At 53.9% G+C, this 452,624-nt stretch carries 437 protein-coding genes, 3 tRNA genes, 1 rRNA gene, 2 pseudogenes and 1 riboswitch (2 of these 444 running past the window's edge); of the genes and pseudogenes, 221 read left to right on the top strand and 222 right to left on the bottom strand.

The window, feature by feature from the left end; translation table 11 throughout:
- Both dnaG and TGAM_RS08965 read left to right on the top strand, forming a co-directional pair.
- Positions 1 to 456, top strand: the end of a protein-coding gene (gene dnaG, locus TGAM_RS08970; protein ID WP_015859387.1) for a DNA primase DnaG. It extends 897 nt beyond the left edge of the window; only the last 456 of its 1,353 coding nucleotides appear in the window; its start codon lies beyond the left edge, outside the window; it ends in the stop codon at positions 454 to 456.
- A gap of 59 nt (positions 457 to 515) precedes the next feature.
- Entirely contained in the window at positions 516 to 2,231 is a 1,716-nt protein-coding gene (locus tag TGAM_RS08965) for a glutamate--tRNA ligase (protein ID WP_015859386.1), read from the top strand.
- On the opposite strand, the pseudogene TGAM_RS11175 reads toward TGAM_RS08965, so the two are convergent.
- The 3 genes and pseudogenes from TGAM_RS11175 to TGAM_RS08950 form a co-directional block, all read right to left on the bottom strand.
- Positions 2,232 to 3,487, bottom strand: a pseudogene (locus TGAM_RS11175) (sodium-dependent transporter). It abuts the gene before it with no gap.
- Positions 3,488 to 3,679: 192 nt separating this feature from the next.
- On the bottom strand, positions 3,680 to 6,160 hold the full coding sequence (malP, locus tag TGAM_RS08955) for a maltodextrin phosphorylase (RefSeq protein WP_015859383.1): 2,481 nt from the start codon (positions 6,158 to 6,160) through the stop codon (positions 3,680 to 3,682).
- 100 nt (positions 6,161 to 6,260) lie between these two features.
- Positions 6,261 to 8,138: a phosphoenolpyruvate carboxykinase (GTP) gene (locus TGAM_RS08950; protein WP_015859382.1), complete on the bottom strand. Its 1,878-nt coding sequence runs from the start codon at positions 8,136 to 8,138 to the stop codon at positions 6,261 to 6,263.
- A 165-nt stretch (positions 8,139 to 8,303) separates the two neighbouring features.
- On the opposite strand from TGAM_RS08950, the gene TGAM_RS08945 reads away from it, so the two are divergent.
- Positions 8,304 to 9,011, top strand: coding sequence for a phosphohexomutase domain-containing protein (locus TGAM_RS08945; RefSeq protein ID WP_015859381.1), 708 nt, complete (start codon positions 8,304 to 8,306; stop codon positions 9,009 to 9,011).
- A gap of 67 nt (positions 9,012 to 9,078) precedes the next feature.
- Complete coding sequence (gene tmk, locus TGAM_RS08940) at positions 9,079 to 9,705, top strand: dTMP kinase (RefSeq protein ID WP_015859380.1); 627 nt, start codon at positions 9,079 to 9,081, stop codon at positions 9,703 to 9,705.
- Positions 9,706 to 10,181: 476 nt separating this feature from the next.
- Here tmk and TGAM_RS08935 read toward each other — a convergent pair.
- Positions 10,182 to 10,269: transfer RNA gene (locus tag TGAM_RS08935), tRNA-Leu, on the bottom strand.
- 38 nt (positions 10,270 to 10,307) lie between these two features.
- Positions 10,308 to 10,961 (bottom strand): hypothetical protein, encoded by a 654-nt coding sequence (locus TGAM_RS08930; protein WP_048811313.1) that lies wholly within the window; start codon positions 10,959 to 10,961, stop codon positions 10,308 to 10,310.
- 91 nt (positions 10,962 to 11,052) lie between these two features.
- On the opposite strand from TGAM_RS08930, the gene engB reads away from it, so the two are divergent.
- Complete coding sequence (engB, locus tag TGAM_RS08925; RefSeq protein ID WP_015859378.1) at positions 11,053 to 11,601, top strand: GTP-binding protein EngB; 549 nt, start codon at positions 11,053 to 11,055, stop codon at positions 11,599 to 11,601.
- Here engB and TGAM_RS08920 read toward each other — a convergent pair.
- Positions 11,596 to 12,057 carry an Lrp/AsnC family transcriptional regulator gene (locus tag TGAM_RS08920; RefSeq protein WP_015859377.1) on the bottom strand — a complete coding sequence of 154 codons (462 nt, stop codon included), beginning with the start codon at positions 12,055 to 12,057 and terminating at the stop codon, positions 11,596 to 11,598. The two genes, engB and TGAM_RS08920, sit on opposite strands and share 6 nt — an antisense overlap.
- Before the next feature lie 127 nt (positions 12,058 to 12,184).
- Between TGAM_RS08920 and TGAM_RS08915 the strand changes: the two genes are divergently transcribed.
- The 3 genes from TGAM_RS08915 to TGAM_RS08905 are packed head-to-tail and all read left to right on the top strand — an operon-like array spanning position 12,185 to position 14,538.
- Positions 12,185 to 13,273: a Clp1/GlmU family protein gene (locus TGAM_RS08915; protein WP_015859376.1), complete on the top strand. Its 1,089-nt coding sequence runs from the start codon at positions 12,185 to 12,187 to the stop codon at positions 13,271 to 13,273.
- Positions 13,274 to 13,317: 44 nt separating this feature from the next.
- Positions 13,318 to 14,148, top strand: a complete 831-nt coding sequence (locus tag TGAM_RS08910; protein WP_015859375.1) for a geranylgeranylglycerol-phosphate geranylgeranyltransferase — start codon at positions 13,318 to 13,320, stop codon at positions 14,146 to 14,148.
- A 9-nt stretch (positions 14,149 to 14,157) separates the two neighbouring features.
- Positions 14,158 to 14,538 (top strand): hypothetical protein, encoded by a 381-nt coding sequence (locus TGAM_RS08905; protein ID WP_015859374.1) that lies wholly within the window; start codon positions 14,158 to 14,160, stop codon positions 14,536 to 14,538.
- Positions 14,539 to 14,572: 34 nt separating this feature from the next.
- On the opposite strand, the gene TGAM_RS08900 is transcribed toward TGAM_RS08905, so the two are convergent.
- The 8 genes from TGAM_RS08900 to TGAM_RS08865 all read right to left on the bottom strand — a co-directional run bounded on the left by TGAM_RS08900 (position 14,573) and on the right by TGAM_RS08865 (position 22,469).
- Positions 14,573 to 15,379, bottom strand: coding sequence for an OB-fold nucleic acid binding domain-containing protein (locus TGAM_RS08900; protein WP_015859373.1), 807 nt, complete (start codon positions 15,377 to 15,379; stop codon positions 14,573 to 14,575).
- Positions 15,376 to 15,753, bottom strand: coding sequence for a Replication factor A complex, RPA14 subunit (locus TGAM_RS08895; RefSeq protein ID WP_015859372.1), 378 nt, complete (start codon positions 15,751 to 15,753; stop codon positions 15,376 to 15,378). The genes TGAM_RS08900 and TGAM_RS08895 overlap by 4 nt, the downstream gene beginning before the upstream one ends.
- A gap of 5 nt (positions 15,754 to 15,758) precedes the next feature.
- A complete protein-coding gene (locus TGAM_RS08890) occupies positions 15,759 to 16,838 on the bottom strand; it encodes an OB-fold nucleic acid binding domain-containing protein (protein ID WP_048811312.1) in 1,080 nt (359 codons plus the stop codon).
- 115 nt (positions 16,839 to 16,953) lie between these two features.
- Entirely contained in the window at positions 16,954 to 17,541 is a 588-nt protein-coding gene (gene scpB, locus TGAM_RS08885) for an SMC-Scp complex subunit ScpB (protein ID WP_015859370.1), read from the bottom strand.
- A 49-nt stretch (positions 17,542 to 17,590) separates the two neighbouring features.
- On the bottom strand, positions 17,591 to 18,760 hold the full coding sequence (locus tag TGAM_RS08880; RefSeq protein ID WP_238516206.1) for a CGP-CTERM sorting domain-containing protein: 1,170 nt from the start codon (positions 18,758 to 18,760) through the stop codon (positions 17,591 to 17,593).
- A gap of 52 nt (positions 18,761 to 18,812) precedes the next feature.
- Complete coding sequence (locus TGAM_RS08875) at positions 18,813 to 20,252, bottom strand: CGP-CTERM sorting domain-containing protein (RefSeq protein ID WP_015859368.1); 1,440 nt, start codon at positions 20,250 to 20,252, stop codon at positions 18,813 to 18,815.
- A 110-nt stretch (positions 20,253 to 20,362) separates the two neighbouring features.
- Positions 20,363 to 21,643: a dicarboxylate/amino acid:cation symporter gene (locus TGAM_RS08870; protein WP_015859367.1), complete on the bottom strand. Its 1,281-nt coding sequence runs from the start codon at positions 21,641 to 21,643 to the stop codon at positions 20,363 to 20,365.
- 112 nt (positions 21,644 to 21,755) lie between these two features.
- A complete protein-coding gene (locus tag TGAM_RS08865) occupies positions 21,756 to 22,469 on the bottom strand; it encodes a biotin--[acetyl-CoA-carboxylase] ligase (RefSeq protein WP_015859366.1) in 714 nt (237 codons plus the stop codon).
- 94 nt (positions 22,470 to 22,563) lie between these two features.
- On the opposite strand from TGAM_RS08865, the gene fba reads away from it, so the two are divergent.
- The 4 genes from fba (at position 22,564) to rbcL (ending at position 29,111) form a co-directional block, all read left to right on the top strand.
- Entirely contained in the window at positions 22,564 to 23,409 is an 846-nt protein-coding gene (fba, locus tag TGAM_RS08860) for a class I fructose-bisphosphate aldolase (RefSeq protein WP_015859365.1), read from the top strand.
- A gap of 86 nt (positions 23,410 to 23,495) precedes the next feature.
- Positions 23,496 to 25,283, top strand: a complete 1,788-nt coding sequence (locus TGAM_RS08855) for a pyruvate/oxaloacetate carboxyltransferase (RefSeq protein ID WP_015859364.1) — start codon at positions 23,496 to 23,498, stop codon at positions 25,281 to 25,283.
- Positions 25,284 to 25,330: 47 nt separating this feature from the next.
- Positions 25,331 to 27,652: an alpha-amylase family glycosyl hydrolase gene (locus tag TGAM_RS08850; protein ID WP_238516205.1), complete on the top strand. Its 2,322-nt coding sequence runs from the start codon at positions 25,331 to 25,333 to the stop codon at positions 27,650 to 27,652.
- Positions 27,653 to 27,776: 124 nt separating this feature from the next.
- Entirely contained in the window at positions 27,777 to 29,111 is a 1,335-nt protein-coding gene (rbcL, locus tag TGAM_RS08845) for a type III ribulose-bisphosphate carboxylase (protein ID WP_048811311.1), read from the top strand.
- A 46-nt stretch (positions 29,112 to 29,157) separates the two neighbouring features.
- On the opposite strand, the gene TGAM_RS08840 is transcribed toward rbcL, so the two are convergent.
- Entirely contained in the window at positions 29,158 to 30,246 is a 1,089-nt protein-coding gene (locus tag TGAM_RS08840; protein ID WP_015859361.1) for a VIT1/CCC1 transporter family protein, read from the bottom strand.
- A gap of 113 nt (positions 30,247 to 30,359) precedes the next feature.
- On the opposite strand from TGAM_RS08840, the gene TGAM_RS11295 reads away from it, so the two are divergent.
- The 5 genes from TGAM_RS11295 (at position 30,360) to TGAM_RS08820 (ending at position 61,242) form a co-directional block, all read left to right on the top strand.
- Positions 30,360 to 30,530, top strand: a complete 171-nt coding sequence (locus TGAM_RS11295) for a hypothetical protein (protein WP_169302018.1) — start codon at positions 30,360 to 30,362, stop codon at positions 30,528 to 30,530.
- Positions 30,527 to 43,999 carry a CARDB domain-containing protein gene (locus tag TGAM_RS08835; RefSeq protein WP_094745790.1) on the top strand — a complete coding sequence of 4,491 codons (13,473 nt, stop codon included), beginning with the start codon at positions 30,527 to 30,529 and terminating at the stop codon, positions 43,997 to 43,999. Before TGAM_RS11295 ends, TGAM_RS08835 begins: the two co-directional genes overlap by 4 nt.
- Positions 44,000 to 44,050: 51 nt before the next feature.
- Positions 44,051 to 46,342: a tetratricopeptide repeat protein gene (locus TGAM_RS08830; RefSeq protein WP_238516204.1), complete on the top strand. Its 2,292-nt coding sequence runs from the start codon at positions 44,051 to 44,053 to the stop codon at positions 46,340 to 46,342.
- Positions 46,343 to 46,621: 279 nt separating this feature from the next.
- Positions 46,622 to 60,439, top strand: a complete 13,818-nt coding sequence (locus TGAM_RS08825) for a right-handed parallel beta-helix repeat-containing protein (protein WP_148206300.1) — start codon at positions 46,622 to 46,624, stop codon at positions 60,437 to 60,439.
- Positions 60,436 to 61,242 (top strand): CGP-CTERM sorting domain-containing protein, encoded by an 807-nt coding sequence (locus tag TGAM_RS08820; RefSeq protein WP_015859357.1) that lies wholly within the window; start codon positions 60,436 to 60,438, stop codon positions 61,240 to 61,242. The genes TGAM_RS08825 and TGAM_RS08820 overlap by 4 nt, the downstream gene beginning before the upstream one ends.
- An 8-nt stretch (positions 61,243 to 61,250) precedes the next feature.
- Here the strand turns inward: TGAM_RS08820 and TGAM_RS08815 are convergent, their stop codons facing one another.
- The gene (locus TGAM_RS08815) at positions 61,251 to 62,780 is read right to left on the bottom strand and encodes a dihydropteroate synthase-like protein (protein ID WP_015859356.1); all 1,530 of its coding nucleotides are present in this window, start codon (positions 62,778 to 62,780) and stop codon (positions 61,251 to 61,253) included.
- 171 nt (positions 62,781 to 62,951) lie between these two features.
- Between TGAM_RS08815 and TGAM_RS08810 the strand changes: the two genes are divergently transcribed.
- Genes TGAM_RS08810 through TGAM_RS08790 form a run of 5 tightly spaced genes read left to right on the top strand, consistent with a single transcriptional unit; the run spans position 62,952 to position 70,687 of the window.
- Positions 62,952 to 64,628, top strand: a complete 1,677-nt coding sequence (locus tag TGAM_RS08810) for an ATP-binding protein (protein ID WP_048811310.1) — start codon at positions 62,952 to 62,954, stop codon at positions 64,626 to 64,628.
- Positions 64,629 to 64,637: 9 nt separating this feature from the next.
- Positions 64,638 to 66,026, top strand: coding sequence for a metallophosphoesterase family protein (locus TGAM_RS08805; protein ID WP_015859354.1), 1,389 nt, complete (start codon positions 64,638 to 64,640; stop codon positions 66,024 to 66,026).
- Entirely contained in the window at positions 66,023 to 68,680 is a 2,658-nt protein-coding gene (gene rad50 / locus TGAM_RS08800) for a DNA double-strand break repair ATPase Rad50 (RefSeq protein WP_015859353.1), read from the top strand. The genes TGAM_RS08805 and rad50 overlap by 4 nt, the downstream gene beginning before the upstream one ends.
- Entirely contained in the window at positions 68,667 to 69,905 is a 1,239-nt protein-coding gene (locus TGAM_RS08795; protein WP_015859352.1) for a DNA double-strand break repair nuclease NurA, read from the top strand. The genes rad50 and TGAM_RS08795 overlap by 14 nt, the downstream gene beginning before the upstream one ends.
- A 5-nt stretch (positions 69,906 to 69,910) precedes the next feature.
- Positions 69,911 to 70,687, top strand: a complete 777-nt coding sequence (locus TGAM_RS08790) for a DUF72 domain-containing protein (RefSeq protein WP_015859351.1) — start codon at positions 69,911 to 69,913, stop codon at positions 70,685 to 70,687.
- Between the two features lie 15 nt (positions 70,688 to 70,702).
- On the opposite strand, the gene TGAM_RS08785 is transcribed toward TGAM_RS08790, so the two are convergent.
- Together TGAM_RS08785 and TGAM_RS08780 are read right to left on the bottom strand one after the other, a co-directional pair.
- Entirely contained in the window at positions 70,703 to 70,894 is a 192-nt protein-coding gene (locus TGAM_RS08785) for a 50S ribosomal protein L37e (protein ID WP_015859350.1), read from the bottom strand.
- A gap of 25 nt (positions 70,895 to 70,919) precedes the next feature.
- Positions 70,920 to 71,150 carry an LSm family protein gene (locus TGAM_RS08780; protein ID WP_014122271.1) on the bottom strand — a complete coding sequence of 77 codons (231 nt, stop codon included), beginning with the start codon at positions 71,148 to 71,150 and terminating at the stop codon, positions 70,920 to 70,922.
- A gap of 150 nt (positions 71,151 to 71,300) precedes the next feature.
- Between TGAM_RS08780 and glyS the strand changes: the two genes are divergently transcribed.
- Positions 71,301 to 73,013, top strand: coding sequence for a glycine--tRNA ligase (gene glyS, locus TGAM_RS08775; protein ID WP_015859349.1), 1,713 nt, complete (start codon positions 71,301 to 71,303; stop codon positions 73,011 to 73,013).
- A gap of 14 nt (positions 73,014 to 73,027) precedes the next feature.
- On the opposite strand, the gene TGAM_RS08770 is transcribed toward glyS, so the two are convergent.
- A complete protein-coding gene (locus TGAM_RS08770) occupies positions 73,028 to 73,732 on the bottom strand; it encodes an RAD55 family ATPase (RefSeq protein WP_048811309.1) in 705 nt (234 codons plus the stop codon).
- A gap of 170 nt (positions 73,733 to 73,902) precedes the next feature.
- Here TGAM_RS08770 and TGAM_RS08765 point away from each other — a divergent pair, with 170 nt between their 5' ends.
- Complete coding sequence (locus tag TGAM_RS08765) at positions 73,903 to 74,430, top strand: CBS domain-containing protein (RefSeq protein WP_015859347.1); 528 nt, start codon at positions 73,903 to 73,905, stop codon at positions 74,428 to 74,430.
- Entirely contained in the window at positions 74,388 to 75,722 is a 1,335-nt protein-coding gene (locus TGAM_RS08760) for a cation:proton antiporter (RefSeq protein WP_015859346.1), read from the top strand. The genes TGAM_RS08765 and TGAM_RS08760 overlap by 43 nt, the downstream gene beginning before the upstream one ends.
- Positions 75,723 to 75,724: 2 nt before the next feature.
- Here TGAM_RS08760 and TGAM_RS11290 read toward each other — a convergent pair whose 3' ends face one another.
- The 8 genes from TGAM_RS11290 to TGAM_RS08725 all read right to left on the bottom strand — a co-directional run bounded on the left by TGAM_RS11290 (position 75,725) and on the right by TGAM_RS08725 (position 82,874).
- Positions 75,725 to 75,901, bottom strand: a complete 177-nt coding sequence (locus tag TGAM_RS11290) for a hypothetical protein (RefSeq protein ID WP_015859345.1) — start codon at positions 75,899 to 75,901, stop codon at positions 75,725 to 75,727.
- A gap of 33 nt (positions 75,902 to 75,934) precedes the next feature.
- A complete protein-coding gene (locus TGAM_RS08755; RefSeq protein ID WP_015859344.1) occupies positions 75,935 to 77,827 on the bottom strand; it encodes an aldehyde ferredoxin oxidoreductase family protein in 1,893 nt (630 codons plus the stop codon).
- Positions 77,828 to 78,040: 213 nt separating this feature from the next.
- Positions 78,041 to 78,802, bottom strand: coding sequence for a molybdopterin-binding protein (locus TGAM_RS08750; RefSeq protein WP_015859343.1), 762 nt, complete (start codon positions 78,800 to 78,802; stop codon positions 78,041 to 78,043).
- Positions 78,803 to 78,978: 176 nt separating this feature from the next.
- Complete coding sequence (locus TGAM_RS08745) at positions 78,979 to 79,725, bottom strand: hypothetical protein (RefSeq protein WP_148206299.1); 747 nt, start codon at positions 79,723 to 79,725, stop codon at positions 78,979 to 78,981.
- 43 nt (positions 79,726 to 79,768) lie between these two features.
- Positions 79,769 to 80,554, bottom strand: a complete 786-nt coding sequence (locus TGAM_RS08740) for an isopentenyl phosphate kinase (RefSeq protein ID WP_015859341.1) — start codon at positions 80,552 to 80,554, stop codon at positions 79,769 to 79,771.
- Positions 80,551 to 81,555, bottom strand: coding sequence for a mevalonate kinase (locus TGAM_RS08735; RefSeq protein WP_015859340.1), 1,005 nt, complete (start codon positions 81,553 to 81,555; stop codon positions 80,551 to 80,553). The genes TGAM_RS08740 and TGAM_RS08735 overlap by 4 nt, the downstream gene beginning before the upstream one ends.
- A 37-nt stretch (positions 81,556 to 81,592) precedes the next feature.
- On the bottom strand, positions 81,593 to 81,967 hold the full coding sequence (gene mntA / locus TGAM_RS08730) for a type VII toxin-antitoxin system MntA family adenylyltransferase antitoxin (RefSeq protein WP_015859339.1): 375 nt from the start codon (positions 81,965 to 81,967) through the stop codon (positions 81,593 to 81,595).
- A 31-nt stretch (positions 81,968 to 81,998) separates the two neighbouring features.
- Positions 81,999 to 82,874, bottom strand: a complete 876-nt coding sequence (locus tag TGAM_RS08725; RefSeq protein WP_015859338.1) for an MEMO1 family protein — start codon at positions 82,872 to 82,874, stop codon at positions 81,999 to 82,001.
- A gap of 255 nt (positions 82,875 to 83,129) precedes the next feature.
- Here TGAM_RS08725 and udp point away from each other — a divergent pair, with 255 nt between their 5' ends.
- The 7 genes from udp (at position 83,130) to TGAM_RS08690 (ending at position 92,041) form a co-directional block, all read left to right on the top strand.
- Entirely contained in the window at positions 83,130 to 83,963 is an 834-nt protein-coding gene (udp, locus tag TGAM_RS08720; protein ID WP_048811307.1) for a uridine phosphorylase, read from the top strand.
- Between the two features lies 1 nt (position 83,964).
- On the top strand, positions 83,965 to 85,140 hold the full coding sequence (locus TGAM_RS08715) for a hypothetical protein (RefSeq protein ID WP_015859336.1): 1,176 nt from the start codon (positions 83,965 to 83,967) through the stop codon (positions 85,138 to 85,140).
- Between the two features lie 116 nt (positions 85,141 to 85,256).
- Entirely contained in the window at positions 85,257 to 86,015 is a 759-nt protein-coding gene (locus TGAM_RS08710; protein ID WP_015859335.1) for a hypothetical protein, read from the top strand.
- A gap of 65 nt (positions 86,016 to 86,080) precedes the next feature.
- Positions 86,081 to 88,597, top strand: coding sequence for a CDC48 family AAA ATPase (locus TGAM_RS08705; protein WP_015859334.1), 2,517 nt, complete (start codon positions 86,081 to 86,083; stop codon positions 88,595 to 88,597).
- 106 nt (positions 88,598 to 88,703) lie between these two features.
- Positions 88,704 to 89,288 (top strand): archaeal proteasome endopeptidase complex subunit beta, encoded by a 585-nt coding sequence (gene psmB / locus TGAM_RS08700; RefSeq protein WP_048811442.1) that lies wholly within the window; start codon positions 88,704 to 88,706, stop codon positions 89,286 to 89,288.
- Positions 89,289 to 89,298: 10 nt separating this feature from the next.
- Positions 89,299 to 91,245: a beta-CASP ribonuclease aCPSF1 gene (locus tag TGAM_RS08695; protein WP_048811306.1), complete on the top strand. Its 1,947-nt coding sequence runs from the start codon at positions 89,299 to 89,301 to the stop codon at positions 91,243 to 91,245.
- Between the two features lie 10 nt (positions 91,246 to 91,255).
- A complete protein-coding gene (locus tag TGAM_RS08690) occupies positions 91,256 to 92,041 on the top strand; it encodes a hypothetical protein (RefSeq protein WP_048811305.1) in 786 nt (261 codons plus the stop codon).
- Here the strand turns inward: TGAM_RS08690 and TGAM_RS08685 are convergent.
- The 4 genes from TGAM_RS08685 to TGAM_RS08670 form a co-directional block, all read right to left on the bottom strand.
- A complete protein-coding gene (locus tag TGAM_RS08685) occupies positions 92,025 to 93,704 on the bottom strand; it encodes an ATP-dependent DNA ligase (RefSeq protein WP_015859330.1) in 1,680 nt (559 codons plus the stop codon). The genes TGAM_RS08690 and TGAM_RS08685 overlap by 17 nt on opposite strands.
- A 48-nt stretch (positions 93,705 to 93,752) precedes the next feature.
- The gene (locus tag TGAM_RS08680) at positions 93,753 to 93,977 is read right to left on the bottom strand and encodes a hypothetical protein (protein WP_015859329.1); all 225 of its coding nucleotides are present in this window, start codon (positions 93,975 to 93,977) and stop codon (positions 93,753 to 93,755) included.
- Complete coding sequence (locus TGAM_RS08675) at positions 93,974 to 94,888, bottom strand: pantoate kinase (protein WP_015859328.1); 915 nt, start codon at positions 94,886 to 94,888, stop codon at positions 93,974 to 93,976. Before TGAM_RS08675 ends, TGAM_RS08680 begins: the two co-directional genes overlap by 4 nt.
- A gap of 63 nt (positions 94,889 to 94,951) precedes the next feature.
- Positions 94,952 to 96,559, bottom strand: coding sequence for a Na+/H+ antiporter NhaC family protein (locus TGAM_RS08670; RefSeq protein WP_015859327.1), 1,608 nt, complete (start codon positions 96,557 to 96,559; stop codon positions 94,952 to 94,954).
- Between the two features lie 174 nt (positions 96,560 to 96,733).
- On the opposite strand from TGAM_RS08670, the gene TGAM_RS08665 reads away from it, so the two are divergent.
- Positions 96,734 to 97,159, top strand: a complete 426-nt coding sequence (locus TGAM_RS08665) for an amino acid permease (RefSeq protein ID WP_148206376.1) — start codon at positions 96,734 to 96,736, stop codon at positions 97,157 to 97,159.
- On the opposite strand, the gene rqcH is transcribed toward TGAM_RS08665, so the two are convergent.
- Both rqcH and TGAM_RS08655 read right to left on the bottom strand, forming a co-directional pair.
- Positions 97,160 to 99,112, bottom strand: a complete 1,953-nt coding sequence (rqcH, locus tag TGAM_RS08660; protein ID WP_015859325.1) for a ribosome rescue protein RqcH — start codon at positions 99,110 to 99,112, stop codon at positions 97,160 to 97,162.
- Between the two features lie 39 nt (positions 99,113 to 99,151).
- Positions 99,152 to 99,412, bottom strand: coding sequence for a hypothetical protein (locus tag TGAM_RS08655; protein ID WP_015859324.1), 261 nt, complete (start codon positions 99,410 to 99,412; stop codon positions 99,152 to 99,154).
- A gap of 127 nt (positions 99,413 to 99,539) precedes the next feature.
- Here TGAM_RS08655 and TGAM_RS08650 point away from each other — a divergent pair, with 127 nt between their 5' ends.
- Both TGAM_RS08650 and TGAM_RS08645 read left to right on the top strand, forming a co-directional pair.
- Positions 99,540 to 101,591, top strand: a complete 2,052-nt coding sequence (locus TGAM_RS08650) for a 1,4-alpha-glucan branching protein (protein ID WP_015859323.1) — start codon at positions 99,540 to 99,542, stop codon at positions 101,589 to 101,591.
- Positions 101,592 to 101,654: 63 nt separating this feature from the next.
- Positions 101,655 to 101,972 (top strand): P-II family nitrogen regulator, encoded by a 318-nt coding sequence (locus tag TGAM_RS08645; protein ID WP_015859322.1) that lies wholly within the window; start codon positions 101,655 to 101,657, stop codon positions 101,970 to 101,972.
- Positions 101,973 to 101,977: 5 nt separating this feature from the next.
- Here the strand turns inward: TGAM_RS08645 and TGAM_RS08640 are convergent, their stop codons facing one another.
- Complete coding sequence (locus TGAM_RS08640; protein ID WP_015859321.1) at positions 101,978 to 102,706, bottom strand: hypothetical protein; 729 nt, start codon at positions 102,704 to 102,706, stop codon at positions 101,978 to 101,980.
- 164 nt (positions 102,707 to 102,870) lie between these two features.
- Positions 102,871 to 104,454, bottom strand: a complete 1,584-nt coding sequence (locus tag TGAM_RS08635; RefSeq protein ID WP_015859319.1) for a sodium-dependent transporter — start codon at positions 104,452 to 104,454, stop codon at positions 102,871 to 102,873.
- A 271-nt stretch (positions 104,455 to 104,725) separates the two neighbouring features.
- Between TGAM_RS08635 and TGAM_RS08630 the strand changes: the two genes are divergently transcribed.
- Positions 104,726 to 105,838 carry a thiamine ABC transporter substrate-binding protein gene (locus TGAM_RS08630; protein WP_094745789.1) on the top strand — a complete coding sequence of 371 codons (1,113 nt, stop codon included), beginning with the start codon at positions 104,726 to 104,728 and terminating at the stop codon, positions 105,836 to 105,838.
- On the opposite strand, the gene TGAM_RS08625 is transcribed toward TGAM_RS08630, so the two are convergent.
- From TGAM_RS08625 to TGAM_RS08615, 3 genes are read right to left on the bottom strand one after another with little or no spacing between them, the layout of a single operon-like run.
- On the bottom strand, positions 105,822 to 106,826 hold the full coding sequence (locus TGAM_RS08625; RefSeq protein WP_048811304.1) for an ABC transporter ATP-binding protein: 1,005 nt from the start codon (positions 106,824 to 106,826) through the stop codon (positions 105,822 to 105,824). The genes TGAM_RS08630 and TGAM_RS08625 overlap by 17 nt on opposite strands.
- A complete protein-coding gene (locus tag TGAM_RS08620; RefSeq protein ID WP_015859316.1) occupies positions 106,820 to 108,439 on the bottom strand; it encodes an ABC transporter permease in 1,620 nt (539 codons plus the stop codon). The genes TGAM_RS08625 and TGAM_RS08620 overlap by 7 nt, the downstream gene beginning before the upstream one ends.
- A 3-nt stretch (positions 108,440 to 108,442) precedes the next feature.
- Positions 108,443 to 109,123 carry an HAD family hydrolase gene (locus TGAM_RS08615; RefSeq protein ID WP_048811303.1) on the bottom strand — a complete coding sequence of 227 codons (681 nt, stop codon included), beginning with the start codon at positions 109,121 to 109,123 and terminating at the stop codon, positions 108,443 to 108,445.
- Between the two features lie 114 nt (positions 109,124 to 109,237).
- Between TGAM_RS08615 and TGAM_RS08610 the strand changes: the two genes are divergently transcribed.
- The 5 genes from TGAM_RS08610 to TGAM_RS08590 all read left to right on the top strand — a co-directional run bounded on the left by TGAM_RS08610 (position 109,238) and on the right by TGAM_RS08590 (position 115,847).
- Positions 109,238 to 110,533, top strand: coding sequence for a phospholipase C (locus TGAM_RS08610; protein ID WP_048811302.1), 1,296 nt, complete (start codon positions 109,238 to 109,240; stop codon positions 110,531 to 110,533).
- Between the two features lie 83 nt (positions 110,534 to 110,616).
- Complete coding sequence (gcvPA, locus tag TGAM_RS08605) at positions 110,617 to 111,963, top strand: aminomethyl-transferring glycine dehydrogenase subunit GcvPA (RefSeq protein WP_015859313.1); 1,347 nt, start codon at positions 110,617 to 110,619, stop codon at positions 111,961 to 111,963.
- Positions 111,964 to 113,472 (top strand): aminomethyl-transferring glycine dehydrogenase subunit GcvPB, encoded by a 1,509-nt coding sequence (gene gcvPB / locus TGAM_RS08600; protein WP_015859312.1) that lies wholly within the window; start codon positions 111,964 to 111,966, stop codon positions 113,470 to 113,472. It abuts the gene before it with no gap.
- 258 nt (positions 113,473 to 113,730) lie between these two features.
- A complete protein-coding gene (locus tag TGAM_RS08595) occupies positions 113,731 to 114,621 on the top strand; it encodes an ABC transporter ATP-binding protein (RefSeq protein WP_048811301.1) in 891 nt (296 codons plus the stop codon).
- Positions 114,618 to 115,847 carry an ABC transporter permease gene (locus tag TGAM_RS08590; RefSeq protein WP_015859310.1) on the top strand — a complete coding sequence of 410 codons (1,230 nt, stop codon included), beginning with the start codon at positions 114,618 to 114,620 and terminating at the stop codon, positions 115,845 to 115,847. The genes TGAM_RS08595 and TGAM_RS08590 overlap by 4 nt, the downstream gene beginning before the upstream one ends.
- 7 nt (positions 115,848 to 115,854) lie before the next feature.
- Here the strand turns inward: TGAM_RS08590 and TGAM_RS08585 are convergent, their stop codons facing one another.
- From TGAM_RS08585 to TGAM_RS08575, 3 genes are read right to left on the bottom strand one after another with little or no spacing between them, the layout of a single operon-like run.
- Positions 115,855 to 116,721 carry an alpha/beta hydrolase gene (locus tag TGAM_RS08585; RefSeq protein WP_015859309.1) on the bottom strand — a complete coding sequence of 289 codons (867 nt, stop codon included), beginning with the start codon at positions 116,719 to 116,721 and terminating at the stop codon, positions 115,855 to 115,857.
- Between the two features lie 2 nt (positions 116,722 to 116,723).
- Positions 116,724 to 118,064, bottom strand: coding sequence for an MFS transporter (locus TGAM_RS08580; RefSeq protein WP_015859308.1), 1,341 nt, complete (start codon positions 118,062 to 118,064; stop codon positions 116,724 to 116,726).
- 12 nt (positions 118,065 to 118,076) lie between these two features.
- On the bottom strand, positions 118,077 to 119,438 hold the full coding sequence (locus TGAM_RS08575; RefSeq protein ID WP_015859307.1) for an SLC45 family MFS transporter: 1,362 nt from the start codon (positions 119,436 to 119,438) through the stop codon (positions 118,077 to 118,079).
- A 157-nt stretch (positions 119,439 to 119,595) separates the two neighbouring features.
- Between TGAM_RS08575 and TGAM_RS08570 the strand changes: the two genes are divergently transcribed.
- The 4 genes from TGAM_RS08570 (at position 119,596) to TGAM_RS11280 (ending at position 121,584) form a co-directional block, all read left to right on the top strand.
- Positions 119,596 to 120,282, top strand: coding sequence for a glycerophosphodiester phosphodiesterase family protein (locus tag TGAM_RS08570; protein WP_238516203.1), 687 nt, complete (start codon positions 119,596 to 119,598; stop codon positions 120,280 to 120,282).
- Positions 120,266 to 121,012 carry a glycerophosphodiester phosphodiesterase family protein gene (locus TGAM_RS08565; protein ID WP_015859305.1) on the top strand — a complete coding sequence of 249 codons (747 nt, stop codon included), beginning with the start codon at positions 120,266 to 120,268 and terminating at the stop codon, positions 121,010 to 121,012. The genes TGAM_RS08570 and TGAM_RS08565 overlap by 17 nt, the downstream gene beginning before the upstream one ends.
- An 82-nt stretch (positions 121,013 to 121,094) precedes the next feature.
- Complete coding sequence (locus TGAM_RS11285; protein ID WP_015859304.1) at positions 121,095 to 121,244, top strand: hypothetical protein; 150 nt, start codon at positions 121,095 to 121,097, stop codon at positions 121,242 to 121,244.
- Between the two features lie 190 nt (positions 121,245 to 121,434).
- Positions 121,435 to 121,584, top strand: a complete 150-nt coding sequence (locus TGAM_RS11280; protein WP_015859303.1) for a hypothetical protein — start codon at positions 121,435 to 121,437, stop codon at positions 121,582 to 121,584.
- A gap of 53 nt (positions 121,585 to 121,637) precedes the next feature.
- Here TGAM_RS11280 and TGAM_RS08560 read toward each other — a convergent pair whose 3' ends face one another.
- From TGAM_RS08560 to TGAM_RS08540, 5 genes are all read right to left on the bottom strand, one after another.
- Positions 121,638 to 121,883, bottom strand: coding sequence for a hypothetical protein (locus TGAM_RS08560; protein WP_015859302.1), 246 nt, complete (start codon positions 121,881 to 121,883; stop codon positions 121,638 to 121,640).
- A gap of 158 nt (positions 121,884 to 122,041) precedes the next feature.
- Positions 122,042 to 124,432 carry a CDC48 family AAA ATPase gene (locus TGAM_RS08555; protein ID WP_015859301.1) on the bottom strand — a complete coding sequence of 797 codons (2,391 nt, stop codon included), beginning with the start codon at positions 124,430 to 124,432 and terminating at the stop codon, positions 122,042 to 122,044.
- 124 nt (positions 124,433 to 124,556) lie between these two features.
- Positions 124,557 to 125,042: an Hsp20/alpha crystallin family protein gene (locus TGAM_RS08550; protein WP_015859300.1), complete on the bottom strand. Its 486-nt coding sequence runs from the start codon at positions 125,040 to 125,042 to the stop codon at positions 124,557 to 124,559.
- A gap of 382 nt (positions 125,043 to 125,424) precedes the next feature.
- Entirely contained in the window at positions 125,425 to 126,282 is an 858-nt protein-coding gene (locus TGAM_RS08545; protein ID WP_015859299.1) for an MBL fold metallo-hydrolase, read from the bottom strand.
- A gap of 30 nt (positions 126,283 to 126,312) precedes the next feature.
- Positions 126,313 to 126,600: a hypothetical protein gene (locus TGAM_RS08540; RefSeq protein WP_015859298.1), complete on the bottom strand. Its 288-nt coding sequence runs from the start codon at positions 126,598 to 126,600 to the stop codon at positions 126,313 to 126,315.
- Positions 126,601 to 126,824: 224 nt separating this feature from the next.
- Between TGAM_RS08540 and TGAM_RS08535 the strand changes: the two genes are divergently transcribed.
- The 8 genes from TGAM_RS08535 (at position 126,825) to trmBL2 (ending at position 135,375) form a co-directional block, all read left to right on the top strand.
- Positions 126,825 to 128,513, top strand: coding sequence for an acyl-CoA mutase large subunit family protein (locus TGAM_RS08535; RefSeq protein WP_015859297.1), 1,689 nt, complete (start codon positions 126,825 to 126,827; stop codon positions 128,511 to 128,513).
- Between the two features lie 113 nt (positions 128,514 to 128,626).
- Complete coding sequence (locus TGAM_RS08530) at positions 128,627 to 128,782, top strand: 50S ribosomal protein L39e (RefSeq protein ID WP_010477181.1); 156 nt, start codon at positions 128,627 to 128,629, stop codon at positions 128,780 to 128,782.
- A 10-nt stretch (positions 128,783 to 128,792) separates the two neighbouring features.
- Positions 128,793 to 129,065 (top strand): 50S ribosomal protein L31e, encoded by a 273-nt coding sequence (locus tag TGAM_RS08525; protein WP_015859296.1) that lies wholly within the window; start codon positions 128,793 to 128,795, stop codon positions 129,063 to 129,065.
- A gap of 27 nt (positions 129,066 to 129,092) precedes the next feature.
- Complete coding sequence (locus tag TGAM_RS08520) at positions 129,093 to 129,779, top strand: translation initiation factor IF-6 (RefSeq protein ID WP_015859295.1); 687 nt, start codon at positions 129,093 to 129,095, stop codon at positions 129,777 to 129,779.
- 45 nt (positions 129,780 to 129,824) lie between these two features.
- Positions 129,825 to 130,058: a 50S ribosomal protein L18Ae gene (rpl18a, locus tag TGAM_RS08515; protein WP_015859294.1), complete on the top strand. Its 234-nt coding sequence runs from the start codon at positions 129,825 to 129,827 to the stop codon at positions 130,056 to 130,058.
- Between the two features lie 60 nt (positions 130,059 to 130,118).
- Positions 130,119 to 130,625 (top strand): SWIM zinc finger family protein, encoded by a 507-nt coding sequence (locus TGAM_RS08510; protein ID WP_048811300.1) that lies wholly within the window; start codon positions 130,119 to 130,121, stop codon positions 130,623 to 130,625.
- A 4-nt stretch (positions 130,626 to 130,629) separates the two neighbouring features.
- Positions 130,630 to 134,310, top strand: coding sequence for a reverse gyrase (rgy, locus tag TGAM_RS08505; protein WP_015859292.1), 3,681 nt, complete (start codon positions 130,630 to 130,632; stop codon positions 134,308 to 134,310).
- Positions 134,311 to 134,580: 270 nt separating this feature from the next.
- A complete protein-coding gene (gene trmBL2 / locus TGAM_RS08500) occupies positions 134,581 to 135,375 on the top strand; it encodes an HTH-type transcriptional regulator TrmBL2 (RefSeq protein WP_015859291.1) in 795 nt (264 codons plus the stop codon).
- Between the two features lie 66 nt (positions 135,376 to 135,441).
- Here trmBL2 and TGAM_RS08495 read toward each other — a convergent pair whose 3' ends face one another.
- The 3 genes from TGAM_RS08495 to TGAM_RS08485 are packed head-to-tail and all read right to left on the bottom strand — an operon-like array spanning position 135,442 to position 136,709.
- The gene (locus TGAM_RS08495) at positions 135,442 to 135,654 is read right to left on the bottom strand and encodes a helix-turn-helix domain-containing protein (RefSeq protein ID WP_015859290.1); all 213 of its coding nucleotides are present in this window, start codon (positions 135,652 to 135,654) and stop codon (positions 135,442 to 135,444) included.
- On the bottom strand, positions 135,651 to 135,974 hold the full coding sequence (locus tag TGAM_RS08490; protein WP_015859289.1) for an Sjogren's syndrome/scleroderma autoantigen 1 family protein: 324 nt from the start codon (positions 135,972 to 135,974) through the stop codon (positions 135,651 to 135,653). The genes TGAM_RS08495 and TGAM_RS08490 overlap by 4 nt, the downstream gene beginning before the upstream one ends.
- 3 nt (positions 135,975 to 135,977) lie before the next feature.
- Positions 135,978 to 136,709 (bottom strand): arginase family protein, encoded by a 732-nt coding sequence (locus TGAM_RS08485; RefSeq protein WP_015859288.1) that lies wholly within the window; start codon positions 136,707 to 136,709, stop codon positions 135,978 to 135,980.
- A 77-nt stretch (positions 136,710 to 136,786) separates the two neighbouring features.
- Positions 136,787 to 136,862: riboswitch (Fluoride riboswitch) on the top strand.
- A 23-nt stretch (positions 136,863 to 136,885) separates the two neighbouring features.
- Here TGAM_RS08485 and TGAM_RS08480 point away from each other — a divergent pair.
- The 6 genes from TGAM_RS08480 to coaBC all read left to right on the top strand — a co-directional run bounded on the left by TGAM_RS08480 (position 136,886) and on the right by coaBC (position 141,720).
- Entirely contained in the window at positions 136,886 to 137,752 is an 867-nt protein-coding gene (locus TGAM_RS08480; RefSeq protein WP_015859287.1) for a prenyltransferase/squalene oxidase repeat-containing protein, read from the top strand.
- Between the two features lie 298 nt (positions 137,753 to 138,050).
- Positions 138,051 to 138,422: a fluoride efflux transporter CrcB gene (gene crcB, locus TGAM_RS08475; protein ID WP_015859286.1), complete on the top strand. Its 372-nt coding sequence runs from the start codon at positions 138,051 to 138,053 to the stop codon at positions 138,420 to 138,422.
- Between the two features lie 4 nt (positions 138,423 to 138,426).
- Positions 138,427 to 138,810: a DUF190 domain-containing protein gene (locus tag TGAM_RS08470; protein ID WP_015859285.1), complete on the top strand. Its 384-nt coding sequence runs from the start codon at positions 138,427 to 138,429 to the stop codon at positions 138,808 to 138,810.
- 280 nt (positions 138,811 to 139,090) lie between these two features.
- The gene (locus TGAM_RS08465; RefSeq protein ID WP_015859284.1) at positions 139,091 to 139,579 is read left to right on the top strand and encodes a hypothetical protein; all 489 of its coding nucleotides are present in this window, start codon (positions 139,091 to 139,093) and stop codon (positions 139,577 to 139,579) included.
- A 129-nt stretch (positions 139,580 to 139,708) separates the two neighbouring features.
- Positions 139,709 to 140,467 carry a DUF835 domain-containing protein gene (locus TGAM_RS08460; protein ID WP_148206298.1) on the top strand — a complete coding sequence of 253 codons (759 nt, stop codon included), beginning with the start codon at positions 139,709 to 139,711 and terminating at the stop codon, positions 140,465 to 140,467.
- 47 nt (positions 140,468 to 140,514) lie between these two features.
- Positions 140,515 to 141,720 carry a bifunctional phosphopantothenoylcysteine decarboxylase/phosphopantothenate--cysteine ligase CoaBC gene (gene coaBC, locus TGAM_RS08455; RefSeq protein WP_015859282.1) on the top strand — a complete coding sequence of 402 codons (1,206 nt, stop codon included), beginning with the start codon at positions 140,515 to 140,517 and terminating at the stop codon, positions 141,718 to 141,720.
- Positions 141,721 to 141,723: 3 nt separating this feature from the next.
- On the opposite strand, the gene TGAM_RS08450 is transcribed toward coaBC, so the two are convergent.
- Positions 141,724 to 142,551: a translation initiation factor eIF-2B alpha/beta/delta subunit family protein gene (locus TGAM_RS08450; protein WP_015859281.1), complete on the bottom strand. Its 828-nt coding sequence runs from the start codon at positions 142,549 to 142,551 to the stop codon at positions 141,724 to 141,726.
- 115 nt (positions 142,552 to 142,666) lie between these two features.
- Here TGAM_RS08450 and TGAM_RS08445 point away from each other — a divergent pair, with 115 nt between their 5' ends.
- A complete protein-coding gene (locus TGAM_RS08445; protein WP_015859280.1) occupies positions 142,667 to 143,674 on the top strand; it encodes a phosphorylating glyceraldehyde-3-phosphate dehydrogenase in 1,008 nt (335 codons plus the stop codon).
- Here the strand turns inward: TGAM_RS08445 and TGAM_RS08440 are convergent, their stop codons facing one another.
- Complete coding sequence (locus TGAM_RS08440) at positions 143,675 to 143,956, bottom strand: DUF167 domain-containing protein (protein ID WP_048811299.1); 282 nt, start codon at positions 143,954 to 143,956, stop codon at positions 143,675 to 143,677.
- 57 nt (positions 143,957 to 144,013) lie between these two features.
- Between TGAM_RS08440 and trmY the strand changes: the two genes are divergently transcribed.
- Positions 144,014 to 144,622, top strand: coding sequence for a tRNA (pseudouridine(54)-N(1))-methyltransferase TrmY (gene trmY / locus TGAM_RS08435; RefSeq protein ID WP_015859278.1), 609 nt, complete (start codon positions 144,014 to 144,016; stop codon positions 144,620 to 144,622).
- Here trmY and TGAM_RS08430 read toward each other — a convergent pair.
- Positions 144,619 to 145,110 carry a DUF402 domain-containing protein gene (locus TGAM_RS08430; RefSeq protein WP_015859277.1) on the bottom strand — a complete coding sequence of 164 codons (492 nt, stop codon included), beginning with the start codon at positions 145,108 to 145,110 and terminating at the stop codon, positions 144,619 to 144,621. The genes trmY and TGAM_RS08430 overlap by 4 nt on opposite strands.
- Positions 145,111 to 145,167: 57 nt before the next feature.
- On the opposite strand from TGAM_RS08430, the gene TGAM_RS08425 reads away from it, so the two are divergent.
- The 3 genes from TGAM_RS08425 (at position 145,168) to pyrG (ending at position 149,660) form a co-directional block, all read left to right on the top strand.
- Positions 145,168 to 145,719, top strand: coding sequence for a YbhB/YbcL family Raf kinase inhibitor-like protein (locus TGAM_RS08425; RefSeq protein WP_015859276.1), 552 nt, complete (start codon positions 145,168 to 145,170; stop codon positions 145,717 to 145,719).
- Between the two features lie 61 nt (positions 145,720 to 145,780).
- Positions 145,781 to 147,985, top strand: coding sequence for a metallophosphoesterase (locus tag TGAM_RS08420; RefSeq protein WP_015859275.1), 2,205 nt, complete (start codon positions 145,781 to 145,783; stop codon positions 147,983 to 147,985).
- 73 nt (positions 147,986 to 148,058) lie between these two features.
- Positions 148,059 to 149,660, top strand: coding sequence for a glutamine hydrolyzing CTP synthase (pyrG, locus tag TGAM_RS08415; RefSeq protein WP_015859274.1), 1,602 nt, complete (start codon positions 148,059 to 148,061; stop codon positions 149,658 to 149,660).
- A 24-nt stretch (positions 149,661 to 149,684) separates the two neighbouring features.
- On the opposite strand, the gene TGAM_RS08410 is transcribed toward pyrG, so the two are convergent.
- Positions 149,685 to 150,764, bottom strand: coding sequence for a glycosyltransferase (locus tag TGAM_RS08410; protein ID WP_048811298.1), 1,080 nt, complete (start codon positions 150,762 to 150,764; stop codon positions 149,685 to 149,687).
- Positions 150,765 to 150,836: 72 nt separating this feature from the next.
- Between TGAM_RS08410 and TGAM_RS08405 the strand changes: the two genes are divergently transcribed.
- Together TGAM_RS08405 and truA are read left to right on the top strand one after the other, a co-directional pair.
- Positions 150,837 to 150,914 (top strand) — tRNA-Pro (locus TGAM_RS08405).
- A gap of 16 nt (positions 150,915 to 150,930) precedes the next feature.
- Positions 150,931 to 151,734: a tRNA pseudouridine(38-40) synthase TruA gene (gene truA, locus TGAM_RS08400; protein WP_015859272.1), complete on the top strand. Its 804-nt coding sequence runs from the start codon at positions 150,931 to 150,933 to the stop codon at positions 151,732 to 151,734.
- On the opposite strand, the gene TGAM_RS08395 is transcribed toward truA, so the two are convergent.
- Positions 151,681 to 153,069 (bottom strand): DEAD/DEAH box helicase, encoded by a 1,389-nt coding sequence (locus TGAM_RS08395; RefSeq protein WP_015859271.1) that lies wholly within the window; start codon positions 153,067 to 153,069, stop codon positions 151,681 to 151,683. The two genes, truA and TGAM_RS08395, sit on opposite strands and share 54 nt — an antisense overlap.
- Positions 153,070 to 153,142: 73 nt before the next feature.
- Here TGAM_RS08395 and TGAM_RS08390 point away from each other — a divergent pair, with 73 nt between their 5' ends.
- A complete protein-coding gene (locus TGAM_RS08390; protein WP_015859270.1) occupies positions 153,143 to 154,408 on the top strand; it encodes a UbiD family decarboxylase in 1,266 nt (421 codons plus the stop codon).
- Here the strand turns inward: TGAM_RS08390 and TGAM_RS08385 are convergent.
- The 8 genes from TGAM_RS08385 to sppA all read right to left on the bottom strand — a co-directional run bounded on the left by TGAM_RS08385 (position 154,405) and on the right by sppA (position 161,200).
- Entirely contained in the window at positions 154,405 to 155,331 is a 927-nt protein-coding gene (locus tag TGAM_RS08385; RefSeq protein ID WP_015859269.1) for an ABC transporter ATP-binding protein, read from the bottom strand. The two genes, TGAM_RS08390 and TGAM_RS08385, sit on opposite strands and share 4 nt — an antisense overlap.
- Before the next feature lie 5 nt (positions 155,332 to 155,336).
- Positions 155,337 to 156,488: an ABC transporter permease subunit gene (locus TGAM_RS08380; RefSeq protein WP_238516202.1), complete on the bottom strand. Its 1,152-nt coding sequence runs from the start codon at positions 156,486 to 156,488 to the stop codon at positions 155,337 to 155,339.
- A gap of 63 nt (positions 156,489 to 156,551) precedes the next feature.
- Positions 156,552 to 156,794: a hypothetical protein gene (locus tag TGAM_RS08375; RefSeq protein ID WP_015859267.1), complete on the bottom strand. Its 243-nt coding sequence runs from the start codon at positions 156,792 to 156,794 to the stop codon at positions 156,552 to 156,554.
- 44 nt (positions 156,795 to 156,838) lie between these two features.
- Complete coding sequence (locus TGAM_RS08370; protein WP_015859266.1) at positions 156,839 to 157,630, bottom strand: N-glycosylase/DNA lyase; 792 nt, start codon at positions 157,628 to 157,630, stop codon at positions 156,839 to 156,841.
- On the bottom strand, positions 157,627 to 158,595 hold the full coding sequence (locus tag TGAM_RS08365) for a beta-ribofuranosylaminobenzene 5'-phosphate synthase family protein (RefSeq protein ID WP_015859265.1): 969 nt from the start codon (positions 158,593 to 158,595) through the stop codon (positions 157,627 to 157,629). The genes TGAM_RS08370 and TGAM_RS08365 overlap by 4 nt, the downstream gene beginning before the upstream one ends.
- 140 nt (positions 158,596 to 158,735) lie before the next feature.
- The gene (locus TGAM_RS08360; RefSeq protein ID WP_015859264.1) at positions 158,736 to 159,737 is read right to left on the bottom strand and encodes an AI-2E family transporter; all 1,002 of its coding nucleotides are present in this window, start codon (positions 159,735 to 159,737) and stop codon (positions 158,736 to 158,738) included.
- The gene (locus TGAM_RS08355; protein WP_015859263.1) at positions 159,727 to 160,206 is read right to left on the bottom strand and encodes a PH1570 family protein; all 480 of its coding nucleotides are present in this window, start codon (positions 160,204 to 160,206) and stop codon (positions 159,727 to 159,729) included. The genes TGAM_RS08360 and TGAM_RS08355 overlap by 11 nt, the downstream gene beginning before the upstream one ends.
- 4 nt (positions 160,207 to 160,210) lie before the next feature.
- Positions 160,211 to 161,200: a signal peptide peptidase SppA gene (sppA, locus tag TGAM_RS08350; protein WP_015859262.1), complete on the bottom strand. Its 990-nt coding sequence runs from the start codon at positions 161,198 to 161,200 to the stop codon at positions 160,211 to 160,213.
- A 96-nt stretch (positions 161,201 to 161,296) separates the two neighbouring features.
- Between sppA and TGAM_RS08345 the strand changes: the two genes are divergently transcribed.
- From TGAM_RS08345 to TGAM_RS08325, 5 genes are all read left to right on the top strand, one after another.
- Positions 161,297 to 161,758, top strand: coding sequence for a hypothetical protein (locus tag TGAM_RS08345; RefSeq protein WP_048811296.1), 462 nt, complete (start codon positions 161,297 to 161,299; stop codon positions 161,756 to 161,758).
- Between the two features lie 105 nt (positions 161,759 to 161,863).
- Complete coding sequence (locus tag TGAM_RS08340) at positions 161,864 to 162,118, top strand: PQ-loop domain-containing transporter (protein ID WP_048811295.1); 255 nt, start codon at positions 161,864 to 161,866, stop codon at positions 162,116 to 162,118.
- Positions 162,119 to 162,176: 58 nt separating this feature from the next.
- The gene (locus tag TGAM_RS08335; RefSeq protein WP_015859259.1) at positions 162,177 to 162,824 is read left to right on the top strand and encodes a phosphoribosyltransferase; all 648 of its coding nucleotides are present in this window, start codon (positions 162,177 to 162,179) and stop codon (positions 162,822 to 162,824) included.
- A gap of 12 nt (positions 162,825 to 162,836) precedes the next feature.
- The gene (locus TGAM_RS08330) at positions 162,837 to 163,124 is read left to right on the top strand and encodes a hypothetical protein (protein ID WP_015859258.1); all 288 of its coding nucleotides are present in this window, start codon (positions 162,837 to 162,839) and stop codon (positions 163,122 to 163,124) included.
- A 56-nt stretch (positions 163,125 to 163,180) separates the two neighbouring features.
- Positions 163,181 to 164,164, top strand: coding sequence for a metal ABC transporter solute-binding protein, Zn/Mn family (locus TGAM_RS08325; protein WP_015859257.1), 984 nt, complete (start codon positions 163,181 to 163,183; stop codon positions 164,162 to 164,164).
- Position 164,165: 1 nt separating this feature from the next.
- Here the strand turns inward: TGAM_RS08325 and TGAM_RS08320 are convergent, their stop codons facing one another.
- The 4 genes from TGAM_RS08320 to TGAM_RS08305 are packed head-to-tail and all read right to left on the bottom strand — an operon-like array spanning position 164,166 to position 168,964.
- Positions 164,166 to 165,053: an ABC transporter permease gene (locus tag TGAM_RS08320; protein WP_015859256.1), complete on the bottom strand. Its 888-nt coding sequence runs from the start codon at positions 165,051 to 165,053 to the stop codon at positions 164,166 to 164,168.
- The gene (locus TGAM_RS08315; RefSeq protein WP_048811294.1) at positions 165,053 to 166,114 is read right to left on the bottom strand and encodes an ABC transporter permease; all 1,062 of its coding nucleotides are present in this window, start codon (positions 166,112 to 166,114) and stop codon (positions 165,053 to 165,055) included. Before TGAM_RS08315 ends, TGAM_RS08320 begins: the two co-directional genes overlap by 1 nt.
- Positions 166,083 to 167,633: an ABC transporter ATP-binding protein gene (locus TGAM_RS08310; protein ID WP_048811293.1), complete on the bottom strand. Its 1,551-nt coding sequence runs from the start codon at positions 167,631 to 167,633 to the stop codon at positions 166,083 to 166,085. Before TGAM_RS08310 ends, TGAM_RS08315 begins: the two co-directional genes overlap by 32 nt.
- A gap of 38 nt (positions 167,634 to 167,671) precedes the next feature.
- The gene (locus TGAM_RS08305; RefSeq protein WP_015859253.1) at positions 167,672 to 168,964 is read right to left on the bottom strand and encodes a BMP family lipoprotein; all 1,293 of its coding nucleotides are present in this window, start codon (positions 168,962 to 168,964) and stop codon (positions 167,672 to 167,674) included.
- Between the two features lie 166 nt (positions 168,965 to 169,130).
- On the opposite strand from TGAM_RS08305, the gene TGAM_RS08300 reads away from it, so the two are divergent.
- Entirely contained in the window at positions 169,131 to 169,589 is a 459-nt protein-coding gene (locus TGAM_RS08300) for a hypothetical protein (RefSeq protein ID WP_015859252.1), read from the top strand.
- A 94-nt stretch (positions 169,590 to 169,683) separates the two neighbouring features.
- Entirely contained in the window at positions 169,684 to 170,670 is a 987-nt protein-coding gene (gene ftsY, locus TGAM_RS08295) for a signal recognition particle-docking protein FtsY (RefSeq protein WP_015859251.1), read from the top strand.
- Positions 170,671 to 170,672: 2 nt separating this feature from the next.
- On the opposite strand, the gene TGAM_RS08290 is transcribed toward ftsY, so the two are convergent.
- Positions 170,673 to 171,479, bottom strand: a complete 807-nt coding sequence (locus TGAM_RS08290; RefSeq protein ID WP_048811292.1) for a sugar phosphate isomerase/epimerase family protein — start codon at positions 171,477 to 171,479, stop codon at positions 170,673 to 170,675.
- Between the two features lie 95 nt (positions 171,480 to 171,574).
- Here TGAM_RS08290 and TGAM_RS08285 point away from each other — a divergent pair, with 95 nt between their 5' ends.
- The gene (locus tag TGAM_RS08285) at positions 171,575 to 172,216 is read left to right on the top strand and encodes a CGP-CTERM sorting domain-containing protein (RefSeq protein WP_048811291.1); all 642 of its coding nucleotides are present in this window, start codon (positions 171,575 to 171,577) and stop codon (positions 172,214 to 172,216) included.
- 62 nt (positions 172,217 to 172,278) lie between these two features.
- Positions 172,279 to 172,920, top strand: a complete 642-nt coding sequence (locus tag TGAM_RS08280; protein ID WP_015859248.1) for an alanyl-tRNA editing protein — start codon at positions 172,279 to 172,281, stop codon at positions 172,918 to 172,920.
- Between the two features lie 11 nt (positions 172,921 to 172,931).
- Here the strand turns inward: TGAM_RS08280 and TGAM_RS08275 are convergent, their stop codons facing one another.
- On the bottom strand, positions 172,932 to 173,309 hold the full coding sequence (locus TGAM_RS08275; protein WP_015859247.1) for a 30S ribosomal protein S6e: 378 nt from the start codon (positions 173,307 to 173,309) through the stop codon (positions 172,932 to 172,934).
- Positions 173,310 to 173,462: 153 nt separating this feature from the next.
- Here TGAM_RS08275 and TGAM_RS08270 point away from each other — a divergent pair, with 153 nt between their 5' ends.
- A complete protein-coding gene (locus TGAM_RS08270; RefSeq protein ID WP_015859246.1) occupies positions 173,463 to 174,431 on the top strand; it encodes a ribose 1,5-bisphosphate isomerase in 969 nt (322 codons plus the stop codon).
- An 8-nt stretch (positions 174,432 to 174,439) separates the two neighbouring features.
- Here TGAM_RS08270 and xerA read toward each other — a convergent pair whose 3' ends face one another.
- Positions 174,440 to 175,291 (bottom strand): site-specific tyrosine recombinase/integron integrase, encoded by an 852-nt coding sequence (gene xerA, locus TGAM_RS08265; RefSeq protein WP_015859245.1) that lies wholly within the window; start codon positions 175,289 to 175,291, stop codon positions 174,440 to 174,442.
- A gap of 8 nt (positions 175,292 to 175,299) precedes the next feature.
- Positions 175,300 to 176,166 carry a toprim domain-containing protein gene (locus tag TGAM_RS08260; protein WP_015859244.1) on the bottom strand — a complete coding sequence of 289 codons (867 nt, stop codon included), beginning with the start codon at positions 176,164 to 176,166 and terminating at the stop codon, positions 175,300 to 175,302.
- An 89-nt stretch (positions 176,167 to 176,255) separates the two neighbouring features.
- On the opposite strand from TGAM_RS08260, the gene TGAM_RS08255 reads away from it, so the two are divergent.
- Positions 176,256 to 176,333 (top strand) — tRNA-Arg (locus tag TGAM_RS08255).
- A gap of 378 nt (positions 176,334 to 176,711) precedes the next feature.
- Here TGAM_RS08255 and TGAM_RS08250 read toward each other — a convergent pair.
- From TGAM_RS08250 to TGAM_RS08230, 5 genes are all read right to left on the bottom strand, one after another.
- A complete protein-coding gene (locus TGAM_RS08250) occupies positions 176,712 to 178,367 on the bottom strand; it encodes a UvrD-helicase domain-containing protein (RefSeq protein WP_015859243.1) in 1,656 nt (551 codons plus the stop codon).
- Positions 178,364 to 180,373 carry a hypothetical protein gene (locus TGAM_RS08245; protein ID WP_015859242.1) on the bottom strand — a complete coding sequence of 670 codons (2,010 nt, stop codon included), beginning with the start codon at positions 180,371 to 180,373 and terminating at the stop codon, positions 178,364 to 178,366. Before TGAM_RS08245 ends, TGAM_RS08250 begins: the two co-directional genes overlap by 4 nt.
- Entirely contained in the window at positions 180,370 to 180,828 is a 459-nt protein-coding gene (locus TGAM_RS08240; RefSeq protein ID WP_015859241.1) for a hypothetical protein, read from the bottom strand. The genes TGAM_RS08245 and TGAM_RS08240 overlap by 4 nt, the downstream gene beginning before the upstream one ends.
- 261 nt (positions 180,829 to 181,089) lie before the next feature.
- A complete protein-coding gene (locus tag TGAM_RS08235; RefSeq protein ID WP_015859240.1) occupies positions 181,090 to 183,738 on the bottom strand; it encodes an ATP-binding protein in 2,649 nt (882 codons plus the stop codon).
- Positions 183,739 to 183,855: 117 nt separating this feature from the next.
- Positions 183,856 to 184,944 (bottom strand): AAA family ATPase, encoded by a 1,089-nt coding sequence (locus TGAM_RS08230; RefSeq protein WP_015859239.1) that lies wholly within the window; start codon positions 184,942 to 184,944, stop codon positions 183,856 to 183,858.
- Between the two features lie 156 nt (positions 184,945 to 185,100).
- On the opposite strand from TGAM_RS08230, the gene TGAM_RS08225 reads away from it, so the two are divergent.
- On the top strand, positions 185,101 to 185,829 hold the full coding sequence (locus TGAM_RS08225) for a hypothetical protein (protein WP_238516201.1): 729 nt from the start codon (positions 185,101 to 185,103) through the stop codon (positions 185,827 to 185,829).
- Positions 185,830 to 185,833: 4 nt separating this feature from the next.
- Here the strand turns inward: TGAM_RS08225 and TGAM_RS08220 are convergent, their stop codons facing one another.
- From TGAM_RS08220 to TGAM_RS08125, 21 genes are all read right to left on the bottom strand, one after another.
- Positions 185,834 to 188,596 carry a DUF1156 domain-containing protein gene (locus tag TGAM_RS08220; RefSeq protein WP_015859237.1) on the bottom strand — a complete coding sequence of 921 codons (2,763 nt, stop codon included), beginning with the start codon at positions 188,594 to 188,596 and terminating at the stop codon, positions 185,834 to 185,836.
- 12 nt (positions 188,597 to 188,608) lie between these two features.
- Entirely contained in the window at positions 188,609 to 191,902 is a 3,294-nt protein-coding gene (locus TGAM_RS08215; RefSeq protein WP_048811290.1) for a helicase-related protein, read from the bottom strand.
- Positions 191,903 to 192,003: 101 nt separating this feature from the next.
- The gene (locus tag TGAM_RS08210; RefSeq protein WP_015859235.1) at positions 192,004 to 192,291 is read right to left on the bottom strand and encodes a hypothetical protein; all 288 of its coding nucleotides are present in this window, start codon (positions 192,289 to 192,291) and stop codon (positions 192,004 to 192,006) included.
- Positions 192,281 to 192,958, bottom strand: coding sequence for a recombinase family protein (locus tag TGAM_RS08205; protein ID WP_169302030.1), 678 nt, complete (start codon positions 192,956 to 192,958; stop codon positions 192,281 to 192,283). The genes TGAM_RS08210 and TGAM_RS08205 overlap by 11 nt, the downstream gene beginning before the upstream one ends.
- A 204-nt stretch (positions 192,959 to 193,162) precedes the next feature.
- Positions 193,163 to 194,110 carry an ATPase gene (locus TGAM_RS08200; protein ID WP_015859233.1) on the bottom strand — a complete coding sequence of 316 codons (948 nt, stop codon included), beginning with the start codon at positions 194,108 to 194,110 and terminating at the stop codon, positions 193,163 to 193,165.
- The gene (locus tag TGAM_RS08195; protein WP_015859232.1) at positions 194,107 to 195,099 is read right to left on the bottom strand and encodes an AAA family ATPase; all 993 of its coding nucleotides are present in this window, start codon (positions 195,097 to 195,099) and stop codon (positions 194,107 to 194,109) included. Before TGAM_RS08195 ends, TGAM_RS08200 begins: the two co-directional genes overlap by 4 nt.
- An 81-nt stretch (positions 195,100 to 195,180) precedes the next feature.
- Entirely contained in the window at positions 195,181 to 195,426 is a 246-nt protein-coding gene (locus tag TGAM_RS08190) for a hypothetical protein (RefSeq protein WP_015859231.1), read from the bottom strand.
- Positions 195,427 to 195,556: 130 nt separating this feature from the next.
- On the bottom strand, positions 195,557 to 195,715 hold the full coding sequence (locus tag TGAM_RS11275; protein WP_167893369.1) for a hypothetical protein: 159 nt from the start codon (positions 195,713 to 195,715) through the stop codon (positions 195,557 to 195,559).
- A 95-nt stretch (positions 195,716 to 195,810) separates the two neighbouring features.
- A complete protein-coding gene (locus TGAM_RS08185; protein WP_148206297.1) occupies positions 195,811 to 196,458 on the bottom strand; it encodes an integrase in 648 nt (215 codons plus the stop codon).
- 269 nt (positions 196,459 to 196,727) lie between these two features.
- Positions 196,728 to 197,504, bottom strand: coding sequence for a pyrroline-5-carboxylate reductase (gene proC, locus TGAM_RS08180; RefSeq protein WP_015859229.1), 777 nt, complete (start codon positions 197,502 to 197,504; stop codon positions 196,728 to 196,730).
- Positions 197,501 to 198,226, bottom strand: a complete 726-nt coding sequence (locus TGAM_RS08175) for an HAD family hydrolase (protein WP_015859228.1) — start codon at positions 198,224 to 198,226, stop codon at positions 197,501 to 197,503. The genes proC and TGAM_RS08175 overlap by 4 nt, the downstream gene beginning before the upstream one ends.
- Positions 198,210 to 199,232: a histidinol-phosphate transaminase gene (gene hisC / locus TGAM_RS08170; RefSeq protein ID WP_015859227.1), complete on the bottom strand. Its 1,023-nt coding sequence runs from the start codon at positions 199,230 to 199,232 to the stop codon at positions 198,210 to 198,212. Before hisC ends, TGAM_RS08175 begins: the two co-directional genes overlap by 17 nt.
- Positions 199,229 to 199,858, bottom strand: coding sequence for a bifunctional phosphoribosyl-AMP cyclohydrolase/phosphoribosyl-ATP diphosphatase HisIE (gene hisIE, locus TGAM_RS08165; RefSeq protein ID WP_015859226.1), 630 nt, complete (start codon positions 199,856 to 199,858; stop codon positions 199,229 to 199,231). Before hisIE ends, hisC begins: the two co-directional genes overlap by 4 nt.
- 9 nt (positions 199,859 to 199,867) lie before the next feature.
- The gene (hisF, locus tag TGAM_RS08160; RefSeq protein ID WP_015859225.1) at positions 199,868 to 200,626 is read right to left on the bottom strand and encodes an imidazole glycerol phosphate synthase subunit HisF; all 759 of its coding nucleotides are present in this window, start codon (positions 200,624 to 200,626) and stop codon (positions 199,868 to 199,870) included.
- Positions 200,626 to 201,306, bottom strand: a complete 681-nt coding sequence (gene hisA / locus TGAM_RS08155; RefSeq protein WP_015859224.1) for a 1-(5-phosphoribosyl)-5-((5-phosphoribosylamino)methylideneamino)imidazole-4-carboxamide isomerase — start codon at positions 201,304 to 201,306, stop codon at positions 200,626 to 200,628. The genes hisF and hisA overlap by 1 nt, the downstream gene beginning before the upstream one ends.
- A 1-nt stretch (position 201,307) precedes the next feature.
- Positions 201,308 to 201,901, bottom strand: a complete 594-nt coding sequence (hisH, locus tag TGAM_RS08150; protein ID WP_015859223.1) for an imidazole glycerol phosphate synthase subunit HisH — start codon at positions 201,899 to 201,901, stop codon at positions 201,308 to 201,310.
- The gene (hisB, locus tag TGAM_RS08145) at positions 201,898 to 202,434 is read right to left on the bottom strand and encodes an imidazoleglycerol-phosphate dehydratase HisB (protein WP_015859222.1); all 537 of its coding nucleotides are present in this window, start codon (positions 202,432 to 202,434) and stop codon (positions 201,898 to 201,900) included. The genes hisH and hisB overlap by 4 nt, the downstream gene beginning before the upstream one ends.
- Positions 202,431 to 203,558, bottom strand: a complete 1,128-nt coding sequence (hisD, locus tag TGAM_RS08140; RefSeq protein WP_015859221.1) for a histidinol dehydrogenase — start codon at positions 203,556 to 203,558, stop codon at positions 202,431 to 202,433. The genes hisB and hisD overlap by 4 nt, the downstream gene beginning before the upstream one ends.
- Positions 203,548 to 204,165 (bottom strand): ATP phosphoribosyltransferase, encoded by a 618-nt coding sequence (gene hisG, locus TGAM_RS08135; RefSeq protein WP_015859220.1) that lies wholly within the window; start codon positions 204,163 to 204,165, stop codon positions 203,548 to 203,550. The genes hisD and hisG overlap by 11 nt, the downstream gene beginning before the upstream one ends.
- The gene (locus tag TGAM_RS08130; protein WP_048811287.1) at positions 204,162 to 205,043 is read right to left on the bottom strand and encodes an ATP phosphoribosyltransferase regulatory subunit; all 882 of its coding nucleotides are present in this window, start codon (positions 205,041 to 205,043) and stop codon (positions 204,162 to 204,164) included. Before TGAM_RS08130 ends, hisG begins: the two co-directional genes overlap by 4 nt.
- Positions 205,044 to 205,285: 242 nt before the next feature.
- The gene (locus TGAM_RS08125; RefSeq protein ID WP_015859218.1) at positions 205,286 to 205,957 is read right to left on the bottom strand and encodes a carbon-nitrogen hydrolase family protein; all 672 of its coding nucleotides are present in this window, start codon (positions 205,955 to 205,957) and stop codon (positions 205,286 to 205,288) included.
- A gap of 74 nt (positions 205,958 to 206,031) precedes the next feature.
- On the opposite strand from TGAM_RS08125, the gene TGAM_RS08120 reads away from it, so the two are divergent.
- Positions 206,032 to 207,231: an MFS transporter gene (locus tag TGAM_RS08120; protein WP_015859217.1), complete on the top strand. Its 1,200-nt coding sequence runs from the start codon at positions 206,032 to 206,034 to the stop codon at positions 207,229 to 207,231.
- Positions 207,232 to 207,350: 119 nt separating this feature from the next.
- On the opposite strand, the gene TGAM_RS08115 is transcribed toward TGAM_RS08120, so the two are convergent.
- Complete coding sequence (locus TGAM_RS08115) at positions 207,351 to 207,887, bottom strand: PmbA/TldA family metallopeptidase (protein WP_015859216.1); 537 nt, start codon at positions 207,885 to 207,887, stop codon at positions 207,351 to 207,353.
- A gap of 76 nt (positions 207,888 to 207,963) precedes the next feature.
- Between TGAM_RS08115 and TGAM_RS08110 the strand changes: the two genes are divergently transcribed.
- The 17 genes from TGAM_RS08110 (at position 207,964) to TGAM_RS08030 (ending at position 222,189) form a co-directional block, all read left to right on the top strand.
- Positions 207,964 to 208,908 carry a hypothetical protein gene (locus TGAM_RS08110; RefSeq protein ID WP_048811285.1) on the top strand — a complete coding sequence of 315 codons (945 nt, stop codon included), beginning with the start codon at positions 207,964 to 207,966 and terminating at the stop codon, positions 208,906 to 208,908.
- A 159-nt stretch (positions 208,909 to 209,067) separates the two neighbouring features.
- Positions 209,068 to 209,358, top strand: a complete 291-nt coding sequence (locus TGAM_RS08105) for a hypothetical protein (RefSeq protein WP_015859214.1) — start codon at positions 209,068 to 209,070, stop codon at positions 209,356 to 209,358.
- Positions 209,351 to 210,010, top strand: a complete 660-nt coding sequence (locus TGAM_RS08100; RefSeq protein ID WP_015859213.1) for a thiamine pyrophosphate-dependent enzyme — start codon at positions 209,351 to 209,353, stop codon at positions 210,008 to 210,010. Before TGAM_RS08105 ends, TGAM_RS08100 begins: the two co-directional genes overlap by 8 nt.
- On the top strand, positions 210,007 to 210,924 hold the full coding sequence (locus tag TGAM_RS08095) for a transketolase family protein (protein WP_015859212.1): 918 nt from the start codon (positions 210,007 to 210,009) through the stop codon (positions 210,922 to 210,924). The genes TGAM_RS08100 and TGAM_RS08095 overlap by 4 nt, the downstream gene beginning before the upstream one ends.
- Positions 210,925 to 211,713, top strand: coding sequence for a 3-deoxy-7-phosphoheptulonate synthase (aroF, locus tag TGAM_RS08090; RefSeq protein ID WP_015859211.1), 789 nt, complete (start codon positions 210,925 to 210,927; stop codon positions 211,711 to 211,713). It abuts the gene before it with no gap.
- The gene (gene aroB / locus TGAM_RS08085; RefSeq protein WP_048811284.1) at positions 211,701 to 212,684 is read left to right on the top strand and encodes a 3-dehydroquinate synthase; all 984 of its coding nucleotides are present in this window, start codon (positions 211,701 to 211,703) and stop codon (positions 212,682 to 212,684) included. The genes aroF and aroB overlap by 13 nt, the downstream gene beginning before the upstream one ends.
- Positions 212,681 to 213,322, top strand: a complete 642-nt coding sequence (locus tag TGAM_RS08080; protein ID WP_015859209.1) for a 3-dehydroquinate dehydratase — start codon at positions 212,681 to 212,683, stop codon at positions 213,320 to 213,322. The genes aroB and TGAM_RS08080 overlap by 4 nt, the downstream gene beginning before the upstream one ends.
- Positions 213,312 to 214,130 (top strand): shikimate dehydrogenase, encoded by an 819-nt coding sequence (locus TGAM_RS08075; protein ID WP_015859208.1) that lies wholly within the window; start codon positions 213,312 to 213,314, stop codon positions 214,128 to 214,130. Before TGAM_RS08080 ends, TGAM_RS08075 begins: the two co-directional genes overlap by 11 nt.
- On the top strand, positions 214,105 to 214,926 hold the full coding sequence (locus TGAM_RS08070) for a shikimate kinase (protein ID WP_015859207.1): 822 nt from the start codon (positions 214,105 to 214,107) through the stop codon (positions 214,924 to 214,926). The genes TGAM_RS08075 and TGAM_RS08070 overlap by 26 nt, the downstream gene beginning before the upstream one ends.
- A 4-nt stretch (positions 214,927 to 214,930) precedes the next feature.
- Positions 214,931 to 216,127 (top strand): 3-phosphoshikimate 1-carboxyvinyltransferase, encoded by a 1,197-nt coding sequence (gene aroA, locus TGAM_RS08065; protein WP_015859206.1) that lies wholly within the window; start codon positions 214,931 to 214,933, stop codon positions 216,125 to 216,127.
- Positions 216,124 to 217,194 carry a chorismate synthase gene (gene aroC, locus TGAM_RS08060; protein ID WP_015859205.1) on the top strand — a complete coding sequence of 357 codons (1,071 nt, stop codon included), beginning with the start codon at positions 216,124 to 216,126 and terminating at the stop codon, positions 217,192 to 217,194. Before aroA ends, aroC begins: the two co-directional genes overlap by 4 nt.
- Positions 217,195 to 217,256: 62 nt before the next feature.
- On the top strand, positions 217,257 to 217,511 hold the full coding sequence (locus tag TGAM_RS08055; RefSeq protein WP_238516200.1) for a chorismate mutase: 255 nt from the start codon (positions 217,257 to 217,259) through the stop codon (positions 217,509 to 217,511).
- Positions 217,495 to 218,583: a pyridoxal phosphate-dependent aminotransferase gene (locus tag TGAM_RS08050; protein ID WP_048811283.1), complete on the top strand. Its 1,089-nt coding sequence runs from the start codon at positions 217,495 to 217,497 to the stop codon at positions 218,581 to 218,583. The genes TGAM_RS08055 and TGAM_RS08050 overlap by 17 nt, the downstream gene beginning before the upstream one ends.
- Positions 218,514 to 219,278, top strand: coding sequence for a prephenate dehydrogenase/arogenate dehydrogenase family protein (locus tag TGAM_RS08045; RefSeq protein ID WP_048811282.1), 765 nt, complete (start codon positions 218,514 to 218,516; stop codon positions 219,276 to 219,278). The genes TGAM_RS08050 and TGAM_RS08045 overlap by 70 nt, the downstream gene beginning before the upstream one ends.
- A gap of 103 nt (positions 219,279 to 219,381) precedes the next feature.
- On the top strand, positions 219,382 to 219,921 hold the full coding sequence (locus TGAM_RS08040) for a GNAT family N-acetyltransferase (RefSeq protein ID WP_015859201.1): 540 nt from the start codon (positions 219,382 to 219,384) through the stop codon (positions 219,919 to 219,921).
- Positions 219,914 to 221,077 (top strand): gluzincin family metallopeptidase, encoded by a 1,164-nt coding sequence (locus TGAM_RS08035; protein WP_015859200.1) that lies wholly within the window; start codon positions 219,914 to 219,916, stop codon positions 221,075 to 221,077. Before TGAM_RS08040 ends, TGAM_RS08035 begins: the two co-directional genes overlap by 8 nt.
- A gap of 137 nt (positions 221,078 to 221,214) precedes the next feature.
- On the top strand, positions 221,215 to 222,189 hold the full coding sequence (locus TGAM_RS08030; protein ID WP_015859199.1) for a hypothetical protein: 975 nt from the start codon (positions 221,215 to 221,217) through the stop codon (positions 222,187 to 222,189).
- A gap of 71 nt (positions 222,190 to 222,260) precedes the next feature.
- On the opposite strand, the gene TGAM_RS08025 is transcribed toward TGAM_RS08030, so the two are convergent.
- Genes TGAM_RS08025 through TGAM_RS08015 form a run of 3 tightly spaced genes read right to left on the bottom strand, consistent with a single transcriptional unit; the run spans position 222,261 to position 223,400 of the window.
- Positions 222,261 to 222,458 (bottom strand): hypothetical protein, encoded by a 198-nt coding sequence (locus TGAM_RS08025; protein ID WP_015859198.1) that lies wholly within the window; start codon positions 222,456 to 222,458, stop codon positions 222,261 to 222,263.
- On the bottom strand, positions 222,455 to 222,952 hold the full coding sequence (locus tag TGAM_RS08020; protein ID WP_048811281.1) for a hypothetical protein: 498 nt from the start codon (positions 222,950 to 222,952) through the stop codon (positions 222,455 to 222,457). Before TGAM_RS08020 ends, TGAM_RS08025 begins: the two co-directional genes overlap by 4 nt.
- Before the next feature lies 1 nt (position 222,953).
- Positions 222,954 to 223,400, bottom strand: a complete 447-nt coding sequence (locus tag TGAM_RS08015) for a helix-turn-helix domain-containing protein (protein WP_015859196.1) — start codon at positions 223,398 to 223,400, stop codon at positions 222,954 to 222,956.
- A 95-nt stretch (positions 223,401 to 223,495) separates the two neighbouring features.
- Here TGAM_RS08015 and TGAM_RS08010 point away from each other — a divergent pair, with 95 nt between their 5' ends.
- Positions 223,496 to 224,659: an MFS transporter gene (locus TGAM_RS08010; RefSeq protein WP_015859195.1), complete on the top strand. Its 1,164-nt coding sequence runs from the start codon at positions 223,496 to 223,498 to the stop codon at positions 224,657 to 224,659.
- Here TGAM_RS08010 and TGAM_RS08005 read toward each other — a convergent pair.
- Positions 224,634 to 225,158, bottom strand: coding sequence for a hypothetical protein (locus TGAM_RS08005; protein ID WP_015859194.1), 525 nt, complete (start codon positions 225,156 to 225,158; stop codon positions 224,634 to 224,636). The two genes, TGAM_RS08010 and TGAM_RS08005, sit on opposite strands and share 26 nt — an antisense overlap.
- A gap of 41 nt (positions 225,159 to 225,199) precedes the next feature.
- Between TGAM_RS08005 and TGAM_RS08000 the strand changes: the two genes are divergently transcribed.
- From TGAM_RS08000 to TGAM_RS07980, 5 genes are all read left to right on the top strand, one after another.
- Positions 225,200 to 226,153: a hypothetical protein gene (locus TGAM_RS08000; RefSeq protein WP_015859193.1), complete on the top strand. Its 954-nt coding sequence runs from the start codon at positions 225,200 to 225,202 to the stop codon at positions 226,151 to 226,153.
- A 33-nt stretch (positions 226,154 to 226,186) separates the two neighbouring features.
- Entirely contained in the window at positions 226,187 to 227,002 is an 816-nt protein-coding gene (locus TGAM_RS07995; protein ID WP_015859192.1) for a GNAT family N-acetyltransferase, read from the top strand.
- 4 nt (positions 227,003 to 227,006) lie between these two features.
- Positions 227,007 to 228,044, top strand: coding sequence for a GNAT family N-acetyltransferase (locus tag TGAM_RS11375; protein WP_015859191.1), 1,038 nt, complete (start codon positions 227,007 to 227,009; stop codon positions 228,042 to 228,044).
- 59 nt (positions 228,045 to 228,103) lie between these two features.
- Entirely contained in the window at positions 228,104 to 229,159 is a 1,056-nt protein-coding gene (locus TGAM_RS07985; protein WP_048811278.1) for a M20/M25/M40 family metallo-hydrolase, read from the top strand.
- A gap of 110 nt (positions 229,160 to 229,269) precedes the next feature.
- The gene (locus TGAM_RS07980) at positions 229,270 to 229,827 is read left to right on the top strand and encodes a DUF234 domain-containing protein (RefSeq protein ID WP_015859189.1); all 558 of its coding nucleotides are present in this window, start codon (positions 229,270 to 229,272) and stop codon (positions 229,825 to 229,827) included.
- Between the two features lie 17 nt (positions 229,828 to 229,844).
- On the opposite strand, the gene TGAM_RS07975 is transcribed toward TGAM_RS07980, so the two are convergent.
- The gene (locus TGAM_RS07975; RefSeq protein WP_015859188.1) at positions 229,845 to 231,197 is read right to left on the bottom strand and encodes an ATP-binding protein; all 1,353 of its coding nucleotides are present in this window, start codon (positions 231,195 to 231,197) and stop codon (positions 229,845 to 229,847) included.
- Between the two features lie 249 nt (positions 231,198 to 231,446).
- Entirely contained in the window at positions 231,447 to 234,227 is a 2,781-nt protein-coding gene (locus TGAM_RS07970; RefSeq protein ID WP_015859187.1) for a DEAD/DEAH box helicase, read from the bottom strand.
- 84 nt (positions 234,228 to 234,311) lie between these two features.
- Here TGAM_RS07970 and TGAM_RS07965 point away from each other — a divergent pair, with 84 nt between their 5' ends.
- On the top strand, positions 234,312 to 235,805 hold the full coding sequence (locus TGAM_RS07965) for an MFS transporter (RefSeq protein ID WP_015859186.1): 1,494 nt from the start codon (positions 234,312 to 234,314) through the stop codon (positions 235,803 to 235,805).
- A gap of 23 nt (positions 235,806 to 235,828) precedes the next feature.
- Here TGAM_RS07965 and TGAM_RS07960 read toward each other — a convergent pair whose 3' ends face one another.
- Complete coding sequence (locus TGAM_RS07960) at positions 235,829 to 236,965, bottom strand: iron-containing alcohol dehydrogenase (protein WP_015859185.1); 1,137 nt, start codon at positions 236,963 to 236,965, stop codon at positions 235,829 to 235,831.
- Between the two features lie 140 nt (positions 236,966 to 237,105).
- Between TGAM_RS07960 and TGAM_RS07955 the strand changes: the two genes are divergently transcribed.
- Positions 237,106 to 237,756, top strand: a complete 651-nt coding sequence (locus TGAM_RS07955; RefSeq protein WP_015859184.1) for an MBL fold metallo-hydrolase — start codon at positions 237,106 to 237,108, stop codon at positions 237,754 to 237,756.
- Here TGAM_RS07955 and TGAM_RS07950 read toward each other — a convergent pair.
- The 4 genes from TGAM_RS07950 to TGAM_RS07935 form a co-directional block, all read right to left on the bottom strand.
- Positions 237,753 to 239,021: an MFS transporter gene (locus TGAM_RS07950; RefSeq protein WP_015859183.1), complete on the bottom strand. Its 1,269-nt coding sequence runs from the start codon at positions 239,019 to 239,021 to the stop codon at positions 237,753 to 237,755. The two genes, TGAM_RS07955 and TGAM_RS07950, sit on opposite strands and share 4 nt — an antisense overlap.
- A 78-nt stretch (positions 239,022 to 239,099) precedes the next feature.
- Complete coding sequence (locus TGAM_RS07945) at positions 239,100 to 240,002, bottom strand: glycoside hydrolase family 130 protein (RefSeq protein WP_015859182.1); 903 nt, start codon at positions 240,000 to 240,002, stop codon at positions 239,100 to 239,102.
- Positions 239,989 to 241,851 carry an MGH1-like glycoside hydrolase domain-containing protein gene (locus TGAM_RS07940; protein ID WP_015859181.1) on the bottom strand — a complete coding sequence of 621 codons (1,863 nt, stop codon included), beginning with the start codon at positions 241,849 to 241,851 and terminating at the stop codon, positions 239,989 to 239,991. Before TGAM_RS07940 ends, TGAM_RS07945 begins: the two co-directional genes overlap by 14 nt.
- Before the next feature lie 3 nt (positions 241,852 to 241,854).
- Positions 241,855 to 243,333, bottom strand: coding sequence for an L-fucose/L-arabinose isomerase family protein (locus TGAM_RS07935; protein ID WP_015859180.1), 1,479 nt, complete (start codon positions 243,331 to 243,333; stop codon positions 241,855 to 241,857).
- A gap of 88 nt (positions 243,334 to 243,421) precedes the next feature.
- Here TGAM_RS07935 and TGAM_RS07930 point away from each other — a divergent pair, with 88 nt between their 5' ends.
- Positions 243,422 to 244,372: a carbohydrate kinase family protein gene (locus tag TGAM_RS07930; protein ID WP_048811277.1), complete on the top strand. Its 951-nt coding sequence runs from the start codon at positions 243,422 to 243,424 to the stop codon at positions 244,370 to 244,372.
- Here TGAM_RS07930 and TGAM_RS07925 read toward each other — a convergent pair.
- A complete protein-coding gene (locus tag TGAM_RS07925; RefSeq protein ID WP_048811276.1) occupies positions 244,351 to 245,493 on the bottom strand; it encodes a glycosyltransferase in 1,143 nt (380 codons plus the stop codon). The two genes, TGAM_RS07930 and TGAM_RS07925, sit on opposite strands and share 22 nt — an antisense overlap.
- Before the next feature lie 93 nt (positions 245,494 to 245,586).
- Here TGAM_RS07925 and TGAM_RS07920 point away from each other — a divergent pair, with 93 nt between their 5' ends.
- The 8 genes from TGAM_RS07920 (at position 245,587) to TGAM_RS07885 (ending at position 254,257) form a co-directional block, all read left to right on the top strand.
- Positions 245,587 to 246,594: a Gfo/Idh/MocA family protein gene (locus tag TGAM_RS07920; protein WP_015859177.1), complete on the top strand. Its 1,008-nt coding sequence runs from the start codon at positions 245,587 to 245,589 to the stop codon at positions 246,592 to 246,594.
- On the top strand, positions 246,591 to 247,604 hold the full coding sequence (locus tag TGAM_RS07915; protein ID WP_015859176.1) for a Gfo/Idh/MocA family protein: 1,014 nt from the start codon (positions 246,591 to 246,593) through the stop codon (positions 247,602 to 247,604). The genes TGAM_RS07920 and TGAM_RS07915 overlap by 4 nt, the downstream gene beginning before the upstream one ends.
- Before the next feature lie 164 nt (positions 247,605 to 247,768).
- Positions 247,769 to 249,055, top strand: coding sequence for an ABC transporter substrate-binding protein (locus TGAM_RS07910; RefSeq protein WP_015859175.1), 1,287 nt, complete (start codon positions 247,769 to 247,771; stop codon positions 249,053 to 249,055).
- Positions 249,056 to 249,068: 13 nt separating this feature from the next.
- Positions 249,069 to 249,920 carry a carbohydrate ABC transporter permease gene (locus TGAM_RS07905; RefSeq protein WP_015859174.1) on the top strand — a complete coding sequence of 284 codons (852 nt, stop codon included), beginning with the start codon at positions 249,069 to 249,071 and terminating at the stop codon, positions 249,918 to 249,920.
- Positions 249,917 to 250,750 carry a carbohydrate ABC transporter permease gene (locus TGAM_RS07900; protein WP_015859173.1) on the top strand — a complete coding sequence of 278 codons (834 nt, stop codon included), beginning with the start codon at positions 249,917 to 249,919 and terminating at the stop codon, positions 250,748 to 250,750. The genes TGAM_RS07905 and TGAM_RS07900 overlap by 4 nt, the downstream gene beginning before the upstream one ends.
- A 9-nt stretch (positions 250,751 to 250,759) precedes the next feature.
- Positions 250,760 to 251,863 carry an ABC transporter ATP-binding protein gene (locus TGAM_RS07895; protein WP_015859172.1) on the top strand — a complete coding sequence of 368 codons (1,104 nt, stop codon included), beginning with the start codon at positions 250,760 to 250,762 and terminating at the stop codon, positions 251,861 to 251,863.
- A 9-nt stretch (positions 251,864 to 251,872) separates the two neighbouring features.
- Complete coding sequence (locus TGAM_RS07890) at positions 251,873 to 252,889, top strand: TrmB family transcriptional regulator (protein ID WP_015859171.1); 1,017 nt, start codon at positions 251,873 to 251,875, stop codon at positions 252,887 to 252,889.
- 21 nt (positions 252,890 to 252,910) lie between these two features.
- The gene (locus tag TGAM_RS07885; protein WP_015859170.1) at positions 252,911 to 254,257 is read left to right on the top strand and encodes a glycerate kinase type-2 family protein; all 1,347 of its coding nucleotides are present in this window, start codon (positions 252,911 to 252,913) and stop codon (positions 254,255 to 254,257) included.
- A 119-nt stretch (positions 254,258 to 254,376) separates the two neighbouring features.
- Here TGAM_RS07885 and mtnA read toward each other — a convergent pair whose 3' ends face one another.
- Entirely contained in the window at positions 254,377 to 255,450 is a 1,074-nt protein-coding gene (gene mtnA / locus TGAM_RS07880; protein WP_015859169.1) for an S-methyl-5-thioribose-1-phosphate isomerase, read from the bottom strand.
- Between the two features lie 56 nt (positions 255,451 to 255,506).
- Here mtnA and TGAM_RS07875 point away from each other — a divergent pair, with 56 nt between their 5' ends.
- On the top strand, positions 255,507 to 256,037 hold the full coding sequence (locus tag TGAM_RS07875) for an NTPase (protein ID WP_015859168.1): 531 nt from the start codon (positions 255,507 to 255,509) through the stop codon (positions 256,035 to 256,037).
- On the opposite strand, the gene TGAM_RS07870 is transcribed toward TGAM_RS07875, so the two are convergent.
- The 3 genes from TGAM_RS07870 to albA all read right to left on the bottom strand — a co-directional run bounded on the left by TGAM_RS07870 (position 256,034) and on the right by albA (position 257,674).
- The gene (locus TGAM_RS07870; RefSeq protein ID WP_015859167.1) at positions 256,034 to 256,564 is read right to left on the bottom strand and encodes a CBS domain-containing protein; all 531 of its coding nucleotides are present in this window, start codon (positions 256,562 to 256,564) and stop codon (positions 256,034 to 256,036) included. The genes TGAM_RS07875 and TGAM_RS07870 overlap by 4 nt on opposite strands.
- A 36-nt stretch (positions 256,565 to 256,600) precedes the next feature.
- The gene (locus tag TGAM_RS07865) at positions 256,601 to 257,293 is read right to left on the bottom strand and encodes an ArsR/SmtB family transcription factor (protein ID WP_048811275.1); all 693 of its coding nucleotides are present in this window, start codon (positions 257,291 to 257,293) and stop codon (positions 256,601 to 256,603) included.
- Between the two features lie 105 nt (positions 257,294 to 257,398).
- A complete protein-coding gene (gene albA, locus TGAM_RS07860; RefSeq protein WP_010477671.1) occupies positions 257,399 to 257,674 on the bottom strand; it encodes a DNA-binding protein Alba in 276 nt (91 codons plus the stop codon).
- 194 nt (positions 257,675 to 257,868) lie between these two features.
- Here albA and purB point away from each other — a divergent pair, with 194 nt between their 5' ends.
- Positions 257,869 to 259,224 carry an adenylosuccinate lyase gene (purB, locus tag TGAM_RS07855; RefSeq protein WP_015859164.1) on the top strand — a complete coding sequence of 452 codons (1,356 nt, stop codon included), beginning with the start codon at positions 257,869 to 257,871 and terminating at the stop codon, positions 259,222 to 259,224.
- Positions 259,225 to 260,732: 1,508 nt separating this feature from the next.
- The gene (gene pyk, locus TGAM_RS07850; RefSeq protein ID WP_015859163.1) at positions 260,733 to 262,157 is read left to right on the top strand and encodes a pyruvate kinase; all 1,425 of its coding nucleotides are present in this window, start codon (positions 260,733 to 260,735) and stop codon (positions 262,155 to 262,157) included.
- Positions 262,158 to 262,252: 95 nt separating this feature from the next.
- On the opposite strand, the gene cysS is transcribed toward pyk, so the two are convergent.
- Positions 262,253 to 263,683 carry a cysteine--tRNA ligase gene (cysS, locus tag TGAM_RS07845; protein ID WP_015859162.1) on the bottom strand — a complete coding sequence of 477 codons (1,431 nt, stop codon included), beginning with the start codon at positions 263,681 to 263,683 and terminating at the stop codon, positions 262,253 to 262,255.
- A 110-nt stretch (positions 263,684 to 263,793) separates the two neighbouring features.
- Between cysS and TGAM_RS07840 the strand changes: the two genes are divergently transcribed.
- The 3 genes from TGAM_RS07840 to mrtA all read left to right on the top strand — a co-directional run bounded on the left by TGAM_RS07840 (position 263,794) and on the right by mrtA (position 266,342).
- Positions 263,794 to 264,732 carry an FKBP-type peptidyl-prolyl cis-trans isomerase gene (locus TGAM_RS07840; RefSeq protein WP_015859161.1) on the top strand — a complete coding sequence of 313 codons (939 nt, stop codon included), beginning with the start codon at positions 263,794 to 263,796 and terminating at the stop codon, positions 264,730 to 264,732.
- 80 nt (positions 264,733 to 264,812) lie between these two features.
- Positions 264,813 to 265,724: a hypothetical protein gene (locus tag TGAM_RS07835; RefSeq protein WP_048811274.1), complete on the top strand. Its 912-nt coding sequence runs from the start codon at positions 264,813 to 264,815 to the stop codon at positions 265,722 to 265,724.
- Positions 265,725 to 265,727: 3 nt separating this feature from the next.
- The gene (mrtA, locus tag TGAM_RS07830; protein ID WP_048811273.1) at positions 265,728 to 266,342 is read left to right on the top strand and encodes a CPBP family archaeomyxosortase MrtA; all 615 of its coding nucleotides are present in this window, start codon (positions 265,728 to 265,730) and stop codon (positions 266,340 to 266,342) included.
- 21 nt (positions 266,343 to 266,363) lie between these two features.
- On the opposite strand, the gene TGAM_RS07825 is transcribed toward mrtA, so the two are convergent.
- The 13 genes from TGAM_RS07825 to TGAM_RS07765 form a co-directional block, all read right to left on the bottom strand.
- Positions 266,364 to 267,638 carry a RuvB-like domain-containing protein gene (locus tag TGAM_RS07825; protein WP_394295133.1) on the bottom strand — a complete coding sequence of 425 codons (1,275 nt, stop codon included), beginning with the start codon at positions 267,636 to 267,638 and terminating at the stop codon, positions 266,364 to 266,366.
- 212 nt (positions 267,639 to 267,850) lie between these two features.
- Positions 267,851 to 268,510 (bottom strand): protein-L-isoaspartate(D-aspartate) O-methyltransferase, encoded by a 660-nt coding sequence (locus TGAM_RS07820; RefSeq protein WP_048811272.1) that lies wholly within the window; start codon positions 268,508 to 268,510, stop codon positions 267,851 to 267,853.
- A 44-nt stretch (positions 268,511 to 268,554) separates the two neighbouring features.
- Complete coding sequence (gene flaJ, locus TGAM_RS07815) at positions 268,555 to 270,285, bottom strand: archaellar assembly protein FlaJ (protein ID WP_015859156.1); 1,731 nt, start codon at positions 270,283 to 270,285, stop codon at positions 268,555 to 268,557.
- A 10-nt stretch (positions 270,286 to 270,295) separates the two neighbouring features.
- A complete protein-coding gene (locus TGAM_RS07810; RefSeq protein ID WP_015859155.1) occupies positions 270,296 to 271,933 on the bottom strand; it encodes a type II/IV secretion system ATPase subunit in 1,638 nt (545 codons plus the stop codon).
- A 1-nt stretch (position 271,934) separates the two neighbouring features.
- Positions 271,935 to 272,633: an ATPase domain-containing protein gene (locus TGAM_RS07805; protein WP_015859154.1), complete on the bottom strand. Its 699-nt coding sequence runs from the start codon at positions 272,631 to 272,633 to the stop codon at positions 271,935 to 271,937.
- Positions 272,634 to 272,670: 37 nt separating this feature from the next.
- Positions 272,671 to 273,147 (bottom strand): flagellar protein G, encoded by a 477-nt coding sequence (locus TGAM_RS07800; protein ID WP_015859153.1) that lies wholly within the window; start codon positions 273,145 to 273,147, stop codon positions 272,671 to 272,673.
- Positions 273,147 to 273,674: a hypothetical protein gene (locus TGAM_RS07795; protein ID WP_015859152.1), complete on the bottom strand. Its 528-nt coding sequence runs from the start codon at positions 273,672 to 273,674 to the stop codon at positions 273,147 to 273,149. Before TGAM_RS07795 ends, TGAM_RS07800 begins: the two co-directional genes overlap by 1 nt.
- 29 nt (positions 273,675 to 273,703) lie before the next feature.
- A complete protein-coding gene (locus TGAM_RS07790; RefSeq protein ID WP_015859151.1) occupies positions 273,704 to 275,059 on the bottom strand; it encodes a FlaD/FlaE family flagellar protein in 1,356 nt (451 codons plus the stop codon).
- A gap of 4 nt (positions 275,060 to 275,063) precedes the next feature.
- Positions 275,064 to 275,543 carry a flagella accessory protein C gene (locus TGAM_RS07785; protein WP_015859150.1) on the bottom strand — a complete coding sequence of 160 codons (480 nt, stop codon included), beginning with the start codon at positions 275,541 to 275,543 and terminating at the stop codon, positions 275,064 to 275,066.
- Between the two features lie 15 nt (positions 275,544 to 275,558).
- Complete coding sequence (locus TGAM_RS07780; RefSeq protein WP_015859149.1) at positions 275,559 to 276,209, bottom strand: flagellin; 651 nt, start codon at positions 276,207 to 276,209, stop codon at positions 275,559 to 275,561.
- A 10-nt stretch (positions 276,210 to 276,219) separates the two neighbouring features.
- Positions 276,220 to 276,876 (bottom strand): flagellin, encoded by a 657-nt coding sequence (locus TGAM_RS07775; protein WP_015859148.1) that lies wholly within the window; start codon positions 276,874 to 276,876, stop codon positions 276,220 to 276,222.
- Positions 276,877 to 276,934: 58 nt separating this feature from the next.
- Positions 276,935 to 277,594, bottom strand: coding sequence for a flagellin (locus tag TGAM_RS07770; RefSeq protein WP_015859147.1), 660 nt, complete (start codon positions 277,592 to 277,594; stop codon positions 276,935 to 276,937).
- Positions 277,595 to 277,609: 15 nt separating this feature from the next.
- Positions 277,610 to 278,275: a flagellin gene (locus tag TGAM_RS07765; RefSeq protein ID WP_015859146.1), complete on the bottom strand. Its 666-nt coding sequence runs from the start codon at positions 278,273 to 278,275 to the stop codon at positions 277,610 to 277,612.
- 339 nt (positions 278,276 to 278,614) lie between these two features.
- Here TGAM_RS07765 and TGAM_RS07760 point away from each other — a divergent pair, with 339 nt between their 5' ends.
- From TGAM_RS07760 to TGAM_RS07725, 8 genes are all read left to right on the top strand, one after another.
- Entirely contained in the window at positions 278,615 to 278,950 is a 336-nt protein-coding gene (locus tag TGAM_RS07760; RefSeq protein ID WP_015859145.1) for a helix-turn-helix domain-containing protein, read from the top strand.
- A 10-nt stretch (positions 278,951 to 278,960) separates the two neighbouring features.
- The gene (locus TGAM_RS07755; RefSeq protein ID WP_048811271.1) at positions 278,961 to 279,935 is read left to right on the top strand and encodes a class I SAM-dependent methyltransferase; all 975 of its coding nucleotides are present in this window, start codon (positions 278,961 to 278,963) and stop codon (positions 279,933 to 279,935) included.
- Positions 279,936 to 280,082: 147 nt separating this feature from the next.
- Positions 280,083 to 280,451: a response regulator gene (locus TGAM_RS07750; protein WP_015859143.1), complete on the top strand. Its 369-nt coding sequence runs from the start codon at positions 280,083 to 280,085 to the stop codon at positions 280,449 to 280,451.
- Positions 280,452 to 280,533: 82 nt separating this feature from the next.
- Positions 280,534 to 282,765, top strand: coding sequence for an ATP-binding protein (locus TGAM_RS07745; protein ID WP_015859142.1), 2,232 nt, complete (start codon positions 280,534 to 280,536; stop codon positions 282,763 to 282,765).
- The gene (locus TGAM_RS07740) at positions 282,752 to 283,357 is read left to right on the top strand and encodes a chemotaxis protein CheC (RefSeq protein ID WP_015859141.1); all 606 of its coding nucleotides are present in this window, start codon (positions 282,752 to 282,754) and stop codon (positions 283,355 to 283,357) included. The genes TGAM_RS07745 and TGAM_RS07740 overlap by 14 nt, the downstream gene beginning before the upstream one ends.
- Complete coding sequence (locus tag TGAM_RS07735) at positions 283,347 to 284,210, top strand: hypothetical protein (RefSeq protein ID WP_015859140.1); 864 nt, start codon at positions 283,347 to 283,349, stop codon at positions 284,208 to 284,210. Before TGAM_RS07740 ends, TGAM_RS07735 begins: the two co-directional genes overlap by 11 nt.
- Positions 284,207 to 285,502 carry an outer membrane protein assembly factor BamB family protein gene (locus TGAM_RS07730; RefSeq protein ID WP_015859139.1) on the top strand — a complete coding sequence of 432 codons (1,296 nt, stop codon included), beginning with the start codon at positions 284,207 to 284,209 and terminating at the stop codon, positions 285,500 to 285,502. The genes TGAM_RS07735 and TGAM_RS07730 overlap by 4 nt, the downstream gene beginning before the upstream one ends.
- Positions 285,480 to 286,244, top strand: coding sequence for a sister chromatid cohesion protein PDS5 (locus TGAM_RS07725; protein ID WP_015859138.1), 765 nt, complete (start codon positions 285,480 to 285,482; stop codon positions 286,242 to 286,244). Before TGAM_RS07730 ends, TGAM_RS07725 begins: the two co-directional genes overlap by 23 nt.
- Here the strand turns inward: TGAM_RS07725 and TGAM_RS07720 are convergent.
- On the bottom strand, positions 286,241 to 286,603 hold the full coding sequence (locus TGAM_RS07720; RefSeq protein WP_048811270.1) for a ribonuclease P protein component 4: 363 nt from the start codon (positions 286,601 to 286,603) through the stop codon (positions 286,241 to 286,243). The two genes, TGAM_RS07725 and TGAM_RS07720, sit on opposite strands and share 4 nt — an antisense overlap.
- Before the next feature lie 5 nt (positions 286,604 to 286,608).
- Complete coding sequence (locus TGAM_RS07715) at positions 286,609 to 288,135, bottom strand: hypothetical protein (RefSeq protein WP_015859136.1); 1,527 nt, start codon at positions 288,133 to 288,135, stop codon at positions 286,609 to 286,611.
- An 83-nt stretch (positions 288,136 to 288,218) separates the two neighbouring features.
- On the opposite strand from TGAM_RS07715, the gene rrf reads away from it, so the two are divergent.
- Both rrf and TGAM_RS07705 read left to right on the top strand, forming a co-directional pair.
- A 5S ribosomal RNA gene (gene rrf / locus TGAM_RS07710) occupies positions 288,219 to 288,340 on the top strand.
- 110 nt (positions 288,341 to 288,450) lie between these two features.
- Positions 288,451 to 289,458, top strand: a complete 1,008-nt coding sequence (locus TGAM_RS07705; RefSeq protein ID WP_048811269.1) for a GumC domain-containing protein — start codon at positions 288,451 to 288,453, stop codon at positions 289,456 to 289,458.
- Here the strand turns inward: TGAM_RS07705 and TGAM_RS07700 are convergent.
- Positions 289,453 to 290,019 (bottom strand): cyclase family protein, encoded by a 567-nt coding sequence (locus TGAM_RS07700; RefSeq protein ID WP_015859134.1) that lies wholly within the window; start codon positions 290,017 to 290,019, stop codon positions 289,453 to 289,455. The two genes, TGAM_RS07705 and TGAM_RS07700, sit on opposite strands and share 6 nt — an antisense overlap.
- 53 nt (positions 290,020 to 290,072) lie before the next feature.
- Here TGAM_RS07700 and TGAM_RS07695 point away from each other — a divergent pair, with 53 nt between their 5' ends.
- Positions 290,073 to 291,338, top strand: coding sequence for an adenosylhomocysteinase (locus TGAM_RS07695; RefSeq protein WP_015859133.1), 1,266 nt, complete (start codon positions 290,073 to 290,075; stop codon positions 291,336 to 291,338).
- On the opposite strand, the gene TGAM_RS07690 is transcribed toward TGAM_RS07695, so the two are convergent.
- From TGAM_RS07690 to TGAM_RS07670, 5 genes are read right to left on the bottom strand one after another with little or no spacing between them, the layout of a single operon-like run.
- Complete coding sequence (locus TGAM_RS07690; RefSeq protein ID WP_015859132.1) at positions 291,289 to 292,200, bottom strand: hypothetical protein; 912 nt, start codon at positions 292,198 to 292,200, stop codon at positions 291,289 to 291,291. The two genes, TGAM_RS07695 and TGAM_RS07690, sit on opposite strands and share 50 nt — an antisense overlap.
- Entirely contained in the window at positions 292,181 to 293,428 is a 1,248-nt protein-coding gene (locus tag TGAM_RS07685) for a DUF58 domain-containing protein (RefSeq protein ID WP_015859131.1), read from the bottom strand. The genes TGAM_RS07690 and TGAM_RS07685 overlap by 20 nt, the downstream gene beginning before the upstream one ends.
- Positions 293,425 to 294,237, bottom strand: a complete 813-nt coding sequence (locus TGAM_RS07680) for a hypothetical protein (protein ID WP_015859130.1) — start codon at positions 294,235 to 294,237, stop codon at positions 293,425 to 293,427. The genes TGAM_RS07685 and TGAM_RS07680 overlap by 4 nt, the downstream gene beginning before the upstream one ends.
- Positions 294,224 to 296,152 carry a hypothetical protein gene (locus TGAM_RS07675; RefSeq protein ID WP_015859129.1) on the bottom strand — a complete coding sequence of 643 codons (1,929 nt, stop codon included), beginning with the start codon at positions 296,150 to 296,152 and terminating at the stop codon, positions 294,224 to 294,226. The genes TGAM_RS07680 and TGAM_RS07675 overlap by 14 nt, the downstream gene beginning before the upstream one ends.
- Positions 296,142 to 297,098 (bottom strand): AAA family ATPase, encoded by a 957-nt coding sequence (locus tag TGAM_RS07670; RefSeq protein WP_015859128.1) that lies wholly within the window; start codon positions 297,096 to 297,098, stop codon positions 296,142 to 296,144. The genes TGAM_RS07675 and TGAM_RS07670 overlap by 11 nt, the downstream gene beginning before the upstream one ends.
- A 140-nt stretch (positions 297,099 to 297,238) precedes the next feature.
- Between TGAM_RS07670 and tsaA the strand changes: the two genes are divergently transcribed.
- The 9 genes from tsaA to TGAM_RS07625 all read left to right on the top strand — a co-directional run bounded on the left by tsaA (position 297,239) and on the right by TGAM_RS07625 (position 304,042).
- Positions 297,239 to 297,886 (top strand): tRNA (N6-threonylcarbamoyladenosine(37)-N6)-methyltransferase TrmO, encoded by a 648-nt coding sequence (gene tsaA / locus TGAM_RS07665; protein WP_048811268.1) that lies wholly within the window; start codon positions 297,239 to 297,241, stop codon positions 297,884 to 297,886.
- Positions 297,883 to 298,566 (top strand): HAD family hydrolase, encoded by a 684-nt coding sequence (locus TGAM_RS07660; RefSeq protein WP_015859126.1) that lies wholly within the window; start codon positions 297,883 to 297,885, stop codon positions 298,564 to 298,566. Before tsaA ends, TGAM_RS07660 begins: the two co-directional genes overlap by 4 nt.
- Positions 298,567 to 298,579: 13 nt before the next feature.
- Positions 298,580 to 298,837: a hypothetical protein gene (locus TGAM_RS07655; RefSeq protein WP_015859125.1), complete on the top strand. Its 258-nt coding sequence runs from the start codon at positions 298,580 to 298,582 to the stop codon at positions 298,835 to 298,837.
- A gap of 104 nt (positions 298,838 to 298,941) precedes the next feature.
- Complete coding sequence (gene metG, locus TGAM_RS07650) at positions 298,942 to 301,161, top strand: methionine--tRNA ligase (RefSeq protein ID WP_015859124.1); 2,220 nt, start codon at positions 298,942 to 298,944, stop codon at positions 301,159 to 301,161.
- 47 nt (positions 301,162 to 301,208) lie between these two features.
- A complete protein-coding gene (locus tag TGAM_RS07645; RefSeq protein WP_015859123.1) occupies positions 301,209 to 301,433 on the top strand; it encodes a hypothetical protein in 225 nt (74 codons plus the stop codon).
- 121 nt (positions 301,434 to 301,554) lie between these two features.
- Positions 301,555 to 302,259: a hypothetical protein gene (locus TGAM_RS07640; protein WP_015859122.1), complete on the top strand. Its 705-nt coding sequence runs from the start codon at positions 301,555 to 301,557 to the stop codon at positions 302,257 to 302,259.
- A gap of 53 nt (positions 302,260 to 302,312) precedes the next feature.
- Positions 302,313 to 302,912 (top strand): helix-turn-helix domain-containing protein, encoded by a 600-nt coding sequence (locus tag TGAM_RS07635; RefSeq protein ID WP_048811266.1) that lies wholly within the window; start codon positions 302,313 to 302,315, stop codon positions 302,910 to 302,912.
- Positions 302,899 to 303,747: a hypothetical protein gene (locus tag TGAM_RS07630; protein ID WP_148206293.1), complete on the top strand. Its 849-nt coding sequence runs from the start codon at positions 302,899 to 302,901 to the stop codon at positions 303,745 to 303,747. The genes TGAM_RS07635 and TGAM_RS07630 overlap by 14 nt, the downstream gene beginning before the upstream one ends.
- 37 nt (positions 303,748 to 303,784) lie before the next feature.
- A complete protein-coding gene (locus TGAM_RS07625) occupies positions 303,785 to 304,042 on the top strand; it encodes a hypothetical protein (RefSeq protein WP_048811265.1) in 258 nt (85 codons plus the stop codon).
- Positions 304,043 to 304,090: 48 nt separating this feature from the next.
- On the opposite strand, the gene TGAM_RS07620 is transcribed toward TGAM_RS07625, so the two are convergent.
- The 6 genes from TGAM_RS07620 to TGAM_RS07595 all read right to left on the bottom strand — a co-directional run bounded on the left by TGAM_RS07620 (position 304,091) and on the right by TGAM_RS07595 (position 310,496).
- Positions 304,091 to 305,347 carry an RtcB family protein gene (locus tag TGAM_RS07620; RefSeq protein ID WP_449449425.1) on the bottom strand — a complete coding sequence of 419 codons (1,257 nt, stop codon included), beginning with the start codon at positions 305,345 to 305,347 and terminating at the stop codon, positions 304,091 to 304,093.
- Positions 305,348 to 305,720: 373 nt separating this feature from the next.
- Positions 305,721 to 308,297 carry a PEGA domain-containing protein gene (locus TGAM_RS10980; RefSeq protein ID WP_052291833.1) on the bottom strand — a complete coding sequence of 859 codons (2,577 nt, stop codon included), beginning with the start codon at positions 308,295 to 308,297 and terminating at the stop codon, positions 305,721 to 305,723.
- A gap of 159 nt (positions 308,298 to 308,456) precedes the next feature.
- The gene (locus tag TGAM_RS07610; RefSeq protein ID WP_015859116.1) at positions 308,457 to 308,912 is read right to left on the bottom strand and encodes a methyltransferase RsmF C-terminal domain-like protein; all 456 of its coding nucleotides are present in this window, start codon (positions 308,910 to 308,912) and stop codon (positions 308,457 to 308,459) included.
- Complete coding sequence (locus tag TGAM_RS07605; protein ID WP_015859115.1) at positions 308,905 to 309,843, bottom strand: tRNA (cytosine(49)-C(5))-methyltransferase; 939 nt, start codon at positions 309,841 to 309,843, stop codon at positions 308,905 to 308,907. Before TGAM_RS07605 ends, TGAM_RS07610 begins: the two co-directional genes overlap by 8 nt.
- 9 nt (positions 309,844 to 309,852) lie before the next feature.
- A complete protein-coding gene (locus TGAM_RS07600) occupies positions 309,853 to 310,281 on the bottom strand; it encodes an archease (RefSeq protein ID WP_015859114.1) in 429 nt (142 codons plus the stop codon).
- Positions 310,278 to 310,496 (bottom strand): hypothetical protein, encoded by a 219-nt coding sequence (locus TGAM_RS07595; RefSeq protein WP_148206292.1) that lies wholly within the window; start codon positions 310,494 to 310,496, stop codon positions 310,278 to 310,280. The genes TGAM_RS07600 and TGAM_RS07595 overlap by 4 nt, the downstream gene beginning before the upstream one ends.
- Positions 310,497 to 310,645: 149 nt before the next feature.
- Between TGAM_RS07595 and panB the strand changes: the two genes are divergently transcribed.
- From panB to TGAM_RS07550, 9 genes are all read left to right on the top strand, one after another.
- Entirely contained in the window at positions 310,646 to 311,500 is an 855-nt protein-coding gene (gene panB, locus TGAM_RS07590; protein ID WP_015859113.1) for a 3-methyl-2-oxobutanoate hydroxymethyltransferase, read from the top strand.
- Complete coding sequence (locus tag TGAM_RS07585) at positions 311,501 to 312,169, top strand: glycosyltransferase family 2 protein (protein WP_015859112.1); 669 nt, start codon at positions 311,501 to 311,503, stop codon at positions 312,167 to 312,169.
- 161 nt (positions 312,170 to 312,330) lie between these two features.
- A complete protein-coding gene (locus tag TGAM_RS07580; RefSeq protein WP_015859111.1) occupies positions 312,331 to 312,966 on the top strand; it encodes a ribosomal biogenesis protein in 636 nt (211 codons plus the stop codon).
- A complete protein-coding gene (pcc1, locus tag TGAM_RS07575) occupies positions 312,915 to 313,187 on the top strand; it encodes a KEOPS complex subunit Pcc1 (RefSeq protein WP_015859110.1) in 273 nt (90 codons plus the stop codon). The genes TGAM_RS07580 and pcc1 overlap by 52 nt, the downstream gene beginning before the upstream one ends.
- A gap of 142 nt (positions 313,188 to 313,329) precedes the next feature.
- Positions 313,330 to 313,728 carry a hypothetical protein gene (locus TGAM_RS07570; protein ID WP_148206291.1) on the top strand — a complete coding sequence of 133 codons (399 nt, stop codon included), beginning with the start codon at positions 313,330 to 313,332 and terminating at the stop codon, positions 313,726 to 313,728.
- A 96-nt stretch (positions 313,729 to 313,824) separates the two neighbouring features.
- Complete coding sequence (locus TGAM_RS07565; protein ID WP_015859108.1) at positions 313,825 to 314,178, top strand: prefoldin subunit beta; 354 nt, start codon at positions 313,825 to 313,827, stop codon at positions 314,176 to 314,178.
- Between the two features lie 26 nt (positions 314,179 to 314,204).
- Positions 314,205 to 314,525, top strand: a complete 321-nt coding sequence (locus TGAM_RS07560; RefSeq protein ID WP_048811263.1) for a DUF3194 domain-containing protein — start codon at positions 314,205 to 314,207, stop codon at positions 314,523 to 314,525.
- Entirely contained in the window at positions 314,503 to 315,486 is a 984-nt protein-coding gene (locus TGAM_RS07555) for a DHH family phosphoesterase (RefSeq protein WP_015859106.1), read from the top strand. Before TGAM_RS07560 ends, TGAM_RS07555 begins: the two co-directional genes overlap by 23 nt.
- Positions 315,487 to 315,491: 5 nt before the next feature.
- The gene (locus TGAM_RS07550; protein ID WP_015859105.1) at positions 315,492 to 315,818 is read left to right on the top strand and encodes a Trm112 family protein; all 327 of its coding nucleotides are present in this window, start codon (positions 315,492 to 315,494) and stop codon (positions 315,816 to 315,818) included.
- A 3-nt stretch (positions 315,819 to 315,821) separates the two neighbouring features.
- On the opposite strand, the gene TGAM_RS07545 is transcribed toward TGAM_RS07550, so the two are convergent.
- Positions 315,822 to 316,424, bottom strand: coding sequence for a hypothetical protein (locus TGAM_RS07545; RefSeq protein ID WP_015859104.1), 603 nt, complete (start codon positions 316,422 to 316,424; stop codon positions 315,822 to 315,824).
- Between the two features lie 152 nt (positions 316,425 to 316,576).
- Between TGAM_RS07545 and TGAM_RS07540 the strand changes: the two genes are divergently transcribed.
- Complete coding sequence (locus TGAM_RS07540; protein WP_015859103.1) at positions 316,577 to 316,861, top strand: 50S ribosomal protein L44e; 285 nt, start codon at positions 316,577 to 316,579, stop codon at positions 316,859 to 316,861.
- A 2-nt stretch (positions 316,862 to 316,863) separates the two neighbouring features.
- Positions 316,864 to 317,061 (top strand): 30S ribosomal protein S27e, encoded by a 198-nt coding sequence (locus tag TGAM_RS07535; protein ID WP_015859102.1) that lies wholly within the window; start codon positions 316,864 to 316,866, stop codon positions 317,059 to 317,061.
- 44 nt (positions 317,062 to 317,105) lie between these two features.
- On the opposite strand, the gene TGAM_RS07530 is transcribed toward TGAM_RS07535, so the two are convergent.
- The 9 genes from TGAM_RS07530 to TGAM_RS07490 form a co-directional block, all read right to left on the bottom strand.
- Complete coding sequence (locus TGAM_RS07530; protein WP_015859101.1) at positions 317,106 to 317,810, bottom strand: ABC transporter permease; 705 nt, start codon at positions 317,808 to 317,810, stop codon at positions 317,106 to 317,108.
- Positions 317,807 to 318,751 carry an ABC transporter ATP-binding protein gene (locus TGAM_RS07525; RefSeq protein WP_015859100.1) on the bottom strand — a complete coding sequence of 315 codons (945 nt, stop codon included), beginning with the start codon at positions 318,749 to 318,751 and terminating at the stop codon, positions 317,807 to 317,809. The genes TGAM_RS07530 and TGAM_RS07525 overlap by 4 nt, the downstream gene beginning before the upstream one ends.
- Complete coding sequence (locus tag TGAM_RS07520) at positions 318,748 to 320,043, bottom strand: WD40 repeat domain-containing protein (RefSeq protein WP_015859099.1); 1,296 nt, start codon at positions 320,041 to 320,043, stop codon at positions 318,748 to 318,750. Before TGAM_RS07520 ends, TGAM_RS07525 begins: the two co-directional genes overlap by 4 nt.
- Positions 320,044 to 320,339: 296 nt before the next feature.
- Positions 320,340 to 321,434 (bottom strand): DUF835 domain-containing protein, encoded by a 1,095-nt coding sequence (locus TGAM_RS07515; RefSeq protein ID WP_015859098.1) that lies wholly within the window; start codon positions 321,432 to 321,434, stop codon positions 320,340 to 320,342.
- 55 nt (positions 321,435 to 321,489) lie between these two features.
- Positions 321,490 to 322,083 (bottom strand): adenine nucleotide alpha hydrolase family protein, encoded by a 594-nt coding sequence (locus TGAM_RS07510; RefSeq protein ID WP_015859097.1) that lies wholly within the window; start codon positions 322,081 to 322,083, stop codon positions 321,490 to 321,492.
- A 36-nt stretch (positions 322,084 to 322,119) separates the two neighbouring features.
- Positions 322,120 to 322,671: a DUF998 domain-containing protein gene (locus TGAM_RS07505; RefSeq protein ID WP_048811262.1), complete on the bottom strand. Its 552-nt coding sequence runs from the start codon at positions 322,669 to 322,671 to the stop codon at positions 322,120 to 322,122.
- Positions 322,668 to 322,886, bottom strand: coding sequence for a hypothetical protein (locus TGAM_RS07500; protein ID WP_169302029.1), 219 nt, complete (start codon positions 322,884 to 322,886; stop codon positions 322,668 to 322,670). The genes TGAM_RS07505 and TGAM_RS07500 overlap by 4 nt, the downstream gene beginning before the upstream one ends.
- Complete coding sequence (gene thiI, locus TGAM_RS07495) at positions 322,880 to 324,022, bottom strand: tRNA uracil 4-sulfurtransferase ThiI (RefSeq protein WP_015859094.1); 1,143 nt, start codon at positions 324,020 to 324,022, stop codon at positions 322,880 to 322,882. Before thiI ends, TGAM_RS07500 begins: the two co-directional genes overlap by 7 nt.
- A 4-nt stretch (positions 324,023 to 324,026) precedes the next feature.
- Positions 324,027 to 324,347: a hypothetical protein gene (locus tag TGAM_RS07490; protein WP_048811260.1), complete on the bottom strand. Its 321-nt coding sequence runs from the start codon at positions 324,345 to 324,347 to the stop codon at positions 324,027 to 324,029.
- Between the two features lie 92 nt (positions 324,348 to 324,439).
- On the opposite strand from TGAM_RS07490, the gene TGAM_RS07485 reads away from it, so the two are divergent.
- Positions 324,440 to 325,153, top strand: coding sequence for a maleate cis-trans isomerase family protein (locus TGAM_RS07485; protein ID WP_015859092.1), 714 nt, complete (start codon positions 324,440 to 324,442; stop codon positions 325,151 to 325,153).
- A 230-nt stretch (positions 325,154 to 325,383) separates the two neighbouring features.
- On the opposite strand, the gene TGAM_RS07480 is transcribed toward TGAM_RS07485, so the two are convergent.
- The 13 genes from TGAM_RS07480 to TGAM_RS07420 all read right to left on the bottom strand — a co-directional run bounded on the left by TGAM_RS07480 (position 325,384) and on the right by TGAM_RS07420 (position 339,774).
- The gene (locus TGAM_RS07480; RefSeq protein ID WP_015859091.1) at positions 325,384 to 326,382 is read right to left on the bottom strand and encodes a hypothetical protein; all 999 of its coding nucleotides are present in this window, start codon (positions 326,380 to 326,382) and stop codon (positions 325,384 to 325,386) included.
- A 33-nt stretch (positions 326,383 to 326,415) separates the two neighbouring features.
- Entirely contained in the window at positions 326,416 to 327,387 is a 972-nt protein-coding gene (locus tag TGAM_RS07475) for a hypothetical protein (protein WP_015859090.1), read from the bottom strand.
- A 70-nt stretch (positions 327,388 to 327,457) separates the two neighbouring features.
- On the bottom strand, positions 327,458 to 328,357 hold the full coding sequence (locus tag TGAM_RS07470; RefSeq protein ID WP_015859089.1) for a hypothetical protein: 900 nt from the start codon (positions 328,355 to 328,357) through the stop codon (positions 327,458 to 327,460).
- Between the two features lie 105 nt (positions 328,358 to 328,462).
- Positions 328,463 to 329,386 (bottom strand): hypothetical protein, encoded by a 924-nt coding sequence (locus TGAM_RS07465; RefSeq protein ID WP_148206289.1) that lies wholly within the window; start codon positions 329,384 to 329,386, stop codon positions 328,463 to 328,465.
- A gap of 93 nt (positions 329,387 to 329,479) precedes the next feature.
- Positions 329,480 to 330,376, bottom strand: coding sequence for a hypothetical protein (locus tag TGAM_RS11370; protein ID WP_052291832.1), 897 nt, complete (start codon positions 330,374 to 330,376; stop codon positions 329,480 to 329,482).
- 50 nt (positions 330,377 to 330,426) lie between these two features.
- Positions 330,427 to 331,275: a hypothetical protein gene (locus tag TGAM_RS07455; RefSeq protein ID WP_048811433.1), complete on the bottom strand. Its 849-nt coding sequence runs from the start codon at positions 331,273 to 331,275 to the stop codon at positions 330,427 to 330,429.
- 69 nt (positions 331,276 to 331,344) lie between these two features.
- A complete protein-coding gene (locus TGAM_RS07450) occupies positions 331,345 to 332,328 on the bottom strand; it encodes a hypothetical protein (protein ID WP_015859085.1) in 984 nt (327 codons plus the stop codon).
- Positions 332,329 to 332,335: 7 nt separating this feature from the next.
- Positions 332,336 to 333,292, bottom strand: a complete 957-nt coding sequence (locus TGAM_RS07445; protein ID WP_048811259.1) for a hypothetical protein — start codon at positions 333,290 to 333,292, stop codon at positions 332,336 to 332,338.
- A gap of 10 nt (positions 333,293 to 333,302) precedes the next feature.
- Positions 333,303 to 334,316 carry a hypothetical protein gene (locus TGAM_RS07440; RefSeq protein ID WP_052291831.1) on the bottom strand — a complete coding sequence of 338 codons (1,014 nt, stop codon included), beginning with the start codon at positions 334,314 to 334,316 and terminating at the stop codon, positions 333,303 to 333,305.
- A gap of 13 nt (positions 334,317 to 334,329) precedes the next feature.
- Positions 334,330 to 335,313, bottom strand: a complete 984-nt coding sequence (locus TGAM_RS07435) for a hypothetical protein (RefSeq protein WP_015859082.1) — start codon at positions 335,311 to 335,313, stop codon at positions 334,330 to 334,332.
- 32 nt (positions 335,314 to 335,345) lie between these two features.
- Positions 335,346 to 336,341, bottom strand: a complete 996-nt coding sequence (locus TGAM_RS07430; RefSeq protein WP_052291830.1) for a hypothetical protein — start codon at positions 336,339 to 336,341, stop codon at positions 335,346 to 335,348.
- Positions 336,342 to 336,346: 5 nt separating this feature from the next.
- Positions 336,347 to 337,255 carry a hypothetical protein gene (locus TGAM_RS11170; protein ID WP_048811258.1) on the bottom strand — a complete coding sequence of 303 codons (909 nt, stop codon included), beginning with the start codon at positions 337,253 to 337,255 and terminating at the stop codon, positions 336,347 to 336,349.
- On the bottom strand, positions 337,252 to 339,774 hold the full coding sequence (locus tag TGAM_RS07420) for a hypothetical protein (RefSeq protein ID WP_015859079.1): 2,523 nt from the start codon (positions 339,772 to 339,774) through the stop codon (positions 337,252 to 337,254). Before TGAM_RS07420 ends, TGAM_RS11170 begins: the two co-directional genes overlap by 4 nt.
- Before the next feature lie 209 nt (positions 339,775 to 339,983).
- Here TGAM_RS07420 and pfkC point away from each other — a divergent pair, with 209 nt between their 5' ends.
- From pfkC to TGAM_RS07405, 3 genes are all read left to right on the top strand, one after another.
- The gene (gene pfkC / locus TGAM_RS07415) at positions 339,984 to 341,366 is read left to right on the top strand and encodes an ADP-specific phosphofructokinase (protein ID WP_015859078.1); all 1,383 of its coding nucleotides are present in this window, start codon (positions 339,984 to 339,986) and stop codon (positions 341,364 to 341,366) included.
- Positions 341,366 to 341,848 (top strand): DUF4143 domain-containing protein, encoded by a 483-nt coding sequence (locus tag TGAM_RS07410; RefSeq protein ID WP_015859077.1) that lies wholly within the window; start codon positions 341,366 to 341,368, stop codon positions 341,846 to 341,848. Before pfkC ends, TGAM_RS07410 begins: the two co-directional genes overlap by 1 nt.
- A 197-nt stretch (positions 341,849 to 342,045) precedes the next feature.
- Positions 342,046 to 343,221 (top strand): hypothetical protein, encoded by a 1,176-nt coding sequence (locus TGAM_RS07405; protein ID WP_048811257.1) that lies wholly within the window; start codon positions 342,046 to 342,048, stop codon positions 343,219 to 343,221.
- A gap of 56 nt (positions 343,222 to 343,277) precedes the next feature.
- Here TGAM_RS07405 and TGAM_RS07400 read toward each other — a convergent pair whose 3' ends face one another.
- Both TGAM_RS07400 and TGAM_RS07395 read right to left on the bottom strand, forming a co-directional pair.
- Positions 343,278 to 344,300, bottom strand: a complete 1,023-nt coding sequence (locus TGAM_RS07400; RefSeq protein ID WP_015859075.1) for a DUF3226 domain-containing protein — start codon at positions 344,298 to 344,300, stop codon at positions 343,278 to 343,280.
- Entirely contained in the window at positions 344,301 to 344,819 is a 519-nt protein-coding gene (locus TGAM_RS07395) for a DUF2391 family protein (protein WP_238516271.1), read from the bottom strand.
- A gap of 87 nt (positions 344,820 to 344,906) precedes the next feature.
- Between TGAM_RS07395 and TGAM_RS07390 the strand changes: the two genes are divergently transcribed.
- Positions 344,907 to 347,132, top strand: coding sequence for a DHH family phosphoesterase (locus TGAM_RS07390; RefSeq protein WP_048811255.1), 2,226 nt, complete (start codon positions 344,907 to 344,909; stop codon positions 347,130 to 347,132).
- Between the two features lie 16 nt (positions 347,133 to 347,148).
- Here TGAM_RS07390 and TGAM_RS07385 read toward each other — a convergent pair whose 3' ends face one another.
- On the bottom strand, positions 347,149 to 348,189 hold the full coding sequence (locus TGAM_RS07385) for a hypothetical protein (RefSeq protein WP_148206288.1): 1,041 nt from the start codon (positions 348,187 to 348,189) through the stop codon (positions 347,149 to 347,151).
- 74 nt (positions 348,190 to 348,263) lie between these two features.
- Positions 348,264 to 348,722, bottom strand: coding sequence for a hypothetical protein (locus TGAM_RS07380; RefSeq protein ID WP_148206287.1), 459 nt, complete (start codon positions 348,720 to 348,722; stop codon positions 348,264 to 348,266).
- Between the two features lie 134 nt (positions 348,723 to 348,856).
- Here TGAM_RS07380 and TGAM_RS07375 point away from each other — a divergent pair, with 134 nt between their 5' ends.
- Positions 348,857 to 349,111: a hypothetical protein gene (locus tag TGAM_RS07375; protein WP_048811427.1), complete on the top strand. Its 255-nt coding sequence runs from the start codon at positions 348,857 to 348,859 to the stop codon at positions 349,109 to 349,111.
- A gap of 46 nt (positions 349,112 to 349,157) precedes the next feature.
- Positions 349,158 to 349,859, top strand: a complete 702-nt coding sequence (locus TGAM_RS07370) for an HAD family hydrolase (protein WP_015859069.1) — start codon at positions 349,158 to 349,160, stop codon at positions 349,857 to 349,859.
- A 16-nt stretch (positions 349,860 to 349,875) separates the two neighbouring features.
- Here TGAM_RS07370 and TGAM_RS07365 read toward each other — a convergent pair whose 3' ends face one another.
- Positions 349,876 to 352,203: a DNA polymerase gene (locus TGAM_RS07365; RefSeq protein ID WP_015859068.1), complete on the bottom strand. Its 2,328-nt coding sequence runs from the start codon at positions 352,201 to 352,203 to the stop codon at positions 349,876 to 349,878.
- Between the two features lie 82 nt (positions 352,204 to 352,285).
- On the opposite strand from TGAM_RS07365, the gene TGAM_RS07360 reads away from it, so the two are divergent.
- The 4 genes from TGAM_RS07360 to TGAM_RS07345 all read left to right on the top strand — a co-directional run bounded on the left by TGAM_RS07360 (position 352,286) and on the right by TGAM_RS07345 (position 356,975).
- Positions 352,286 to 353,641: an RsmB/NOP family class I SAM-dependent RNA methyltransferase gene (locus TGAM_RS07360; RefSeq protein WP_015859067.1), complete on the top strand. Its 1,356-nt coding sequence runs from the start codon at positions 352,286 to 352,288 to the stop codon at positions 353,639 to 353,641.
- A gap of 178 nt (positions 353,642 to 353,819) precedes the next feature.
- Positions 353,820 to 354,305, top strand: coding sequence for a hypothetical protein (locus TGAM_RS07355; RefSeq protein ID WP_015859066.1), 486 nt, complete (start codon positions 353,820 to 353,822; stop codon positions 354,303 to 354,305).
- Positions 354,262 to 356,283: a hypothetical protein gene (locus tag TGAM_RS07350; RefSeq protein ID WP_148206286.1), complete on the top strand. Its 2,022-nt coding sequence runs from the start codon at positions 354,262 to 354,264 to the stop codon at positions 356,281 to 356,283. Before TGAM_RS07355 ends, TGAM_RS07350 begins: the two co-directional genes overlap by 44 nt.
- Positions 356,284 to 356,285: 2 nt before the next feature.
- On the top strand, positions 356,286 to 356,975 hold the full coding sequence (locus TGAM_RS07345) for an ABC transporter ATP-binding protein (RefSeq protein WP_015859064.1): 690 nt from the start codon (positions 356,286 to 356,288) through the stop codon (positions 356,973 to 356,975).
- 11 nt (positions 356,976 to 356,986) lie between these two features.
- On the opposite strand, the gene TGAM_RS07340 is transcribed toward TGAM_RS07345, so the two are convergent.
- Complete coding sequence (locus TGAM_RS07340; RefSeq protein WP_015859063.1) at positions 356,987 to 357,604, bottom strand: TIGR00296 family protein; 618 nt, start codon at positions 357,602 to 357,604, stop codon at positions 356,987 to 356,989.
- 96 nt (positions 357,605 to 357,700) lie between these two features.
- On the opposite strand from TGAM_RS07340, the gene TGAM_RS07335 reads away from it, so the two are divergent.
- Genes TGAM_RS07335 through TGAM_RS07320 form a run of 4 tightly spaced genes read left to right on the top strand, consistent with a single transcriptional unit; the run spans position 357,701 to position 361,044 of the window.
- Entirely contained in the window at positions 357,701 to 358,003 is a 303-nt protein-coding gene (locus tag TGAM_RS07335; RefSeq protein ID WP_048811426.1) for an MTH1187 family thiamine-binding protein, read from the top strand.
- A 2-nt stretch (positions 358,004 to 358,005) separates the two neighbouring features.
- Positions 358,006 to 359,169, top strand: a complete 1,164-nt coding sequence (locus TGAM_RS07330; RefSeq protein WP_015859061.1) for a DUF373 family protein — start codon at positions 358,006 to 358,008, stop codon at positions 359,167 to 359,169.
- Complete coding sequence (locus TGAM_RS07325) at positions 359,117 to 360,163, top strand: coiled-coil domain-containing protein (protein ID WP_238516198.1); 1,047 nt, start codon at positions 359,117 to 359,119, stop codon at positions 360,161 to 360,163. The genes TGAM_RS07330 and TGAM_RS07325 overlap by 53 nt, the downstream gene beginning before the upstream one ends.
- Before the next feature lie 35 nt (positions 360,164 to 360,198).
- Positions 360,199 to 361,044, top strand: a complete 846-nt coding sequence (locus TGAM_RS07320; RefSeq protein WP_015859059.1) for a deoxyribonuclease IV — start codon at positions 360,199 to 360,201, stop codon at positions 361,042 to 361,044.
- Here TGAM_RS07320 and TGAM_RS07315 read toward each other — a convergent pair.
- Positions 361,041 to 362,084 carry a DmpA family aminopeptidase gene (locus TGAM_RS07315; protein WP_015859058.1) on the bottom strand — a complete coding sequence of 348 codons (1,044 nt, stop codon included), beginning with the start codon at positions 362,082 to 362,084 and terminating at the stop codon, positions 361,041 to 361,043. The two genes, TGAM_RS07320 and TGAM_RS07315, sit on opposite strands and share 4 nt — an antisense overlap.
- A gap of 189 nt (positions 362,085 to 362,273) precedes the next feature.
- Between TGAM_RS07315 and TGAM_RS07310 the strand changes: the two genes are divergently transcribed.
- The 3 genes from TGAM_RS07310 to TGAM_RS07300 all read left to right on the top strand — a co-directional run bounded on the left by TGAM_RS07310 (position 362,274) and on the right by TGAM_RS07300 (position 364,844).
- Positions 362,274 to 362,573: a PadR family transcriptional regulator gene (locus tag TGAM_RS07310; protein WP_015859057.1), complete on the top strand. Its 300-nt coding sequence runs from the start codon at positions 362,274 to 362,276 to the stop codon at positions 362,571 to 362,573.
- Position 362,574: 1 nt separating this feature from the next.
- A complete protein-coding gene (locus tag TGAM_RS07305; RefSeq protein ID WP_048811252.1) occupies positions 362,575 to 363,771 on the top strand; it encodes an MFS transporter in 1,197 nt (398 codons plus the stop codon).
- 86 nt (positions 363,772 to 363,857) lie between these two features.
- Complete coding sequence (locus TGAM_RS07300) at positions 363,858 to 364,844, top strand: asparaginase (RefSeq protein WP_015859055.1); 987 nt, start codon at positions 363,858 to 363,860, stop codon at positions 364,842 to 364,844.
- Here TGAM_RS07300 and TGAM_RS07295 read toward each other — a convergent pair.
- Entirely contained in the window at positions 364,828 to 365,040 is a 213-nt protein-coding gene (locus TGAM_RS07295; RefSeq protein ID WP_048811251.1) for a hypothetical protein, read from the bottom strand. The two genes, TGAM_RS07300 and TGAM_RS07295, sit on opposite strands and share 17 nt — an antisense overlap.
- Before the next feature lie 119 nt (positions 365,041 to 365,159).
- Here TGAM_RS07295 and TGAM_RS07290 point away from each other — a divergent pair, with 119 nt between their 5' ends.
- On the top strand, positions 365,160 to 365,675 hold the full coding sequence (locus tag TGAM_RS07290; protein WP_015859053.1) for a MogA/MoaB family molybdenum cofactor biosynthesis protein: 516 nt from the start codon (positions 365,160 to 365,162) through the stop codon (positions 365,673 to 365,675).
- A gap of 4 nt (positions 365,676 to 365,679) precedes the next feature.
- Positions 365,680 to 366,870, top strand: coding sequence for a molybdopterin molybdotransferase MoeA (locus TGAM_RS07285; RefSeq protein ID WP_015859052.1), 1,191 nt, complete (start codon positions 365,680 to 365,682; stop codon positions 366,868 to 366,870).
- Position 366,871: 1 nt separating this feature from the next.
- Here TGAM_RS07285 and TGAM_RS07280 read toward each other — a convergent pair whose 3' ends face one another.
- From TGAM_RS07280 to wtpA, 4 genes are all read right to left on the bottom strand, one after another.
- Positions 366,872 to 367,090 carry a hypothetical protein gene (locus TGAM_RS07280; RefSeq protein WP_048811250.1) on the bottom strand — a complete coding sequence of 73 codons (219 nt, stop codon included), beginning with the start codon at positions 367,088 to 367,090 and terminating at the stop codon, positions 366,872 to 366,874.
- A gap of 107 nt (positions 367,091 to 367,197) precedes the next feature.
- The gene (gene wtpC / locus TGAM_RS07275) at positions 367,198 to 368,232 is read right to left on the bottom strand and encodes a tungstate ABC transporter ATP-binding protein WtpC (RefSeq protein WP_015859050.1); all 1,035 of its coding nucleotides are present in this window, start codon (positions 368,230 to 368,232) and stop codon (positions 367,198 to 367,200) included.
- Positions 368,219 to 368,971: a tungstate ABC transporter permease WtpB gene (gene wtpB / locus TGAM_RS07270; protein WP_015859049.1), complete on the bottom strand. Its 753-nt coding sequence runs from the start codon at positions 368,969 to 368,971 to the stop codon at positions 368,219 to 368,221. Before wtpB ends, wtpC begins: the two co-directional genes overlap by 14 nt.
- A gap of 37 nt (positions 368,972 to 369,008) precedes the next feature.
- Positions 369,009 to 370,010, bottom strand: a complete 1,002-nt coding sequence (gene wtpA, locus TGAM_RS07265) for a tungstate ABC transporter substrate-binding protein WtpA (protein WP_394295132.1) — start codon at positions 370,008 to 370,010, stop codon at positions 369,009 to 369,011.
- Between the two features lie 492 nt (positions 370,011 to 370,502).
- Here wtpA and TGAM_RS07260 point away from each other — a divergent pair, with 492 nt between their 5' ends.
- Positions 370,503 to 371,870, top strand: a complete 1,368-nt coding sequence (locus TGAM_RS07260; protein ID WP_015859047.1) for an ATP-binding protein — start codon at positions 370,503 to 370,505, stop codon at positions 371,868 to 371,870.
- On the opposite strand, the gene TGAM_RS07255 is transcribed toward TGAM_RS07260, so the two are convergent.
- Together TGAM_RS07255 and TGAM_RS07250 are read right to left on the bottom strand one after the other, a co-directional pair.
- Complete coding sequence (locus tag TGAM_RS07255; RefSeq protein ID WP_015859046.1) at positions 371,828 to 372,451, bottom strand: HD domain-containing protein; 624 nt, start codon at positions 372,449 to 372,451, stop codon at positions 371,828 to 371,830. The two genes, TGAM_RS07260 and TGAM_RS07255, sit on opposite strands and share 43 nt — an antisense overlap.
- Positions 372,452 to 372,453: 2 nt before the next feature.
- Entirely contained in the window at positions 372,454 to 372,768 is a 315-nt protein-coding gene (locus TGAM_RS07250) for a hypothetical protein (protein ID WP_048811249.1), read from the bottom strand.
- Positions 372,769 to 372,843: 75 nt separating this feature from the next.
- On the opposite strand from TGAM_RS07250, the gene TGAM_RS07245 reads away from it, so the two are divergent.
- Positions 372,844 to 373,410 carry an Era-like GTP-binding protein gene (locus tag TGAM_RS07245; RefSeq protein ID WP_015859044.1) on the top strand — a complete coding sequence of 189 codons (567 nt, stop codon included), beginning with the start codon at positions 372,844 to 372,846 and terminating at the stop codon, positions 373,408 to 373,410.
- Here the strand turns inward: TGAM_RS07245 and TGAM_RS07240 are convergent.
- Genes TGAM_RS07240 through eif1A form a run of 9 tightly spaced genes read right to left on the bottom strand, consistent with a single transcriptional unit; the run spans position 373,407 to position 381,389 of the window.
- Positions 373,407 to 374,207 (bottom strand): GTP cyclohydrolase IV, encoded by an 801-nt coding sequence (locus TGAM_RS07240; RefSeq protein WP_015859043.1) that lies wholly within the window; start codon positions 374,205 to 374,207, stop codon positions 373,407 to 373,409. The two genes, TGAM_RS07245 and TGAM_RS07240, sit on opposite strands and share 4 nt — an antisense overlap.
- 44 nt (positions 374,208 to 374,251) lie before the next feature.
- Entirely contained in the window at positions 374,252 to 375,022 is a 771-nt protein-coding gene (locus tag TGAM_RS07235) for a DUF4129 domain-containing protein (protein WP_148206285.1), read from the bottom strand.
- Complete coding sequence (locus tag TGAM_RS07230) at positions 374,998 to 375,423, bottom strand: DUF1699 family protein (protein ID WP_015859041.1); 426 nt, start codon at positions 375,421 to 375,423, stop codon at positions 374,998 to 375,000. The genes TGAM_RS07235 and TGAM_RS07230 overlap by 25 nt, the downstream gene beginning before the upstream one ends.
- 4 nt (positions 375,424 to 375,427) lie before the next feature.
- Entirely contained in the window at positions 375,428 to 376,681 is a 1,254-nt protein-coding gene (locus tag TGAM_RS07225; RefSeq protein ID WP_015859040.1) for a DUF530 family protein, read from the bottom strand.
- Positions 376,678 to 377,838 (bottom strand): DNA topoisomerase IV subunit A, encoded by a 1,161-nt coding sequence (locus TGAM_RS07220; protein ID WP_015859039.1) that lies wholly within the window; start codon positions 377,836 to 377,838, stop codon positions 376,678 to 376,680. The genes TGAM_RS07225 and TGAM_RS07220 overlap by 4 nt, the downstream gene beginning before the upstream one ends.
- Positions 377,831 to 379,516: a DNA topoisomerase VI subunit B gene (gene top6B / locus TGAM_RS07215; protein WP_015859038.1), complete on the bottom strand. Its 1,686-nt coding sequence runs from the start codon at positions 379,514 to 379,516 to the stop codon at positions 377,831 to 377,833. Before top6B ends, TGAM_RS07220 begins: the two co-directional genes overlap by 8 nt.
- Positions 379,517 to 379,518: 2 nt before the next feature.
- Entirely contained in the window at positions 379,519 to 380,223 is a 705-nt protein-coding gene (locus TGAM_RS07210; RefSeq protein ID WP_015859037.1) for a KH domain-containing protein, read from the bottom strand.
- 4 nt (positions 380,224 to 380,227) lie between these two features.
- Positions 380,228 to 381,004 carry a serine protein kinase RIO gene (locus tag TGAM_RS07205; protein ID WP_015859036.1) on the bottom strand — a complete coding sequence of 259 codons (777 nt, stop codon included), beginning with the start codon at positions 381,002 to 381,004 and terminating at the stop codon, positions 380,228 to 380,230.
- Between the two features lie 16 nt (positions 381,005 to 381,020).
- Entirely contained in the window at positions 381,021 to 381,389 is a 369-nt protein-coding gene (gene eif1A, locus TGAM_RS07200; RefSeq protein WP_048811248.1) for a translation initiation factor eIF-1A, read from the bottom strand.
- A gap of 148 nt (positions 381,390 to 381,537) precedes the next feature.
- Here eif1A and TGAM_RS07195 point away from each other — a divergent pair, with 148 nt between their 5' ends.
- The 10 genes from TGAM_RS07195 (at position 381,538) to TGAM_RS07150 (ending at position 390,972) form a co-directional block, all read left to right on the top strand.
- Entirely contained in the window at positions 381,538 to 382,203 is a 666-nt protein-coding gene (locus tag TGAM_RS07195; protein WP_048811247.1) for an HAD family hydrolase, read from the top strand.
- Between the two features lies 1 nt (position 382,204).
- Positions 382,205 to 383,278 carry a saccharopine dehydrogenase family protein gene (locus TGAM_RS07190; RefSeq protein WP_015859033.1) on the top strand — a complete coding sequence of 358 codons (1,074 nt, stop codon included), beginning with the start codon at positions 382,205 to 382,207 and terminating at the stop codon, positions 383,276 to 383,278.
- The gene (locus tag TGAM_RS07185) at positions 383,256 to 383,918 is read left to right on the top strand and encodes a 16S rRNA methyltransferase (RefSeq protein ID WP_048811246.1); all 663 of its coding nucleotides are present in this window, start codon (positions 383,256 to 383,258) and stop codon (positions 383,916 to 383,918) included. Before TGAM_RS07190 ends, TGAM_RS07185 begins: the two co-directional genes overlap by 23 nt.
- A 57-nt stretch (positions 383,919 to 383,975) precedes the next feature.
- Positions 383,976 to 385,139 (top strand): tetratricopeptide repeat protein, encoded by a 1,164-nt coding sequence (locus TGAM_RS07180; RefSeq protein ID WP_148206371.1) that lies wholly within the window; start codon positions 383,976 to 383,978, stop codon positions 385,137 to 385,139.
- On the top strand, positions 385,093 to 386,193 hold the full coding sequence (locus TGAM_RS07175) for a tetratricopeptide repeat protein (RefSeq protein ID WP_238516197.1): 1,101 nt from the start codon (positions 385,093 to 385,095) through the stop codon (positions 386,191 to 386,193). The genes TGAM_RS07180 and TGAM_RS07175 overlap by 47 nt, the downstream gene beginning before the upstream one ends.
- Positions 386,153 to 386,878: a tRNA-binding protein gene (locus TGAM_RS07170; protein WP_048811245.1), complete on the top strand. Its 726-nt coding sequence runs from the start codon at positions 386,153 to 386,155 to the stop codon at positions 386,876 to 386,878. Before TGAM_RS07175 ends, TGAM_RS07170 begins: the two co-directional genes overlap by 41 nt.
- A 158-nt stretch (positions 386,879 to 387,036) precedes the next feature.
- Positions 387,037 to 387,906 carry a DMT family transporter gene (locus TGAM_RS07165; protein WP_015859028.1) on the top strand — a complete coding sequence of 290 codons (870 nt, stop codon included), beginning with the start codon at positions 387,037 to 387,039 and terminating at the stop codon, positions 387,904 to 387,906.
- 54 nt (positions 387,907 to 387,960) lie between these two features.
- Positions 387,961 to 388,881, top strand: coding sequence for an isoaspartyl peptidase/L-asparaginase family protein (locus TGAM_RS07160; RefSeq protein ID WP_015859027.1), 921 nt, complete (start codon positions 387,961 to 387,963; stop codon positions 388,879 to 388,881).
- A gap of 8 nt (positions 388,882 to 388,889) precedes the next feature.
- Positions 388,890 to 390,050: an MFS transporter gene (locus TGAM_RS07155; RefSeq protein WP_048811424.1), complete on the top strand. Its 1,161-nt coding sequence runs from the start codon at positions 388,890 to 388,892 to the stop codon at positions 390,048 to 390,050.
- On the top strand, positions 390,040 to 390,972 hold the full coding sequence (locus TGAM_RS07150) for a radical SAM protein (protein ID WP_015859025.1): 933 nt from the start codon (positions 390,040 to 390,042) through the stop codon (positions 390,970 to 390,972). Before TGAM_RS07155 ends, TGAM_RS07150 begins: the two co-directional genes overlap by 11 nt.
- Here the strand turns inward: TGAM_RS07150 and TGAM_RS07145 are convergent.
- The 9 genes from TGAM_RS07145 to TGAM_RS07105 all read right to left on the bottom strand — a co-directional run bounded on the left by TGAM_RS07145 (position 390,944) and on the right by TGAM_RS07105 (position 398,088).
- Complete coding sequence (locus TGAM_RS07145) at positions 390,944 to 391,441, bottom strand: hypothetical protein (protein ID WP_015859024.1); 498 nt, start codon at positions 391,439 to 391,441, stop codon at positions 390,944 to 390,946. The genes TGAM_RS07150 and TGAM_RS07145 overlap by 29 nt on opposite strands.
- The gene (locus tag TGAM_RS07140; RefSeq protein ID WP_015859023.1) at positions 391,431 to 392,363 is read right to left on the bottom strand and encodes a serine/threonine-protein kinase RIO2; all 933 of its coding nucleotides are present in this window, start codon (positions 392,361 to 392,363) and stop codon (positions 391,431 to 391,433) included. Before TGAM_RS07140 ends, TGAM_RS07145 begins: the two co-directional genes overlap by 11 nt.
- 79 nt (positions 392,364 to 392,442) lie before the next feature.
- On the bottom strand, positions 392,443 to 392,733 hold the full coding sequence (locus TGAM_RS07135; protein WP_048811244.1) for a hypothetical protein: 291 nt from the start codon (positions 392,731 to 392,733) through the stop codon (positions 392,443 to 392,445).
- Between the two features lie 319 nt (positions 392,734 to 393,052).
- On the bottom strand, positions 393,053 to 394,246 hold the full coding sequence (locus TGAM_RS07130) for a proteasome-activating nucleotidase (protein WP_015859021.1): 1,194 nt from the start codon (positions 394,244 to 394,246) through the stop codon (positions 393,053 to 393,055).
- A gap of 71 nt (positions 394,247 to 394,317) precedes the next feature.
- Positions 394,318 to 395,058: a CRISPR-associated endoribonuclease Cas6 gene (cas6, locus tag TGAM_RS07125; protein ID WP_015859020.1), complete on the bottom strand. Its 741-nt coding sequence runs from the start codon at positions 395,056 to 395,058 to the stop codon at positions 394,318 to 394,320.
- Between the two features lie 132 nt (positions 395,059 to 395,190).
- Positions 395,191 to 395,865: a uracil phosphoribosyltransferase gene (gene upp, locus TGAM_RS07120; protein WP_015859019.1), complete on the bottom strand. Its 675-nt coding sequence runs from the start codon at positions 395,863 to 395,865 to the stop codon at positions 395,191 to 395,193.
- 9 nt (positions 395,866 to 395,874) lie between these two features.
- A complete protein-coding gene (locus TGAM_RS07115; protein WP_015859018.1) occupies positions 395,875 to 396,498 on the bottom strand; it encodes a rhomboid family intramembrane serine protease in 624 nt (207 codons plus the stop codon).
- The gene (locus tag TGAM_RS07110) at positions 396,488 to 397,273 is read right to left on the bottom strand and encodes a bifunctional fructose-bisphosphatase/inositol-phosphate phosphatase (protein ID WP_015859017.1); all 786 of its coding nucleotides are present in this window, start codon (positions 397,271 to 397,273) and stop codon (positions 396,488 to 396,490) included. The genes TGAM_RS07115 and TGAM_RS07110 overlap by 11 nt, the downstream gene beginning before the upstream one ends.
- Entirely contained in the window at positions 397,270 to 398,088 is an 819-nt protein-coding gene (locus TGAM_RS07105) for a DUF63 family protein (protein ID WP_015859016.1), read from the bottom strand. The genes TGAM_RS07110 and TGAM_RS07105 overlap by 4 nt, the downstream gene beginning before the upstream one ends.
- Positions 398,089 to 398,248: 160 nt before the next feature.
- Between TGAM_RS07105 and TGAM_RS07100 the strand changes: the two genes are divergently transcribed.
- From TGAM_RS07100 to TGAM_RS07070, 7 genes are all read left to right on the top strand, one after another.
- On the top strand, positions 398,249 to 399,280 hold the full coding sequence (locus TGAM_RS07100; protein WP_193777126.1) for an NAD(P)-dependent glycerol-1-phosphate dehydrogenase: 1,032 nt from the start codon (positions 398,249 to 398,251) through the stop codon (positions 399,278 to 399,280).
- Positions 399,281 to 399,314: 34 nt separating this feature from the next.
- Complete coding sequence (locus TGAM_RS07095; protein ID WP_015859014.1) at positions 399,315 to 399,743, top strand: UPF0179 family protein; 429 nt, start codon at positions 399,315 to 399,317, stop codon at positions 399,741 to 399,743.
- A 36-nt stretch (positions 399,744 to 399,779) separates the two neighbouring features.
- Entirely contained in the window at positions 399,780 to 399,962 is a 183-nt protein-coding gene (locus TGAM_RS07090) for a hypothetical protein (protein WP_048811242.1), read from the top strand.
- Positions 399,952 to 400,215, top strand: coding sequence for a type II toxin-antitoxin system RelE family toxin (locus tag TGAM_RS07085; protein WP_015859012.1), 264 nt, complete (start codon positions 399,952 to 399,954; stop codon positions 400,213 to 400,215). The genes TGAM_RS07090 and TGAM_RS07085 overlap by 11 nt, the downstream gene beginning before the upstream one ends.
- Before the next feature lie 10 nt (positions 400,216 to 400,225).
- The gene (locus TGAM_RS07080) at positions 400,226 to 401,305 is read left to right on the top strand and encodes an HD domain-containing protein (RefSeq protein ID WP_015859011.1); all 1,080 of its coding nucleotides are present in this window, start codon (positions 400,226 to 400,228) and stop codon (positions 401,303 to 401,305) included.
- A 93-nt stretch (positions 401,306 to 401,398) separates the two neighbouring features.
- Positions 401,399 to 403,597 carry an elongation factor EF-2 gene (locus tag TGAM_RS07075; RefSeq protein ID WP_014121932.1) on the top strand — a complete coding sequence of 733 codons (2,199 nt, stop codon included), beginning with the start codon at positions 401,399 to 401,401 and terminating at the stop codon, positions 403,595 to 403,597.
- 100 nt (positions 403,598 to 403,697) lie between these two features.
- Positions 403,698 to 404,627 carry an NOL1/NOP2/sun family putative RNA methylase gene (locus TGAM_RS07070; protein WP_015859010.1) on the top strand — a complete coding sequence of 310 codons (930 nt, stop codon included), beginning with the start codon at positions 403,698 to 403,700 and terminating at the stop codon, positions 404,625 to 404,627.
- Here the strand turns inward: TGAM_RS07070 and TGAM_RS07065 are convergent.
- The gene (locus TGAM_RS07065; RefSeq protein WP_015859009.1) at positions 404,614 to 405,609 is read right to left on the bottom strand and encodes a hypothetical protein; all 996 of its coding nucleotides are present in this window, start codon (positions 405,607 to 405,609) and stop codon (positions 404,614 to 404,616) included. The genes TGAM_RS07070 and TGAM_RS07065 overlap by 14 nt on opposite strands.
- A complete protein-coding gene (locus TGAM_RS07060) occupies positions 405,609 to 406,181 on the bottom strand; it encodes a metallophosphoesterase (protein WP_048811241.1) in 573 nt (190 codons plus the stop codon). Before TGAM_RS07060 ends, TGAM_RS07065 begins: the two co-directional genes overlap by 1 nt.
- A gap of 148 nt (positions 406,182 to 406,329) precedes the next feature.
- Between TGAM_RS07060 and TGAM_RS07055 the strand changes: the two genes are divergently transcribed.
- The 3 genes from TGAM_RS07055 to TGAM_RS07045 all read left to right on the top strand — a co-directional run bounded on the left by TGAM_RS07055 (position 406,330) and on the right by TGAM_RS07045 (position 408,554).
- A complete protein-coding gene (locus TGAM_RS07055; protein WP_015859007.1) occupies positions 406,330 to 406,593 on the top strand; it encodes a 50S ribosomal protein L35ae in 264 nt (87 codons plus the stop codon).
- Between the two features lie 32 nt (positions 406,594 to 406,625).
- Positions 406,626 to 407,762 carry a tRNA (guanine(10)-N(2))-dimethyltransferase gene (locus TGAM_RS07050; RefSeq protein WP_015859006.1) on the top strand — a complete coding sequence of 379 codons (1,137 nt, stop codon included), beginning with the start codon at positions 406,626 to 406,628 and terminating at the stop codon, positions 407,760 to 407,762.
- Between the two features lie 150 nt (positions 407,763 to 407,912).
- Positions 407,913 to 408,554 carry a hypothetical protein gene (locus TGAM_RS07045; RefSeq protein ID WP_148206284.1) on the top strand — a complete coding sequence of 214 codons (642 nt, stop codon included), beginning with the start codon at positions 407,913 to 407,915 and terminating at the stop codon, positions 408,552 to 408,554.
- Between the two features lie 45 nt (positions 408,555 to 408,599).
- Here the strand turns inward: TGAM_RS07045 and TGAM_RS07040 are convergent, their stop codons facing one another.
- The 6 genes from TGAM_RS07040 to TGAM_RS07015 all read right to left on the bottom strand — a co-directional run bounded on the left by TGAM_RS07040 (position 408,600) and on the right by TGAM_RS07015 (position 413,363).
- A complete protein-coding gene (locus TGAM_RS07040) occupies positions 408,600 to 410,912 on the bottom strand; it encodes a glucodextranase DOMON-like domain-containing protein (RefSeq protein WP_048811240.1) in 2,313 nt (770 codons plus the stop codon).
- Positions 410,913 to 411,067: 155 nt separating this feature from the next.
- Complete coding sequence (locus TGAM_RS07035; RefSeq protein ID WP_015859003.1) at positions 411,068 to 411,469, bottom strand: hypothetical protein; 402 nt, start codon at positions 411,467 to 411,469, stop codon at positions 411,068 to 411,070.
- Positions 411,470 to 411,669: 200 nt separating this feature from the next.
- Complete coding sequence (gene surE / locus TGAM_RS07030) at positions 411,670 to 412,470, bottom strand: 5'/3'-nucleotidase SurE (RefSeq protein WP_015859002.1); 801 nt, start codon at positions 412,468 to 412,470, stop codon at positions 411,670 to 411,672.
- Positions 412,471 to 412,472: 2 nt separating this feature from the next.
- On the bottom strand, positions 412,473 to 412,931 hold the full coding sequence (locus tag TGAM_RS07025) for a type II toxin-antitoxin system VapC family toxin (protein WP_238516196.1): 459 nt from the start codon (positions 412,929 to 412,931) through the stop codon (positions 412,473 to 412,475).
- Positions 412,915 to 413,103 (bottom strand): hypothetical protein, encoded by a 189-nt coding sequence (locus TGAM_RS07020; protein WP_148206283.1) that lies wholly within the window; start codon positions 413,101 to 413,103, stop codon positions 412,915 to 412,917. The genes TGAM_RS07025 and TGAM_RS07020 overlap by 17 nt, the downstream gene beginning before the upstream one ends.
- A 50-nt stretch (positions 413,104 to 413,153) precedes the next feature.
- Positions 413,154 to 413,363 (bottom strand): division/cell wall cluster transcriptional repressor MraZ, encoded by a 210-nt coding sequence (locus TGAM_RS07015; protein WP_015858999.1) that lies wholly within the window; start codon positions 413,361 to 413,363, stop codon positions 413,154 to 413,156.
- A gap of 378 nt (positions 413,364 to 413,741) precedes the next feature.
- Here TGAM_RS07015 and TGAM_RS07010 point away from each other — a divergent pair, with 378 nt between their 5' ends.
- From TGAM_RS07010 to TGAM_RS06960, 11 genes are all read left to right on the top strand, one after another.
- Positions 413,742 to 415,016: an AAA family ATPase gene (locus TGAM_RS07010; protein ID WP_015858998.1), complete on the top strand. Its 1,275-nt coding sequence runs from the start codon at positions 413,742 to 413,744 to the stop codon at positions 415,014 to 415,016.
- 33 nt (positions 415,017 to 415,049) lie between these two features.
- Complete coding sequence (locus tag TGAM_RS07005; RefSeq protein WP_015858997.1) at positions 415,050 to 416,024, top strand: archaeosine biosynthesis radical SAM protein RaSEA; 975 nt, start codon at positions 415,050 to 415,052, stop codon at positions 416,022 to 416,024.
- A gap of 144 nt (positions 416,025 to 416,168) precedes the next feature.
- Positions 416,169 to 416,438, top strand: a complete 270-nt coding sequence (locus TGAM_RS07000) for a 2-oxoglutarate ferredoxin oxidoreductase subunit delta (protein ID WP_048811238.1) — start codon at positions 416,169 to 416,171, stop codon at positions 416,436 to 416,438.
- Between the two features lie 2 nt (positions 416,439 to 416,440).
- The gene (locus tag TGAM_RS06995; protein ID WP_015858995.1) at positions 416,441 to 417,631 is read left to right on the top strand and encodes a 2-oxoacid:acceptor oxidoreductase subunit alpha; all 1,191 of its coding nucleotides are present in this window, start codon (positions 416,441 to 416,443) and stop codon (positions 417,629 to 417,631) included.
- Positions 417,631 to 418,482, top strand: a complete 852-nt coding sequence (locus tag TGAM_RS06990) for a 2-oxoacid:ferredoxin oxidoreductase subunit beta (RefSeq protein ID WP_015858994.1) — start codon at positions 417,631 to 417,633, stop codon at positions 418,480 to 418,482. Before TGAM_RS06995 ends, TGAM_RS06990 begins: the two co-directional genes overlap by 1 nt.
- 3 nt (positions 418,483 to 418,485) lie before the next feature.
- Positions 418,486 to 418,998, top strand: a complete 513-nt coding sequence (locus TGAM_RS06985) for a 2-oxoacid:ferredoxin oxidoreductase subunit gamma (RefSeq protein ID WP_015858993.1) — start codon at positions 418,486 to 418,488, stop codon at positions 418,996 to 418,998.
- Complete coding sequence (locus tag TGAM_RS06980) at positions 418,995 to 419,339, top strand: DUF4258 domain-containing protein (protein ID WP_048811237.1); 345 nt, start codon at positions 418,995 to 418,997, stop codon at positions 419,337 to 419,339. Before TGAM_RS06985 ends, TGAM_RS06980 begins: the two co-directional genes overlap by 4 nt.
- Positions 419,311 to 419,517, top strand: a complete 207-nt coding sequence (locus tag TGAM_RS06975; protein WP_048811236.1) for a DUF2283 domain-containing protein — start codon at positions 419,311 to 419,313, stop codon at positions 419,515 to 419,517. Before TGAM_RS06980 ends, TGAM_RS06975 begins: the two co-directional genes overlap by 29 nt.
- Positions 419,514 to 420,662: a 2-oxoacid:acceptor oxidoreductase subunit alpha gene (locus TGAM_RS06970; protein WP_015858991.1), complete on the top strand. Its 1,149-nt coding sequence runs from the start codon at positions 419,514 to 419,516 to the stop codon at positions 420,660 to 420,662. The genes TGAM_RS06975 and TGAM_RS06970 overlap by 4 nt, the downstream gene beginning before the upstream one ends.
- Entirely contained in the window at positions 420,662 to 421,507 is an 846-nt protein-coding gene (locus TGAM_RS06965) for a 2-oxoacid:ferredoxin oxidoreductase subunit beta (protein ID WP_015858990.1), read from the top strand. The genes TGAM_RS06970 and TGAM_RS06965 overlap by 1 nt, the downstream gene beginning before the upstream one ends.
- Positions 421,504 to 422,055 carry a 2-oxoacid:ferredoxin oxidoreductase subunit gamma gene (locus TGAM_RS06960; protein WP_015858989.1) on the top strand — a complete coding sequence of 184 codons (552 nt, stop codon included), beginning with the start codon at positions 421,504 to 421,506 and terminating at the stop codon, positions 422,053 to 422,055. Before TGAM_RS06965 ends, TGAM_RS06960 begins: the two co-directional genes overlap by 4 nt.
- Here TGAM_RS06960 and TGAM_RS06955 read toward each other — a convergent pair.
- Positions 422,045 to 422,335 (bottom strand): prefoldin subunit, encoded by a 291-nt coding sequence (locus TGAM_RS06955; RefSeq protein ID WP_148206282.1) that lies wholly within the window; start codon positions 422,333 to 422,335, stop codon positions 422,045 to 422,047. The two genes, TGAM_RS06960 and TGAM_RS06955, sit on opposite strands and share 11 nt — an antisense overlap.
- Before the next feature lie 38 nt (positions 422,336 to 422,373).
- Positions 422,374 to 422,835: a prefoldin subunit alpha gene (gene pfdA, locus TGAM_RS06950; RefSeq protein WP_015858987.1), complete on the bottom strand. Its 462-nt coding sequence runs from the start codon at positions 422,833 to 422,835 to the stop codon at positions 422,374 to 422,376.
- Positions 422,836 to 422,909: 74 nt separating this feature from the next.
- Between pfdA and TGAM_RS06945 the strand changes: the two genes are divergently transcribed.
- The 4 genes from TGAM_RS06945 to TGAM_RS06930 all read left to right on the top strand — a co-directional run bounded on the left by TGAM_RS06945 (position 422,910) and on the right by TGAM_RS06930 (position 426,124).
- The gene (locus TGAM_RS06945) at positions 422,910 to 423,371 is read left to right on the top strand and encodes a DUF192 domain-containing protein (protein ID WP_015858986.1); all 462 of its coding nucleotides are present in this window, start codon (positions 422,910 to 422,912) and stop codon (positions 423,369 to 423,371) included.
- A gap of 73 nt (positions 423,372 to 423,444) precedes the next feature.
- Positions 423,445 to 424,473 carry a hypothetical protein gene (locus tag TGAM_RS06940; protein WP_015858985.1) on the top strand — a complete coding sequence of 343 codons (1,029 nt, stop codon included), beginning with the start codon at positions 423,445 to 423,447 and terminating at the stop codon, positions 424,471 to 424,473.
- An 11-nt stretch (positions 424,474 to 424,484) separates the two neighbouring features.
- A complete protein-coding gene (locus TGAM_RS06935; protein ID WP_015858984.1) occupies positions 424,485 to 425,531 on the top strand; it encodes an ABC transporter permease in 1,047 nt (348 codons plus the stop codon).
- On the top strand, positions 425,516 to 426,124 hold the full coding sequence (locus tag TGAM_RS06930) for an ABC transporter ATP-binding protein (RefSeq protein ID WP_015858983.1): 609 nt from the start codon (positions 425,516 to 425,518) through the stop codon (positions 426,122 to 426,124). Before TGAM_RS06935 ends, TGAM_RS06930 begins: the two co-directional genes overlap by 16 nt.
- On the opposite strand, the gene TGAM_RS06925 is transcribed toward TGAM_RS06930, so the two are convergent.
- The 8 genes from TGAM_RS06925 to TGAM_RS06890 form a co-directional block, all read right to left on the bottom strand.
- Complete coding sequence (locus tag TGAM_RS06925) at positions 426,121 to 426,468, bottom strand: 6-pyruvoyl trahydropterin synthase family protein (RefSeq protein ID WP_015858982.1); 348 nt, start codon at positions 426,466 to 426,468, stop codon at positions 426,121 to 426,123. The two genes, TGAM_RS06930 and TGAM_RS06925, sit on opposite strands and share 4 nt — an antisense overlap.
- Before the next feature lie 5 nt (positions 426,469 to 426,473).
- Positions 426,474 to 427,490 carry a M42 family metallopeptidase gene (locus TGAM_RS06920; RefSeq protein ID WP_015858981.1) on the bottom strand — a complete coding sequence of 339 codons (1,017 nt, stop codon included), beginning with the start codon at positions 427,488 to 427,490 and terminating at the stop codon, positions 426,474 to 426,476.
- A 51-nt stretch (positions 427,491 to 427,541) separates the two neighbouring features.
- Positions 427,542 to 428,993 carry a hypothetical protein gene (locus tag TGAM_RS06915; RefSeq protein WP_238516195.1) on the bottom strand — a complete coding sequence of 484 codons (1,452 nt, stop codon included), beginning with the start codon at positions 428,991 to 428,993 and terminating at the stop codon, positions 427,542 to 427,544.
- 34 nt (positions 428,994 to 429,027) lie between these two features.
- On the bottom strand, positions 429,028 to 431,721 hold the full coding sequence (locus TGAM_RS06910) for a calcium-binding protein (RefSeq protein ID WP_148206281.1): 2,694 nt from the start codon (positions 431,719 to 431,721) through the stop codon (positions 429,028 to 429,030).
- On the bottom strand, positions 431,718 to 432,329 hold the full coding sequence (locus TGAM_RS06905; RefSeq protein WP_048811234.1) for a hypothetical protein: 612 nt from the start codon (positions 432,327 to 432,329) through the stop codon (positions 431,718 to 431,720). The genes TGAM_RS06910 and TGAM_RS06905 overlap by 4 nt, the downstream gene beginning before the upstream one ends.
- The gene (locus TGAM_RS06900) at positions 432,326 to 432,781 is read right to left on the bottom strand and encodes a hypothetical protein (protein WP_148206369.1); all 456 of its coding nucleotides are present in this window, start codon (positions 432,779 to 432,781) and stop codon (positions 432,326 to 432,328) included. The genes TGAM_RS06905 and TGAM_RS06900 overlap by 4 nt, the downstream gene beginning before the upstream one ends.
- Positions 432,782 to 432,821: 40 nt before the next feature.
- Complete coding sequence (locus tag TGAM_RS06895; protein WP_015858977.1) at positions 432,822 to 435,281, bottom strand: hypothetical protein; 2,460 nt, start codon at positions 435,279 to 435,281, stop codon at positions 432,822 to 432,824.
- A 174-nt stretch (positions 435,282 to 435,455) separates the two neighbouring features.
- A complete protein-coding gene (locus TGAM_RS06890; protein ID WP_015858976.1) occupies positions 435,456 to 436,343 on the bottom strand; it encodes an AEC family transporter in 888 nt (295 codons plus the stop codon).
- A 127-nt stretch (positions 436,344 to 436,470) separates the two neighbouring features.
- Between TGAM_RS06890 and TGAM_RS06885 the strand changes: the two genes are divergently transcribed.
- From TGAM_RS06885 to TGAM_RS06870, 4 genes are all read left to right on the top strand, one after another.
- Positions 436,471 to 436,881: an ArsR/SmtB family transcription factor gene (locus tag TGAM_RS06885; protein WP_015858975.1), complete on the top strand. Its 411-nt coding sequence runs from the start codon at positions 436,471 to 436,473 to the stop codon at positions 436,879 to 436,881.
- Positions 436,878 to 438,161: a hypothetical protein gene (locus TGAM_RS06880; protein WP_015858974.1), complete on the top strand. Its 1,284-nt coding sequence runs from the start codon at positions 436,878 to 436,880 to the stop codon at positions 438,159 to 438,161. The genes TGAM_RS06885 and TGAM_RS06880 overlap by 4 nt, the downstream gene beginning before the upstream one ends.
- Positions 438,162 to 438,165: 4 nt before the next feature.
- Positions 438,166 to 438,822 (top strand): DUF4097 family beta strand repeat-containing protein, encoded by a 657-nt coding sequence (locus TGAM_RS06875; protein WP_015858973.1) that lies wholly within the window; start codon positions 438,166 to 438,168, stop codon positions 438,820 to 438,822.
- A gap of 62 nt (positions 438,823 to 438,884) precedes the next feature.
- Positions 438,885 to 440,138 (top strand): MFS transporter, encoded by a 1,254-nt coding sequence (locus TGAM_RS06870; RefSeq protein WP_015858972.1) that lies wholly within the window; start codon positions 438,885 to 438,887, stop codon positions 440,136 to 440,138.
- Between the two features lie 10 nt (positions 440,139 to 440,148).
- Here TGAM_RS06870 and TGAM_RS06865 read toward each other — a convergent pair whose 3' ends face one another.
- On the bottom strand, positions 440,149 to 440,664 hold the full coding sequence (locus tag TGAM_RS06865) for a cob(I)yrinic acid a,c-diamide adenosyltransferase (protein WP_015858971.1): 516 nt from the start codon (positions 440,662 to 440,664) through the stop codon (positions 440,149 to 440,151).
- Positions 440,665 to 440,792: 128 nt separating this feature from the next.
- Between TGAM_RS06865 and TGAM_RS06860 the strand changes: the two genes are divergently transcribed.
- Together TGAM_RS06860 and TGAM_RS06855 are read left to right on the top strand one after the other, a co-directional pair.
- A complete protein-coding gene (locus tag TGAM_RS06860) occupies positions 440,793 to 441,473 on the top strand; it encodes an aspartate/glutamate racemase family protein (RefSeq protein ID WP_015858970.1) in 681 nt (226 codons plus the stop codon).
- 39 nt (positions 441,474 to 441,512) lie between these two features.
- The gene (locus TGAM_RS06855) at positions 441,513 to 441,806 is read left to right on the top strand and encodes a MazG nucleotide pyrophosphohydrolase domain-containing protein (protein WP_015858969.1); all 294 of its coding nucleotides are present in this window, start codon (positions 441,513 to 441,515) and stop codon (positions 441,804 to 441,806) included.
- Between the two features lie 3 nt (positions 441,807 to 441,809).
- Here the strand turns inward: TGAM_RS06855 and TGAM_RS06850 are convergent, their stop codons facing one another.
- Positions 441,810 to 442,079 carry a type II toxin-antitoxin system RelE family toxin gene (locus TGAM_RS06850; protein ID WP_015858968.1) on the bottom strand — a complete coding sequence of 90 codons (270 nt, stop codon included), beginning with the start codon at positions 442,077 to 442,079 and terminating at the stop codon, positions 441,810 to 441,812.
- Between the two features lie 6 nt (positions 442,080 to 442,085).
- The gene (locus TGAM_RS11270) at positions 442,086 to 442,238 is read right to left on the bottom strand and encodes a hypothetical protein (protein WP_169302027.1); all 153 of its coding nucleotides are present in this window, start codon (positions 442,236 to 442,238) and stop codon (positions 442,086 to 442,088) included.
- Positions 442,239 to 442,358: 120 nt separating this feature from the next.
- Between TGAM_RS11270 and TGAM_RS06845 the strand changes: the two genes are divergently transcribed.
- From TGAM_RS06845 to TGAM_RS06835, 3 genes and pseudogenes are all read left to right on the top strand, one after another.
- Positions 442,359 to 443,777 (top strand): TldD/PmbA family protein, encoded by a 1,419-nt coding sequence (locus tag TGAM_RS06845; RefSeq protein ID WP_015858966.1) that lies wholly within the window; start codon positions 442,359 to 442,361, stop codon positions 443,775 to 443,777.
- Between the two features lie 10 nt (positions 443,778 to 443,787).
- On the top strand, positions 443,788 to 445,110 hold the full coding sequence (locus tag TGAM_RS06840; protein WP_015858965.1) for a TldD/PmbA family protein: 1,323 nt from the start codon (positions 443,788 to 443,790) through the stop codon (positions 445,108 to 445,110).
- A gap of 109 nt (positions 445,111 to 445,219) precedes the next feature.
- Positions 445,220 to 446,631 (top strand): annotated as a pseudogene (locus TGAM_RS06835) (ATP-binding protein).
- Between the two features lie 14 nt (positions 446,632 to 446,645).
- Here the strand turns inward: TGAM_RS06835 and TGAM_RS06830 are convergent.
- Genes TGAM_RS06830 through TGAM_RS06815 form a run of 4 tightly spaced genes read right to left on the bottom strand, consistent with a single transcriptional unit; the run spans position 446,646 to position 449,025 of the window.
- Positions 446,646 to 447,107, bottom strand: coding sequence for a COG2426 family protein (locus tag TGAM_RS06830; protein ID WP_015858963.1), 462 nt, complete (start codon positions 447,105 to 447,107; stop codon positions 446,646 to 446,648).
- Positions 447,104 to 447,721, bottom strand: coding sequence for a phosphatase PAP2 family protein (locus TGAM_RS06825; protein ID WP_015858962.1), 618 nt, complete (start codon positions 447,719 to 447,721; stop codon positions 447,104 to 447,106). Before TGAM_RS06825 ends, TGAM_RS06830 begins: the two co-directional genes overlap by 4 nt.
- Positions 447,722 to 447,758: 37 nt before the next feature.
- Positions 447,759 to 448,340 carry an ASCH domain-containing protein gene (locus tag TGAM_RS06820; protein ID WP_048811233.1) on the bottom strand — a complete coding sequence of 194 codons (582 nt, stop codon included), beginning with the start codon at positions 448,338 to 448,340 and terminating at the stop codon, positions 447,759 to 447,761.
- Positions 448,297 to 449,025, bottom strand: a complete 729-nt coding sequence (locus tag TGAM_RS06815; protein WP_015858960.1) for a TIGR02253 family HAD-type hydrolase — start codon at positions 449,023 to 449,025, stop codon at positions 448,297 to 448,299. The genes TGAM_RS06820 and TGAM_RS06815 overlap by 44 nt, the downstream gene beginning before the upstream one ends.
- A 96-nt stretch (positions 449,026 to 449,121) precedes the next feature.
- On the opposite strand from TGAM_RS06815, the gene TGAM_RS06810 reads away from it, so the two are divergent.
- The 4 genes from TGAM_RS06810 to TGAM_RS06795 are packed head-to-tail and all read left to right on the top strand — an operon-like array spanning position 449,122 to position 452,231.
- Complete coding sequence (locus TGAM_RS06810; protein WP_015858959.1) at positions 449,122 to 449,409, top strand: DUF357 domain-containing protein; 288 nt, start codon at positions 449,122 to 449,124, stop codon at positions 449,407 to 449,409.
- Between the two features lie 9 nt (positions 449,410 to 449,418).
- Positions 449,419 to 449,805, top strand: coding sequence for a DUF555 domain-containing protein (locus TGAM_RS06805; protein WP_015858958.1), 387 nt, complete (start codon positions 449,419 to 449,421; stop codon positions 449,803 to 449,805).
- 38 nt (positions 449,806 to 449,843) lie between these two features.
- Positions 449,844 to 451,373, top strand: a complete 1,530-nt coding sequence (locus tag TGAM_RS06800; RefSeq protein ID WP_238516194.1) for an amylopullulanase — start codon at positions 449,844 to 449,846, stop codon at positions 451,371 to 451,373.
- 24 nt (positions 451,374 to 451,397) lie between these two features.
- Positions 451,398 to 452,231 (top strand): MBL fold metallo-hydrolase, encoded by an 834-nt coding sequence (locus tag TGAM_RS06795; RefSeq protein WP_015858956.1) that lies wholly within the window; start codon positions 451,398 to 451,400, stop codon positions 452,229 to 452,231.
- Here the strand turns inward: TGAM_RS06795 and TGAM_RS06790 are convergent.
- Positions 452,218 to 452,624: the 3' portion of a cysteate racemase gene (locus TGAM_RS06790; protein WP_015858955.1), read on the bottom strand. Its footprint extends 298 nt past the window's final position; only the last 407 of its 705 coding nucleotides appear in the window; the start codon falls outside the window, past its right edge; its stop codon occupies positions 452,218 to 452,220. The two genes, TGAM_RS06795 and TGAM_RS06790, sit on opposite strands and share 14 nt — an antisense overlap.

Here is a 452,624-nt window from a genome sequence, read left to right as displayed (position 1 = left end):
ACGGAGATGTTCCACAAGGGCAAGAACTTCTACGAGATTCTCAAAGAAAAAGAAAGAACTGCGCCCTCCAAGGAGGTCAAGCCCGCTCCAAAGCACGAGCCAAAGCCCCAGCCCGTGGAGCAGAAGCCGAGGGAAGAGAAAATAATCCGGCCCATCCAGCAGGCAAAGAGCCCGGAGATAGAAAAGTTCGAGAAGTTCATAGAGCGCGTTAAGAAGGAGCAGACGGCCATACTCCTTGACGAGAACATGAACGTCATCGCCGAGATTCCTGTTAGGGATCTGCTCACGACGATCTCTACCAGGGATAACATTTACGCCATAGTCTTCAACGGGATAATCACTCAGAGGCTCATAGACATAGTCAGCGAGAACAACGTCCGCTACCTCGTCGGGGCGAGGAAGGCCAACGTCGTCAGAAGGCCGGTGAACCTCAAGATACTGACCTTTGCCGAGTGATCCTTTCCTTAACTTTAACCTTTATAACCTCCCCGCCTCTTCTTTTTCCGGTGATGTGAATGGTAGAGCGGCTGATCTGGAAGTACGCGCTCATCAACGCCTACACCCACAAGGGTAAGGCAAACCCAAAGGCGGTCATAGGTAAGGTTCTCGGCGAGAACCCGGAGCTGAGGCCGAGGGCAAAGGAGATAATCCCGCTCGTGAACGAGATAGTTGAGAAGGTAAACGCCCTCTCCCTTGAGGAGCAGGAGGCGAAGCTGAGGGAGATTTACCCCGAATTCTTTGAGGAGAAGAAGGCCAAGAAGGAAGAGAAGAAGGGCCTTCCCCCGCTTCCCAGGGCGGAGAAGGGAAAGGTCGTCACCCGCTTTGCCCCTAACCCCGACGGTGCCTTCCACCTTGGAAACGCGAGGGCCGCTATTCTGAGCCACGAGTACGCGAGGATGTACGACGGCAAGTTCATACTCCGCTTTGACGACACCGACCCCAAGGTAAAACGGCCGGAGCCGATTTTCTACGAGTGGATTAAGGAGGACCTTGAGTGGCTCGGCTTCAAGATTGACGAGATACACATAGCGAGCGACAGGCTTGAGATATACTACGACTACGCTGAAAAGTTGATAAAGATGGGCAAGGCCTACGTCTGTACCTGCCCGCCTGAGAAGTTCCGCGAGTTAAGGGACAAGGGAATAGCCTGCCCGCACAGGGACGAGCCGGTTGAGGTTCAGCTCGAACGCTGGAGGAAGATGCTGAACGGAGAGTACAAGGAGGGTGAAGCTGTCGTCAGAATAAAGACCGACCTAAAACACCCCAATCCCGCTGTCAGGGACTGGCCCGCTCTGAGAATCATAGACAACCCCAACCACCCGAGGACTGGCAACAAGTACCGCGTCTGGCCCCTCTACAACTTCGCATCTGCCATAGACGACCACGAGCTCGGCGTCACTCACATCTTCCGCGGACAGGAGCACGCCGAGAACGAGACGAGGCAGAGGTACGTTTATGAGTATCTCGGCTGGGAGTACCCGGTTACGGTTCATCACGGCAGGCTGAGCATCGAGGGGGTTATCCTAAGCAAGTCCAAGACGAGGAAGGGAATAGAGGAGGGCAAGTACCTCGGCTGGGACGACCCGAGGCTCGGAACGATTAGGGCCCTGAGGAGGCGTGGAATAAGGCCCGAGGCGATAAGGGAGCTAATCATCGAGGTCGGTCTGAAGAGAAGTGACACCACAGTTAGCTGGGACAACCTCGCTGCCATAAACAGACGCATAATAGAGCCGATAGCGAACCGCTACTTCTTCGTCGCTGACCCGGTTCCGATGTACATAGAGGGGGCCAAGGAGTTCGTTGCCGAGATTCCGCTCCATCCAGACCATCCGGAGAGGGGCGTTAGGAGGCTCAAGTTCGTCCCAGGAAAGCCTGTCTACGTCTCCAGGGACGACATGGAGCTCTTCAAGCCGGGGAACTTCGTCCGCCTGAAGGACCTCTTCAACGTCGAAATCCTTGAGGTGGGCGAGGACGGTATTAAGGCGAGGTTCCACAGTGTTGACTACGAAACTGCCAAGAAAAACAGGTGGAGGATGGTTCACTGGGTCACTGAGGGCAAGCCCTGCGAGGTCTGGGTTCCGGAGGGGGACGAGCTAATCATCAGAAAGGGGCTCCTTGAAAGCGATGCCGACGTTAAGGTTGATGACATCGTCCAGTTCGAGCGCTTCGGCTTCGTGAGAATAGATGAGGTAAAAGATGGAAAGGTCCGGGCGATCTTTGCCCACAAGTGATCACTCCGGTCCCTGCGGGACTATCTTTTCTCCCATTATTCCGAGCAGACCGATGAACAGTGCGAGCACTACTGACGCATAGTAAATGCCACCGAGCTTTATGTCGTGGTGCACCTGCGCTATGAACCCCGCAATGAAGAGTGTCACGGATACCACGAGAACGGCTAGGTCAATTGCGCCGGGTTTTTCCTTGCCGATCACTATCGGATACGCTTCGAAGATAGACGTGAGCAGGAGGGACGTTGTAACGGCCTTGAGGAACATATCGGCAATGTTGGGCGGGGAGTCGAGGATTCCCAGGACAGTAACTATGCCCATGAAGTAGAGTGCCGCCTTTGACCTGCCGAACTTCATAAGCGATTCCGTTATCTGCACCCCGATCTCGGCCGCGGGTAGGAGGCTGGTTAGTCCGGCCATGAATATGGTCAGGCCCAGAAAAGCAAGCAACATCGGGTGGTTTGAGAGTATTTCGGGCAGGTCCCCCATAAGGGTTATTGCCTGCTCTTCTCCCCCGTTGGCGTAGATAAGGAACTCCTCAGGCCTGTACGGTGTAACCCCGTAGATAACGGCAAGGGTTGAGAGGAGGCCTATTATGAACTGGATGAAGACACCGGTTCCAATAATGAGCTTGGGGTTGAAGCGCTCATTGATGAAACTACCGAGCATTAGATAGAATCCAAAACCCAAGCCGACGCCGTAAAGGGCGCGCTCAGCGGCCGCACGAAGCATCTCAAGGGAGATCGGTTTTCTGGCAGTGAGCATGTTCTTGGCTATGCTCAGAAACATTGCGTTCTCGGGAACCTGGGTTTGAGGAGAAGTACCAGAATGGGAACGAGGATCACGAGGATAAAAGCTCCTATGGCCATTATTGTGAATGTCTTCTCCTTGGCGCGGGTTATGACGACCAAGGTCAAAGCGATCATTATGAGTTTTGCAATGAGCCTACCGACGGCTCCAGTTCCCAAGACCGGCGAGAGGAGCACGAGACCCGTGTTAGCGGTGTAGTAGGAGAGAAACATCACACCGACCGCGAAAATCGCCAGTATCATCCCCGGTTTTCTCGAAACTTTAGTGTACAGTTCCGTGAAATAGTAGCCAGATCTCATGACCTTCTCCGCCTCGAGGATTGCCAGATAAGTCAGTATGGCCAAGAACACCGCGTGGAGTGCCAGTCCCGTGATGCCATATTTCAGCCACATCTGTGGGAACAGTCCTATCGTCCCTATTCCAGTCGCGAAACCTGCTACCAGCACCATCAGGTACAGGGTCCACTTTTTAATTTGATCCATCAGGACACCCCCTGGAAATTTCTCAAACTTATGGGTCATCTGAACTTAAAATCCTTGCCTTTCCTATCGCATAAATTGAACAGCACAATGAAACAGTTTGTAACAAAGCAATGCCCACAAAGCGGATAAAAAGGTAAAATAGTAACCCAGGTGACTTCCTCAATCAAGGCCTCTCCACTTCACGAGGCCAAGCAGGAACCTGTGGGGCAACTTCTCGTGGTGGGGGTGCACGCGGATGGCGTAGTGCCAGCAGGGATCCCCGAGGTGCCTCAGGGCACTTCCCTCGTAGGTGTAGACCCACTCATCACCCTCTCTCGTTGGATGCCTCAGCTCAACGATGTGGGGCTTTTCGATCTCATAACCCCTAGCCCTGACTCCATAGTAGAGCTCGACCTTCACATCCTCGGGGGAGAGGCCGTCGAGGTAAACCCTGACCCTCAAGTTGTCCCCCTCCACACTTGCGTCCCTTATTTCAACGTTGTCCCATGCCTTCATCACTCGTTCCTTCCACGCGGCTATTTCTCTGGCGCCTCTGTAGTTGTCCCTTGTGAGCCATATGTAGTTGCTCATGGCCTTGGAGTAAAAGCGGTCCATGTACTCCTTCACCATCCTGTGGGTGCTGAAGCGGGGGGCTATGCTCTTTATGCTCTCCTTCATCATGTAGATCCACCTGGAACGGTTGGAGTAGTAGGTTGGTATTACCTCATCCTCAAGGATGCGGTAGAGGCTTTCGGCGTCCTTTGGGTCGTCTTCCTCGGTTTCTGGCTCAGTGCTTTCCTCACCGATGACCCAGCCGTTCTTTCCGTTGTAGCCTTCAACCCACCAGCCGTCGTAGATGCTCAGGTTCAGAACACCGTTAAGACCGGCCTTCATTCCGCTCGTTCCGCTGGCTTCTAGGGGCCTGCGCGGGTTGTTAAGCCAGACGTCAACGCCGGCGACCATGAGCCTCGCGCTACCCATGTCGTAGTTCTCAATAATGAAGATCTTCCCCCGAAATTCTGGCATTTTACTGACCTCGTAAACCCTCCGGAGAAAGGCCTTACCGCCCTCATCCATTGGGTGGGCCTTTCCGCCGAAGACTATGTAGACCGGCCTCTCCGGATCGTTGAGTATGCGCTTCAGCCTCTCAAGATCACTGAGTATCAGGGTGGCGCGTTTATAAGTGGCGAAGCGCCTCGCGAAACCTATTATCAGGGCGTTCTCGTCCATAGCCGGTATTGGGTCATCTATGCCGAGCCGCTGGTTCCTTTCGATCGCTTTTCTCCTGAGTAGCTCGATGAACTGCCTCTTGGCCTCAAGGTGGGCTTCCCAGAGCTCTTCATCTGGTATTCTTTCAACCGCGTACCATATTCCCTCAATGTTCGTGTGTTCGCGCCAGACCTTGCCGATGTAGCGGTCAAAGAGCTTCCTCATCTCGTTATGTACCCATGTCATGGTGTGAACTCCGTTGGTTATGCCCTCGATCGGTATCTCGTTGAGCGGAACCCCCGGCCAGAGCCCCTGCCACATCCTCTTGCTGACCTCCGCATGCAGCTTGCTGACGCCGTTCACGTAGCTCGACGTTCTTATTGCGAGGAGGGTCATGTTGAGATGATCCCCTTCTCTACCGAGTTCGAGGAGTTCTTCTCTACCTTCAAGGAACCTGGCGAGCCGTTTTCGGACCTCTTCAATCGGGAATTTGTCGTGGCCTGCAGGGACGGGCGTGTGGGTTGTGAAGACCGTCGTCCCCCTGACGACGCTCAGCGCCTCGGTGAAGGTGAGGCCCTCATCCATAAGCCATGCAATCCTCTGGAGGTTCGCGAAGGCAGGATGTCCCTCGTTGAGGTGGACGACACCAGGCTCTATTCCCAATGCTCTCAGGAGCCTCATCCCGCCGATGCCGAGGAGTATCTCCTGCTTTATCCTCTTGTCCATCTCGGCGTTGTAGAGATAATCGCATATCGTCCTGTCGTCCGGGCTGTTCTCGGGAACGTCCGTGTCGAGGAGGTAAATCTTCACCCTGCCGACCCGAACCTCAAAGGCCCTTGCGTAAACTGTTCTATCTTCTAAGGGGACCTCTATGAGGAGCCTTTCGCCGTTCCTGTCAAGGACTGGCTTGATCGGCATCTCCTCCGGCCTGTACTCCGGAAAGACTTCGATCTGGTTGCCGTTCTCGTCTATCTCCTGCCTAAAGTAGCCGTGCTTGTAGAGAAGGCCTACGGCTATGAAGGGCAACCCAAGGTCGCTGGCCGTTTTTACGTGGTCTCCAGCTAAGATTCCGAGGCCGCCGGAATAGATCGGAAGGCTCTTGCTTATGCCGTACTCCATACAGAGGTAGACGATCGGCTTGTCCCACTTGGGGTAGTTCGTCGAGAACCAAGTCGAGCTGGGGTTCATGTAGGCCTGAAACTGATCAATAACGAGCTCGTAGAGGTTCATGAAGTCATCATCCTTCACGAGCTCCCTGAATCGCTCTTCTGGAGTGTCAAAAAGCAGTTTAACAGGGTTCTTATAACTCCGCCAGTGCTCCGGGTCTATGTACTCCCAGAGCTTGGTGGCCCTTCTGTTCCAGCTCCACCAGTAGTTATAGGCAAGATCGACGAGTTCTCCGAGCGGGTATGGGAGTTTTTCCCTTATTGCATCCTCAACGCTATAGGTCATGGCAACCACCGTGTATCATCCTTAGTGATACTAAGCTGTCCCGACCTTTAAAACCCTGCCGCTCGGCAGATGACGAAAATAAATTAGGAGAAAAGAGAACTCAGTCGCTTTCAAATGCGAACGGGCTGATGTAGTCCCCGTACTTCTCTCTGGCCTCGAGGAGCCTCCTGCGCTCTTCCTCAAGAACCTGGAAGAGCTCCTCTGGAACTTCCTTCACTTTCTCGCGGTAGATTTTCTCTATGCGCTCAATCTTCGCGAGGAGTTCTGGAACCCTTATCGTGAACTGCTTCTCGTAGTCTTCTCTGCTGTACTCCTTGTTGAGAACCTCCTTGAAGAGCCTTGCCAAATCCTCGTACTTCGGAATGTAGCCTATCGGCGTCTCGATGGCATCGACGTCGCCGTGAACGCGAAGCTCCATCCACTTGAGCCATACCGCTTTATCGAGCTTGTGGTTGAGCCACTTGCCGTTCTCGTCGCGGAGGAAGTAGTTGACGGCGAATATCTTCGGCGTTTTCCTCAGCTTCTCGCCGAACCTCAGGTAGTTCTCGATGTACTCACCGAGCGGGACGCTCATAAAGTCGAGTATGGCCATCGGGTTGAAGGCCCTAACGCCTTCCTTTCCGAGGGTCGCCGCCGTCGTCTCGCTCTCAAGCGAGGCGCCCATCGTTATAACACCGTGCTTCCAGTCAAAGGCTTCCCTCACCGGGGGCCAGGTGTCCTTATCCCTGCCACCGAAAATCATTCCGCCGACTTCCACACCGCACGGGTTCTCGAGGGCTTCCAAATCCACGTTCGGGAAGTGCTCAAGCGAAACCGTGAAGCGCGCGTTCTTGTGACTCGGCGGTATCTCGTTTCCTTCTTTGTCCTTCTTCCCGCGCCACCACTTTCCGCTGTGGTTTTCTCCTTCGTCAGGAATCTCGATGCCCATCTCGTTCCAGTAGGGCTTTCCGTCCTTGACGAGGACGTTGGAGAAGATTATCTCGACCGGAGAGTGGAGGACCTTCCAGATTATCGGGTCGTCCTCTGGATTAACGCCCTGGATTATGCCAAAAACACCTTTCTCGACGTTGGCACCACGCGCTACGCCGTTGACCGGAAGGATAAACGTGAGGTCGTCTCCGACTATGTTCTCCCAGGGAATCATGGCGGTGGAAGTTTTTCCGCACATGCTTGGATATGCACCTGTGAAGTAGGTCTTCCTGCCGTTCGGACCGTTGACCCTCATCAGGAACATGTGCTCGCTGAGCCAGCCCTCTTTAACTGCCTTCTGGATGGTGAGCCTGAAGGCGAGCTTCTTCAGGCCGATGGTGTTGCCACCGTACTGGGTGTTGACGGAGTAAACGGTGTCGTCCACAAGGTCGATGTAAATCCTCCTCTTGTCGAGGTTCTTGCTGGTCTTTCTCTCGTCGAGCTCTCCGGCGCTGTGGACGAAGCGGAAGAACTTCGCGTTCCTTCCGAGGCGTTTGAACTCCTCGTAGCCCTTTCTGTAGAGTATGAACTCGGAATGGGCTACGTAGGCCGAGTCGGTGAGCTGGACGGCTGGAATCGTGAATATCGAGTTCTTCGGCCCGAGAACGAAGAAGCAGATGAACAGCTCCTTGCCCTTCATGACACCCTTCATGAGCTCCTTAATCTCCTTCAGCCCCTCGTCGCGGTCCTTGGTGTTGAGGAAGGGAATCTCCTTTCCGCCGGGGACGAGGAGCTTGGTGTTGGCCTTGTCCCTCGCCTGGTCGTAGTAGTTGTCGTAGTGGACGGTGTGGTTTGGCGTTTCGAGCATCTTCTCCTCGCCGTAGTAGAGGGCCTTCCAGCGGACGTACTGCTCGTCCTCTTCGCTGTCGGTGCAGACGAAAACCTTGCCCGGCTCGAGCCACTCAATCCACTCCGCCAAAAAAGCGTGAAGCTCGGGGTTGTCGATTGCCTTAACCTTCTCAAACTGCTCCTCTGGAAGGAGTTCCCTAAGCTTTTCAAGGGCGTCCATTTTTGTCGCCTCCTTCACCCACTTGACCAGTGTATTAAAATAGTTTGCCGGCGAGGTTAAGTACTCCGAAGAATATTTAAGGACATCAACCAACAGGTTTTACTGTATTGGCCTGGGAAAACCTTGAAAAGCTGTAACACTCACAGTGATACAGGAGGTGGTGTCATGGAGCTTTATTATTCCGAAAAGTTCAATCCAGAGGAGCTGGCTCTTCTAGGGAGGGCCATCGGAACCGTCGCCCACGGGACGACGATAGTGGGGAGAGATGGGAGAGCGCTCTCGAGGTACGGCAAGAGGGCGATGGTGGTTGGCATAGTCAGTACAGGATCGACTATAATGGACGTTCGCCTCATTCCCTTAATAGCGCTCAAGGACTTCGCCCACAAGAAGGGTCTTCCACTGGCCTATGTGTACTACTACGGAGGGGTACGCGTTGAAGTAAGCGGTCTTGACGTCGATGAGATAAAGACCATCCTTGACAGCAGGAGCTTTATTGAGGCCCATCCAAGCGACATCGGGGCGACCGTTTACTATCCCAACGCCCTCGACGACTTTATGAACGATCTGCTCAAGAAGTACAGGTTTAAGATGGAGAAGAGGGTTCTCGTGGACGCCATGAACACACCGGCGGTTCTCTTCTTCCCGAGACTCTCGGAGGCCCTTGGAATGGAGGTTGACATAATAAACGACATGATGACCAGCTACCTGCCTCCAAAACCTAAGGAGGTGTTCCTCCACAAGCTCAGGAAAGAGAACTATGACCTCGGCCTGAGGTTCCGGCCGGATGGTGTAGTTGAGGTGCACGCTAACGGTGAAGAGCTCGAGTTCGGTAGCATGTGGACCCTCCTCGAGCACCTGAAGAAGAACCTTTGAGTTTTTCCTTCATGACAACCATTAAAAACCACACCCCCCACTTACTTCCGTTCTGGAGGTGAAAGCAGTGGGTATATTCGTGGTCATTGAGGGCATCGATGGCGCCGGTAAGTCAACGCAGGCAAAGCTGCTAGCAAAGTGGTTTGAAAAAAAAGGATACGAAGTGATCCTCACCAAAGAGCCTACTGACACAGCCTTTGGTAAGCTGATAAGGAAGCTCGTTCTCACAGGGGGGCGGGAGGGTATAATCGACGGGGCTAGAATAAGCCACGAGGCTGAGGCCCTGCTCTTTGCAGCCGATAGGGCTGAACATGTTCACAAACTGATAAAGCCAGCCTTGGAATCGGGAAAGGTTGTCATCTCGGACAGGTACTTCTACTCATCCCTCGCATACCAGTGGGCTAGGGGGCTCGACCTCCAGTGGCTCATAGATCTGAACAGGTTCGCTGTCAGACCTGATCTCGTGGTTCTGCTAGACCTCCCGGTCAAGGAGAGCATGAGGAGAATAAACGGGAGGAGTATCAAAACAGAGTTTGACAAAATCGTCGAGCTTCAGAAGAGGGTCAGGGAGAACTACCTCAAGCTGGCCGAGATGTTTCCCGAGATAAGGATAGTGAACGCTCAAAACAGCATAGAGGATATCCATCGGGACATAGTGGGTCTCGTCGAGCAGGAAATCCTCTCGGGGATTTAGCCTCTACTCTTTCAAACAAATTTTGGTTTTGTCATGGTGAGCCGCGAAGCTTTAGAAAACTTTCACAAGAGGCGTGGCTCCCCGCTAAAATGCTCTCCCAGGGGCCTTTACCCAAAAACCTGCCTTTCCACATCAATATTGGCGCCCGGCTCTTTCTTGAGTGGATCACTCGCAGGCAAGCTTTTGGGAAAAGTTTGGTCAGAAGTTCGTGATTTCTCTTTTGGGCTCCTTTGTAATAGGATTTCAAAATCAAGCCCGCTATTGAAAGTTTGAATTCACCAAGTTAAGGCTTTTTATGCGCGGGTTCTACCTGAACCGCGCCCCACCAGAGCGCAAAAAAGCTTGAACCCAAGCTAAAAGGTGCTTTTAAATGAATTCGTTCAGTCAAAGGAGCAATTTGGGGGAAATCCACTCAAAAACTACTCTTCAAAAAGGAATCACGAACTTTGATGAAACTTTTGCTTGGCAAAAGTTTCTGGTGCGGGGGCGGGGATTTGAACCCCGGAACCCCTGCGGGACGGGACCCTAAATCCCGCGCCTTTGACCAGGCTCGGCAACCCCCGCCCGAGAGAGGTTCCCCGACCGCTTAAAAAATCTTTCGATCAGAGGAGCCCGGTCTTTTTGAGACCCCTAGCGTTTAGTTCCTCGTCTATGACTCCCCTCACGGTGTTTTCAAGGATCTCCCCCACGAGCTTCTCAAGTAGGTCTTTCATTTGATCTATGTCGTGTCTCAGTCCTTCGAGGAGCTTTATGTACTCCCTCGCCATCTCCAGCTGGCCTTCCTGCCTTATCAGCTGCTCCTTGAGGTGTTCGAAGTCCTCCTTCATGACCTCGCAGCGTCTTATCTCCCTCTGTGCCTCGTCGAGCTGTCTTCTCAACTGGGCGTTCTCCTCTTTGAGGCTCTTGAGAAGAGCTTCCTTCTCCCTGAGCTGACTCATAACTTCCTCGTATTCGCTCTGGAGCTGGTAAAGGCGTTCTATTTCCCTCAGGGGAGGGACTTTCCCGTCGCCGAGAACGATAACGTCTGGCCCAACGTTTACAATGTCAGTCGGCTCTATCCTCACCTTCGTCTCGTTCGTGAACACACCCTGCCCCTTTCCGAGGTTTTCAACGATTTTCATCTTGAGAATGAAGTAGAACTTTGTTCCCTCAACTTCCACGTTTATGTCGGTCACGTAGCCGAGTATCCGTCCGGTGGTAAGTGAAACAACGAACTTGTTTATCAGCTGATTGGCCCGGTCGCCGGAGGGTACCATCATCACCACCGCTTGAATTGGGCTCTAAAGATACTTAACTTTTCCGCAAGGTTTTATTACCCCGGGAACGAGGCCTCGGAGGGGAAGCGAGATGATAATCTTTGTCGGGAGGTCAAACGTTGGTAAAAGTACCCTCATATTCAGGCTCACCGGGAAGAAAGTGAAGAGGGGAAAGAGGCCCGGTGTAACGAGAAAGCCAGTTGAGGTCGTGTGGCGCAACAGGAGGGTCATTGATATGCCCGGTTTCGGTTTTATGAGCGGCCTCCCGCGGCAGGTTCAGGAGAGGATTAAGGACGAGATAGTTCACTTTATAGAGGACAACGCCGATAAAATTGATCTCGCCGTTCTCGTCGTCGATGGTAAGGCCGCACCGGAGATAATAGAACGGTGGGAGAAGAGGGGGGAGATACCTGTAGACGTTGAGTTCTTCCAGTTCCTTCGGGAGCTTGAGATACCGACCATCGTCGCGGTCAACAAGATTGACCGGGTGAAGAACGTCCAGCGGGTAATCCACTACCTGGCTCAGAAGTTTGGCGTTCCCCTCGATGAGGTGCCCGAGACGTTCGTCCCGATCTCGGCCAAGTTCGGAAAGAACATTGAGGAGTTAAAGAGACTCATAGAAAAGAAATTGAGGTCATAGAACTTCGAGAACGACGTGGGTTATCGTCTCCTTTACTCCATCGAGCGACGCTATTTCCTCCAGTACCTCGTCCAGTTTGCTCTTGTCCGCCTCTATTATGAGGTCTATGTCGCCGGTGACGCGATAGATCCTCTTTATCTTGAGCTTCCTCACGTTCTCGTATACCTGTCTCCTCTTGGTTGGCTCTATCCTCACGAATATGAAAACATCGCCCTTCTTCTCCCCGAGGAGCTCAAGGGCCTTCTCCGTGAGGTCTATGAACCCCCTGCCCGTCCTTATGTACCCGAGCTCCTTGAGGACCTTGAGGTGGTTGCTGAGGGCCTGCCTTGTGATGCCGAGTTCTTTCGCCAGTTCGTCCTGCGTTTTCTCGACTGTGTGAACTTCTAGGGGCCTGCCCTCCTCGTAGAGTTTCTTGAGAAGCTTCAGTTGCCTGCTCGTTAGGGAATTCCTTTCCATCTTTCCACCTCCGCCCCGTGAAACTTGACTCAATTAGTGATTTTGGTTTTATTTTGTCAAGCCTAACATTAATTTAAGGGGCAGAGACTTTTATAAGGCTTTCCCACAACTCCAGCGGGGGAAGAGTATGGAAGGTGTGGGCTCAAACAAGGCTATCTACACCACCGACGTGCCAGAAGACAGGGTTGAGCTCGTGGAGATGATAGCTAGCCTTGAAAAGCCCGTTGTCATGTTCATCGGTGACGTGGACAGTGGTAAAACGACTTCCCTAACCTTCGTCGCCAATGAACTCGTGAACCTCGGCTATCGGGTTGGCATAGTCGACAGCGATCTGGGCCAGAAGGGAATACTCCCCCCCGCCACCGTGAGTCTCGGTATAGCGGAGGAGAACTTTCCCAGCCTCTCCGAGATCGAGCCCTATCTGCACTACTTCATAGGAATAACCACGCCCTCCCAGTACATAGGGGAAACGGTCGTTGGTGTGAAGAGGCTCGTCGATGTTGCGAGATCTCTTGCGGACGTGGTTCTCATAGACACAACCGGCTTCGTAACCGGGCCGGGTTTTGAGCTCAAGAGACTCAAGATCGAGGCTGTTCGGCCGGATCTGGCCGTTTTTATCGAATCCACTGGAGAGAGGGAGCGGGCCATTGAAGAGCTCATCGAGGTTTCTTCATCGCTGACCGAGACCGTTCTCCTGAGGAGGAGCGACAAGGTGAAGTCCCACTCTCAGGAGGAGAGACGTGCCATAAGAGAAGCCAAGTGGAGAGCTTATTTCTCCAGCTCATCACCTGTTATTGTGGATCTCTCAACTCTTCGCGTTTCCGGGACCTCAATGTTCTCAGGAAGGCCCCTAACAGGAGAGGAGAAAGAACTCTTCGAGAGGCTCCACGACTGGGTAGTTTTGGCCGGCTGGAAGGGAAAGGAAAGCTACACAGTCGTTAAGGCGGACTCCGGAAGGAGGCCGTACAACAGGTCCGTCATCAAGGCGATTGACTTTGAAACGCTGAGCAACCTGCTGATCGGATTCATTGACGAGCTCGGTTTCTGCCTCGGGCTGGGCATCCTCAAGTGGCCCCGCCTCAGCGAGGGCCTACTCGAAGTTCTCACACCCCTCAGTGAGGATGAACTCTCTCGGGCCGTCGAGGTTCGTTTCGGCCGGATACGGGTCACAGAGTCTGGAGAGGAGCTCGCACTTCTCAGGCGTGAGGAACTTTAGTAAACCTTTTTAAGTCCCCTAAGTAGGTTTGTTAGGTGCGTCTAATGGAGCTGAGGGCCTTCGTGGAAATAACCAGACCCCACAACTGTGCTTTGGCTGGGTTAGTTGGTGTTCTGGGCTCGATGGTAGCGCTCGGCTCCGTCCCGGAGGGGAAAATTCTCATTCTCGTGTTTCTTGTAGTTTCCCTTGGCTGTGCCGGTGGAAACACCATAAACGATTACTTCGACTACGAGATCGACAGGATAAACCGCCCTGAGAGACCGCTCCCCCGGGGTGCTATGGACAGGAGAACGGCCCTCTGGTACTCACTCTTTCTCTTTGCCGTTGGGCTTGCCTTGGCGCTGCTGATTTCTCTCAAGGCCTTCGCCTTTGCGCTCCTCGCGTACATCACAATGTTCCTCTACGCCTGGAAGCTCAAGCCCCTTCCCTTCATAGGAAACATAGCCGTCGCCGCTTTGACCGGGGTGACTCCCCTCTACGGTGCAATCGCCGTTGGGAAGATTGGCCTTGCCGGAACGCTGGCAGTGTGTGCCTTTCTCGTTAACGTTGCAAGGGAGATAGTCAAGGACATAGAGGACGTTGAGGGCGACCTCAAAAAGGGAGCTAAAACGTTGCCCATAATCCTCGGCCGCAGGAAAGCCGCTTACGTGGCGGCGTTTTTCGGAGTCGCGACGGTGATAGCTTCTTTCCTCCCGGTCAAGGCCGGTGTCGGTGTTGGCTACTATGCGATGGTTCCCGTCGATCTGATAATCCTCTACGCCGTTTACCTGATCCTCAGAAATCAGGATGAGAAGACCGCCCACAGGTCACAGCTACTGCTCAAGGCGAGCATTTTCCTTGCGGTTTTCGCATTCCTGATAGCCGCTTTGATGTGAGGTGATATTATGGAGTTTAAGGACGAGATAATTAGAAAGCTTGATGAAGACGGCCTCTGGACGGTCGTCACCTTTAAAACGCCCTATGGGCCCGGAGAGACCATGAAAAAGCTGGCCGAAGTCATCAGGAGCGCCGGATGGAAGATAACCTTCAAGGCAAACTGGTGGACAGCGGACATACCCTACGGACTAGTCAGAATAGATGCGGTCAAGGAAGGGAGGGAGAAGATAATCCTCGGCAAGTGGGTTCTTGGAAAGGAGTGCAAGCTCATAAAGATCGAGAACATGGGGCTTGAGAAGGGCAGAGACGAGTTCTTCCGGATGGTGAACAGCATAACCTCAACGCTGATTCACGATCCCGTCATAAGGACGATGCGCGAGCAGTATTGATCAAGAAAGGAAAAAAGCCAAGATTCGGCCGGGGTCAGAGGGGTTCGTAGTAGCCGGTCTCCGGCTCGTATATTTCCCCTTCCGCAAGGAGCCTGGTTATTGCCTCCTCGACCGTTTCCTCCTCGAACTCCTTGGAGAGCTTCTTCACTATGAACTTGTGTGAGAGGGGCTTTCCTTTCTCCCTGAGGAGCTTCATAACGGCCTCTTTGGCCTTTTCAAGCTCGGGATTCTCTGCAGGTTTCTCCTCTTCCTCGACTTCCTCAAAGAGTTCCTCCTCGAGCTCCATGCTCCTCTGTTCGAGCATGAGCGTGTACAGCTCGTCGATCGTCATGAGGAGGTCCTCGCTTACCCCCTTGTTCTTTGCTATGACCTTGGCCTTGGCCGTTATGCCGTAGCGGTCGTAGATGTCGAAGGCTATCCGGGCTTTGCGAACGTGCTCCGCTTTCTCCTTGAGGGTCTCGAAGCGGTGGAGCACCATCATGTTCGGGTGCACCTTGGCGACGCCTTCGACGAGTATCTGCTTGTCGTCGCGCCACTCAGCAACTTTCCCGATGACCTGAACGAGATCGCCCTTCTTGACGAGCTTTACAAAGCGAGTGTTGTCCCTGAAGGCGAGAACCCATATCGTTCCAGTCCCGTCGTCGATCTGGAACTTGCCATAGGTTTCGTCGTCGCTCAGGAAGGGCTCCCTCACGACGGTGGCGACCACCTTGACGCGGTAGACCTTTCTGGCGTCCTTGGTGATGAGGTAGTTGGGCTCGAGGTCACCGTCGCTCTTGACGTAGTAGCCTTCGATGACGTCCTTGAGGTAGACCCTGCTCGCGGGAAGTCTCTTCTTCATTCCTCCTCACCCCCGAAGAAGCTGGCCATCTCCTCTATCCTGGGGAGGTACTTCCTCTCAAGCTCCCTTATCTCTTCGAGTGCCTCGAGATCGACGCCTGTGAAGTCCTGAATTACCTCACCGTAGATGTGGACGCTCTCGTCCCTGATTACCCTGCCTATGACCCTGACGAGCTGGCCGTTCTCCGGCAGGACGTTGTCCTCGCTTTCGATGAGTATGACGCCCGTTCCGTCGTCGAGCCAGAAGGTGTAGTCCATCCTGTCCACCTTGAAGGCCTTTCCGATGAGCGAGACTCTCGTATCGTCCTCGCGTATCTCGGCTATCTTCCTCTCAACGGCGGGTTTCCTCCTCCTGAAACGGGTTTCGGCTTCCATCTACCTCACCTCTCGCTACCTTCGAGCATTTTGAGGGCCTCCCTCAGCTGGGCCCGCTCCATCGCTATCTCGCGCTTGAAGTCGAGATCGTCCCACGTGAATGCCTTGAGCATCAGTCCGAAGAACTTGTCGTCGATGACGTTGCCCCTCACCACTATCTCCCTTCCGAGTATTGTGTAGAACTTCTCCTCCGCCAGCTTCCTTGCGGCTTCCTTTGGTGTAGCCCCCGCCTCAATGAGCTCCTTCTGCATCTCCTCTATTACCTCTGGATCCTCCCCGAGGAGGTCAGCGGCCTCGTCGCCGAAGAGCGTTATCCTGATGTAGCCACTACCGTCGTCAAGTCCGAAGTCAAGAACGGTCATCTTTACGGGCTCGACTTCTCCATGTTCTATGCACGTCCATGAATCGGTTGCCGGGTCGTAGTCGACCTTCCTCCGGCACTGCGGGCAGGCGTTGTAAACAGTTACCCGGTAGACCCTCGCGATCGTTCCCCTGAGTTCAACGAACCGCTCCCCTCCTTCGAGCTCGGCTATTTTAACGCGTCTGTAGTTGTAGCTTCTGACTTCTTCCAGAGGAGGTATCTCCTCAACCCTTGGATCGTCGCTCGGGTTGATTATGACCCTGCTCCTGAAGTTCACGTGGAGCTCTATACCGTTTCTGCCCTCCCTGACGCTCGGATTTATGACCTTAACGACGTCCCCGACGTTGATCTCGTTGTAGTACTTTCCTACCTGGGAGTCCCACAGAACGAGCCTCGCCTTGCCGGTGGCGTCGTAGATTATCAGGTTGGCAACGACTCCCCTGCTCCCATCCCTTTTAGTATACTCCCTGGGGGGATACTTTCTCAGAACCCTGCCAACTATGTTAACGCCGCTCATCCCGGGAACGAGGTCGGCTATGTGAAGGGCCTCCTCCTCGCCCTCAAGGTTTATGCCGAGCTCCTCCGCGAGGAGCAGTGCAGCGGCATGTTCTCCAATGCCTTCGCGCTTCATTATCTCCTTTATCCTGAGGTTTATCTCCCTCTCGCTCATTCCGGTTCTGGACCGGATGAGCTCAAGGATTGCCTCCTTTGTGAGCACCGCCATAGAACTCACCTAAATGGTAATTAATTGGTTGGGTATTTAAACCTTTCTCTGAGGGTTCCCCGGGTGTAGAGAAGAGCTTTCCTGCCTTCTAAAGGAGAAAGAGATACTGAGAGGCTCAGGAATTCGGAACCTCGGTTTCTTCGTTTTCTTTCTTGCCACCCTCAAGCTTCTCAATGATGTCGGTGTACTCGGCGTGGATGACCTTCTTAAAGGCCTCCTTTATCACGTTTGGATCGTTCTCGGGAAAGCCGTAGAGTTCGGCGAACTTCTGGGTCGTTCCGAGGATTTTAGTCCTCTCGTAGGGCTCGGCGTAGATGAGGCCCATCTCTATCAGCTTCTTTATGTGCTCGTAGGCCTGACTTCCGCGGAGCTTGACTATCTTACTCTGCTCTATCGGCTGGAGGTAAGCTATGAGCGCGAGTGTCTTCAGCTCGCCCGTCCTCAGATCGGGCCTCGGCATAAGGTGGATTACCCGCTGGCTGTACTCCTGCTTGACCTGCATCACGAACTTGTCGCCGAGAACTCTTACAACCTCTATGGCGCTCTTTCTCTCGGCGTACTCGGCTGCTATGAGTTCGATGAGCTTTTCGAGGTAGTCGAGGGATTTTATTCCCAAGGCTTTGGAGAGCTCCTTCAGGCTTAAGGGCCTCCCAGAAACGAAGAGGGCGGCCTCGACGAGGGCCTTGTCTTCGAGCAGTCCCATGATTTTCACCCTGAAAGAATAGGGGAGGGAATAAATAAAGTTTGCTGGCTCAGTGTTTCCTCAGGAGGAGGGGGAAAAGGGCGAAGAGAACTATTGATGCGGGGCCGCACTGGTGTGAATCATCGGCAACCTTCGCCGTCATTGTAGTTGAACTCGTGCTCGTTTCGGATGGAGTTGAACTGAGGGATACGTCCTCAACCCTGAAGGTAACGGGTAGGGATCCCATTTTGAAGTCGAGGTACAGCTTCTTCGCCTCCCCGAGGGCGGCTTTCCTGTCCTTCCCGACCCCGCTGATAGTGAGCCGGGTTGTGCTGTATTTGGTTGGATCAAACCTCAGGACGTAGGGTCCGTAGAGGTGGAGGATCTTCCTGACGAAGTTCTTGATGCCTTCTCCGGTCTGAAGGGTATAGTAAGAAACCTCAATGTTAATCTTCCTGGAGGAGAGGGTTCCTTTGACTTCGGTGTACAGTTTTTGTGGGACGTTGGCGAGGATGATCTTATCCTTGCCCAAGGCTGTGGCGTTATCAACGATCTCCTCCGCACTCTGGTTATGATACTCGATTACCGTAATGTTGAATGCCTCCTTGAGCCTTTCAATGAGCGGTTTTGGAGTTCCAGTGCCCGGTTTAGGTTCCCCCATGAAGTCCTGAGAATTCATCTCCTGGTAAACCCTGGCTGAAACGACGAGAAGCGAATTCACCGGCGGGTCAAGATAAACATCAACCGGCCAGCCGAGCTTACCAGATGCTACCTCCTTGAGCCGCGCCGTGACCTCTGGAGGAACCCTGAAATCAACCCTCCAGCAGTTGGGGCACATTTTTGGTTCAAGTCTGTAATCGGAAACGTTAACGCTTCTCCCCACAACGACGCCGTTGAACTCGATGCGAAGCCTTCCAAAGCTTTCGGCGATCCTTTTGATGCCCTCCACCTCTTCCGGGGTCACGTTCTCTGCCTTTATTCTGATGAGGTAGCCTTCCCCTGTCTCTTCTAGTTCAACCCGGAAATCGGAAATCTCCGTCAGGTTGATGCGCTCCCTCAACAGAGAGACGGCCTCTCTGAGGACCTTAATGTCCACGGGCTTTTCAGGTTTTATTGCTAAGCTGGCTTTTCCCGAAGAGTTGACCGCGGTTACGGGGCTTAGAAGGAAAAGACCCGTCAGCAGAACCGCCACTATAAGGGTAACGGTTCTCAACGTACTTCCCTCCGTGATGTATTCCAAACTTCAATTGGTTGTGGACTTTAAAAATTTGTTGAAAAAAGAAGGGATTGGGTCAGTTCCTCCTTCTCCTGAAAAGGAGGGGAACAACTGCTAAAACCGCTATCGCGCCCGGTCCGCAGAGCTTCCAGCCTCCGCTTGATTTGCCGGGCTGGAACTTTATGTCAACTCCGCTGAATTCCTCCAGGAGGTGCTGCACGTCCTCGTCGGAGGCACCGTAATAGATGTAGGTGTTCGCCTTCAGCAGAAGTCTGTTTCCTTCGAGCTTGACATCCAGTTTGAAGATGTTTCCGTGTACCTCCTTGGTTGTTGAGTTCGGGTACGAGACGAACTTCCATCCGTCGGGGAGCTTAACCTCCGCGTAGAAAGAGTAGTTGAACTCGGCGTTTGAGCGCAGGTAGACCCTGCTCACGAGTCCCATCGTGGGGTCAAGGTGGAGAACGTAGGTGCCGTTCTCGAACTTGGTGTAGTTGTTGAGGATGAACCTCGCCTCAACGAGGAGCGGTCCGGTTGTGTTCACGTTCTTTACGTTTACCCCGGCCCCCAGAACGTCGGCGCCCATCTGTTTGAACATCTGAACGTAGTTCTTCAGCAGGGCCTGTTCAAAGTTCCTGACCCCATACTGGAGGATCTGGATTTTCTGGGCCAGAACCGCGTTCCTCGGCTCAACGTACTCGTCCTTCATCGTCAGTATAGCGGTGCCGTTCTTGAGGACTTCAATGGTGACGTTCTCCTTGAGAACGCTCTTTGGGTACTCCTCCTGACCTTTGTATGGTGTCTGATAGGTTATGGAAAAGCCCTTGTAGTCGCCGAAGAGCCACTGGTAGCCCTCAGCTTTGAGGTAAGGCTCGACGTCTATCACAGACTCAACGATAACTCTGTTGTCCTTTATCCTGGGTGTGACCTCGAAGGAACTCTGATTGTAAGTCCTCCTGTACCCCAGGGGGTATGAGAGAAGGGTTGCGTTCGGCGGCAGTTCGATAACGAACTTGTTGTGAAGTACCACCCTGTAGGGGTAGCTTACGTCGGGAGATGCGATGTGGGAGTAGCCCCTCGTCGGGTCAATCAGAACCTCCCAGAAGTTACCGTGGGAGTAGTACTTTGCCACACCCTCGGCCTTCGCCCTGAATATCACGGTTATGTTGTTGCCCTCCCCAATGCCCTTGACCTCTATGGTCTGGTTCTCGGTTCTCAGGCCGGACTGGCTCAGACCCTGAATGTAGCTCTGAAGCATCTGTTCGGCGTAGAGTTTTGTAGCGTTCTCAACGCTTCCATTGGTTTGGTTGAGGAGCTTTTCTATGAGCTCGTGTATCTTGTCCTCTGGCCCTTTCCAGACCGTGATGAGCGTTATGTTGGCGTCACCGTTCTTGTCAAGCTGCACATAGAAAGTGTAATCCTGAACGAATGCGGTTTCATCAGTGCCCCCCGCCGAAACCCCCGCGAGAGGAACGAGGAGTATCCCAATCAAAAGAACTCCAAGCAGTCGTCTGTCCATTTCACTACCTCCTTGAGTGGGTCTTTAGGACCTCTAACTACCGTTCAGATGGGGGTATTTAACTTTATCCAAAGAAGAGATTAAGACAAAAGAGAAGAGATTGAGAAGAGCTACCACTTGCTCCCGTCGAGCTCTCCCTCGGTCTTGGCAACTATGGTAGTCCCCGCGAGGTCTCCAGTAACGTTGACCATCGTCCTGCCCATATCGAGTATCGCGTCAATGCCGAGAATCATCGCATAGGCTAGGGCAACCGGACTTCCCGCGGTGAGGTCGAGGCCAACGCTCTGAAGAACCATCGCGAGCATTATCGCGCCCGCCCCTGGAACTCCTGCCGTTCCTATCGAAGCCAGCACGGCGGTGAGGACGACTATCAACTGCTGGCTCAGCGTGAGCGGGTGACCGATGGCGTTGGCAACGAAGAGCACGGTTACGCCCTGGTAGAGGGCAGTTCCGTCCATGTTTATCGTCGCCCCGAGGGGTAGGGTGAAGGAGTAAATTCCCCTGTCAACTCCCATCTCCTCGTCTGCTACGCGCATGGTCACTGGCAGGGTTCCGCTCGAGCTCCTCGTGACGAAAGCGGTAAGCATGGCGTCCTTCGCCTTCTTGATGAACATAATTGGGTCAATTCCGAAGACCTTGAGCAGGATGAAGTATGTTATGACAATCTGCAGGGAGAGACCGAGGTAAACCGCGAATACGACCTTTGCAAGAGGGCCGACGACCTTCAACCCTTCCTTGGCCATGACGTAGGCTATCAGCGCGAAGACACCTATCGGCGCGTACTGCATGACACCGCCGACGATTAGGTACATCGCCTCGGCCAGGCCGTCGAAGACCCTCAGCAGGGTTTCCGCCGACTTTCTAACGCGCTCCCCCTGCCTGTTCATGAGGTAGGTTATCGCTATTCCAAGGACTATGGCGAAGAATATCGTTTGGAGGACCGCACCGTTTGAGAGGGAGGCGAACGGGTTCGTCGGCACTATGTTGAGGAGCGTCTGGACGAGGGAGGGGCTTTTAGCTTCAATCGCCTTGCCCGTTCCCGAGCCGAGGTGGACGTTTGCTCCGACGTTGAAGAGCCTTCCAACTATGAGGCCGAAGAGCACCGCCATAGCGGAGGTAGCGAGGTAATATACGATTATCTTAAGGCCAACGCGACCGAGGCGGGCTGGACTTATGCTCGCCGCACCAACGACAAGCGATGCGAGTATAATCGGCATCACGAGCATCTTCAGCAGTCTGACGAACAGGTCGCCGAATGGCTTGATGTACGTTGCTACAAAGCTCGTCCAGCCGAAGTGGCCCGCTATCAGTCCGAAGACCGCACCCAAAATCAAGCCGTAGAGTATCTTCCAGAGCACCGGATAGTCGAGGTACTTCCTCAGTAGCCCCACCTTTTCACCTCCGACTAAAAATTAATGCCAAACACGACAACTAAACCAAGAACACCTGAAAAATAGGACCTTATTTAACTTTTCTATAAAATTTTCGTCAGAAAGACGAAAACTAACTGAAGCGCAGGGACACGTCACCGTAGAGAACCCTAACCGTATTCTCTTCACCCTTGAGGATTAGGGCTCCCGAGTTGTCTATGTCCACCGCGATACCCTCGGCGATGATTTCTCCGTCTTCGATTATCCTGACCCTCTTTCCCAGTACTGCACTGCTGCCCTTCACGGCTTTCAGTATCTCCCCGTGCCTCCCGTTTCTGAACAGCCCATACCAGCGGGAGAGGTTCCGCAGCACTCTGTTCAGCACTTCTTCCAGATCGATCGCCCTTCCCAGGACTTCCTTCATCGAAACCGCGCTCTCCCTCAGTTCATCGGGGATCTCGTTGTTGACGTTCAACCCTATTCCGAGCAGGGCAAAATGGTTGAGCCTGCACTCGCTAAGGATACCTGCTATCTTCTTTCCATCAACGAGAACGTCGTTTGGCCACTTTAACTCCCCTCTGATCCCGTACTCGTGGAGGGTGTCGAGAACCGCCAGGGCTCCAACGAAGACCAGTTTTGTAACGTGCTCCGGACCCGATTTTGGCTTTAGGATGACCGTCATCCAGAGACCTCCCTCAGGGGAGGCCCATCTCCTTCCCTTCCTCCCACGTCCGGCCGTCTGTCTCTTCGCTACCACCACAGTCCCTTCGGGGGCCGTTGGGGCTATCCTCCTGGCGTACTCATTGGTCGAGTCGACTTCATCGAGCGTTATGATGTTCCACTCCATTTCTCATCCCTCCCCTCTTTCTCAACCCTATTTTATACAGTTTCCGGGGAAAACCTTAAATTCTTCTTCAAATATATCACTCACGGTGATGCAAATGGACGCGTACCAGAACGTGGGCATAAAGAGGAGGATGAAGCGCTTTTTCAGGAGGGACGGGAGGGCGTTGATCTTCGCGATGGATCACGGCTTCGAGCACGGGCCTACCGACTTCGAGCCCGTCTGGGAGCACGTTAACCCGAGGGCCATCATTAGAAAGGTCGTCCGTGCAGGGATAGACGGCGTGATGATGCTCCCCGGAATCGCGAGGATTGCAGGCGATGAGGTGAAACCAAACGTCGGCCTCATGATAAAGCTGACCAGCAAGACAAACCTCCGTCCGAAGGAAGACCAGCTTCTCCAGAGCCAGCTGGGCTACGTTGAAGACGCCATAAAGCTCGGGGCCGATGCGATAGCGGCGACCGTCTACTGGGGTTCGCCTCAGGAAGATGTAATGATGCGCCAGTTCGCGGAGATAGCGAGCTACGCCCACGACCTCGGCTTCCCGGTTGTGCAGTTCGCCTATCCGCGCGGACCGTACATAAACGAGAAGTACGGCAAGAAAGAGGACTACCGCGTCGTCATGTACGGGGCGAGAGCTGCGGCAGAGAGTGGCGCGGACATGATAAAGACCTACTGGACTGGCTCAAGGGAGACCTTCGCAAAGGTCGTTGAGGCTGCTGCAGGAGTTCCCGTCCTACTGAGTGGTGGAGCGAAGACCGAGAATCCAGTTGACTTCCTGAAGGTTGTGTGGGAAGTCATAGAGGCCGGCGGCTCTGGAGCGGTCGTCGGGAGGAACATCTTCCAGCGTGAGAACCCGGAGCCCTTCATAAAGGCCCTTCTTCGCGTTGTCCACAGGAACGAGGACCCGGAGGAGGCAGCTAAGGCAGAGGGCCTGCTCTGATTTCGACAGCTGTCTAACTCCTTTTCTTTTGCCGTCGTAAGGCTTTTAAAGGCTCCGCTTCTGTGGGCATTAAAAGGGTGAAGAAAATGGCAAAGGTTGACATAATTGACACAACCTTTAGGGACGCTCACCAGTCACTCATAGCAACCAGACTAACGACTGATGACATGCTAAAGATAGCGGAAACGATGGACAGAATCGGCTTCTACTCGATGGAGGTCTGGGGAGGGGCGACCTTCGACGTCTGCATACGCTACCTTAAGGAAGACCCCTGGGAGAGGCTTCGCCTCCTCAGGGAGCACATAAGGAAGACGAAGCTCCAGATGTTGCTGAGGGGCCAGAACGTGGTCGGCTATAAGCACTATCCCGACGATGTTGTAGAGAAGTTCGTCGAGCTGGCCCACAAGAACGGAATAGACATATTCAGGATTTTCGACGCCCTCAACGACGTCCGCAACATGGAGGTCGCGATAAGGAAGGCCAAGGAAGTCGGAGCTGAAGTACAGGGGGCGATAGCATACACAACCGGCAAAGTCTTCACGCTGGAGTACTACATGAAGAAGGTCGAGGAGCTCCTAAAGCTTGACGTCGACGTCATAACGATTAAGGACATGGCCGGCCTGCTTACCCCCTGGAAGATCTACGAGCTGGTCAGCGAGATAAAGGAAACCTACGGCATCCCCGTTAACGTCCACACCCACTCGACGACCGGAATGGCGGTGGCCGTCTATCTGAAGGGTGTTGAGGCGGGTGCCGATTACATAGACACTGCGATAAGCCCGCTCGCCTTCGGAACGGCCCAGCCTGGAATCCAGACGATATGGCACGCCCTTCCCGAAGCGGTCGGGAGCCACCTCGACAGGGAGCTGATCCACAGGGTCTCCCGCTACCTGAAGAAACTGCTCGAGGAGAAGTACTGGGGACTGCTCCACAAGGAAACGCTCATTGTGAACCCCTACGTCCTCAAGTACCAGGTTCCCGGCGGGATGTTCTCTAACCTCATCGCCCAGCTCAAGGAGATGAACGCCCTCGACAGACTCGATGAGGTCCTCGAGGAGATTCCCCGCGTTAGAGAAGACCTCGGCTGGCCCCCGCTCGTGACGCCGACGAGCCAGATAGTTGGAACTCAGGCGGTTCTCAACGTTCTCTTCGGGCGGTACAAGCAGATAACGCAACAGGTTAAAGACTACATCAGGGGCCTCTACGGAAGGCCTCCAGCGGAGATAAACCCCGAGCTCAAAAGGCTCGTCCTCGGCGACGAGGAGCCGATAAAGGAGAGGCCGGGGAGCCTGCTCAAGCCCCAGCTTGAGGAGTGCAGGAGAAAGCTCGAGGAGCTCGGCTACCTCCACAAGGAGGAGGACGTTCTAACCTACTGCCTCTTCCCGGAGGTTGCCCTCGAGTTCTTCAGGGCGAGGGCTGAGGGGAGGGTGAAGGTCGAGCTTCCAAAGACGGCATCAAAGGTCAAGGTTTACGTCAACGGCGTCGAGTTCGAGGTCGGAATTGAGGGTGTTGATTTGAGCGCTCTCAAGTACCTGTCGAGGGTCCAGGGAATTACCCCCGCTCAGACTGGTTCCCCTGAGCCTGTGCAGGTTTCGGCTCCTGCTCCAGCTCCTGTGTCAGTTCCTGCTCCTGCCTCTACTCCAGCTCCTGCGAGTGCTTCGCCCAACACCGTTACCGCCCCAATGCCGGGTAAGATTCTTAGAGTCCTCGTGAAGGAGGGGCAGGAGGTTAAGGCTGGTCAGGGTTTGCTTGTGCTTGAGGCTATGAAGATGGAGAACGAAATTCCCGCTCCGAAAGACGGTGTTGTGAAGAAAATCTACGTGAAGGAAGGCGACGCCGTAAACACCGGCGACCCACTGATCGAGCTCGGGTGAGCAAAACTCTAATATACCCTTTCCTTTATTCACTCTTGGTGATACATGTGGGTAAGAATGTTGTCCTCGCACTCATCTTTCTCCTGATAGGGGGAGTTTTCGCGGCTGGATGCCTCGGCGGCGGTTCAAATGGGGCTTCAACGACGTCCGGCTTTTCCCAAACTACATCGAGTACAACGACCACAGTGTCCTCCTGCTCTACCTCAACGACTTATTCCACAACCACTTCCACGATATCCACGACGACTCAAACGAGCCAAACAACCACCTCACCTACAGCAACCCCTTCACCGGGGCCCGGCTACAAGGTGATTTACCTTACGACGTCCTCCGGTTCCTGTCCGTCCGGAAAGATTCCGGTGGAGTTTGTTTACAACCCCGGAAACAAGACCGTGAAGCGCGTAAGCCTCAGGGGAACGTTCAACGACTGGAGCCAGTGGCTTATGCACAAAAAGCCCGATGGAAGATGGGTTCTCAGGATATGCCTCGCCCCCGGAACCTATGAGTACAAGTTCTACGTCGATGGCCACTGGATAAAGGATATGTCCAAGGCAGATCCAACGGCAGATAAATACGTCGATGACGGTTATGGCGGGAAGAACGCCGTTAAAATAGTGGGAGGGGCCTCCTCCCTCGTGATTGAGCATGATCCCCTTGATCCGGCCTACCTTTCCATAGCGGACACCAGGACGGTGGTGCGCTTCGAGGTCAATCCGGGACTGGTTGATTCGGCGGTTCTTGTTACCACGATCGGGAACTTCACGATGGAGAAGCAGGTCTGGTGGGATTCCGGTGAAGTGTGGCGTGCCGAGCTCCCTGTGGGGTCTTTTGACTACCACTTTGTCCTCAACGTAAACGGTACAGAGTTCATAGTTTTCAACAGCTCAGAGAGCCCCGAGCTCCATTTCGACGGCGTTAACCGGTTCCCCCAGATCGAGTGGGTCAGCAGTGCAATTGGTTACCAGATCTTCCCTGACAGGTTCTTCAATGGAAACCACAGCAACGATGCACTTGCCCTCGATCACGACGAGCTGGTCTATAATGAGCTGACGAACGAGAAGCCGATCCTCTCAAACTGGAGCGATCCAATAACACCGCTCCACTGCTGCCACCAGTACTTTGGGGGGGACATAGCGGGCATAACTGAGAAACTCGACTACCTCAGCTCCCTCGGCGTCAGGCTCATCTACCTGAACCCAATCTTCCTTTCGGGCAGCGTTCACGGATACGACACGTACGACTACTACCGCGTTGATCCGAAGTTCGGAACCGAGACGGAGCTCAAGCTTTTCCTCAGCGAGGCTCACAAGAGGGGAATAAAGGTGATCTTTGACTTCGTCCCCGATCACAGTGGAATCGGGGCCGACCAGTTCCTTGACGTGTGGAAGAACGGAAGGGAAAGCCAGTACTGGAACTGGTACTTCATAAAGCGGTGGCCATTTAAGCTCGGCGATGGGAGCGCCTATGAGGGCTGGTGGGGCCTGGGGAGCCTTCCAAAGCTCAACACGACGAACCCGGAGGTAAGGGAGTACCTCATAGGTTCCGCGCTGAAGTGGCTCGACTTTGGCTTCGACGGGATAAGGGTTGATACCCCTGCGGACCTCGTGAACGCTGACGAGTTCTTCCGTGAGTTCAGGGAGAGGGTCAAGGAGAAACATCCCAACGCCTACCTCGTCGGTGAGATCTGGACGCTTTCACCGGAGTGGGTCAAAGGAGACAAGTTCGACTCCCTCATGAACTACGCCCTCGGAAGGGACATCCTCCTGCCCTACGCCCGGGGAACCCTAAGTGGAAAAACCGCCCTCAACCTTCTCGGAAAGTACTACGCCTCCTACGGTGAGAACGTCGTTGCTATGGGCTTCAACCTCGTCGATTCCCACGATACCTCGAGAGTCCTCACGGACCTCGGCGGCGGTAAACTGGGGGATAAGCCGAAACCAGAGGCAGTTAAGCGGCTCAAGCTCCTGTCGGCGCTCCTCTATACTCTGCCCGGCATGCCCGTTACATTCCAGGGTGACGAGTGCGGCTTCCTCGGGGACAAGAACCACTACGACGAGCAGCGCTATCCGCTCCAGTGGAGTGAGTGTAATGTAAGCCTCGTTGAGCACTACCGGAGCCTTGGAAAGCTGAGGGAGAGCATCCCCGCGCTGAGCAGTAGCAAGATCAGCTTTTATATGGCGAAAGATGGTGTAATCGCCTTTTTCCGCGGGCACAGAAACGAGATCCTCGTAGTTGCTAACAACAGGGATTCACCTACTTCCATCCCCCTTCCCTCTGGAACGTGGAAGGAGGCATGGCCCGGAAACGGGAGTTATCAGAACAGCCTTGAGGTTCCGCCCGTGAGCCTGATCGTTCTCCGGCGTGGCTGATCCTTTTTCTTTTCTCTGCCCATATCTGGGGCGAAAGTTTAATAAGCCCCTCTTTCCAAGTTTTTTGCCCCCTGCCAGAAGGCTTAATAGCCGGAGGGGAGAAAATCCGTTGAGGTGGTTGAGAATGGTTGAGAAGTTCGACAAGATATACGACTACTACGTGGACAAGGACTACGAGCCAAACAAGAAGAGGGACATCATAGCGGTTTTCCGCGTTACCCCCGCCGAGGGCTACACCATCGAGCAGGCCGCCGGTGCCGTCGCCGCTGAGAGCTCGACCGGAACGTGGACAACCCTTTACCCCTGGTACGAGCAGGAGCGCTGGGCCGACCTTTCCGCTAAGGCCTACGACTTCATAGACATGGGAGACGGGAGCTGGATTGTCAAGATTGCCTATCCGTTCCACGCCTTCGAGGAGTGGAACTTGCCCGGCCTTCTCGCGAGCATAGCCGGGAACGTCTTCGGAATGAAGCGCGTTAAGGGCCTCCGCCTCGAGGACCTCTACTTCCCCGAGATAGTCCTCAGGAACTTCAGCGGGCCCGCCTTCGGTATCGAGGGCGTCAGAAAGATGCTCGAAATCTATGACAGACCGCTCTACGGCGTCGTCCCTAAGCCAAAGGTAGGCTACTCACCGGAGGAGTTTGAGAAGCTCGCCTACGAGCTCCTCTCCAACGGTGCAGACTACATAAAGGACGACGAGAACCTCACGAGCCCCTGGTACAACCGCTTCGATGAGAGAGCAGAGATAGTAACGAGGGTTATTGACAAAGTCGAGAACGAGACCGGCGAGAAGAAGACATGGTTCGCCAACATCACCGCCGACATCCGCGAGATGGAGAGAAGGCTTGAGGTCCTGGCAGACCTTGGGCTCAAGCACGCGATGGTTGACGTCGTTATAACCGGCTGGGGAGCGCTTGAGTACATCCGCGATTTGGCGGCCGACTACGGATTGGCCATTCACGGCCACAGGGCGATGCACGCGGCCTTCACGAGGAACAAGTACCACGGCATCTCGATGTTCGTCTTGGCCAAGCTCTACAGGATTATAGGAATTGACCAGCTCCACGTCGGAACCGCCGGCGCTGGAAAGCTCGAGGGCGGTAAGTGGGACGTCATCCAGAACGCGAGGATTCTCAGGGAGGAAACCTATAAGCCGGACGAGAACGACGTCTTCCACCTTGAGCAGAAGTTCTACGGCATGAAAGCAGCCTTCCCGACCAGCTCAGGTGGCCTTCACCCGGGCAACATCGAGCCCGTCATAGAGGCCCTCGGAAAGGACATCGTTTTACAGCTCGGCGGCGGAACCCTCGGCCACCCGGACGGGCCTGGGGCTGGAGCGAGGGCAGTGAGGCAGGCGATTGACGCGATAATGCAGGGAATCCCGCTCGACGAGTACGCAAAAACACACAAGGAGCTCGCCAGGGCTCTGGAGAAGTGGGGCCACGTTACCCCGGTCTGATCTTTTTGTCTTTTCCTTACTTCTCTGAACCTCAAAAAAGATGGGATCAAAGGGTCGAAACGTGGAACAGGTTCTCCATGAGCCTTCCAAAGAGGTAGCTCAGGAAGGCCGCTCCCAATCCAGTTGAGACCATCTCCGCTATTTTTGTCTTCAGTGAGATGCCCGAGAGGAGAGCTATGAGGGTTGCAACCACCGCCAGCGCGGCCCCAGCGAGCCCTATTGAGATTGGAAGGGCAACGAGGGAAGAAGGTGCTATGAAGTAAGGCAACACGGGAAAGAGGACGCCTAACAGGTAGGCCACTCCCGTGTAGACGGCAGACCGAACCTCGTTTTCTCCTCCGCTCTCTCCAACGAGCAGCTTCATGATTGCGTCGTGGTTGGAGGAGAGCCTCTCTGCAACTTCCCTCGCGACCTCCTCGGGTATTCCAACTTCGGTTAACTTTTCGAAGAGCTCATCCCTCGCCCGCTCCGGGGACACTTTGAAGAGAACCTCCATTCTCCGCCTCACACTCTCGTTTACCTGCCTCTGGGATCTTACCGAAATGAAGGCCCCTATCGCCATTGAGAGGGCCCCCGCAACTCCGACTATGAGGCCGCTTATCCCGACCACCCTCGGTGAATTCACGTAGACTGCTGAAAGCCCGGTAACCGCCCCGAGGAGCTCAACCAGACCGTCGTTCATTCCAAGTACTAGATCCCTGACGTTTTCTGCATGGAACCGCCTTTTGGTTTCGGCAAAGAAGTGCTCGTGCTCTAGCTCGTCGAGGATAACTCTGGACAGCTTGATCCTCTCTTCCTCGCTTAAATCGAAGCTTGTGAGAAAGCGGTAGTACTTTTCTATTGCCGAGTTCTCTCCCATTTCGAGTAGAGATGCCACCGCTCCTGGGCCGAGCAGCTTTCTGAGCAGTCTGACCGATGCGATTCGGAGGTGTCCCACCCTAACCCTGGGAATTTCTGCGTTTCTTCTCTTCAAAAAATCGTGCCAGAACTTGGCGTGCTTTGCCTCTATGTTCGAAAGCCTGAGGAACTCGTTCCTCAACCTCTCGTCCTTCTCACTCTTCGCGAGGCTTGAGTAGAGAACCGAGTCCTGATACTCATCGGCGTAAAACTTCCTCGCGAGCTCGATCTCCTCCATTCTCTCACCCCTACGATCTTGTTTCAGACCTAGAAAAACGTTCCGGGTTTGATGAATTTCTTCAAACCCACATCATATGTAGTTTGAAACCGTAGTCTCTCCGGTGGGTTAAGATGGTTGGTGTATCCTCCCCACCCATGGAACGAATCGATCTTGAGTTGGTGAACTTCATAGCTCGGAAAACTGGGCTGGATCGAAAAACTATCGTGAGTGTGCTTGAGGCTGAGGAAGACTTCCTAACACTTCAAATAACTAGGAAACTCGTAGAAGGTGGTGAGAGATGAAGGTAATTCCCCTTGTAATCCTGTTGATTCTTTTGGGCTCAATGATACCACCTAATGCGATATCCTTTGTGCCTGCATTCTCATCTGGCAAGCCGCCGGATCTGGAGGTTCACGAGGCGGGATATCGCGTTGGGAACGAGGGTGTCGAAGTTTTCTCAACCGTGAGAAACAGGGGAGGAAGTGCTGATTCATTCAACGTGACCTTCAACTTCGTTCCTCCTGTAACGCCTCCAGTGCCACGCAGAATAAGCTTTGTCTGGGAAAATACGAGCGAGCTCATTGCGAATTCTGCCAAAGTCACCTCGGGAGCCTACGTCAGAGGTGGGAGCGTCGTCCTGAATGCTGATGACGGCTATCTCATCTACGAACTGCCCTTCGAGCTGAACTTCTTTGGAATCCCCGTCAGGAACATCTCCGTGAGCACCAACGGCTACGTGGAGTTGATGGTGGAGTATGAGGATACCCTCTCGGCGGGGGACTACGGGGTGTGGGACCTTCTCTCGGAGGAGCGGAGAGACTTCATAGCGGCCCTCGATGATGACCTCGAAACTGAGGACGGCTATCTCCTCGTGGCCGAGCTTGAGGACGGCGTTCTCCTGGAATGGTTCGGGGCAACCTACGAAGACTACGACTCAGGGAACTATCCCGTGAACTTTCAGCTGCTCATATTCTCCAACGGAACGATCGTCTGGAGCTACCGTCTGCTGAGGGCATCATACCTCTCGGGGAAGGCGGGCTACTTCTCAAGGGTCGCCCTTGAGTCCACCGAGGTATCGCCCATGGAGGGGAGGAGCTACATCGTGAACGTTCCCTCCGTCACACCCAGTTCGCTCAAGGTCCAGGTTTCCGGCCTGGAAGGTGGCGGAAGCCTCAACCTCTCGGTTGAGTCGCCCATTTCCGAGGGCTACGTGAGAATAACGGCCGATAGGGAAGAGCTCCTCGGGGACGAAGATTACTCCGACAACTTCGCCGAGCTGTGGTTCTGGCCGGGGGACTACTGGATAGAAGACGCGAGCGTGAGTAACATCACCCCCGGTGAGGTGGTCGAGATCAACTTTACGGTGAAGACGAGCTCCAAGCACCCGGAAAATGTCGAGGTCAGGCTTCTGAAGAACGGCAAAGTTGAGGAGGCCAGGCTTCTGAGCGGCTTCTCCAACGGAACCCTTGACGGAAAGCTGTTCTGGCTCGCCCAAGGCGGGAACTACACCCTAACACTGGAGATAATGGCCATGGGAGATACAAACGGGAGCAACAACGCCCTCCTCCTCGGCGAGTACTCCTTCCCGCTGCCCAACTTCAGGATAGCCAACTACTCGGTGGAGATACCCAACTGTCTGGGGGCGTCGGCAGATATAGCAGTCAATGTCACCAACGACGGGGGGCTCAACTGGAGCGGCGTTGATGTGAGGGCCCTGATACTCTACGACGACAACCGCTCCTCTTCATCCTGGGCAGGCATACCCTTCCTTCCGGCAGGAGAAAGCTTCGAAGTTCACTTAAGCCCGGGCGTGCTGGCTGGAAACGTTACGGGCGTCCTGATAGAGGTTGATCCCTACGACACGGTGGAGGAGTCCAACGAAGGGGACAACTCGGTTGAGGTTCCCTACACGCTAGCAGTGAAACTCCCGGACTTCACGGTTGAGAGGATAGACGTCCCCGGAAACGTAAGTTCGGGCAACCGCTACTACGTGAACGCTAGCCTGAGGAACCTGGGCGGCTGCTACGCTGGAAGCGTCAGGGTCAACCTCTACGAGGACGGGAGCTACGAAAGCTCAGCTTACGTCGAGATCAACGGAACCGCGAGGGTAAGCCTAAGGTGGTGGCCGTCGAGGGTCGGGTGGGTAAACCTCACCGTGAGGGTTGACCCCTACGACAGCGTGGATGAGCGGAGGGAGGACAACAACGAGCTCACGGAGCGGGTTTTCGTAAACGGCCCCGACGTGACGATAAAGAGCGTAAAGCTCGTGGACTTCGACGGCATCGCCGGCAGTCCTGCAACGTTCAACGTAACAATCAAGAACCTCGGGGAAGGTTTCACCAGCGGCTTCTACGTTGCCCTATACGGAGGCATAGGGACTGAAACCATCTACGTACCGGGCGGGCTTTCGGCTGGAGAGGAGAGGAACGTAACAATAACCACCTACGCCAACGGCGGCAACGTCACGCTGAGGTTCGTGGCGGATGCCTACAACTGGATAGTGGAGAGCAACGAGTCCAACAACGAGTTCCTTTATGCTTTGAGCGTTCCGAGGCCGAACTTCCTCGTGGAGTCCATAACAATGCCCGAAAACACCGTTGGCTACGTCCCCGTTAATGTAACAATCCGGAACGCTGGAAGCCCGTACAACGGCACGACCTTCCCGCTCAGGATCAAGCTGAGTCTCGGCGGTAATTCGGAGTACTGGTACGTTTACGACTTCCTCGATAGAAACGGGACGAAAACTTTGAGCGGAAGGATAACGCTCCAGGCCCCGGGCGATGTCGCCAACGCCACGATTTTTGCCAAGGTAAACGAAACATCGAAGTCCGACAACTGGCTGGCGGTAAACGTCACCACCGGCTATCCAGACCTGGTTCTTGGTATTCAGGCCCCGGAGCTTTCGGCCGGGGAATACAAAGCCGTCACCTACACTGTGAGGAACGTCGGGAACGTGACCCTCATGGCGGATCACATGACCCTTGAATACGGCATCAAACACGAGAATGGGGAGAACGTTACCGGATGGCGCTGGCTCTGGAACATTGTTCTGGAACCCAACTCTACGCTGGAGGTTCCCCTCTACTTCACCTTTAACGGCGGAAGGAACGTCCTCTTCGGAACGATAGACGAGGGCGATAGGTGGAGGGAGCAAGACGAGGGCAACAACAACGCCAGCCTTGTCCTGGACCTCGGCAAACCGGACTTCGCAATAGCCAACTATTCGATTCCTGGGGAGGTGCTCAACGGCACCGCCTACCTCTACCGCTCCTACGGGATAAAGGTGAACGTTACCAACCTTGGGGAAGATTTCAGAGGCTCCCTGTGGATCCAGCTCCTCGCCGATGGGAGGAGTGCTTACTCAGTCTGGGTGAGCAAGCTTAGAAGCGGCGAAGGCAGGGAGGTCACGCTCTACTATCGGCCGGAGCCCGGGAAGCACAACCTCACCATAGCCTTGGACTTGAGGAACGACTGGATCGAGGCCAGGGAGGACAACAACAACGTCAGCCTGAGCACCGACCGGTTCGGGATTCCCGAGTTAGTCCCAGTTGGAATAACCTGGGAGCCCTACAACTTCACGTCGGGGGAAAGGGTAACCTTTTCGGCGTTCATCAAAAACCTCGGCCATTCCTTTGAAAAGTCCTTTGCCGTGAGGATAGAGCTGTGGAACGGGAGCGAGATGCTGAGCTCCGGCTGGGCCTACTCACCATCCGGCTACGCCATGGGGAGCAACGAGACCAAGGAGTTCAGGTGGACGTGGTACAATGCAAAGCCCGGAAACCTGACTGTCAAGGTGGTGGCGGACTACTACGACGCCATTGAAGAGCAAAACGAGAGCAACAACAACTTCACCGCGGAGATAGGCTCCGTTGGAACGCCAGACTTCGAGCTAAGCAATCTGAGCGTCGGCGAGCTGGCCTACGGAAAGGCCGTTGATATAAACGTCACCCTTAGGAACCTTGGAGAGGCCATATACAGGCCCTTCTCGGTTCTCTTCAACATCAGCGGGGAGCTGCATTACGTCATGGTCTACGGAATGGCCGCTAACGAAACGCGCACGGTAACTTACCGCTGGTACGTGAACCAGGTTGGAGACGTTAAGGTATCGGTTAAAGCCGACCCCAGCGATCTCATCGTCGAGGCTGACGAGACCAACAACTGGGTCTCCGGGAGCTATTTCATAGAGATCCCTGAGCTGTGGATAGAATCATACTCATGGGTCAAAGATGATCTCGCGAGGGGCTACGTGACATTCCGCGTGAACGTCACCAACTCCGGCGGAAGCACTTACAGAGGATTCTACCTCGCGATGTACATCGACGGGACGAGGAAGGTGCGGAAGTGGGTTCCATCTCTGCTCTCCGGTGAGACCAGAGAAGAGGCTCTGAGCTGGAGGGTCGATGCCGGAGGGAGGCACGAGGTTCTGCTGGTCGTTGACGACGGGAACCTGATACCAGAGACCAGCGAGGACAACAACGCCGCAAGCACGAACGTAACGGTGGAGCTTCCGGACATTGAGGTGGAGAACGTCTCCGTCCCGGAGATGCACGCCAACGCGGTATTTACGGTGAACGTGACGCTGAGGAACTCCGGGACAGAAGACATCGAGAGACCCTTCCTCGTGGCGGTCTTCCAGGACGAGAGGTATCTCGGGGGAACGTTCGTCAGCTCGCTTCCGGCCGGGAACTCATCAACGGTGGGCATCGCCATCAGACCCTACCCCGGGGACTCCCTTCTTAGGGTCGTCGCGGACCATTACGGTTCAATCGTGGAGACCAACGAGACCAACAACGAGTTCTCGAAGGGCATCCATGTAAAGGCTCCCGACATCAAGGTCGTCTCCCTCCTCCCAAGGGTGCCTGAGTACTCCGGAGAGGAGGTCAACGCAACGGTAATCATCAGGAACGTCGGTGACTACGGAACCGGGACGTTCTACGTTGCCCTCCGCCACGATGGGAAAACGCTGGGCGGGGGATATGTAAGGAACCTCCTGCCGGGGGAGGAGAGAAACGTCAGCATAACCTGGAAGGCGGACGCCGGCAACTACAACCTCACAGCCATCGCTGATCCTTATGGGGCTATCCGCGAGTGGGACGAGGACAACAACGCGTTGATGGTGGAGGTCAGCGTCCCAGCTCCTGATCTGAGAGTCGTTGGACTGGAGCACTCGGACGTTATCGCGGGTGAGTACATGGACTTCACGGTGGTCATCGAGAACGCTGGTGAAAGGACATTGTTGCCGTTCTATGTAGGGATATACGCCAACTCCACCCTCGTGGCCGTCAGGAGGATCCACGGCCTCTCCCCGGGCAGAAACCTTACCCTGAACTTCGAGAACGCCTGGAAGGCCCGCTACGGCCAGTATGTACTCCGCGCGGTCGTCGATCCTTACGATGAAGTTTCCGAGGTGGCGGAGAACAACAACGAGGTTGAAGTCCCAGTGTTCATAACGGACGAGAGGGCCCCGGTGCTAAGGCTTGCCTACCCAGGAAACAGGAGCTTCACAAACGAGCCCCTTGTCGGGGCGTTGCTGAGCGACGAAGGCTCCGGGATGGACTACTCCAGAACCGAGATGAAGCTTTACCTCAACGGAGCTCAGGTGGAGGGCTCCCCCGCCGTTTCATGGGGGTGGCTGGTGTTCCAGAACTCCACGCCTCTTGAGGACGGCAACTACACGGTTCTGATCAGGGCGGTGGACAGGGCAGGGAACTCCAAGGAGTACCGGTGGTGGTTCGTCCTCGACAGAAAGGCCCCGGAGATAGCTACCAACGTCCTCAACGGAACCCTGTACAACGGCAGTTTCATGCCGGAGATAAACGTGACGGATTCGAACCTGAAGGAGTACCAGGTAACGATCAACGGCAGGGACTACCGCGGAGAGATCATAAGAACCGACGGGAGCTACCTCCTTGAGGTGGTTGCCCTCGACAGGGCTGGAAACGAGGCCAGGTACTCGGCGTGGTTCAGAGTGAACGGGATTCCCCGCCCGCCCTCCGGCCTCGTCGTCAACGTCAGTGACAACTACGTCACCCTGAGCTGGCTCCAGAGTGGGGACTCGGACATAGCTGGCTACTACGTTTACAGGGACGGCGTGAGGCTCAACGACGAGCCGATTGAGGTGACGACTTTCAGGGATATCTTCACGGGCAGTCTGAACTACAGCGTCACGGCGGTTGATTACATGGGGTTCGAGAGCGAGCCCGCGTTCATCTTCCCTGCAAGGCTCATGATAACCGCCGGAAAGGTCTACGTGGGCTATCCTATGAGGGTTTACGTCGATGTGGAGAACCTCGATGGCTATGCAAACGGAAGCCTAAGCCTCCAGCTCGTTGATGTTTTCGGAAACGTCATTGAGCGGCTAGAGAAGGGAGTGGAGCTCCCAGAGGGAAGTATCAGGGAGAGCTTCGACGTAACGGTGCCTTCTGGTCTCGGATCCCTGAAGGCCGTGCTCACCGTGGGAGACTCCTCGACCCAGGCCCTCCTCCCGGTTGAATCTGTTGAGGTGGAACCCCCGGAGATAACCGTTGGAAAGCTTCAGACGGGCCTCCCGGGTCTGGTGGAAGTCAGGATAAAGAACTACGGCGATGCAGAGCTGGACACGTCCAAGGCCGTCCTCAGGCTGGGAAACGTCAGCGGTGAACCCCTTGAACCCCTGCCGGTGATAGGGCCGGGAGAGGAAGCGGTCATTCCCTACCGGCTCGTGCCCCGGGAAAGAGGGACTTACGAACTGATGTTCAGTCTTGGATCCCTCGTGAGCACCAGAGAGGTTGAGGTGAGGGACCCGGTGGCAAGTCCTGTCATGGTGCTCACCGAGAACTTCGTCCGGGGCGGAGAGGGCAGGATTCATGTGACTTTCAGGAACACGGGCTCCGCACCGCTCAGGGTTACCGGCGTTGAAGTTCTTGGCATGCGGAGAGACCTCAGCGTTTTCCTCCCACCGAACCTCTCGGTAGTGACTTCCTTTAACTATGTAGTTCCTGCCAACGTCTCGGAGATAACCCTGAATGCTACGGTCTTTACGGACGTTGGGACTTTTAAGAGGAGTGTAACGGCCGGAACTGAGAAACCGCCCTACAACGCCAACGTCACCGTGCGGCCGGCCTTTGAGGTGGATGACACCGTGCTGATAGAGGGCTTCGCCTACAACGAGAGCGGTCTTCTGGCCAACGTCCCTGTCAAGGTAGGCATTGTCAGGGGAGACTTCGTGAGGGAGTACCTGGTTATCACCGACGGGAGCGGTCACTTCAGGATGAGCTTCACCCCCTTCAGAAACGAGGCCGGCCACTTCGTGGTGAGTGCCACCCACCCGAGTGTTCTCGTGCCGGAGAGGGACGCCGAGTTTGACATCGTCGGGCTCACGCTCAACCCGGACGTTTACCAGCTCATCGTTACGAAGGAGTTCAGCGGGGAGATAGAGGTTGAGCTCACAAACCACTGGAAGGCCTCGAACGTCACCGTTGAGGTTTCCGCACCTTCCGCCTACAACGTCTCAGTACCGGAGAGGATAGAGCTCAAAGAGGGCATCAACCGGATAAAAATAGGACTGTCGAGCGAGAACGCCGTTAACAGGAGCATAGTGATAACCTTCAGGACGACCCAGCTCGGGATGGAGGTCGAGAAGAACCTGACCATCGAGGTAAGTGTCCTCCCGCCGGCCCCGAGGATAGAGGTCGAACCGCGCTCCCTTCAAGTTGGAGTCCTTACCAACGAAACCAAAGGGGTAACGCTGAATATCAAGAACGCGGGCTTTGAGACTCTGAGGAACGTCAGCGTGAACTCACCCATCGAGTGGGTCAGGGTGGTTTCGAACTTCACGGAGCTGAAAGCCGGGAAAGAGGCTTCGATCGGGCTCTACATAGCCCCGCCCGATAACGCGACCGGAACGTTCGAGGGCAGGCTGAGGATAAGCTCCGCCAACTACCCGGACGTTTACATTCCGATAAGGGTAACCGTCACACCGAACGCAACCGGCTTGGTAAGGATAACAGTGATGGATCCCAACGCAACGAGGCTGGAGGGGGCGGAGGTTACCCTCTACAACGAGTACGCCCACTTCGAAGGAACCACCGATGAAAACGGCACCGTGGTCTTCGGCGGCGTTCCAATGGGGGACTACACCCTCATAGTAGGAGAGAAGAGCCACTACACATCAACAAAGAGGATTACCGTGGAGCCGGGCGTGGAGAAGAACGTAACAGTTGTTCTGATGCCCTCCATCCTCGAAATCAAGTGGGAGGTCGTACCCGTAACGATACAGGACGTCTACGTCATAAAGCACGAGATAGGTTACACCACCTACGTCCCGGCTCCGGAGATAAAGACCTACGGAGGTGATTTGGAGGTCTACGTGGACTACAAAAAGCTTGCGGAGCTGGGTGTCCTCGAGTTCAGGGGACAGCTGATAGTAAGGAACACCCACCGCTACGTCTCGGTCTTCAACGTGACATTCAACAGCGGAGGGAGCCACTATATCGATGTCGAGTTTCTGGTCAACAGGATAGACGAGTTGAAGCCAGGGGAGAGCGTCGTGGTGCCCTACGTGGTGAGGGTCTACTACCAGCGCTCTCCCCCAATTAACCCGTGCCTCCACGAGACGAAGGTCTTCACTCTCAGGGCGGGCGTTGTGTGCGTTGAGGAGGCAGGGAAGATAACACTGAGAGCTGAAAAGGTTCACAAGATAATAGTCAAACCGACGTGCGACGGCTGCTGGAAGTCCCTCCTTAACATTGGGGCACACGTCGTCTTTGACACGCTGATTGATAAGATGGGGGACGTCTTCAAGAACAACGAGATTATGAAGGAGTCCGGGGAGAAGATAGTCCAGAACCTCCAGGAGCTTTACGATGCCTACTACGAAATGAGCATGAACCCAACCGACGAGACCAGGAAGAACTTCGCAAAGAAATATCAGGAGGTCAGGGCCAACTTCCTCAAGATACTGAAGAGCGCCTCCGTGAAGTATGGGGAGAAGTACTTAGAGGATTACCTCTCCGCTAAGGGGATCAACTTTGAGCTGATAACCGATGAAAACGGAACTGTCGTCGGCTTCATTTTACCTCCTATGGATGGCTACATGTACCCCAGCGTTATGAGCGTTGTTCGGGTGGAGAACGGCAACGTCCAAGTGGACTGGGGAAAGGCAAAGGATCTAGTGGATAAGCTGAGTGGTGGAGTAATCTCGGAGCTTGAGGAGGCCGCCAAGAACTTGCCGGCGGTCAAGGTCCTGGATCTTATAATTAAGCTTGTCGACGACTACACACCAAAGATAGCCGAAGCTGGCATGAACTGTGCTATCTGCCTCTGGGGCAACAACTGTACTCCACCCAACCTCGGCGATCCCAAGCCCATCCAGCTCATAAGGAGTGGCTACCTACTCGGAAGCGGATACGGCGACGGTTTGGCCGGTGGAGGAGGAGGTGGTGCCGGAGGAGAGACGAGCGTTGGCAGGTTCACCTGCGAGGGGCTTCCCACGATAAAGAAATCTGGCAGCTCAGGGAGTTCAAGCACCCGGGCAAAGGCCTGTCCCTCATGCTTTGGGCTCTCCAGCCTGCCTGGGGAGAGGAAGGTCTGCGTAAACGTCCCGCTCAGGGACACTCCACAGCTCCCGGCCCAGGAGGGCGGAGAGACACCCACGAACAAGCTCCACATGTGCGTTGACCTTGTGATAACCGTCGAACAGAGGCTGGCCTTTGAGAGGCAGGCCTTCAGGGCCTCGCTGAAGTTCACGAATACAAACTCCAACTACAGCCTTAAGGACGTGAACGTAAGCGTGGTGTTCTTCGACGAAAACGCCAAGGAAGTGACAGACAGGTTCTTCCTTAGGCTCGACGAGTCTGAGGGCATAGTCAACGGCGACCTACCTCCCAGAGAGGCGGCGAGGTTCAGATGGCTCATAATCCCCAAGGTTGGTGCTGCAGAGAAGTTCAGGACAAGGTACTACGTCATAGCGAACGTTACTGGAAAGGTCGGTAACACCACCCTCGTCTTCGAAACCTGGCCCGCGGTGATAGAGGTCGAACCGGTGCCCCAGCTTGAGCTCGACTACGTAATCCCGAGGAAGGTCTACGGTGACGATCCGTATACTCCTGAAGTTGAGCCGCCGGTACCTTTTGTCTTCGGCGTGAGGGTGAGGAACGTTGGCTACGGCGAGGCGAGGAACCTTAGAATAGCCTCTGCCCAGCCCAGGATAGAGCGTTCCAACTACCCAGGCGTCTACATAGACTTCAGGATCATCGGAACGCTCCTGGATGGAAGGAAAGTCCCGAACAGCCTGAACATAAACTTCGGAAACATTGGGCCGGGGGAGAGCTCAACCGCCGCGTGGATAATGACCGCTGAAGTCACCGGAGACTTTGTATACTACAACGCCACCTTCAAACACAGTGACGAGCTCGGTGGCGAGGAGACATCCCTGATAAGGGCCGTCAGAACACACTTCCTCCTCAGAACCTTCAACGATACAGCAAACGACGACGGCATGCTAGACTTCCTGGTCGACGACGATGGAGATGGGATTCCCGAACTGATAATAGACTCGGATGGGGGCGATTACACCGTTTTGGTTCTGAACTTTACCGAGGAGTATGGAACTGGCTTTAGGAAGATAGTGCCCTCGGTCAGGAGCCCTGACTGGGTGTACTTGGCAGTCCCCGTTTGGGGCTACACAATGGCGAGGCGGAGCGACGGAGAGGAGCCAATAACCCAATGGATCGAGAATGGCACCCTCCACATCCTCGACCTCGGAACCCCGGAGTTCTACATCCTTAAGGCAAACCGCCCGCCGGTTCCAGTGGTGAAGGTCATAGGGGAGCCCATCGTTAACAGCACTGTACTGCTGGACGGATCTCTAAGCTACGACCCTGACGGCAGGATCGTGAGGTACGCCTGGATAATCGGAAACGAGAGCTTTGAGGGGCCGGCTGTGAACTACACCTTCACCGAACCCGGGAACCACACAGTTGTCCTGACGGTCTGGGATGACGAGAACGAGAGTGCCTCTGTAAGGGAGGTCGTTTACGTCTACACATCGGCAATGTTCAAGGTTACGGGTGAGATCTCCCCAGAGTGGGGCGTCGTTCCCTTCACCCTGAGCCTGACGGTCAACGTTACCAACACGGGGGACTTGGCCGGAGTTTACAACGCCACCCTAAGGCTTGACGACGAGCCCATTGCTTGGAGAACCGTCGAAGTTGGGCCCGGAGAAACGGCAAACGTAACCTTCAGGGTCGAGATAACAGAGGCGGGAAAGCACACGCTGAGCGTGGATGGTGAAACCTGGACAGTCACCGCCTACAGAAACGTCAGCAGGGAGGAGTTAGAGGCCTTCACATATTCCCGGGACTTCGGCGACGGCTACACTCGCTGGGAAGAGTTCAGGCAGGACTTTGTCGACTGGGCAACGGGTGTTTTGGCCAACGTCTCCCTCCCGGAAACCGGGCTTGAAGTGGTACTTAACGAGAGCGTCTCGGAGTGGACCCTCATTAACTACACCGAGAGCCTCACAACCGAAAGGGGCTGGATAAACGCCACCTACGAGAGAAATGCCACCATCGTCGGCATAACGGGCTTCAACTACACAACGGTGAGAATAACCCAGAGGGTTACTCTCTTCGCGAACACGAGCAAGAAAGCTGACACTACTCCGCCCGAGATCAGCGTCTCGCCGGCCAGCGGTGTTTATGAGGAGATTCCAGTCCTCAACGTCACGGTAATAGATGAGAGCAACGTAACCGTCTGGGTTGAGGTGGAAGGCGCGAGGGAGAACATGACGCTGGTGGAAAAATCCGGCAACCTCTCCCTCTGGAGCGGGAGGCCGTCTCTCAGCGTGGGCAACAACACCGTGGTGGTTGTAGCCGAAGACGTCTTTGGAAACTGCGCCAATGAGACGCTGTGGCTCTATCTGAACCCGCGCGCGCCACTCATAACCATCGAGAGTCCTGCTGAGAAGATATACAACTCAAGAACCATCTGGTTCAACTACACCGTGCTGGACGACGATCTGCTCGGTGTCAAGGCGTACCTCGACGGGAGGCTGATCTCCACGGAGCCCGTCGCGGGCCTAAACCTGTCGCTGGACTATGGAGGCCATAACTTCACGGTGGTTGCCTGGGACGTTAGCAACAACGTCAGTGAAACCGTAACCTTCCGGGTGAACGAACCACCGACGGTGAACTTCACCTGGGATGCCGAGCATCTGACGGTGGCGTTCTCAGCTCTCGCCGACGACCCGGACGGGATAGCGGGCTACCTCTGGAACTTTGGGGACGGCTCCACGAGCGACGAGACCAACCCGACCCACGTCTACGCCGCGGGCGGTGTTTACACTGTCACGCTTACGGTCTGGGACGCCTACAACCTCAGTGCCACAGCCTCAAAGACCATTGAGGTCTTTGCCCTCGTGAACGAGAGCAGGGAGGAGAGTTACACCTTCACCAAGGACTTCGGCTTTTACAACACGATCTCGTGGGAACCGTTCAAGGGGGAGTTTGAGGCATGGAAGGAGGAAGTCCTCCGTAGCATAAACGTCCTTGTGGATGAATTTGAGGAAGTGTGGGAAATTGAAACCGGGAACTGGAGCATCGTGAGCAGAGCTGAGAGCCTCGTTCCCGGCTCAGGCTACGGCTGGATAAACGCCACTTACCTTAGAGTGGTCAGGGTGAGAGGCATCATCGACCACAACGAGACCCTGCTGAGGATAACCCAGAGCGTTGCCCTCTTTGCGAACGCGAGCAACCTGAGGGACACCGAGCCACCCAGCCTGAAAATCCTCTATCCCGAGAACAAAACCTACGATCACAACGTTACCGAGATACGCGTTGAGGCGAGTGACTCGAGCGGGGTGCAGGTCGTTTTCGCTGAGGTGGACGGCAGGTGTGTTTCACTCCATCAGGCTGATGGGATCTGGAGGGCCGCTGTGAACCTTGGAGACGGGCACCACAGGATTGTTGTGACTGCTGTGGACATATGGGATAACACGAGGAGCAAAGTCGTTGAGTTCACGGTGAACACGAGCGTTGAGGTCATATACATCAACGGGACGGAAGTCATTAGAGTGCCTGGAGAAATCAAGAGCAGGGTCAAGTTCAAAGGTGACGCCTTGAGGGTAATCCTCGGGCTCAACGGAACAAGGACGTACTTCCACTTCCCACCAGGCGGGAGAGTGGTCATAGACGAGTGTCTTAAGGAAACTCCCTGGCTTGTGATCAGTAACGGCATGAAAATGGTGGGTATTTCTATAAAGGAAGGAGAGCGTAGAGAAGGGGCCTTCAAGCATAGAACGAAGACCATACGGGCTGAAGTAACCGGTGAAGGGTACGCCGTGCTCTTGATGCCCTTGGAGGGGATGAGAGTAGTGAGTGTTACCCTTGAAAAGGATGGGATAACCTACAAGCTAAGTGAAGGCATGGGCAGTGTAGGATACTACGGAGCGCTTGGAGAGTACGTTTACGTCCTCATTCACGGTGCTTCCACAGTCCATATACAGCTTGAAAGCCCGGCGCGGAGATTTGATCCTTACTGGGCGTGGTTCCTACTCGGCATGAAGTGGGAGAAGAGATACCTGGAGCTCAAAGACACTTTCGAGGCAATTGAACCCAGAGCGGAAGAGGAGAAGATCTTGGAGAAGGCTTTGGCTCTCCACAGAAAAGCAGAAGAGTACTACCTCTTCGGGAAGATGTACTGCCTGCACGACCCAATGAGGTATGCAATCTACATGAGAAGGGCTTACTTCCTGGAAAAGAGGGCCTTGAAGCTGCTGATGAGAGCTCTATAAGTCTCGGAAGTGATTTATACCCCCTTCTCCTATTTTGTTTGGGGGATCGTGGTGGAGCCAATCTCCCTGCTTAAAGTTCTCTCCAGCGAGACAAACCTCCAGATACTGTCCCTGCTCAGGTCGGGCTCTTTTCACCCGAGGGAGCTCGCAAGACTCCTTCATAGGAGCGAGAGCGACGTTTCTAGGAGGCTTAAGAAGCTCGAAAAGCTCGGCCTCGTTGAAGGGAGATGGGTTCGGCTGGGCGATAGAAACGTGAGGGTGTACTCCCTCAAAGTGGATGAAGTGAAGATAGACTTCCTCCCCGAAAAGGTGCAGGTTGATATCGGGGAGAAGGAGGACTATACAGTCCCCATAACCGCGGGAGAGGTTCCAGAAGTTAAGTTCTTCGTTGGAAGGGGTGAGGAGATAGAGATCCTCAGGAGCTCGAAGGGAAAGCTGGTTGTTGTGTATGGGATAGCAGGAATAGGAAAGACCAGCCTGCTGGCGAAGGCCTTTCCTGAGGCGTTCTGGTACACCTTAGACGGGTCGGAGAGCATGGAATACCTCGCGTGGCAGCTGGGGCTTTACCTCAACTCCCTCGGGTACACGGCACTTCTCGAATACCTCCGAAGTGGCGGAAAGGGAGAGAGGGAAATCTTCGAGCTTATCTTGGACGGGTTGGAGGAAACAGAAAGCGTCGTCATAATAGACGACCTCCACAAGTGCCAAGACGATGCCGTGAAGAGGCTTCTGACGTACCTTGCAGGGAAGCTTAGGAACGGCACCGTGGCCGTTGCATCGAGGATCAAACCGATGCTGGGCATAGAAGGTGTGGTCTACATAAACCTCGGCGGTCTGAAGCCCAGGGAAGCGTACGAACTAGCCAAGAACGTCCGGGGCGAGGTCTCGGTCGAGGAGTTCGCGAGGATATACAGGATAACCCGGGGCCACCCACTGGCCATCATACTCCTCCTTGAGAGCCCCGAACTGAGCGAGGAGGTAGTTAGGGAGAACTTCTTCGAGTTCCTGTTCATGGAGATATACCAGTCCCTCAGCGCGGACGAAAGGCGAATGCTGTCGATTCTCAGCCTGTTTGAGGGGCCGCTTGAATACGATGCCATAAAGACCCTTTACGGCAAAAAGAACGCTTTCCCCGTTCTCCATTCCCTCCTCAGGAAGGGTCTGGTGGAGAGGAGGGGAAGAAACTACTTCGTCCACGATATGCTGAGGGGCTTTTTAAAGGAGGCCGAATCGGTGAACTCCAAGGAATATTACCTGACCTATGCAGACTACCTCCTCGAAAAAAATAACCCGCACGACTTCCTTAAGGCCTTCGAGTACACACTCAAAGCCGGTGCCTATTACAAAATCAAAGACCTAGTGCTGTTGAGGCTGAAGAAGTTCAAGCACGTGGTAGGGGACTTCCCAAAAACGTACCGGAGGATACTCATTCAAGTAAGCGACAACCCCTATGCCAAGGCCGAGCTGGGAATAATATACTTCACCACAGGCTTTTTCCAGAAGGCTCGGGATATTTTAATGGAGGTCGAGTACGAGGTCGAGGGTATATTTAGGGCGGAGGTCGTGGGCATCCTCGCCGACGTACTGATCTCGATGGAGGAATTTGAAAAAGCCGAAGAGTATCTTGAAAAGCTGCAGAGGCTCGCGGAAGAACTGGACGATCCGGACGTTTGGCTGTGGTACTACATGGAGAAAACAAAGTACGAGTACTACCAGGAACGGCCCGAAAAGGCCCTGGAGAGCGCGTTTAAGGAGCTTGAGATCTCACGGAGGCAAGCCAATCTGCCTGAGAATGAGGCGCTCGTGCTTCTCCACATAGGTGATATATACCTCGAAATGGAGATGCCCGAAAAAGCTGTGAGGTACTACAAGGAAAGTCTCGAGGTATCAAGGGTCTATGGGATGCTCTCCCTCGAACACCTAGCCTATATGGAGTTATCAAAGTGCCACTATATACTCGGGAACTATGAGAAGGCCATTTCCTACGGCACTAGGGCAGTAGAGTACTTCACGAGGATCAGAAACTACAGAAGGACTGTGGATACCCTAGCCTACCGTTGCGTCTCGTGGATAGCTCTGGACGATGCTGAAAGAGCAGAAAAAGACGCGAGGGAAATGATAAAGATAGCTCACGGTACAGGATATCCTCTAGGGTGGGCTGGCTACATCTTCCTCGGCACGTCTAAAATACTCAGGGGCCAAGATGGCAGCGAATACCTCAAGAAAGGTAGAGAACACCTTAAAGAATACCCCTGGCTCTACGATGCTGTTATGGAGGAACTTGGAAAGGTCTTCGACACGTCGCTCCTCGAAGAAACCACTACAGCACCGCAAGCCAATTAAATCTCTCAACAACTTAGCTAGGCGGTCTAAAAGCCGCCGATTTTCAATGAAACATAATCGGGACCAAAAATACACGTTATTGCCCAATTTTGGGGAAGAAACGCCTATTGTAGCTTTTCCAACATTTCGGTATTGAACCAAAAAATTATTATACCTTGAAGGACTAACCTTGAACACGAACGTAAGGGGAGCCCGGACTGTGGGCTCTAATAACGTGCGGTTCTAATAACCCTCCCGTGTCTGTGCAGCCCGGCTCTTCTTGCGTTGGAGGTGATCCACGTGAAAGTGAAAAAGAGCGCGCTCTTTTTGTTCTACCTCTTAATCAGCTCCTACCTAAACGTGGGTTTCGTTGGATTCCTCCATCCCGTTCAGGCTCAAAGTCCCGTTTTCCAGGACGACTTCAACGACAACAGCCTTGACACCAGCAAATGGACAGAGGACGTCGTGGGGAGCGGGAACAGCTACACGGAGGCAAATGGTGAAGCGCAGTTTATCACTCACGGAGGAAGAACTGGAAATTATGGTACAGAACATGCATTTCTCCGAAGCTCGGTGATTTCAATAGAAAACTGGAGCTACGTGGTGTTTTCAGGAAAGTGGAAGTTCACCGACCCTGGGACGGCGGAGATGTGGTTTAGGATCTACGACGCAGACTCAGGCAAATACCTTGGCGTGCGCTACGTGAGCTGGACCACTGAAATAGCCTACGACAGGGTTGAAGGAACCATAAGTGAGAGCAGGTCAGCACCCCAAACTTACGTACCCTTCAGAATCGTCCTCTACAAGGATCACTTTGAGTACTGGGAGAACGGGAACCTTGTAAAGACCATAGAAACAATCACGATGGAAAGCACTACCAATTTCCAACTCGTGATAGGCGGCTGGGACGACACCCCCACTGATTCACACATGTACTTCGATAACATAGTCGTCGAATACGAGGAGGCGGCTCCGCCGGAAGAAAGTCTCAAGGTAACGATTCTCTCCCCGGAGGAGAGGACATACAACACCGCAACGATAGACCTGAACGTCACCGCCAACAAGCCGGTTGACGAGTGGCGCTACTCCCTCAACGGCGGGAAGAACGTCACGTTCGAGCCGAACACCACGATAACCGCTCAGAACGGGGAGAACCTCCTCGTGGTGTACGCCCTCGCCGGCGACGAGACAGGGGTGGCTCAGGTGAACTTCTACGTGAATGCGAGCGGGGAAGACGAGACGCCGCCGGGGACCGTTAGAAACCTGGCCCACGAAGTTGGGGCGGACTACATCCACTGGACTTGGGACAACCCGGAGGATGAGGACTTTGAAACGGCGCTGGTGTACATTGACGGAAAGTTCGAAGGGGAGACTGACGAGGGCGAGTGGTGGCTCGACGAGCTTTTGCCCGGCGAAACGCACACGATTGGAATCCTCACGAGGGACTACTCGGGAAACGTCAACACCACTTGGGTGAACGACACCGCAACGACGCTTACTCCAGCTGAAACGGTTTATGTAAACGAGAGCGGCTGGTGGTACGAGGGCGGGAGCCTCAACCCCAGCGAGACGCCGCTTCAGGACGGAATAAAGAACGCGATCGAAGGTGGAACGGTCGTAGTCCTTGCTGGAACCTATCCGGAGAGTGTGGAGATAGGTAAATTCCTCACCGTGGAAACGAGCGAGAGCGCCCGCATCACCGGCGACGGCTCCGAGTTGGATACCGGAAGAAAGCCCGTCTTCTACGTGAGCTCTAATAACGTCGTGCTGAGGGGATTCGTCATACCCTCGTCAGTCTCGAACATCGGGGTCTGGGTGGACGGCGTTGAGAACTGTACGATTGAGGACAACACGATTACGATAACCGAGACCGGAGAGAGTGAGCGCTACGGAATTTATCTCAGCTATGGGGGAGGCAACATCATCAGGGACAACGACGTGAGCGTTTCAGGCTTTCAGGGTGTTGGAATTTACGTCTACGAGGAAGAGGGGGAAGCCAGCGACGTCCACGACAACACAGTCACGGTTAGAGGCGACAGCGCCGACGGAATAGAGGTCTTCTACACCTCGACGTGGGTTTATGATAACACAATCTCGATAAGCGGTGTGGGTGAGAACGCCGGTTATGCCCTCTACCTGTACCTCGCGGGGGATTCGTTTATAGACAACAACGAACTGACGACTAATCTCTCCGAGACGAACGCCTGGGCAATAATCGTCATCGCAGAGTTCTACGGCTCGCTGAGCGGGAATACGATAAACGGGATTCCAACGGAGGTAACCTGTCCCGGAAACTGTCTCGTGAGGGGAGTTCCCCCGGAGAACCGGCCGGCACCGCCGGAGGGCTACGGCGACGTTGGGGAATACATTGAGATAGACGTGGACAGCTGGCTCCATCTGGGCCTCTATTACGACGATTCTGCCCTTGAGGGCCTTAATGAGAACAGCCTCCAGATATGGCACTTCACCGAGGGCTGGACGCTCGATGGGACGAGCGGGCACCATCTGGACACGAACAAGAACCTCGTCGAGGCCAACCTGACGGGATTGGGCATCTTCGCACCGCTTGCCCAGGAGGAGAACGACATCACCCCACCTGTCCTCACCTTCGTTGAGCCGACGCCAAAGGATGGCTCCCTGATCGGCGACTCAAGCGTGGTGATAAACGTCACCTCGAACGAGAACCTCACAATGGCGACCCTTGAGTTCGACGGGGCAAATCATACCATGCTCGGCTCGGGAAAGGAGTGGCACTACACGATGAGCGTTGCTGATGGAACCCATACCTTCAGGGTTTACGGCCAGGACTTGGCCGGTAACAACGGGACGAGCGAGGAGAGGGAATTTGAAGTTGACACGAAGGCCCCGGAGTATTCAAACGTCGGCCAGGATGCGGAAGGTATCCCGCCGGGCGGGGAAGTTCACGTCCACGCCTTCTGGAGCGACCCCCACCTCAGGGGGGCGGTTCTTTATACAAACATAACCGGCTCATGGGAGGTCTTTGATGAAGTGGTCTTTGAAGGAACGGAAGGCTGGAGCAACTTCTCAATAAGCATGGATGAGCCGGACCTTTACTGCTGGAAGATAACTGGATACGATGCCCTGGATCACGAGAGCACCACTCCGGTTCACTGTTTCGTGGTTTACTCCCCACCTGAAATAGTCTCGTACTCACCGGAGAGCCCCGTTGAGAGCTACGTCGGCGATACCGTCGAGTTCTCGGTAACCGTCGACCAAACCGTAAACGTTACCTGGTACCTCGACGGGAGCATCGTGAAGACGGAGGAGAACGTTGAGACATCCACCTACACGAACTCCGATGTGGGGGAGGGGGAGCACAGCGTCAGGGCCGTCGTCGAGAACTCCAACGGCTCGGCGAGCCACTTCTGGGCGTGGTACGTCTATCCCAAGCCGGGCCTCACCGTGAGCTTCGTGGAACCAACTCCAGAGAACGGGGCGATGCTCAACGTGAGGAGAGTCATCATAAACGTCAGTTCCTCGCTCGACCTCGACAACGCCACCCTCGAGTGGAACGGCGCCAACGAGAGCATGAGCGGTTCCGGGAGGAGCTGGTGGGCGGTAAAGGAAAACCTCGCGGACGGAACATATGCCTTCCGCGTTTACGGCTCGGCCGAAGGGATAACCAACCACACGGAAGAGAGAACGGTGGAAATAGACGCGACGGCCCCCAGATTTCTGGAGTACGGTCAGGCTGAGGACGAGGTGATGGCTGGTGATAAAGCCAAGGTCTTTGCGAAGTGGACCGATGCCCACCTTGAGGGGGCAGTTCTGGTTACGAACGCAACCCTCGTTGATGGGACCTTCGTATGGAGCGAGGTGCCGCTCCAAATCGCCAACGGCTGGAGCAACGGGACGATAAGTACCGAGGAAAACTTTGCCGGAAAGGTCTTCTGCTGGTACATCAAAGCCAACGACACCTTCGGGAACGGGAACGAAACGCCGAAGCTCTGCTTCCGCGTTGAGGAAGGGCTGAGGATAGTCTCGTTTTCGCCCGAGAGCAACGACATCACGGTCTGGGACAATGAGAGTGTGAGCTTTTCAATTGAATTAAACAAAGCCGCCAATGTGACTTGGTTCGTCAACAACACCGAGGTTCTGGCGGAAGAAGGGACGTACTCTGAGTACCACAACGATACCCTAATCCCCGGAGTGTGGAACGTAACCGTAGTGGCCCGTAGAGATGGAAGGGAAGTAAGTCACTCATGGAAGCTCACGGTTAAAACGGACACAACACCACCGGTTCTTACGTTCCTTCCACCAACCCCCGAAAACGGAAGCCTCGTCGGAGATTCTCTGGTTGTCTTTAACCTGACATCAAGTGAGGAGCTAAGCCAGGCTACCCTTTACTTTGACGAAACCGCTTACCCCATGGAAGGCTCTGGAAGGGAATGGTGGGTTAGCCTAAACGCCGGCGATGGGAATCACGAGTTCCATGCCACTGGGAAGGACATGCACGGCAATGAGGGTGCAACCGGGGTAGTTGTATTTGAAATTGACACCACGGCACCGAGGTATGTCTCCTACGGTCAGGAAAGTGAATCTGTCCTCCAGGGGGAGGATGTAACCGTATATGCCCTGTGGAACGAAGCGCATCCCTCCATCGCAAAACTAAAGACGAACGCCACCGAGAGTGGAGAATGGACAACGGTTGTAACTTCAGAGTATTCGAGCTGGACGAACTTCACGATCTCGACGGAAGGACTATCCGGAGGAACGTACTGCTGGATAATCGAGGCCGAGGATACACTCGGGCATGTAAACTCCACGCCATTAGAATGTTTCAGAGTTATCGAGCCACTAAAGATCGTTTCTTCATCACCTGAAGGAGAGGAGGTTGAAGTTTTTCAAAACGAAACGGTGACGTTCTCCATAGCGCTCAACCAGGTGGCAAACGTTACATGGGCAGTTAACGGGACGGTAGTTCTGGAGGAAGAAGGGAACGGCTCGACTTACACCAACTCTACTCTAATTCCAGGCCTCTGGAACGTCAGCGTGAGGGCCGAAAACGAGAACGGCGTTGCGAGACGCTGGTGGCTGATGAGGGTTGTGAAACGCGAAAGTCCACTCAAAATAGTCGTTCTCGCGCCGGAGAACGGATCGAGGATAAAGGGAAGCTGGGTAACGGTCGAGGCGGAGGCGAGCAGGGAACTCTTGCTGGCGGTTCTTGAACTCGATGGTGTCAACCACACGATGCTTGGTTCTGGAAGGAGCTGGAACCTGAACGTCTCCCTAACGGATGGACATCACGTCCTCAGGATCTACGGCATGGACGCGGCAGGAACTAGAGCAAAAAGCGGGGAGCTGACCTTTGAATCGGATGGGAATCCTCCAGAGATAACGGTAAACTGCCCGGATACGGTGGATGAGGGGGACTTGGTGACGGTGGAGGTAAGCATACACGATATCCACCCCGCGAGCTACGAAATCTACAGGGACAGCGTCCTTCAGGAGGAAGGCATTTACTCCAGCAACACCACGTTGCGCGTGGTCTTCCAGGCACATGAGCCGGGGATGGTGGAGTACAAGGTGTGGGCCAACGATACATTCGGATGGGAAAGCGAGAGGACGGTGCAGATACGGGTGAGGGATACGACGCCCCCGAGGCTTATTCTCCTACCGCCCACACCGGAAAACGGTTCAATCTTGAACAAAAACAGCGTCAAGTTCAGACTGCTCTCGAATGAAAACCTCTCACGGGCGGTATTGAACTTTAATGGGGCCGTGTATGTGATGATGGGCTCCGGGAGGAACTGGAGCATCTCCCTAACCATCGAAGACGGACACTACGAGTTTTATGTTGGGGCTTGGGACACCGCAGGTAACTTCAACGAAACGGAGCACAGAACTTTTACAGTGGATACAACACCTCCGGAACTTTGGTTTATTCAACCGACACCGGAAAACGACTCCCTTCTTGGAGCCTCTCAACTCACCTTTAACATCGTCGCCGGTGAGCGCCTCAGCTCGGCACTACTCGAACTCGACGGGGTTAACCATACAATGGAAGGGGACGAAGAAGACTGGAACATAACCATCCCCATCCCAGATGGCAGGCACGTCTTTAGGGTGTACGGGATTGATTTGGGTGGGAACATTGGCTCTACAGAAACGAGAGTTGTAGAGACGGACACAGCCCCCCCGGTGGTTCATGACAAGCTCGTCAACCTGACCCTTGAATGGGAGAGGGATGGGATATACTCAACTCATGCAGAGAGAGGACTTAAAGCGGGCCTGCTCATCAATGTCACAGAGCCCCATCCCGGTCACTATGACGTCTACTTCAACCCGGACGCGAACGACCCCAACCACGGGTGGGTAGAACTCTACTCCGGGAATTACACCAGTGGAGTTCCATTTTTTGTGCGGTTCAACACGAGCGAACCGGCATACGTGATGTACTACATCGAGGTATACGATGCCCTTGGTCATGGAACATATGGAAAGTACTTCTTCCTGCGCGTTAGGGACACAGTTCCCCCTGCAAAGATAGAAGTTCTCGCCGTTACGACGTTTGCTGGCGGTGCGGAAGTTGGGTGGATAAACCCAAGTGATGAAGACTTCAACCACACCGAGCTGTGGATAAATGAGACACTGGTCGGGAACTTCACGGGAGAACCGGGCTTATGGGACGGGACAACGCTCACACTCACTCCGGGAGAGACCTACAACATCTCCGTCGTTCCAGTTGATAGGTACGGAAACCGGGGCGAGGCCACGTGGAAGAGCGTGACGATACCGTATCCGAGCCTGAACGCCGGTTACGCTCTCCTGACTCCATCCGATGGGGCAGAGCTCCCTCCAGAAACGGAGGAGATAACGGTAAGGATAGAGTCATCGGATAGTTTCGCATCATGCACCCTATCATGGGACGGTCATTACTACAGGCTTCGGGTCAAGACCGCTTGGATAAGCTACATCGACGATAAGGGACACCTTCACACGAAACGCATCTACTACTGCGAGAAAACCTTCTCAGGACATCTGAACGGGGAGCACAGTTTCTATGCGGTCGTCTATGATGGCTATGGACACTTCAGGTCACTACCCACGAGGCATATAACCGTTAAGTGGCCCTGCTTCAAGGACTGCACCCTTGAGATAACCTCGCCGAGGGGCAACGTGATGAACCTGCTCGTCCCCATCAACTTCACGATGGACACCAACGCCCCGCCAACCAACTACACGTTCACCATAGAGAACATCGAGCACACGGAGCCCTTTACGCCGAACGTGAGCTACTCTTGGGTGGACGACCACCTCAGCCTGAACGGAAGCTTTCTGCTGGACTTGAGTCCCTTTATGAAGGAACTCAAGGAAGAAGGGGCTCGCGGGGAGCTTTTGAGTCTGGTTATCACCGCTATGGACTCTTGCGGGAGAGAACTTAGGGCAGAGACGGAGTTCTCCGTATGCTCTGGCAACGAGAGGCCAGAGCTTGCCGTGAAGATTGTCGATGAGGCAAGACCCGGCGAAGAGGTTATCCTCCACGCGGAGGTCAAAGACAAGAATGGAAACCTGCAGGGAATCTACGTCTCAATCAACGGCGGTGAATACATGGATTACAGCGAGGACATGGACATATCGCCGTATCTCCAGCCGTACGCGAACAACGTGGTAAGGGTGAAGGCCGTTGACACCTGCGGGGCCGCGACCGTTGAGGCCTTTAAAGTGAGAATCTCCGGCCCGCCGGTTCAGGGCGACTGGCTGGTGAACAACACCCAGCTCTGCTCTGGAAAATCGTACACCGTCAACGGGAGCATCTTGATAACCAGCAGGGGTTCCCTTGAGCTTAGGAACTGCCAGATCAGCGTCCTCGGCGATGGTGTGCAAGTGAACGGAACGCTGAAGGTTCTCCAGAACTCGGTTATCCGGGGTACTTCCCTAAACCTCTCAGGCGAAAACGGGAATATGGATGTGTCAGATTCAAGGCTAAGCGGCTTTGAAGGAGGAACTTTTACAGGCAACGCTGAGTTCATCAGCTCAACCTTGGATGGGGAGTTCAACTTCAGTCTCTCGAACGTCACCGTGAGGAACAGTGATGTAAACGGCGGAATTACCGTGAGCGGAAGCTTGAACGTTGAGAACAGCATCTTCCACAGGGGGATGGGGCTCACGTACCTCAGGCCCGTGTGGAACTCCCCCGGCTCGCTGCGGATAGTCAACAGCACCTTCAGGAACAACGAGTTCGGAATAAAGTTTCTCGGGGTCGCCTCTGACTGGCACTGGACGATGGAGAACCTCTTAATCGAGAACAACCGGGAATGCGGACTCTGCCTTGAGGCTCCCCGCTATGGATACGCCACCGAGGAACTGAAGAACGTGACCCTGAGGAACAACGGGAAAGGTGTCTGTGCGAAGAACGTTCGCCTGAGCTTCAGGGATTCGCTTATAGAATCCAACGGGGAGAGGAACTTCGAGCTCGACCTGAGCAACAACTGGATTTACCTCTACGATACCAACGTCACCGGCAGCGAGTACGCGTTCCACGCCCAGAACGTTGGCGGGATAGAGCTTCACGACGTTAACCTCACCGGCGACGTCTCGCCGTACCCTGGGTATCTGATGGTCTACGTCAGCGGGGGAAAGGTGAGCACCTTAGAGAGCGGAAAGGCAGGCCGCCTCTATGCCCATGTGAACGGCAAGCTAAGGCTGAGGAGCTACACGGTTGAGGGGGGCAAGATCGAAGTCAAGCCGGAAGGAACCCTCCGCGTGGAAGATGTTGACGGAATACCAGCGACGGACGACCTGGACAAGGACGCGAGCGTCCTCAGGAACATAATCATTGAAGGTTTGAGTAGCAACATCGGCCAGTCCCACATCGTAATCCTGAACTCAAGGCTCGAAGGCTCGACCTTTGGAACCCTCTCGACCGATGCCCTGATCACAGGCTGCCGCATAGACGGTGGGAGTGTCTCCTTCAGCACCTGGATGTTCTGGAGCCATGAGAACACTGAGGTCAGGGAAACTGCCGTGGGTGAAAACGCCGAGTGGTTCTACTCCATGAGCAAACCCGCTGATAACTGGATGTACACGACAGAAACCACGGGCATGAGCACCGGAAGCGCTCCGTTCTCCGCGGATATGTATCATTCCAGCTTTACCAGCGGGACCGAGGTAGGGGAGTTCACGGACCTCTACCTGAAGAAGGTCGTGAACTTTGAAAAACTGCCAGTCCAGGCGTGGCTAAACTACTACGCGATAAGCGGCGTTGAGATATATGTGAACGGAAAGAAGGTCGTTGATGAGCTGAACCACGAGGCACAACTTTCATTCGTCTACGGCTGGGGCGGGGGCAGAATAAGCGCCACTCCACTGATAGACTTCGTCGACCTCGCGGGCTACCTGAGAAGCGGGGAGAACGTCATAGCCGTCCACGTGAGAAGCCCGAACCGCTACCCCTACCTTCAGCTCGGTGCCTTCGAGGCGACCCTCTACACGGTAAGCGGGGTTGCTGGCCTGAGGGACAGCGTCGTAAACGCGCCCGTTTACGGCAGCGCGGCGAGGCTCATCATAGCAAACGACGAGATATACAGCAACGTGACCTCTTCATTTTACTCAAGGATACGGATAAGTAACTCCAGAATCCGTGGGAGCGTCAAGGTCAGCGGACGCATGGAGATAGAGAAGAGCGAGATAACAGGGGACGGAACCGGCTACGGGGTCTGGTCGGAGAATCCCTTCGATGTCATCATTAACGAGAGCACGATGGGCGGCTTCGATTATGGGATTCATCTCCATCCAATGGGCTCCAGTGGGAGTGTTAAGGTGATCTCCAGCAAGATAACAGAAAACGAGGTGGGGCTGTGGACATATAGGGCAGCTGTTGACGTGAGGGGCAGCTATGTTATGCACAACACCAAGGGTATGGAGCTTCTAAGCGTTAACGGGACAATCTACAACGACCTGTTCTTCGACAACGACGTTGGAATAGACATCTGGGTATCTGAAGGCACGAGTACTCTCATAGACCACAACACTATAACGGGAGGAAACGTGGGGATTTCAATACCCCAAGGAAGCGGCGGAGTCGTGAGCTTGACAAACAGCCTCGTCCAGAACAACGACCTCGGGATTTTTATGGCCGGAAACGCGGTTCTCACGCTGGAGAACAACTCGCTGGTGAATAGAAAGGGAATCCATCTGACTACAGGCGCTAGTGCTATCAACAACACCGACTGGGGAGGCCACGAGCCGCGGCTCGTTGAAAACTTCACGGGCGGGACGATGTACACCGCGAGCGGCGAAGTGGAGACGAACTACGACATCCTCGACGAGAGGGGAGCAGTTTCGCTTGGAAGCACGGTCAGCACGGGTCCCGGCTGGGGCTCCAGCCTTCTCGGCGTCTCGCTGGACGTGTACCCGATGAGCAATGGCGACGTCAAAGGCGTTATAAGCCTCGCCGGAGGGGCAAGCTCGCGGAGTCCCATCGTTGCCGTGAACTACACCCTCATCTACAACGGAATGGAGGAGCTTCTCAACGAGAGCTCTCTAAATTCCACGGAGTACTATGGCTACATAACGCTCGACACCGTCGGAAAGAACCTCACTGGGACGGGCTATCTGAAGTTCACCGCCAAAAACGCCGAGGGGACGAGCATCAGCGCCATCAGGAAGGTGTACTTCAGAAACGTGGACATAAAGATAGTGTCCTACTCAATCAGTCACCCAACGGCCGTTTACGTTTATAGGAGAGATCCAGATGTCTTTGGAACTGCCATTCCATACGACGAGCGCTTCGCGAACGTGAGCGTTCTCCTAAAGAACATCGGGGAACTTACAGGCGTCGCGAAGATCGAGCTCGTTCTGCCCGAGTACATCGAGAGGCATACCGGAAAGGTGAGCCTCCTCGTCGCGGTTCCGGGGAACATGGAAGGCTACTTCAACGCCCTCATCCCCATAACGGACTTCGATCCGATAACCCTGAGATGGGACCCTCTCCCCGATGAACTTCCGAGCGACGGAAAGATTCCGATCAAAATACGGCTCTATGACCTCGATGGGGTTCTAAGGGACGAGAGGAACGCCACGATAGAGTTCGACCTCGGGCCCGTCTTCAAGATAAACGGGTACGACGCCTACCCGTACACGAGGCAGTGGTGCCAGATAAGCGGGGAGTGCAGCGTCAAGAACTACGGCCTGAACAGCTACACCTACGACGGCGACGGCGATGGAAACCTCGAAGCGGCTGAGAGCCACCACTTCGACCTCATAATCGAGAACATCGGCGACAGGGAGGTCTACCTGAAGTCGCTCAGCGTGAGGGACTACATCCCGGAGCGCGACCCCAACCTACACAACAAGCTCCTCAAGAGGAACTCCGTCACGCTCCTCGGCGGAAGCGATGAAACCTTCATGGCCGACGTCTGGGCGAAGAACCTGACGAGGCTTGTCAAGCCCGGCCAGGTCAGGTACGTTTACGGGGCATGGATGCCCTGGTGGCTGGACGCTCCCCCCACGTACATCCCACCCGTGAACTTTTCGGGCGAGTACATGAGCACGGCCAACGTGCTGTACTACGAGACCATCAACGGACAGCCCCTGCCCGGCTACTACGTGACGATACCGATAAACTACATGAAGACACCAGTGAAGGCCCTCGACAAGAGCTTCGTGCCATTCACCGAGTACGTCGGTCCCGTTCAGGTTGATGTCATCGGCGTGAACGGGGACAAGACCTATCTAAAGCTCAAGAACACAAACGATAACATCTACTACAGCTACTACGCCGAGGGCGACTACGATATGGAGCCGGAGGGCTACGTCTGGTACCACGTCATCCCGCCGGGTTTTGAGTTCAGGGCCATAGCGGACCACAGCAAGGAACCCGGAACGGTCATACCCCACTACCGCGTTACCGTTGGTGTCGAGTACTCGCTCCTCTTCAATGAGATAGACCTGATAGCGATAGGCGTAGAAGGGGCGCTTGGCGTGTACGACATTGACGTTCCGGTAAGGACCATAGTGGCGGCTATGGCCAAGAGCATGCTTAAGATAACCAACATCGTCGAGAACATAGACTTCCCCGATGAGGACAAGAACTTCACGTGGATGGCTCAGAACTCTCCCGAAACCAACGCCCTAATCGAGGCCGACGACGCGACCTACGCGGCGGTGATAAACCTCGACACGATGGCGAGACTTGAGCAGAACTACGGCATGGACAGGGACTTCTACGAGGACGTCGCCAATTTCGATAGCCTCTCCCTGCCGGAGGAAATCGAGGTCGTGAAGAAGTACGGGACGGCGATAATAGGCGACGAGGATCTCCAGATGCTGCTCCTTGAAACTGTGCTTGAGATAGTGGACAACGACATCCTGAACGAGATATACAAGGAAGCCCAGGACGCCGCCAACCCGCCATCGCCGGAGGAAGAGATGGCCGAGGAGTTCAGCGAGGCCTCAAAGAAGGCCGCCAAGGAGATAGCGCAGGAGTTGATAGTCAAAGAGCTCAAAAAGAAGAAGTCCTTCCAGTCCCTCTCACCGAAGGAGCAGAAAAAGGCCCTGAAGGACGCAAAGGGCACGATAGCAGCGGCGGTGGACACTTTCATCACGTTGGGGGAGTGGGCCTTCTACAACATCTACGCAACCCTGACCCAGCCAACTCCAATGAGCATACAGGTGCTCGACCCGCCGGCGAACTACACGGTCGAGGCCCAAAAGTTTGACACCGCAATACTCCTCGGCGGCGAAGGGGGAAGCCTCGACGGCTGGGGCAACGTGAGCCTCACCTTCGGTGAGCCGGACGTTTACAGGGCGGAATACATTGTTCCAACGCCCCTTATGAGGGTTGGACCGCTCTTCAACGGAACCCTCGAAGGCATGAGCGTTGAGATAACAGGAACTCGGAAGGGAGCGATGCTCGGCGAGCTCAGGATGGAGCTGAGACCCGACCCCCGGAATGCATCCATGGTCTTCGCGATCTTCAGGAACGAAGCCTTCGCCAGGGCTTTCGTGAGCCCGTACCTCACCAAGGTTGATTCTCTCGACGTGGAAATTAAAGACAACACAATAATCCTGAGTGCTAAGGGAGAGCTCGTCGCCCTGCCGGAGGATGAGGGGATACACATCACAATGAACGCTGGAAAACTCTTCACCAACGCGACCATCGAGAGGATGGGCACTTACAGGGGCTCGGTTGAGTTAAGGTCGGCCTTTGGGATAGACCCATCCAAAGTGGAAACCACCGTTGGAGGGAGCGTCAAGATTCTCGAGGGCAATGAAGACGGAAGCGTCTTGATAGCCGTTCCCAAGAATGGAACCCTGGAACCGCCGGAGGTAACCATCACACCCGAGAAGCTCTACACCGGTGGGGAGGTCACTATCAAGACGTCAAAGCCATGCTCTCTGAGCTGGAAGCTCGGAAACCTCGCCGGAAGCGGAGATTTCGTACCGACCAGGGGTCTGAAGGCGGGGAACTACACCCTCACCGTGACCTGCCTCTACGGGAACTTGACGGAGAAGAAGAACTACACTGTGGAACTGGTGGAGAAGCCCATCACGGAGAAGGAAGCTGACGGGGACATTGTATCCGCCGAGCCCGGTAAATGGGTGCGGGTCTCGACGAGGACAGATCTCTACAGGATATACTTCCTTCCAAAGGTGAAGGTGAACGGCATGGTGGCGGTTTACCAGAGGCCTGGAGACGTGGAGGCGCCGGAGGGCTACGATTACGTTACCTACTCCATCTTCAACGTCACCCATCCGGAGAACTTGAGCATAGCCAACGCAACGCTCCGCTTCAGGGTCTCAAAGGAATGGCTCAGGGCGAGCAACGTCAGCAAGGACTCCCTGCTCCTGCTCCACCTCGAGAACGGCTGGGTCGAGTACGGGCCTGTGTTCGAGTACGAAGACCTCGAATACGTTTACTACCGCGTCAACGTGCCTTCGCTTTCCCTCTTCGCCGTTGCGAGCAAAGTGAAGGTTGAAACGCACGAGGAACACGAGACCCCAACGGAAACACCGACCCACACCGAAAGTCCAGCCGAGACAACCTCAACACCGGTACAGTCATCACAGGAAGGAGGAAACACCGCCTGCTACATCCTCGCGGCGCTTGCGATCCTGGTGCTGATTGGGGTTTACGTATACAGGAGGCGGTGAAAGTGAGAAAAGGTTCGTTTTTGCTCCTTTTCCTGTTTCTTTCAGGCCTTCTGGCCTTTTCGGGGCTTACGGCTGGAAACCCCTCTGAAAAGGTAGTCTTCCACGATGACTTCAGTTCGGGAAGCATAGGGGGAAAATGGACCCTCGATATCGCGGGAAGCGGTAACAGGTTCAGCGAGGAGGACGGCGCGGCGGTTTTCGAGACCTACGGCCTCAGGCTTAAGGACTATCACAAGGAGCACGCCTTCCTCAGAAGCAAGGTGATAACGATCGAGAACTGGGACTCCATAACGTTCTCCGGGGTGTGGAAGTTCACGGACCCAGGAACGGCCGAGATGTGGTTCCGGGTCTATGACCTTGACTCCGGAAAGTACCTGGGGATGCGCTACATAAGCTGGCCCTCGGACAAGATAGCCTACGATTTACCCGACGGAGCACTCAGCGAAGCTCGAAAAATCCCGAAGGAGTACAAATCCTTCAAAATCGTCCTATACAAAGACCACGTGGAGTTCTGGGAATCGGGGGGGCTGATCAAAAATGCTTCAACAAAGGAGTTTGGAGACGCCACCCATTTCCAGCTCCTTATAGGCGGCTGGGACGACAGTCCATTGAAGTCCCACATGTATTTCGATGAGGTTAGGGTCTCCTACGAGTTCACCCCTACGGAAACCAGAACCCAATCTCAAATCGAAACTTCGAGTCCAGAGAAAACATCGTCCACTGCCAGCACCGGCTCAGGAAAAACCTGTGGGCCCGGCTTAATGGCCATCCTAGTAATTCTCGCCGCAATTAGAAGACGCTAATTCCCTTTTCAATCTTTTATGTAAAAATCCGGGAAGAGCTCCATTTCTTGAACGTAGCTCCTTCTCAGCTTCAGCGCTGTTTTAGCCCTCTCCAGCTCCCTGCCGAGGTAGAAGGCGTGCCTTGGGCTTATCTCAAAGCGCTCGAGGATCGTGTCTATTATCGCGTTTGGTTCGTCGCCGACTATCGTGAGAACGGCCTCGATTCCCCTGTGGGCGTTGACCCAGATTTTGCCTCCCTCAACCCAGACCCGGAAGTAGAGGGGTTCGAGCTCGATAGGCTTTTCTTTGGCTTTGATTATTTCTTCCGCCGGTTCAAACCGCCACTCAGCGGCCCTCTTCTCCTTTAAGAGAAGTAGGTCGAAGCCCAGATCCTTTGGCATCTCGAAGAGGTTCATGTCGATTGCCCTCCTCAGCTCCCTTACCGAACCTCTCGCCTTCGCGCTCGTCTCGGTCGTGAGGAGGAGGTTTATTGAAAGCTCCTTCGCGATTCCAGCAAGGAGGGCGTTCATTCCGACGCTGTCCGCGTCGTAGAGCTCGACCACGTTGCCGACTCCAGCCAAGAGAACGTCGTCCGGATTCCTCTCGCGGTAGAGCTGGAAGGCAGTTATGGAACGCGCTAAGTGGGGGACGTGCTCGAGGATTAAGTCCGGGATTAGGTTTTTGTAACCCAAATCGAGGGCCTTCCCCTTAAGGTTTTCAAGGAACTCGACCCTCTCGAAAGGCCTGACCGGGAAGAAACCCTTCTTCTGGTTTGTAGGGATTAGAACGACTGGCTTTGCAGTGACGAGCCCCTCAAGGTTGCTCTCGTCAACGCTCAGGAATAAATCCGCATAATCAAGGGCCCTCTCTATCTCGGCGGTGTTAAGGGAATCAAAGCTCATCGGGACATTAAAACCGCCTTCCCTAAGTCTCTCGCGGATTTCCGGGATGAGTTCGATGAACTCGAGGTTTGTCTCGCCCGCCACCATCCCGATGTCAACGATGTCGGCCCCCTCGCGGAGGTAGTAAAGGGCCTTCTCAACGACCCCATCGACGCCGAGTTTTGGGGCATCGACAACCTCTCCCAAAATCCTCGCCGGAAAGTCCCTCCCAACCGGGAGATTGCTGATGAGGAGGTTTCCGGGCCGTTTGAGGGCTCTTTCGATGTAGCGCCTGTCCCTCGCCTTGTTCCTGATGTCCTTAACTTTCCTCAACCCATCGAGGGAAAACAGCTCGTCCGCCGGTTTCTCCTTGCTCAGCTTGAAGCCCTCGCGCAAGGCCCTCAAAACGACGGGCAGATCCATCGCGTTCTTCGGCCCTTTAAAGGCTGGAATTCCAATTTCGTCCTCGATGGGCTGGGCTGAACCCCTGACGAGGCCGGGGATGAGGATTAGATCGTAGTTCCCGCTCCTCACGCCGGCCTTTTTCAGATAGTGGGTTATCATCTCCGGGGTAAGGAATGCCGCGACGCTCACCGGGGTTACAAATACGTCGCAGCCTTTCCCGTACTTCCTCACGAGGGGTTCGGCGAGTTTACCGGTGACGAGGAGGATTCTCATGGTTGAACCTTCGGGGTTGAGCTTAAAAGCCCTCGGCCGGTAGGTGGCTCATCACCACTCAGCCGGGAGTAGTTCGTCATCGGGCGTGGGGTTTTAGTGGCTCCCATAAAAACCCTTTCGGGCATCCGAAAGGTTTTTGTCCTCACGGGAAAATCAACTCAAGGTGGTAATATGGAGGGGCCCGACGCTTCGGTTGGAATCGTGTTCGGTGAATCGAGCACCGACCACTTCACGTTCATAGTCAACCCTAGGAACGAGCTCCCGCGCTTCGGCGAGTTCCTTGTCGTTAAAAACCGGGAGGGAGACGAGGTTTTAGCCCTGCTCAAATCCATAAGAAACCTCAACTGGCTTATGGAAGCTGGAAGGGGAAGCTACGACTACGTTGAAAAGACAGTCAACGTTTTCTCGCGCGGAATTCTCGACAAGAGCGAGGAGATATTGGCTACGGCCAAGGTTCTCGGCGTTCTCAGAACTAGGGACGGCGAGTTTCTGCCAAAGCCCGCCCCGAACCGCGTCCCTATAAAGCCAGGCGAGAAGGTTTACCTCGCGAGGGACGAGGACCTGGAGAGAATATTCGCAAACGGCCACCTCAGGGTTGGAAAGCTCATCGCGAGGGGCAACATAGAGGTTCGCCTCGACGCCAACAGGCTCGTTTCGAGGCACTTCGCGGTTTTGGCCGTTACCGGAGCGGGCAAGTCAAACACGATAGCCGTTCTCACCAAGGAGCTCGTTGACAACGTTAACGCCACCGTCGTAATCCTCGACCCTCACGGCGAGTACCAGAGGTTGAGCTGGCCAGGGGCAAAGGTCAACCCGATAAAGGCCACTATAGACCCCGGGAGAATAAGGCTGAGCGAGCTGGCAACGCTCCTCGGCATAGCCGAAAACGCGAGCCTCCAGAGGCGCTTCCTCGGGCTCGTTTACCGAACAGTCAAGGAGGAGATGAGACGGGACGGAAAGGTCGTCGGCGGTCTGCCCTTCCTCGAAGCGATGGAGGACAAGATAGAGGAGTGGATTAGGGTTTACGAGAACTCGGAGAGCAAGGAGGACAGGGTCATCCACTACTACAACGAGAAGGGCATAGAGATGCCGAGGAAGATTCAACAGAGGGATTTGGAGGCCCTGATAAGGCTGAAGGACTACATAGGCGAGCTGAAAGCTAATTTCGGCGAGTTCATAAGCCCGGTAGATGTGCTCGGCGAGATAAGGCCCGGCATGGTGAACGTCATAGACCTCAGCGGGATGGAAGAGGAGCAGATGATAACGCTCGCGAGCTTCGTCCTGAGGGGAATCCTCAAGAACCGCATTGAGTACCTCAAGGCCGTCAGAACCAACGACAGGCTCACCGCGAGGGAGATACTCGAAGCCTACCCCGCAATAAGGAAGCCAATCCTCGTCATAGTTGAAGAAGCCCACATATTCGCGCCGAGGGGCGAGAAGAACCCCGCAACCCTGTGGCTCGGCAAGATAGCCCGAGAGGGGAGAAAGTTCGGCGTGGGCCTTGGAATAGTGTCCCAGAGGCCGAAGAAGCTCGACGACGACATACTCAGCCAGACCAACACAAAGATAATCCTCAAGCTGGTTGAGCCCAACGACCAGCGCTACGTCCAGCAGGCGAGCGAGCAGATAAGCGAGGACCTGCTGAGCGATATAGCCTCGCTGGGCGTCGGCGAGGCGGTGATAGTGGGCTACGCAATCACGATTCCGGCGATGGTGAAGGTTTATAACTTCGAGAAGGACTTCAACGGCCACTATGGAGGAAGGGACATAGACATCGTCGAGGAGTGGCTCGAGGGGAAGGAGGAAGAGGTGAGCGAGGAGGAGGCGATAGCTTCCCTCCCCCTGTGAGGTGTTAAGATGAGGTTCGCGCACATAGCCGATGCCCATCTCGGCCGGGAGCAGTTCAACCAGCCCTTCCGCTACGAGGACTACGTTAAAGCGTTTCGTGAGGCCGTCGAGAAGGCCGTTAAGGCCAGGGTGGACTTCATACTCATCGCCGGAGACCTCTTCCACGTGAGCAGGCCGTCGCCTAAGGCCCTGCGCGATGCGGTCGAGATACTCGAAATCCCGAGGAGAAAGGAAATCCCTGTCTTCGCCATCGAGGGCAACCACGACAAGACGATTAGAGAGGCTTCCGTCTTCGACCTGCTCGAACACCTCGGCCTAATCAGGACCCTCGGCCTCAGAAGAGAGGAAAAGCGGGACGAGTTCCTGCGGAGCAAAAAGATTGCCGACCGCTACCTCGTCTGGGCAGAGGTCGGAGACCTCAAAATCTACGGCTTAAGACATCACACGCGCTGGCAGCTCATAAGGGGTAACACCAACGTCCTGAAGGCCCTCTTCAAGAGGGGAGACATCCTGATGCTCCACCAGGCGGTTGACTACCTCGCTAAGGACACACCGTATCAGGACGCCTTCGACCTCAAGCTCAGCGAACTCCCTGATAACTTCTCCTACTACGCCCTCGGACACATACACGTGAGAAAGCTGGCCGAGCCCGAGCAGACGGGTCTAAAGGGCCCGATAGCATATCCTGGCTCCACCGAGAGAACCGACGTGAGGGAGGCGAGCCACGTAGTAGTTTACGGCGAGAGGGACAGAAAGCCGAAGCTCCGCGAGAACCCCCAGCCTAAGGGCTTCTACATCGTTGAGGACTTCCGGCCGGAGTTCGTCGAGGTCGAGACGAGGCCCTTCTACCGCGTTACGGTTTCGGGAAACTCCAAGGCCGAGCTCAGGAGGAAGGTGGAGGAGGTAGCGGGTCTGATTCCAAAAGATGCGGTGGCAATCATCTACCTTGAGGGAACGGTGAAAGGTGGCGTTAGTTTAGCTGAGTTCAACGACCTGCTGAAGGGCTCTGGCATAGCCTACTACGCCTTCAGGAGCAGGGTCACGGGCGAGGCGATAATCTCTAAGGAGCGCGTGGGCGAGGAGATACTGACCGAGTGGGAGAGGGAGCTCTTCCTCCACCTGCGGAGTGAACCAAAGGAGTTCCCGCTCGACGAGTTCATGGACTGGCTCCTTGAGAAGTACCGCCTCGGCGTTCCGGAAGGGATGAGTGCAAGGGCCCGCAAACCAGTGGAAGAGCCGAAGAAACCAGAAAATGCCGAAGAGAAACGGCCGAAAGGGGAAAAGCGCGTGAAAGCAACTCCAAAGAAGGAGAAAATAGAGAAGCCCAAAACCGAGAAGAAAACGAGACCGGCAAAGCCGTCGAGCCTCGATGCGTGGCTCAGGGGTGGCAGGCAATGAGGGTCAGGAAAATCGAGATTCGGAACTTCAGGGCCCACAGGAAAAGCATTGTTGAGTTCAGCGACGGCATAAACCTGATAATCGGCCAGAATGGAGCCGGGAAGAGCTCAATCCTTGAGGCCATCTTTGCCTCGCTTTACCTCGGACACCCGAGCTTCCCGAAGGGCTATCTGAAGGCCAACGCCCGCGTCGGAACCGGGGAGCTTTCCCTGGGCCTGGAGTTCGAGCACAACGGCAAAACCTACCGCATAACCCGGACGACGAAGAAGAGCGAGCTCCTCGAGAACGGAAAACTTATTGCGGAGAAGAGCTCCGAGGTAGCGCGCTGGGTCGAGAGGAACGTTTACCCCCTGCAGGTCTATACGAACGCCCTCTACATCCGACAGGGCGAGATTGAGGGCATAATCACCAACCGCGAGGTCATGGAAAAGGTTCTGCGCAAGGTTCTCGGCATAGAGGACTACGAGAACGCCGAGAGGAACTCGGCAGAGGTAATCCGCGAGCTGAAGAGGAGAAGGGAGAACCTGAAGAAGCTCATCGAGAGGAAAGCTGAAGTCGAAGACAGGCTGAGCGAGGCAGGGAAGAGGTTTGCCGAGACGCTGAGGAGGATTAGTGAGCTGAGGAAGAGGGAAAGGGAGCTTTCGGCCGAGGTGGAGAAGCTTTCCAAGCTCTATCAAGAGATGAAGGAAAGAAAGGAGCTGATAGCCGGCCTCGAGAAGAGAATAGCTCTCCTCGAAAAATCGCTGGCGAGCGAGGAGGAACTTTTGAAGGAGAGGGAGAAGAGGATAGAGGAGCTGAAGCTCGAGCTGGAGGAGCTGGAGGAGAAGAGGGCGAGGCTTGAGGAGTTAAAACCTCTCGCCGAGGAGTACATTGAGCTGGGCAAGCTTTTGAAGCTGAAGGACGAGCTCTCGAATGTTGAGGTTGGGCTTTCATCGCTAAGGGAAAAGCTCCGCTCCCTCGAGAGAGAAATGGAGAAGCGAGAGGAGCTGGAAAGGAAACTTGGGGAGCTGAAGAAGAAAGAGGTAGAGACGAGGAGGGAATACGAGAGGCTCAAGGAGAGGCACAAGCTCTACCAGCGCGCCCTGTCAATCCTCGGCGAGGCCGAGAAGCACAGGAAGGAGCTTGAGAGGGCCGGCTACACCGTCGAGAAGCTTGAAAAGGAACTCAAAGAAATCGAGAAAGCCAAGGAGGAGCTTGAAAGGCTCCGCGAGGAGATTTCAAAGGTCAGGGAGAGAATAGCCTCGCTGAGGGGCAAAAGGGCCGAGCTTGAGGCGAACATGGAGAGACTGGAAGGGGCCAAAATCTGTCCCCTCTGCAGAAGACCCATAGACGAGCACGAGGAAGGCGAAATCCTGGCCGAGTACAGGGCCGAGATTTCGAGGATTGAGAGTGAAGTTAAAACCTTCGGGGAGAAGCTTGAGGAGCTGAGGAAGCGCGAGGTCGAGCTAAGGAAGCTCCTCGCGAGGGAGCCGAAGCTGATTCGCCTCAAGAAGACGGCCGATTTGCTCAGAGAGGCGGAGGAGAAGCTTGAGGAGCTCGGCGTTGAGGAGCTTGAGAGGGACGCGAAGCTCTTCGAGGAAACGAAGGAGAAGCTCATCGGCCTCAAGAAGGAAATCAGAAACGTTAAGGAGAGGCTTGAGGAGCTTGAGGGCCTTGAGAAGGAAAAGAGGGCTGTAGAGAAGGAACTCCACACCCTTGAGGAGAGAAAGGCCGACATTCTAAAGAGGCTCTCCGAGAGGGGATTCAGCTCCTTTGATGAGGTCGAGGAGAGGATTGGGGAGCTTGAGAAGCCCTACCGCGAGTTCCTCTCGCTGAAGGACATTCCGAGGAGGATTGAGGCCCTCGAGAAGAAGCTCGACATCGAGCAGAGGAAGGCCGATGAGTCAAGGGCGAACATAGCGCGCTTAAAGGCCGAGCTCGAAAAGGCGAGAAAAGAGCTGGAAGAAGCCAGGAAGGAATTCTCGGAGGAGGACTTTGAGAGGGCCGAGAGGGAATACCTTGAGAAGTCGAGAGCCCTTGAGAGGGCGAGGGCCGAGCTTGAGGGAGCGGAGAGCCTGAGGGACGAGATAGCCCGCTTAATAGACGAGCTGAAGGCGAACCTCGGGGAGATTGAGAAGGCCGAGAGGGAGCTCGAGCTCATCGAGAAGGCGCTGGCAGACCTGACGGCCTTCAGGGAAAAGATAGCCCGGCTGAAGGCGGAGGAAGAGCTTAGAGGGCTTGAAGAGGTGCAGAAGCTGGCTGGGGAGCTGTTCTCGGAGATGACCGAGGGCAAGTATCAGGGGATAAGGCTGAGGCGCGAGAAGCGCTATGGGAAAGAGCGGATTGAGCTTAAAGTCCTCTACGCGGGCAACGAAGTTGGAATAGACTTCCTCAGCGGTGGGGAGAGGATAGCGCTCGGTCTGGCCTTCCGCCTTGCCCTCTCGCTCTACAAGGTGGGCAACCTTGAGCTCCTCATACTGGACGAGCCAACGCCCTTCCTCGACGAGGAGAGGAGGAAGAAGCTCGTGGAGATTATATCGAGCCAGCTGAGAAAAATACCTCAGGTAATCATCGTCTCGCACGACGAAGAACTGAAGGACGCGGCCGATTACGTGATAAGGGTTACCAACGCCGGTGAAGCGAGGGTGGAGGTGGAGAGCCTTGGAGCGTATTGACGACAGGCACCTCGAGGAAATCAGGCACTTCCTCAGGGAGAGCAGGAAGGAGCTCGGAAAGCTCGTCCCCCTCGTGAGGAAGCACTACCGCTGGGAAGACCTTCCAGAGCCGAAGAAGACGAGGGTTTACGCCGTTGACGGGAGCAGGATGGCCAGAAGGCTCAGCGGGGCGATAATCTACGCCGTCTCCGCATCAGCGGTCGGCGACGACCTCTACTACTGGAACGACATCGGGGCGCTCTTCCCCTACAGCAACGCCGATGATAGAATAAGGGTTCATATGGACACACTGGAGAAAAGAATGGGCGCTCTCGTCGGGGAAATGTCAGACCTCGTGCTCATGGACGGCACGATAAGCGGGGCCCTCATAAGACCGCCGAGCTACGCCAACTCAACTACGAACCAGCTCTACGAAAGGCACGGGAGGACGCTTTTGGAGGCCTCGATGGACTTCCTTGATGCCCTCAATCTCAAGTGGAAGGAGTGGAAGCGGGAGCTCAAAAAGGGCGTCATCTCGGGTCCATCTCTACTCGCGCGCGGGAGGGAAGGGAAGTCAATCTTCAAAATACTGGAGGAGAAGGGCTCACGGAGCATTCGCGGGAAAATCTGGTGGGTTGTAGATGCCGAAAACCTGATAGTCCTCTTCGAGTACCTCGAGTACCTCCACGCCCTCGACAGGCTTTTGGAAAACGAGATAGCCTCGATAGCGAAGACCTTCTACCGCTCGGACGTCATAGGGACGGTAGCCGAGAGGGAGAAGCTGAAGAGGGTTCCGATAATGGTGGACACACCGGTCGTGGCCTCGCTGACCGATAAGAGCGGTTACCTGCGCTTCTCGTCGAAGGTCGGCAAGAAGGAGGCCCTCGCCGGGCTAATCCTCGACCTCATGGAGCACGGCTTTTTCGAGAACCTTCGCGAGATTCTCGTCCTCGACGGAAGGAAGATAGAGGGCGCGAGGATACGGCCGGCCTACGTCCGGTTTGCCGATGGAGGACTCATATACCTTCTCGAGGTTCCGGAGAAGCAGGACTTCGAGGATACCCTCGCGAAAATCCTCTCGGTGGCCGAAGATGAGTACGTGATTCCGCTCGAGTACGCGCACCACTCGGTCGTAATCAAGAAGAGGGAGTTCGACGCGTACGTCGACGCAATCCTGAGCGCGATAGTCGGGGAGGATGAGGCTTACCTGAACTTCCTGCGCTACGGAAGGGAACCGCTGGAGTGATGGAGATGATTAAGGTCGGAACCTGTGGCTTCTGCGAGGGAAGGTCGAAATATTTCCGGGACTTCGATGCCGTTGAGGTTCAGCAGACCTTTTACCGAATCCTCCAGGAGAAAACCCTTGAGCGCTGGAGGAAGGAAGCTCCTGAGGGCTTCATCTTCGCGATGAAGGCCTTTCAGGGCGTAACGCACCCGCCGAACAGCCCAACGTGGCGGAGGAGCAACGTTAGGCCGAGCAAAAACGTCGGCCTTTTGAGGCCAAACAGCGACGTCCTTCACTTCTGGCGCCTGACGCTGAAGGAGGCTGAACTTCTCGGCGCGCGCTTCATTCTCATTCAGTTGCCGAAGAGCTTCAAGGAGAACGAGGAGAGCTTCGCCAACGCGGAAAGATTCTTCGAGATGATTGACAGGGGAAACTTCGAGATAGCCGTTGAGCTGAGGGGCTGGAGCGAGAAGGGCGTTAAGCGCTTCGTTAGAGCCTTCGACGTCATAGACGTGACCGACCCGCTCGTGAGGATTCCGCTCCACAGGGGCGAGACGAACTATTACAGGCTTCACGGGCGCTACGAGAACGGGAGGATAATTTACCGGCACTCCTACAGCGATGAGGAACTGCAGAAAATCAGGGAGCGCGTCCTCGGCTGGAACAGAAATGAGAGCTTCGTCTTCTTCAACAACACCGACATGTGCAGGGACGCGAAGAGGTTCAAGGAAATCCTGTTAGAGCTCAGGCACGGGTCCAGCTCATCACCGTCAGCCGGGGAGACCAGCGCTCATCATCGCTAGAAAAGAAAAGAGGGTTCAGTAGGAGAGGTTCCTCTTCTTCTTCCACTTGTGGCTCCAGCTGTACTTCCTCATTCTCCTGCTCCTGCCAAAGCCACAGGCGGCGCAGTAGCCCTTCTTGACGTTAAAGGCCCTCCTACCACAGCGCCTGCACCTTATGTGAGTTGGAGTCCTGTTGCGCTTGCCCTTCGGCGCGGTTCCGGCTCCCATGATCTCACCCCGCTAAGGTTTGTGCTCACTCGATATCAACCGGGGAGATCGCGAGAACGTTGTCTCCCCTCACGACGATTTTACCGTAGCTCTTAACGACCTCGCCGTCCTGGATGTAGTCGGCTCCGGCGAGGACGACGTTCAGGTGGATGTCGTAACCGATGAGCTTGCCCCTAAACTCGCCACCCCTCTTGAGGAGCACGAGGACGTCCTTGTCGAGGGACCTGTGAATAACATCGAGTGGTCTTTCCGCCATTTTCACGCACCTCCAAACAATCAAAGCTCATAGCCTAAACGACGGAAACGGTTTATAACTCTTTCCGTTTTTGGACTTTGTCAGAATTCCAAAGGGAGCCCCAAAACCTTTTTATGAAATTCGTCCGCTCAACTTTCAGGTGGTGAGCCCATGGGAGAGAAGCCCGACAAGTACGAGATTCTTCAGGATTTGATGAGGAGACGAGGCTTCGCGTGGGGTAGCTTTGAAATCTACGGCGGTTCACGCGGATTCTACGACTACGGTCCGCTCGGCGCGACTATAAAGAGGAAGATAGAGCAGAAGATCAGGGAGGCCTTTCAGAGGGAGGGCTTCTTCGAGCTCGAAACGCCCGACATAACGCCCGAGAAGGTCTTCATCGCGAGCGGACACGTTGAGAAGTTCGTTGACCCTCTCGTCGAGTGCAGGAAGTGCGGCGCAAGGTTTAGGGCCGACCACATCATTGAGGAAGCCCTCGGGATGGACGTTGAAGGTTTATCCGCCGAAGAACTCACGAAGCTCATCCGCGAGCACGACATTCGCTGTCCCGAGTGCGGCGGCGAGCTGAGCGACGTGTGGTACTTCAACCTCATGTTCGAGACGAAAATCGGCCCCTACGGCGACCAGAAGGGCTACCTGAGGCCCGAGACGGCCCAGGGCATCTTCGTGAACTTCAAACGCTTAAACGCTTTCGCGAGGAACAAGCTCCCCTTTGGCGTATTCCAGATAGGCAAAGCCTATCGCAACGAGATTTCGCCGAGGCAGGGTATGTTAAGGCTCAGGGAGTTCACGCAGGCGGAGGCGGAGATATTCTTCAACCCCAGCGAGACAGAGCACCCGCACTTCGACGAGGTCAAGAATGAAAAGCTCAGGCTCTACCCGATAGAGCACCAGCTCAAGAACCTCGGCGAGATCGAGCTCACAGCCGAGGAGGCGGTAAAGAAGGGCTACATTATGAACACCTTCTTCGCCTACTACATGGTCATGGTGAAGCGCGTCCTCCTCGACATCGGCATCCCGGAGGACAAGATACGCTTCCGCCAGCAGCTCCCCGAGGAGCGCGCCCACTACTCCCGCGACACCTGGGACGCGGAAGTCCACAGCGAGCGCTTCGGCTGGGTCGAGTGCGTTGGAATAGCGAACAGGGGAGACTATGACCTGAGCAGGCACATGCGCGAGAGCGGGGCCGACCTTACGGTGCTAATCCACTACGACGAGCCGAAGATAGTCAAGAGGCTGGAGGTCAGCCTGAACCTCAAGCGCGTCGGCCCGAAGCTTAGGAAAGACGCCAAGAGGATAAACGAGCTGATAAAAAGCTGGAACGAGGAGAAGAAGCGTGAGCTGGTCGAAATCCTTGGGAAAGAGGGCAAAATCACGATAGAGGGCTACGAGCTTGAGAAGGACGACTTCATAATAAGGGAAGTCGAGGAGAAGATTACCGGCGAGAAGATAGTACCCCACGTCCTTGAGCCGAGTTTCGGCATAGACAGGCCCTTCTACCTGCTCCTTGAGAACAGCCTCGTCATCGAGGAGGACAGGACTTACCTCAAGCTCAAGAAGGACATGGCGCCGATTGAGGTTGCCGTTTTGCCCCTCGTCGCCAAGGAGCCTCTCAAGAGCATCGCCTACGAAATCTTTAGAAAGCTCCAGAAGGCGGGTTTCATAGTCGTCTACGACGAGAAAGATACAATCGGAAGGCGTTACCTCCGCTACGACGAGATTGGAACGCCCTACTGCGTGACGATAGACAACCAGACGCCCGAGGATAGCACGGTGACGATCCGCGACCGCGACACGAGGGAGCAGGTAAGGGTGAGCATCGAGGAGCTACCTTCAAAGCTCAGGGAGCTGATCTTCGGGGAGTAGCCCCTTTTCTCCCTTTAAATAAACACTGTCTCCTCGGGGAATACCTGTATCCCCTGGTTCGTTATCTTGTATGGCCTCATAACCTCGTCGAAGGCTGAACCCCTGAACTTGGTTATCTGAATTGCCCTAACGATCTTATCCCCTGACTCGACTCTGAGGAGCCTGATCACGCCGCTGACAAGGTACTTCTCCACGTCGCTTTTTTCAACTTCTGCAGTCATCAACACCGTGACGTTGTACCTCCTGAGAGTCTTCAGGAAGGCGAGAAATATCTTTCTGTACTCGAGTTCATTCGGCACGGTGAGCTTGACCATCGTTATCGGATCGATGACCACCCTTTGATAGTCCCTCTTCCTGAGCTCCGCGCTCAGGGAGTTGAGCAGTCTCTCAAAGCTCTCGCCGAATTCGATGTCAGGGCTTTCGGAGAATACGACGCTTCTCTCAGGGTTCACAGGGGTCGCGTCCACGATCTTGAAGTTCCCGCTCCCAACGTTGAAGCCGAGTCTCGCCATGTCCTCCTTTAGCTGATCCGCAGGCTCTTCCAGAGTCACGTAGAGGGCGTTTTCGCCCCTATCGACGCCCGCCATAGCGAAGTGTGTTGCCAGGATGGTCTTTCCAGCCCCTGGAGGCCCTTCGACGAGATATGCTCTTCCCGCTATCAGGCCTCCCCCGAGCATCTCGTCAAGGCCTGCTATCCCAGTGGATACCCTCTTCACCATAGGGATCACCGTTTGGAATACTTCATTGCCTGATGGACTAAAAGGTTATAAAAAATTAGTGGCCCCTAGCACGGAAAGGTCATTTATATGCTCCTAAACGTTCATTGTGGACTTTAAATGACCAGAAAATCTTAAAGGAAGGTCTTCAAACATGAAAACCGGTGGTGACTGTGTATGACATTGAAAGGGCCCTTCAGAGTTTCCATTCCATGAAGCTGGACGACATTATGCCCCCGATAGCCTCGATGCCAGTCGTCACGGTCGATACTTCCGTTCTCACTGTACTAAAAATCCTAAGGACAAGGCACCACGTGTGGGTCGTTGAGGACAGGGAGAGCATGAGGCTCAAGGGCGTCATCAGGTACCTGGACGTCATAGACATACTCCTTCCCCCCGAGGCCTACAAGTTCAAGCTCGGGATGACCAGCAGGAGTCTGAGGTCAATACTGGGAGGGGCTGAGAAAGCCATCGACGTTGCCGAGAGGGACGTTCTCACGATCGAGAGGGACTCGACGGTTCTCGACGCCCTTCTCAAGATGAGGCGGTACAGGGCTCAGGTGCTCGCGGTCGTTGATGGCGATCGCCTGGTCGGAGAGGTCAGCCTTCGCCTCCTTATCAACGAGTTCCTTAGACTGCTGAGGGTGGGGGATGTGAAATGGACGCGACATGGCTCCTCTTCACAATCGGAATCTCCCTGATCCTGGCAAAAATAGGCGACAGCATAATCGAGAGGTTTGAACTGCCCGGTGTCCTCGGGGAGCTCCTCATGGGAATGCTCCTCGGGAACCTCGTTTACTTTGGAATCGTGGCGCCGCAATACCTTCCCATCGTCTCCGACCAAGGCTTTGAAACAACCGCCGCGGAGATCTCGGATTTTCTGGCGAAGCTCGGTATAATATTCCTCCTCTTTCTGGGCGCCCTCGATACTGACGTTGAGCAGCTGAAAAAAACCGGCCTGACGGCTACCGTTTCAACTGTGTTGGGCGTTTTCGTCCCACTGGTAATAGGCTGGTACGCCCTCATGGCCATGGGCTACCCGAGCAGGGAGGCCTTCGCCGGCGGTGTCCTGCTGACGGCTACAAGCATAGGGCTGACGGTAAGGGTCATGATGGATCTCGGCGTTCTGAGGAGTGAGGTTGGTGCGGCATCGCTGAGCGCGAGCGTCATGGACGACTTCCTCGGCATAGCGCTGGTCATCTTCGCGGTTGGAAGCGGCAGTTTGCTCGACCTGAGCGTCAAGATAGTGGCGTTCTTCATAATAACCGGCGTCCTTGGCTGGTACGTCATTGACCACTACGTCCGCTTCGCCGAGCGGCTCCACGTGGAGAAGGGCATCCTCGGGATGGCGGTTGGCATGATGTTCCTCTTCGCGGCACTGGCTGAAGGCTGGTTTGCGGCGGCCATCGAGGGTGCCTTCATGATGGGCCTGATCCTGTCCAAGCTTCCAGAGGGCAAAAGGATAATGGAGGACGTCAGGGCCATAGGATACGGCCTCCTCGTGCCTTTCTTCTTCGTGCATACCGGGGCGATGCTCGACCTCAGGGTCTTCGAGAACTGGAACGCGATTACGCTCGCAGCGGTGCTCTCAACGGTGGCGATAATCGGAAAAGTTGTGGGCAGGGGCTTTGGAGCGTGGATAACCGCGTGGGGACGCGGCAGGGACTTCCTGTTTACGAGGGATAACTTCTGGATGTCCCTCCAGATGGGAATAGGCTCGATACCTAGGACGGAGGTTGCCCTCGTCGATCTGATGGTTGCGATACAGGGTGGGGCTATCCCTCAGAAGGACGCGCCGGAGTTCATAGCAGCAACGCTGATATTCATAACGGTCTCGGTGCTGATAACGCCGCCACTCCTCAAGTGGGCCTTCAGGAGGGACATCGAGAGCGCAATCATCCAGAAGGTCGAGGAGAGGAAGAGCAGGATCTCGGAAAGGAAGAGAAAGGTCGCTCAGAAGAAGCAGGAGTCAGAACCGAAGAGTGGGGCGTGATTTTATTCCTTTTTCTGCTTTTCCGCACCCCACAGGGGCTCCCAGTCGTCGCAGACGAAGTTCATGTGGACGGTCTTCATGTGCTTCCTGCACATCCCGTAGGTCAGGAAGTAGGAGTCAATCGGCCCGAACCAGCGACAGTTCTTGCAGGCTTTTAGGTTCTCGTCCATTTTGCTCACCAGGGAGAATAAGAAGGGAGGGATAAAAAACCTTCAGATTCCAGCTCCAATGTCGTCCGCGATGTCCGGCAGGTCGAGGGCCATGAGCTTGGCCTTGGTCGGGATTCCGTCCCTGCTCCATCCGCGAGCCTGATAGTACTCGTCGAGCATCCTGTCGAGCTCCCACGGCGGGACGTGGAGGCCCTTGCTCGGCCCCTCGGGAATCGGCTCCCACATAATCCTGTAAGGTAGGGTGTCATCCTTCCTGCTGAAGCCCTCGCGGACGTTGAATGCCCTTGCGATGTTCATTATCCTCTCGCCGATGACCATCAGCTCGGCCTCGCCGATGTTCATGCCTGTGACAGCCTCGACGAGCTCTGGGAAGCCTTCAAGGAAGTACATGTGCCTTGAGAACTTGCACGTTCCCGTTGCATCGTAGATTGCCATGAGGTTCTCGTGGAAGGCAATCTCGAATCCCTTGTTCTCGCCCTTGGTCCTGTCAACGCCCTCGAACTTCCACCACTTGCCAACGAGCTCGGTTCCGTAGGCACCGCTCGTGAGGTGGTCGGCACCGCGGACGCTGACCGCGAAGGCGAGCGCCATTCCCTTGATTCCCCTGACGTCGTACGCTGGGGGCTCCATGCCCTTGACGTGCACGGCGAACTTCTCGCTTCCCCTGCCTAGGCGCTCACTTGCCCTCTTGACACCGTCGGCCAAGAGCTTTCCGAGGTTGCCCTCGCGGTAGGCCATCTTCTTGAGCGCTTCCACAGCGGCCTCGCCGTTTCCGAAGGTCAGCTCAAGGCCGTCCGCTTCCTCCTTGGTGAGAATGCCCCTCTCATAGGCCTCCATGGCCCAGGCGATGGTGACGCCAGCTGAAATCGTGTCGAGACCAAGTTCATCAGCGAGGTAGTTGAGATATGCGACTGTCTCGAAGTCGTCTATCTCAAGGACTCCACCGAAGGAGTAGAGGGTCTCGTACTCTGGACCATCTACCATGAAGGTGCCCCACTTCTCGCTCTCGACCTTGACGTACTGGCTGCACGGCTTGTTACAGAGCGGGCACGGCCTCCTTCCGACGCGGTACTTGGGAGCCCAGTAGTAGGGGTCTATTCCGATGTGCTCCCTGCCCTCCTCCTTGGCCTTCTCATAGGCCTTCTTGAAGAAGCCCATCTGCCAGTTCCTGGTCGGGAAGGTTCCCCTCTCCCTGTTCATCCAGTCGAGGAACTCACCGCTTCCGTACTCCATGTCCGCTTTAGTTGCCGGGTGGTCCTTGAAGACGAGCGCCCACTTCTTGATGAGCTCGCGGAGCTTCTCCGGATTGGCGATCGGTACCTTCTTGGTTCCCTTGACGAGGATTCCCTTGAGCTTCTTGCTTCCGAGGACTGCACCGGGGCCACCGCGAGCGGCCTGCCTCTCGTCGGTGTCTATGATTGAGATGAGGCTGAGGTTCTCTCCAGCGGGGCCAATGAAAGCGGTGGCGAAGCCCGGATACTCCTCCTTAGCCTTCTTCCTTGCCTCGCCGGTTGTGAGTCCCCAGTACTCCTTGGCCGGAACAAGCTTGACGTTGTCATCCTCGATTACGAGAAGTACGGGTTCCTCGCTCTTGCCCTCGATGATGAGGACGTCGTAGCCGGCCTTCTTAAGCTCCTCACCCATCTTCGCTCCTGCCATCGCTCTGCCGTAACCGCCGGTAAGCGGGCTCTTGAAGTTGAACGCGGTCTTTGAGCCGGTTCCGATGCCAGTTGCAACGAAGAGACCTGGCGTTATTATCATCTTGTTCTCCGGTCCGAGGGGGTCTACCTTTGCGGGAACCTCGTCGTAGAGAAGTCTCGTTCCAAACCCAACGCCGCCGAGGTACTTCCTCGGGAATTCCTCCGGGAGGGGCTCGACCTTTATCTCCCCGGTCGAAAGGTTAACACGCAGAATCTTTCCCCAGTAACCATTCATGGTGGATCACCAACGATCAGTAGTGAACTGTTTCTAATAAACCTTTTGGGTTCACAAACAGCTTTAATTTTCTCAAAACCCTAAAACACTCCCGTTTAACGAAAAAGGGCAAAGAAGCTTCCAGCTTTTGAAATCAGAGGAGGAGAACCTTCAGATTTCACGAGAATGACGAAAAATTTTTGCAGAAAAAGGCTGAAAACTTTGAACTTCCTCTCAGAGCTTCCACCGCTGAAGGGAGATGCCCCTCTCCCTGAGGAACCCCACGACCTTCTCGGCCTCCACTTCAGACTCCGCGAAGACGATGATTCCTATGTACCTGCCAAAGCCCTTCGGGGAGGAGTGGATCTTCACGTTGAACCTCTCCAGGGCTTCCCTGAGTATCGGTGCCAGCTTGCTCTCGTCGGTTATCTCCGCCAGAAACTTGAGCTGGACGAACTTTTTCTCCCCCAGCCTCGGCAGAACCTCCTTTTCGAGCATCGCCTTCATCTCCCTGGGCATTCCAGGGAGGACAAAGATCTTGGTTTTCCCATGTTCGATGTAGGCTCCCGGGGCCGCGCCCTCGCTGTTCTCAAGCGGTTCGGCCCCCTCGGGCAGGTATGCCATCTTTCTCCTAGCATCGTTCAGCTCCGGATCGTCTATCAGGCCCTTCTCGTAGAGCCTGTGATAGAACTCTCGTATTCTCTCCAGGCATTCCTCGCAGGGGACGAGCTTCTTTCCAAGAGCCTCAGCCACAGCCAGCATGGTGACGTCATCGTGAGTCGGCCCCAGACCGCCGGAAATCACAAGAACCTCGGGTTTTCTTTCCAGGATCTCCAGAACGGCCGCTTTTATATCTCCCACGTCGTCGCCAACGGTGGTTATCCTTCTCACCCAGTAGCCGCGCTCGGTCAGCTTTTTGGCTATGAAGGCGGAGTTGCTGTCAACGGTGTTCCCGGTGAGGAGTTCATCTCCAACGGTGAGAATCTCAGCGAACATGGACATCACCCAATCACACTCTCAAAACCGTTTCCCTGATCACTTAACTTAACCTTTCCGGATCTTCCCCCTTATGCAGTGCTCGATGTGCTCAACCTCCCTGATGACCGTGAGCTCCTCTTTATCAAAATCAAAAGCCTTCATTAAAACCATCGGGAAAGAGAAGACGAAAAAAGTTAAGAGGTTTCGGGTGGGCAGACGGTGACGTTCACTTTTTTCACGACCAGCCAGCCCTTTGGTTCATCAATCCAGTTACCTGGGTAGTGGGCGTTCACGGCCGATCTGAGGAATTCTAGCATTTTAGATGCTTTAATTGTGAGGTTAAACCTCGACCTGAAACCCGGGAGTATGGGGAATCCTTTGCCAAAGTCAACTGAGAGGGGGAGCACAAGATCCCGGTAGTCCCCTTTACCCGTACTGTGGAAGTAAATTACATCGAGGGTGATGTTGTTGCAGGTTCCGTAGTAGGTTACCAGTTTAAGTTCGATTTTTCCGGACTGAACCGTTGACGGAAAATCGATGGGAACTACAAAGACTCTCAATTTAGCCTGAGCGCTCCCGTTGGAAACCAAGACCTGGAACGGGTGGTAAATAATCGTGAGATTCCTCGGGCTTTCACCGTTCAATGCCACGGACAGGTTTTCGGCATCACCCAGCACAAGCCACGAATCATTGTCCTCCACCCAGCCGGGATAAACCAGAATAACCGCGTCCCTTCCGCCGGCGAGAGTTCTAACTATGCTTCCGCCTTGAAGCTCCCATTTAACAATAACGGTGTTGTCCTTAGACTGAACGCTTAGGTTCAGGTTATCAGGGGATGCGTCGAAAGCACTCAGGTAGCCACCGGAAGATGCCTTCTGAAGCCCCCAGAAAGCGAGGATAAAGAGCACCATAAAGGCTAAAGTCTTACGCAACATGGTCATCAAAGTTATCAACGTCAAGAAAAATAAAAGGATTTCGTCCCAGCTAATGTACAATCCTCGTCCCAAATCCGTCTCCCCGTATCGCCCCCTCCAGCCTTCCCGGTATTTTTCCGTTCACGAACCAGACCTCGGAAAAGCGGGCGATCTTCTTTGCCTCCCTGAGCTTGTTGCAGATCCCGCCGGTGACGTCCTTCGCCGAGCAATCCAGTCTTTCCAGGAGTGAGTCAATCTCATCCACGCTGATGTTCTGCAAGAGCCGTCCCTCCCCCGGTTTCCCATCGTAGATCCCGTCGACGTCCATGAGGAAAATAACCTTCTTCGGATTGAGCATCTTGGCGAGGTAAGTTATTATCTGGTCGCCCGAGAGGATGTCTATGCCCTTCGCCAGGTCGACCGAGACATCGCCGAATAAAACCGGAACGAACCTCAGCTTGAGGAGCTTCTTTATGACCTCCACGTCACCGTAGGCGACCTCCCCGTTCTCGGTTATGAAGACGGAAGATGTGGCTACCGGGAAAGCTGGAATGCCAACCTCCAGAAAATGATCGAGGAAGTTGTTGTTGGCCCTGAGCATTGCCTGGTGGGTTCTCGTGAATCCTATCATCCTCTCCCTCGCTACATCGAAGTCCTCCGGAAGGCCCTCGCGGATCCCGTATTTCTTGGCGTAGTGATGGCCGAAGCTCCCGCCGCCGTGAACTATCAAAAATCTCTCCGCCGGGTAGAACCTCCCGATTTCCTCTGCGAGCCCTCTCACGGTTTCGTGGTCGAAGTTCTCCGGCTCGCCATCCTTGTCGCTGAAGACGCTACCCCCGATCTTGACTATTATCACGGAATCACCTCCTCTATTCTGAGGCCCTCTTTGCTTATCTCGGTTATCATCGGCGTTCCGCCGGCTATCGTTATGGCCGTTGCCACTTCGCTCTGCTTCTCAGGCGCGAGAGCGTACATACAGCCACCTCCCCCGGCCCCGGTTATCTTGGCTCCAAGAGCCCCCGCGGTTCTGGCTGCATAAACCAGCTCGCTGAGCTTCTTGGTGGAAACGCCGAGGGCATCGAGGAGACCGTGATTAATGTTCATCAGCTTTCCAAGCCTCTCGAAGCGAATCTTCTCCTCAAGGTCGGATAGTAAGATCTCCTTCGCTTTCTCCACCACTTTACCCATCGAGAGGAGTATCGGCTCTATTATCTCGGGCATCTCCTCCCTCGTTCTCCTCACCATTGCGACGAGCTCCTTCGTTGAACCGCTTGAGCCCGTGTAACCCACAACGATTGGAAGCTCCATGAAGGGTAGAGGCTCGAACTTGCCCTTCTCGTAGTGGATGAAGCCACCTATGGCTGAGACCGTCGGGTCGATACCGCTCGATGCCCCTTGAACGAGGAGTTCAACCCTGTGGCCGAGTTTCCCGATTTCCTCGTTGGTCAGCTCGAGGCCGAGGAGCCTTGAAACCGCGCCGATTGTGGCGACGGCTACGGCTGCCGATGAACCGAGACCCGCCCCGACGGGAATCTGGGACGTTATCGAGACTGTAATTCCTCTTCCGTTCTTGTCGGCCTCCTCCCTCACGAGCTCTATCGCCTGGCGGACGTAGCTGAGGACCTCCGCGGCCTTTCCGTAGTCGCTCTCGAAGTAAATCTCGTCCTCAGAGAACGAAACGGTCAAACCAGGGACGCGTATGTCCTTGGCCTCTATCTTTATTGCACCCCTCTCGTTGAACTCGGCCCACACATAGGTTCTCAGGTTTATCGCGGCCGCTATCGCTGGTTTTCCATAGACAACGCTGTGCTCGCCGAAGAGGATAATTTTAGCCGGAGCAGATGCCAGAACCCTCATTTTTGACCCTCCAGAAGTTTCTCTATCATCTCAACCCTCATTCTATCGCCTCCAAGCCGAGGTAGTCATAGTAGTAGCGCTTGAAGTCCTCCCACTCCTTTAGCGTCTCGTAGGCGAGGTCGTAGAGGAACGTCTCGTCCCTGCAGAAGAGAACCTTTCCCCTGAGGCACTCCTTTCTGAGATAAATCGGGAGAAGCTGGAAAATCTGGACGTCGTATTCCTCCGGAAGAACTCCAAGAACGCGCATCCTGAACTCAAAGGCCTCCCTGGGAGTGCCCTCGTAGTAGACGCACAAATCGACGTCGCTGTCCTTTCTCGCCTCGCCCCTCGCGCGGGAGCCGAAGAGGATGATAAACTTCACCCGGTCGCCGCCAAGCTGGAGGATTTTTCTCACGGCATCGTCGATGTTCATGGTAGAAAATAGGTGGGAAACTATTAAAACTTCACCTCCTCATCACGATGCTCGCGTAGCCAACAACAGCCTCGGTGCTCCTGCTGATCTCGTAGCTCGTCGTGTAGTGCAAAAGCTCAGCCTCAACAGCTCCAGCGAGGCGCGAATAGACTATCGCCGTTCCAACAGCCCCCGGTCCGCACATCGTGTGCCTCATCTCGCGGAGCTCCCTGAAAAGGCCGTCAACGTCGAAGTCGAGGATTCTCCTGATGAGCCTGAAGTCCCACTCCTTTATCCTGTGCGGAAGCTCGTCGGCCCTCGCCCTGAAGGGTACGTAGCCGTAGGCCGGGCCGTAGTGCATGAAGTCCGTGCTCGCTATGACCACGACGTCCCTGCCCAACTTTTCGCTCGCCTCAAATATCGCCTTTCCAAGGGCCCTCGAAACGTCCTCGTCCTGGATTCCGAGGGTTATCGGGACGATTTTGACCTCCTTTCCAGCAAGCTCGGTGAGGTACTGGATAAAGGGCACCTGAACTTCTATCGAGTGCTCGTACTTGTGTGCTAATTCGTCCAAATCCGCTATCCCGGAGAGCTTTGCTATCTCCTTTGCCATTTCGGCGTCAACCTCTATACTCCCGAGCGGGGTGAGCCACTCACCCTCAGGATAGACCGCTATCGGCGAGCCGAGGCCTGTATGATTCGGCCCGAGGATTACGAAGGTTTCCGGCAGGCCGTCCTCGAAGATGGCCTTGTAAGTTCTCGATGCTGTATAGCCCGAGAAGATGTAACCCGCGTGGGGTGCCACTCCGGCGGTTATCCTTCTCTCGCTTCCCTCCTCGCCGAGGTCGCTGAAGAACTTCTCGAGCATCAGGATGAGCTCATCATCGGCGGGATAGAAGCTCCCCGCGACTGCCGGGTACCTAATCATCGCCACCACCTCCAGAGTTAGTTAGCGCGAGAGTTTAAATACCTTGGGTTAATTTAAGGTTCGATCCCATCAATAGTGGCGCGGCGAGCTTGCTTTTCAGCCTGACCCATAATTAGCTTCCACGACACTGGGGGAGCTACTGTGAATGTTGGCCCACCGGGGTTTTCCGCAGAGGGAAGAGCGCGGCATGGCATCACCTTTTTAGGGGATGGCGAGAAATAAATGACACAGACACAGCTTAAAAAGGTGGTTGCTATGGGTGAGAAGTTCATTTCAGCTGAGAGGCCTCAAACCGAGGAGGGCTACCAGTACCACATAGCCTGCAAGCCAGGTGATGTGGCGCGCTACGTTCTCCTGCCAGGCGACCCGGAGAGAGTGCCAAAGATAAGCTCCCTATGGGACGAAGCTAAGGAGATAGCCTTCCACCGCGAGTACAGAACGCACACCGGCAAATACAAGGGCGTCCCAATAAGCGTCACCTCGACGGGAATAGGAGGGCCTTCAACCGCTATCGCCGTCGAGGAGCTCGCGGCGATAGGCGCTGACACGTTCATAAGGGTCGGCTCGACAGGTGCAATCCAGCCGGGGATGGAGATAGGCGACCTGATTATAGCCAAGGCCGCCGTGAGGCTTGAAGGAACCTCAAAGCAGTACGTCCGCGTCGAGTATCCGGCCGTTGCTGACCTTGAGGTCACGCTCGCGCTGATTGAAGCGGCCGAAACCCTCGGCGTTAGGTATCACATTGGCATCACTGCCTCGACGGACAGCTTCTACCTCGGTCAGGGCAGGCCGGGTCTGAACGGCTACTTCCCAAGCTTCGCGAGGAACATCCTCGACGACCTCAGGCAGGCGAGGGTCACGAACTTCGAGATGGAAGCGGCTACGCTGTTCACGCTTGCCAACATCTACGGGCTTAGGGCAGGTTGCGTCTGCGCCGTCTTCGCGAACCGCGTTACGAACGAGTTCGGCAAAGCCGGGGAGAAGGAAGCCGCGATGGTCGCGAGCGAGGCGGTGAAGATACTCGCCGAATGGGACGAGGAGAAGGAAAAAGCCGGAAAGAAGGTGTGGTTCCCGGGGCTGAGGGGTTGAGATGGATGAGAAGTTAATCGACGTTAGAACCCTCCTCTCCGAGGGGAAGCTGGAAACTGCGCTGCTCATCGCGGAGAGCATTGAGGAGCCTTACTGGAGGGACTACGCCCTCAGATGGGTCGCGGAGGCCTACGCCCCTAAGAGCCCCGAAAGGGCCATTCAGATCGCGGAGACGATCTCGACCGAATCCCTGAGGGACGATACTCTCTCGGACCTCTCGTACATTTTTTCCAGGGAGGGGAAGTTCAAACTGGCCATAGACGTTGCCAGAAGGATAAAGGGGGAATTCGCCCGAAAAAAGGCCCTCCAAAGTGTTTCCACTATCTTGGCCAAGGCAATAGTTGAAAGGGGGACGGAGATAAGCCTGAGCGAGCTCGGCCTTGACGAGAGTGACGTCGAGGTCTTAAAGCCCCTTCCCGGGGGAATAAGCCTCAAGGACGGCAAGCTGATGCCCGGTGGGGAGATACTCAGGATGAAAGGGGAGTTCAGGAACGAGGTGGTCCCCCTCAACGAGTCCCCGAGAAGTCCTCCGGAAAGGCCGGACTTCGGATTTGGAGGGAGGGAGAGCCACTATTTGCTGGGCTACTTACGGCTGATCGAGGAGATGGCCAATGTTGATGAGCTTGAGTACTGGGCTGAACTCTTTGGAGAACCGATGGGGGATGAACTCCTCGAGGCTGCTGGGCTAATTTACCTTCGGGCGGGGATTCTAGGGAAAGCCCTTGAGCTTGTCAAAAAAGCCGGGAGAACTGAAGATCTTGCTTATCTGCTCGCTATCGAGGCGATTGAGAGGGGAGAGCCTGACAAACTTGCTTTTCTCTCTCCAAAGATAGGAGACCCCTTGAGGAGGTTGCTCGTCCTGCGGGAGGTTGCGGTGAGGGGACTGCTCGACAGAAATCTTGCGGAGACAGTCCTGCTACCGGAGAGCGATTACCTCCTTGCCCGCCTCCTCAAGTTCCTCGCCTTTGAGATGCTGGGGGAGGCAAAGAAGAAAAACGATCCGGAACTTTTGGGTAAGTCCCGCAGGGTATTTGAGATGGGTGTAAAAATCCAGAGGGAATTCGAGGAGAGGCTTTTCTACCAGTCTTCATCCTCCTCCCAGTCCTCGTCCTCCCACTCTTCTTCCCAGTCCTCTTCCTCGAAGTCGTCCTCCTCCCAGAGCTCCTCCTCGAGATAATCCTCATCGTCTTCGACTTTAACCTTCTTTTTGGGTGGGGACATGGAACCTACCTCACACATATTTGGGGGTGAAAGATTTAAGACTTTTCCCCGACATCCTGGCAGGGGTTAGGGATGAGGGTTGCGGTCATCACGGAGAACGCGAGGGCCTATTACCTGATCGTGAAGACCCTCAAGGCCTACGGGATAGGGTTCTACAGCCTCAGGCCAGGTGAGAAGATCCCCTTCGACGTTGAGGTCGTCCTCGTTGATGAGGCCAGCTGGGAGAAGGTGAATTTTCCTTCCAAAATCCTCGTGAAGGACGGGGGTTTTGTAGACGAGCTCCTTGCGTTTCTTGAGGGCAGGGAAAAGTTCAGGAGGATTTTCATCGCCATAGACCCAGGGGAGAGGCCCGGTGTCAGCGTCGTGGCCGACAACCGGGTTCTTGAAGTTCACAGGATGAGAAACCCGAGGGATGTTTCCATAGTTCTTGAGCTCCTCGAAAAGTACCCTGGGGCGAGAATAAAGATAGGTCACGGTGCTAGGAGGCAGAGAACGCTCACCCTTAAGGCTCTCGGCCAGGCCCTCGGCTACGACTACCGCGTTATACTCGTGAACGAGGCGAGAACTACACCAAGGGTCGGGAACACCGAGGCCCCCGGAGTTCAGGACATAGTTGCCTCGATAAACATCGGCCTCAGGGAGGGGAGAGAGACCACCATTGGCGAGCTGCTTGAGGTCAGGGAGCCAACAAAGCGCGAGATAGAGGACATCAAAAGGAGGAGCAGGGAGCTGAGCGGCAACATAACCATATCCACGAGGCTCGCGAGGGAAGTGGCCCTCGGAAACATGACGCTCGAAGAGGCTATAGAGCGGCAGAGGCGGAAAAAGTAGCGGAGGAGTTTTATACCCTTGCGTCGTAGGATCATCGTCGTGAAAAAGCATTGGAGGTGCGAGCTGTGATCTTTGGGAGAGGCGAGGAGAACGTGGAGGAAATAAAGCTCAGGGTTGCAGAGGCCCTGAAGGTGGACGTTGGCAGGGGGATAGTGAGGTTCGACAAGCAGTACCAGCGGAAGCTCGGCGTATCCACCGGGGACATAGTCGAGCTCATAGGTTCGCGCTCAACCGCCGCGATAGTGGCTAACGCTCACCCGGACGACAGGGGCCTCGACATCATTAGGATGGACGGCTACATCAGAAAGAACGCGGGGGTTAGCATAGGCGACTACGTGACGGTCAGGAAGGCCCAGGTTCAGGAGGCGAAGAAAGTTGTCCTGGCCCCGGCCCAGAAGGGGGTCATACTTCAGATACCTGGGGACATAGTCAAGCAGAACCTACTTGGGAGGCCCGTTGTGAAGGGGGACATAATAGTCGCGAGCAGCAGGGGTGAGACCGGGTATTATGGGAGTCCCCTCGATGATCTCATCAGGGGCCTCTTTGAGGCCATGCCAATTGGCTTTGGCGAGCTGAAGTTCGTGGTCGTGAACACAGTCCCCAAGGGTATTGTCCAGATAACCTATAACACCGAGGTTGAGGTTCTCCCACAGGCGGTCGAGGTACGTGAGGAGAGCATTCCGGAGGTCACATACGAGGACATCGGTGGCCTGAGCGATGCTATTCAGAAGATCCGCGAGATGGTTGAGCTCCCTCTCAAGCATCCGGAGCTGTTTGAAAGGCTGGGAATAGAACCGCCTAAGGGAGTTCTCCTCTACGGTCCGCCGGGAACGGGTAAGACACTCCTCGCGAAGGCCGTCGCCAACGAAGCCAACGCCCACTTCATAGCCATCAACGGGCCGGAGATAATGAGCAAGTTCTACGGCGAGAGCGAGGAGAGGCTCAGGGAGATCTTCAAGGAAGCCGAGGAAAACGCACCGAGCATCATCTTCATCGACGAGATAGACGCGATAGCTCCGAAGAGGGAGGAAGTTGTCGGTGAGGTCGAGAAGAGGGTTGTTTCACAGCTCCTGACGCTGATGGATGGTCTGAAGGGCAGGGGCAAGGTCATAGTCATTGCCGCAACCAACAGGCCCGACGCCATTGACCCCGCGCTGAGAAGGCCGGGAAGGTTTGACAGGGAGATTGAGGTTGGCGTTCCGGACAAGCAGGGCAGGAAGGAGATACTCCAGATACACACCAGGGGAATGCCCCTTGAGCCGTCCTTTGACAAGGAGGAAGTCTTGACGGTGCTTGACAGGCTGGCCGGGAGGACGGATAAATTCGCCGAGGAAGTTGCGGGGATAAGGCCCCTCATTGAGGCCGCCCAGAGCGAGGAGGAAATCAAGGGGATCTTGAAGAAAAACGGTGAGCTGTACTCCGAAGTGAAGGCAAAGCTGATTGACAGGATGCTCGACAGGATAGCGGACAGGACGCACGGCTTCGTTGGAGCGGACCTCGCAGCGCTCGCAAGAGAGGCCGCTATGGTCGTTCTCAGGAGGCTCATTCAGGAGGGCAAGGTGAGTCCGGAGCAGGAGCGCATTCCGCCAGAGGTTCTTCAGGAGCTCAGGGTCAGGGAGGAGGACTTCTATGAGGCCCTCAAGATGGTCGAGCCGTCAGCCCTTAGGGAAGTCTTGATAGAGGTTCCGAACGTCCGCTGGGACGACATAGGAGGCCTTGAAGACGTGAAGCAGGAACTCAGGGAGGCGGTAGAATGGCCGCTTAAATATCCCAAGGCCTTTGAGAGGCTCGGCATAACACCGCCGAAGGGAATACTCCTCTACGGTCCGCCCGGAACGGGTAAGACTCTCCTCGCCAAGGCTGTGGCAAACGAGAGCGAGGCAAACTTCATAGCCATCAGGGGGCCAGAAGTTCTCAGCAAGTGGGTCGGCGAGACTGAGAAAAGGATAAGGGAGATATTCAGGAAGGCTCGCCAGGCCGCTCCGACGGTTGTCTTCATAGACGAGATCGATGCGATAGCACCTGCCAGAGGAAGCTACGAGGGAGGAAGACACCTTGATACCCTTATCAACCAGCTCCTCACTGAGATGGATGGTATTCAGGAGAACAGCGGTGTCGTTGTCATTGGAGCTACTAACAGACCTGATATTATTGATCCAGCACTGTTGAGGCCTGGGCGCTTTGACAGGCTGATACTCGTTCCAGCGCCGGACGAGAAGGCCAGGCTGGAGATATTCAAGGTGCACACGAGGAGAGTTCCCCTTGCTGAGGACGTGGATCTTGCGGAGCTGGCAAAGAAGACGGAAGGCTACTCCGGGGCGGACATCGAGGCCCTCGTCAGGGAGGCGGCGTTGATAGCCCTCAGGAGGGCCGTTTCAAGGCTTCCAAGGGAGATCGTGGAAAAGCAGGGGGAGGAGTTCCTTGAGAGCCTGAAGGTCTCGAGGAGGGACTTTGAGATGGCCCTCCGGAAGGTCAAGCCCAGCATAACCCCCTACATGATCGACTACTACAAGAACTTCGAGGAGAGCCGGAAGAGAAGGGGCGGCAAGGAGGCCAGGGGGGTCGATTACTACACCTTCTGAGCCTTTCGAAATCTTTAAATACCCCTTTTTCAAACCGGGGTTTGAGGTTTTTCTGTTCTACACAGACCATACAGGGGTGTTACTGTTGAACGGGAGTCCGAGTGCAATGAAGGGCACCACGACCGTTGGCGTGGTGTGTAGGGACGGCGTCGTGCTCGCAGCGGACAGAAGGGCAACGCTGGGCAACATGGTGACGTCAAAGGAGGTAACAAAGGTTTTCCAGATAGACGATCATCTCGCCATAGCCGGTGCCGGTCTCGTTGGCGACATACTCAGTCTCGTCAGACTTCTCAGGGCGGAGGCCAAGCTCTACAGGGCAAAGGTCGGCAGGGAGATGTCAGTTAAAGCTCTGGCAACACTTGTTTCGAACGTTCTGCACGGGAGCAGACACCTCCCCTACTTCGCCTGGTTCTTGATCGGGGGGTACGATGTGAAGCCAAGGCTTTACTCGATAGACGCCGCGGGAGGCGTTACCGAGGAGCGCTTCATCGCGGCCGGTTCTGGTATGGAGTTCGCCCTCGCCCTTCTTGAGGAAAACTTCTCCGATGGGATGGGCCTTGATGAGGGCATTGATCTGGCCGTTAGAGCCGTTAAGGCCGCCATAAGAAGGGATGTTTACACCGGCGAGGGAGTTACGGTCGTCGCGATCACAAAGGAGGGCTACCGTGAGCTTGAACCGGTTCTGAAGTGAGGTGATGGGCTTGATCAGGAGAGAAACTTTCGTCGAGGACATACTCAAGGACATAAGGGCTGTCATCAACCAGATGGTTCCAAAAGAGGCGAAGGTGACCGAGGTTGAGTTCGAGGGGCCTGAGCTGGTCATCTACGTCAAGAACCCCGAGGCAATAATGCGCGACGGCGACCTGATAAGGAACCTTGCCAAAGTGCTCAAGAAGAGGATAAGCGTCCGCCCGGATCCGGACATCCTGATACCTCCCGAGAAGGCTGAGGAGATGATAAAGCAGATCGTCCCGCCAGAGGCGGAGATAACCAACATAAGCTTCGACCCCTCCGTTGGTGAGGTCATTATAGAGGCCAGAAAACCCGGCCTCGTGATAGGTAAGAACGGCGAAACGCTCCGCCTCATCACCCAGAAGGTTCACTGGGCACCGAAGGCGATAAGAACCCCTCCGATACAGAGTCAGACGATCTACTCGATCAGACAGATCCTCCAGACGGAGAGCAAGGACAGGAGGAAGTTCCTGAGGCAGGTCGGCAGGAACATCTACCGCAAACCCGAGTACAAGAGTAGGTGGATAAGGATTACCGGCCTTGGGGGCTTCCGCGAGGTCGGCAGGAGCGCGCTCCTTGTCCAGACGGATGAGAGCTACGTTCTGGTGGACTTTGGTGTGAACATAGCCGCGATGAGGGATCCTCTCAAAGCGTTTCCGCACTTCGACGCCCCTGAGTTCCGTTACGTTCTCGATGAGGGCCTTCTGGACGCGATAATCATAACCCACGCCCACCTCGACCACAGCGGAATGCTTCCCTACCTCTTCCGCTACAAGCTCTTTGACGGGCCGATTTACACCACCCCCCCGACGAGGGATCTGATGACCCTCCTCCAGCAGGACTTCATCGAGATCCAGCACATGAACGGAATGGAGCCCCTCTACCGGCCGAGGGACATAAAGGAGGTCATAAAGCACACCATAACCCTCGACTACGGCGAGGTCAGGGACATAGCCCCCGACATAAGGCTCACCCTTCACAACGCCGGTCATATCCTCGGCTCGGCCATAGTCCACCTCCACATCGGCAACGGACTGCACAACATAGCCATAACCGGTGACTTCAAGTTCATCCCAACGAGGCTCCTTGAGCCCGCCGTCAGCAGGTTCCCGCGAGTTGAGACCCTCGTTATGGAGTCCACCTACGGTGGAAGCAACGACTACCAGATGCCCCGCGATGAGGCCGAGAAGAGGCTCATAGAGGTCATCCACCACACGATAAAGCGCGGAGGAAAGGTTCTAATCCCCGCGATGGCCGTCGGCAGGGCCCAGGAGATAATGATGGTCCTCGAGGAGTACGCGCGCGTCGGCGGCATAGACGTTCCGATTTACCTCGACGGAATGATCTGGGAGGCAACGGCGATTCACACGGCTTATCCAGAGTACCTCAGCAGAAGGCTGAGGGAGCAGATCTTCCACGAGGGCTACAACCCGTTCCTCAACCCAATATTCAAGAGCGTCGCCAACTCGCGCGAGAGGCAGGACATTATAGACTCTGGAGAGCCGGCGATAATCATAGCCACATCGGGCATGCTCGTCGGCGGTCCGAGCGTGGAGTACTTCAAGCAGCTCGCCCCCGATCCGAAGAACAGCATAATCTTCGTCAGCTACCAGGCCGAGGGGACGCTCGGAAGGCAGGTGCAGAGGGGCCTACGCGAGATACCGCTCGTCGGGGAGGATGGCAGGACGGAAGTGGTTCAGGTCAACATGGAGGTGCACACGATAGACGGCTTCTCAGGCCACGCAGACAGAAGGGAACTCATAAGCTACGTCGCCCGGTTAAGGCCGAGGCCGGAACGCGTCATAACAGTTCACGGCGAGCCCCACAAGTGCCTCGACCTCGCATCCAGTCTGCACAAGAAGTTCAACCTCTCGACAAGGGCCCCCAACAACCTCGACGCCATAAGGTTGAAGTGAGGTGGAAACCATGCTCTCACTCCTTCTCCTTTTGGGTTACGTGCTTCTAGTTGTGGTTCTCGGCTCGATAATGCTAATCAGGGGCTTATCCTGGTTTGAAAGGCTCGACCGCGTCCTGCCGATGGTCAGCGAAAGGCGCTGCTTTGCCTACGGCTTTGTCGCCGTTGTGGTTGCTGTGATTGTTGAACTAAGTGGCTTTTTCCTGCTCAAGGAGGCCATCGCCAGCGGTACGATGCATTCCTCCTTACTCCTCGCCTCCATTGTCGTGCTCCTAATAGGGTTTGCTGAGGAAGGGGCCAAGCTCATCCCCTTCGTCGTTGAAAAAGGGGATACACTCACCAGATGGCGCTTCGCAGTTAGAGGGGCCTTCTACTTCGGCATCATCGAGGCGGTGCTCTATGCCTTTAACCTCCTGATGATGGGCAACCTGATTGCGGCCCTGTTGAGGTTCCTGGTGATCATGGTCCACGTTGTGCTCACGGCCATTGCCCTGGAATCTGCCATCGTAAACGGAAGCCTTAGGGGTGGCTACGTCAAGGCCTCCCTCCTGCACGCTATCTACGACGCCCCGGTGATCTTTGCCTTCCTTGGGGCGGGGGATGCCCTGATACTCATTGTCCCCCTGGCTATGGCTGGCTTCGCCCTGCTCTTCAGCAGCCTCAACCGCGTCTTTGAAGTCGCATACGTCCTTGGCAAAAGGAAAATCGAGGAAAGAAGGAAAGCGGGATTGGAGGAGGAAAATCCAGAAGTCCCCTCAATCGCTCCTGAGCAGGGGGACTTTACCTTTTCGCCTTGAACCTCTCCTGGAGCTCGTAGAGCTGGGCGACTCTCTCTATCGTGTCCGCCTCCTCCGGACTTTTATCTTCCCTCAACGCCACGTAGCGCGGGAACCTTAACGCGAAACCGCTCTTATACTTCGGACTCTTCTGTATCTCCTGGTAGGTAACCTCTATGACCACCTTTGGCTCAATCTCGACGAACTTGCCCTCCTCGCGGATGATGAGGGGCTTGAGCATCTTGGTGAACTCTACCAGATCCTCGTCGGTGAAACCGCTCCCGACCTTCCCAACCGGGACGAACTCACCGCTCTCCGGGTCGTACGCACCGACGAGGAAGGAACCGAGCAGGTGTGCGCGCCTTCCCTCGCCCCACTCGGCGCCGATGATGACCAAATCGAGGTTCTCCATCGTGGGCTTGATCTTGAGCCATTTCTTTCCGCGATTTCCGGGCTCGTAGATCGCGTCAAGCCTCTTTGCCATGAGCCCCTCGTGGCCAAGCTCCAGGGCCCTCTTGTAGAACTCCTCGGCTTCGTCGACCTTCTTCGTAACGAGCTGTTCGGCGAGCTTTATCTTATCGCTCTCCTCGACGCTCTCCTCGAGCCTCTTCCGCCTCTCGGTGAACTTCGTGTCGATGAGACTTTCGCCGTTGACGTAGAGAATATCAAAGAGGTTGAGCTCGAGCGGGATCTTCTCAATCATCTCCTCGATGTTGTACTTCCTCCTGAACCTCCTCAGGACGTACTGGAAGGGTCTCGGACGACCGTTCTCGCCAACGGCAACCAGCTCACCCTCTACTATGACCTTAGAAGGCTTCAGCGAGGCCTTTACCGCCTCGACTATCTCTGGAATCGAGCGGGTGACGTTCTCAAGCCTCCTCGAGTAGATTATCACCTTATCCCCGTCGCGGTGGACCTGAACCCTCGCTCCGTCGTACTTTATCTCGAAGGCGGCTTCACCGCCCATCTCAATGAGTGCGTCCTTAACGCTCGCGGCGTTTTGTGCCAACATGGGCCTTATCGGCTTCCCGATCTGTATGCTCACCTTCGAGAGCCCCTCGTTCCCTTCAAGCTTCGCTATCTTCGCCACGTAGCCGAAGTCGCTCGTTAGCATATAAGCTCTCTCAACAAGCTCAACCTTTACCTTAAAGGCCTCGGCTATGGCATCGCGCAGGATTCCCTCGGCAACCCCGGTCCTCATAGTTCCGAGGACTGTCCTCGCTATGTACTTTCCCTCCTCAGGCCCGGCGTCCATGAAGAGATTGGCCAGATATTTCATCTTCCTGTCCTGGCTCCCCTCTCCGCTCGCCTCGGCAACCTTAACGAAGGTGTTGTAGACGCGCTTTATCGTGAGGGGCTGGCTGAAGAAGCTCTTCTGCCTTCTCTTCTTGAGGGCTAAAGCCACGCTCTCGCCCAAGTCGCCGGTATCTTTAATCGAGTTCTCGATTTCCTTCTCGGGGACACCCGTTGCCATCGAAACGGCCTTTATCAGGAGTTTTTCTCCGACGCCGAGCTCGCGCTCGTCCCAGTCTGGGAAGACCTTGCCGAGAATCAGGTAGGGCACTATCTCGAGCAAATCGTCGGGCGTTTTCTTGAGGAAGTCCGCCACAAACTTCGTCTTGAGCGTTTTGAGCGTGGTCTTCTCAAGCCTCCTGTAAAGTTCGGCTAACTCGGAGTACCTCATGTCACCCACTCTCACCACCGACTGAAATACGGTGAAGGGGATAAAAACTCAGCGCTTCCCCGGAAGGAACCTCATTGCCTCAAAAATCGCAGTGAGCGTGAAGCCAATTGCGAAGGCCAAGATGGGGTTCAGCTTGCCGTAAAAGAGCAACCACACCGCGAATCCTCCGGCGGTGCCGGACAGTACAACGCCGAGTTTGTGCTCCCTTTTCATGTTGGCGTACGTGGCCGCGATGATTAAGACGACCGCGATCAGGAACAGCGTTGTGTTCATCGGTATCCCTCCCCAAACCATCTTCCGACCTTTGGCTTCCCCTCGTGGATCTCCGCCACGTCGTAGGGTACATTGAGGTCGGCAAGGAGGGCTTTCGCACTTTCTAGTTCCTTCTCCCGGACGAGCGCGAAGAGGCCCTTCCCGAGCATTATCATCGAGCTCGGGCTCTTAAGAACCCTGTCGAGTTCCCCCGCCAGTTCAAGGAGCTCACCTGTGAGCAGGCCAGTTCTCTCGGCGAAAGCTCTGGCGAGGGCCATTAGCCTTTCTGGAGTTGGATCCTTCAGGAGTTTCTCCAAAGATTTCCTCCCCTCGACTTCTATGACCTTCACAACCTCGCCGTCGAGTATCTCCTTCGTCGAGAGCCTTCCGAGGGGAACGACCAGAACCTTGTAGTCCTCGAAGAAGAGGTTGTCAACGACTCCACACCCTGGCCCGCCGGCTTTGACTCTAACCTCCATTCCCCCGGCGAGCTGGGCTACAACGTCCCCGAGACCGCCTTTGTTCACGACTTCCGCCTCGTGGGCAATTTGGGCCGCTTTGAGCCACGTCCCTCCGAAGGCGTAGCTCAGTGCCAAAGCCGTGCCGAGAGCGCCCCCCGCGCTGTTACCGAAGCCGTAGCCGCTCGGGAAGTCAAAGTACTGCCAGATTTCAACCTCGCCCATGAAATCCTTTGGAACGATCTTCTCGGCGACGGAATAACTTATGACGGCCTCTTCCCTCTTCACGGGCTCCCCGTTGAAGGCCACATGGATGTGCCTTTCCAGCGTGCCTGTTTCTATGCTGGCGAAGACGTTCGTTCCCTTGTCTAGGTTTATTCCCGCCCCGAGTGAGCCGGCTTTGAGCGGATCATCGTGAAAGACCGGGACAAAGAAGGCAGTTATGTGCGCTGGAACGAAAGCTCTGACGAGCATTGCATCACCTCCAGAAGGAGTTGAGCGGAGCTTTTAAAAGGGTTTAGAGGGAAAAAGAGAAAATCATTCCTCGACCACGTACACCGGCACCTTGCCGTGTGGTATGCCGTACTTCTTGCCGTACCACTCGCTCAGGAGGTACCAGGCGCCGATGAGCAGCAGAACTCCAAGCGGAAGGAGAACCATCCAGCTCTTGACTCCAATGCCAAAGAGGACGTAGAGGATTAAGCCGACGCTTGATGCCGTTACCGCGTAGGGTATCTGAGTCGTAACGTGGTCTATGTGGTCGGAACCGCTGAACATAGAGCTCATAATCGTTGTATCGCTTATTGGGGAGCAGTGGTCGCCGAAGATGCCGCCCGCGAAGACTGCACCGATGCTAGCGAAGACCTCCGGGCCAACGCTACCCGTAACCCCGTAGGCTAGCGGAATCGCTATCGGGAGCATTATGCTGAACGTTCCCCAGCTGGTTCCCGTTGTGAACGAGATGAACATTGAGATGAGGAAGACTATCAACGGAACCCACGCCCCGGTTATGCCCGCGTCCTTTGCAATGCTGACGACGTAGGAGGACGTTCCAACTGCCTCGGTCGCGTTTTTCAGGCTCCATGCGAGCAGGAGTATGGTGTTGGCTATGACCATCTGCTTCATGCCGCGGACGATCGCATCTTCCGCTTCCTCAATGGTCATCTGCTTTGTTGCGAGGACGAGGGTGAAGGCAACGATGACCATCGCAAAACTGCCCCAGAGCAGTGCGAGTGCGGAGTCGGAGTTTCCGAGGACGTTCATAAGACCCCCTTCGGCGTAGGCTTTGCCACCACCTCCGGTGTACCACATGCCGTAGAGGGTTACGAATATCAGCGTCAGTATCGGCCAGACGAAGAGGTGTACACTTCCACCTTCCTTTGGCATCCCGAGGTCAACCTCTGTGGTCATCAACGGCTTCGCACCGTCGCGGAGGACCTTTCCAGTCGTCCTTGCGCGGTACTCGGCGTGGAGCATCGCACCATAGTGCCTGTGGGTGTAGGCCACGATGAACACGAGGATTATGGCGAGTATTGAGTAGAACCTGAAAGGAACACTGTGCATCCATGCTCCATAGGCACCTCCAACCGAGGTTAAGTCAACGTTGAGTTCGTTAAAGGACTTCCCTATGAGGCCGACTTCGTAGCCGATCCACGTTGAGACCACCGCAAGTCCTGCAACCGGCGCTGCAGTCGAGTCGTCTATGTAAGCCAGCATCTCCCTCGAAACGCGCGTCCTGTCCGTTATTGGCCTCATTGTGTTTCCCACTATTATCGTGTTAGCGTAGTCATCGAAAAATATGAGAACCCCAAGCAACCAGCCCATTAACGAGGCTCCCCTGCTCGAGCGAACCCTCCCAGCTAAAGCCCTCCCAATGGCCAGGGCACCCCCGGATTTATAGACGAGTCCAACTCCCGCACCGATCAGAAAGTCAAAGAGCAGGATTTTGGCGTTCCAGTCGTCGGTTGCACTGGCCACGATCCAGTCCAGGGTCTGGGTTGTTCCGGTTATCGGATTCCACCCGGATAACATCCACCCCCCTACCCATACTCCTGCGAACAGGGCCAGCACGACCCTTTTTGTCCATATGGCCAGTATGATGGCCACAAGCGGTGGGAGCAGTGACAGCACGCCAAATTCAGGCATTTAACTCACCTCCAGTTGGTTCGTGATCCCAAGGATTTCGAGTAGGTATATAAGCCTTTTGTAAATTTCTTCGACAAATTGGCGAATCTCAGAAAATTCTTCGAAAAGTTCGCCGGCTGGACACGCGGGCAAATTTTAAAAGTGCATCATTATGTATTATTTCAGGTGGTAGAAATGCGCATAGTGGGGTTTGCAGGGGCACTGATAGTGATCTTCGCCCTCTTCATGCCCTGGTTCCATAGCACTATGCTGGGATACGAATCCGTGTCCTTCTACAAGATGGCGGAAAGCACCTATTCAAACCTCGATGAATTCCTGAAGACATTTCAGTACCTGGCGGAGCACGATGAGTCTGGAAAAACGACCAGTTTTCTCGGGATGTACTTCCTCGGCGTGCTCTTCATAACCCTCGGGGCACTCATCGGCCTGACGGGGGGCAGAGGAGGCCACATCCTCGGCCTTATAGGAATGGCCCTCTTCACCGCTGCCTGGTACATGGTGTTCAGGGATCACCTCTTTGATATCACGGACACGGGCTACTATCTCTCCTGGGTCGGCTTCCTGATTGGGGCCATCGGTGGGGGTGGAGGAAAGAAATAATCACCCTACCACCTCCACTATTTCTCCCCCTCCCGGCGGAAGAATCGCATTCAAATCCTCCTCGCGAACCTTGTAGCCCCACTTTTCGAGGATTCCGCGTATCTTCTTGACGAGCTCGCCCTTCTTGAGCCTGCCGGGTCTTATGACAATGTACTTGCTCGTGTGGGCCTTAATCGCGTCAACGGGCGCGCAGACGACGTAGTCTTCTCCCTCGTAGTTTATAACTCCCACCGCCAGCTTGAGCGGAAGTCCTCTCAACCAGTTCCTCTTTCCGTAGACCATGAAGGCACCTTTGCCGAGGTACTCACCGCTGGGAGCTTGCTTAGTCACCTGATTTGGATACGCCCAGTAGGCGTCCGCTCCATACAGCCCCTGACTCCAGGCGCGGCTCATCGAGACCGCGAACTGGCAGGCCTCGAATATCGTCTTCTCTCCAGCCTTCTGCCCGTCCTTGATGACGACGTGCGGAGCACCGTAAACGTCGGCGTGGCAGTAGAGGTCGTTGTCGCTCATGTGCTTTTTGATGAGCGTCTCGTTCGTGCTCGCGTCCTTTCCCGCCAAAACCAGAAAGCCCTCGCTCGAAATGAACCAGCGGAACTTCTCGAACCACTTCTTCTTTCTCCTCTCTATGCGCTTCACGTTCAGTTCCTTCTTCATCTCCTCCTCGATGAGCTTCTCGACCTCGTCGAGCTTCCTCCTCGTGTCCTCGTAGGCCTTCAGGGCACCCTCGTACTTGTGCCTGAACTTCTTGGCCTTCTCGTAGTAGAGCTCGGCGTTCTCACCTATGCTTTTGTTGAGGTAGAGCTTGACCTTCCTCCCCTCGAGCTCAATAGTTACGGTCTTCTCCTTCGGGTCGATGGCCTTCACCATGAGCGCAACTTTGTTGCCCTCTTTTTTACCCGCCTCTATTCTCCTTTTGAACTCCTCCCAGCCGAGCTTTTCCGTTGCCTTCCTGAACTCGTCCAAAAGCCGTTCAACCATCGCGTAGTTCGCGTAGATTAAATCCCCTATCTCCTGGTTCTCGTTCATTGCCTTCTCGAAGCCCTTCAGCATCTCCTCCTGCTTCCTAAGCGTCGCCAGCAGTTGCTTCTTTTTGCTTTCGAGCTTTCTCGTTTTTTCGATTTTGGCCTTCTCGATTGTGAGCTTTCCAAAGTACTCATCCAGGGCCTCGCTGAACGTTTTAAAATAGCGCTTCTCAAGGCCCTCGTAGATTTTCAGCTCTATCGGAACGACGTCGTGCATGTTTCCGTCCTTGTAGACGATGTTCGGCCTCGGCTCGTCGTTGAAGGTTCCCATCATCGCCTCGTAGACCTTCCTCAAATCCTCGTCGCTCAGCTCCCTCACGGGGGTGGTTTTCTCGAAGCCCGCCCTTATGGAGATTTCCTCGGCGTACATCCCGCCCATGTTGAGCTTCCTCGCCAGGGCGCGCACGAGCTCAAGGTTTTCATCCTCCCTCATCAGCTCAAGAAAGCGCTCGAAGCTGACCTCAAGCGGGTTTTCCCTCGCTGGCGGGAACTTGTACTCTGCCTTGGGCTTTATCGCCCTGTCCTTGTACTCCTCGTAACGGAGAGCGGCCACAATCCTGTTCTCGGAATCAACGAGGACGATGTTGCCCCTCCTGAAGAGCTCGCCAATGAGCGTGTAGTCGCCGACACGAATCTTGACAATCCTGTCGAACTGGTGCTGTTCTATCGCGTCTATAAAGCCCCCGCTCAGGTGCTTTCTCAGGAGCATCGTGAAGCTCGAAGGCTGTTTCGGCGCCTCCTTGACGTAGCTCGTGAGGTGGAACCTCTTTCCCGCCTGGAGGATTAAATCGGCCCTTCCCTCTTTCGTGCGGAGTTTAATCCTTATCTCGTCGCCGTCATGGTAAACCTTGTCAACGCGAGAGCCAACGAGCCATTGTAGCTCTCTCACGACGTAGCGTATGTCAACCGAGCTCATTTCTTCCTTCATTCTCTCACCCGAAAAGAGTAGAGGGATTAAGTTAAAAGGTTAAAGCCTAAGCGCGAGCAGAACTATCGTTCCCGCGATTGCAAAAGCTGCCCTAATCGCGTCGCTCCTCTCCCCTTCAAAGGCCTCGTTCAAAAGTCCGAAGGAAAGGCCAACGATTCCGATGTCGTAGATCAAGTAGGCGAGCTTCATGAGGTCTCTGATGGGCATTGAGAGAACTGAGATTATCGCTCCAAGAAGAACCACCGCTAGGGCCCCCGCAATGAAGCCGCCCTCTGTGCCCGTAAGCTCATCAAGTCTCATAGCACCACCGACTTTCCTTGGGATCGGAGGATAAAACGTTTTCCGTGCACATTACTGGTCACGATGACAGGTCTGTTCCGGATAAGGTTAAATACTCTCCGCTCGATAACACTCCCGGTGATACTAAATGAAAGGCTACTTCACGTTCGTCCTCCACACTCATATTCCCTACGTCAGAAAGCACGGCAAGTGGCCCTTCGGAGAGGAGTGGCTCTATGAGGCGATGAGCGAGAGCTACCTACCCCTGCTCATGGAGTTCGAGCGTTTAAGGGACTCTGGCGTTCGCTTCCAGCTCGTCGTGAACATAACGCCCGTCCTGATGGAACAGCTGGTCGACGACTACGTCAAGGCCGAGTTCGAGAAGTACCTCTTGAGGAAAATCGAAAGAACAAGGGAGGATCTCGAATCTGGCAAATACCCCGAGAAACCTGTTAGGGAAGTCCTCCGCCACTTCGAGCGTGTTTACTCCTACTGGAAGGCCATAAACGGAGACATAATAGGCAAATTCCGGGAACTTCAGGGTGAGGGCTACCTTGAAATAATAACCTCCCCCGCGACACACGCCTACCTCCCCCTCCTCTGGAGGGAAGAATCAATACGCTCCCAGATAGCCAACGGGATAGCGACCTACGAGAAGCACTTCGGAAGGAGACCGCAGGGTATGTGGGTTTCCGAGTGCGCCTACCGGCCGAGTGGCGAGTGGAAGCTTCCCGGCGGAAGAACTGTCAAGAGGAAGGGGATAGAGAAGTTCCTCGAGGAGTTTGGAATCGAGTACTTCTTCGTCGAGAGCAACCTCATTGATAACGGACCGGTCAGCGACTCCTACGGCGCTCCGGTTCCTACCGGTTCACTCGCAACGCTCCGACCCTACTGGGTCAAGGGGTCAAACGTTGTGGTCTTCGCGAGGAACCGCGAGACGGGCCATCAGGTCTGGAGCGCCCACTACGGCTACCCCGGCGACTTCTGGTACAGAGAGTTCCACAGGAAGGCCCCGAAGAGCGGTAACCAGTACTGGCGTATAACTGGCAAGGACGTTGATTTGGGCGAGAAGGACTTCTACGACCCCGAGAAGGCCCTTGAACGGGTTGAAGAGCACGCGAGGCACTTCGTTTCCCTCGTCGAGGGCCTGCTCTCGAGGTTCGAGGAGGAAACGGGCGAGAAAGGAATAATCGTCTCTCCATACGACACCGAGCTCTTCGGCCACTGGTGGTACGAGGGAGTTAAGTGGCTTGGCAGGGTTCTTGAGCTTTTAGCCGAGCGCGGAATCAAGACGACAACACTTTCGGCCTTCCTCTTGAACTACTCAGGGGAGAGGCTTGAGGTTGAACTGCCCGAAGGCTCGTGGGGCGCCAACGCGGACCACTCGACCTGGTGGAACGAGCAAACCGAATGGACGTGGGAAGAGATATACCGCGCCGAGGACAGGATGGTCGCGCTGGCGAGCCGCTTTTACGGGAAAGATAATCTCGGCGACAGGGCGATAGAACAGCTCGCGAGAGAACTCTTAATCCTCGAGGCGAGCGACTGGCAGTTCCTCATAACAACTGGCCAGGCAAAGGCCTACGCGGAGAGGCGCGTTTTGCTCCACAGCAGGGACTTCCACAGGCTTGCAAACGAGGTAGTCAGGTATTTCAGGACCGGGGAGATGGACGTTTCACTCCTCGAGGGGCTCGAGGAGCGCGACAACCCCTTCAGGCCAGTTATAGCTTCCTATTACGTCGGCGAAAATCCGCCCGAGCTTGAGGAGTTCGTCGAACCGCCCGAGGTCCCGCCCGAAGAAAGGGATAGAACGGAGGAAGTGAGAGGAACGTTCGTTGAGGCGGAGGCCGAGCTCGAGGAGAGCGTTTTCGAGGGTTCCGATGGGAGGTTCTACGCGAGTTCACTCGCCTTCGTAAAGAGGAGGAAGCCGAAGGTTCCCCTCGCGAAGAGAGTTGACACGAGGCTCGCCAAGAGGGTCGAGAGGATTGGAAAGCCCGAGAAGCCGAAGGCCGAGAAGAAACGCGCAAAAGTAAAGAACCTCATTGACATCAAGGGCATCGGCCCTAAAACCCTCGCGAAGCTGAACAAGGCGGGGATAAAAACGCCTGAGGACTTGCTTAACGCTGACCTTAAAGAGCTCGCGAGAAAAACCCGGATTTCGATAAAGAGGCTGAGAAAGTTTTTGGCCCAGATTTCCTGAGCTTTCATTTTTGTTTTCGAAAGCCTTTTTTGAAGTTCTGAGAACTATTATCTGTGGTCGTCCATGAAGAAGGTTGAGGCCATTATCAGGGGAAACGATTTTGAGCGCGTAAAGAACGCCCTCAAGGGGATTGGCATCGTGCCCTTGACGGCGTATCCTGTTCAAGGGAGGGGTGTTCAGGGAGGTGTACCGCCCTACGACCTCCTACCAAAGATGAAGATTGAGCTCGTCGTCAAGGACGAGGACCTTGAGAAGGTTATCAACACGATCGTTATGACCGCAAGGAGCGGAACCCCCGGCGACGGAAAGATATTCATCATCCCCGTCGAAGAGGCCATAAGAATAAGAACGGGAGAAAAGGGGAACGAGGCTCTTTACTGACTTCATCAGAGGAACGCGTGGCGGTGTTTGTAGAGCATGTAGCTTGCATAGCCGAGGAGTACTAGGCTCGCAAGTCCCAGCAGGCCTATTGCAACAACTATTAGCTGGGCCACCATAATGCTCCTGCCGAGGGCTTCGGCTATTTTTTGAACCTCTCCCTGATGGGTTAGGGCATAGACCATGTACCTGACTGAAAACGCACCCATGACCATTGGTATCGGGATAACGGCAAAGGCGAGCATTAGTCCAAGGCTTCCTCTCTTCCTCAGGCTCAGGATCGCGAGAAGCGTTGGGATTACGAGGATTAACGCCGTTATGGCGTACATCGGACCAAAGATTCCGGATATGATGTAGAAAGGAATCATTCCGAAGAGAAAAGCCCGGTAGGCTTTTTGTAGCTCTTTAACCTTTCCCGAGAAATCATAGGGTGCGGCTTTGGAATATCGGTTGAGCTGGGAGACCATGTTCATGTACTCCTTGACGCCGATTTTTTCAATGGTTTTGTCGCTTGTGCTGTTCTTCAATTTCGTTGCCCTTTTAAGGAAAAAGTTTGCCAGCTCCTCGTTATCGTAGGCAATATTTTCCGCGACCTCCATGAAGTTTCTCTTGGCTTCATCGAGAAGCACGAGTGCTTTCCTTTTGTCTTTGTCCTTCAGAACGTTGAGGCGATCGATGCGGGCTTTGATTTCATCGATAACGCTGGCTACTTCCTTTAGCACTTTTTCACTTTTCATTTAAAATGCACCTCCAACAAATATGTAAAAGAAAAGGGCTTTAAGAAGCCTTTGCTTGCTTCTCGGCCTGAAGGAGCTTGGTAATGCTCCAGTACATCATGGCAAATATTGAACCCCATGCAAGTACAAGGAAAGCAAGGGCACCCGCGTCCATTTTTATCACCTCAGACCTTTATGATGACCTCGTTCTTTTCGAGCTCCTCGCCGTACTTCTTCTTGATGGCCAGGTATGCCTCGATGGCACCGATTATGAGGATTATGAAGATCACTATCCTGGCTCTGGTAATGAGACTGATGATCTCAGGCGTGTAGTCGTACTTGAGTACTTCTGTGACATAGTACTTTGAGACGCTGAATGCCCCATTCTTCCAGTAGTCGTAGGTGTTGCCGCCGAGGAGTATTATCATGAAGAGCGGCGCTATGTAGGTGATGATCGGCTTGAACCACTCTGGTACTTTAATGTACGCACCCTTGTGGAGCTCCTCCCAGAAGTTGTCAGGCTTGAAGAGCCAGACTGCCACTATGACGTCGAAGAGACCGAGCAGGACGAGGAAGTAGCTGCCGACCCACATGTCGAGCTCACTCAGGTAGGCGAGGGTGCTGTCGAGGGCAACCGGGAGTCCGAGGATGAACAGGAATATCCAGACCACCCATGTGCCTATCTTCCTTTCGATGTGTATGTCCTCTTCGAGCATTGCCACAAGGTAGTTGTACGTTGCTATTGCCGAGGTGAATCCAGCGAACCAGAGGAGCAGGAACCACATTGCACCGAATATCTGTCCAGCAGGCATGTTGGCGAAGACGTTAGGCAGCGCCATGTACGCCAATCCAACGCCACCCTTGATGGCCTGCTCCGGTCCGAGGTAGGCGAAGGCTATTGGGATGGCGAGGGAGCCACCGAGTACTACTTCAGCGAACTCGTTGAGCGAGACCGTGGCAAGACCGCTCAGGGCAACGTCGTCCTCGGGTCCGAGGTAGCTTGCGTAGTTGTGGATGATACCCATACCGAGCGATAGTGTGAAGAATATCTGTCCCGCTGCTGCCAGGCTTATCTTGAAGAAGTGCTTGCTCAGTGTCTGGAAGTCCGGCTTCCAGATGTACTCCAGACCCTTTATTGAGCTCCACTCCGGCTTGACTGGTGAACCAAGGGTCAGGGCCCTGATAACGAGGAGTATGGCGAACACGTACAGGAGGGGCATCATGACCTTGACCCATCTCTCGATACCCTTGCTGACACCCTGACCGACGGCTATGCCGAGCAGGACCATCGTGAGACCCCAGAAGAATATCACCGCCTTGGTGTTGGCCACGTAGTCAAGGAAGAACTGGACGGTGTCCTTGCCGAAGTACGCTCCCGTGAGGCTGTAGTAGGTGTAGGCCGCTGACCATCCGATAACCTGGTAGTAGTACGAGCTCAGTAGCGATGCGACCGAGAAGGCCAGCATTCCACCGATGATACCAAAGATAAGCGCGGTCTTGGGCTTGACGCTCTCCCTGGCCATGAGGTAAAACATTGGGCCGATAGTACCGTGACCATACTTGCCACCGTAGCGACCGGTGGTCCACTCAATCCACATCACTGGAATACCAAGGAAGAACAGTGCTATGAAGTACGGTATCATGAAGGCCCCGCCACCGTTGCTGGCGAGCTGGTACGGGAACCTCCAGAAGTTACCTAAGCCTATTGCGTTTCCCGCCATGGCCAAAATCAAACCGAGCTTTGTTGCCCATTGATCCCTCTGCTCCATTCAATCACCCCCTTTATTGGGTGTCCGGGTAAATAATAAATCAACCCGGGACAAGATGGGACATTGATTTCCTATGACGAACTGCTTTAAAATAGTTTCGGCATCTCACCACAAATTCCGTTTAAATTATGCCGTTTTGTTACTATTCCGAAACATCTTCAAAAACGTACTCCGGTTAAAAACCAGTGGGGGCACTTTCGACCAGCAAAACTTTTTAACCGTTTGCTAAATCGGTTATTGAAAACAAAAACCGCGTTTTAGGGTGGTGAATATGAGAAGCAAGACGCTTGCCGCAATAATCCTCGTGGCCCTGCTCGTTGTGGGCCTTGGGTGCATAGGTTCAAGGAACGAAGAAAAATCTGGGGGGACTCAATCTTCATCTGTGTCCACCACGACCAAAAAACCGGAGACCCTGACGGTTTACGCCTACGACAGCTTTCAGAGCGTTGCCAAGGTGACGATACCCAAATTCGAGAAGGAGTATAACGTCAAGGTGAAGCTCATAACCCTGGGCGATGCCGGAAAAGTGCTCAACAGGCTGATCCTCGAGAAGGACCACCCGCGGGCGGACGTGGTCATAGGGATAGACAACAGCCTCGCGGCAAAGGCCATAGAGGCTGGAGTCCTTGAGGTCTACAAGCCAAAGAACATAGACCTCGTTCCCGAGGATCTCGTTAAGGGCCTCGATCCAACCTACCACCTCATTCCCTACGACTACGGGCCGATAGCAATAGTCTACAAGAAGGATAAGGTTAAGAACCCGCCAAAGACCTTCGAGGATCTCCTCAAGCCGGAGTGGAAAAAGAGCCTCATAGTGGAAGACCCGAGGACCAGCTCAACGGGCATGTCATTCCTCCTCTGGACGATAGGGGCCTACGGCGACCCCGGCTGGCTCTACTACTGGGAGAAGCTCAAGCCCCAGATCTACCAGATAACCGAGGGCTGGGACGCCGGCTGGGAGATGTGGGACAAGGGGGAAGCCCCGCTCTTCGTGAGCTATGCCACCGATCCCGCCTACAGCGCTTACTACAACAACGGCACAGAACCGGACATAGGTGTCATACTCCTCAACGGAACGGCCTACGTTCAGATCGAGGGTGTTGGGATAGTCAAGGGGACCAAGCACAGGGAGCTGGCCGAGAAGTTCATCGAGTTCATGCTTACCAACAAGTTCCAGAACGAGATACCCCTCCACAACTGGATGTTCCCGGCCAGCAAAAACGCCACCCTGCCTGATGTGTTCAAGTACGCCGTAAAGCCGGAGAAGATAATCAACCCAGACCCGGAGGAGATAAAGGCCAACCACAACCGCTGGGTCAGGGAGTGGGTCGAACTCATGATCGAGGGCAAGTCCCCAGAGGAGATCATTAAGGAGAGAGGATAGCGTAGTCCTTTATCCTCACTCCCACTTTTTTTGGAACGTTTCGCGGGTCGAATGGAAGCTCATTGATGAACCTCTCCGCGGTTATCCTTTTTCCCGCGACGCTGAGGAACAGCCTCATCCTCCCGGGGAGGAGCTCGTAGTCGATCACCTCGGCGGTCTTTCCTTCCTCCACGATAACGCTCTCCGGCCGGAAGAAGACCTTGACCTTTCCCTCTCGTCCTGTTTCAAAGCACAGCCCGCCGAGGCACGCACGTCCGCCCTCGGCTTCCAGCTCGAGGAGGTTTCCAATGCCGAGGAACGTCGCGACGAACTCGTCCTTTGGGTGATAGTAGAGCTCCAGTGGCTCACCAACCTGTATTATCCTCCCGTTTTTCATCACAGCTATCCTGTCGCTTATCGCCATCGCCTCCTCCTGGTCGTGCGTGACGTAGATCGTCGTTATGCCGAGCTCGCGCTGGATCCTCTTAATGACCCCCCTGAGCCTTTCCCTTATTTTGGCGTCGAGGTTGCTAAGGGGTTCGTCTAAGAGGAGCAGTCTGGGCTTTATAACGAGCGCCCTTGCGAGGGCGACGCGCTGCTGCTGACCGCCGCTGAGCTGCTCGGGATAGCGCTTCTCGAAGCCCTCCAGACCAACGAGGGAGAGAACCTCCTTTACCTCCCTCCGAACCTCCTCCTCTGGAACCTTCCTCATTCTCAGGCCGAAGGCCACATTGTCGAACACCGTCATGTGCGGAAATAGGGCGTAGTCCTGGAAGACTATTCCGATGTTCCTCTCGTAGGGGGGCCTGTCGGTTACGTCTTCATCGCCAAAGTAAACCCTCCCATCGGCCTTTTCAAAGCCCGCTATGATCCTCAGCGTGGTCGTTTTTCCGCAGCCGCTCGGACCCAGGAGCGTGAAGAACTCGCCGTCCTTTACCTCGAGTTCGGGGATTGTGAGCTCAAAGCCTTCCCTCGATAGCCTTACATCCCTTAGAAGAAGCCTCACCATACCTCCTCACCCGTCCTCTCTATCAGGAGAAAGCCTACCAAGCTGACGATCATAAGGATGACGGCCATTGCCGAGGCCGAGCCGAACTGTCGTGAACCGAGGTAGCGGTAGATGGCTATGGTTATCGTGGTGTACTCCGGCTGGTAGATCATGTACGTTGCGCCGAGCTCGGCTATGCTCATCGCGAAGGAAAAGACTGCCCCGACCAAGACCCCGCCGAAGGCCAGCGGTAGCTCAACCTTCAGGAACGCCTTGAAGTCCGTCGCTCCGAGGCTCATCGCGGCCTCGCGGAGGCTGCTCTTCACCTTTCTGAGTGACGAGGAAACTGCCCTCAGGGCGAAGGGGTAGGCTATCACAGTATGGGCCGCGACGATGAGGTACGGACTTCCGAGGAGAAGGAGGGGTGGCCTGTGAAAGGCCTTGATGTATCCGAGGCCTATTACTATCGCCGACGAACCCAGGGGCAGGGTCGCCAGAACGTCCACGAGCGTCTTCCCCGGTAGATCCCATCTGAGGGCGGAGTATGCTATTGCGAGCGCTATGAGCGTCGCCAGCAGAACCGTCGCAAATCCAAAGGCGAAGGTCCACGCTATCGCGTGCAGGCTGTCCGAACCGAATATCGGGTTGTAAGAGCTGTCAAAAAGCCTGCGGTAGAACTCCAGGGTGAACTTTCCCTTCCACGTGATTGAATCGTAGACGACCGCGAGGAGGGGGGAGAGGATGAAAACGAAGACAATAGCTGAGTAGATGGTTATCCCGAGGCCTTTGAGGCTCAGCATATCCTTGAGTTTCAGCCTCCTCGGCTCGCGGAGGATCCTCTGCTCCTCGGCCTTGGAATACCTGTCGAGGCTCTTGAGGTAGAGGTACATGAACGTGAAGCTGAGTGTCATCTGGATGACGGCGAGTGCCGCTCCGGTTCTGAAGTCGAGGAGGGTCATTATGGACGTGAATATCGCCACCTCTATCGTGCTGTACCTGTAACCGCCGAGGATGAGGGGGATCGAGAAGCTCAGGAAGGAGAATATGAAGGTTAGCAGGGACGACGCGAGAATTGCCGGATAAAGCATCGGTAGCGTGACCTTTCGAAAGAGGGTGAATCCCCTAGCGCCGAGGCTCATCGCGGCCTCTTCGTAGTGGGGGTTTATCCTCTCCCACAGAGACGACACCATTCTGACCACGACGGGGAAGTTGTAGAAGGCGTGGGCCAGGAGAATGGCCTTCCACGAGTAGAGTATCCCCAGGTTGCGGCCCAGAATGGACGTGAAGAAGCCCTCTCTGCCGAAGAGGAGTATAAATCCGAGAGCGACCATTATGCTTGGCATCACGAAGGGCACGGTCAGAATGGCCTTCAGGGTCCTCTTACCCGGGAAATCGTACTTGGCGAAGAGGTACGCCCCGGGAAGGCCTATCGCGAGGGTCAGGAGCGTCGAGCCAACCGCCTGAAGGATCGTAAAGGCTATGACGTGGCGGTAGTAGGGGTTGGAGAGAACGGAGGATATGGCCGAAACCGAGAGGCCGTCCTCCAGAATCAGCGTCACGGGGTAGTAGAAGAAAACCACCAGAAATGCCAGTGCCGGAAGGAACACCACCAGCCAGAAGCGCCTGGAGAGCATTCCTTATCCGACCCCCCTCTCCCCTTTCACCCTCTTGATAACGTCGAAGATGCTCCACAGGTCCCTTATGACGTGGAGATGCGGTATTAACGCAAGCTTCTCGCGGTTCTTCTCAACGAAGCGAGCGGTGAAGGGAAAGTAGTACCACACGAACTCCGTGTTCTCGTCGCCCCTGCCGATGAAGCGCCAGGGCTTGTCGTCCACCCAGATGAAAGTCTCGTTCCCGTACTTCTCGCGGACGAGCTGAAAGGCCTCGTCGAGCGTCATCTCCCGACCAAAAACGATGACGTCGTCGAAGAGATCGTAGAGGCCGGCCATCTTCAGCCGTTTGACCTTCATGCCGTCTATGAAATCCTCTGCAGAGAACGAGATGACAGTGTGTCCCTCTTCCCTAAGTCGCTTTAAGAGCTCGGGGGCGTCGTCTATCGGCTTGCTCAGCTTCGCCCTTTCAATGAACCACGTCTCGAAGAACTTCGTTCTCAGGAAGAAAGGTGGCCTGTGGGTCTTTTTGTGGCCCCCAAAGCTCGGCCTCTCGAACTGGAGTTCGATTTTGGTCAGTAACTTTGCCCACAGTCCCTTCCCCGGGAGCCAGCGGTAGCGCCTCTCAAGAGCTCTTTTGAAGGCCTCCTCTATGCAGGAGTAGCTGTCGATAAGCGTTCCGTCGAAATCGAAGGCTATTATCATGCCCATCCCCCAACCAAAAGGCCGTTACCATGGACTTCTAAAAGCTTTTGCCATGCGGAAGATTTATTAACCTTCGTGGGATATGCCAGCTGCCTCATTTCCGGAGGTGATAAAATGAAGGAGTTAAAAGTTGCTTTACTTATCCTGGTTGTTTTAGGTGGAATTGGGATCGTTTCGGCGTGGCCGACCGACGGACCGACCCTCGACAACCCCATGAACGTCCACCAGAAGCTGACCTACAAGGCCATACAGGCGGTCTACAAGGACAATCCCGCCCTCGGTTCAATTCTCATGCGGTACAAAGATCAGCTCCTCTACGGGGCCTACGACGAGGACTGGCGCGGCGGTAGCATAGAGTTCAACGGGAAGACCTACACGCTCCAGAGCCAGTACCACTTCCTTGACCCGATGGATCACGCCGAGCTTCTTACAGTCAATCTCTTTGGCGATGCGGACACATCGGCCGCCGACATGGCCCAGAGGCTCTACGAGCAGGCGGTTCAGCTCTGGAAGGAGGGCAAAAGGGAGGAGGCCATGCTATACCTCGGCAGGACGGTTCACATCCTCGAGGACATGAGCATGCTCGTTGCCCACACGACCCCCCACATGTTCGAAGACCTTGAGCAGTTCAAGTACATAGAGAACGCCCACGACTTCGTCGAGAACGAGGTTTCCCCCGCCGTTGCCGACGACATACTCAACGACCGCGTCCCCCTCGACCTCACGCCGATAAAGTGGTGGCAGATCCCTCAGGAGAAGGGGAGGTTCATCATAGGGAAGGACATCTACGTTGCCGACAACGAGAACGGCCACATGAGTCTCGCCAACGGCGTCGCCTGGGCCTACGCCGACCTCATTGCCCACAACTCCTGGCGTTACATGCTCTACTCGACCGGCAAGGACATCAACCTCTGGAGCGAGCGCGGCCACCTCGGAAGCTACTTCTGGACGAAGGAGCTCAAGAAGGGCGACTGGAGCGTCCTCAAGCTTGAGTTCAAGGGAGCCAGCTCGATAACCATCGTCTTCAAGGACATAGACATGCAGAACGCCTACTTCAAGACCCTCGGCTACGTTGAGGTCTACGACAAAAACTGGAACCTCATCGCCCGCTACGCCCAGGACCCGAACCCGCTCAAAGACACCAGAGTCACCGTTCCGGGCGACACGGTTTACATCTACACCCACGTTGACAGGGACGCATGGCTCGACGATGACGTCGATGGATGGGCGATAAGGAACATCGAGCTCCACGCCAACTTCGACGTGAACGCTCCGAGCGGCTTCAAGACCCTCGACGGCAGGGAGTACAGCCTCGTCCAATGGGCCGTCTACGAGACCATGCAGTACGACATAAGGGCCGTCGCCGGGCTTATGGAAAAGTTCTTTGAGGACGTCGGCGTTACCGGCTGATCCCTTCTCTTTTTTGAGCACAAGGCATATAATCATGTACCTCCTATTTTAAACGACCGTCTTAACCTTTCGAGGTGATTGCCATGGGAAAGCACTACCTTCCCAACCTCGCCCATCGCGAGGAGATGCTGAGGGAAATCGGCTTTGCCTCAATCGACGAGCTCTTCTCGGACGTTCCCGAGGGGATGCTAAAGGAGTTCAACCTCCCCGGAGGTAAGAGCGAGTATGAGGTTTTCATTGAGCTCAACGAGACTCTATCCAAGAACAAAACGGCTCTTGAGATGCCGAGCTTCCTCGGTGCTGGAACCTATTTCCACTACATCCCGGCCCACGTCAAGTACCTCATCGAGAGGAGCGAGTTTTTGACCGCATATACCCCCTATCAGCCCGAGATAAGCCAGGGAATGCTTCAGGCTTTGTTTGAGTATCAAAGCATGATGGCCGAGCTCTACGGTTTGCCCGTTGTCAACTCCTCGATGTACGACTGGGGAACTTCCATAGCCGAGGCCGCTCTGATGACGGTCAGGCTCCACAGGGGAAAGAGAAAGCGCTTCGTGATTCCAAAGGCTATAAGTCCAGAAAAGAAAGCCGTCATCGAGACCTACACTCGCGGGGCGAACCTTGAGATAGTCGAGGTTCCCTGGGACGAGAGCGGTAGGCTCGACATTGAGAAGCTCAAGGAGGCCGTTGAGGATTCCGCTGGAGTTTACGTCGAGATGGCCAACTTCTTCGGCCTCGTTGAGGAGAACGTGAGGGAGATAGGCGAAATTGCACACGAAGCCGGTGCCTACTTCGTCGTTGGGGCCGATCCGACGATGCTCGGGATCTTTGAAGCGCCAGGCGAGCTTGGCGCCGACATAGCGGTCGGAGAGGCTTCATACCTCGGCAACCCAATGAACTTCGGCGGGCCGAGGGCAGGAGTTTTCGCGGTCAGGAACGACAAGAAGCTCATCCGCCAGATGCCGGGCAGGATAATCGGAATGACGAGAGATGCTGAAGGAAAGAGGGCATTCGTCATGACGCTCCAGACGAGGGAACAGCACATAAGGCGCGCCAAAGCTACATCAAACATCTGCTCCAACGAAGCACTCGTTGCCGTTGCCTCAGCGATACATCTCGCGACTCTCGGGCCGAAGGGCTTGAGGGAGCTCGGCGAGGTCATCCTCAAGAACACCGCCTACCTGAAGAAGAGGTTGAGCGAGGTTGCCGAGATTCCCTTCGAGGGCCTCTACTTCAAGGACGTTCCTGTGAAGTTCAAAAGGCCCTACGGCGAGATACACGAGGCGCTCCTTGCAAAGGGAATACATGGCGGCTACTACATCGGAAAGCACTTCCCCGAGCTTGGTGAGACGGCCCTCTTCGCGGCAACTGAAACGACGAGGAAGGAATGGGTCCATGCCCTCATAGAGGCCCTCAAGGAGGTGGCCTGAATGTTCCGCCAGGCTAAGTGGGACGAACCGCTTATCTTCGAGCTCTCCCGCGAGGGGAGGGTTGGCTATACCTTGCCAAAGCCGATTGAGGATTTGGAGGTCGAAATCCCAGAAAAGATTAGGAGGAAGAGCAAGCTCGATCTTCCCGAGCTGAGCGAGCCTGAAATAGTCAAGCACTACACAAGGCTGAGCGAGATGAACTACGGCGTAGATTCCGGCATCTATCCCCTCGGCTCGTGCACCATGAAGTACAACCCCAAGATAAACGAGGAGATGGCCGCTCATCCGGGCGTGGCTTACATCCATCCGTACCAGGACGAGAGAACCGTTCAAGGCGCGTTAAAGATAATGTGGGAGCTTGAGCAGTGGCTCAAGGAGATAACAGGCATGGACCGCTTCACGCTCCAGCCAGCTGCCGGGGCGAACGGTGAATTCACCGGCGTTTCCATAATCCGGACATATCACATCGACAACGGCGAGCCGCAGAGGGACGAGATGCTCGTGCCGGATTCCGCTCACGGAACGAACCCTGCCAGTGCCGCTATGGCCGGCTTCAAGGTCATCGAGATTCCCTCCAACGAGAACGGGACCGTTGATCTGGAGGCCCTTGAGAACGCGGTCGGTGAGAGGACGGCTGGCTTAATGCTCACCAACCCCAACACCCTCGGCATCTTTGAGGACGAGATCCTCGAGATAGCGAAGATAGTCCACAAAGCTGGAGGACTTCTCTACTACGACGGGGCGAACCTCAACGCCGTCCTCGGGAAGGTCAGGCCGGGAGATATGGGCTTCGACATAGTTCACCTCAACCTGCACAAGACCTTCTCGACACCGCACGGTGGAGGCGGACCGGGAAGCGGGCCCGTTGGAGTAAAGGATTTCCTCAAGGACTACCTGCCGGTTCCGCTGGTGGGCTACGATGAGGAGAACGACCGCTACTACCTCGACTACAACGTGCCAAAGAGCATCGGGAAGGTGAAGGAACTCTACGGCAACTTCGCGGTAATGGTTAGGGCCCTGGTTTACCTCAAGGTCATGGGCAGGGATGGCCTTAAGAACGCGAGCGAGATAGCTGTTCTCAACGCCAACTACCTGACGAGGAAACTGCTCGGAACGAGGGGATACGAGTTGCCAGGTAAAAAGCTTAGGAAGCACGAGACGGTCTTTTCAGCGGAACCGATGAAGAAGGAAACTGGCGTTACCGCGATGGACGTGGCGAAGAGGCTCCTCGACTTCGGAATGCACGCGCCGACGGTTTACTTCCCACTGATTGTTCACGAGGCCCTGATGATTGAGCCGACGGAAACGGTTAGCAAAGAGGAGCTCGACGCTTACGTCGAGGCACTGAAGAGGATAAGCGATGAAGCCTACACCAACCCCGAGGTCGTCAAGAGCGCACCGCACAACACAGCAGTTAGGCGCGTTGATGACGTTATGGCGGTCAAGAAGCCTGTGATTAGCTGGCGTATGTACCTCGAGCTGAAGGAAAAGGGAGAGATTAACTACTGACCCTCCCTTCCTTTTTGATGGGGTCGGCCAGTGCCAGTCTCTTCATCCGGTAGCGATCCGACCGGTAAACGCTCGTCATTCCCCAACCTTTTCCTCACGTTCCCTTTTTAAGGACTTGGTGTTAATTCTTCCGGCCGATGACGAGCGTTAGCCACGCTGAACGGTGAGGAAAAGAGGGTTAGCCGAGGCTATTCTGAACTCCAGAGTTTCTGGCCCCTTTATATTTCCCTATGCCGTTTCTATTTGTAGGGGGTGCCCATGAAGGCCATCAAAATCCGGGGATTGAAGAAAAGCTATGGCAATTTTCTCGCGCTGAAGGGGGTGAATCTTGAAGTTGAGGAAGGGGAAATACTCGCGCTCCTCGGGCCGAACGGTGCCGGAAAAACAACTCTCATTAGGATTCTTGCGGAGGGTCTTGGCTATGACTCCGGTGAAGTCAGGATCTTCGGTGAGCCTCTCTCGAAGAGAACAGCCCGTTTTATTGGCTACGTGCCTCAGGAAAGCATAGCCTACGATTTCCTCACGGTCGAAGAGAACCTGGGCTTTTACGCTGACCTCTACGATGCTCCGAGCGAGAGGGTGGGAGAACTCATCGAGAGGTTTTCCCTTCCTCCAAAGAAAAAGGCCAAAGAGCTGAGTGGTGGCTTTAAGAGGCGCCTCAACCTCGCGATAGCCCTTCTCTACGAGCCCGAGATACTGATCCTCGATGAGCCCTCAGTCGGATTGGATGTGTCCTCGAGGAGGGAGTTGTGGAACATTATACTGGAACTCCGGGAAGAGGGAAAGACCGTTTTACTCGCCACCCACTACATGGAGGAGGCGGAAGCCCTCGCCGACAGGGTGGCCATAATGAACGAGGGGAGGATCATAGCCGTTGGAACGCCCGAGGAGCTGAAGTCCCTCGCTGGGGAGGAGAGCGTCATTCACGTGGAGGGCGTTCTGAAAGGGATCGGGCTTCTGAGGAAGGAATTTCATCGGGTGGTTGAGCGTGAAAACGCTCTCAGAGTATCGGTGAAAAACGCCAAAACTGCCCTTCCCAAGATCGTTGAACTTCTCGTTGGGGCTGGAAGCGAGATAAGGGCGATACGGGTTGAAGAACCAACTCTGGAAGATGTTTTCCTGAAACTCACCGGGAGGGGTCTGGGATGAAGGTGAGGGCCGTTAAGGGGATAGTCCTGAAGGATCTTCGGGAGATAAGGCGGGAGAAGATGGCGTTGTTTTGGATCTTCGTCTTTCCGCTCATGTGGATAACCCTGCTCGGGGGCATATGGGGTGGCCATAACCCTCCGGTAAAGATCGACCTCGGAGTGGTATACTACAACGAGAGCTCGCCATTTACTGCTAAAGACGTCGTGGGCATAATGGAGAACGTTACCATCGACGGCGTTCACGTTTTCAGGATACGGGAGTATTCGGACGAGGAAAGCGCGCTGAAGGCTTTAAAACAGAGAAGGATCGATGCCCTCCTCGTGTTCCCCGAGGGTTTTGGGAAGAACCTTTCAAGCGGCTTTCCTGCGAAGATCCATGCATATTTTGAGGGAAGTGATCCGCAGAACTACCAGATAGTGAGTGGAACCGTGAAGGGCTTTTTCTCGGAGTTTGAGCGGCGGGTTGCCGAGAAGAGGCTTAACATTACCCTAACCTACATGGAGGAGTACGTTCCCGAGAGTGCACTCGGGAACTTCACGCTGGATGACATTAAGAAGTACCTCCTTGGTCTCACGAATCCGCTGGACATCGAGGAGAGGGGAGTTTCAGGGGAGTCCCCATCTCCGATTCAGTTCTACGTTACGAGCTTCATAGGCATACAGTTCCTCTTTGCAACGATGATGATGGTTGGTTCCGGAACCTTGGAGGAGATTGAACATGGAACACTGAGGAGAATCGCCGCATCCCCTGCAACGGCGTGGGACTTTCTGGTAGGGAAGATCCTCTCGACGTTCATCGTTATAATGATCAGCATACTGATCGGGATAGCCTACTCGAAGCTTATCTTCAGTGAGACGGTCTTTCCAGGGTTCCTCGGCTGGGTTCTGATATTCCTCGCGGCGGTCTTTTCTATGGGCCTCGGGCTGGCGATAGCAATGGCCACGAGGAGCATAAAGGCAACGAACGCGGTTATCAACCTGATCTCCATGCCCCTCCTCTTCCTTGCTGGGGTAGTCATTCCCGATAGCATACTCCCGAACTGGGCAAGACCGATAGCGAACTACTTCCCCCTCGGGAGGGCCCTGAAGGATCTCCGCCTGCTGGAGCTTTACCACAGGCCCGCTGGCGAAATCCTGCCCGATGTTGCTTGGCTCTCGGCCGGTGCCTTTGGAGCGCTATTAATCGCGGTAATCCTCTACAACCGGGCAATAAAAAGAATGGAGTAAGAAGAGCTTACTTCAACCACTTTTCGAGGAACTCTCTGACCTTTTCTTTCCACTCCTCCGGGTGGAGCTTCAAAGTTCTAACGTGCGGCGCATCGGTAATCCAGAGCTCGACGTTCGGGTTTATTTGCTTGTTTCTCTCGTAGAACTCCCTCACCTCATTTGGCTTGACGAGGGGATCCTTTTCTCCGGCTATCAGCAGGAGGGGTTTTCTAACTTTATCAGCGTACTCCAGCATGTTGAGCTCCTTTGCACCGCTGAAGAGCTTTGTGAAGGGTTTGACGAAGATGTAGAGCCACTCCGGAAGGTTCGCGAAGTACTTCAGGCCCCTCGCCCCCGTCTTGTCGAGATAAATCGGCGGTGAGTCGGCAACGCCACAGGTTACCCTCTCGTCCTCGGCCAGGGCCATTATCGTGACCACCGCACCCATCGAGAACCCGACGAGTCCTATTTTTCCCGCCTTCTCCGGGTGGTTCTTCTTCAGCCAGTCCACCGCCGAGAGAATGTCGATCAGCTCTTTTTCTCCGACCGTCGTGTACTTCCCATCGCTCCTTCCGTGGGCGCGGAAGTCAAAGACGAGGACGCTGTAGCCCTCCTTGAGCAGGAATTCAATGGTCTGCTTCATGTAAACTTCGTCCCACCGGCTCCTCGTGTAGCCGTGAAGGGGAATAACAGTTCCCTCTCCGTTGGGAATCCACCAGCCGCTCAGCTTGAGTCCGTCCCTGGTTTCTATTGTTATCTCCTCGTAGTCGTAGCCGAGATCCTTTGGCGTCCAGTCGCCGACGAAGCGCGGGGGCTTGACCATCTTGTAACCAACGAAGGCAACGAACCCGAGGAAGAGAAGGAGGATAAAGATCAAAACGATTGGCCACACCATACTCATACCTCCAGTTCAATCTCCAACCCATCACTTTCCGGCTCGGCCTTTGGGGTCTCGTCGAGGTTCTTCATGAACCATATCATGGGCATTGCCAGGAGCACAAGTACCGCTCCGATGGGGAAGAGGACCCTGTAGTTTTCCCCGGCGAGATCAACGATGGCACCGCCGATTATACCCGCCAGCAGCACCGGCAGGGAGCGGGTTGCCTCAAAGAAGCCGTAGTAGCGGCCGGTGAAAGCTTCCCTCTCGAACTTTGTGAGCAGATCTCCTACCACCGGATAGGAAGCGGCCATGAGTATTCCCCACCCGACCCCCGCTATTCCGAGGGCCACTGTTATCTCGGTCTTGGTGTGGATGAACCATCCCCAGATCTGCGGAATGGCAAATATAACGCCGCCGAGGATTATACTTAAACGTCTTCCGAGCTTGTCGTAGATTATGCCGCCTGGAAGGGCTCCTACGAGAACCGTGACGTTGAACAGGGCCATGAGTAACAGGCCGAGCGAGGTAACTGCCTTTACGTTTTCCTCACTGGCAGAGCCGTAGAGTATGTACGCAAGGATGCCGTATAGGAATATCCCTATGAACTCGAAGCTCATCCACCAGAGGGTCTGGGCGGTGTAGAACTTCAGAAAGTCCCTGTTCTCGACGATGCTTATGAGGTACTCCCCGAGAGTCTCGTTTTCCTCGATCTCCGGTGCTTCTGGCTCGCGGACGATGAAGTACACGAAGAGGGCCGCCCCGATGAGGAACACCGCCGTGATTATGAAGGGTATCTTGAGGTACGGAGTTTGGATGAGGGCCTTTATCCCCTCTTTCTCTCCGGTCATGGAGACGGCCTTTGCGACGAGGTAGCCTGCCAGACCGAAGAAGAAGAGGTTGCCCGCCCACTCGAAGAAGGTGATGACACCACTTGCTTTCCCCCTCTGACCGCTCTCCACTGTGTCGGGCATTAGTGCCCTGTACTGTGCCGTGTAGAGGTGCATTGAGAGGTAGAAGAACGCCAGCGAGAGAGCAAAGCCCGCCAGGGGAACACCGAGGGCGTACGAGGTGTATATCATCAGTGCCGCCACGCCCGCGAGGATACCCCCGATCATTATGAAGGGTCTTCTCCTGCCGTACTTGGAGCGGAGGGTATCGCTGTAATACCCCAAAACCACAGGGACAAAGAGTCCTATCAGGCCCTCAAGGGCCAGGATTGTACCCTTAACTAGGGCCGATTGGGTGTAGCTTGAAAGAAGAGGGAATGACAGCCCCTTGTTCATGGCCCATCCAACGCTCCTGCTGAACCCAAGCAGCGCGAGACCGAGCACAATACCCCAGTTGAAACGCCTTTCCATCTCCCTCACCTCTCAATCCATATCGGGTATGTAATCATACGTGTCCCCGGTGCTTTTAACAACATCTCCCCTCCTAACGAACTGCACCGTTATCAGGGCTAAGACAAAGAACACCATTGCGAAGGGAAGTAGTGTTTTGTAGCCTATGACGTCAAGGAACGCTCCCGCGAGGGGTGGTGCGAGGAGGTTTGCCGCCTGGCTGAAGAAGTAGTAGAGGCCGGTGTAGCCACCAAGCTTTTCCTCCGTCGTCATGTCCACGACCATTGGCAGGGAGTTCACGTTGATCATCGCCCACCCGATTCCACCCAGGAAGAACAGCCCCATGAAGGTCATTATTACTGAATCCGAGAGGCTTGGGCTTGATGGTTTTGAGGTTTCCCCGATGAAGAATGCCCCGAGCATTATCACTATGACCAGGAGAAGGCCCAGTGTTATCGTCTTCTTCCTGCCTAGCCTTGCACCAATGAAGCCGGCAGGGATTGCGAAGAGCATGAAGCTCAGGCTGAAGACACCGAGCATAAAGGCCCCTGTGCTCTCGATCTTCCTCGTGAGCTCGGTTTCCGGCGCGCCAACTGGGATCCCGTAGAGGTGGTACTTGACGTAGCTCGTGAAGAACGTCTCGAGGGAGTTGAAGGCAACGAACCAGAAGAATATCGCGAGCAGGATCGCGAGCAGGCTCTTTTCGTGGCTTGCAAAAACGTCCTTGAGGTTCTCCTTGAGCTCACCGAAGCTCTTGTGGGAAGTCTCGGAAAGGAGCTTCCTCAGGCTTATGCCCTCCCCCGGAACCCTGTACTCCTCTGGCTCGGGCACGAAGAGGACAACCAAAAGGTTCGCCAGAAGCATTATCGCCGCTCCGAAGTAGAAGGGGTAGGCGTAGTTCATCTCGTAGAGGACCTTCCCGCCGAAGTACGCGAGCAGGGCTCCAAGACCGCCCATGAAGTTGATTATCCCGTTGGCCTGGCTCCTCTTTTCGCTTGGTGTTATATCCGGCATGAAGGCTATGACCGGGGAGCGGAAGAGGGCCATGAAGAAGTTCATGAGGATTATTGTGCCCATGAAGAGGGCTAAATTGCCGTGCTCCCTGGCTATGGGGATGAGAGCGAACATGAGAGCCGCAGAGGGGGCACCGAGGAGTATGTAGGGCTTTCTCCTCCCGAGCTTTGTTCGCGTCATGTCACTGAGCGCGCCCAAAAACGGGAGCAACAGGACGGCGAAGAGGTTGTCTATCGTCATTATGAAGCCCGTCACCGTTCTGTTCATTCTGAACGTGTCCTGGAGGAATATCGGTATGTACGCGTTGTAAAGCGCCCATATTATGCTTATACCAAAGAAACCGAAGCCGAGCAGGAATATGCGGGAATATTTGAACTCCACAGTTCCATCCCCCCGAAGATTTTAGAGAGCAATAACGGGAAAAATTGTCTGGAAGAACTTTTAAGAATTGTGAGCGCATGTTTGAACGGTTGGACGTATGACACAAGGGGACATTGGAGATATTTTCATATTGGGTCACAGGGGAACAAAAGGGCCGTTGGAAAACACTATTCCAGCATTTCGAAGGGCCCTTAACCACTGTCATGGTATAGAGTTCGACGTGAGGATAACGATGGATGGCAAACTCGTTCCCCTTCACGAGGGAGTTTTCACGGTTGACGGTCGGCAGTATCGTGTGGAGCTTCTGACCTACGGGGAGCTCGTGAAGCTTCATCCCCTTGGAAAGCTGATCCCAACTCTGGACCGGGTCTTGAAACTCCGCCCGGGCGTCGTTAACGCCGACCTGAAGGACATAAATGCGCTTGAGCCCCTTCTCAGTTCCCTGGAACGGCGGAAGATTCTCGGTAGAACCGTCATCTCAACTGACGTCCCCGATTGGATAAACATGGTCAAGAAGGAGTGTCCGGACTGCAAAGTCGGTCTCTCAGTGACGAGTGCCAGAAACCTCTTCCAGAGCCTTGGGTTTGAGAGTTACTCCATTCACGTCCCCCTCGACCTGATCGGATACATAGGGTTCCGCGGCTTTTTGACGCTTCTCACCCTGTACCGCAGGAAAAAGAAGAAGGTATGGCTCTGGAACTACAGGATGAACGAGCTCTCACTTGTGCCAAAATTCATGCTTTTGGTGGATGCGGTAATTTCCGACGACCCCGCGAGGCTGAAAAAGTTTATAGCCCCCAGACGCACCGAAGTTGAGGCGACGCTCTATGTGGGAGAGGGATAGGATCATAGTCCTTGGCCACAGGGGTTGTATGGGAAAGTTCCCCGAGAACAGTCTGCTCGCCTTCAGGAAGGCTATCGAGGCGGGGGCGGACGGAGTTGAGCTTGACGTCTGGCTAACTAAGGATGGGAACGCTATTGTGATGCACGACGAGACAATAGACAGGACGAGCAACATGAGCGGAAAGCAAAAGGAAATGACCCTTGAGGAGCTTAAGAAGGCCGACATAGGTGGAGGAGAGAAGATCCCAACTCTTGAAGAGGTCTTTGAGGTTCTCCCTGAGGACGCACTCGTCAACGTGGAGCTCAAGGACAGGGACGCGGTTGAGAGGGTCGCCGAGATAGTGAAGGTCAACAACCCCCAGCGCATTATGATTTCATCCTTTGACGTTGAAGCCCTCAGAGAATACCGCAGGTTCGATGATGAGACAACGATGGGACTCTTGATTGACAGAGAGGATGTAGTTCCCCTAATCCCCCGTCTCAAGGAAGAGCTAAACCTCTGGTCGATCAACGTCCCGATGGAGGCCATTCCTGTGCTGGGCTTTGAAAAAACCCTCCATGCACTTCGATGGGCTCGCTCCCTCGGCCTAAGGGTGGTTCTTTGGACAGAGAACGAAGAACTCTTTTACTCTCAGGATAACCTCGCCAGACTCAGGGGCCTCTTCGAGGTGGTTATAACCAACGACGTGGAGAGAATGCTCTCCTATCTCTCTCGGCTCGGCCTTCGATGATTTCGTTTTTTGACGAAATGTCTAAAATCTGGTGCGTTAAACTTATAAAGTTTGAACAATTGACAAACAGCTCGGTGGGAGAATGAAGTGGGCCGTGACTCTCTACGGGGGAAGATCCCACAGAGAAAGGATAACATTTGAGGCTGAAAACGCCGATCTCGCCCGCAGGATCGCGGTAAAGGAGCTTAAAGCTAAAAACGCCAGGGTTTTTGAACTAGAAAGGCTCGATTGAATTAGTTCTGCGTCCCTTTCTTATTCCTTCTCCTTTCCCCTCTCGTTCGCTGAACATCCTCGGCTATGGGGTCTTTTCAGTTCATTAATGTTCTCCGAATTCTGTTCGTTGGTGTTCAATGATGTTCAGCAAAGCTTTTAAATTGAACTCCAGTGCTTTTCACGCCGAGTGATACAGAGGGGGTGATGGCATGCTTGCGAGAATACTCTACTATCGGGAGAAAGAGATGCCTTGGGAGATCGTTATCCCCGCGAACGATATCAAAAAGGCCGAGAGGATAGCGAGGGAGAAGATGAGTGAGTTCAACGCTATAGCATACGAGGTCGAGCTCATAGCATGACGCTCCTCCCCTCCTCCCCTTTGCCATTTCTCACCGGGCAAAAAGTTAAAGAATCAGCTCTCGCCCTCGATCTCTATGACCTTGACGTAGATCGGGAGCTCCGAGAGTTCTGAAAACGTTCTCTCAGCGGCCCTTCTTGAGCGGGCGAGCATTACAAAGGCTATATCTCCTTTGTAGCGGGCTTCAGTGAAGCTTATTATATCACCCCTCGCTATTCCGTAACCGATTGTCCTCCTGACCTGATCCTCATATTTTCCCACCAGCTTTTCGGGTATGCTGAGCAGGACTCCGTAGATCATCCCATCACCTCCAAACCGATAGCCTACCGATAGCCTTAGGAAAATTTAAAAATGTGAAGGTGTCACGCGGTCAGCCGCCCGCCCCGCGCGAACGTTCGTTCGCTGGGTCTCGTGGTCATCCACGAGACTGCGTGAGCTTACGCTCACTGGTCGCGCGTTTACCCGCGCGACTGCTTGAACTGCTCCTGTATCTTCCTGTAGTACTCCATCGTCTCCTTGCTCACCGACGGCCCAATCTTCTTCAGTGCCTCCTCGAAGTCCCTCATGGTGACCTTGACCTTCCTCCTGATTTCGTCGGCCTTCATTCCGGGCCTGATGATGCCCTCCTGGAGCGCCCTCCTCATGGCGAGCATCGCGGCCTCTCTCACCACTGCCTCAATGTCGGCACCTGTGTAGCCCTCGGTTCTCTTGGCGAGCTCCTCGAGGTTGACATCCTCCGCCAGCGGAACCTTCCTGGTGTGCACCTTGAATATCTCCAGCCTGGCCTTCTCATCCGGCGCTGGAACGAGTATCAGCCTGTCAAACCTTCCTGGCCTGAGCAAAGCCGGGTCGAGTATGTCCGGCCTGTTGGTGGCTCCAATGACGACGACACCGCTGTTCTCCTGAATACCATCCATCTCAGTCAGGAGCTGGTTGATGAGCCTGTCGGTTACGCGGTTGACGTCGGTGCCCCTGCGCGGTGCGATGGCGTCAATCTCGTCTATGAATATCACCGTCGGAGCGGCCTGACGAGCCTTCCTGAATATCTCCCTGATGTTCTTCTCGCTCTCGCCGACCCACTTGCTGAGCACCTCTGGACCCTTGATGGCGATGAAGTTGGCCTCACTCTCGTTCGCTACGGCCTTGGCGAGGAGAGTCTTACCAGTTCCCGGTGGACCGTAGAGCAGGATTCCCTTCGGCGGGGTGATTCCGAGTCCCATGAATGCTTCTGGATACTTGAGCGGCCACTCTACAGCTTCCCTGAGCTCCTGTTTCACGTCCTCAAGGCCTCCGATGTCGTCCCAGCGGACGTTCGGCACCTCGAGGAGGACCTCCCTGAGCGCTGACGGCTCGACCATCTTGAGCGCCTCGTAGAAGTCTTTCCTGGTGACCTTGAGCTCTTCGAGGACTTCTCTGGGTATGTGCTCGGCCTCGAAGTCAATCTTGCCCTCCTTGATGAGCCTCCTTAGAGCGGCCATCGCCGCCTCTCTTGCGAGCGCTGCGAGGTCCGCTCCAACGAAGCCGTGAGTGACCTCGGCCAGCTCCTCCAGCAGGGCGTCGATGAGCCTCGCCTTGACCTCGTCGTAGAGCCTCTCGTCAAGCTCCCTGAGGTCCCTCTTTATCTCCTCCTCGTCCTTCGCCTTCTCGACCTTCTCTATGGCCCTGTCTATAACGTCCCTGAACCTCTCGTCACCGCGGAGCTTCTCGAGTATCTCTATCACCTTGTCCCTCCTGAAGTCGGGCTCGATGGGCATTCCCCTGGTGTGTATCTGGAGTATCTCCTTCCTGCCCTGCTTGTCTGGAACGCCAACCTCAAGCTCCCTGTCAAACCTTCCTGGCCTCCTGAGGGCCGGGTCGATGGCATCTGGCCTGTTGGTTGCGGCAATGACTATGACCTTGCCCCTGCTCTTGAGGCCGTCCATCAGCGTCAGGAGCTGTGAAACAACCCTCTTCTCAACCTCGCCGTGGGTCTCTTCCCTCTTTGGAGCTATCGCGTCAATCTCGTCGATGAAGATTATCGCCGGTGCGTTCTCTTCTGCCTCCTTGAAGACCTCTCTAAGTCTCTCCTCGCTCTCGCCGTAGTACTTGCTCATTATCTCCGGCCCGTTGATGGCTATGAAGTGGGCGTTGGCTTCGTTGGCGACGGCCTTGGCAAGGAGGGTCTTACCTGTTCCCGGCGGACCGTAGAGCAGGACACCCTTCGGAGGCTCGATGCCGAGCTTCTCGAATATCTCCGGGTGCTTGAGCGGGAGCTCTATCATCTCCCTGACCTTCTGGATGACGTCCTTCAGGCCACCGATGTCCTCGTAGGTAACACCGAGCGTGGCGGTCTTGGCGACCTCCTTGACGGGCTTCTCGCTGACCTGGAAATCGGTGAACTCGGTTATCTGAACGATTCCAGCTGGCGTAGTCGCGGTTACCACGAAGGTGAGCTCCTGACCGAGGATTCCGACCTTTATGTAGTCTCCCCTGACGACGGGTCTGCCGACGAGCCTGCTGTGGAGCCACTCGACGAAGTCCCTTCCAAACCTGATCGGCTCGGTTGGGGCAACGATGACCTTCTTCGCCTCCTTAACGTCGGCCTTTCTGACAGTAACCTCGTCGCCGAGTCCAACTCCCGCGTTCTTCCTTATGGTTCCGTCCATTCTGATGATGCTGAGTCCCTCGTCCTCGGGATAGGCGGGCCAGACAACGGCGGCGGTGTTCTTGGTTCCGATAATCTCCACTATGTCGCCTGGCTGGACGCCGAGCTCGCGCATAGCCTTCCTGTCAATCCTGACGATTCCCCTTCCAACGTCCCTCTGGTAAGCGGACGCGACCTTAAGCTTGATTTCCTTCCTCTCGCTCATCTATACCACCTCCTTTTCATGAGCGATGATTGTGACGGGTTTATTTTATCGAAATATCGCTTTATTGAGGGTTGTAGGGGGGTGGAGCCCCCTCCGGTGTTAAAAGCAGGAAATAACGAAAGGGTCACTCGATCTTGACCTCGAAGCCCTCTCCCTCGGGCTTCTTTGGGTTCTTCTTTGGGATCTCGATTTCGAGGACGCCGTTGTTGTACCTCGCTTTCGCCTTCTCTGGGATGACCTCCTCGGGGAGCCTGATGACCCTCCTGTAACCGCTGTAGTAGCGCTCGATTCTTATGGCGCCCTCCTCCTCGAGCTCCTTCTCGCGCCTTATCTGGGCCTCGATGTAAACGGTGTCCTCTGTAACGCGGAGCTTGATGTCCTCCTTCCTGACTCCTGGAAGCTCAACGGTGATGACAAACTTGTCACCGCGGTCGAAGATGTCCGCGAAGGGCTCTCTCCAGCTCTCGCTGATGGCAATGCTCTCCCTGGGCTCGCGGTAGCTCCAGATTCTTGGGCCCCTCATGAAGTCGCGGAATATTGCGTCAATCTCCTCCTGGATTTCCCTCATTATATCGAACGGGTCCCAGTAGCGGTCCCTTCTCCAGACCATCGGGCATCACCTCCCGACGGCCTTTATTTTGGTTACCAGTAGTTACTAAAAAGGAACCCTTTATAAACTTTTCGATTTACCATACAAAAGGTGACTAAAAATGGTCTCCAGAAGGCCGGGATTTAGGGCTCAGAAGAAACAGATGATAGAAGTGGGAGGGGTGGCTTGGGTATCACCCCCTTTCAGCTGTGATGCCCAAACGCCTGAGGCCTTCAGGCCGCGGGGATCCTGCCACGTGCCCGCAACCTCTCTAACAAATAGACCCCAATAGCGAAGGTTCTTCGATATATTTTGATGAATTCCGAATATATTAAGGTTTCGGTTCGGATCTCGTTCTATGTTCAAGGTTCACGGGAAAAAGCGGGTGCATATTGAACGGCGTTCAAACCTTAATCTCCGAGTTCGGCAGTAATGGAAAGGCCTCGTGCCCGAGTCCCCTGAGAATTTCAGCAAACTCCCGGGCGAAGCCATAGACTGTGAATACCTTCTCAGGCTTGACTTTCTCAACAATCCTTACCAGCTCCCAGAAGTCGGCGTGGTTGCTGAGCTTCAGCCTTCCAAATCCAGAAACCGTCAGTTCCCAGGGACTTAACGAGTTCTCAACCTTAGGAGAGCGATAGGAGCGAAGGATTACCTCCCCATCTCTCTCGATGTTGTCGAAGCGGACTCCGAACTTCGAGTACACCCTCGCAACCTTCAGCATCTCGCGCGAGGGCCTGACCGTTATCCCGTGGACGTCGAGTATCTTCATAACCTCCTGGGCCTTCCCCATCTGGTTGACGTAGAGAACCGGTTTCTTTCCCCTGTCGAGAGCTTCCTCGACGAAAGAGATTAACTTCTTTTCCGCTTCCCTAGGGGAGGGGAACGCAAAAGCGGGGACGCCGAAGGTAGCCTCGATTACCAGAAAGTCCGCCCTCGGGAAGCGGCTCTTCTCGGCAGTTCTTAGCTTGAACCACTTGGTGTCGCCGGTGTAGAAGAGCGTTCCGGCCTCGAGCCAGAGCTTTATTCCAGCCGAACCGAGCATGTGGCCGGCTGGATAGAGCTTCGCCTTAACGTCGCCGATGTAGAAGGTCTTCCTGAACTTTACCTCACGGTAGAACCCGCCCTTGCGGAGGTGGCTGAGGAACTTCGTCGCCCTGGTCGCGAAGATAACCTCCCCGCTGACGAAGTGGTCGCTGTGGGCGTGGCTCTGGAAGGCCAGCTTTGCCGAGCTGTCGAGGCCGATACCTTTGACGAGCATCAGAAAAACTTGGGGAGGGAGCTTAAAGCTTTAGACCCTGTTGAGCATGCCCATCAAGGGGTAGTAGACGTCCTCTAAGTTTTGTCCCTTTTCCAAGGGGAACTTGAACGTCACGATTCTACCCGAGACCTCGAAGGACGGCCCTTCGGGCTTTCCGGGGACGAGCTTTACCTCAACGACCTCCAGCATGTCGAGCCCCCTGAGCTCGGCCTTCCCAACGAGAGTTCCCTCGAAGGCCCCGCGCGAGAAGGCTTCCTCCAGTTTGGGTCTCAGCCCGGTTACCCATTTGGAGCTGGCCCTCCTTGTCACGGTCTGCACGCCACCACCTCCGCAAAGTTTTCAATTTTCCGTTTAGAAATTCGTTGTTTATTAGGTTTTTTGCTCCAACTCGGAACAATATTCAAAACGATGCCCTTCTCTACTCGACGTTTTGTCAGGTTTTCGAACATCTCAAACTGGACTTTTTATCCAATGCCAAATGCTTCCTTTCGCTATGTAAAAGGTTTTTATAGTTCCCCACCCTACCCTAAGCGGTGGTTGATATGACCTTCGATAAGGAGAAGCTCGCCAAGATTCGCGAGGAGGAGAAGCGCTGGGAGGAGACCACGGTCAAAAAGTTCATCGAGAAGAGACCCGAGAGAAAGGAGAAGTTCATGACCGATGACGGTTTCGAGATTAAGAGGCTCTACACTCCCGCTGACCTCGGCGAGGACTGGGACTACCTTGAGAAGCTCGGCTTCCCAGGAGAATATCCGTTCACCCGCGGCGTCTACGCGACCATGTACCGCGGTCGCTTCTGGACGATGAGACAGTACGCGGGCTACGCTACAGCTGAAGAGAGCAACAAGCGCTACAAATACCTCCTTGAGCAGGGGCAGACGGGTTTGAGCGTTGCCTTTGACCTGCCTACACAGCTCGGTTACGACTCCGACCACCCGATGGCTGAAGGTGAGGTCGGAAAGGTTGGAGTTGCCATTGATTCGCTCTGGGACATGAGGATTCTCTTCGACGGCATTCCGCTCGACAAGGTCTCAACGAGCATGACGATTAACTCGACCGCCGCTAATCTGCTCGCGATGTACATTTTGGTTGCCGAGGAGCAGGGGATTCCCCAGGAGAAGCTCCGCGGAACTGTTCAGAACGACATCCTTAAGGAGTACATAGCGAGGGGAACCTACATCTTCCCGCCGCAACCGAGCATGCGCCTTACAACGGACATCATAATGTACTGCGCCGAGAACATTCCCAAGTGGAACTCGATAAGCATAAGCGGCTACCACATCAGAGAGGCCGGGGCCAACGCGGTCCAGGAGGTCGCCTTCACCCTGGCTGACGGTATAGAGTACGTCAAGGCTGTCATCGAGCGCGGTATGGAGGTTGACAAGTTCGCTCCAAGATTGAGCTTCTTCTTCAACGCGCACAACAACTTCCTCGAGGAGATTGCGAAGTTTAGGGCCGCGAGGAGGCTCTGGGCCTACATCATGAAGGAGTGGTTCAACGCCAAGAACCCGCGCTCCATGATGCTCCGCTTCCACACCCAGACCGCAGGTTCAACCCTTACGGCTCAACAGCCCGAGAACAACATCGTCCGCGTTGCCATTCAGGCTTTAGCTGCCGTCCTCGGTGGAACACAGAGCCTGCACACCAACTCCTACGACGAAGCGCTGAGCCTCCCGACCGAGAAGAGCGTGAGAATTGCCCTGAGGACCCAGCAGATTATCGCCTACGAGAGCGGTGTCGTTGACACCGTTGACCCGCTCGGAGGTGCCTACTACATCGAGTGGCTCACCGACCACATCTACGAGGAGGCTTTGAAGTACATCGAGAAGATTCAGAAGATGGGCGGAATGATGAGGGCCATAGAGCGCGGTTACATACAGAAGGAGATTGCCGATGCCGCCTACAAGTACCAGAAGGAAATCGAAGAGGGCAAGAGGATAATCGTCGGCGTCAACAAGTTCCAGACGGACGAGCCGATAGAGGTTGAGATACTCAAGGTTGACCCGAGCATCCGCGAGAAGCAGATTGAGCGCCTCAAGAAGCTCCGCTCCGAGAGGGACAGCAAGAAGGTCGAGGAGGCCCTCGATAAGCTCAGGAACGCGGCCGAAACCGAGGACGAGAACCTCATGCCCTACATCATCGAGGCGCACCGCCATCTCGCAACCCTCGGCGAGGTTACCGACGTCCTTCGCGAGGTCTGGGGCGAGTACAGGGCACCGCTGATATTCTGAGCTCCTTCCATTTTCTTTGGACTTTTCTCAAGCTTCACAAAAAAGCTTAAAAACGGGTAGCGGAAGGAACGTTAGGCATTCACGATGACTTTAGCAAACCGGGAGGTGTAGCCATGGCGAGAAACAAGCCGCTTGCAAAGAAGCTGAGGCTCGCTAAGGCCGCTAAGCAGAACAGGCGCGTTCCCGTCTGGGTTATCGTAAAGACCAACAGGAAAGTTATGACACACCCGAAGAGGAGGCACTGGAGGAGAACAAAGCTTAAGGAGTGAGGTGGTGTAGATGCCAATTGAACCCGGTCAGGAGGTCATATTCGTCGTTCCTATCAGAAAGATAAAGAAGCGCGTTCCACGCTGGAAGAGGGCCCCGAGAGCGGCCAAATTCGTCCGCGAGTGGATAGCGAGGCACGCCAAGGCCGAGGAGGTCAAGCTCGAGCCGGCCGTCAACGAGAAGCTCTGGGAGCGCGGGGCTGAGAAACCACCCAACAAGCTCCGCGTTAAGGTCGTCGTCGAGGTAGTTGACGGCAAGAGGGTTGCGAAGGTCTCTCTGGCCTGATTTTAACCACTTTTTAGAGGTGAAGAGATGCACATCGAGAGGCTCGATTTTGAAAACTCCCCGTACCTCGGCGTTTACGGCTTCGCCACCGACAGGGTAGCGGTGATTAGAGAGGGCCTCGGCGAGAAGAAGCTTGCCACCCTTAGGGAAGTTCTGAAGGTCCCGCTCATCGAGACGAGCGTCATGAAGTCGCGTATCGTCGGCATATTCGTGGCGGGAAACTCCAACGCGCTCATAGTCCCCTGGTACATCTGGGACGCCGAGCTCGACTTCATAAACGCCCAGCTCAGGGAGTACGGAATTGACATGGAGGTCGTCCCCTTCCAGAGCAGGCTCACCGCCTTTGGGAACCTGATTCTGGCCAACGACAAAGGTGCTCTGGTCAGCAAGGACTTCACGAGGGAAGAGGCGAGGAAGATTGAGGACATACTCGGTGTCCCCGTCGAGAGGGGAGTTATAGCAGACTATACAGCGGTTGGAAGCGTTGGCGTCGTCACGAACAAAGGCGGTCTCGTGCACCCAGAGGCGACCGACGAGGAGCTTGAGTGGCTGAGCGACCTCTTCAAGGTCGATGTATACGTCGGAACCGCCAACATGGGCGTCCCATTCGTCGGATCGTGTATGATAGCCAACTCGTACGGCGTCGTCGTCGGACACCTGACGACAGGCCCCGAGATAGTGAAGATTGAAGAAGCTTTGGGCTTCCTCGGATAAAGCTTAAAAGTTCGCCTTCAAAGGCCCGCTGAAGGAGGGATGGAAATGGAGGTCAAGGTCTACCGCGTTAAGGGAATCTTCCAGAGGGGTAAGCTCAAGCAGCCCTTCACCAAGGAGTACCGTGCTCTTAAGCCGGAGCACGTCGAGGAGCTTGTCTACTCCGAGATAGGGAGCAAGCACCGCGTTCCGAGGACCAAGATATGGATTGAGAGCATCGAAGAGATAAAGCCAGAAGAGGCTGAGAACCCGGTCGTTAGAAGGCTCAGCCTTGAGCTTTGATTTTTATTCCCCCTACGATAGCTTTTTAAATGGCATTTCTTACTAACTTCTGTGGTTATCATGGACGGGGAGGGTCTCTACTACTCCGGCAGGGTTCTCTGGGTCGTGAAATCCGGCAATCGACTCTACGGTAAGGTCCTTGATGACTATCCCTATTATGTTGAAGTTAACGGGGATTCGAGTTTCTGCACGTGTCCCCTGGGCGGCAACTGCGAGCACGTTCGGGCGGTTAAAATAGCGTACGAGAGGGGTTTCTACTTTGACTGTCCCGATGAGGAACCCTTCGGCGAGGGCTGCGCGTATTCAATGTTAAACTCCGTCCCAGAGCTGAGATGGAGAGTGCTCCTCAGGGAGCTTGAGCACGCCCTTGAAACCGATGAGAGCGGAAGCGACGCTGCAAAACTCTTTTATGAGGCTTTTAACATCCTTGGAAAGGATCCAGATGCCAGAAAACTGACGCTGATAGGGGTTCTGTTGAATGAATACTCCGCCCTGTTTCCTGATTACGCCCTCACAGAAAGGCTTAAATCGGAGTTTCAACGTTTAAGGATAAGATCGGTGGGGTGAGACCATGAAGGCCCTGTACCGGGAGATGTGCCCCAACTGCGGGGGCAGGATATCCGACGAGAGGCTCTACATGAGAAACCCATGCGAGAGCTGTTTAAATGAACCAATCGTAGTTGACTCTTATTTTGAGCTTGTTTCTGCCGTCAGAGATGCCCTTCTCAAGGCAAACCGGTTGAAGGAATGGGAGAGGATATACCGCCTTGAGAGCGAAAGCCGCGAGATAGAGGACTTCTTTAAGAAGGCCACTGGCTTTACCTTCTGGAGCGCCCAGAGAACCTGGGTTAAGAGGCTCCTCAAGGGCAGGAGTTTCTCAATCATAGCCCCAACGGGAATGGGCAAGAGCACCTTTGGAGCGTTCATGTCCGTCTACTACGCCACGAAGGGCAAGAAGAGCTACATAGTCGTCCCCACGACGCCCCTGGTAATCCAGACCATAAGAAAGGTTCAGGCGATAATCGAGAGGACGGGGCTGGACGTTAAGCTCGCCTACTATCACGGCAACCTCAGGAAGAAGGAAAAGGAGGAGATGCTCGCCAAAATTGAGGGCGGGGACTACGACATACTCATAACGAGCGCCCAGTGGTTAGCTAGAAACTTCGACGAGAAGCTGAAGGGGAGGCACTTCGACTTCATCTTCGTTGACGACGTCGATGCCTTCCTCAAGGCGAGCAAGAACATAGACCGCTCGCTTTTGCTCCTCGGCTTCACCGAGGAAATCATCGGCAAGGCGTGGGAAATCATCAGGCTCAAGAAGCAGATGGCGAGATACCTCAACGGAAACAGTGAGGACAAAAACGACAGGCTTAAGGAGCTCAACGAGGCGATAGAGAAGCTCCAGCGCGAGATTGAGGAGTTCAAGAGGAAGAACGACATCGGAATCATGATTATCGCATCGGCGACTGGCTCGGCGAGGGGCGACAGGATAAAGCTCTACCGCGAACTGCTCGGCTTTGAAGTTGGCTCGGGAAGGAGCGCGCTGAGGAACGTCGTGGACAGCTATTTGAAGCCGAGCAAAGACGTTAAGGAGCACGTGGAGGAGCTCCTCAGGAAACTCGGGAAGGGTGGCCTGATATTCGTCCCCATTGACCAGGGGCTGAGCTACGCCGAGGAGCTCGTGAACTACCTCCGCGAGAAAGGCTTCGCCGTTGAGCTCGCGAGCTCGAAGAACAAGAAGGCCGTTGAGAGGTTTGAGAACGGTGAAGCTGATTACCTCGTCGGCGTCGCAACTTACTACGGCTCGATAGTCAGGGGCCTGGATTTGCCCCACCTCATCCGCTACGCGGTCTTCACGGGTGTTCCCAAGTTCCGCTTTAGCATAGATCTTGAGAGGCCCACCATATACCGCGCCCTCGGTCTGCTGGGCGAGGTCATGGACTTCCTTGACGATGAGGACAGGAAAACTGCAGAGAAGCTCCACGCGAGGCTCAGGAGGCTGATTAGAAACATCCCTCAGTTCGAGCTCCTCAAGATTGAGGAGGCTTTAGCCGAGGGCCTTCCCATCGAGAACGACTTCCACAAGACGGTTCTCAACGTCTTCCGCGAGCTCGTCGAGTTTCTGCGCGAGGTCCTGAAGAAGGAGGACGTCCTTAGAAGGCTTGCCGAAGACCCCTTCGTCAGCCTCGTAAAGGAGGAGGGCAAGTGGTTCATCGAGATTCCGGACGTCAGAACCTACATCCAGGCAACCGGGAGGACGAGCCGCCTATTTGCCGGCGGAATAACGAAGGGACTGAGCGTCCTTATAGTGGACAACGAGAAGGTCTTCAACGGCCTTGTCAGGCAGATGCGCTGGCGCTTCACGGAGTTCAAGATGGTGCCCTTCGAGGAGCTTGACCTCGAGAAACTCCTGAAGGAGATAGACGAGGACAGGGAGAAGGTAAAGCTGGTTATGGAGGGCAAGATAAGCTCGAAGGTCAAGGACCTCGTCAAATCGGCCCTCATGATTGTGGAGAGCCCCAACAAGGCTAGGACGATAGCCAACTTCTTCGGGAAGCCGAGCAAGACTAGAATAGGTGAGCTCGTTGCCTACGAGGTCAGCGTGGGCGACAAAATGTTAACGATTCTGGCGAGCGGGGGGCATATGTTCGACCTAGTCACGAACGAGGGCTACCACGGCGTTCTAATCGAGCGCGAGGAAGATATGTTCAAGTTCATCCCGATCTACGATACAATAAAGCGGTGCCGCGACTGCGGTTATCAGTTCGTGGACTGGGAGGAGAGGGGCGTCTGTCCGCGCTGTGGAAGCAGAAACGTCCACGATGCCCTTGAGAACGTCAAAGCAATGCGTGAGATAGCGCAGGAGGTTGACGAGATACTCATCGCGACCGACCCGGATACGGAGGGTGAGAAAATAGCCTGGGACATAAGGAACGTCTTGGCTCCATATACACCCAACATCAAGCGCGTTGAGTTCCACGAGGTCACGCGGCCGGCCATAATGAAGGCCATACGTGAGGCGAGGGACGTCAACGAGGCGAGGGTAGAGGCCCAGATGGTGAGGCGCATAGAGGACAGGTGGATAGGCTTTGAGCTCAGCCAGGAGCTCCAGAGGGTCTTTGAGAACCGGAACCTCTCCGCCGGAAGGGTTCAGACACCTGTCCTTGGCTGGATCATCGAGCGGTACAAGGAGTTTACCGAGAGCGAGGTTTACTTCCTCGGTCTAACCCTTGAGAACGGCCTTCAGGTAACGGTCGAGCTAGGAAAGGACGGCAAGGACGTTGAGCCACCCGAGTACGTTACGGTGGAGGAGGTCCAGCTTGAGGAGAGGGAACTCAACCCCTCCCCGCCGTACACAACGGACGCGATGCTCCGCGACGCTTCCACCTTCCTCAAGCTTTCCGCGCCTGAGACGATGCGCTTGGCGCAGGACCTCTTTGAACTCGGGCTTATCACCTACCACCGTTCCGACAGCACCCACGTCAGCAGTACTGGTATAGAAATCGCCAGGGAGTACATAACGAGCGAGCTCGGCGAGGAGTACTTCAAGCCGAGGCCCTGGGGTGAAGAGGGTACGCACGAGGCTATAAGGCCGACGAGACCCATCGACACAGGAAGGTTGATGCAGCTCATCCGCGACGGCGTAATCCAGCTTCCGAGGAACCTCACGCGCAACCACTACAGGCTCTACGACATGATATTCAGGCGCTTCATGACGAGCCAGATGGTTCCAGCGAAGGTTCTCTACGAAAAGGCCGTTATAAACGCGGGTGTCGGGAAGGTCGAGCTCGAAGGCTACGTCGAAATCCTCAAGGACGGCTGGACGAAACTTCGCTCACCGCCGATGAGGCAGCTGCCGAAGCTTGAGCAGGGAGCAAAGCTCAAGGTCGTCGAGTCCAAGAAGTGGAAGGCGCCGAAGGTTTCACTCTACACGCAGGGCGATATAATAGCCCTGATGAAGGAGCGCGGTATCGGAAGGCCGTCAACGTACGCAAAAATAGTACAGACCCTCCTCCAGAGGTACTACGTTTTCGAAACAAGGGGTAGGAAGAAGCTTGTTCCGACTGAGAAGGGCATTAAGGTTTATCACTATCTTGTCAGCAAATACCGCGAGCTGGTAAGCGAGGAGAAAACGAGGGAACTAGAGGAGAAGATGGATCTCATCGAGGAGGGTAAGCTGAATTACCTTGATGTTCTGAACGAACTGTATCGCGAAATAACATGCGAGATTAAAAAGGAAGGGTGCAGCTAGTCCCCTGTCACTATCCGTAACCCTTTTTCTTTTTCCCGTTTGCTTGATAGTAACGCTGTTTTTTCGGGCGGATATTTTTCCAACCAAAAACCTTTAAAGTCAAAAAATAGGCATAGTAATAACGTTGCATCTCCATGCACTCTAAATAAGACCGGTAAGAGTTATTTCATTACGGGATACCTCTTGCATTTGTCCCCGACTGAATAGAGGGAAAAAATTTATATGGGCTTATGCGGACATTATAAACAAGAAATTTTGGTGGTGGTAAAGATGGTGAAGGACAGGATGGTAGAGCTCCTCCAGGAGCACTTTGAGTTGAACCTGTACGAGGCAAGGGCGTACGTGGCTCTGGTAGGGTTTGGAGTACTGACCCCGGCAGAGCTGGCAAGCGTCTCGGAGGTTCCGGCTCCAAGGACATACGACGTTCTCAGGAGCCTCGAAAAGAAGGGATTTGCCATAAGCCAGCCGGGTAAGGTTAACAAGTACAGGCCTGTCCACCCGCAGAACATCCTTGAGAAGTTCATTGAGGAATGGCAGGAGCGCGTTAAGGAAGAGCTTGAGGCTAAGAAGAAAGCGAAAGAGGAGCTCCTCGAACTTATGACCCCGCTCATTGAGACGGAGATCCCGAAGTACGGCGTGGAACGCGTTTGGGTCGTTCGTGGAATCAGGAACGCCACCCTTAAGACCAAGGAGATGTTCGAGGGCGTTAAGGAGAAGATACTCCTCGCCGATGATGGATACATAGCGGTTAACCTCGACAAGGACATCATAGCCGCGGTTGACAGGGGCGTTAAAGTTAAGATCGTTGTCGCTGAGAACCTCCTCCCGAGGCTTAAGTCCTCCAAGCTGCTCGACTACGCAAAGGCCGGCAAGATCGAACTCAGAGTCGCCGACAAGTTTGAGCTACCGATGCTCATCTGCGACGACGAGGTCTTCTTCGCCCTTGAGGACATGGCTGCCCGCTACTTCAACTACGAGACCCAGATATGGATCAAGGACTTCCGCGTCAGGGAACTCTTTGAGGGTAAGTTCAACGAGTACTGGGAGAAGGCCAAGCCGCTTTGAAACTGTCCCCTTCCCTTCTTCTTGATTCTTTCCATTCGAGAAATAGGTAGACAAAGGGAAAAATCCTCAAACGTATTTGAACTCTTCCTCCTCGGGCTTTTTCTCCCGTATCTTCCAGTATATTTTGCCGTCCTTCTCGAAGCTCTCGACCTTTCCCCCTTCCGCGAACCGGAGGAGGTATCTCCTGACCTCCATTACTCCCAGTCCGGTCTCCTTTGCTATCTCCTCAACGGTCTTGGGGCCAGCCTCAAGGGCCTTTAAAACCCTCCTGTTCTTCACGTTGATCCCTCCAGCCTTCTGTACTTTTCAATCAGGTCTATTATCCTCTCCATCACACTTAAGCGTTTCTCAAGCTCCTCTGGATCGTCGGGAAGGTCTAATGCAAGCTCGTTCAGCTTTTGAAGGAGTACATCTTCGAGTCCCCTTGCCTTCTCTCTCCTCTGTTTTGCCCTGTATTCACAGACCGGGCAGAAGACCCTTCCATCCTTCTCAAAGAGCGGCGATCCACACTTGGGACAGTGTCTGTCGAGCATCTTTGCACCAGATAGCATGAGGGGCATTATAACCTTCCTAATCTCCTCCTCGGTGGGTCCTTTCACCTTTCACCACCTCAGTGCCGAAAACACCTCAACGAGGGCTTTTTTGCCCTGCTTTGACCTCTTTATCCTCTCCGATATCTCGGCCAGATCAAAGGAGATTATCTTAAAGCGGTTTTTGATGCCCTCTATCAACTCCAGGAGTTCCTCCAAGGTGAGTTCTCCGTGCTGAAACCTTGCTATCCTGTATTCAGGCCTCAGAACGTCGAGATCGATCGTGAGGTAGACTTCCCTCCCAAGATACTTAAGAGCGTCGTCGAGCACGCCTCCCACCCCATGGTTGGAGAGGTTGATGTAGGCTTTCCACCCCCTTCCGGTTCTCCTCGTTCTTGGAAGGGCGGGGTAAATCCGCACCCTTCTTTTCCACAGCCGGGTTCTGTTCGTCGTTGGTATCATCAGCACGGCACCAACTACCGCTGCCCGGTTCACAATCCCGTTTTCAAGGGCGTAGGCCAGCCACGAGCCGTGATCGAGGTAGTCGTGCATGAGGTCAGTGTGGGCGTCCACGCTCAGGATGGAGGGAGGTCTGAGTTTCATTGTGATCCCGTAGGTGGCGAGATGCTCCCCTACGACGTAGCAACAATCTGGCTGAAGCACTTTTGCGAGGCCCTCCACGTTTCGGCTCTCCACGATTCTGGTGTTCGCTTCTTCGATCAGTCCCTCCCTCAGCAGGAGTTTCCTCGCGTATTCAACGCCTTCCCGGTTTGGCTTTTCGCCGAACGGAACGAACGTTACCATAAGACACCCCTCCTTTGTTTGGGGTTACTCCTTTTAACGTTGGGTGTGGCGAAAATGTTTTAAAACACCTCCCTGAGAGGTGGTTGGGCGATGGCGTCCGCCCGGGGCTTCGGGCCCGAACCGCCCGTAGGGGCTGATGACGCCTGTTCTCCGCTAAACGCTTAGGAGGCGGTAGAATGGGCTCGAAGCTTTACGAAATCGGGCGCTACGTTAACGTCAATGCCGTCCTGCACTACGTTGAGGAGAGACGCCACGAGGACGGTGGTTACTGCTTCGTGAGCGTCCTTGATGACACCAATGTGAACGACACCTACTACGCGATTAAAATCTACAACCTCCTGGGCATCGAGTTCCCCGAGCCAGAAAAGACTATAGAATTCCTTGGCAACGCAATCCAGCCCCAGACGGCGGTAGTCGCAATAGCGATGGCCCTTGAGGGCCTTGTCCTGCTTGGGGCCAAAGACCTTGCGAGGGAGAAGAGCGAGATAGTTTTCACCAAGTACAACCCCGCGGAAGGCAAGTTTGCGGTCGGACTCGGGGGAAGTGAGGAGTTCGGAACGGCGACCCCGCTCGAGGCCACCTACTGGGTTACCAAAGCCTTCGATGCAATCAACCTGAAGTTCAACCCCGACGAGAGGGACGCGATCAGAACCTTCGTTATGAAGTTCCGCAATGGAAACGGCTACGGCGTCAAACAGCCCACGACAACGATGACGTATCAGGCTCTCTTCACGCTTTACATCCTCGGCTATCGCCCGCCAAGGAGTCCACACTTCAGGAACTGCGAGCTCTGCGGTGACTGGGGTGGCTTTACTGAGGTGCCATACAGTCTTCCGCCCTACCTTGAGCCGACCTTTTATGCCACTAGGGGTCTTGAGCTCCAGAACGAAAGTCCGACCTACCCGAGGAGGCACATATGGTTCATACGTCAGCTCCAGAATCCCAACGGCGGCTTCAGGAGGAGCCTTGAGCTGGGCATTTCCAACTTCCAGAACACATACCGCGCACTGGCAGTTATCGAGTCAATGATGAGGTATCTTTGATACTCCAACATGATTCTCATAGATCCGATTAGGAGTACACCTCTGTGAAAGCCTTAGCGGCGAGGGCTGTCCGGTTTGCAGGAGTCTTGATAACTTTGAGCGTAGCGTCATTGAAAGCGTGCTCTATGATGGGGTCAGCGAGTCCGGCTTTCTGCTATGATAGCTCAGAACTGGCGGCTCAGGGAAAAACTGGGCGTGGAGGAGAGGGACTACTCATCCGTTGAGGAGAAGGTCAGGTACTACCTAAACTTTAAAAAGGCCTGATCTCCGTTTCAAAAGGATTCTGGGTGGTGCAGCGATGAACGCGAAGATGGCTTTGGCTGTAGCAGCGGGTGGCGCGCTGGGGGCCCTCTTCCGGTTCTACCTGTCGGGACTGCTCCCCGTTTACAGGGACTTTCCGGTTGGAACTCTCATGGTCAATGGACTCGCCAGCTTCATCCTCGGCTACCTCTACGGCCTCCTGTTCTGGGGTTTTGACGTACCGAGCGATTGGAGGGCTTTTCTTGGTACGGGCTTCTGTGGGGGTTTAAGCACTTTTTCAACCTTCTCATACGAGACGTTCTCCCTCCTCCGGGAGAGGGAGTACATTATGGCTGGTCTGAACGTCGCGGCAAACGTTTTTGTAACCATCAGCTTAGTTTTCATTGGGTTCCTATTGGCGAGGAGGTGAGACTATGGTCGAGGTTGAACACTGGAACACCCTTCGTCTTAAGATATACATTGGGGAAAACGACCGCTGGAAGGGGAGGCCCCTTTATAAAGCGATAGTAGAAAAGCTGAGGGAGATGGGAATAGCGGGGGCAACCGTTTATCGCGGTATATACGGGTTTGGAAAGAAAAGTCGCATTCACTCCGGTGATGTAATGAGGCTCTCCACGGATCTCCCCGTTGTTATTGAGGTTGTTGACAGGGGTTACAAGATAGAGAAGGCCATCTGTGAGATCAAACCGATGATAAACGACGGCATGATAACCGTTGAGCCCGTGATCGTTGTGTGGGTTGGCACTCAGGATGAGGTCAGCAGGTTTAGGGAGGATGCTATTCGAGAAGAATCTTAATTTTTGTAAAATTTCCAAGATTGTGTTGTAAAACTCACAATTTTTGGGGAAAAGTTTATATAGTATGATGGCAAAATAACTTCAAAGAACACGCTACAATAACGTGTTCAAATTTGATTGGTAAAATAAGTGGCCGACCCTCCGGGTTCAATCTATTTTCACTTTTCCTTCTAACTACCAAAACCTTTAAAATCATTATCAAGAAATGATCCAATAAAGATCATACATGGTATGCTGTGATTCACTCTAATCACCAAGCGTTACATTCGGTGGTGTCATCATGGCAGAATTTGATCTCGAGGTTCCAATTGAAAAGCTCAATGCCGTAATGCAGCCGGTTACAAATGCGGGTCTTTACCTTAGGTGGGTTCTCTACAACGAGCTCAGGAGTACTGTTTCTCTGAGGATAGTCGTCCCTGAGGATGAGGTTGAGGAGATCCTTTTTATGATTGCAAGATCCTATGGAGAACCTCTCGAGGTCAGCGTTCTCCGCGATAGCGAGACGATGCTCGTTGGACAAGCATTTTTAAACTCAATTCATATTAAAACCCGGAGCTATCCCGTCGTTGTCCTGATGGAGTACTCGCGGGAGAGTGGCCCCTACGTTCCCGTCAGGGTTACTGTTATAACTAGGGGTGACCTTCCTGAGGAAGGCATTGAGATGATCCTCAGTGCTCACTTTGGTAACTTTGACCTCAGACGTTCGTATCAGCCTGGAACGGTAGAGCGGAACTCTCTCACGAAGATAACCATGACCCCTTCCCGTTAACTTCCAACACGATGCGGGGTTCCCCTGTTTTATTATTCTCAATAGTTTTATTGAAGGTACGGGGGTTTATTGGTATATCCGTACTATTTACTCAGAAAAACTTTTAAAGAGTGTCTCAAATCGGCTATCATGGGGACAACAAGCTACGAGCAAATCAAGCTTTTTGCAGAGGTAATCGCGTTTTCGGTGCTGACGGTCACAGTTGTAATGGCGATGAGGATAAGGAAAAGGCTTGGAGCAAGTTTGGGCAGGAGGGAAGTTAATAACACGATAATTGGGTTCTTGATATTCTGGTCTGGTTATTTCGTTAACGTCCTCAACGATATAATCAAGACGGAGTTTATGAAAGTGTTTGATGATGTTCTTGTGGCCCTTGGTTTGATCTGGATCCTCGTAACAGCTCAACCCATCTACGGAAAGCTCAAACTTAAATCCGCTCCGAGCAAGGTCTTTGATGGAACTAGGGTTCTAAAGTCCGGTGCGTACCTTGTTAACGCTTCGATGCCCCTTCAGCGCCTTCTCAGACTCCTGGGGGGCTGGAAGTTGCTGGCCGTTGCAAGGAACGCCGAGAGGTTCAGGGAATCGGACATTCCAACGCTGTGGATCACGAAGATCAGCGGGGAGAACAGGATCGAGCCTAGTCGGCTTGCGCCCCTTCTGCAGTATATCGTAGACCGGGCGGATGATAACACCGCCGTAATAATTGAGGGGGTTGAGTATCTAATCCTTGAAAACGGTTTTGATGCGGTTTTCAAATTCCTTACGAGCCTGAAAGACAACATTCTGTCCAGGGGAGCTTTGTTGGTTTTGGTAGTGGATCCCAAAACGCTCGAGGAGAGGGAGCTCAAGTTGCTCGAGCGCGAGTTCTCGTGGCTCAACGTTTCATGAAGAAGTTTTTTTAGCGGGAATGCTCTAAGTCCTTACCGGTGATTTCAATGCTCCATCACGTCAAGCTTATCTACGCGACCAAGAGCAGAAAGCTCGTCGGGAAGAAAATCGTTCTCGCGATTCCTGGAAGCATAGCCGCCGTCGAGTGCGTCAAGCTCGCGAGGGAGCTCATAAGGCACGGGGCAGAGGTTCACGCGGTGATGAGCGAGAACGCTCAGAAGATAATCCACCCCTACGCGATGGAGTTCGCCACAGGAAACCCTGTCGTAACAGAGATAACGGGCTTCATAGAGCACGTTGAACTGGCTGGAGAGCACGAGAACAAGGCCGACCTGATTCTCGTATGCCCTGCGACGGCGAACACCATAGGTAAGATAGCCTGTGGCATAGATGACACACCCGTCACGACGGTTGTAACGACCGCATTCTCCCACACTCCGATTATGATAGCCCCCGCGATGCACTCAACGATGTACGAACACCCCATAGTTAAAGAGAACATCGAGAAGCTCAGAAAACTTGGAGTCGAGTTCATCGGCCCCCGCTTCGAGGAGGGGAAAGCCAAGGTCGCTTCAATAGACGAGATAGTCTACCGCGTCATCAGAAAGCTCCACCCCAAGAGCCTCGAGGGGAAGCGCGTTCTGGTCACGGCAGGAGCGACGAGGGAGTACATAGACCCGATTCGCTACATCACCAACGCAAGCAGTGGCAGAATGGGAGTTGCCATAGCCGAAGAGGCGGACTTCAGGGGGGCGGAGGTTACACTCATCAGGACTAAGGGGAGCGTCCCGAGCTTCGTCGAGAACCAGATTGAGGTCGAGACCGTTGAGGAGATGCTGGAGGCGATAGAAAACGAGCTGAAGGTCAGGAAATACGACGTCGTGGTTTTGGCCGCCGCCGTAAGCGACTTCCGGGTCAAAAACCGGGCGGATGCAAAAATCAAGAGCGGGAAGAGTCTTATCCTTGAACTCGAGCCGACGCCGAAGATAATAGACCGCGTTAAAGAACTCCAGCCAGACGTATTCCTCGTGGGCTTCAAGGCCGAGACGAGCGAGGATAAGCTCATAGAGGAAGCCAGGAAGCAGACTGAGCGCGCGGGAAGCGACATGGTCGTCGCGAACACGCTCAAGGCCTTTGGAAGCGAGGAGAACGAAGTGTTCCTCGTCACCCGCAATGAAGTTAAGAGACTGCCGAGGATGAACAAGCGCGAGCTGGCAGAGAGGTTATGGGATGAAATAGAAATGCTCATCTGAGCGTCAGATCTCCTTCGGGGGCACGAGGACTCCGAGTTCGGTGATTATTCCCCGGACGTACTTCCAGGGTGTTACATCGAAGAGATAATTCCTCACCCTATGTCCCTGTCTGTGGTAGGGTCGCTCCACTATCTCAACTTCCTCCGCCTCCAGCTCAGGGTGGAACTTGAAACTCTCGGCGGCGACATAGAAGGGGACTCCAGCGTCATGGCAAGCAAGTGCAAGGAGGTATGTTCCGGCTTTGTTGAGGACGGCTCCGTCTCTCGTCACGTTGTCGGCTCCCACGAGTGCAAGAGTTGCCCTTCTTGCGAAGAGACCGAGCTGGGCGTCTGTTATGACCTCGTGAGGGATGCCTAGAAAGTCAAGCTCGTTCGCGAGGGCTATCCCCTCGTAGTCCGGTGAGCTCTCGGTAAGAATGACTCTGAACCTCTTCCCCTTTCTCCACGCGGAGCTGAGCACCTCCAGAACGGCCGATGAGAACGAATGGGTTATCACGACCTCTCCATCGTCCACCAGCTCACTTCCGATGTTCCCGATTTCTCTCCTTGCCTCATCCATAAGCCTGAGAAACTCCTCAGCTCTGGCCCTTACAAGCTCTGGAGATGAGCTTACCGGTATGAAACGTGATAGGTTGTAGAGGGATGCCATGGTGGGGTTTATGGAGGGGATCTCTTTCCTCATCTCTGAGAGCGCCCGTTCAAGTTCTTTCCCAACGAGGAGTTCTGAAAGAAGGAGGTATGCCTCAGCTCCTTTTTTCGCGAGCCAGCTGGCTCCTCTAATCCGCTCGGTTCGCATCTCCTCGAGGATTTCCCTGACCTGGGGAGGTATCATGGTGAACCGCCGATTCTGATCGGTTTCCCGGTTTATCACCTTTTCGCTTACCATTTCACTCTCAGTGAAAACAAGGTTTAAGTATTTTATCGCTGTAAAACTCCCGGTGGTTGTCATGGCCAGGGTCAAGGTCGGAATCAACGGCTACGGCACGATAGGGAAGAGGGTGGCTTACGCCGTCACGAAGCAGGACGATATGAAGCTCATAGGTGTCACCAAAACAAAGCCGGACTTTGAAGCCTATCGCGCGATGGAGCTTGGAATTCCGGTTTACGCCGCGAGCGAAGAGTTCCTACCGAGGTTTGAGAAGGCCAACTTTGAGGTCGCCGGAACGCTGGAGGACCTCCTCACCGAGGTTGATGTAATCGTTGACGCCACTCCGGGCGGGATGGGGGCGAAGAACAAGGCCCTCTACGAGAAGGCAGGAGTTAAGGCCGTTTTTCAGGGCGGTGAGAAGGCGAACGTTGCCGAGGTTTCCTTCGTAGCCCAGGCCAACTACGAGAAAGCTTTGGGCAAGGACTACGTTAGGGTAGTTTCCTGCAACACGACGGGTTTAACAAGGACGTTGAGCGCGATTCAGGAGTACATAGACTACGTTTACGCCGTTATGATCCGCCGTGCTGCAGACCCCAACGACACGAAGCGCGGTCCCATAAACGCCATAACGCCGAGCGTTACGGTGCCCTCTCATCACGGGCCGGACGTCCAGACGGTCATACCGATTAACATCGAGACGAGCGCTTTCGTCGTCCCAACGACGCTCATGCACGTCCACAGCATAATGGTCGAGCTGAAGAAGCCGGTCGAGGCGAAGGACGTCGTCGATATCTTCGAGAACACTACAAGGGTTCTCCTCTTCGAGAAGGAGAAGGGCTTTGAGAGCACGGCACACATAATAGAGTTCGCAAGGGACCTTCACCGCGAGTGGAACAACCTCTACGAGATAGCGGTTTGGAAGGAGAGCATAAGCGTCCGCGGAAACAGGCTCTTCTACATTCAGGCCGTCCACCAGGAGAGCGACGTCGTTCCAGAGAACATCGACGCGATAAGGGCGATGTTTGAGCTCGCCGAGAAGTGGGAGAGCATAAGAAAGACAAACGAGAGCCTGGGGATTTTGAAGTGATTACAGCCCCAGCCTTTTCTTTACATCCTCCGCGCTCATCCTGACCAGTAAATCCTTCTCCCTGCTCGTCTCCCCGCGAACCAGCTCAACTTCAGCTCCAAGAACCTTCGACAAGAACTTAACGAGCTCCTTGTTTGCCTTCCCTCCGACGGGCGGGGCCTTTACCTTAACTTTCAATCTTCCACGCCACTCGTCGATTCCCTCAATCTCGTTCTTCTTGGCCTTCGGCTGGACGTAGACGAGCAGGAGGGTTCCGTCTTTGGTCTCCTTCAGGAACTTCATCTCACCACCCTGACCCCAATGGGATAACCTCTTTAAACTTCTTTCCCAACCCTCTTCATGAGGACGTTCATAATCAAGGCGAACGAGGCTCACACAAGGCCGGATTTCAAGCTGAACGATCTTCCGGGGACGAGCGGCAGGATAGACGTCCTTTGCAGGTTCCTTAACTCGGCTTTTCTACTCTCACACGGCTTCCGGAAGAACGTGCGCGTCTGGCTCCTCCTCTATGGCCCGCCGGAGCCTCCGAAGGCGATACGCTTTGAAGGCTCTAGGCTGAAGGTTCGCCTCAACCCTGACGAGAGGAGCACGGCGAGGCTCATAGTGAAGGCCCTCAAGGCCGGCGGAGGATTAAGGGAGCCGGGGAAGGAGGTGGAGGTTTACCCCGGCCTCTACGTCAGCAACAGGACCTTTGAGGACGTCGTGAGACTTACTCTGAAAAACTCAGCCATTTATTATCTCCATGAGGAGGGGAGGCCGATAACTGATATCCGCTTCCCTCAGAACGTTGCCTTCGTCTTGGGGGATCATAAGGGGCTCAGCCCGGAAGACGAGGCTTTTCTGGACGGAATAGCGGAGAGGGTGAGCGTGGGGAGGAAGAGCTACCTCGCCTCGCACGTCGTCGCTTACATTAACATATTCCTCGACTCCCTTCCGAACCCTCCTTAATACTTCCACACGATTTCGGGCGGGAACTGGCCGCGCTCGGCCTTCTCAATTATCTCCCTTGCGACCCTGTAGGCGAAGTCAAAGGTTTCTCTGTCGATCAGCCCGTAGTTGAGGGCCATCTCAAGCTCGTCCTCGTCGAGGAGAAAAGCCCTCCCGTCGGGGAAGATGAAGACGTCGAGGAAGAGGTCAAGCATCTCTACTGTGTTTCCCTCGCGCTTCGTGTACGCCAAGATGTCAACGTAGAGCCCCTTGAAGTTCCCCTCCTCGTCGTAGACCTTCAAAATGTCGTAGTTCTCCCCGATGAAGGCGAAGTAGAGCATGGTATAGCCGTTCCTGATAACTTCGACGCCGTTCACCCTCAACGGGGCGAGCATGCCCTCGAAACGGGATTTTGCGATGATCACGTCACCCAGATCCGCTATAACTTCATCGTCCCGCTCGAGAACCCTGTTGGGAATCCTTCGGTAGATCAGGTGAACCCTTGCCATGGTTCCCAGTTGGCGGACAAGCTAAAGACTTTTACGGAGAAGGACGTAGATGTATCCATGAGGTGGCTGGCTCCCCCGCTCGTTGCCCTCTTAGTTATGGCCTTGGGGTGTCTCTCAGGAGGGGGTGAGAAGGTGGAGGCTCCCAAGACCCTTGAGGTAGGATCGGTTTTCCACGAGGGGGACTTCATACCGAAGGAGTACACCTGTGATGGCGACGACACCAACCCGCCGATCTACGTTGGGAAGATCCCTGAGGGCACCAAATCCCTCGTCGTTATAGTCGATGATCCGGACGCACCCGGGGGGACGTTCACCCACTGGATAGCCTGGAACATTCCGCCGCTCGGGGAGGTTCCCCCGTGGATACCCAAAAAGGGAGAAACCGATGAGCCCATCCACATCGTTCAGGGAAGGAACGACTTTGGACGGATTGGCTACAACGGTCCGTGTCCCCCGCCGGGGAAGGCACACCACTACCACTTCAAGGTTTATGCCCTGGACAAAGAACTGGGCCTCAAGCCCGGCTCCGGAAGGGATGAGCTTGAGAGGGAGATGAAGGGCCACGTTCTGGCGTGGGGGGAGCTTGTGGGTCTATATCAGCGCGGCTGAGCGCTCGATCGATAGGACAAAGTTTATATCGATTTTTTCGCTCATTTTTCGTGGTGATACCATGAGAAAGGTTGCATTTTTGGTTGTGCTCCTCCTTGTTGGAGCCATCTTTGGAATGAGGGGGACGGGGACAACGGCTGCGGCATCGAGCGTCAGCCATACTTACAGCTCAGTTCTCGTGGAGCCTTCGCCGGGAGCCCCCGCCATAGCAACGCCGGGATCGGAGATAACCCTAATCCCGAAGGAGGGCGTGAACATCACCAAGGTCGAGATTGTCTCCATACTTCACGGACCATACGAGCTTGAGGCCTTCATGAACGGCGGCGTCATAACGGCCAGGATTCCCGAAGAAGTCGTACCCGACGACTACTTCCTTATCGTACACACGCCCTCGGGTGAAACGGTAATTCCAAACGGCGTCTACGTCTTCAAGGAGTATCCCAGCGTCCTCCGCATAGCCCACCTCAGCGACACCCACATAACCAGCGGTTCGAAGATCGGCTACGTATGCGGTGACTTCTTCCAGCGGGACATCTTCAAGCTCGAAAAGAACTGCTCCAGAGTTATACCCCTCCACAGTGCCGTCGCGACAGACAGCGCCTACACCTACTGGACGATGAACCCCGGCGCAACGCTCATAGTTAACACGGGTGACGACGTTGATACTGCCGGTGACTACGCCGGCTATCGGATAATGCTCGATATCCTCGAGAGAACCTCCGCCGGCGGAAGGCTCGTCATCAACATCAAGGGCAACCACGACGATCCGCCGACGGTTTTCACGAAGCTCATAGGTCCGAGGTACTTCTACAGGATAATAGGGAAGTTCCTCATAATAGGCCTTGACAGCAGGGGCGACGAGGCCCATCCAGAACTTGCCCAGCTCGAGTGGATGGAGAGCGTTCTCGAGGAGCATCCGGACAAGATCCCGATAGTGCTCGTCCACCATCCGTTCTGGTACAGTGCATCCCTCGGCAAGAAGGGCGGCTACATCAACGGAACGGCTTTTGACAACGAGTCTTGGGCAGAGATAGCGCCGCACGTCAGCTGGTACTGGATCGGTGGGCCGGAGCACACGAGCGAGGACATAGCAAGGCGCTTCCTCCAAGACGTTGAGAAGTACAACATAACGCTCATTCTGAGCGGTCACATCCACCACGACAAGACAGTCATATTCATCGACAAGGAGGGCAGGAAGCACTGGTTCGCCACCCTGACCGCAACCGGCGCTCCCGACAAGGAGACCAACCCGCCGAGCAGGCCCGGAAGGAGCCCGACATGGTACGGTTCGAACCTCATCACGATTTATGCGAACGGCACCGTTGAGATGAAGCCCGTCGAGGAGATGTTTGGAACGGTCTTTGGAGACTTCGTATCACTGCCGGTTCCCCAGAGGTTTATAGTCTTCAGGCACGAGGGAAGCGATGGAACTGCGATCAAGTTCATAAACGAGTACAGGCCAATTAGCGGACCTCTGACGGTCGTGGTTCCGGAGGGAGCCAAGGTAGATCCCGATGCGACCAACATCACGTACGAGGTACTCGGGGAGAGAACGATAGGTGACAAGCACTACATGCTCCTCAACGTAACGATCCCGCTTGGAACCTGGCAGCTCGTAGTCGACCTCGAGAAGGACACCAAGGCCCCCGACCTCTCGATGGCCTACACCCTCCCGAGCAAGCCTGTGCCGGGCAAGGTCATAAAGCTCTACGTCAGCGCCTCCGACAACCTCGGCATCCGCGACCTCTACGCCGAGATTTACGATGAGAATGCCGGAAAGCCCTTTGCCTACGGAAACACCACACGCTTCCCGGCTGAACCCGCCAGTGGAAAGCCCACGAACAAGTACTTCCTCTTCCAGATCCCGCCACTTGAGAAATCAAACTACGAGATCAGGATTACGGCCGTAGACTTCTACGGAAACAAAGTCACAAAGACCCTCAAGCTGAACTTTGCACCGCAGACGACAACCACCACAACTACAACGACGACAACCACCACTACGACAACTACTACAACCAGCCCAACCACGACGACAACTTCGGCAACTACCACAACTACTACCTCGAGCATTACCACAACGACGACAACCACCACGACTACTACCACTACCACTGCCAGCACCAGTGAGTCTACAACAGCCACTACTACCACCACACCCACCACTACCACGACGACTTCCAAGGGTGGTGGCAAGGGCTTCTGTGGCCCAGCTGCCATCGTCGGCCTTGCAATAATACCCCTCCTTCTCAGAAGAAGGAACTGACCTCCCTTCTCCTTCCCTTAACTTTTTAAACACTCCCGGCTCAATGACCCACATAACTTCCGGAGGTTTTGCCATGACGAAGTTCATCTTTGTCACGGGGGGTGTCGTTAGCGGTCTCGGGAAGGGAATCACCAGCGCTTCTCTCGGCATGCTCATGAAGGCTCGCGGTTTTAGAACGACGAACATCAAGATCGACCCCTACCTCAACTACGACGCTGGGACAATGAACCCCTACCAGCACGGCGAGGTTTTCGTTCTCGACGACGGCGGTGAGGTTGACCTTGATTTGGGCAACTACGAGCGCTTTCTCGACACGAGTCTGAGCTTCGACCACAACATAACCACTGGAAAAGTGTATTCCGCCGTCATCGAGAAGGAGCGGAAGGGTGAATACCTCGGCGCGACGGTTCAGGTGATTCCGCACATCACCAACGAGATAAAGGAGCGCATCAGGAGAATAGCAAGGGACTACGACGTCGTCATCGTCGAAATCGGCGGAACCGTTGGAGACATCGAAGGAATGCCCTTCCTAGAGGCGGCCAGACAGATGCAACTCGAAGAAGGCAGGGAGAACGTCGCCTTCGTCCACGTGACCTATGTCCCCAAGCTCAAAGTGGTGGGTGAGCAGAAGACCAAGCCGACCCAGCACAGCGTCAAGGAGCTCCGTTCCCTTGGAATCCAGCCCGATGCAATAGTCGCTCGCTCCGAGGAGCCCCTTGAGGAGAGTGCGAGGAGGAAGATAAGCCTCTTCACCAACGTTCCAGAGGAAGCTGTAATCAGTGCCTACGACGTCGAGGACACCTACGAAGTGCCTCTAATGCTCGAGAAGGAGGGACTCGCGAGGTACCTCGTCAGGAGGCTCGGCCTTCCCGAGAGAGAGCCCGACCTTGAAAAGTGGCGCGAGATGGTGGAGAAGTACAAGAGCCTTGATAAGGAGGTCGAGATTGCAATAGTCGGGAAGTACGTCAAGCTGGCGGACTCTTACCTGAGCATAAAAGAGGCCTTGAAGCACTCGAGCGTGGCAAACGATGTCAAGGTCAAAATCAGGTGGATAGAGGCCGAGGACGTCGAGAGGAAGGGCGTTAAGCTCCTCGAGGGCGTTGACGGCATAATCGTCCCCGGGGGCTTTGGAGCGCGCGGAAGCGAGGGCAAGATGATGGCGATACGCTACGCGAGGGAGAACGATATTCCTTTCCTCGGAATCTGCTTCGGCTTCCAGCTGACGGTCGTTGAGTTCGCCCGCAACGTCCTCGGGCTCAAGGGGGCGCACTCGACGGAGATAGACCCTCAGACTCCTTATCCGGTCGTTGACCTGATGCCGGAGCAGAGGGATTTGGACAGGCTCGGCGGGACGATGAGGCTCGGCGCTTACCCGGTTCACATAAAGCCGAACACCCTCGCGAAGAGGCTCTACGGCAGGGAGATAGTCTACGAGAGGCACAGACACCGCTGGGAGGTCAACCCGGACTACATCGAGAAGCTCGAAAGTGCCGGCCTTGTCTTCAGCGGGATAGCGGGCGATGACGAGAGGAGGATGGAGATACTCGAGTTGCCCGACCACAGCTACTTCATAGCGACCCAGTTCCACCCGGAGTTCAAGTCGAGGCCAATGAACCCGGCGCCGGTCTTCAGGGGGCTCGTCAGGGCGGCCAGGGAAAGGAAATATGGGGGATGACCCCGTTAGCTTCTGTTCCCTCCTTTATCCCCACGTCACGTTTCTGTTGAAGAGGAAGCGGATGATGAAGGAAACGCCTATGCCGATTAGGTTGGCTATTAGGTAGTGAAGCCCGAGGTAGACAAGGGGTACGTAGATCGCCCACTGCACGAGGGCACCCATCAGTGCGGCGATGTGGAAACTCAGCAGCCTCCTCCAGAGTGGAGCAGTTCTTAAATCCCTAAACGTCCAGAGGTCGTTCCACAGGAAGTTGTTCAGTATGGCGAGTTCGGTGGCTGGAACGTTGGCAACGTACTTGCTTAGGCCGAGGTGAACAAAGAGCCAGAGAAAGCCCTCGTTCACAAGGATTCCTGACAAACCAACGATGCTGAACTTCACGAGCCTGTCCAGTTCCCCCGACCAGCGCATGAGGCGGTAGACGTGCTTGATGTATGAGAGGATAGTTTTCCCACCTAGCTTGCTCTCGCCGGCCTTTCTGAGGCCGAACTTGAAGGGCACCTCAACGACCTTCCGGTAGTTTCCCTTGATGAGAATCTCCATTAGGATCTTAAAGCCGATTGGGTTCAGCTCAACGTTCTCGACGACCTCCCGGCTGAGGGCAAAGAAACCGCTCACAGGGTCCTTTACCCCCCTGATCCTGGGGAGGGCGAGCCTGCCTATCATTATCGCTCCCTTGGAGATCAGCTTCCTGTACCAGTACCAGTTCTCCACTCCTCCCCCCGGGACGTAGCGGCTCGCTATCGCCACGTCAGCTCCGTTCTCGATTGCCCTAACGAGCTCTGGAATTTTCTCGGGTGGATGCTGAAGGTCAGCGTCCATCACCACGAAAACGTCCCCGCTCGCCTCTCTAAACCCCCTGATTACAGCGGAGGAAAGTCCCTTTTCGTCAGTTCTCCTGATTACCTTAACTGGATACCTTCCCGCCAGTTCCATCGCCTTCTTCCACGTTTCGTCGGGAGAGTCGTCGTCCACAACTATGATCTCAAATTCGTAACCTTCCCCATCCATCGCCCTTGAGATTCTCTCGAACAGTTCCTCGAGGTTGTCCCGCTCGTTGTACGTGGGAATCACTATCGATACCTTTGGCCTTTTGTTGCCCTGCATAGCGTTACCCCCAGCCAAGGAACTAAAACCCGCAAAGTTTATAAGCTTTGCAGGGCCCTTATTCCCGGGCAAGGGGCCGTAGGGTAGCTTGGCCCATCCTGCGGGCTTTGGGAGCCCGTGACCCGGGTTCAAATCCCGGCGGCCCCACCAGTTTTAGGGTGGTCTTATGAAGCTCGCCCTTAGAATAGCCTACGATGGGACTGCGTTCTATGGCTTCCAGAGGCAACCTGGAATAAGGACGGTAGAAGGTGAGCTGATTAACGTTCTGACCAAGCTTAAAATCATCGAAAGTCCCGAGAAAAACGATTTTAAAGGTGCCTCCCGGACGGATCGAGGTGTTTCCGCGTTCTTCAACGTGGTTTCGTTCGTCCCCGGGGAAAGGGCCGACCTGGCGAGGCCCGAGGTGCTGAACCACAACCTCCACGATCTCTGGGTTCTCGGCGTTGCAGAGGTTCCCGACGATTTCCATCCAAGGTTCTGGGCGATCTCAAAGACCTACCGCTATTACCTAATAGACGAAGGCTTTGAACTTGAGAAAATGGTCGGGTGTGCCAAACTCTTCGAGGGGAGGCATGATTTCTCTGCCTTCGCCAGGCTTGAACCCGGGAGGGATCCCGTTAGGGAGATAACCCACATCAGCATCACCCCAAGGCATGGTTATTACGTGATTGAAATCACCGGCAAGAGCTTCCTCTGGGAAATGGTGCGGAGAATCGTCAACGCGCTCCGCTTCTGCGGGCTTTCGCTCCTCGAGCCTGAAGAGGTGGGGGCCATGCTCAGCGGGGTGTATGAGAAGAAGGTCCCTCCAGCTCCCCCTGAGAACCTCATCCTGTGGCACATAGAATACCCCAACGTGGAGTTTAAAACGGATGGGAAAAGCCTCTCCAAAGCTAGGCGCGACCTCTTCGAGCGCTACTCAAGAGCCCTTGCGCGCGCGGCGCTTTTTGGGGACTGTCTCGTTGAGCTTTGATTCCCTGTCGTAGTACCTTCCGTAGTACTGTTTCAAGGCCTTCTGCCTCTCGATGAAGTGCGTATAGAGGAGCGGATCGTCGTCGGCGACGTCAACTATAACAGCCTTCATACCCCATTTCGGCCTCAGAGCCCTTCCTATGGTTTGTATGGTCATGATATCGCTCTTTCCGCCGCCAGCAAGGATTATCGCGGAAATCTCGGGGATGTCAACGCCTTCCTTGAGGAGTGTGGAAATCAAAACCGGGATCTCGCCGTTTTTATACGCCTCAAGAACCTCCCAGCGATTCGGGCTCTGGGAGCTGAGAAACTCTGCCTTCACGCCCTCCCTATCGAGCATCTCCTTCAGGATTTTGCCGTGTTCTATGCGTTTGACGTCTATGAGGACGCGGTGGCCCTTTCTGACGAGTTCCTTGGCCTTCGCTACTATCGCCCTGTTCCTCTCTTCGTTGTTCATGATAACGTCCTCGTAGAGCTCCTTATACCTCTCACTGAAGGATGGCATTCTTGACTCGTACGTTATTACCTCAAACCTGGGTTTCGCCAGAAAGCCTTCCCTTATCAGATCCTCGGCCTTCACTTCGTAGATTATAGGACCAACGACGGCCTCAATCTTTATCTCCTCGCCACGAACGCGCCTCCAGGGTGTCGCCGAGAGCCCGAAGCGGTAGACCTGAGGGAGGCTTATCCCCAGCTGGTAGAACTTCTCGGCGGCTGAAGTCCTGTGGCACTCGTCAAACATGACTATTGCGTAATCGTTATTCAGCTTGTCGGCGCCCCGGGAGAGGAGGGTCTGTATCATGGCCACCGTCACGTTCTCCTCGTTCCACTTGTTGTCGCCGACGATTCCGGCTTTAACGCCGAGGAGCTCCTCAACCTTCTCTGCCCACTGGTAGAGGAGCTCCTTCGTGTGGACGACGATTAGGGCGGATAAATCGAGCTCGTGGATGATTCTCAGCCCGACAACGGTTTTTCCGCTCCCGACGGGCAGGGCTAAAACTCCCATTTTCTCCCTCAGGGCCTTCCTCACGGCCCTCTGCTGGTATCTTCTCAGAGAATAGTTCTCGTTCCACGTTGAGTTGAGCTTGGTTCCTCTAATCTGCCTCTCGTCCTTCACGCGGACGCGGTAGCCCTTGCTGTTGAGGAACTTCTTGACCCTTGGAAGCAGGCCCACAGGAAAGGTCTTCTCGTAGGGGTCGTAGAGGCTCTCTGGCTTCTCCCACTTACCGTAGTCCTTCTTATAGGTGAGCAAGTCGTAGATTTTGAAGTAAACGCTCGGCTCTGCCTTCTCGACCCTAACCAGTGCTGAACCGTCTGGGATCCTGAGGACAACCATAGGCATGGCCAATCAAAGCAACTCTGGAAAAAGGCTTTATAGCCCTTTTGGAACAAGGGCTTAAGGTGGTCGCATGCTGGGGGAAATTCTTCGAACTTTTGATGACCTGATTGTCATAAAGGAACCCGTGAGCAAGGAGCTTGAGATAACGCGCTATCTCCTTAAATACCGCGACAGGCCCGTCCTGTTCGAGGACGTTGAGGGCTGGAGGGTCGCTGGAAACATCTGGAGCACCCGCGAGAGGATAGCGGGATTCCTCAACACTGAAAAAGAAAACCTCATCCACATGCTCACGGAGGCGATGGAGAACTCCTCACCGTACAAAACCGTTGAAAGCGCCCCGTTCCTGAAGAACTCTACAAGCGATTTCTCCCTTCTTGAGCTCCCGATTCCAAAGTACTATCCTAAGGACGGCGGGCCATACTTTACCTCGGCGATGGTCATTGCGAAGGACGATAACGGCTTTGTCAACGTGTCCTTCCACAGGATGATGGTCAGGGACGAGAAGACCGTTGCGATAAGGCTCGTCCCGAGGCACCTCTACGCGATGTGGAAGGACAGGGCCGAGCACGGGGAGGAGCTGGACGTTAGAATCGTCGTCGGAAACCCGATTCATCTTCTGCTCGCCGGCGCTACTAGCACGGCCTACGGAATCAGCGAGCTTGAGATAGCTTCTAAGCTGAGCGAGCTCGCCTTTGGAAAGCCCATCGAAGTCATCGAGCTGGGAGGAATCCCCGTTCCTGTGGAGAGCGAGTTTGTATTCGAGGCGAAGATAACTCCCGAGCTGGTTGACGAAGGCCCCTTCGTTGACATAACGGGAACCTACGACTACGTGAGGAAGCAACCTTTGGTCGTCTTTGAGCGGATGTACCACGTTGATGACCCGATTTTCCACGCCCTTCTGCCCGGAGGCTACGAGCACTTCATGCTCATGGGCCTCCCCAAGGAGCCTCAAATCTACGCGAGCGTCAAGCGCGTGGTTCCCAAGGTTCACGGCGTTCGGCTGACGGAAGGAGGGGCCATGTGGCTTCATGCGGTCGTTTCAATAACAAAACAGCACGACGGCGACGGCAAGAACGCGATTTTAGCGGCTTTCGCCGGCCACCCGAGCCTCAAACACGTCGTTGTCGTTGATGAGGACATAGACATCTACGACGACCGCGACGTGGAGTGGGCCATAGCGACGCGCTTCCAGGCAGATAGGGACCTCGTGATAGTCCCCAACGCCCGCGGTAGCTCCCTCGACCCCTCGGCGGAGAAGAGCTTAACTGCCAAGTGGGGTATAGACGCGACGAAACCGCTGGAAAGAAAAGAGGAGTTCGAGAGGGCCAGGCTTTAGCCCTCCTCTTCCACCATCTTCAGGAATATTTCTTCTAGGCTGGGCACCCTGACCATGAGCTGGAGGATCTTCGCCCCCTGGCTCCACACTATATCGTTTATCTGTGCCCTGACGTCTTCCGGTGCTTTTATCTTGTACTTGGTTGGGCTGACGCGCTCTATTTCCCAGTCAACGTCCTTGAACTCAACGGGCCTGTCCGTTTCCAAGAGGATCAGATAACCGCCCTTCCTCAGGAAGCTCATCTTTATGTTGTCTATGCTGTCCTCGACGCGGAGCTTCCCCCTGACGATGACCCCAACGGTGTCGCAGACCTCCTCAACGTGGGCCAGTATATGGGATGAGAAGAAAACCGTCTTCCCCTCCTTCTTCTGCCTCCTTATTATGTCCTTGAACTCTGCTATCCCCTTGGGATCAAGGCCCGTCATTGGCTCATCCAGTATGAGGAGCTCCGGGTCGTTTATTAGCGCCTGTGCCAGGAGGAGCCTCTGCTTCATTCCCTTTGAGAACTTGCCAACCTTCTTGTTCCGTACCTCCCAGAGGTTGAGGAGCTCCAAAAGCTCTCTGCTCCTCCTGGCTCTCTCCTCTTTCGACATCCCGAAAGACTCTCCAATGATGTCCAGTGTCTGCATCGGAGTGAGGAATTCCCAGAGGGTTGCGTGTTCGGGCATGTAGCCTATCTTCTTCTTGGCCTCAACCAGCCTTTTCTCGTTGTACTTCCCATCTCTGAAGATCTCCTGGCCGAAGAGTTCTATCTTCCCTTTCTGCGGGTATATCAGTCCGAGGACGCTCAGTATCGTGGTGCTCTTTCCGGCCCCGTTCGGTCCAAGGAAGCCGTATATCTGTCCTTTCTTTACCTCGAGGTTTAGGCCATCGAGGGCTTTCACGTCCCTATAAGTTTTAACGAGGTTCTCTATTTTGATCATCGTCATCACCTCAGATCCATGCGGAGGAAGCGGTAGAAGCCTACGCCCAGGTAGAGGATCAGCATTGCTATCATCACCCCAAGCCTGTCAAGGTTCTTCTTGATTGAGTAACCGACCCCCTGGTAGGTCTCCAGGGTGTAGCAGCGCTTCTCGTACCTGACTTCCACGTACGTTCCGTTTATGTTCTCGGTTCTGCTACCTCCCTCAACGTCAGGCCCCTGGCACGGACCCTCGCCGGTGGTGTTCGTTACATTACTCTTGATTGGGTGCTCGTAGTCAGTCACTATAGTTAGCCCTTCCTTTTTCATTGGATAGTACGTCTCGTTGGTTATCGTCACGTGAATCTTTTTGGTGAGGTTACCAAGGAGGAAGTTGAGCTGGGTTATAGGATCGAAGAAGAGGTACTTCCTCTTATACTCCTTAACGAGCCTGTTGTACTGTATGTTCATGTACTCATAAGGCGATTTGACGCTTTCATTGCGATAGAGAAAGCCCTCTCTCTCCCAGTTTGGCCCAAACTTTTCCCTGGTCAGTTCTTCCGCTTTGGAATGAGCGAAGTACTCTACCAGTATTGGGCTCATGAGGGACATCAGGAAGAGGAGGACTATCGCTATACCTATGGCAGTTGACGTCGACTTGACGAAGAGGGATACTATGTACCCCAAGGCCAGGAACTCCATCATGGCCAGTAGGATGGACAGGTTCAGCAGGAGAACGTCCCAGATGAGGCCGGACGTTATGTCGATGCCCATCATGGCTATTCCGACCAGAGTAACGACCACCGCGAGTAGAATGGCTATGAAGAGCACCACGATGTGACCCAGGAACTTGCCGACGATGTAGCCGAGCCTGCTTATGGGTTTGCTTATGGCCACCCTGAGAGTGCCCTCGGTTATCTCGGCGTTGACGGCCGTTGCCCCCAGCACTATGGCGAGTATTGTTATGAAGAACTTTGCCAGGGACAGCGTTATCGATATCAGGGCGGCTATTACCTCAGATGCCGTGAACTCCCTTCCGTAGGGCTGAACGGTCTTTATGGCGTAGAGGATAGGTATGTAGAGCAGGAGCATTATAATTAGGATTGCCCAGAACTTTTTAGTCCGGATGCTCTTTTTGATCTCGAGCTTTAGTCCCCACATCAAATCCAACACCCCCATGTTCACTTTGAACTATCAATCTTAGTATAAAAATCTTTGCCCGTAGTAGTTGGGAGTGCTGGGCTAACCGGAGCGGGAACGCTCGACCCTTGAAAAGCGGAGGGCGGCGAGTGCAATGTAGAGGACTGAAAAAACTACCAGGTTTAGAACGTTTACCCTGCTTTTCTGTTCCCTCAACATGCTCATTGCCTCATTCATCTGCAGCGTCGGCTCGAATGGGAGGTAGTAGGTCACGTACCTCCAGGTTTCCTCCCTGACTACCGCCGGATCCTTCACGAGCTCTCCCATCGGTGCGTACATCAGCATGAAACGAGACTGCTACAAAAGCTCCGGAGCAAGACCATCACCCTTTAGAGATCCCTAAGCTCCAGTATCCTTTCTGCCTTTTCCCCGCAGTGCTTCTTCAATCTTCTTAAGACCTCTCCCTTTCCACCGAGGACGGGCCACAAGATTGAGTCTATGTGGAGCGGTGGGATTCCTGTTTCCTCAGCTATTCTGCCCCAGAAGCTCACAGGGGGTTCGCTGGTGAAGCGCTTGGTGTAGGCGTTTATTCTCACATCGTCCGGAATCTCGATGGCCATCGGGTAGGGGACGAAGGCGCTAAAGGCAATCCTTCCCGCGTAGCCGAACATCTTTACGGCGAAGACTATCGTTTTCGCGCTCCTTTTAGCCTTCATAACCCTTGCAAGCTCATCTCTCAGCCTTTCCATGCCGTTGAAGTAGTAGTCTCTAATCTCGCTTATCGAGAGAGGGCTCAGGAACGGCTCGACCCTCTCGATTCTTTTAAGCTTCCCCGCAACGAGACGCCTGTTTGTCTTTGAGTTTGGGAGAAACGAAGAGTAGGCCTCCACTATGTCCTCGGGCGGGTTCTCCGAGAAATACCTTGAAAACTCCCACCACCAGTCCTCGCCTTTCCCGCTCAGCTGGTAGCTGACGAGGGCGTTGGCTATGACGAGCTTGATGAAGAGTTCGTCGTCCTTCAGGTTCTCCCGAAGGTTTCTCAGTGCATCGAACTGCAAATCGACTTTCTCCTCAATGGTTCTCGCGCAGTCAAGGCCGAGCTCCCGCAGTATTTCCACGAGCCTGTTGACTTTCTCATTGTCCTCTCTGTATTTTATTCTCACGAAGCGGTCGAGCGTCATTGCGCCACGCTCCTTATCAACCTTTCCAGGAAGGCGTTCTCGCTTACAACCTCTGCTCCCGTGTTCCTCGGAAGGCAGAGTTCGACTTTAGCTTTTATCCCGTGCTCCCGTAGATAGTCACTCAGCTCCGCCGAGAGCCTCTGGAACTCCCCTTTCAGGATTAGGCCGTAAACGGTCGGCCCCCAGCTGCTCTGGCCTGCGCCGTATGTTTTCTCACCCAGCCAGTCGAGAATTAGCTTAACGTCCCCCCTGAACTCACCGCCCTGGAACTCCGCGAAGTGCCTGCCCACGAGCCTCTGTATTGCGGAGAGGTGCTCTCCGAAGGCTTTTATGTTCCTCTCCTTTAGCGCTGGCAGGAGGCCGAGTAAAATGCGGTGGCTTATCTCCCTGGCCACTTCAGCGCTCCCGAAGTTTCCGCCCATTATCGGCTTTTCCTCCTCTTCGTCGAGGCCCGGCCTGAGCTCTGGAATCACGAGCAGGAACGCCCACTCCTCCGGAAAGTCTTCACGGATTATAAGTGGTGGGACTCCCTTCTTGACTCCGCCGTCGAGGACGAAACCACCGTAAGCGAAGGCGTAAATCCCGGCCCCGCTGTTCTTTCCCCTTCCGAGGGCCTCGGCGAGCCCCTCAATCGAAACGCTCAGGTTGTTGAGCCTCGCTATTGCGGTTCCAACGGCCAAGCTCAGCTGGGTCGTTGAGCCGAGACCAACGTGCCTCGGAATGGTCTTCCGCACCTCAATCAGGTAGCCGGTTCCGGTTCCAAAGGTCGAGTTCATCTTCTCAACAGCCTTCTTTATCGTCTCTACGTCTTCCCCTTCAGCCCTCACCTCAAGCCTTTCCGCTGGAAGAACCTTGACATCGTAGCCGCCCTCAAGCGCCACCCCGAGGCTTCCGAAGCGCCTTCCGAGCGAGCCCGTTGGGTCTATCAGGCCGAGGTGAAGCCTCTTCGGCGTCCGGATTATCATGCCTCTCACCCGTTTGTTGGCTCCTGATGGGTCTTGGCAGTGGTGCTAATGAAGTTTGCGGAAAATCTTCTCTTGGGTGAGTGGGCATCATCGGAACCAAAAAGACGTGGAGGAGGCGCTCGATGCTATAGGGTCGCCATTTATTCGGCCGGTTGGCTCTCCATCGCTTTTTTCCATTCCTCAATAACCGTCGCCAGCAGACCGAGGGAGACGGGTCCTATTATTATTCCGACGAGTCCGAAGGCCCAGAGGCCACCGAAGATTCCGAGAAGGGAGATGAGGGCGTTCAGTCCACGCCTCCTCAGGGTCATCTTGGGGGCCAGCACGAAGTCCGGTAGGGGGGATACGAAAACTATGGAGTAAACGGCGAAGAGGAACGCTAGAACGTAGTTGGAAGAGTGAATGAGGTAGACCACACCGGGGATCCAGATGAGCCAGCCACCGAGGAAGGGAAGGAGCTCAACGAAGGCCGTTAGAATACCGAGGGCTATTGCACCGCTCGTTGGGGCGATTCCAAAGGCCCAGAAGCCGAGGGCCGTTGCGAACCCCTTCAAAACACTCAGGGTGAGCCAGCTCTTGAGAAGGGTATCCAGTGTGTAGCGGGCGGCCTCGATGAGCCTGATTCCGAACTCCTTCCTTTGGGGTGGCAGGAGGTTGTAGAGTTCCCTCCCGATTTCCTCCGCGTTCACTAGGGCCCCATAGTAGACGAAGAGCATGACGAAGATCTCCAGCGCGAGCTTCGGTATGGAGTACGTGTAACTGACGATGTAGGACTCTATCCTTGATCTTACCCCCTCGGTTATGGCCGTTAGGACTTCGTTGATCCTCTGGGAGGAAACCGTTACCGACTGGAGCCAGGTGAAGGATATCTCCATATACCTGACTATCTGGTACTTGACGTCGTTGATCCAGAGCACGAACCCAATCAGGAACAAAAATGAGAGAACAGCTATTATGGCTGTCAGGAGAAAGGCGGCCTTTCTCCGGCCGATTTTTGGTAGCAGCTTCTCATGGAGGGGGTAGGTAACGTAGGCAACTGCGAGGGCGAGGATTATTGGGGAAACAACGGGACTCACCACTAACCACACAAGGTAAAGGATAACAACCGTGACGATCGCCCAGATGAGGGTTTCATTCCTCATCCAGCATCCCCAGGTACTTCAGTATCAGCTCCCTCGCGCTCGGTTTGCTGAAGACTATGAGGTAGCCCCTCTCGTCGAGGATGAAGTCCTTTCCGAGCGCGAGCAATGCTCTCTTTAACTTGACGACCTCGGCCTTTTCAAGCCCTATGCTCTCCTTGATCTCAGCCGGGGCATCTATTTCATTGAGGGTCTTTTCGAGCCTGTTCATGACGCTCCTGTTGATAAACTTAACCGGGCTGAAGTCGGGCTTTTCCGCGACTATCTCGCCGGGGTCAAGGTAGATGCCCCAGAACTCCTTGGCGCATTCGAAGGGGTAGACGTAGTCTTCACCGTAGTCTGGAAGGTAAAGCTCCCGTATCACCGCGAGGAGAAGCTTTCTGGCGTCCTTTCCATAGTACTCTATCCTGAGCTTGAACTTCCCGTCCTCAAAGCCGTTCTCGAAGATCTCAAGCTTCTCCTCGCAGAGCATGCCCTCACCCCCTCAGCCGTAGGTAGCGCGGATCGAGGTAGAGGGCTCCCTCCCCAAAGACGCCGAGGGAGTAGCTCTGGGTCGGCGAGCCGTACACCTTAATCTCTGCGCTCTCAACACCCATAAGCTTTTCGAGTTCCTCCACTGCCGTCTGGAAGTTGCCGGTTTCGTCCACGAGCGTTCCGTTCACCTTAATGGCAAGCCATGTCTCGCCCGTTGCGTACTCTCTGGTCTCGTTGAGCGTCATGTTCCGCCCCATACTGACGGCCTGTAAAAAGCTCTGGAAGTAGGCGTCTATCATTCCCCAGATCTTCTTCCTCTCGTACTCGGTGAGGGCCCTCCACTCGGCGCCCATGTCCTTGTGGGGCCCGGTTTTGAAGACGTCGACCTTTATTCCGTTTGAGGCGTAGTTGTCCGCCAGGTTGAAGTGGACGTAGATAACGCCTATGCTCCCGACCTCGGCAAGGGGATCCGCTATTATCCTCTCGGCCCCGACGGCGATGTAGTAGCCGCCTGAAGCGGCTATGCCTCCCGTGTACGCGACGACCGGCTTTTTAGCCCTGAGAACCTGGACCTCGTGGTAGATCTCCCTCACGGCACCAACGTCTCCACCCGGGCTTTCGATCCAGAGGAGGACGCCCCCAACGGAATCGTCCTTCATCAGCTTCTCGAGGGTTGTCACTGTGTTGAGTGCCGTTTGACCCTCGATAACGCCGAAGATTGGTACAAGGGCTATTGTCGCGTTCGTGACGTTGGTGCCTCCCCTCTCCATCTCGATTGCCCTGATTAGGGACTGGAGCTCCGCGATCCTTGCCTGGAGTGCTGTTTCGGCCGTCTGGTTACCGATCACGACCTCGGTTCTGCAGGTGGCGTTGGGGGGAACGTAACTGCTGAGACTCTGGTTCTGGAGGTAGAGAAGGGTCGTGGACATAACGAAGACGCCGAGAATGAGGACGAGGATAAAAGTGATGTACTTCCACACGTCTCTCTCCATGTTCAACTCCCCTGAGTTCATGGGAGGAATCTCTTTTAAAGTTGTCCACCGGGACGTTTAAAACCTCAACTGCGTTAGATGTTTGGGGGAAAGGCTATGCAGGTTTGGTACCGTTCACGTGCCCTCTACGACACGGTTATGAGGCTCCTTAACTCGGGAAGGTACGATGCGGCCCTGGAAATGGCCGAACAGATCCCGGACGATAAGGTCAAGGCGAAGGCCTTCTCCAAGATAGCGGTTTACCTGGCCAGGGAGGGGAGGGATTATCGGGAGGCCCTCGAGAGGGCTATCAACGTCACGTCCGATCTGCCATCCGGAGACGCCACCAAGGCCCTTATGAGCCTCGCCTTTGACTTCCTGTCGCTCGGACTTCACGAGGAGGCCCTTAGGGTAGCGGAGTTCATCAGGGATCTTTCCAACAGGTCGAAGATACAGGCGGAGGTTGCCTTAAAGCTCGCGAGGGAGGGCAAGGTTTCCGAGGCGATGAGGATAATAAACGACATCCTCGATGAGGACGTCAAGACGTGGGCCATGTCAAGGATGGCAACCACCGTTTAATTGCCGTTTCTTTCTCAAAGGAAGGGATTTCATAACCTTTTTTTGAGCCAAAATCGTGCAAAAACCTTTTTTATGCTCTCCCTCCTCGGGTTTGGAGGTGAGAAAATGGCGTGGATTGAGATGATAGGCCTGATTGGCATGCTCATGCTCGTCGGCTCGTGGGTTCCCCAGACGATTGAAACTCTCAGAACCAAGAAGTGCCCTCTGAACATGAAGTTCATCCTGATATACTTCACCGCATCGACGCTGCTGACCATCTACGCGTACCTTCCACCGAGGGACTGGATTTTCACAGCCCTCAACGGCCTTGCCGCCTTTCAGAGTGGGGTCAACCTCTACGTCAAGCTCCGCTATTCCTGATTTCTTTCAGCGGAAAATTTAAATAGGACTTTCTCCCCCGTTTCTTAAGGGAAATCCAATGAAGAAGTTTCCTGCTAAGCTTGCTTCTTGGGAAGACATTGAGAGATGGGCCAAGGAGGGGGCCTGGAAAGTTTTGGAGGACGGCTGGAGGCCTGACGTTATAGTCGGCCTTGCCCGCGGCGGCTGGGTTCCGGCAAGGCTCTACTGCGACTACCTCGGCGTGAAGGATTTGGTCAGCCTGAAGGTCGAGCACTGGGGTGTTACCGCAACCCCGGATGGCAAGGCCAGGCTCAAGTACGGCACCAGCTACGACTTGGGTGGCAAGAAGGTTCTCATCGTTGATGACATCAGCGACACGGGCGAGAGCTTAACCCTCGCCAAGAACTACGTCGAGAACCAGAAGCCTGCCGAGATAAGAACAGCTACGCTCCTCACAATTAAGGGTTCGCGCTTCAAGCCCGACTACTTCGGCGAGGAAATCGACTGGGCGTGGATAGTCTTCCCATGGAACTTCGTTGAGGACATGATCAACCTCGTGAACAACATCCTAGACGAGAAGGAAGCGGTGAGCACCGACGAGATAGTCGAGCTCTTCAAGGAACTCCACGGAATGGAGGTTCCGAAGGGCAAGCTCGAGGAAGCCCTCAGGATGGCAGAGAGGAGGAAGGTTTTTAAGTTCCGCGACGGGAAGTGGCGCAAAGCCTGAGGGAGTGGTAGCTTGGACAGGGAAAAGAAGATCGAGGAGATTCGAAACCACAGCGTCTACGCGCGGGAAATCTACGACATGCACAGCGAGAGCATCGACCGAGTTATCGATGAGTACGAGAGCCTGAAGGAAGACTATCTGAACGACCACTCGCGGGCGAGGATAGTAAGGATAGTCTTCAACGAGGACAACGGCCTTCCTTTGGCTATAGAGTTCAACAGGAAGGACGACAGCTTCAAGGGCTTCACCATAGCGATCGGCAAGCCGCATATAAAGAGCGATAACGGAAAGGACGACTGATCCCCTGGGTTCATTTTTTTAAACCGTTTTTCCGAACTGGATTAGGGTGATCTAACATGAGGAGAGGTCACGCGTTCCTGCTCACAATTCTCCTCTTGGGCCTCATTGCCCCCGGGGCCGGTGCGGAGGAGAGAAGACCCCTCGTCGTGGCGAGCATAGGGCCTATAGCGTCGATAGTGGAAGAAGCTTTCGGAAACTCCGTCGAGGTCGTGACACTGGTTCCTCTCGGGGCGGATCCGCACGAGTACCAGCTCAGCGCCGAGCAGATAAACCTCCTCCAGAGGGCGGATGTAATAGTCACCACAGGTGGCCACTTGCCCGTTGAGGCCAAGATTGCCCAGCTCAAGGAAGAAGGCGTCATCAACGCTGAGGTTTTGCTCATAGACGACTTCAAGGTTAAAGGCTTTCACTACCTTCCCGAACGCTGGTACGGTGGCAAAGACAACCCTCATGGGGCATGGCTCGATCCGGACAACGCCTTGGCGATAGCATCTGCAACGGAAGGAGCACTTGAGAAAGTCGATCCGGCCAACGCGGAAACGTATCGGAGGGACTTCGACATCTTCAGGACGAAGGTCAGTGCCATAAAGTGGGCCTTTTCAGGTTTCGTTGCCAACAAGAGCGCCGTTATAAATATGCCCCCGGTTCAGTACGCCGTTGAGTGGCTCGGAATAAAGGCAATAGCCTCAATAAAACCCGAGGAGGAAGTGCCGGCCAGGGGCGTGGACGAGCTCGTACCCGTTGCCGGGGAATCCGATGTGATAGTTTACTCCCTCCAGAGCCCGGTTCAGCTTCGGAACGCCGCGTTTGAGCTTGCTGAAAAGAGCGGAAAGCCCTTGGCAGGGGTTGTTGTTTTCTGGGAGGGCAGGCCTTACACGGAGGTCCTCAGGGAGAATGCGGTGAACGTTCTGAGGGCGGTGGGTGAAAAGAGGGTTGAAGTGGAGAAAAAAGGAAACGGTTACGACTTGGCCTACGTTCTTTCGGCCCTATTCGCTGGTCTCTCCCTCGGCACAGCCCTCGGCTACGTGCTGAAAGGCTGAATCACTCCCTCTTGTACGGTTTTCCATCCCACTTCGGTGGCCTTGCCTTTCCTATTATTCCCGCGACGATGATTATCGTCATTATGTAGGGCAGCATGTAGATGAACTGCTCTGGAACCAAGTGCTTTGGAGCGAGCCACGTTGCGAGTCCATCGAAGAAGCCAAAGAGCCAGCCGCCGATGAGCGAGACGAGCGGATTCCAGTTGCTGAACACCATGTTGGCGAGGGCTATGAAGCCCCTTCCACCGGACATCGTCTTGTGCACCATTCCGAGCCAGTCAACGCTCATGTAAGCCCCGCCGAGACCTGCCAGGGCGTGGCCGTAGACAGTTGACCAGAAGCGGTACTTCTCGACGTTTATTCCGAGGGCATCTGCTGCCTCCGGGTTCTCACCAACCGCCCTGACGCGCAGGCCAAGGGGAGTCCGGAAGAGCACCCACCAGGTGATTATCGATATCGCTATCGTGACGAGTATCATCGGGCTGAACTCACCGTACCTTGTTTTCAGGTGCCACAGGGTAAAGGGAAGCTGATGCTGGCCTGCGGTGCCCCAGTAGGCTATGATTCCGAAGGGAACTAGTCCAGCGGCGAGGAGGTTTATACCGATGCCAGGGATTACGTGGTCTCCCTTGAGGTAGACGGTCAGGAAGCCGTGTAGCATTCCGAAGAGTGCCCCAACAAAAAGCCCGCCAAGCAGTCCGATGGAGGCGTGTCCTGTTATCTCCGCGAATATTGCCCCAAAGAACGCGCTCGCGAGGAGAACCCCCTCGTAGCCTATGCTAACGACTCCGGCCCTCTCGCTCCACGCCGCACCTACACTTGTTAGCACTATAGGAACCATGGCCATCAGAGAGTTTTTCAGAATGACCATCAGGGCCCCGACGTCCATTATGCAGCCCCCCTTCCTAAGGCCTTCTTTATAAGGTCATACAGGCTTGGAATGGCAACGGTTATGATTATCACACCCTGGATAACCCTCACTATCTCGAGGGGAACCCCTGTCTGCTGCATGGAAGACGTTCCGGCTTTTAACATTCCAAAGAATATCGCGGACAGGATTATGCCGAGGGGATGGTTCCTTCCGACGAGGGAAACACCTATTCCGTCGAAACCGAATCCGTAAATGTTGGCACCTCCCTGACTTATGGCATAGCCGGGATAGTCACCCATTATTTTCATCGCACCCCCCAGACCGCTCATCATACCACCAATGAGAAATGACCAGAGGACAGCCATCTTGGGGTTTATACCACCGTATCTCGCTGCTTTCTCGTTGTAACCGCTGGCCCTCATGCTAAAGCCCAGTGTGGTGTGCCACAGGATGAAGTATATGGAAACTGAGGCGATGACCGCTATGATGAAACCCCATGAGAGAACCGTGTTCCCTATAAGCGGAAGCCTTGCGGAGGGGGGCACTTTAATTGTCTTTATCGGGTTCTTGGGATTTGCGTATGGCCCCACGATTAACCAGAGGACAAAGTACCAGCCTATCCAGTTGAGCATTATCGTGGAGATGACCTCGTGTACGCCCCTGTAAACCTTGAGAAGCGCAGCTGGAAGGGCCCAGAGGGCTCCGAGAACCATACCCATCAGCAGACCGAACCACAGGTTGCCCCAGATGTTCGTGAAGGCTATCGCCGCTATGGCTCCGAAGTAGAACGAACTCTCCGCACCGATGTTGAAGATTCCAGTTCTGGCACCGATTGCGAAGGTCAGGGCCGTGAGCATTAAGGGAGTAGAGTAGTGCAGGGTCACCGCTATGTTGTCCGTTGAGGCCAGTCCCCCCTTAAAGAGGGCGACGTAGGCATCGACAGGATCGTAACCGAAAGCGAGGAGTATAATCGCCCCAATGAGGAACCCGATTAATATCGCCAGGACGCTCTCAACGAAGGCTTTGATGTTTATTTTGGAGAGTACCTCACTCACCTTTTGCCCTTTTGAGCTCTTCATAGCGAATACCTCCCATCATCATACCTATCTCTTCCAGAGTAACTTCTCCGGGTTTTACAACGCCCATAAACTGGCCCTCGTACATCACTGCCATCCTGTCGCTGAGCTGGAGTATCTCATCGAGGTCAGCGGAGACCAGTAGAACCGCCTTGTTCTCGTTTCTCAGCTTGACGAGGTAGTTTCTGATGTACTCCGTCGAGGCGACGTCAACTCCCCGGGTGGGCTGAGCGGCCACGATGAGGGCAGGCTCTTTACTGACCTCCCTTGCCACTATGAGTTTTTGTTGATTGCCACCGCTTAGGCTTTTCACGGGAGCGTCCGGACCCGGCGCCACTATATCAAATTTGGATATTAACTCGTTTGCATGCCTCCGGGCCGCCACCCAGTTTATAATCCCCCTAGCCCTCTGGAATTTCTTCCTCCACTGGAGGCCGAGGATTGAGTTCTCGGTGACGGTCATGTCGAGGATCAGCCCCATGTTGGTTCTGTCTTCAGGTATGTGGGCCATTCCAAGGTCGTAGAGTTCTTTTGGTGGCCTGCCAGTTACGTCGACCCCGTTGAGTTCTACTTTCCCTTTTTCCAGCTTTCTAAGGCCAGTTATTGCCTCGATAAGCTCAGTCTGCCCGTTCCCTTCAACCCCAGCAATGCCGAGTATCTCCCCCTCCCTGACCTCAAATGAGAGCCCCTTGACGGCTTCCTCACCTCTGTCCCCCTTGACCCACAGGTTCTCAACCCTGAGAACTGGTTTGCCCGGCTCCTTGGGTGGTTTTTCAATCTTTAACACCACGTCCCTGCCGACCATCATCCTGGCGAGGAGTTGGGGGGTTGCCTCTTCAGTTTTTACAGTTCCCACAACCTTCCCTTTTCTGATAACCGTAACACGGTCGGTTATTTCCATGACCTCGTTGAGCTTGTGGCTGATGAATATTATTGTCTTCCCCTCAGCCTTTAATTTTCTGAGCACCTCAAAGAGCTCCTCTACTTCGAGGGGGGTCAGCACAGCCGTTGGCTCGTCTAGGATGAGGATGTCGACATTGCGGTAGAGCATCTTGAGGATTTCCACCCTCTGCTGCACCCCGACGGGGAGGTTTTCGACGGGAACGTCGAGGGGAACCTGGAAGTTTAGATCGTCCATGAGCTTCTGGAGCCTTTTCCTGGCGCTCTCGACGTCTATTCTAGAGAAAAGGCCGTGCCCCTCCATGCCAAGGATGATGTTGTGGAGGGCGTCAAAAACCTCAACGAGGGTGAAGTGCTGATGAACCATACCAATACCCATAGAAATCGCATCGAGAGGGCTTTTGAAGTGAACTTCCTTCCCCTTAACAATGATTTTACCCGAGGTGGGTTTGAGCATTCCAAACAGAATTTTCATGAGGGTGGTCTTTCCGGCGCCGTTCTCACCGAGAAGACCCAAGATTTCTCCCGGGTAGACAGTGAGATCAACACCACGGAGGGCCTTCGTGCCATCGGGATACACCTTGACGATTCCCTGCATCTCGATTATCGGTCTCTTCTCCATAGAAACACCCCCGCGGGTCAATGAGAAAAAAGAAAGAATCAGCTGCTGGCGAGCTGCTCCATTTCCTGCCAGGTGCCGGCCTGCCTGATCTTTTCGATGCCCTCCTTGTCCATCGGGGCGGGAACCTTGATCTCGCCGTTGATTATCTTCTGCTTGAGCTCATCTACGGCCTGCCAGATCCAGTCGGGAACCTGCTTCCTGGTGTTCTCGAGGTACTGCTTGAGCTCGTCCTTGCTGTTGAAGCCGAGCTCCTGAAGTTTCTTCTTCTGGGTATCCTCGGGGAGGGAGTTGAACATCGCCATAACGTCGTCCACGGTGCTCAGGCCAACACCGTTCTCCTTGAGCCCGAGTTCCACGACACCGCCCTTGAAGTTGCCCTCGACTGCTGCCTTGACCGCGTTGTAGACACCAACGTCAACGCGCTTCATCATGCTTGCGATTATAACGCCCGGCTTAATCCAGTCCTGGGCTGAGTCAACGCCTATCGCAAATGGCGGTCCCATCTTTTTGCCCCTTGCATCGAGGTATTCTTTAACCGCCTGGAAGACTCCGAGGCCCGTTCCACCGGCGACCTGGTAGATAACCCACGCCCCCTGCTGGAGCTGGGTCTCGGCGGCGGCCTTACCCTTGGCGGCGTCGTTGAAGGAACCGGTGTACTGGTAGAGGACGTCTATGTTGGCCTCATTTCCGGTCTTCTGCTTGTAGTAGTCCTCGGCCCACTTTATTCCAAAGCGGTAGCCCGCCTCGAACTTGTAGAGGACCGGAATCTCCATACCGAGAACGATTCCAACCTTGTCCTTTCCGTCGTTGGCGGCTATGAGGCCAGCCAGAGCACCTGCCAGAGCTGAACCTTCGTTCTCCTTGAATTGAATGCTCATGACGTTGTCCCTGTCGGGTATGTAGCCATCGATGATTGCAAACTTCTGGTCAGGGTACTTTTTAGCCGTGGCGTTGACGGCATCGGTCATCATGAAGCCGACTGCGATAATTATCTTGTACTTCTTGGCCTTGGCGAGGGTTTCAAGGTTCTTGTAGTAGTCGTCCTCGCTGTTGCTCTGGAGTTCGACCAGTTCGAGGTTGAAGTCTTTGGCGGCTTTGGAGGCGCCGAGATAAGCCATGTCGTTGAAGCTGAGATCGCCCCTGCCACCCACGTCGTAAACGATGGCTATAGCACCACTATAAGAGGCGCTGGAAGTGGTCTGGGAGTTCGTCTGACTGCTACTTTCGCTGGAGGTTTCTTTTTCCCCTCCTCCCCCGATGCAGCCGCTGGCCGCTACACTAAGGGCAACGAGCCCTACAACCAAAAGTGCAAACACGCTTTTCCATTTCATAGGGACACCCCTGAATACAGCTGTCGATCTGAGTGAGCAAAGACGGGATATATAGTTTGCGGTTTGCTAACCTGTAAAAGAAATCCCCTCACAAAACCCTAATCCTGATCGAAAGATTTTTGAGAGGGCTGCGTTATTAAGTTTAACAACCTCTGGAGGAAAAGGGATGGGACTCAGGCTGACGGATATCCTTTACCTCAAATCCGGACGGATCCTCATGACGGGCAATCCGAGGAGGATAGCCAGAATAATCCTCAACGAATGGGCAAGGGAGGGCTGGAGGATACTGGCTGAGGGGCTTCCCTTCCAAATTGAAGGGGACGTCTTCATTGGAGATCCCTTCGAAAATGAGAACTTTGACGTTTACCTTATCCTCAACCCCCTCGCGAGGACGGGAAATGAGCGGGAAAGGCTTCACTCGTGGCTGGACTCGCACCGGGACAGGCTGGTCGTTCTGTACGAGCACAAGTACGTTGGTGACTCCATAACCCGTTACCCCCTCAGAAACTTTATAGACTACCTCCTCGCCTACAGGCGCGAGACCGTAGGCGCTGAGATCGTTAACCTGTACAGGCTCGAGAACGGAAGGGTCGTCGAGTCCTCAAAGCTCGTGAGACGCCGATGATGTGTGGCTTCGGGTCTGAAAGGTGATGACACCAGCTATCGCTGAGGCCGATAATGATATATATGAATAAGTTCCCCCGTGATCGGTGGTCAGGATGTTCGGAAAGCTCAGGGAGAAACTCAAGGGCTTCGTCAGGAGGGTCGAAGAGAACGTTGAGGAGGAAGAAAAAAAGATCGAGAAGGCTGAACCCGAGAAGAAGCCCGGTCTCTTTGAGAGGCTCCTCCAGGTCGAGATTAAGGAGAAGGACGTTGAGAGGGCTTTGGAGGATCTTGAGATCGAGCTTCTCGAGGCTGATGTGGCCCTGGAGGTCGTGGACGAGCTCAGGGAGAGCATAAAACGGAAGCTCGTCGGGAAAAAGGTCAAGATCGGTACGGACAAGGCCAAGGTCATTGAAGATGCCGTTAAGGAGGCCGTTCTTGAAGTTCTAACCCCGCCGAGAAAGATAAACCTTCTTGAGGAGATAAGGGCGAAAAAGGAGAAACCCTACGTCATAGTCTTCGTAGGTTTCAACGGCTCCGGAAAGACCACGACCATAGCCAAGCTCGCCCACTGGCTTAAGAAGAACGGGCTGAGCGTTGTCATAGCGGCCAGCGACACCTTCAGGGCCGGGGCGATAGAGCAGGTTGAAGAGCACGCGAAGCGCGTCGGCGTTAAGGTGATAAAGCACTCCTACGGTGCCGATCCTGCGGCCGTCGCTTATGACGCCATACAGCACGCCAAGGCGAGGGGAATAGACGTCGTTCTCGTGGACACCGCCGGAAGGAACGAGCTCAACAGAAACCTCATGGACGAGATGAAGAAGATAGTCCGCGTCACCAAACCGGACCTTGTCATCTTCGTGGGTGACTCATTGGCTGGAAACTCAATAATCGACCAGGCGAGGCAGTTCAACGAGGCTGTGAAAATAGATGGTGTCATTCTCACCAAGCTCGACGCGGACTCGAGGGGTGGGGCCGCGTTGAGCATAAGCCACGCCATCGGTGCACCCATACTCTTCGTCGGCGTCGGCCAGGGTTACGAGGATCTAAGGCCCTTTGACGAGAAGTGGTTCGTGAACCTTATCTTCGGGGAAGAAAATTGAGATCAGAGCGAGGTCAGCAGCTCTATCAATCCTTTTTTCGTTGGTATCCTGGCGAACTTGTCGGGGTCTTTTACCTTGAGCAGGATTGGGACGTCGCCGAAGAGCTTGAGAACCTTTCCGAAGGGAATCTTTCCCTCCCCCGGAAGCAGGTGTAGATCACCTACACCGTAAGCTAAGGCGTCCTCGGGCTCGACCTGCGGGAAGAGCTTTCCGAAGTTGTCGTGGATCATCAGGATTATAGTCTTGTCGGTTCCGAGCTTGACGTCCTCGAGGAGTTTGTTCTCGTCCCCCTGGGCGCTCAGGAACGCGTGGGCGACGTCGAGGGCGAAGCCGACGTTGTCCCTGTTCACGTTATCGACAACGTAGAGCGTGTCCTTGACGCTGTAGGTGTTCTCAAGGGCTATCTTTATGCCGAAGGGCTTCACCATGTCGGCCAGGTGCTGAAGGGCCTCTATCTCAAGGTCCAGCCTTCCGGTTTTGCCGCTCTGCATGACTATGACCTTTGCCCCGAGCTTTATGGCGACGTCCGCAACGGCCTTGGCAACGCGGAAGTGCCTGCTGTGGTAGATGTGATCCCTCAAGTTCATTGAAGTGGGCATCCTTACGATGTAGTCTATTCCAACGCCCTTCAGCGTGCTCTCTATGTTCTTGAGCTTCTTCTCCATGACCTGTCCATTCACTATGAGGCCCAGGGTGTGCGGGAATATCGAAACGAAGTCATAGGACTTTATCTTCACGTCTGCGAGCACCGAGGCAAGGCTCTTGTCCTTGGTGACGAAGCGCGGGTAGATGGTCACACCTATCTCCATGGCCTTCACCTTGATGAATGCACGTCCGGAGAGTATAAAAATCTGGTGGAGGCTAAGCTTATAACCTCCTCCCCCTAACTTCCCCGGTGGCTGGTATGAAAAGGGTTGTTGGGTTAGCTCTATTGCTACTGCTCTCATCAGTGCTGTTCCCCGTTAGCGCTTCAGACTGGAAGTTTGATCCCTCACTGGTGCACTTCTACCTTTATGGGGCTAAAACCTGCCCTCACTGCAGGCACATGAAGGAAGTCATTCCAGAGACCTACGGTGCCGACAAGTTCACCTACTACGAGCTGGTCGGAAACAGTCACAACGACGAGGTTCTCAACAACATCTCCCGCCTCATTGGGGTGACGGGGGTTCCCGTGATAGGGATCACTTACAACGGCACCCTCGTGGCCGTGATTGAGGGGGAGTACAAGGTTTCTGCAACCCCTGAGATAGTGGAGACTGCTTTAAAAAACAACGGAACGCTGCTCCTTCTCGCCTCGGGAAACTACATCCTGCCCCACAACAACACCAAGGCTAGGGAAATCGTTGAGAAGCTCCAGTACCTATTCACGAAGGCTGGTGAACCGAGTGAAACCTCCACGACACCCAAGAAAACTCATACAACCGCCAGCGAGACACCGGCTGATGGCACTCACACAACAACCAACGGAAATGACAAGCGGATCTGCGGTCCCGCGCTCATAATCGCGATTGCAATGGTTCCCCTCTTCCCAAGGAGGAGGCGCTGAGCTTTTTCTCCCCTTTCGATACCCATTTAAACTTCGATGCACTTATCCCTACGGTGGTTTAAATGACCCGCAAGCTCTACTACGAGGACGCTTACCTCAGGGAGGCTAAGGCCAAGGTTCTGGAGGTGAAGGAGAACGCCCTTCTCCTCGACCAGACCATTTTCTACCCGACCGGCGGCGGGCAGCCCCACGACAGAGGCTGGATAAACGGCGTCGAGGTTCTGGACGTTTACAAGGACGAGGAAGGCAACGTCTGGCACGTTGTTAAGGAGCCGGAGAAGTTCAAACCCAACCAAGAGGTTGAGCTTAAAATTGACTGGGACTACCGCTACAAGCTTATGAGGATACACAGCGCGATGCACTTACTCGAACACGTCCTCAACCTTGTCCTGCCCGGGAAGTGGGAGCTCTACGGAAGCGGGATGAGCGTCGAGAAGGGCCGCTACGACATTCTCTACCCGGAGAACGTGAACAAGTGGAAGCAGGAGATCATTGAGACCTTCAACAGGCTCGTTGACGAAGGTGGAGAAATGAAGATCTGGTGGGAAGGGGAAACCCGGTACACCCAGATACGGGACTTCGAGGTAATTCCGTGCGCGGGAACCCACGTGAGGGACATAAGGGAGATTGGGCACCTCAAGAAGTTCAAGCGCTCCAGCCTAGGAAAAGGAAAGCAGAGGCTTGAGATCTGGCTTGAGGATTGAGAAAAGGGTCCTCAGAAGACGAGGACCGCGTTTATCTGGACGATCTCGGGGCTTATGGTGTTGCCCCTGACGGTTTTCTTTCTCCTCTCTCCCTTCTCCTTTGGCCTGAAGCCCGGCCCCCTGGAGAGAAGTATCCTGACCCTCCTCGGGCCGTGAACATCAGGACGCATCGGGAAGCCGTCCTTGTCGGTGCCTCCCTTTATCTTGAGCTTTGCGTCCTCGGGGATCTCCTGGCCGAAGATCTCCGAGAGGTTTATGCCGAGCTCCTTTACCGGGATCTCGTCGCCAATGCGCTTGCCTATGAGCTTCTCCGCGGCATCGCCGCTTATCTCTATCTGTCTGGCTATGCCGTTCTTTGGGTTGGATATAACGACCTTGAACGTAGCCATTTCCTCCCACCTCCACTCATCAGCGGGATTCATTGGGCCCAGCCCTTTCCCGGGTGATGTTGAAGGGTCCGTTTAAAAATCTTCCCCTGCGCAAACGATATAAACCCCCTTCTCCAACCCCCGGATTACCCAAAGCTGACGTGAGGTGGTAGCATGGCGGTGCTCAGGGAAGTCCTTGAGATAGCGGAGAAGATAAAGAACATGGAGATACGCGGCGCCGGAAAGATAGCCCGTTCAGCGGCTTACGCTCTCCAGATACAGGCAGAGAAGAGCAAAGCAAAGAGTGTTGACGAGTTCTGGGAGGAAATGAAGCAGGCCGCGAAAATACTCTACGAGACAAGGCCCACCGCCGTTTCACTTCCCAACGCCCTCCGTTACGTTATGCACAGGGGCAAGATAGCCTACCAGAGTGGTGCCGATCTGGAGCAGCTCAGGTACGTTGTGATAACCGCCGCGAAAGAGTTCATCCACAACTCCGAGAAGGCCGTCGAGAGAATAGGCGAGATAGGGGCGAAGCGCATTGAAGACGGCGACATCATAATGACCCACTGCCACAGCAAAGCAGCGATAAGCGTCATGAAGACCGCATGGGAGCAGGGCAAGGACATAAAGGTCATCGTTACCGAGACGAGGCCCAAGTGGCAGGGCAAGATCACCGCCAAAGAACTAGCCAGCTACGGCATTCCTGTCATCTACGTCGTGGACAGTGCCGCGAGGCACTATATGAAGATGACCGACAAGGTGGTTATGGGCGCGGACAGCATAACAGTGAACGGCGCTGTGATAAACAAGATTGGAACGGCCTTGATAGCCCTCACCGCCAAGGAGCACCGCGTCTGGACGATGATAGCGGCAGAAACCTACAAGTTCCACCCCGAGACGATGCTCGGCCAGCTCGTCGAGATCGAGATGCGCGACCCGACCGAGGTTATCCCCGAGGAAGAACTTAAGACCTGGCCTGAGAACATAACGGTGTGGAATCCAGCGTTCGACGTTACTCCACCGGAGTACGTTGACGTCATCATCACCGAGCGCGGGGTTATCCCGCCGAGTGCTGCCATAGACATCCTCAGGGAAGAGTTCGGCTGGGCGCTGAAATACAGGGAGCCCTGGGAGGATTGAGTTCCCTTTCATTCTTCCATTAGGCTTTCGAGGAGCTTTGCCTTTTCCTGGGCCTTTTTAAGGTGTTCCACAGTGACCTTGGTGTAGATCTGTGTCGTTGAGAGGTTTGAATGACCGAGGAGCTCCTGGATAGCCCTTATGTCAACCCCCCTTTCCAGCATGTGGGTTGCGAAGCTGTGCCTGAGCATGTGGGGCGTTACTTTAACGCCGGCCTTCTTGCCGTAGCGGTTGAGCAGGTACCAGACAGTCTTCGGCGAGAGCCTGTCCTTGGTTCCTCTTCTGACTTCCACGAGTAGGTATTCGCTGTCATCGTCCCTCTCGCTGAGGTAGGCCTTGATCTCCTCCGTCAGTGCCGGGGGGATCGGAACAACGCGGTCTTTCGCCCCCTTTCCACCCCGGACGGTTATGATGCCCCTGTCAAGGTCGATATCCTCTTTCTTCAGGTTGCAGAGCTCGCTGACACGCAATCCTGCCCCGTAAAGGAGAAGAACTATCAACCTGTCCCTTCTTCGCGTGAGGGGGATAACCGAAAGCAGCTTTCTTACGTCCTCCTGTGTCAGGGCCTTTGGCAGGCTCTTTGGAACCCTGGGCGGTTTGAGCTTCTCGGCTTCCTCATCGAGGCCTTCAAAACGAAAGTAGGCCCTTAACGCCTGCACAACGAGGTTTAAACTTCTGTTTGAGTAGCCTTCCCGCCTCAGGCGGGCCAGAAAACGGAGGGCAGAGCGGAAGTCAAGCCCCCCGCCGTGCTCGAGGTACCGCCTGACGTAGTACGTGTACATTCTGATCGTGTTTGGGCTCTTCCCCTCGAGGTCAAGATACGTCGCAAACTCCTCGATGGCCGTTGAATTCTCTTCTTTCATCTCGACCCTCAGTCCTCCCCGGTTCCTGAGAGTGTCGCTTTAACGTCTTCCTCGATCTCTTCCTTTCCCCTTTCTGGTTCTTTTTCCTCAGGTCTCTCCTTTTCAACGAGTTCCTTTGAGATCGCCATGCTGAGGTAGACAGTCTTGAGGAGCTCTCCAACCGCCTCCTCTTCCTCCGCGTAGATGTAACCCTGCCCGACGACGATCTTCCCGTTGAGGCCGAGCTTTTCGACCGCTATTGCCAGGAACTCCTCCGGGGGTACCGGTTCGGCCGGGAACAGGGCTTTCCAGGCTTCTTCTATCTTCACCGGCCTGCTCTTCTTTTCGAGGAGGGTCTGGAGGCTCTCGTTCTCCTGCTTGAGACTCAGGTACTCGCTCCTGAGCTCTTCGTACTTCTTCCTGAGCTCCTCGTATTCACGCTCCAGTTCGTCATACTGGTGAGCCAGCTCTTCGTAGTGCCCCTTGATGTCGAGGAGTTCTTTCCTGAGCTCCATGTACTCCGGGAGAACCCTAAGGCTCTTCAACCCCGCTCTGATCAGGGTGTTTTTGAGCTCCTTCCTCACGAGCTCGACATCAACGTGCTCCAGATCGTGGCCGAGGGGGAGCTTCATCCTCTCGATGTGTCCAACCATCTCCCCGAGCTCGTTGAAGAGCCTCTCCGCGAGTTCCCTTCCAACCCTGTCCGCGTCGGTCGCTATGATGAGCAGGTCCGCACCGGCGGCCGCGCTCTTGGCTATGTCTATGTTGGTCGTTGGGATTATCGAGGATATCGTTATGTTGTACTCGCTTCCCAGTGCTAAACCCTGAAGGGCTTTGCTTACGACCTCAACGTCGCTGGCACCTTCAACAAGAATCCTGACATCAACTATTGCCACACCCTTTCACCCCAATCGATTTCATCTGCCCGGCTTAAAAACTTAGCCGAGTTAGATTTTTAAACGTCCATCCCTACTATCGAGGGGTTGGGCCGGTGGCTTAGCCTGGATAGAGCGTCGGCCTCCGGAGCCGAAGGTCGCGGGTTCAAATCCCGCCCGGCCCGCCAGAAAATTTGATTTTGTTGCGTTCCGGACATTATTGCCATATACAAAAGAGCTGCTGCCTCAAAAAATGCGGACTTCTGAATGTCGTTCTCATTCAAAAAAGCAATTATTTGGTCGCTCACTGTGATACATATACGCTTCCTCAAAGTTTTCACTCCCAATGCGCAAAAATATCACAAAATTGATACTATTTTGGCCGACGGTCTTATTTATTTTTGCCCCTTACAAGCCCCCATCTCAAAAATTGACTGATACAAAAGCATGTTTTATTTCGATGATGTGCAATAGCCGATGGTCACCTCGAGGTGGCCGCGTGAATAGCATCTTGCCATCTTCCTGTGGCTACCTATGGCCGGGGGGCTATTGCCCCCCACCAGAACTCAAAACCTCACGTACCCCAACACAGACCTCTTTGACTTGCTTGTGAGAACATAAAGCCTCTCTCGTGCACGAGTCATCGCAACGTAAAGAACCCTCACCTCCTCCTTCAGAGCGTTCTCATCCCTCTGAATCTCCTTCTCAATCTTGCGATTCACGAAATCAATGACAATGACAACATCAGCCTCCTCGCCCTTTGCGGCGTGCATCGTGTCCACGTAGATTGCCCTTCCATTCCTCTTCTTTCTGAGCCCAGCCAAAACACGCTTCTCTTCCGGATCAAGAACATCAAGGTAATGGTTCTCAATGAACCTCGCAAGGGATAGAACGTCATCAGAACACTTGCCTGCTTTATTGTCTTCATCATTGGGGTGCTCTCCTTCAGTGAGGCATTCTTCAACCTTCATCATGGCTTCTATGGGCGTTTTGAACAGGGACCGAAGCCGAATTCCTTCCTCATTCAAAGAAGTTACAGCGAAGAACAGCCTCATCCCAATGCTCCTTTTCTCCTCGAAGGCGATGACTTCCTCAAGGAGGTCATAAAGGCTGTCGTCATTCTTTATCCTTGAGACTCTGTATCCCGCCTCAATGATGTACTTTTCGAGCTCTCTCGCTTGCTTGTTTGTTCGTGTAAGAACGAACACGGTCTTATCTTCATCCATAACGCTCTCAAGAATCTGAATCACTTTCTCACCAGTCGTTCTATTCATCTTGAGGAGATTGGACTTCTTCAGGTACTCTGTAATGGCCTTACCAAGTTCTTCACGTGGCTCATACTCGAAGTGGGTTCTGAGCCATCGCGTAAGCATCTCTGCCTTGTTATACACTTGCTTGGGCAGTCTATAACTTCTCTTCAATACAACAACTGTACCAGATGCCATGAAATTCTCAAACTCGGAAGGATCAGCCCCCTGGAATGAATATATTGACTGATTCGGGTCTCCAGCCGCGACTACATAGTCAAGGAGACCGATGCTCCTCAATCTCTTCACAACTGCCCATTGAAGGGGACTGAAGTCCTGGGCTTCGTCTATTATCATGACTCTGGGCTCACTGCCCTCTTTCTCTGGAGCGAGTGTGGCGGGAGTGGTTGTAAGGAAGTACCTGAGAACTGACACATAGTCAAAAATGCCCTTCTCCTCCTTCCATGCCACGTAATCCCTTATTCTCTGGTACACGGCGTCTTTCTCCTGTTGTTTTACAATTTCGAGAATTTCCTTGCTGGTTTTATCATAATAGACGTTGAAATAGTAGTTGTACCTTATCTCGGCAACGTTTGACGGGTGTGAACTGAACCGATCCCTGAAGTCATAGCCATAGTTCATTTCCATCATCGCGGCAATAAACGGCTCTCTCATGAATCCTGCTGGTGTGAGGAGTTTATTCCGCATAAGAACCCTTGTGATGTAACTGTGCAGAGTGTACGCGTTGTAAATTCCTCTTTCTTTCAGAACCCTGACCGCGGAAGTTGTAAAGGTAAGAAAGAGAACCTCATCGCTCGTGTAATCCCTTCTCGTGATGAGCTTATTGAGACCGTATCGTTGCACGAAGCTTGTAACATCCGTGGAAGCGTCTCCGATAAAGTATTTGTAGAGATTGATGAGAGCAGAGGTCTTTCCCGTCCCTGGAGGCCCCAGAATGGTTATCTGGGCGTTCACGCCGCAACACTCTCCCCTGCAATCTCATCAAGATCCACGTACTCCTGTTCATCCAAGTACTCATCAATGGTCTTTATGGGGGGCTTTATGGCGTTCTCTTTCTCAAGGAAGTCAAAGAATCTGTCTGAAATCAGGTAATAGAGATACACGTGTCTCCCATTCCTCAAAGACTTGCTCCGTCTGACTTCTCTCCAGGTTTTCTTGTCAATGACCCCAATTCTGTGGAGGAACTTGGCGAGAGTTCGCGCGAATCCACGGGTCTCAGCCCCATACTCGAGAAGATGGGGGTCAAAGTAGACTCTGTTCTCGTTTTCAGCGTAGATCATTATCCTCTTCCGGAATAGCTCGTCGACACGGTCTCCGCTTATTGAATTCAACTCGTCAATTTTCACTATCTCAAGGACCTCGGTCTCGATGATATCCAGGAAAATGTTCTTGACATCTTCGTACTCCTCTATTACAATCTCCTTCGCGTTTCTTGTAACGAATGCGTAGTAATCCAGCATTATCTTGGCGAGAACGTCATTGAACTTACTCCTTTCCTGCCTGTTGAGCTTCCTGATTGAAAGCGGGTCAACTATGTAAACCCCAAAGTGGGCCATAAAGTCCTCGTTGAGAGCATAGAACATCTTCTCCTTTTCTGTCCTCTCCGTGTTCTTGAGAACGATTGTCTCTACTTTTCCTGCTCTTTCAACGACAAACGAGACTTTATAGGTTACCCTGCCACTCTTTTCGTCCACCTCTTTGATTATATCGGAGGTACGCTCGATAAGCCACTCAAGAAGGTCAAAATCATTGGAGAGAACCTTTTGAGCACTTGTTACGGAGTACTCACTTGGTTCCTCCTTCTTTTTTACCATTGCTCGCTGGTAGTATGAGCGGAGTGCCCTGTTGAGTTCCCAGATAGTTCCTTTCCCCAGGTAGCTCCTGTAGTTCTTCAGTGTTGCTGAGTACGTGTCCAGAACTGCTCTCTCCCGGTCCTCCCAAGGGTCACTATCCCCGGTCTCAACGTACACTCTTCTCACAACCTCGAGTGTGTCTTCCACTCGAATCCCTTTGTGCCAGGCAAAGGCGGCAAATCCGAGGACGAGGTTGTGTCTCCTACCCGGCATGTAGTACTTTTTCAGGGCTTCGACCAAGGCGTCTTTCTCCTCACTGTTGAGCCTTGTACCACCCATATTCTCAATGTGGAGCTCTTCCCGCGTTGTAATACCTTCTCGGAGCTTTTTCTTGACGAGTTCATCAATTTCAAGCCTGTTCGCTCCGGAGATTTCAACTATCTTTGAAACGGCCTCGTAGATTGTTCCACCTATCTTTCGCCTGTTCACAGTCCAGGCAACCCTCATAATGCGTGAAGGGTTGTACACGCTCTTATCCACGGCATCCTCAACGAGATGGGAGTAGTTTGGGTCTATGCTCTCTTTGAGCACCCTCTCAAACTCGTCTGCGAGTTCTCTTCCAACCTCCCGAAAAGCCGCCTGCCAATTTCTGTCACCAACCTCAACGGGATTCACCTTGAGGTACACATGGAAGCCAAAGCCCGAGAAAACCACCATGTATCTGAAGTTGTACTTCCCGAACAGTTCCTGGATGGCTCTCTTTATCGCTCCCTTCACTGCTGATACCTCAACCTCTGATGGGGCCCTATTGTGGAAGACATCCACATCAATTGGCAGGTTTATCACTTCAAGTATGTCATCGTTCGTAAAGGAACCTCCTTTCTGACCTCCAGCCGGGTTTATCGTGACGTATATGCCCTTTATTCTGCTGTCAGAGTTCATTTCTCTGATGATGTAATTCGTAGCCCTTCCAATGTCCTTGATTCTGAACATCCTACGCTTTACGCTTCCATCCAACCCAAGAATTCTCACCTCGAACCAGTACTCTTGCTTCGTGTTCTCATAGAGAAACTCCAAGTACTTCCGTATCATGCCAGAAAGAGCCTCCTTGTTTTCGAGGATTGCCCTGTCTTCGTCGCTGATAAGGCTGACGTGCCTCGGCATCATTGTTCATCACCCCTGAGAAGCTTTTGAATCTCTTCTACGTGCCTTGCAAGGCGCTTCTTGTCCCATTCTGTGAGTCCGTCGGTGTGCTGTATTCTCCAGAGGGCGGTATGAACACTTCCGATAGCCTCGTGGAGGTCTTCATGGTCCTGGTAAAACTTCTTTACGATCCTCTCAACCATCTCACTTACGGCCAGAATACTGGCCCTTACCTCACTGGGGTTCTCCGTACGCACGGGAAAAACGGCCTTGAAGGCGAATTCTTTCTCAGTCTCGTAGAGGAATCTTATCCTCTCTCTATCCCTCAAATCAAGGCCCCAGGTGTATATGTCGTCAAAATCAACCTTTCCATCAGCGATTTTACGGGCCAGCTCTATCTGGGTGGTGAGTAGTCTCTTTGAAGCTCTTCTGAGAAGGTACTTTGTGGAGGCAGGTATGTATAGGTTGTACCTACCCATCTGATTTCACCTCAACACTATGTGTGCGCACACTATATAAAAACTTTTCGCCTCAATATTGAGGGACAATCCATTCAAAATTGGAGATAGGCTGCGACAAGCAGATCATAATAGTGACTATAGGGCCGATTCACAACTCATGATGTACGAGGTGTGGCAGTGCAGGAGTGCTCTCTATTGAGGCGTTGAATTGGATAGTGAATCGTGACTCGTGAATCAAGCCCCTCACAGCTACTTATAAGAGGAACAAAAGATGGAAGATTACTCCTCCCCAAGTTCTTCAACGTCAATACCCAGCTGTCTGAACGTCTCAAGCAGGTTCTCGTACTCTGTTTGACTCATGTGGCCATTCTCTGCCTTTATCTCTATGGTAACCCTCTCAAACTTGGTCTTCAGTAGGTTCAACGCCCTCAAGATGTCCCTCAGCCCTCCAGTTCCGGGTCCCAGTGTCAGGTGCAGGTGAATGGACGCTACCTGACTCCCCACAACCTCTTCTCTGCCCTTTGTTTCTGGAGGCACAAGCACAGCCTGCTTATCCCTGACTGCTGGAGGCTTCCACTCCTCTCTTGAAGCTTCAGCTACGCTCACAGCTGTAGCTTTCTCTTGAGCTATAGCTTGAGCTTCAGATTCTGCCTCAGCTTCAGCCTTCGCTCTTGCCCTCAGCTCTTCGCAGTACTTCCTGTTCACGATGACCTCCTTCTCGTCAAGGGTAACCGTGGGCCTTTCACCGAGGTACTCGCAGGTTACCTCCTCTCCGGTGAGGTATCCCAATCCAAAGCGCCCCTCGCTTACTCCCTGCCTTATCGCGTCTATAAGCACGCTCTTACTCTTCAAGAGTGGCATCCCTGGAGTCTTGAGGAAGCTCTCGTAGAGTGCCTTCGTTGGAACGTACTCCTTCCCATCCAGATACTTCATCTCGATGACCACTGGAGCCATCTTCTCGACGAGCTTACCCTCCTCTCTGAGCTTCTCATAGATGAGCTCCTCGATGGTCTTCTTGATGCCCACAGGCTTCATGCCAAGGTCAAGCTCTTCGTAGCCTCCACGAGTGGGAAGCAGTACGAGCCTGTAAAGCTCTGCTATCTTCTGAACGATGTCCTCCCGTGCTCGCTTCAAATTCTCCTTCACGTCTTCCTTTTGCTCTGAAGTAAGCTCCAGAGAACCCTTCTTTGCCTTCTCGTCGATGATCTTCCATGCAAGATACCTTCTCACGAGCCTGTTGAAACTGGCCCTCTCCGTCTCCCTTGGAACGAGGAAGATGAGGGTGTTCTTGTGGACCCTTTCGCTGCCCCCGTAGGATTGCAGGATTTGGAGAACCTTCTCCTTGTCATACTCGGGGAGAACAACGAGTTTCAAGCTTGGATCGCTATCAGGAACGTCCACTGGTTTACTCGGCCACAGATAGACCTTGAAGTACCGCCCCTTGAGCTGACCCTTCAGCAGTTCGTGTTCAACATCCCTTATCTGCTCCTCGCTTACGTTGTTCATCTCATCCACAACGAGCTTGTTGAGGCTTGGCTCGAGACTGAAGAAGTACCGGCCATCGCGGTAATGGAGATAAAGGAGATTATCCTTGAGGTATAGGATGGCGTCTCCCACTATACTGCTTGAGTACCTTGTATCGGCACAGGAGAGCTTTATCTCCTTCGTAGTGGCTCCTTTCACGTCCCCGCCAGAGAAGGAGTACATAAAGATGACGGTTGCCGCTCTCGTCCCCACGCGATAGTGCTCGTAGGATTCACCGACCATCCTGTCGACCCGTTTTGCACCAGAGCTGGGTGAGAGAATGTCCGCATCAAGAACGGAATAGTACCTGCTCTCCCCTATGATGTCTATGAGCTCGTCCCTGAGCGTTTTGACACTCAAATCGAAGTCGGAGAGCCTGATAAAGGGCACATCTCTCCCGATGAGTGAGTGAACAACTATGGAGAGAAGTCTCAGCACGCCTCTTGTTCTCTGGAACTTCGGCAGACTGCCCCAGCGGTGGTAGAGAACATCAATGACCTCTGGCTGGAATGGATAGCTCCTGAGAAACCTCTGGCGGTACTGATAGGCGTTGAGGCCCTCCGGGATGAGGCCCTCCTTCTCAAGGTACTCTACCACACGCTTCACAACGGCTTCCATCTCGGTCTCATCAATCCTCTTGAAAAGCCTCGTTCTGATGACGTCGTGGACTTCCTCCTCCTGAACTGGAGTGAAAACCCTCTGAGCGCGGCCGGCTATCTTTTGAAGCTTCTGAAAGTACTCCTCGGCTTTTTCTGAGTAGTGCTCGAGGATACTTGATGGAAGCGTCATGACGAGTAGGGCCTTGTCTTCTTTTTTCACGGCTTCAGTGAGCTCGTGCATAAAGGCGAGGGTCTGATCAGCGAGTGTGGTATCCTCAACTCTTATTCCCGCCGCTTTCACCATGTACTCAAGGAGCTCGTCTATGAGAATGAGCACTGGGGCGTTTTCTTCAAGGATCTTTGAGATCTTCTTCTTGCCTGGTGCAGTCTTACCTTTCAATAGCTCGACTTTTCCAGTAAGTTGGCGCTCAAGCTCCTCCCAAAGAATATCCTCTTTGGCGTCAAAGGCCGTACCGTCGAGAACAACAACGTTTGCTCCCCATTCTCTGGCCTTGTGATAGAGTGCTATAAGCGAGTGTGTCTTACCCCCACCGAAGGGAGTCTGGAGCTGTATCACAGCATCTCCAACGCCATCGATGAGCCTCTTTCTTGCTATATCAAGGAGAACGCTCAGTCCGCTCGTGATGTACGTTCTCTCCCAGAAGAGCTCCGGGTTCCTGTAGTCCTCAGGCCCCTTGTTCTGATAAACGCTCCAGAGGTCAGCGGCGAAAGTATCAAGGGTGAACTTCCCCTCCTTTATATCATCGTGGGGAATGGCGATCTGGTAAAACGGCTTCAGCTCCATGGTTACACCTCCGAACCATATACCCCTGGGAGTATTTGGGCTTTCCGGTCACATTATCAAGATAGGGCAGATTGAGAGGGCACCCATAATGGGGGACGTCCAAAAATGTACAATTCACTATATTCTCCTGAAGACCCTGTACATGACTGGATCCGGAATCCTGTACTTTCCATACCCGATGGTCTCCAGAAAGCCATAATCAACGAGTTTTGACAGGTAGTTTCTCATGGACTTTTCGTCTATCTCATCTCCCAGTTCCTCTTCTGCAAGGCTCTTTATTCGCTCCCATCTTGCATATCCTTTTCCCTCACTCAACTTGGCAATAGCCCTCATCACAACCCGATAGCGGGGAGAAAGTTTGTCCAGCTCCTGGAATTCTGTTTGCACGTATGTCATGGCCTTTTCCAGAACCTTTTCAATGGCTTCGTCGTGAGGAAGCCCATCAACTCTGTGGGCGCCATAATGTACCAGCCAACCAGGGACACCATCGAGTACCTTCACCACGGGAAGAAGGTCACGTTCATTGGTTTCAATTCCGTACTCTTCAAATCCCCTCTTCAGGAATTCAAGACTCTCTGAGGGGTTGAAACGTGGTAGAGGTATTCTTACCTCATATCTCCCGAAAAGAGGCGCATTGCCTTCATCAAGCCTCAGAAAGTTGTCAAGAACGCCTACCTGGGAACCTGTGAACACGAGCACTATGTTGTGAAGGCTGTCGAGAACCCAAGCGAAGAGCTTTGTGAGGTCCTCATTTGAGAATCTGAGGTACTGGGCCTCATCAAAAGCTATTATGGCAAGTTCATTACCCTCGTTTATCGCTGAGAGAACGTCTATAATGTCAGGATTCTTATCCTGAGTCTCAATCTCGATTCCACCGATTTTGAGGCCTTTTATCTTTGAGATTACCCCTCCCACAAATCCTTTCCTTATTATGGCCTTGTAGAGACGTTCTGCAATAACTCTCTGCGGATATTTTGAGTTCAATGAAGTGGCCGCTCTTGCGTCAATTACAGCGTAAGGAATGCCGTACTCCTTCTCAAGCTCGTTGAGGCTTGCATAAAGAAAACTCGTCTTTCCTATCCTCCTTGGCCCCGTGATTATGAAGAAATTCCTTCGCTTTTCAATTGCATCAAGGAAACTCAGGTACTCGGCCCTCCTTCCGAATAGCTCATCAATTGAGGTCTTTGGCTGGACATCAAAGAGCATTTTTGGACACCCCCCATTATGGGTGACGTCCAAAAGTGTATATAAGGTTTATGGAGCAGGCGTCCTTTCGAGCAGTTGACCCACGCTCTCTTCTTCAGACCCAACGAGTCCGTCAGAGAGCATCCTTTATAAGGAGCCTTCTCTTTCGGGATCGTGATGACGGCAGAACTTCTCACAATGAGTCAAGGACTATCGGCACTTCCTGAAGTCGTGATCGATAAGTACAGCGATGACCTGCTTACGGGGGTACTTGACGCCATAGACCCCTACTTCTCTGCCATCCCCTACGTGAGGAAGAAGCACCAGACTCACAGATTCAGGGAACTCCTCCGCCTGAGAGAGCTTCTGGATGAGAAGCGGGACGTCCTTATCTCCAGAATAACCCAGGTACTGCCCAGCGAAGCGAGCAGGATACATTACCTCAAGGCTCAATCTGAAGTGCTCAAGATATTCGAGGAAGAGCTCGCTGATGTGATGGACGAGATAGACGAACTCATGCACATCCTCAACGAGAACGAGCTCAAGAACTCAATAAGAACCGACATCAGGAGGCAGATGGGACTTTTGAACTCCATGAGGGAGAGCATTCTCGAAATAGCCTCCGATCCGGAGATGCCGGATGAAGAGTTTGAGAGATACATGACGCTCGACCAAGGGATAGCGCTCCTCATCAAGCTCTACGAGAAGATGCTGGAAGACTGGAAGAACCCGGAGCTCTCAATCTACATTCTCATGCTCAGCCTCAGGATACTTGCGATACTCAACGGCAAGCTCGAGCACCTTCCCCTCCTCAGGAAGGACATAGTCGAGATGGTTCCCGAGCTTGAAGGTGAAATCCGGGAACTCAGGAATAAAGCCCCGGAAATTGAAAAGAAAGCCGAATAAAGCCTCAACCCTTTATGAACTGCTCAATTCTTTTCTGCTTTCCTGATTCCTCTTCTCCGTTGAAGACCGAGTAATCGCCCTTCTCAATGGCCCTCTTTATGTGCTCCCTGCCCGCGAGGAAGCCGTCGAGGAGCTTCTTCTCCTTGCTGTCCTTTGGCAGAACCTCGCTGATGACCTGGGCCACCTTGTAGAAGACGTCCTTCTCGCCCCAGCCTGTCTCGGCGAGCAGGCCGACCATCTCCCTCTTCCTGTTGGCCTGCCAGAGGAGCAAAGCTTTGTGGAGGACATCGATGAGGTCGTTGCCCTTTATCTCCTTCAGCTTCCTGTCCTGCGGGCCGAGAACGCGGATGAACTCCTTCTCCTTCACGATAAACCCTTTGTTCCACTCCTTTTCGAGGTCGAGGCCGACTGAAGTTGCAAGCTTCCTCGCCTCGTCGAAGGCAACCTTCGCCTCGCCGTAAGTCCAGCGCCAGAGCACGTAGAACTTCGCGAGTGGTGAAAGCTCGGAGGAGATGTCCTCCCTGAGAACCTGCCTTATGGCGTAGTCGCTCACCATGTCCCTCACGAGCTGGAGCAACCTGTCTCCCCTTATCTCGTTGCCCTCGTAGTCGAGCACCTTTTCGTACTTGCCGAAGACCTCAATGGCCGAGCCTATGGCCGAGATGAAGAAGTCGGCACCGCTTATGCCCTCCTTCCAGAGCTGGTCGAGCTTCTCCTCAAGAGTCTTTCTGAGCTCCCTCTTGACCTCATCGAACCAGCCGACGCCCTGCTTCTCTATCTTGCGAGCGATGATGTAGATTGATGAGGCAAGGGCGGCGGACTCCTTTGCTATAAGCCTATTCTTCATCTCGGTATGAATTGGCCAGGAAGTCGTTGGGACGAGACCCGAGTCAAGGAGCGAGTTTATGAGGGTCTCCCAGCCTTCCGTTGTCTTATGAGCATAGACGAGCACGAGGATTCCGTTCGGCTTGAGGACGCGGTGGATTTCCCTGAGTGCCTGTTTCATGCTCTCCTCAAAGTACCTTTTTGAACCGTCTTTCCCCCCAAATCTGTTTGGATCAGCAACAAGTTCCTTGCTCTTTGGCGTGAGTGGTGTTATGAACAGCTCAGGATAGAGGTCTCCAACTGTACGCTTGAGCCAGACATAGAAGAAATCAGACAGTACTGAATAATTCACATTGTCATAGTAGGGGGGGTCAGTGAAGACAGCGTCGAAGTAATCGTCGGGGAAGGGTAGTGAGGTTGCGGAATCTTGGAGGACTTTTGAGGGGAACTCTGAGGACTGGGAGCAATGGGCAATAACATTCACAATGTATTCAAGCCCGGTATTCCAGCCTCCGCTTGCCTCGGAGAATGCTTGGAGTTCAATGTAATCCCAGAGCATTGGGAGGGAGTTCTTTCCGAGGGGATACTCGATAGTTTCACGAGTAACGTGCCACCGAGAAAGTGTTGTTGAACGAGCCAAGAACTTGTCGAACGCAAACGCCAGATACGTCACCACAGCCTTCGCGTACTCCTCGCCGTAACCTTCTTCAAGCATCCTCTCGTACGCCTGCCTCACCTTCTCGACGAAGGTTATCAGCGCGAGCTTTTGTCGGTCGTTGAAGATATCCCCCCATTTTGGCATTCCATACATAGGCATTCTGTCCACTTCATGACACTTCTTCAGGATTTCTTCGTCTGGTACCGGGTCGATGCCCCACTCCTCCATGAGCTTTGCCCTCTTCTCCTCCAGATAGCGCTTCGCCTCCTCGTAGGCCTTGATGTCTTTCTCCGTTGGCAGGCGGTACACCTTGCCCTTCTTCTCCGGGTGGTAGAGGACAACCGCCACCATCCTCTGCCCGGCCTTGCCCTCGCGGAAGAGCTTTCTCGTGGTGTTCGCGTCGTGGGTCATGCCGCAGACCGGGCAGGTGACCTTCGCTCCCTTCACCGTCCCCTTCGAGGGGTCAAAATCTTCTGGCATAGGCTCGTAGCCGTCGCCAACTATCTTGAACTTGACTTCATGCCCCTCCACGTAAGGGTAGAGAGCCACTTTCTTGTTGTTCTTCTTTGCGAGCCAGAACTGTCTCATCAGTGGAATCTCTGCCCCACAGGCCGGGTTCTGGCACTTTATGGTTCTCGCCCAGATGTAGCCGACCGGGATGTAGCCGTCTTCGTCTTTGGGATAGAAGCGCTCAAGCTCCTTCTTCGCCTCCTGGAGAACCCACTCACCCCACTTTTTCACGTCCCTCACGAGGTCGTAGTCCTTTTCCTCGTCCCTGCCTGAAATCCACTGGTCGAGCGCTCCCTTCTTCTTTTTCCCGTACTTCTGCGGATACTCAAGGACTGCCTTGAGGATGAGAACTGCAACTGGATTGTAGTCCACCGCGTACGTCTCACAGCCGAGGCGAAGGGCCTCAAGCGGTATCGAGCCTCCCCCCGCGAAGGGGTCGAGGACGCGGGGCCTTTCCTGGTTCGGGTCGTCGCGTATCCCCCTGAAGTACTCCATGATGTCCTCGCGGGCCCTTCTTATGATTTCTTCGTCGAGTGAACTTTCCCACTTCGAGAGCTTTGCTATGAACCTCTTCTTCCGTTCGAGCTCTTCCTCATCCTTTGGAGCTGGGATGAGTGCGGCGTAGTTGGTCGCGCGGGAAGAAGCCAGCGGGCGCCTTGCCCACCAGATGTGCAGGGTAGAGATGTGGCCGTGCCTTATGTTCTTCTCCCTTGCGGACTCTTCACTTACGGCCTTGACCGGGAAGGCAACCTCAATAAAGCGCTTGTCCTCCATTCTACCGCCTCCTCAGACTTCAACCTTCTTACCCTTCTTTTTCCACTCCTCAACCGGGACTTTGAACCTTATCTCGTACTTCTCCACGACCTTGAGGGTGTGAGCGGGATCACGGATGATGTAGAGGGTCGGCTTCTCGGCGGCGTATGCGACAACGTAGAGCCAGTACTTGTCGCGGAGCCTCTTCGCGGTAACGTACTCGTTCCATGTGAGCTCAACGTCCCCGAGGTGGGCTCTCGCCTTTACCTCTATGTACCTCTTCTCACCGTTGCCCTCGGAGTAGATGTCGTAGCCGAGGTTCTCCTTCGAGACGTCTACGGGGTTTCTTCCCTGCTCTCTCTCGTACTGCATGGCTATCTGCATTCCTATCTCTTCTATTGCCGGGTCTTCTCCCATCCCTCCCCTCGGGAGCACGTAGATGGCCCCGATGAAGACGGGAGGCCTCACCATGAGGCTCGTCTCCCTGGCTATCTTTTCCGGCAGTTCCTTCAGCGCCTTCCGATAACGGTTCAGCCTCTCCTCAAGGTTCCTTATGGTGAGTGCGTACCTCTTCTTCTCTTCCGGCGGGAGGAGTTCGTACTCGGCCAGCTTGTAGTCGAGGTCGTCTATCAGCTTCTTGAGGGACTTCACTCCGTACTTCTCCTTTATCTCCGCCTGCCTCTTCCTCTCCCTGAGAAGCCTGTCCCTGTACTCTTCGAGGGCCTTCATGGCGTAAATCATCGCGTTCTCTCTCCGGCTGAACTCAACCTCCACCTCTGGAGAATCTTTGGCCGGTTCGAGGTCCCATATTATCTTCGGGTCTATGACCTCAAGGTTCTCGCCATCGTCGTAGACCGCCACGAGCGTCTTGCCTGCCGTCTTGTTGAAGCCGTCCTGGACTTCACCCTCGAAGAACCAGATGGTGCCGTGGAGTCTGTTCCTGGGGTCGTAGAAGACCGCCCCGCGCTGGAGCTCTTTGAGATATTCCTCCTGAACCCACTCGCGGAGGGCTTCGAAGAGCGGATGTCCAAACGAGACGAACTCCACGTCGTCCCTCTCCTCAGAGATTGCTTTGTCAAAGGTTATGGCCCTGTACGAACGCTCCACCGTGCCGTAGCCCTTTCTTTCGGCTATCTCCCTCAGGACTCTGGGGGTTCTCTCAATCGAATAAACGTGTGGCTCTTTCTCCCTTATTCTCGCGTTGAGGCGCTTCATGGCTTTGAGGAAGAATAGTTCGAGGTACTCTGGCGATAGCCGGTTCTCTTCGGCCTTTTCGAGAAGCCGCATTATCCTGCTCAGGTCTATGTGCTTCGTCGCGAGGCTCTCCCCGAGGAGCTCTTCCGCCTTCTTCGTGATTTCTTCAGGCTGGAACTTTGGCTCTTCCTCCTTCAGGACGCTGTCCGGGTCTCTGAGCATGACGGCGACCTCTGCGAGGAGGGTGTACAGATTCTCCCCATCGAGGAGTTCTCCGATAACGTCGAAGACCTTATCCCCGAGGGCTTTCCTTATCTCCTCTATCTTGTGGAGGAGCCTCTCGAGTACCATGCCCTCCCTCGTGTTTCTGGCCACGAAGTTGAAGATGTGAACCGGATACCTCTGACCGTAGCGGTGCACCCTTCCTATCCTCTGTTCAAGCCTGTTGGGGTTCCACGGGATGTCGTAGTTTATGAGCAGATGACAGAACTGGAGGTTTATGCCCTCTCCGGCCGCCTCGGTGGCAACCATGACCTGAGCCCACTCCCTGAAGTCCTTTTCGCGTTGGAGCCTCGTCTCCATGTCCATCTCGCCGTGGATGAAGGTAACCGTGTAGCCCCACTCCTGGAGCTTGTTCACGAGGTACTCAAGGGTGTCCTTGAACTCCGTGAAGATGAGGATCTTCTCTTTCTCGCCGTGTTCTCTCGCTATGAAGTCCAGCGTCTCTCTGAGCTTCTTGAGCTTCGTCTCTTCCTCCGATGCTATCAGCTCTTCGCTCATCCTTATGAGCTCGTCAAGGGTTCTTATCTCGGCTTCTATGAGCTTCCTCTTCCTCACTATGGGGAGGCCTTCGAGCCTCAGCTCGGCCTTCCACCTTTCCCTTTCCTCTTCGTCCTCGAGCTCAAGGAGGTCCTCAAAGTCGAGTTGCACGCCCTTGGTTTCAAGCTTCCCGCTCTCAAGGTATTCCTTGAGGCGTGCTTTTCTGCGCCTGAGGGACTGGAGAAGTGCGTACGTGCTCGATGCGAACCTCCTCTGGAGTATCACGAGCGGGAAGACTATGCTCCGCCTGCTCCCTTCGAGAACGGTGTACTGGTAGTGGATGTAGCGGGAGAGCTCGTTGTAGAGCTTGATCTCCTTGTCGGTGAGGTTGAAGTTCACCGTGTGGGAGTACCTGGGCTTGAATATCTTCTTCCCCTCAAAGTCCACGAGGTCTTCTTTCATACGTCTGAGGAATATGGGGTTCTCGTTTCTCCTTATTGCCTCAAGGAGTATTTCTTTGTCGCTGAAAAGGCCCGGAACAAGGAGGTCAAGAAGGAGACGGAAGTTTTCCGGGTCTCCCTTGTGGGGCGTGGCAGTGAGGAAGAGCATGTGGGTGGAGTTCCTTGAGAGCACCTCACCCACTTTGTACCTCTTCGTGCGGTAGATCTTCTTCCCGAAGCGATACGCGGCCATCTTATGGGCTTCATCCACTATCACAAGGTCCCAATCAACATTCTCAAGGCTCTTGAGGATGTCTTCTTGTTTGAGGAAGTCTATTGAGGCAATTACCTGTTTTTCACGTCTCCAAACGTCGGTTGTCGTCCGGAAAATCTCTCTGTTGACAATTGTGAACTCTTCCTGGAACTTCTCTTTCATCTCCCTCTTCCACTGGGGTACAAGATGGCCGGGAACGACTATGAGGATTCTCTCGGCCAAGCCTCTGAGTTTGAGCTCTTTTATCACAAGGCCTGCCATGATGGTTTTTCCGGCACCGGGGTCGTCCGCAAGGAGGAAGCGTATCTCGGGGTTTCTGAGGATGTGGTTGTAGACCGCGTCGATCTGGAAGGGGAGGGGTGCTATTTTCGAGACGCTGACCGCGAGTATTGGGTCATAGAGTGAGGCGAAATGGTACCGTTCTCCCTCGATTGCGAGGGCAGCTGCTTCTGGGTCTCCTTTGAAGTCAAGAGGGTTTGTGATGATTTCAATCTCCTCAAGGTCGGCTTTCGTCAGTATGTAGAGGTCGGCCTTGCGGGAGTTCAGGTAGTGGCCTCCCACCATGATGGTGTCTCCACTTTCGTTCACGATCTCGACGAGAAAAGGCTCCTTCCATTTCGTGCTCTTGAGGATGTAGCCGGGTTTCAAAGTTCCCACCATTACCCTCAACCAAGGGGGTCTTTCTATCTGGCTGGATAAAAAGGTTATGCATCGTATCGAGTATATTACATCGAGTACATGCTGGAGACACGCTGAGCTACTCAGGTGGGCAGTTGCTTTTGCGTGGTTGTATTTTTCTTCTGCTCAAGCTTTCGCTCAAGCTTTTTGAGCGTAGCATAGATACGCTTGAGGTACCTGCTTTGCCATTTTGAAGCTTCGCTATCGTAGTAAACATCAAGGATTCGTTCTATGATGGTTATTCTCTTGTTTTGATCTTCGAGTTCGTTCTCATACCATTCCTGTCCAGTTTTGAGTTTGTTCAGCTCTCGCTTGAGCTTTTCTATCTCGCGTTCGAGCTCAGCTATGCGCTCTTCGTAGTTATCTTGCATTGTCTATCACCTCTTTCAGTTTCTTCTTGTTTACTTTGACTACTCTCCGTTCCTCGATGACTCCCTGCTCACGTAGTTTCTTCAGTGTTCGTGCGATTGTTGATGGGCTCACTTTCATTGCTCTCGCGATTTCCTTCTGTGTCATTCCTTTCTCGTACAGCTTTACAAGTACAGGAATGTCCTCCTCAGTAAGTGCTTTTGGTCTTCCTATTCTCTTTCCTTGGGCTTTTGCTCGTTGTAGTCCTTCAATGGTTCTTTTTCGGATGAATTCTCTTTCGAGGTCTGCAAAAAGAGCTATGAGAGTGCTCATGACTTTGAATTGGAGTTCGTTCTGTGTGCTGTCAAGTCCTTCCTTGATTGATACTATTCTGACGCCTCTCTTCATGAGATTGTTGAGTGTCATAATGACATCGCTGAGGGATCTGCCGAGTCTCGTGAGTTCTGAGACTATAAGTACGTCGTTCTCTTGGAGCAATGAGAGAAGAGTGGAGAAACCTGGGCGTTTTTCTGCAGGTGTGCTTCCTGAGATGCCTTCGTCTTTGATTATCTTGTACTCAGAGACGTTATTTCGCTTGAGCCAGTCTTTTATTGATTCCATTTGGGTGTCGATGTCTTGTTTATCGGTACTTATGCGGAGATATATGTACACACTCATGTGGATTCCCATATTATATGTCAAAACATGGTAATAAACTTTTGCACTTGGTTTACAAAAAGTCTTGGCGAAGTGAAATTGATAGTCAAAAGGGTTTTTGTTGTTTCTGATATGTGGCTCGGGGAATTGGACGTTTTTGAAACGTTTGTATACCCCCATGTGGTGGCCAAATATTGACGTTGATGTTTATTTATGAACATACCGTATGCGGGATTGTCATTTCTGTGGTAAAAATTTGGCGAGAATTTTTGGAGTTTTGTATGTATTTGATGAAGCCGGCATAACAAGTCCATTGTTGATGAGTGACTCTTCAATAGACTTCCTGAGATTGTCAAAATTCTTGCCAACTTTCTTTTCTATGATTTTTTTATCGGCATAACCATAGATCCTTGTGTACCTCGCAATTACTTCAAGAACCCTCCACGTGTTTTTGCCCCGGATTTCCTCTTTGAGTTCGTTTCTCAGCAGTTCTCGGAGCTTCTGCTCATTGCAACCAACTTCGACAAATTTTTTCAGATAGCCACGAAGTCCCCCGATGTCCTGATACGTTTCAAATCCATCGGGGAAGTTTGAATGCATGTATTTTGACAATCTCAAGAAGTCTTCGAGGAATTTTATGGTCTCATTTGGTGAGAGTTCAACAACTTCAACGTATTTCTCATATCTCATAAATAACGGAGATTGTGGATCTTGGGGGCCAAGATAGCTCAATAACGCGGGAGTTCCTTTTGCGACGAAAACAAAATGCACCTTGTCCCTTTTGTCAATCCATTCTTGGGCGACTTCTCTGAAGTCTATGCCACGAGCATATCTGAGGTAATCGGCGTGGTCTATTATTACGTAGGTTTCATCTTTCAGTGCCCGTAGGAAACTTCTGAAGTTATCAAAGTTCTCCGCTTCTACATTTCGGAATGAAGTTATGACCCCTACTGGGGCTCTATTCCGAAGGCTCTTCTTTGTGTCGTTTATGATGGCTCGCTCAAGCCACGATTTCTTCTCTTTCCATGCTTTGAATGCATCAATGATAATATAGTTGAGGTTTGAGCGTTTCATAAACTCTCTGATAAAGTAGCTTTTCCCAGTCCAGCGAGGGCCTGTCACTATGATGAAGTAGTCGTTGATGTGCTTTTTGAGTTGCCACTCCTCGTATCTGTAATATTTCATATCACACCGCCCCATTCTTTCAGGGCCTCTCTTATGAGTGGGTCATACACTATGTAACCTTTTTCATTCGGTTTGATAAACCCAAAGCGTATAAGATCTTCGAGGAGCTTCTTTTCATCTTCGGTGAAGAATGAAAGATCATATATTTGCCATTCATTTATTGATAACTTTTTCACGAATGATTGGGTTTCAACAGTGTACTCGCTGGCTATATTGTTGAGTTCTTCTATCATCATCTTCATTTCAGTGGTTTTTTCTCGTTCAGTGGCAGTGTCAATATCTTCCCCCTCGAGGATTATGTGTTCTGCTGCAGCAATTATAGCTCCGGGAGTTCCCCCGAGTGTGCTATATATCTCCTTTGCTTCTTCTCGTGAGATAGGGAAATCATTCTGTTCAAATCCTTTCAAAATAAAGTCCGTGGCGACTTTTTGCTCGAATGGGTATATTGTGATTATCCGGTTCGGGTTACCGTGGATTCTTTTGAATAAGCCATGTAGGAGCCTCACCTCTGATCCTGTTATTATTACTCGGGTGGTACTTCCCAAGTGTTTCGTGACCCACGTAAGAAAATCGTCTATTATCCCTGAATTGGTGACGCGCTGAGCCTCGTCGAGTATTATGATTGTTGAATTTTCAAACTCCTGAATCAAACGGTCGGCTTTGGTCTTTGAAAGACCAATTTCAATGAGTTTTCCTACAACAAATGATTTTGTCCTCGTTTCTATTTTGGAGTTGAGGGTATCCTTTACGCGATTTATTATATCTCCAGTGTTGTTGAATCCACTTTCGCAGTATACATGAGCAAAGTGATCGCCTACAATAAGATTTGAGACCGCATGAGCGAGTGAACTTTTTCCAACACGGCGATATCCAACAATGAAAACTGGGTCTCTCGTTATGAGTTTTGAGAGAATGTTCTGTATCTCCTCGTCTCTTCCAAAAAGATTGTCAGTAGTTTTCCTATCATCCTCTTGAAAAACTCCCCTCATGATAGTAGTTTGTACTTATTTCAATAAAAAGGTTACCCTTTTGTGTAGATGGAAAGAAAGCCCCGCAGAGCGCGGGGCAAATCACAAATGGTGAGCCTCAAATTCCTCATCTCCGAGTTCTTTTGGCCTTTTCTTGAACAATCCGGCGGCAAGACTGACGCTCAGGGGGATGAGGGGCGGTTTGTAGTTCCTGTAATGCCAGTATGCGAGCCATTCAACCACTATGTACTTGAAGCGTCCGGTGTCAGTGTTCTTGAATAGCTCTTTGACTTCTGCTCTGGTTTTTGGTGGGATGCTCTTCTCTATGATGAGTGTTGCTCTTTCCATGCCTTCAACGCCCTCCAGTAGAGGCTCTCCAGTTCGTCTGCGATTCTCATGCGGTAGGTAATGTCGATCTCTGGATCTCTGAGAACCACCAGTGCATCGGCGAGTGTAAAGAGGTCTGAGGCTCGTATTCTCATCTTTGAACCATCTCCCAGTACAGTTCTTTGAGGGCTTTGATTTCTCCTTCCAGTTTGTCTGTTTCTCCTCGTAGCACGGCTTCCGGGTTCAATCGCTTCCAAAAGAGCTCGTCCTCTTTCTGTTTGATGAGTTCTTTGAGTTCCCACGTGTTCACCTTTTTCACCTCCGTGCCATACGTTATTCACGGGGCCCTTCAGGACCCAATTTATACTACTTATAGAAGTAATAAAGGTTGAGAAGAGTGGGGGGTTATAGGTTTGAGTAAATGCGCTCTCTGATGGCTTGTAGAAGCTTGGGATACTGCTTCTTTGCGAGTCTGAGTGCATCGAGGTAATGGCGGGCCCCAATGGATGTGGGGGCTCTCCCTTGGAGAAAATCGGCAACGTTGGAGTCCATTCCCACATCAAGGGCTGTTGTGTACCACCATTTCCGTATGCCGTTGTAGAGTATTCTCTGTCTCTTGCCGACGTTTTCTGCGATGTTGTATGATATGGGCTCATTCATCTCGTGTATGGCATCTGCGAGCTCCCTGGAGCAGAAGCAGACGAATGCTTGTTTTGTCTTGTTCCGAATGTTGAGTTCTGTGTACGCAAATTCTCCCATCGTTGTGTATTCTCCTTTTCTGAGTTTGCCCCATGCTGAAATGGCGTGAGAACGACGGAGACCACTTTCCACGACGAGTCGGAGGAAGATGTGGTGTTTTTTGTTGGTGAGTTGGCGGAGTATGTTGGTGATGTCTTCGTCGCTATAGACTCTTGTATCGATGTTGTTCGTTCTTTTGAGCTTGACGCACCTCTTTATCGCCTCGTATTCTTCTTTCGTGATGATTCTCGACTCGTAAAGGTATTTTGCGAAGCTTCTCAGAGCCAATCTTTGTGTTTTGGAGCCTTCTCTCATTTGCAGTAAATCATTGAAGGTTTGCGCTTTTTTGAGTGCGTTCAAATACGCTCTGGCGACTCTTTTTGTGAGCTGCTTTTCCGCCCAAATTGCCCATTTTGATAGTAGTCGTTCTTTTTCCCAAAGTAGCCTTTTGAGAGGCTCACAATCATCAAAAGGAGCCTCCGGAGCCGAAGGTCGCGGGTTCAAATCCCGCCCGGCCCGCCAGAGCTTCTAAAATCCTTAAAACTAAAATCCTTAAAATTGGAGAGTGGAAGAGCCCATCCAGCTCAAACCCTCTTCGACAGAATCCTCGACTTCTTCGTCGCGGCATCGACGGCCTTCATGACAGCGGTTCTTATCTTACCCTCCTCCAGCTCGAAGACGCCGTCTATCGTAGTCCCTCCCGGCGTTATAACCCACTCCCTCACCTCCGCCGGATGCCTCTCGGTCTCCATGAGGAGCTTCGCCGTCCCAAGGAGCGTCTGGAGAGAGGCCCTCTTCGCCAAATCCCTCGGCAGGCCGACGCGCAGACCGCCGTAGACCATCGCCTCAAGGAAGACCGTGACGTAGGCCGGTCCAGAGCCACTCAGCCCGGTTATCGCGTCCATGTGCTCTTCCTCGACGCGGACGCAATCCCCGAAGGTTCTCAGGAGTCTTTCCACCAGCTCAACTTCCTCTCCCTCAAGCTCGGTCGCGTAGGCCGTGAAAGACTCGCCGACGAGAACCGCTATGTTGGGCATCGCCCTCACGAATTTCGCCTTCGCGAAGCGCTTTAACTCCTTCAGTGAGACTCCGGCAACGACCGAAATGACGAGCTTTCCCTCGATTAGGTCGGCTATCTCCTCAAGAACGTCGCCGACCTTGCTGGGCTTCACAGCTATGAAAACGACGTCAGCTTTCTCAACGGCCTCCCTGTTGTCCGAAATAACCTCTATCCCAAGTTCGAGGAGCTCTTTGGCCTTCTCAATCCTCCTCCTCGTCGCAACGACGTCGTAGCCGGCCTTTTTCAGGGCCTTCGCGATTGCCCCGCCGATCGTTCCGGCACCCAAAACGGCAACCCTCATTTTCCTCCCTCCAGCATGTTCTCAACGAATTCCGAAACGTTTTCAACGTCCCGCCCGACCATGACGAAGTCAAAGTCACCGTATTTCCTCCTGTAGTTTTCGACGAAGAGCTCGTCGTTAAGCGTATCGCCGACGTAAACCCCTCTTTCACCATTCACCAGCTCCCAGAGCAGGTCGGGGTTCGGCTTGAGACCGAGCTCCCTCGTTACGGCCCTTTCAAAGCGGAAGCCGAGGATTTCTTCAGCCAGCCTGAGCTCAAGCTCGCTCCTGCCTGTGACGACCCCAACCTTGAACTCCTCTGAAAGTTTCCTTAAGAGCTCGGCCTCGATGAGCGGTTTCTCCCTCCTCCAGAGGCCCGGAAAGTCGAAGAGCCTGTCCTCGTAGATGTTTCCGAGGTAGAAGGTGTTGAAGACCCTCTCTATGTTCTCTGGGGATATTTCAAGGCCGAACCTCTTCCGAACCCAGCCTATGCCCTCCCCCGGGGGGAACTGGTCTATAAGGCCTTTAACGTCCCCGGCTAAGGAGAACAGTATTAGGGCCTCGCTCACCTTGAAGTCGTCTCCAAAGCTACCTTTAGAGCGCAACTTTCGTATCCACTCGAGCTCAACCTCCCGCTCCCTACCGAAAGACCTGAGGAAGTACTCCACCGTCAGTTTAACCGCCAAGTCGTAGCTCTCGCCCACGTCTATCAGCGTCCCGTCGATGTCAAAGACCACCCACACTTTCACCACCTGCTATCTCCTCCACCGCCTCAAGAAAGGCATCGTTCTCCCATCTCCTGCCGACGGTTACCCTTATGTGGCCCTCAAGCCTTCCGGAGAGCTTTCTAACAACTATGCCCCTCTTCAAAAGCTCTTCGTAGGCATTGAGCCTGACGAGGAGGAAGTTGGCGTCGCTTGGATAGGCTAACTCCCCGAGCTTTCTCCTCATCCTCTCGCGCTCTTCAACGATTTTCCTAACGGTTTTCTCCATAAGGTCGGCGTGCCTCAGGGCGACCCTTATGGCCGTCATCGTCATGATTCCGACGCTGAAGGGGGATTTTATCCGGTAGAGGGCGTCGACGATTTCCTCGCCCGCCAGCATGTAGCCGGCCCTGATTCCGGCCATCCCAAAGGCCTTGGAGAACGTCCTCAGCACTACTAGGTTTGGATACTCTTCTATGAGCCTCCAGAGGCTTTTTCCCACGAATTCCGCGTAGGCCTCGTCGAGAACAACTGGCCTTCTGGTTTCGAGAACTCTGATTATCTCTTCCTCCGGCTGGAGGTTCCCGGTGGGGTTGTTGGGGGACGCTATGAAGACAACCCTTGCGTTTTTGGCCTTCTCCGCTACGGCCTCTCCGTCGAGCGTGAAGTCCTCCCTCAGGGGCACTTCCACAACCGGAACGCCGTTCAGCTTCGCGTAGAAGGAGTACATCCCGAAGGTCGGCGGGGTAATCACGATGTGGTTGCCCTCGAAGAGCCTCACGAGGTAGCTTAACAGCTCGTCGCTTCCGTTGCCAACTGCAACGTTGTCCGGTGAGACGCCGTAGAAATCAGCTATCGCCTCCCTCGCTGGCATGGAGGTTATGTGGGGGTAGCGGTTGAAGCTTACCTCCCTCAGCTCCTCGAAGATTTCCTCCTTTACCTCTCCTGGCAGGTCGTAGGGGTTCTCGTTCTTGTCGAGCCTTATTCGATAGTTCCCCTCGACGACGCGGTAGGGCTGGAAGGACTTAACCAGCTCGCTTATCATTTCCTCCGCCTCCTCAGCTCGGCCATCACCTCGCCGAGGGAAACGTCGTTGTAAGCCAGGAGAACGAGCAGGTGGTAGAGCATGTCGGCGGTTTCGTAGATGAGACCTTCCCTGGTTTCTGCGACGAGAACCTCAACGGCCTCTTCGCCGAACTTCTTGTAAATTCTCTCTTTACCGGCCTTGAAGAGCTTCGAGGTGTAGGAGCCCTCGACGGGCTTCTTCTTCCGCTCCCTTATCAGCTCCTCCAGCTCCCTAAGGATTGTCAGCGAGTAGTCCATAGGCAGGACCCTCTCCGGCTCGCCCAGCTTCCGGTAGAAGCAGGAGTAGTTGCCCGTGTGACACGCAACTCCTTTCTGCTCGACTATCAAGAGGAGCGCGTCGTTGTCGCAGTCGATTCTTATCTCCTTGACCCTCTGCGTGTTCCCGCTGACCTCTCCCTTCATTCTCACCCTGCCCTGCAAGCGGGAGTAGTAGTGGGCGTAGCCGGTCTCGAGGGTTCTCCTCAGGGCTTCCCTGTCCATGTAGGCCAGCGTTAAAACCTCTCCCCTGGTATCTTGAACCACGACCGGAACGATTCCACCGTTCTTTTCCCAGTCGACCTTCTCGATTAGCTCATCAATGCCCATACTACCACCTCAGTAGTCCAGCCTGACAGGAATTCCCCTCTCGGCCAGAAACTCCTTCAGCTCCCCGACCGTGTACTCACCGTAGTGGAAGATGGAAGCGGCCAGAGCCGCCTCGGCCCCCGCCTTGAAGGCCTCATAGAAGTGCTCCGGCCTTCCTGCCCCGCCAGATGCTATGACGGGAATATCAACGGCCTCTGCAACGGCCTTGGTTAGTGGTATGTCGAACCCCATCTTCGTCCCGTCGGTGTCCATGCTCGTGAGGAGTATTTCCCCAGCTCCGAGCCTCTCGACGGTTCTCGCCCACTCAAGGGCGTCGATCCCCCTTGCCTTCCTCCCTCCGTGGGTGTAGACTTCCCAGAAGGAGCCGTTCCACTTGGCGTCTATGGCAATGACGAGGTTCGCCGTCCCAACCACCTGGGCTATCTCCCTAACGAGTTCCGGCCGGTCAACGGCGGCCGTGTTTATGAAGACCTTGTCGGCGCCACGCTTTATTATCTCCCTGGCTTCTTCAACGGTTCTTATGCCCCCGCCAACCGTGAAGGGGACGTATATCTCCTCAGCAATTCTCTCGACGAGGTCGAGCAGGATTCCCCTCTTCTCGTACGATGCCGTAATGTCGAGGAAGACTATCTCGTCTATTCCCTCCTTCTCGTAGCGTCTCGCCAGCTCTATCGGGTCGCCCGCGTCCCGGATGTTTTTGAACTTAATCCCCTTCACGACGCGGCCTTCCTTTATGTCGAGGGCCGCTATTATCCTCTTCGCAAGCATTAAACCACCTCCAGGAGGTCTTCGAGCTTAACAAGTCCCTCGTAGAGGGCTTTCCCGACGATAACCCCGGAGAAGCCTATTCTTTTCAGCCTCACGACGTCCTCAGCGCTCGAAACTCCCCCGGCGTAGATGAACTCCTCGTTTTTCCAAAAGCGTTCGATTTCCTCGATTCCCGTCAAAGTCCCGTCCCTCTCGACCGATGTGTAAACGAAGCGGTTCACGTAGGCTTTCAGCATCTCGTAGGCCTCCCTAACGGGAATCCCGCTTTCGAGCCAGCCCTTTACGGCTATTCTCCCGCCCTTCGAGTCGAGGCTGACGGTTATCCCCTCGAAGTCCTCGGTCACCTTCCTGAGGAAGTCCAAATCGAAGGCTTTAGTTCCGATTATGGCGTTCTCAACGCCGATTTCATAGGCCCTCTCTATGGCCTCGTAGCTCCTCAAACCGCCGCCGAACTGAACCCTCAGACCGGTCTCGCGGATTATCCCCTTAACCACGTCCAAGTTCCTCGGAAAGCCCTGGAAGGCACCATCGAGGTCAACGACGTGGATTTTGTCAACTAACTCGGCAAAGCGCCCCGCTATCTCGACCGGGTCGCCGTAGACCTTGACGGTGTTTTTCTTCCCCTTGTAGAGCCTCACCGCCTTTCCTCCCATTAGGTCTATGGCGGGGTAAATTTCCATCTCAGAGCCTCCTGAAGTTTCTCATGAGGATTAAACCGTTCCGTCCGCTCTTCTCTGGATGGAACTGGACGGCGTAGACGTTGTCCCTCCAAACGGCCGAGGTGAATACCACCTTCCTGCCCTTTGACTCGTAGTCGGTAACTCCAGCGGTGACGTCCTCCTCTGGCTCGGCGTAGTAGGAGTGGACGAAGTAGAAGTACGCCCCATCCCTGATTCCCTCGAAGAGCGGACAGTCCTTCCGCTTCCACAGCTGGTTCCAGCCGATGTGAGGCGTTCGAACTCCCTGAAACCTTACAACCCGCCCCCTAAACACGCCGAGGCCGGGCTTTCCGGGACTCTCCTCGCTCCCCTCGAAGAGGAGCTGTAATCCAAGGCATATCCCGAGGAAGGGCTTTCCGTCGTTTATGGCGTCGAGTATGACCCTCCTCAGCGGTTCGAGCCTCTCCATCACAGCTCCAAAGTTACCCACGCCCGGAAGGACGAGCTTCTCGGCCCTTTCAATCTCGTAGGGGTCGCTCGTGATTACTCCGCCAAGGGCCTTCCTCACGTTGGCGAGGTTTCCAACCCCTAGGTCAACTATCGCTATCACGCTCACACCTCCAGCAGTCCCTTCGTGCTCTCCAGCCTCTCGCTCTCCCGAGTCGCCTGGGCCAGCGCGATGCCGAGCCCCTTGAAGGTTGCCTCGATGACGTGGTGCGCGTTTGTTCCGCTCAGAGTTTTCACGTGGATAGTAGCTTTCAGCGAGCGCGCCAGCCCCCAGAGGAACTCCCTGACCAAGGCCTTCTCAAAGCCCTCCTCGCCCTCTTCAAAGCTCAGCTCAGCGCTCACGTAGGGCCTCCCTGAGATGTCCACCGCGATTAGAACCAAGGCGTCGTCCATCGGGGTTATCGCGCTCCCAAAGCGCCTGAACTTCTCGGGGAGCTTCGAGCGGAGCTCCTCCCCGAGCGTTATGCCGACGTCCTCCCAGAGGTGGTGCCTGAGGTCATAGTCCGCTTTAACCCTCGCGCTCCTGCCCATGTAGTGGAACAGAGCCGTGAGCATGTGGTCGAGTATTCTGTCGCCGGTCTCAACGCCAAACGGAGCGTCGAGCTCTACCTCAACGCTGGTTTCCCTCGTTTCCCGCTTCATTTTCTCACCTCCATGCTCCTCCTGTGGAGCTCCATTCCCTCTATCTCGGCAAGCCTTAATCCGAGCTCCCTCTCCCTCAGGAATTCCTCCCGCGAGACCATGGCAAGGGTTATCGGCTTGAGGAAGTCCATCACAGTTAAAACCCCGCTGAACTTCGCCGCTCCCCCCGTTGGAAGGACGTGGTTGACTCCAAGGAAGTAATCCGCCGAAGGAACGGGCGTGTAGGGTCCGAGGTATATCGCCCCGGCGTTCTCGATGAGGTCAACCAAATCGAGCGGGTTCTCAGTGATTATCTCAAGGTGCTCCGGGGCTATCTCGTTCGCTTTTCTGGCGCACTCCGCGAGGCTTTCGCAGAGAATCACCTCCACCCCATCGCGGGAGCAGTAGCGAGCAAGCTCCTCCGAGGTCGTCAGAAGCCATGCTTTGCTGTCCTTTCCGTGCTCCAGCTGGCTGAGCAAATCGGCCAAAACGTATTCCTTATCAGCGGTTTCGTCCGCTATGACCGCTATCTCCGACGGCCCGGCGAGGCTGTCTATGCCGACGACACCAAACACCTGCCTCTTGGCCTCGTTGACGAACCGGTTCCCCGGGCCGAATATCTTATCGACTTTCTTCATGCCGACGCCGTAGGCCATTGCCCCTATCGCCTGAACTCCACCCAGCTTGTAGACCTCCTCTATGCCGAGCAGTTTCGCCACGTAGAGCACGTAGGGGTTCACCCTGCCGTCCTTTGGAGGTGTCGTCACGGCTATCTCTTTGACCCCGGCTATCCTCGCGGGAACGGCTACCATCATGAGCGTCGAGGGCAGTGGCTTCCCGCCGGGGACGTAGATTCCTATCCTCCCTATCGGGCGGTAGATTAGGCCGTAGAGCGAGCCGTTCTTGACGAAAAGCTCATCTCTCGGCTTTTGCCTCTCGTGGTAGTCCCAGATTCTTTTGATGGCCCTCTCGATGATTTTCCTGTCCTTTTCGGGGACGAGCCTTTCGGCCTCTTCGAACTCCTCCTCTGTCACGCGGAAGGGGCCACCGTAGCCGTCGAACTTCATCGAGTACTCCCGGACGGCTTCAATCCCCCTCTCGCGGATGTCCCTCAAAATGCCCGCAACGTATTCCTCAAGCTCCATCCTTAACCACCTCCTTTATTGCCAGAACGAGGGAGTTGATTTCATCGAACTTGGTCTTCTGAGAAATCCTGTTGACGAGCAGTTGAGCTGAAACGTCCATCACCTTATCAACCTCGACGAGGCCGTTGGCCCTGAGGGTCGTTCCCGTTTCGACTATGTCGACTATCGCATCTGCTATCCCGACCTTGGGAGCAAGCTCGACGCTTCCGCTGAGCTTTATTACCTCGACCTCGACGCCGAGGCTTGAGAAGTAGTTCCTCGTTATCCGCTCGTACTTGGTCGCTATCCTGTAGCCGTCCATGTCCTCTGGAGGAGTAACGCTTTCCCTCGGCATCGCAAGGCTCAGCCTGCACTTCCCGAAGGGAAGGTCAAGGGGCACGAAAACGTCGCTTCCGCGCTCCTCAACGACGTCGCTCCCGGTTATGCCAACGTCAACGCCGTGCTCGACATAAACTGGGACGTCGAAGGCCCTCGCGAGGAGAACTTCGTTGCCGTTGAACCTTTGAATGAGCCTCCTCTCCCCCGGCTCGTCTATTTCATAGCCTGCCCTTCTGAGGATTTCCAGTGAGCCCCTGAGCAAGCGACCCTTCGGCAGAACGAACCTCATCTCCTCACCTCCACGGGGATTCCCATCGAGACGAGCTTTCTCGCTTCCCTGAACGAGGTTATGCCCCTGAGGGATCTTCTGCTCGTCTTTCCATCTACATTCGCCAGCTGGACGAGGGCTCTCAAGTCGAGGGCGAAACCGACTGCCGGCCTGCCCCTGAAGGAGTACTCCCCGCCTCCCCCTATTGGCCTACCAAATTCGGGAGAGTACACCTCGAATATCACGTCGCTGTAGTAGGGAAGCGGTCTGACCGTGCCGAGGTCCACAAAGACCCTTTCGTCGTCGACCAGCTCGAGGATTTTGGTGAGCTTTTCGTATTCGGTTTCCTTCCCGCGGAAGTTGAAGAGGCGCCAGAGCTCCTCCTTCTTTTCTTCATCAATCGGAAGGCCGTCAATAAGGCCGAAGTTCCTCCTCTCGAGGGCTCTGTAGATGGTTTCCCGGAAATCCTCGATTCCATCGGTTGCCCGCCTCCAGACTTCGAGGCTTCCGAGGTCTATGTAGAACTCCTCGATTCCAAGGCTCTCAAGCGCGGTTATGAGGACGCTCAAAACCTCGGCCGTCATGAAGGTCGGCTCACCGCCGATGAACTCAACGCCGGCCTGCCAGTTACCCTCGACACTGCCGTCGAGCACTTCACTTATGTAGTAGAGCTTGCCGAAGCCAATGTCGTAGTTCTTAAGCAGTCTGCTCGTCACGTCGGGCTTTATCAGGTAAAAGCCGTTGTTGTACGCGAACTTCGTTCCCTTCCTCACGGTTTCATCGTAGGGCTCTATTGTGGGTAAAACCACCTCGCCGTAGCCCCAGAGCTCGAAGGTTCGCCTTAGAACCTTTCCAACCTTGGACAGCTGGATAGAGTCAGCTAAAAGGAGTTTTCCCAAGGACAACACCTCCCTTGAGTTACATCAGAATGGATGATGGCAACTATCCGAGAGTGGGAGAAGGAGCGTAGAGGGGGTGGGGGAGGCCGGAATCATGAGGGGAGCACCTTCCCCGAATCCTCCGTGTACTTAATAAGGTTATCGCACGATCTTCTGTCATTAGGACAAATTTCCGAGAATATTTTCGGGTTTTTTCGACGTTTTTCAAACTTGGGACATGAATTCAGAACAAAACGTGCTGCTCACGGCTCTATCTCCACCACCAGATCCTGGGCTCCCTTCGACGATGCCCTGAGTTTCCCGTTCCCGTCAAAGGCCCATGCCCCACCTGGCGGGTGGCTGTTTACGACGAAGGTTTTAGCGCCGAGGAGCTTAACCCTTTCAGCCATCGCCCCAACGTCCTCCTCGTTGGGCTCTCCGTAGTCCGGCGAGTATTCCATCGGCACGAAGATGAAATCCGGCCTTTTTCGCCTGACCCACTTTGCTATCCTTTTGTTGTACAGGTCGCCGCAGATGATTATCGCGGCCTTCCCAAACTCTGTTCTGGCCGTTCTCACCGTGTTACCCGTGCAGAACTTCATCGGCTCCTGGAACTTGCGGTGCTTGAGCAGAACCTCCCCGTTTCGGCCGATGAGCAGGGCCGAGTTGTAGACACAGTTCTTGTAGGGCTCAAGGAGGCCGAACACCACGTAAACGCCGGCTTCCCTGGCGAGCTGGGTCACTCTACCCAAGATTTCGTCGTAGAGCCCTGCCCCGCTGAAGTCCCACTCCTCGAAGCCAGTGAGGCAGTACTCCGGGAAGACTACGAAGTCCGGCTCGTCCATTAAAGCCTCGTTAAAGCGCCTCTCGAACTCCCGCCAGTTGGTCTCGAAGTTTCCAACTTCAACGCGCATCGGGATTAGGGCGACCTTCATTCTCCCACCGCAGGTTGTAGTCCGTTATCAACATAAAGTTTTTGAGAACCGAAGGTGTTGGATGTTAGGTAACCATGAACCTCCTCAAACGCTACCGGCTCCTGATGGTGCTGATGCACACCGGCTTCATCGGGAACCTCATCGTTATCTACTACCTCTCCAAGGGGCTGAGCTACGCCCAGATAGGACTCGCCACGGCCCTTACCGCGTGGGGCATAGTCCTCCTTGAGGTTCCAACGGGAATAGTTGGCGACAGGGTGAGCAGAAAGCTAAGCGTTCTAATCGGGCTGACGCTGAATGCAATCGCCACCCTCGTTCTGATATTCCTCAACGGCTTTGCAATGCTCCTCCTCTACGCCCTGCTGATGGCTTTGAGCATCGCCTTCGTCAGCGGAAGCCTGCAGGCGTGGCTCTTCGACACCATGAGGCACCTTGGCAGGGAGAAGGAGTTCAGGGAGTTCATGAAGGGCACCAAGAGCCTGACGATTCCCGTCTCGGCTCTGACGCTTGTAACAGGTGCCTTCCTCGCCCAGCTCTACGGCTTCACCCTTCCGCTGGTTCTCTCTTTCATCATCGAGGTTGCGATGGTGGTTCTCGCGCTCTCAATTCCGGAGTATGGCTTCGAGCCTGTTAAGGAGGGCTACGGAAAGCACACCCTCAGGGCCTTCAGGGAGCTCTTCAGCTGGAGAATCTTCCCTCTCGTTGCCATTTCAATCTTCGTCTCGCTGGAGACCAACCAGTTCAGGAAGTTCTTCGAGCCCTATCTTGGAAACGTCCTGGCCCTTTACCTCGGCACGACGATTATGGGAACCCTCGGAATCCTGGGAATAGCCGAGGTCACCGTGAGAACGCTTCCAAGGCTCGTCGGAATACGGATAAGGGACTCGTGGAGCCTCAGGCTTTATTCCCTCACCCCGGTTCTCGTCCCTGCCCTAACTGTCCTCTCCGTCCTCTACAAAAACCCCGTCTGGATCGTGCTCCTTGGTCTCGCGGTAACTGTTGTCTCAACGGCCTTCCAGTTCAACGTCTCGGTAGAGCTTCAACACCGACTTCCGAGCGAGAGGAGGGCGACGATACTCTCGGCTGACTCTATGGTTTCGGCTCTGGCTATGGGAAGTTTCCACGCGGGTTACGGTTTCGCGGTGAATGCCCTCGGGCTTACGAAGGCGAGGTTATTGTTTGCACTCGTACTTCTCATCATTGGCCTTCTGGTAAAGGTGCTTGAAGTTTTGGGGCCTCTCAAGAACTCCCTTGAGCTCGAACACGTCTCTTGATGAACTCGAGCGCGAGAAAAGAGGAAAAGAACAACAAAGATCTAACCGCCCTCATACCACCACCTCAGTCCTGAGGAACGGGAGCGATAGGGAAACCCCTTCATTAAGCCATATTCTCGTTAACTCCCTTCCAATGCCCGTTGCATTCTTGAGGAGCTCCCAGACGTTACCCCTGAGCTCGAAGCTTGAGAAGCCAGCAATTTCGCCTCGCTCGTGACGAGCCGTTTGATGCCCGAAAAGTCCGAATATTTCACGGTCTTTCTCGGAGCCTCCGGCAGGTCGTTCAGAAGTTCCTTCACGGCCTCGACCTTCTCCTCAAGCGACACTTCTGAGGGCTTCACCTTCATCCTGCTTCTAACGTAGTCCCGGATGGGTTTGACTTCGGCGAGCTTCACATCTCCTCCGCTAACCTTTGCGAGCCCCACAGCCTTCCTAACGGCCCATTCTAAGTCGCCGGGCGAGTTCACGGAGGCAAATCCCCAAGAGCCGTTCACAAGGACTCTAACCCCAAATCCCCCAGTGTAGCGGGTGGAAACGTTTATCTCGTCCGAGCCCGCGATTTCAGTTTTAATCAACCGCTCCTCTCTCACTTCGGCGTACTCCGCGCCGAGCGAGAGCGCGAGCTCAACGACCCTTGAAGCGTCCACTGAAATCACCTGAATTCCAAATCAAAGATAATCTTTAAAAACCTTGTCCGATAGTAATCCAGGACAGTGCTCCGGGGGTCAATTAATGAAGACCTACTCGTTCGGTACCGAGACCGTTCCGGTGGCTTTGGCCGGTGACCTGCTCGTCGGGAGCGTGCACGACGGTAAGAACTACAAAATAATGCTCGCAAGGCTCGACGGTGAAGAGATAGTCGAGACCCGCTTTTTAGCGGGAGAGAACGATTGGGAGGGGCACAGCGCGCTCGATCTCGGTGACAACTACCTCATTGGTGGAGCGGTTGAAGGGGTTGCAACGCCTGACGGAGGAGAGGGCTGGAAGGCCTATCTGGCGAGGCTCGATAAGAGCTTAAATCCACTCTGGGAGCTGAAGCTCAACGTTAGAAACAACGGAGCGGTTTATTCAATCCTTCTCTCGAATGACGGAGTTTTTATCGCTGGGGAAACCGGAAGGCCAGGTAACAAAGGCTTCTTCATGGGGAAGGTCTCCAAGGAAGGCGAACTCCTCTGGCTGAGGGACTTTGGGAGCTGGGAGGATGCCGTCTTCACGGCCCTGCTCCCGTCGGAAAACGGTCCAGTGGCCATTGGAAGCGCTAAAGAAAAAAGATGGAAGGTCAGGGCCTTCGAGTTTACCAAAGACGGCGAGCCGCTCGGCGAAAATGTTCTCGCCGGAGGAATAGCACTGAACGCCTGCCTCTGGAACGGAAAGCTCGTGCTGGCGGGCTACCGGAGGGAAGACTTCTGGCTCAGGATTGGCGAGCGTGATGTTAAGCTCGGCAAGGGAAGCGCGACCTCGCTACTGCCCGCAGGCAATAAGCTCCTCGTTGGGGGCGAGCTTGAAGGAAAGGCCGTTGTGGTCGAGATTCTCGAGGGGGAAGAGCTAGAGGTAAGGGAGCTATGGGAAAACGGTTGGGTCGAGGTTCTTGGAATGGACGTGGTCGCGGGCGTCACGGGAGACTGGAAGATGGTGCTGTTATCGGCTTGTCAAAGTGACAAAAAATTGAGGAATTAGGGGGCAATTTTTGGACAAATTTGGGGCCATATTCCCCCTAACGTTCAATGGACAGCTCAACCTGTCGAAGAATTTAAATAGGACCTACTGTTCCTCAGTTTCGGTGATCGCGATGTCCCGCCTTGGAAGGTCCTCAAACCAGGTGATGCCCCACCAATATTGGTAGGCCCGAGCGGGCCAGCCATTAGAAAGCTTATTCTGAGGGCTTTGAATGAGAACCAGAGGCTGATACTGAGAAGCATCAACGGCAGACACCGCTCCCTCAACTCGCTTCTCGAAGAGCTGAGCAGGCGCGAAAAGAGGCCACTCTCAACGCTGAAGCTGAACGCGAGGATACTCAAGGAGCTCGGGCTCATAGACTACGGCACGAGGGACGACCCGAGGCCCGTCAGGCTGACGGAAGAAGGGCTGCTCGTTCTCAGGATTTTGGGGGTGAACGATGATGAGTGAGGTCGTGAAGCCGCAGGGCAAGCTCATGGCCATGCTCTCCCCCGTTTCAAACTTCCATCTCGAGTCCTCGGAGACATGCCTGTCAATACTCGCGGCGGTGCTCAGGAGGAAGGGCGAGAAGGACGTGGTGATACTCAGCAAGGGACACTCCGCTCCGGCCTTCTACGTTATGCTCCACGAGATGGGCCTTCTGAGCGACGAGGAGCTCTACAGCTTCGCCGACATAGACGGCCTCCCGAGCCACGTCATGCGCGGGCTTCCCTTCATAGAGGTCTCGAGCGGCTCCCTCGGCCAGGGGCTTTCGGTTGCAAACGGAATAGCCCTCGCGAAGCGCATTGACGGCGAGGAGGGCAGGATATACGTCATTCTCGGCGATGGAGAGCTCGATGAGGGCCAGGTGTGGGAAGCGGCCATGACGGCGGCGCACCACAGGCTTGAGAACGTCATAGCAATCGTGGACAGGAACTACTTCCAGCTGACGGGAAAGACCGAGGAGATACTCAACAAGGAGCCGATAGCCGAGAAGTGGCGGGCCTTCGGATGGGAGGTCATCGAAGTTCCCAACAGGGAGGAGGAGATAGAGAAGGCCCTGGAGCGGGCTGAGGAAATCAAGGGCAGGCCCAAGGTCGTAATAGTGAGGTGGGAGGGGTGATAGAGAGCTTCAGGGAGGCCTTTGGAAGGGCCCTGGTGGAGCTCGGGAAGGAGAACGAAAAGATAGTGGTCGTTGACGCCGATGTGAAGAGCTCAACGAAGACGGTATACTTCGAGAGGGCCTTTCCGGAGCGCTTTGTTCAAGTTGGAATAAGCGAGCAGGACATGGTGTCAACGGCCGCCGGCCTGGCGATAGCCGGGAAAATTCCGGTGGTTTCGGCCTTCGCCGCCTTCCTTATGAGGGCGTGGGAGCAGATAAGGAACACCGTCGCCAGGGACAACCTCAACGTCAAGCTCATACCGACGCACTCGGGTTTCTCAGACCACATGGACGGCTCCTCCCACCAGTGCTTGGAAGACATCGCCCTGATGCGCGTGCTGCCGAACATGACAGTCGTCGTTCCCGCGGATGCCCCCTCGGTGCCGGTGCTGCTAAAAGAAGTCGTAGAGCACGAGGGGCCCGTTTACATGCGCCTCGGCAGGGACCATGCGCCGAGGGTCTACGAAAGGCCGGAGCTCGAGCTCGGAAGGGCGAGCGTCCTCAGGGAGGGGAGCGATGTCCTGCTGGTGGCCAACGGCGTCATGGTTTCGGTTGCCCTCGAAGTGGCCAAGGCCCTCGAGGAGAGGAATGTTGAGGCCGGAGTGATTGATATGCACACCGTGAAGCCCCTCGACGAGAAAACCCTCGTCAGAATGGCGAGGAAGGTCAACACGGTAATCACGATGGAGGAGCACAGCGTCTACGGCGGCCTCGGGGGAGCTGTTGCGGAAGTTCTCTCGGAGAGGCTCCCGAGGAGGGTAATAAGGATAGGCACCACCGATTTTGGAAGGTCGAGCAGGGACTACTTCGCCCTGCTGAAGCGCTACGGCCTAACGGCCGATGCAGTGGTGAGGAGAATTGAGGGGGTGATTTGAGTGAAGTACAGCAAGGAGTACCGGGATAAAACCGTAGTTAAGGTCGGGGACGTTAAAATAGGCGAGGGCTTCACGATAATGGCCGGCCCCTGCGCCATCGAGAGCGAGGAGATGATAATGAAGGTTGCCGAGTTTCTGGCGGAAAAGGGCGTGAAAGTCCTCAGGGGAGGGGCCTTCAAGCCCAGAACGAGCCCCTACTCCTTCCAGGGGCACGGCGAGGAAGCGCTCAAGTGGCTTAGGAGGGCAGCCGACGAGTACGGGCTCGTTACCGTAACGGAGGTAACCGACACGAGGAAAGTCCCCCTGGTTTCCAGGTACTCCGACATAGTCCAGATAGGCGCGAGGAACTCCCAGAACTTTGAGCTGCTCAAGGAGGTCGGTAAAATAGACAACCCCGTGCTCCTCAAGAGGGGGATGGGCAACACGGTTCAGGAGCTCCTCTACTCGGCGGAATACGTAATGAGCGAGGGCAACGAGAACGTAATCCTCTGCGAGCGCGGTATAAGGACGTTCGAGACATCAACGCGCTTCACCCTCGACATCTCGGCCGTGCCAGTCGTTAAAGAGCTCTCCCACCTGCCAATCGTCGTTGACCCGTCCCATCCCGCTGGAAGGAGGAGCCTCGTCATACCCCTCTCCAAGGCGGCCTACGCCGTTGGAGCCGACGGAATACTCGTGGAGGTTCATCCGGAGCCCGAGAAGGCCCTCTCAGACTCTGCGCAGCAGCTAACATTTGGGGAATTCGAGAGGCTCCTCGAGGAGCTGGAGGGGCTCGGATGGAGAAGGTGAAGTTTGGAACCCTCTCCGACCTCTCCAACCTTATCTCGGAGCTCTCGCCCTACAAGACGGTCGTTCTGGCGAACACGACCGTTGAAAAACTCTGGCTCGACAGGCTTGATGGATTTGAGGCCGAAAGGATAGTGATTCCGGACGGTGAAGAGCACAAGAACATCGAGACCGTCAAGGGGATATGGGCGAAGCTCCAGGAGCTGGGCTTCACGAGGAAGTCCCTACTAATCGGCCTCGGAGGGGGTGTAATAACCGACATAGCGGGCTTCGTGGCCTCGACATACATGCGGGGAACGATGCTTGGATTGGTTCCGACGACGCTCCTGGCGCAGGTCGATGCCGCCATAGGCGGAAAGACCGGGATTAACTTCAACGGCAAGAACATGGTGGGAACTTTTTACCTCCCGGACTTCGTGCTTATAGCCCACGAAACCCTCTCAACTCTTCCCAGGGTGGAGCTCCTGAACGGGATGGCCGAAGTAGTGAAGTACGGAATCCTCGATAGAAAAGTCTACTCCCTCCTGAAAAAGCTCGGCTCCGTTGAGGACCTCGACAGGGAGCTCGTGAAGGCCTGCGTGGAGGTTAAGCTGAGGGTAGTTGAGGAGGACCTCAGGGAGGGCGGTAAGAGGCGCATCCTGAACCTCGGGCACACAACAGCCCATGCGATAGAGAAGCTCTCTAACTACACGATAAAGCACGGCTTCGCGGTCGCTGTTGGTTTGATGGTTGCGGCCAAGCTCGGCGAGATTCTCTACAACTTCGACCCCGGAAAGGTTGAGGAACTCCTCAGGAAGTTCGAACTGCCGACGGGGCTTCCCTTTGAGCCCGAGAAAATCCTCGGGGAGATGAGGCTCGACAAGAAGGCGTGGTACGGCAGGCTGACCTTCGTCGTTCCCATCGAGGTCGGCGAGGTTACCATCGAGGAAGTCGAGGAAGACGTCGTGAGAAGGGCGCTGGAGGCGGTTGGATGATAGCCGGCGTGGTGGTGGCGAGGAACGCCCGCGAGGCTGTGGCGAAGATAAGGGAAGGCAATGCCGACCTCTACGAGGTAAGGCTGGACCGCTTCGAGTCCTTCGAGCTCGCCCCGCTCAAGCCCTTCGCCGACAGGCTGATAATCACCATCAGAAGGGCCGAGGAGGGAGGTTTCAGAAGGATTCCCGAGGAGGAGAGGCTTGAGCTCTACAGGAGGGCAATGACCCTTAAGCCAAGGTACGTTGACGTCGAGGCCCGCTCTGAAATAGCGGGCGAGGTGATGAGGGAGGCCAGAAAGAGAAGAGTGGGCGTCATACTTTCCCACCACGACTTCGAGGGGACACCGCCATTCGAGACCCTGATGGAAATCCTTCAAGGTATGGCGAGCATGGCCCCAGATGTTGTCAAGATAGTGCCGACGGCAAACTCCCACCTCGACAACGTGAGGGTTCTCAGGCTTTACGAGCACGCCGAGAACCTCGTGGCCTTCTGCATGGGGCCTCTGGGGAGGATATCCAGGCTCTTCAGCGCGCTCCTCGCCCCCTTCACCTATGCATCCCTTGAGAAAGCTGTCGCCCCGGGTCAGATGAGCGTTGAGGAGCTCAGACAACTGCTGGTGATGCTGGATGGACGCTGAGACGAGGCTTTACGGCCTTATCGGCTTCCCGGCCAGGCACTCGCTAAGCCCTGCGATGCACAACGCGGCCTTTCGGGAGCTCGGGATGAACGCGGTCTACCTCGCCTTCGAGGTGGCCCCTGAACGGCTCAAGATGGCTGTTGATGGTGTCAGGGGACTGGGAATACATGGCCTGAACGTCACGATGCCCCACAAGACGACCGTCATAGAGCACCTCGACGGGCTCTCCGGGGAAGCCGAGGAGATAGGGAGCGTGAACACGATAGTCAACGACGGCGAGCTGATTGGATATAACACCGATGGCGTAGGCGCGAGGAGAGCCCTTGAGATGGTGACGAGCCTTAGGGGAAAGAACGTCCTCATCATTGGAGCCGGAGGCGCCGGGAGGGCGATAGCCTACGCGCTCTCAAAGGTTTCAGAGGTTGTAGTCCTCAACAGAACGCCGGAGAAAGCCAGGGCCTTGGAGCGCTTCGGGGTTACTGGGGACAGACTAACGCCCGAGAACCTGAGACGCTATTTGGCCAACGCCGACGTGCTGATAAACGCCACCCCAGTCGGCATGAACTCGGACGAGAGCCCGGTTCCGGCCGAGCTCCTGAGGGAGGGGCTCGTCGTCATGGACATCGTTTACAAACCCCTAAAGACGAGGCTTTTGAGAGAGGCCGAAAGGAGGGGATGCGTAACAGTTGACGGGCTCTGGATGCTCGTCCACCAGGGAGCCGAGAGCTTCCGTCTCTGGACGGGGAAGAGCGTTGACCCAGAACTGATGAGGAGGGCCGCCCTTGAGGGGCTACGGAAGGGCCGGTAGTGCAGTTACGGTCGTGAACGCCTTCGCAACCGGAAAGGGAGGGGCCGTGGGAATAGACCTGTGGACAGAGGCGAAAGTCAAACTCGTGGAGGATGGGATAAGCGGAAGTATAACCGTCAGAGGGGAGAGTTTCGGGGATACCCGCCTCGTCAGGGCTGTCGTCGAGGTCGTCAGGCGCGCGACTGGAGAGGACTTCGGGATTGAGTTCGAGATAAGCTCGGAAATACCCGTCGGGAAGGGCCTCAAGAGCAGTTCGGCCGCCGCGAACGCCCTCGTCCTGGCGATTTACGAAGCTCTGGGAATTGAAATAGCTCCCCTCGAAGCCATAAAGCTCGGTGTAGAGGCCGCAAGGCTCGCGGGAGTGACCATCACGGGAGCCTTCGACGACGCTTCAGCCTCCCTCCTCGGTGGCCTCTGCCTGACGGACAACACGAGGGACGAGCTACTCAAGCGGGAGGAGGTTGAACCCGAGCCCGTTGTCCTCCTAATACCAGAGGAGAGCATAATGACGTCGAGCCTCAAGGGCATGGACTTTTCAGGCATAGCGCCCTACATAACGGAGGCCTTTGATATGGCCATGCGCGGGGAGTGGAGGAAGGCCCTCGTGATAAACGGCCTCGTGTATTCGGCATTCTTGGGGCACCCAACCGAGCCAATCGGAACGGCCCTCAGGCTGGGGGCCATCGCGGGGCTCAGCGGGAAAGGGCCGGCTTTTTTCGCCCTGACCCGGGAGCCGGAGGTTCTCTCCGAAGAGTGGAGTAGGTTTGGAAAAACGGAAATAACGAAGCTGAGGTGATAGCTTGATTGTAGAGCCAGTTGACTGGCTTGAAGGGAAGGTTAGGGCTCCTCCCTCGAAGAGCTACACCCACCGGGCGTTCTTCCTCGCGCTCCTCGCGGATGGTGAGAGCACGATCGAGGAACCCCTCGTGAGCGACGACACCGAGGCGACGCTGAACGCCATAAGGGCCTTCGGGGCTGAAGCCGACTGGAACCGCGTTGTTCCGCCGGAGGAGCTCAGGAAAGCGGAGATAAACGCGAGGGAATCGGGAACGACTGCAAGAATAAGCGTTGCGGTTGCCTCGCTCGCGAGGGGTAGGAGCGTTATAGATGGCCAAGGAAGGCTGAGGGAGAGGCCCTTCGCCCCGCTCGTCCGCGCGCTCCGCTCTCTGGGGGTAACGGTCAGGGGGGAGAAACTCCCGATTGAGGTTTTCGGCGGAATGCCCGGTGGGAGGGTTAGCGTTGACGCCTCGCTCTCATCCCAGTTCGTCACGGCCCTTCTGATACTCGCCTCCAAAGTGGGGATGCGCGTCGAGTTCGAGAAAGCCGTGTCAAAGCCCTATATAGAGATGACGCTCAGGACTATGGAGGCCTTTGGCGTAACCTTTGAGCGGAACGGAGGAGTTAGAGTTTTCCCGGGAGTTAAGGGAACAAAATTCCACGTTCCCGGCGACTACTCGAGCGCCTCCTTCTTCTTAGTTGCCGGTGCGCTGTACGGAAGGGTGAGGGTCGAGAACCTCGACCCCGGAGACGTTCAGGCCGATATGGCCATTGTCGAAATTCTGGGGGAGATAGGGGCCAACGTTAAGGTCGGGGGGGACTACGTGGAGGTTTCCAGGGGAGAGCTGAGGGGCTTCGAAATAAACTGCTCGGACTTTCCAGACCTGTTTCCGATACTCAGCGTATTGGCGGCGTACGCCGAGGGGAGGAGCGTCATCAGGGGCAGACAGCTGAGGTATAAGGAAAGCGACAGGGTTCGCGCGATGGCAGTCAACCTCGCCAGAGCTGGTATAAAGGTGAGGGAACTCGAGGACGGCCTCGAAATCCACGGCGGAAGGCCGAGGGGGGTTGTTGTCGAGGACTTCAACGACCACAGGGTTGCGATGGCGATGGCCGTGCTGGGCCTCGGGGCGAGGGGGAAGACGGTGATTAAAAACGAGAGGGTCGTTGCCAAGTCCTATCCGGGGTTTTTTGGCGATTTGAGGAGGTTGCTCGGATGAAGGGGAAACTGCTGAGCTTCACGCTCTTCGGGGAGAGCCACGGGAAGGCCGTTGGAATCCTCATAGAGGGCCTGCCGCCGGGAATAGAGGTGAAGGTTGAGGAGATGAAGGCCGAGCTCGAGAGGAGGAAGGGCATTCGGCGGTTTTCGACGAAGAGAAGAGAAAGCGACGAGCCCGTTATCGTCTCGGGGGTCTTCAACGGCTTCACCACTGGGACTCCTGTTACGGTTCTCGTGTGGAACAGAGATGCCGATTCCTCCTACTACGAGGAGATAAGGAACACGCCGAGGCCCGGCCATGCGGATTATCCAGCAAAGGTGAAGTTCTTCGGCTACAACGACTACCGCGGCGGCGGCCACTTCTCGGGCAGGCTGACCGTCGGCGTCGTCATAGCGGGCTACTTCGCCAAAAAGCTTCTCGAGAGGTTCGGCATCAGGGTTAGGGCCTACATCAGGAGGATAGGCCCGGTAGAGTGTCCCCAAGTTGAGCCCGAGGAGCTGTTCGCATCGCCAAACCCCTACTGCCCGGACGAGGACGCCTTTGAGAGAATGCTGGAGGAGATGGAAAAGGCGAGGAAGAGCGGAGACAGCGTCGGCGGAACTGTAGAGGTCGTGGCGATAAACGTTCCCGCGGGCCTCGGGGGGCCGTGGGATGAGGACATCGAGGCGGATTTGGCGTCCGCCCTCTTCAGGATTCCGGCCGTTAAGGGCGTCGAGTTCGGGCTCGGCTTCAGGTTCGCCGAGATGAGGGGGAGCGAGGCGAACGACCCCTTCGTGGTGAGGAACGGGAGAGTTGCCACCGAGACGAACAACCACGGGGGTGTGTTGGGCGGGATAACAACGGGAATGCCCCTCGTGGCAAGGGTGGCCTTCAAGCCGACACCATCAATATACCTGCCCCAGAGAACGGTTGACCTCGAGAGGATGGATGAAGTGGAGCTCAGACTTAGGGGCCGCTTTGATTCGTGCATCGTTCCTAAGGCGCTCCCGGTTGTCGAGGCGATGGTCGCCTTCGTTCTGGCCGACCACCTGCTGAGGAGAAAAGCCTGGGAGGGTGTGGTCAGGTGAGCCTGCCCAAACCCTTAAAACCTTCCGTCCAACTTAAGGCCAATAATGGTGATGTTTCGCTAATGACAAAGCAGAAATTTGACTATATGTCAGAGATAGAGAGGCTTAGGGCAAGAATAGACGAGATAGATGAGGAGATAATACGCCTCCTGAGGGAGAGAATCGAAGTGGCCTCGCGCATAGGCGAGGTTAAGGCCCGGCTCGGCCTTCCAGTGGTCGATGAGGGACGTGAAAAGGTCGTGCTGGAGAGGGCAGGGGAGTTCAGGCAGGTTTTCGAGGCGATAATCAGGGTGAGCCGAGATGTTCAACGTGTATGAGTTCTTCAACAGGATAAACGAGATTAAACCTGGGATAAGGCTCGACGCGGGCCAGCCTGACATACCCGTGAGGGAGGAAATCATAGAGGAAACAGTGGCGTCGCTCAGAAGGGGAGAGACCGGCTACATCTCAAGCTCTGGAATGGGGGAGCTCAGGGAGAGGATAGCTGAAGCCGAAGGTGTCTCGCCGGAAGAAGTTATCGTTGGGCCAGGTTCAAAGATCCTGATAGCGGCCGAGATCGCGATGGCAGACAGAATAGCCGTGATAGCGCCATACTGGAGCGCCTACGTCCTGATAGCGAGGCAGTTCGGGAAGGAAGTCGAAGTCATCAGGACACGCCTTGAAGAGGAATGGAGGCCCAGGCTGGAGGAGCTCAACGCCGATTTATTAATCCTCAACTACCCGAACAATCCCACCGGACGGGTTCTCTCGCGCTCGGAACTCAAAGAAATCCTCGAGCTGGCGGAGGAAACCGGGGCAAAGGTGCTGTCGGACGAGATATACGCCGAGCTCTCCTTCATGGACTTCACTCCGGTGAGGGAACTCTACGAGAACGCGGTAACCGTTAAGGGGTTCTCAAAGCTCTACTCGATGACGGGGTTCAGGCTCGGCTACGCCATAGCCGACAGGGAGGAGATAGCGAGGATAAGGCACTTCATGGAATCCACGGTAACGTGCGTTCCGCCATTCGTCCAGAGGGCTGGGATAAAGGCCCTCGAACTCAGGGATGAGCTTGTTGATGATGTCAGAAAAGAATACATGCGGAGGGCAAAGCTCGCCTCAAGGATTCTGAGGGGCCTCTACTTTAGAGAGCCCGAAGGAGCCTTTTACGTCTTCCTCCGCGTTCCCGGGGACGGGCTGGCCTTCGCGGAGAGGCTCCTCGACAAAGGGGTGGCCGTGTTCCCCGGCGTGGCCTTTGGGCCGTACCGGGACTTCATCAGAATTTCCCTGACCGGGAGCCACCTCGAGGAGGGGCTCAAAACAATAAGGGAGGAGGTCCAATGCGCGTTGGGATCGCCGGCTACGGGAGGATGGGCAGGCTCTTCAAGCGGTGCCTGGGCGGGGAGGTGAGGTTCTATTCACGACACGCCAAAGCTGACTTCGATAACCTGGAGGACATGTACGAGTGGGCGGACGTCCTGATATTGGCCTCTTCCCTCGACTCGATTCCCCAACAGCTGGAGGAGCTCGCCCTCATAGCCTCACGGCAACCCAAAAACGCCATCATCTTCGACATAGCCACTTTCAAGCGGGAACTCATAGGCCTTTACAAAGGCTTTCCGCCCGAGGTTAAGGTCGCGAGCGTTCATCCGATGTTCGGGGAGGGCGTTGAGAGCTTTAACGGCCAGCTGTTCCTTGTAATACCGGTTGAGGGCAGGGAAGACGACGCCGAGCACATCGCCAACTTCCTGAGGTCGCTCGGCGGCAGGGTGGAGTTTGTAAGCGCCGAGGAGCACGACAGGGCAATGGGCTTCGTCATAGGCGTGCCTTACTTCCTGGGACTCAAGTACCTTGAGCTATCGCTTAAAAATAACCTCGACCGCTTTGGAGGGACTTCCCACCGCTTCCTGACGACGTACGGGAGGGCGGTCCTCAACGATTCGCCGGAATTTATAGCCGAGGTCTTAGAACGCTCGAGGGGAGAGATAGAAGAGTTCATCCGCGAGCTCGGGAAAGAGCCCGACCTTGAGTATCTCCTCGGCAAAGTTAGTTGCGAAGAAATAAAGAAAGCCTACAGGAAGTTCTACCGGGTGCTGGAGCCCTGAAGGTTTATAAGGGACTTTTTGATGTGCGGATAGTGAGGGAGTGGAAAAATTAAAGCTCCCGGTCTTCACTTGGTTTTTGAACCTGGCGCTTTAGGTGATGCCCATGCGCCCGATAATTTTGAAGGGTAAAAAGGTCTCCCTGGCGATTCTTCTCAGGGAAGACCTCCCCAAAAGCTGGGAATGGTTCAATGACAGGAGCACCGTTAGGGGTCTCTTCAACTCAGCCCACTTCACCCTGCCCGAGGAAGAGGAGGAGTTCTACGAGGAGCTGAAGAGGAACAGGGAGAAAAGTCCAACTTTCGCGGTGATAGAAAACGAGAGCGGAAAGCTCGTGGGCATAGCCGGATTCAACTGGATCAACTGGCAGGCAAGGTGGGGGGAGATACTCTACTACCTTTCACCGGAAGATAGGGGAAAGGGTTACGGGACGGAGACGGTGAAGCTCCTCTGCGAATACGCCTTTACTCATCTCAATCTCCACAAGGTCTGGGCGAAGGTTCACAGCGACAACATTCCCTCAATCCGCATTCTCGAGAAGAACGGCTTCTCTTTGAGCGGACGGTTCAGGGAGCATGTCTGGAGCGACGGGAGGTACTTAGACGAGCTGATCTACGAGAAGTTCAGAGGGGAAGAAAATGATTGAACGTCTGGAACTCCGCCTGGGCCTCAACTTTGAGAGAGGGACGCTGGAAGGGATGGCAAAGTTAAAACTGGCCGGAAAAGCGGGGACCTTCCTCCTCAATCGGGGTTTGTCCGTAAACTCCGCGAGCGCTCCCTTTTCCCAGCGCGTTGAAGGGTTTAATGGACTTGAGGCCTACGAGGCCAGCGTCGTTCGGCTTGAGCTGCCACTTGAAGAAGTTGAGCTGACGTACTCCGGCAGGCTTGAGAGCTATGAAAGCGTTCTCCCGTACCTCAAGGACTCAATAAATCCGGAGTATACCCTCCTCAGGACTGACTCGCTCTTCTACCCGATTCCCTCAGAGCCGGACTTCGAGAGCCTCATCAAGTCTGTCGTGGGCTCGGAGTTTGACGCCGAGATAACCGTTGAAGGCATTCCTGAGGGGTTGGTGGTCGCGTTCGGCGGGGAAATCAAGGAAAACCGGCTGAGAATCGAGGGCACAAAAAGGCTCGACATCGCGGTGGCACCGTTCAAGGTCATTGAAAAGGAGCCCTTCAGGCTCTTCATTCTTAGCGAGGAAGGAATTGAGAGGACACTTGACCTACTCGGGAAAGCGCACGAATTCTACTCAACAATTCTGGGGAGCAGGGTGGAGAAGTTTACCGTCATCGAGACGCCTGAGAACTACGGTGGGCAGGCCGGGAAGGGCTACGCGCTAGTCTCTGGAAGCTCGCTCAGGGCGGAGATACCAGCAAACCTCTACCACGAGCTCGCCCATCTCTGGAACCCGAGGGCAACGCCCGAGGCGCACCAGAGCAGGTTCTTTGACGAGGCCTTCGCCAACTACCTGACTGCGCTGGCGATTAGGGAGATACACGGCGAGGAAGCCTTCAACCGCTTCATCGAAGGCCTGAGAAGGAATTACAAGGCAGTGGTTAAGCGCTTTCCAGAGGCAGAGAAGCTCAAACCGTCGGAGTGGGGAGAGTTAGGCCTGTGGGAGCTATCGTACACGAAAGGGGCCTTAATCCTTTACGACCTTCACCTGCTAATGGAGGATTCCTTCTACGATCTGCTGAGAATTCTCGCGGGAGCTGAGAACGTGGATTTTGAGAGATTCAAAAAACTCGCGGAGGAGTTGAGCGGAAGAGACCTGGGAGACTTCTTTGAGAGGTACTTTTAGCCCCCGCAGAAACAGAGCAACTCCTCTGGCACGTTCGAAGAGGAAATGCAACCGCCACCAGTCTGGCTACCTCCGAGTTTTCACATGCGCTGCAAAAACTATTTATACTTTCTTCGAGTAGTAAAGCAGGGGTCACCATGAAGAAAGTTTTAACCCTTATCCTGGTTGCCATCGTGATCGCCGCCGGATGCCTGAGCTCCCCTGAGAAGTCCCCTGAAACGAAAACCTCAACCCCAACGGCCTCCACAAAAGAAGGGTTTTTGGCTGAAATTGGAATAATAGCCCCATCGGATCCCCTCTGCGGGATGGACCCAAACAGCAGCATCGCCGGATTCATCAAGCCCCTTAAAGAAAAGTACTCGATCGTACCAGCCAGGCCAGATTTCCCCGTTCCGGAGGGCAGTCTTGCAAATAAAACCTTTAAGGTTTCCAACGCGTACATCGGCGTTTTTGCTTATCCGGATTCCTATTCGGCAGCAGAAGCGTTGGGCGCGCTCAAAAAGAAACTCGCCACAATTGGAAACGCCACCGGCAGAGACAAATGGCTGGGAAGGGATGCGCTTTACTCTGCCTTTGGCGCGTATTTTGATGGATTCTATTTCATCGTGATCCTGAAGGTTCCCTACGACGAGGAGTGGTCCGATATGGCCGAGTACACCCTCAACAAGCTTATGTTCAGCATGATGTGGGTGGGCCCGTCCCCCGGGAAGATGCTCGGTCTCTTCATGCACACCCGGATTGAAAACAGAACTGGAAGGAGCAAAATCTTCTCCGGCGACCTTCTCTCGGCGAGCGGTTTCACCCCCGAGGGGGCAAGAATAGAGGTGGCCGTTTATAGACGGGGATGTGGAGGGGAAGTTTACGTTACGCTGGAAGAGCGGATCAAGGGGCTGGACTTTCGGGAGAAACCCCTTCCACCCCTGAAATCCCGGGATCCGGCGGGGGAGATCGTCCAGCGGGCCTACTTTGAGGGCAATGGAAGTGTGTACATTGAGCTGTACAACGGGCCGGGTATGGACAGGGTGATGCTCCTCTACGGGAACGAGAGCGCGGTAAAAGCGACCGTTATGGCCATGTGGGGAACTGAAGAAACTTCGAGGCAAGTTGACTAAAGAGGGCAATGGCCTGCTCAATCGGGACATCTATGAACCAGGTAACCCCATTGAAAATCTTGAAGAATTGGTTACCGCTTGAGAAGAGAAGGAAACCGAGGAGTGAAATGCCTTTCAAGCTCCTCAGCGACGTCTTCGGGCAGGCCTTCCTTCCTGAGGACTTTTTTAAAGCTCCTCCTCGCCCGGTTGGTTATCCTCACAAGACCGGCAATTCTAAACGCGAGCGATGGAAGGCGGAGAAAAAAGCGAAAAATTGGGAGCGGGTTCATTCGCCCTCCCCGTCGGTCTTTCTCTCTCCTCCACGTCCATGAGGAAATCCTGGAATCTGGAACCTTCCGCCGTGCCCCTTCATAAGGCCGCCGAGCATCTCCATGAGCTTCTTGCCGGGGTTTATCGAGTCCATGTACTCCTTGGTAAGCTCAAGCGCCGCCTCTTTGTCCATGCCCGCCTCGACGAGGCTCTTATAAAACTCCGCCACGCTCTTTCCCATCGCCTGAACCCTCTCAGGGCTGTAGAGCTCGTTGAGGAGCTCTTTGAGTGGCTGAAGGATGTCCTCCACCATTTCGCCGACCTTCTCCATGAGGAGGGGTATCTTCTCCAAATCCTTGTCACCCTCGTAGGCCTCTATGAGGTCCTCCAGTATGTCCGCCTTCTTCCTGAGGACTTCGAGCTCCTCCTCGCTCCTGGCGTTCCTCATCTCTTCTACAATCTCATTTAGGAGTTCCTCCAGCTTCTTCGGAGTTCCACCCTTTTCATCCACCATGTCAACCACCCCGATAATCATTAGTCCGGTCAAGCTTAATCGGGATTCCGATTATTTCGAGCCACTTTTTGACCACCCTCTTTGAGAGGGCGTAGCATTTTCCCCGCTCGCCGGGAATCTCAACGACGATGCCCATCTCCTTCAGCTCGGCCAGCTTCGCTCGAACCGTGTTGCGGGAAGCCTTTCCGCGCCTACCCTTCAGCTCCCGCGCTATCTGGCTCACGTTGGCCCGCTTGAGGTCGAAGAGAATCCGGACGATTTCCCTCGATATGGGATCGGTGACTTCGGGAACGGCTACCTCTATTCCCAGGCTACCGTACTGGGCGTATAGATTGATGAGCCGAAGGTAAGCCTGCGCCAGCTGGGAAACGAGGGCGAAGCTCTCCCTGAGCTCTTCGAGCGCCTTCCTGAGCTCCTGCACTTCCCTTGCGAGCTCCTCGTCGGGCATGGTTAATGGTTGGGTGATCAACCCTTTAGCGTTTCCGGTCAGGAGTGAGCAATTAACTGGGCAAAACTTAAGGCAAGAACCCTCAAAGTCCTGCCATGAAGCGAACCCTCTACCGCCTGCACGTCATAACCTCATCCCTCAGAATCGTTGGGGACGCCATCGAGTACGTGGCCTTACCCTGGAGCCTGCTGAACGCGACGGGCTCGCTGATCAGCATAGGCGGTTTTTCGCTCTTCACCCATCTGCCGTGGGTTCTCTTCCCCCCAATTCTTGGCAGGGCCCTCGATAGAGCTACCAAAAAGGTGAGGCTTGCCTTCCTCGCTCTCATCCTCCAGGCCCTACTGGCGGTTCTTATAGTGCCGCTCTCCTCGAACGTCTGGGCTTTCTACCTCATAGTCTCTGGAATATCCGCTCTGGACATTCTCCACCGCTACTACGGGCTCTCGCTGATTGCCTCGATGACCCTTGACTCTTCAGAGCTCCAAAGCCTCAACGCAAAGCTCGCCACGGTTGAAAACGCCCTATCCCTGGTGGCTTTTCCACTGGCCGGCTTCTTGACCTATCGCTTCGGGATAAGGGCAATGCTCCTCGACGCGGTTCTCCTTCTCCTCGGAGCGCTCGCGCTGGTTCCCTACCTGAACGTTGAGGTGAAGCGCGAAGGGACAGAGGAGGCAAGGGAAGAGAAACGGCTACAAATCAGCCGTCGGCTCGTGGTTGGAGTACTCGCCTCGGTGCTGCTCTTCAACTTCGCTCTCGGTTCCTTCAGGATATTCGTCTTCGCCTCCTTAAAGGAACTCGCAAAAGGTGAGGTCCTCTACGGCCTCCTCCAGGGACTCACGACGGTCGGAAGCCTCGTGGCGGTCGCGGGGCTGACATACCTGGCCCGGAAGAGGCTGGCCGGACTAAAGCGGCCGCTGATCCTCGGAATGCTCCTCCAGAGCATCGCGCTCCTCATCGTCGGCGTTCCGGCGGTGGTAGCGCTGTTCCCGGCGGTTTTCATCCTCGGCTTCGGCGGGGAGCTCCTCAACGTCTCGTTCGACAGTCTGATGCAGAGGTTCATCCCCCTTGAGAGCCTCGGGACTGCGAGGGGCGTTTTTGACGCCCTTGCGACGATTGTGATTCCGCTCTCGCATCTGGTTTTTGCGTGGCTGATTGAAAGGGGTGTAGAGACGTTATGCCTAACTTCAGCGGCGTTTCTTATCGGGGCTCTCGCAGTTGGGCTCTTCGCCATCACTACGAGAGGCCTTCCGTCAGGTTGAGCAGCCGCTCCGTCTGAGCGTTGGTAAAGTTGCCCCTCCTCGATTTGTATATCTCGCTTATTGATTCTCCAATTTCCTCGAAGAGATCTGCGTTTCTTTCAAGGTCATCTTTTGCATAAGGATAATGAACGTTCACGTGGTTTAGGAAGACCTCTAGGTTGGACGCGGCACTGTGGAGGTTCCAGTACTTCTCGTCCTTTGTCAATTGGTAGAGGTCTCCTGCAATGTCCGCGAGTACCCAAGCGCAGTAGTTGAACCTTCTTACTTTTTCATAGAGTACCTGGCTCTGGAGTGGGTCTCTGGTTGCGTTGTGTTCGATCATTGATTTGAGAAGGGTTATCTCCTCAAGGCAATGGAGGGTTGGGGTTAAAGCGGAAATAAGGCCGTTTTTGGCCTTTTCTGACTCAACACTCTTCTGGTGGTATGCGTAGCCAAGGGAGCCCGAAACGATTAAGAGCAGGACAAGTATCAGAGATGTGACATGTTTCATTAACACCACCGGGTGTAATTAGGAGAACCTCTTAAAAAGTTTTTCAGAGGATGACTGAGAGCGGTTGTCCATGGAGAAATCCGTCGGCAACACTTAATCTGGAGGTAAAAAGTTATAAATTTCAAAGTTGTCCTTATGAGGGGGACGCTATGAATTCATATCTAAAAGTGGCGATTCCGGCTGTGATAATCCTTGTTTTAACCGCTCAGATGATTCATCTAAACATGGAAATCAGAGGACTTCAAAAAGACGTTGAGAGGCTTAAAGACCAGCAGAAGCAGTACACTCAAGTGATCTGGGATGAATACGGGAATGATATCTACGCGGCGATACGGTACTTCCGAGAGACCCGGCCTGATTTGGTGCAAAAACTCGGAAACGCAACCCTGACTGTAGATGGCATCGTCACGTGGAGCTTCAGTGCCAGTTATAACCCCAAAGAAAGGGTTTTCTGGATTTCGTACGATCATCTCAGCGAAGCCAAAAAGGACATTGTCTACGTTAAACTCGTAGCGTACTACCCCAATGGAACCCAGGTTAGAGACCTTCCATGGTATGTGGTCAACCACACCACTGGAGATGTTATAGGGGTCGCGTCAACAACTGCACAACTGACCGTTATGAAGACTTACCATCGGCTGTACCGAAATTTAACGGCCCTTCTGGGGATACCCTCAAACAACACCCTCAGAGCTTGTGGTAATTATGTGGCTATTCTGCCTGAAAACGGAAACTGGTTTGACTTTGAGATTGAGTGCGCCTCATCTGAAAACATCTCCCTGTGCTGGTTCATCATCGGCGAGGTTGATGAGAAAACTGGAATGCTAAAGCGGCTTGAAGTTACAAAGCCATTCAAAGGAGGCTGTGAAAAAGAGGACGAGCTGAGAACGCTTGACATCATCGAAAAAGTGGCCCCGTTCAATGCCACGGCCCAGGAAATAAAACAGAGCATCCTCAACATGACCGGTGGGCTTATGTTCAACCTGACGTTCCCAAACCCATAAATTGGGACGGAACCAATAAACTTTGGTGATACCATGGAGCCGATCATCCGCGAGGCAAGGCCAGAAGATAGACCCTTCATCGAGGAAATAGCGAGGCTGACCTGGGACGGTGAGGATTACTTAGCAAGGGTCTTCGATGAGTGGCTCGGCGATAACTTCTACGTGCTTGAGCTGGACGGAAAGGTCGTCGGGACGGCGAAGCTAACCATTCTGCCCGGAAAAGTCGGCTGGCTTGAAGGACTGAGGGTTCACCCAGAATACAGGGGCAGAGGCTACGGGAGGAAGCTCCACGACTTCATGCTTCAGCTTGGTGAGAAACTCGCGAAAGAAGGCAGGATTGAGGCCCTTGAGTTTGCGACCTACTTCCTCAGCCGCGAGAGCATAGCCATGGCAAAGAGAGACGGCTTCTCGATAACCGCGAAGTTCTTCAACCTGGGGGCGAAGGTTTCCGCCTTCGAGCCCGAGGAGCCAGCGATGGTAGAGCCCAGCCTAGAAGACCTGACCCTCGGCGTAATTCCCGCCGGATTGAAGTTTCTCCGCAGGAGTCATGAGAGCCTCGAATGGCTGAAGGCGAAGGCCGAATTCTACGACATCAACGGCTTCCGCTTCCTCGTTCCGAAGGGGGAGGCAACGTTCACGCCCCTCGACGTTGGACTGGCAACTCTCAAGGCGATGCTTCCCGCTATGGCTTGGGTCGCCCGCGAGAGGGGATGGGAGGAGTTCGAGGTGATGCTCCCGAGCGGTGTTAAGCCCCTCCTGCCGGGACTGAGGAGGCTTGGTCTCTTCCTATGGGAGGAGACTGAGGAGCCTAACGTGCTGGTGTTCCGGAAGAGGCTCGTGTGGGGCTGAATGCATGGAGATAGTTCGCCTAACCGAAAAACATCTTCCAGACTTCCAAGGGCTTTACATCGAGTTTTTCAAGGAGCTCAGGGGGAAGCAGGGCTGGAGTCCACACGCTGAGGCAGAGTACCGGGCCGAGGCGACGTATTACTTTAAAAGGGACGACATAATCTTCCTTGCCCTTGAAAACGGAGAGGCTGCTGGTTTCATCAGGGTTTCGAGCAGGGATGGAAGTTTCTGGGTGGAAGAGCTCTTCGTAAGGCCAGAGTTCAGGGGAAGGGGCATCGGAAGGGCTCTCGTTGAGAGGGCCGAGGAGGAGGTTCTGAAGTGGGATTCGGCTCTTTACCTCTTCGTCCTGCCACAGGATAAGGACGCCATAGCTTTCTGGAAGAGACTCGGCTACGATACGATAAACACTGTCGAGCTCGTGAAGGATCTTGAGCCAACGCCCAGAGATAGCGGCTTTCACACCGTCGAGCTCCTTGGAGAACGCTTTAAAATCTTCCGCTGGAAGGGGGAGAAGTTCAGTGAGGATGAGAAGCGCTTCATGGAACTGCTCGAGGAGTTTTACCGGAGGGGCGGGACGAAGGAGGAGTTTCTCTGGACAGTAAACACGGCCCTTGAAAAATGGCTGACGGGGGTTGAGGAGTGCAAGAAAGCCCTGGAAAGGGTGGGAATAGAAACAGAGGTAACTCCCGCTGAGCTGTGGGATTATCTGAACGCGAGAACATATGAAAACGATGTTTATGAGCCCGGGGAGATACTCTCCAACGACTACCTCGTGATTCACGAGGTCAGGGAAATTGAATGCCTCAAAGCCAGAGGCCTTGAGATAACGCCGAACGTGATAATCGAGAACCCAAAAGAGACGTACGAGTGCCACCTCATAGCTCTTGAGGCGGAACTCCAGCGTGCTGGAAAAGAGGGTAATGCTAAATGGATTAAAAAACGCTGCCGTGATGTTGAAGAGTACCTCCGAGACGAGAACTTGCCTGAGAATCTGAAGGGACGAGTTGTAGCAATACTTGAGAGGTTCTGCACTGTATCCTGAGACGCTTGGAATGCCGAGGTTTATAAAGGGCGACGTCGAGGGTAAGTTAGGTGAACCAAATGAAGACCGAGAGAGCGAAGGAAATACTCCTCCAGCTTTTGAAGATACCCTCGCCTTCGGGCCAGGAAGACAGGATAATGCTCCACATCATGGAGTTCCTCCATAAGCTCGACTACGACGTCCACATCGAGAGCGACGGCGAGATAATAGACCTCGTCGTGAACCCTGAGGCGGAGCTCTTCTACGAGGTCCACGTGGACACGATACCGATTCGCGCTGAGCCCTTCGTCAGGGGCAACATAATCTACGGCACCGGCGCGAGCGACATAAAGGGCGGCGCCGCGGCAATACTCCTCATGCTTGAGAGCCTGAAGAGGGAAAACAAGGACCTCAACGTCGGTATCGTCTTCGTCAGCGACGAGGAGCTCGGCGGTCGCGGGAGCGCGCTCTTTATGGAGCGTTACCGGCCCAAGATGGCCGTCGTTCTGGAACCGACCGACCTTGAGGTGCACATCGCCCACGCCGGCAACATCGAGGCCTACTTTGAGGTGGATGGCAAGGAAGCTCACGGTGCCTGTCCCGAGAGCGGTGTCAACGCGATTGAGGAGACCTATAAGATGCTCGAGGAGCTTAAAAAGCTCGAACCCTTCAATACCAAGGGCGAGTTCTTCGACCCACACATTGGAATTCAGGAGCTCGTCTGCGAGAACCCCGTTTACCTCATCCCCGCCCTCTGCAAGGGAAGGCTCGAGGCGAGACTCTTACCAGAGCAGGAGGTCGAGGATGTCCTCGACTTAATGGACCCTATACTCGACGAGTACACCAAGAGCTACGAGTACACCGAGATATGGGACGGCTACAAGCTCGAACCGGACGAAGAGATAGTCCAGCTAGCCAAGAAGGCGATGGAGAAGACGGGCCTCGACGAGTTCGGCGGAATGAGGAGCTGGACGGACGCGATAAACTTCATGTACAACGGAACGAGGACGATAGTTTTCGGCCCAGGCAACCTCGACATCTCGCACACTAAGTTCGAGCGCATAGACGTCAGGGACGTTGTTACGGCAAGCGAGTTCCTGAAGGCCCTCAATGAGATTTACGGGAAGGGCGACTGAGCATTTCTTTTTCCCTTTTGACCCAATCTTTTTAAGCAGGCTCCCACCAGTAACTGGTAGAAGAGTTCATAGACCGCGAGAAAGAGATCCCAATCCTCGGTAGCAGGAAGGTGAGCCTTTACAGGATAAGCGACCCGATTCTGCTGAGCTGGTTTCTCCTTACCTACCCCCAGATGGCCGAGATAGCCTCGGGAACCGCTAAGCTCGACGACCTCTACAGGGTTTTCTCGGTTCGCTTTGAGGACCTCGCGAGGGAGTTCATTCTTCTCAAAAGGCCGATTGAGTTCGAAACCCTCGGCAGGTGGTGGTTCAGGGGCGAAGAAATCGATATCGTGGCGTTGGGCAGGGGGATGGCCAGCCTGATTGAGGTCAAGTGGAAGGACTTGGGCAAGAGGGAGGCGAGGAGGATTTTAAGGGAGCTGGAGGGCAAAGCAAGGTTCGTCCGCTTTGACGGCGCTTTCAGGTTCGGCCTCATCGCAAGGGGCGTTGAGGGAAAGGAAGAGCTGAGGGAGGAGGGCTACCTCGTCTGGGATCTGCGGGACTTCCTCAAAAGGGGAAAGGCTTATCTCCAGCTGAAGACAAAGGTTGAGGAGCTCTTGGAAAAGCCGAAAAGCGACCCTTGGCGCTCTACTCGACGCTTCCGCTCCTGCTTGAGAGGGGGAGCTTGAGAGGGCAGAGGAGTTCCTCAAGAGAATCCAAAGAGGTCCCTGAGCTCGAAGACGAGGAAGCCCCTCTCCTCAAGCCTTTCCCTGTCCTCTACGGCCCTTGCAACGATGCCGAGGCACCTTTTCTTTGCCCCGGTTCTGACGTTCTCGGCCTTTTCCTCAAGCCTTTTAAGAACCCGGAGGGCCTCTCGATGGTCTAAGGTGCCCCATTTGGCCTCGAAGAAGTACGCGGTTCCGTTCTTCACGCCCACGAAGTCGACCTCTTCTCCCCTGCGCCACCACCTTCCGCCCCGCTCGAAGGCGAACCTCCGCCACAGGAAATCCTCAGCGGCCCTCTCAAACACAGGTCCCATGTAGTGGTCGAAGTTTGCCTTAACGTCCTTCAGAACCTCAGTGTAGAGCTCCCGCTCAATCCTCTCCCTGTTCGGATAGACGAAGCGGAACCAGAAGCGGAAGTAGTTATCGGCGAACTCGTAGCGGGTGTTCCTCCTCTTCTCGGGCTCAAAGGCCGGGTGAACCTTGGCTATCACCCTTATTCTGGCGAGGTTGTCGAGGTAGCGCGAAACGGTCCCCCTGTCAAAGGCCGTGAAGTTCACTATCTCCCCGAAGCTCGTCTTCCCGAAGGCTATCGCCTTCAGTATCGAGAAGTACCGCGCCGGCTCCCTGAACTCCTGTCTGAGAAGGAACTCCGCCTCGGTGTAGAGGGGGCTCTCCTTTCTGAGGAATAGCCTTCCAACGTTCTCCCAGAACGATGAACTACCGTCGAACTGCTTCAGGTAGAGGGGTATCCCGTCGGCAACGCCGTAAACCCTCATCCAGTCCTCGGGGGAGTAGCCGGGCAGGAACTCAGGAACGTGCCAGTACCTGAGGGGCTTGAGGTCAATCTGCATTGTTCTTCTGCCGTAGAGCGGGCTTTTATGGCCGAGAAGCCTCTCCATCATGCCGATTGACGAGCCGACGAGAACGAGCTTGACCTTCGAGTTCTGGAGATGCAAGTCCCATGCCTTCTGGAGAACCGAGGGGAAAGCCGGGTTTCCTTCAACGAGGTAGGGGAGCTCGTCTATCATGACAACTCCATTTCCACGCTCCGCGATGAGACGGAACACCTCGATCCAGCCGAGGTCGGAGCGGGCGACGACCTCATCGCCCAGGAATTGTGCCACCTTCTTCCTGAACTCCGCGAGGTTCTCCGCTTCGCTCCTCTCGTCCGCGAGGAAGTAGACGTGCCTGAACCCTTCGGCGGCCTTCAGGACGAGCGCCGTCTTTCCGACCCTTCTCCTCCCGTAAACCACTATCAGCTCCGCTTTGTCGCCCTCAAAGGCCCTCCTGAGAGCATCGAGCTCGCCCTTTCTGTTGACGAATTGTTGCATCATGATTAGACTAATCGCACTGCAACTATTTAACGGTTTCGAAAGCCTTTTCTCTTCTTCCGTCTGATTCCCATGAGAACAATTAGGGGAACTCCATCCTCAGCAACCCTTGTTAGTGGTTGAATTCATACTCCCTGTCAAATATCTCATGCCGCGATTTCTTGATTCTGCCAAACAGCATAGGCACCTACCATACTGTCATGGAGGGGTACCGACATATTTAAGCATTGTTGTCTCTACAAGAACGCAAAATCAAGATGCACTCCCGTTTTCTGTATCTTCCTTCTCCTTCCTCTCAACCCAGAACCGCCTCGTTCTTATGAACTGCTTCTCCCTCTCCATAAGCGCGAGGATTAAGGCGTCTCCCCGGTACTGCGCGAGCAGTCGCGCGGCGGTATCTGGTCCCGTTCCGTAGCTCGCCAGCGCTAGAACCGCTTCGAAGCCGTAGGTATCGACCAAATCGGCCGCCTTGAGAATCTTTCTGTAGATTCTCTCTTCCTTCCTTTCCAGCGGCTTTCCGTGGCGGACCTTCTCAAGTACCGAGAGGAACTCCTCGGCGTCAATCGGGTGCGCCACAGCTAACATCTTCGAGCCGCAGCGCGGGCACTGCCTCAGCTTGATGTTTTGGAGCCTCGCCACTTTCGTTTTCGAGTGCCACCCGCAGTTGGTGCAGACCAGAACGACCTCGTGTTCAAGCAGTCTCTTTTTGAACAGCTCAATTAGCTCGTCTCTCTCGAGAACGCCCGACAGCAGGAACTCCCCGCTCACCGTCATGTTGAGCCTCGCCAGAGTTGAGGGCTCCTTCCTTAGGACGGTCTTCACCCTCAGCGAGCCGGCCTTGAGTAGCTCCATCACGAGCTCGGCCTTTTTTACATCCACCTTGTCGTGGTAGAGCTCGTTGAGCGTTTCCCTCTCAATCACCGTCCCCTCGAAGAGTCTCTCCACCTTTCTTATCCTCGCGTCCCTCCTCAGCGCCCCAAAGCGCTTGGCCACGTTCAGCATTCTCCAGCGGTAGGCGTGGGAATCTCTCAGAGCGCGGGAAACTATTAACTCAACTCTCCCGGGCTCCTGATAGAGGTAGCGCTTGACCTCCTCAGGGTTGAGCTGGAATGGCGTTTTGAAGACTATCGCGTGCCCCTGGCTCCTTACGGAGAAAACCCTGCCGTAGCGGAGGATTAGGAGCGAGTGAACTATCCTCCCTATCGCTTCGTTCGCCCTGCTCCCGAAATCGGCGTGGATTACCAGAGCTTTCGGGGTGCTCTCGACGACGATATCTCGGTCGGTCGGAAACGGCTCGTCCCTGATTTCCTCAAAGGCCCTTCTAAGTTCCTCCTCGCTGAACTCAACGCCCTCCAAAAGGTCTAAAGCTTTGTTGAAGTCGAAGACCAGCTCCCTCCTCAGCCTGCCGACGTCGAACGCAACCCCGAAGGGAACGGGAATCATCTCACCCTCCCAGCTCGGTATCGCGCTCTCAAGGCTCCTGCTCTCGCGAACCTTCAAAAGCCTCGCCTCGTCGTCTATCTTGAGCACAATCCAGCTCCGCCCGTTCATTACGAACTCCATGCCCTCCTCCAAATCCATCACGAAGCTCTCATCGAGCCTCCCTATGACGTGCCCACTTTTGGCGTCGAAAACGCGCCACGAGACTTCATCGGGAATCGTCGAGAGGTTCTCGTAGTAGTACTGGAACGCTCCTCGCCTGAGGTAGAGGAGGTTGCTCTCCTCATCGTAGCCGACCAAACGAGCGTCCTCCAGAACGCGGAGAACGTCGAGGTAATCGCTCCAGCTCAAATCGCGGTAAACATACGCTCGTTTCGCTATCTCGTAGGGCCTCTCGCGCGGAAGGCGTTTGTATTCAATGAGCAACCCGACGACGAAGTGAGCCAGGACGTCAAGCCCGCCTATCGGCTCGACCGCCTCGAAACGCCCTTCCAAGGCCCGTTTCGCTATGACGAGGCTCTGGAGGTAGTCCTCCACGTTCGTCGCTATGATGTAGCCCTCGCTGACCTCTCCAATCCTGTGCTTCGCCCTTCCGACGCGCTGAACCAACCTGTTGACCTGCCTCGGGCTCATATACTGTATTACAACGTCCACATCACCTATGTCTATGCCGAGCTCCATTGAGGAGGTGCAGATTAAGGCCTTGATTTTCCCCTCCTTAAGGGCCTTCTCGGCTCTGACGCGCGCCTCCTTCGAGAGCGAGCCGTGGTGAACCTCTACGGGCTTTCCCCAGGCCTTGAGGCGGTGGGCTAAAACCTCCGCGAACTGGCGCGTGTTGGTGAAGATGAGGGCTTTTCCGTGCTTTTCAACTATCTCCCACAGAACCCTCAGACGGGACGCTATCTCGGGCGAGACGCTCAGCTTCTCCGCCAGCTCCTTATCTTCCTCCTTCGGCTTTGGATAGAGAACGTGGAAGCGGTAGCTCTTTTTCCAGTTCGGCTTTACTATCGTTTCGGCCTTCAGCCAGTCCCTCACCTCTTCCTCGTTGCCGACGGTTGCGGTCATGCCTATCCTCTTGAAGTCCGCTATCTCGGCAAGTCTCTCAAGGTTCAGGAGGAGCTGGGAACCGCGCTTGTTATCTACGAGCTCCGCTATCTCGTCAACGATGACGAACTTCACGTTTTCGAGGTGCTTTCTGAGGGATTTAACAGTCAGAATCACGCCGAGGGTTTCAGGGGTGATGATTAGCATCTGGGGCGGATTCTTCGTCTGCTTCGCCTTTCTGTGGGCTGATGTATCGCCGTGCCGTACCTCGACGGTTATCCCGAGCTTCCTCCCCCACCATTCGAGCCTCTCAAGCAAGTCCCTGTTTAATGCTTTGAGCGGGGCGATGTAGAGGGCCGAAATGGGTTTTAGTCCTTCTTCAAGGATTTCGTTGAAGACGGGCAGAACCGCGGCTTCCGTCTTCCCCGAGCCGGTCGGCGCGATGATTAGGACGCTCTTTCCCGAGCTAACTTCCCTGAACGAGTCCTGCTGGAGCCGGTTGAGCCTCCCAAAGCGCTCCCGGATGGCCTTTCTGAGGAGTGGGTGCATGGTTAAACCTGGCGTTGTGCGGTTTATAACCCCTACCGCTAACTTTATAAGACGATATATCGTTCGACATGTCGGTGAAGAGATATGAACGTCACGAGGAACGGCGAAACCTACGACCTCAAATACGCGAAGAAGGCCACGCTCGTCGTGGTTTTATTGCCTCTCCTCGTCATGTACACCGAGGCGATGCTAACTCCCGCACTGCCGACGATTCAGAAGGAGTTCGCGGTGAATCCAAACGACGTCAGCTGGGTTCTCACGATATACCTGCTCGTTGGTACGGTCAGTGTGGCACTCTTCGGAAAGCTCGGCGACATGTACGGCAAGAAGAAGATGTTTTTGGTTGCCCTCGGCTTCTACACCCTCGGCGTCATCCTGAACGGCTTTGCGCAGAGCTTCCAGTGGCTGCTCTTCAGCAGGGCAATTCAGGGCTTTGGAATGGCCATATTCCCGCTGGCTTTCGCCCTCGTCCGCGAGGAGTTCCCGCCCGAGATGGTCCCGCAGGTTCAGGGAATGATAAGCGCAATGTTCGGCGTCGGTATGGTCATAGCCCTCCCGCTCGGAGCATACGTTACCCAGCACTGGGGGTGGCGCTGGACCTACCACACCGCCGCCCCATTCGCCGTGCTGATGTTCATCCTCGCGTGGAAGATACTCCGCGAGAGCCGCTACATCAACCCCGGAAAGCTCGACTGGCAGGGCGCTCTGCTCCTCGTCTGGGCCGTCGTTCCGGCACTCGTTGCGGTAACTCGCGCCCCGAACGTCGGCTGGACCGCAAGAGAAACCCTCGTTCTCTTCGCGGTCTCGATAGTCGGCGCAATTTTGCTCGTCCTCTGGGAGAAACGCGCGGAGAACCCGCTGATTCCCCTCGACATCGTGACCGCAAGGAACCCCGCCATAGTGAACCTCGGAATCATGTTCGCGGCCTTTGGCATATCCATGATGAGCCAGGCGAACACCTACATCTTCCAGATGAAGCCACCGTATGGCTTCGGCAAGACGATACTCCAGAGCGGTCTGCTTATGACCCCAATGGCGGGTATCATGCTCATCATCGCCCCCCTTGCCGGAAAAATAATGCCGAAGGTCGGCGCCAAGCCACTCGCAATAACGGGCGCTCTCATCGCGAGCTCTGGCCTCGCCGTTCTTGCGAAGTACGCCCCTGAATTCCCACCGAACCACCTCTGGGCCTTCGTGGCGATGATAGCATACGTCGGTGCAGGCATAACACTCATGAACATCTCCCTAATCAACGTCCTCGTCTTCAGCGTCCCGCCGAGGGTCATGGGCGTTGCGACAGGAGCGAACAGCCTCTTCAGGAACTTCGGCTCAACCTGGGGGCCCGCTATAGCCGGAACAATAATGAGCACATACTACACCCTCTTCCACCCGCCTGGCGCCCCCTCGTGGGTTCAGATAAAGATACCGACGACCAAAGCCTATGAGGTGCTCTTCGGAACTTCCGCAGGAATCTACCTGTTCCTGGCGATACTAAGCCTGGCCATCGTCGAGGTCATGAAGGGTGGAAAGATTCGCGAGGTGGAGAACGGGGGAGAAAAGGAGGTGAAGGTTGCTTAGTCCGTTTGTTCCTTTTCTTTTCCTCACTCCCCTCTGAACGCCCTAAGGTAGAGCTCCTTTATCTCTTCCGGCTTTGCCTCGACTGGGTTGAAGGCCAAAAGGCCGTCGCGGTAGGCCTTCTCGGCCATCTCGTCGAGCCTCGCCATGAAGGTTTCTTCATCAACAAGCTCGCTCAGCTTCGGAACGTCCGTCCGCTCGTTCAGCTCTCTAACGGCTTCTATCAGCGCCCTCCAATCCTTAAGGCCGAGCTCCCTCGCTATCTCGTCGTAGCGCCTCCTCGCGTAGTCGCTTCTCTCGGCATTGAACTCCATGACGTAGGGAAGGAATATTGCATTCAGCAGCCCGTGCGGTCCAATCCACGCGGCTTTGTGGCTCATCGCGTGGCAGAGGCCGAGGCGCGCGTTGAGGAAGGCTATCCCTGCCATAGTCGCAGCGTAGTGCATCTTTTCACGGGCTTCCTCGTCTCCTTCAAGGCTCTTCTCAAGGTAGTTGAAGACGGTCTTTATCGCCCTAATCGCCATCGCATCGCTGAAGTCGTTGGCGACCTTGGTGGTGTAGGCCTCTATTCCATGAACGAGCACATCCAGTCCGGAATTCCTCGCCACCTCCCTCGGCATCGTCATCGGCAGGCGGGGGTCGAGTATTGCTACATCGGGTGCTATCTCGGGCGTAACGATGTTGTACTTGATTCCGCCCTTCTTCAGAACGCTCGCTCCAGAGACCTCGCTCCCGGCACCGCTCGTCGAGGGGATAGCAATAAGCTTCGTCTTCAGCTTCGGAACGGGTTTGGGCTTCGAAAATCTATCCAAGAAAGCTATCTCCTCGAAGTTCAGCTCGGGAGCGTCGTAGAAAACCTTAAGGGCTTTGGTCGTGTCTATTACACTTCCACCCCCGAGCGCAACCAGCAGGTCTGGCTTGAACTCCCCCACCTTCGGCAGGAACTCCTCTATTGTTTCCACGCTCGGCTCCGCCGGAAGGCCGGTTATTGAGAAGACCTCCGCCCCCGCCTCTTTAACGTAGTCCTCAGCCTCACTCAGGAAGCCGTGTCTCTTCATCGAGTTGCCGGCCAGGATAAGAACCCTCTCGTGTTCCTTGGCCTCCTTTCGGAGCTTTTCAAGGGAGCCCTTACCCTCGATGATTCTCGTCTTGAGCCAGAACATCACCATCACCGGATTAAGGTTTTGGAAAGTCCTTTTAACGGTCTCGCACCAAGATATGTTTGATTGCTGTCTTATCCTTGGGCTCCTACTGGAGGATAGTGTTACCCTGAACAAGGAAACCCTTAATCCGGGGGATTGGTATGAGGCTCGTGGTTTTAAACGACAACGTGCCCGCTGAAGGACTTCTCAATGACTGGGGCTGGAGCGTTTTGGTTGAGGGGAAGCATCGCTTCCTCTTCGATGCAGACACGAGGGGAGAAATTCTCCTCCATAATGCAGAAGCTCTCGGTGTTTCTTTGAAGGGCCTCGACTTCGCGGTTCTCAGCCACTGGCACTACGACCACTACGGCGGTTTTTCAACAATTGCGGAGCTGAACCCGGGGCTTGAACTGTACGCTCCGCCTGGAGGGAACATCCGGGGACTAAACATCGCCGAAATGCACGAAGCGGGGAGAATAGCCGATGGTGTCTGGACCTCTGGAGCGTTGGATGGCTTCGAGCAGGCGGTGGGGGTGGAAACGCCCTCTGGACTCGTCGTCATAGTCGGCTGTTCTCATCCGGGCCCAGACAGGCTGACGGAGGCCGTCCTTGAGGTTTCAGGGTACAAAAGAGCCCACCTTGTAATCGGCGGCTTCCATTACCCATCTAGGGCGGTTCTAGACAGGCTTGCCAAGATGTCTGAATTTATAGCGCCCGCACACTGCTCTGGTGAAAAAGCCAAGGCCTACGTGCGGCGGGAATACCCTGAGAAGTTCGTAAGCGTGAAGACAGGGAGCACTATCGAACTTTAACCCCTGAGACGAGCTATCGGAAGGAGCGAGAGGAAGATGAACGCAGAGGCGAGCGCAAAGTTGCCTGTAAGACCCAGAAGTGAGACTATGAACCCGCTCGTCAGGTTTCCAGCTACTGCTCCCAGGGAGCTCACGAGATTGTAGGCTCCAATTAGGGTTCCCTTCTTTCCTGGTGGAGCGAAACGGGAAATTACGGTGGTTGTTGAGATGCCTATGAAGGCCCACGTATAGCCAGCGAGGAAGTAGGAGATGAACGCGAGAACGGGAAAGAGGGGTCCGGTTATGAACGTCGCAAAGGTGAGCAGGAGGAAAGAGAGGCCCCTCAGGAGGAGGCCGAGCTTGAGGGTTCTGTAACCGCCCTTCGCCTTAACCCTCTTTCCAACGCGGGCGTACATATAGGCGGAGACCGCTGAGTTTCCGATGCTCATCAAATAGAGCATCGAGGCTCCAAAGCCTCTCACCTTCAGGAGGACGGGGAACTGGGTGAAGTACAGCATCGCCCCGAACCAGAAGAGGAAAGTTGAGAGGTAAAGCCCGCCGAATCCGTTCGTGGAAAGCCTTGGCAGGTGGGTAATGAAGTTCGGCAGGTAGCGGAACTTTTCGACGACGTAGCCCGCGTAGACGCCGAGGATCTTTCTGCTGAGGTGAAGCGGGACTTCCTTTATCGTCCTCATACCCCAGGGGGCAGAGAGAAGGCCGATTAAGCCGAGAACTGCAAAAATCCACCGGAGGGGAAGCAGGTGGGACAGGACGAACCCAACCACAAGCCCCAGTACCCAGGCCCAGCCACATATCTCGTTGAACCTCCCTATCTCGTAGTCCCAGTCCTCAAGGCGGAACGCCTTGGTGATTATGAGGACTGGAATCGGAACCGTTGCGGCTATGAAGAAAGTGTAGAGGGCGTTTGCAAAAATCACTGAGGAAACACTTCTCGCTAGGGCGAACAGAAAGGTTGAGAGTGCCGTTCCAAGAAAGCCGGTTACGAGGAAAACCTTCCGCCTGTTGAGCCGGTCACTGAGTTTTCCCCAGAAAAGGCCGCCGAGCATTGATGCAAAGCTCCCGACGGCGTTTACAATACCGACTTCCCGCGGACCGCCACCGAGCTCCATAGTGAGGAGTGGGATCAAGGGAGCAACTCCCCCGGTTGAGACCTTGAAGGGAATGAAGGAGTAAAACCACTTCTCTGGATTCGGCCGGTGCCTCATCTGGCTTTTTCTCTCGAGCTTCTTGAGGGTCGTTCTCTTGCGCTTCTGACTGACCGCCATAGGCGCGGGAGAAAAAGAGAGGGTTTAAAAATTTAACCTTCACGCGTCGCAAGCGTTGAGACTTTAGCGACGCTCGACTCAGGTCTCAATTTTTCCTATCGCGAGGCCAACGTACCTGTCGGCACCGCCGTAGTAGAGGTAGTATCTCCCCTCATGCTCTATCATGGCCTCGGCGAAGACCACGTTGTCGACCCACCCGTGCAGCTCCCAGTCGAAGGTCGGCCTGAGGATGGGCTTCTCGGTTCTCCAGATGAGCTTTCTCGGGTCCTCCAAGTCGAAGAGAGCCGCGTGAGTGTAGTAAACGAGCTTTCCCTCCTCATGGAAGGCCTCGCTGTGTATCAGGAGTATTCCATCCTCCGTGAGGATTGGAGGAGGCCCGGGCTCGACGAGATGACCCCTCGGCCTCAAAACGGGCTCTCTCTCGTACTCCCAGTGGAGGAGATCCTTCGAATAGGCGAGCCAGACGTTGGAGTCGCCGAAGTACATGATGTAGTGCCCCTTGAACGGCCCAAATTTCATCTTCTCGGCCAGTATGGCTCCGCTCTTTGTCCAGTTGAACCTTCCATTCTTGGGGAAAGGGAACTCCTCGAAAACCACTCCGTGCTTCTTCCAGTTCAGCAGGTTCTTCGAGGTGGCGATACAGAGTCGGGCGGTTTCTCCATCGTAGCCGGTGTAGGTCATGTAGTAGGTCTTTTCAATCCTCACGACGCGGGGGTCCTCAACGCCGAGCTTCTCCCACTCGTATTCAGGCTCCATAACTGGTTCAGGGTGTCTGATGAAGTTGATCCCGTCTTCGCTCAGCGCCAGCCCGATTCTTCCGGTTATCCTTTCCCCTTTGGCCTCCGCACGGTAGAGCATAACCACCTTTCCCCTCCTCTTGACCACCGCAGGGTTGTAGACGTTCTTTGAGTCGAATCCTTCATCTGAGGGGAAAAGCACGGGTTTTGGGAGTTTTTCAAACCTGAACTCATAGGGGTTCAACGCTAACACCTCCGTTGACCACTACGACGTATCTCCTCCCTCCAAAAGAAACCCCTCTCAGAACGATGCTCGTCCCCTCGGCCGGCCGGACGGTGAGTTCATCCCCGGCTTCCATTCCGAGCGAGGCGGTAACGAAGGCGAAAACGCTCGCCGAGCTCCAGGCCTGCGGGGAGTTGGCCCTTGGAACGGGAACGAGCTCGTTTAGGCCGCTGTACAGCTCCGGAAGCTCCCTCTCCGGCAGAAGCTTCGCGGCATCGAAGACGGCATCCATGAGTGCCTTCGCCATGTCAGTCCTTCCAATCCTCGCCAGGCCGAGGGCTATCAGCGCGTTGTCGTGCGGCCATACGCTTCCGCGGTGGTAGCTGAAGGGGTTGTAGGCTTTCTCCTTAGCGCTCAGGGTTCTTATCCCGTACCGGGAGAACATGTCCGGCCGGAAAAGCCTCTCCGCGAGTTCCTCCTCGTGCTCGGCTATACCCGTCAGGAGTAGGTGTCCCATGTTGGAGGAGACGACTCTAAGCGGCCTTCCCTCCCCATCAAGCGCGAGGGCGTAGTAGGAGCCGAGCCAGAAGTCGCGGTTGAACCTTTTCTTCAACTTTTCCGCCTCTGCGAGAAGGGTTTTTTCATCGAGGTCTGTCAGGCTGAGCTCCCCTGCAAGTTTAAGCGCCCAGTAGGTGTAGCCCTGCACCTCAACGAGCGCTATCGGCGGCTTTGGAATTTTCCCTTCCTCGTCAATTATCCCATCCCTCGAATCCTTCCACCCCTTGTTGCCGAGTATCCCCGGAACGTAGGTTATGTACCCATCATCGAGCTTTTTGAGTATCCACTCGACGGCGGCCGTCAGGTTCGGTCTCAGTTCCTCGATTAATTTTCTGTCCCCCGTCCAGCGCAGGTACTCACCGGCTAATGCCACGTAGAGTGGAGTGGCATCCACCGTGCCGTAGTAGGGCGCGAAGGGAACCTTCCCCGACTGCGCGAGCTCCCCGAGACGGAACTCATGTGGTATCTTTCCAGGTTCTTCCTCGTTCTTCGGGTTGGTTCTCTTCCCCTGGAGCCGCCCGAAGAGCCTCAGCGTGCCGGCGGCGTATTCGGGGTAATACGGCAGGAGAAAGAGTGAGGCTATTATCGCGTCCCTTCCGAAGGGACAGGCGAAGTACGGAATCCCCGCAAGGGGAACAGGCCCGAAGCGCGTGAATAGCGTCAGGGCGTTTATGTTCTCAACCGCCCTCTCAAATATCCCGTCGATGGCGGGTGAGCCGGTGAAGGCGACGTTTTTTATCGTTTTCCTTTTCTCCCCGAGTATCTCCGAGATACTCCCCTCGATTTTGGGGATGAAGCGGACGTAGAGGACTGCCTTTCCGAGGGGAGGTATCTCAAGTTCCGCCCTTAAGAGACTCCCCTCCCTTTCCATGTTGGTCTCGATGGAGAGACTCCTCCTTCCGGAGGGGCTCTCTTTGACGTGCGTTCCTCCGGCTGGGGCTATCGCCTTTCCGCTCTTCAGCCCCATGAAGCCCCTGACCTGGAATATGTCCTCAATGGGGGCCTCGTAGGAGTACCTGACCTTGACACCGAGCGATTCTTCCGACGTGTTGTAGAAGGAGAGCTTTTCCTCGTAAACCCCGTCCAGCGTTCTTAGCCTCACCAGGATTCCCCGCTCGCCGAGAGAGAAGTGTGAAACCGCCCGGGTGAAGGTTGAGGATGCCCCGATGAAGTCCGGTTCCGGAGAAACTTCAAGCCTGGCCTTTCTGACGAACCTTGTGTCAAGAAAATAAAAGCCGTCGTAATGGGAGGGCATGTCCCCCCTCTCATCGCTCAGGACGAAGGCTCCGTTGCCGGCTAAGATGGTTCTCATGGACTACCCCTCAAGGAAGGACTTTACCTCCCTTGGGTCTTCAAGGTTTATTGCCTTTACTCCCCAGAGCCTCGCGGTAAAGCGGAGCTCCTCGGTGTAGTCGCCGGGAACCAGTGAGAGGTGGTTGGCTCCCATGGCCGAGATGAAGGTTTCTTTGTCGAGCGGGTTCTTTATGGCCGTATGCGGCCACTGCTTGCCCCATTTGAGCTTCGACTCCATCTCCTCCGTTATCTCAAGGCCCTCCGCGAAGAAGTAGAGGAGGTAGTATTCACCTCCACGACGTATGAGCCTCGCCACGGTGAACTCCGCCGGGGGAGTTCTGTAAGTTAGCGCCCCGCCGCTCGCCCCCTGGCACTGTCCCTGGATTATAGTAGCTTTGAGGTTCTCCTCCGGGTTCTCGCTCAGCCTCGCGTAGTAGAGCGATGAAGCGCCGCAGTTGGCTATCATAACGACCTCATCGTCCACGTACTTTATGTCTCCAAAGAGCGGCGGCTTTCCGCTCAGATAGAAGAGGAGCGCCGAGCTTATCGTTCCTTTAACGTCACCCTCACACGTGGCAGGGATTACCTCCTTCTCGCCCTCGGCATCGAGGTTGAACGGGAACAGCGCCGGAATCAGGCAGGCCGTAACGCCGTAGACCTCGCTCAGCTCCGGCTGGCACTTTATCGAGACGGCCGAAACACCTTTCTGCTCGCTCCAGCTCTCCTTTGCGGCGAGATAGATGGCTATCTGTCTCCTCAATGCCTCGGGTGTCAGCATGAGGTCATCAAACTTGACTTCCGTTTTCTCGGTCAGCCAGTCGTAGAACTCCTCCACGCGGACCCTCAGCCTCTCGTCCGAGAGCATCTTCTCAGCCTTCCTCACCAGAACGTACTGGTCGAGCATTATGAAGTCGCCGACGATTCTCTTAAGCCCCGGCAGATCGTCCATGAGGTGCTCCATCCCGAGGGTGTACGGAGCTCCCCAGAGGAGGATGGACTTCCTGGAGAGCTTTGAGACGGCCTCAACGGCTCTGACCCAGGCCTTTACCTTTTCAACGTCCCCCTTGAGGCGCACGTGGTTCAGCGCGTACTCGTTCACCGCGCTCTCCCAGAGCGAGGCCCCGACAGATGTGATGCACGTGGTTCCTGCCCATGCCGGATCGTCGTCGGCGTAGAGGAGTATGGGCCTCTTGGTTTCCCTGACGAGTGCCGTAACGAGGTTGCTCTCCGTCCAGTGCCAGAGGCCGGCTATTATTCCCGAGACGGAGCTTCCGGCTATGATTTCTCCTGCCTTAAAGCTCTCATCCATCGAATCTACCCCGAAGTTCTTACCGGCGTTGAGGGCCTCGTATTTTCCAAGCCTCTCGTTCACGTCGAGAACTTCAAAGCCGGCCTTCCTCAGCTCCCCGATGAGGGCGGAGTGCTTCTCCATCAAAGCCCTCTCGCGCTCGATCGAGAGGGCCGTTGGTCGGGGGTCGGTAAAGGTAATGACGGCTATCATAGGCAGCACCTTGGTATTTCAATCGCGGAAAACGTATATAACGATTGTCAGAGAAAACAACCAAAAGTTGTTGTTTGTGGTGATAATGATGATTGTCTCTATTGGAGAAGTCCTCATAGATTTCATAGCCCTGCAGGAGGGGAAGCTTAAGGATGTGAAGTCCTTCGAGAAGCATCCCGGCGGTGCTCCCGCAAACGTTGCTGTTGGCCTTTCAAGGCTCGGCGTTGAGGGTGCGCTGGTAAGCAAGGTTGGCGAGGACCCCTTTGGGGACTTTCTACTCGAAAGACTCCATGATGAGGGTGTAAAGACCTACGTATCCCGGGACGCTGAAAAGCACACCGGCGTCGTCTTCGTTCAGCTCATCGGTGCCAAACCGGAGTTCATCCTTTATGACGGCGTCGCCTATTTCAACCTGAAGCCCTGGGATGTTGAAACGACCCCTCTTGAGAACGCTGAAGCGGTTCACTTCGGCACCGTGCTCTTCGCCAGGGAGCCATCCCGCTCGACTCTCTTCGGGATTTTAGAGGAACTTAAGGGAAGGGTTCCGCTGAGCTACGACGTCAACATAAGGCCCGATCTCTGGCGCGGAAGGGAGGAGGAAATGCTTCGGAATATTGAGAGGGCCCTTCAACTGGCGGATATAGTTAAGCTCGGTGATGGGGAGCTGGAGTACCTCAGGAACAACGGAATAAGCCTCGATGAGTTCGATTTCAAACTCCTCGCGGTGACCTCGGGTGAGAAGGGTAGTGAGCTGACGAGCGGAGACGCTAAGGTTCACATTCCGGCTTATAGAGTTGAGCCGGTTGACACCACGGGAGCGGGAGATGCCTTCACGGCTGCCCTTCTGGCCGGCCTTCACTACTCAAACCTGCTCGGTGAGGATTCCATAGATGAGGAGCACCTCAGAAAAATCGGCCGCTTCGCAAACCTCGTGGCGGCGATCTCCACCACCCGGCGAGGTGCCTGGAGCGTTCCAAAAATGGAGGAAATAGTTCAGATGAAGGAAGTTAGGGAGCTCTACCAGCGCTCCAGGAGGTAGTCCTTCTCCTCAAGGAAGACCTTCGCCCTCTCCTCTATCAGTTTTTCGGCCTCAAGGGTGCTCATATTAATCGTTCTCTTGACAAAATCAGCAGTCTTTGCGAAGTACAGGGGCACGAGGGGTTCAGCCTCGGTCAGGATTCTGTTTTTGTACGCCACTGCCCCGTCGTAGAGGACGTGGCTCCAGAGCCTGTCGTCGAACTCGAAGGTCTTGAGGGCTTCCACAACTCCCTTGAACGTCTCTTTGTCCAGTGCCCTCCTCAGCACAGGTTCGTGCTGGGCGAATAGCTCCTTCGCCCTTATCTCCAGGAGCTCTAAGGTCACCTTTACAGGCTCGGGTTCACCTTTCTCAAGCTCCCCGAAGACCGGAACGGGTTCTATCGTTCTCACGTCCTTCCAGACGTCCTCGTACTTCTCCATAAGCATGAACAGCGTTCCGACGACCTGGTTGAACATGGGGCCGAGGGAAGCGGCTGGATCCTTGGGGTCGTGTATCTTCATCCCCAGGGCCGCTTGGATGACTTTGAAGCCCCTCGCTATGGCCGTCGTCGTCAGGAATATGTCCACGCCGAAGCGCGCCACGTGGGTCTTCCAGACCTCCTCGTCTTCGAGGTAAACTTCCATGAGCTTCCTACTCACTCCGAAGTCCCCTCCTATGGGCTGTCTGACGTTCTTTCCGTAGAGCGAGGCCGTCATCGGATAGGCTATGTTGTTGGTTATGGTTCCGTCCCACTTGTGCCTTATGTAAAGCGGTGCCACGAAGTCGTAGCCCTCTTCGATGGGTTTGGCGAAGCGGTATATCCACTCGGGGGTTATGCTCCTTAAATCGCTGTCAACGAAGACTATGGCATCGGCGTCCCTCTCGAGGGCGAACTCCATGAGCTCCTTCATGGCGCTTCCCTTTCCCGGTATCGGCCATTTGTAGACGAAGCTGTGAACCTCGACGCCATCGGGAACCTCCGTTCTCAGCACTGCATCTCTCGTCCCGTCGGTGCTCCCCCCGTCAGCGTTGACGATGATACCTCCGCCAAAGTACCTTTTCAGACCTTCAGCGGCCTGCTTCACGACAAAAGAGATTGTCTCCGCGTTGTTGTAACTGGGAATTCCAACGATGACCTTCATCTCTTCCCACCTCCGCAAATTTACAACCATTTAAAGTGGTTTATTTTGAAAAGAGTTATATACCTTTTGCTCCCACAATCCTCGGGGATCCCTATGGAGTTGAGGGTGGGAGTGATAGGCTGTGGTAACATCTTTAACCTCGCCCATAAGCGTGCCCTCAGGAGAATCGAAGGCATAAGGGTCGTTGCCTGCATGGATATAGACGAGGAGCGGGCCCGCGAGGGGGCGAGGGCGTTTAAAGCTAAGGCCTTCACAAACCTTGATGAGTTCCTTGACCTCGACATTGACGTCGTTGAGATACTGACTCCGACGTACACCCATGCTGAACTGGCAGTTGCTGCTCTCAAGACTGGAAAGCACGTGATAGTGGAGAAGCCGATAGCCCTGACCGTTGAAGAGGGCGAGAGAATGATAAGAACTGCGGAGAAGGAGGATCTTCATCTCTTCGTGGGCCATGTGAGGCGGTTTGACAAGAGATGGACGCAGATGAAAGAGGTCATAAAGAAGCGCAACATTCTGCCGATGCACATTAGAAAGGCTGAAGTGCAGAACCTCCCCTTCCCGAAGGACTACTGGTACTGGGACGAGAGGAAGAGCGGCGGTGTCGCCGTTGATCTTGGGGTTCACGTCACGGACTTCCTTCGCTGGTTCTTCGAGAGCGAACCCCTGAGCGTTTATGCCGTCGGGAAATCAATAAAGGCCGAGGCGAGGGCAAACGACACCTTCGACCACTTCGTCATGATGATCTCCTTTGAGGGTGAGAAGACGGGCATAGCCGAGGTCAGCTGGGCGTATCCATATCCGTCACGCTATGGTGTCTTCTACCATCACGTTGACATTATAGGAAAGAACGGCAGGATAAGGTACACACCCTTGGACACCCCCGTTGTCGGCGTCGCCAAGGCCAACTTTGAGATGCCCCGCTTCTCGCCGCTCCTCTCGACCTTCCCGGATGCCTTCGAGAGGGAGCTGAGGCACTTCTTCAACTGCATCAAGGGGAAGGAAGAACCGGTAGTCACTGCGGAGGACGCCCTTATAGCGCTGAAGATCGCCGAGAAGGCCAAGGAGAGTGCCCGCAGGGGGGAGGTGGTGGAGATATGAAGAAGCTTAACTTCGGAATAATAAGCTACGCTCACCCGCATGCACTGAGGTTTGCCTCCGTTATAGCGGGAGGTAGAAAGACGAAGCTCGTCGCTATTTCCGGCGACGGCTCGAACTCAGACGTGGCAAGAGCCGAGGCAAAGAAGTACGGAGCGAGGTTTTACAAGAACTATGAGGAACTTTTGAGGGATGAAAACGTTGAGGCGGTCTACATTGCAATAGAGACGTACAGGCACAAGGAGGTCGCAATTAGGGCCGCCGAGGAGGGCAAGCACATACTCCTTGAGAAACCTATTGCGCTGAACCTGAAGGATGCAGACGATATTATAAAGGCCGCTAAAAAGGCAGGCGTAAAGCTCATGCTCCCCTTCAACCCAAGGTTTACGGAACCCCTTGTGAAGGCAAAGGAGATGATAGATGCTGGGGAGATTGGGCCCTTGGAGTACATCCAGGCCATCTCGGAGAACGTCAAGCCGCCGATATTCCTTCAGGGACTTGATATGAGCTGGTTTTTGGACGTTAAAAAGTCTGGCGGAGGAGGCTTTATGGACACCGCCCCACACGGTGTTGACTCCCTGCTCTGGCTCACTGGGGACGTTCCCAGGAAAGTGTATGCGGACATAGGGGCAAAGATATACGGCTTTCCGGTGGACGACATAGGGACGGCAGTCCTTGAGTTTAAAGATGGTGTTGTTGCGGTCCTCACGGCGGGCTGGGGCAACCCCAAGGGTTACTCCTATGGCATCGAGATAAAGTACTACCTCGTTGGCAGAGAGGGCTTCCTTGATGTGAGAACTGCCTACCCCGACTTCACGGTCTACCAGGACAGGGCGGAAAAGGTCTACTGGGACAGGCCCGACGTCAGAGGGATAGTGGGCTCCTTCGCCAGGGCCGTCCTGAAGGACGAGGAGGTTCCAATAACCGGTGAAGACGCCAAAAAGAACCTCGCCATAATCCTTGCGGCCTATGAATCTTCACGGAGAAAGAGGGCGGTGAGGCTAAACCTCTGATTGAACTTTAAAACTGACGTTGGGCTCTCCTGAACTTTTACTGTTTTGTAAATACAACCACTTTTAGTGGTTCTAAACATAAGTCTTATATACTTTCAGCGAGTATGTCAACTGAAGTACCTTGAACTGCGTTGTTTAACATTGTAGCACAGGGGTGATACCTGATGAAAAGGTTGTTGGGAGTGTTGTTAGTTGGCCTTATGGCCTTTGCCGTAGTGGCCAGTGGCTGTATCTCAGGAGGAGAAAAGGAAAAAGTAACAGTAACGTTCCTGTCGACCCAGCTTAACCCTCCGGAGGAGCGGGCCTTTGTGAAAGACGAGCTTCTTAAGGAGTTCACCAGCGAAACCGGAATAGATGTTAACTTCGTCCCGATTTCCTACACGGACATGGTCACGAGGCTTGAAGGTGAGGAGAAGACTGGAAAGGTCACCATTGACGTCATAGGTGACCTGCACGGCGGTATGGACTACATGGCCTCAAAGGGCTGGCTTGAGGATCTGAGCAGCATGCCCAAGCTCGAGGGCAGGACGTTCATAAGCACCTTCGAGAAGTACGCCACCATAAACGGCAAGAAGGTCTACGTTCCCTGGATGAGCGCCACCTACGTCATGGTGGTCAACAAAGAGGCCTTCAATTATCTTCCGGAGGGCCTTACGCAGGAGGACGTCATGAAGGGCACCGACAAGTGGACGTACGACGCACTCCTCGAGTGGGCAAAGAAACTTAAAGAGGCCAAGGGCCAGCCCGAGCTCGGCTTCCCGGCCGGACCGAAGGGACTCTTCGTGAGGTTCCTTCACGGTTACATTTACCCGAGCTACACCGGCTACCAGGCCAAGGAGTTTGACAGCTCTGATGCAGTCCAGATGTGGAACTACCTTAAAGAGCTCTGGCAATACGTTCACCCGTCGAGTACAACGTGGGACGCCATGGCCGACCCGCTCCTTAAGGGCGAGGTTCTCATAGCCTGGGATCACACCGCGAGGATTAAGAATGCCATAGAGACAAAGCCGGACCAGTTCGTCGTTGTTCCCGTTCCGAGGGGGCCGAAGGGCAGGGGCTTCATAGTTGTCCTCGCTGGCCTCGCCATACCTAAGGGGGCACCCCACAAGGATGAGGCATGGAAGCTCATAGACTACCTAACCAAGCCCGAAACGCAGGTCAAAGTCCTTGAGAAGGTCGGATTCTTCCCCACCGTTAAAGAGGCGAGCGGAAAGTTGCCTGAAGGGCCGCTCAAGATACTCGCCGAGGGCGTTGCCGCTCAGTCGAGCACCTCCGACGCCCTTGTGGTGATGATACCAAACCTTGGAGACAAGGGAGGCCAGTTCAAAGAGTACTACAAGCAGGCCTTTGAGAGGATAGTCCTCAACGGTGAAGACCCGGCTAAGGTTACCTCGGAGATCAAACCGAATCTCGTTGGCCTCTTCCAGGAGGTCGGGATAGAGACACCGTGAAGGAGGAGGGTGCATGGAAAAGAAAACTCTCCTTCCTTACCTTTTGATTTTACCTGCTTTTGCGTATCTCATGTTCTTCGTGGGTTACCCCCTTGTGCAGGCTCTCTACCTCGCGTTTACCAAGAACGGGGCCTTCTCACTCGAGACCCTTAGGAGAACGGTTAGTGATTACTACTTCTGGAGCGCTCTTAAATATACACTTGCACTCGCCGCTGTTATCGTTCCCATTCAGCTGGGTCTGGCTATTGTGCTCGCCCTTCTTGTCAATAAGGCTTTTAAGGGCAAGGATATGGTCATCTATGCCCTTGTTATCCCCCTCACGATTAGTGACGTGGCCGCCGGTCTTATCTGGTACTCAATGCTCTCCCCCTATGGGTTTTTGAACAAGGTCCTTATGAACATCGGACTGATTTCTCAGCCGATATACTTCTTTGGATACCAGTACCGGAGCAGGGAGTTCTTGGCAATAGTGCTTGCGGAAGTATGGAGGGCCACATCCATCGTCTTCGTCATAATACTCGCCGGACTGCAGATGATAAGCAGGGAATACCTCGAGGCGGCGGAGGTCTTTGGGGCAAGCTACTGGACCAAGCTCAGGAGAATAGTTCTTCCTATGCTGAAGCCCAGCATCCAGAGTGCGTTGATAATAAGGACGCTCTTCGCGATGCAGATCTTTGGTATAGTCTGGATACTGGCGGGCAGGGATATTCCCGTTCTCGCTGGAGAAGGCTTCTACCAGCTTACGGAGATCAAAGACTACGGCGTTGCATCCGTTTACGCACTCATAATTGCGGGCCTTTCCATACTGCTCGGTGCCCTCTACATTAAGTTCCTTAAGGCCGAGTACTTGGAGGTGAGCAGATGAGGGACGAGACAAAGTACGCGTTGAAAAAGACGGCCTTTTACTTCGTTATCTTTACGGCCGTCGCCTGGATACTCATCCCGATAATAGTGGCTTTCCTCTACGGTTTCACAACTAAAACGGACTACTATAACCCAGATATTATCATCCCCCACAGCTACACTACCAAGTACGTTCACACGATACTCTTCACCCTCGGGGCGTGGGAGGGCATAAAAAACAGCGTTATCGTTGCAACCCTCACCATAATCATAAGCTTCATCCTTGGAATCCCTGCGGGATACTCAATAGCCAAGTTCATATTCCCCGGTAGGGACACGATAAAGCTCTCCATAGTAGCCCTCAGGATGTTTCCAATACCTGTGATGGCCATACCCCTCATAGTCCTCTACATCCGCCTCCATCTGGCGGACACGCTCCTCGGCGTTGCTCTGGCTCATACTGCAATGGCCCTGCCTTTCGTGGTTCTTATAACCTCCAGCATCTTTGGAGGGGTCTCGAAGGAATATGAAGAGGCAGCGATGGTCTTTGGTCTCACGAGGCTCGGCTCCTTCATGAAGATAACACTTCCGCTGGCCCTTCCCGGACTGGCAGCAGCGGCAATGTTCACCTTCGTCATGAGCTGGAACGAGGTCTTTGTGGCTTCAGTTCTAACGCTCAATCACAGGACGCTGCCGGCGCAGGTACTCTCGATAATGGCCGGCTCCAGCGGCGGTGCCGCGCCTGACTACTACAAGTTCGCCGCGGCCTTCATAATGACCCTCCCGGCGATGCTGTTTATATTCTTCGCAAGGAAATATCTGGTCACGATGTGGGGTATAACGCTCAAGTGAGGTGTTACCATGGTAGAGGTTAAGCTCGATAGGATAACCAAAAGGTTTGGGAACTTTGAGGCGGTTAAAGAGCTCACGCTGGATATAAAGGACGGTGAGTTCCTCGTGCTCCTTGGCCCCAGTGGATGCGGAAAGACGACCACCTTGAGAATGATAGCCGGCCTTGAAACTCCAACGGAAGGACGGATATACTTCGGTGATAGGGACGTGACGTACCTCCCGCCCAAGGACAGGAACATCTCCATGGTCTTCCAGAGCTACGCAGTCTGGCCGCACATGAAGGTCTATGACAACATAGCCTTTCCCCTCAAGGTGAAGAAATACCCCGAGAACGAGATAAAGGAGCGTGTTAAGTGGGCGGCCGAGCTCCTTCAGATAGAGGAACTCCTTGACAGGTATCCCGCTCAGCTGAGTGGTGGTCAGAGGCAACGTGTTGCGGTGGCGAGGGCAATAGTGGTCGAGCCCGATGTCCTACTTATGGACGAGCCGCTGAGCAACCTCGACGCCAAACTCAGGGTGGCGATGAGGGCGGAGATAAAGAAGCTTCAGACGAAGCTTAAGGTAACGACGATCTACGTCACCCACGACCAAGTTGAGGCAATGACAATGGGCGATAGAATAGCGGTAATGAACCAGGGAAGACTCCTCCAAGTGGGTCCCCCCACAGAGGTCTACCTCAAGCCCAACTCGCTCTTCGTGGCGACCTTCATAGGTGCCCCTGAGATGAACATCGTGGACGCGACGGTCGTGGAGAACGATGGCCTCTTCCTTGAGGGGGACGGCTTCAAGATACTCCTTCCGGACGACTTCAGGGAGATCCTTGAGAGTTACATTGGAAAGGATGTTCTCTTTGGCGTAAGACCCGAGCATATGACTGTGAAGGGCGTTTCGACCCTTGAGCATGTAACTAGAACGGCTGAGATAGAGGGGATCGTTGATTTCATAGAGGCCCTTGGCACGGATACGATAGTCCACGCCAAGGTTGGGGGAAACATCATCAAGATAAAGCTTCCCGGCCACATACCCCTTCCAGTTGGAGAAAAGATTAAAATAGAGATTGACCTTGACAACATCCATGTCTTCGACAGGGACACGGAGAAAGCGATAATCTGAGGTCTGCCTATGGAAGAAAAGGAGATAAAAGCCCGGCTAAAGGAGTTCGGTCTCAATGAGTATGAGGTCAGGGCGTATCTTACACTCATAAAGAACGGAGCGCTGACGGCAGGAGAGCTCGCGACGCTCTCGAAGGTGCCCCAGCCGAGAATATATGACGTGATAAGGACACTCATGGCCAAGGGATTCGTCACGACGAGCCAGAGCAGGCCCAAACAGGTAATCCCCCTCAGCCCTGATAGCGTCATGGACGCTTTGAAGAGGCGCTACAATGAGCGGATTGACGAGCTCAAGAGCGCTTTGGAGAAGCTCTACACTCCAAAAGGAGAGATCGGAAGCGTAACTGTCGTTAAGAGCAGGATAACATTCGAAGAGCACGTGAGAAAAGCCATTGAGAGAGCTCGGTTTCATCTAAGTATTGCCGTCCCCAGGGAATTCCTCAGGAAAATCGAGGGGCCCCTCACCACCAAAAAGGAGGAGGGAGTAAGGATAAACCTCTTCGTTTACGGTTGTGATGAGATCCCGCCGATAGCCAGTGAAATAAGGGTGAGGGAAGTCCCCGATCCCATAATTATCATCCAAGACCGGGAAGAGGGAGTTTACCTACCCTACGAGGCGCTGACCTCAAGCAGTTCACTGCTCGGCTATGGACTCATCATAAGGGACAACAACATACTCTTTATGATAGACCGCTACTTCTATCATGCCCTCTGGCCGACGGGAAGGGTAGTTTATCGCGAGGAGCGCAAACTCAAGCTCCCGCGGGAGTACATCCACATAAGGGAGCTGGTGGAGGACATAAAGACCTTCAATCTAACGGGATCAAAGGTCGAGATTATTGGGAAGTTTGTTCGCTCCAAGAAACCTGTACACATCGTGGGTAGGGTGGTGGGGTTTTTTGAGGATGAGAACAAAGTTATTTCCAATATCACAGTAGAGACCGAAGAGGGGGCCAAGTACGTTGTCGGTGGCTGGAACGCGTCACTTGAGGATATTGAAGCCGAGAGGATAGTACTCCTTGAGTGAACTCTCCACTGGGGGAGGGGGATGGACGCCAGAACTGCCGCACTGGAGATCATGAACGCTGCCATCGAAAGCGCGGATCCTTACCTCGCGGTGAAAAGGAACCTCAGGGTTCAGGGTGACAACATCGTTGTGGCGGGTAAGAACTTCCCGGTTGAGGGAAAAATATACCTCCTGGCCTTCGGCAAGGCAGCGTGCTCCATGGCGAGAGCAGTCGTTGATACCCTCGGGGAGCGTATTGAGGAAGGAGTTATCATCACGAAGTACGGCTACGCCAAAGACTGTCCCAAAATGGAAAGATTGAAGGTCATCGAGGCCGGACACCCCATTCCAGACGAGAACTCTCTCCTAGGCGGAAAGCTCGGCCTCGAACTGGCCGGGAAGGTTGGGGAGAACGACATCCTCCTCGTCCTCATCTCCGGCGGCGGAAGTGCGCTCTTCCTCCTTCCCGAGAGGGGAATAAGCCTGGAGGACAAAATCCAAACGAACGAACTCCTTCTGAAGAGCGGGGCAAAGATATACGAGATAAACACGGTTAGAAAGCACATCTCGGCCGTCAAGGGCGGCAAGTTAGCGAAGCGCGTGAGGGGGAGGGTGATAAGTCTCATCCTCTCGGACGTCGTCGGCGACCCGCTTGAGGCGATAGCATCGGGTCCGACAGTAAAGGACCCAACCACCTTCCAAGACGCCTACCGGATTTTAAAGCTCTACGGCGTCTGGGAGAAGCTGCCGGAGAGCGTTAAGAGACACATCGAGCTGGGACTGGAGGGGAAGGCGGAGGAAACCCTCAAAGAAGACCTCCCGAACGTCCACAACTTCATAGTTGGAAGCAACACCCTCGCCTGTGAATCTGCCCTGGCGAAGGCGAAGGAGCTCGGCTACAACGCCCTGCTACTTACCACGACCCTCGAAGGCGAGGCCAGGGAGATAGCCCTGGCGATAGGCTCAATAGTCCAGGAGATAGCAAAATACGACCGCCCGGTTCCAAAGCCTGCCGTTCTAATAGCCGGCGGCGAATGGACGGTGACCATTGAGGGGAAGGCAGGTCTCGGCGGGCCGAATCAAGAGTTCGCCCTGAGTATTGCCAGAAAGATAGATGGACTGGATGCTGTGGTTTTAGCGGTTGATACAGACGGAACGGACGGGCCGACCGATGCTGCCGGCGGGATAGTGGATGGAGAGACTTTGGGAAAGCTTAAGGAGACAGGAATTGACGTTGAGGAAGCCCTCCGAAATCACGACAGCTATCGTGCACTCGAAAGGGTCGGCGCGCTCCTGAAAACCGGACCAACTGGGACAAACGTGAATTCAATGGTCATAGCGGTCGTTGGGGGTACCGGGAGGTTGGTGAGGAGCCCGGGCAAATTTTGACCCTATATTGGGATGACAACGCAGTATGGAAGCTTGTAGGGATAACATTTTAGATGGGCTCCCTGGTGTGGTGCATTCAACTGATAACGTCCTTCGTTAAAGAAAATGGAAAGAAAGCTTCACTGTTCTTCCCTGAAAAGCCTCCTCAAATTCCTCTCAAACGGTGGATAGACAACGCCCCTGTCGGTTATTATCCCTGTGAGGTATCTGTGCGGTGTAACGTCGAAGGCAGGATTGTAGACGTCCACATCTGGAGCGATTCTGCATCCACCACAGGTGAGCACTTCCTCCGGCTTCCGCTCCTCAATCGGTATCTCCTTCCCGCTCTTCAGGCTCATGTCAATCGTCGAGAGCGGTGCCACTGTAAAGAAAGGTATTCCGTGCTCCTTGGCGAGAACTGCCAGGGTGTATGTTCCTATCTTGTTGGCGAAGTCGCCGTTGGCCACTATCCTGTCGGCGCCAACTATTATCGCGTCAACTTTGCCCTGCTGCATCACGAAGCCCGCCATGTTGTCCGTTATCAGCTTGAGAGGAATGCCGTCGTAGTGGTATTCCCACGCGCTCAGGCGAGCTCCCTGAAGGACAGGCCTCGTCTCGTCCACCCAGAGGAGCTTCAGCGTTCCGTCTTTGTTCATAACCCTGAGAACCGCCCCAACTGTCCCGAGCTGAACGGTAGCCAAGCTTCCGGCGTTGCAGTGGGTGAGAACGTTGCCCTCGGGCAGGGCCTCGGCACCGTAGTGGCCCATCCTGAGGTTTGCCTCAACGTCCTCGTCCGCTATCCTCTGCGCCTCGGCAACTATGAGCTTTTTGAGTTCATCGAGAGGACTCTCGGCGTTCTCCTCGACAAGCTTCTTAATCCTGTTGAGCGCCCAGAAGAGGTTTACGGCAGTGGGACGCGTGTTTTTCAACGTCTCATAGGCCCTGTAAAAGCCATCCATGAACTCGTCCTTATTTTTTGCCTTCGTTGTGTCGGCGTAGAGAGCTAAGCCGAAAGCGGCGGCCGCTCCTATGGCTGGAGCACCGCGCACCTTCATCGTGATGATTGCCTCAGCGACTTCCTCAACAGTCCTCAGCTCAATTATCTTAAACTCCTTCGGCAAAAGCGTCTGGTCAATCATGATGACCTTTCCGGTCTCGTAGCGAACGCTTCTCGGAAGTCTGGTGAGTTCCTCTGGCCTGTACCTTATCTCCACCGCGACCACCCCAAAGGGTTTAAGGGAGGAACTTAAAGCTCCTTCGGTGGTGAGAAATGGTCAGGGTTTTCGTGACCGGCCCGGCAGGGGTTGGGAAGACGACGCTCGTCGAGAGGGTCGCGAGGGAAGTTGAAAGGTGGGGCTACATCGTCGGTGGCATGATCACGAAGGAAGTCAGGCGGAACGGAAAGAGAATAGGATTCAAAATCATTGCCCTTGACACTGGTGAGGAGGGAACGCTCGCGAGTCTCCGAGGCACCTCGCATCTACCGGGGGTTCCCTTTGGGAAGTACGTTGTCCACGTTGACGAGCTTGAGCGGGTCGGAGTTTCGGCAATAAGGCGCGCGCTCGTTGAGGCAGATTTGGTCGTCATAGACGAAATCGGCCCGATGGAGTATAAAAGCAACGAGTTCGTGAAGGCCGTAGGTGAAGTGCTGAATTCGGATAAGAGACTCCTGGCGGTCGTCCACAGGAAGATGGCTGACAAGTTCAGACCGCTTGGAAGGCTTCACACTCTAAGCGTTGAGAACAGGAACAGGGAATTTGGAATAATCCTCGACGAGATAATGAGAGAGCTGAGGGGCTAAAGGTTTAGGCTGTCCTTACAGGCCTCGCAGACCCATTTTTCCTCCCCTTCAATGTACACCCTGTAAAGGGGCCCGTACTGACCGCAGAGCTCGCAGATGCCGTAAACATCAGTCTCCTCGATGGTTTCTTCCTCTTCCTCGCTGTTCATACTGTTGAGGGCCGCCAACAGGTCAGCGGCGGTTACAAAGCCTATTGGCCTTCCAAGTCTTGTAACTAGGAGTCTTCTGATGCCCTTCTCCATCATTCTGTCTATCGCGTCCGAGATGCTGTAGTCATCCTCAATCGTTACCGGGTTCTGAGTCATTATGTCCCTGACCTTGACCTTCTTTGGATCCTTTCCCTTTGCGACAACCTTATCCAGGATGTCACGATCCGTGACCACCCCAACTATCTCATCGTTCTCCACGACCACCGCGCTCCCCACCCTGTTTCGGGCGAGGATCTTGGCGACTTTGTGTACGGTGTCGTCAGGCTTTACAATGATGGCCTTTCTCTTGACGATCTGACCTACGCTGATCCCTGCCAACTCTATCACCCCTTCGGAGGGAGTTGGGCCACACTCTTAAAAACGTTTCCTCCTCAGGAGAAGGTACGTCACGGCAAAGACCACCGCAAACGTTAGAACAGTCCCAAGCAAGACCAGAGTGTCCCCTTGTGCGTTGTGCGTGACATTTTTCACGGGGGCTGTGGTGGGGAGGATCGTTGTGTTATTCGTTGTATTTGAGGTAACACTAGAAACCGAACCAGGAATGAACTTCTCGGCAGTGGACGTTGTGGAGTTCGATCTAACGACCTCCAGAGCAGAAGTTGAAGTATTGTTCACAAAAACAGTTCTAACGACCCCGGGTCTCGCAAACCTCTCGAGAACCTTGTAAACGAGGAGCGAGACTATCGAGGCAATGCTGAGGCTTATCACGTGCAGTTTCTCGAAGGCGGACAACTTCTTCGTGACCTTCGGAGCCTCTCTTCTCGGCACGATCAGGATTGGCTTGTTAGAGGCCCTGTAGAGTTTGACCTCCTGAAGTTTCTTGCCGTACTTCTTTCCGGCCACTTCCACAAGGCCAACCCTCAGCATTCTATCTATATGATAACTCACCGTGGAAAGGGGAAATCCCAGTTCCTCAGCGATTTGAGTCAGGGATTTAGGCTCCTCCTCAACGGCATGAAGAATCGCCAGGGCCTTCTCGTTCGTTATAATCTGGGCCAGAAGCTTTGCGGTTTCATCGTTAATCTCTATGATCTTCCCCTCGCCCACACGATTCCCCCTTAATAACTTGGGGGGCGGGGTATTAAACCTTTCCACGACTTCAAAAGAGTTTGGAGCTAAGGGTGAGAGTAAAAGGAAAGGGATTTAATCAATTCACGGCTTCTCGAGAACGATCTCGATGGTCGAGGTGTTGGCGGTCCTGCCGTCGGCAGTCGGAAGTTCCTCGGTGCCGATCTTGATCTCCTTGACCCTGACCTCTGGGAGGAACCTGTTCCTGACGATCTCGGCGACGTCAACGGCCCTGCTGATAGCCCTACCACGAGCCTTGACGGTGACCTCCTTGGCACCCTCGTTGAACTGGGTTATAACGGCCAGGACGTAGTTCATAACCGGCTTCTTTCCGATGTAGACGACGTGCTCCTCAGCCATTTCTGGCACCTCCGGAAGTTTTGTCGTTAGCCTATCGCGGGCATAGGGTTAAATACTTTTCGGTTCTCCTCATTCCGGTCTCCCCAATGGTCGAGTCAATCTCAAAATTGTCCATTATCGTGAATATCGTTGACACTATAATGCCAAAAGAAAACGTTTTAACATACTGAATAATCATTGAAATGGTGATTAGGATGGCAGTTCATCCAATTGATTATCGCTACGGGAGCGAGGAAATGAGAAAAATCTGGGACGAGGAGAACAAGCTCCAAAAACTTCTTGACGTTGAGGCTGCCCTAGCAAGGGCCCACGCGAAACTCGGCAACATCCCTGAGGAGAGTGCTCGCGTGATTTCTGAAAGGGCCAATACAAAGTGGGTAAAGCCCGAGCGCGTCAAGGAGATAGAGGCCGAGATACACCACGACATAATGGCCGTTGTAAAGGCATTGAGCGAGGTCTGCGGTGAGCACGGGAAGTACGTCCACCTCGGCGCGACCTCCAACGACATAATTGACACCGCGAACGCACTCCTCATAAAGGAGAGCCTTGAGCTGATAGAGCGTTATCTCAAGGAGCTCCGCGACGTCCTGCTAAAGCTGGCGGAGGAACACAAGTACACAGTCTGCATCGGCAGAACACACGGCCAGCACGCGGTTCCGACAACCTATGGCATGAAGTTTGCCCTGTGGCTCGACGAGGTTCAGAGGCACCTTGAGAGGCTTGAAGAACTCAAGAAGCGCATTTTAGTTGGCAAGATGCGCGGGGCAGTGGGGACTGCTGCCTCGTTCGGGGAGAGGGCCCTTGAGATTGAGAAACTGGTCATGGAAGACCTCGGTCTCAAGCCCGCGCTGATAACCAACCAGCTCGTTCCGAGGGACCTCTACGTGGAGCTCATGATGTTTCTGGCATTGGTTGCCTCAACACTTGACAAGATTGGCCTCGAAATTAGAAACCTCCAGAGAACGGAAATCCTCGAGGTCAGCGAGCCCTTCGGAAAGAAGCAGGTAGGTTCGTCAACGATGCCCCACAAGAGAAATCCTATAAGGACTGAGAAGGTCTGCGGACTGGCGAGAGTTATCTACTCAAACGTTATTCCCGCATTGCTCAACAACCCGCTGTGGCACGAGAGGGATCTCACTAACTCCTCAGTTGAGCGTGTAATCCTGCCGGAGAGCTTTGTTCTCCTTGATGAGATGCTCCGCGTCACACTCCGCGTTCTTAGGGGGCTGGAGTTCTTCCCAGAGAACATCGAGCGCAACCTCTACCTAACGAAGAACCTCATAATGGCCGAACCGCTGATGCTGAAGCTCACGGAGAGGGGCATGGGGAGGCAGGAGGCCCATGAGCTTGTCAGACAACTGGCTATGAAGGCCTTTGAGGAGGGCAGGGATTTCCTTGAGGTTGTAGAGAAGAATGAAGAAGTCCGGAGGTACTTGAGCGGGGAGGATTTAACCTCACTAAAGCCTGAGAACTACATTGGAGTTGCCCCGCAGATAGTTGATAAAGTAATAGCCTTAGTAAGGACCCAAATGCAGAAAGAAGGTTTATAAGCTCTTGGTTTGCTGTTTTCTCTCTTTTAAGATCTTTTTGTGGGTTTGGGCTGCAGCCAAATTTATCTCTCAAATTTTTGGGTGAGTTGTTACGTTTATTATGAATAACTCTTATTATTTCCTATTAAAAAATTTTTATAATGACTTTAAACTTCTATTTTTATGACCTTGTTAATAAAATATTAAATATCCACAACAAAGCAGTTTAAATTATAAAATGTTGGTTTTTTATAAAATCACTTCTTTAAATATTAAAAAATCCAAATTTTTAACTGCAAATAAGAGTATTTAGAAAAATTACATCAATGCGGAACCATCACCCAGATGTAAGTGCAGTCCTAACTTTTAGCAGCAGAAACGCTCGATCCTACTAAGGTCACACTCTCACCACGAGTTTTTACCACCTTTAATTGTAGCCAAATTTTGGAAAACAGAAGCCGGCTTTCATAAGTAAAAACCCTAAACTTTGAAAATCCTGCTGAACCGCAGTAATTTAAGTTGACTCCAGTATAAGTCTAGGCTTATTCCTAAGCTTGTAGGTCTTGAAGTAGGCGTACCTCCCCTATTTTAAGTTGCCTGCATTGGTCTCTATCCTGCTGAGAGCATCCACACAAACTTGTAGCCGGTACATTGAGGGTGTTTTCACTCCATTCTAATGCTCGGACTTGATCACTAGTTTTGGATATAATGTACCTTATATCTAAAGTCCCCGTACAGATATGAACATACATTGGTCGGTTATTGATTAGATCATTACCCCTTATCCCATAATATGTTTTCCTGGGTATGAACAACACAGCTTTAAGTATGCTACTATTAGAGGACTTTCTCTTGTATTTGTGCGGTTTTGTGTGCAAAGTGCAATTAAATTAAAGAAAGCGTAGTCTTTACAAAACTGGAGAATCTGGCCACAGGGAAGCGCTGGCCCTGTTTATCATTTGGATGCTTGTATTGCATCGTTTGTGTGGATGTTCCTCCCTTTGACTTGCTACTCGCTCTCTAACTCCCTTGTACCTATTTTTGGAGAGTTCTAGTGCTAACCCACATAAGTTATCACCAACCTTTAGAACGTGCTGTTTTGACTCTAAATAAAACTTAGCGGGTACATTGCTCTTTTGGATCATATCTTTGAATGCACTACGCTGGATATAAACATAATTTTGACATATCTAACTCATCATTTTAAAATTCCAAATTTAGATATTAAGTATTTCACTCTTATCAATAGTTAATTCTCTAAAAAAATTAAGCTTTTATATTTTGTTATTTGTTATATCTTTAGTTGAAAAATTAGTTCTAATCTACATATTATAAAAATTACATTAAATAAAAGTTGATTTAATCCATTTCAAAGTAAATCTTTTTGTCCTCATACACTGAAATAATTATGTCAAGCATCACTTTGAGAGACATCAGACGAAGCTAATTACTCTCTAAAGTTGTATTTCTGACAAGACGATACATTAAAGTACCTTCCCTTCCAGAGATCTTTCATCGGTGATGAAACCATGCGACTGCCATCCCACAAGACAAAGATAATAGCAACGATAGGGCCTGCTTCAAACGACAGAAGAACCATAGAAAGCCTAATCAAGGCGGGAATGAGCGTTGCGAGGCTGAACTTTTCTCACGGGACTTTCGAAGAACATAAGAAGGCCATAAAACGAATTCGAGAGGCTTCCAAGAAGCTCGGCCGAAGAGTTGCCCTACTCGGGGATCTTCCAGGCGTTAAGATCCGCGTCGGCAAACTTTTGGGTGGCAAAATTGAGCTCAGGCGGAACCAGACTGTAACACTGACCACTGAGGACGTTGAGGGAATGGAGGGCATAATTCCGGTGGAGTTCAAAGACTTTCCGAAGCTTGTTTCCCCTGGGGATACCATTTACCTCAGCGATGGTTTCATTGTCCTGAAGGTTGTCAAGGTCACTGAGAAAGAAGTCGTTTGCAAGGTTATCGTTGGTGGGACCCTGTACTCTCACAAGGGCATAAACGTTCCAAACGCCAGAATCCCGCTGGAGGCGGTAACCGAGAGGGACTTTGAGATACTCGAGTTCATGATTGAGAACGACGTTGACATCGTGGGCATAAGCTTTGTCGGTTCGGCTTACGACGTCCTCAAAGTCAGGCGTTTCATCAAGGAACATAACGCCCGGCTTTTCGTCGTGGCCAAGATAGAGCGGCCCGATGCCGTTAGGAACTTCGACGAGATCCTCAGCGCCGCAGATGGAGTGATGATAGCCAGAGGGGACCTTGGTGTTGAGATGCCAATAGAGAAACTTCCTATACTCCAGAAGAAGCTCATAGAAAAGGCCGTCATGGCTGGGAAGCCCGCCATAGTGGCAACTCAGATGCTGGAGAGCATGACAACCGAAAAACTGCCGACCCGTGCTGAGGTTACCGATGTTGCAAACGCCATCCTGGACGGTGCCGACGCGGTGATGCTTTCGGAGGAAACCGCGGTGGGCAAGTATCCAGTTGATGCCGTGAGAATGATGGCGAGGATCGCCAGAGCAACGGAGGGTTATAGGGAGAGCTTTGGCAACGTGAGGATGCTGGAGTGGAAGGAGAAGATACCGAAGAAGGGCACGATAAAGGACGCAATAACGCGGAGCATAATCGAGGCCCTCCAGGTCATAGACGCGCGCTATATACTAACGCCCACGAGGAGCGGCTACACGGCAAGGCTTATCTCGCGCTTCCGGCCCAAGCAATGGATTCTTGCCTTCACCCGGGACGAGAAGGTCGCCAACAGTTTGATGCTAAGCTATGGGGTTTATCCCTTCGTGGTCGAGAGCGACGACGAGGCGGAGATCCTTCAGGTCATAAAAGGCCTTGGCCTGGCCAAAGAGGAGGATACGGTGCTGCTCACCAAAGGCGCTCCGGTGGGCAAGACCGTCGGTACAAACACCATAAGGATCTTCCAGGTGCCGTAGCGCGCTTTGTTTTTATTCCTAATTTGTTCTGCGCTTAGAAATTAAACGTGGTTAAAGAGAAGAGAAAAACTCAGAGGGGACAGACTCAGAACTGATCAAACCTTAATCCTCTTCCAGACCGTTCCCTGCGGTGTGTCCTCCAGCTGAATTCCGAGCTTTCTCAGCTCCTCCCTGATTTTGTCGGCTAAATCAAACTTCTTCTCCTTTCTGAGCTGGGCGCGGACTTCAACGAGCAGGTTTATGAGTTCCTCATCGTTTTCGGCCTTCTGCTCCTTAAAGTAGTCCTCGAACAGGCCGAAGACCTCACCGACGTCCTTGAAGAACTCCCAGGCCTTCCTTAGAATGCTCTCCTTCGGCTTCTCGACCTCGGTGAGGTAGCGATTTATTGCGTTGCTGACCTCGAAGACCGCCTTTAAAGCCTCGGCCGTGTTGAAGTCGTCGTCCATAGCCTCGTAGAACTTCTTCCTGGCGTCCCTTATGGCCTCGTATGCCCTGAACTCGGGCTCGTCCCAGCGGAAGGAAATCTCCGCCTTGCTCATCGCAACGCGGATGTTCTCAAGCGTGTTGTAGAGCCTCTCAAGATTGTTCTTGGCGTGCTCAATGCCCTCCTCGCTGTAGTCGAGGGGTGAGCGGTAGTGCCTCTGGAGGACGAAGAGCCTGATTACCTCGGGATTGTAGCGCTTGAGGAGTTCTCTAACGGTTACGAAGTTGCCCAAACTTTTGCTCATCTTCTCGCCGTTCACCATCAGGAAGCCGGTGTGCATCCAGTAGTGGACCCACTCGTGGCCGAAGCAGGCCTCGCTCTGGGCTATCTCGTTCTCGTGGTGCGGGAAGATGAGGTCGTTTCCTCCGCCGTGGATGTCGAAGCTCTCGCCGAGGTACTTACTGCTCATCGTGGAGCACTCTATGTGCCAGCCAGGCCTTCCCTCTCCCCAGGGGCTTTCCCACTTGGGCTCGCCCGGTTTGGCTTTTTTCCAGAGGGCGAAGTCCTCGGGGTTCCTCTTCCCCTCACCGGGCTCGACGCGCGCGCCCTTCACGAGGTCCTCGAGCTTTATCTTGCTCAGCTTTCCGTAGTCCTTGAACTTCCTGACCTCGAAGTAAACGCCGTCGCTACCTTCGTAGGCGTAGCCCTTTTCCTGGAGCTTCTTGATGAAGCTGATGATATCCTGCATGTGCTCGGTGACGCGCGGGTATATATCGGCCGGCTTGACCTTCAGGGCCTTCATATCCTCAAGGAAAATCCTCAGGAATTTCTCCGCCAGTTCTTTCGGGTCTTCCCCGGTCTCGTTGGCGCGTTTGATGATTTTATCGTCTATGTCCGTGAAGTTCATCACCATGAGAACCGTGTATCCCTTGTGCTCAAGGTAGCGCCTTATGACGTCGAAGGCGATGTAAGTTCTCGCGTGGCCGAGGTGCGGGTAATCATAAACCGTCGGGCCGCAGACGTACATTCTAACCTCGCCTTCGTGAAGGGGCTTGAACTCCTCCTTCTGCCTCGTGAGGGTGTTGTATATCCTAATCGCCATTCCCACCACCGGGGCCTTTTGGGAGGGCCTTTTTATTAGCTTATCGTTGCGGGAAAGCTTAAAAAGCGACCCCCCAACACCCAGTAGAGCTGGGAAAGGAGGTAGCAGTCATGGTCAAGGTTGAGAAGGGAGATGTCATAAGGCTCCGCTACACCGGAAGGATTAAGGAAACGGGTGAAATTTTTGATACTACCGACGAGGAAATAGCCAAGCAGGCCGGCATTTACAAGGAGAGCGGTGTTTACGGCCCCGTCCCGATAGCCGTTGGGGCGGGTCACGTCATAAAGGGCCTTGATGAGCAGCTTGAAGGTCTTGAGGTCGGCAAGAAGTATGAAATTATTGTTCCGCCCGAGAAGGGCTTTGGAAAGCGTGATCCAAAGCTTATAAAGGTCTTTACGCTGGGCCAGTTTAGAAGACAGGGCATAATTCCCTTCCCGGGAATGCCTATTGAGATTGAGAGTGAAGGTGGAAGGAAGATCAAGGGAAGGGTTTTGACCGTTAGCGGAGGCCGTGTCAGGGTTGATTTCAACCACCCGTACGCTGGCAAACACCTGATCTACGAGGTCGAGATCGTTGAGAAGGTCGAGGATCCAATAGAAAAAGTCAAAGCCATGATAGAGCTCCGCCTGCCGAGGATTGACACCAATAAAGTGGTCATCGAGGTCGGCGAGAAGGATGTCACGATAAACTTCACACCCGTCCTTGAGGAGATTGATAAAAACACTCTCGTCCTCGGCGAGATACTCCTTGAGAGCGACCTGAAGTTCATCGGTTACGAAGATGTAACCTTTAAGCCGAACGTCGAGGAGCTTCTCAAGCCTCCGGAGGAAGCCGCCGAGGAAAACGTTGAAGAGAAGGTTGAGGAGCAGGAGGAGACTGAAGAGGCCGGGCCCGCTGAGACCGTCCAAGAGGAGAAGACCGAGAGCGATGAGACCGGTGAAGTCAAAGAAGAGACCGAAAATAAGGCAGAGCCCACCGAAGAGATCGTTGAGGAGACCAAAGCGGAAGAAGCAACCTCACCTGAGGATGACGAGAAGACGGGGCAGTGAGCTTTTCTCTCCTGCTTTTTCTTACGGTTTCGCCGAGAGGTTTATAATTTCAGTCGTTGGAGTACTATTCTGGTGAGAGTATGGCCGTGACAAGGGAGCGCTTTGAGTTGCTGATCAGAGATCTCGTCGGCAGGTTTTCACAGGCTGACGAGAGGAAGATTAGAGAAGCCCTTAATGCTTTTGTAAAGGTGACCGAGATACCCGTCTCGTATCTCAATCCCGGCTCCCGCTATCATCCTGTGGTTGTCTTCAAAAAGAGGTTTGGAAACCTCGAGAAGAGTGTTATGGTGTCCCTCCTTGAGTTCAGGATCCTCAACCGCTACAACATGCCCGGCTGGAGGCGAGAGGTTGAGTTCAGACTTGACAGAGACGTTGTGCTGAGGGAGCGGGTGGGAGGAATAGAGGCTGTTCTCATCGGCGATCCGGCCCGGTTGGCCCGGTTGAGGGATGTAATGAGACGCATCCTCCAGCAGATGAGCACGAGACCGAGGAACTTTGTAATGTTCTACAGCCATGTTTACATGGACTTCGGCAACAACAGGTTCATTCATCTTGAAATGAAGGGGAGTGACGTCTTCGTTAGGCTGGTCAACCTGAACTTCACCGAGGCAAGCAGGCTTTTGGGCAAGGCCATCCCTTACATGGATTCGGTCTTCGGCAACAAGAACATAGACTTCTACAAGCTTCTCTTTGTATACTCCTCTGAGACTGCCGGAACATTTGACTGGTTCTTCCATAGATACGTCATGCCCCGCCTCAACCCTGAGCAGAGGGAGTTCCTCAGCGACATGCACGACTACCGCAACTTCATAAGGCTCCTCTACTCCTACGTTGCGAGGCTTAACAAGGATCACCTCGGTGACGAAATCGGGATTAGGGTCGTGAGAAGGGCCAATCCCAACAGGCCGCTTGAGATAGGCATAGCCTTTACCAACCGCGGAATCGAGGTCAAGAGGTACCCGGGAACGATAACCATAAGCTTTATGGTGTGATCGATGGGCATGAGGAGGAATCCCTACCTTTTGTTCGGAGTTTTGCTCCCGCTCTCTTTTGTCCCCCGTTTTTTGGGGGGTTCGCTGGAGAGGTGGGCCCTATGGCTTGTCCTGTGGTATCTACTCGTTCCACTGGGCGTTTCATTGGTTCTTGGCTTCAGGCCCTCTGATCTGGGGCTTCGACTCCCGGACGATAACTGGGGGATTTTCTTGGTTCTCCTTGGCCTGGCAGTGATCCTGAGTTTTGCAGGCCTCACGGTGCCCTCGATGGTATCTTACTACCCGAACTTTGCCTATTCAAGCTGGGTGGAGTTTCTGGAGAAAGAGATGGTGATAGGCCTCGTTATGTTTACCCATGAGGCTTTCTTCCGGGGCTTTTTGCTCTTCCCACTCGCCTCGCGGAAGAAGTGGGTTGGAATTCTGGCTCAGGACGTGCCTTATGTACTCGTTCACCTTGGAAAGCCTCCGATTGAGGTGCCTTACTCCTTTCTTGCCGGGATAGTTTTTGGCTGGGTGGATCTTAGGGGGAGAAGCTTTCTCCAGAGCTTTCTTCTCCACTGGATCGGTTCCGCTTTCTTCGATGTTCTCTGTGTCCTGGCGAAGGCCGGGGTAGTTTAGGTTGGGAGAAAGGGAGAAAAATCAGCTAAGCATCCCCTCGAGCTTCTCGACGAACTCGATGCTCCTCTTGATGTCGGCGAAGTACTCCTTGGCCTTTTCGACGTGCTCCCTCTCGACCCTTCCGCCTCTAGCCAAGACGCTCGCGGGAGCCAAAAGCTGAACCGCATAGCGCAGGCTGGTCTTCTCGCCGAGCTCCGCGAGGTACTCTATCGCCTCCTCGCTCACCTCAATCTTCTCCTCCCTCGCGCGAATCTTGACTATCTCTCTGATTTCCTCCTTCCTGTATGGCTCGGTGTTGATTATCAGAAGTCTGTCGAGCATGTCGAGGGGTATTCCGTGCGGAGCCTCGATGTCCGTGCCCCTTATCTTTGTCCTTCCCCTGTTGGTGGCCAGGATGAGAATCGGAGCGAGCTCGCCCTCCATAGCCCTGGCCAAGAACGAGAAGGCCTCGATGTCGAGCATGTGGCACTCGTCTATGAAGAGCACCCCGGGAACGAGCGTTGCCCTTCCCTCCTCAATCCAGCTCTTGACGGTTTCGTCAACCCGTTGCCTTATCTCATCGCTTATCTCTGCTCCCGTGCTGAAGAGCAGGCCGAAGATATTTCCGCGGGCGTTGGCAACGTCGAGGTCGTGGAGCGTAACGGTGTAGGTGAACTCCTTTATCTTGAGCACGGGACCGCTCGGCAGGTTAACCTTGCGCTTGAAGAAGAGCCCTTCCTCTTCCTTCGTCGTTCCAACCTTCGAGACCCTGCCGGTTTCGGCGTCAATCTGTATGACGTCGCCTTCTTCAACGCCGAGCTCCATGAGCTGGTAGGCTATCTCCCTGCCGGCCCTTATCGTCTTCTCGTCGTCCTTCGTGCGGAGGGTTATGATGACGCTCTCGGGAATCTCGACGTAGGGGTTGAACGGGTGCCTCGTGCGCCTTATCTCAATCTTCTTGACCTCGCCCTCGTAGACCTTCCTCTCCTCGCTGATTCTAACGCCTATCGCCCGCCTCATCGCCTGCTTGAGGAACTCCGTCTTGTTGACCTCGGCCGAGTAAATCTCGCTCCCCGCTATCTGGACGAAGGGAACGTCCTCGCCGAGCTCCCTCGCTATGCCCATCGCTATCGCCGTCTTACCGCTCCCTGTTGGCCCTACGAGAAGAATTCCCTTGCCGGCGAGCTTCCCGCGCTTTATGAGCTCGACCGCGATTCCAGCCGCTTCCCTCGCCTTAACCTGACCGACCATGCCGTCGGCGATGAACTTGGCCCTTCCGTTCTCGTCGAGGCCGAGGCCCCTTATGTGGGAGTGCATTCCAACCCTCTCAAAGGAGACCTTTGCGACTTCCTCTATGACCGCCGGCAAGATATCACCCCCTGATTTTGCTCATTAATCTATCCAAAGGTAACTAAAATAAGGAGATTTAAAAATTTGACGGACGGCTCAGATGGGTTTTTCGGGCATCGGTACCCCAAAGGCCAATTTCATCATCGCGTTCCTTCGTTTGATGGGAACTATTTAAAGCGTTATTCCCTCCACCCATACTCTCCTATCAGCGGGACGAAGGCAACCCCTCCATGGTTTCTCGTTTTTATCGAACCATCTTCCAGTTTGATAACCTCAAGGAGATCCTGCCACAGGTGATAGCTTCCAACCGGGATTATCAGTTTCCCTCCCGGTTTCAGCTGCTCGATGAGTGGTCTTGGCACTTCCGGTGCCCCTGCGGTGACCACGATTCTGTCGTAGGGTGCCCTTGGGGGAAAACCCTTACTGCCGTCTCCGAGGATCACATGAACCCCCCTGACGCCCGCTCTTTCGAGGTTTCTCCTCGCGAACTCGACGAGCTCGGGGAGTCTCTCGATCGTGTACACCTCACCTTTAACGAGCTCGGCCATTAGGGCTGCGTTCCAACCGCTTCCCGTACCTATCTCAAGGACGTTCATGCCTGGTTTCAAATCGGCGAGCTGAAGCATTATCACTACCATATGGGGTGCGCTGATAGTCTGTCCTCCCGGAATGGGCAGTGGTTCGTCGAGATGAGCGTATCTCCTGTACCTCTCCTCAACGAAGAGGTATCGGGGCCATTTCAGAAGGGCCTCTTTAACCCTTTCATCGCGCAGAATGCCTTCGAGTTCGAGCCTTCTGACTGTTCTCTCCCAGAGTTTTCGGAGTTCCCCTTCTCTCATCACGACACCATGAAAATATGGGGGTATTTACCCTTAAGTCTTTCTCAGAGCGAAGATATTAGAACCCTCAGGAGCTGGGTTGTCTCCGTCTGGCTGTTTATACCCATCATTCTCTCCATTAGAACCTGCCCCGCGTACATTCCGGCGGCGAATATCCACAGGAGGATCACGAAGTACTTCAGCGCGACTATCCAGTGGCCGCCATCGGCGGTCTTTATTGCTATTGCCGAGAGGAAGGAGTGGATTATCATTATCGTTAGCATAATGTACATGACGAAGCTCATTCCAGCTGGGGGGATAACGTGGATTATATCCCCTATGTATTCAGTTGGAACCTTGAGCTGGGCGAAGAGGGTGTTTATAGAAGCCGCAACCTGGAACGATGCCGCTAGAGCAAAGGCAAAAGATGCCGTCAGCCCGTAGATTATGCCTATGAAGCTTGCCATGCTCTGCTGTCTCTTCCTCCTGAGGCGTACAAGGCGCTCAAAGTTTCTGCTGATGACGAGACCGACGTAATCGGGCTCTGCTCCGAGTCTTATTGCCTCCCTGAATATCTCTGAGAAAATGCCGATCAGCCAGCTTCCCGTCCCGGCTATGAAGAAGTCCCATGCCCTCTCCCTATCTACCCTAACGGCTAGTCTTCTGTACAGGGCCCTGATGTCCTCGGTCAGCGATCCAAAGTCGTGGGCGCTGAGGTACTTAAGGACGAGGACGAGGGAGGTTCCGCTGGCGGCTAAGGAAGAGCTGAGGCTTCTTATAAAGGCGGCGAAGTTCTCGTCCTTTCTGAATATCGACTGCTCCTCCTTTGCCGCGAGACGGCCAACGTAGTAAAGGGGGCTTAAGATCAGGGCAACGACAAAGGGCTTAGGTATATCAAACCTCTTGCTGAGGAGGAAGTAGTAGAGTATCCCCATCAGGACGACGCCAAGAACTGAAATCTGGCTGGCCCTTTTAATCCTCTTCATTCTTTCCGTTTCTATTCCCTTGGTGTCTGCCCAGATGGGATCCTCCGGCATTCTAAACTTTATGACAAGAAAGACACCTATCTCGGCCGCCAGGATTATTGCGAGGGTGTAGAGCGCCAGCCTTCCGATGTCTTGGCCCGTTATCAACGGGCCTATAATGATGAAGCTCGCCATGAAAACAACTGAGATAATTATTGATTCGTATATCTCTTTGAATACATCCAGATCGTAGAGGGCCCCCTCGTAAAAAGTCTCGTAGTCGTCCATAACGGTTTTCTGCTCCTGAAAGAGGTATTCCTTCATGTCCACACCGCTGTCGAGGGAATAAGCCAACCTGTCAAGGAAGTCCGCGAAGACCTTGCTGGGTGTTCTTCTGGCGAGGAAGCGAAAAGCTTCCGGCATTGAACGGTGGAGTTTATCAACGATTATGTAGACCTTTTTCAGCTCGCTCGCTATGGCGCCGAGTTTTGGATCGCTGGCCAGTACCTTAATGAGGTCGGACCTTCCCATCTCGCTCGTTGAGAGAACTGCGAAGTAAGTTATGAAGTAGGGGATGCGAGAGTTTATCGAAATCTTTTTTGAATCGGCCTGGATATATGGATAGATTGCCGCGTAGACCAATAGAACAACGGGAATGGCATAGAGCATCGTTGTCAGGGCAGATGAGAGCATGAAGAGCCGTGAGATTATGGACGCAACGATGAAGAGAACCGCTGAGATAACCACGTTCGGGAGGAGGATCTTGCGAATGTACGTTTTCATGTCGAGGTCTGCCTTGGTGAAGATGCTGATCTTCTCCTTGTCGGGCATGGCTATCACCTCAGAGCCTGAAGCTCAGGCCCTCGATACCTCGCTGGTAGAAGGCCTTGATCTCCCGGTAGACATCCCAGTAGTTCGTGATGCCAAGCTCCAGCATTCTCTGAAGGATCCTCGCACGGAGGAAAAGCTCGTTGTATATCTCCTTTGGATCCTCATAACCGGCTATCTCAGCTATCTTTCTCTCGAGGATGTAAGAGTTGTTGAAACCCCTGAAGATATGTTTGTCATTTACTGGGTCCCACTCGAAGACGTTCCTCGTTGCAACACCGCCGAGCTCTTCGTAGTAGCCCTCTATCTCGACGACACTCACGGTTCTCCTCAGGAACTTACCCTTTAGATAAACTGCCTGCTGGAAGACCGCTATATTGAGGTTGTCGATGAAGGTTATCGGGACGTTTATTGGATGACCGGTAAAACGCTGTATCATCTTCTTGACGTCACCGGCGTGAAATGTGCTCATAACCGGGTGGCCGGTCTGCATTGCCTGGAATGCTATCGCTCCCTCGGCACCACGAATCTCACCGACGATGATGTAGTTCGGCCTGGAACGCAGGGCCGCCTTGAGAAGGTCGAAGAGCGTTACCCTGCTCTCCTCCGGGCCGCGCTCACGGGTTACAAGCCTTTGCCATGTTGGATGGGGAACCTGAACCTCAGGAGTGTCCTCCGCGGTGAATATCTTTGAGCCTGGCTTGATGAAGGGGATTATGGAGTTCAGCAGGGTAGTCTTACCGCTTGCTGTCTCGCCGCATACGAAGACACTCATTCCGTACTCAAGAGCTATCCACAGGTAGGCCGCTACTTCCGCGCTCAGCGTTCCCCACCCTATGAGCTGGACGATGCTGATGGGTGTTGCCGTGAACTTACGAATTGTAGCGCTCGGTCCCTTGAGGGAGATGTCCGGTGAGTAGATTATGTTGATACGTGAACCGTCCGGGAGGGCTCCGTCCACTATCGGGTTTCTGTCGCTAACGGGCCTTCCAATGCGTTCGGCTATGTTCTTGAAGTAGTCCGCCAGCTTGACGTTGTCACCGAATGTTATGTTAGTTGGCAGGGCCTCGAATATCTTGTGAACCAGGGAGACGTAGTTGGCGCCGATGATATGTATGTCCTCAATGTATGGATCCCTGGCTAGGGGCTCAAGGGGGCCGATTCCTATGATATCTCGCTTGATGAGGTAGCGGAACTTTTCCATTTCTTCCTTGGTTAAGGTGAACGGTTCCTTCGTTCCCGGAATTTTCCTTTTCCCCTTGACTAATGACAGCACGGCTTCATCGTAGAGAGCATCGAGAAACCTCTCAAACTCCTCCTGATCCTCGGGGATGTTTCTGGTGGGAGCGATTTCGAGGATGCGATCTTTTATCATCTCGTACTTCTTCTCCTCAATAGGGGTTTCTATTCTAGGTTCTATGACGATGTACTTCTTGTCAGTTTTCTGGTCGCCGTAGATGTGGATGAAGATGGGATCACCGACTGGATAGATTATGTTGGGGTACATTATATCCTTCATGTCCCTGCTGAGCTGGGCGTGAAACTCTGGCATCTTACCGTACTTCTTTCGGAAGCTCTCCACGTACCTCCTAAGGTGGGGGTTCCTTTGCATTGCCTCTTCCAGCGTGTCACTCTTGATTACCTGCGCCATATCACACCACCGCCGCGATCTCTACTATCAGCCCCACCTTAGGCTCCACGCGGAACGGGATTATCTTCTGAAAGATGCCCTTGGCGTTGTTGTACTTCACTATCATCGCAGAATTCTTGAGATCTCCTCCGAACACCTTAACGTTCAATCTTATCAGGAGAGTCGCGGCCTCTTCAAGGACGAAAAGCGAATCCCTATCAATTTCCTCGGTGTTGGCTGTCAGTATTATAACTTTGTCAAGGGAGGCCAGTTTCTTCACGTAGAGCAGGAAGTCCCGGATCGCGTTCGGTTCCTGTTCCCTCGAGAGGAGAGATGAAAATGAATCGATGATCATGACGTTCGGCTCCCAGAGACGGGGCTCGCCAAGAAGTCTGCTCAGAAACTTCCTCTTCTCGCTAACCCCGCTCAGAAGGGGGTAGAGCGACACAAAAACGAGCTTCTTCCTGATTAGAAAAGGGATTATATCATATCCAAGGGAAGTCATCTGCTTTATGTACTCAACGGTGGTGTACTGGCTTGAAATGTAACTGGCACTGTATCCGTTCATTAGAAAACCGTAGAGAAGCCTCTGGACGAATATTGACTTCCCTGTACCCCTGTCCCCCTCGAGGAGCATTATAGTGCCCGCTGGGATGCCGCCCCCAAGGCGCCTGTGGAGCTCATCGCCCTTGAGTTCGATCTTGAGTAGCTCCTCGACCATCACGATCACCTCCACCGGCTGATTTTAGGCTACGGGCTCAGATTTTGAAGATCAACGATCTTCTCTCGCCGTTCTCGAGGACAACTACTATTCTGTGGCTACCCTTAGTAAGTGGGCCACTTAACGAGACTACTATCTTTCCAACCTCGTAGGGATTAAGGTACGTGATCGTGTTGTTGTTGATGTCTGTAAACGTAAGATTTGAGGGTGGAACAATATCACCATCAATGAACACCTGAACTGCGTTGGGGTTAAACGGGAACTGAGTCTTTCCTGTATTCTTAATGTAAAATGTGTAATTGTACTGGTTGGTGCTCGTTGAGTTTGGGATATTAAGTGGATCATTGATTATCGCAAAGTCCGTTCTGAGTTTATCGGCAAGCAGTGAGCCCTTATCGTTTATACCATGGGCTATGTCATTGGTGACATACGTAAGGGCCCCCGCTACTGTACCGGCCACTATGACGGCCACGATAAACATTATGAGCTCGCTCGCTGGTCCTCCTGCCCCCATCAGCTCACCTCCGTTGGACAGCCCCTTTGAGGGGTTGCGTCAAGCAGTACATCTGTCCCGTTGTAGTGCCATATCAATCTAAGCCAGCAACCATTTCCAAAGGTTATCACCAGAGAGTGCTCCTCGGTGTTTAGGGGGATCCTAGTCACGTTCAAATATGCCACCTGAGATGGAAACAGATACGTGTAATCCGAGATGAAACCAATGTTATCGTCGCTAACATTGTATATCGTGCGGTATTCTCCATCGTATACTACGCTCCAATATGGCAGATACTGAGTAACCCCCGAATTCTGGATGTGAAATGTTACGTTGTAGTATCCGTTAGCATTGTCTATGGTTGCAGATCCTAGGGACGCGTTCAGGGATACTAAAGTATTCAACTGGGAGATCCTCCTGTTGTACCAATCCTCCTGCGCCGCCTGAACGTTGTTGTAGCTGTTGTCCCATGCTGTGTAGAGGGTCGCTGCCGCGATTAAAAAGGAGATAAAGATTATCGCTGCACTCGCTGAAACGCTGAAGCCCATTGTACCCTCCCCCGCTCTGCTATCCCTGGTCAGATGCCGTAAAACTCGTCCAGCGTCTTCTCCAGGAGCTTTATCTCCCTCTCAAGCTTGTCGAGGACGTCCCTGTTGATCCTCAGCCCCCTAAGCCTCTCTATGAAGAGCAGGCTTATCAGGTGGTCCTGGACGGTCAGCTTGTCAGCCGGCTTCCACTCGGGGTCCCGGTGGTGCGGCCTAGTGCCCTTGGCGTAGCGGAGCAGCTGGTTGAGCACTTCCTCGCTGATCCAGCCGATCTCGTAGTAGAACTCGAGGACCCTCTCCAGGTTCTGTATGCCGACCCTGTCGATGAGGAATCCGAGCCACTTGAGGGCTATCATCGTTGACACGACGTCCTCCGGGAGCTTCTCGAGCCTGGCCTTCCTTGGCTCCTCCTCGAAGAGAAGGTTCGCAATATCCTCGGGAATCTGAACTTTTCCTTCTGCCATCTCAACACCACCTTCTTCGGCTTTTTCTTCCTCAACAACTTCGGGGGAAGGAGTAACCTCAACAACCTCCTCGTGAGCGGGAACCTCTTCAATAACCTCTTCTTCGGGCGTTTCCTCAACAACCTCAACTTCTTCGGGCTTTTCGATTTCCTTGACCTCTTCAACTTTCTTCTGCTTTTCCACTTCCTCTGTGGTCTCTTCGACCTCCTTGGCAACTTCAGGCGCCGCCTCCTCAGGGACGGGAGCTTTTTCTGCCTCTTCAGGTTTTTTCTCCTCGATCTCTGGTGTCTCTTCCTCTACTGGGGCTTCCTTGACTTCCTCGACCTTCTCAATAGCCTCCTTGAGTTCCTCTTCCGTGATCTCTTCACCACTTTCGAGCTTCTCTTCGAGCTCCTCTACCTTTGCCTTCGCTTCCTCAATGACCTTCTCAGCAACCTTTCCGCTGAGCTTTTCTTCCAGCTCTTCGACCTTCCTGTGAAGCTCTTCGAGCTTCTTCTTTGCCTCCTCTGAGATTTCCTTTTCTTCTTTCTTCTCTTCTTTCCTTTCAAGCATCTCCTCGAGCTTTCCGATTTTCTCGTGAACCTCTTCCACTTTCTCGGTGACCTCTTCGGCCTTCTTCTCCTGTACCTTGAACCTCGCCTCTTCGAGGCTCTCGACGAGCCTACTGAGCTGGAGGCTCAAATCAGTCAACCTCTTACCGAGCTCGTCAACGCGCTTGCTCAACTGCTCGTACTTTGTTGCTTGGTTTCCATATGTCTCAAGGACTTTCTTGACGATCTTGTCAAGCTGCTCCGGTGTGAGCTGATCTTTCCTGGCTATCAGCTTCTCCCTGAGTTCGTTTATGACGACAGTTGGCACCTTGCCTTTAAGCTCTGAGAGCTTGGCGTTGATGTCGGCCTCAGTGACGAACCCCGCTAGCTGCATTGCATCACACCTCCGCCAGCACCTCGTAGATTATCGAGTCTATGTCCACACCATACCCGGCGAGCACCTTGATGTCGTTCTTGACCTGGGCCAGCTCCATCTTGAGATTCTCCAGTTCCTTTCTGAGCTCCTGTATCTCGTTGCTGAGCGGATTTTCCTGACCCATCTGCTCCTTGAACGGGTTTATCTCCTGGCTGATGACCTCGTAGAGCATCATGACGTCCTTGATGGTCTTGTCGAGCCTATCTATGTCATCTCTGAGCTCCTGTATCTGCTTCTTTATGGTGTCGATGCTTATCTTTATCCTTGGGAGATCGTTCTCGATTTCGTTTATCCTCTCCATGAGCTGGTTTATCTGCTCGTTCTCCTCCCTGTTTTCGACGGTCTCTTCGAGTTCTTCAACCTCTATTGGCTCCTCGACGGGGGTGGCCGCTTCCTCCTTTTTCTTCTTCCCAAATAAAGATGAAAGGAAAGTCAGTGCCATTGTGCCACCCCCCTTTCACTGCAGTGTAAGTATCTTGTCCGTGTATGCGTGTGGTGTTACGAAGTCCACGACTCCTGCGGCGCCGTTTTCTGGTATTACTTTACCCGTAACGTGGGTGGCTGGGGGTAATCCAGCACCCTTGCCAAATCCTGTAGTGTTCACCAGCAGTGCCGCGATATCACCCCAGTTCAGGACGGGATGCTCTCTGTTGTTAATTATGCTGAGGTCTGAATCCTGAACCACTGCTATGCCAAAGTTCGTGCCTGTTACGTTGACCCAGACAGGCAGGGTGAATACGTTGTCTATGTCCCCAGTGTAAAATGCGTTGGGGTTATACTTGAAGACGGTCATCTTGGAGCCGTCGCTGAGGACGACCTTGACGTAGCTGAGATCTATGCCGCTACTCCCCGCGTTTGGAGTAACGTAGATGACAAGTTTCGTTATGTTTCCGGCACTTGGTGGGTTTGCTGGTGTGTACCCGTAGATGTTCATGACCTTAATCCCGCTGGCAACTTCCTGTGTTGTTTGCCTTCCTGTGCTCATGGCCTTCTGCTGGAGGTAACCGCTCGTGGCTATTAGCACTCCGGCGGCTACTGCAGCCACTAGGACCATTGCGATGAACACTATGAGCGTTCCAATGCCAATTGCACCGCGTCTTCTTGGCATTTTCACCACCTCACTGGAGTTGCATCACGTTCTCACTGAACGTGGCGGGTGTCGTGAAGTCGATAACTCCAGCGGCTCCCCGCTCCGGTATCACTTTTCCTGTTATCTTCGTGCTTGGGCCTATGCCATTGCCACCATCGCTCTGGAACATTGTGGTCCAGATGCAGAGCGCCACCATGTCACCGAACTCCAGCGTTGGGTGGGTGTCCTGCATCCTGCTTCCTATGTCATTGACAACAACTATTCCGAAGCTTGCTGTACCCTGGATGCTGTTCCAGAGGCTTATCTCAGTAGTGTTGAATAAATCGTTGATGTTGCCGGGGTTGAGGAACTGAGCGGAGTAATTGTACACCACGAGCCTCTTCCCATCACTGAGGACTATCTTAACGTTGCTGAGGTCGATTCCCTCACTCCCTGCGTTTGGTGTTACGAAGATGGCCATCCTCTCAATGAGCCCACTGCTTGGGGGATTGGTGGGCGTGTAGCCGTAGATGTTGACGATCTTCAACCCGCTGGCAACTTCCTGTGTTGTCTGTCTGCCCGTTGCTTGAGCTTTCTGCTGCAGGTATCCCGCTGTACCGATGATAACCCCTGCCGCTATTGCAGCCACTAGGACCATTGCGATGAAGACGATCAGCGTGCCAATGCCTATTGCTCCCCTTCTCATAGCATCACCTCCGGAGAATCTTTAAAGAACGAAAGGAAAGGGTGGAGAAACGCTGAGGTCACTGGAGCTCTATAACTGTGCTGGTGTAGGTGCTTGGGGTGGTGAAGTCGATGACGCCCGGTGCACCGAACTCGGGGACAACCTGCCCAGTAATGTGCCTCCTGACGGGTATTCCTCCAAATACTTTGTAGGTGTTGACTCCGAGGATTACTATGTCGCCTTTGTTAAGAGTTGGGGCCTGCTTCTGGACTGAGTGATCATAGTCCTGGACGACAATGATACCATATGTGGTCTTGTCGAGTTTGGACCAGTTGAAGGTGTATCCATTCAGTGTTATGACATCCTGAAATACGTCTGAGACTGGTCCAACGACGTAGGCATCAGTGTCGTTACCATACCTGAGTATTCCTTCTACTTTTCCATCGGAGAGGATTATCTTCGTGTTCTTGAGGTCAATGCCAGCGCTGCCAGCGTTTGGAGTAACGTAGATGGCGAGCTTGGAGACTCCACTGTTGTTGACCCATCCAACGACGCTGGTGACCTGTATTCCGCTGGCGACTTGTTCGGTGCTTTCCCTTCCGGTGCTTGAAGCTTTCTGCTGGAGGAAGCCGCTGGTGTTGATGAGGACTGCTGCAGCCACTGCCGCCACTAGCACCATGGCAATAAACACTATCAAGGTTCCAATACCAACCGCACCCCTCTTCTTAACAAGTTTCATATCCTTTCACCTCCCTCACTGGAGTTCAACAACATCGGTGGTGTAGGTGCTTGGGGTGGTGAAGTCGATGACGCCCGGTGCACCGAACTCGGGGACAACCTGCCCAGTAATGTGCTTCCTGACATCAATAGAAGCACCGAACAGCCCATTCACATCAACGGTGAGGATAGCTATGTCACCCTTGTTGAGGGTCGGCGTTGTGGTTGATTCCGTGAGGGATCCGTCATAGTCCTGGACGACAATGATACCGTAGTAGGTGTATCCCTTCGTGCCTCCATAGTTTATATAATCCCATGCGGTCAGGCTGGTGTCGAATATGTTGCTCGGAAGAGTGCTCGTAACGTTGTTCTTGGCAAACTTCAGAATGGCCTGCTTGTCACCATTGGACAGTACTATCCTTGTGTTGCTGAGGTCAATCCCCGAGCTGCCGGCGTTCGGAGTGACATAGATAGCGAGCTTGTCTATTCCGCTGGATCCATCGTAGTGTCCTGTAACCCTCATGACCTGTATTCCGCTGGCGACTTGTTCGGTGCTCTGTCTGCCGGTGCTTGAAGCCTTCTGCTGGAGGAAGCCGCTCGTGTTGATGAGGACTGCTGCAGCCACTGCCGCCACTAGCACCATGGCAATAAACACTATCAAGGTTCCAATACCAACCGCACCTCTTCTGTTCTTGGCCTTCATCAGCCATGCACCCCCTGGGGTTGTTTGCATTAATGATTACAAGCTTACGATATAAATCGCTTTTTTGTTCTTAGTAGTGTAGCTGGTTGTGTAGGTGCATATGTAGGTAGTCCTCGGGTTTTGGAAATTTCCTGACCAGATTTTGAAAATCCTGCAAAATAAATTATATTCAATGCATTGGCAGCAGATTAAATGGACAAATGCTGGAATGAGTACAATTCAAAACCAAAAACGTTATATAGTATCCAAACAAACAAAGTGTTGGCTGCCATAGATGGTCAGTGGGGCAGTAAAATCAGCGGGCTAAAGGCCGCAGAGTAACACTGGAGGTGGGGGCGGATGGCCGTAAGGACAATGATCATAGACCCACAAGTGTTGAGGTCCCTACACAGGAGTGAGCTGAGAAAGAGAATTCTCCTTTACCTGAATGAGATATACCCGTCGGCAACTTACCTTTCTGAGATCGCCAGGGTTGTTGGGTCCGATCCATCGAACGTTCGCGGGGCGCTGGTTGGCCTTGGAAACCGCTACAATGGCGAAAGCTCCCTCGTTTACCTTGGCCTCGTCGAGGAGATAACCAACGGCGGCTTTAAGTACTACCGGCTTACAGAGTACGGAAAACAGGTGGTTGAATACCTCAGGGAATACTATAGGTATTACAGGAAGTTCATGTGAGGTGATCAGGATGGACACCGTTGAAAGGCTTGTTTCAGTTGTTGATTCCAACATCGAGCAGATGGTCAGGATGGCAATACTCCATATAATACAGCTTGGCACCAAACACGGTATTTTCAAAGTTCTTTCAAGGGAACCGACATACCAGGAAGTCCTTGATTCCGTGGGACTTCCTAACAGGAGGCTCCTCCTCGAGTTCCTGAACACCCTGAAGGCAATAGGAATCATCGAGGAAAAAGAAGGCAGGTTAAAGCTCAACGGGTTCTCCTGCACCTTGAAAGTTCCGCAGGAGCACTATGATTCACTCCTGCCCGGCTGGGTCTCCACGCTCGAAGAAATATATAGGATGGTTGACTACGCGTTCATAACGCCAACGCACCCCCACGTGCTCATGGACTTTGATAAAGACGCCGACTTCTGGGACATCCGGATGACGACAGACTTCGCCGATCTTTACAGAAAAACCATTTCAGTAGCCGCAGGGCTCGAGCAGGGAATGAGCGTGCTTGACCTCGGCTGCGGATCGGCTGCTCCCAGCTATTTTGGAAGAATTGTAGGATACGACGGCTTCTACACGGGAGTGGACTACTCCTCAGCGATCCTTGAGATAGCGAAGAGTCGTGCTGAGACTGATAACCTGCCAGTTGAGCTGAAAGAACTTGACGTTCGTCTGATCCGGCCCGTGAACGAATACGACGTGGCCGTTATCAGCTACCTTCTGGAGTACTTAAAGCCCGATGACTACGGCAGGGTTCTGAAGAGGACGCTGGAGACCCTCAAACCCGGCGGACGGCTGATTATCCTTGAACCCTTCAGAGAAGAGTTCAAACACATTGAGGCATTGGAGTTCTTTGAGAAGCTGAACAAGGATTTCGTAGGCTTTCCCAGAAGGAACGATGTCATAAGAACCATTGAAGGGAACGGTTTTGATGTCTCTATAGAGCCCCTCGGTCGCAGTCTGCTGAGAGTTACCCTGATGCCCTGATTGTTGTATTTTTTCCAAATGATGAGTGTGACCGCGAGTGTGCATTGTAAGTTTTCCAAAACCACGAGGATTGGGAGAGTGTAGCTACACAATTACCTACACACAAGGGTTTTAGTTTACGAAAAACACAGTTTAGAGGGAGGAACGATGGCGCGAATACTGATAGTGGATGACGCGCTCTTCGCGAGGATACTGCTCAGGAAAATATTCACAGAGGCCGGGCATGAGGTAGTTGGTGAGGCATCCACTGGTAAGGAAGCGATTGAACTCTACTCAAAGCTCCGCCCCGATGTTATAACACTTGATATAATAATGCCGGACATGGACGGTATAACTGCCCTGCAGGAGATAAAGAAAATTGATCCCAATGCCAAAGTTATCATGATAACCTCTGTGGATAATGATAAGAAACTTATAGAGTGCATAGAAGCCGGGGCCTCCGGATATATAGTCAAGCCCTTTGAACCCTCACAGGTGCTCAAAGAAGTCGAGAGAGTACTATCGAGCCAGGAATAGGTGGCCGGCCGGGGTAGGGAGGCTGGAAAGAGCTAGAGATTCACTGTCTCAGAGGTGCACTACCCGGCCGGCCTTTACGGGGGTGACCATCATCGGGGCAAACTATATCGGGAGTTTCCTGGAAGAAGCAAGAGAAAAGGTTGTGGAGCTCAAAGAGCTTTTTTCCCGGCTTAGTGGTGATGAGGAAAATCTTTCAAAGACCGTCGAGGAAATGATACGGAGTGCCCACACGATTAAGGGCACGGCTTCCTTGGCTGGGTTTCCAAAGCTTACCCAGGCTGCGCACTGGCTCGAGACGATTCTGGATATGATCCGCTCGGGTAACCTTTCCCTGGACGAGGACCTTCTCTCCATAATTCGGGAGCTAATAGTCTCAATTGACCGGCTGATACATTCCATTGAGGACTTTGGGGACGAGAGGGAAGTTGAACTGTCGCCTGTGATAGCTAGGGCAACCCTTTATCTTAAAAACGCCTCGAGAAAAGCTGGAAAGCTCCCCCCTTTGAAGGTTGCCCTGGAGAAAAGGTACGAGGTTGTTGTGAGCTTTGAGCCTGTTTCCGAGAAGATCCCTGTGTGGACCTTTGCGGTTCTTTCCAAACTGCAGAGACTGGGTCACCTGATATCTTCAGAGCCGGACGTTAATGATATTATCGAGGGCCGGACTAAGCCGGGAGAACGGCTTAAACTTGTTATTGAGAGTCCATTAAGCCCAGATGAAATCAAGGAAGAGCTCGGTTCCGTGAACGGTGTCAGAAAAGTGGAGGTGCTTGGGCATGGAGGACAAAACGAAAGAAAAGAAGGAAAGCTCAGGCTCAGGATTTACCTTACAGAGGAGACTCCTTTTAAGGCTGCACGGGCGCTTCTTATCATCCAAGACCTCAGGAAGGCGGGTAGGGTACTGTCGGTGAATCCCCCAGAGGGGGAGATAAAAGATGGTATGCTGCTTGGTGAGAGTTTCTTTGAGGTACTTTTGGAAAGCGAGCTGTCATTCGAGAGAGTCAGGGAGTTAGTTCTTCGCCACCCGGGGGTTCGAGATGTTATTAAGATCGGGGAGCCGGAAGGGGAGTCCACGGAACGGAAATCGTTCTCGGGTAAAAAAATCAGGCCATTACCCTTCAGGTCACGGAAGAGAACTATTCCCGTTGATGTTTCAGCTCTGGACGAGCTTCTTTACTCTCTAGGTGAGCTTGTAGCGATTGGAGAATGGTTGAGAGATATAACCTCTGGCAGTTTCAATCCCGAGCAGATAGAGGAGCTGAGCGGTAAACTTTTGGAAACCATCGAGAGGCTGAGGAAGACGGTTACTTCCCTTCGGACTGTCAAACTCAGGGACAGGATAGCAGAGCTGATACCTTCTATCGAAAAGCTGGCAGCGGAGAAAGGAAAGCGGGTTAAAGTTACTATCCTGGGAGAGGACGTCGCCGTCGATAGGATGGTGGCCGCCGTCGTATGGGAGGCACTCGTGCACATACTTAGAAACGCCGTTATTCACGGTATTGAGGGGAGTGAAGAAAGGCTCAGAATTGGAAAGCCCCCTGAGGGGCTCATCGAGATAAGCATCGTTCCTCATCCGAGCTACGTTGAGGTCAGCGTTCGCGATGACGGGAGGGGAATCGACATCAGTGAGGTCAAGAAACGAGCTGTAGAGAGGGGCATAATAACACCGGAAGAAGCCAAGAGGCTCTCTAGGAAGGAAGCGCTTATGCTGATATTTAAGCCGGGAATGAGCACGGAGAGGGAAGTTTCTGAGGAGAGCGGAAGGGGCTTTGGTCTGAGCGTGGTTATGGAGTCGATAAGGGAACTCCACGGTAGCGTTCACGTAAGCAGTGAGGAGGGTAGAGGTACCGTAATAACGCTGAGGGTTCCGACCGACGTGCTGATCATTCCTGTTTACATCGTCGAGGTTGGAGGGAAGAAATATGCAATTCCCTCCATAGGGATTCTCGATAGTTTCAAGCTCGGGGCTGAGAGCGTGAGGAAGGTGGGAAGTGTCTACGTCGCGGCCCACACCTCAGGAATTTTCCCGGCAGTTCTTCTCCACGACATTGTCGAGGACTTTGCTCCACTGCCCGAGGGTGAGGTCGAGGGACTTCTGTTTCAGTTTGATAAGGATGGTAAGGAGAAGGTGCTCGTGCTCGTTGATCGGATTCTTGGAAAGAAGGAGACCGTCGTTAGGTCCCTTCGCTCGCTGGTTCCTTCCGCTGAGGTAGAGAAGAGTGTTTTCACCGGAGTGATAATCATGGGAGGCAGGGAGCCGGTTCCGCTTATAGACTTGATCAGCCTTATGGAGGGATTAGTGTGTGAAAAACGTTAGGCTTGTGGGACGACTGCTTGAGAGAGCCCTAAGGGAGTCGCTCGCCAAAATCGACCCAACTGGCAAGATGGAACTCTCGGAGTTTCGGGTGATCTCGTCCTCCGACTTGGTTATTGGGGGCCTCTTGGAGGGCGTGAACTTCGTGGGCTTTGCCATAGGCGATAGCCCGGAGCTAATAATGGCCTTCGATTTTGAGAACTCTTCCACCATCGTGAGTCGCCTTCTAAAACTGAAAAAGACGGGGATTCTCGAGACTTACAACATTAGGGAGCTTATGGAGTCCCTTCTCAGGGAACTGGGTAACGTCATAGCCGGCCAATTTGCCAGCAGGCTTTCGAACTCCCTGGGTTACGAACTCCTCCCCAGCGTTCCCTTTTCCATAAAAACAGTTGATCAGCTTGAGAGGGTTCTGAACTTTCTCGGTGGGGGAAAGAAGCTCCCCGTGTTTGTGGGGCTTGTTTACGATGAACACGGGGGCTGTCTTGAGGTTTACATAATTCCTTCTGCGGACTTCTTTGAGATGCTGGCCCGATATCCCGAGCCCTTTAAGAGGACTGGTAGGCGGTCCAGGGGGGTTGAGTATGCCCGCTGAGTTAAGGGCCCGGGCAGAGGTGGTTTGGAGTGGCAAGAGGACTCAAACTAGGGAGGTTATAGTCACTCTGAGCCACAGCGGCCTCTCCATGCGGTTTGTTGATGAAAAAGCTGGTGAGGACTTCTTTTCGTTCTCCCTGCTTGAGGATCTCGGGTTCCTTCCTCCGTTTCCGTGCGATGAGCCGAACTTCACCCTTCGTTTCTCGGGCGATCGGGTTCTCATACTGAGCGTTGGGAACAACCCCCTGATCTACGACAGGAGAAAGTTTGAGGCCTTCATCCACGGGATCTTCGTTGAGCTTTTGAACGGAGTCCCAGTTCTTATGAGGAGAGCCGGAGAACCCTGGAGCGTTGTGCACCTCCGCCTGATCGGGCCTGGGCGGCTTTTGGTAGTTGAAAATGAGAGGGAGAGGCTGATGAGCCTTTCTTCGGTAAGCGAGGCTGAGGTTCTTGAGGACACCCTGTGGAGGTTTAAGGTCTACTCTCCCTCGGGTGTGGAGAGCTTTGACCTTAAAATCGGGGAGAGGAGGATCAGGCTCTTCATACTGCGCTATCTTCAGCGGTTTTCCCCGTTGAGCTGGGGTTACCTTGCGGAGCTTTCCCGGGAGTTTCCGGAACTCGAAAGGGAACTGAAACGCCCCGAGCTTGAACCCCTCGAGAGAGAGGTTCTCGATGTTCTCCTCGCCGGCATCGATCCGCTTGACGTGCCTCGTGTTCTTGGGCTCGATGTTCTGAAGGTCGAGGGGGTCTACGACAGCTTGATAAGGAAGGGACTCCTACGGATTAAGGGGGTACGAAAGATAGTGGAACCAACTCCTCTGGCAAGGAAACTAAAGGAGGGCGGTGAAAAATGAATGGAAAGGCCATTGGACTGGCTTTAATTCTAATGCTGGGGCTTCTCGCGCCGGCAATGGCAAAGGAAAACCCCCTGGTGTTCAAGGGGGTGGTTGGGGAGGACATTCCATACCAGAAGAGCATAGAGGCCGTTGCCATCTCAAACGGCACCATCTATGCCGCCTGCGATTACAGAATGACTGCAGGAAAAGAACTCATCGGGGTTTATTACCTCGGTCTTATGGCCGCTTACTCGACCAATGGGAGCAGGCTCTGGGTGAACAGTTCGGGTTACGTGGTTAAAATCCAGCCCTTGGATAGGGGTGTTCTCGCCGGTGGACTCGGGGGTTTCGTGTTCCTTGATGGGGAAGGCCACATAAAGGCCAACTTCCCGACCCCCAACAAACTTTATGACTTTGTCATGGAAAACGGCTACGTTTACGGGGTAGATGGAGACATCTGGCACACCAACGGCACGTTCAGCAGCTCTGGGGAAGTTTTCAGGGCCAAGCTCCTCGATAACGGAAGCCTGTCGCTTGAAGACGGCTGGAGGGTTAGACTTCCGAGTATGCCCGGTAGGGTGCGGCTCGGGGACGTTGTTTACGTTGGCTCCGGTCTGCCCTCGGGATACTCCGCCCATTACCACTTCGGCGCGCTCTACGGCGTTTCCTACGACGGTAAACTGCTCTGGAACATCAGCACCGGCTGGTGGGTCCGGGATCTTGAGGTGTGGGGTGGCAAGGCCATAGCAGGAACGGGCTTCAACAACACCAAGGGTTACATCCTAATGGTCGATGGGAACGGTCACGTAATGTGGAACGAGAGCACGTTCTTCGTTGAGGATCTCCTCGTCGTTGGAGACACCCTCTACGCTTCAGGCTTCGATGGGAGAAATGGGAAAGTCACTGCCTACGACCTGAATGAGAGGAAGCTCCTCTGGAGCGAGGACTTTCCTTACAGGGTTAAAACGCTCGCCTACGGGGACGGTAAGCTGATAGTTGGAATCGGCAAGTTCGAAAGCAGGAGAGAGGGCAATGTAACGAAGGTTTACAGTGAGGGAGGTCTGTACGTTCTCAACCCTGAGAACGGAAAGGTGCTCTGGAAGGATCTTAACGTTGGTTACGTCAGGAGCACGGCAGTCCAGGGAAACCTGGTGGTCGCGGGAACCGGGAGCTCGTACTTTTACGTTCTGGATCTGTCAAAGATAAGGGGATCGAAAGGTATCTGCGGGCCTGCCTTCATGATTTTCCTCTCCGTGCTCGCGGGTTTTGCGGTGAGGGGTGGTTCCCATGGAGGAAGAGCTGGACGTTAGGGAGGCACTCGCAACAGGCGAGAAGCTCGACGAGGTTATAGTGCGTGCCTCGTACGACAAGGAGATCCTCGATCAGGTGATAAGGTATCTCGACGACGACCTTTGGACAGTCCAGAAAAACGCACTGATAGTCATTATGAACGTCATTGAGGAGTATGAGGAGTTGATAGACCCCTTGCTCCGGAAGTTGCTCGTAATGATACGAAAGAGCGAGGCGATCCCGCTGACCCTTGAAATAGCAAAGGCCATTGGTGTGCTCTCCCGCATCAAGCCAGAACTCGTCAGGGGTACCGTCCCCGTGATCCTTGCCAACTATCGCATAGGCGATCCAAAGATCCGGATAAACATGGCCTACGTCCTAGAGGAGATCATGAGGAACAATCCCCGGCTTCTCGGTAACATAGCGAGGGAAATCGCCTCGATGCTGACATCCCCCGATGAAACGGATCGTCTCGCCGCCCTCAACTTCATCTCCGCCCTCGCGGAAAACCAGACCCGCTACGCGACCCCGTTCCTCCCAAGGCTTCTGTCGCTCCTCTACGACAGGAACGAGATAGTCAGGATAAGCGCCGTCGAGACCCTAACGGAGCTGGCCCTCAAGAGCCCGAAGTTCAGAAAGATCATCAAGGTCAAGTTCCAGGAACTCAACGACCGCAGCGAACTCGTCATGGAAAAGGTGAGGGAGGGGCTTATGAAGATAACACTTGCTGAATCAGAGGAAGAGAGGAAGGAAGGCAGTTAATCATTTTTCTTGCGCCTTGCCTTCTTCTCCTTCAGGTACGAGTAGCGCATTATGTACCCGCATTCAAGGCACTTGATGACCACATGGGGGTAGGGCCTGCTCCTCAGCCTGACCCGTGCGTTGACACCGGGAACGAGGAAGGAGTGGCACCTCTTGCAGTATCTCCTCTTCCATTTTCTCGGGAGCCTTATCTTGGCCTTCTGCTGGACGGCAAGCGCTATTTCGACGTACCTGTTGGCCAGCTCCCTGCTGTACGGGAACACTCTCTCCGCCATCGTGAATAGCGTCTCGACCCTCTCGCGGGCAATCCTCTTCTTTTCCCGCTGTTCCCTTTCTCTGATGAACCGCTTCTTTCCCATTCCAATCACCGAACGAGTTTTAGAACCCCCGCAGAGGGCTCGTAGAGGTAACCCTCTCTTACTAACGTCTCAATGATCCTCTCGGCGGCGCCCTCTGAGAACCCCGCCTTTAGGAGCTCGGCCCGGAACGTTTCCCTCGTTACCGCCCCTGAGAGAGTCGTTGAGGCGATGTCCCTGAAGAGCTGGAGCGCCTTCGCGGCCCTATGGTCGCCAGGCATATAGCCCCGATAAAGTTTTAGCAGCTTCTGGAGCTCGCTCTGGGGCATGGAGGAGAGAACAGTCATCCAGTCGTTGAGGATCTCATCGTTGAGAGTTTTTACCCTTCCGAGGTGGCTTCTTTTCAGTTTTCCGTCCAGCCTTGCCATCGATCCGAGGAGCCGGAGGCTCAGCTCGTAGCGCATGCCGACATCAAAAACCCCTCCGGGGATTGTCAGCACGTCGAAGGTCCATCCGTACTCGTTTCTCTTCTCCATCAGCCAGTCCTCGAACTTTCGCTGGAAGGTCTCTCCCAGTTTCCCGGACGTCGAGAGAGTACTTACCCTCTCCCTCTCCACGAAGATCGTGACGATTAGGTTCGGCAGGTAGCTCCTTAGCAGAGACTCGTTCTCAAGGTATGGACGTTCGTCCTCCTCGGGGATAAAAACAAAGGGTGTTTCTGCTCTGGTGCTCAAATCGTCGGTGGGATTTGCCCTCTTTGGAAGGGCCAGCATTCCGGCAAGCTTCTTAGCTAGGAGCCTCCTTTCGGCGGCCTTGCTTATTCTCCCGGGGGTTCTCGGAACGTAGTACCTCACCGGCGTTCCGTTTGGGTCAAAGACCTTGAAATCAAGATCGAGAAAATCGTCGGTGAGCAGGCTCTTTTTTTCCTTTCTGAACCTGAGCTCTTCGGGAAGATTTGTGTAGAGGAACTTGAGAATTCTCCAGAGGGTTAGCAGTGAACTTTCTCTTCCCCTCTGTCCGAGGATCGAGAGCTCATACCCCTCGCTCCATCCCCTCGGGGACTCGAGTACCGGTGGCGAACCGTAGAGGGCGTAGATGAGACCCAGCTGGAACTCCCTGTTGGTGTATATCGAGCCCTCGATGATGTTCTCTACCTCCTCCGGGCTGAGGGCCATCTTTTGGTATTCCTTCCAGTAATCAGAGTAGTCCACGCCCCTCAGAGATATTGCCCTTATCATCCGGAGGTTTCCCCAGGGGTACGGCTCAAGGATTCCCCTAACTTCAACGTACGAGCCCGAGAGAAATTTTTCCCCTATCGATGTTTCATGTCCAACTCTCACGATGACGTACGGTTTCGGGGCTCTTGGAGGGAGGTTTTTGAGCTCTCCTGGACTTAGTGCGGAGAGTACGTAGTATACTGCATCCCTGGGCGCGTTTGGGGGTTTTCTGAGCATCAGGAACCCTCTTACGATTATCTCCTCGCCGTTGGGTGTTCTCTGAAGTTCGGCAATGAAATCCCGGGCTCTCCTCTCGGGTGTGAGGGGTTCGCCCATCGGCCTTTCGATTCTCATGAGTTCAAGGTACAGCTCCTCCATACTGTGTTAGGGTAGCTCTTAGGTCTGATAAACCTTTGCTGGACCGTAAAGTTTATAAACTTGCCTTGGCAGGTATGAATCGGCACGGCGGCCATAGCGGCGGGGTTACACCCGGTCTCGTTTCGACCCCGGAAGTTAAGCCCGCCAGCGTTCCCGGGTGTACTGCCCTCCGAGAGGGGGCGGGAAACCGGGAACGCCGCCGGCCACTAACTTCTCCCCGTCCAACTCTTCTGGAAGGGAGCCCCTGAATTACTCAAATTCTTAGAAACCGCCTACACAAAAGCTATATAAGTTTTGGATTCGTTGAACACTTTGATGGGAATGTTTGACAAGGGAAAACAGGGAGTTACATGGGACTACCTCCGGGAAAGGCATCCAGAAATTCTTTCGGAGCTTAAAACCCTGAGGGACTGGGATACAGTTAAGGCCGTCGTCCCGGAGGCCGAGAAGTTGGGCGACTATTCACTATTCTCCCTTCAGGCACTGGCCTCTTTCATAAAGGAGTTCCACATTGAACGCGGTCTTCTCGGGGAGCGGATCGAGGGGCTGACTCAGAAGCTCGAGGACACGAGAACGGAGATGAGGGAGCGAGATTCTGCGCTGGAGAAACGTATACACGTCCTGGAAAAGGGTCTGAATGAAGTTCAGAGAAAGACCCTCCTCATAGAGGGTATAAGCAACCTCCTGCCGAGGATAAACGAGCTCGAGGAGAAGCTCGAGATGAATCAGGCGGAGATACTGGCCAGGTTCGAGAAGAGCTATCTCCGGCTCATCGAAGAGAAGGTTGAGGAACTCGTGAATCAGCGCATAAGGGAGCTTGAGGGATCTATCCTGGGAGTCAGCGGAGACCTCGCAAAATCCCTGAGGGAGCTACAGGAGCGCCACGAGAAGCTCATAATTGAGAACTATGAGTTGAGGCGTAAGGTTGAGAGCCTCCGGGGGGCCCTCAGGAAGAAGGAGGGAGAACTTGCGGAGCTGAGGAAGAAAGTTTCCAGCTACGCCGAGCTGAACAGAAGGATCGAGGAACTCCAGAGAAGGGTTCAGGAGTACGAGAAAAAGACTGGAAGGCTCTCAAAGGCCGAACGTGAGCTTCTCCGTCTGACCGGGGCTGGTTCCCTTGAAGAGGCCCTCGAAGCTGTCAGACGCATGAAGGAGGAATACGTTCCAAAATCAAAGGTTGCTCCCCTTCTCAGCGAGCTAAAGCGTCTCCAAGAACGCCTTGAGGAACTGGAGCGGGAAAACGCCTTTCTCCGGGAGAAGAACGAGAAGCTATCCCAGGCCCTTAAGATGCTCCTAGAACGGGAGGAATCCGAGGAATCATAGCAGGGCGATGGCCCTTACAGGACTTCCCGACCCACCCTCGATTTTCAGGGGAAGGCCTATGAAGGTAAACGTCTTCTCGAGCAGGACCTCAAGGTTGGCGAGGTTCTCGAAGACCGGCACCTCAGCGGTCAGGAGAATAGTGTGAACCGTATCGTCGCCAATGCTCATCGCGTCGGTGCCGACCGCTTTAGCACCCTCGGCCACAAGGAAGAGCGCGACCTCGGGTGAGAGCTCCCTCCCGCCGGTAAGGAAAAGGACGATTTTCCCGTAATAGCCCGAGTCGGGAATCTCATCGAGCTTAACGGTTCCCTCCCCGTCGCGTACATCAACGACAAAGGCCTCGCCGATGAACTTCTCAAGGGGCATCTCGTCTATCGTCTTTCCGCCGGGAATGAAGTGAGCCGGAGCGTCAACGTGCGTCCCGGAGTGCTCTCCGAGTTTAAGGGCGTTCATGTAGTAGCCGTCGCGCTCGATGAAGGCCCAGGGTTTGACCTTCACCTCGGGGTCGCCCGGATAAACCGGCGTCTCCTCTCCGAGGGGAAGCGAGAGGTCGACTATCATGACAACACCAACCCTTTTTAACTCACGGAATTAAAAACCCATCGGTGGTTGTTATGGACTGCACGAAGGATTACTGCATTAAGGACATAAACCTGGCACCGAGCGGGGAGAAGAAGATTGACTGGGTCTCGCGCTTCATGCCCGTCCTCCAGATGATAAGGGGGGAGTTCGAGAGGGAGAAGCCCTTTAAGGGCGTCAGAATCGCCACGACGCTCCACCTTGAGATGAAGACGGCCTTCCTGCTCCTGACCCTTAAGGCAGGAGGAGCTGAGGTCTCGGCCGCGGCCAGCAATCCTCTCTCGACGCAGGACGACGTGGTCGCGGCCCTGGCAAAGGCCGGCGTCAAGGTCTACGCGATTAGAGGAGAGAGCAGGGAGGAGTACTACGAGAACATGCACAGGGCTTTGGACATAAGGCCCAACATCATCATAGACGATGGTGCCGATATGATAAGCACCGTACACCGCGAAAGGCCTGAGTTAATAGACGAAATCTGGGGCGCAAGCGAGGAAACGACCACCGGGGTAATAAGGCTCCGCGCGATGGAGAAGGACGGGGTTCTGAAGTTCCCAATCATAGCGGTCAACGACAGCTATACCAAATACCTCTTCGACAACCGCTACGGAACGGGACAGTCAACGTGGGACGGCATAATAAGAACCACCAACCTGCTCGTCGCCGGAAAGAACGTCGTCGTTGTCGGCTACGGCTGGTGCGGAAGGGGAATAGCGATGCGCGCTTGCGGTCTCGGCGCGACGGTGATAGTCGTCGAGGTTGACCCGATTAGGGCCCTGGAGGCGAGGATGGACGGCTTCCTCGTTATGGACATGAAGGAGGCGGCAAAGGTAGGCGACATCTTCGTCACCTCTACGGGCAACATCAAGTGCATTCGCAGGGAGCACTTCGAGCTCATGAAGGACGGCGTCATAATGGCCAACGCCGGCCACTTCGACGTCGAGATATGGAAGCCCGACCTTGAGGAGCTCGCCGTTGAGATAAGCGAGCCGAGGCCCAACATCAGGGAGTACAAGCTTAAGGACGGAAGGAGGCTCTACCTCTTGGCAGATGGAAGGCTCGTTAATTTAGCGGCGGCAGACGGCCACCCGGCGGAGATTATGGACATGAGCTTTGCCCTGCAGGCCAAAGCGGCGCAGTACATCAAGGAGAACCATGAGAAGCTTGAGCCAAAGGTCTACGTCCTGCCGAGGGAGATTGACGAGATGGTTGCGAGGATTAAGCTGAACGCGATGGGAATAAAGATTGAGGAGCTCACCGAGGAGCAGAAGAAATACCTGGAGAGCTGGGAGCACGGGACGTAGGGAGGTAAATGAAATACGTTTCCTCCCCCTTTCTTAACTCCTCGGTCTTCAGCAGAGTTTGCGTATCCCAGGGGGACATTAGAACGACCACCTCCGGAACTTCATCGTCCCACTCAAGTTTGAGGAGTATCGGCCTTTCAACTGGAAACCCTCCGGACAGAGTGAAAGTAACGCTCCTTTCCGTCCTTTCCAACACGTCGAGAATGAAGGAATCACCGGCCTTCATAACTGTGCGGAGAATTAGGTACGACTTTTTAGCGGGCTGTACGTGATCATTCTGCCCCTCTTTAAAGTGAATCACAAGAACAACGGCAGCGAAGAGCAGAAGTGGGAGCAGAAAAGCCAGGGGAAGGACGTTCCGCGGATTCTTTCCGAGGGAACTGCGCCACAGGAGCAGGGCCGTCAGCATTATTCCGAGGGGCATGGGGACGAGAACCTCACGGAGGGACGAGATGAGGAGCCTTTCACTTTCATCACCCCCAACAAAACCAACGTCCCGCTCGAGCCATGTGATAAAAAGTGCCACTAGGAAACCCGTAAACAGTCCGATTGCTCCGGGTACATACCTGTCGAGCAGGTTAAAGTCTATCCCAAAGATTGAGGGCAAAAGGTACAGGGCCAGCGCCAAAAGGAACGGCTTGAGGAGGTCTCCGGTCATGTAAACGTAGATAAGCACGGGAACGATAACGAGAACGATTCCCAAGAGCAGGGGAGGAACTGGGATTCCCAACCGTGCTTCGATAGCCCCTGAGAGGAACCTGAGGACGTCCGTCAGCGAAGCCAGCCATGCCAGTGGGAGCAGTGAGACCAGAACCGCGAGCTTGAGTGAATTCTTTGAGACCCTAAAGGGCAAGGGAGACACCCCCGAGGATTTTTTTCAGGGCCGTGCTTGGACCCTCCCGAGAGGGAACCCACTCCACCACGGGCACGCCGAGCTTCCCCGCCAGTTTTCGCTTGTGGAGACGGGAAAGTTGCATGACCTCCTTATCAATCGCCCCGTATGGATTGACGTCCACGAGAAGAACCCTGCAGTTAAAGGTTTTCCTGAGCTTTCCAATGGCGTCTCTCAGCTCCGAGACGTTGTAGGGGGTGATGTTGGTTATGATTATCGCGAGGTCAACTTTTCCAGCTCTTTTTGAACGCTCCACTGCAAGGGGCATCGGTTCGGGGTTCGGAGACGGGCCGGCGGAGAGGACAGCCCTAAGGAAGCTTGAAAATGCCTGAGTTCCAGTTCTGGGCGTTACGAACCTTTTAGAGCCCGCCAGATAAAGGCCGACCCTCAGGTTTGCCTTGAGGAGGGTGTGGACGAGGGAGAGCGACAGGCCAAGGGCGCTTTCGAGGGCCCCGTTGAAGACGTCCCCAGTTCCCATATCGGTCGTCGTATCCGCGTACACCATGACGGTTGCCATACCCTCGGGCTCGTACTCGTTGACGAGGGGAACCCCAAAGCGGGCGGTTGCCTTCCAGTTGATTGCTTTTAGGGGGTCACCGGGCTGATACTCCCTAATCTCCTTAAAGTCCTTGGAGGATATACCCTTACGGGAGAGAACCACTGGCAGACCACGCCTTTTAGCCCGAATACTCCGCAGGGAACTCGCCCTGAGACTACCAATGACCGGTCTGGCCTCTATCGTAACCTCGTCTCCGAATATCCCGTAGTTCTTTCTAAGAATTCCAAGGAAATCTTGACTTATGACCTCCACAGGGGATATTGAGTGAACGCCCCTCTTTCCGGGGGAGACCTCATAGGAATACTCGACCTGAAGAACCTCGCCTGGGAGCTTTACGAAAACCCTGCGGTTTCGGCCGTGAACCTTAAGCCCGGGAGAGACAACGTCCCCGATGAACACCAAACCAGCGCCCCGCTCAACGGTGAGCTTAACGCGAACCCTGGCGCGCCGGCCCACGGCAAGGTTTCGCGCTTCCACAGTTCTTTCAACGTGAAAACCTGACGGGGGGTCAGACATGAGGGAGTACGCAAGGATTGATGCCGGAATTAGGCTTGCGTATGCCAGACCGAGAACCCCGGTGAACAGCGCGAGTGAGAACGGCGCAAGGGTCGCGAACAGCAGGACGTCCATCCGCCTCATGAGTCAACCCCCGAAAAGCCGAGCTTTCTAAGGGTGTCCCTGAGAACCTCAAGCCGTCTGAGTTTCTCATCGGCAAGCTTCTTTTCAACCACCCAGGGAGGAAGGAGGGGCGAAGGGCTGGGGGGAGTGTAATCCACTATTGGCCTCACGATTTCACGGAGCTGAACCTCGGCGAGGCCCTCCGGAGCATTTCGGATTAAAAAGACCGTTAGAGGAACCTTGTCTCCCTTCTCAACGAACGCCTCAACGACCCTCCTAAGCTCCCTTGAGTAGTAGTCCTCACGAACGCTTCCGGACGGCAGGGGGAGTGGTTCAACCCGGGACTTCTTGCCCAGGTGAGTGGAGATGTATGTGGAGACGGCGTAGGCCAAGTAGAGGATTAATCCGCTCATGGTCAGCAGGAGCAAGAAACGCAGTGCTCCCCTGGGATTCGGGTACGCAAGCAGGAACGAAAAAACGGCTCCAACGAGAAGGAACGCGAGAAATTTCCGCTCAATGAAATCGTTATCGAACATCGCCCTAAGGAGGTAGGCCAGGACGTAGGAAACAGCGACCCAAGCGGTGATTCCAGCGAAGAACCATTTGTACCAATGTGAGCCAGTGTACAGGAGAAACGCAAGGGAAGCCACGCCGAACCCCACGCCCCGAATGAGGAGGTCGTAATACCTTCTTGCGTATCTGGCGAACATTGCAACACCCGCACCTATCCCAAGGAGTAGGGATGGAACGGGTTCCTTCATAAACATCAAGCCAAGCACAGTCCAGGTAAAGGCCGCTGAGAGGATTGAGCTGATCTTACTCTTCTCCATCGCCAAACACCCCCAGTCTCTCAAGGGCATCCACGAACTCCCGAAAGTGATGATTCTCGAGGGGACGCTCCGCGTAGTCGGCGAGGACAAAAAGCAACGCGACTGTTTCCAGAGCCGGACCATCGAGTCCCTTTCTCCTAAGGGCGCGGACTATCTCAAAGGGCGTCCTCCTCTCGGTGGGCACTCCAAGGGACTCCACGTAGGGAAGAAAATGCAGGTTGTAGGCCGTAATCACGGCCTCGCGCGGGGGAAGGACGTGGAACTCAAAGCTAACGTCCTCCCCTGAGAAAACGTGGGTTCCAACGTCCGGCCGAAGTTCAAAGACTTTTCCAGTTCCAAGGAGCTCGCCATCGAGGAAAGTCTCCGCGGGCCTGTTTAACACGACCCTTACCGGCTCGTTAGGTAGGAAAACCCTCCTAACAGGGCTGAGAACCTTCAACGGCTCCCTGAAAACTTGAGGAGACTGCAGGGGTAACTCGGGGAGGTTTTTACGCTTCAGCACAACGTAGGCAATGCCAACGGCCAGGAACAGGCCCGATACAAGCTTTATGATGCGAGAAATGTCGAGGAGGTGTTTTGTCTTAAACTCAGGAGATGATGTCGTTTCCTTTCCTTTCTCCAGTGGAGGAATCTCAAGGATTTCGTTGAGGGGCAGGTACAGGTCATCACCGGGATACACTATCCTAACCGTTCCCGTGGCATTGTCTATTCTCAGATAGGCGTAACCCCTCTCGTCCGTCGTCAGGTTCAAACTCATGTTTCCTACGGTAACTCCTATCGTCCTGTTGGGCAGGGGATTGCCGTTCCAGTTGAGAAAAATCGCGAGGGTTCCGTTCATGCGCTCAAGTTCAACTTCTGGAACCCGCTTTATCGTAACTAATGGGTCGCTGTTGGAGGGGTAAGCAAGGTAGCCCCTGTAGTGGGCGACGATGTGGTAACTTCCCGGCATCTCATCCTCGGGGACAACCGCCGCTAGGTTAAACGTGCCGTTACTGACCCGGACAACGCCAACTATAGTGCCCGCTGTGCTCTTCGTCCTGTTGAGGGTTATGGTTACAAGGCCGTCCCGCACGGGGCTTCCGTTTGGATACATAACGGTTCCTTTGATGGGCATTTGGAGGTTGCCATTGCCTGAGAGAACCTCTGGATAGTTCGTTATCTTAACAACGGGCTTTTCAAGGAGAGCCACCCACATTAGGAGGGCAGTCCTACCGGCTTTGTTCGATGTGAAAATGAAGACCGGGTAGTAGCCGGGGGTGTAGTTTCTACCAACTGGAGGGATCTCAAAGGTGTAAACAGCTGTGGAGCCGTTCTCAGTTCGGGAAATAACCCTTAGAGGCAGGCCGGAGGTGTAGTTGAGCGGGCCCGTGAAGTTGGTATAGACTGTAAACTCCTTCGAAACCCCGTAGGTCGTCATCACGAGTGGGGTATCTGTGTCGAGGCTGTATCCGAGATGGCCGTTAACACCCTTCAAAGAGACTGGACTGGAGGGGCTTTCGACGTAGGGAATGTAGTAGGTTCCCCTATACCAGACTATCATGTCAAATTCCCGGGGAAGGTTCCAAGAGAGTATGGGAGCACTCCGGGCGGGTCTTCCAACGCAGACCAGCATGGGATCCTCCGGGAGGATTGCAACGGGGCAACGGGTTTTCTTGTCGGTGGGTTTGAAACTGAAGTTTGACGTCGGGACACCGGGGCGATAGTTGCCCCCACCAAAGGAGCCCGAACTGAACGAGCCCATCTGGGCCGGCCTTGAACCGGTCTTTGTAGGGCTTTGAAACGCTTCTTTGAAGAGTCTGCTAAGGGCGTTTCGCGTTTTACCATCTCCTCCGGTGGAATTGGAACCGTACCCAAGGGTTAGGGTTGCGAGGAGGATGAGGAGGAGCAACAGCAGTGCGTATCTTTCACGCCTCATCGCCGTCTCCCTTCGGCACAGGCGTTTTCTGGAGGGCGCTCAGAACCACGTCCCTGCCCGTAACACCTTCAAAGGCATGTTCAGGTTTTATAACTATCCTGTGAGCCAGCGCGTCAACGGCGAAGGCCTTCACGTCGTCGGGGATAACGTAGTCCCTGCCCTCCATAAGGGCGTTGGCTTTGGCAATCTTCATCAAGGCCAGCGCACCCCTCGGGCTCGGCCCTGCCTCAACCCTGCCGTCCGAACGTGCCGTTCTCACGAGCATCGCGATGTAGGTCAGGATTTCCCTCCCGACGAAGACGTTCTTCTCAACGAGGGCCTGCATCTCCAAGAGGGTTTCCCTGTCAATCACCGGTTCCAAGTCCTCAGTGGGGTCATCCTTACCCCAGCGCAGACGGGCCTCCATAATGGCTATCTCATCGTCAAGGCTCCTGGGATAGCCAACGCTCAAACGGAGGAGAAAGCGGTCGAGCTGGGCCTCTGGGAGGGGATACGTTCCCTCAAACTCAATGGGGTTCTGGGTGGCTATGACGAAGAACGGCCTGTCAAGCCTGTAGGTTTCGCCCTCTATCGTTACCTGCCTCTCCTCCATTGCCTCGAGCAGTGCCGACTGGGTCTTTGGAGGGGCACGGTTTATCTCGTCCGCGAGCAGAACGTTGGTGAATATTGGGCCCTTAACAAGCTCAAAAACGCCCCTATCGTGGCGCCACACCTTTGTTCCTGTTATATCCGCAGGAAGCAGGTCGGGAGTGAACTGAATTCTCGTGTAACTGAGTCCCAGCGTTTTGCCAAACGCTTTCGCGAGCAGCGTCTTTCCAAGACCCGGGTAGTCCTCAAAGAGAACGTTTCCATTCACGAGGAGAGCTGTGAGAGTCTTTCGAATAGGTTCCGTGTTGCCGATGTAAACCGTGGAAATCTCCGACACGATTTCATTCACAACGTTCATGAATTCACGGGGCTCCACCATATACACCCCACATTTATTCTCAGTTTACCATCGCTACTTAAAAACAACAGCCATTTTTAAAAGTTACGGAGCGTTTTGGATTTATAAGTTAGTGTTTGGAAGTATAAAATGTGATGCCAATGAACTTCGAACCCTTCAAAATCGTGCCAGTTGGCTACGTGAGGAAGGAACCAGAAACGCACATCAAAATTCTGCCCGAGTTCCGGGAGGCAACGGAGGGCCTCAGGGAAGGCGACTGGGTCAAGCTCGTCCTCTGGTTCCACGAGAGCGACACGCCGGAGAAGAGGAGAACCCTCAAGGTACATCCATACGGGAACCCGAAGAACCCGCTCACAGGTGTTTTCGCAACCCGCTCGCCCTGCAGGCCGAATCCAGTGGCGCTTTACACCGTCAGAATCCACCGCATCGAGGGGAGCAGGCTCTACATAGACGAGATTGACGCCGAGGACGGAACTCCCGTGGTGGACATTAAGATTTTCGTCGAGCGCTACGACTGCCCCAAGGAGGTGCCGATAGAGGAGCGGGAAGCCGAGATAGGGGCCGGGAGAACGATTGGCGAGGTGAACATAATCCCGAGGAAAGCCGACCACCTGGACGAGCTTGAGGAGGTCTCGCCGGAGGAATACGACGCGCTGATACTCGAAATCGGCCCGAAGACGACGACACTTACAGCCAAAGAACTCGTCGAGCTCATCGAGGCCCTTCAGGAGGTCTATGAGAACCTGCCGGTGGAGATAAAGGATAAACTGCGGGGGATGTTCCAATGATTAGGGGACTCATATTCGATGTCGATGAGACCCTCCTCTACTACGAGGGCTACACCCTGCGGAGGTGGTACGAGGAGGTTGGAAGGCCGGCGATGGAGAAGCTCGGCGTTCTCCTGGACTGGGAGACCTTCAGGAGAATAGTTCGGGGGGAGCTCTCGAGGAGATACGTTGAGCGGTTTGGAATTGACCACGTTGAGTTCTGGAAGGCTATGGATCGGGCCAATAAGGCCTACCGGGAGAGGCTTCTGGAGGAGGGAAAGATAAAGCCCTTCCCTGACGCTGGCGCTCTTGAGGAGCTCAGGGCTCTTGGTCTAAAGCTTGCGGCCGTTAGCAACGCCTCTCAGGACAATACGGAGCTCGTGCTCAAGGCGTTTGGTCTTGACAGGTACTTCGACGTGATCCTCGGAAAGGACTACTCGTACCTCGACGGTGTAAAACCAAACCCCTATCTCCTCAACAAGGCTTTGAAAGTTCTCGGCCTGAAGAAGGACGAGGTCCTGCTCGTCGGGGACAGTTCCAATGACGTTCTGGCGGGGCGAAACGCGGGAATTAAGACCGTGAACATCGTGCGCTTTGAGCGCGTTCCCGGTGCCGACTACTACGTGAACACCCTTTGGGAGCTGGTGAACCTCGTTAAGGAGCTTCGAGCGAAAAACCCATTAGGCCTTTCACCAAGGTAACTTCGGTGATGATATGGGCTGTGGAATGGCGGTTGATGCGAACCGCGTTATAGCCGGGGGTGTGCTCGTTTTCGTTGAGCCAGAAGACTTCAAGAAGTTCCTGGAGCTCAAGAAGAGCCCGCTGGTGATAACTGGCGAAACGGGCGGCTTTAAAAAGGCAAAACTAACTATGACGGTCTACGACGGTGCCGTGATAATCACGCGCGGGGAAGTCGAGCTGCCCGAGAAAGCCATCGTGATAAGGGCAAAGAACCTGTCCCTTGGCAAGTGATATATCAAACTCTACATATTTTTCTTCGGTCTTAATAACCCACCGTAATGCTTAAAACCCGCAGGTCTTATAAAACCGGGAAACAAGGGGCATCGGTGATTAAAATGGTCAGGTACATGGTAACCTCGGCACTCCCTTACGCTAACGGCCCGATTCACGCGGGCCACCTGGCGGGAGCGTACCTTCCAGCGGACATCTTCGTCCGCTATCTGAGGCTCAAGGGCGAAGAAGTGCTCTTCATCTGCGGAACCGACGAGCACGGAACGCCGATAACCTTCCGCGCGCTCAAGGAGGGTAGGAGCCCGAGGGAAATCGTTGACGAGTTCCACGAGCACATAAAGACGACCTTCGAGAGGGCAAAGATAAGCTTCGACTACTTCGGGAGGACTGAACTGCCCGTCCACTATAGAATAAGCCAGGAGTTCTTCTTAAAGGCCCTAGAAAACGGCCACCTCGTCAAGAAGGTCACCAAGCAGGCCTACTGCGAGCACGACAAGATGTTTCTACCAGATAGATATGTCATCGGAACCTGCCCCTACTGCGGTGCCGAGAACCAGCGTGGCGACCAGTGTGAGGTCTGCGGGAGGCCGTTAACGCCAGAAATCCTCATCAACCCGCGCTGTAACATCTGTGGCAACCCGATAACCTTCAAGGACTCGGCCCACTACTACATCAAAATGCAGGACTTCGAGGAGAGGCTCAAGAAGTGGATTGAGAGCAGGCCCTGGAAGCCCAACGTCAAGAACACCGTCCTCGGCTGGATTAACGAGGGGCTGGAGGAGAGGGCCATAACGCGCGACCTCGACTGGGGAATTCCAGTCCCTCTGGACGACGAAGATATGAGGGGCAAGGTGCTCTACGTCTGGTTTGAGGCTCCAATTGGATACATCTCCATAACAATCGAGGCCCTCAAGAGGGCTGGAAAGGAGAAGGAGTGGAAGAAGTTCTGGCTCAACCTTGAGGGCGAGACCAGAGTAATACACTTCATCGGCAAGGACAACATACCATTCCACGCGATATTCTGGCCCGCCTTCCTGATGGCCTACGGCAAGTATAAGGACGAGGAAGTCGAGGCCGACTGGAACCTGCCCTACGACATTCCCGCCAACGAGTACCTCAACCTCGAGGGCAAGAAGTTCTCAACGAGCAGGAACTGGGCCATCTGGGTTCACGAGTTCTTAGATGCATTCCCGGCCGACTACCTGCGCTACTACCTCACCGCGATAATGCCCGAAACTCGCGACAGCGACTTCAGCTTCGCCGACTTCAAGGTGAAGATAAACGAGGAGCTGGTGAACAACCTCGGCAACTTCGTGCACCGCGCTCTCACTTTCGTGAACCGCTATTTCGACGGAATCGTGCCTGAGAGGGGCGAGCTGAACGAGCTAGACAAACAGGCCTTCGAAGAGATTGAGAGGGCCTTCGAGGAGGTCGGCGAGCTCATAAGCCAGTACCGCTTCAAGGACGCGCTCAGAAGGGTCATGGAGCTGGCCATCTTCGGCAACCGCTACTTCGACCACCAGAGGCCCTGGAAGACGGCAAAGACCGACCGCAAGAGGACGGCCACAACGGTCAACGTCTCGCTCCAGATTGTTAAGGCCCTCGGAATCCTCCTCGAGCCGTTCCTGCCCGACGCCAGTGAGAAGATATGGCACCTGCTCAACCTGGAGGAGCTCAAGCGCTGGGAGTTCACCGAGATTCCCGCGGGACACCGCGTCAGGAAGGCAACGCCGATGTTCAGGAAGGTCACCGACGAGGACATCATCTACTTCATCCTCAACTACATAGCGCGCGGAAACCCGGAGAGCGCTAAAATACTCCTCGACAAGTACTACAAGCGCGACGACGTCGTGAAGGTCGCCCTGGAGCGCTTCAAGAACGAGGAGGAAGCGAGGGCAATCCTTAAGAGCGTCTACGGTGAGGAGCTCGAGGTCAAGTCCGAAAAGCCCGGAAAGGCCTCGAAGAAGGAGAAGGTGAAGAAAAAGGAGGGCGGAAAGATGGACTACGTCAGCTTTGACGACTTCGCGAAGCTCGACCTCCGCGTTGGAAAGATAATCGAGGTCAAAGACCACCCGAACGCCGACAGGCTCTACGTGGTCAAGGTTGACCTCGGAGACGAGGTCAGACAGCTGGTGGCTGGCCTTAAGAAGTACTACAAGCCCGAAGAGCTCCTCAACAAGACAGTTATCGTCATAGCGAACCTCGAGCCCAAGAAGCTCCGCGGTGTCGAGAGCCAGGGAATGCTTCTGGCCGCTGATGACGGCGAGAACGTCGCCCTGCTCATGCCCGACAAGGAGGTAAAGCTCGGCGCGAGGATAAGGTGAGGCCTTTTTTCGAAACCCTTTTCTCTTCTTCCGCCGTAGTTTGATAGGTGGTGAGATTGTCGCTTTTGCCGCTGTCAGGGATGTTCATCTTCGGAGGAAAGAAGAAAAAGAAGAGCTGGGCAGAAGTGTTTCAGGAACTCGCGAAGAAGTACGATCTGCCGGTAGAGATTATAGAAGCATTGGACGATGCGCACGTATCACATAACGGTTACATTGAGTTCATCAAAAGAATGGATCCGGAGGGAAAAATAGAAAGGGTAAAAAAATACTAGATGTCAAAGAAACAAGCGATCTCTGGGCAGCCCGTGCTGTCAGAGATCATGAGTATCACGCACATATCACGAGAGAGACCCAAAATCCCGTGGATACCACATACTACACGGTGCGCTGGCGGTGCTTATAGCAAACCACGTCGGCAAGGAGCATAAAGACATTGGATGGGCAGTAGGCGATGCAATATACGAATATTTTGTAAAGCAGGGAAAAACAGTAGAAGATGTTGAGAAGAACCCATCAGAATTCGCAAAGCTCGTCGTGAAAAAACTACAGGAGCGCGAGGTAGTTGGACCAACAGTCGCAAGGTCTACGCAGAAAGCAATAAAAGAAGTCATCCCTGCCACGATAAAGCTCATCAACAAGATGTGGCCGAAGGACCACAACATTAAGCACCTAAGGGCGATGGAAGAGGCATTCTCACCAGATACTAAAGATCCCGTTCGAACTCTGAAAGCAGCGGGAATAGATGTCACAAAGGAGCTCGAGGAACTGAGAAACACGATTGCGGAGGTAACGGGAAAGAAACCAAAAACCGCCAAAAAGAGGGGAATGAAGAAAATAGAACCGCGGAAACCAAAGTACCCAGAAACCAAGAAGGTCATCAGTGAAGAAATCCCGCCCGAAGTTCTCTCGATAGCGAAGGCCCTTGAGTTCTCGGACTTCTCGGAGAAGGCAATGGAAAAGGCTGAGAAAGAGCTCTTGAAGATGATAGACGGCCTTCTTGACGATGAGGCCAACGCGGTGGAAGTTTTCTACGCGGTCAAGCTCCTCAGGCTGGTTCAGCGGGGCGATATTGAGGGGATTAAAAGGTTCGGGGATTAGCGAAATTAGCAAATCTTTAAAAAGGTTTTACTAATATTGCTAATGTGGTTCCCATGAGACCGCCAGTGTCGAGGGAGAAGATATACAGCGTGATGTTTGACCGAGAGGGGCTTCGAATACCCGAGATTGCCCGAATAACGGGGCTGAACTACACCTACACCTACCAGGTCGTGAGGTCTCTCGTGAGGGAGGGCTACGTAACGGTCGTCGGGGGAAGGGTCGTCTTTCTTGACAGGAAGGGCTTTCTCTTCAAATGGGCCGGGGACAAGGAGAGAATATTGGGCTCCCTTGGCTACGCGACTGTTAAGCTCATCCCGGACTACGACCTCAGGGAGCTCGTGCTCTTCTCCGGAAACTCCGCGCTCTGGCTCCTCGGTAAGATAATCAGCCCCGCGGGCGGAATCCTCTACACGACCGCCGATAGGTTTGAGGAGGTCATGGAGCTCAAAGACCCCAACGGCTACCCCTTCAAGCTCTACATCTACGACGAGTTCTACTTCAGAATCCGAAAGGAGCTCAGCGGCTACTACATCCCGAGCTGGGGGATGATTGTGGCAGATACTCTCGTTCAGGGGATGTACGCAAGGCTATTTAATGACGTTTTTGAAACCGTGGTTTCCATCATCAAGGGTGGGAAAGATGAGGAGGCTTGAGCTCTCCAGCGATATCGCCATCGAGATGTACGATTCGAGGAGCTACGGAAACAGGGTCATTAGGGAATCCATTGGGGCAATGTTTGACATCGCCCGGGAGCTGAAGGGAAAGGTGGTTCTCGTTGGTGGATGGGGCGTTTACTACTGGGTGGACAACTTTCTCGGCTACCGCGGAGTTCCGTCCATTGACATAGATTTCCTTGCGAAAGCGGAGAGCTTCGACGAAATCAGGGAGGTCATGGAAAACCTCGGCTTTCAAAGCGCCGGCTTTAGGTTCGTGAAGCCGGTTGAAGACTTCATCGTCAGAGAGGAAGTGAAGGTGGACTTTCTCTTCGACGAGAGGCCGTCGGGGCTTAGCTTTGATACGCCCTTTGCATCGCCACTCTTCGCGAACCGCTACCATTCCAGGGTTCACTTTGCCGTGAATGACTTCGAGGGCACTCCAATAGCGGACGGAAAGCTCGACGTAGCCTTTCCAGAGGCGATTTTAGCTTTGAAGTTCGACATCTACACAAACATCACAGACTATCCCGACGACAAGCGAGCAAAGCACTGGAAGGACGTGGTTGACGTTTACTCCCTCGTTATGGGGTTTTACAGGAGACGAGACAGGTGGCGCGGCGAGGGATTCTACCTGAGGAGGGACGTCCTGAGGGAGCTCTACCGCGTTAAGGCCTACAGGCCAACCGCCATTTATCGGGTTCTCGAAGACAGCCCGTACAAGAACGATATCCAGGCGATAATCTCCAACTACGTGGGCTTTGGGGTCTTCGAGGAGAGGCTCTTCCAGAGGCGGCTGAGGGAGCTTGAGGAGATAGCCAGTGCCGGCCTTTAAGCTTCGAAAGGCTTATCTCCCATGAAGGCGAAGTTTGATGGGTGATGTCCTTGTCGCTTTTGCCGTTGGCAGGGATGTTCATCTTCGGAGGGAAGAAGAAAAAGCGGACGAGAGAAACGAGCGAGAAGAGTACGAAAAGAAACTCGAAGAATTAAGCAAAAGATACGGCATCCCAAAAGAAAAAATATTAGAAAAATGGCACTATTTAGAGTTTACAATGGAGGACAAGCATATTGTCGCAATAACTTTTTGCAGGGACTGGAAAAGAACGAAATTCGAGTTTTTTCAAGTTTAAGAACTGCTGACTTCACTCAAAAACAAAATCAAAAGAAGACCGAAGGCATCAGCCCTTGGCGACGCCCATCGGGCGCATCCTCGCGACGAGCTTTGCTATGCCAGCCTGGTGGACGACGTTGACGACGTTATCGACGCTCTTGTAGGCTCCGGGAGCTTCTTCGGCCACAACGCGGAGCGAGGCCGCGCGGACGTAGATCCCCCTCTGAAGGAGCTCGCTTCTCAGTCTGTCACCGCGGTACCTCCTCGTTGCGGCTTTTCTGCTTAGGAGCCTTCCGGCGCCGTGACAGCTCGAACCGAAGGTTTCCTTCATTGAACCCTCTGCTCCGGCCAGAATGTAGCTCGCCGTTCCCATCGAGCCCGGAATAAGGACGGGCTGGCCGACGTCGCGGTAGGCTCTCGGCACGTCCGGGTGGCCTGCAGGGAAGGCCCTCGTCGCTCCCTTCCTGTGGACGACGACCTTGACCTTCTTTCCATCAACTTCGTGCTCCTCAACCTTCGCTATGTTGTGGGCCACGTCGTAGACGATGTGCATCTCCATGTCCTCTGCTTTCCTCTTGAAGACCTCCTCAAAGCTCTCCCTGACCCAGTGGGTTATCATCTGTCTGTTGGCCCAGGCGAAGTTCGCGGCAGCTTTCATCGCGCTGAAGTACCTCTGGCCTTCTTCGCTCTGGAAGGGAACGCTCACCAGCTCGCGGTCGGGCCAGGGGATTCCATACTTCCTGTTGGCCTTCTCCATTATCCTGAGGTAGTCGCTCGCCACCTGATGGCCGAGACCGCGCGAACCGGTGTGAACCATTACCACAACCTGCCCCTCGAAGAGGCCGTACGCCTTGGCTATCTCCTCATCGAATATCTTATCGACGACCTGGACCTCGAGGAAGTGGTTTCCGGAACCGAGGGAGCCGAGCTGTGGCGCTCCCCTCTGCTTCGCCCTCTGGCTGACGGCGTTCGGGTCGGCCCCTTCCATCCTTCCGCCTTCCTCAAGGTGCTCCAAATCCTCCTTCCAGCCGTAGCCGTTGTCAACAGCCCACTTGGCGCCGTTCGCTAAGACGTCGTCGAGCTGGGTCCAGTGGAGCCTCACCCTTCCCTTGCTTCCAAGTCCGCTCGGGACGTTTTTGAAGAGCGTGTCAACGAGCTCCTTGATGCGTGGTCTGACTTCTTTTTCCGTTAAATTCGTTCTAATCAGTCTGACGCCGCAGTTAATGTCGTATCCGACGCCTCCGGGGCTTATGACGCCCTCCTTCACGTCAAAGGCCGCGACGCCTCCAATCGGGAAGCCGTAGCCCTGGTGTCCATCAGGCATGACGATTGAGTACTTGTAGATGCCCGGGAGCATGGCGACGTTGGCGGCCTGCTCCAGAGTCCTGTCCTGACGCATCTTCTCGATGAGCTGGTCGTCAGCGTAAACCCTGCCCGGAACGCGCATCCTCCTGTCGAACTTGGGAATCTCCCAGCGGATTTTGTCAATCCTCTTCAGCGGAACCATTCCCTCACCCCCTCTTTAGGTGGGCCTAAAGTTATTTTAAACTTACGGAGGCTACGACCCAAGTAAGAGTATACCCGCATTCACCAAAAAGTGTCTCATACCCTCAATATCGAGACACATGGGAAAGGAAAAGGGAGAAAACGTGAGGGAGGAAGTTCTTCGTCAGGGATTCATGGAGTTTCAAGGGTTTTTACCTGTGTTTGCGTTTTCTGTGGAGGATGGGAACTAAGGCTAGGGCAATAACCAGTGCCGGTCCGCATATTCCACCACCTTCCTTTGGAGAGGTTGTTTTAGTCGTTCCACTACCGTTCGACGTGGCTGTCGTTGTAGTCTCGCCGGCCGACGTAGAAGTAGCGACCGTTGTTGTGGTTGTCGTAGTTGTGGATTTTTCTTTTAATTGAGCCGTGATTTCTTTGGACTCACCAGCCTTCAACTCAACTGTTATCACGTAATCCTCATAACCCTCCTTGGTCGCCCTTACTTTATAGGACCCAGATCCAAGCTCCAAAGTCAATGGGGTCGTTCCCTTATAAGTCCCGTTAACGTAAACTTTCGCGCCGGCTGGATCCGAGGAAACTTCAATGTGGGCGATCATTGGCTCCAACTCGACGTTTATGGTTTTATTCTCTCCCGGGTTAATGATTACTGTTGTAGTGTAATTTGCATAACCTTCTTTCGAAACCCTCAGGTTGTAAGTATTAGGTTCAAGCTCCGAAGTCAACGGAGTCTTTCCTTTGTAGGTTCCATTAATGTAGACCACCGCTCCAGAGGGGTTTGAGTTAACCATTAAATGCGCTGGTAATGGCGTTAGGATCACATTGAGTTTCGTTTTCTCGCTGGAGTTTAGTGTAACCATCTTTGTGAGGGAGTTATAATTACTCTTCTCCACCTTGACCTCATGCACACCAGTAGATAGTTTATATTGGTCAATTGGTGTCTTGCCAATGTAATTATCATCAACGTAAACTTCAGCTTTGGAAGGTGAGGATTCAATGCTTAGGTAACCGTAGGCAAGATTTAGTGTCACAGAGATATTCTTGGCCTCTCCTGCCGAAAGGGTAACGCTCATGGTGTAGTTCTCATACTCGTCTTTGATGAATTTTACAGTGTACGTGCCTGGAGAAAGCTTCAAGGTCACCGGAGTTTCTCCCCTATAAGTGCCGTTAACATAAATCTCAACCCCGGAGGGGGTTGAGTTGAGTGTTAAATGGGCTGGCAAGGGTGTTAGGATCACGTTGAGTTCCACTTCCTCATTAGGGTTTATTGCTACAGTCGTTGTGTAATTCTTGTAATTCTTCATTTTAAGTGTAATCTCGTAGGTTCCTACTGATAAGTTCGTAGTAAGGGGAGTTGCTCCGATGTATGTTCCGTTAACGTAAACCTTCGCACCAGAGGGGTTCGTGGTGACGCTGATAGTTCCAACGGAAATGTATTGTGTCTCCACCCCGATATCCTCCGAGGAGTGAGGATAAACGTTGGTTGTTTGCACGGTCGCGTTCGTATTCATAATAGTCACACTGAAATTGCCCACTTTTATGTCTGGAACGCTAATTTTGGCATTTGAATCCCCGCAGAAGTCGCACTTGGGTAGATTACCATCCGACGGAAGACGGAGAATCCAAGTGTCATAATATCCAGTGCCAAAGCTTTCAGTGGAGCCTAGAACAATGATATCCCCGTTCGGAGCAACCACGACTCTATGAGCGCTATCATCGTCACTTCCGCCGTACGTTTTTTGCCACTTAACGTTACCCTTGCTATCAAGCCTGAGAATCCAAGCGTCATAATTTCCAGTGCCAAAGCTTTCAGTGCAGCCTGCTACTATCAAATCCTCGTTTGGAGTAACAGCGATAGCGTAAGCATTATCCCTGTAATGCCCTCCATAAGTCGTTTGCCACTTGACATTACCGTTCTCATCCAAACGAAGAATCCAAACATCAGCTCCAGCGCCCTGAAAATCTGTGGCCCCATAATACCCTGCGACAATAATATCCTCGTTTTCTACAACGGCAACCGCGGTAGCCTTGTCATAACTATTCCCACCGTACGTTTTTTGCCACTTGACATTACCGTTCTCATCCAAACGAAGAATCCAAACATCCACTATACCAGCGGCAAAGCGTTCAGTGCCGCCTGCGGCAATAATATCCCCGTTTGGGGCAATGGCAACCGCGTAAGCCCAATCATAATCACTCCCGCCGTAAGTTTTTTGCCATTTAACGTTTCCATTAGCATCAAGCCTGAGAATCCAAACGTCTGAATGATATGGAGCGCCAAAGCTTTCAGTGGAGCCTAGAACAATGATATCCCCGTTCGGAGCAACTGCAACCGCATGAGCGTCATCATAGATACGCCCACCGTAAGTTTTTTGCCATTTAACATCCCCCTCCCCATCCAAACGAAGAACCCAAATGTCTCTTCTACCCGCGCCAAAGCTTTCAGTGGAGCCCGCTATTATGATATCCCCATTTAGGGCAACGGCAACCGCGGTAGCCTTATCTAAGTCACTTCCGCCGTAAGTCTTCTGCCATTTAACATTGCCATTCTTCTCAAGCCTAAGAACCCAAACATCACTCTTACCCGCGCCGAAGCTGTAAGTGTAGCCTGTAACTATTACGTCACCATTTGGAGCAACAGCAATCGCGTAAGCCTTCCCTCTGTAAGTTTTCGCCCACCACTTTGCATCTTCGGCCTTTGCCATTTTCAGCGTAACCACCAAAAACCCCAAGAGCAGGGCAATCCACACCACCGCGATGAGCCTCTTCATCCTTTTGCCTCCTATAAGTTGAGCCAACCTCAAACCTACTTTCATCCTTAGTTATGTCAGTCCACAATAATAGAATTTTTACACGTTAAAGCTTTCGGTTGTTTAACTGCCGTAACAAGCCCTAGGAAAAGAGGAAAAGCAATCTTAGGGTAGTGCCCCCTACCTCCCAATCCTTAGTCTTCTCTCCTTTGGCACGTAGTTGAGCAGCCTTCCAGCTTTGGCCTTGGCCGAGCCGAGGTAGTAGGAGCGCCATTTGAGGAGCACCCAGCCGTCCGGCACGTCAACTTCCACGCTCTCCCCGGCCAAGTAGCGCCTCGCCCTCTCGTCGTCCAGCTCAACGACGTTCTTCGTTGCCTTTGGTCCAACGAGGAAGGCACCTTCAATCGTCAGCCTTATTCCGTCGCTCTCTATCCTGCCGAAGTAGACTCCCCTCCTGCCGGTGTCGCTTATCTTGAGTTCACAGGGCTTGTAGGCGTAGACCTTCTGGTGGTTGCCCCTTATCTCGTAGATTAGGTCAGGCGCATAGCCGTAGTTCTCCATAAGGAGCCTCTTGACGAGCTCGGCATCACTGGTCTTGCCGATCTCGTTTCTGGGATTTCCCTTTCCATCACTCATAGGCATCACCCGGCTTGACTATCTTCGCTATGAAGAACGCCTCGGTGTCGTTGTCGTTCGGGTGTATGCGCAGAGCCTTTTTCAGCTCGTCAGAGTAGGTCTTCCCCTCCCACTCAAGGACGGGCTCGCTCGTCTTCACGGGTAACTTTATGCGCTCCAGCCTCGCGTCGGTCTTCCTCAGGAGGTAGTCAACGACCTCCTCGTTCTCAAGCGGGTCTATGGTACAGGTTGAGTAAACCATAACTCCCCCTGGCTTGAGCGCTTTGTAACCGGCCAAGATGAGCCTCTTCTGGATGTTCATGTACTTGACGACGGCCTTCTCACGCCACTCCCTCAGGAAGCGCCAGCTCTTTCGTATCATTCCGACTGAGGAGCATGGTGCATCCAATAGAACCCTGTCGAAAGTGTTTTCGAAGCGCGCGAATTTAGCACCGTCCCTCGTCGTTACCCTCGCTATCAGAACCCCCATCCTGTTGAGGTTTGCTATGAGGACGTTGGCCCTGTCCCTGTTGGGGTCGTTTGCTATTATGCACCCATCGTTCTCCATGTACTGGGCTATTTGTCCGGTCTTCGAGCCCGGCGCGGCAGCCATGTCGAGGACAAGCTCTCCAGGCCTCGGCTCGAGAACCACCGGGGGAATCATCGAGCTGGCTTCTTGACCAAATATCAGACCAAGGCCGTGCTCCGGGACTTTTGCGAGGTTGTCAACGTCAATGAAGAACCCCTCGCGAACCCAGGGAATCGGCTCGAGCTCGAACTCCTCTCTGAGTCTCTCAACTACTATCTCCAGTGGGGCCTTGAGGGTGTTCACCCTGATGCTCTGCCTGAGTGGCCTAACCATGAACTCCCAGAACTCGTCCGAATCGTTAAGCTTTGAGTAGCGCTCGTAAAATGCAGGATTGGTTTCCCTAATAACGTCTCTCGCGCTCATCCAATCACCTCACAGGTCGGGAACGAACTGCGCCATCCAGCGCCCGTCCGGCAGTTTCTCAATCCTCATGTCGTGGTAGGTTATTGCCTTGACTTCCTCCTTCGGCTCGTGCTTCTCGTAGTCGAGAACCTCGCCACAGGCCTTCGCTTTAAGGCGGTAGCCGTTCTCTGTCTTCTCTATCCTGACTCTGACGTCGCCGAAGACCAGCCCCTCCATGTCGTGGAGCACGAGGAGCTCTTCAAGGAAGCTGTACAGGAGTGCCTCCAGGTCCTCTTCCTCAACCTCAACCTCGCGACATTCCCTCGGCTCGACCTTCCTCACGTCCACCATCACGTCAAAGAGGCCCAGCGCTACCGCCTCGAAGGCCTCCTCCAGCGTTGAGCCGTAACCGCGAACGCCTATGTCGGCGGTGTGCTCGTAGTGCTCCCACCTTCTCATTCTCTCACCCCCACAGCCCTTTCTAACGAAAGTGCTGGCGGAAATCTCATTACTGCCCAAATTGCTCCTACGGGAAGGAAGGCAGTAACTAACACCTCCTTGTCTGTGTTCGCACTTGAAATATGCCCTTCGGGCGTGAGATTGCGAACCTTTCCAACGCTGTCCCTTTTAACGTGTTCTGCGGGCCAAGTACTCCAAATTCTCATCTTTTTCACCAACTTCGATGGAGGGTTCTTCTTAGTGTCAACTGATTCAAAGGGATTCCCTGTTCTACATTCAATCTCTCCTTCGTTTTAAGACCTTAATAAACTCCACCATCGAAACCGTTAATTAGACCGCCGTCGAAGCCTCTGAAGGTGGTGGTATGAGGGAGATAACGCCGAAGAGAATCCGCGAGATGAAGGGGAAGGAGAAAATCACGATGGTGACGGCCTATGATTACCCCTCGGCGCTCTTGGCTGACAAAGCGGGAATCGACATCGTCTTCGTCGGCGATTCCCTTGGTATGGTCGTTTATGGCGAGCCGAACACTCTGAACGTCTCGATGGAGCAGATGGTCTTCCACACACGGGCAGTGGCAAAAGCCGTTAAGAGGGCCCTGGTTCTAGCGGACATGCCGTTTTCGAGCTACGAGGTGAGCGTCGAGGAGGGTGTTAAGAACGCCGTGAGGCTGATTCAGGCGGGAGCGGATGCGGTGAAGATTGAAGGTGGAGCAGACCACGAGAAGCTCGTCAGAAAGCTCGTTAGGATGGGGATTCCGGTTATGGGACACACCGGTCTAACGCCGCAACGGTACCTCCGTTTGGGCGGTTACAGGCTAATGGGTGAGACGGAAGAGGAGATAGAGGAAATCCTGCGCGATGCGAAGGCTCTGGAAAGGGCGGGGGCCTTTGCGGTGGTTCTTGAGTTCACCCTTGCGGACGTTGCAAAACTTGTGACCGAGGAAGTGTCAATACCTACAATCGGCATAGGCTCTGGACCGTGGGTTGACGGTCAAGTCTTAGTTTGGCACGATTTGCTCGGGATATACGAGAACGTCCCGCCCTTTGTCAAGAAGTACGCGGATTTATCAAGCATAATCAGGCTTGCCCTCGAGAGATACCGCGAGGAGGTCAAAAGCGGAAAGTTCCCCGCAAAGGAGCACTACTGGGAGTACCAGGACAAGGAGGACTTCGAGAGGAAGGCCAAAAGGGCACTTGAGAGGCTGGAGGAAAAATGAATGCTGAAAGGGAAGAAAATAAGCGTTATCATCCCCGCTTACAACGAGGAGGATCGTCTGCCGAGGGTCCTTGAGGGGATCCCAGCTTTCGTCGATGAGGTTATTGTGATCGATGATGGGTCTTTAGACGGGACCTACAACGTGGCAAAGGCCTTTGCTGAGAAGGACACCCGGATAAAGGCGATCAGGCTGGAGAAGAACTGTGGTAAGGGCTGTGCGATGCGTGAAGGAATCCGACACTCCACAGGGGATATCGTGGTCTTTATGGACGCTGACGGCCAACACAGGCCAGGGGAGATAATTAAACTCGTCGAGCCCATAGCGAAAGGGGAAGCCGATATGGTTATAGGGGCCCGCAGGATTCAGGAAGTTGGGAAGAGGCCCTGGGTAAGACGACTGAGCAACGTGATCACGACCCGTCTGATCCGCCTCAAGCTCAGAACGTATGTTTACGACACCCAGAGCGGGTTCAGGGCTTACAGGCGGGAGTTTCTCCCGGAGATAGAGAGCGACCGCTACGAGGTCGAGACTGAGATGCTGATAAAGGCCGCGAAGATGGGAGCTAGAATAAAGGAAGTACCGGTAAGCATGATATACGACCCTAGAAGGGAGGGGCGCTTTAGTGTTAGGGATGTTTTTCGATTTGTACGGGCGTATCTTAAGTTTTGAACCCTCCTGCTCCCGGTGCTAAACTCCTGTTATTTTTCTAAGGAAGGTTGGGGAGAATACAGTTCCAGTACGTCCCGAGGACTGTGCCTGCTCCGGGGATTTGGATAAAGATTTACCCCATGAGAAAGCTTTTTAACCATGCCTCAAAGCTAAGAAATGCCATGATGCTGATAACGACTTCCCACCGGCCTACAAGGAGGACGAGAAGCTTCGGCCACGACCTAGAGCGAGTCTTCCCCAACTCCCTCTACTTAACCAGGGGAAAGAAGACCATCCAGGACCTGCTCATGGAGGCCTACGACAGGAACTACGAGCGACTTCTGATAATCAACGTCTGGAAGGGCAACCCGCTCAAGATGACCTTCATCAAGGTTGACCCCGACGACTGGGGCTACCTCGGCTACCTCTACCTTCACGGTATCAAGCTCCAGCGCGAAATCGGTTTCAGAAACCTCAGACCAATCCGCGAGGAGATGCCCTTCGTCGTGACCACCGCCAAGCGCGTTGGCATCGACCACACCGCCTTCGCCCAGGCCTTCGCCGAGCTCACCGGCGGAAAGTTCGTCCCGCGCGGTAATAAAAGCCTCCAGACGATAGCGGACAAGAACAACACGGACGTAATCGGCGTAATCGAGAACTACCCGAGGGGGATGGCAATCAACTTCTACCGCTTCGACGTCACCAAGGAGCGACCCGTCGGGCCGTTAATCCTCGTGAAAATCTGGATTATGGAGGACGGGCGGAGATGGGACTACAAGGAAGCCCTTCTGAGGAAGTCTGGCCAATCGAGGGAGTGATTGAGCTGGTTTTCCCCGACGAGGAAACGGCTAGGGTTGTCTACGAGAGCGTCCTCTACGAGCACAAGACCGTCCCCTACAGGCGGAGCAGGATTGATTTCCTTCTCGACGGGAGGAAAATCGTAATCCGCTTTTTGGCTAAAGATAACTCGGCCTTACGGGGAACGCTGAACTCTTATCTAAGGTGGATTAAGGTCGCGATGGATTCCCTTGAGCTCTGATTCCACTATGAGGAAAGAACCCTTCTGAAAATTAGCAGATGATTAGTTAATAGCAACCAGTAGTAAGACTTATAACGGTGGTCGCATATAATATGCCCGAGGGGATACAGAGACAACCGTAATTCAGAAGGGGTGATTTATGATGAACCGGGCCATGACTACGTTTCTCTTTTCCCTCATTGTTTACCTTTCCATAATTGCTGCCATAAGGCTCCTTCCGCCCTCTGACGAAGGGCCTAGTCCTGTCGAGGAGTTCCTTCAAATTGGCCTCATCATTATGGTGCCAGCCCTCGCGTCGTTTCTGTTCCTTCGAAAAGTGAAGGTTGATCCAGGGGCTTTCTGGGTGGCCTCAACAATTACTACAGTGCTTGCGTCCAGCATTATCTACGCCCTCCTTACGATGAACTGCACTCCAACGACCTGTTACGAGAATGCGATAATCTGGTTTTTCGTAACTGCCCTCGTCCTCCTGGGCTTCCTGATTGGGGCCCTCCTGTACAAGTTAACCGAGAAGCTCGGTTCCAGAAGTTCTCCCGCATGAGTTTAAATTTTTGAAGGGTTCTGTGTTGTCCTTACCTAAACTATTTAAAGCCCCGCCCTTATTCTAAGCGGAAGTCACGATAACGGAGGTGTTGTTATGCAGAACATCCCGCCTCAGGTTCAGTCCATGCTGGCCCAGCTTGAGAGCTACCAGCAGCAGCTCCAGCTCCTCGTCCAGCAGAAGCAGAAGGTCCAGCTTGAGCTCAACGAAGCCAAGAAGGCCCTTGAGGAGATTGAGAAGCTCCCCGACGATGCCGTCATCTACAAGACCGTTGGGACGCTCATCGTCAAGACTGAGAAGGCCAAGGCCGTCGAGGAGCTCAAGGAGAAGGTCGAAACGCTGGAGGTCCGCCTTAACGCACTTGAGAGGCAGGAGAAGAAGCTCAACGAGAAGCTCAAGGAGCTTACCGCAAAGATTCAGGCTTCCCTCAAGCCGCCCGTCGCGGGCTGATTTCCCTTTTCTCCTTGGTGGTGGGCATGGAGCAGAGGGGCGTTATCAACATAGGCCTTCCAGAGCTGAGTGAAGAACAGCTCATCGAAATCGGAGAGCTGGCCCAGGGGATCATAATAAAGCACGTCTTCAGCGAGCTCAACAGAAGCGACGTCAAGGACATCGAGGTTACCACGAGGATAAACAGGGACGAGACACTGAACCTAGAAATCGAGGTGTACCTCGAAGTCCCGGTCTTCGTCAAGGTGGACGTCGAGAGGCTGATTGACGAGGCCCTCGAGAAGGCCTACGAAGCGGTAGAGAGGAAGCTGAGGGAGATTGCTAATGAAGGGAAAGCTCAAGCTTAAGCGCTTCCTCCAGCGCTCGCGGGATAAATCCTATCTCCTCCTCTGCCACCACAACGCCGACCCCGATTCCCTCGGCTCGGCGATAGCCTTCGCCCGCTACCTCAGGTTTATCGGCGTTGAGAGTGTCAGGATAGGCGTTGCCCAGAGCGTTTCCTCCTACGCGAAAAGGCTTTTGACGCTCTCGCCCGTTCCAGTTGAGAAAAACCCGACCGTTGAGGAAGACGTTGTCGTGATCTTCGACACCTCCTCCCTCGAACAGCTCGAACCGATTGAAATCCCTAGGGGAAAGACGGTTATAGTGATTGACCACCACGTCGAGAAGGAGAAGCCGATTAAGGCCGAGATATCTGTCGTTGACTCCTCCAGAACCTCAACGGCTGAAATCGTGTGGGAGCTGTTCAAATACTTTAGCTTTGCCGACGAGGAAAGCGCGAGGGCCCTTTTGGCGGGAATCGTTACCGATACAGCCAACTTCCGCTTCGCCAACGCGAAGACCTTCAAAGCGGTGAGCGAGATACTGGAGAGGTTTCCGCTCCAGATGGGGGAGATATTCTCCCTCGTTGCCCCAGTTAGCGACGAAAACACCGACAACGCCAAAAGGATGGCCGTCCTGAAGGCCTGCCAGAGGCTCGAAATCAGGAAGTTCAGGAGGTACATTATAGCGATTTCGAAGGTTTCCGCTTACGAGTCCTACGCCTGCAAGGTCTTCCTCCAGCTCGGGGCCGACATCGCGATAGTCGGGAGCGAGAAGAAGGGCGTTAGAATTTCCGCGAGGGCCAAGGAGAGCCTCGTGAAGAAGGGCCTCCACCTCGGAAAAATCATGGAGAAGGTCGGGCCCGTCATTGAAGGTTCTGGTGGAGGACATGCGGGAGCCGCCGGGGCGAACGGAAAGGCCAACCTTGATAAGGCCATAAAACTAATCCTAAAGGAGATTGAGAACTTCCTCAGGGAGAACGGGTGATTGAGATGGCGAAGTGCCCGCTGTGCGGAAAGCCCCTCGACTGGGGGGAGCTGGTTGAGCAGATGCTGAGCCTTGAGAACGCCGAAGAAACGCTGAGGGACAGGGAGAAGTTCCTGAAGGCCATCGAGGAGTTCGCCTTCAAGTGCCCCCACTGCGGGGAGGAGTTCTACGGCAGGTACCTGCCGAGGGAAGAAGCAGAGAAGGTCTTTGAGCTCCTCAACGAGTTCAAGGGCTCGGTGGATTGGGAGAACAAGAGGATTCGCCTTAGACTGAACAGCCTTCTAGCCTTGGACAAGATGCTCGAGAACTGGGACAAAAAGATGAAGGGATAATCACTATTCCATCCTTTCCTTGATTTTCTGGAGAACGCTTATGTGCTGCTCCTCGTTGTTTTTGCTCTCCACGGCGATTGCTTTTATCAGGGGGTGTATTGCCTTACTCTCGAGGTGGGAATAGCCGTCCCTCATCTTTCCTTCGAGCCTCAGGATCTCGTCCACGACCTTGGCTATTTCCTTCTTCTTTTCAAAGGGTATAACGACGTTCTCAAGCTTGAGGTTGAGAAGTTCTCTGAGTGCCTCCTCAGGGGGTATTTTTCCACCCATGAACTCGCCACCGGGGAGTACCATGCTTGGCAGGCCGGGTATTATGACTATCTCCTCGTTCATCTGCCTTCTTGGGGCGTCCTCTGGCAGTTCGATGTTGTCTGTATAGCCGAACTCATCGACGAGCTCAACAGCCTCCCTGTATGCCTTCCGCAGGGCCTCTATGAGATGCCTGTGGAGGGCAGTGTCTATGGCCATCCTGAGAAGGAGGACCCTGAAGTCGGCGTACTGCGGATCTTTGAGCTTTTTGAGAATTGAACGGTAATCTTTCTCTGCCCTCTTTTCAACCTCCTCAATTTCCCTAAGGGTTTCCTCGATCCCGACCACTTCAACCACCTCCGGAGTTTTTAGTTACTTTTTGTTCTTAAACTTTTCCCCGGCAAAACTTTTTAAAGCTTCCCCCCAACCGAAGGCGAAGGCACTATCACGCCTCATGGCTCGGGGGTATCCGTAGAGGAACCTACCGGGCCCCTGTGGAGGTGGGTGAGATGAAGTATCCCAAGAAGATAAGGACCTACTGCCCATACTGTAAGAAGCACACCATACACAAGGTGGAGAAAGTTAAGAAGAGGCCAAGGAGCGAGCTCAGCCAGGGTCAGAGGCGCTTCAGGAGGATCATGAAGGGTTACCACGGTTTCCCGAGGCCAAACCCCGCTGGCAGGGAGAAGCCGGTCAAGAAGCTCGACCTCCGCTTCCGGTGCACCGTCTGCGGCAAGGCCCACACCAGAGGAAAGGGCTTCCGCGTTAAGAAGTTCGAGCTGGTGGAGGTGTGAACATGGCGCTCCCGAAGAACCTCATCCCGATGCCGAGGAGCAGGTTCCTCCGCGTCAAGTGCATTGACTGCGGCAACGAGCAGATAGTCTTCAGCCACCCTGCTACTAAGGTCCGCTGCCTCGTCTGCGGTGCAACGCTCGTCGAACCGACCGGCGGAAAGGGTGTCATCAAGGCCAAAATCCTCGAAGTTCTTGAGTGAATTCAGCTTTTCACCTGTTTTCTTCTCTTCCCTTTGGGGTTTTGTCAATACAGGTTTTTCAACGCTCTCGTCGCAAGGAGAGTGAAGAGCAGCCCTAGCGCGATGGTCGCCAGGAACGCGGTGACCGGTGGGATTGCGTCCGTATAGTAGAGCATACCGTACCTTATGGATTCCACCGCGTAGGTCATCGGTGTCAAAAGCCCGACGGCGAGGAACCAGTTGGGGAAGAGGCCGAACGATACCAGCGCACTGCTCGTGAAGATCATAGGGAGCCTCAGCACGTTGAGCCATGTCATGACGTTTATCGGGTTCCTAACCTTCAGCGAGATGTATACGCCGAGAGCGGAGAAGGCAAAGCCGGAGAGCAGTATCGCGAGGAGCGTAAGCGGCCAGTTCCACACGGGGTACACCATGAACCACAGCAGGAGTGCAAGCGTTGTTAGGCTCACAATGCTCCCGAATATTGTCCCGACGAGTATCTTTCCCAAAACTATCTCTCCGTAGCTTAGGGGGGCCAGCAGGAGCCTTTCAATAGTCCTGAGTCTCCTCTCGAAGATTATGGAGGAAGAAACGAAGGAGGTCGTTCCAAAGAGTGAGGCTATTGCCACCATTCCCGGGGCGACCTGATCCACGCTTCCCAGTCTAACTATGAACGAAAACGTAAAGACTACGGGAAACACAAACCCCCAGCTGATCGATCCCGGTTTTAAAAGGTACTCCTTGAGCTCTTTCCTGACTATTGCTATCATCCGCAAACCGGACACCCCCCGCAGGACTTCGTCCCACCGTTCTCGACTTCCTCCGTCAGTTCCAGGAAGATCTCTTCAATGGTCGGTAGCTCGGTGGACACGTGGAGTAACTTAAAGCCGAGCTCTCCTTTGAGCTTGAGGAGTTTCTCCATGAACTCATCTACATCTTCACTTTCAAAGGTCAGGTACTCACCGTCAAAACGTGGCCTGAATTCCTGAAGATCCGTTAGGAGTTTCGAGTGAAGGGGTTCGATCTTTATCCTTATCTTCACCCTCGCCCCAATGAGTTTCCTAAGCTCGTTTCTCGTTCCGATGGCCACTATCCTGCCCCTGTTTATGATCGCTATCCTGTGGGGAAGTTTCTCTGCCTCCTCCATGTTGTGGGTCGTCAGAAATATCGTCCTGCCCCTGAGGTTTAAGCTCGAGATCAGCTCCCGAAGGGCCCTTGCGGATCGAACGTCGAGGGCCACCGTAGGTTCATCCATGAAGACTATCGGGGGATCGTGAACAAGCGCCGCCGCTATCGCGACCCTTCTCTTGAAACCCGAGCTCAGCTTTCCGAACTTCTTTTTTTCCGGCAGGTTGAACTCCTGTATGATTTTCTTCACGTTTTCCCTTGGAGCCCCGTAGAGCTCCGCAACGAAGGTAAGGTTTTCCTCTACTGTTAGCTCCTCGTAGAGGTTTGAGACGTCGAGGACGACCCCTATGCTCTCCTTGACTTTTCTCCTCTCGCTTTTCACGCTGAATCCGTTTACGTAGGCGTTCCCCTCGTCTATCCTCGTCAGGGTCGTGAGCATCCTCACAGTAGTGGTTTTTCCCGCCCCATTCGGTCCGAGGAGGGCGAATATCTCCCCTCTCTTGACTTTAAAGCTTATTCCATCGACCGCTACGGTGTTGCCGTACCTCTTCCTCAGGTTCTCGGCTACTATGGCGTACTTCATTCTCTCATCTCCCTAACGAGAAGGACCAGGAGGAGCAGGACGATGCCGGTAACCGCGATAAAGGATATTTTCTCCCGGGGGAATCCATTCTCGCCGTTTTCCCCGGCCGTCTGAGCCGTTGTGTGGGTGTGGATTGCGTCTGAATCCATCGGTGGAGTTTTCCCGGTTGGGGATGTAGAAGTTAGCTCTCCTTCAGAGGGCCCGCTTCCGGGAACGCCCGACGTTGAGGTTGTTGAAACGAGCTCTCCCCCAGGGAACCTGTCGAGGAAGTAGACGTGTCCCCTGCAGTTTATCTGCTCAAAAGTCCTGTCGGCAACGGCCAGGTACCTCCCGTTCGGGCTCATGGCGACGGCCGTTATGCTCAGGTTGTCCTCGAAGATCCAGACCGGGTTTCCGGAGGGGTCGATGAAGAAAGCAACCTGTCCTCCACCTCCTGCGAGGGTGTAGCCCTTTCTAAAAGCGATGTGCCACGCGGGGTTGAAGTTGGGGAACTCCCACAGGGTTTCGTTGTTCAACCCCACCGCTAGGATTTCACCGATGTCTCCTGTAATTGCCACCGTTCCATTATCAACGTCCACGTCCCTCACGTACTCTTCAAAATGTCTTCTCCACACGGTGTTCCCATCGAGGGTTAAGAGGTACACGTCCGAGGTTACGGCCTCCCCCGTGTGCAGGGAGAGAACCGCCACGTAGTTTCCGGAAACTCTAACGCGCCAGATCCTTCCGTTCAGGTTCTTCTTCCAAACCACACTGCCATTGTAGGAATAGAGGATCAGAGAGCCAGCGTCGTTGCCGGTGATTATCCCCCTTGGCGTCATGAGGGCTCCCCAGATGGGGGCACCGGTGTTGGCCTTCCACAGGAGTTCTTTTCCGGAGAAGTAGTAAACCCATCCATCGTTACTGCCTGCAACGAATCTCGTCCCGTCTTTTGATATGTCAACGGCCCACACCTGATCGCCGGTTTTGTACTCGAAGACGAGCTTTCCCGTTGGGTTAAAGAGCTGGACAAAGTTCCCCCTTGTGCCGGCTAAGACGTAGTTGTTGTCGCTCACCGCAATTGAGTAGGCCAGATCCCGCGTGGGAGACTTGAAAACCCTTTTCCCCTCCGGTGTGAGCAGAACCGCGTAATAGCCAAAGGCGAGTGCGAGGTGGCCCCTGCTGTTGAAGTCCATGGCAAAGACCATGCACTCGTCGTCGTATCTCCAGCTCCAGTGGGGCTGTGCGGTTACCGCAGGGGTTATGGTGAAGAGGAGAACGATTGCGAGCATCATCGGGATTTTTCTGTTTTTCATGCTCTATCCCCGGATCAGATTGGGTGGGAGAATTTAATGTTTTTGTTGTGGCCCGCCCGTAACTCCCGTCCTCATCCCAGCCGAACGGCAGAATCGGACGGGCTAACCCAGGCGGGCCGAGAATTGTGCCCGGTCTGGGTTTCCCGCGGTCATAGCGCTCCGGGACGCGGAAGGCCCTCCCGCGGGGACCTCGCTGAGACCGGGCTGTTGCCCCCGCATCGCCCCCCGGTTCATTCTCCCCGGGGTCCTCGCGCGGGGGCAGAGGGAGTAGAGAAGAGGGGTATAAAAAGTTGAGCTCAGAGGAGGATCCTCCTGAGCTGGGCAATAAAGTGGGGCTCAACCCCCCGGGGATCAACCGCCAGTATCAGGAAACCGTTGCTCATCACCACGAAGTCCCTGACCTTTGCCAGAAACTTAAGCAGGCTTTCCTGACTGTTGTACACAAGCAGGTATTCGATACAATCGAACAGCACAACACCCCTGAGGTTCTTTGACTTCATCTCCTGAAGGTAGCGGTAGATTATCTCCCCAATCCTAGGAAGTTCCGTTGGTCCTATCGTTTTCTCCCTCTCCCCGCTGAGGGGGGCTGTGGTCATGAAATAAACCCTCCATGCTTCAGGAACATCGCGGGTGTTTCTGAGGAACGCCAAAACGGGAAAATCCTTGAACTCCTCTTTTATCTTCTGCAGCTCCTCTGGATGAAGTATGGCCACTGGGCTCTCAAGTTCCGTCTCAGGTTCCTGGGGAAGCTCTTGGAGGGGTATCCTCCTGAAGCTCTCCGAGCGCATTATTTTGACCATCGCCGTTGTCATCAGCACTATCAGGCTCGCGGAGAGCATGAACCCTATCGGTATATACCATCTCTCCTGGCCGAAGAGGGCGGCGGGAATGAGGTGGAGGCCGAACAGGGTTATCCCGATGTAGAGGTATTTTGCGGCGCTTTGGTATATGCTAACAACGTTTTTCACTATGAGTCCGGACGCTGTCACGAAAACCCCTGTGATGCCGAGTGAAGCCGCAGCCGTCGCCGTCCACTCTGGATCCTGCGTGTACCAGTACACCATGAGAAGATAAATCATGTAGGCAACAGGGGCCGTTGAGAGTACTTTAAGTGTTCCCTTGTCAATTTTGACTCCCTCTTCTTCGACGAGGTGGAAAGAAGCCGCGAACATGAAGGATGAGAAGAGCGGTAGCAGCAACAGGCCGAGGGGCTTTAAGGTCAGGGAGGACGACGTCGCTATAGCCAGAAAATCGCAGAGCCATGCCATGGAGAAGAGAAGTGCGGAAGTTCTCCTGTTTTTGCGGTAAATTGAGAATATCAGCAGTGCCGCCAGCACGTCGATGCCCATCACAATTAGGGCACCCGCGATCACAATCAAAGAGTCCTGCATTAACATCACCATCTAGGTCCAAATTGGACCGTTGCACTCAATGGAGGCATTTGGTTTATAAACTATTCCCACATCTTCGGAGTTCTTCCAGTACCTTTCTAAACCCTCCCGGTGAGCCCCTCACTATGGGGTACCTCGGCGTGAAGGGACAAGGCGGTTCCTCACGGGCGCTTATTTCGAACGTCCCTATCTCCTTGGCTATCTTAACAATTTCCTCCTTGTCCATTCCGATTAGGGGCCTCAATACAGGTAGGTCGCTGGCCGAGCTCACTATCATGAGGTTGTCGAGGGTTTGACTTGCCACTTGGCCGAGGGAGTCGCCGGTTATTATCGCGCTCGCCCCGACCTCGTGCCCAATTCTGCAGGCCCTTCTAAGCATCAGCCACTTGCAGAATATGCACGTCCAGCGCTCCTTCTTGAGCTCCTTCAGCCTCTCAAACACCGGAACATGCTCCTCCGCAAAATCTACAACTATTAGCTCGTCGAGCTTGCCGTATTTACTCAGAACCTCCCAGAGCTCGCGGACCTTTTCTTCTTTGATGGGATCCTGCCTGAAGTGAACCGGAACTACCTCTACCCCCCTCCGGAGCATCAGGTAAACCGCGACGGGTGAGTCAATGCCCGAGCTCAGCAGTGCAACCGCCTTCATGGCCGAAACTTCGGGTGGGCTTTTATGAGGCTTTCCTCAACTCAGGGTTTCAAACCTCAGCAAGATGCCAATGTAAACGAACCACGCGAGGATGAAGGACGCTCCTATCAGCTCCGGAATCGCCAGCCCCTTGAACACCCTCGCCCTAATCAGGTAGAGCATCGTGATGAACACGACAACCGAGAGAACGCTCCAGAGGTAGTTGACCGAATTCTGACGGCCGAGCTTTATCCCGACGAGCGCTATGTCTGCCAGTGCCAGAACGTAGAATAACACTGCCGAGGGAGCGTGATAGGGGAGCTCCTCGGGGAAAACCCCAACAAGGAATAGGAAAAGGAGCGCGAGGGGCATCAGGTAGGAGAGTCCGTGTTTGAATGCTACCACTGACGGAACCATTGCAATCACGGCGAAGAGCATCAGGAGGCCGTTGAAGAGCCAGCGGTTGGGGTTCTTGAGCGACCCCATGTCGCTCAGCGCGTTGTTCTGGAGCGAGAACCAGGGGTTTGCGTGGATAACCACTGTTAGGCCCACGATGAAGATGATGGGGAGGGAGAGGGCTACGTAGGAGGCGAAGCGTGTGGGACTCATTCCCACTCCCCCCGAAGTTTGTCTTTGAGCTTCTGCGGGTCGGTTTTCCAGCCCTTTAAAATGCCGAAGACGTTCGATTTGGTGGAGTTGAAGCCCGCCCATTCCTCTGTGAGCAACCAATCTTCCCTCTCGCTGGCGTTCTCGTCGGATATCGTTAGCGCTCCCACGGCTTTCCATATAGGGTCTCTCTCAATGCTTTTCTTCTTCATCAGCACTCCCTCTTCCTCGGCTCCTCTCCGAAGACCGCCCTGTAGAGCTTCCTGAACTCCTCCCACGAGCCCCTTATTATCGGGTGCCTCGGGATGAAGGGTATCTCGTCCTCAGGCAGGGTGGACAGCTCGAAGGTTCCGATTCTCTTCGCTATGCTAACTATCTCCTCCTTGTCCATGCCTATCAACGGCCTGTAAATCGGTAAATCGCTCGCCTGGCTGACGATGTACATGTTTTCGAGCGTCTGCGAAGCCACCTGCCCGAGGGAGTCGCCCATCACGATGCCCTTCGCGCCGAAGTCCTTGGCTATCTTATCCGCGTGCCTCACCATCATGAACTTGCAGAACACGCAGGTGTACTTCTCCTTCCCGAGTTCCTTCAGCTTCTCAATGATTCTCTTGCGCTCCTTCGGCTTGACAACGATTAGCTCGGCCTTTCCGCCGTAGTGGTACTTCTTCAGCTGGTTCCAGATTTTCCTGACCTTCTCAAGGGTCTTCTCGCCCATGTAGATGTGAACTGGAATCACTTCGACACCGCGCTTCATCATTAGGAATGCAGCGACGGGTGAGTCTATGCCCCCGCTGAGGAGCGCAACAACCTTGCCCTGCGTGCCTATCGGCAGTCCTCCCCAGGCTTTAACCTTGTCAACGAAGACGTACACTTTGCCCTCCATCAGCTCGACGCCTACCTCGATATCGTAGTTGTGAAGGTCAACCTCGCTCTCCTCGTTCTCGAGGATGTATTCCCCCACCTTTGCCTGAATTTCTGGACTCTTCAGGGGAAACTCCTTGGTGATTCTCCTCGCCGTGACTCTAAAGCGTGGCCTCTCAAGGCCGAGCTCCCTCTTCTTCCTCCGGAAGAGCTTTAGCGCGGTTTTGTTGATTTTCTCAAGGTTCGCCTCGACCTCCATCGCGGGTGAGAGCGAGACTATGCCAAAAACCCTCGTCAGGACGTCAACGGCCTCTTTGGCTCTGTTCGTCCTCACGAGAATCCTCCCGTGCTTGGCCTCGACCTTTTTAAACTCGATTCCTTCGCTCACCAAAGCTTCCCGTATGTTGTTCATGAGTATGTTCTCGAACCACCTCCTCGTCTGCCTCGACTTCGTTCCAATCTCGCCGTAGCGGACTATGACGACGTTCATGAAATCACCCCGGTGGAACCTTAATGATGACTTCCACGTATTTCTGGACGACAATGTACAGGAAAAGGGCGGCGGCGTAGGAGGAGAGTATTATCAGCTCGTTCATCTCGAAGATGTGCTTGGCTATCTCCCTCGCGCGGGGAGAGCTGGAGACCACAACGTCCATGTATCTCCTTTTCAGGAATTTGTTGAGCTCAACGCCCAGCACGAGCAGGGGGACGCCCACCAACCCCCACATTTTCCCGAAGATTAACATGGCTATTAGGGTCGTTGTGGCTATAAACCAGCCGCCTATGACGCCCAGCAGGATCACGAACTCTATCATGGCTATCGTCCTTGCTTGGTTGAAGGGGATAAAAAAGTTTAGATGAACCAAAGGTTTAATAGAAGTCCCGAGGAACTTCAAAGGGTGAAAGCATGTACGGATGGAGAGGAAGGTTCGGTCTCATAGTGCCGTCATCTAACACCACGATGGAAATGGAGCTTCACAGCTACCTGCCCTACGGGGTCTCACTCCATGTCTCAAGGATGCCCCTGAGGGACGTCACTGAAGAGGAGCTCCTTAAGATGAGTAGCATGGCCGTTGAGAGCGCCAAGCTCCTCCGCGATGCGGGGGTTGAGCTGATACTCTACGGGTGCACGAGTGGCTCATTCATCGGTGGAAAGGACTTCGAAAAGGAGCTCGAGGCGAGAATAGAGGACGAGGTGAACGTCCCTGTGATAAGCACCAGCACAGCCGTCGTTGAGGCCCTGAAGATCCTCGACGTTAGGGATATCCTCGTTGTTACCCCGTACACCGACGAGATAAACCAGCGGGAGAAGGAGTTCCTGGAAGCGAACGAGTTCAACGTCCTTGACATAATCGGCCTTGGCCTCACGGACAACCTTCAGATCGGACGGCTTGAGCCGTACGAGGCCTATCGCCTCGCTAAGTCTGCCTTTATGGACGAGGTTGAGGGGATTTTCATAAGCTGCACTAACTGGAGGACCTTTGAGATAATCGAGGCGCTCGAGGACGACCTTGGCGTTCCCGTCGTGACGAGCAACCAGGCTTCCCTGTGGCTCGCACTCAGGGAGATGGATGTCATGGAAAGAATTCCTGAGCTTGGGAGGCTTTTGACGGAGTATTAGTTTTGCCTTCCCTTTTCCAAGTTCTTAAGTTCTTTGGCAGGGAGGTTTCTTATCCCTGTGATTCCACCGGTTTATACGCTCCTTCCGCCGAAGAGAGCTGATGATAAGTGTAAGCATTGTACGCGAAAAGGGAAAAGAGCAGGAGTAGTGCGGCCGTTTTTTTCATTTTTTTACGCCTCCTTAATTCCTGGCTTACGAGGAAGTGCTTTCACCACACGTCAAACTTGACATTATGGTAGTTTTTCCAAAATGTCACTTCCATACCGAGTGCACAGGTACCCGTCAAATTCGTTGAACTCGTTGCGCGTGATTTTTCCGGGGGGCGATATTCTACAGAACGCTAAAACGCCCTTTTCCGGGTTCACCCAGGCTGCCCACGCTTCAATTCTCTCTCCCTCCCTCGTGATTGAGAACTCAAATCGGAGCGAGCCCTTAACACTGCCCACGAGCTTTTTGGACTTCAACGCCTGAATAACGTCTTCTAAGGGAACTTCTTTTAATTCCCAAGTCTTGTTGCTTAGTGCTTTAACTTCGGCTATTGTTGAGAGTGTAACGTTGCCCGGGTAGTGTGCGATCACGTTAATCGTCCCATTGCTTTTCGTAGTGAATTCTATTATTACTCCCCTCCACGGGCTGCTCATGGTGGATGGCATGTGGAGCAGTCCCCAGTAACCGAGGAAGCCCCGCACAAGTCCATGATCTCCAACACGTTCTATTATTACTCCCATTGAGATCTCCCTGTCTTTCATGAGTACAAGGTTCACGTAAGTGGTGTTCTCTTTGCCTCGGATCATCTCCTCAATTGACGGGTAAATGCTCTCGATTTCCTCGTTCTTGTAAATCTTGTCTTTGTAGAGGAGTATTCTGCAGTTGTCACAGTTTGTGAAGTTTTTGAGTTTTTCCGGGCTGGTGGCCAGGATGGAGTAGTTGAATGGAGTCTTGCAGGATATTCTGCTCTTTTTTTCATTCAAGGTGATTTTGAAGAGAGTGATGATTTTAAACGTGTAAATGCTGAGTGTTCTCTCTTTTGGATCGTAAAACGCGAATTGGTACTCTCTGTCCCCATTCTGTGAGGAGTAGTAGGCCGCTATTAGCTGTGCGTTCTCTCTAACCTCTTCTGGAATCTTCTGGTAGAGAGTGCTCATAGTCTCATGAGGCTGGTTAGAGTAAGCGTATGCAAAGAGTAAAAGGATGATTAAAAAGAATCCAAAGACCGTTAGAGCCCTCATTTTATGCCCCCTTTGTTTTGTGGTCTTTAGTCGTTAGGGATAGCGGAAGGGCACCCATCCTCCACTCCGGCATCTGACGTGAACAGACAACTGGGAGTGTCCTCTATCCTCCCATTCTATCTGTGGGTAGATTTTGTATTGGTAGTATCTTCCGGATTGTGTGAACCATGCTATTCCTGCGTATTCCCCGCTGAGTGTGGCCTCCCAGCGCCATGGTTTTGGTTCAATCTTAAAAGCCTGCAAACGCTTCACAGCACTGGACAAGTTCTCCAAACTCCAAGGAGAGTAATCATAACTGTCGCTATAATGCCTTTGCTTGAACTTAAAAGTAATGTTGAGTGGAAAGTGTATTTTGACAACGTCCTTAGTTTTGTTGAAAGGCTGGACTGTGATGGTTACTCCTCTGCTTGCGTTATCGCCAGCTGGGAGAATCAGCAATCCTGGGTACCCTGAAAGACCAAATATTCTTCCAGCATCGCCAGAGGAACCTATTATGTCTCCTGTTGATAGTTCGCTGGCGCCGAGGATTTCAACCTGCCAGTAGCTTTCGTTTGCCTTTAACACTTCCGAAAGTCTTGGTTGAATCTCCTCAATCTCCTCATTCCTGTAAATCTTGCCCTTGTAGAGGAGTATTCTACAATTGTCGCAGTTTGTGAAGTCTTTTAACTTTTCAGGGCTAGTGGCTAGTATGGAGTAGTTGAATGGGGTCTTGCAGGTTATTTTGTTTTTCTCTTCGTCCCAGAAGATTTTGAGGAAGTTTGAAATACTGAACGTGTAAATGCTGAGCGTCTGGTTTTTTTGATTATAAAACGCGAACTGGTACTCTCTGTCCCCATTCTGTGAAGAGTAGTAAGCTGCGATGAGTTGGGAGTTTTCTCTAACTTGCTCTGGGATTTTTTGGTAGAGAGTGCTCATAGTCTCATGAGGCTGGTCAGAGTAAGCGTAGGCAAAGAGTAAGAGAAAACCCACAAAAAGAAAACCCAAGATGGCGAGGAGTTTCCTCATCCTCGGACCACCTCCAGGAAGTAGCCAACGCCGGTGTAGGGGCCGGTTTTTGGATTAACATCTTTTGGCATCATGTGTCCTCAAGTTTTCCCCACCATTCGTTTCCACAATCCCCATTACGGAGGGCAATGATGACCCATGTTGTTTTGTTGGTGCACTCCTTAGACGAAGTATCAAGGGGACGGGAAACCCACAGTGCCATTCTATTGGGGTTGTATTCAAAGTATTCCCTCCAGATTCTCAAAGCGCCGGTAAGGTTTCGAAGTTCGAACGGACAGGTAAGGGGTTTTGTTGTATGGGCTTTAATTATGGCTCCATTAAAAAACACCAATGCTCTTTCTGAGCCGTAGGGGGAGTTCCACGTAATCTCTATGACTGTCGGGAGATTTTTGTCTGACAACTCTGGAGGAACTAAAATGCCTCCAGGCCCAGCGGGTGGGAAAGAGTAGTCTCCTCCACAGGATTTTATCTCATCTAGCCCCACCCAGAAGCCATTTTTAGAGTAGAACAATCCAATTTTACCAAATGATGCGTTTTGAATCCTGAGACTTGTGAGCATTGAAAGTGCATCTTTTTGGTCATCCCGAGAGTACCATGTGCCATTGAAGAGGAGTGCAGGAGCTTGCCCCCTCCAGTTTTTCAAGAGTGTTCTTTGAATGGCCAGAGAGGAGTAATTGTACTCTGTTGGGCAGGCCTGTTTTTTGAGAGTTATGTGGGGCCAAGGCCAGAGGCTTTCCTTTACGCTGGTAACAAAAATATTCCGCGTTTTTGGATTGTAGAAGGCGAAATGCCATGTGGGGGCGAGCATTCCTTTATCGACGTATGCGGCAATTAGTTGTGCGTTCTCTCCGGTTGCCATCTCAAAGGTCTTATCTGGACTTGTTAACGTCTCGTGGACTCTGTAAGCCTGGAGGCCCCACAGGGATACTGCGAGGAGAATAAAAATAAAGAGAGTCCCAATCCATTTCATCCCCAGACCACCTCCATGAAGTAGCCAACACCAGTGTAGGGGGGGCCAACGGATGAAGCTTGCCGAGAGTTCATTGGGTCTCCGCTCCCATTTAATGTTTCGAGCCTATGAACTGTTATTCACTGGGATATCGGTACCATCCATCAGCACATATCCGTCTGGTAACTTTTTCTTCATTGAAATACCCTTTTGGTAGTATTTGAGAACTAAAACGCCCGCTTGGATCGTTTTGGACTTCATTGAGTAAACTGTGAATTGCAGGAACACTGGGTTCTGTTTTGGATACGAAGTTCTGTTGAGCCACTTGAATGCATTATCTAGGCTAGTATAAGCTTTTGAGACTGCTATGGAGCTCTGTCTGTAGAGGACTTCACCCACTCCGCTCACCTTCACGTCCCCGGGATAATGGACGACCCACAATGATGCGTTCTTCTCCTTAACAACTTCAACCTCCCATACAAAACCTGAATTTCCCTCATCTTGAAGATCTGGAACTGTGAGGGTCCAAACGGGCCCAATACTTCCATAAAGGACATCTCCCGTTTGGAGTGTTATGCTGCCAATCCACAGTTCTTTTTTAGCGTAGTATGCCGTGAGTTCCCGTAGGGTCTTGTTCTTGTATTCTTTGGTTATCTCGTCAAAGCTTGGGAATTCTGGCGGGTTTTCTTTCGTGTACCATTTTCCGGCGAAGAGTAATGCGGGAGTTTCCTTTGGTACTTCTTCAAGAAGGTCCAAGTCAAGGGCGAGTGGGGAGTAGTTTAATGGTGTTTTTACGGTTTTTACGTCTCTTCCCCAGGGGAGGATTGGTTTGTCAGTGTAAAGGGCGTAAACTTTCAGTTTTTGGGTTTTGGGGTTGTAAGTGGCGAACTGCCAGAAGTCCTTGTCGTGGTAAACTGCTATTAATTGTTCGTCGCTGGGGATTCTTGCGAGTTTGTAAGCTCTGACTGCTAGTGGGAGGGAGTTCAAATAAGCCAAATACCCGAGCAGGAGAGTGAGTAAAAGAAAGAGAGCAAACAACTTCCGCCTCATCCCCAAACCACCTCCATAAAGTAGCCGACGCTCGTTAGTTTCCAAATCTCAATATTGGCCTTCCCTCAAATCATTTTTAGATCCTCACCTGAATTAGCGAGTAGTCTTGCATCCCCCTAAAACTTTAATTGTGTCCCTGTGGAGGTAGTAGAATTGGAAGTATTTTTCCATAGAGATCCCTTGGTAGTATCTTTTGATGGTTACAGTATCAACATCGGCTTGTGGGGAGAAGCAGTAAACCTCGATCTTTGCGAAGCTGGTGGTTTTGCTGAGATTTGAAAGCGCTTCATAAAGTGCACTCTCAATAGAATTTCTGTTGTTTAAAACAAATGAACCTAAGTACACCGGGGTAACGTTCCCTACTATTTTAGTGCCCGGATAGTACACAGTTTTGGTAGAGTTCTTTCCTTGCGGAGTCTCAACAACCCAGATTCCCCCGGAGGTATTTCCAAAACTTGGAATTACTAGTACATCCTTCGTTCCCACCTCATAGGCTCTTGCGGTCACTTGGAGGTATGTTTGTATCCAGAGTTCTTTCCTCGCGTATAAGAGGGCAATCCTTCGGATCGTTTTGTTGGTGTATCCTTTGATTATCTCGTCAAAGCTTGGGAATTCTGGCGGGTTTTCAGGAGTGTACCATTTTCCGGCGAAGAGTAATGCAGGAGTTTCTTTTGGTGCTTTTTCAAGGAGTTTTAAGTCAAGGGCGAGAGGGGAATAGTTCAAAGGTGTCTTCACAGTTTTTGTTTTCTTGATTCTGAAGTCTAATGGATGAGCCTGACTGAGGTAGTAGACTTTGAGTTCTCGGGCTTTCGGGTTGTACGTTGCGAACTGCCAGAAATTACTATCGTGATAGACTGCAATGAGCTTTTCATCTCCTGAAATTCCCGCCAGTTTATAAGCCCCTTCCGCTGAGGAGAGCTGGTGGTAAGTGCACGCGTTATAGGCAAAGAAAAGAAGGAAAAGTAAAACCAAAGCAAGGAGCTTCTTCATCCCCACATCACCTCCATAAAGTAACCAACACTATTGTAGGGGTTTTAGTTTTACCTTCTCCAGCAGGGCAGCCCATATTCTGTTTTTTCTATTGTTCCGTTGTTGTGAATTGTAATTTTGTACACGGTTCTGCATTCTCCCAGTTCCTCAACAATGCTCCAGGGGTCGGGGTTGAGCACCACTTCATTTCCTGTTATCAGGATCCCCCATGCGGGCTCCAGGTACTGGGAAACGTTGGCTGGAAGGCTCGTGTTTTCAATCGGGGGGAGGTTGAGCTTCGAGGTATAACCCTTGACAATTCCCATTGGGTATTTAGCGATTATGGCATCTTTGGTTGCGTTGTAAGATTTGATTTCAAGGACGAATCTGGAGCTACCTCTGGGAGAGGGCACGACTAAGTAACCACTTGTGAGGTTCGTGTATCCAAGTCTCACTTTGTCCCCACCTTCTCCGAGGACGAGCTTGCATGAAGAACACAGTTTCAGGAGTTCGGAGCAGGTAAGGGGCTTTTGGAGTTCTTTGAGTGGGACAGCCTTAACGCTTCCGTTGAACTTCGCAATGAGCCCGATTGTTCCTTTCAAGCCTTTGAGGGCATTGTTTTCAAAAGTTAGGGGTGAGTAATCAATGTGCGTTCTGACACTTTTCGTGGAGTCTTTAATATCAGGTATTATAGAACCGCTGAGCTCGATTCTATGGAGGGACAATTTCCCCGTGGTGTATGTGACGATTCTCCATTCGTTTCCGTTGTGTTGCATGATGAGTATGTGGTCTGTTATGTTAAGATGTTCCGTCATGCAATATGGAGAGTTAAAACAGGACACGGCTTCATGACTCTCCCACAGTATCCAAGATGCCGTAAGGGTAAAAAGCAAAAGCAAGAGGGCAGCTATCTTCCTCATCCCCAAGTCACCTCCATGAAGTAGCCGACGCCGGTGTAGGGGCCGGTTTTGGGTTTGTATCCTTGGATGTTACGTGTTCTCAAGTTTTCCTGAGTATTCGTCGCCACAATAACCCTCTCCCTTTAGGGTTATGACCACCCATCTTATCTCAGCACTGCAGTCCTTCGAAGTACCCTTCACGGGTCTGGCCACAAACATTGCCATCCTACTTGGGTTTTGTCTCGCATCTCGATACCAAATTTGGGCGAGTTCGCTCACGTCCTTCAATTCAAAGGGGCAATTAGGAATTTCATGAGTTTCCTTCAAAAATTCTTTCCGTGCATCGCCACAGAACACCATTCCAAATCTATCTGCAAAGATGGCCATGATGCACTCTGGGTGAACTGCCCCAGTTATGTTGATAGTAGATCCATCGAAGAATATTATCGATGTTTCTGAATGGTTTCCCTTGTTCCTAACAGTCGCGAGAACTGTTGGGGCACCGTCACCCGCGAGATTGGGCGGCACTATGATTCCGCCGGGACCAGCTGGGGGGTAGCCGAAATCTGCGTTGCAAACTCTGATTCCTTGGACTCCCATCCAGAAACTGTTTTTGGAGTAAAAAATGCCAAGCAAGGTGAGGTTTTCGCTCTGGATGTTCTGAAAGTTGCGGATTCCTTGAAAGGTTGATTTATAATACCACTTTTCGTGAAACAGAAGCGCGGGCGTTTTTCCGTCCCAATCTTTCAGGCGTTCTAAGTTAGTTGAGAGCGGGGAGTAGTTATATGGCGTTGGGTTTAGATATGTTTCTTTGAGGAGTCCGGGAATTAATCCAAGTTTCTCACTTAAAGAGACTATCCTGATTTTCTGGCTGTTGGGGTTGTAGAATATTAACTGCCATTTAGGGCCGAGCGTTCCTTCTTTTACGTATGCTCCTATGAGCTCCTCGCTTTCGTTGTGCTTTATGAGTTGGAGCACTCTGCTGGGGGTTGTAAGGCTTGTGTGAACTTGGTATGCTTTAACTCCCCATGCAAGAAGGAGAAGAATAAAGAAAAGTGAAAGCCAGCGCTTCATCCCTGGATCACCCCTGTGAATTGGCTGTTCTAATTATTTGGCATTTTCCGGAGGTTTGACCATAGTCACTAAGAACGTAACCTTCCGGTATTTTGTTCTGCATTGAGATACCGGGCCAGTATCTGGTAATATACATGATGCTCCATTCTATTGAGTTTGAGTCCCAGCAGGATATCGTTAGATCGACAAAACTCCTTGCAGAGCCTGAGATTGGGGTAGGCTTTGCCAGTGCTTTCAATGTTGCGTTTAAAGACTTTTCAAGAACCCATTTCTCTATCACAAACGCTTTTGGGAGAACAACTTCTCCATATCCCTTGATTGTAATTCCGTCTGGGTAATAGACAATGTGCTGGGACTTATCCCCTCCAGCTGGAATTTCAACACGCCACACAAAGGGTTTTTCCATGTAGGATTTCAAACTTGGTATTACGAGAATTCGCCCGGGCCCTATTCCTCCATAAATTGCATCGCCTGTCTGCATGGTTATTGCCCCAATCCAGAGTTCTTTTTCGGCATAATAAGCACTCAATCTCCTCATTGTTTTGTTGTTGTATTGTTGGAGTATTTGCTCTACTGTTGGGAATTCTGGTGGGTTTTCTTTAGTGTACCATTTTCCGGCGAAGAGTAATGCAGGAGTTTCTTTTGGAGCTTTTTCGAGGAGTTTCAAGTCAAGAGCGAGTGGGGAGTAGTTTAATGGTGTCTTCACGGTTTTTGTTTTCTTTATCCTGAAGAGCAGAGGAAAATCCTGACCAACGTAATAGACTTTGAGTTCTCGGGCTTTCGGGTTGTAGGTGGCGAACTGCCAGAAGTTCTCATCATGATAGACCGCAATGAGCTTTTCACTGCTTGGAATTCCTGCTAACTTGTAAGCTCCTTCCGCTGAGGAGAGCTGGTGGTAAGTGTAAGCATTGTAAGCAAGGAAGGAAAGGAGGAAAACAAGGAGGAAAGCAAGGAAGGATCTCATTTTTTCACCTCTACCAGCCGCAGTAATAACCACTGATGAAGCTGAATTTTTCCTTGTAAGTTTTTTCAGTGGGATATATTCGTTTTTCTATATACACAGTTTTCCCTTTGTCTATCCATATTAGCCAGGCTTCGAGTTTTGGTGTTTTGGCCCATAAGGGTTCCTTGGATATTTCGAGCCTAACTCTCGAGTCCTCTCCAATGGTTTTTTGGAGCTGTTTAGAGTCGAGTTTTTGAAGAATCTGCTCGATTGGAACTTCCTTTAACGTCCAAGTCAAGTTCCGCGTGATGTTAACCCTGTAGTATTTTGTGATTTTGAACTCGTCGGAGAGGGTAACGTTGCCCGGGTAGTGAATTACCCTCTTAATGGTCTCGTTGTCCACTGGCAGGAATTCAACCACAACACCCCTCGTGAGATTCACAATAGGACTGGGCAAATAAAGCAAACCCCTCCCATAATAAACATCATCAGTGTAGAATCCCATGTCTCCAATGACGAACCCTACTGCTCCAGTGGTGATTTCTGAGTCTTTGAGGAGGGAGAGTTTCACGTAAGTAGTGTTCTCCTTGCCCCGGATTACCTGTTCGATTGACGGGTAAATGCTCTCGATTTCCCCATTCTTGTAAATCCTGTCCTTGTAGAGGAGTATTCTGCAATTGCCGCAGTTTTTGAAGTTTTTGAGTTTTTCTGGGCTGGTGGCTAGGATGGAGTAGTTAAGCTGGGTTTTACAGGTTATTTTGTTTTCCGTTATTCTCGGCCAGATTTTCAGGAGTTTGGAGATTTTGAACGTGTAAATGCTGATTGTTCGATCGTTTGGATTGTAGAGGGCGAATTGATACTCTCTAAAGCCGCCAAAGCCTGTTTGGGACGAGTAATAAGCCGCTATCAACTGCGAATTTTCCCTAACTTGCTCTGGAATTTTCTGGTAGAGACTGCTCATGGTTTCGTTGGGCTGGTTAGAGTAAGCGTAAGCAAAGAGCAAAAGGATTGAAACAAAAACTAAAACTACGAGAAGTTCCTTCATCTTCCGACCTCCGTTATGGGTAGTAGTATGAGTATGGGGATGCACCTCCTCTCCTACACCTGAACTCGAACCGTGATATTGTGAAGTCACCATTATAAATCCACTTTGACTGAGGATGTATTTCGTATTCATAGTACGCCCCTGATTGTGTGAACCATGCTATTCCGGCGTATTTGCCGCTTAGTGTAGTCTCCCATCGCCATGGTTTCGGCTCGATTTTGAAAGCCTGCAAACGCTTAACAGCACTGGACAAGTTCTCCAAACTCCAGAGGGGGAAATCTGGGTTGTCATAATGTCTCTCCACGAATTCAAAAGTAACGTTCAGCGGGAAGTGTATTCTAATAACCTCATGAGTTTCATTCAACGGTTGAATCGCGATGATTACCCCTCTACTCGCGTTGTTCCCTGCCGGAAGAATCAACAATCCCGGATAACCTGAAAGACCAAACATTTCTCCAGCATCGCCAGAGGAGCCTATTATGTTTCCTGTTGATAGTTCGCTGGCGCCGAGGATTTGAATTCGCCAGTAGCTTTCGTTCACCTTTAACACTTCCGAGAGTCTTGGTTGGATCCCCTCAATTTCTTCGTTCTTGTAAATTCTGTCCTTGTATAAGAATAGTCGACAGTTGTTGCAGTTTTCGAAGTCTTTTAGCTTTTCTGGGCTTGTTGCTAATACTGAGTAGTTGAATGGGGTCTTGCAGAAGATTTTGTCTTCTGTCATTCTCGGCCAAATTTTCAATATTTTGGAGATTTTAAACGTGTAAATGCTGAGTGTTCTCTCTTTTGGATCGTAAAACGTGAATTGGTACTCTCTGTCCCCATTCTGTGAAGAGTAGTAAGCGGCTATTAGCTGGGAATTCTCTCTCACTTGTTCTGGGATTTTTTGGTAGAGACTGCTCATGGTTTCGTTGGGCTGGTTAGAGTAAGCATAAGCAAAGAGCAAAAGAATGATCAAAAAGAATGCAAAGAGAGCAAGGAGTTTTGTATTTTTCATCATCGTGGCCTCCGTGTATTAGTGGGGGTATCTTCTCAGGGAAATGGGTCGAATATGTTTTCTTCAGTCCATCTACAGCTTTTCTCAATGCAGGTAAATCTTCTCCACTCTATCTTGTCTGGTGGGTACAGCCTCCAGTAACCATGAGCCTGTTTGCGAGAGTTTATCCATGATGCCCACGCTTCCGCTCTATTGTCTCGTTTGGTAATAGAGAATTCAAAGCGTAAACTTCCTTTGATCTCTTGGGAAAGTTCTTTGGATTTAGATTTTTGGAGGATTTCACTGAGTGGAACTTCTTTTAGATTCCATGTAGAGTTCCAATCCTTTCTCAATCTGACACTTGAAATAGTCGAAAATGTCATGTTTTTTGGATAGTGAATAACTACATGAATTGTATCGTTTTTTGCGATGAACTCTACTATGACTCCTCTACTCGGATTATGCATAGTTGTAGGTAGATGAAGTAATCCCTTGTACCCAAAGTATGCGGGCCCTAGTCCCATGTCCCCGTGTCTTTCAATTATTCCTCCAATGGATAGTTCTTCATCCTTGAGTAGCACAAAATTAACGTAGGTAGTGTTCTCCTTGATTACCTGCTCGATTGACGGGTAAATGCTCTCGATTTCTTTATTCTTGTAAATCCTGCCCTTGTAAAGGAATAGCTTACAGTTGTCGCAGTTTTCGAAGTTTTTGAGTTTTTCTGGGCTGGTGGCCAGTACAGAATAATTGAATGGCGTTTCGCAGGTTATCTTGTTCTCCTCTTTGTCCCAAAAGATTTTGAGAAAGTTTGAAATCTTAAAAGTGTAAATGCTGAGTGTTCTCTCTTTTGGATCGTAAAACGCGAATTGGTACTCTCTGTCCCCGTTTTGTGAGGAGTAGTAGGCCGCTATTAGCTGTGCGTTCTCTCTAACTTGTTCTGGGATTTTTTGATAGAGACTGCTCATGGTCTCGTGAGGCTGGTTAGAGTAAGCGTAAGCTAAGAGCAAAAGGAGGATTGAGAGAAGCCCTAAAACAGCAGTAAGCTTTTTCATCTCCCTCACCTGTTTCTCAGTTCGAGGTTTGAAATGCAGGAGATGTTTCCAAGTTCTATGCTTGCTGAATTGCCGCTGTAACAAGCATAGAGCTCGCAGAAATCTCCCCTGTTGGTCAGAATTTGTCCGTAGCCTGGGCACTTGGTTTTTCTTAAAAACCATACTTCCAAGTAGGAGGGATTTTTCCCCTCAAGCTTTTGGACAATGCTTTTAATTACTTCCCTATCTTCGCTGGAGTACGTGAACACTTTGTTCTCCTCTGTCACATTCTTGAGCACCACTCCAGGGTAAAAGAACGCCACTTGGGGATTTCCCTTAATGCCTTCAACTACCCACAGCATTTTACTATCCTTAAATCCTGGGATCACAAGAATCCCATTAGTTCCCGCTGTTCCGTAGCATACTATGTCGAGGTTGGTTTTTCTGCACACGGCTTTTGACTTAATCCACAGTCCAGAACTGCTCCCGAGCCCGTAAATCCGATAATATTTTTCTCCCGGCCGGATGACTTCGCTCAGGTTTGCCCAGTATGAGCCGCTGATGTCTTCTTCGTATTTCCAGCCGAGGGTTTTGAAGAGGAGTGCTTTACTGTGTGGTTCATAGCTCTTGAGAAGTTTTAAGTCTAAAGCTAAGGGAGTGTAGTTTACCAGCGCTTTTACGCTCTCTACATTCCTCCTCTTCAGCCAGAGGGGAGATGATTGCTCAACCGTGTAAAGCTTGAGCGTGTTAGTCTTCTCGTTATAAGTCGCGAACTGCCAGAAGTCCTTGTCGTGGTAAACTGCTATTAACTGTTCGTCGCTGGGGATTCTTGCGAGTTTGTAAGCTCTGACTGCTAGTGGGAGGGAGTTCAAATAAGCCAAATACCCGAGCAGGAGAGTGAGTAAAAGAAAGAGAGCAAACAACTTCCGCCTCATCCCCAAACCACCTCCATAAAGTAGCCAACACCAGTGTACGGGCCGGTTTTTGGAGTGTAATCTTGTGGAAGCGCTTTGTCGCAAGAGCCATCAAGATTCGGATCCATACAAATGTCTACGGATGGCCCTCTAACCCATTCTGGCCTATCATATCCTGTTAAGAACTTAAACAGCGCTTCCCACGATGAACAGTGCCATTTGTCTTTATGAGTTAAGTTCCCCCATTGCTCTGGCAACATGTACTCCCATGATTTATATCCTGCCACAATCCAAGCGTGGGAATAAGTCCTCCATATGTATATTGCATCCTCTTTAAAACTACTGTAATCACCTGGCGTGCTCAGTTCACTCCACTTCCACTCATTATTCATAACGCTATGTATGCTTAGGAGTTTATCGGAGAGAATTCTGCTTATATCGAATGCACTTTCACCCCGATAATATAGTGCCATTTGTGTAGTATACCAAGTCTTATATTTATGCCTGTTCCAGTCTTGATACTCATCCCAAAACCAGAAAACATAATGACCTATCTCATGTCCTAAAGTCTTACCCCACTTACTACTCCCCATTTCGCCTTTGGAATCTGTGGAGTACCTGAAAAATCTTCTAGGCATCTCTATGAACAAGGTGGAGTTCCAGTATGCCCCAATCCAAGAGGAAGGCCAGTGGTCATCATTTATTATTAGAATTTGCCAGCCTGTGTTGTAGATCCTCACATCAGCCTTATCCCAGTTCTTCTTGTCGTCCCAGATCGTAACCCTGGTTATCATCGCGTAGCCGTCCGTGTGGTCGTAGACGAAATCACTCGCTTTCCTGATGCTGTAAGCTAAGTTCCTCTTGTCCTCCTCGCTCATGTCCCACTCCACCGACACCGTGAGCTCAATGCCGAGTATATCCCTCTTCGCCGGATCCTTCCCGATCAAGACCTCGACGGCGTTCGGAACACCGTCGCCATCGTAGTCCCCAAGTTTCTCTTTGTTATTTATGTCCGTCCACTTCAAAAACTGCTCAAGCCAGGACCAGAAGTCCCCCGAATTTGTCTCCAGCAGGTAATAGCCGTCGCTCGGGTCGAACCTCTCTGAGATTCCGCTGGCTTCCAGCTCTTTGTTGAGCTCGACCTCGCGCCAGAAGGGTATCCCGTCCGGCTCGTCCGGCACGATGACGAACCAGATCTCCCCGTCGTGCTCCTCCCTTGAGGAGTACGTGATGACTTCCCCAAGGCCGGGATCAATGAGGTCTCCTTCCATCGGGATTATCTCGACTTCACCCTTTAACGGCTCATCCGGAGCCGTGCCCACCAACTCCACGGTGGTTGTGTTTTCCCTGGCCAGAGAAGCGTCCGGCCCTTGGGGTGGCTTTATCGGATTTACCCTGAGGACTTTCGCGTTGTAGGTGTTGACGAGGGTGACGTTAACCACACTGCCGTTTTCGAGCCTTACCGTGGCTATTTTAACGCTACCCGGCCTGGATATTGAAAGCACTCCTTTTCCGCCCCCTACCCTGACTTCTTTGACATCCTGGATGGTTGTGATGTTGAGGATCTCGCCCTTGATTCCTTTCTCTTCCAGGATGCTCTCGTACTTGACGTAGACCTTGAGGTCTTTTTTCGGATCGTGGGAAGAAACGCCGCACGAGCCGTCGCCGCAGCCGCTCAGGTGGCCGTAGCCGAAGTATCTCTCCTCGTCCCCCGGATAATCGTCGCCGCTCCAGGTTCCGGTTTTGAGGTTGTACATTATTCTCGCAACGGTTCCGGGGCCGGGGGAGATGTCAATGTCCTCTCCCTTTTTATTGCCCTCTTTGTCATAAAGGTGGAAAGTTATCGGGATGAAAACCTTATCGTCCGGGACGTCGAAAGTGGCTTTGGCTATCGCGTAGTCCTCAAGGTTGAGGAGGGGATCGTCTGTTGGGAGGATTTTATTTTCCTTGTCGTCCTGGTCGTTTGTGAGGAAGAGCGTCCTTGTCTGTCCGTTTACTGTGAGGGTAAGGTTCATGTCCGCGGGGTTGTGGCCAACCAAAGCGCTGTCAACGTCGTCCAGCGCCCTCGCCCTGAGGATGTAGATCTTTATCCTGTAGTCGCCAAGGGGGTTCATATCCTTGGAGTCTATGACACCATCGTCGTCCGTGTCTGGATCGTTTGGATTTGTTCCGTAATCGTATTCCTCCTGATCGCTGAGGTACTCGCAGTCCGAATCCCTGAGGAGTGTCACCGTTTTGTTCATTGAATCACTCCCTCCCGGATATGTGAGAACGACCTTAACGGTGTGCTCGCCCGGCTCCGCGGGGGCGGTGAGTGTATAGGTCTCCGGGTGGTAGGGGTCAACTTCAATGCCCACGCTGTTCCCGGCGTTTCCATCGACGTAGGCCTTCAGGGTGCCCACGGCGGTGGTCCATCCATAGTTGTTCACCGTGACGTCTATGGTTGCTTTTCCGTTGCAGACGGTTTTATGCACCCTCATTCCCGTTATCACGGGCCTCGGCATGTCCTGGATTAGGTCCGGCTTTGGCTGTGGCTCCAAAAGCGCAACGGTCCCCCACGCTCATGAGTAGGAGAAGGGCCACAGCCATCGACGTAACGGCTCTTCTTTTTCCCATGTTCATCACCTCAAAATTCAACAGGATAATTACGTGTACGTGCTTTTAAGATTTACCTGAACACGGGAGGTGATAACACTCCCCGAAACCCTTTTAAGATTTTGAACTTGCTACTCACTGAGGGTGATACATAATGATGGAGCTCCTCGACGAGGCAAGGAAGCTATCGATTTTCACAGCCTACAACGCTAACGTTGATGCAATAGTCTATCTCACGGGTGAGATAGTTCAGGGTCTCATCGACGAGTTCGGTGCCGAGGCCGTCAGGAGGAGAATGGACGAGTACCCCAGGGAGATAAACGAGCCGATAGACTTCGTCGCGAGGCTCGTTCACGCCCTCAAGACTGGAAAGCCGATGGCGGTTCCCCTCGTCAACGAGGAGCTCCAGAGCTGGTTTGATAGCCACTTTAAGTACGACGTTGAGAGAATCGGAGGTCAGGCGGGAATAATAGCGAACCTCTTAGCCAACCTCGACTTCAGGAAGGTAATCGTTTACACGCCCCACCTCGCGAGGAGACAGGCGGAGATGTTCGTACCAAAAAAGAATCTCTTCTATCCCGTAGTCGAGAACGGAAAGCTCGTTCTGAAGCATCCCCACGAGGCCTACCGCGAGAACGACCCGGTCAAGGTTAACCGGATTTTTGAGTTCCGCGCGGGGATGAGGTTCAAGCTTGGCGACGAGACGATTACCGTCCCCTATTCGGGCCGCTTCATAGTTTCTGCCCGCTTCGAGAGCATAAGGGTTTACACTAGGCCGGAGCTGAAGCCCTTCCTTTCCGAAATCGGCCTCCAGGTTGACGGCGCAATCCTCTCGGGCTACCAGGGGATAAGACTTCGCTATTCCGACGGAAAGGACGCGAACTATTATCTAAGGGAGGCCAAGAAGGACATCCTCCTGCTCAAGCGTGAGAAGGACGTCAAGGTTCACCTTGAGTTCGCCTCGATACAGAGCAGGGAACTCAGGAAGAAGGTCATCTACAACCTCTTCCCGCTCGTGGACAGCGTTGGCATGGACGAGTCGGAGATAGCTTACGTCCTGAGTGCCCTTGGCTACTCCAAGCTCGCCGACAGGATATTCACTTACAACCGCATCGAGGACACCGTCTTGGGTGGAAAAATCCTCATAGACGAGATGAACCTCGAAGTTCTGCAGATTCACACGATTTATTACCTCATGTACATCACCCACGCCGACAATCCGTTGAGCGAGGAGGAGCTCAGGAAGAGCCTTGAGCTGGCGACGACCTTAGCGGCGGCGAGGGCCTCGCTTGGCGACATCCGCTCGCCCGAGGACTTCAAGGTTGGCCTGAGTGTCCCCTACAACGAGCGTGGAGAGTACGTCAAGCTCCGCTTTGAGGAGGCCAAGAGACGGCTCCGCACGAGGGAGTACAAGGTTGTGATAATTCCGACGAGGCTCGTGGAGAACCCGGTTTCGACGGTCGGCCTCGGCGATACAATCTCGACGGGAGCCTTCACGAGCTACCTCGCGTTGTTGAAGGAGAAGGGCGCGCTCTGATGTTCTCTCGTTGTTTTGAAGACTTGTTCTTCGTTTTCTTCCTCCCCAGGTTCGCCCGCTCCGAGAAGGAATCCCTCAGGGCGCCGAAGAAGGTCTACCTAGTGGACACTGGCCTTGCCCTCTTCTCGCGTAAAGAGGCCGGAAGGGACATGGAAAACGCGGTCTTCCTTGAGCTACTCAGGAGGAAGCACTACACCAATCCTCTCATCATGGGGATTCACTACTATGGCGGCTCCGGCGAGAAGGAGGTTGATTTCGTGGTTTCTGAATCCGGGAGGGTCGTTGAACTGATTCAGGTCACCCTAAGCCTCGAAGATGCCAGGGAACGCGAGATTTTGGCCCTTACCCGCGCGTCCAAAACGCTCAACTGCAAGAACCTCACCGTTGTGACCCTTGACGAAGAGGGCATCGTTGAGTCTGATGGGAGGAAGATAAGGGTCGTCCCCCTCTGGAAGTTCCTGCTTGGGGTTTGGCCTCGATAATTATTTAATTCAGTGATTATGTTTTTGTGTGATTCATAAACTCCAAGCGGCCTTAATGCCCCAAACCATAAATAGCTCCAGCGGAGCTTTGCTGGCTACACTGTGCCGTTGAAAGGGTAGTATGCTTGCACAGAATACTAGCTATGAATGGCAATTGTTAAATATCATGATGAGCATACATTGTTTTAGTGATTCCCATGAAGGGTAAGGCAATTGTACTGTTGACGACGATCCTCGCCGTGTTGGGGGTTCTTGTGATAGCACTTCACGCTCACTCGTCCCCCTCGGAGGTCGTGGCGATTGAGATTCGGAATTCTACGGGGGCGAGAATTCTTGTTAAGGCCCTCTATCCCGATGGCTTTAGGGAAATTCGGCCCCTCTCGATTGAGGGAGAAACCGTTTATCTGGACGTATCAGGGCTGAGAAGAGCATGGGGAGAGGTGGTAGAGAGGAGATCCTACGGAGGCGAGCCCTTCATCGTGCTGACCGTTGTGCGGGGCGGTAAAGTTGCCGTTCACGGGATCTCTCTGGGAGAAAAGGCCCGCTCTTCAAAAATAACGATCGTCCCAAGCTATAGGCGGCTTTCGCAGGTTAACGCGTCGCTTGGGCAGAGTGGAGGCACTTCCCGTACTTCCAGCTCAGATGATGTCTACGAGATCTTGGAAAACTCGGAAGAAAGAACTATCCCAGCGGTCGTTGCGGAGGTTCTAAACTTTGACCGCAACAGCTGGGGGCAGGTGACCTGGGGTTATCTCCAAAACGCGCGCGTTGGATTCGGAGTTTACGTCTTCCTCAACGGCGAATTGATGAAGGTCGGGACGATCTACCTCTACAGCCCCCGTGGGGGTAGTGTTTCCCACGCGGCTTTTGGCCGCGGTGAAAGCGTGTACGTCTGGATGAACTTTATCTACAGGTACGAACGCTGGAGTGTGCACGTAAACGGTGGCAATTTTTACGAGGAGTACGTCTTCGTAAAGGGCTTCGAACCCGCCTCGCTTTCGTGGGGACACGAGAGGCCGCCCAACGTAATGCCCGCCCCGGTTAGTTCGTGGAAGCTCGCGGGCAGATACACCTCAGATACCATCACGTATCCATACTACCAGTTCTCGCTGAACGAGCTTCCCAGTGATTATTTCTCAATTGATGCCTCCGGTTTTGTCTCAGCCCTGTCTTCAGAAGGAGCAATTCCCGGCGTTTGGCCTGGGAACTTCTCCATTGACGTGAAGTACAAAAGCGGTAACATGAGCGCCTTCACCTTCACCCTCGACCTTTACGGTGAGAGAGGTTCGTGCCACCCGGTCTTTGAAGGACTATCCAAAGCTCAGGGGAAATATCACGGCGTTCCCCTTGTTGCGTTTCGCATTGGGGGATAACAACCCCTTTCCAATTACGTTACCGTTCTCAGTAATCCGCCAAATAAATCCGAAAACTAGGGCATGAATGCAAGATATCTCAGCCCCTCCATAAGCCCGGCTTCCCTCAGGACGGCTTTAATGTTCCTGAAGCGGGAGCGCATGACGAACAGCTCGTAAAAGCCCTCGAGGTTGCCCCAGTGGCCGTATGCAGAAAGCGCTAAGTACATCACTTCCTTGGGCTTGAGCTTTCTCCCGAGGCTTCCGTTGAGCGCTTTAATGCCCGGCCGTACCTTATTAAGTAGCCCCTCGCGCTCGATGAGGTGGAGCATCAAATCTTCAACCGTCGGCTTCTTCCACTCTATCAGCTCGTCCTCGAAGGGCAGTCCAATAACGAGCGGAATTACCTCGGTGTTTCCAACGAGGTAGCCCATAGCGGTCGTTCCCTGCTCAAAGCCCGAGAGCTTCCCAGCTATCGAAGCGAGGGCGCTTTCCCTGCTCTCGTCTATGTCAATTGCAACGCCAACCCTGTCAACGCTGAAGTCAAAGACTTTCATAGCTCTGAGGAAGTTTCCGAGGTTTCTAACTACCCCCGAGTTGCCCTCGCTCGGGATAACGGCGAGGTAAACTCCGTCCGATTCCCTCTTCAGAAGGTCGAAGTTGTCGCGCTCAAAGACGCGCTCTATGAAGCGGAACTGGTGTGGAGCATTTCGGCTCTCCCTGAACTCGAAGAGCTTCTTGAAAACGGCCTTGAAGAACTTGGCGTCGGTCTTCCCCTCGACGAAGAGTATGCTCACTTTAGCCCTTTCTCCCGAGAAACCCCCTCTCACGTCAAAGTCGAGGTACTTCCTAAGCTCGTAGACTTCCTTCAGGGTTAAGATCTTGCCCGTGTCCGAGTAAATTAGAACGTTCTCCTCGCCCTTCCTGAAGCGGTTTGTGATAAGGTCTATCAGCTCTAAACTGGCAGTCACGATGGTCTCGTCTCCCTTCAGTGAGCCCACGAAGCCAATCAGCTCGTCACGGTTCTTCCTGTACTCGGGGAAGAGGAGCGAGTTTTCGTCGGCGAAGGCCTCCCAGTGCTTTCCGGTTACAAGTTTCATTCACCTCACCATATCAACCGTTATCGCGCCGATGACCGCGAAGGTGCTCACGAGTATGGTCGCGTTGATGTACTGAATGGCCGTGAAGTCGGCGAGGTTGTTTATCCCGTAGAGGTATATCAGAACGGCCGACGTCAGGTAGGCTATCAGGGTGACGGTCAGGAGCCTCTTGGGCACGTGAAAGAGCTCCTCCCTCTTCAGGTTTCCTATCCGCGATTTGGCTATGAAGAGATACGCAACGCCGAGTGTCATAATGAGTATCGCTATAGAGCGCCCAACCGAAATGTCCTTGGCTATGTCCCAGAGTTCCTCCGTGAAGATGAAGGGTAGGGCGAAGGTTATCGCCCCGACTATCTCCTGCGCTATATCGTCCCAGCCGAGGGAGTCGGGCTTTTTCTGCTCTTCAAGGTTCTCAATATGCTTCGTGAGCTCTTCAACACTCTTCCGGAGTTTTTCCAGTTCAACCACCTCGCGCTCAGGTTCGGGGCTCATCATCCCATCAGCATTGGATTCACTCATCATCGCGGTTTTCACTCTTCCCGACACTATAAAACCGTTTGGGAAAAGACTATAAGACCATGTCAGATTCTACCGGTGGTGGGAGCGATGGTAGTCAAGGAGTGTCCCGAGTGTCACGGAACGGGAAAGGTTAAGGTCGGCGAGAAGGAGTGCCCCGTTTGTGAGGGCTGGGGCTACGTTCCGGCTGACTTTAAAATCGGGGACAAGCTCAAAGGTTACAGAAATCTCGATTACTTTGGCGTTGAAGACGAAGTTGACGAGATTCCGTGTCCCGAGTGTCACGGTAAGGGAACCGTGCCGGTTTACGACACCTGTCCAACATGCGGGGGAACGGGCAAGGTACTCGCCTGCGACATCTGCGGCAAGATAAGAGGGCCCTGGGAACCGGGTATGGAGACGACGTGGGTATGTCCTGATTGCCTGAGGAAGTACAAGGTCGTCTACATCCTCGACAAGACCTGCGACTACGAGGACGTTGAGATCGGAAACGTTTACAAGGGAACGATCGACAGGGTGGAGCGCTTTGGCGTCTTTGTCAAGCTTAATCCGCACGTCGTTGGCCTGATCAAGAGGAAGGATCTCTTGGGCGGAAGGGAGTACAAACCGGGGGAGGAGATACTCGTTCAGGTTCTCGACGTCAGGCCCGACAAGAGGGAGATAGACCTAATCGAGTCGGCGCTCAAAAACTACAAGACGGTGACTGTGAGAAAGGAACTGCCCGTAACGCCGATAGCCGAGCTCAGCAAGGACATGGCAGGTAAGACCGTGAGGATACAGGGAAGGGTCACCCAGATACAGGTAACCGGCGGGCCTACGGTCTTCACGATAACCGACGGAACGGGAATAACCTGGGCGGCCGCCTTTGAGGCGCCGGGAGTGAGGGCCTACCCGAACATAAACGTCGGCGACATCGTGGAGGTCATAGGCAAGATAGCCTTCCACTCCGGTGAAATCCAGATAGAAGTCAGCGACATGGCAAGGCTCTGGGGGCCGGACGCGGCGAGGGTGAAGCAGCAGATAGAGGCCGAGCTCGACAAGCGCGCCCAGCCGAAGGACGTTGGCTTCCTCGTCCAGAGCGAGGTCTTAGAGAAGCTCAAGCCTAAGATTATGAAGGCCGCCTTCATGATACGCAGGGCCATCTTCGAGGGCAGGCCGATTCTCCTGAGGCACCATTCGGATACCGACGGATACACCTCAGGCCTTGCCCTTGAATACGCGATAGTCCCGCTGATTGAAAAGATATCCCCAGACCCGCAGGCGAGGTGGAAGCTCTTCAAGCGCAGACCGAGCAGGGCACCGTTCTACGAGCTGGAGGACGTTCTCAAGGATATAATCTTCATGGTCGAGGACCACGAGAAGTTCGGCGACCCGCTCCCCCTCGTCGTCATAGTTGACAACGGCGGAACGAGCGAGGACATTCCGGCCTACAAGAGGATAAAGGCCTACGGGGTTCCAATAGTGGTCATAGACCACCACGACCCGCGCGAATGGGTGAGCGAGGACAAAGCTAAGGTCGATGAGTACGTCGATGTTCACGTCAATCCTCACCACGTCAAGCGCGGTTACTACGAGCTCACCGCCGGAATGCTGGCAACTGAAGTGGCCCGCTTCGTCAACCCCGATGTCGAGGACAAGATAAAGCACCTGCCGGCGATAGCTGGAACCGGCGACAGGAGCAAGGCTCCAGAGTTCTACCAGTACCTCGAGATTGCCAAGAAGGCTAAGGGCCTCACCGAAGAAGACCTGAAGAAGATTGCCGAGGTCATAGACCACGAGGCATTCTACTGGAAGTTCATGGACGGGCACGGGATAATAGACGAGATTCTCCTCCTCACCGGCAACCTGCAGAGGCACCGCGAGCTGATAAACGCGATTTATCCAGAGGTCAAGGAGAAGCAGGAGAAAGCTTTAAGGGCCTCCCTGCCCCACGTCAAGAGCGTCGTCCTGCCAAACGGCATAAGGTTCAACACCATCGACGTCGAGCTCTTCGCGCCGAAGTTCAGCTATCCTTCACCGGGCAAGCTGAGCGGTTTAATCCACGACCACTTCAAGGAGAAGTACGGCGAGGATTCTCCAATCCTAACGCTCGCCTACGGGCCGGACTTCGCCGTGGTTAGAGCGAGCGACGGAATGGCGGCTTATAACTTCGACCTCAACGCCATAATTCCAAAGCTCCAGGAGAAACTGCCCGCGGCAGGAATCGAAGGCGGTGGCCACAGCTACGCGGGGTCAATTAAGTTCTTCGAGGGCATGAGGAAAGAGGTTCTCGAGGAGTTCGCGAAGCAGGTCGTTAAGCTGAAGAAAAAAGAATGAGCAAATGAACGGCCACTCATCCATTTTCTTTTGTGGGACATACTAACTCTGAACCCGGCTTAAGGCATCCGGGCGCTCCTCCTTTCTCTTCTGGGACATAGACGTCGAGGAACATCGTCGATATCCGGTAGTACTGTCCCTTATACCAGAAAACTGCGGGACTTTCGTAACGTGTAACCCTGTATTCAACGTCCTTGGAGGCAGGAGAGATCGCCACTGCCACAGTTGAGAACTCCTGTTTGTTGGAGGTTATCCCCACTGTGGCCGACATCAGAGGCTGCGCCAACGATGAGGGCACGCTTTCACCCAGCAACGGAAGGAGCGGTATCCCACGGCTGAAGAGGGGGCTCTCGCTTTCATAGCTGAGAACTTTTATGCTATCGATTACCTTCGCCCCGCTCATCCAGCTCTCCTCGCCTCTGTAGTACCTCTGGACGTAGTACATGGTCCTTGACAGCACTCCCGGGGTTTCAACTGGATCATTGGCCTCGGGGGTATTGTATTCCACCCGATACTCTCCGACCATTTCCCCGTTTTTTATTTCGGGGACGAACGCTATGAAGTACGCGGACTCGCTTGTATTCCAGTCCCAGGGACAGCCCTTCCCGACGAACTTCCAGTACCTGGCGATGACGTATCTTCCTCTCACACCCATTCCGAGAAGAGTTGCGCCCCTTATTTCAGCGTTCCTCCAGAAGTCCTTCTGGTAATTGAGCCAGATGCGGTTACCCCTAAGTTCGAGCACCGTGTCTACAAGCTGCGAGTGAATATCCAGGCTCTTTGTCTGGTACGCTAGGACTCCCGAGAACCTTATCCCAACGTCTTCGGTGCTCTGGAACTTTTCCTTAATTACAACGTTGTTGATCTTTGAAGTGTCGCCGTGAAGGTAGACGTTCCCGAGCGGCACGAATGAGCTTCCGCTGTCCAGGACTTCCCCAAGCTTCCAGTACTCCCTCAAGACGGGGTCCTGCTCGGTAACGCTGCACCCATGAGAATTGATAGAACTGTTTGACCAGTCGGGTATGGTGGTGGGAATTTCAGTTTCAACACTTTCCAACCCTTTATTCGTGGAATCTTTAGATAACTGTGGAGTTTTCCCCATCGGAACTAACTCTCCGCGGAGGGCTACCTTTACGGTATACCCCCAAGAACCTTCTCTGGATCGAGCACGAGAGAGGAAGCTATCGAATAGCTTTGATTGCCTTCCACCACCGTCCCCAGCAGTATCAAACCGGGAACAACTTCCCCCGGCTTTAGACCGTTCCTCTTCCCGTACTCGGCCCATTCCCTGAAGTACCACAGCAGTTTCTTTCGGGGGATTCTAAGGGTACCTTTTCCGAAGTACAGGCCGAGATCAACAAAAGAGCCGTTCGGGAGGATTCCCCCGATGCTGAGGCTCTTCGGCCCCTTTCCCGGCAGTTCGAACTCCAGGGTTGGCTTCATCAAGGGGAAAGTTCGGTAGTACTCAATTTTGGTGTCTACCTGAACCTCAACGTTCTCTGGAGAAAGGTACCCTCTGACTAAAGCGGTGGAACACATCAACACTATCAAGAGAGTTGCCACAGCAACGTACACTCTCCTTCCGGCCATTTTTGTCACCTTTATGTTCTCCAATTGTAATCCCAGCAAAATAGCTTTTAATAAATTTCGGTGGGGATAGAGACCAACTACACCTTTTTAAACTCCCATGCTGAGATAGATATACAAACAACGGGGGAACAATGATGAAGGTAGTTCTTGAGGTGACTTTTAGAATGGGCGGAGTGAACTTCCGCGGTACGAGATGGGAGGACGGAAACCTCATTTTTGAGTTCGAGAGGCTCGGCGATGCGTTCATCCAGGTTCTCAGCTACCAGCGGGTTGAGGCCGAGGTTGAAAAGATCCCGAAGAAGGTTCTCGTCGAGCTGAAGACGAAAGAAGGGGGAAAGGTCTTCGAGGCCTTCGAGCGAAACGGCCAGTACCTGGCGGTCGAACCTTAATCGCTTATCTTTTAAAGCGGAGTTTCGTTCTTCCCTTGGTGAGAACATGAAGCTCGTCTCATTCGACGTCTGGAACACCGTTCTCAGCATGGACGTTATGCTCGATGCTTTCTCGGTTGAGCTCACCAAGCTCATGGGGGCCTGCATACTCGATGTTGTCGAGGGAATACTCCTGACGCGTGAGAGGATAAAGGCCATGCGCGCTAAGGGAGAGGGAAACCCGAGGCGGGCCCTGGAGGAGAGCCAGGAGATGCTGGCTGAGCTTCTTGGAATAGACGTCGAGCTGGTAAAGCGGGCGGTTGCGAGGGCCGTTCTCAAGGTCGATGAAGAGATAGTGCTCCCCGGAGCCAGAGGAGCCCTTGAGGGAGTTAAGCGGAAGGGCTTGAAGGTTACCGTCACGGGCAACGTGATGTTCTGGCCGGGTTCGTACACTAGGCTTCTGCTCGAGCGCTTCGGCCTCATGAACTACATCGATAGAACCTTCTTCGCCGACGAGGTTCTCGCTTACAAACCCCTGCCAGAGATGTTCAGAAAGCCCCTGGAGACCTTCAACGTGAAGCCTGAGGAGGCCATACACATCGGCGACACCTATGCTGAGGACTTTGAAGGTGCCCTAAATGCAGGCCTCTGGGCGGTCTGGATTAATCCAGAGGCCGAAGGTGTGAGGAGAATCCACGAGAGGGGCTTCGAGGTGCCGAGCGTCGAGGGGATTCTGGAGGTGCTGGAAAGGATAGAAAAGGAGGGCTAGCGAAGGAGCTTGGCCTTCACTTCTTCCCTTTCACCTTCAGCCACGCGCCCAAACCGACCTGCTTCGTCTTCTGGTACCTCAAATCCTCCTTCCGGTAGCCGAAGGCTTTTAGAATCCTCTCCACTGCCGGCAGAACCTGGTTCTCGATGTAATATTCCGCATCGTAGCGGTGCTTCGTCGGGTCGAATTCATCGGCTGGAATCGCCCTGTCACCTATCCTGCCAGAGCCCTTTAGGACGATGTAGCTTATCACCGTTCCAGGACGGATTTTGACGCCCTTCGCGGCGAGCCTCTTCGCAACGGCAACGTGCGGGCCAGTAGCTTTATAGTCCCTCAAATCGCGGGTTATCTGTTCGTGGATTACCAGCTTCTCGGGCGGAACCTCGTACTTGCTCAGCTTTTCGGTGACCTCTTTGACTATCCTGACGGCCTCCTCGACGTCACCGTGCTTGAGTATCGCCTCAAGAACCCTCGCCTGCGTCTCCTTCGCTATCTCGCTCCAGTCGCGCCTCACAATCTCCAGCCCGCGCGTTGTTATCTTGCCCTCCTCGTCTATCACTGCGTACTTCTTCTTCGTGACAAAGAAGCCCCTCACGTAGAAGCCCTCGTATTCGAGTTCGAGCAGGCCGGGCAGTTTCGCGTTGATGTACTTGAGGAACTCCTTGGCCTTCTTCTTCACGGTCTCGGCGTCAGCTCCTGGGATTGTTGCAAAAAATCCATCTGTGTCCGCGTAGAGCACTTTAAAGCCGAACTTCTCCTCTATCTCGCGAATGGTGGTTTCTATGTACTCCCTTCCCCATGCCGTAACGCTCTCGGCGCACTCCTTGCAGTACCACCGGGCCTTGGCGTAGCCGTAGTAGCCGTAGAAGCTGTTGGCGAGGATTTTGATGGCCCGTTGCCTGTAATCGAGGAGCTTCTTCTCAAGCGGGTCAATCGTAGCCTTCATCTTCCTCTTTATCTTCTGTCTCTCCTCAAGCAAATCTCCCAGGAGGCTTGGTATGAACCCCGGAAAGTCCTTGCAGAATTTATGCCCCACCTCCGGGGCGACGTCGTACTCTTTACAGCCCTCGCGGTTGAGGGTATCCGGCGATACGTTGTGGGTTATGATAATTGAGGGGTAGAGACTACGAAAGTCTAAATACACAATATTGTCCCATAATCCACGCTCTGGTTCCTTAACGTACCCACCCGCATAGCTCTCGCGCCGTCTCGCAAGTTCCCTCTCGTCGGGCTTGTTTGGGGCGAGCTCGTTTCTCTCGTAGGCCTTCCGCAGGAGGAACCACTCCACGAGGTTGCCGGTGCTTGAGCGGGAGACGTCCCAGAGGCTCTGGCCTATGAGCCTTGAAAGCTGGGCCTCCATCGGAAAGAACTCCCTTCCCAGCTCGTAGGTCACCTTCGCGTCCTCCATCGAGTAGCGGGCAACCCTTTCAAGGCCCTCCCCGCTCTCCCAGGCCTCTGTTATCTCCTCGGCGTAAACCTTCTCCTTTGGCTTCCCGAAGACGGCCTCGTAAACGGCCTCAAGGGTGTAGGTCGGGAGGTTTATCGTGCGCCTTATGACTGGATAGAGATCGAAGTGTATCCTACCCTTTACCTCGACGGCGAAGCGGTCGCCCATGCGCTGGATCTTCGGCTCGCTTCCGTCTCTCCCGAGCGTGAACTTTATCCCGAGTTTCTCACAGCGCTTTTTCAGGTAGGCGAAGTCGAAGTTGTCGCCGTTGTAGGTGATGAGCACGTCGGGGTCCTTCTCCTTGACGACGCGGAGGAAGCGCTTAATCATCTCCTTCTCGGTCGAAACGACGTCAACGTACGGAAGGTCAATCTTCTTCCAGGTTATCACCCTTGCCTCGTTCTCGTCGGCGTAGCTTATCATGAGAATCGGCCCGGTTCCGAACTCCTCGCCTTCATGGTAGAGAGTCTCGATGTCAAAGGCGAGCATCCTGAGCTCTTCGTCCCCCTCCATCGGAATCAGGCCCTTGTCGATGAGGTAGCGCTTGGCGAAGGGTATGTCGTACTCGTAGATGTCCACAACTGCTGGATGGGCGCGTATCTTGTCTCGAATCGCCGGGACGTCCTGAGGATGGGTGAAGTAGAGCTTCCAGACCTCTATCGGCCTGCCGAGGAACTTCCTCTGCACCTTCTCGGCGCGCTTCACCTTGACGACCGCCCCGTGCCTTTTGGCGGTTACTTTCTTCACGTCTTCTATTGCCGAATCATCCTTCAGGAGGGCGTAGAAGTATGGCTCGAAGGTTCTGTCGTACTCGATTTTAAACTCGCCGTTCTCCTTCTTGAAGACCCTTATCACGGGCTTCCCGTTCTCGGTGATGTAGTCGGTATCGAGAATCATGACTCACACCTAAGGGTTTATCGAACTGGGAACTAATAAACCTCACCGCCAGGTTTTTAAGGTATCCCTCGGAGGGCCGAGCATGGAGCTGTTTTACAAGGTGAGCTTTCAGGAAGTCGTTGCGGACGCTTTGAGCTTGGTTGAGGAGCGCGAGCTTTCATCGAAGCACGCCCTTGAGCGGGTCTTCCGGAAGGTTGCTGGAAAGGACAGGGAGAAAGCTCGTGGATTGGCTCACGCCTATGTCTTTGAGATTGAGAAGTGGAGGGCCAAGATAGACTTCATCATCAACTCCGTGCTGAAGGGTTCGAAGGTGGAAGACCTTGACCCCTATTTGGCTAATCTCCTCCGCATCGGGACGTTTGAAATCCACTTTCGGAAGGTTCCGCCCGCCATAGCTACCGACTCTATAATCAGGGTCGTTAAGGAGCGCTTTGATTTCTCGAGGGCGAAGTTCGTCAACGCGCTGATGCACTCGATAGAGAAGTTCGACGTCGAGAGGGCTTTAAAACGGCTCAAGGAGAGGGACAGGATAGAATGGCTCTCCGTCCGCTTCTCCCACCCGCGCTGGTACGTCGAATACGTGATAGAGCTTTTAGGCTACGACGAAGCTGTAAGGCTTCTTCTCAGCAACAACAGGCCGCAGAGGTACTACGTCCGCGCGAACACCCTCAAGACCGACATGGACTCGCTGAGGGATTACCTTGAGGAGAACGGCGTGAGGACGGCTTTAACTCCTGTTCCGGACGTTTTGAAGGTTCTTGACTATAAGACGCCGGTAACGAGGCTCGACTGGTACAAAGAGGGGAAGTTTGTCATTCAAGATTTGGCCTCTGCCTACGTCGCCCACGTTCTCAATCCAGAGCCGGGCGAGAGGGTCCTTGATTTGGCCGCTGCCCCTGGTTCAAAAACCTTCCATGCCGCCTCATTGATGGAGAACAAAGGCGAAATAGTCGCGGTGGACTACTCCTACGACAGGCTCATGCGCATGAAGGAGAAGATGAAGATTCTGGGCATCAAAAACGTCAAGCTCGTCCACGCGGACGGCCAGAGCTTCAGGGATAAGGCCAAGTTCGATAGGATAATCCTCGACGCGCCGTGCTCAAGCTCCGGAACCTACAGACAGTTCCCAGAGGTCAAGTGGCGCTTCGACGAGAGGAAAATTAAGCGCATAATAAGCGTCCAGAGGAACATGCTCCGCAACGCGTACGAGAACCTCCGCGATGGCGGGGTGATGACTTACTCGACGTGCTCGATAAGGATCGATGAAGACGAGGAGAACGTCCTCTTCGCCGTCGAGAAGGTTGGATTGGAGCTTCTCCCCTACGATTTCAGCTGGGGTGATAGGGGCTTCCTCGAAATCGGCGATAGAGTCTTCCGCGCGTGGACGCACAGGCACGACTGCAACAGCTTCTTCATAGCGAAGATGGGCAGGCAATAGCCCCGCATGATGTACTACTTTTTCTTGTTTGTGCTTATTGTTTTCCGGGGATGTATTAAGCATCACACAATTTATAGAAGTCTTTTAAATGATGAACCCTACCGCGGCTTGACAGGCTCGACGATCATTGGGCTACTGGACGTCCAAGTGAAATCAACATCCGTTTGGAGGTGCCGGAATGAAGATCAGACCAATGATAAAGCACTACTCCAAAGTCTTTCTTTCCTTCCTTCTCCTCGTTTTTCTCGTCGCGATAATGCCAGCGACGGTAAGCGCCCTTATAAATCAGGCGACGGAAATGAAGCTTGGGGAGTTTTCGGGGAGCTATTTTTCGTTCCACTTCGTGCAGGAGGATTACGATGACACCCATGTTATTTATCTGAGTGATGGAGAACTTCCTGCCGGGGCCGAACCTCCCCGTTCGGTGAAAGGTTATGGGGGACTCTCCGTAAACGAAATCCGGAGAATGTTTGCCAATGCTGGAATAAGGGCCACGGACGTTTACCTCCCACTGTACATCTCGGATGAAAAATCCGATTATTGGATAATTTTGGTGCCCCTTTTAGGTGGATACGAAGGGGATGACTGCTACGTTTCGGATGAAACTGCCAAGGATAAAAATGGAAGGGGTCAAAATAACATATCGCTATACTCACTTCATTGATGAGTCACAGGGCTATGATGACGTTGCTACCATCAGGGTTAACACCGTTAAGGTTCTCCCGGGAAACGACGAGAAGAGCAGAGTTCTCAGGGCGATTCTAAAGAGCTGGGAGAAGTACGGTGATAGAGCCTGTATAGCCTCTCCAGAGTTCGCGAGAAAACTTCTCGAGCCCTACGGCGTTGGAGACGACCTCGGAGAGCTCTCCGTGGGGGGTCAGGGGATAATTGTTGCAACCGATGGAAGCCAGAGCATAGAACAGATCTACCAGGCCCTCTCCCAGGAAGCAGCCAGGTACAACCTCTCCGTCGTTATGAGGGTTGTAACGCCCCGCTGGGTTTTTGCGGTGGAATCCTCCACCGGAAGGAGCCTCTGGGACTACCTGTGGAGCTACATAGCCCTCTTTCTCCCGGCCCTGCCTGCGTTGCTTGTTATAATGGGCCGGGAAAGGGAAGACGAGGAGAGGATGAGGTATCTAATCTCGACCAACGGGGGCAGGAAAATCGTCCTGGACTTAATAACCGCCGGAATCGTTCTCTTTGCCCTTGCACTGACAGCTCTCCTCCTCGACAAAAGGGCCTCCCTACTCTCGGCGGCGATGCTCCTGCTCGTTTACGTTCTGAGGAACTTTTTGGCGGGAAGAGAGCTCGGAAGAAGGTACACCATCGTGGCTTTCTCTCTGGTACTTCTGGGCGTACTTGGAATTCTGCTCCATTACAACTTCACGCTGAGGTTCTACGCATCGGGCATCTTGGGTTATCTCCTCTCCCTCGGCAACTCTGACGCTTCGCTGTTGCTCACGCTGGTGGCCTTCAGGTATCTCCCCGGGGTTTTGATATCAGTCGGGGCCCTTTCGCTCGTTTTCCTAGTGACAAGGATCGGAAAACCCGGGCACAGGGCCGTTTCAAGGCTCCTCTTCCCTGGGATCGCCTCAGTAGGGATGCTGTTCCTCTACACGTCGTTGCTGTTTTCGGCCCCGGTGGTTTCCCTTGCCTCGATACTCGATGCCTACAGCGGCGGCGCAACGGGGGTGGTTAACTTCGGAGACTCAAGGGACCTGCCCAAGGTCTACAACCTGACCCTTGAGGCAGTCTCGGGAAAGGACGTGGTCTACTCCACCCTCTGGGAGGCCGGCACCGTTGTCCAAGGTAGTGGGATGACGTATTCAACCCATGGCAGGCTCCTATGCTATGACGAGGACTTTCTGGAATTCTTAGAGAAGGCCGGTAAGACAAGCACTACTGCCCAGCTGCTCTACCACAAGCTGTCCTCTAATCCCGAGGGGATCGTGGTTTCCAGCCATTACCTCAATGAAATCAAAAAGGCCGGAGCTGTTCGGATTTCGGGTAAATCTCTCACCTTTACAGTAGTAGACGATGAGTGGAATCTCCACGAGATCTCCGCCCCCTATGAGACCGTTGACCTGCTTCCGGGAGGCATCGACGGTCTTCTCGTCTCGTGTGAAGTTGCGGCGAAAAACGGCCTTAGTCCCAAACCTGCGTTCATTCTGCTCAGCGGGGACTCCAAAACGACTGGGGAAGTGATGGAAGAAGTGAACAGAACGGCCGCCTTGCATCCGGAAGCGTTTGACAAGCTGTGGTCCATGGAGGGGATCTCCACCCACGTTGAGTCCCAGTTTGGAGACCCGAGGAGCTTCCTTCCATTGTTGCTCTCCGGCTTCCTTATGGTAGTCACCGGGCTGGTGGTGGGGCTCAGAGATGGAGACCGACTGTCCAAGCTGGCTGAGATCATGAGAGTCAACGGGGAAGAGCCGCTGTCCCTCTTTGCAGTCGTCATAGCTCCAGCCCTTGTCGTGCTGGCATTTGTTCCCGCCTCGATGATCCGGGACGGCTACTACCTGGCCTTGACGGGCTTCGTAAGCGGAAAGCTGATGTTGCTCGGCCTCGTGCCACTGCTGGGCCTCTTTGCGGGCCTCATCAGCTACTTCCTCCTAATAGTAGGGAAATTGAAGGGGGTGTGATTTTGGCAGAGGGGTGGAAGATCACCTGCGAAGGCCTCACCGTCAGGTATAAAACGGGAGAAAGTCAAACCACGGCACTCCATAAGTTCAGCGGTTCCTTTGTCCCCGGAAAGATAACGGTCGTGTTCGGCCCGAGTGGTTCGGGAAAGACGACCCTGCTGAAGGCCGTTGGGACGCTTCTCAAACCGACTGAGGGTAGGGTGGGTTATAACGGGAAAAATCCCTACGAGCTTCCCAAGAAGGAACTGCTCGCCCTCAGGCGAGAAATTGGAATATCCTTCCAGCAGCCGGTCTTCGTTTCCCAGCTCACGCTATGGGAGAACATAGAGCTTGTACTCAACTCCTCTGGTAAGTTGAACGATGACCACAGGGATCTGGCGGTTGATCTGGCGGAGCGTCTTGGCATTGAGAAACTGCTGTCGAAGAAGCCCACCGAGGTCAGCGGCGGCGAGCTCCGGAGGGCCTCGATAGTCATGGCCCTCGCGAAGGATCCCTCGGTCGTCATTCTGGATGAACCCACCGCCTACCTGGACGAAGAGTCGTCAGAGCGGGTTGTAGAGATCCTCAGGGAGCTGAGAGAAAAGGGGAAAACAATCGTTGTCTCGACTCATGATCCTGAGCTTATCCGCATTGCAGATGTCACTTACAGGCTCAGGTACGGTAGGGTCGTTGGATCTGAAATGGGCTCTTGAATTTATTATTTTTATACCAGCGGTTTCCTCCTAACGGGTCCCCGCGGATATTCTTCCTCGAAAATCTCCGCGGTGAAGCGGTAGACCTTTGTGTCCGGATCGAGCCAGCAGTCGGGCGGCAGGCCGGCCTTCCAGCAGGTCTGAGCTAAGAACTCCTCCTCGTCCCAACCCCACTCCACCGGCACCTGCGGGAGCAGTAAACCTGAGTAGAAGCCCTTCTCGACTATCAGGCCGTCCCTGCCGACCTTTATCTTCCTCGGCCTCTCCTCGGGCGGGCCCTCGATGGGTTCGGGAGGAGTTAGAACGCTGACCTCGACGGTGAGCTCATCTAGCTCCTCGGGTCTGACCGGCGGGAAGCGCGGGTCTTCAACGGCCGCGTGTATGGCCGCTTTAATCGTCGCCTCGACCAGCGGGTAAATCGGCAGGGGAAAGCCTATGCACCCCCGGAGAGCCATCTGGGGTGGAGCCCTATAGCGGTTGAGCGTTACGAAGACTCCCATCTTCTCCCAGAGTTCTGGCGGTGTGTCCTCTGGCGGTTCGATTACTCTTCCGTTCCTCACGTACTCCTCGATGGCTTTCCTCGCGAGCCTGACGAGGAACTCACCCCACTCGTCCTTAATCCTGTACATGGTCTCACCCCGATTAAATTATCCTTAGGTTATTTATTAACTTAACCTGGCGCAAGGTTTAAAATGCGTCGAAGGAAGTTAAGGCAGGTGCCGAAAGTGGTCATCGTGGGGTTTGTAATCGTCCCCCTCGGAGAAACGAGTTTGAGCAAATACGTGGCGGAGGTAGTAAAGCTTTTAGAGGAGAGGGGAATTAAGTATCAATTGACTCCGATGTCAACGATAATAGAGGTTGAAACGGTTAGGGATGCCTTCGATGTGATCGAAGAGGCGCATGAGTTAATGTTCAGGCTCGGTGCCAAGAGAGTTTCAACGACAATTCGGATCGATGATCGGCGCGATAAGCCCGTTCGCATGGAGGACAAGGTCGAATCAGTCCTGGAGAAAGTTCGTGGGGGGTAGTGATGAAAGTTCTCGTGCTGGCCATCGATAGGGACGATGACTTCGGTATAAAGGCCGGTGTGAAGGGCCCTGTGATCGGAAAGGGCAAGTGCATTGACGCCGCTTTGAAGCTCAGCCTGGCGGACCCTGAGGACAGCGATGCCAACGTTGTTTATGCTGCGGTTAAGCTCTACGATGAACTAAAGAAGAGCGGGGAGTTTGAGGACGTGGAAGTGGCCCTCATCACCGGTCACCCCGATGTGGGCGTTAAGAGCGATATTGAGCTCGGAAGGCAGTTGGACATCGTCCTGAAGAAGTTTCCGGCGGATGGGGTTATTCCCGTTACGGACGGAGCCGAGGACGAGCAGGTCTTCCCGATACTGTCCTCCCGCTTGCCCATTGTATCCTCCAAAAGAGTGGTTGTCAAGCAGAATGAAACCATTGAGACCACGTATTACGTGATCTACCGATACATCAAAGAGATCCTGAGTGATCCCGAGGCTTCGAGGGTTTTTCTTGGAATCCCGGGTCTGATATTCCTGCTGTACGGAGTCGGTAAGCTGATTTCCGTAAGTTACCCCCAGAGCATGAGTATCATCTCGAACATAGTGGTTGGCATTATATTGCTCTTCATCGGTGGCTACGCCTTTACCAAAGGCTTCCGCATCCAGGTGTTCAGGGCCCTTACAAACGAGTTCATTCAGGTCATCTTTGGTGTTTCCGGTCTACTAATCATAATCGCAGGCATGATAAACGCCTACGTTAACATCGATGCATATGCAAGACAGCTCTTAGGCTACGTCCCACAGCCGGGCCCGATAAAGTTCATTTTCTACATCCACGCCATCAACACCACGATCATAATAGGTATCGCGGTGGTGCTCGTCGGACGCATTGTTCAGGCTTACCTGCGAAAAGACACCCACATCTGGTATAACATAGCGGGTCTTTTAATACTGCCCACATTCTGGATAATAATCGACGTGACAACCAGGTATGCCCTGGGAGTCATAAACTTCCATTCTTTCGGCACCATACTGGAAATCCTTGGCGCTTTCGTCGATGTCATCTTTAGCGTCATTATCTCAACTTTCATAAGGAGGTACCTCATATCTTGGGGCAGTGGTGGTAGCGGTGGAGTTGAAGGGTCTTCTGAAGAGATACGAGTCTCTGAAAGCAGAGCGTGAGGAGAAAATCGGAAGGGCCCGAGAGGAGTACCTAAGGAGGGTTCGTGTCCTGATTCGTGAGATCCTCGATGGTCTGGACGAACTCGACAAAAAAGAACCGCCGGTAAACGTTGATCCCCACCTCCTGAAAATCGCCCTCCGGGAAAGGAAAACCTATGTCTCAACCCTCCGGCGGATCCTCGAAAGCGTTTCCTCTATGGAAGACCTAGGACGGAAGCTTGGGGAGCTCTCAAAGCTGCACGTTGGTCATGGGAGGTACCTGCTGGCGATCTTCGAGAGGGACGTCTACAAGATAAACCGCCTTCTCAAGGAGCTGGGGGAGCTGTACACCGAGTACTCTGCCGAGATGGCAAAGCTGAAACTTCCGGAGGTAGATCCAGGTAGAACCTTTGAGGAAATCGAAAAAACGAGGAAGGAAATACTGGAACTGGAAGAAGAGCTTGAAAAGATCGGGGAGCGCATCTCCGAGCTTGAGATGGCCCCGGCTAACGAGGATGAGATGGAGCTGATTTCACGCCAAAAGGAGTCGCTTGAGGTTAAAGTCAGAACGCTTGAAACCGAAGTACGCTCCAAGGCCTCGAAGCTCCAGAAGCCTCTAAAAAGGATGCGTCTTCCGGAAGCGGCTCCTTTCCTGCGGGATTCCTCCTATGCCGTTGAGCATCCGGAGGAATTCCTGAAGCTCGTCAAAAAAGTCCGTTCAAACCTTGACGGGAAAAGCAGGAAAGCTGCCGACTGGATTTTGAAGAACTTTCCGGCAAAGATTGAGGAACTTCAGATGGTTAAGGCCGAGCTTTCGAGGATAAAGGAGAGGGAAGCTGAGCTAATGGCTTCGTCATCCGGCAGACTCAGGGAGCTTGAAAGCCTCAGAAGACGGGCCCATGAGATTGAAGACGAACTTAAAAAACTCCACCACAGGTTGGAATTCCTGGAAGAGGAACTACAACGGGAGAGTGAAGTTCTCAGGGCTTTGCTTGAGAGGGAACAGCAAGCTTAATAAGTTAGGGTGCCCTAATCAAACTGGTGGGAGAGATGTTCAAAGTTGACAGGTTGCGTTTCGGAACGGCTGGAATACCTCTCTCAACGCCGAAGCGCTCAACTATAGATGGCATCATCCACGTGAGGAACCTCGGGTTAGATGCGATGGAGCTGGAGTTCGTCAGGGGGGTTAACCTCAAGCCGGAACTCGCAAAGAAAATCAAATACGTCGCCAAAAAGCACGACGTCCTGCTCACGGCGCACGCTCCTTACTACATCAACCTCAATGCGAACGAGAAAGCAAAGGTCGAAGCCAGCAAGAGGAGGATAATTCAAAGCGCTGAGAGGCTTCATCAGGCGGGTGGCTGGAGCGTCGTCTTTCACGCCGGCTATTACATGAAGCAAGACCCTGCGAAGGTTTACACCCGGGTTAGGGATGCGCTGAAGGAAATCGAGAGGGAGCTCATGGACAGGGGGATAAAGGTTTGGATAAGGCCCGAGCTGACAGGGAAGCCGACCCAATTCGGCGATTTGAAGGAGATAGTGAAGCTGAGTGAAGAGCTTGAAATGGTTCTTCCGACGATAGACTTTGCCCACGCGCACGCGAGGAACAGAGGTAAGTGCAACTCCGCCGAGGAGTGGCGTGAGATGCTGGCCTTCATTGAAGACCGCCTCGGCAGAGAGGCTTTGGACAACATGCACATTCACATGAGCGGCATCGAGTACACGGAGAAGGGAGAGAAGAGGCACCTTCCGCTCCAGGAGAGCGACATGAAGTGGGAAGACCTGCTCAGGGTTTTAAAGGAGTTCCGCGTTAAGGGCGTCGTCATAAGCGAGAGTCCAAACATCGAGGAGGATGCGCTCCTGATGAAGAAGAAGTACGAAGAGATAAGGGTTTAGGCCTTCTCGAGCCTCCCGTACCTTTCCATTATCTCGAGCAGTTTCTCGACCGGCAGGGCGTACCTAACGTGGCCGTTGCCCTCGACGGTTTTCGCCTGCAGGAGGGCGTTGATTATAGCCTCTTCAGTCGCCTCAGCGGTTGCCTTGAAGAGCCTGCTGAGGGCGTTGTCGGGCAGGAAACCTATCGGATGTGGTTCTTTGTCGAGTGGAACTGTTTGAGCGGTCGAGAAAGCTAAGACGACGTCGCCACTTCCGTGATAGGCGTAGCCACCCGTCCTCGCGAGACCCACAACTGCCCTCTTCGCGAGCCTCTTCAGTTGCCTCGCGGTTAGTGGTGCGTCCGTTGTGACAACCATCGAGATGCTACCCTTCGCGGAGGACCCTCTTCCAGGATAGTCCCTCAGCTCAAGGCCGATGGGAACGCCAGCTACCGTTAAGTCCTCCCGTTTTCCGAAGTTCACAAGGACGAGCGATGCAACGGTGTATTCCTCGCCACTTATTTCAACGACCCTTGAGGAGGAGCCTATCCCACCCTTGAACTCGAAGGCGCTCATTCCTGTTCCCGCTCCAACGGCACCTTCCCCGAAGTCCAGCGAGGCGTTTTTGACGGCCTCGAAGTAGTGCTCCTCCTTAACCGCCATCTTCCTGATGTTGTTGAGGTAGGAGTCGTTGCACTCCATAACGACCGGGGAGACGCTCTTCAAATCGGGGTTCAGCTCAATCATGTGCTTTATCATCGCGCTTGCGACGGTATAGACGCTCAGCGTGTTGGTTAAAGCTATCGGCGTCTCGATGTAGCCGAGCTCGTTGACTTGAACGAAGCCTATCGGCTTGGAGAAGCCGTTCATGACGAAGGTTGAAGCAAAGAGCCTCTCCCTGTATGGGTTCTTAACCGGCGGAAGGAGAACTGTCACGCCTGTTCTTACGTCACTGCCCTCGATGAGCGTTGTGTGGCCGACCTTAACTCCCAAATCAGCTATCGAGTTCCTCTTTCCGTGCTCGTGAACGCCGATTTTTATTCCCAGCTCGGGGGCCTTCATTCCAATCCCCACCTTAACCTACGGGGAGGATGGTTTTTAAAGGCTGAGGGGTAATGGGATGGGGCGATGACGAATAGCAAGCATTCTGAGAAATGATGAAGTGAACACCCTCCGAGCCCCTTCTGAACTTCCGGTTTTGACGGTCAGGTTTTTAAGCTTAGATATCGTATTCCGATATCGGTGTCCGATATGATTCGGCGCGTGCTCTTGGGCTTCATGGGGATTCACGTGCTTCACCACGCAAGCAGGGAGGGAGTGACGGGGAAGTTCATGATGGACGAACTCAGAAAACACGGCTACAACGTCAGTCCCGGAACGATATACCCCCTCCTCCACAGAATGGAGGAGATGGGCCTTCTGAAAAGCAGAACGGAAGTTAGGAACGGAAAACGCGTGCGGGTGTACACAACGACCCCCAAAGGTGAAAAACTTCTTGAGGAAGCCAGGAACAAGATTAGAGAGCTTTGCAAGGAGCTCCTAGGTGATTGAAATGACCGAAGATGGATCAAAAACCGAAAAGAAAGTCTTCGGAATAAGCTGGAACGTCTTCGTCCTCGGATTGGTCAGCTTCCTCAACGACATGAGCAGCGAGATGATAAACCCAGTAATCCCGAAATACCTCACGGACGTCCTTGGAACCGGTGAGCTCCTGAGCGGGACCCTGATGGGTGCCATAGAGAGCCTCAGTTCACTCTTCAAGGTGGCCTTTGGCTACTTCAGCGACCGGTTTAAAAAGAGGAAGGCCTTCATCTTCGCTGGCTACGCCCTCTCGACCTTTGCTAAGGGTGCCCTCGCGTTTACAAGGCACTGGTGGGACTTCCTGAGTCTAAGGGTTCTCGACCGCGTTGGAAAGGGCATCAGGACGGCCCCGAGGGACGCCCTCATAGCGGAGTCCTCCGAAAAGGGGAAGACAGGGAAGTCGTTCGGCTTCCACAGGATGATGGACACCCTCGGGGCAGTTGCGGGGCCTCTGGTCGGCATAGGACTGCTCCACCTGATGCGCGGGATTGAAATCGGGAGGGCCTACCGCTACCTCTTCCTATCCGCGGCTGTTCCCGGCCTGCTGTCCCTCCTGATCATCGTCTTCCTCGTCAAGGATCGCGGGAGGGAAGTCAAGAAGAAGATAACCGGTGTCTCAGCCCTGAAAAGCCGGAGTCTCCGATTGTTTCTCCTGGTAATAGCGGTCGGTGCCCTCGGCAGGTACAGCTACGCCTTTACCCTCTGGAAGGCCGGGGAGCTGGGATATTCCCTTAAAGGAGAGATGGCCTTCTACGCGCTCTTTAACCTCATGTACGCCCTCGCGGCTTACCCGATAGGAGTTTACTCGGACAGGGTGGGCAAGAAAACGCTGATAACAGCGGGCTTCCTTATCTCCGCACTCGCATCGCTGGCGTTCGCCTACGCCCGGGGACTCGGAACGCTTATCCTTGCGTTCGTTCTCTACGGTATCTATATAGCTATCGAAGACACAGTTCCAAGGGCCTACATGGCCGACCTGGCGAAGGACTTTGAAAAGGGGACGGTGATAGGGGCATACCACACCGTCTTTGGGGTCTTTGTCTTTCCTGCGTCGGTGATAGCGGGCTGGCTCTGGCAGAGCTATTCCCTGACTTACTCCTTCCTCTACGCGGCTTTCATGAACCTTCTGGCTTTCGTCTTGATGATCCTGATCAGGGATCATCGTTGACATTTCTACAATTTTTTAACGTTTTTTCCGGTAAAATTCGTCAAAAAGACTAAAAAGTGTCGAGCGCACCTAACACGGTGGTAGGAGTGAGGATTCTAATAATAGGCACCGGGGGGACGATAGCGAGCTCAAAGACGGAGAGAGGTTACAAAGCCACGCTGAGCGTTGATGAAATCCTTGAAATCGCTGGAATAAGGGGTGATGGAGTTAAAATAGACACGAAGGACGTTCTAAACATCGACAGCACGCTCATCCAGCCAGAGGACTGGATAACGATAGGAAAAGCTGTTTTTGAGAGCCTGAACGACTACGATGGAATCGTCATAACTCACGGAACGGACACGCTCGCTTACACCTCCTCGGCCCTGAGCTTCATGCTGAGGAACGTTCCGATTCCGATAGTCCTGACGGGCTCGATGCTCCCCATAACGGAACCAAACAGTGACGCGCCGAGGAACCTGAAAACTGCTCTAACCTTCGCGATGAAGGGCTTTTCCGGGATATACGTCGCCTTCATGGACAAGATAATGCTCGGGACGCGCGTTTCAAAGGTGCACTCCCTCGGCCTCAACGCCTTCCAGAGCATAAACTATCCTGATATTGCCTACATCAAGGGCGAGGAGGTCGTTATACGGCACAGGCCCGAGCTTCCTACTGGAGAGCCGTCCTTTGACCCGAGGATAGACCCGAACGTTGCCTACCTTCGCCTGACGCCAGGCCTTTCGCCGGAGGTCTTTCTCGCGGTTGCTGAAAAGGTTCACGGGATAGTGCTCGAAGGTTACGGGGCCGGAGGAATCCCCTACCGCGGGCGGAACCTCCTCGAGGCCGTCTCGAGGGTCGCCCGTGAAAAGCCCGTTGTCATGACGACGCAGGCCCTCTACGGCGGTGTTGACTTGAGGCGCTACGAGGTGGGAAGAAGGGCCCTCGAGGCCGGTGTTATTCCAGCTGGAGACATGACGAAGGAGGCGACGCTCGTCAAGCTTATGTACGCCCTCGGCAGAACTAACGGTCTTGAAGAAGTAAGAAGGATAATGGAGAAAAACCTCGCCGGGGAGCTCAGCTCAGCTTTTTGAGCTCCTCGTCGCCTATTATGAGGGGTCTCTGAGCCTCTATCACGTAGCTCAGCTCCCAGAGCACTTCTCCCCTGTTCATGAGCTGGACGTATTTTCTGGCCTTCTCCTCAGCCTCCTCAAGTGAGGAAGCCTCAACGATTCTCCTGACGTACCACTTTCTGTCTCCAAACTTGAGCTTGAACTCGGCCATGAACATGGACATCACCGTTCGATCTTCGTTTAATGGGTTAAAAAATCTCGCATCGCGTGTTAAACGGTGCTCTTTAACAAGGTAAACGTTATTAACCATTGACACCCACATCATGCGGTGGTATCATGGGCGTTGAAGAGCACCGGAGGAGTGCACCAAAGAAGTTTAAGTTCGCGGTCATAACAGTCAGCGACACCGCGAGCAGGGGAGAAAAAGAAGACAAAAGCGGGAAGTTCCTCGTCGATGAACTTCAGAAGAACGGCCATGAGTGTGTTCTCTACCGGATCGTTCCGGACGAGAAGATTGCGATAATCGGCGCCATTGTTGAGGCCTTTGAGGCAGGGGCGGATGTTGTCGTTACCTCTGGGGGAACGGGAATAACTAGCAGGGACATCACCATCGAAAGCGTCAGACCCCTCTTCGATAAGGAGCTCACGGGTTTCGGTGAGATCTTCCGGCTGATGAGTTACGAGGAGATAGGAACGGCTGCGGTGATGACGAGGGCAACCGCTGGAGTAATCCGGAGCTCCGGAAGGGCCATGGCAGTTTTCTGCCTGCCGGGTAGCCTCGGTGCGGCCAAAACTGGGATTGGAATCATTCTGAAGGAGGCAGGCCACGTTCTCAAGCACGGGAGGGAGTGAGTGTATGAAGGAGTTCAAAAGACTCACCCCGTACAGAGAGGCTTTAGAGCTCTTGCTCAACGATCTGGACGAAATATCAGAGGTGGAAGAAGTTCCTCTGGATGAGGCCCTTGGCAGGGTCCTCGCGGAGGACGTTGTTTCTCCCATAGACAGCCCTCCCTTTGATCGTTCGGCGGTGGATGGGTACGCGTTAAGGGCAGAGGACACCTTCCAGGCGAGGGAGTACAGCCCGGTCGAGCTGAGAGTCATCGACGAAATAACCGCGGGTGGGGTCAGCGATGCAACGGTTGAACCGGGAACGGCAGTGAAGCTCATGACAGGGGCGAAGCTTCCAGAAGGCGCGAACGCGGTTCTAATGCAGGAAATGGCTGAGAGGGAGGGGGATTTGATAAAGGTGCTCCGCCCGGTCGCTCCGGGGCAGAACGTGGCCTTTGCCGGCGAGGACGTGAAGAGCGGGGAGGTGATCCTCAAGAAGGGTCAGGTGCTAAGACCTCAGGATTTGGCCCTGCTGAAGAGCGTTGGCTTCAAGAAAGTTAAGGTCAAAAGAAAACCCCGCGTGGGTATAATAATCACAGGAGACGAGCTGATAGAGGAGTTTGACGAGGAAGCTCTAAAAGCCGGTAAAATCCTTGAGAGCAACTCGATCATGCTTAGGGGTCTCGTTAAGCGCTACTTTGGTGAGCCGGTCTTCTATGGAATTCTTCCCGATGACGAGGACTTGATAAAAGAAGTCGTGGATCGTGCAAAGAGAGAGAGCGACCTGGTTCTCGTTACGGGTGGTTCGGCCTTCGGCGACAGGGACTTTGCCCACCGCTTCGTCAGTTTGCTCTTCCACGGCACGACGATAAAGCCGGGCCGGCCAATAGGCTACGGGGAGAGGGCCTTCATAATGAGCGGCTATCCCGCTGCAGTTTTTGCCCAGTTTCACCTGTATGTCAAGCACGCCCTAGCGAAGCTCGTCGGTGCCAGGAACTATGAAATTCGCCTCAGGGCAACGCTCACCGATAGGGTGTCCAGCCAGCTCGGAAGATACGAGTTCGTGAAGGTCTGGTACGAGAACGGGAGGGCAAAACCAATTAAAAAGCGGGGTAGCGGGCTCATAAGCTCGCTGGTGCAGAGCAACGGATACGTGGTGATTCCGGAGAACAGTGAAGGATACCTAGAGGGGGAAGAGGTTGAGGTTATCCTGTACTGATTCAGTCCGCGAGCAGGGTCTCCCAGCGGGGCCTCTTCACGATGTCCCTGATTTCCTCCGGAACCTCGGATAGGCTCAGGGAGTCAAGGATCTCCAGGACCTCATCCATCTCCCGCTTCTTCTCCTCCATAGCCTTTTCGAGGTAGTCTGATGTGGCCCAGGGCAGGATTTCTTTGACAGTTCTATCGACGTCCCGCTCGACTATCACCCTCATCTTCATCGTTATGTTATATGCACACCAAATATATAAGCATTTTCTATCCAGATTTCGCAAACTCCGAGGGTGAGAAAGCAAAATTTGGAAAACTACCGGGAGTTGTAACTTCTTCAAAAAACGTGAAGCGCGCTCGCCTTGAAGCTGACGTAGACTTCTTTTCCCTTCTCCACCCCGAGTTCGAGCATCGATGAGCGGGTTATGAAGGCCGTAAGGGTTATATCGCCGAGGGAGAGGTGAACCCTCACGAGTGGGCCGAGCTCCTCGATTGACTCAACGAGGGCTTTAAACTCGTTTCTGGCGGAGCTCTTTATCGGCTCGGTCGAGATTATTATGTCCTCTGGTCTTAAGCCGACCCTGACCTTCCCATTAGCTTCGACGGGAAGTTCAATCTCAATACCGTTTACCTTCAGCCTCCTTCCCTCCGCGATTCCCTCTATTATGTTCTCGAAGCCGAGGAATCTCGCCACCTCCTCACTCACCGGCCTTGAGAAGACGTCCCTGACCTTACCCACCTGAACGAGCTTTCCATCGAGCATCACTCCAACGCGGTCACCGAGGCTTATTGCTTCCTCAAAGGAATGCGTTACGTGCAGAGCTGTAAAGCCCAGCTCTCGCTTCCAGCGCTTCATCTCGGTTAACAGCTTCGCCCTCGTCTGGACGTCGAGGTTCGCGAAGGGCTCGTCGAGGAGGATTAAGGGTGGCTCGACGACGAGCGCCCTCGCGAGTGCAACCCTCTGTTGCTCCCCACCGCTCAGCGTCCTCGGCTTCCTGTTGAGGAGGTGTTCTATCCTGAGGACCTCGGAGATTTCCCGCACTTTGCGCTCTATTTCGGGCTTTGGAACTTTCCTGACTTTAAGGCCGAAGGCTATGTTGTCGTAGACGCTCATGTTCGGGAAGAGGGCGTAGTTCTGAGGGACGTAAGCCAAACCGCGCTTCTCCGGGGGCAGTTCTGTAACGTCCCTCCCGCCGAGATAAACCCTGCCCGCGTCGGGCTCTATTATTCCAGCGATTATCTCGAGGAGGACGGTCTTTCCAGCACCGCTCGGGCCAAGGATTATGAAGTGCTCTCCCTCTTTGACCTCAAAGGTTACCTCCCTGAGGTGGAACTCCTTCCAGTCCTTGGAGATTCCCTCAGCCCTGAGCATTGGCCTTCCTCCCGACAATCCAGCGGAGCAGGACGAATATCGTGAGGCTTATGGTCACCATGAGGACGGCTATCGGCCTCGAGGCCCTCAGCCCGTAGTTGTTGAAGTATTCCAGGATTAACACCTGCGCCGTCTTGGGGTAGTAGGCGACGATGAGTATGGCTCCAACCTCACTTATTGCCCTCGCCCACGTCATTATCGCCCCACTCGCCACGCTTGGAAGGGCTATCGGCAGGGAGACCGAGAAGAAGACTCTTAGGCGGGAAGCGCCGAGGGTTCTCGCGACTGCCTCGAGTTTCTCATCAACCGCCAAAAAGCCATCGCGCGAGGCGTTTATCGTGAATGGTGCTGAAACGAAGAGCATCGCCGCGATTATGCCAGTGTAGCTGTCGAGTATCGCGCTCGAAAAGGTGACGAGGAGCATTATGCCCACGACCGAGTGGGGGATTACTATGGGGACGTCAATGAGAGCCTGAACGAGGCTCTTTCCAAGGAAGTCCTTTCTCGCCAGAACGTAGCCGAGGGGGACGCCGAAGAGGAGCGCGATTAATGCCGTCGCGGTCGCCGTCAGGAGGGAATTTCTGAGGGCCTCGGTTACGTAGGGGTCGTGGAGCGTCCTAACGAGCATCCCCAGGTCCGAGAGCTGTTTGGCGAAGATAACCACTAAAGGCAGGGCTATGTAGGCGATGAGAAAGCTCCCCAGCGATGCGAAAAAGTAGAGGGTGTAGTCGCGCCTCATCGCTCTCCCCCTGAATTGGGAGAGGGGAATAAAAAGTTCACCCCTCGACCTTCACCTCGTCCTTTATCTCCTCGGGGACGTTGCCGAACGCTATCGGCGGCCAGATGAAGTCCTGGTGGTTGGCCTTGAAGACGTCCCTGCCCTTCTCGCTCAGGAGGAACTTAAGGAACTCCATTGCGAGCTCCCTGTGGGGGGCGTTCTTCGGGACGGTGACGCCGTAGACGATGGGCTTGGCCTTGATTACCTTGCCCGTTGAGCCGATGTGGATGCTCACCTTTCCGTAGTAGTCGGCCATCTTGAAGTCCTTGAGGTTTATCTCCTCGGGAAGCTCGATGTACTTCAGGCCGTGCTGCTCCGCAACGCTCTTGTAGATGAAGAAGTAGTCGAGGCTTCCGCTCTCGACGAGGCCCGTCAAATCGGTCTCCTTCGGCCTTATGACGACCTTGTCGTTCTTCACCTGGATTTCCTTCGGGGCAACGATTAGGGAGCCGTTGTAGTGGATGTTGGTGTTCTTCTCGACGAGGGCCTCGAAGATGGGCTTGCCGTAGTAGTAATCCGCGAGCTTCATGACCATGAGCGAGCGGTAGCCACAGGGGTCCTGGTTGGGGTCGGAGAAGCCGAAAGTGACGCCTGGCCTCGCGAGGATTTCGTACCAGTTGTCGGGGTTAATCTCGTCCGCGTACCTGCTCTTCTCGGTGAAGGCTATGACTATCTCGTTGGTCGCGAAGAGGACGTAGAAGTCCGTGTAGTTCGGCACCATAAGCTGAGGGATGAGGGTGTAGTCTGCGACGGCAACTATATCGGCCTTCTTCCCGAGGTCGGTAACCTTTCTAACGGCCTTGACGCTCCCGCTCGCCTCGTCCTGGAACTTAACCTTAACTCCGAGGTTCTCCTCGGCGTACTTCGCAAACTCATCTTCCAGCTGTTTGAACGGAACGCTCAGCGAGCCCGCGTGGAAGATTATCAGCGTCTCTTCTTTTTCATTCGAGCCGTTTATACAGCCAGCCGCCACGACGGACAGCAGAAGGGTGAGGATCATTATAAGCACGGCCTTCTTCACGAACACCACCAAAGAAATGGACAGAAGCTGGTATTTAAACATTTTGCGCAAATAAAAACGTTAACCGTAAATAGAAGTGTTTTCATAAACAGCATCTCAACGAGCCTTTTTATCAAGTTTTGACCTGCGATTATATTATGAGGGAGATTCGAAAATTTGTGGGCAGAAAAAGGAGCTCAAAACACTCGAAGGGCTTTATGGTTGGATGGATTCTCCCTCGTCCTCTTCATTGAGAGGAGAGGACTCGGGAAAAGCCGTCTCGTCCGCGAGTTTTTGCGTGGCAGGGAAGCTTCCCCTTAAGTTCACCAAAATCGATTGCCGGTGACACAAGAAGGAGGAAATTTATTTGCTCGCCCTTAACAGCGGGAAGCGAGGGGAGTTTTGAAAACTTGAAGAGAAAGGCCACCTCGTCTGAACCTGGGAGACCTTGACGTCGAAACCCTTAAATAACATAATCACGATTACATAATCATGATTACACAAAAGTTCGTTGATAGGGAAGAGGAGCTGAAGACACTGAGGAAGGCATTCACGCGAGGTGCGCTAATCTTGGTCTACGGCAGGCGAAGGGTCGGGAAGACAAGGCTCCTCATAGAGGCTTCCAAAGGGTTTAGAACGCTCTACCACCTCTGCAAGGAGGAGGAAGTGAACGAGACCCTGAAAACCCTCAACGCGAAGCTCTTCTCGCTCACGGGCGATGATTCGCTGTTAAGGCATCCAGTACGCTCGTTTGAGGAGTTCTTTGAGAGACTGCCAGAGGACGTTGTGGTTATCTTCGACGAGTTTCAGGTTCTGGCCAAAAACCACCCCAGAATCCTCGGCGTCCTTCAGGAGCATCTGGACTTCAGGGGGAGGGGGAGTGTAGTCCTCTGCGGTTCGAGCGTCTCGATGATGGAGAGGCTCGTTTCCTACGGCAGTCCAATCTACGGGAGAAGAACCCTCTCGCTTAAGGTTGAACCGCTGAAGTTCCGCCACATCGGCGAGTTCTTTCCGAACTACTGCCTTGAAGACCTCGTCAAGGTCTACGGCATGGTTGATGGGATTCCAGAGTACCTGCTCCGCCTCGACCCGTCACTCTCGCCCGAGGAGAACGCGCGGGAGGAGTTCTTCGGGAGGGGCTTCCTCTACGATGAAGCGGAATACCTGCTCCGATACGAGCTCCGAGACCTCAGCACATACAACACGATTCTCGAGGCGATAAGCTACGGCCACCGCTCGTTCAACGAGCTTAGGAACATTACAGGACTCGACGGGTCAAAGCTGACGCGCTACCTCAGCATACTCATAAACCTCGGCATCGTTGGCAGGGAAGCTCCCGTTACGGAAAAGCCGAAGAAACGGGCAAGGAACTCGCGGTATTTCATACGGGACAACTACTTCGCCTTCTACTACACGTTCGTTTACCCGTTCAAGGAGGAGATAGAGATTGGGCTTCCCGATGAGGCTCTTGGGCACTTTGAGAGGAACTTCAACCGCTACCTCGGCTGGGTTTTTGAGAAGATTGCTAAGGAATTTTTAATCGGGATGAACAGGGCTGAAAAACTGCCGTTCCGCTTTACAAAAATTGGCAGGTGGTGGCGGAAGGGTGAGGAGATTGATTTGGTCGCTTTGAACGAGCGGGAAAAACGAGCGCTCTTCGTTGAGGTTAAGTGGAAGGATTTGAGCGAGAGGGAGGCAAGAGGTATCTTGGAGGACTTGAAGAGAAAGGCCGAGCTTGTGAGTCTTGAGGGCTGGGAAAAGAGTTATGGATTGATTGCTAAGAGAATTGGGGAGAAAGAAAAACTGAGGGCCGGAAGTTATCTCATCTGGGACTTGGAGGACTTCTCCACTGGAAGTTGAGGGTTGTTGTAGTGGGAGTGAGCTAACCCCCGATGCAACTTTTTCCTCCGCTCCACGAGCCCCTCAACGATGTCCCTAAAGTATTCATAGAGCTCGCTCTCACGGAGCTTCTCCACCGTCCTCCAGAACTCGTCGAGGTTGGCAAAGCCCGCTTTCTCGTACTCATAAGCCTGAATCAGCATCTCCAGCCTGTCGGCGAACTTAACGAGCTTTCCTTCTACACTCAGCTCCTCCTCGTACTCGCGGAACAGGCTTAGGTACTCCCCCTCCCTGCCCGTAATGCTCAGCATCTCCCCCAGCGCCTTGACCTCGCCCTCGACCTTGTTGAAGTACCTCTGGGCCGGCAGGGGAACGTCCGTTATCCTTGCCTCCCCAGCGTCGTGAAGGAGTGCTATCTTGAGTGCCTTCTCAACGTCGATCTCAACGCCCCTTGATTTGAGCTCATCGGCCAGAAAAAGGGTTATCGTGGCAACCCTGTAGGAGTGGGCCGCTATGGGCTCGGGATTGGGAATCCCCCGCAAAAGCCATCCCGTTCTCGGGAGCCTCTTCAGGTTTCCGAGCTCCAAGAACAGCTCCAGCATGCTCACTCCTCCGTTGTGAAGATAGCCCGCTCCGTTTCCACCGCGGTGGCCATTATCCCGTCTCCGAGGAACCGCCCGTACACCTTAACCCTCTCTCCGACCCCTATGCAGGGGCTTCCCGAGAACTCGACCCTGATTCCGTCGAGCAGGAAGGTCGTCCTGTAGCTGGGAAGTTCCATTGGAAGAAACTCAACGCAGGGCTTGTTCACTATGACGCCCTCAACGACGACGTTTTTGCCTTTGAACGCCCCGGATTTCAGGTCCTCAGGAGTGACGATGTAGTAATAGTGATGCCCCATCTTGACCCTCTTCGCCATCCCCACCCCTCCGGCAGTTATATAACCGTTAGGATAATCTTCGATAGGTGCGATAAACCTTGCGGGGGTGAGAGGTTGATAAAGGTTGCGATAATCGGTGCCGAAAACGTTGGAAAATCGACCCTTATGAACGCCCTTCTCGGCGGAAAGGTCAGCGAAGTGGAAGATCTGCCGGGAACGACCAAGGGGATAATCCGGAAACGCTTTGGAAAGCTGAAGATACCCAAGGGAATGAAGAACCCGTTCGGTGGGGCTGACGAGTTCGTGCTCATAGACACAGCGGGGTTATTCGATCCCCGCCTCGAACTGCGCGGGAAGGTTCTCAGCGAGGAGCGCTTTAGGGAGCTCATGGAGGAAATAGTCTCAGCGGACATAATAATCCACATGGTTGACGCGACGGTTGGCCTTCACAGGGGGATGGAGAAACTCCACCACATGCTTAAGATGCGCTATGAGAAGCCTATAATCGTGGTGATCAACAAGATCGATCTAGTTTCGCGCGAGAGAGTCGAGGAGCTAAGAAAAATCATAAAGAAGAGGCTGGAGCAGGAGCCACTTGCTCTTTCGCTCGTCACCTACGAGGGCTTCAACGAGCTCCTAGAGAGGATCGCCCACATGGCCATGTACGCCGGGAGGCATTAGCTCCACGTCTCGGCTATTACGTCGTGCTTGTGAATGCTCTCGTTGCTTATGACCCTCACGTGTATTTTCCCCTTGAACCGCTCCCTCGCCTTTGAGAATATCTCCCTCGCAACGTCCTCGACGAACTTCGGATTCTCGAACATCCTCCTGACCACCGCGTTCTCGTCAACGGTCTTCAGGAGGGTGTACGTCGGTGAGCTGAAGGAGCTCTCAACGACCTCTATCATGTCCTCCAGAGCCACGTTCTCCTCAAAGGCAGTTCTAACCTCGAGCTCCGCAACGGCCCTCTGGATGTGCGTTTTTCCCTCGTTGTTCGCCATCGCGTGGGGGCAAACCGTGTTTCCGATGACCTTGACCCTGAGGACTTTCTCAAGGCTTTTGTTCTCTTTTATGACGCCGACCTCGACGTCGTAGGGCTCGTAGCTCACTTTTCCGCTCGCAGGGGTCTCACGGGGGATGATGAGATGTGTCCGTATCCACACCTCAGCTCTTCGATGGGGATGCTTTCCCTCAAGGCGCCTTATTATTGCCCTCCCCAGCTCCTCCAGCGATGTGTGGGCTTCCTTGACCTCCTCCTCAACGGCCTCGCTCATGGCTTCGGTTACGCTCTCCACAAGCCTGCTCATGTGTATGCCTTTCTTCTCGGCGGGGAGGTCTATGGTTATCTCAAACAGGGGGAGGAACGTGTAGATCCGTCCTTTCCAGTTTATCTTCGCGACGCTCCTGAGGTTAGTTATTCCAACGCGCCGCAGGGGTTCTTTAATCCTCGGGGTTTCCTCCTGGGTTTCGATCGTCATGCTCAATCCCTCCTTGGCCTATGTCCTCCTTGCCCTTTTAAAGCCTACTTGAGGAACTCCATCAGTCTTTCGTAGCTTTTGGCCGCCAGCTCTAGATCCTTCTGTCCTATCCTCTCGGCGTACTTGGCTTTCTCGAAGAGCCTCGTCAGGGTATCCAGATCCTCTAGGTCAGGAAATATCTCCCGAAGCTTCTCCTCGTGCTCCCAGTGGGTCCAGCTCCTCCGGTAGGGATAGCCCTTGAGTACGAGGCCCGCGACGACGTTCCTGTACATCCTGATGATCTTCTCGCTGGGCGATCCGGTTATGTCCTCGTATCTGAGCTCCGGGTCGAACCGTACCTCTGGTAAAAGAACTTCTCTGGGCTTCCTTCGCCGTAGGTACAGAATGACCGGGATGGCCAGTAGGAGAACGTATGGAACCACGTACAGATACGGGGAAATCGCTTTGTAGAAGACGGTAAGACCTCCCCGCATCGTTTCGAAGGGTCCGTTCTTCGGAACTCCGGTCTCGTTTCCGGAGCTCCATTCCGGCTCCGTTGGATAGAGGAGTGAGTACATTGCGACGCCTATGGCTATTATCCAGAGCAGGCCCGAGATTACGGCGTACTTGCTCCTCTTTTTTCGTTTCCAGATGCCCCTAACCCGGATTGAGGAGAGAGCGTAGCCGAGGAGCGAGAAAGATACTATCGCCCAGAAGAGATACAGAAGGTCAAGGTTCACCGCAGTGACGCCGGCCCTCACGGAGGGGCCGAGCAGGAGGGCCATTATCACGACAAGCGATGCAAAGAGGATCATTGCTTTAAGTCTGAGGGCCATTCCTCCACCTCTCTGGCCCGCTCAATGAGATAGTAAACCGTTCTGAGGGGGATTCCGAGCGAGGAGCTTATTTCCTTCGGCCCCTTTCCTGCGGAGAGCATTGTGAGTATCTTTTGAACAGTTTTTTCGTCGTATTTTCTCGGTCTCCCCCTAGGGTAGCCCTCGGGAACCAGCTGAACGCCGATCTGGGAGAGGGCGTGGATTATCTTCTTTGAAACCTTCGGGTAGAGGCTGGGCGGACAGCTTATCTTGCGGACGTTGGGGGCGTTTTCAAGGATTCTAACAACTATCTCCTTTGTGGGGCGGAGGTTTATGTAGACCTCCGTCACCTCCGGCCCGAGCTTCTCCCGGAGCTTCCGTATGAGCTCGGCGTTGTTTCGGGCCTTTACCTCAACCCTCATCTCCTCACCCCTGAAGGAGCGCCAGGAACTCCCTCGCCTTGTCGCTCTTGGGCATGAACTTCTCGAACCTTTTGAGCTCATTCTCCATGAAGAGAACCTTGTGGAGTCCCGAAATAACGAACTTCTTGAGGCCCTCCTCCAGCTCGTCCAGCGGGATCGCGAGAACTTCGGCGACCTTCCTTTCATCCCAGCCGCTTATCCCGTAGAGGAGAACGCCCCCAAGGACGTAGTTGGGAATTGTGCTTATCTCGGCCCTCTTCCCCGAAAGCTGGCTTTCCATTTCACACTTCCGGATTATCAGCATGCTCCCGTAGCCCGTTTTGAAGTCCCTCTCGCGCCGGAAGGGGAGATCAAAGATTGAGTAGTGACAGTCTATGCACAGCCTTATGTCCGGATAGAGGCCGAGGCTCTGCCTTTCTGTCTCGGAGGTGAGGAAGTAGTAGCGGAAGAGATCGAGGCCGAGCTTTTCGGCGCCTTTCTCGGGATCGAGGGAGGCGTAGGCCAGGGCAAGGTTGTCGACGGTGTAGTGGTTGTTTATAAGCACGCCCTTCGTCTTGATGAAGCTGAGGATTCTCCAGCGGAACCGTCTGCCAAAGCGTTTTCTCAGCTCGGCCTCTATGTCAGCGTCCGCCGGAAGATCCAGGCGCGTCTTCTTCAGCCTGTTCTCCTCGAAGTACTCTACCTCTATCCTGATGCTCTTGGTCTGCACTATTCCCTTCTCCCTGAGTTTTCCCTTTATGAGCTTGAACTGCTCCCTGACCTCTATACTCTCCCTCGCCAGGAGTCTGAGCACGTCCCCTGAGTAAGCGAGATGTGGGAGAACTTCAAGCCTGCCGAGTTGAATCGGCTTTGGTACTGTCCTGACCTTTGGCAGGTGTTCGGGTTTTAGCTCCTCTGCCTTCAGCTCCCTTTTTCCCAGCTTGAAGGTGTAGTTGGCCGAGAGCAAAGCCAAGGCCATCTTGTGGGCGGTTATCGCTGAGTGGAGCCTTTCTAGTGCCAAAGCCCTGTTGTGTTTCTTCCTGTAAATCCACTGGAGGTGTGGATCCCGGTTCTTCTTGTCCATGAAGCGGAGGGAGGGGGCCGTTTCCCCAACGCGCCTCTCAAGCTCCTCCCTGAGGTCATTCAAAAGGGAAACGTTTCTAGCCAAAGTGTAGGCTAATTTAACGGGCTCGAACTCCTCAAAGAGCTCACCCAGGTCTATCCCGATGTCGTCGAGTATCTTGTTGACCTGGGCGACGAGCTCCTCAGTCGTCGTCATGGCAGCAAATCACCGCTGTTTATCTTTTCTGGCAAATACTCCTTGGCGACGAACTCAAGGGACTTGTTTGCCAAAGCCTGCTGTTCAATCCTGACGCCCCACTTGAGCGCTAACTTGAGCTGTCTCTGCCACTCCCTGTTCTGGAACCAGGGGTACTCCATCTCTTCCAAAATGCGCTTGTAGTCGCCCGTTGGGCCACCTTTCTTGTTAGGGGGAATCCCCTTGAGCTTCTCGGTGACGTTCTCCAAACCGTAGCGCTTTATGTCGTCCATAGTCATGCCGACGAACCTCGCCTCGGGCGTTGCCAGCTTGTCGCTGAGGTAAGCGAGGTTAATAGAACCCTGCTTTATTGTGGAGTAGATGTACCAACCGTAGGGGTCGCCATCGGTGAAGACGATGATTGGAAGGCCCTCCTCGTAGTGGAGCCTGTGGATTAAACGCCTGACGCCGCGCGAGGCCTGTCCCTGGGTGGCTATGATCAGGGCGTTCTCCTTCTTTGGGAACTTTTCCTCGATGAGACGGTCGGCCATAGCGGCGGTCTCGACAACGAGGGCGTAATCAACGTTTATCTCTGGGAACTGGATGTGCTCCACCGTTCCAGGAACCGCCCACCCACCGCTTCCGAGCTTGCTCGCGTTGAACTCGTCCTCGCCGTCCCTAATCACTATGTCGCCGTAGATGTAACCGCGCCTGTCAGCGGTTATGTGCATCTCCTCACGCAGGACACCGAGCATCCTCTCCAAATCCTCGATAATCGGGTCGCTCTCGCGCTGGTCCTCGAAGGTGTTCTCCCTCGTTCCGGGAATCGTGTGCTTGTTGGCGTAGTAGGCTTCACGAAGGCTCGCGTGCTTGCCCTCACTCACGAGCCTTTTCACGTAGGCCATTATGAGCAAGGTTTGCATGAACTTTCTGGCATGAGCAACGTTGAGGAAGTAACGCCTTGAGAGCTTGTCGCCCATCTTGATTAGCCTGCTCTTCTCGTCGAAGTAGACGTTGTTGAGTCCGCGCATCGGGATGTCGAAATAGGGGTTCTTACCCGACTTGATGGCCTCAAGGACGCTCCTTCCGTACTCTTCGAGCTTGCTGAGCACCTTTTTCGGGTCGTAGGAGAACTTCTCCTTGGGCTTCTCGCGGTGTATGACCTTGCGTTTAGGCATTCTCGCTCACCTCCACTGCCTCCTTCGAGGCGAAGTGACTCTCGATGAAGTTTAGGAAGTACTCCCTAATCTTCTCCTCGGACTCGCCCGTCAGAACGCTCAGAGCCCTGGCTATCTCGGGCACGTACTTTTCGAAGGTCTTCTTTCTCTTTACCTGGTAGAGGCGCCTGTGCTTTCCGCTGAGGTAGGTCTGCAGTCTTCTCGCCGCGTCCATTATGGCCAGGCGAATCTCGTTGTAAATCTCATCGACGCTCGCTATGCTCTGCTTTCCGGTTCCGGTGTAGGGGACGTGGACGGAAACCACGTTAATCATGAGCACGAGGGGCGTTCTGTCGAGGTCGTCAACTTTATACCTCTTCCAGTCTATTGAGCGTGCGGCCTGAGTGGTTACGCACGAGCCCGCGTCAAACAACAGTGGGACGCGGTTCGCGTAGCGTAAAAGCTCGAACCCGCTCGGTATCTCACCGCCGTAGGCAAGGCCGACTTCAACCTGGAAGGGGATTCCACCTGAGTACACCTTGGGGGGTCTCGTTACGGCCGTCACGAATTCGGGCTTGAGGATTCCCTTCAAACCCTTCTCAATGTTCTCTTCGCCTATGGGCCTGAGGCCGTGCGTCGGCGGAGCGAGGAACTTCATGTACTTGAAGGCCTCGACTATCTCTTCAGCTTCATGCCAGGTGAGCTTCTCGGGTGGCTTCTCCATCATCTTCGCGACCTGCTTGACGACCTTGGTGTAACCCCTGAAGGAGCGGAGGACTGCCTTGACTTCACCTTTCATGAGCCTCTCGTAGAGCTGTTCCTGAACCTTCTTGTCCCCGACCTTTTTAATGAGCCTTAAAGCGGCTACGTACTCGATGAGCTCGTCAACCTTCTTGTCGCTTATCCTGGAGAACTCCCCGATGAGGAAGCGCCTCACACTCTGCCTTTTAGTCTTCTTGGCCATCCTGTAAACGTCGTCCGTCAGAACTCCCTTAGGGTGGGGCTTCATCTCCACAGGTGGCTCGGGAACCTCTTCGCTCGAACGCGGGAAGACAATCAGCTTTCCGTCGGGCTCGATTAGCTCGATGTGGGCGTGGGGGTTCGCTATGGCGGTGAGCTTGAGGTACCAGTAGACGCCCTGCTTGGAGCGCATGTACTTGACGTTCTTCACCTCGAGCTCTATCCTCGTCCCATGCCAGCCGTCGGGATTGGGGTGCTTCTCCTTCTTTACGATTTTACCCTCGTTCTTGTCAACGTCTATCTTCACCCAGGCCTCGATAATCTCGTCGCCCGTTGAAGTAATCACGCGCGTGGCCTTTCCGCTCGTTATCTGGGCGAACATAACAGCACCGCTTATACCGATACCCTGCTGACCACGACTCTGTATGTTTCTGTGCGCTTTGGTTCCAGCCAGCATCTTTCCGAAGACGTGGGTTATGTACTTCTCCGGGATTCCCGGCCCGTTGTCCTCAACGACGACCTTGTAGTGCTCCCTTCCGAGTTCCTCAATCTCAACCCTTATGTAGGGCGGAATTCCAGCCTCTTCACAGGCGTCGAGCGAGTTCGTGACCGCCTCGTGGACGAGCGTTGTGAGCGAGCGGACTTTTCCAGTGTAGCCCAGCATTGCCGCGTTTCGCCTGAAGAACTCGCTGACGCTCTGGATTTTGAACTCCTTAAAGAGCTGACTCGCCTCGGCCATGCTCATTCCTCCTCCCAATCCTCAGGCTCGGGCCCGCCCTCGAGGGCCTCGTAGTAGGCCGAACTTTCAAGCTCCAAATCCTTCTTGCGCCTTTCGAGGTAGCGGTAAACGACACCGTGGGGCGAGCCCCTTGCGAGCTTCTCTACAGCCGTTCTGGCAACCTCAACCTGAATCGGGTTGCCGATAATCGCGACGGTCTTTCCGTAAACGCTAACGTCGGCACCGCTCATCTCCTCGATAATCTCCCTCGTCCTCCCCCTCCGCCCGATGATCCTACCCCTGACCCTCGGAAGGGCGTTCTTCTCGTTTCCAACGACGATGTCTGTTAAGTTCACGATCTCGAGGGTCTCACCCTCGTTAAACAGGCGGAAGGCCCTCTCGGGGGAGAAGCCCCTCCCGATGGCGAGGACGACGTCCCTTGCCTTCCAGACGGCGAGGGGATCTTTCGTCTTCTTCGTGGCGGTGATGAAAACTTCTCCCGTCTCGCTGTCAACCTCTATCTTCGTGCCTGTACGCTCCTCTATCTCCCTCTTGGTTCTGCCTTTCTTACCGATGAGAACCGCTATCCTTTCCTTGGGAATCCTTACGAACTCCTCCTGCTCGCCCTCAGCGAGGTAATCAATTTCCTCCTCTTTAGGTTCCCCAATTGGCCTTCCGTCCTTATCAACGCGCTCGTACTTCTTCAGGAGCCTCTCAAACTCGTCCATGCTCTCACCTCTCAATCAGCTCGCGGAGTTTCACCTCGTAGTCCTCAACATCAACACCCTTTCTCGCGAAGTAGTTGGTAACGTTCCTTAAGTCGCGCTTTAACAGCTCAACGCTCATCCTGTTCCTCCTCACGGTAGCCTGCGACCAGTCTATAACCACAGGCCCGTCCCAGAGCAGGACGTTGTACTCGCTCAAATCACCGTGAACCATGTCACCGCGCTTCCAGAGCCTCTCAATAACACTCATCAGGTAGCTGTAAAGCTCCTCGAAGTCGCTCCTTTCGAGGCTTTTCTCAACGTCCTTAAGACGGGGAGCTGGGGTTTCATCGCCGATGAATTCCATAACAAGGACGTTGTTGCGGAAGATTACAGGCTCCGGAACGCGAACCGCGTACTTTATCGCCCTCTGGAGGTTCTTGAACTCCCGCCTCGTCCAGACGAAGACGAGCTTCCGCATGTCCTTCGGCAGGTAGCCGATGCGCGGGTCGGCGGCGAGGTACTCCCATATCCGTCTGAACTCGGTTGTGTAGGTTCTGTAAATCTTCACCGCTATCTTATTGCCCTCAGCATCTACGCCAGCGAAGACGTTTGCTTCCTTGCCAGTGCTTACGACGCCGTAGAGCTCCTCTATTTTACCGCGCCTGTGGAGGTAAGCGAGCGTCTCCTTTGTTGTTCTGTCGAAGACCTCGTTGGCTATCTTGTAGAGCTCGCTGTCCTTCTCCCTTCTTTCCCTGAGGCCGAGTATCTCCTCGATCTCCCGTTCGATGGCTTCCTCGCGCATCTCCCATCACTCGGAATCAGAACAGCATCTCGCCGCCCGTGAGGAAGTCCTGGCTTATCTTGCCCTTTCTGAGGAGCCAATCAACCTGAGTCCTCGTGTAGCGGTAGACTATGTCACCCCTCTTATCGGTCTGAACCGGCCAGGGCTGGACTATTACCACGTCGCCAACGCGCATCCACATCCTCCTCTTTAGCTTGCCAGGGATCCTGCATCTCCTGACCTTTCCGTCCTCGCAGCGGACGTCCATCCAGCCCGCTCCGAGGGCCTGCTCTATAACACCGAAGAGCTGTCCCTTACTCCTGTCCGGGAGGGGAACGCGAATTATCTCCTCTCCTTCCTGATGGTTTTTCTTACCCTTGCCTCTACTACCCCTGTGGTAAGCCATGATCATCACCTCCACACACTCGGTTTGAGTCCTTATAAACCTGAGCCTTGCAAAAATTTTCCATCCAGTGTACACTCTTGCGCTTTTAAAATTTTTGCACGGGCAAACCGTTATATTCCCGGTTATGGATACAGTTACAGTGTTGACCATGGTGGTGTACCTCTTCGACTTTGATGGGACGCTCGTGGACAGCCATCAGGCCGTTGAGAAGGCTCTGAGACTAGCGATAGAGCGCACCATGCCAGCCGTTATTGAAAGTGACCTCTACGACGAGTATTACACGGCGCTCTTCCTCTTCATCAAGGGGAAACTTACCTACAGGCACCTCGGCGTCATTCACGAGCTCGTGGCCCAGGGCACGATACACGAGTATTATCGGTTGATGCCGCGCTTCATTCAGGATCTGCCACACGCGAGGCGGGTCATTAGAACCCTCAGGAAGGCGGGGAGGACGGTTATAAGCTTCTCCGGTGAGCACACTTATCCAGGAGGAAAGGTCATATTTCTCAAGAAGACGAACTGGTACGATGAGTTTGACATGGTCATAACCTTCAGGAGCACAAGGGACATGCTTCAGAAGTTTCAGGCAGTTAGGGAGCTCTATCCAGAGGATCCAATAGTTTGGGTCGACGACAGCCCGGGACGGTTCACCTACATAACCGATGAGAACACCCTTCTTGTGCAGAAGGCCTCGCCCTACAAGCACGACGTCGCGCTCCTCTTTGAGCGTGAGAATTTCATCAAGATAAAGAGCCTCAGAGAGATCCTCGATATTGATGAAAGACTTACGGAGTTCTTTGAGGGGGGAGATTGAAGTGAAGGTTCTTGTTCTCGGCGCTGGAAACGTTGGAAGGGCCATAGCGTGGGATTTGAGGGACGAGTTCGACGTCCACGTCGCAGACCTAAGCGATGACCGATTAAGGGCCGTCTCCGGGTTCGCCACACCGTTCAAGCTCGATGCCTCTCGCTTCGACAAGCTCGTAGAGGCAATGAAAGGATTCGAGCTCGTTATCGGCGCACTGCCCGGTCGCTTCGGCTACTCCTCAATCAAAGCCGCGATAAAGGCCGGCGTTGACATGGTGGACGTCTCTTTTACGCCCGAGAACCCGCTCGAACTTCGGGAGGAGGCAGAGAACGCCCAGGTTACGGTGATATTCGATGCGGGCTTTGCCCCCGGGCTGAGCCACATCCTGATGGGCAGAATCTGGAACGAGCTCGACGACATGAGCGAGGGCTACATCTACGTCGGCGGCCTGCCTAAGGAGCCGAGACCACCACTTTATTACAGAATTACGTGGTCACCTAAAGATTTAATTGAAGAGTACACCCGGCCGGCGAGGGTCATAAGGGGCGGAGAAGTCACGGCAGTAGACCCGCTCTCAGAAATTAAGACCGTTGAAATAGAGGACTTCACCTTCGAGGCCTTCCCGAGCGATGGCCTTAGGAGCCTGCTCGAGAGCGTGAGGGTCGAGAGGCTTGAGGAGTGGACGCTACGCTGGCCGGGGCACCTTGAGAAGATGAAGGTTTTGAAGGAGCTCGGGTTTTTCAAGGAAGAGCACGTTGATAAGACGCTCGAGGTCATAACCCCTCTGATGACCTACGACAGTCCAGACTTCTCGGTTATGAAGGTCGTTGGCATCGAGCCCGGAAGGACGATAAGCTACACCCTCTACGATGAGGAGAGGGAATTCACCTCGATGGCGCGCGTAACGGGTTACACTGCCTCTGCAATAGCTAGGCTCGTCGCCGAGGGAAGCTGTATCTTTGGCGTCATTCCGCCCGAGATTTTGGGCATGCGCATAGACACCTTTAGGAGAATCCTCGACGACCTTGAGGAGAGGGGAATAAGGCCGAGGAGGGAGGAGAATGCTTCACCTGGTGATAGCTGACTCCGAGCTTGAGCTCGTGCCCGAATCGATAGCTGACCATCCAGCCGTTGTGAACTACGCGAGGAGGAGGGGTAAGAAGCCGGAGGAAGTGATACTAGAGGGCAGTTACCACCACTCAGCTCTGAGGAAGCTCGAAGACGGCGAGAGGCGCGGGAGGCCGGACATAGTGCATATATGCCTCCTCAACGCCCTCGAGAGCATAGCCAACAAGGAGGGAAAGCTTAGGGTTTACGTCCACACGAGGAACGATGAAGTGATTTACGTGAAGCCCGAGACGAGGCTTCCAAGGAACTACAACCGCTTCCTGGGCTTAATGGAGAGCCTCTTCAAGAACGGAGTAGTCCCAAAGGATTTAGCCCTGCTCCGCATCGAGGAGAAAACGCTGAACGAGCTCGTTGAGGAGATTGCTCCGGATGAGGTCTTCGTGATGCACGAGGAAGGGGAGCTAATAAAGCCGAGGGACTTCGGAAGGGTTCTGGCTGAGCTTGAGAATCCACTCGTAATCATTGGTGGCTTCCCGCACGGCGACTTCAGGAGCAAGGTCGAGGGAAGGAAGGTTAGCCTCTACCGGGAACCGCTCATGGCATGGACGATTGTGAACGAGGTTTTGGTGAACTTTGAGTCCGCCATTGGAGTTTAAACTATCCACTCGAAACCCTTTTAGGTTTTCAAACCCAAATTGCGAAGGGTGGATGGGGTGGAGCGCTTCAGAGAACTCCTTCGCATTGGGAACTACCGGGGAGCCTTTGCAGAGGCACTCCGTGTCAGGGATCCTCTTCGGAGGATCATAATGATTGCCGAGATCGTGACGAGGTCTTATCGGGAGGAATTCGTCCCTCAGCTCCTCGACACCCTCAACGAGATAAAATCACCGACCGAAGGGGCGATTGCCGAGTCCTACGTTGGTAGGGCCTTCTATGCCCTTGAGATGGAGCGAGACGGTGAGGTGCATTTCCAGCGTGCCCTTGAGCTCGTGGAGAGGATAAGCTCTCCCGTAGTCCGCGCTGAGGTGTTGGGAGTGATCGGCAAAAACCTCGTTCTGTCCGGGAGATACAGCGACGGTCTCGCCGCCTTCAGGCGGGCTTTTGAGCTGATACAATCGGCCAGGGCCATGTACTCCGAGGTCGTCTCCAACCTTGTAAACCTCGCCAGGAGGGTTGAGAAGAGCGCGGAGGAAATCCCAAACGAGATCGCCTTGGATTTCTACCACTTGACGAGGGAGATCTACGAGAGTATAGGCTTTAAACTGCAGGCGAGGGAGATAGAATCCAAGATAAAGATCGCAAGGGAAGTGTTCAAACGGGGCTCCGTAGCAGTTACAGAGCTTCTCGAAAGGGGGGATGTGGATAGGGCCCTCCAGATGGCCCGGTTCCTGCCCCCGGCGGAGCGGGCGATCGCGATGCTCAACGTTACATACTGGCTCTTCATTCACGACTATCCCGATCTTGCTAGGGCGGTTTTCAACGATGCAACGGAGATGCTCCTCGTCGGGAAATTTGAAGTGAGGGAAAGCGAGATCGAGGCCGTTGCCTACAAGCTCCTGCGCATAGGGAAGCTCAAAGAGGCCCTCGTTCTTGCAGGCCTTTTGAAGGACGAGAGAAGGTTCTCCGAGCTTGTGGGGGAGATAGCGATTGCCTACGCAAAGAGGGGTGAAATAGGCCACGCCCGTGAACTGGCCGCGAGGATCGGCGATATACTTATTAGGGATAAGGTACTAAAGGCCATAAAGGGAGTTGGGAACACATTATCACGCATTGGTGGAAATGTTGAATCAGAGCGTCCCAATAATGAACGGGGTGGGGGAGGCCTAGTGAATGTGGATGGAGAGGATAGAGGAGTACGTGAGGAGAAACCGGGTTGACGAGGCGGTTAGGCTCATTCTGAGCGAGGGGGACGGTGTAGTCAAGGCCGAACTCTTAGCGGAGCTCCTCAAGAGGGTTATCAGACTTGACGACTACCGATACGTTAAAGGGGAACTCCTGAAGTGCAGGTATGAGGCCCCGGATAGAAAGACCAAGGCGCTGATTCTCTCAGTCATAGGGGAGGCTCTTTTCTCCTCAGGAGACGAGAAAGAAGGGGTTAAATTCTTCAGAGAAGCGATGTCGGTGGCGAGGGGAATAGGAGTCGAGACGTGGCGCGCTGAAGCCCTCATAGGCGTTGCACTTAACCTCGTGAGGGCGGGCTTCTACGATGACGCTCTGTACCTGTTCAGTGAGGCGTTTGAGGCCATTACTGTCCTTGAGGGGGAGGAACCCGAGAAAGCGCTTCGTCTCCTTCGCAAGCTCGCTGATTCGATGGTGTTCTCGGTTGAGTGGATTGACTCTGGCGAATGGGCCGTTGAGTTCTTCAACTGGGCCTCGGAGGTTTATGAGCACGCGGGCCTGGGAATTCCGGCGAAGACTGTCAGGGCCAAGGCGGCGCTGATAGAGAGGGCAATCGCCGGTGACGTTCAGTTCCTCCGGAGGATCCTCGCGGAGGACTGGGTTGACGGAGCGGTTCTAATGGCCCGATACATGCCCCCGGAGAAGAAGGGGAGCGCGTTTCTTGAGATATCCTTCTGGTTGCTCGCCAACGGGCGGAGAGACCTCGGCGAGCAGGTTTTTAACGATGCCATCGAACTCTTATCCCGGTTTGGGGCCTCGGACAAGTACCTCTCGAGCATAGCCTTTGACTTCGTAAAGCTTGGCTATCCCGATCTTGCCCTGCGCCTTGTCAGGCTTATCCGGAGTGACGAGCTGTCGTCGAGGGTTCTCGCCAGGGTCGCGGTTGAGTACCTCCGGGAGGGCGATGAGCTCATGGCGAGAACGATAACCCTCAATATACCGAACGAAAGCATTAAGAGCAAGGTTCTCCAGCAGATTGGCGGTGGCGGCAATGTGGGATACGAGCAAGGATTACCGCTTACTCGTGGCTGAGAAGGCGACAGAGCTCTTCCTAAAAACGGTCGAGGGCGCCAAGTTCAAGGGTCACTGGGACAAGAAGAAAGCCATAAAGCTCGGTAAAGAGATGATCCCGGAGATACAGGCGATGCGCTACAGTTACATAGAACCAAAGGAGCTGATTGAGACTCCCCAGATGAAGGCCCTGAAGGAAAAAGCCCTGGGAATAATCGAGGCTCTGGGCGGTGAGGACTGGCACCACAAGTTCATAAGCAACGCCTCCAAGGACGAGCGCGAGAAGGTTGAGGAGCAAGTGGCTAAAATACGCTTCTTCCTCAACACGATCCTCAACCTCGACAAGAGATTGGCTCTCGGCAAGATAAACGACCCTGTCATAGCAGTTGACATTAAGGTCGGAGAAGTTATGAGCGTCGCCAAGCACCCCAACGCCGACCGATTGCTTGTTACTAACGTGAACATCGGCGACAGGGCAATAACGGTGGTTACAAACGACTTAACGGTGAAAGAGGGAAATCGCGTCGCCGTTGCTCTCCTTCCGCCTGCGAACTTTAGAGGAATAGTCAGCGAGGGCATGTTCCTCGGCGCCGGGAAGGGCGTTCTCAAAGATGTGAAGGGCGAAATCGGTGGCCTGCCAAAGGGCATTCCACTGGAGGCCTTAAACGAGACGAGGAACCTGGTTGAGGCGTTTTTGAAGGGCTGAGCGCTTTTCATATTTTTCAGCACTCAAGATCCTCATCATCCTTGCGTCAGCAACTGCCGAGCTCATCACGTCCCTAACTCATTCGGGAAGTTTATAGGTCTCTTTTTGAAAACCATCGAAACGTTAAGTTTTTAAGTTTATGGATACTCTCATTCATCATGAACCAGCTCATACTCGGCGTTCTCGCGGCCCTGGGCTCTGCCTTCGGCTGGGCGGTCTCCACGATCCTGCTGAAGATTGGTATGCGCTCAAAGAGCCCTGTATCGGTCAACATCATCCGCCTTTACCTTGTCTCCCTCTTCTACGCCTTCACCCTTCTCCTGGCGGGGAAGTTCGGTGAAATTCTTGGAGCGGAACCGAAGTACCTCCTCGTCGCGTTCATCTCCGCTCAGTTCGGCTTCGTAATAGGCGACTACTTTTACCTCAACGCCCTTCATCGCCTCGGCGTTTCGAGAACTGTGCCGATTACCTCCACTTATCCCCTCTGGGCCGTCCTATGGGCGGCGCTTTACCTCGGCAGAAAGGTTCCGATCAGGGTTTACGCGGGCGCTTTTCTGATAGTCCTCGCCATCATAATAGTCAAGAGGGCTGAGGATAGGGAAGGCTCCGACCCCCTTGGCTTTGTCTTTGCTATCCTCGCCCCGGTTTCGTGGAGCCTGGCGATAACGATGATGGACTGGCTGACCCGATACTTTGATCCACTTCCCCTCGCCGCCCTGAGGATGTTCTCCGCCGCCATCGGCGTTTCTTTCTTCCTTCCCCGGTACTGGCCGGAAGTCAGAAGGGTAAACCCACGGGAGCTTAAAATCTTGGCCTTGGCGGCTTTCAGTGGTCTCTTTCTCGGGCAGCTCCTGTTCGTCTATGCCACCCAAACCGTTGGATCCCAGGTCTCAGCACCAGTTTCGGCAATAAACCCCCTGATAACGTCTCTACTGGCCGTTCTTGTACTCAAAGAGAGACCCAATGCGAGGATCTGGGAGGGGCTTGCCTTGGCGATAGCGGGAATACTGCTAATATCCGCCGGTTGAGTCGTTTCCACAATCCTTTTAACCTTTCGAGCGCTCTTTTCTCAGGTGGTTTTCATGGTCGCGATAATAGTTCACGGTGGCGCCGGCACGATAAGGAAGGAGGAGCGCATTCCAAAGGTCATTGAGGGCGTTAGAGCGGCCGTCTTAGCGGGCTGGCGCGAGCTGAAGAGAGGTTCTGCCCTTGATGCGGTCGAGGAAGCTGTAAAGGCCCTTGAGGACAACCCGATTTTCAACGCTGGAACCGGGAGCGTTTTAACCCTCGACGGCAGGGTCGAGATGGATGCGGCAATAATGCGCGGAAAGACCCTTGAAGCCGGTGCAGTCGCTGGAATCTGGGGCGTTAAGAACCCGATAAGCGTCGCGAGGAAGGTCATGGAGAAGACCGACCACGTCCTTTTAATAGGTGACGGGGCGGTAAAGTTCGCAAGACTTCTCGGCTTCGAGGAGTACGACCCCATAACCGAGGAGCGGCTCAAGCAGTGGGAGGAACTCAGGAAAAAGCTCATAGAAAAGGGCGAAACGAGGCACTGGAAGAAGCTCAACGAGCTCATCAAGGAGTATCCCGAGGTTTTAAGGAGCACCGTCGGAGCGGTTGCCTTCGACGGCGAGGAGGTCGTTGCTGGAACATCTACCGGCGGCGTCTTCCTCAAGATGTTCGGCCGTGTTGGCGACACGCCTATAATCGGTGGCGGAACCTACGCCAACGAGGTTGCCGGCGCTTCCTGCACCGGCCTCGGAGAGGTTGCCATAAAGCTCGCACTGGCCAAGAGCGCCACCGACCTCGTCAGGCTCGGCCTTGACGCTCAATCGGCGAGCGATGCCGCGATAAGCCTCGCCACGAAGTACTTCGGCAAGGACACGATGGGCATCATAATGGTTGATGCAAGGGGTAACGTGGGCTTCGCCAAGAACACCAAGCACATGAGCTACGCCTTCATGAAGGACGGCATGGACGAGCCGGAGGCTGGTGTTTAGTGGCCTCGATGAGAGACGTCTGGCTCCTCAACTTTTCGACCTTCTTTTTCTTCCTCGGGATAAGCGTCGTGACTCCCGTCGTTTCCCCTTTCCTCGTCAGCCTCCACGCCGAGCCCTTTCTCGTAGGTCTCATCGCTGGCGTCACCTCCTTCTTGGCCCTAATCTCCAAGCCGGTAGGTGGGGCAATCGGCGATAGGGGCTACCGCTTTCACGCCCTCGTCGGCGGGAACCTGCTGGGTCTCCTCTCGGGACTCCTCTATGTGGTTTCGGCCATAACCGCTAACGTTTACCTATTCGCCTTCGCAAGGGCCATTCACGGCTTTTCGATGGGCCTGTTCTTTCCGTCAAGCCTCTCCACGGCCGTTGATTTAGCCCCAGAGGGAAGGGTTGGCGAGACCCTCGGATGGAGGGGCATGATGTTCTCCCTCGGCAACATACTCGGGCCGGCCATAGGCGGCTACGCCTCCGACGTGATCGGATTCGCTGGGGCCTTTGCATTAACGGCCCTATTCTCAGGTGTTGGAGCACTCTTCGCGCTTACCGCCTGGCGCGGAGCCGTTGAGGTCGTCAGGCCGAGGGAGCACGAGAGGGCCAGCTACCGCGAGCTTCTCAGGGTTACTTTCGTCTCCGCCTCGCTGACGCTCTTCCTTTTCTCTATGAGCTACGCGGGTGTTATAACTTACCTCCCTGCCCTTTACAAGTCCCTTTCCCTCCCCCAGAGCCTCTTCGGTTACTATATGATGGTCATCGGCATCTTCTCCTTTATGACGCGCCTTATCGGGGGCAGGAGCGCTGACAGGCACGGGCCTCTCCCCGTGATAACCTTCGGCCTCTCCCTGCTCCTCCTCGGCTACGTCCTGCTTAACCTTTACACCCTTCCGCCTCGCTCCTACGTAAGTGCTTCCCTAGTCGGGGCCGGTTTTGGCTTAGCGGTCCCGGCGATGCAGCTGATGGCCCTCGGAAACCTTCCGAGGAGAATCAGGACGATGGGTTCTGGAATCTACACGATGTTCTTTGACCTCGGAATGCTTGCGGGTCAGGTCAGCCTTGGCTACGTTGCCCAGCTCAGGGGTTACACCGGCGTCTTCCCGCTCCTCCCGCTCATCCTGGGGGTCGGGTTTATAACCCTCTACGCGCCCATCATCTGGGGGAAGTTAAATGCTCGTTAGGGTCTCCTACGGAACGGCGATAGCGATGGGCCTAATCAGGGCAAAGCTCCTCGCCAGGCCGACGACCGCCTATCTGATGACCTACTGGCCCGGCAAGTGCGCGAACGACTGCGCCTTCTGCGCCCAGGCGCGCTCCAGTAAAGCGGACCTTGCCAAACTCTCCCGGGTTACGTGGCCTGCCTTCGAGCTCGAAAAAGTCGTTCAAGCTCTCCCCAACGGCCGTTTCGGAAGGATATGCCTCCAGACGATAGACTATCCTGGGATGCTCGACGACGTTCTGGCACTTCTGAGGGCGCTCAAGCCCCTCAGCTTGCCGGTCTCGGTCTCGATAACGCCTGTTGATAATGCCACGCTTGAGGAATTTAAAGGGCTCGGCGTTGACTACGTTGGGGTGGGTCTCGACGTTGCAAGCGAGAGGCTCTTCGGTGAAATAAAACCAGACTTTGAGTGGGATGAGATGTGGGGCTTTGCGGAGAGGATAGTTGAAGTCCTCGGTCCGGGGAAAGCTTTAATCCACGTCATAGTCGGCCTCGGCGAAACCGACAGGGAGCTCGTTGAGGTTTTCGAGAGGGCCTACTCAATTGGAGCGGACGTCTCGCTCTTCGCATTCACCCCTCTGAAGGGGACGAGGCTTGAGAACCTCGAACCACCGAGCGTTGAGCGTTACCGTAAAGTCCAGCTGGCGAGGTGGTTAATCGAACGTGATCTGGGTGATAGGATACTGTTCGAGGGGGAGTCCATAGCGGGCTTCGATTTGGAAGACATTGAGGTTCCGCCGGCAGTTTTCGCGACGCACGGCTGTCCCGCCTGCAACAGGCCCTATTACAACGAGAGGCCCGGGGGAGAGCTCTACAACTTCCCGTTTCCGCCGGAAGAGCGGTACGTTAAGAAAATCATTTCAGCCCTTCAAGGAGAGAGATGACCTCCTCCATTTCCCTCACGGAAAACTTTTCTTCAACCTTCTTTCCTTGAATCACGTTCAGGATCGCTCTTACAAACGCCTTAAGCTCTTCGTCTTCATCGGCTTGTCTTATGAAGCTTTCGGGATCGTTCTCAAGCTCCCCCAGCTTTCCTGCTTCCTTTATGACGGCCAGGATATCACCGAGCCTTTTCACGCCGAGCCGGTATAGATTTTCGTTGGGGGCCCTCACCGTTCCCCGTATCGCGCACTTCACCGCTCCTCTGTAGTTGTCCTCCTGGAGGAATATGTCGGCCAGGCGGAAGCAGGCCTCGAAGTAGAACTCAGGCTCTACGTCGAGGCTCTCGTGAAGTATCTCGTCGAGCTTCCTCTTCGCGGTTTCAAAGTCGTTCCTGTTCTCGGCCTCGATTGCCTCGCGGAAGAGCTTGACAATCCTCTCGCGCCTGTTAAGGGGCTCGTACTTAATTGCCATATCCTTCACCCCTGCTCTCGTGCCAGGCCTCCTCGAAGGAAGGCCAGATTTCATCAAAGCTCCTCTCAACCCGCCACCTCCGCCTGAAGGCGTTGATTATGACCGTTAAATCCCTCTTCAACAGCTCGTAGCTCTCCGGGTGGGCAGTAGTCAGGTGCTGGGCCCAGTCTATTATCAGGATGCCGTCGTCAGTCAAGACGACGTTGAACTCGCTCAAATCCGAGTGGACTATGCCAAAGCGCACTATCTTGAGGTACTCCTCGAGGATCCTGTCGAGGACTTCCGTTGCTTCCTCCTTCGTCAGATCGTCGTCCCTAAGCTCCGCCAGCTCCGTTCCCTCGACGAACTCCATAACCAAAACGTGCCTGTTCCAGGCTATCGGTTTTGGAACCCTCGCAATCGGGCTGAGCAGAACGAGGGCATCGTACTCCTTCTTCGCTATGAGCCTTGAGACGTAGAGCCAGCTCGTGTGGTGTTTATCGGCGAAGACGTGCGAGTGGTAGCCTGCCCTCCTCGATGCGGTTCTTCCGCCTATCCTGTTGAACTTAACGGCAACTTTCTCGCCGGTTGGCGTTATCCCGACGTAAACGTCGGCGTCCTTGCCAACTCCGATCTGCGTCGTGCTTATTGCCTCTACAACCCCTTTCCTCGCGAGGGCCCTTATGGCCAAAACGTCGTAGCCGTGTATCGTGAGCTGGTAGCCGATGTAGCCTATGTCGCTCCTCCGCCTGACGAGTGACATATCGTCGAGCTTGCCGAGCCTGAAAGAGGCCGTTTCAACATCTACCCTCGCGAAACGCGCGATGTCCTCCAACGGCACCCACTTGTGGTGCCTCATGTTTAGCTCTACTCCCCTGAGGATTCTGAAGTCCAGGTCGCGGAGGCTTGGGTACGCTTCGAGGGCCAGAAGTTTGCTGACCATCTCCTCCCTCCTAGCGTTACTTACGCTCCGATTTTATAAACCTTAGTCGGCCATCTCTGTCCACTGAAATCGTATAAACTCACGCCAGTGGTTTGAATAGTGGATCCAGTATCACGGCAGAAAACGTCCCCCTGTACCTTCTGAAACCGTATTGAACCTCTACGGTTATCTTCATCTTGATGCTCTTCTCTGAGGTGAGGTCTATGAAGGCCATCCCGTAGGTACCCTCTCCAGAATTTCCCTCGGGATGAACCTGAACTAGGTAACCCACTCCCTCTTGATCGAAGGCCTCGCTGATCTCGACTTTCCCCTGATAAGGAGGCATTACCTCAATGTAAAGTCCGTTTGCGAACTTCCTCTTTACGAGCACTTTTATGTGGGTTGTCCTCGCACCTTCCTGGGAGTTATCATCAGAATTATCTTGTTGTTGAAATCCCTGCCGATGCTTACGGTAAAGTACCCACTGAAGTTCGCGTAGAGGCTGTCCCCCTTTGCGAGCCAGTTGGTCGGGATCGCTGTCTCGTTGTAGGAACTCTTTTGTGGATATGCGGTTCAACGGTGGTTGTGAGTACGTTGTTCCACAGAAGAAAAATCACAGCCCCTATCAAACCAACCACTACTGCATACGTAAAATGCTTCTTCACAATGGTCACCTAAATAAATACTAAAAAGGAACTTAAAAAGCTATCTCACCCGTACATAACCTCGTGCATCGCTATCGCCTGGGCGAGCCTCTTCTCCGCTCCCAGAACCTTGTCCACAGCCTTGAGGAAGTCCTCCTGAGTTACGTACGTTCTTCTGTCCCTTATCGCGAACATACCGGCCTCCGTTGCTATTGCCTTTAGATCCGCACCGCTGGCCCCTTCCGTTATGTCCGCTATGATGCTGAGGTCAACGTTCCTGAGGTTCATCTTCCTCGTGTGAACCTTGAGTATCTCAAGCCTTCCGCGGAAGTCCGGGAGCGGAACCTCGATGAGCCTGTCGAAGCGGCCAGGTCTCAGTAGAGCCGGATCGAGGATGTCGGGCCTGTTGGTGGCGGCTATTACCTTGACGTTTCCGCGCGGGTCGAAACCGTCCATTTCCGCCAAAAGCTGCATTAGCGTTCTGTTAACCTCTCTCTCGCCACCGGTCGTCTCGTCCATTCTCTTAGCGCCTATCGCGTCAATTTCATCGATGAAGATTATCGTTGGGGCCTTTTCTTTTGCCATCTCAAAGAGCTCGTGAACCAGCCTTGCCCCCTCACCGATAAACTTTCTGACGAGTTCACTGCCGACGACGCGGATGAAAGTGGCGTTGACATGGTTTGCTACCGCCTTGGCCATAAGCGTCTTTCCGCAGCCCGGTGGGCCGTAGAGGAGGACTCCCTTTGGTGGTTCAATTCCAACCTTTTCAAAAAGTTCGGGGTGCTTCAGAGGCAGTTCAACGGCCTCCCTAAGCTCGGCCAGCTGTCTTTCGAGGCCGCCAATGTCCTGATACGTGACCCTGGGTTTCTCTATGACCTCGAAACCAAGAACACTTGGATCCTTCTCTGTTGGCAGGAGCTCGACTATTGCCATTGTCCTCTGGTCTAAAGCGACCCTTGAGCCGGGTTTCAGTTTGTCCCGCTCTATCCACGGCGCGATCCTGACGACGAAGCGCGGCCCGTTGTAGTTCTGGACTATCGCTCTATCGTCATCGAGAACCTCTATGACAGTGCCAGCGAAGGCCGGGGGCTGCCTGAGCCGGGACATCTCCGTCCTAAGCCTTGAGAGCTCCCGCTCGAGTCTCTCCTTGTCCGCCTCCAGGGTTCTGACCTGGAGTTCAAGCTGCCTTATCCTCCTCTTGAGGAACGTGATGTAATCCTCGTAACCTGTATCGTGGCTTACCTCATCGAAACTTCCCATTCTCTCACCTGACTATAATACCGAGAACTGCCTTTTTAACTCTATCCTTCGGAAAAAGTTCGGAAGAGGGACTATTTTTCCTCGGTGCCCTCGTCAATAACCTTGACCATGCCGAAACCGTACTTCGTCTTCTCCCCGAAGCCCAGATCGTAGCCGAATTTGGCTATCTCCCTCGAGCCCCAGTACCGGAATATCATAAGCGATCCGCGGTAGTATGTGTCCGCCACGAGAATCCTCACTGGCTTGAACTTAATGACCTCTATCTTGAATGCAGAATCCTCGGGGGTGCTCCCGTAGAGCTCGGAGTAGCGGAGGAGCATAACTTTCCTGAGCTTATCAAAGAACGTGGGCTCGTTGGGATATAGGTCCCATATTTTCATTCTGTTGTTTGAGATCTTAACGGTGCGGACTATTATCGGGCTTAGCGTTGAGAAGAGGGTTCCGTCTTTTATCCTGGGCTCCTTGAGGGGTTTAACATCTTCAGCAACGAAGTCGGTCTCGCCGATCCTTATGGAGGGGCTGGCCATGAATCCCTCAACTATCGCCCCTATAACCTCGGGAGAATGCGACGAAACGTACAGTGAGACCGTCTCGGATAGAATCCGTATGCCGCTCTCGGGGATTAATTCTCTCTTTCTCACCAGTATGCGGGAGAACGTGAAGTGATCAACGTGGCTGACCTCCACCTCCTGAGCCAGCCGGGGGGAGATCAGCGAAATCTTCTCCACGATCTGGCGGTACACCTCGTAGTTGTAGTTGAAGGGCAGGATTGGATCATCCCCAACGGGCCTGAGCCTGATTTCGATTCTCATTTTAGCCCCTCCGGGTTGGGTTGTAGACAGTTGATTTTTGAGTCCAATGCTAATAAGGTTTTCGTAACGCACCTTCGAATTTAAACTACTCCCAAACGTCATCTTGAAATTTTAAGGATAAGGAGAACGAACTTATCGGGGACTCTTCAGGGGCGCTCCGAAAGCCCTGTCCCCGGCGTCCCCGAGGCCCGGGAGGATGTAGCCCTTCTCGTTCAGCTCCCTGTCGACCTTGGCGACGAAAATTTCCGCCTCGGGAAAGGCCTCCTTGATCCTGCTGATTCCCTCAGGAGCTGCGAGCACCCCCAGGATGATAAGCCTCTTTGGCCTTCCGTACTTTGACACCTCTTTGAGAACCCGGATAAGCGTTGAGCCGGTGGCAATCATGGGATCTGCCACTATGACGGTATCATCTGGCTTCACGGTCGGTATCTTGATGTAGTTCATCTCGATCTCAAACTTCGGGGCTTTTCCACGCGAAGCCGAGACTATGCCCACCCTTGCGTGCTCAAAGACCTTTATCAGACCCTCCATCAGGGGTATTGCCGCCCTCAGCACGGTTATGATAACGACGTTTCTCCTGTCCTTCACGAGGATTCCCCTGGTTTTTTCCAGCGGCGTCTCGACCTCGATCTCCTCAACGTCCATCGTCTTCGTCAGCTCGTACCCCATGTACCTACCGAGCTTTACGAGACCCTTTCTGAAGGCTATGCTGTCCGTGTTTTTGTCCCTCAACTCGGTCAGGATCTCCATTATGAAGGGCGAGTCCTCAAAGGAGTAAACCCCGTCCCACCTCTCGTCCCGTCTCATACTACCACCTCAGTAAAACTCATCCCAGTAAAGCATCCTCATCATCCTCTCCTTGACGTAGTTGCCGTAGATATAGCCGAAGGCTATCCCAACGAGCAGGCCCCCAAGATGTGCTATGGCATTAACGTGGGGCATCCAGCTGTTTATCAGGAAGAGAAAGAACGCGTTGGCCAGAGCACTCTGGATGTTCTTCTTCAGTATGCCCTCTATCATTATCAGTGCCCCTGCTATGCCGAAGAGGGCCCCGCTCGCTCCTCCACTTATTGTGTACGGATCCATAAGGGCTACGCTGAGGACGTTACCGAACAGGCCGGCGGTTATGTAAAGGATCAGGTACCTCCACCTGCCCACGAAGAGCTCCAGCTGGCTTCCCAGATATATGAGGAAGAAGGTGTTCATCGCCAGGTGGATCCAGCTCAGGTGCACGAACATCGCCGTGAAGAGCCTCCACCACTCGTGGTGCTGGGTCACGAGGACGTTCACGAGCGCGAGCTTTAAGAGAGCGTAGACGGATGGCCCCGCTATCGAGTCGCTCAGATGGAGCTCGTAGAGGTAAACAGCAACGTTGATGAAGGCGAGGGTGTAGGTGAGCCACGCGTATCTCACTGCTTTTACAAGATCCTCAACTCCCACTACCGTTCACCTCTTCGAGAATTATCCTGAGCAGTTCCTGATCGCTCACCGCTATCAGGTTCATCTTCTCTTCAGCGCTCAGATGCACGTCTATATCCTTTCCGGAGTCATCGACGACGAGCCCACCAGCTTCACGCACTAGCATAACCCCTGCCGCCACGTCCGTTGGTCGTACGTAATTCCTTATGTCAACCACGCCCTGGAGCGTGCCCCTCGCGAGGTACGCCAGCTCTACCGCTATCGCCCCGAGGACTCTAACCCTCTTAACGCGGCTGATAAGTCCCACGCCCCTTCCCCGGGTGTAGAAGCTTATCGCCGCCCTCGATGCTGGAACCTGCTGAACCTTAATTGGCCTTCCGTTCATAAATGCTCCGTTCCCAGGGATTGCTTCATAGTAGTTTCCTGTGGTGAATTCGTAAAGGGCGGCGTAAACAGGCTTTCTCCTTCGGAACAGTGCGAAACTGAAGGCGAAGATTGGTATGCCCGCGGCGAAGTTGTATGACCCATCGATTGGATCAACTACCGCTGTGTACTCGCTTCCGACGTCTATGGTACCGACTTCCTCGCTGACGACGTTTATCCCGAGGATTTTCAGCCTCTCCAGAACCATTTCCTCGGCAACCTTGTCCACGTACTTGGTAACGTCTCCGCTGACGTTCGTTCCAACGGTTTCTCCCGCTTTGGGTTTTCCAAAGATAGGCATGACGACCTTTTCAAGATCCTTGGCAAGGGAAAAAACGACCTCGTTCCATATGACCTCCGATGGGTCGGTCATCTTCCCACCCCCATGAGCGTTATGAGTAGGTTCCTCGTCCCGGGCCCAAAGCCGAGGATGAACATGGCCAGTTTAACGAAGTTTATTAAATCCGGGTCTTCATCCTTCATCTCGACGTCGAGTATCCACACGATTGGGAGCAGGATGATCAGCTTTTCGAGGTACATCACCGCCGCCGTTCCCGTCAGGTCTATCAGCGTTCTTGCGAGAACGTGTTGCTCCCAGTAACCGAAGAACTGTATCCCAACGAAGGTCGTCGTCGCGTCGTAGAAGTGGGTGTAGAAAAGCAACCTGTTGTTTCTGATGAGCTCGAACTTCCGGGAGAGGGTCCATATGAAGGCCTCGGCAACGAGGAGGGACGGAATGAAGTACTTGAAGTACTCCCACCGAAAGTTCACCTTGTCGAGGTTTATTATCAGAATGAAAAGGAGACCGCCGACGAGGAGAAAACCAACGTCACGGTAGAGGGGATACAACTTTTCTCCGGTTCCAACGTGTCTCCACACGACGAGGAGCGATGCTATCGCGAAAGCAGCTATCACGAAGTAGCCCCCTGGGCTCACGGTGAGGTACGTCCTGGGGAGCATCCCTACATCGGTCATGGCCCTCATTAGTGGCCCGAGGAATATGTAGGGCATCAGCGCCACGAAAAACCTCTCGTCCACCTTCACCCCAAGCCGCTTGAGAAACCGGTAGAGCAGCAGAACCGCGATCCCGAGGATTATCGCGTACACGAGCGTGTTCACGGGATTGTAGCCCTGGTTGTACTTTATTGGATCCACGAAGTACCTCTGGAAGAACTCCTGAAGACCCATCCGACCACCGTGTAAGAGTCGGGGCCGGACACTTAAAGGTTTCCTCCGGATTTATGCCGTATTTATACCGTGAACTTTGACGTTGTTCCATCACGTGCCCAACCCAATCAATTTTTAAGTCCCGGCACCTTAGTTAGATGAGGTGAAGAAAGTGCACCTGATGGAGCTCCCGCGGGAAGTGCTTTTGGGCGAGAACTTGGCAGGGGAAACCGTGAGCGTTGCCAAGAGGCTAAAGCTCGGCAGGAGGGTTCTCGTTCTCTACGGCCCCAAGACAAAAGAGATAGCGGGGGGGGAGGTTGAGGAAAACCTCTCCCGCGAGTTCGAGGCTTCTGGAGTCGTAGTTAGGGGAGCCACTATGGAGGAAGTTGAGAGGGTCATTGCCATAGCCAGGGAGACCTCCGCTGACTGGATGATAGCCGTTGGTGGGGGCAGTATAATCGACGTTGCAAAGCTCTCCTCGTACCGGGTGGGAATCCCTTTCGTCAGCTTTCCAACGACGGCTTCTCACGATGGAATAGCAAGCGCCAACGCCTCAATTAAGGATCTCGGCTCAAAAACGTCGGTGAAGGCCAGGCCCCCGATAGCGGTGATAGCCGACGTCAGTGTAATCAAAACTGCTCCCTACCGCTACCTTGCGGCGGGAGTTGGTGATATCATAAGCAACCTAACGGCGGTAAAGGACTGGCAGTTGGCCCACAGGATTCGCGGTGAGTACTACAGCGAGTACGCGGCATCGCTCTCCCTCATGAGCGCGAAAATGGTCATAAAGAACGCCGACATAATTCGGCTTGGAAACGAGGAGAGCGTGAGAAAGGTTATCAAGGGCCTCATAAGCAGCGGCGTTGCAATGAGCATAGCCGGTTCTTCAAGGCCCGCCAGCGGAGCGGAGCATCTCTTCAGCCACGCCCTCGACATGCTTGCTCCCAAGCCAGCCCTCCACGGGGAGCAGTGCGGCGTCGGGACGATAATAATGGCTTACCTTCACGGGCTGAAGTGGGAGAGGGTTAGGGAAACCTTAAAGAGGGTAGGGGCACCTACCAACGCATACGAGCTTGGAATCGATCCTGAGATTATAATCAAGGCCCTCACTATAGCTCACACCATAAGGCCTGAGCGCTACACAATACTTGGAAAGGAGGGTCTGACCTGGGAGGCCGCTGAAAAGGCCGCTAAAATCACGGGGGTTATCTAACGGTCATGTCTTCAGAGATTAGGAGGTGTTTGAGATGGTCATCACACTGGTTGGGGAAAAACTGGCAAAACCCGGGCTTGAGTTCATCTATTACGGGCCCGCTGAACCGTGCAAGAGTTGCAGACTGGCAAGAGTTTGCGTTGGGAACCTCGAACCCGGAAGGCGCTACAAGATCGTCAAGGTAAGGAACATAGAGCACTCTTGCCCGTTGCACGAGGGCAAGGTTCGTGTTGTTGAGGTCGTCGAACCTGCAATAGAAATCCTCGTTGATCCAAGGACGGCCATAGTGGGCTCCAAAGTGACGCTGAAGTTCGTTGACTGCCCTGATCCAGAAAAGGCAGACCTGGTGAAACCAGAGGGTCTCTTTGAGGGGGACACCGTGAAGATCCTCGAGATCCTCGACGACGTGGAGTGTTCAGGGCGGAGATACAAGCTCGTCCGCGTCGTCCGGGAGAAGGAGTGAGGTTTTCTTTTTTATAAATCTTCGGGGGGTGATGTGATGAATACCCTCGCTGAGATCCGTCACAGGGTAGATGAACTAGAGAGGTTCCTCCGCGAGCTCATAGAGGTTAACCTCCAGCTTATAGAAGAAGCCGAACCTGAGGAATGGGAGCGAAAGGCTGTAAAGGAGAGAAAGAAAGACGAGTTCCTTAACTGGGACGTGATAAGGAATGAGCTTTGAGAATAAGCTCCTTATCAGCAGGAAGGCTACTAAGGAGCTTCGAGAAGTTCCCGAAAAAGAACGGGAACTGATTAAAGATCGCATCTCTAAGCTGGCGTTCTTTCCTCTTGCGAGGCTTGATGTTCAAAAGCTTAGAGGGTATGAAAACATATACCGTCTTAGAGTGGGGGAGTACCGGATTATATTCGAGTACCAGAAACGTGAAAGATTGATAAAAGTTCTGAAAATTGGAAAGCGTGAGAACGTTTACTGAGGGATTTCCCATGAAGCTCGTTCACGGCCCCGTTCACGGGACTATAGAGCTCGACGATTTCGCGGTTGAGCTAGTGGATACGCCCGAGTTCCAGAGGCTGAGGAGAATAACCCAGCTCGGTTTTGTGTTTCTTGCCTATCCGACGGCCAGACACACCCGCTTCGAGCACTCCCTCGGAACGTTTCATCTCGCCAGAAAGCTAGTGGATCATAACCCCGATGTGGAGAGGGGCGTGATCTACGCTGCCCTGCTTCACGATCTCGGCCAATATCCCTTCTCTCACACTCTTGAGGCCATCTATCCGAGGCATGAGGAAAATACGGCTTGGTTCATCAAGAACGGCGAGGTCAGGGATATCATCGAGGAGTCGTATTCCATCGGGGAGTTCCTCCGGTTTCTCAAGCATCCCGTCGTCAGCGGGGACATAGACGCTGACAGGATGGACTACCTCATCAGGGACGCATATTACACTGGCGTTGCCTACGGCCTCGTTGATCTCGACAGGCTGATCAGAAACCTTCACTGGGACGGCGAGAGGCTTGTGGTCCTGGAGAAGGGCATCATGGCGGCTCAAAACCTCCTCTTGGCAAGGAGCATGATGTACCCAACGGTTTACCTCCATCACGTTTCCAGAATAGCGGGGGCAATGCTCGTTGAAGCAGTTAAGCTTGAGGGAATTCCGCTCGACGAGATACGCCTCATGGACGAGATCGACCTCGTGGCTAGGCTCAGGACGAGCGACAAGCCAGAGGTCAGGGGGCTCATTCGTGCCATAGACTCCCGGAAGCTCTACAAGCGTGTCATATGGAGCTCTGAACCCCTCGAAAGGGATCTCCTCGAAGAGTTAAGGCGAGAGCTTGAAGCCGAGTTCGGACACCTCGCGTTGCTCGATTATCCTCCGAAGCCAAAGTTCGAGGAAAAGAACGCCTTCGTTCTTGTCGAGGGGAAGCTGAGGAGGCTCAGCGACGTCTCTCCCCTGGTCCGCTCGCTCTTCGAGCTGAAGGACACTTACTGGCGCTGGGGAGTCTATGCTGAAAACTCGGAGGTTGAGCGGGTTCGGAGGCTGGTTTCACGCCTTCTCGTCTTCTGATCTTCCTCCCCAATGCTCTTTCGCTTCCGGGGAAAAGCTTTATAACCGAGCCTTTTAAGTTAAGCCGACAAGCTCATCCAAAGGTGGTGCGTTATGGGAAGAAGGGAAGAGATGATCGCGAAGATTAAGGAATTGATGACCCAGCCTGAGAGAATCAGGAACATGGGTATTGCCGCTCATATTGACCACGGTAAGACGACGCTGAGCGACAACCTGCTCGCCGGTGCCGGAATGATTAGCGAAGAGTTGGCAGGAAAGCAGCTCGTTCTCGACTTCGACGAGCAGGAGCAGGCGAGGGGTATTACAATCAACGCGGCCAACGTTTCGATGGTCCACAACTACGAGGGCCAGGACTACCTCATCAACCTGATTGACACCCCGGGTCACGTTGACTTCGGTGGTGACGTTACCAGGGCCATGCGTGCCATTGACGGTGCGATTATAGTTGTCGACGCCGTCGAGGGTGTCATGCCCCAGACAGAGACCGTTCTCAGGCAGGCCCTCAGGGAGTACGTCAAGCCGGTTCTCTTCATCAACAAGGTTGACCGTCTCATCAAGGAGCTCAAGCTCGGCCCGAACGAGATACTCCAGAGGTTCGCCAAGATTATTACCGACGTTAACAGGCTCATCAAACGCTACGCCCCCGAGGAGTTCAAGAGTCAGTGGATGGTCAAGGTCGAGGATGGTAGCGTCGCCTTCGGTTCGGCCTACTACAACTGGGCCCTCAGCGTCCCGTTCATGAAGAAGACCGGCGTTTCCTTCAAGGACATCGTCGAGCTCACCAACAAGGGCGACCTTAAGGGGCTCCGCCAGAAGGCTCCGCTTCACGTCGTCGTCCTCGATATGGTTGTCAGGCACCTCCCGAACCCGCTTGAGGCCCAGAAGTACAGGATCCCACACCTCTGGAGGGGTGACATAAACAGCGACGTCGGCCAGGCTATGCTCAAGTGCGACCCAAAGGGCAAGATGGTCATGGTCGTCACCAAGATCATCCTCGACAAGCACGCCGGTGAGGTAGCTACCGGCCGTGTCTGGAGCGGTACCGTCAAGACCGGCCAGGAGGTCTACCTCATCAACAGCAAGAGAAAAGCTAGAATCCAGCAGGTCGGTATCTACATGGGTCCCGAGAGGATCAACATGGAGGCTGTCCCCGCTGGAAACATCGTTGCCGTAACCGGTCTGCGCGATGCTATGGCCGGTGAGACCGTCTCAGTTGAGAAGATCGAGCCCTTTGAGGCCCTCCACTACACCAGCGAGCCCGTCGTTACCGTTGCGATTGAAGCTAAAAACGTTAAGGACCTTCCCAAGCTCATCGAAGCTTTGAGACAGCTCGCCAAGGAGGATCCAACTCTGCACGTTAAGATCGACGAGGAGACCGGCCAGCACCTCCTCAGCGGCATGGGTGAGCTTCACCTCGAGGTCAAGCTCTACAGGCTCAAGACCGAGTGGAAGCTCGACGTTGACGTTTCACCGCCGATCGTCGTCTACCGCGAGAGTGTAACCAAGAAGAGCCCGATAGTCGAAGGAAAGTCTCCGAACAAGCACAACAGGTTCTACATCACCGTCGAGCCGATGCCGGACGAGATCTACGAGGCAATTCGCGAGGGCATTATCCCGGAGGGCAGGCCCAAGAACCCGAAGGAGGTCGCCAAGAAGCTCGCCGAGCTCGGTATGGACTACGAGCTTGCCAAGGGCATTGTCGACGTCTACAACGGCAACATGTTCTTCGACAACACCAAGGGTATCCAGTACCTCAACGAGGTCATGGATCTCCTCGTCGACGGATTCCACATGGCGATGGACGAGGGACCGCTCGCCAAGGAGCCAGTCATGAAGGTCATCGTCAGGCTTCACGACGCCAAGATACACGAGGACAACGTCCACCGCGGTCCGGCCCAGATCTACCCGGCCATCAGGACCGCAATCCACTGCGCCATGATGAAGGCAGGTCCGGTCCTCTACGAACCCTACCAGAAGGTCATCATCAACATACCCTACGAGTACATGGGTGCCGTCAGCAGGGAGCTCAACCAGAGGCGCGGTCAGCTCATCGACATGAGGCAGGAAGGCGAGGTCATGATTATCATCGGAGAGGCTCCAGTTGCAGAGATGTTCGGATTCGCCGGAGCCATCCGTGGTGCCACCAGCGGAAAGGCCCTCTGGACTACAGAGCACGCTGGCTTCAAGCGCGTTCCGAACGAGCTTGCCCAGCAGATCATCAGGCAGATACGCCAGAGGAAGGGCCTCGATCCGAACCCACCGACCGAGAAGGACGTCTGCCCGCAGCAGTGAGGGCTTTCGCTTTTGTTTCGCTTTTCTCCCTTTCTCAGTTCGTGGGAGTGGCCCCCGTGCACAAACGAAGGATTTTAAACTCCCTTTTCCAACCCTCGTCATGCTCGAAAAGTTGTTTTCCCTCGGCTACTCCAAGACCTTCGCGGAGCGCTATTACGAGCTCTGGGGCGAGAGGGCCTTAAGCATAGCCGAGGCGATGGAAAAGCCCCTGCCAAGGTGCTTCCGCGTGAACACGCTTCGCATTGAGATTCCAAAGCTTACAAAGCTCCTCAACAAGAAGGGCTTCCAGTTTAGGAGGATTCCCTGGGCGAGAGAAGGTTTCTGCCTCACGCGCGAGCCGTTTTCGATTACATCAACGCCCGAGTACCTGAGCGGTCTCCTCTACATCCAGGAAGCGAGTTCGATGTATCCTCCCGTTGCCCTTGAGCCGAAGCCCGGCGAAGTCGTTGCAGATATGGCCGCCGCTCCAGGAGGAAAGACGAGCTATTTGGCCCAGCTTATGGAAAACGAGGGAATAATCTACGCTTTTGATGTCGGCGAGGAGAGACTGAAGGAGACCCGCTTAAACCTCTCTCGCCTCGGCGTCACTAATACAGTTCTCTTCCACCGCTCGTCGCTCTACATAGACGAACTCGGCGTTGAGTTCGATAAAATCCTCCTCGATGCGCCGTGCACAGGTTCAGGGACGATACACAAGAACCCCGAGCGGAAGGCTAACCGCACGATAGAGGATGTGAAGTTCTGCCAGAACCTCCAGATGAAGATGCTTGAGAAGGGACTGAGCGTCCTCAGGAAGGGCGGAATCCTGGTTTACTCAACCTGCTCACTCGAACCGGAGGAGAACGAGTTCGTAATCCAGTGGGTTCTGGACAACTTCGACGTTGAACTGCTTCCCCTCCGCTACGGCGAGCCCGCACTAACGAGACCCTTCGGAATCGAGCTGAGCGAGGAAATAAAGAAAGCAAGGCGCTTTTATCCCGACAGACACGGGACGAGCGGTTTCTTCGTGGCGAAGCTCAGGAAGCTTTGACTTCACCCTCTTCTCTGGTGTCTCCGAGGAGCTTCTCCTCTATCTCGTGGAGCCTTCTCCGAACGTCCTCGCTCAGGAGCTTTTCAAGCTCCTCCCTCGCGGTCTTGGCCAGCTCGAACTTGGAGTCAAACTTTCCCAGCTTCACCCAGTCTATCTTCTTGCCCTCGACGAAGACGTCTATGTCGCAGAGCCGTTTGTAGCCCCGGTATTCAAGCCCCTTCAGCAGGAACTTCACGCGGAGCGGGTCTTCCCATGTCAGGAGCTTAAGCTTGTAAACCGGAACGCGCATGAAAGGCCTCGGGTAGTCCCAGTCCCAGCCCTCACCAACGATGAAGCCGAGGTCAAGGTCCTCTATGACGAGCATGAGCCTCTCGATGTTCTCCTCGTAGCGCTTCGCCGTGTCGTAGAGCTTTATCGTCATCTCGTTCCACTCGGGCATGAGCTTGAGGAGCAACAGCGGGGTGTCCATGAGCAGTTCCCTGTAAACGCTCAGGAAGTCCCTCCTCACGAGGACGGCTCCTTCCACGTCCTCTGGCCCTATTGGCGAGTTCAGCTTTTTCCTCGTCAGGCCTATTATCGTGTCCATAGCCTCGCCCTCATCGAGGGCGGTCCTTATGTCCATAACCTCTCCGTTATACTTCTCGGCTATCAGTTTGAGCCCTTCCCCGACTCTATCGGGAACCCTGAGGAATATTATCGCGCTCTCGACGTGAACCTTCTCGACTGGCAGGTTGGCGTTTATGATTCTGCTCAGAACGGCTGGAGCGTGGCACCTTATGAGGAACGCACTCTCGGGGGGAATGGTTTCTTTCTTCCACTCGTCCGTGACGAAAAGCACGGTCTCAAACTCGCTGCTCTCCTTTATCGCGATGTCAGTTGGAGTCTTTTCAACGCCGAAAAGCTCCTCGATTGCTGATTCAACCGCTTCCCTGTGTGGAGTCCTCAGGAAGATAATCGATGGCCCAAAACGGAGCAGTCTCATCACAACCCCCTCCAAAGCCTGTAACCCCTGGCCGTGTCGGTTCCCACGGGGTAATCCACCTTAACGACCCTTCCGCTCGGCAGGAAGATGAAGTTGACGCCGAGAACCGCGTTCAGTCCCCTGGGGATGGCTTTGAAGTTATGGCCGTAGAGCTTGAAGTCTGCCTCCTTATCTGCAACGTCCCGCCAGCAGTGGCCGAGCGCGAAGGTCTTTCTGCAGATCTCGACGATGCTTCCGGGCTCGACGACACTTTCCCCAAAGAACCGTCTCAAAAGCTCGGGATCGTCCTCGTTGCCTGGAACTATGTAAAGCTTCGCTCTAGAGCCCTTGAGAATCCGCGCGAGCTTTCTCAGGCCTGCTTCATAAGCTGGCTTTAGGTCAGGTCTCCGCTCCAGCTTGATGTTGTCAACTAAATCGCCCGTGTGGATTATCACATCTGGCCGAGCCTCTCCGATGAGACCTTTGAGAAAGGGATAAACGCGCTCTGGCGTGTCCCCTATGTGCATGACGAGGGTTTCTCCTGAATTCTGTCTGAGCTTTCTAAGCTTTCTCCTCCTCAGGAAGCCGAGCATCGGGAGCACTGATGAACGTTGGTTGGTTTGTGTATATTACCGTTTCTCCTCTTAACGGCAGGCAATCCAGCGAACGGGTCGATCTTGGGGTGGGGCTGGAAATAACATTTAAAAATCCACGTTTCCCTATCAGCTTGGGGTGAGGGTCATGAGGCGAAAGGCCCTGATCCTCGCCTACGCCGGTTCCCACGAGCACAGACACAACCACCACATGATTCTCAAGCCAATCGGCGTTGAAGACAGGGCGGGGGCGAGCGCCCTCATCGGCAGAAAGGTGGTGTGGAGGACACCGACCGGCAGGAAAATGTTCGGGAAGATTCTGAGAGTTCACGGTAACAGAGGGGAGGTCAAGGCATACTTTAAGCCCGGCCTTCCAGGTCAGGCCCTCGGCGATTACGTCGAAATCCTTTAAATCCCCACATCATTTCTTTTTCCGGTGGGAGAATGGAACTTGTGGAGATCAGGGAAGGACTTGCGAGGGTGTTAGTTCCAAAGGCTGAAAGAATATACGATGCGCCGGTTTTTTACAATCCTGTGATGGCCCTCAACAGGGATATCAGTGTTCTGGCCGTGAAAGCCCTCTCCCCGAGACGCGTCCTTGATGCCCTCTCCGCAACGGGAATCAGAGGCCTCAGGTACTCCCTTGAAACGTCAGCAGAGGAAGTCTGGATGAACGACATCAATGAAGATGCGTTTCGCCTTATCCTCAAGAACCTTGAGCTGAACTTTGGATCGAAACCGGTGCTCGCGAATGGAAGGGCTGAGCTTGGACTACCTGAAAAGCGTCTCGTTGTAAACCTCGGCGATGCCAATAAGCTCATGTCTGAGAACTTCAGGTACTTTGATTTCATAGACCTTGACCCCTTCGGGTCACCTGTGGAGTTCCTCGATTCAGCCCTTCGATCCGTGCGGAGAAGGGGCTTTCTCGGGCTCACCGCGACCGACACCGGGGTTCTCTGCGGAGCTTACCGGAGGGCATGCAGGAGGAAATACCTCGCTGAGCCAATTCGAGGTGAGTTGTGTCACGAGGCAGGTCTCAGGATTTTAATAGGAACGATCGTTAGGTACGCGGCCAAGTACGATCTCGGCGTTGAAGTTCTGCTGGCATATTACCGTGATCACTACTTCAGGGTCTTTTTGAGGCTGAGGAGCGGGGCAAAAAAGGCAGACGAAAGCGTTGAGCTCTTGGGTTACCTGTGGCAGGATGAAACTGGAAAGTTTAAGTACGAAAGAGACTTCCTCCCCGGCAAGCGGGGGGCGTACGGGCCAATGTGGCTCGGGCCGCTCAAGAACCAGGCTTTTCTGGAGGAACTTGTGAGGCTCACCAAAACATCCGAGGAATCAATATCCCACAGGAAAACCTTCCAATTCCTTTCGTTGCTGGTGGAAGAGCTCGACGTTCCATTCCATTACGATACTCACGCACTTGCAAGAAAAAACGGCCTTGAGGTCGTGAAGATTTCAAGAGTCATCGAGACCCTTCACTCCCTTGGTTTTGAGGCGACGAGAACGCACTTTTCCCCAACCTCTATAAAGACGAACGCACCCTTCGATGTTGTGCTCAGAAGCATGAGAAAATGAGGAACAGGGCTTTTGCCCGGACTCTAATATGCCTAGTGCTCATGCGTTGATCCTGGCGGTAGTCATCAACGTGGTTATCCTGTTCGTGATCTCCCATTTTGGTTTTCCCGAAACGCAAGATATAAATAGGTTCGCACCATTCACAGGATGATGGCGCTGGTTTTTACTGCTCCCGGGGAGAGAGAAGAGGTAAAACCTTTCGAGGGCTTTCCCTTTGGAATAAGTAGGGGTAGCTCCGTTGCCGTGCTCTTCTCCGATGAACTTTCGGAGGTTTTTCTGCTCGCCTACATTGAAAGGGCCTTCCTCGAGAGGGGCAAGGTGTACCACGTCCAGGTCAGTGGTGGCTTTTCCCCGTTGGTTATCCACAGGATCGCAACCGACACCGGGAACCTGCATTTCGGAAGGACGTATCGCATTCAGGACGTAATCAGGGCTCTGGATGTCGTTGATCCGGGTTCTGCCTTAGTTGTTTCTGGATTCCCTCTGCTGGAGGGCAGGAACGGATCCACTGTGGTGGAGGTACTCGAGAGGGCCAGCGAGCGGGATTTAACACTGTTCCTCTCCCATACACCTCTTGTCCTCAACGAGCTGGATCTCTTTGGCGAGTTCACACGGTATTTTGAGTTCCCGGAGCTGTTTGAATACCTCCTCGTCGCCCGTGTCAAGTCATACCGGGGCCACTACCGTCTGGGAATCTCTCTTTTAAGGGCACCCGGAGAGTTGGTGTCTCTTCTTGGAGAACATTCCGTCCCGATTGATAAGGAGATAGCACCAATTCTTAACCCCAAGTGACTCAAAAACGCAGGAAATAAACAGAAGAAAAGAGGGGAAAGGGGGTCACTTTCTCCTCCTGAGGAGGAGTGGGATTATTGCGAGGCCTATGAGGGCCGCTGGACCACAGATGCCTCCACCGCCCTCAGAAGTCGTCGTAGTCGTAGTAGTGGTGGAAGGCTTGGTAGTGGTGGTCGTGGTTGTTGTTGTGGTTGTGGTGGTAGTAGTCGTGGTGGTCGTTGTCTGAAGTGGAGTAAGGGTGTAGCTGAACTTCAGCTCCTTACCGGCCTGAATTGAGACGTCGAAGCTCTCCTCCTTGTAGCCCTCCTTCTTAATGACAACCTTGTGGGTTCCGATCGGAAGGACGTACTGCTCGAGCGGGGTCTCTCCAACCTTCTTGCCGTCGATGTAAACTTCCGCACCGCTTGGGTCAGTGGTTATGGTAAGCATTCCGGTGAGCTTTGAAAGTGTTACCGGAACCTCGAGGGTCTTTCCGGCCTGGATTGAGACGCTGAACTCCTCGTCCTTGTAGCCGTCGAGCTTGAGGATGACCTTGTGGACTCCGGCCGGGAGCTCAAGCTTCTCTATGGGGGTCTTTCCGACGGTGGTTCCGTCAATCGTAACGGTGGCGTTGGCGGGGTCGCTCGTTATCGTGAGGTAACCTGTCGGAACGACTGGGATCATGTCAACAGTGGCCCTCTTTCCTGCGCTGGCGTTGTAGGAACTCAGTTGCTCCTCCTGGCTCGGGGAGAACCAGTTGGGGACGAGGAGGTCCATGACGCGCGGGGCGACGCCGGCTATGATAGCGTCAGAGTCACCGCCACCAACCCTCCACTGGGAGGCATTGACCTGAACATCACGCCACTGGTCAACACCGTAACCGTCCTGGCTGCCAACGAGAACGGCGAGCCTCGGGAACTTGATGCCCTCGACTTTGAGGCCGTCGCCGAAGTACTTGGCCGGAACAACGACGTTGATTGTGTTCTGGCCTTGGTCTGTGAAGACGTCGATGTCGTCAAGAACGGTTCCGTTCGGAAGGACGAGGGCCTTGCCCCATCCGTGAACCCTGAAGGCGAGGTCCCACGGGTGGTTCGGGTCGAGGTCGACGTTCGCACCGGGTCCATTGTCCGCCATCTTTATAGCGGAAGTGTTGCCTCCGTCCTTGAAGTCGAAGTATGCCTCGATTATCTGGAGGCTGAATCCGTTCGGCCCGTTCCAAACGTTACCTCCAAGGTTCTTGAAGTGGAAGCTGAATATGTACTTGTCACCTGCCTTGAGGATGTCCATTCCGGTTATGTCGAAGAGTCCGGTCTTGTTGAAGACTGGATCAGTCGGGTAGGTGTAGGTTCCCGGACCGTGATCGTCACCGGCTGGGTCGTCAATCGAGAATACCTCCTCGGGAACACCGTACTTGGCAACCACTGCCGCCCAGTGGAGTATGTTGCTGACGAACTGCGGACCGTCGAGTTCAACTCCATGGTAAAGCGGGCTCCAGGTCGGCTCGTAGTCACCGTACGGGCTCTCACCGCTGACGATGAGCAAGCTCTGAGTGTCGTTAAGCGGGACGATCTGGGCCGCGAGAAGTGTGAAGACACCGGTGTCACCGGCAAGGTAAGCGTTTGCCATTGGATCGTTGTTCTCAACTATCGTACCGTTCTCGCTGGTTACCACAATCCTGTAGGTGAGGGGTGGCTTTGATGTCTCGTTAAGCGGGTGCCAGGTTCCGTTAGCGTCAACCCAGGCAACCACGCCTGGACCGTGGTAGAGGACCTTTCCATCGTGGAGGAAGCCCTCGGTGAGCATTCCTCCGAAGGGTGTGTCGGAATCGGGGTTAACGTGGCCGACGACACGGTAACCGGCGCCTGCATTGCTGCTCGGGTCTTCAACTGAACAGAGGTCAACTCTAAGGTTTCCGTAGCCGAACTGCTCGAGGAAGCTGTCAGCTATGTCCTGAGCCTGGACTCCACTTCCGTAGTCGCTGTCGGCGGCGATCCAGAGAACCTTACCGCCCTGGGCAAACCAGTCTTTGATTGCCTGGATCTCCTCCGGTGTGAATGGACTGGTTGGCTGGCCGAGGATAAGGACGTCAACGTCCTTGAGGGCATCGGGGGTTATGGTGTCCCCCAAGTTCTTGATCTTGGTGTTGTTGGGGAACATGTCCGGGCTTCCAAAGTAGGCCCACTCCATGTCTCCAACGCCTTCGACGATCGAAGGCGCAAGAATGTGGCTCTGATTGTCCCTGTCAACAACTGGGTCAACGAGATACTTGGTGTTTTCACCGTGAGTTAAGTCCACTGCAACGGTTGTTGCGCTGGCCATAGCAAACCCAAAAACGCTAAACAACACGAAAGCTGCTATGATGGTTGCTAGCCGCTTCATGGCGTTCACCGGTTAGAATATCCCTCCGGAAGTTATAAATTTTGTGAATCCCAAAGGTTTTACATCGTGAAAAACCTAGGGCTCACAAAATATTTCCGGAAGGGAATCTATACCATTAATAGGTTCCAATTTTCAGGGTTGGTTGTGAGAGTATCTCACGTCTGAACCACGAGTCTGGTTCCGGGTCTGAGGCAGTTCTGCGTTGGAAACCACCAGGTGAGCCTTTCAACGGCTTTTTCGTCGCTTCCCCTAACAACGAGGAGGACACTCTTATTCCAGAACCCGCTGCACTCGATGTAATAGCTTTTGTTTCCGGAGAACAGCCTCCATATGCATGACTCTCCTTCGGAGCTGTTCACGACGGCGAGTGAGGATTTTAGGTCGTTTTCAATGCTCTTGAACAGTTTCCGGCACTCGCTCAGGTTTCCGTAAACAAAAACGGCAACTTCAAAGCTGGAAGTGCCGTTGGAGACAATGCCCTCAAAGCCTTCCTCATAACCCGAGACGTTGTAGGGAAGCCATTTCCTCTCCTGCCTTGAGCTAAAGTGGGTGAGCATCTCGCTAAGAACTTCAAAGGCGCGGGATTGTGCATCGGATGTGTTGAGCTCATTTAAAGAGTCTGGCGGAAGGAAAGTGGTGTTCTTATCAGTAGTACGGCAACGACTATGAGGACTAAAAATGTAAAAAGAAGCCGCTTTGAATGTTTCCCTCTCATGAGGCCCTCACCTCTATTATGTCTGCATCTTCCCAGTTCCCATTAATACGTCCTTCCAGTCTGCAAAGATTCACCAAAAAGAACGTTTTTAAGTTTCTCAAAATCCACCCTCGCAGTCATGTCGATGTTTATCGGCGTAACGCTGACCTTCCTCTCGACCTTTAGGGCGTACGCATCGGTTCCCGGCTCGAAGTCCTGAACAAGTCTGCCGACGATCCAGTAGTATGGGTTGCCCTTCGGGTCAATCCTCTCCTCGACCGTTGGGGAGTAGCGCTTCCTGGCTAAGCGGGTGATTGCCATCTTCGTGTCCTCCGTAGCGTCGCTCGGGACGTTGACGTTGAGCATGTCAACGCCCTCAGGAAGGCCCCTCTCAAGGACTGCACCGGCTATTCTCCTGAGGAAATGAGCCGAGACCGAGAAGTCCACTCCCTCACCCTCACCAAGGGTCTTCTTCCAGTCCACCTCAAGACTCACCGCTATGCTCGGAATCCCGTGGGTTGATGCCTCTATCGCCGCTGAGGCCGTCCCCGAGACTGTTATCTCCGTGCTGAGGTTCTCGCCGAGGTTAATCCCGCTGACGGCTAAATCAAAGCTCCCGAAGCGGGCTATGGCGAAAATCACGCAGTCTGTTGGCGTCCCGTCTATCCCATAGGCTATCCTCGCGCCGGGGACGTCAACGCGCTTGGCCCTTATCGGCCTGTGGAGCGTCATGGCCCTGCCGCTTGCACTCCTCTGGAAGAGGGGGGCAACGACGTAAACTTCGCCGAGCTCGCTGAGAGCCTTTACCGCCGCGCGCAGGCCGTTTGAGTAGATTCCGTCGTCGTTGGTGAGGAGGATTCTCAAGCCTACACCTCCAGATCCTCAACTTTTGAAATAGCCAAAAGACCTTCCCGCGGTGCAACGGTAAGCAGGTCGGAGTCAAGGCTTACTACCCCGTCAAGGCCATAGTACTTGGCAGTTGCCAAGATTAGGGCATCACTCGGAAGAAGGCCATATTCCACGGTGAATTTGATTGACAAAAGGACAATTTCATGATTCGTGTCAAGAAAATTTGTCGAACTCAGCATTGGTAGAACCTGATGGACAAAGATTCTCGCAATTCGTTTAACTTCATCTCGACTCCGTTTAAGGGTCCAGTATCCCCCAATATTCGAACGTAGATACGTGAAGAGAACCTCATTATAAACCGTCTCATTTGTGAACAGTCTGAACTCTCCATCTGCTAAACGAGAGAGAAGAGCAGACGCGTTTGGATTCCCTTTGAGATACTCAATGAACACGTTGCTGTCAAGGAACAAGCTCATCATACATCTCTGCCTCCAGCTCCTGCCAAGATTTGGAGGTCTTCATGGCACCCTTGGCTCTTCTCAGAGCCTCTTTTGGGTCAATCTTTCCGAGCATAATGGCCAGCTGAATCTCAAGCCACAGGGGGTCTTCATTTTTGTGACGGGATATCACCTTATCAACTTCCTCCATTTTCCCACCAACAAGTTCTCGACGCAAGGGAATTTAAACCTTCACCCGAGTCATAGCTCCTTTTTGAGCTCTCCCCACACCTTCAGTTCCTCAATCTCAACGGTGTCGAAGAACCTCTTCAGGTTCACCCTTTTCCTTGGAAGGAGCTCAACCCTGTCCTCGAGGTCGACTATTATCACCTCATCGCCGAGCTTATCCCTCAGCTCGTTCGGCAGGAGAAGCCGCCCCTGGACGTCGAACTTTCCAATGATGACTTTCACACATCCATCCCTCCGTTGATAGCTCTGCGGGGGTGAATAGTTTCTGGCAATGGCTTAAATTTGAAGAGAGTGGCTTACCTCTCCTTTGAGAGGAGCCTGAGGAGCTCCACCAGCTCGTCCACCTTCCTCGTGAGCTCGTCGACTTTCTCCTCCAGTCTGTCGAGGCGGGCAAATATATCATCGTAGACTTTCCCGCTTTTTATTGCCTCTTCCGTGGCCTCTCTTCCTCCCGAGTTCCGCGAGTTCGTCGGCCAGCTGGGTTATCCTGTCCGAGTGTCTGTCTATGGCTTCCAAAGGTGGGACATCAGGAAAATGAGCACATAAGAGGTATGAGAGAACCCCGAAACTTTTATAATTATTCCAGCGGGAATTATTCTCATGAGAATAATTCCCCGAAAAATTGAACGTGCCTTCCTGAAATACCCCGACTGGAAGATGCTCTACGGAAGGAGAAAGACGGGCAAGACCTTCCTCGTCGAGCACTTCCTCGACTACGACGAGTTCTTCTTCGTGAACAAAGACAGCACAGTCCACGACAGGCTGAGCAACGATAAAATGACCTACCAAGAGTTCATGAGGCTCTTTCCAAGGCTGGTTAAGGAGAAGAGACGAATCGTCATCGACGAGTTCCACCGCCTTCCCGAGGGCTTCCTCGACCTCCTGCACACATACTCAACTGAACAGGACAGCCAGGTGATACTCGTAACCTCAACCATGTGGCTCGCTCAAAGGCTTCTCTCGATGAGGGAAAGCCCGCTCCTTGGGATAGCTTTCCTCGTGAAAATCGGACTCATAGACGAGCGCGAAATTCTGGTGGAGCTGTCAAAGGAAGTGAAGAGGAAGGAGCTGATAGAGGCCTCAACCTACCTGAGGGAGCCCATGCTCGTGCCGGCTTACAAACCCCCGCTGAGGGACTTTTTAACCGGCTTCTTTTCGTCCTCGGGTTCATTCGTGAGCGAGCTCGTTGGCGAGACCTTCAGCGAAGAGGGTCACGAACTGACGAGGGTTTACCTCGGGATAATGATGGAAGTCGCCAACGGAAAGGGGACGAGCACCGAACTTTCCTCTGCACTCTTCTCCCGCGGCCTGCTGAAGAAGGACAACCCCGGGACGCTCCAGAAGTACCTCACGATCCTCACGAAGATGGGAATCCTGCGCAAGTTCCTGGTTCAGGGCAAGAGGCGCAAAAAGTTCGTTTACCGGCACGCCTCGCCCCTCCTCGACCTACACTTCTATCTTGAGGCCAAGTACGCCTACACAGAGCTTGAAACGTCCGTGGAGTTCATAAGAAGGGCCGTCGATTACAAGCTTCCGAGGCATGTTGAGGACTTCATCGCTGATTTACTCGCCAAGGCCTATGGTTTGAGAAGGGTGAGTGTCGAGCTTCCCCAGCTTGAGCTTGACATAGCTTTACAGGGGTTCAAAAGGCTCGAACTCGTCGGAGAGGTCAAGTGGAAGGATAGGGTAAAGAGGGAGGAAGTGAGGAAGATTGAGGAGAAGTTATCGCGCTTCGACTGCCGCAGAGTGCTCATTGTCCCAAGCGAAGACGTTCTCGAGCGCGAACCCGAAGGAATAGAGGTTCTGACGCCCAGAGACCTGCTGGAAATCGCGAAGGAAAGCCTCAAGAAAACGTTGAATATGGAGCACCTTTAAAAACCCCTGTCCCAACGCCCCTCCGGTGAGAGCATGACCTACTGGACGAGCGAGGACAACGTCGCCGGAAAGCCGGGAACGGCGCTCTTCATAATCCTGCCCACGATAGGTTGCTATCGCTTCAGAATAGGGAAGGCCTGCTACATGTGCGCCTATCCAACTGCCGCACCGAAGGTGAAGTGGAGCCAGGAAGCGATAATTGACTACGTGAGGGAAGCGCTGGAGAAAATAAAAGGCGAGAAGGGCCCTTTCGCGGTGAGAATGTTCACATCAGGTTCTTTCCTTGACAACGGTGAGCTGAAGCCCGAGACGAGGAGGAAAATCTTCGAGCTTTTAGCTGAGATGGACAACGTTGAGGAAATCGTCATCGAGAGCAGGAGCGAGCTGGTTCGCTACGACGCGGTTAAAGAGCTGGCCGAGATAGTTCCGGATAAGCACTTCGAGGTTGCCATAGGGCTGGAAACTGCCAACGATGACATCGCCGACGTCTCGATAAACAAGGGGAACACCTTCGAGGACTTTGTGAGGGCCTCCGAGATAACGAGAAAGGCTGGGGCGAATGTCAAGACCTACCTACTGCTGAAGCCGATATTCCTGGGCGAAAGAACGGCAATCGAGGACGTCAAGGAGAGCATAATCAAAGCCGAGCCCTACACGGACACCTTCTCGATAAACATCACGGACATCCAGAAGGGGACGCTCTACGAGAGGCTCTGGGAGAAAGGCGAATACAGACCTCCCTGGCTCTGGAGTGCGGTAGAAGTCCTAATCTGGGCGAAGAAAAAGTTCCCGAACAAGAGAATTCTGAGCGATCCGGTCGGTGCTGGCTCAAAGCGCGGGCCCCACAACTGCCTGACCGACTACGACCGCGTTATCGGCAGGGCCATTAAGAAGTTCTCGGCGACGCAGGATTTAAGCCACCTTGAGAGGCTCAAGCCCGAGTGCAGGGACAGGTGGAGCTATATTGTCGAAAACGGCCTCCTCGACTGGCAACTTACCACTTGGTGATTCTTCGGAGGGGTTCAGGCTTCTCCAAAACTTTTACATCAATGCACTTTTGCTCCCGAATGAACCTTTTCTGGACATCAATGTCCCCCCGCGAAACCTTTAAATGTTGACAAACGTAAAAGGCCACGTCGAGAGGTGATTCAGATGGCCGAAAACGCGAACACCATTGTTGAAAAAAACGGCTATCTTGTCGTCGGAAAGGCGGAAGGAATCGTTGAGATTGACGTTGATACATTTCTCTGCAAGGGCTGTGGAATTTGTGTCGAGATGTGCCCGAGGAAGGTCTTCGAGTGGAGCAAGGAGCTCAGCGAGAAGGGTGTGCACTATCCAGTCCCTGTTCACGCGGAGAAATGTGTCAAGTGCAAGCTCTGTGAGCTCCTCTGCCCGGACTTCGCCATCGCGGTAAGGTGGTGAGCATGATAATCCGCGGTGACGAGCCGGAGCAGATTAGGCTCCTCAGGAAGCTCTACAAGCCCGGCAACTACTTCATGCAGGGCAACGAGGCAGTTGCCTACGGTGCGCTGTTTGCAGGCTGCCGCTTCTACGCAGGTTATCCAATAACCCCGTCGAGCGAGATAGCGGAGACGATGGCGCGCGAACTGCCGAAGCTCGGCGGCTACTACCTCCAGATGGAGGACGAGATTGGGAGCATAGCGGCCATGATTGGAGCATCTTGGACGGGATTCAAGGTCATGACTGCAACGGCTGGCCCGGGCTTCTCGCTTATGCAAGAGAACCTTGGCTACGCCGTGATGACCGAGACCCCGCTCGTTCTGGTTGACGTCCAGAGGAGCGGGCCTTCAACGGGCCAGGCCACGAAAGGTGCCCAGGGCGACTTCTTCCAGGCGAGGTGGGGAACGCACGGCGACCACCCGATTGTGGCGGTTTCGCCGACGAGCGGGCAGGATGCTTTCTGGGAAATCATCAGGGCCTTCAACATCGCCGAGAGGCTTAGAACGCCGGTGGTGTTCCTCTTCGACGGCGTTTTGGCACACACGAGGGAGCTCATTAAGATTCCCGACGTTGATGAGGTGGAGATAACCTACCGCAAGCTCCCCCAGAACGAGGAGGAAGCGAAGCTCCCCTTCGGCGACCCGCACGGAGACGGCGTTCCACCGATGCCCCTCTTCGGACACGGTTACTTCACCCACGTGACGGGCTCGACCCACAAGGAGAACGGTTTGAGAGATGTGTACACGCCAGAGGTTCACGACAGGCTCGTGAGGAGAATCCACAGGAAGATAGAGAAGAACCGCGAAGTTTACGAGAAGTACGAAGAGCACTTCACAGACGATGCAGAGATACTCGTCGTCAGCTGGGGGGTAACGGCAAGGCCCGCCCTCGGAGCCGTTCTGAAGGCGAGGGAGGCGGGAATAAAGGCCGGCCTCTTCGTGCCGAAAACGGTTCACCCGTTCCCTGGGGAGAGGATGAGGGAGCTCGGAAAGCGCGTTAGGGCCATACTCGTTCCCGAGATGAACCTTGGCCAGATGATTCTTGAAGTCCAGCGCTACGTCAACGACGACGTTCTGCTCAAGGGAGTCAACAAGATTGGTGGCGTTCCCTTAACCGTTGAGGAAATCCTGCGCGAGATAAGGGGTGTTGCCTGATGCCCGAGATTTATTCCAAGTACCCGATGGTTAAGTACCTCCGCAAGGAGGCCCTTCCGACGGCACTCTGTCCCGGCTGTGGCGGTGGAACCGTGCTGAACGCTTTTGCCAACGCCGTTGACCAGCTCAAGCTCGACCCGAGGGATTTGGTGGTCGTGAGCGGAATAGGCTGTTCCGCTTGGATAGCCTCGCCCTACTTCCTGGCGGATACCCTCCACACGACGCACGGAAGGGCGATAGTCTTCGCTACCGGCGTGAAGGTCGGTCTGCCGGACAAGAAGGTCGTCGTGATAAGCGGTGACGGCGATTTGGCGAGCATCGGCGGAAACCACCTTCTTCACGCCGCGAGGAGGAACATCGACATAACGGTTATTCTCGTCAACAACTTCATCTACGGAATGACGGGCGGACAGGTCGCTCCGACGACGCCCTTCGGGGCCAAAACGACGACAACCCCCTACAGGAACATCGAGCACCCGTTCCAGATTTCTGAAACCATCGCGGCGGCCGGAGCGAGCTACGTGGCGAGATGGACCACAGCCCACGTTTACCAGCTCATCGAGAGCATCAAGAAGGCTCTAACCGTTAAGGGCTTCTCCCTCGTCGAGGTCATTTCGCAGTGTCCCGTCCAGTTCGGAAGGAGGAACAGGATGAAAGAGCCAGCAGAGATGCTCCGCTGGTTCCTGAAGAACAGCGTTCCGCTTGCAAAGGCTAGGAAGATGAAGCCTGAAGAGCTCGAGGGCAAGTTCGTCATCGGCGAGTTCGTCAACAGGCAGAGGCCCGAGTTCATCGAGGAGCTCAACAAGCTGATTAACGAGGTCCAGGAGCAGTTCGGACTCAAGGAGGTGTGAAGGATGCAGATTAGGCTCGCCGGAATCGGCGGTCAGGGCGTTGTGCTCGCGGGGGTAATACTCGGCGAGGCCGCCGCGATTGAGGGTTTGAACGTTCTTCAGACCCAGGACTACAGCTCCGCGAGCAGGGGAGGCCACTCCATAGCGGACGTCATAATCTCGAAGGAGCCGATTTACGACGTAATGGTTACCAAAGCAGACGTCCTCGTCGCTCTTCACCAGCTCGGCTACGACACCGTCAAGGACTCGCTGAAAGAGGACGGGCTTCTGATAATTGAGACCGATTTGGTCAAGCCAGATAGGGACTACGTCGGCGCGCCCTTCACCAGAATCGCCGAGGAGACCACTGGGCTCGCCCTAACAGTAAACATGGTCACTCTCGGCTACCTTGTTGCGAAAACCAATGTTGTGAAGAAGGAGAGCGTTGAGGAAGCGATTAGGAGGCGCGTCCCGAAGGGGACTGAGGAGATAAACATCAAGGCCTTCAGGGCCGGTTATGAGGAGGGGCTGAAGTGAAGGTTGTTGAGGAGAGGAACCACCCCAAAGGCAGAATCATAGTAATTCAAACAGACGAAAAAGAGTGCCAAATCCTGATAACACATCACGCACTTTCCCGTGCAAGGCGCTGGAAACTCTCGCTTGAAAAGCTCGTGGAAGCGATACTGTATCCTGAAGAGGTCCTAATGGGGCACCACGACAGGTTTATAGCACATAAAGCAGAGAATAGCCATATTATCAGGGTTATCTACGAGTATGAGAATGGCGTTCCCGTGGTTGTGACGGTGTATAGACCGCGTAAAGAGCGTTATTTCATAGGTGGTGGTGTTTATGAAGATAGAGTACTCGCAAGATGCTGACGTCTTGATTATCCGCCTTAGAGATGACGAAGTTGTTGATTCAGTTGACCTCGGTGAAGGTGTCATCGCGCACCTGAACGAGAAAGGAGAAGTCGTTGAGATTGAAATCCTCGATGCGTCCAAGTCCGTTGACTTCAGGGAGCTTGTCCTCAGGATTCCGAGTGGGGTGGTAGCATGAGGTACCCGTTTCCGGTCGGCAAGTCCGACTTCATTCAAGGTGATGAGGCCATAGCGAGGGCGGCTATCTTAGCTGGTTGCAGGTTCTACGCGGGCTACCCAATAACGCCCGCCAGCGAGATATTCGAGGCGATGGCCCTCTACATGCCCCTCGTTGACGGTGTGAGCATACAGATGGAGGACGAGATAGCGAGCATAGCGGCGATAATAGGCGCCTCCTGGGCTGGGGCGAAGGCGATGACCGCAACGAGCGGGCCTGGCTTCTCGCTGATGCAGGAGAACCTCGGCTATGCTGTAATGACCGAGACGCCGATAGTCGTCGTCAACATGATGCGCGGTGGTCCATCAACGGGCCAGCCAACGTTCCCGGCCCAGGGAGACATAATGCAGGCCATCTGGGGCACTCACGGCGATCACATGCTCATCGTTTTAAGTCCCTCAACCGTTCAGGAAGCCTTTGACTTCACTATTAGGGCCTTCAACCTGGCCGAGAAGTACAGGACTCCCGTCGTAATCCTTGGAGACGCCGAGCTCGCCCACATGCGCGAGCGCGTTTACATTCCTGAGCCTGAGGAGATTGAGGTAGTCGAGAGAAAGCTTCCAGCCAGCGAGGAGGAGGCTAAGCTTCCCTTCGGCGACCCGCACGGAGACGGCGTTCCACCAATGCCGATATTCGGGAAGGGCTACCGCACCTACGTGACGGGTTTGACACACGACGAGTATGGCCACCCGAGAACCGTTGAGCCCGAGGTTCATGAAAGGCTCATCAGGAGGATTTACCGCAAGATACTCGACCACAAGGACGAGATAATTAGCAGGGAGGAGTTCATGCTCGAAGACGCGGAGGTGGCGATAGTCACGACCGGAATAGTCTCCCGCTCCGCCATAAGGGCCGTTAAGATACTCCGCGAGAAGGGGGTTGAGGCGGGCCTGCTGAAGCTCAACACGGTGTGGCCTTTCGACTTCGACTACATCGAGGAGCTCGCGGAGCGCGTGGATAAGATATACGTGCCCGAGATGAACCTCGGACAGCTCTACCACCTCGTCAGGGAAGGCGCCAACGGAAAGGCGGAGGTCGAGCTCATAGCCAAGATAGGCGGCGAGGTGCACACGCCGATGGAGATAGCCGAGAGGGTGGTGGGATGATGTACCTGAAGTCCGCTTACGAGATTCGCGACAAGTACCTGAGGAAGGACATGTTGCCCACGATATTCTGCCCGGGCTGTGGAATCGGTAGCGTCCTCCAGTTCACCCTCCGCGCGATAGACGACTTAAAGCTGAACCAGGACGAGATAGTCTGGGTGAGCGGAATAGGCTGTTCCTCCCGCGTTCCAGGCTTCGTCAACTTTGACGGCCTTCACACGACCCACGGAAGGGCCCTTGCTTTCGCCACGGGAATCAAGCTCGCCAATCCGAACCTCAAGATAATCGCCTTCATGGGCGACGGCGACGCGGCCGCGATAGGCGGGAACCACCTCATCCACGCCATCAGGAGGAACCTCGACGTGACGGTAATCCTCATCAACAACTTCACCTACGGAATGACCGGCGGACAGGTCGCTCCGACCGCTCTGAAGGGCCTGCGCGGGACTACCGCTCCATACGGCCAGTTCGAGAACCCCTTCGACATCGCTCAGCTGGCGGTCTCAGCTGGGGCGAACTATGTCGCTCGCTGGACGGTTTTCAACTACCTTCAGGGGATCAACAGCATAAAGAAGGCTCTCCAGAAAGAGGGGTTCACGCTCGTTGAGTTCCTAAGCCCCTGTCCGATAAGCTTCGGAAGAAGGAACAGGATGAAGACTGCCCCAGAGCTAATCCGCTGGTACCAGAAGATAACCGTCCCGCTCGCGAAGGCCAAGAAGATGAAGCCAGAGGAGCTTGAGGGCAAAATAGTAATCGGCGAGTTCGTTGACAGGGACAGGCCAGGTCTCGTGAGGGAGTATCAGGAGTACATAAAGAGGGCCAAGAAGATGATGGGGTGGGAGCAATGAGGAAGGAAGTTCTCTTCAGCGGGTTCGGCGGTCAGGGTGTCATACTCGCGAGCGTCATCCTCGGAAGAGCGGCTGCTGTCTATGAGAACCTCTACGCGGTCCAGACCCAGAGCTACGGGCCGGAATCGAGGGGAGGTGCGAGCAGGGCAGAAGTGGTTATAAGCGACGAGCCGATTGACTACCCCAAGACACTTCATCCTGACTATGCAGTCTTCTTCTCGCAGGAGGCCTACAGCAAGTACCTCCACACGGTAAAGGAAGGCACCACTGTAATAGTCGAGAAGGACCTCGTCCCCCACAGGGACCTGGAGTTCGAGAAGAAGCTCAACGTCATCGCTTTGCCTCTGACCGAGATAGCGGAAGAAACCACCGGGCTAAGCCTGACGATGAACATTCTAACCCTCGGCATACTCGTCGGCGTGACAGGGATAGTGGGCAGGGAAGCAATAGAGAAGGCCGTCCGCGATGCGGTTCCCAAAGGAACGGAGGAGATAAATGTTAAAGCCCTCAAGAAGGGCTTTGAGATAGCGGAGGAGCTCAGGAGCTGAGCCTTGAGAGCTTCTCCATTATCTCCTTCTCTTTCTCCCTGAGCCTTTCGATTTCCCTCTTGTAAGCCAGGCGCATTCTCTCGATGTGCTCGATTGCCTCGTCCTTCGTTACCTCAACGAGCAGGTCTGCGAAGGCCCTGTAGAGCTTCCTCTCGGCCTTGGTGGCCGTTATGATTCCCTCTGCGTACTCGAGTTCCTTCATCTTGAGCTCTATCGCCTTCCTGAGCTCCCTTATCTGCCTGAGCTCAAGTTCGAGCTCGTAAGCCTTCACCGCCTCCACGCTCTCACCCCCAATAAAAAAGAATGGCCGAGGAGAAGTCACTCCTTCTTCTCAGGCTGCATCTCCTGGAGCTCCTTGAGGAGCTCGTTGACCTTCCTCGTGTCCTCCTCAATCTTCCTCAGCAGGGCCAGGCGGAGGTTCATGAGGGCGTTAATTCTCTTCTCGATGTTCTCCCTGGCCTCGTCAACCGTTGCCCCGACGAGGATTCCAGCTCCAACGTCCATGATGACGTCGTCAGGGTTCTCAATCTTGCCCTTTATCGCTATGCCGCTCCCGAGCGGGATGTAAATTGGCTTGCCCTTACCCTTGTCCTTGAGGTAAGCGAGGGTTGCATCGACAGTCCTGAGGTCGGCGATGGTGGCGTCTATCACTCCAATCTGGCTCCTGAGGTACTCGATTTCGCCGAGGTAGCTCCTTATCTCGTCCTGAATCTGCTCAAGGGTCCTAACCTTCTTCTCCTCGGCCATTTCCACCACCTCCGTTCCTTTTTTCGCTCCCATATTTTAGTTACCTTTTGTATTTAAAAGTTTTTCGCCTCACAAGGCTTATTAAGGGGCGGGGTCAAGCTTAAACCATGATAATCAACGAGACGAAGGGCAGGGTCTGGCACGGGCACGTTGAGCTCGCCGATACTTTCATCAAGCGCTTTAGGGGTCTAATGCTTGTAAGCAACGTAAACCACGCCCTCATCTTTGTCCTACCCATTGAGAACAGGCTCAACGCTTCGATTCACATGTTCTTCATGCTGAGCGACATCGACGTAATCTGGCTCGACTCAATGAGACGAGTTGTGGATTTCAAGACTGCCCGGAGGTGGAGGATTTACACTCCGAAGGAGTCAGCCAGGTACGTCATCGAGGGACCAGTGGGGCTCATCAGAACCCTTGATGTTGAGGAGGGCGATCTGATAAGCTGGGATGTTACAGAGAAAAAAGAAAAATCCGTGCCAGTTAAGGTCTCTTTTCCGGGGAAAATTTCGTTTGAAAATGAACGGAATACAGTAGTTTTTAGTAAGGACATTATTGAACTACCCTAGGGAGGGTCCTGTTTCATAACAATTTCCGTAATATTTTTAATTAGTAAGTTGAGCTCTTAGTGGGTGATCTGTCATGAGAGGCAACACAAGGAGCATTTTGGCGTTGTTCCTTACATTGGTTTTTGTTCTCTCAATGGCCACACTCTCAAGTGGATGCATTGGGGGGAGCAATGACAGCAAGGAATGGGTGAAGCTAGTTCCCAAGGGCTCGTTTGCCGCGTTTTACGTTGACGCCAAAATACTCTCTGATGAAAGTACCGAATCTTTGATGAGGGCGCTGGATGTTTACCATGACTATAAAAAGGCTCTTAATGAAATTGAGGATTCCACCAACGTAAGTCCCTCTGATGTGGAGTGGGGACTTTTCGTCCTTTACGACCTTAGCCTCAATGAGGAGGGAGACGTAGAGGCTATTGATTTTGCAGTTTACATCAAAGGAAAATTCAACACTAAGGATCTAGTTAAACGACTAAAGAACAGCACAGAGGGTATCAGAGAGCTTGAATACAGGGATGTCACCCTCTATAAGTGGAAGGACTACGATGGAACGTATTATGGAGCGGTTATTGAGAGCGATTACGTTCTTATCGGAACACTCGATGTAGTCGAGAAGATAATTGACTTGAAGAAGGGGAAGGGGAAGTACGATGAGGAAATGAGTAACATAGCAGACGAAATTGGGGATGGGTACATTGTGGCCGTTAGTAACTACAAGAACCTTCCCTCCGGACTCAGAGAAGAATTTGAAAAAATTTCTGAGGAAGTTCCAACGATACCCTTTGTTAGCCTGCTCTCAGAAATAAAATACGAGGCATTTGTTTACAGGCCTGTGGGTAACGTTCTGACGATCAAGGAAGTGACTGAGTTGGACAGTGAGGAATCGGCAGACACACTAGTCAAGTCATTTGAGGGAAGCTTGGCAATGCTCTCCACGATGCCCATGTTCAAAGAAAACGAAAAGCTCAAGAAACTGGTAAGGGATAACATCAAAGTCCAACAGGAGGGTACCAAGGTAATAGTTACGATAGAAGTCAGCGTCGATCAGATATCGGAGATAGTTACTGAACTCAAGAGTTATGAGAGTAAGTACGAGAGCTGGTGATGGTGGCCTAAATGCCCCCCATTTTCGATCTTTTTGTGAAGGAAGTTAAACTGATAGCTCGAAGGAAATCTATCCTTTTTTTCCTTATCTTTATCCCTCTGTTCTTTGGGGCTATTTCAAGCAGTTATAAGAGCGCTGTTCCAGGAGACACTCCAGTCGCCATTGTTCTGGCGGAGAACGTGAGTCAGGATGATGTTTGGGCCATAATGACACTGGCGAGGACGTTCTCTAACCCCCATCTTGTTCCAAACCTTACCGTTGCCCTCAATGGGCTCCAGAGAGAAGAATACTATGTCGTAATAGAAGTTCGAAAGTTTGGAGGTCTTGAAGCTGGCGAATATGTTGTGTATTATGACAGAACAATGAATCCTGTTGCCTCGATATCGGAGAACCTCATCAGACTCCTAAGGATTGAACTGAAAGGTGCCAGAATAGAATCTGCTGGTATTAACGATAAGGTGTCCCTCCCGATGTTCTTTCTTCCGGGGATCCTCCTTTTCATCTCCATGATGGTGGGTTTTGAACTGGTTGCTGACAACACTATATCCGAAAAGAACGTTTTTCCTCGTCTTAGACTTGCTGGAGTGTTTACCGAAAACTTTGTAGTTAGAGTCATTATTATGCCTCTCCTGGTTCTAGTCCAGACTCTTCTCGTTCTTATTATATACCACTTAATGAATGTTAAGGTTTCAATAGACATAGGTGTTGTTACAATTCTCGTCCTGAACACACTCCTGTTTTCTCTCCTAGGCCTTCTCGTCACAATGCTCCTGAGGTTTGAGCCACACGCAAAAACGTTCCTCCACGTGCTGATGGGGTTTATAATATTCATCTCCGGGCTCTTTTATCCCGTAGGCTTCTTTCCAGAGGTTCTCCAGAGGATCGCGAGGCTAACGCCAACGTACTACTCCGCCGTTCTCATGAGAGCCTTCATGTTCCGTCCGGGGGGTGTCTCCCTGTACTTCGACTACATCGCGATCAATGTTATCTCGGTCGTTCTCCTCTCGATCGTCGTCTTGATCGTTCACGGGAGGGCTTTGAAATGGAGCGTGCAGTGATCCTTAGAAACGTCAGAAAACGCTACGGGGAAAATCTGGTGCTAAATGGGGTTGATCTCGAGATCGAGAAGGGATGTTCCGTGTGCATAATCGGGAGAAATGGAAGCGGAAAGAGCACACTTTTGAGAATCATAGCGGGCCTGACGGACTTCGAAGGAACGGCCGAGCTAAACGTCTCGGAGATCGGCTTCGTGGCACAGCAGCCGGCCCTCTACTCCCGGCTGACGGTCAGGGACAACATCGAGCTTTTCTCGGGGCTTTCTAAGAACGCCGATCGGAGGTGGATCAATGAACTCGTCGCTCTGCTCGGCCTTGAGGAGTTTATGAACGTCCCCGTTGAGAAGCTTTCCCACGGTACAGTGAAAAAGCTTGACCTGGTATGTGCCCTCGTTGGAAACCCGGAACTCGTTCTCCTTGACGAGCCGCTGGTTTCCCTCGATGTCGAGTCGAGAGAAGCTATGCTGTCGGTGTACGATCTCTTCAGGGAGAAAGGAAAGACCGTCGTGAGCGTTACCCATTTCATCGAGCTTCTGAAGCCAAAATGCGACGCGGTGTATCTCCTTGAGGGGGGTAAATTGAAAAGGATCGACTAGAACTCAAGCTCGACACCGTTATCATCCCCTTCCCAGAGGGTCAGCCGCTTGAGCCGAACTCCCTCAGGAAGGTTCCGGGAGGTCTCTTTGGCAATCCAGAGCGCGAGGTTCTCCGTGGTGGGGTTCTCAAAGATGTGGTTTAGGTTTCTGTGATCTAGCTTTCCTATAATCCCGCCGACGATCTTTCTAAGCTGAATGAAGTCCATAACGTAGCCGTTTTTCAGAGGTCCCTCAACTACCACCTCCAGCCGGAACGTGTGGCCGTGGATCTCCTCGGGCCTGCCTTCAACGACCACCGAATGGGCCGCCTCGAACTTGAAGCGCTCAATGATTCGGGCCCTCATAACCGTCACCGATGAAATCGCTCCTCTATGTAAATCCTTATCAGCTCCTTCGTCGCGAGCAGGCCTTTAACGTGAGTCCTTTCCATCCCGTGACTGGCGTGAACCCCGGGCCCAATGAGGGCAACGCGGAAGTCCCAGCCAGCTCTTAGGGCCGCTGAACCGTCGGAGCCGTAGTAGGGGAAGACGTCAACGACGTGCGGTATGTCGTTCTTCTCCGCCAGCTCGATGAGCTTGGTCGTCATCTCATAGTCATACGGCCCGCTTGAATCCTTGGCCGCTATCGACACGGCGGTTTCCTTTCCCGCGACGCCCTCTCCAACGACGCCCATGTCAACGACGAGGAGCTCTTTAGTCGTCGGCGGATAGCCTGCCGAACCGCCGTGTCCAACTTCCTCGTAGGGCGAGAAGAAGAACGCCACCGGGAGCTTTTCAAGCTCGTCCGCTAGCTCAAGGAGCAGGTCAATCATCACTGCGACGCTCGCCTTGTCATCTAAAAAGTGTGCCTTGACGAAGCCGTTCACGTACTCGAACTTCGGATCGAAGGCTATGAAGTCGCCGGGCCTTATGCCAAGCTTCTCAGTATCTTCCTTCTTCTCGACGAGCTCGTCGAGGCGGATGTACATGTTTTCCTCCTTGCGCTCCTTTTTTCCTGCGTCTTTGTTGACGTGAACGCTGGGGTTCTTGAGGAGGAGCGTTCCCCTAAACCTCTTCCCTGAGCGGGTTATTATCGTGCAGTATTCACCTTCAAACGTCGGGAGGAGGAGCCCGCCGATTTTCGTGAAGCTGAGGTGCCCGTCGGGGAGGATTCCCTTAACCATCGCGCCGAGCGTGTCAACATGGCCCGCTATGACGAGCTCCGGCTCCGGGTGGTTGTAGGCCAAAAGGGCTCCCTTGTTGGTGTAGCGGGTCTTTATCCCTGCCCCGTTCAGTTTCTTCTCGATGTGTGCGAGAACTTCCTTAGTGTAGCCGGTTGGTGACGGAATTTCAAGGATTTCTCTCAGAATCTCAACGACGCGCTCCATTGAAATCACCGTTAAAAGAAAAATCGAAGGGGTTAAAAAGAAATCGCAGAGTCAGGTGTTGCTCTGCCGCATTACTATTATGTAGAACGCACCGTCCCTTCCGACCCCGCTCGCTATCGCCCCGAGGAAGTTCCCGAACTGGAAATTCACGAGGGGAACGCCCGGTTTGAACTGCTGGAGGAGGTTGAATTCTTTTCTGCCGGTTTCTTTGCTCCAGTTGATGTGATACACCTTGAGCACTCCACTCGACTCTGAGACTGCAACAATCTGTGAGCCGTCTATTGTCATAGGACTGAATATGCCAACTACGTTTGGGGCGTCTAAGGATGCCTCTTTCGTTACTGTGATCTTCCGCTCTTCCTCCGCGTAGAGGACTCTGAGAACGTAGAGTCTGCCGGAGGAATACACTGTAAAGCTCATGTTGGTTGGATCGGGGGAGGCATCGCCCCAAGTTCCACAGCCAGTTATCATATCCACCCGATCGTCGATTCTGTAGATGTTAGTGTCGTTGGCGTAGCGGCCGTAGGGGCTCGGCACTAAATACGTTCCTCCCTCTGTGAGGACAAGGATGAAGTCATCGTAGAGCATTACGTTCGCATCCAGGATATCTTCCGGGAGGGTGTATACTGCGGGCTCAACGGTTATGTTCTTGCCTTCCTCGATGTCCTCAAGGGTTCTGTGGGAGTACGTGTACACCCTCAGCTCCCTTCCTTTCCATGCTAGGTAGATGTTGTAGTCCTCTTGGTACGTGCCATACTCCCCAATGCCAACTCCGGTCGCGTCGAAGTTGTAGACTACGTGCCCAGCAGGGATGTACCAGTTTATCTCGTCCCCCTCAACTTGCTGGGGGTCTATGAAGATATGGAGCCTGCCCTCTCCGTCCGTCGCTATGATGCTCGGGATCCTACCTTCCCCTGTGAGAATGGAGAGCTTCTTGGGCTCAACAGGAAGCACGATCAGGAACTTGAACGACTGGTCTATCTCGGGGGTTGCCTTTGAGCCCAGGAGGAAGTCATCGTCCCAGGGGGAAACTGCGAGTATTATCCTGCCAGACACGAGATAGACGAGACTTGAGGTGTATGGGAAGTAGTAGAGCCTTCCCTTCTCCGGGGTGATCTTCAGCCCCTTGTAATCGTAGTCCCCCTCGGTAAAGCTCAGCGTCCCCAGGGAGTAGGAGTGGTCGAAAAAGTTCTTGAGTTCACTCTCTGTTGGCGTTGTTCCCTGTCCGGGGCTTGGGGTCTCGGTTTGATCCCATTCCGTACTGGTTGTTTCGCTGAAACTTTCTCCCGGAGCCGTCGAGGTTTCTGAAAAGGTTTCCGTCATCGAAGGAGTTTCCGATTTATGGCTATCTTCTTTCTCCCCCGTCGTGCCCGTATTCGAGCCCTTCTGAAGGTTCTTGAGTAGATCATCAACGGTGGACTTGTCTATGAACCCTGTGAAGTAACCCGCCGCCAAGAGGAGCAGTATCACTCCAAAAACCAGCAGGGCTTTCTTCAATATCACCACCTCCACTCATTGAGAGTAAAGAAAAGAAAGCTCAATCGGTCTCATATGCATACCCCCTGACGGAGAAGCTGTAAACCTTGCAACCGAAGTCGTTGCACGCTTTAACCGTCACGTGGTAGGTCGTTTCGTGTCTCCTTGCCTCCAGCTCCTTGGCGTCTGCGTACTTGACGGCCTTTTCGGTGACGTAGTCGAAGGTTGCATCAACGAGCTTCTCCTTGACCCAGTCGAGCAGGCCTTTCTTGAACGCCTCTTTGTCGAACCTCGTCGATGTTGGAGTTTCGACTCCTTTGGGCTTCTGAACCTCCTCAACCTCCGTGCTCTCGTCCTCCGGAATGAACGCCTCAACACCGCCGACGATAGTCTTTATCCCCTTGGCAGTCGCCACCATGCCGTATATTATCTTCGACCTCAAACTTCTCGCCTCTACCATCTTGGCCGTCAGGAGACCTATGTCCTTGCCGGTCTTCAGGACTTCGACGCTGTCCTCATACTTCGTGTAGATAGTTCCGACGTCGGCCTCACTGGCTACCGTGTATCGGTGCGGGATTATTCTGGCGTAGAGGTACTTAAGGGGCATCGTCCTTCCCAGTTCGATGACTTTCTTTTCCCTTCCGTTCACGAGGGCGCCAGGGACTATTATCGTCGCGTTCTTGCAGAAGCGGCACTTGAAGACGAGCTTTCCAACGTCGAGGTTGTTGTCCCAGCTTGATTCCTCAAGCTCGACTTCCGGAGCGGTCTTGTATTTGAAGGTCAAATCGTACCCGAGATCCACAAAGAAACTCCCGTAGTCAACTCTGATGAAAAGATCCAAGAACTCAACCCCAATCCTTGTGAAGTTCTCAAGGGTGAATGTCTTTGAGAGACTACTGCCTTGGAACTCAAAGTTCCCGTATTTGGATGTGTAGAGGAATATTCTCTGAGGGGGCTTTTCGGTGGTTTCGTTTCCAGTGGTGACCCTGAGAGGTGATGCTTCCACCTCAACGGAAAAGCTGTCCGTCTCGAGGAGAACGGTCGAGGAGTCAAGTTTTTTGCCGTTTATGGTGACCGTGACGTTGTAGCTTCTCTCTATTCGGGGGACAAATTCAATCTCTTTCGTTTTGTTGTATTCTGGCTTCTGGACGTTGGGAGCTGTCTCCGGGTGCAGGTTGGGGTCCACCACACATCTCCACGAGGAGAGACAGCTTTTGTATTCCTCGAAGTCCGTGAAGCCATCGCCGTCGGTGTCTGTTTTGGTGGGGTCGCTGTTGTGCCAGTAAGGGGTTTCGTTGCTTGCTATCCTGCTTGCAACGTTTAGGTCGCCCCCGCTTTCTTCGCCGTCGGTTAAACCGTCACCGTCTGTGTCCGGGTTTTTGGGATCCGTTCCAAAAAATTGCTCATAGTAATCACTCAGCCTATCCCCGTCGCAGTCGGTATAGTAGGCGCATACGTCCTGCTCGATGAGCTTGTCCCCGTCGAGGTCGTAGTTTACCGGCACTATGTCTTCTGAGTCTATTACTCCATCCCCGTCGGAGTCCGAGTCGTTCGGGTCGAGCATTAGCCAGTAGACAGCTAAGGAGCACCCTGGAGTAGGACATGCCGGCTGATAATTCAGCTCCTCATAGTCGCTCAGACCATCTCCGTCCGTGTCGTATTTTGTTGGGTCTGTGGGAATACCGAGGTAGCAAACGGCGTTGTCGCTGTATATGTCCCCCCTCTCGTAGCGTTCCGGATAGTCGAGGGTGTAGACGTTGCTTAGATAGCTGTGCAGGCCGGTGCGGATGTACTTTTTAACAACGTCCATCGGATATTGATTCAGCTCAATGGCGGACTCAAGCTCTTCCATCGTGGGAACGCAGATGTCGGTGGTGTTAAGTGGGGATATAAAGAGCCATGCCCATGATTCGTCCCACCACTCCGGGGGTTCTCCGCCTATGATGGAGCGTATATCCTCCGTGAGCTTGTACTCGTACGCCAGCAGGGGGAATACCTCCTCGAAGTCCCCAATCCCGTCACCGTCGGTGTCGGTTTTGAAGGGGCTGGAGCCGAACCTCAGCTCAAGGACGTCGAGCAGTCCATCACCGTCCGTGTCCGGGTTGTACGGTGTTGTTCCGAGTTCCAGTTCCTCCGCGTCGGAAAGCATGTCTCCATCGCAGTCAAGTGTTAGGTCACAGTATTTCGTGTAAAGCTCCCCGTTCCATACGAAAGTATACACCTCGGCACCATCTCTTATCCCGTCCCCGTCCTTGTCAGGGTTCAGGTAGCCGTCGAAGAATTTGTCCACGCTGTGCGCCCTGCTCCACTCCGCCCCATCGTTCATCCCATCGTCGTCGGTATCGGGGTCGAGGGGGTTTGGTGGTGCAATGTTGTATTTTTTGGGGATGTAGACGACCTCTGTGTAGTCCGTGAGACCGTCTCCGTCCGTGTCCTCCAGCAGGGGGCTGGTTCCCATCCAGAATTCCTCACCGTCCCACAGGCCGTCGGCATCCGTATCTTTGAGTAGCGGGCTTGTCCCAACCAAGAATTCGTCCCCGTCCTTCAGCCCGTCCCCATCGGTGTCGGGATTGGTAGGGCTGAGACGGTATACTATTCCGAAGTACGTTTCGTTGTAGGCCATCTCGAAAGCATCGCTTAAGCCATCGCCGTCCGTATCCACGAAAGTGCTCTGGCCTTGTTCATGCCCCATAACTGAGAACTTTAACGGTGCGGTCAGCAGAACGAGGATCAGCAGGAGAACTATCTTTTTCATGATTCCGCCTCCGTCCAGACGATTTTGCAAACGTCTCCCGAGAGGAAAGTCACGTAGTCCTTCTCAACGGTCTTCTCCTGGCCTTCTTTGATGAGAACAGCATGGTAGTGGTATGAGCAGGCCACGAGGTTCGTGCTGATGACCGAGCAGTTGGGCTCGCTTATTTGGAGCTCCTTGAAGTCAACGGCCCGGTAGAGGGCCTTGTGTAGCTCGAGGAGGGAGCTCTCTTCCACAACGCTCAGGTCGAAGAAATCGCTGACGTTCTTTTCGCTCTTGACCGCGGAGTAGTAGGCCTTTATAACATCGGGACTTTTTGACAGGCAGTCAAAGGTGGAATCCGGGACGAGGGAGGCGTTCACCGCGAAGGTTTTGTTGAAGATCTTTGTCGTTAAGATACCCTTGGGCCGTTCTTTTCTCGGTGACGTTGTTTCCTCTGTATGGGTTTGTTCGCTTGTGCTCGTGGAAACCGAAGGGACGCTTGAGGAGTGACTTTCAGCCGTGTCCTCCACCTTGCTGGAAGTTTCTGTTTTGGATCCTGTATTGAGGCAGCCACTCACGAGCAGAACTCCCGCGAGGAGGAGCACGAGAAGAACCTTTACCCTCTTCACCTCAGAACATCCCCTTCCCGTTCAAGCATCTTCTCGTAGTCCGCCTCAGTCATGCGTATCTTGACCTTGTCTCCCTCCCAGAACGTCACCTCTTTTCTTTCTATCGTTTCTTCCTCCTTTGAGAAATCGAACCAGTCTATCTTTTCCTCTTCTTCCTCGTCATACTCATCGTAGGGCTCTATTTCGCGGTAGCACTTCACAATGATCTTCTTTTTCCGTGATTTCCGGAAGATCCCGACCTCAACCTCTTTGACGGTGACGTCCTCTATGGTGAACCAGGCTGAGGTGCTGTACTTTCCTCCGTATTTTGTGTCCGCCTCTATCTCAACTCCGTAAGGCCTGAGCTTCTCCCACTTTTCGGCCAGTTCCTCGGCCGGTATCTTGAAGGTCTTGTGGCGTACGGATTTAACAAAGCTGGAAGCGGCACTCTTTAGAGAGTCCATAAACCCCATTTCGTTCACCACCCCGAGCTTGAAGTTGGAAAAAGAAAGACTACCACCTCCTGTTCTTCGGGCCGAAGAGGACATAGTAGTCGTTACCGGCCCATGCGTAGAAGTAGTTGTCGTGCTTATGGACGTGGCAGTAGCACTCGTCTTCCCCGTAAACGTAGTCGGGGGTGAATGGAACGCTGAAGGACTGATCGAGGGTCAGGTTGAGGAAATAGACCTCGTTGTTGTTCTCGTCGTAGTAATAGCTGGTCGTGACATTGTAGAGGGCAATCTTTCCGTCGAACCCAACGGCGAGCTGGGTGTTGTATGTGTTGAACATTGGGGCAAAGGTCCTCACGCCGGGTATTGCTATCTTGGAGCTCACGACGTTTACCGTCGGAACCTCCTTGTCGTTCGCGTCGTATTTAGAGGTCACATACACCACTGTGAAGGTTCCGTCTCTGTAGATGTAGGCGTCGTCAGTGTATATCTGGACAGCCGTCATCCCTGGAGCGTCCGTCAGGAGGGTGTAAAGTTTATCAGGCCCATAGTCGAAGTAACCCATCACGTCGTAGAGATACAGCCCAGTTTCGGTTCTTATGAGGAAGCCCCGGCCGTAGTCAAGGGGGTAAACGGCCACGATATTTTCGGGCAACTGAACCTCTTTGGGCTGCACCTTTGGCAGTCCCTCCTCCTCCGCGTTGTAGAACTGTTCGTTCGTGTAAGTGATTACGTATATTTTATCGTCCTTCCAGCCCACGAAGTAGTTGTTGCCCCCACGTGACATTACGTTAACACCATCTGCATCAATGTCCCATGTAACGTATGTCTTCGACTTCCAGCATCTTACTTTTTCGTTTCCAACAGGCTCTTCCTTCCACTCGCCCCCGTATATCAGGTACAGCTTTCCGTCTTGGCCAGCCATAAAGATGTCGTTTGTGTCGTAGATGCCAAAGGTGAAGTCCTTCGGCGTTGATGGCAGCTCATAAACCTCCGTGACATCGTACTTGGTGAAGTCACTCTTGCTTTCGACAAAGTTTCTAAAGGAAGCGGTCACGTGAACCATGTACCTGCCAAAGGCGAAGTACGCCTCTGGCAGACCAGCCGGCTCGTAGACCCGTATCTGGAGCCAGTCGTGGACGTTGCGGTAGTCCGGAGTCTTTTCGAGGTGTATTTTTGCTCCCCACAGTTCCCCGAAGCTGACCTTTTCGATTGTGAAGATGTCAAAAATCCCCTCAAGTCCGGCCTGAGCCGGCGGCGTTGACGTCTGCGTTCCGGTCGTGCTTATTTCCTCCCCAACGCTGAGGGAGTGTTCACCCCTGAAATCGTCCGGTTTTCCAACTATGTGGGCGAAGCCCTCTTTCCACGCGACGCCGACTTCAATCTGGTCGCCGGAGAGCTGGTTTATCTTGACGTCCCTTATCGGATAGGGAAAGTCCAGGATACCGAAATTGTTGTAGGCTCCGTCCTCACCCAGCTCGTAGAGGTAAAGCTTTGTACCCCTTGCCAGGGCTAAGTAGAGCCCGCTGACCGAAGCTGCGTCCGGGCGGTAGCTCACTGAGAGGGGTTTGCTGTGGAGAACTTCATCGTGCTCGGCACTGTAGTGCAGGCCGACGACTTCGTTGAGGTCCTTTGAATAAACAACGATCGTCCCCAAGTCATCATGATCATTAGAGATGATTATCCATGCTGAATCCCCTAAGCCTGAGTCGTAGGTCTCAAGGTTCGGGCTGACGTAGTAAACGCCGCAGGTCGTGGCCATGTAAAATCCCGAGATTGTGTCTCCAGTGAAGGCTGGATGCATTGAAAGAATCGGGCAATCGAAGGAGTACTCCTCACTGCTTGCTTCACCGTTCACGAAGGTTGTTACGGTGAGGTTGTCTTCAACCGAGGTAACGATTGCGAACTCTCCGTTTATCAGCGTGGCCGCGTAGGCCATAACATCCTTTTTCTCGCGGTATTTGTTAAGGGATCTCGAGTAAATGCGAACGAACCCATTCTCCCATCCCAGGTACTTGTCCTCCGTGAACCTCACGAAGTCGGAGAGGTCTCCCACAACCCGGCCTCCCTCATAATAAACGCCGGTGGGGCCAACCTCAAAGTAATAAACGTCGTGATTTACCTGAAACACCACGTTGTTGGCGCTTGATTCACCTGGAGAGGCTTCCCAGTTAGCGCTTGTCTTCACGAACTTTGCGGGGCCCTCTATAAGGAGAACCTCAACACTGACACTGCTGTCGGAAAGGGAGCCCTTATGAAGGCTGTACTTAGGCTCGTTTTCGGGGATAAGGGACAGATCCAGATACGCCCAATCCTCGGAGGGCACTTGGGTTTTGGTCTGCCTTGGAGTCGTTTCGGTTGGAGACATTGTTTCTGAGGGCGATGGGGTGGTTTTGGTAGTCGTTGAAGAAAACGTGGTTTCTCCAGGGGATGGTTTTTCCTCTGTTCCGGAGGACGGGCCGCTAATGCAGCCTGCGACAAAAACCAAAAGTACGAGCAGTCCTCCGAGCAGGATTTTCCTCAACGTACCACCTCCAGGGTCAGGAATATTATGAGGAAGTTGCGTTATATGTCCTTATTATCGTTTCTTTAGGTAAGCCTAATGGTGGATGTTTTCATGGGAACACCGGTATCTCCACAAGAGTTTTCGAAACAAATTCGAGATGAATGTAAAAGTACTGAGAATCCTCCAAAAACTTCACTTTAGTCCGAGGATAAGCCGGAGTGCAACGAAGAGTCCTATGACGAGCAGAGTGAGCACGAAGGTCACGCTTATGGCTTCTTCTGCCTTGAGATGGTATTGGGCTAAAATCGCATTGGCCGCTATGGCCGGGGGCATACTAGCCTCTACGAGAACCGAGTAGAAAACCTCAGGCCTCTCCCACCGAAGGGTGAGAAAGACGAAGGCGAAGGGAATCGCTATCCTGAAGGCTCCGACCTCGAGGAGTTTCTTCAGGTCAAAAGCCCTGAGCGTTATCCGCGAACCGAAGTAGATTATGAGGAGCGGAATGCTCCACCAGCCGACAGTCTTGATAGGTTCTAGAATCCAGTCCGGGAGCCTGATCCCCGCCATCACCAGGGTTAGGGCAAGAAGGTTTGCCAGCGTTGGCGGGAACTTCAGAGCTTTTAGAAAGCTCTCCCTGACGCTCGCGCCGCCGCTGGAGTAGTGGGCCGCTATGAAGGTGACGATCGGGATGACTATCATCGAGTTGGTCGTGGAGTAGAGTATCGCCGGCGTTATGTCGTCGAGGAAGAGGCTCGCTATTGGAAAGCCGAGGGCGGCCGTGTTGGGGTAGACCGAGAGAACCATCAGCGCACCGGCCCAAGGGTCGTCTTTGAGCTTGAAGCGCGCGTAGATGTATGAGGTTGAGAGACTTATTCCTATTATGATAAAGACGTAGATGAAGACGGTCTTGATGCTAAGGAGGTAGTTTAGGTCCTTGCTCGCGACGTTGCCAAACACGAAGAAGGCCAAAAGGATATCGTTGACCAGGATTCGGAGGTAATCGAAGGGCTTCTCCGATTTAACCAATCGCTTAAGGGCATATCCCAGAGCGATGAGCGTGAGCATCTCGGCGATGTTCATGGTTGAGACTGAGGTTTAAGCGTTAAAACATTTTTGGCAACAATTAACAACCGATAAACTTTTATATACCTATTGCGCAAGTTAAGTACAGAAAATTGTACTACAAAAGTCTGTACCTGGTGGTAGCATGGACGAGCTGAAGGCCCAGCTTGAGGAACTGAGGAGGAAGCTGGCCCTGCTTGAGGAGAGCGTTGACCCGGTTGACGAGGTCATGCTCTCCATAAAGGAGAGGCTCAGGAAGAAGCTGAGCGACGGCCAGCTTCCGGAACTCGACGAAGAGAAAGCTGCGAAGACCCTCAAAGCACTCGCGAATCCAGACAGGATTAGAATTCTCAAGATGCTGTCCAAAAAGCCGATGGGCTTCAAGGAGATTAAGGAAGCCCTCGGTGTTGAAAGCCCGACGGTTTCGCATCACCTCAAGCTCCTCCTCAAAACCGGGATGGTTCGCAAGGGAGACAAGTACGAAATCTCGCCCGACGGCCGTTTGTTTTTGCGCCTGCTTGAGATTATAACCGCTTTGGAGGGGGTGGAAGAATGAGCTATCCGTTTTATACTGAGGAAAGCCCGCGCTTCAAAATCGCGGAGTACCTTAAGAAGATAACCGCGGTTCTGCTGATAGTCTGGCTCTTCAAAGGCTACCTCGGCCTCGAACCATACAATCGCTACCTCGTTTACGCGATAATCGCGCTAATCTTTGCCTTCGAGCTGTTGAGCGTCGGCAGGTGGCTTGGAGTTACAGTAAGCGGGATAATTTTCGCGCTTGCCAAGGGCTTCCTGTGGACGAGCGTCTTCCTGTACTTCGGTGGCTGGCTCGGCATGCCGAAGGATCTTCACGATCTGGCCGGGAGGGCCTTCGCCTACGCAGTCGTGCTGACCATCGCGGGACTGCTCGTTGGCAGGTCGGAAAAGAGGAGCTTCAGCTGGCGTGTCGAGAAGAAGGCCTACGAGTTCAATGGGGCCGACTTTGGCGACGTGAGGCTGAGGGGAGAGGGGAAGGCATATCCAGTGAAGGTTGGCGGAAAGCGTGTTGGCTGGGTGATAGACGGCGAGATTGAGGTGGAAGCTGAAACGCCGATAGGGACGATTAGGAAGACTCTCTCAAGTCCTGTGGCAGTGTGGGGCGAGCTGAGAGTTGGAAAGAAGGCGAAAGCGGACGATAGTTTCGTTGAGGAAGCGAACCGCCTTATAAACCCTGAGAGGCTCTACAGAAAGACAAAGGGCGAAAGCGTAGTGGATTTGGGCATAATCAAGGTCTACGAGGGCGAGGACTTCGAGTACGTCAAGGTTCCGTTCGTGGAGGTAATAGAGACGCCGCACGGTGAGGAAGTGAAAATCGGGCCCTTCAGGATTCACGAGGGCAATCCAAAGAAGCCAGAGGGTATGCTCACCATCAGGGAGCTCCGCAACGGCTTCCAGCTAACCAAGGTCGGCGACAGGCTGAAGGTTCAGACCGATGAGTTCTCCATCGAAGTCGACGGGAACAGGGTTGTTTACAGGAGCGGAAACGAAACGCTAAGCCTTGGCGAAGCTGTCTCGCTCCGCTCCGGCGACATATCCGTCACGGTCGGCAGGGGAAGGGCGAAGATACGCATCGAGGACGTTGTAATCTCCGCTAAGGACGGTGTGGTAAGGATAAGGGCCGGTGGAAGGACTCACACCATAGAGAACGAGGAAGCCTACCGGCTCGTAATGCGGAAGGCGAAGGAGATAGTGGACGAGCAGAGCGCGGGCCTCATAGAGGGCCTCGGTGTGGACAGGGCGATGCTTGGCAGGCGCGTTAGGGAGCTCCTCGACGAGCTGATGAACTACGTGGGGTGAGCCTATGCTCTTTGAGGACGTCAGAGAAGTTCACCTGAACTTCGTCAACGGGAGGGTTAACGTCTCCGCATGGGATGAGGACGCGGTCAAGGTGAGCTACACAAAACACGGCGAGGTTGACCTGATAGTCGAGAACATGGGCGGAAAGCTCGTCATCAATGAAAAGCCAAGGCGAAAGTTCCGCTTTTTGGGTATAATCAAAGCGGAGGAGGGCTGGGTCGAGATGGAGCTCAAGGTTCCGAGGGGAGTTCCAGTCAATGCAAGAAACGTGAACGGGGAGCTCATAGCTGAAGGAGTTCGATTCACGGAAGTGACCACGGTGAACGGAGAGATAACGCTGAGGAACTGCGAGGCCGAGCTTATGAAGAGCGTGAACGGCGAGATAGATGCCCACCTTCGGGTTGCGGGACCTTTGGAAGTTTCTACCGTGAACGGGGACATAACTGTAACCATCGAGGAACTTGAAGGAGACGTTAACGTGAACTGCGTCAACGGGGACGTAACTATTCGCCTCACCGAGTTCTGCGACGCGAGAATCGAGGCAAAGAAGGTCAACAGCGACGTTGAGCTAATCGGGATTCCCGACGGAATCATCGGAACCGGCGAGTTCCCCATCAGGATAAAGACAGTGAACGGCGACGTGAGGGTCGAGATTATTTAATTCTTTAATTCTTTGATTACACAATTCAGCAATTAAAGAGCCAAACAAAAACGGTGGTCGGTATGAAAAGCTCCAAGGGCCTCAACAGGAACTTCTGGCTCTTTGCCATCGGCCGCTTCATTTCCCAGCTCGGCTGGGCGGTGCAGGATGTAGCTTTACCGCTCTACGTGCTGGACAAAACGCACAGCGGTTCGATGATGACGGCGTTCATCTTGGCGGAGATAATCCCTTCCCTGATCGTTATGCCATTCGCAGGTGTCGTCGGCGACAGGTATAACAGAAAGTGGCTCATGGTTGGATTTGACCTAATCCGGGGGGTTCTCCTCTTCGGCGTCATAGCCTTCAACTTCCTCGGTATCTACCAGCTTCTGGCAGTTCAGGTAGTTATGGCGGTTCTGGGCTCGTTCTTTGCTGCTGGAACGGGGGCGATGTTTCCCGACCTCGTGGAACCCGATGAGCTTGAAAAGGCAAACTCAACGGTGTCTTCTTTCACGATACTGGCCCGCCTCGCTGGACCGGCCCTCGGCGGTTTAATCTACGGAATCGGCGGGATTAGGCTTGCCATCCTGATAAACGCGGTCAGCTTCTTCGGTTCGGGTCTCTTTGAGATGCTAATCCGCTACGAGTGGAAGGCAAAACCGATTGAGGGGCTCGGCCAGGTATTGAGTGACATAAAGGAGGGCGTCCGCTTCATCTTTAAACACCACTACCTGAAGACGCTGATGACCTTTGCGATATTCATGGGAATCTTTGGGGCGCCCTTCGGTGCCGTTCTGCTCCCCTATGCCATGAGAGAGGTTCTGAAGTTCACGAGCGTTCAGTTCGGCCTAATGGAGAGCTTCTTCATGGGCGGAGCCCTGCTCGGAAACCTTCTCATAGCGGTTAAGTTCGGCAAAAAGGCGGGGAGGTTCCTGTTCGGGGCGATGGTCTTAGATGGAGTCATGACAGTGGCTTTCATATGGGTTATCTCACCCCTTTCGAGCCTCGACAGAAATGCTGCATTCTTCTTCCTTGGTGCAGTTGCCGTGATTTGGGGAGTAACTGAAACGTTCATAGACATCCCCATCCAGTCCAAGCTCCAGCGAGCAGTTCCGAGCGAGGTTCGCGGCAGGGTTTTCTCGGCCCTGGGGATCCTCACGAGGATTGCCACTCCCCTCGGTCTCGTTCTCGTTGGCCCACTCCTGAACCTCTATCCCGCGTGGCTCGTTGCCCTTGGCCTTTGGATTGGAATGGCCGTCGTGGTAGCCTACTACTGGGTGAAATACCGTGAAATTCTGCTGACGGACGTTCAGACCGAGGAAAAACTGGAGGAATAAAAGGAGAGGCTCATTTAACCTCCTTCAGCTTCCCCTCGCGCTTTTCTATGAGCCTTGCCATCACGAAGAGCAGGTCGCTGAGCCTGTTGAGGTAGACGAGCGCCTTTTCTCCTATGCCGACCTCAAGATAGAGCTTCGCGACCTTCCGCTCGGCCCTTCGCGCTATCGCCCTGCACACGTCGAGCTTCGCACTCGCCACCGTTGACCCCGGCAGGACGAAGGCTCTAAGCTGGAGCTCGTCCTCGTACTTCCTAGTGAGAGCCTCAAGCCAGCGGACTTCATCGTCGCCCACCTTGGCGTACTTTCCTTTGCTCGCGAATTCCGCCATAAGGTCGTAGAGCTGGACTTGAACCCTCTCAAGAATTCCGACCATTTCGTCTGGCACGTAGTGCTTTGCCTCCCCGAGGAAGCTGTCGAGCTCGTCAATCGTTCCGTTCGCTTCCATTATCGGCGAGTACTTTACAACACGGTCGCCAGTAAAGAGGCCGGTTAAACCTCTATCGCCTGTTTTGGTTGTTACGGGCATATTCTCACCTCGAAGGGATTCCGGGTCTCCCGGTTAAATCCTTATCCTTAGGTTCGGCGGGGTTAAAACATTTCGCTTTGGACCAAAAACTTCATATCCGAGCCGGGGTATCCCTTTCGGTGATTGGCATGAAGAAAATCGGGCTTATAGGTGGAACAACTCCGGAGTCAACGTGCTACTACTACCGGAACTATATTCGCCTGAGTCGGGAAAAGTTCGGCTCTTTTACCTTCCCCGAGCTGATAATCTACTCGATAAACTTCAATGAGTTCCTCAACGCTCCTGGTGGCTGGGAAGGAAGAAAAAAGATCCTGATAAACGCTGCCAAAGCCCTTGAGCGAGCGGGGGCCGAGATCATAGCCCTCACTGCGAACACGCCCCACATTGTATTTCCCGACGTCCAGAAAGCCGTAAGCGTCCCGATGGTCAGTATAATCGATGCCCTTATCGAAGAAATGAAAAGGAGAGGCGTTAGGAAAGTCCTCCTTCTCGGAACGAAGACGACGATGACCGCTGGCTTCTACAAGGATGCCCTCAACAGGGCGGGGTTTGAGGCCGTTGTTCCCGGGAGAGAGGAGATAGAGGAAGTTAACAGGATAATATTCGAGGAACTGGCCTTTGAGAACTTCAAGAACAAGCCTTACCTGCTGTCCCTCGTGGAGAAATACCGGAAGGAGAGGGGGATAGAGGGGGTCATCCTCGGCTGTACCGAGCTCCCCCTTGCGATAAGGCCCGATGACGTCTCGGTCGAAGTCTTTGACACGGCGGAGATACACATGCGCAAGCTCATCGAGGTCGCGAGCGAGTGATTTTTAAGGGTCTCCCCTTCCCTTTTTCCGGGTGAGAAAATGGAGCTCAGGGAATTCCAGGAGATGATCCGTGAGATTTACTTCCACAAGGACTCTAAGAGAGGCGTCGAGAGGACTTTCTTGTGGTTCGTTGAAGAAGTTGGAGAGCTGAGCGAGGCTATAAGGAAGAACGACCGCGAGGCTATGGAGGAGGAGTTCGCCGACGTTTTGGCGTGGCTCGCAAGCCTGGCAAACCTTCTCGGTGTTGATTTGGAGGAGGCCGCGAAGAAAAAATATCCCGGCGTCTGCCCCTACTGCGGGAAGAAGCCGTGCGAATGCGAGGAGAAGTTCTGATTTTCATTCGTAAACGTTCTTCCTCTTCCCAAATTTGATGACGAGAATAAGCAGTTTCTTCCGCTGAAGTTCGTAGATTACCCTGTACTCGCCCAGACGAACCCTGAATGTGTTTTCCCTTCCCTTGAGCTTCTTAACGTCGAACTTTTCAGAAGGGATGGGGTTATATTTGAGTTCCTCAACGAGTTCTTCAAATTTCCGTTTTATGTGTTCGGAAGCGTTTTTAGTCTTTTTATGGCGTTTCGGGGGAGGAGAACACTGTAAACCATTCAAAGCACCTCAAAGACCGAGCTCCTTCTTAGCCTCTTCCCAGGAAATCCCGTCTTCAAGGGTCTCTTTGGAGAGCCTCTCAAGCTCTCTAAGTTCCACCTCGCCAACTTCCTCTTCCTCAAGCTTCTTTGTTTTCAGATGTACCTCTTTGCTCATCTCCACCTCCCATGTTTCTATCGTCATGGGTGCTTAAACCTTCCTCCTCTTTCGACCGTCATCTGAACGAAAAGACTTTTATACTCCTCCGTGAACTATTCTATGCAGTAATCCGAGGTGATGTGCATGGAGCTTTTGGAGTTCGCCGTCGAGAAGGCCCTTGAGCTTGGCGCTTCCTACGCCGAGGCCCGCTACGAGGAGAAGAGCGGGACGCACTTGGCAATGAAGAACGGTTCTCCCGAGGGAATGGACATCGAGGCCGACAGGGGAATCGGGATAAGGGTTCTCGCCGACGGCGGAATGGGATTCGCGAGCACGAACGTTTTAACTCGGGAAAGCGTTGCCGAGGCCGTTAAGAGGGCCGTCAAGCTGGCGAAGGCGGCTTCACAGGTTAGAAACGAGCCGATTGAGTTCAGCGAGGAGGACTTCCATCGCGTTTCCTACAAGGTCAAGATGAAGAAGGACTTCAGAGACATTTCCCCTGAAGAGAAGCTCGAAATCCTCAGGAAAATCGAGGAGGAGGTCAAGGCAACTGGAATAAACGTGCCGATGCGCTATTTAATGTACTCCGACCAGCTCTGGAAGAAGGTCTTCGTCAACAGCGAAGGAGCTTATGTAAAGAGCAAAATCCCGCGCATTTCCGTTGTCTACAACCTCGTCGTCTTCGAGAACGGTCAGATGGAGCAGGCGCCCTTCGTCCAGAGGGCATTCTCGGGCGGTTTCGAGCTAATCGAGAAGGACGAGCCCTGGAACTGGGCGGTGAAGGACGTTAAAGCCTTAAAGAGGCTCATCACCGAGGGCAAGAAGCCACCCGAGGGAAGGGTTGACCTCGTCATAAGCCCTGAGGTCGCTGGCATAGCGGTTCACGAGAGCGTTGGACATCCGTACGAGTCCGACAGGATTTTCGGCAGGGAGGCCGCTCAGGCAGGTGAGAGCTTCGTCAAGCCCGACATGCTCGGCGAGAGAATCGGGAGCGAGGTCGTTACGGTGATAGATGACCCGACGATTCCGAACAGCTGGGGCTTCTACCTCTACGATGACGAGGGCGTTAAGGCTCGCCCGAGGTACCTCATAAGGAACGGAATCATAAATGAGTTTCTGACCAACAGGGAGTACGCGGCAAAGCTCGGGGGGCGCTCGAACGCGGCCGCGAGGGCGGTAAACTACAACCGCGAGCCGATAGTGAGGATGGCCAACACCTACCTCGCGCCAGGCGATTACTCCTTCGAGGAGCTGATTGAGGACATAAAGCTCGGCGTCTATATGGTGTCCTTCAACGAGTGGAACATAGACGACAGGCGCTACCAGCAGAGGTACATCGGCAGAGAGGCCTACCTCATCGAGAACGGCGAGATAAAGCACCCAGTCAGGAGGCCAATCCTCGAGATAACCACCAGAGCCCTCTGGAGCAGTGTTGACGCGGTTGGCAAGGACGTCGAGTTCTACCCAGGAACCTGTGGGAAGGGCGAACCCGGACAGGGCGTTCCCGTCTGGATGGGTGGAGCGCACGCAAGGTTGAGGGACATACCGCTGAGGAGGCCGTGAGGTGGTGGCGATGTTCGAGCTTAACGAATTCATCCTGAAGAAGGCCGAAGAGCTCGGCTTCGGCGACGTCGTCGTTCTGAGCTATGAAACCAACCGCAGACAAGTCCGCTTCGCCAACAACGAGATAACGGTCGCCAAGCACTGGCACGAGAGGAAGGTGGAACTCTTCGTCGAGAAGGAGAAAAGGATAGCGAGCACAACGGTAACCGAGCTGAGCGAGGAGAACGTCGAGCGGGTTTTGAAGACCCTCAAGAAGAACATCGAGAACCTCTCGCCCAAGGAGGACTACTACGGAATAGCCCAAGGCCCGTTCAAATACAAAGACATCCCCGAGACCTTCGATAAAGCTATCGTCGAACTCGATGAGCCAAACGACTACGTGGAGACTGCCATAAACTCCGCCCTGAGCGAAGGTGCCAAGCGCGTTGCGGGAGTTCTCTACACCGACCACAACAGGCTTTACCTGACCACGAGCAACGGGGTTGAGGCCTTCGACGAGGGAACGGGGATAGAGATAAGCGTCAGGGCCTTCGTGGGCGACCTTGAGAGCGGACACGGCACCTGCTCCGCGAGGGTTCTGAAGAAGTTCGACCCCGAATTGGCCGGAAGGAAAGCTGGAGAGATTGCCCACATGGCTCGCAATCCTGTTCAGGGGCCTGAGGGGAGGTTCGACGTCATCTTCGACCCCTTAGCGTTTGCGAATCTGCTCAGCTACATGGGCTTCATGCTCTCAGCTTATGCAGCAGAGGCGGGCTTTTCGTTCCTGGCTGGAAAGCTAGGCCAGAAGGTCGCGAGCGAGTTGGTGACGCTCAAGGACGTTGGAAACCTGCCCAACGGCTATGGAAGCAGGAAGTTCGACGACGAGGGCGTTCCGACGAGAGAAACCACCGTCATAGAGAACGGGACATTCAAGACGTTCCTCCTCAACACAAGCCTCGCCAAGAAGTACGGAACCGAGACAACCGCCAACGCCGGCTTGATAATGCCGAGGCCCTGGAACCTCGTTCTCGAGCCCGGCGACTACTCCAAGTCCGAGCTCTTCGGCGAGGTTAAGAGGGGCATCTACATCACCAACGTCTGGTACACTCGCTTCCAGAACTACGTGACCGGCGACTTCTCGACGATACCGCGCGACGGAATCTTCCTGCTTGAGAACAATGAGCTAAAGCCTATAAGGAACATCCGCGTCAGCGACAACCTCGGGAGGATTTTGAGCAACGTAGTTGCTATAAGCAACGAGCCGTTCCAGGTACACTGGTGGGAGGTTTCGAGGCCCGTCATCACGCCCTACGTTCTCGTGAAGGACGTGGGAATAACGAGGGCGACGAAGTGATTCCTTCATCCCTTTTTTAGTCAACAACAAGACAACAAGGTGTCCAAAACAACCAGACGTTCCGAGGACTCTGCAACTCTTAAATAGTTGAAGCACAAGTATTATACTCATGAGTAGACAAAAGTTCGTGGACAGAGGGCGCGAACTGGAGTTCCTTGAAAAGGAGTATAAAAGCAATAGGGCGGAATTCATTAAGTAATCTATGGCCGGCGAAGAATCGGCACGACAGAACTGCTCCTTCACTTCGGGAGGGATAAGCCTCACGTCTACTTTCTCGCGACTGAGAAGCCCTACCGCGACAACTTGAGGGAGCTTCAGAGACTTCTGGCCGAGTTTTTAGGGGATACGCTCTTTGGAAGGGTTGCCTTTGAAGAAATCGACGAGCTCTTAATGGCTTTTGCCGACAGAATTGGCGAGGAGCGTGTAATCCTGATAATCGACGAGTTCCCCCTTCTCGTCGAACACCACCGCCCGGTCCTCTCGCTCCTCCAGAGGGCGTGGGATTTGAAGCTGTCAAAAACGAAAATAATGCTCATCCTCTGCGGTTCCAGCGTCTCGGCAATGGAAAACGAGGTTCTGGCCTACAAAAGCCCACTCTACGGGAGGAGAACGGGCCAGTGGCGTTTGACTGAGATTCCCTTCTTCCACATCCGGGAGTTCCTGCCCGATTACACCGTTGAAGACCTCGTGAAGGTCTGGGGAATCACTGATGGAATTCCCGCTTACCTGCTCCAGTTCAGTCCAGAGAAAAGCTTTGACGAGAACGTAATCGAGAGGGTGCTCTCAAAGGGGGCATTCCTCTACGAAGAGGCGGAGTTTTTACTCCGGGAGGAACTCCGAGAGCCCGCAAACTATTTCGCAATACTTCAGGCCATAGCGAGCGGAAGGAGCAGGTTCGGCGAGATAGTGAACGCCACCAGCCTCGATAAGAGCCTCGTGTCCAAGTATCTGGCGGTTCTCCAGAGGCTCGGCGTGGTTGAGCGTGAAGTCCCGGTGACGGCAACAGTGAAGAAGGCCAGCAAGAGGGGTCTCTACTCGATAGCCGACAACTACTTCGCCTTCTGGTTCCGCTACGTGCTCCCGAACAAGAGCTACCTTGAAGCCGGCCTTGCGGAGGAAGTCTGGGAGCGCTCGGGGGAGGACTTCAACCTCTACCTCGGCTCGGTTTTCGAGAGACTGGTGAGGAATCCTGAGGTGTTTCTCAAGCTGACGGGCTTCCGCTTCACGAAGCTCGGTCGCTGGTGGAGGAAGGGAGAGGAGATTGATTTGGTTGCCCTGAACGAGCGGGAAAAGCGGGCGCTCTTCGCTGAGGTCAAGTGGAAGGAGTTAAGCGGGAGGGAGGCGAGAGGGATTTTAAGAGACCTTGAGAGAAAGGCTGGGCTTGTGGGACTGGAAGACTGGGGGAGGACTTACGGGCTGGTTGCGAAGAACGTTGAAGAAAAGGAAGCGCTGAGGGAAAGGGGCTGGCTTGTAGGAGATCTAAGGGATTTCCAGAGCTTATCTCAACGCTTAATGGATTGAGCCCCACCATAGCATCACCCAAACAGCCCCAGCGCGGGCAGAACCGTTATCGCCATGCTCAAAAGCCCGCCGAGGATTAAAGCGGGAACCGTCTGCTTTTTCTCGATTCCGAGGAGGTAAGCCGCCAATGCTCCCGTCCACACACCAGTCCCTGGCAACGGAATGGCAACGAAGATTGTGAGGCCGATGAAGCCCCACCTTTCCACGTAGGGGTGGGCCTTTCTCCGAGCACGCTCGACGTAGTAGAGGTAGAGGTGGGCCACCTTTCGGAGGGGCGTTTTTTCGAGCCAGAGCATGATTCGGTCTATCAGTGGAAGCGCCAAAGGCAGGAGGAGCGAGAGTAGCAGAACGCCGAGGGAAGCGCTCAGAAGGGTCTCCCAGAGAGGATAGCCCCTCCCTATGCCATAGACTATCGCATAGCGCCCCTCGAAGGTTGGAATGAGGGATAGCAGGAAGACCTCGATGAAACCGTTCATGCCTCAACGACCTCCAGGTTGAGTTTTTTGAGTATTCTCCCCATGATGGGAAGCCAGAGTTTCTCCGTGGAGCGGAGCAGTAGATAAAGCCAGGGGGCAAAGAGGAGGCTGAAAAGGACGTCGCTAAGCCAGTGGTAGTGGAGGAAGAGCCTCGTGAGGGCTATTCCAATGGCGTAGGCCCACGCGAGCGGAGCAAGTTTCTTCCAGCGGTCTGAAACGTAGCTCGCTATTATTGAGGCTCTGAAGGTGTGGCCCGAGGGGAACGCCCCCGAGCTCAGAAAACCGGCCCCCGGGAGCGGTCTCGGTCTTGGCTCGGCGAGGAGGGCCTTCAGCGCACCGACCGCGACGAGGCCGAGGGAGAGAGCGATGAGAAAGGCAAGGGTCTTTGAAGATACGCCACCCAGCTTCTTCATCTCGTAGAGAACTACAATGATGGCAAAAAGGGCTAAGAACGCGTTTCCCCCCAGGGCCGTTAGCAGGTTCATCCAGGGAGTGTCTATTAGGGGAAGGGCCGAGTTAAGGGCCTCGTTTATACCTTTAAACCCGCCTGCAAGCTGAAGGGCTAAGGCGAGGAGCAGTCCCAGGGAGAGGAGTTGGAAGGGGCTCTTCTTCATGGCAGAGTGAAGAGAAAGAGGAACCTAAAAAGCTTTTCTAAATCAGCCCCTCGTTGTAGAGGCCGTGGTAGACCTTTAACAGTGCCTGCTGGACTTTCTTCGGTCCGAAGGTTCTCACCGCCTTCCCGAGCCCCTCGTTGTAAATCCTGCGCATTATGAAGTCCGTTTCGCGGTTGAAGTTGAGCTTATCTTGGTTTTCGAGGTAGAGGCGCGCTATCTCCTCGGGCTCGCGGTAGTTGAGCCCCTTGAGCCACTTGAGGGGAATTCCATCTTTAAAACGCTTGACCACCTCAAAACCTATTATCGTGACCTCGTCGTCCCCGTAGAGCTCGCCGTAGATTTTGTTCAGCTCGCGGAGGAGCTCCTTAACGTCCGAGAAGCCATCGAGCCTTGCATCTTCGTTGGTGAGTTCCCTAACCTTCTTCCGCTCGACCTTCGTGATCCTAACCTTCGCTATGGCAGTGTCGCTCGGCGTTATCACAAGGTAGACCTCGCTCCCGGGTTTGGCTTCGTAACTCCCGTAGCGTATCGTCGTGACCTTGTCTCCCCTGAGGATCCTCGACTTGTAGGCGGAGTCAATCAGCATGAACTTCCGGATCTGAACGCTCTTCTTCCTCATCGTTGAGTCCCCTCACTATCTCCGGAACTTCCTCAAGTGATCTGATGACGAAGTCGGCGTATTCGAGATAGTCAAGCTCTTTGTTGGCGTACTTTCCGTATTTGAACCAGACGGTGTGCATTCCCACCTGCTTGGCCCCGTATATGTCGGAGTACAGCCTGTCGCCGACCATCATGGCTTCCCCGGGCTGGACTTCAAACTTCCGGAGGGCCTTCTCGAAGATCTTTCTGTGGGGCTTCTTGACGCCCACGAAGTCGGATATAAGGACTTCATCGAAGTAATCCTCTATCTCCGTTCGAAGAATCTTCTCCCACTGTTTGACGGGATTTCCGTCGGTGATTATCCCCAGTTTAAGACCCATCTCTTTGAGGCGAAGGAGGGTCCTCTTAACTCCCCGTACGGTCTTGAGGTGGGAGATCTTAGTGTTGTGGTAACCTATTACTCCCGCCGCTATCCACCTGGGGTTGTGAGGGAGATCGAGGCGCCTCAGGAGGTAGTCGAAGTGCCTGTTGAAGTTGCTCCCGTACTCGTTTATCAGCTCAAGGAGCTCATGGTAGGCTATGCCGAAATCGACGGGCATACCGGCACGGATCATATTCTCTATCGCGTTTCGCCTTGCGATCTCGGCGAGTTTGCTTGTGTCGATGAGCGTGTCGTCAAGGTCAAAGAAAACGACCTTTATCATGGCCTCACCCCTCTGACCTAGGGGGTTCAGATATTTAACGGTGATGGTGGGCAAGGTTTATAAAACCGGGGCCCAACCCTCAGCGAGGCGAGACCGGTGGGGCGAGAGATCACCGATGAGAAGCTCGAGAGGTATTTTAGAATAACAGAGGAGGCCTTAAAGACCCTTGAGGTTGCAGTTCATGAGAAAAGCCTCCTTCACAAAGTTGCTGAGGATTTTTTGACGATGGCGAGGAGCTATTTTGAGGACGCCAGGTATTACTACGAGAAGGGCGACTACGTGACGGCCTTCGCGGCGCTGAATTACGCCCACGGCTTTATCGACGCCGGTGTAAGGCTCGGTGTCTTTAGGGGTGAAGACGACAGGCTTTTTGCCTTCGGGTGAGGTGGGACCATGGGGGACTACGTCGTTGTGCTCGAAGCCCCGATAATAGTCAAGGATGTGGAAACGAGCGAGGACGCGATAAACGTCGCGGTGAGCAAGGTCGCAAAGGCCCTCAACAAGGAGAACCTCGACTTCGTGAGGGTTGAGATTGGCTACTCCCAGTGCCCCGTCTGCGGCGCCCATTTCGAGAGTGCCTTCGTGATAGGCTCCGTCGGGCTGGTTGGGATATACCTCACGCTCAAGGTCTTCAACGCCCAGAGTATAGAGCACGCCGAGAGAATAGCCAAGGCCGTGGTTGGAAAGGCCCTCAAGAGGGTTCCACTCAAGGTTTTTGAAATAAGGGAGCTGGAGGAGGAGAATGGGGACGGTCTGGAGGTTCCGGACGAGTTCGAATGAGCGGCAACTTTTTATTATCCCCCTCGATTCCACTCCGGGTGAAGGAATTGAAGGTCAGGTTACTCGTGCTCATCCTTCTGCTCTCAACTGCCAGCCTCGCCCAAGGGGCAGTCATGATGGAGGGAACTACCTCCGGACTCGGCTCTTTTATTGCGATAGATGCCAGTGGAAACACCATCATCGCGGCCGGGATATCCAACGGAACAGGCATCGGGGACTTCGACGTGGTGCTCGTTGCGTTCAAGGAAGATGGAAGGGTTCTCTGGGAGAAGGCATACGGTGGAACCGGCAGGGATCTTGTGTCGAGTGTTAAAGTGCTCCCGGACGGTTCGATACTGGTCGCGGGGGGAAGTGCGTCCTTCAACGGGGGCTGGGTCTTTCTGGTTGGCGAGGATGGCCGGATAGCGTGGAGCAGGGTCTACAACACCGAGATGATATACTCTGCTCTTCCCTACGGAAACGGAATCCTCGCGCTCTCATCCGCCGGGGAAAAACCTCTCCTGCTCAGGCTGGATTCAGAGGGGCTCGTTGAAAGCGCCTATGTGATTAACACCAGCCTCAGGGTTGTTCCGGTCACGATGAGGATCCTTCCGGGTCAGGGGGTTTACATCGGCGGTATCGCCCAGTCCAACGCCACCGGCTCACTGGACTTCTGGCTGGCGAAGGTTGGAGAGAACGGAGAGTTGGTATGGGAGAGAACCTACGGCTTTGAGGGGATGGATAGACTCTATGATGTGGAGGTCGACGGGAGGGGTGTGACCTTAGTTGGGTACAGCACCCTCTTCAACAATGAGACCAACGTCAACCTTTTAGTTGTCAGAACGAACCTCGATGGAAAGCTCCTCTGGGCGAGGGTTGTTGGCGGGCCGAGGGAGGACTGGGCAAACGCGGTTTCGCTCCTTCCCGGGGGAAAACTTGTCCTCGGGGGCATAACGTATTCCGCCCAAACTCCGCAGGCGTGGCTTCTCTTCATGGACGAGTATGGGACTATCGGGGAGTCCGTCCTAATCGGGAGCAGGGGGATAGACTGGATAAGGGCACTCACATCCCTTCCCTCAGGGGGAATAGTTTTCGCAGGTGGGCTGAACGGATCGAGCCTCGGCACAGGGAGTCTTGGGAAGTCAAGCTTTTTCCTCGGTGTGTTCAAACAGGATGAGAGCTTTGCAAATTGCCACGTCTCGGTTCAGAGGCTCGACTTTCCAGTTGAGAGCGTTGCGCCCATAACGTGGGTTCGCTCCGGAGGAAATCCCCTCCCGGTGAGCGTCTCGGTTAGGAACGTCGCCCCCCAGGCCAAAACCATCAAGAACGGCCTCAAAGCCCTCTGTCCCCTCGAAAACCCCGACACCACGAGCACCATGACAACCACGTCCCACACAACCGGAACAACCACAACAAAGACCACCGTAGCTACCACTACAGCCACCACTACAACGACTGCCACTACAACGACGTCAACGATCCCCTCGACCACAACCACTTCAAAGAATGAGGGCTGGAAGCTCTGCGGTCCCGGGCTTTTGATAGCATTGCCCCTCCTCACGCTTTTCTTGAGGAGGCGAAAGGCATAAACGCCCTTTCTCCATTTTATTACGGTGAGCTATGTGAGGGTGTACGTACTCGTCGAGGACTACTCCGGCTACGAGAGCCCCTTCCTTGCCCAGCACGGGGTGAGCTTCCTCATCGAGGCAGATGGAAAGAGAATTCTCTTCGACACCGGTCAGAGCGCCGAGCCCATTTTGCACAACATGAAAATTCTCGGAATCGATCCGGCCTCGATAGACTACGTCTTCCTGAGCCACTGCCACTACGACCACACTGGCGGGCTTTTAGGAATTCTAAAGGCCATCGGAAGGCGCGTTCCCGTTGTTGCACACCCCTTGATTTTCAGAAGGCACTTCATCACCAAGCCGTACCTCCGCGAGGTGGGCGTTCCGTTCAGGCGGGAGGAAGTTGAGGAGCTCGCTGACCTCTACCTCACCGCAGACCCTCTTCCAATAACCGAGAACGTCCTCTCAACGGGTGAAGTAACCGAGCGGGAGGAGTTTGAGAGAACAGAGCTTGAAGTCTACACAATTGAGAACGGGAAGGTCGTGGGGGACAGGCTGAGGGATGACATGAGTCTCGTGGCGAAAACGCCGGGGGGTCTCGTGGTTATAAGCGGCTGCAGCCACGCCGGCATAGTTAGCATCGTCAAGCACGCGATACGGCTAACAGGCGAGGAGCGTGTCAGGGCTGTAATAGGCGGCTTTCACCTGATTGAGGCAAGCGACGAGCGCATCAAGAGAACTGTGGAGGAGTTCAAAGAGCTCGGCGTTAAAGAAGTCTACACCGGGCACTGCACCGGGCTGAAGGCCGAGACGGCTTTCCTGAAGGCATACGGCGAGCGTTTCCGCAAGCTGCACTCCGGAATGGTCATGGAGTTCTGAGCTCCTCGAGGCCGAGCGCCAGTTTCACGGCTTTCTCGGCTATGACGTCAAGCGGGTCGATCAGGGGGACGCTCAGATCCTCGGGTTTCAGGGCGACGCTGACCTCCGTGCAGCCAGCTATTATGACATCGCTCCTCCTCTGAAGTTTCCCTGCCACCTTCAGGAGTAGCTCCCTGCCGAGCTCGAGGTTTCCCGCCTTTATCCCCTCGTAGATGGCCTTCATAACGAGCCTCTGATCTTTCTTTCCGGGCACGGCTATGCTTACTCCCCTTTTTAGGAGTGCACGGTGATAGATCAGGCCCTTAATCGTCCCGTCCGTCGCGAGGAGGCCCGCCTTCCTGAGGCCCATTCCCTTCACGCGCTCCGCCGTTTCCTCGATCATACTCACTAGTG

Origin of the sequence: Thermococcus gammatolerans EJ3 (genome assembly GCF_000022365.1) — an archaeon.
Taxonomy (GTDB): Archaea; Methanobacteriota_B; Thermococci; order Thermococcales; family Thermococcaceae; genus Thermococcus; species Thermococcus gammatolerans.
Note: the sequence above shows the minus strand (reverse complement) of the source record. Positions and strands in the feature narration are given on the sequence as shown.

Bases quoted from the DNA above. Each gene is read 5' to 3' on its own strand.
- TGAM_RS07100 (WP_193777126.1), top strand. From the start codon at position 398,249: ATGGAGCTCCCGCGGGAAGTGCTTTTGGGCGAGAACTTGGCAGGGGAA.
- xerA (WP_015859245.1), bottom strand. From the start codon at position 175,291: ATGAAAGAAGAGAATTCAACGGCCATCGAGGAGTTTGCGACGTATCTT.
- TGAM_RS07685 (WP_015859131.1), bottom strand. From the start codon at position 293,428: ATGAGGCGGATGGACGTCCTGCTGTTCGCGACCCTTGCGCCGTTCTCA.
- TGAM_RS07355 (WP_015859066.1), top strand. From the start codon at position 353,820: ATGAAGATCAGACCAATGATAAAGCACTACTCCAAAGTCTTTCTTTCC.
- TGAM_RS10980 (WP_052291833.1), bottom strand. From the start codon at position 308,297: ATGAAGAGGCTCATCGCGGTGGTGTGGATTGCCCTGCTCTTGGGGTTT.
- purB (WP_015859164.1), top strand. From the start codon at position 257,869: ATGGCAGTTCATCCAATTGATTATCGCTACGGGAGCGAGGAAATGAGA.
- TGAM_RS06880 (WP_015858974.1), top strand. From the start codon at position 436,878: ATGAGCTATCCGTTTTATACTGAGGAAAGCCCGCGCTTCAAAATCGCG.
- TGAM_RS07840 (WP_015859161.1), top strand. From the start codon at position 263,794: ATGGTCAAGGTTGAGAAGGGAGATGTCATAAGGCTCCGCTACACCGGA.
- rbcL (WP_048811311.1), top strand. From the start codon at position 27,777: ATGGTTGAGAAGTTCGACAAGATATACGACTACTACGTGGACAAGGAC.
- TGAM_RS07825 (WP_394295133.1), bottom strand. From the start codon at position 267,638: ATGCACTCCCACATAAGGGGCCTCGGCCTCGACGAGAACGGAAGGGCC.
- TGAM_RS08910 (WP_015859375.1), top strand. From the start codon at position 13,318: ATGGAGCTGAGGGCCTTCGTGGAAATAACCAGACCCCACAACTGTGCT.
- TGAM_RS08185 (WP_148206297.1), bottom strand. From the start codon at position 196,458: ATGAGAGAAGGCTCCAAAACACAAAGATTGGCTCTGAGAAGCTTCGCA.
- TGAM_RS11280 (WP_015859303.1), top strand. From the start codon at position 121,435: ATGCTTGCGAGAATACTCTACTATCGGGAGAAAGAGATGCCTTGGGAG.
- TGAM_RS07485 (WP_015859092.1), top strand. From the start codon at position 324,440: ATGTACGGATGGAGAGGAAGGTTCGGTCTCATAGTGCCGTCATCTAAC.
- TGAM_RS08450 (WP_015859281.1), bottom strand. From the start codon at position 142,551: ATGATACCTCCCCAGGTCAGGGAAATCCTCGAGGAGATGCGAACCGAG.
- TGAM_RS08920 (WP_015859377.1), bottom strand. From the start codon at position 12,057: ATGGAAAGGAATTCCCTAACGAGCAGGCAACTGAAGCTTCTCAAGAAA.
- TGAM_RS08890 (WP_048811312.1), bottom strand. From the start codon at position 16,838: ATGGCGGTGCTCACAAAGGAGGCAATCCTTGAGCTCATCCGGTCCAGA.
- TGAM_RS08210 (WP_015859235.1), bottom strand. From the start codon at position 192,291: ATGCAAGATAACTACGAAGAGCGCATAGCTGAGCTCGAACGCGAGATA.
- TGAM_RS08480 (WP_015859287.1), top strand. From the start codon at position 136,886: ATGGGCTCGAAGCTTTACGAAATCGGGCGCTACGTTAACGTCAATGCC.
- TGAM_RS08270 (WP_015859246.1), top strand. From the start codon at position 173,463: ATGGCGGTGCTCAGGGAAGTCCTTGAGATAGCGGAGAAGATAAAGAAC.
- TGAM_RS08275 (WP_015859247.1), bottom strand. From the start codon at position 173,309: ATGGCTACGTTCAAGGTCGTTATATCCAACCCAAAGAACGGCATAGCC.
- TGAM_RS07730 (WP_015859139.1), top strand. From the start codon at position 284,207: ATGAATGGAAAGGCCATTGGACTGGCTTTAATTCTAATGCTGGGGCTT.
- TGAM_RS06940 (WP_015858985.1), top strand. From the start codon at position 423,445: ATGAGAGGCAACACAAGGAGCATTTTGGCGTTGTTCCTTACATTGGTT.
- TGAM_RS06840 (WP_015858965.1), top strand. From the start codon at position 443,788: ATGTTCGAGCTTAACGAATTCATCCTGAAGAAGGCCGAAGAGCTCGGC.
- TGAM_RS08710 (WP_015859335.1), top strand. From the start codon at position 85,257: ATGAGGGTTGCGGTCATCACGGAGAACGCGAGGGCCTATTACCTGATC.
- TGAM_RS08120 (WP_015859217.1), top strand. From the start codon at position 206,032: ATGAACCTCCTCAAACGCTACCGGCTCCTGATGGTGCTGATGCACACC.
- TGAM_RS07675 (WP_015859129.1), bottom strand. From the start codon at position 296,152: ATGAGGCGTGAAAGATACGCACTGCTGTTGCTCCTCCTCATCCTCCTC.
- TGAM_RS07905 (WP_015859174.1), top strand. From the start codon at position 249,069: ATGGAAAAGAAAACTCTCCTTCCTTACCTTTTGATTTTACCTGCTTTT.
- TGAM_RS07625 (WP_048811265.1), top strand. From the start codon at position 303,785: ATGGGTGATGTCCTTGTCGCTTTTGCCGTTGGCAGGGATGTTCATCTT.
- TGAM_RS07585 (WP_015859112.1), top strand. From the start codon at position 311,501: ATGCTGAAAGGGAAGAAAATAAGCGTTATCATCCCCGCTTACAACGAG.
- TGAM_RS08410 (WP_048811298.1), bottom strand. From the start codon at position 150,764: ATGCAGGGCAACAAAAGGCCAAAGGTATCGATAGTGATTCCCACGTAC.
- TGAM_RS08865 (WP_015859366.1), bottom strand. From the start codon at position 22,469: ATGGAGTGGAACATCATAACGCTCGATGAAGTCGACTCGACCAATGAG.
- TGAM_RS07205 (WP_015859036.1), bottom strand. From the start codon at position 381,004: ATGCGCGAGGAAGCCATCGAACGGGAGATCGAGGAGATACTCGGCCTC.
- TGAM_RS06815 (WP_015858960.1), bottom strand. From the start codon at position 449,025: ATGATAAAGGTCGTTTTCTTTGACCTTGACGACACGCTCATCGACACA.
- rgy (WP_015859292.1), top strand. From the start codon at position 130,630: ATGAAGGCCCTGTACCGGGAGATGTGCCCCAACTGCGGGGGCAGGATA.
- TGAM_RS08080 (WP_015859209.1), top strand. From the start codon at position 212,681: ATGATAGCCGGCGTGGTGGTGGCGAGGAACGCCCGCGAGGCTGTGGCG.
- TGAM_RS07080 (WP_015859011.1), top strand. From the start codon at position 400,226: ATGAAGCTCGTTCACGGCCCCGTTCACGGGACTATAGAGCTCGACGAT.
- TGAM_RS08110 (WP_048811285.1), top strand. From the start codon at position 207,964: ATGAAGACCTACTCGTTCGGTACCGAGACCGTTCCGGTGGCTTTGGCC.
- TGAM_RS08510 (WP_048811300.1), top strand. From the start codon at position 130,119: ATGGACGGGGAGGGTCTCTACTACTCCGGCAGGGTTCTCTGGGTCGTG.
- TGAM_RS07875 (WP_015859168.1), top strand. From the start codon at position 255,507: ATGGTCAGGGTTTTCGTGACCGGCCCGGCAGGGGTTGGGAAGACGACG.
- hisB (WP_015859222.1), bottom strand. From the start codon at position 202,434: ATGAAGCGGGAAACGAGGGAAACCAGCGTTGAGGTAGAGCTCGACGCT.
- TGAM_RS07075 (WP_014121932.1), top strand. From the start codon at position 401,399: ATGGGAAGAAGGGAAGAGATGATCGCGAAGATTAAGGAATTGATGACC.
- TGAM_RS07285 (WP_015859052.1), top strand. From the start codon at position 365,680: ATGAAGGAGTTCAAAAGACTCACCCCGTACAGAGAGGCTTTAGAGCTC.
- TGAM_RS07405 (WP_048811257.1), top strand. From the start codon at position 342,046: ATGAAGGGTAAGGCAATTGTACTGTTGACGACGATCCTCGCCGTGTTG.
- TGAM_RS07940 (WP_015859181.1), bottom strand. From the start codon at position 241,851: ATGAGAACCATCTTAGCCGGCAACGGAGCCTTCGTCCTGAGCGATGAG.
- TGAM_RS08030 (WP_015859199.1), top strand. From the start codon at position 221,215: ATGAAGAAAGTTTTAACCCTTATCCTGGTTGCCATCGTGATCGCCGCC.
- TGAM_RS07350 (WP_148206286.1), top strand. From the start codon at position 354,262: ATGGAAGGGGTCAAAATAACATATCGCTATACTCACTTCATTGATGAG.
- mntA (WP_015859339.1), bottom strand. From the start codon at position 81,967: ATGAACATCGACGATGCCGTGAGAAAAATCCTCCAGCTTGGCGGCGAC.
- TGAM_RS08895 (WP_015859372.1), bottom strand. From the start codon at position 15,753: ATGGAAGCCGAAACCCGTTTCAGGAGGAGGAAACCCGCCGTTGAGAGG.
- TGAM_RS07950 (WP_015859183.1), bottom strand. From the start codon at position 239,021: ATGGCGGTCAGTCAGAAGCGCAAGAGAACGACCCTCAAGAAGCTCGAG.
- TGAM_RS11295 (WP_169302018.1), top strand. From the start codon at position 30,360: ATGGTTGGTGTATCCTCCCCACCCATGGAACGAATCGATCTTGAGTTG.
- TGAM_RS06985 (WP_015858993.1), top strand. From the start codon at position 418,486: ATGCAGATTAGGCTCGCCGGAATCGGCGGTCAGGGCGTTGTGCTCGCG.
- TGAM_RS08425 (WP_015859276.1), top strand. From the start codon at position 145,168: ATGAGGTGGCTGGCTCCCCCGCTCGTTGCCCTCTTAGTTATGGCCTTG.
- TGAM_RS08560 (WP_015859302.1), bottom strand. From the start codon at position 121,883: ATGATCTACGGAGTCCTGCTCAGCATACCCGAAAAGCTGGTGGGAAAA.
- TGAM_RS08445 (WP_015859280.1), top strand. From the start codon at position 142,667: ATGGCCAGGGTCAAGGTCGGAATCAACGGCTACGGCACGATAGGGAAG.
- TGAM_RS08610 (WP_048811302.1), top strand. From the start codon at position 109,238: ATGAAGGAGTTAAAAGTTGCTTTACTTATCCTGGTTGTTTTAGGTGGA.
- TGAM_RS08595 (WP_048811301.1), top strand. From the start codon at position 113,731: ATGAAGGCCATCAAAATCCGGGGATTGAAGAAAAGCTATGGCAATTTT.
- TGAM_RS08290 (WP_048811292.1), bottom strand. From the start codon at position 171,479: ATGGAGATAGGTGTGACCATCTACCCGCGCTTCGTCACCAAGGACAAG.
- TGAM_RS08225 (WP_238516201.1), top strand. From the start codon at position 185,101: ATGACGGCAGAACTTCTCACAATGAGTCAAGGACTATCGGCACTTCCT.
- TGAM_RS08230 (WP_015859239.1), bottom strand. From the start codon at position 184,944: ATGCTCTTTGATGTCCAGCCAAAGACCTCAATTGATGAGCTATTCGGA.
- TGAM_RS08535 (WP_015859297.1), top strand. From the start codon at position 126,825: ATGACCTTCGATAAGGAGAAGCTCGCCAAGATTCGCGAGGAGGAGAAG.
- TGAM_RS08630 (WP_094745789.1), top strand. From the start codon at position 104,726: ATGAGAAGCAAGACGCTTGCCGCAATAATCCTCGTGGCCCTGCTCGTT.
- TGAM_RS08375 (WP_015859267.1), bottom strand. From the start codon at position 156,794: ATGCTGATGTACGCACCGATGGGAGAGCTCGTGAAGGATCCGGCGGTA.
- fba (WP_015859365.1), top strand. From the start codon at position 22,564: ATGGACGCGTACCAGAACGTGGGCATAAAGAGGAGGATGAAGCGCTTT.
- TGAM_RS08245 (WP_015859242.1), bottom strand. From the start codon at position 180,373: ATGATGCCGAGGCACGTCAGCCTTATCAGCGACGAAGACAGGGCAATC.
- TGAM_RS08195 (WP_015859232.1), bottom strand. From the start codon at position 195,099: ATGAGGGGAGTTTTTCAAGAGGATGATAGGAAAACTACTGACAATCTT.
- rqcH (WP_015859325.1), bottom strand. From the start codon at position 99,112: ATGAAGGAAGAAATGAGCTCGGTTGACATACGCTACGTCGTGAGAGAG.
- TGAM_RS06935 (WP_015858984.1), top strand. From the start codon at position 424,485: ATGCCCCCCATTTTCGATCTTTTTGTGAAGGAAGTTAAACTGATAGCT.
- TGAM_RS07720 (WP_048811270.1), bottom strand. From the start codon at position 286,603: ATGGGAAAGAAGCGGTTCATCAGAGAAAGGGAACAGCGGGAAAAGAAG.
- TGAM_RS07965 (WP_015859186.1), top strand. From the start codon at position 234,312: ATGAACGTCACGAGGAACGGCGAAACCTACGACCTCAAATACGCGAAG.
- TGAM_RS07435 (WP_015859082.1), bottom strand. From the start codon at position 335,313: ATGATGAAAAATACAAAACTCCTTGCTCTCTTTGCATTCTTTTTGATC.
- TGAM_RS08855 (WP_015859364.1), top strand. From the start codon at position 23,496: ATGGCAAAGGTTGACATAATTGACACAACCTTTAGGGACGCTCACCAG.
- TGAM_RS07045 (WP_148206284.1), top strand. From the start codon at position 407,913: ATGGCGCTGGTTTTTACTGCTCCCGGGGAGAGAGAAGAGGTAAAACCT.
- TGAM_RS07920 (WP_015859177.1), top strand. From the start codon at position 245,587: ATGGAGTTGAGGGTGGGAGTGATAGGCTGTGGTAACATCTTTAACCTC.
- TGAM_RS07555 (WP_015859106.1), top strand. From the start codon at position 314,503: ATGAAGGGAAAGCTCAAGCTTAAGCGCTTCCTCCAGCGCTCGCGGGAT.
- TGAM_RS07475 (WP_015859090.1), bottom strand. From the start codon at position 327,387: ATGAGGAAACTCCTCGCCATCTTGGGTTTTCTTTTTGTGGGTTTTCTC.
- TGAM_RS07570 (WP_148206291.1), top strand. From the start codon at position 313,330: ATGAACCGGGCCATGACTACGTTTCTCTTTTCCCTCATTGTTTACCTT.
- TGAM_RS07130 (WP_015859021.1), bottom strand. From the start codon at position 394,246: ATGGGAAGTTTCGATGAGGTAAGCCACGATACAGGTTACGAGGATTAC.
- TGAM_RS07060 (WP_048811241.1), bottom strand. From the start codon at position 406,181: ATGCTCGGCTTCCTGAGGAGGAGAAAGCTTAGAAAGCTCAGACAGAAT.
- TGAM_RS07160 (WP_015859027.1), top strand. From the start codon at position 387,961: ATGGTCGCGATAATAGTTCACGGTGGCGCCGGCACGATAAGGAAGGAG.
- TGAM_RS07195 (WP_048811247.1), top strand. From the start codon at position 381,538: ATGGTGGTGTACCTCTTCGACTTTGATGGGACGCTCGTGGACAGCCAT.
- TGAM_RS08645 (WP_015859322.1), top strand. From the start codon at position 101,655: ATGAAGAAGGTTGAGGCCATTATCAGGGGAAACGATTTTGAGCGCGTA.
- TGAM_RS07400 (WP_015859075.1), bottom strand. From the start codon at position 344,300: ATGAAACTTGTAACCGGAAAGCACTGGGAGGCCTTCGCCGACGAAAAC.
- TGAM_RS08460 (WP_148206298.1), top strand. From the start codon at position 139,709: ATGGGGACAACAAGCTACGAGCAAATCAAGCTTTTTGCAGAGGTAATC.
- TGAM_RS07700 (WP_015859134.1), bottom strand. From the start codon at position 290,019: ATGATAGTCGACCTCTCGCTTCCCCTCGGAGAGGAGACGCCGGTTTAT.
- TGAM_RS07605 (WP_015859115.1), bottom strand. From the start codon at position 309,843: ATGAGCGCGAGAGACGTTATTAGGGAAACCAATCCTGCATTTTACGAG.
- TGAM_RS07035 (WP_015859003.1), bottom strand. From the start codon at position 411,469: ATGCTCACCCACTTTAGCTCAAGGCAGGAGAGGAAATGGCTTCCCTAC.
- TGAM_RS07540 (WP_015859103.1), top strand. From the start codon at position 316,577: ATGAAGTATCCCAAGAAGATAAGGACCTACTGCCCATACTGTAAGAAG.
- TGAM_RS07040 (WP_048811240.1), bottom strand. From the start codon at position 410,912: ATGAAGCGGCTAGCAACCATCATAGCAGCTTTCGTGTTGTTTAGCGTT.
- panB (WP_015859113.1), top strand. From the start codon at position 310,646: ATGAGGGAGATAACGCCGAAGAGAATCCGCGAGATGAAGGGGAAGGAG.
- TGAM_RS08340 (WP_048811295.1), top strand. From the start codon at position 161,864: ATGGCGTGGATTGAGATGATAGGCCTGATTGGCATGCTCATGCTCGTC.
- TGAM_RS08835 (WP_094745790.1), top strand. From the start codon at position 30,527: ATGAAGGTAATTCCCCTTGTAATCCTGTTGATTCTTTTGGGCTCAATG.
- TGAM_RS07560 (WP_048811263.1), top strand. From the start codon at position 314,205: ATGGAGCAGAGGGGCGTTATCAACATAGGCCTTCCAGAGCTGAGTGAA.
- TGAM_RS07725 (WP_015859138.1), top strand. From the start codon at position 285,480: ATGGAGGAAGAGCTGGACGTTAGGGAGGCACTCGCAACAGGCGAGAAG.
- TGAM_RS07000 (WP_048811238.1), top strand. From the start codon at position 416,169: ATGGCCGAAAACGCGAACACCATTGTTGAAAAAAACGGCTATCTTGTC.
- TGAM_RS08785 (WP_015859350.1), bottom strand. From the start codon at position 70,894: ATGGGAGCCGGAACCGCGCCGAAGGGCAAGCGCAACAGGACTCCAACT.
- TGAM_RS07785 (WP_015859150.1), bottom strand. From the start codon at position 275,543: ATGGCACTGACTTTCCTTTCATCTTTATTTGGGAAGAAGAAAAAGGAG.
- TGAM_RS06920 (WP_015858981.1), bottom strand. From the start codon at position 427,490: ATGGAGCGCGTCGTTGAGATTCTGAGAGAAATCCTTGAAATTCCGTCA.
- TGAM_RS07750 (WP_015859143.1), top strand. From the start codon at position 280,083: ATGGCGCGAATACTGATAGTGGATGACGCGCTCTTCGCGAGGATACTG.
- TGAM_RS07885 (WP_015859170.1), top strand. From the start codon at position 252,911: ATGGACGCCAGAACTGCCGCACTGGAGATCATGAACGCTGCCATCGAA.
- TGAM_RS08220 (WP_015859237.1), bottom strand. From the start codon at position 188,596: ATGGAGGACAAGCGCTTTATTGAGGTTGCCTTCCCGGTCAAGGCCGTA.
- TGAM_RS07310 (WP_015859057.1), top strand. From the start codon at position 362,274: ATGATTCGGCGCGTGCTCTTGGGCTTCATGGGGATTCACGTGCTTCAC.
- TGAM_RS07085 (WP_015859012.1), top strand. From the start codon at position 399,952: ATGAGCTTTGAGAATAAGCTCCTTATCAGCAGGAAGGCTACTAAGGAG.
- TGAM_RS08840 (WP_015859361.1), bottom strand. From the start codon at position 30,246: ATGGAGGAGATCGAGCTCGCGAGGAAGTTTTACGCCGATGAGTATCAG.
- TGAM_RS08900 (WP_015859373.1), bottom strand. From the start codon at position 15,379: ATGAAGAAGAGACTTCCCGCGAGCAGGGTCTACCTCAAGGACGTCATC.
- pyk (WP_015859163.1), top strand. From the start codon at position 260,733: ATGCGACTGCCATCCCACAAGACAAAGATAATAGCAACGATAGGGCCT.
- TGAM_RS08100 (WP_015859213.1), top strand. From the start codon at position 209,351: ATGAGTGAGGTCGTGAAGCCGCAGGGCAAGCTCATGGCCATGCTCTCC.
- TGAM_RS08545 (WP_015859299.1), bottom strand. From the start codon at position 126,282: ATGCTCGTCAAAGGTATCGGCCTCGACAGCTCGGCAAAGCTGGCCTTC.
- ftsY (WP_015859251.1), top strand. From the start codon at position 169,684: ATGTTCGGAAAGCTCAGGGAGAAACTCAAGGGCTTCGTCAGGAGGGTC.
- hisD (WP_015859221.1), bottom strand. From the start codon at position 203,558: ATGGAGCTTGAGGAATACGTTGCGGGCATTTTGAGGGACATCCGCGAG.
- hisA (WP_015859224.1), bottom strand. From the start codon at position 201,306: ATGGAAATTTACCCCGCCATAGACCTAATGGGAGGAAAGGCGGTGAGG.
- TGAM_RS08365 (WP_015859265.1), bottom strand. From the start codon at position 158,595: ATGATAATCCGGACGCCGAAGAGGCTTCACCTCGGCCTGATAGACCCA.
- TGAM_RS07955 (WP_015859184.1), top strand. From the start codon at position 237,106: ATGAGGCTCGTGGTTTTAAACGACAACGTGCCCGCTGAAGGACTTCTC.
- TGAM_RS07305 (WP_048811252.1), top strand. From the start codon at position 362,575: ATGACCGAAGATGGATCAAAAACCGAAAAGAAAGTCTTCGGAATAAGC.
- TGAM_RS07550 (WP_015859105.1), top strand. From the start codon at position 315,492: ATGGCGAAGTGCCCGCTGTGCGGAAAGCCCCTCGACTGGGGGGAGCTG.
- TGAM_RS08325 (WP_015859257.1), top strand. From the start codon at position 163,181: ATGAGGAGAGGTCACGCGTTCCTGCTCACAATTCTCCTCTTGGGCCTC.
- TGAM_RS06875 (WP_015858973.1), top strand. From the start codon at position 438,166: ATGCTCTTTGAGGACGTCAGAGAAGTTCACCTGAACTTCGTCAACGGG.
- TGAM_RS07170 (WP_048811245.1), top strand. From the start codon at position 386,153: ATGTGGGATACGAGCAAGGATTACCGCTTACTCGTGGCTGAGAAGGCG.
- TGAM_RS07835 (WP_048811274.1), top strand. From the start codon at position 264,813: ATGGCCGTGACAAGGGAGCGCTTTGAGTTGCTGATCAGAGATCTCGTC.
- TGAM_RS07510 (WP_015859097.1), bottom strand. From the start codon at position 322,083: ATGAAGGCGGTTGCACTGCTGAGCTCGGGCATTGACTCACCCGTCGCG.
- TGAM_RS08550 (WP_015859300.1), bottom strand. From the start codon at position 125,042: ATGGTCTGGAGAAGGGACCGCTACTGGGACCCGTTCGATATAATGAGG.
- TGAM_RS06870 (WP_015858972.1), top strand. From the start codon at position 438,885: ATGAAAAGCTCCAAGGGCCTCAACAGGAACTTCTGGCTCTTTGCCATC.
- rad50 (WP_015859353.1), top strand. From the start codon at position 66,023: ATGAGGGTCAGGAAAATCGAGATTCGGAACTTCAGGGCCCACAGGAAA.
- TGAM_RS07820 (WP_048811272.1), bottom strand. From the start codon at position 268,510: ATGAGAGAAGGGGAACTCCGAAAACTCTGGGAGAGAACAGTCAGAAGG.
- TGAM_RS08395 (WP_015859271.1), bottom strand. From the start codon at position 153,069: ATGGTTGTCCTCAGGATCCCAGACGGTTCAGCACTGGTTAGGGTCGAG.
- TGAM_RS07670 (WP_015859128.1), bottom strand. From the start codon at position 297,098: ATGAACGTTGTGAATGAAATCGTGTCGGAGATTTCCACGGTTTACATC.
- TGAM_RS08485 (WP_015859288.1), bottom strand. From the start codon at position 136,709: ATGGTAACGTTCGTTCCGTTCGGCGAAAAGCCAAACCGGGAAGGCGTT.
- hisC (WP_015859227.1), bottom strand. From the start codon at position 199,232: ATGATAAGCGAGCTGGTTAAGTCCTTCCAGCCCTACCGCGTCGTCGAG.
- TGAM_RS08360 (WP_015859264.1), bottom strand. From the start codon at position 159,737: ATGAGGAATGAAACCCTCATCTGGGCGATCGTCACGGTTGTTATCCTT.
- TGAM_RS06820 (WP_048811233.1), bottom strand. From the start codon at position 448,340: ATGAGGAAGAAGAGCGTTCAGATCCGGAAGTTCATGCTGATTGACTCC.
- TGAM_RS07760 (WP_015859145.1), top strand. From the start codon at position 278,615: ATGGCCGTAAGGACAATGATCATAGACCCACAAGTGTTGAGGTCCCTA.
- cysS (WP_015859162.1), bottom strand. From the start codon at position 263,683: ATGGCGATTAGGATATACAACACCCTCACGAGGCAGAAGGAGGAGTTC.
- TGAM_RS07635 (WP_048811266.1), top strand. From the start codon at position 302,313: ATGAGACCGCCAGTGTCGAGGGAGAAGATATACAGCGTGATGTTTGAC.
- TGAM_RS06885 (WP_015858975.1), top strand. From the start codon at position 436,471: ATGGACGAGCTGAAGGCCCAGCTTGAGGAACTGAGGAGGAAGCTGGCC.
- coaBC (WP_015859282.1), top strand. From the start codon at position 140,515: ATGCTCCATCACGTCAAGCTTATCTACGCGACCAAGAGCAGAAAGCTC.
- TGAM_RS07915 (WP_015859176.1), top strand. From the start codon at position 246,591: ATGAAGAAGCTTAACTTCGGAATAATAAGCTACGCTCACCCGCATGCA.
- TGAM_RS07175 (WP_238516197.1), top strand. From the start codon at position 385,093: ATGTGGATGGAGAGGATAGAGGAGTACGTGAGGAGAAACCGGGTTGAC.
- TGAM_RS07165 (WP_015859028.1), top strand. From the start codon at position 387,037: ATGAACCAGCTCATACTCGGCGTTCTCGCGGCCCTGGGCTCTGCCTTC.
- TGAM_RS08300 (WP_015859252.1), top strand. From the start codon at position 169,131: ATGGGACTCAGGCTGACGGATATCCTTTACCTCAAATCCGGACGGATC.
- TGAM_RS08530 (WP_010477181.1), top strand. From the start codon at position 128,627: ATGGCGAGAAACAAGCCGCTTGCAAAGAAGCTGAGGCTCGCTAAGGCC.
- TGAM_RS08945 (WP_015859381.1), top strand. From the start codon at position 8,304: ATGGAGCTTTATTATTCCGAAAAGTTCAATCCAGAGGAGCTGGCTCTT.
- scpB (WP_015859370.1), bottom strand. From the start codon at position 17,541: ATGGGACTGCTCGAAGACAAGGCCCTCGTCGAGGCCGCCCTCTTCGTT.
- TGAM_RS07930 (WP_048811277.1), top strand. From the start codon at position 243,422: ATGATTGTCTCTATTGGAGAAGTCCTCATAGATTTCATAGCCCTGCAG.
- TGAM_RS07280 (WP_048811250.1), bottom strand. From the start codon at position 367,090: ATGAAGATGAGGGTGATAGTCGAGCGGGACGTCGATAGAACTGTCAAA.
- TGAM_RS07925 (WP_048811276.1), bottom strand. From the start codon at position 245,493: ATGAAGGTCATCGTTGGAATTCCCAGTTACAACAACGCGGAGACAATC.
- TGAM_RS08280 (WP_015859248.1), top strand. From the start codon at position 172,279: ATGACCCGCAAGCTCTACTACGAGGACGCTTACCTCAGGGAGGCTAAG.
- TGAM_RS07470 (WP_015859089.1), bottom strand. From the start codon at position 328,357: ATGAAATGGATTGGGACTCTCTTTATTTTTATTCTCCTCGCAGTATCC.
- TGAM_RS06805 (WP_015858958.1), top strand. From the start codon at position 449,419: ATGGGGGACTACGTCGTTGTGCTCGAAGCCCCGATAATAGTCAAGGAT.
- TGAM_RS08685 (WP_015859330.1), bottom strand. From the start codon at position 93,704: ATGAGGTACTCCGAGTTAGCCGAACTTTACAGGAGGCTTGAGAAGACC.
- TGAM_RS08045 (WP_048811282.1), top strand. From the start codon at position 218,514: ATGCGCGTTGGGATCGCCGGCTACGGGAGGATGGGCAGGCTCTTCAAG.
- TGAM_RS07290 (WP_015859053.1), top strand. From the start codon at position 365,160: ATGGGCGTTGAAGAGCACCGGAGGAGTGCACCAAAGAAGTTTAAGTTC.
- TGAM_RS07150 (WP_015859025.1), top strand. From the start codon at position 390,040: ATGCTCGTTAGGGTCTCCTACGGAACGGCGATAGCGATGGGCCTAATC.
- TGAM_RS07320 (WP_015859059.1), top strand. From the start codon at position 360,199: ATGTTCAAAGTTGACAGGTTGCGTTTCGGAACGGCTGGAATACCTCTC.
- TGAM_RS08930 (WP_048811313.1), bottom strand. From the start codon at position 10,961: ATGGTACCCTCCGGCGACCGGGCCAATCAGCTGATAAACAAGTTCGTT.
- TGAM_RS08370 (WP_015859266.1), bottom strand. From the start codon at position 157,630: ATGACGCTCGACCGCTTCGTGAGAATAAAATACAGAGAGGACAATGAG.
- TGAM_RS07250 (WP_048811249.1), bottom strand. From the start codon at position 372,768: ATGGCGAAGAGGGTCAAGATGGGGCATCACTATTACTACATCGTCACT.
- TGAM_RS07025 (WP_238516196.1), bottom strand. From the start codon at position 412,931: ATGAGCTTGTTCCTTGACAGCAACGTGTTCATTGAGTATCTCAAAGGG.
- TGAM_RS07445 (WP_048811259.1), bottom strand. From the start codon at position 333,292: ATGAGATCCTTCCTTGCTTTCCTCCTTGTTTTCCTCCTTTCCTTCCTT.
- TGAM_RS08805 (WP_015859354.1), top strand. From the start codon at position 64,638: ATGAGGTTCGCGCACATAGCCGATGCCCATCTCGGCCGGGAGCAGTTC.
- TGAM_RS07780 (WP_015859149.1), bottom strand. From the start codon at position 276,209: ATGCCAAGAAGACGCGGTGCAATTGGCATTGGAACGCTCATAGTGTTC.
- TGAM_RS08215 (WP_048811290.1), bottom strand. From the start codon at position 191,902: ATGGTGGGAACTTTGAAACCCGGCTACATCCTCAAGAGCACGAAATGG.
- TGAM_RS08465 (WP_015859284.1), top strand. From the start codon at position 139,091: ATGGCAGAATTTGATCTCGAGGTTCCAATTGAAAAGCTCAATGCCGTA.
- TGAM_RS07455 (WP_048811433.1), bottom strand. From the start codon at position 331,275: ATGAGGAAGATAGCTGCCCTCTTGCTTTTGCTTTTTACCCTTACGGCA.
- TGAM_RS07525 (WP_015859100.1), bottom strand. From the start codon at position 318,751: ATGAAGTACGCCATAGTAGCCGAGAACCTGAGGAAGAGGTACGGCAAC.
- TGAM_RS07795 (WP_015859152.1), bottom strand. From the start codon at position 273,674: ATGGGCTTCAGCGTTTCAGCGAGTGCAGCGATAATCTTTATCTCCTTT.
- TGAM_RS06890 (WP_015858976.1), bottom strand. From the start codon at position 436,343: ATGAACATCGCCGAGATGCTCACGCTCATCGCTCTGGGATATGCCCTT.
- TGAM_RS06990 (WP_015858994.1), top strand. From the start codon at position 417,631: ATGCCCGAGATTTATTCCAAGTACCCGATGGTTAAGTACCTCCGCAAG.
- TGAM_RS07490 (WP_048811260.1), bottom strand. From the start codon at position 324,347: ATGATAGAGTTCGTGATCCTGCTGGGCGTCATAGGCGGCTGGTTTATA.
- TGAM_RS08050 (WP_048811283.1), top strand. From the start codon at position 217,495: ATGTTCAACGTGTATGAGTTCTTCAACAGGATAAACGAGATTAAACCT.
- glyS (WP_015859349.1), top strand. From the start codon at position 71,301: ATGGGAGAGAAGCCCGACAAGTACGAGATTCTTCAGGATTTGATGAGG.
- TGAM_RS08635 (WP_015859319.1), bottom strand. From the start codon at position 104,454: ATGGAGCAGAGGGATCAATGGGCAACAAAGCTCGGTTTGATTTTGGCC.
- TGAM_RS07450 (WP_015859085.1), bottom strand. From the start codon at position 332,328: ATGAAGCGCTGGCTTTCACTTTTCTTTATTCTTCTCCTTCTTGCATGG.
- TGAM_RS08760 (WP_015859346.1), top strand. From the start codon at position 74,388: ATGGACGCGACATGGCTCCTCTTCACAATCGGAATCTCCCTGATCCTG.
- pfdA (WP_015858987.1), bottom strand. From the start codon at position 422,835: ATGGGAGCGAAAAAAGGAACGGAGGTGGTGGAAATGGCCGAGGAGAAG.
- TGAM_RS07535 (WP_015859102.1), top strand. From the start codon at position 316,864: ATGGCGCTCCCGAAGAACCTCATCCCGATGCCGAGGAGCAGGTTCCTC.
- TGAM_RS07375 (WP_048811427.1), top strand. From the start codon at position 348,857: ATGAAGGTAGTTCTTGAGGTGACTTTTAGAATGGGCGGAGTGAACTTC.
- TGAM_RS07610 (WP_015859116.1), bottom strand. From the start codon at position 308,912: ATGAGTGATGGAAAGGGAAATCCCAGAAACGAGATCGGCAAGACCAGT.
- TGAM_RS08915 (WP_015859376.1), top strand. From the start codon at position 12,185: ATGGAAGGTGTGGGCTCAAACAAGGCTATCTACACCACCGACGTGCCA.
- TGAM_RS08655 (WP_015859324.1), bottom strand. From the start codon at position 99,412: ATGAGACTTGATGAGCTTACGGGCACAGAGGGCGGCTTCATTGCGGGG.
- TGAM_RS07705 (WP_048811269.1), top strand. From the start codon at position 288,451: ATGGGAATGTTTGACAAGGGAAAACAGGGAGTTACATGGGACTACCTC.
- TGAM_RS07810 (WP_015859155.1), bottom strand. From the start codon at position 271,933: ATGGCGCAGGTAATCAAGAGTGACACGCTGGAAGAGGCAATGCAAAGG.
- TGAM_RS07565 (WP_015859108.1), top strand. From the start codon at position 313,825: ATGCAGAACATCCCGCCTCAGGTTCAGTCCATGCTGGCCCAGCTTGAG.
- TGAM_RS08345 (WP_048811296.1), top strand. From the start codon at position 161,297: ATGCAGGTTTGGTACCGTTCACGTGCCCTCTACGACACGGTTATGAGG.
- TGAM_RS07295 (WP_048811251.1), bottom strand. From the start codon at position 365,040: ATGTTCATGGCCGAGTTCAAGCTCAAGTTTGGAGACAGAAAGTGGTAC.
- TGAM_RS07005 (WP_015858997.1), top strand. From the start codon at position 415,050: ATGACCTACTGGACGAGCGAGGACAACGTCGCCGGAAAGCCGGGAACG.
- TGAM_RS08815 (WP_015859356.1), bottom strand. From the start codon at position 62,780: ATGAGAATCCTCCTCGTCACCGGTAAACTCGCCGAACCCCTCGTGAGG.
- TGAM_RS08565 (WP_015859305.1), top strand. From the start codon at position 120,266: ATGTGGGAGAGGGATAGGATCATAGTCCTTGGCCACAGGGGTTGTATG.
- TGAM_RS08025 (WP_015859198.1), bottom strand. From the start codon at position 222,458: ATGAACCCGCTCCCAATTTTTCGCTTTTTTCTCCGCCTTCCATCGCTC.
- TGAM_RS08440 (WP_048811299.1), bottom strand. From the start codon at position 143,956: ATGAAGTTCCTGAAGGAGACCAAAGACGGAACCCTCCTGCTCGTCTAC.
- TGAM_RS07410 (WP_015859077.1), top strand. From the start codon at position 341,366: ATGTTCTCTCGTTGTTTTGAAGACTTGTTCTTCGTTTTCTTCCTCCCC.
- TGAM_RS08015 (WP_015859196.1), bottom strand. From the start codon at position 223,400: ATGCCCGACGAGGAGCTCGCAAGGGAAGTGCAGGAGCTCAGGAAGGCG.
- TGAM_RS08670 (WP_015859327.1), bottom strand. From the start codon at position 96,559: ATGCCTGAATTTGGCGTGCTGTCACTGCTCCCACCGCTTGTGGCCATC.
- TGAM_RS07390 (WP_048811255.1), top strand. From the start codon at position 344,907: ATGGTAGTCAAGGAGTGTCCCGAGTGTCACGGAACGGGAAAGGTTAAG.
- TGAM_RS07145 (WP_015859024.1), bottom strand. From the start codon at position 391,441: ATGGCAATTAAGTACGAGCCCCTTAACAGGCGCGAGAGGATTGTCAAG.
- TGAM_RS07995 (WP_015859192.1), top strand. From the start codon at position 226,187: ATGGAGCCGATCATCCGCGAGGCAAGGCCAGAAGATAGACCCTTCATC.
- TGAM_RS08310 (WP_048811293.1), bottom strand. From the start codon at position 167,633: ATGGAGAAGAGACCGATAATCGAGATGCAGGGAATCGTCAAGGTGTAT.
- TGAM_RS07230 (WP_015859041.1), bottom strand. From the start codon at position 375,423: ATGAGGGTTGAGGTAAAGGCCCGAAACAACGCCGAGCTCATACGGAAG.
- TGAM_RS08750 (WP_015859343.1), bottom strand. From the start codon at position 78,802: ATGTTCGCTGAGATTCTCACCGTTGGAGATGAACTCCTCACCGGGAAC.
- TGAM_RS08755 (WP_015859344.1), bottom strand. From the start codon at position 77,827: ATGAATGGTTACTGGGGAAAGATTCTGCGTGTTAACCTTTCGACCGGG.
- TGAM_RS07770 (WP_015859147.1), bottom strand. From the start codon at position 277,594: ATGAAACTTGTTAAGAAGAGGGGTGCGGTTGGTATTGGAACCTTGATA.
- TGAM_RS08020 (WP_048811281.1), bottom strand. From the start codon at position 222,952: ATGGTGGATGAAAAGGGTGGAACTCCGAAGAAGCTGGAGGAACTCCTA.
- TGAM_RS11170 (WP_048811258.1), bottom strand. From the start codon at position 337,255: ATGAGGCGGAAGTTGTTTGCTCTCTTTCTTTTACTCACTCTCCTGCTC.
- TGAM_RS07315 (WP_015859058.1), bottom strand. From the start codon at position 362,084: ATGAAGGCCCCCGAGCTGGGAATAAAAATCGGCGTTCACGAGCACGGA.
- TGAM_RS07055 (WP_015859007.1), top strand. From the start codon at position 406,330: ATGAGGCGAAAGGCCCTGATCCTCGCCTACGCCGGTTCCCACGAGCAC.
- TGAM_RS08520 (WP_015859295.1), top strand. From the start codon at position 129,093: ATGCACATCGAGAGGCTCGATTTTGAAAACTCCCCGTACCTCGGCGTT.
- TGAM_RS08335 (WP_015859259.1), top strand. From the start codon at position 162,177: ATGAAGAAGTTTCCTGCTAAGCTTGCTTCTTGGGAAGACATTGAGAGA.
- TGAM_RS07240 (WP_015859043.1), bottom strand. From the start codon at position 374,207: ATGACGATCGAAACCCAGGAGGAAACCCCGAGGATTAAAGAACCCCTG.
- TGAM_RS08675 (WP_015859328.1), bottom strand. From the start codon at position 94,888: ATGCTCGTCAGAGCTTTCGTTCCAGCGCACATAACTGCCTTCTTTGTC.
- TGAM_RS08470 (WP_015859285.1), top strand. From the start codon at position 138,427: ATGGTCGAGGTTGAACACTGGAACACCCTTCGTCTTAAGATATACATT.
- TGAM_RS07465 (WP_148206289.1), bottom strand. From the start codon at position 329,386: ATGAGGCGGAAGTTGTTTGCTCTCTTTCTTTTACTCACTCTCCTGCTC.
- TGAM_RS07365 (WP_015859068.1), bottom strand. From the start codon at position 352,203: ATGATTCTCGATACCGACTACATCACCGAGAACGGGAAGCCCGTGATA.
- TGAM_RS08690 (WP_048811305.1), top strand. From the start codon at position 91,256: ATGCTCTCACTCCTTCTCCTTTTGGGTTACGTGCTTCTAGTTGTGGTT.
- TGAM_RS08055 (WP_238516200.1), top strand. From the start codon at position 217,257: ATGACAAAGCAGAAATTTGACTATATGTCAGAGATAGAGAGGCTTAGG.
- TGAM_RS07900 (WP_015859173.1), top strand. From the start codon at position 249,917: ATGAGGGACGAGACAAAGTACGCGTTGAAAAAGACGGCCTTTTACTTC.
- TGAM_RS08620 (WP_015859316.1), bottom strand. From the start codon at position 108,439: ATGCTCTCCAGGCGCTTCTGGCTGGTGGTGTTCCTTCCGGCACTGGCA.
- TGAM_RS07505 (WP_048811262.1), bottom strand. From the start codon at position 322,671: ATGAGTCCCACACGCTTCGCCTCCTACGTAGCCCTCTCCCTCCCCATC.
- TGAM_RS08680 (WP_015859329.1), bottom strand. From the start codon at position 93,977: ATGAACACAACGCTGTTCCTGATCGCGGTCGTCTTAATCATCGCGGCC.
- TGAM_RS06925 (WP_015858982.1), bottom strand. From the start codon at position 426,468: ATGAGGGCCCGAATCATTGAGCGCTTCAAGTTCGAGGCGGCCCATTCG.
- TGAM_RS07185 (WP_048811246.1), top strand. From the start codon at position 383,256: ATGCTTCACCTGGTGATAGCTGACTCCGAGCTTGAGCTCGTGCCCGAA.
- TGAM_RS07255 (WP_015859046.1), bottom strand. From the start codon at position 372,451: ATGCTGGAGCTGTTCTTGGAGCTCGGAAACCTGAAGAGGCTCCCGAGA.
- TGAM_RS08555 (WP_015859301.1), bottom strand. From the start codon at position 124,432: ATGAGCGAGAGGAAGGAAATCAAGCTTAAGGTCGCGTCCGCTTACCAG.
- TGAM_RS11285 (WP_015859304.1), top strand. From the start codon at position 121,095: ATGAAGTGGGCCGTGACTCTCTACGGGGGAAGATCCCACAGAGAAAGG.
- TGAM_RS08810 (WP_048811310.1), top strand. From the start codon at position 62,952: ATGGAGGGGCCCGACGCTTCGGTTGGAATCGTGTTCGGTGAATCGAGC.
- TGAM_RS08650 (WP_015859323.1), top strand. From the start codon at position 99,540: ATGAAAGGCTACTTCACGTTCGTCCTCCACACTCATATTCCCTACGTC.
- TGAM_RS06845 (WP_015858966.1), top strand. From the start codon at position 442,359: ATGGAGCTTTTGGAGTTCGCCGTCGAGAAGGCCCTTGAGCTTGGCGCT.
- albA (WP_010477671.1), bottom strand. From the start codon at position 257,674: ATGGCTGAGGAGCACGTCGTCTACATCGGAAAGAAGCCGGTTATGAAC.
- TGAM_RS06910 (WP_148206281.1), bottom strand. From the start codon at position 431,721: ATGAAAAAGATAGTTCTCCTGCTGATCCTCGTTCTGCTGACCGCACCG.
- pcc1 (WP_015859110.1), top strand. From the start codon at position 312,915: ATGGGACTACAAGGAAGCCCTTCTGAGGAAGTCTGGCCAATCGAGGGA.
- wtpA (WP_394295132.1), bottom strand. From the start codon at position 370,010: ATGATCCTCACCCTTCTGCTGTCCGTCGTGGCGGCTGGCTGTATAAAC.
- TGAM_RS07755 (WP_048811271.1), top strand. From the start codon at position 278,961: ATGGACACCGTTGAAAGGCTTGTTTCAGTTGTTGATTCCAACATCGAG.
- TGAM_RS08615 (WP_048811303.1), bottom strand. From the start codon at position 109,123: ATGATAATAGCCTTCGATTTCGACGGAACGCTTATCGACAGCTACTCC.
- flaJ (WP_015859156.1), bottom strand. From the start codon at position 270,285: ATGCCCGACAAGGAGAAGATCAGCATCTTCACCAAGGCAGACCTCGAC.
- trmBL2 (WP_015859291.1), top strand. From the start codon at position 134,581: ATGGTGAAGGACAGGATGGTAGAGCTCCTCCAGGAGCACTTTGAGTTG.
- TGAM_RS08125 (WP_015859218.1), bottom strand. From the start codon at position 205,957: ATGAAGGTCGCCCTAATCCCGATGCGCGTTGAAGTTGGAAACTTCGAG.
- TGAM_RS06855 (WP_015858969.1), top strand. From the start codon at position 441,513: ATGGAGCTCAGGGAATTCCAGGAGATGATCCGTGAGATTTACTTCCAC.
- TGAM_RS07515 (WP_015859098.1), bottom strand. From the start codon at position 321,434: ATGCAGGACTCTTTGATTGTGATCGCGGGTGCCCTAATTGTGATGGGC.
- TGAM_RS07735 (WP_015859140.1), top strand. From the start codon at position 283,347: ATGCCCGCTGAGTTAAGGGCCCGGGCAGAGGTGGTTTGGAGTGGCAAG.
- engB (WP_015859378.1), top strand. From the start codon at position 11,053: ATGATAATCTTTGTCGGGAGGTCAAACGTTGGTAAAAGTACCCTCATA.
- TGAM_RS07440 (WP_052291831.1), bottom strand. From the start codon at position 334,316: ATGAAGGAACTTCTCGTAGTTTTAGTTTTTGTTTCAATCCTTTTGCTC.
- TGAM_RS08790 (WP_015859351.1), top strand. From the start codon at position 69,911: ATGATTAAGGTCGGAACCTGTGGCTTCTGCGAGGGAAGGTCGAAATAT.
- TGAM_RS06945 (WP_015858986.1), top strand. From the start codon at position 422,910: ATGATAATCAACGAGACGAAGGGCAGGGTCTGGCACGGGCACGTTGAG.
- wtpC (WP_015859050.1), bottom strand. From the start codon at position 368,232: ATGCTCAGGGCTGAGGGAATCTCCAAGGACTGGAAGGAGTTCCACCTC.
- TGAM_RS08320 (WP_015859256.1), bottom strand. From the start codon at position 165,053: ATGGACGTCGGGGCCCTGATGGTCATTCTGAAAAACTCTCTGATGGCC.
- TGAM_RS07580 (WP_015859111.1), top strand. From the start codon at position 312,331: ATGATGCTGATAACGACTTCCCACCGGCCTACAAGGAGGACGAGAAGC.
- TGAM_RS07110 (WP_015859017.1), bottom strand. From the start codon at position 397,273: ATGACCGACCCATCGGAGGTCATATGGAACGAGGTCGTTTTTTCCCTT.
- udp (WP_048811307.1), top strand. From the start codon at position 83,130: ATGGGTGAGAAGTTCATTTCAGCTGAGAGGCCTCAAACCGAGGAGGGC.
- TGAM_RS07225 (WP_015859040.1), bottom strand. From the start codon at position 376,681: ATGACGACGACTGAGGAGCTCGTCGCCCAGGTCAACAAGATACTCGAC.
- TGAM_RS07095 (WP_015859014.1), top strand. From the start codon at position 399,315: ATGGTCATCACACTGGTTGGGGAAAAACTGGCAAAACCCGGGCTTGAG.
- TGAM_RS06960 (WP_015858989.1), top strand. From the start codon at position 421,504: ATGAGGAAGGAAGTTCTCTTCAGCGGGTTCGGCGGTCAGGGTGTCATA.
- TGAM_RS07695 (WP_015859133.1), top strand. From the start codon at position 290,073: ATGGACTGCACGAAGGATTACTGCATTAAGGACATAAACCTGGCACCG.
- TGAM_RS08390 (WP_015859270.1), top strand. From the start codon at position 153,143: ATGCTGGGGGAAATTCTTCGAACTTTTGATGACCTGATTGTCATAAAG.
- crcB (WP_015859286.1), top strand. From the start codon at position 138,051: ATGAACGCGAAGATGGCTTTGGCTGTAGCAGCGGGTGGCGCGCTGGGG.
- TGAM_RS07210 (WP_015859037.1), bottom strand. From the start codon at position 380,223: ATGGACGAGTTTGAGAGGCTCCTGAAGAAGTACGAGCGCGTTGATAAG.
- TGAM_RS08040 (WP_015859201.1), top strand. From the start codon at position 219,382: ATGCGCCCGATAATTTTGAAGGGTAAAAAGGTCTCCCTGGCGATTCTT.
- TGAM_RS08355 (WP_015859263.1), bottom strand. From the start codon at position 160,206: ATGCTCTGCGAGGAGAAGCTTGAGATCTTCGAGAACGGCTTTGAGGAC.
- TGAM_RS07370 (WP_015859069.1), top strand. From the start codon at position 349,158: ATGAAGCTCGTCTCATTCGACGTCTGGAACACCGTTCTCAGCATGGAC.
- top6B (WP_015859038.1), bottom strand. From the start codon at position 379,516: ATGGCCGAGGCGAGTCAGCTCTTTAAGGAGTTCAAAATCCAGAGCGTC.
- aroB (WP_048811284.1), top strand. From the start codon at position 211,701: ATGGAGAAGGTGAAGTTTGGAACCCTCTCCGACCTCTCCAACCTTATC.
- cas6 (WP_015859020.1), bottom strand. From the start codon at position 395,058: ATGAGAATCGAAATCAGGCTCAGGCCCGTTGGGGATGATCCAATCCTG.
- TGAM_RS07530 (WP_015859101.1), bottom strand. From the start codon at position 317,810: ATGATAGCAATAGTCAGGAAAGAGCTCAAGGAGTACCTTTTAAAACCG.
- TGAM_RS08950 (WP_015859382.1), bottom strand. From the start codon at position 8,138: ATGGACGCCCTTGAAAAGCTTAGGGAACTCCTTCCAGAGGAGCAGTTT.
- TGAM_RS08010 (WP_015859195.1), top strand. From the start codon at position 223,496: ATGAAGCGAACCCTCTACCGCCTGCACGTCATAACCTCATCCCTCAGA.
- pyrG (WP_015859274.1), top strand. From the start codon at position 148,059: ATGACGAAGTTCATCTTTGTCACGGGGGGTGTCGTTAGCGGTCTCGGG.
- TGAM_RS08585 (WP_015859309.1), bottom strand. From the start codon at position 116,721: ATGGTGTGGCCAATCGTTTTGATCTTTATCCTCCTTCTCTTCCTCGGG.
- TGAM_RS11370 (WP_052291832.1), bottom strand. From the start codon at position 330,376: ATGAAGAAGCTCCTTGCTTTGGTTTTACTTTTCCTTCTTTTCTTTGCC.
- TGAM_RS07050 (WP_015859006.1), top strand. From the start codon at position 406,626: ATGGAACTTGTGGAGATCAGGGAAGGACTTGCGAGGGTGTTAGTTCCA.
- rpl18a (WP_015859294.1), top strand. From the start codon at position 129,825: ATGGAGGTCAAGGTCTACCGCGTTAAGGGAATCTTCCAGAGGGGTAAG.
- TGAM_RS08380 (WP_238516202.1), bottom strand. From the start codon at position 156,488: ATGGGGGTGTTGGATTTGATGTGGGGACTAAAGCTCGAGATCAAAAAG.
- pfkC (WP_015859078.1), top strand. From the start codon at position 339,984: ATGATGGAGCTCCTCGACGAGGCAAGGAAGCTATCGATTTTCACAGCC.
- TGAM_RS07260 (WP_015859047.1), top strand. From the start codon at position 370,503: ATGATTACACAAAAGTTCGTTGATAGGGAAGAGGAGCTGAAGACACTG.
- TGAM_RS08735 (WP_015859340.1), bottom strand. From the start codon at position 81,555: ATGAGGGTTCTGGCATCTGCTCCGGCTAAAATTATCCTCTTCGGCGAG.
- TGAM_RS07970 (WP_015859187.1), bottom strand. From the start codon at position 234,227: ATGCACCCACTCCTCAGAAAGGCCATCCGGGAGCGCTTTGGGAGGCTC.
- TGAM_RS07985 (WP_048811278.1), top strand. From the start codon at position 228,104: ATGAAGACCGAGAGAGCGAAGGAAATACTCCTCCAGCTTTTGAAGATA.
- TGAM_RS08580 (WP_015859308.1), bottom strand. From the start codon at position 118,064: ATGGAAAGGCGTTTCAACTGGGGTATTGTGCTCGGTCTCGCGCTGCTT.
- TGAM_RS06865 (WP_015858971.1), bottom strand. From the start codon at position 440,664: ATGCCCGTAACAACCAAAACAGGCGATAGAGGTTTAACCGGCCTCTTT.
- TGAM_RS07380 (WP_148206287.1), bottom strand. From the start codon at position 348,722: ATGGCCGGAAGGAGAGTGTACGTTGCTGTGGCAACTCTCTTGATAGTG.
- eif1A (WP_048811248.1), bottom strand. From the start codon at position 381,389: ATGGCTTACCACAGGGGTAGTAGAGGCAAGGGTAAGAAAAACCATCAG.
- trmY (WP_015859278.1), top strand. From the start codon at position 144,014: ATGAGGACGTTCATAATCAAGGCGAACGAGGCTCACACAAGGCCGGAT.
- TGAM_RS07630 (WP_148206293.1), top strand. From the start codon at position 302,899: ATGAGGAGGCTTGAGCTCTCCAGCGATATCGCCATCGAGATGTACGAT.
- hisIE (WP_015859226.1), bottom strand. From the start codon at position 199,858: ATGGGCATTGATGAGCTAATCGAGAAGGTCGACTGGGAAAAGAACGGT.
- TGAM_RS07070 (WP_015859010.1), top strand. From the start codon at position 403,698: ATGCTCGAAAAGTTGTTTTCCCTCGGCTACTCCAAGACCTTCGCGGAG.
- TGAM_RS07620 (WP_449449425.1), bottom strand. From the start codon at position 305,347: ATGCCTGATGGACACCAGGGCTACGGCTTCCCGATTGGAGGCGTCGCG.
- TGAM_RS08190 (WP_015859231.1), bottom strand. From the start codon at position 195,426: ATGGAAAGAGCAACACTCATCATAGAGAAGAGCATCCCACCAAAAACC.
- TGAM_RS08200 (WP_015859233.1), bottom strand. From the start codon at position 194,110: ATGAAATATTACAGATACGAGGAGTGGCAACTCAAAAAGCACATCAAC.
- TGAM_RS07155 (WP_048811424.1), top strand. From the start codon at position 388,890: ATGAGAGACGTCTGGCTCCTCAACTTTTCGACCTTCTTTTTCTTCCTC.
- sppA (WP_015859262.1), bottom strand. From the start codon at position 161,200: ATGGAGAGAGACGTGTGGAAGTACATCACTTTTATCCTCGTCCTCATT.
- metG (WP_015859124.1), top strand. From the start codon at position 298,942: ATGGTCAGGTACATGGTAACCTCGGCACTCCCTTACGCTAACGGCCCG.
- TGAM_RS07330 (WP_015859061.1), top strand. From the start codon at position 358,006: ATGAAAGTTCTCGTGCTGGCCATCGATAGGGACGATGACTTCGGTATA.
- TGAM_RS07800 (WP_015859153.1), bottom strand. From the start codon at position 273,147: ATGGGGGCAGGAGGACCAGCGAGCGAGCTCATAATGTTTATCGTGGCC.
- TGAM_RS06860 (WP_015858970.1), top strand. From the start codon at position 440,793: ATGAAGAAAATCGGGCTTATAGGTGGAACAACTCCGGAGTCAACGTGC.
- TGAM_RS06825 (WP_015858962.1), bottom strand. From the start codon at position 447,721: ATGAAGAAGAGCCCCTTCCAACTCCTCTCCCTGGGACTGCTCCTCGCC.
- TGAM_RS08430 (WP_015859277.1), bottom strand. From the start codon at position 145,110: ATGGCAAGGGTTCACCTGATCTACCGAAGGATTCCCAACAGGGTTCTC.
- gcvPB (WP_015859312.1), top strand. From the start codon at position 111,964: ATGTTCCGCCAGGCTAAGTGGGACGAACCGCTTATCTTCGAGCTCTCC.
- wtpB (WP_015859049.1), bottom strand. From the start codon at position 368,971: ATGAGGCGCGACTACACCCTCTACTTTTTCGCATCGCTGGGGAGCTTT.
- TGAM_RS08625 (WP_048811304.1), bottom strand. From the start codon at position 106,826: ATGGTGAGGCTTCTTCTAAGGGATGTAAGGCTATCGAGGGAAGGCTTT.
- TGAM_RS07910 (WP_015859175.1), top strand. From the start codon at position 247,769: ATGAAAAGGTTGTTGGGAGTGTTGTTAGTTGGCCTTATGGCCTTTGCC.
- thiI (WP_015859094.1), bottom strand. From the start codon at position 324,022: ATGAACGTCGTCATAGTCCGCTACGGCGAGATTGGAACGAAGTCGAGG.
- TGAM_RS07520 (WP_015859099.1), bottom strand. From the start codon at position 320,043: ATGAAAAACAGAAAAATCCCGATGATGCTCGCAATCGTTCTCCTCTTC.
- TGAM_RS08780 (WP_014122271.1), bottom strand. From the start codon at position 71,150: ATGGCGGAAAGACCACTCGATGTTATTCACAGGTCCCTCGACAAGGAC.
- TGAM_RS08235 (WP_015859240.1), bottom strand. From the start codon at position 183,738: ATGGAGCTGAAGCCGTTTTACCAGATCGCCATTCCCCACGATGATATA.
- TGAM_RS08035 (WP_015859200.1), top strand. From the start codon at position 219,914: ATGATTGAACGTCTGGAACTCCGCCTGGGCCTCAACTTTGAGAGAGGG.
- TGAM_RS07065 (WP_015859009.1), bottom strand. From the start codon at position 405,609: ATGAGACTGCTCCGTTTTGGGCCATCGATTATCTTCCTGAGGACTCCA.
- TGAM_RS08745 (WP_148206299.1), bottom strand. From the start codon at position 79,725: ATGACCATGTTGCGTAAGACTTTAGCCTTTATGGTGCTCTTTATCCTC.
- TGAM_RS11375 (WP_015859191.1), top strand. From the start codon at position 227,007: ATGGAGATAGTTCGCCTAACCGAAAAACATCTTCCAGACTTCCAAGGG.
- TGAM_RS06830 (WP_015858963.1), bottom strand. From the start codon at position 447,107: ATGAACGGTTTCATCGAGGTCTTCCTGCTATCCCTCATTCCAACCTTC.
- TGAM_RS07020 (WP_148206283.1), bottom strand. From the start codon at position 413,103: ATGGAGGAAGTTGATAAGGTGATATCCCGTCACAAAAATGAAGACCCC.
- TGAM_RS08715 (WP_015859336.1), top strand. From the start codon at position 83,965: ATGGATGAGAAGTTAATCGACGTTAGAACCCTCCTCTCCGAGGGGAAG.
- TGAM_RS08285 (WP_048811291.1), top strand. From the start codon at position 171,575: ATGAAAAGGGTTGTTGGGTTAGCTCTATTGCTACTGCTCTCATCAGTG.
- TGAM_RS07340 (WP_015859063.1), bottom strand. From the start codon at position 357,604: ATGTACAGGATTAAGGACGAGTGGGGTGAGTTCCTCGTCAGGCTCGCG.
- TGAM_RS07010 (WP_015858998.1), top strand. From the start codon at position 413,742: ATGAGAATAATTCCCCGAAAAATTGAACGTGCCTTCCTGAAATACCCC.
- TGAM_RS07235 (WP_148206285.1), bottom strand. From the start codon at position 375,022: ATGGCCCTCAGACTTAAAGCAATGATCCTCTTTGCATCGCTTGTCGTG.
- truA (WP_015859272.1), top strand. From the start codon at position 150,931: ATGAAGCTCGCCCTTAGAATAGCCTACGATGGGACTGCGTTCTATGGC.
- malP (WP_015859383.1), bottom strand. From the start codon at position 6,160: ATGACCTATAGCGTTGAGGATGCAATAAGGGAAAAACTCCCATACCCG.
- TGAM_RS07090 (WP_048811242.1), top strand. From the start codon at position 399,780: ATGAATACCCTCGCTGAGATCCGTCACAGGGTAGATGAACTAGAGAGG.
- TGAM_RS06975 (WP_048811236.1), top strand. From the start codon at position 419,311: ATGAAGATAGAGTACTCGCAAGATGCTGACGTCTTGATTATCCGCCTT.
- TGAM_RS08075 (WP_015859208.1), top strand. From the start codon at position 213,312: ATGGACGCTGAGACGAGGCTTTACGGCCTTATCGGCTTCCCGGCCAGG.
- TGAM_RS08965 (WP_015859386.1), top strand. From the start codon at position 516: ATGGTAGAGCGGCTGATCTGGAAGTACGCGCTCATCAACGCCTACACC.
- TGAM_RS07805 (WP_015859154.1), bottom strand. From the start codon at position 272,633: ATGGTCGAGGAGCTACTCAAGATCGAACTCAAGGGCGATGAGCTCCAC.
- TGAM_RS07655 (WP_015859125.1), top strand. From the start codon at position 298,580: ATGGGCTGTGGAATGGCGGTTGATGCGAACCGCGTTATAGCCGGGGGT.
- gcvPA (WP_015859313.1), top strand. From the start codon at position 110,617: ATGGGAAAGCACTACCTTCCCAACCTCGCCCATCGCGAGGAGATGCTG.
- TGAM_RS06965 (WP_015858990.1), top strand. From the start codon at position 420,662: ATGTACCTGAAGTCCGCTTACGAGATTCGCGACAAGTACCTGAGGAAG.
- TGAM_RS07105 (WP_015859016.1), bottom strand. From the start codon at position 398,088: ATGGGTCTTCAGGAGTTCTTCCAGAGGTACTTCGTGGATCCAATAAAG.
- TGAM_RS08385 (WP_015859269.1), bottom strand. From the start codon at position 155,331: ATGATCAAAATAGAGAACCTCGTTAAAACTTATAGGGACGTGAAAGCC.
- TGAM_RS07775 (WP_015859148.1), bottom strand. From the start codon at position 276,876: ATGAGAAGGGGAGCAATAGGCATTGGCACGCTGATCGTCTTCATCGCA.
- TGAM_RS08420 (WP_015859275.1), top strand. From the start codon at position 145,781: ATGAGAAAGGTTGCATTTTTGGTTGTGCTCCTCCTTGTTGGAGCCATC.
- TGAM_RS08240 (WP_015859241.1), bottom strand. From the start codon at position 180,828: ATGGGTAGGTACAACCTATACATACCTGCCTCCACAAAGTACCTTCTC.
- hisF (WP_015859225.1), bottom strand. From the start codon at position 200,626: ATGCTTGCGAAGAGGATAATAGCGGCCCTCGACATAAAGGAAGGCCGC.
- TGAM_RS08875 (WP_015859368.1), bottom strand. From the start codon at position 20,252: ATGGACAGACGACTGCTTGGAGTTCTTTTGATTGGGATACTCCTCGTT.
- TGAM_RS07395 (WP_238516271.1), bottom strand. From the start codon at position 344,819: ATGAGTGAATCCAATGCTGATGGGATGATGAGCCCCGAACCTGAGCGC.
- TGAM_RS07765 (WP_015859146.1), bottom strand. From the start codon at position 278,275: ATGAAGGCCAAGAACAGAAGAGGTGCGGTTGGTATTGGAACCTTGATA.
- TGAM_RS08205 (WP_169302030.1), bottom strand. From the start codon at position 192,958: ATGGGAATCCACATGAGTGTGTACATATATCTCCGCATAAGTACCGAT.
- TGAM_RS08905 (WP_015859374.1), top strand. From the start codon at position 14,158: ATGGAGTTTAAGGACGAGATAATTAGAAAGCTTGATGAAGACGGCCTC.
- TGAM_RS07790 (WP_015859151.1), bottom strand. From the start codon at position 275,059: ATGCAGCTAGCGGGGTTCGTCACTGAGGCCGACATCAACGCCAAGCTC.
- tsaA (WP_048811268.1), top strand. From the start codon at position 297,239: ATGAACTTCGAACCCTTCAAAATCGTGCCAGTTGGCTACGTGAGGAAG.
- TGAM_RS07680 (WP_015859130.1), bottom strand. From the start codon at position 294,237: ATGGAGAAGAGTAAGATCAGCTCAATCCTCTCAGCGGCCTTTACCTGG.
- TGAM_RS07600 (WP_015859114.1), bottom strand. From the start codon at position 310,281: ATGAGAAGGTGGGAGCACTACGAGCACACCGCCGACATAGGCGTTCGC.
- TGAM_RS07895 (WP_015859172.1), top strand. From the start codon at position 250,760: ATGGTAGAGGTTAAGCTCGATAGGATAACCAAAAGGTTTGGGAACTTT.
- TGAM_RS07430 (WP_052291830.1), bottom strand. From the start codon at position 336,341: ATGAAAAAGCTTACTGCTGTTTTAGGGCTTCTCTCAATCCTCCTTTTG.
- TGAM_RS07220 (WP_015859039.1), bottom strand. From the start codon at position 377,838: ATGCCTAAACGCAAGGTCATACACCGCGAGAAGCCCAAGGAGAAGTTC.
- TGAM_RS08525 (WP_015859296.1), top strand. From the start codon at position 128,793: ATGCCAATTGAACCCGGTCAGGAGGTCATATTCGTCGTTCCTATCAGA.
- TGAM_RS08725 (WP_015859338.1), bottom strand. From the start codon at position 82,874: ATGATTAGGTACCCGGCAGTCGCGGGGAGCTTCTATCCCGCCGATGAT.
- TGAM_RS08000 (WP_015859193.1), top strand. From the start codon at position 225,200: ATGACTGAGAGCGGTTGTCCATGGAGAAATCCGTCGGCAACACTTAAT.
- TGAM_RS06900 (WP_148206369.1), bottom strand. From the start codon at position 432,781: ATGGGGTTTATGGACTCTCTAAAGAGTGCCGCTTCCAGCTTTGTTAAA.
- TGAM_RS07935 (WP_015859180.1), bottom strand. From the start codon at position 243,333: ATGATAGCCGTCATTACCTTTACCGACCCCCGACCAACGGCCCTCTCG.
- TGAM_RS07960 (WP_015859185.1), bottom strand. From the start codon at position 236,965: ATGTTCTGGCTCAAGACGAGAATCATCGAGGGTAAGGGCTCCCTTGAA.
- TGAM_RS07975 (WP_015859188.1), bottom strand. From the start codon at position 231,197: ATGATGCAACAATTCGTCAACAGAAAGGGCGAGCTCGATGCTCTCAGG.
- TGAM_RS06930 (WP_015858983.1), top strand. From the start codon at position 425,516: ATGGAGCGTGCAGTGATCCTTAGAAACGTCAGAAAACGCTACGGGGAA.
- upp (WP_015859019.1), bottom strand. From the start codon at position 395,865: ATGAGACGGGACGAGAGGTGGGACGGGGTTTACTCCTTTGAGGACTCG.
- TGAM_RS07360 (WP_015859067.1), top strand. From the start codon at position 352,286: ATGGAGCTGTTTTACAAGGTGAGCTTTCAGGAAGTCGTTGCGGACGCT.
- proC (WP_015859229.1), bottom strand. From the start codon at position 197,504: ATGAGGGTTGCCGTTTTGGGTGCCGGAACGATCGGCGGGGCAATCGCG.
- mrtA (WP_048811273.1), top strand. From the start codon at position 265,728: ATGGGCATGAGGAGGAATCCCTACCTTTTGTTCGGAGTTTTGCTCCCG.
- TGAM_RS08770 (WP_048811309.1), bottom strand. From the start codon at position 73,732: ATGGTGAAGAGGGTATCCACTGGGATAGCAGGCCTTGACGAGATGCTC.
- TGAM_RS07480 (WP_015859091.1), bottom strand. From the start codon at position 326,382: ATGAGGGCTCTAACGGTCTTTGGATTCTTTTTAATCATCCTTTTACTC.
- psmB (WP_048811442.1), top strand. From the start codon at position 88,704: ATGAAGGGCACCACGACCGTTGGCGTGGTGTGTAGGGACGGCGTCGTG.
- TGAM_RS07140 (WP_015859023.1), bottom strand. From the start codon at position 392,363: ATGGTCAGCAAACTTCTGGCCCTCGAAGCGTACCCAAGCCTCCGCGAC.
- TGAM_RS08315 (WP_048811294.1), bottom strand. From the start codon at position 166,114: ATGAAGAGCTCAAAAGGGCAAAAGGTGAGTGAGGTACTCTCCAAAATA.
- TGAM_RS06995 (WP_015858995.1), top strand. From the start codon at position 416,441: ATGATAATCCGCGGTGACGAGCCGGAGCAGATTAGGCTCCTCAGGAAG.
- aroC (WP_015859205.1), top strand. From the start codon at position 216,124: ATGAAGGGGAAACTGCTGAGCTTCACGCTCTTCGGGGAGAGCCACGGG.
- TGAM_RS08590 (WP_015859310.1), top strand. From the start codon at position 114,618: ATGAAGGTGAGGGCCGTTAAGGGGATAGTCCTGAAGGATCTTCGGGAG.
- TGAM_RS07715 (WP_015859136.1), bottom strand. From the start codon at position 288,135: ATGGAGGAGCTGTACCTTGAACTCATGAGAATCGAAAGGCCGATGGGC.
- TGAM_RS08640 (WP_015859321.1), bottom strand. From the start codon at position 102,706: ATGAAAAGTGAAAAAGTGCTAAAGGAAGTAGCCAGCGTTATCGATGAA.
- hisG (WP_015859220.1), bottom strand. From the start codon at position 204,165: ATGAGGTTCGTTCTGCCGAAGGGTCGCTTGCTCAGGGGCTCACTGGAA.
- TGAM_RS07660 (WP_015859126.1), top strand. From the start codon at position 297,883: ATGATTAGGGGACTCATATTCGATGTCGATGAGACCCTCCTCTACTAC.
- TGAM_RS08305 (WP_015859253.1), bottom strand. From the start codon at position 168,964: ATGAAATGGAAAAGCGTGTTTGCACTTTTGGTTGTAGGGCTCGTTGCC.
- TGAM_RS07890 (WP_015859171.1), top strand. From the start codon at position 251,873: ATGGAAGAAAAGGAGATAAAAGCCCGGCTAAAGGAGTTCGGTCTCAAT.
- TGAM_RS06970 (WP_015858991.1), top strand. From the start codon at position 419,514: ATGAGGTACCCGTTTCCGGTCGGCAAGTCCGACTTCATTCAAGGTGAT.
- TGAM_RS08665 (WP_148206376.1), top strand. From the start codon at position 96,734: ATGCGCATAGTGGGGTTTGCAGGGGCACTGATAGTGATCTTCGCCCTC.